This is a genomic window from Bradyrhizobium sp. SPXBL-02 (assembly GCF_051853065.1).
In the GTDB taxonomy this organism is placed as follows: domain Bacteria; phylum Pseudomonadota; class Alphaproteobacteria; order Rhizobiales; family Xanthobacteraceae; genus Bradyrhizobium.
In genome coordinates this window covers 676,072-1,126,176 of sequence record NZ_CP182474.1, presented here as the reverse complement: position 1 = coordinate 1,126,176, position 450,105 = coordinate 676,072, and the positions used below count along the sequence as shown (strand labels likewise).

Below are 450,105 nucleotides of genomic sequence, written 5' to 3'. Positions count from 1 at the left end.
AATGTGGGCTCCCTCGTCGCCGAGTCCTCGCCCACATGTCCATTCTCCGTCTCTACACCCGCGTTCTCGAGCTGCTCGGCAAGGAGGCGCGGCTCGGCTGGGTGCTCGCGGTCGCCAACCTCCTGCTGGCGGGATCGCAGTTCGCCGAGCCGGTGCTGTTCGGCCGGATCGTCGACGTGCTCTCGGGCAAGGCCGTGGCCGGCTCGAGCTCGGCCTGGCCGTTCCTGGCCGCCTGGGTCGCGTTCGGGCTGTTCACCATCGTCTGCAGCGCGCTGGTGGCCTTGCAGGCCGACCGGCTCTCGCATCGCCAGCGCCAGGCGGTGCTGACCGATTATTTCGAGCACATCCTGCAGCTGCCGTTGACCTTCCACTCCGGCACCCATTCCGGCCGGCTGATGAAGGTCATGCTCAACGGCACGGACGCGCTGTGGCGGCTGTGGCTCGGCTTCTTCCGCGAGCATTTTGCCGCGATCCTTTCGGTCCTGGTGCTGCTGCCGCTGTCGCTCTACCTGAACTGGCGGCTGGCGATCCTCTTGTTCGTGCTCTGCATCGTCTTCACTGGCCTGACCACCTTCGTTGTGCGCAAGACCTTCGGCATGCAGATGGAGGTCGAGGAGCATTACAGCGAGCTCTCCGCGCGCGCGTCGGACGCGCTCGGCAACGTCGCGCTGGTGCAGAGCTTCGTGCGCGTCGAATCCGAGGTCAAAGGACTGCGTTCGGTCGCCGACGAGCTGCTGGCCGCGCAGATGCCGGTGCTGTCGTGGTGGGCGCTGGTCACGGTGATCACGCGCGCGTCCACCACCATCACGGTGCTGGCGATCTTCACCCTCGGCATCGCGCTGCACGACCAGGGCCTGACCTCGGTCGGCGAGATCGTGATGTTCGTGAGCTTCGCGACGCTGCTGATCCAGAAGCTCGAGCAGGTGGTGAGCTTCATCAACAGCGTGTTCATGGAAGCCCCGCGCCTGCGCGAGTTCTTCAATGTGCTCGACGCCGTGCCCGCGGTGCACGACCGACCCGACGCAATCGATGCCGGCAGGCTGTCGGGCCTCGTCGAGTTCAACGACGTCACGTTCTCCTATGACGGCAAGCGGCCGGCGATCGAGGACCTCACCTTCACCGCGCTGCCGGGCCAGACCATCGCGCTGGTCGGCCCGACAGGGGCAGGCAAGTCGACCGCGATTGCGCTCCTGCATCGCGCCTTCGATCCGCAATCCGGCGTCATCAAGATCGACGGCATGGACGTGCGCGGCGTCACGCTGACCTCGCTGCGGCGGAACATCGGCGTGGTGTTCCAGGAAGCACTGCTGTTCAACCGCTCGATCGCGGAGAATTTGCGCGTCGGCAAGCCGGATGCGACCGAGGCCGAGATGCGCAAGGCGGCGGAGCGCGCGCAGGCGCTGGAATTCATCGAGCGCAGCGGCGGTTTCGAGACCAATGCCGGCGAGCGCGGCCGCATGCTCTCCGGCGGCGAACGGCAGCGGCTGTCGATCGCCCGCGCCCTGCTGAAGGACCCGCCGATCCTGATCCTGGACGAGGCGACCTCCGCGCTCGACGCCGTCACCGAGGTCAAGGTGAATGCCGCTCTCGACGAAGTGATGAGGGGCCGCACCACCTTCGTGATCGCCCATCGCCTCTCCACCATCCGCAACGCCACCCGGATCCTGGTGTTCGAGAATGGACGCGTGATCGAAACCGGAACTTTCGAGGAACTCGTGGCCAAAGGCGGCCATTTTGCCGAGATGGCCAAGGCCCAGTTCATGGTGCAGGAGAACGCGCGGGCCAGCGTGACGGCCGCCGAGGCTGCCGCGACAGCTGCCAAATCCCCCTAGCAAGTCCCGAGAGGACCGTCGAAATTCGGCCTACTTCGTTGCGGAATACCCGCCCGAAGCCCCTATTCTCGACGCACCAGCCGGTATAGGTTTGCGACGCCGCAAGCGGCGGCGCTGGATTTCAGAACCGACAATCAGATCACGAGAACCGACCCTCTCGGGCGCGGATCTCCAAGGACCGGAATCGGATAGTGCACGCCCTTCGCCCGCTGCTTCGCAAATCCCTGTTCAACCTGTTCGCTGCGACGCTCGCCTGTGCCGCGTTGCTCGCACCGCGCGCGGCGGACGCCGAAGCGCTCCTGCTGATCGAGGCCGACAGCGGCAAGGTGTTGCAGGCCGAAAACGCGACCATTCCGTGGTATCCGGCCTCCGTCACCAAGATCATGACAGCCTATGTGACGCTGAAGGCGGTCAAGGACGGCAGGCTGACGCTCGACACGCTGCTCACGGTGTCGCCAACCGCGGCCTCGCAATCGCCCTCGAAGATGGGGTTCCGCCCGGGAACGCAGGTCACCGTCGACAACGCGCTGAAGATGATGATGGTCAAGTCGGCGAACGACATGGCCGTGGTGCTCGCCGAAGGCGTCGGCGGCTCGGTCGACGGCTTCTCCGCGGTGATGAACGACACCGCGAGGAAGCTCGGCATGACCCAGACGAGCTACGTCAACCCGAACGGCCTGCCCGCCGAAGGCCAGGTCACCTCGGCGCGCGACCTCGGCATCTTGGCGCGCTCGTTCCTGCGCGACCTGCCGGAGTACGAGTACTTCGTGCACATCCCGGCGATCCGCTTCGGCAAGCGCGTCACCGGCAATTTCAACAAGCTGATCGGCCGCTATCCCGGCGCCGACGGGTTCAAGACCGGCTTCATCTGCGCCTCCGGCTACAACCTCGTCGCCTCGGCCACGCGCAACGGCCGCCGGCTGATCGCGGTGGTGCTCGGCGCCAATTCCGGCACGGCGCGCGCGGTGAAGGCGGCGCAGCTGCTGGAGCGCGGCTTCGCTCAGGACAACCTCACCTGGCTGCGCCCCTCGCTCGGCACCGTCGACAATCTCGTGCCGGTCGATGCCACGCCGCCGAACCTGCGCGACGAGATGTGCGGACCCAACCGCAAGCGGCCGGCCAGCGACGACGACGATGCGCTGATTGCTGCCAATGGCGGCGCGACCGGATCCGCCTCCGCCACCGGCGGCGCCGCCCAGTTCACCTTCTTCACGGCCGGCCTGCAGCCGCCGCTGATGAAGGCTTCCGAGCTGATGGCCTCGGCCCCCGCGGCCACAGAGCCCGTGCAGGTCTATACCGGTCCGACCCGCACCGGCACGGCCCTGATCGCCGCGGTCGCAGCCGATGCCGACCAGCAGGCCGCGTCCAAGCCGCGTGGCAAGAAGTCGCGCGTCGCCAAGAAGCCAGACGCCGCCGACAAGCCCAAGGAGGGAAACAAGGAGGCTGGCACGAAGACCGCGGCGGTGAAGCCCGACGCCAAGCAGGCTGACGGCAAGGGCGACGGCAAGACCGCAGCCAAACCGGCCGCTGCCAAGCCGGCCGGCGCCAAGCATGCTGCGGCCAAGCCCGATGCGGCCAAACCTGCCGAGAAGCCTGCAAGCGGCGACCAGGCCGCCAAGCCCGCCAAGCCCAAGGCTGCGAAGCCGGCCGCTGCCGCCAAGCCGGCGAACAACAGTTAACGCCTCTCGGAATTGAGCCAGCCCGCGCTTCGCACCTGCGGCAGCGGGTTTTGCGACGATTCCAGTAGCGACACCCCGACCTTTGCCCTAAGCCACGATGGCTTGCCACCCGTTCCGGCAAGCTGGATACTGGCGGCAACGAGGCAAGCCCGAGGACAACGGGCCCTGGTCAATGAGGGGAGTCTTCCATGGAGCGCATCTGGCTCAAGCAATATCCGCCCGGCGTGCCCGCCGATATCGAGCCGACGCAATACGCATCGCTGGTCGACCTGCTGGAGGAGAGCTTCACCAAGTTCGCCGACCGCAAGGCGTTCATCTGCATGGACAAGTCGATCAGCTATCGCGACCTCGACCAGATGTCGGTCGCGCTCGCCGCGTACTTGCAAGGCCGCGGACTGCAGCGCGGCGCGCGTGTCGCCATCATGATGCCGAACGTGCTGCAATATCCGGTTGCAACCGCCGCCGTGCTGCGCGCCGGTTTCGCGGTGGTCAACGTCAACCCGCTCTATACCCCGCGCGAGCTCGAGCACCAGCTCAAGGATTCCGGCGCCGAAGCCATCATCGTGTTGGAGAACTTCGCTCACACCGTCGAGCAGGTGATCGCGAGAACGCAGGTGAAGCACGTCATCGTCGCCAGCATGGGCGACCTGCTCGGCTTCAAGGGCGTGATCGTCAACCTCGTCGTCCGCCGGGTCAAGAAGATGGTCCCGGCCTGGTCGCTGCCAGGCTCGGTCTCCTTCAACGACGCGCTGTCCGCCGGCCGCGGCATGACGTTCAACAAGCCGAAGCTGTCGCCGGGTGACGTCGCCTTCCTGCAATATACCGGCGGCACCACCGGCGTCTCCAAGGGCGCCACGCTGCTTCATCGCAACATCGTCGCGAACGTCCTGCAGAACGACGCCTGGCTGCAGCCGGCGCTCAATGCGCCGCCGCATGTCGAGCAGCTCATGATCGTCTGCGCGCTGCCGCTCTATCACATCTTCGCGCTGACGGCCTGTTATCTGCTCGCAGTGCGCGCCGGCGGCTGCAACCTGCTGATCCCGAACCCGCGCGACATCCCCGGCTTCGTCAAGGAGCTGGCGAAATACCCGGTCAACAGCTTCCCGGCCGTGAACACGCTCTACAACGGCTTGATGCACCATCCCGACTTCAAGAAGCTCGACTTCTCCAAGCTGAAGATCTCCAACGGCGGCGGCATGGCGGTGCAGCGCCCCGTGGCCGACCAATGGAAGGCGATCACCGGCTGCTTCATTGCCGAAGGCTACGGCCTGTCGGAGACCTCGCCGACGCTGACCTGCAACCCGGCGACGGCAACCGAGTTCACCGGGACGATCGGCATCCCGGTGCCCTCGACCTACATCTCGATCCGCGACGATGACGGCAACGAAGTCCCGCTCGGCCAGGCCGGCGAGATCTGCGCCAAGGGCCCGCAGGTGATGTCCGGCTACTGGAACAGGCCGGAGGAGACCGCCAAGGTGATGACCGCGGACGGCTTTTTCCGCACCGGCGACATCGGCGTGATGGACGAGAAGGGCTACACCAAGATCGTCGACCGCAAGAAGGACATGATCCTGGTCTCGGGCTTCAACGTCTATCCGAACGAGATCGAGGAAGTGATCGCGAGCCATCCGGGCGTGCTCGAATGCGCCGTGATCGGCATCCCCGATTCCAAGTCCGGCGAAGCGGTGAAGGCCTTCGTGGTGAAGAAGGACCCGAACCTCACCGCCGAAGCCGTGATCAAGTTCTGTCACGAGCAGCTCACCGGCTACAAGGTGCCCAAGCACATCGAATTCCGCAACGACCTGCCGAAGACCAATGTCGGCAAGATCCTGCGCCGGCAACTCCGCGACGAGAAGAAGGCGGAAGCGGCTTAAAGGCGCGCTTCGGCTCGATGGGGCGCGCCCACGCGCCCCATCGTCATTGCGAGCGTAGCGAAACAATCCAGAGTTATTTCCGCAGAGACAGTCTGGATTGCTTCGTCGCAAGAGCTCCTCGCAATGACGAGAAAATTGCGACCGTCGCCTCATCACAGCGCGGTGAAGCCGTTTCCCTCCGGCGGTAAAATGCTCTAGAACAGCCCCCGGCCCATTTCCATGGAGAAACGACGATGGCGATCCAGATTGGCGACAAGCTGCCCGAGGCGAAATTCCGCGTGATGACGGCGGAAGGCCCGCAGGTGAAGACCACCGACGACGTCTTCAAGGGCAAGAAGGTGGCGCTGTTCGCGGTGCCCGGCGCCTATACCGGCACCTGCCACAAGATGCATCTGCCGAGCATCTTCCTCAACGCCTATGCCATGAAGGACAAGGGCGTCGACACCATCGCCATCGTCTCGGTCAACGACGCCTTCGTCATGAACGCCTGGAAGCGCGACACCGACCAGCGCGACGAGGCGATCTTCCTCGCCGACGGCAATGCCGACTTCACCAAGGCGATCGGCATGGAACTGGACGCCTCCGCCAACGGCCTCGGCATCCGCTCCAAGCGCTATTCGATGCTGATTGAAGACGGCGTGGTCAAGAAGCTGAACCTCGAGGCGATGCCCGGCAAGGTCGAGGTGTCGGGCGGAGATACGTTGCTCGGGCAGTTGTAAGACTCTGGTCATTCCGGGGCGCGCGCAGCGCGAGCCCGGAATCCATCTCACGTCACAACGCGTAGAGGAATGGATTCCGGGCTCGCCCTTCGGGCGCCCCGGAATGACACCTACTCCCTCACCCGCTGCTGCAACCGCGCCATGGCGATGCCGTCGCGAGCGAGCTGATCGGCGCGCTCGTTCTCGGGGTGGCCAGCGTGGCCCTTGACCCAATGCCAGCGGACTTCGTGCTGCTTCAGCGCGGCGTCGAGGCGTTGCCATAGCTCGACGTTCTTCACCGGCTTCTTGTCGGCGGTACGCCAGCCGTTGCGCTTCCAGCCGAAGATCCAGCCGGTGATGCCCTGCCGGACATACTGGCTGTCGGTATAGAGATCGACCGTGCACGGCCTCTTCAACGCTTCGAGCGCCGAGATCGCCGCCATCAATTCCATCTGGTTGTTGGTGGTGTGCGGCTGGCCGCCGTTCAGCTCCTTCTCCTTGTCGCCGAACTTCAGGATCGCGCCCCAGCCGCCCGGCCCGGGATTTCCCGAGCAGGCGCCGTCGGTATAGATCGTGACATTGGGAAGCTCGCTCACGCCACCAGCCCCGACGGCGTCAACCCGTAGTCGCGCACGCTCGTCACACTCTGGTGGAAGCGCAGCTTGCGAACATATTCCAGCGGGTCCTTCGGCTTGACCAGCGCGCCCGGCGGCACGTTGAGCCAGTCGACCAGCCGCGTCAGCAGGAAGCGGATGGCGGCGCCGCGCGCCAACAGCGGCAGCGCGGCCTCTTCGGCTTCGCTCAGCTGGCGCACGCGGCCATAGGCGTTGAGGAAGGCGCGCGCCTTTGTGACGTTGAAGGAATGATCAGGCTCGAAGCACCAGGCGTTGAGGCAGATCGCGACGTCATAGGCCAGCATGTCGTAGCAGGCGAAGGTGAAATCGATGATCCCCGAGAGCTTGTCGCCGAGGAAGAAGACGTTGTCGTTGAAGAGGTCGGCATGGATCACGCCTTCGGGCAGGTTGCTCGGCCAGATCCCGCTCGAGAGATGGTCGAGCTCGGCGGCGAGGAAGGCGCGCAGCCCCGGCTGCACCTCGTCGGCACGGTTCGAAGCCGCATCGAACAGCGGCCGCCAGCCCGCGACCGACAGCGCATTGGCGCGCCGAACCGCGAAATTGGCGCCGGCCAGATGCATCCGGGCCAGCCCCTCGCCGACCCCGGCGCAATGGGTCGCGTTCGGCTTGCGCGGCCAGACGCCTTCGAGAAAGGTGATGATCGCGGCGGGCCGGCCTGCGAGCTCGCGCAACGCCTCGCCGTCGCGTCCCCGCACGGGCAGCGGACAATTGACGCCGTGCTCGGCGAGGTGCGTCATCAGTCCGAGGAAGAACGGCAGATCGTTCTTCGCCACGCGCTTTTCGTAGAGCGTGAGGATGAACGAGCCTTTGCTCGTGTGCAGCAGGAAGTTGGAGTTTTCGACGCCCTCGGCGATGCCCTTGTAGGAGAGCAATTCGCCGAGATCGTATTGCTTCAGGAAATCCGCAAGCTCGTCGGCGGCGACGTCGGTGTAGACCGCCATAAAGGTCTACTCGGCGGCAGCTTCGGGGCGCACCTGACGCGGCAGCGGGAAGAACTCATTCTCCTCCGCGGCCGAGACCGTCTCCACGTGCAGCGTGTAGCGCTCGGCGAAGGCGTCCATGATCTCCTCGACGATCACCTCCGGCGCCGACGCGCCCGCCGTGATGCCGAGACTCTTGATGTTGCCGAACCTGCCCCAGTCGAGGTCGGCGGCGCGCTGCGCCAGCACCGCGATCTTGCAGCCCTCGCGCTCGGCAACCTCGCGCAGGCGCTGCGAGTTCGACGAATTGGGGGCACCGACGACGATGAGCGCGTCCACCACCGGCGCCACCTTCTTCACCGCGAGCTGGCGGTTGGTGGTGGCGTAGCAGATGTCTTCCTTGTGCGGCCCGTTGATGTTCGGGAAGCGCTCCTTGAGCAGCGCGACGATCTCCGCGGTGTCGTCGATCGACAGCGTGGTCTGGGTCACGAAGGCGAGGTTGTTGGGATCCTTCGGCGTGATGGTCTTGGCGTCCTCGGCGGTCTCGATCAGGGTCACGGCGCCGGGCGGCAGCTGGCCGAGCGTGCCGACCACCTCGGGATGGTGGGAATGGCCGATCAGGAAGATCTCGCGGCCGCGCTTGAAGTGGATCGCGGCCTCGCGATGCACCTTGGTCACGAGCGGGCAGGTCGCATCCAGCGAGAACAGGTTGCGGGACTGGGCGTCGGCCGGAACCGACTTCGGCACGCCGTGGGCCGAGAACACCACCGGGGCGGTGGTGTTTTCGGGGATTTCGGCGAGCTCCTCGACGAAGATGGCGCCCTTCTTCTTCAACCCATCGACGACGTACTTGTTGTGCACAATCTCGTGGCGAACATAGACGGGGGCACCGTACTTATCGAGCGCCCGTTCCACGGTGTCGATCGCCCGGACCACCCCGGCACAAAAGCCGCGGGGAGAACAAAGCACGATCTTGAGGTCTGGTTTGGCTGACATTGAGCGATCTCGGGACCGAATCACCCGTTTCGCCTTCTGGCGGGGGCGGTCGATGGATGGGAATTAGGCTTAAAACTGTCGGCTTGAACCCTACAGCGGTTCAAAGGGAATTGGGCCCCCTTTCGGGCGGTGTCAAGGCACTATCTATAGCAGAACCATTGCATGGCTACCCCCTCCGGGCTTATATAGCGCGAATTCCCTGTCATCGCTGATGACCACCGGTTTCGCCTCCAGAGGGGTGGGCGAAGCACAAAGGAGATTTGCCATGAGCAACGCACCTCTGATGCCCAAGGCGACCGCCGTTTGGCTGCTCGACAACACCGCGCTGACCTTCGATCAGGTCGCCGATTTCACCAAGATGCATCCCCTCGAGGTGCGCGCCATCGCCGACGGCGACGCCGCCCAGGGCATCAAGGGCATGGATCCCCTCTCCAACGGCCAGCTGACCCGCGAGGAGATCGAGAAGGGCGAGAAGAACCCGGACTACCGGCTCCGCCTCCAGGAGAGCAAGGTGGTGCTGCCGCCCCAGCCCAAGCGCAAGGGCCCGCGCTACACCCCGGTCTCGCGCCGCCATGAGCGCCCGAGCGCCATCCTCTGGCTGCTGCGCAACCATCCGGAGCTCAAGGACGCCCAGATCATGCGCCTGGTCGGCACCACCAAGAGCACGATCGCCAGCGTGCGCGACCGTACCCACTGGAACACCTCGTCGCTGACCCCGATCGACCCGGTCACCCTCGGCCTGTGCTCGCAGATCGAGCTCGATTTCGAGGTGCAGCGCGCGGCGAAGGAAAAGCCGATCGACGCAGCCTATGGCGGCGCCACCCTGCTGCCGGCGTCCGAGACCACCAAGAAAGACGAGTTCGAGCCTGCCGAGCGATCGAGCGACGACCTCAACGTCGACGCCGTGTTCGCCAAGCTGAAGACGCTCGGCGGAAAGAAGCAGGACCAAGAGGAGGAGTAAGACCCCTCTCTTCGTTCGCGATCGAACACAAAGCAAAACGCGGCAGGAAAACCTGCCGCGTTTCGTTTGGGTGTGTGGTCTCCCCGGCTTGAGAAGGGCGGGCCGTTGCCACACCCTCGGCGTCGTCCCCTCAGAACTTGTACGTCACGCCGGCGCCGACCAGCCAGGGATCGATATGCGCTGTGCCGGTGACCGGCAGGCCGGAGACGGTCGCGCTGTAGTTCGGGCGCAGCCAGAGCTTCTTGACGTCGACGTTGAGACCCCAGTGCCGGTCGATCATGTAGTCGAAGCCGAACTGGACGGCACCGCCCCAGGCATTGCTGACGTGCAGGTTCGTTGCGGTGGCGACGATCGCGGGCGGTCCGACGATGGCCGCCGGCACGTTGGCGGCGGAATTGTTGAAGAACACGGTGTAGTTCACGCCCGCGCCGACATACGGCTTGAGCGCGCCGAACTGGTCGAAGTGATATTGCAGCGTCAGCGTCGGCGGCAGCAGCGTGGTCTTGCCGATCGGCAGGTTCGCGAGCGAGCCGGTGCCGCTGATCGAATGTCTGGTCACGCCCAGGATCAGCTCGGCCGCTATGTTCTTGGTGAAGAAATAGCTGATGTCGAGCTCGGGGACGACCTGGTCGCTGATCGACAGACCTGAATTCGGCGACGACAGCGAAGGCACGCCCGCGACATTGACGGTGCTCCCGCCCGCATCCGGCAACACGCCGAGCACCCGCAGGCGCACCATCCACGGATTGAACGCCTCCGCCGGCGGCGGCGCCTTCTTGTAGGCCGGCAGATCTGCGGCCTGCACTGATGCAAGCGTGCCCACGAGCAGCGCGCCGAGTGTCGCGATCCGCGCCAAGTTTCTTATCGTTCCATCCATTGCAATCCCCTTCAACCATGTCCGCGCATCGTTGCGCGACATCAGCGTCAGAGCAGAAAGAGGACGGGGAAGGATTTGATGCCGATCAAACCAGGACCATCGCGACGCGATTTGACCCCCGGCGTTGCAGATGTGTCACGGAAGGCGCGAATCCGAAGCGGGCGGCAACATAGTGCCGCAGCTCACATCATGGGCGCACGGGGTTGTTCAACATGTACTCGCCGAGATCGCGCTGGCGACGGTCGGCGCGCGCGGTGGCGGCGTTGCGCTGGACGTCGCGGTCCTTGCGGCAGGTCACGTATTCCGGCGAGCCCTGGGCGTAGCCGCGGCTCTGGCACACCGCGTCGTCATCGTCACCGCCCACTGCCACCGGCGTCTGGTAGCGCGCCGAGCAGGCGGAGAGAGCGATGGCGAGAGCTAAGGCGGTCAGCAGGCGTGGCGCGGCGGCAAGTGGCATCGAGGGTCCCTTGTTGACCGCCCCTGTTTAGCGCGGAATGAGGAGATTGTAAGTCCCCGGGCGCCGTTCCACGCTCGCTGTCATTCCCCGCGCAGGCGGGGAATCCAGTACGCCGCGGCGGTCATTGGCTCACACAATCGCCGCGGGGTACTGGATCACCCGCTTCCGCGGGTGATGACAGTTGAGTTGGGGACGACCTCGCGCCTCGCCCGTATGACCGCAGAACTTCCTCACACCCTTCCCTTCAGCGCCTCGCCGATCTCGTCGAGCGCCTTGGGATCCTCGATCGTCGCCGGCATGGTCCAGGATTCGCCGTCGGCGATCTTCTTGATGGTGCCGCGCAGGATCTTTCCGGAGCGCGTCTTGGGCAGGCGGCCGACGGTGATGGCGAGCTTGAACGCGGCGACCGGGCCGAGCTTGTCGCGCACCAGCGCGATGATCTCCCTCTCGATCTCGGCGGGCGGGCGCTTCACGCCCGCTTTCAGCACCAGGAAACCGCAGGGCACCTCGCCCTTGATCGCGTCCTTGACGCCGAGCACGGCGCATTCGGCGACATCGGGATGCGAGGCCAGGATCTCCTCCATGCCGCCGGTGGAGAGACGATGGCCGGCGACGTTGATGATGTCGTCGGTGCGGCCCATCACGAAGACATAGCCGTCCTCGTCCTTGTAGCCGGCGTCGGAGGTTTTGTAATAGCCGGGGAATTCGCTCAAGTACGCTTCCTTGAAGCGCGCGTCCTGATTCCACAGCGTCGGCAGACAGCCCGGCGGCATCGGCAGCTTGATGACGATCGAGCCCATGGTGTTGGGGCCGACCGGCTTTGCCGCTTCATCGACGACATCGACCTGGTAGCCCGGCATCGGCACCGTCGGCGAGCCGTGCTTCACCGGCAGCATGCCGAGGCCGACCGGATTGCCGGCGATGCACCAGCCGGTCTCGGTCTGCCACCAATGGTCGATCACCGGCACCTTCAGCTGCTGCTCCGCCCATTCCACGGTCGGCGGATCGGCACGCTCGCCGGCGAGGAACAGGGTGCGGAATTTCGAGAGATCGTACTGCCTGATGAATTTCCCTTCCGGGTCGTCCTTGCGGATGGCGCGGAAGGCCGTCGGAGCGGTGAAGAAGGCGACCGCCTTGTGCTCGGAGATCACGCGCCAGAACGCGCCGGCGTCGGGCGTGCCGACCGGCTTGCCCTCGTACATGATCGTGGTCGCGCCGTGCAGCAGCGGGCCGTAGACGATGTAACTGTGGCCGACCACCCAGCCGATATCGGAGCCGCACCACCAGACCTCGCCCGGCTTGACGCCATAGAGGTTGAACATCGACCATTTCACCGCGACGAGATGCCCGCCATTGTCGCGCACGACGCCCTTCGGCACGCCGGTCGTGCCCGACGTGTAGAGGATGTAGAGCGGGTCCGTCGCGGCGATGGGCACGCAAGCCGCGCGCTTGCCGTCGTTCAGCGCCTTGCGGCGCAGGCTGGCCCAGTCGTAATCGCGGCTCGGCGTCATCTCGCAGGTGAGCTGCGGGCGTTGCAATACGATGCAGGCCTTCGGCTTGCTGCCGGCAAGCCTGATCGCCTCGTCGAGCAGGGGCTTGTACTGCACGATGCGGCCCGGCTCGATGCCGCAGCTGGCGGACAGGATCAGCTTGGGCTGCGCATCGTCGATGCGGGTGGCAAGCTCCTTTGCGGCAAAGCCGCCGAACACCACCGAGTGCACCGCACCGAGCCGCGCGCAGGCGAGCATCGCGACCACCGCCTCCGGCACCATCGGCATATAGAGGATGACGCGGTCGCCCTTGGCGACGCCGAAATCCTGCATGATTGCGGCGAGCGCCTGGACCTCGTTCAGCAGTTCGGCATAGGTGAGCTTGGTGACCGAACCCGTCAGCGGCGAATCATGGATCAGCGCGACCTGGTCGGCACGTCCGCGTTCGACGTGGCGGTCGAGGGCGTTGTAGCAGGTGTTGACGACGCCTCCGGCAAACCAGCGGCCGTAGGTTCCTTGCGAGGGATCGAAGATCTGTTTCGCAGGCTCGATCCAGTCGATGTCCTTGGCTGCCTCGGCCCAGAACCCTTCCGGATCCGCCAGCGAACGCGCGTGGACCTCGTGATAGCTGCTTTTGCCCTGGACGTTCATGCCCGCGCTCCCGTTCCCTTTGTTCGCCTAGCCCTGACCTGACGACAGGACGAGCGTCCCGCCATGACCAGGATCAATTGCCGGCCTTGTTTGACGGGTATTTTCCCGGGAACGGGCCGCGGTTCAAGCCGAAAAGAACGCGTCTTCTCCCTGTCCCCGTTCTTGCAGGGCAAGGGCGAAGAACGGGCTTTCAGCTCTCCATCGCGTTCAGCCGCTGCAAGCGGTCCTGCATGATCTTCTTCAGATCGTAGCCGGGGCGGCGGAAGCTTGCATTGCGCGTGGTGAGGAACGCGCGCTGGGTCTTGCGCAGGTCGCTGGCGGAACGTCCCTTGGAGGCCCTCAGCACGCGTTCATAGGTCTCGGCAATCTGGCGATCGAGCACGCCGAGCTGAGCATCGGCGCAGATCACCTTCTCGACCTCGCGCTTGGCAGTGGCGCAATCGAAGGACGGGCCGTTGCCCGCTTCTGCATTCAGGGCACGCGGGGGCTCGGCGCCGAACTTCGCGATCTCGGCGATCATGACCCGGCGGCCGTTCGCCGCATTCTCGTTGCCGGGATCCAGCTTCAGCGCCGTCTCATAATCGGCCAGCGCCTTCTTCCGCTCGCCCATCTTCTTGTAGAGCACGGCGCGGTTGTTGTAGGTCTTCGCGAAATTCGGATCGAGCTTGAGCGCAGCCTCGTAGTCGCTCAGCGCCGCCCCGAGCTCGCCCTTGAACTGGTATGAATCGCCGCGGTTGGTCAGGAAATTGGCGCGCTGCTCCCGTCGTATCGCCTGGTCGTAATCGGCGATCGCCTTGTCGTACTCGCCCATCGCAGCATAAGTCAGGCCGCGATTGTCGTAATATTCCGGCACCTTCGGGTCGAGCCTGATCGCCTCGCCGTCGTCGGCGACCGCCTTGTCGAGCTGGCCGAGCTTCTTGTAGGCCGCGCCGCGATTGGTGTAGGTGCGCGCGCGGTTTGGATCGAGCCGCAGCGCCTCGTCGAAATTCCTGATCGCCTTCTCGTTGTCGCCGCCGAGATAATAGGCCACGCCGCGGTCGGACCAGGCTTGCGCATCGTCCGGCTTCAGCTTGATCGCCTGGTCGTAATCGGCGAGCGCGCGGTCGAGCCGGCGCTGATTGGTGTAGACGACGCCGCGCAGCTCGTAAGCTTCGGCATCCCGAGGGTCGAGCTCGATCGCCTTGGTCAGATCCGCCGCGGCGCGGTTGAGATCGCCGCCGGCCTCGCGCAGGAGGTCGCCGCGCACGCGCCAGGCCTTCGCGTTCTTGCCGTCGAGCGCGATGGCGCGGTCCAGATCCCGCAGCGCCTGGGACTGGCCGCCGGAGGTCCGTGCATTGGCGTCGGCGCGCGCAACGAGCGCCGCGCTGCGTTCGGCGGCCGGATTGGCGGTCTGGTCGATGATGGCGCTGCATGCCGGGATCAGCTCGGCCGGGTCAGCCTTGCTCCCCAGCACGCACTCGGTGCTCGCCGCGGCGGGGGCCGCGAGAGCGAGACTGATTGCCGCGCCGAGGAATAGGGCGCGAAGCGAGATCTTGGCAGGCGAAAGCGCTTGCGCGGAGGCGTGAGTGCCGCACATGACATAGGGCTCCGTGACGTCGGGTTCTCACCGTTGTCGCAGCTGGCAAGGGATGGGTTCAAACCGGGCCTGGCAGGGACGGCCAGTGCCTGCTCTCCCTCGCCCCGCACGCGGGGAGAGGCGAAGGACTCAATACCCATCCACCCCGTTCAGCCGCTGCAAGCGCTCCTGCATCGCCTTCTTCAGGTCGTACCCCGGGCGGCCGAAATCGGCGTTGCGGCGCGCGATGAACGCGTCCTGCTCACGTTGGAGCGCTTTGGCCTCGGCCGCATTGCGCGCTTCACGGATCGCACGGGCATTGGAGGCAAAGACCTCGCGATCGAGATCGGCGAGCTCGCGATTGCCGCAGATCGCCCTTTCCACCGCCAGACGCGCTCGCGCGCAATTGAAGCTGGGCTTGCCCGCGACCGCCATCTGCGCGCCGATCCGCTCGATCTCGCGCGCCATCGCCTTGTGATTGGCCTTGGCCTTCTCGTGGTTCGGATCGATCCTGAGCGCTGCGCCGAAATCCTGCACCGCCTTCGGCTTGTCGCCCTTCTTCAGCCAGAGCTCGCCACGCGCGTTCAAGATGTCCGCAAGGCCGGGGTCGAGCAGAAGAGCGCGGCTGTCGTCGGCGATGGCGCGGTCGATCTGGTCGTGCCGCGCATAGAGCGCGCCGCGCGCGATCAGCGCCTTGATCAGGTCGCCCTTCACCGTCTTCTCGTTGTCGATCACGGCGTCGCAGGCCGTGGCCGCCTTGTCCATGTCGTCGGCTGCGGCCGCCGCGAGGCAGGGCGCGACATCGACCGGCGTCACGGCCACCGGCTCGCCGCCGGTCGCGGCATCGGCCGGGGCGAGCGAGAGCGCGTAGAGCAGCCCGGCGCCGAACAGGTGGATGAGAAAACGCATGCTCGTTGCGGTCGAAACCTTGCCGTCCATCCTCTTAAGATGTTGTCTTGAAGCGGTCTTGCCTTGAAGCCGTACTATCCATCATACGGCAAGATTGGTGCTAGCTTGTGGCACCGCTCAGATCGGCTTCGGGGATCATCGTGTCGACATTCGAATGGATCATCGCGCTGCTGCTCGGCGCCGTTGGCTTATCGGCGCTGGCGCGGCGGATCAAGGTGCCCTACCCGACCTTTCTCGCCATCGGCGGCGCGCTGATCGCCTTTGTGCCCTCGAGCCCGTCCTGGGCGCTGGAGCCGGACCTGGCCTTGGCGCTTTTTGTCGCACCGGTCCTACTCGATGCCGCTTTCGACACGTCGTTGCGCGACCTTCGCAACAACTGGGTTCCGGTCTCGACTCTGGTCGTCGCCGCGGTCGGCTTGACCACGGCGGGCGTCGCCTATGTCGCGCACCGGCTGATGCCCGACATGCCCTGGGCCGCCGCGGTCGCGCTCGGCGCCATCGTGGCGCCGCCGGATGCGGCCGCTGCGGTCGCGATCCTGAGCCAGGTCAAGCTGCCCCATCGCATGGTCAAAGTGCTGGAAGGCGAAAGCCTGCTCAACGACGCCAGCGCGCTGCTGATCTATCGCATCGCCGTCGGCGCGGTCGCCACAGAGCATCTGACCTGGAGCCAGGTCGCGCCGACCATGGCGCTGGCGCTGGTTGGCAGCGTCATCGCGGGTCTGGCCGCAGGCCGCATCATTCCGCTGTTCATGGAGCGGGTGACGGAGGCGCCGAGCGCCATCATCGTGCAGTTCGCCACCACTTTCCTGGTGTGGATCGCCGCCGAGCATCTCGGCCTCTCCGGCATCCTCACGATCGTGGTCTATGCCATCACGGTCGCACGGACCGCGCCGGCACGCATCCCGGCGCGGCTGCGGGTACCGTCCTACGCCGTGTGGGACACGACCGTGTTCGTGCTCAACGTGCTCGCCTTCATGCTGATCGGCATGCAGATGCGGCCGATCTGGACGCGGCTGGACGCGGACGTGCGCTGGGAATATTGCGTAGCCGCCGCCTGGATCCTGCTGACGGTGATCCTGGTGCGCCTGTTCTGGGTGACGTTCTATCGCACAAGTCTCCGGGTGCTGATCGCGCAGGGACTCTATCGCCCTAAAGATCCGAAGCAGATGGCCTCGCCAAAGGGCGGGCTCATCATCTCCTGGTGCGGCATGCGCGGTCTCGTCACGCTCGCCACCGCCTTTGCCCTGCCGGAAAACTTTCCCTATCGCGACTTCATTGTCTTCATCGCCTTTGCGGTGGTGCTGGGCTCGCTGGTGATCCAGGGCCTGACGCTGCGGCCGCTGATCCTCGCTTTCAACCTCAAGGACGACGATCCCGTTGGTATCGAGGTCGCCCGCGGCCGCGCGGTCGCCTATCGCGCTGCGCTCGATGCGATCGAGAGCGATCCGTCGGAGGAGGCGGAAATCCTGCGGCTCGAATATCGCGCCATCCTGATGCAGACCGAGACCGATCCGAACGGCGGCATCAGCAACGGCGAACTTCCCGCCGATCCCCTCCGCCGCCGCGCCATCGAGGCCGCGCGCAAGGCGATCTTCGATCTGCGCGCCACCGAGGTGATCGGCGACGATGCGTTTCATCGGCTCGAGGAGGAGCTCGATCGCGCAGAATTGAGCGCGGGCGGATGAGGCAGCTCCGCGACACAAACTCGGGGTCGTCCCGGACGAGCGAGCCCTAGGGGCGCAGATCGGGGGCGACGGCGAGTTTGGTGCGTTCAGCAACGTGCGCCTCGTCACACACAGCGTCCCGGAGTTTGAACCGGACCCCGCTTTCCCAGACTCACTCCTGATGACGACCTTGATCGACGATCGTCGTGTACGCGCGCGTGATGCGTCGCCCGCACGATACTTTTATTTCCACATGGCGCTGGCCTGCGCCGCCACCGCCTTTCTCGGCTTCGCACCGACCTATTGGGTGCCGCTCGCTCACCGGACATTCTCCGCAAGCCCGGTGATTCATTTTCATGGACTCTTGTTCTTCACCTGGTCTCTGTATTTCGTGCTCCAGACCTGGCTCGCGGCCTCCGGCCGCGTGGTCAACCACCGCTCGCTCGGCATTGCCGGCGTATCGCTCGCGACCGCGATGACGATTTTCAGTTTCCTCGCCTCGGTCCACGTGATGCAGCATTCCGCCGCGCTCGGGCAGAAGGACGCCGGCATCGCCTTCTCGATCGTGCCGATGAGCGGAATCGCGTTCTTCGCCGTGGTGTTCGTGCTGGCGATCATGAATACGCGCAGGCCCGAGGTTCACAAGCGCCTGATGCTGCTCGCGGCGGTCTCGATCCTCGACGCCGCGATCGCGCGCTGGTTCCTGACCTTCCTCGCGCCTCCCGGACCGCCCGGCCCGCCGCCGGTGCCCGTGACGATCGCGCCGGCTGTCGTCGCCTCCCTTCTGCTCGTCGTCGCCATGGTGCGCGACTGGCGCACCGAAGGGCGCGTGCATCCGGTCTACATCACCGGCACGCTCGCGCTTTTGGCGGTGAAGGTGCTGAACTGGCCGGTCAGCGAAACGGCGGCGTGGCATTCGTTCGCCGGCGGCATCCTGGCGCTGGCGCAGTAGCTCTCGGCGTCGTCCCGGACAAGTGGAGCGCCAATCCGGGACGGCGACGAAGACTGAAAGCTACGCCCCCGCCTTGCACGTGATCCCGCCGTCGACCACGAGCTCGATGCCCGTCACGTATTTCGACTCGTCCGACGCCAAAAACAGCGCGGCGTTGGCGACGTCCCATGCATCGCCCATGTGGCCCATCGGCACCTGCGCGTCGCGCGCGCGCCACATCGCTTCGACATCGCCCTTGGCGTAGCTGGCGGCGAGGCCGGCGGAGTGCTCGACCATCGGCGTCTTCATCAGGCCGGGCAGGATCGCGTTGACGCGCACATGATGACGCGCGAACTCGATCGCCGTGGTGCGCGTCATCTGGTTCATCGCCGCTTTCGAGGTGCCGTAGGTAACGTAGGAGATGCCCATGTGGCGGATCGAGGCGATCGAGGAGATGTTGATGATCGAGCCGCCGCCCTGCTTCACCATGATCGGGATGACGTGCTTCATGGCGAGATAGGCGCTCTTGAGGTTGACGCTGAAGACGCGGTCCCAGCTGTCCTCGCTCACCTCGACCACGCTGCCCATCTCGGCGATGCCGACATTGTTGTCGAGCACGTCGATGCGGCCATAGGCCTTCAGGCACGCCGCGACCATCGCCTCGATCTCACTGGCGCGCGACACGTCGGCCGTGAATGCCGTCGCCTTGCCGCCTTCGCCCGTGATGATCTTCGCGGTCTCCTCGGCCGCGGCAGCATTGCGATCGACGCAAAACACCTGCGCGCCCTCGCGCGCAAAGGTCACCGCGGTCGCCTTGCCGTTGCCCCAGCCGGGTCCGATCGAGCCGGCCCCCACCACCATCGCAACCTTGCCCTTGAGCCGATCCATCGTGATCTCCCTTATTTCTCTTGTTGTTCGCAGATGCTCATTTTGGTCACGTTAGCACCAATGGGATGCCCGACAATCTCCGACAACGTCCGGCACTTCCCGCCATGGCACAGTCGCCATTCCCCGGCCGCGCCGGAATTGCCGAGCACCACCTCCGGCATCGGCGCACGCTGCGGCCGCCATTGAAACCAGCCATCGACCAGCCGCGCCTCGGGCGGCGGCTCCATGCCGGGGCCAGTGCCCTTGACGCGGGCCTGCACCAGCTCGAGGCCGGCGGGCGTGAGGCGCCAGTCTTCCTGCCATTCGACCTTGGCGATCGAATGCGTCCAGACAAGCGTGAACGCGGACAGGGCGAGCGCCTTCACGCCGCCAACTGTCGCAAGACAGAGACTCACACCGCCTCGACCGTTGCCGGCGGACGCTGCCGCCATTGCCACAGCACGAGCGCGGCGGCGAGCACGAAGCCGGCGGTGTCGCTGAACGGGAATTCGCCGAGCAGACAGAGTGCGCCGCCGAGCGCGACCACGCGCTCGATCAGCGTCAGCCGCGTGAACAGGAAGCCGATCGCGACCATGCCGAACAGGCCGATCGCCACCAGCGCCTTCAAGCTCGCCAGCGCCACCGCGCCGTAGAAGCCGAGCTTGGCCGCCATGGGATCGCCGGCCTGCAGCATCAAGGCCGGCGAATAGACGAAGATGAAGGGAATGACGTAGCCGGCGAGCGCGATGCGCATCGCCTCCCAGCCGATCTTGTCCGGGTTCTCCTTGGCGATCGGCGCGGCCGCAAGCGCGGCGAGCGCTACCGGCGGCGAGAGGTCGGCCATGATGCCGTAGTAGAATGCGAACATGTGGCTCGCGATCAAGGGCACGCCGAGCTTGGCCAGCGCAGGCGCTGCGAGCGCCGCGGTGATGATGTAGGTTGGGATGGTCGGGATGCCGGTGCCGAGCAGGATCGACAGCAGCATGGTCATGACCAGCGCCAGGAACAGGCTCTTCTCGCCGAGACCGATCACCCAGCCGCCGAAGATGGTGCCGACGCCGGTCTGCGACATCATGCCGATGATGACGCCGACGATGGCGCAGGCCATGCCGACGGTGATGGCGGATTTCGCGCTCTCGGCGAGCGCATCGCGGCAGGCGCGCAACGCCGCAAAGCCGCCGCGCACGAAGGCCGTGATCACGATCAGGCCGACCACGACGGTCGCGACCGGCACGATCTGGAGGCCGTCGCGCGACAGCGCGGCGACCACGAGCGCGAGCCCGACCCAGAAGATGGTGCGGATCACATTCGAGGAGGCACCCGTCGTGATGGCGGTGCCGAGGATCAGCGTCACCGTCAGCGCAAGGCCCATGCTGCCGGCGTAGAGCGGCGTAAAACCCTCGAACAGCATGTAGACCAGCGCCGCGAGCGGCAGCACGAGGTACCAGCGCGTCACCAGCGCCTTCCAGGCGCTCGGGATCTCCGAACGCTTCATGCCGACGAGGCCGTGCTTGCCAGCTTCCAGATGCACCATCCAGAACGCGGAGGCGAAATAGAGGATTGCGGGAATCGCCGCCGCTTTGACGATCTCCGAATATTGCACGCCGAGCGTCTCGGCCATGATGAAGGCGACCGCGCCCATCACCGGCGGCATGATCTGACCGCCCATCGAGGCCGTGGCCTCGACGCCGGCGGCGAAGGCGCGGCGGTAGCCGAACTTGATCATCAAGGGGATCGTGAACTGGCCGACGGTGACGACGTTGGCGACGCCCGAGCCGGAGATGGTGCCCATCATGCCCGAGGCGAACACCGCGACCTTGGCAGGTCCGCCGCGGGTGCGGCCGAACAGGCCGAGCGAGACATCGGTGAACAGCTGGATCATGCCGGCGCGCTCCAGGAACGAGCCGAACAGGATGAACAGGAAGATGTAGGTCGCCGAGACGTAGACCGGCACGCCGTAGAAGCCTTCGGTGCCGAACGACAGATGCGTGACGATCTGGTCGAAATCATAGCCGCGATGGTTCAGCGGCGACGGCAGGTACTGCCCGAAAAACCAATAGAGGAGACACGCGCCGCACATCAGAGGCAGCGCCGCGCCCATCAGTCGCCGCGTGCCCTCGAAGATCAGCACCGCGAGCAGCGTGCCGACGGCGAGATCGAGCCTGGTCGGATCGCCGTCGCGCGCGATCAGGTCGGCATAGAAGATCCATTGGTAGAGACCGCAGAAGAAGCCGGCGCCGCCGATCACCCAGCCGAGCGCACGGCCGAAATCGCTCTTCGCAGTGAAGTTGGCGATCAGGCCGAAGGTGAGCAGGAGCAGGAAGCCGACATGGACGCCGCGTACCACCTGGCTCGGCAGATAGTTGAACGCGGCGACATAGAGCTGGAAGGTCGCGAACGCGATGCCGATCCAGTAGGCGAGCTGGCCCCACCAGCCCGGGCCGAACCCTTCCGGAAAACCGTGCTCGAAATTGTCGAACTCGACCTTGATAGGGCCCTCGGTGGCCTCTGCCTGCGACATCGATATTCCCCGCGCCCTGATGGAGGTCGTTATAGCAAAGGCCCGTCTCCGCACACGTCATGGCCGGGCTTGTCCCGGCATCCACGGTTACGCTGCCTCTAAGAACGTGGATGCCCGGGACAGCCCGGGCATGACGATACGGAGAGAGCCGATCCTACTTGATCAGCCCCTTTTCCTTGTAATAGCGGATCGCGCCAGGGTGCAGCGGAACCGGGCTGCCGGTGGCTGCCGTCTCGAGCTTGATCTCCTTGCCGGCCGCATGCGCATTCTGCAATTCCGGCAGGGACTCGTAGATCAGTTTTGTCATTTGATAGGCGAGATCGTCCGACACCGCGGAACTCGTGACGAGATAATTGATCACGGCCGCGGTCGGCACGTCCTTGTCCTGGCCGGTATAGGTGTTGGCCGGAATGATCGCGGAGACGAAGGGCGGGCCGATCTTGTCGACCGTCTCCTTCGGCACCGACACCACGGTGATCGGGCTCGAGGTCGAGAGGTCTTTCAGCGAGGCGACGCCGAGCCCGGCCGATTGCAGCGTGGCGTTGAGCTGCCGGTTCTTCATGAGATCGACCGATTCGGCAAAGGGCAGATATTCGACCTTGCCGAGATCCTTGTAGCTCATGCCGGCAGCGGCCAGGATCGCGCGCGAGTTCAGCTCGGTGCCCGACTTCGGCGCGCCGACCGACAGGCTCTTGCCCTTGAGGTCGGCCAGCGTCTTGATGCCGGATTCAGCGGTCGCGACGATCTGGATGTAGTTCGGATAGATCGCGCCGATCGTGCGCAGCTTGTCGAGCTTGGTCTTGAAGCCCGCTTCCTCCTCGCCGTCCCAGGCGGCCTTCAGCGAATCGCCCAGCGTGAACGCCAGCTCGCCGCGGCCCTGCTGCAACAGGATCAGGTTCTCGACCGACGCCTTGGTGGCTTGCACCTGCGTCTTCACGTTGGGAATCTTGTCGCCGTAGATCTTTCCGATCGCGACCCCGAGCGGGTAATAGACGCCCGAGGTGCCGCCGGTCAGCACGTTGACGAAGGATTGCGCCTGCGCGCAAGGTGCCGACGCCGCCAGAGCAAGAGCCGCGGCCGCGCCGAAAATGGTCCGTTTCATGGTTGTTGTTCTCCCCAAACCGGCGGCGAAATTGGCCGGATGAGGGATGCGGGTCAACCCATCCAAAAGGCAAAACAGGACTGCGGCAAAGGGCCGTTCCCGCTGGTTTTTTTTTGGAACCCGACGGTGCGGTGAGGTGGCGCACTTCAGCTCTCCCGCTTTGCTTGCGGGAGAGGTCGCGCCGAAGGCCCGGGTGAGGGCTATCTCCTCTAGGGGAGGGTCCCATTGCGGAGACACCCTCTCCCCAGCCCTCCCCCGCAAGCGGGGAGGGAACGCACCTTCTACGAGGCGATGGTCGAGCACACCCTCAGCAGCAATGCTACTGGAACGTCATGTCCAGGCATTTGGAGATGTCGGAGCCGAGACCGGAGGAGATGATGATGCAGCCGCGCACCTTCTGCGCGCCGACGTCGGCCGCCCAGACCGAATAGCCGCCGGGGCCGAAGAACGAATTGGTGTTCGGCGGCTCGGTCTCGGTGGCGTCGAAATCATACTTGCCGTCGGTCTCGAAAATGCGCGGCTTCTTGGTGCAGCCGCCGTCGGTCTGGACGTTGATGACTTCCTTGTTGTCGCGGGTCAGCGCCAGGGAGACCTGGCAGCGGAAATATTCCGACGTCTTGGTGTTGAAGAGATAGGTGTAGGACTTGCAGGTCGCCGTGTTCAGCTTGCCCGGGGCAAGGCCGCGGCTGCACGAAATCCGCTGGTTGTGGCTGAGCTGGTAGTCATCGGCTTGGGCGGCCGGCGCCAGCGCGGTAAGCAGCACCGCGGCAGCCGAGCAGGCTTTAACGACAAGGTTCATTCGAATCACCCCCACCAATATTTTTGTCGAGTTGCGTTCTAGACGGAAAGCGGAACATAGTCGCGAGGGGACGAAGGGAAAATCACAAACTGCTGGGCAAGACGTGATGCGCTGCGGCGCTTTCGCAAATTGACCGGGACGCATCGTTCGTGATTTGTTCAAGCCTGGAATGTCCCGACCTTGGGAGGATGGGATGACGGCATTTTCAATCAAGACATTTGCAATCGCAGCCGCGCTCGGCGCTTTGGCAGGGCCCGCATTGGCGCAAACCGCAGCGATGCCCTGGGAGCTCAAGCCCGACACCGGCTACGCCTATGACAAGGACGGCAAGACCTATTCCTACAAGATGGGCACCAGCAATGCCGGCGAGCTCTTGAAGGGCGCCAAGAAGGTGCCCAGGGGCACGCTGTTCTTCCTCGGCCACAACGGCCAGCTCTACATGCGCAGCGGCCCGTATCTGGAGGGTGACGGCAAGTTCAAGTTCGGGCCGGATCAGTAGAAGTCGCGGTCGGTGCGCTCCCTCGCCCCGTTCTTACGGGGAGAGGGTTGGGGTGAGGGGCCTCTCTCCACGCATGAGATTGTCGAGGGACCTGTACCCCCTCACCCGGATTGCATCTGACGATGCAATCCGACCTCTCCCCGCAAGCGGGGAGAGGTGAAGAAGGCGCTCCTAAAACGCCCCTGCCAGCTCCCTTGCGCCGGCTTTGCTGCTGTTGAAGTCCATGCGCTCGTCCGTCACGGCCAGCAGCTTCGCCACCGTGTTGTGGCGGATCGCGACCGGGTTGCGCTCGTAGCCGCCACGCTGGAAGAAATTCGAGGTCGGCACCTGCTCGCGCATCGCCTGCGGCATCGTCACCATGTCGAGGCCGGTGCCGTCGCCGGTGAGGTTCATCATCTCGAGCTCGGCCGCCGACAGCGGGCGGGTGAAGCCCTTGGCGCGGGCGAACAGCACGGATGTCAGCAGCTTGTGGGTCTGCAGCATCGGGCCGATGTCGATGTCCAGCACCATGGCATGCATGGCCCAGCCCTGCGTCGTGTTGCCGATCTTCTCGTGCTCCGACCAGGTGTCGGGCACCGACTTCGCATGCACCACCATCTTCTTGAGCACGGCGAGCTTGTGCTCGAGCGCCTGGCGGGCCGGCCCCGAGCTCCGCGCCACCTTCTCGGACAGCGCGCGAATGAATTCATGGCCCTGCTCGGCGAGCAGCTCCACGCTGTTGGTGGTGAGCAGCTGGTTGTAGCCCATCGCGGTCGAGATCGCGCGCTTGCCGCCATGCTCGATGCCCGCCTGCACGTCGTAACTGCCGGTGCCGCCGGTCTCGAACGAATAGACCCGCACCGCCTGCTCGCGCGTCAACCCGGAGGCCAGCGCGTAGCGCGCATAGGCGCGCTTGAACTCGAGCTCGCTGGAGGGGCGCTGCGGCGTGAACTGGTAGTGCTCCTGCGCCGCGCGCAGCAGATCGGCGACCACGGGGATGGGCTTCTTGGGCGGCCGGTCCGGGGTTTCCTCCGGCTCCGGGTTCACCGGCTTTTTCGGCCCGGTATAGAGCGGCGGATGCTCCAGAACGTAATCATCGAGCGTGATCTGCTGCCCGCTGCGCCGCTTGGCGTTCCGCGTCTTCCGCTTCTCGGAGATCTGGCTCCAGTAAGCGCCGGCCTCGGCATCGAAGGCCGCGCGCGCGGCCTGATATTCCGCGAGCTTGCGGCGATATTCGAGCACCGCGGGCGAGGCCCCCGCGCCTTGCGCGAAAAACTGCGACAGCAGCTGGGCGTTGGCATTGCGAACGGCGGGCGGCAGCGCGTCGGCCTCGGCGCCGCGCGCTGCGGGCGAGATCAGGACGAGCGCGAGCGGAACCAGCGCCAATTTGTTTCGAATCGAATGATGCATGCTGCCTTCTTAGCAGGCATCCGGTAACCGTCACGTTAACGCGCCGTTTACCATCGTCACCTCCAGGCAAATACCGGCTGTTCCAGGTCGGTCACGCGAGTGTGCCGCCCCGCCAGCACCTCGCGGAACTGGTAGATCAGCGCCGCGGTCGGGGCGTGGATCAGGCTCATCTGGTGATGGAAGCGGATTACGCGGCGGCTGCTCTCGGGAATCGCGGTGAAGTCGAAGGCATCGTCGCGCTCGATCGTGTCGAGCGCGATGCGATGGACGGAAGCGACCTCGTCCGGGTTCGGGCGGATCGCAGCACTGTCGGCTGCCCAGACCACGACCGGCGTGATCAGATAGCCCGAGCGCGTCGGATAGTCGTCGAGCAGGCCGAGCACCGCATCGGCTGAAAGCTCGAGTGCGAGCTCTTCGTCGAGCTCGCGCAGCGCGGCCTCGACCGGCGTCTCGCCGGCATCGCAGCGTCCGCCGGGCAGCGCCCATTGGCCGCGATGGGCGCGCAGGTGCGAGGCGCGCCTGGTGAGCAGGAAGGCGGTGTCGCCACCGTCGTCGGATTCAGTCAGCGCCAGCACCACTGCGGCGCGCTTCAGCGCCGACGTCTCGGCTATCTCGGGCAGCCGCGCGAAGGCCGCGCAGGCCTCCGCGATATTCCGTCTCGTGGCATCGTCGAACGCTCTCATGATGCTTGACTACACCAGGACCGCATCTGATGAAACGAGGAGAGATCGCGTTGCAAGGATGGACGACGACATGACCAGCAAGGCCGCCGCAAGGCTGAAATCAGAGGGCTGGAGCATCCTGGAGACCACGGGCTTCCTGCACCTGATCGGCCCCTTGTGGGAGCGCAAGGTCGACGGCCATTACGAGTTCGCGCTCGCGACCGAAGACAAGCACCACAACCGCCGCGGCATGGTCCAGGGCGGCGTGATGATGACGTTCGCCGATCGCACCTGCGGCATAACGGCCCGCCACGTCTCCGGCAAGGAGTACTTGGCGACGGTGCAGCTCGACACCCATTTCGTCGAGGCCGGCCAGATCGGCGACATCCTGATCTCCCGCCCCCGCGTGGTGCGCTCGACCCGCAGCCTGATCTTCATGAGCACCGAGTTGACGGTGGACGACCGCTGCATCGTGATGGCGAACGGCGTGTTCAAGATCTTGAAGGCGCCGGGGTAGCTGTTCGGTCAGCAAGGCCGCCAACGCTGCACACCGCACCCACCGCCGTCATTGCGAGGAGCTCTTGCGACGAAGCAATCCAGCACCTCTCCGCGGAGGCATCTCTGGATTGCTTCGCTGCGCTCGCAATGACGCAACCCGGCGGCTATGCTGCGCCCATAACATATCGAGGACCCGCTCATGCAATACCGTCAGCTCGGCCGCAGCGGCCTGAAAGTGTCGCCGATTTGCCTGGGCACCATGATGTTCGGCGGGCCGACCGACGAAGCCACATCAACGCGGATCATCGATAAGGCCCACGACGCCGGCATCAATTTCATCGATACCGCGGACGCCTATTCGAAAGGCGGCTCGGAGGAGGTCGTCGGCCGCGCCATCGCGCGCAACCGCCAAGCCTGGGTGCTTGCCACAAAGCTCGCAAACCCCATGAATAGCGAATTGGGCGATGATCCCAATCGCGGCGGGCTGTCGCGGCGCTGGGTGCTGCAGGCGGCGGACGAGAGCTTGATGCGGCTCGGCACCGATCGCATCGACATCTACTATCTGCACAAGGAAGACCATGCCACGCCGCTGGAGGAGACCGTGCGCGCGATGGGTGACCTGATTCGATCAGGCAAGGTGCGCTATTTCGGCGTCTCGAACTACCGCGCCTGGCGCCTCGCCGAGATCTGCAACATCTGCGACCGCCTCGGCATCGACCGGCCCGCGGTGAGCCAGCCTTATTACAACGCCATGAACCGCATGCCGGAGGTCGAGCAGTTTCCGGCCTGCGCCTATTACGGCCTCGGCATCGTGCCCTACAGCCCGCTGGCGCGCGGCGTGCTCACCGGCAAGTACAAGGTGGATGCGGCGCCCGACAAGGAGACGCGCGCCGGCCGCAACGACACCCGCATGATGCAGACGGAATGGCGGCCGGAATCGCTCCAGCTCGCCCAGGAGATCAAGGCTCACGCCGAGAAGAAAGGCATCACCGCCGGCCAATTCGCGGTCGGCTGGGTGCTCAACTCCGCCTTCGTCTCGTCGGTGATCGCCGGTCCCCGCACCGAGGAGCAATGGGACGGCTACATAAGCGCGCTCGATTATCGTTTCACCGCGGAGGACGAGGCGCTGATCGACCGCCTGGTGACATCAGGCCATCCCTCGACGCCGGGCTATAACGACCCGGCCTATCCGATCGAAGGCCGCCGCGCGCGGACGGCGTGAGGACGGGGACGTCGATGACGCTTGAAGACCGCTACGGCTTGCCGCTCTCCACCTCATCGCACGAGGCAGCAAGCGCCTATCGTGACGGCGTCGACCTCATGCTCGCGGGCTGGACCGGCACGGCGGAGATGCTGGAGCGCGCGATCGCGGCCGACCCTGATTTCGCGCTGGCCCATATCGCCCGCGGCCGCGTGCATGCCTTCTACCAGCAGGGCGATCTCGCGCGACAGAAGGCGGCACGCGCGCGTGAGCTCGTGGCGAAGCGCGGCAGCGAGCGCGAGCGCTCGCATGTCGAGACGCTGGCGCTCGCGATCGAGGGCCGGCTGCCGGAGGCGATCGCATCGACGCTGAAGCACATCGACGCATGGCCCCGCGACGCCGTGGTGCTGTCGCTGCCGCTCGGCGCGTTCGGCCTGTTCGCCTTCTCCGGCATGGCCGATCACGACCGCGCCCGGCACGAGCTCTGCGAGAGGGTCGCGCAGCATTACGGCGAGGACTGGTGGTTCCTCACGATGTCCGGCTGGGCGATGACGGAGAATGGCGACGTCGCGCGGGGGCGCATCGTCACCGAGCGCGGCTTCAATCTGCGTCGGGCGAATGCCCATGCCGCGCATGCGGTGCTGCATGCGATGTTCGAGGATGGATCGATCGAGGAAGCCGATCGCCTGGTCGAGGAATGGATCCCGGCTTACGGCCGCGCCGGACTCCTCCACGGCCATATCCGTTGGCATCAGGCGCTCGGCGCGCTCGAGCATGGCGATGCGGCGCGGGCGCTCGCGATCTACGCCGACGTGCTTCAGCCCACTGCCACGCAGGCGCCGCCGCTCAACGTCATCACCGACAGTGCCTCGCTGCTGTGGCGCCTGTCGATGTACGGCCATGCGGTGCCGAAGGCGCTGTGGCTGGAAGCCGACGCCGCCGCGCAAAAACTGTTTCCGAAATCGAGCCTTTCCTTTGCCGACGTCCACATGGCGCTGTTCGCGGCCGCGATGCAGAATCGCGAAGCGCTCGCCGTCCGCCTTGCGGCGATCGAGCAGCGGCTGGCTGACGGCAAGCTGCCGGCCGGCCCGGTGGTGCCGGCGATCTTCCGCGCGCTCGCGGCTTTCGCCGATGAGGATTACCGGACCTGCGTGCAGATGCTCGCGCCGGTGCTCGGCGAGGTCGTGCGCATCGGCGGCAGCCACGCCCAGCGCGAGCTGATCGAGGACACCTATATCGTCGCGCTGATGCGTAGCGGCGAGCTGCCCCGCGCCCGCGCCGCGCTGGACGCCCGCCTCCACCGCCGCCCCTCCTTCCGCGATCAGCGCTGGCAGGCGGCGGTGGGCTAGCTCCGCCACGAAAAAAACACCGGCCTGATGGCATGTGCCCGCTGGGATGGATCGGGCGATTTGAACGAATCGCCGTCGGGGTTGACGCGGTGGTATTCCAGTCGGGACTCGCAGCACAAACGGGATCGCAACCAATTTGCGATTCGATAGTTATGGTGCGGAATTGTTCCGCCGCCATGGCCCCCGTGAGCCCTACGATGCACCTTCGCCGATTGGTCCTCGCCGCGTTGCTCGTTGTCTCGGCAAGTCCTTGTTTTGCCGAGACTTCCAAGCCCATTCCGGTCAACAATCCGCCGGCGCAGCCGAACGCCTTCATCGATCTCCTGGCGCTGATGTCGGGCCACTGCAAGACGTTCAGGGTCGCAGGCCGCACCTTGCCCTGCAAGACGGTGGCCTACGCCCACGGCGACACGGGCCGGGTCAATTTCGCGGTCGCAGTCGACGATCCCTCCGATGACAGTCATGTGGTGTCGTTCTCCGGCGAGAACGGCAAGCGCGCCGACGACAATTCCTATGAACTCCCAATCGACCGCGTGCTGCTCAACTCCAAGGACCGCCCCAAGGTCGATGGCCTGCCGGTGCCGGCCGAGCAGACCTCGACCGGGATCTGCCGCCAGACCGGCAACTTCGCCGCCAGGAAGGTGAACGACGTCACCTGCTCGGCGACCGACAGCCAGGGCCGCAAATACGAGCTCCTGTTCGTCTCCGACGGCACCCCCGTCAGCGTGCGCCGCATCCGGCAATCGTCGCCGTCGATCCAGGATCCGTTCAAATAGCTCCGTGTCCGCTGGCGTCAACGCGTACGATGGCGATGACGTCACGGAGCGACCTATGAAACGTGACCGCCTGTTTCTGCTGCGTCCCGGCTTCGAGGATCCGGCCTTTCCGGGCCAACGCTTCTATTGCTGGCACTGCGCGCTGATCGAGGGTGTGCTGGCCTCGTTTCCACAGCTGGCCGAAAAGCTCGACGTCGAGCGGATCCCCTGGCCACGGCCGCGGCAAGCCGTGATCGCGCTGGTCGGCAAGGAGAATCAGTCGCTGCCGCTGCTCGTGCTCGCGACTGGGGCGACTTCGCCGCACCAGACCGGCAGCCATCATGGCCGCGCCTTCATCGCAGACAAGGACGCGATCCTCGCCGCGCTCTCCGAGCGGCACGGCTTTCCCGATCCGCATCCGTGATAGTGTGTGCGAAAATCTGTATGCCCCACTCTCGTGTCCCGGACGCGCTGCAACGCTCCTTGCGCTGCTGCGCAGAGCCGGGACCCATGCAGCGGGTCCACCAGGAAAATAGGCCCCGGCTCAGCAGCGCATCGTCGAAGAGACGCTGCGCTGCGTCCGGGGCACCAATCGGCAGGCGAAGCCTCGTCATGCGACGATAGAACGCGCGCCTTTCGAGCGTTCACAAACGTTAACGAGCGTTCATCGGAACTGATATCTGCGTCGTTTCGACGCCCGCACCGGCCGGAACGCGCGGGATGCTCATGTGTTGTCACGCGACATTCAACTGGAGTGATGACATGAAATATCTCATTGCCGCGATCGCCCTCGGTGCTGCGGCGTTGGCCGGCGGATCGGCGAACGCGGCCGGCAGCGTAAGCGCCAAGCAAACCGCGCAGGAAAGCCAATCCACCGACATCAGCGCGCACCGCAGGCACTACCGCTGGCACGGTCACCACCATCACGGCTATTATCGGCCCTATTACAGAAGCTACGGCTACTACCCGCGCCATAGCTATTACGGCGGTGGCCCCTATGGGTACTACGGCGGAGGCCCCGGCGTGACGTTCAGCTTCGGCGGCGGTCGCTGGTAAGAGGGACACAGACGAGAGGCCCGCAGAGATGCGGGCCTCTTTTGTTATTTCTGCAGGATCGCGGCCACCGTCTCCAGGCCACTCGCCAGGGCCGCCTCGACTGTGCCCATGTCGCGGCCGCGATAGAGCGCTTCACCCGAAAACAGCACCAAGCCGTCGGCACGCGCGAGGATCGCCTGTGCCTCGCGGGTGCGCGGCGTCGCCCACGAATAGGCGCCGCGCGCGAAGCGATCATGCGCCCAATTGGTCGCAGCAGACGCCACCAGCTCGCGCGCGATGTGATCGCGCGGCAGGCCGAAGACGGTGGCCAGCGAGCCGAGCCCGGCATCGATCAGGGCTTGCGCGTCGAGGCTTTCCAGCTCCGCCGTGCGCGGTCCGCCGAACCAGCCCGTGAGCACGGGACGCTGGTCCGGGTAGCGCGTCCACCACACCGGGATCACCTCATCCGACAGCAGGAAGGTCATGTCGGCAAGGTCTGCCATGCGCTCGCGCCACCATGGCCGCGCGAAGCGCAGCAGGATCTTGATGACGTTGCCGAAGCCGATATCGTCGGCAGCCGCAAGCTTGGCCACCGCGCCGGCCGGCAGCGCGATGTCGCGCAGCAGCGGCAGCGGCACGGTGATGATCGCGCGATCGCAGGTCTGCACATCGCCGCCGGCGCAGCGAACGATCACCGCGCCGCCCTCCTCCGCAATGGCCGACACGACGGAGCCGAGGCGGATGGTGACGCCGTGCCTGCGGCAGTCGGCCGCCATCCATTCGATCATCGCACCGTAGCCGCCGGCGATGCGCGCCTGCGGAGCGTGTCCGCCGTCCATCCATTCCGCGCGTAGCGCCAGCGTGGAGGCGCGTTCGGGATCGGCTGCGTCATAGCCTTCGACCATCCGCTCGATCGAATGGCGCATCGGCGCGTAGTTATCGCCTGCAAAATGCAGGCGCAGGAAGTCGGCGGCCGTGAGGTCGTCCTGCAAGCCGCCCAGCACGGCCTGAAGCTCCGCCTCATGGGGATCGTCGCGCGCCTCGCGCGTGAGCTTCGTCCCGTCAAAGCTCCACCGCTCGCCTTCGATCTCCTGAAGCGACAGGCCGGCCTCGCGCAGCAATGCGCGCGTGACCGGCGCCTCGCCATGAATGAACTCGGCGCCGCCATCGGCAGCATAGCCGAACTCCGCGGCCGGCAGCGGATGAATGCGGCCGCCGCAGCGCTGGCGCGCCTCCAGGATCGTCACCTTGCGGCCGGCACGCGCCAGCTCGCGCGCCGCCATCAGGCCGGCCGCGCCGGCACCGACGATGACGATGTGCTCGGATGGATCGGACATGGCCGCGCCTTACCGGCTCGCGGCTTGCGGATCGTTCTGGATCAGATAGCGCAGCAGCAGAACGCCGCCGCCGAGCTCGCGCGTGCTCTCCAGCGTCATCGCGGTGAGCGGCGCGCGCCGGTCGCCGTCCGCCTCCGTCGAATCGAACACGAAGGGGGCGCCTTTTGCGCCGTCGATCGCGGGGCTGAGGATCAGATTGAATTCGTCGATGAGGCCGGCGCGCAGGAACGCGCCGTTGGCGACGCCACCACCCTCGACCAGCAGACGCTTCACGCCGAGCTCGCGGCTGAGAATGTCCAGCGTCAGGGCGAGGTCGATCTCGGATTTGCCGGCAAAGATGTAGGACACGCTCTCGCCGCGGAGGCCGGCGAGATGCGAATCCGGGACGTTCTCGGTCAGCACGACGACGATCGGATCACCGCCGATCTCCGCGCGCCCCCAGCCGATCTTGCCCTCTGCATCGAGCACGACACCGTAGGTCTTCGCATCGCGCCGGGCGAACCAGCTCTCGCGTGGGAATTTCGCGTTCGTCGCGGGATAGGGCTTGCCCTTGGCGAATTCCGATCCGGTGACGCGGCCGATCACCCAGGCATCACCGCCGAGCTCTTCATGGATCTTCTCGAACCAGTCCGTGCCCGCGCCTTTCGGACGCCAGCGGCTGGGATGCGTGCGGCCGTCGAGGCTGGAGTGCATCAGGCAGATGACATACGGTTTCATGCAATCCTCCGGGCAGCGCTCAGGCCGCGGATCCATCGCCTGCAGCACGACCGTGCACGATCGCCGCCAGCGGATTGAGCCTGGGCGGCGCCACCAGCTGGAGCGTGTTGGTGTCGTGGTGATTGAACGGCGCGCCGCGCACGAACAACTCTGTCTGGATCAGATAGGTCCAGCTGCCGTCGTCGTTGAAAGTGATGTCGCAGCGATAAGCGTCGGTACGGAAGGCCTGCTCCAGAAAATCGGTCGAGCAGATCCCGTAGGCGGTGTCGCCGCGCTTGGCGGTGACCGAGATCGCCCTGTCATCCGGTCCGGCCTCACCCGAGGCCAGCAGCACCTGCCCGCGCGGGATCGCCAGGGTCTGCATGATCAGCCCGGTCGCCGGCTCCCACAGCCAGTAGCCGACCTGGTCGTGGAAGGTGATGTCTTCCTCGGGCGTGTTGATGTGAATGTGATAGCGCAGCCCGTACAACAGCTGCGGCCCATTGGCCTGCGGATCGATCGGGTCCATGCGGATGCGCTCGATGAAGGTCCGGCGCTCCGGCCCTTCCGCCTTCGGATTGATGTCGATGCCCTTGTCCGCCTGCCAGGTGCCGGCAAGACGCCGAAGCGGGCCGAGATTGGCCAGGCCGTCGGGCGAGACGTCCTCGGGTTCGGTGAAGATATCGGCGGGAACGGGGAGCATGGAGGCCTCGCGGAGTTGCAGAGACCAGCAATAACACGGGCCGGCGGCGGTCTGAATTCAACTGTTACCGGCAAAGCGCCGGAGGCATTCGAGCCATGCGATGATGCGTATTGCATCCCGCGCGCGCTCGGGCGCTGCAGCGCGCAGGTTGACCAGGTCGTTGAGCTGCCGGCGCGCCCGCGAGCCGTCGTCAGGCCGCTTCGGACACCGATTTCGCGCGCAGCTCGAGCACGCCGATCGTCGCGACCAGATTGTCGCGCCGCGCGCGAAGGTTGAGCGCGAGAAGCGGATAGGTCGGTTGAACCGGGTCGAACACCCCGGCGCGCGCTTCCTCCTCGAGAATGTCGGTATTAATCAGCCGAACGCGCCACCATAAATCGGCGATCAACGCGTCGAGCCGGAGTTCATCAGCAGCACCAGAACGGGACACTTCCTGCATCACTTGCCTCAACCTGAAACGGCCTCTCCGCCGAGGCCTGGGGTTGGGTCATGACTGAGCAAGTGGAGTGCCAGGACGGCGGAGGCGCCGGACCAACAGTTGAGCAGCTCTCTTGGGCCCAAGGGGCTGCAGTGGCCGGCCATGATGACAAACGCCGGAGGAATTCAGCTCACGCCACACGCCGTTTCCGGCGCGCCGTCGGGGCTTGCCAGGAGAGGTTTGCAACCGGCACGGGCTTGCTGAAGTGAAATCCCTGGCCGAGCGGTATACCGAGTGATTGGAGCAGCCTGACCTGTTCGGAGGACTCGACCCCCTCGGCGACGATCGACAGCTTCAGCGTCTTTGCGAGCTGCACGATGGATTTCAGCACGGCGACGGTCTCGCAGCGATCGATCCTGTCGATGAAGGATTTGTCGATCTTGACCTTGTCGAAAGGAAAGGCCGTCAAATAGGACAAGGACGAGTATCCGACGCCGAAATCGTCGAGGGCGATGGAGACGCCGAGCGCCTTGAGGCGCTGGAGCGTCCTGAGGTTCTCCTCGGTGTCGGCGAGAAATACGCTCTCGGTGATCTCGAGCTCGAGCCGGGTTTGCGGAAGCCCGCTCTGCGTCAACGCAAACGTCACGGTGTCGACGAGATTGGCGCTGGCAAATTGCAGGGCGGAGAGATTGACGGCGACCTTGACGTCGGCCGGCATGCTCATCGCATCGCGACAGGCTCTGGCGAGCACCTGTTGGCCGAGCTCGACGATCAATCCCCCCGCCTCCGCAACCGCAATGAACTCTGCCGGAGGGATGTAGCCCCTGGTGGCGTGATGCCAGCGCGCCAGGGCCTCGACCGATTTGACCTGACCGGTGCCAAGCTCGATCACAGGCTGATAATAGAGCTCGATTTCCTCGCGCCAGATCGCTTCACGCAGCTCGATCTCGAGCACGTTGCGCTGATCCGCTTCCGCCTTGAGCTCCGCTGAATAGACGTGGAAGCAGCTTCGGCCGGCATTCTTCGACCTGTAGAGCGCAAGATCGGCATTGCGAAGGATCTCGTCGACCCGCGTGCCGTGCTCGGGCACGAGCGCAACGCCAATGCTGCAGCCGATCACGACGGGATGGCCGTCGATGTGATAGGGCTCGGCAATGGCCTGGACCAGCCGCGCGGCCAGGCTTGCAGCGCCGTCGCGCATCGCCGCCCGGCCCGCTGCCACGATCACGGCAAACTCGTCGCCGCCGATTCGCGCCGCCGTATCGGCATCACGGATCTGCGCCTTGATCCGGTCGGCGACCTGCTTCAGCAACGCGTCGCCGCATTGATGGCCGAGCGCATCATTGACCGACTTGAACTTGTCGAGATCGAGCAGGAGTACGGCGAACGCGGGCTCGATCCGGCGCGAGCGGGCCAGCGCCTCGTCGAGGCGCTCCTTGAACAGGTTGCGATTGGCAAGGCCGGTCAGGCTGTCGTAATGCGCGAGCCGCTCGATGCGGTCCGCCGACGCCTTGCGCTCGGTGATGTCCTCATGCGTGGCAACCCAGCCACCGCCCTCGCGCCGGCCGTAGGAGATGTAGACGACCCGCCCGTCCGGAAACTGCACGGTGTTCGAGATCTGCTCCGACTGAGCGAGCCGGTTCTTCAAATCGACGAGGTACGTCTCGACGTCGAGCACGGCGGTCTGCTTCGCGAACACCTCCCGGAAGTCCATGCCGATCCGAATGTCTTCCGGCACGAGGCCATAGAGTTCGAGCCATTGCCCGTTGAACGCGATCAGGCGGTCCCGGCCGTCGAACATGCTCAAGCCCTGGGGAAGGTTCCTGAGCGCATCCTCGAACTTGCTGGCGAAATCGCGCCGCTCGCGGTGGGCGCGATCCAGCGCCTGCTGCCGTCGCCAATGGAAGGTCGTCGCGGCGAGGATGATGAACGTAAGCAGCAGCGCGCCGCCGAGATAGACCTTCTGCCTGAAGGCGGAGCGGGAATAAATCTCCTGCTCCGAAACGCCGACGGTGAAGATGAGCGGAAACGCGCGCGACCTGCGCGCCGTGATCAGCCGGTCGCTGCGGTTCGGCCGGTTCTCGTTCCAATATTGCGCATAGAAGCCGTCGCCCAGTTCACTCTCGACGCGGCTCGGCGCGCTTTGTCCCAGCACGGAGCCCTGGTCCACGCCCCGGGCAGCGAGCACGACGTGGTTCGCATTCCTGAGCATCAGCGTTCCTCCGACGCCGAGCTTTGCGGTGTCGTAGAACCTGCCGACGACGTCGACGCTGATCGAGCCGACAACCACGCCGACCGGCTTCCCGGCGAGGTCGAACAGCTTTCTCGCGAGCTGTATCGTCCATTTTTTGGACGCGCGGCCCAGCACCGGCTTCGCCACGTAAAGGCGATCGTCGGCCTGCGACATGGTATGAACGAAGTGCTCGCGATCACCGAGATAGAGCGGCGGACCGGAATAGCCCGCCGTCGTCTCGATCATGTATCCGTCCGATCCGATCAGAGCGAGCTGGACCACGTCGCCGGTGGCGATGCGGGCCTTTTCGGACCAGAACTTCAGGCGGAAGGTCAGCGGATCCTCGGCGTAGAGTGCCCGTACCACCAGCAACGACTGATCCACGCGCTCGAAGATGCGCTCGGTGTTCTCCTCGAACAATTCGGCGACGCTGTTGCCGTGCGACCGCGCTTGCTGGATCGCATCCATCCGCTCAGACGCGGTGATTGCGAAATAGCCGATCCAGACCAGGGGCAGAAAGAACAATGCGATCTGCAGCGGACCATTCCGCAGGATCGTTCTTCCGGCTTTGTGGACTGTTCCTGCGGGAATCACGACGCGCGCCCCCGCTCCGGCCGCCAGGGCAGAACTGCGCTCGCTCGCAGTATTGGCATCGCCTTGTCTCCGCCTCGACTGCACAGGGACACCCGCGGCCGAAGGCGGCGCGCGGGTGCCGTTCATGGCGCAAAGGTAGCTGAAACAGCCTTAAGTTTCTGTTTGGACGTAGCTCAATTCTTCAGCTCAAATCATCCGTATCATCACGGAGGTCGGCCGGTTTTGAGCAATCAGGCACATGGGCATGTCAAAAGCGGCGCATTTTAACCGTCTTTGGACCGCTTTTCACATCGCGCGCGCAACGACGATCGTGCCGGACAGGATGAGGAGCACGCCTGCCGCATAACTCAGTCGTTGGCCGAACGGCAGCAGTTTCTCGCCGGCGACATAGAGCGCGATGCCGATGATCCAGGCGAGGTTCATCACGCCGCCGACGAACAGCAATACCATCAGAAACCAGCAGCAGCCGACGCAATAGCTGCCGTGGCGAAGTCCCATCCGGAATGCGCCGCGCGTGCCGGGCCGCCAATGTCGGCTGAGAAACAACAGCGGGCTCTCGCAATAGCGCAGGCAGGCCTGTTTGAGCGGCGTGAACTGATAGATCCCTGCTGCAATCAGAACGCCGCCCCCCATGATCGCGCTGGTGCTCGCCATCGCCATCGACAGCAACCCGAAGCGTTCGAACGCTCCTTGCACCAGGACGGCAGCGAGACTGAACCCGGCCCAGGTCACGAGATAGCCGGCGAGGAAGGTCCAGCTATCGGTTGCGGCGCGGGAGGCAGTCTCTTGCCTGCGCTTGACGGTCGCATACAGGAGAACGGTGGGCACCGCGCTCGGCGCCATCATCGCGACCATCATCACCCACCACATCACGAACAGCAGTACGCCATAGAATGGCGTCCACGGCATCGGCGCCATGTCCGGCATGTCGGCCATCATCTCGGTGTCCATGCCGGCGCCCGCAGCGAGGTAGGCCCAGGCGAGCGCCACCACTGCGGCGGTCCCGATCGCGACGATCAGCCGGTCGCGGTGGAGCAAATGTTCCAGTATCGAGCGCCCCTGCATCGACTTGTCCATAGCGATGAGGAGCTGACACCGAGGTTTGTGTCGGTGTCAGCGCCGCATCATGCCGCAACGCCCTCCGGCGTCTGCACGACATTGGCGAGCGAGCTATGCGTACCGCGGGTCTCGAACGGAATCGCGCCGGTCGAGCGGATGTTGGCGGATGCGACCTCGGCCGCCCGATGTTCGAACCCCTCGGGCATGACCACCTGGATGCGATGCGGATCACCGGTCACCGGATTCTTGATCGGCTCGACATCGGTCTCGAGCACGCCCCTGGCGAGGAGCCTTGCGATGCGTCCGTCCTTGTCGAAGGAGAACTCGAACGGCACAAACACCGGATCGTGGATCTTGGTGACGATCATGCTGACGATCTGGAAAAGCGTGCCTTCGGCCGAATGCTTGCCGGAAAAGATATCGAACAACGCCTGACGCTGCTCCGCCGTAGCGCGTTCGTCGATGATGGGCTGGATTGTCCCGTTGCCCTCATGCAGCGGCCCAGGGAAATCGACCGTGATCGCAAAGCAGAGACCATCGAGCCTGGTCCCTTCGAAATGTCCCTTGGCGATCCGCATGGCGACCAATCCCTTGCAATAGCCTTGGGTCGGCCGTGCGTTGAAATCGCAGGGGCAGCCAAACGCGCAGCTGCAGTTCTTCATCCATTCGCCTTCGAGACGCCAGTCCGATGCAGCCATGGCACATCTCCTGATGTGAGCGGGGACGCGGCAGCCGTTGACGAATTTGTTCAGCGTTCTTGTCGAGGCAAGGCGAAAGGCGCGAGCGGGATCGAGATCCGATCAGAAGGCCGGCATCGCAGAAAAAGTATGGTGGCGAGCTGCCGTTTACCGTCCGAGGATCATATCAGCGGCCGCCGGCCACGTATACCGAACGAGGGTAGTGCCTCAGGGGCAGCCACATCTCGGGGATATCCGACGTCAGAGCCATGGTGCCCAGGGGCGGAATCGAACCACCGACACTGCGATTTTCAGTCGCATGCTCTACCAACTGAGCTACCTGGGCGTGCTCCAAGAGAGGGGCCAAAGCCCATCGAGCGGGCGGTTTATAGTGGGCCGAGAGCGGCCTGTCCACCCGGCTTCGCCAAGTGGCTGCGCCGGGCGCGGCCCTTCTGTGCACAACATCGGGTGGGGTTGCTGCGGCGGGTGCGGGGCACCTCAGGAAGGCCATTAAGGCATTGATATAGATTGATTATTCGACGTCATCCGCCTCGTCGTCGCGGCCGGGGATGACGTAGGAGCCCTTCAGCCAGCGGTTCAGATCGACGTCGCGACAGCGCGAGGAGCAGAACGGGCGGGTGGCCTGCGTCTGCGGCTTGCCGCAGATCGGGCAGGTTCTGAGCGAGCCCGTGGGCTTGGTGACCTGGTTGTCCATGGGTGTCGGCAGCTTACGCGGGGTGACGGAGTTCAAGAGTCTGTCGGGAAACGGGTTCCTGGCGCAGCCGCACATACGCCGCTGCGCGGACCGGCCGGGCCATTCTACTGTGCATGGGGTTGTTTTCGAGGTTTTTGTCGGCGCCTCACCGGGGCTCACACCGCGGTGGAGTTGAGCCAGCCGAAACGGATCGGGAAACCCTCGCCGCCGAGCAACGTGGTGGTTTCGTAGAGCGGCAGGCCGACCACGTTGGTGTAAGACCCGACCATCTTGACCACGAAGGACCCGGCGATGCCCTGCACGGCGTAGCCGCCGGCTTTGCCGCGCCACTCGCCCGAGCCGATATAGGCCTGGATGTCGTCCTCGGAGAGGCGCTTGAAGCGCACGCGGGTCTCGACCAGGCGCTGGCGGAACGCTTCGCGCGGCGTGACCAGGCAGATCGCGGTGTAGACGCGATGGTTGCGGCCCGAGAGGAGACGGAGGCACTGCGCGGCTTCGTCGACCAGATTGGCTTTGGGCAGGATGCGGCGGCCGACCGCCACCACCGTGTCGGCGGAGAGGATGAAGGCGCCGCGCAGCTCGTCGTCGAGCTGCACCGACTTCAGCGCGGCGTCGGCCTTGGCCCTGGCCAGCCGGTTGGCGCAGGCGCGCGGCAGCTCACCCCGCTTCGGCGTCTCGTCGACGTCGGCCGGGCGGAGCGCATCCGGCTCGATGCCGGCCTGGTTGAGCAGCGACAGCCGACGCGGCGAACCGGAGGCAAGTACGAATTTGGGGCGGCCGAGCATCAGGTGATTTGGGGGATGAGGCAGGGGTGAAATTGCGCGCGGAACCTATCGGAAGGGGGCTGATTTCACAACCCGGGAACCCGGACTTTGCTGATTCGAGGGTTCCGACATGCGTGCACTCACTCTGTGACGCGGGTGTTACGGCCGCCGCATGCTACCCGCTCGCCGCGCCCACTTTCGCAAACCGCCGGCGGATGCGCATCAGGAGCTGATCGCAGACCTCGCGATAGGCAGCTAACTTCTGGTCGCGGCTGCCTTCGATGGTGGTGGGATCGTGCGTCGGCCAGTATTCGACCTCAGCGGCGAGCGTTCGCGTCAGCTCCAGCGCCTTATGGTGCGCCTCGGGCGAGAGCGTGATGATGAGGTCGAAATTCAGCCCCTCCCAATCCTCCAGCTCCTCGAAGGTCTGCGGCTTGTGGGCCGAGATGTCCTGGCCGAGCTCGCCCATCACGGCGACCGCGAAGGGATCGAGATCGCCCTTCCTGGCGCCGGCCGACTTCACGTAGAGGCCTTGCGGAAACATGTGCTGCAACAGGCTCTCGGCCATCGGCGAGCGCACGCTGTTCATCGCACAGGCGAACAGCACCGATTGCGGATCGCGTGCGCGTGGGGGCGCAGCCATCGCTTACGCTCTTTTGTTTTTGCGCATGATCCGATCCGAAAACCGGTTCCCACTTTTCGGGATCATGCGCGCTCACCCCTTCCAATGAAGGACGGTAATGAGCGTGAACAGGCGGCGCGAGGTCTCGAAGTCGACCCGCACCTTGCCTTTCAGCCGCTCCTGCAGCGTGCGCGATCCCTCGTCATGGATGCCGCGGCGGCCCATGTCGATGGCCTCGATCTTGTCCGGCGTCGCGGTGCGGATCGCCTGGTAGTAGCTGTCGCAGATCATGAAATAGTCTTTCACGATCCGCCGGAACGGCGTCAGCGACAATAGATGCGCGACGACAGGCGTGCCGTCCTCGCGGCGGATGTCGAACATCAGCCGGTTGCCGGTGATGCCGATATGCAGCGTGAACGGGCCCTTGCCCTCCGCACCCTCGGGCGCGAACAGGTTCTGCTCGATCAGATCGTAGATCGCGATCGCCCGCTCGTGCTCGATGTCGGGCCCGGAACGGCCGATCGAGTCCTCGTCGAGCGTGACGCCGACGATGCGATTGGTCGAGTCGTCCTGTTCGGGCGGCTTTGTCATGACAGATTGAGGCGCAATCCAATCGAGCGCGAATGGGCGTCCAGCCCCTCCGCCTTGCCGAGCGTCATCGCGGCCGGCCCCAGCGCACGCAATTGATCGGGTCCGCATTTCAGGATCGAGGTGCGCTTCATGAAGTCGTGCACCGAGAGGCCGGAGGAAAACCGCGCCGAGCGCGCCGTCGGCAGCACGTGATTGGAGCCGCCGACATAATCGCCGATCGCCTCGGGCGTGTGCGGTCCGAGGAACACCGCGCCGGCATTGCGGATCTTCGCGGCGAGCGCGTCGGGATCGACGGTCATGATCTCGAGATGCTCGGCCGCGATGGCGTCAGCGAGCGGGATGGCGTCGGTGAGGTTCTTCACCATGATGACAGCGCCGAAATCGGCCCAGGACGCGCTGGCAATTGCGGCACGCGGCAGCGTCTTCAGCTGCGCTTCCACCGCCTTTTCGACGTCGGCGGCGAGGCGCGCCGAGTCCGTGATCAGGATCGACTGCGCGCTGGCGTCGTGCTCGGCCTGCGCCAGCAGGTCGGCGGCGATCCAGTCGGCATTGCCGGTGTCGTCGGCGATGACGAGCACCTCCGAGGGGCCGGCGATCATGTCGATGCCGACCTTGCCGAACACCAGCCGTTTGGCGGCAGCGACATAGGCATTGCCCGGGCCGACGATCTTGGCGACCGGCGCGATGGTCGCGGTGCCATGCGCGAGCGCAGCGACGGCCTGCGCACCGCCGACACGGTAGATCTCGGTGACGCCGCCGAGATGGGCGGCCGCCAGGACCAGCGGATTGAGCTTGCCGTCCGGCGAGGGCACCACCATCACGAGGCGCGACACGCCGGCGACTTTCGCCGGCACTGCGTTCATCAGCACCGATGACGGATAGGCGGCCGTGCCGCCCGGCACATAAAGGCCGGCGGATTCGATCGCGGTGTAGCGCCAGCCGAGCTCGACGCCGAGCGGATCGGTGAAGCGCTCGTCTTTCGGCAACTGGCGGCGGTGATAGGTCTCGATGCGGTCGCGCGCGAGCTTGAGCGCATCCAGCGTCGCAGGCTCGCAGGCCTTCACGGCGGCCTCGATCTCGGCGGCGGAGACGCGCAACGAGGACGCATCCAGCCTCAAGCGGTCGAACTTGGCTGTCGCTTCGAGCAGGGCGGCATCGCCGCGCCTGGCCACATCGTCGACGATCGCGCGCGCGGCGGCCTCCACATCGGCCGAAGCCTCGCGCTTGGCGGCGAGGAAGGCGGCGAATCGCTGGTCAAAATCGGCGCTGCTGCGGTCGAGGCGAACGGGCATGTTTCGCTTGGCTTCCGGCTGGTCTTGAGGGGCGGGTCGGCGCACCAGGTCCCTGCTCAATGGCGCGGCGGGGAAGCTGCGTCAACCCTCGGGAGGTGCCGTTCGGGCCAGGGCCGGAGCCCATTCGGCTGGTATACCGGCCGCTTCACCCCTCCCCCTCGACTCCCGTGCCCAGCGTGTCGGCGCCGAGGTCGGTCAGCTCGCATTCCAGGCACTCGACGTCCAGGCGAATGGCGCCGCCCTGGGCGAACAAAAGCAGGGCGCTGCCGCCGGGCTCCTCGGCGCGGCCATCCTGGGGGTGAAATTCAATGCCGACGAGATCCAGCACCTTGTCCGGCGCGGCGAGGTCGATGTTGCGCGACTTGCAGGCGAGCACACGGTCGAAACGCAGTGCGGCGACCAGCCGGCGCGGCTCGGTCTCGCCCTCCAATGTCTGCTCCCAGTCCAGCCGGCTCATTCCGACCACAAGCCGCTTTTCGCCCTGACGCCAGATGATGTCGGACGCCTGGACACGGGCGTCCTGGACATGGGTCGAGATCACGGCGAGATCGTCGGCGTCGAGCGCAATCAGTTTGAGCTGGGGCGACATCGCCGGCGCTTCTCCTGAAGTGGACGGGGCTCAACGCGCGCGAGCCCCGAAATTTCCACTCAAGTTAAGCCCTCGCCCGTCTCGCCGCTACGCAGCGAGCCACCCTTTCCCCACAACAAGGGGGAGAGGGTCCGTGAAGCCTCACTCCTTGAAAAACGCCAGGAGATCCGCGTTGATCGTCTCGGCATGCGTGGTCGGCATACCATGCGGAAAACCCTTGTACGTCTTCAGGATGCCTTTCTTCAGCAGCTTGGCCGAGAGCGGCGCCGAGTCCGCATAAGGCACGATCTGGTCGTCGTCGCCGTGCATCACCAGCACCGGGACGTTGATCTTTTTCAGATCCTCGGTGAAATCGGTCTGCGAGAACGCGACGATGCCGTCGTAATGCGCTTTCGCACCGCCCATCATGCCCTGACGCCACCAGTTTTCGATCACCGCTTCCAGCGGTTTCGCGCCGGGGCGGTTGTAGCCGTAGAACGGGCCGGCGGCGATGTCGCGGTAGAACGCCGAGCGTCCGGCGGCGAGCTGGGCCTGGAAATCGTCGAACACGCTCTTCGGCAGGCCGCCGGGATTGGCCGCGGTCTGCACCATCAGCGGCGGCACCGCCGAGAGGATCGCGGCCTTCGCGACGCGGCTCTCGCCGTGGCGGGCGATGTAGTGCACGACCTCGCCGCCGCCGGTGGAATGGCCGACATGGAGGGCGTTCTTGAGGTCGAGATGCGCGGTGAGCGCGGCGAGATCGTCGGCATAATGATCCATGTCGTGGCCGTCGGCGACCTGCGCCGAGCGGCCGTGGCCGCGGCGGTCGTGCGCGATGACGCGATAGCCGCGTGTGACGAAATACATCATCTGCGCGTCCCAATCGTCCGACGACAGCGGCCAGCCATGGCTGAACACAATCGGCTGGCCCGAACCCCAATCCTTGTAGAAAATCTCGACGCCGTCTTTGGTGGTGATGATGGGCATGGTGGGGGCTCCTTTTAAGCTCGAGTCATTCCGGGACGCGCGTTTAGCGCGGACCCGGATTCTGGAGATTGTCAAATCGAGATTCTCATGTGCGCGATTGCGCACCTGAGTTCATCGCTGCGCGATGCCCCGGAATGACGAATGGCGCGCACAAACGGTCAGGCAAGCGCCATGGGCTTGTAGCGGCGCCAGGCGCCGATGGTCAGCACGACGAAAAACACCAGCACGATGCCCTGGACGACGGCGAACACCGGACCCGATGGCGGCGCCGGCGGCACGGCGGGCGCCAGCGCGGCAAGCGCGGGCACCTTCAGGAACGACTGGATCACCAGCACGAAGACGTTGAAATAGAGCGAGATCATCGCGGTCACGATGTAGACCGGGCGCCAGACGCCGGCGAGCTTCATGCCGTAGAGCGCAAAGCAGGCGACGGCGAGCAGCAGCAGCGAGATGATGCCGATGATGTGCGAGGGCAGCAGCTCCTTGAACGGAAACAGGAAGCCGGTGGCGCTGGTGAGGATGGTGAACAGCAGGAAGATCGCGGTCAGGCCCGGCATCGGCTTCGAGCCGAGCAGGCCGAACATCACGACGAGCCCGGCGATGATGGCAATCAGGCTGATGATGACATGGATCAGCGTGAGGGCGGGCAGACTCAACCCAAAGATCATGACATCTCTCCTACTCTCCGTTGAGGTGACGAGAGTAGTATTACGATCCTCATGGGATTGCCACCTGCGTTGTCGTCACATGCATGAGCGCAGCCATGCGTGATCGTGCGAAATCGAAGAACGCATGGCTGAACTTTTTGCAGCGCTGTCACAAACGACGGCAGCTTGGTTTTGGGGCCCGTATGGAGCGAAGCGAATTCCGACAATCGTGCCACAAGCAATCGCGGCCCCGGATTGCGCTTCGCGCCATCCGGGCTACGAGCTTGCAGGATTCAACGAAAGTTGAATCGATCCCTCACACGTCCTTGGTGTCGAAGATCAGGATGTCGGCGCCGCCGCTGGCGAATTTCGGCACATCAGCGCCGGTCGCCTTGCCTTCCGGGCTGGCGAAGGCGGCCTGAACGTCGGCCACGCTGTCGAAGGTGAGGATGGCGACGAGATGGATTCCGGAAGGACCCGCGGGAGAGGCGACCGGCCCCTTGCTGACGGCGTAATTCTTCAGGCCGGGAAGTTTCTTGGCGAGCGGAATGTGGGTCTCGGCATAGTACTTGTCGAAGGCGGCAGCATCCTTGGGTGTCTTGTAGAGCACAACGACTTCAGCCATTTAGTCCTCCCGTTGAATCCTTGTTTTTTCCGCGCGCGATTGGCCTCGCGACGAGGGGATAGTCTGTAGTTGTCGGCAAGATGGCAAGCCGGATTCGGCTTGCCATTCCCTTGTATTGTCCTTGCTCTTGTCCTTGCCTAAAGCGCCGGTTTTGCGGCATCGCCGAGATAGCCGTGCAGGGAGGCGACGACCTGCGCACCCTCGCCGATGGCGCCGCCGACGCGCTTGACCGAGCCGGAGCGGACGTCGCCGACGGCGTAGACGCCGGGCACGGAGGTCTCCAGCGGCGCCACCAGCTTGCCCTGGTTCTGCTCGGACTGCGCGCCGGTCACGACGAAACCACCGCGATCGAGCGTCACGCCGCAACCGTCGAGCCAGGACGTGGCGGGATCGGCGCCGACGAACAGGAAGAGATTGCGGATGTCGGCGGAATCCTCGTCATCCGACAGCCGGCTCTTCCAGCGGATGCGCCGCAGCAGCGACGCCTCGTCGCCCTCGAGTGCGGTGATCTCGGTGTTGAACATCAATTCGATGTTCGGCGTCGCTTCGATGCGCTCGATGAGATAGCGCGACATGCTGGCACCCAAGCCTCCGCCGCGGATGATCATCAGCACGCGTTTGGCGTGGCCCGACAGGAACACGGCCGCTTGGCCTGCCGAATTGCCCGCACCGACCAGGGCGACTTCCTCGCCCGCGCACAGCCGCGCCTCCACGGGCGATGCCCAGTACCAGACGCCGCGGCCCTCGAACGTGTCGAGGTTGGCGATGTCGGGGCGGCGATAGCGTGCGCCGCTCGCGACCACCACCGAACGTGAGCGCAAGGGATCGCTGCCCTCCAACGCCACCGAAAATGCGCCGTCCTTGCGCGTGCAGTCGAGCGACTTCACCGTGACGGGAATCATGATGTCGGCGCCGAACTTCTGCGCCTGGGTAAAGGCACGCGCGGTCAAGGCCTGGCCGGAAATGCCGGTCGGAAAGCCCAGATAGTTCTCGATGCGCGCGCTGGCGCCGGCCTGGCCGCCGAAGGCGCGGGTATCGAGCACGGCGACCGACAGCCCTTCGGACGCTGCATAGACCGCGGTGGCGAGCCCGGCCGGTCCGCAGCCGACGACGGCAACGTCGTAGATGCGGTCGCCCTTGGCGCCGCCGATCATGCCGATGGCGCGCGCAAGCTCGGTCTCATTGGGGTTGCGCAGCACCGCGCCATCGGCGGTGACGACCAGCGGCCAGTCTTCGGGCTTGGGCGAATAACGCGCGATCAATTCGGCGCCGCCGCGTTCGCGATCGGGATCGAGCAGATGATGCGGCTGGCCGTTGCGGGTGAGAAAGCCCTGCAGCCGCACCAGGCCGACGGAGTTCGACGGTCCGATCAGCACGGGACCGCCGACGCCGCCCTGGATCAGATTGACCCGGCGCAGGATCAGCGCCCGCATGATGCGCTCGCCGAGGTCGGCCTCGGCGACCAAGAGCGCGCGCAGCCGGTCCGGCGGCAGCAGCAGCGTCTCGACCTCGCCCTCGGCGCGGCCGTCGACCAGCGCCGGCTGTCCCGAGAGCTGACTGAGCTCGGCCAGGAATTGCCCCGGCCCCTGGTCGATCACCGGGATGACGTGACCAAGGCCGTCGCGCTGGCTGATGGCGACATGGCCCTTGAGCACGACGAACATGCCGGGCCCGGGCTTGCCGGTCTCGAACAGCAACTCGCCGTCCACATAGGTGCGGATTTCGCCGAAGTGTCTGATCCGTTCGATCTCGGCAGGCGTCAGCGCCGGAAAGGTCTGCTCGGGGCGGGTGAACCGCACCAGCTGCGCTTCACGGTCGGTTCGTTGTGTCTCGTCCTGCCCCATGGTCACTGCATGCACTCCAAATTTCCAGCCGCCGGCTTTCAACGACGGATCTTGCCGGCGGCCCCCTCATTTAGGGAACCATCCTCATTCTGCGAGGGGTCGGTGCTTGCGGCGCGTTCGCGCGCCTGCACCTTCCGCCGCTTCAGATTTTCGCGGAGCGCCGATTTCAGCCGGTCGTCCCGGGACGCCCTCGCCTGCCTCGCGCTCTTGTCAGTCTCGTCAGCCATCGCGGCTCCATCACAGCAACCGGCAGCAGGATGCCATCGAAGTGTGGCAGCTCAAGAGGCAACGCGATACGCCCATGTGAGACGCGAGATGGATCGAATCCGCCCCCAGGCCAACTGACCTCTTGGGCAGGGATACCAGACCCCGAATCGGCGTGAAGTCGGTCAGTTCAGGCGAAACCGGGCATTTTGGCGCCGATATCGGCCCGATTTTCTCGTATTGGCGCGGCTAGCAAGCTTGCGCAGGAGGGGGGCTTGTGGCAGATATCGGCCCGCTTGGTAGGCCCCTCGGGCGGCCGATTCTTGTCCCAGCACATGCTGCCGTAGCTCAGTGGTAGAGCACTCCATTGGTAATGGAGAGGTCGACAGTTCAATCCTGTCTGGCAGCACCAGTCCCCCTCGACGCGAGCCGTGTGAACCAAGCCTTGCGCCCGGCAGCGAGCCCGCAACAGCCACGGATGCCATCGTGATCACACGTTCCCTGCCCTATGAAGGACTGCTCCACGAGATCGTCGAGCATAATGGCGTGCTCTATCTCGGCGGCATCGTCCCTGAAGATGCCGGGCTCGACATGGCGGGCCAGGCCGACGATGTGCTGCGCCAGATGAAGACCCTGCTCGAGGGGGCCGGCTCCGATCTGTCCTGCGTTCTGCAGGTGACGATCTTCATGGCTGACCTCACTGAGAAGGCCGCGTTCAACCAGGTGTGGAAGCGCTATTTCACCGCGGAGCATCTGCCGGCGCGTGCCGCGATCGGCGTTGCGGATCTCGGCCCGGGCGTCAAGCTGGAGCTGACGGCGGTCGCCGCCCGCCGCTGACCCTTCGACCGACGGGTGAGGTGAGCAAGCCCGATCATTCCTGCGTTCGCACATGAAGCCGCGCTCTCGCAACGCCAAGCGTCCGAGTTTTGCTGTGTTCCTTGACCCTCTTCTGTGAAGAGGGCGCAGGGAAGGCCGGGTGCCGGCTGGCACCCATGATCCGCCGCGCGAAAAAATTTGCACACGCAAATGCGCAGGCGGGACGACAGGTGGGCCGGAAAACACCCGGCCTTCCCTGCGCGATGGTTTGACGGCTTATGCCTGCTCTCCCCGGAGCCGAGTTCCTTCTGGCCTCCGTCACCTCGCGAATTGATGCTTCCAGGCCCGGTTGAGCCCAAAACCATCTCCGCAAGGCTTGACCGTAGCAACGACGGTCAGGACCACACGGTTTTGCCGTACGCAGCTTCCGGCTCCGCCAAGAGGCTTCGCCGGATGTTGGCGCCGTCCGTTCCGCACACCGACCAGGACCTCACGAGGTTCATCTCGCCCTGGTCCCGCCACGCGTGCCCGACACAGCCGCGTCCACCGCACCCTGGCCCTCGTTCGTGACGACGTACGATCGCCCCTCTCCTTGGACCGGGATGCGCGATGGATACCGCAATTCCGAATTTCGGTAAAGTAGGATGTTTTTGCAGAAGGGGATTGACGGGGTTTGCGTAGAGGGGTGGTGTTTTGCCCGACGGATTAGAAGCGTTGCGGTCGATCTCGGGTTTTGACCGGATGGGGAAATCCTACCACCGGCCATGCCGCCTGAAATCACGTGGTCTTTGGACCCTCGTTGGGGTAATTTTCTGTTGCAACTGATAATCGCGAGCGGTCATTTCGCCGCGGCATCAAGGGAGGACGATCATGACCTTCCGTGCACGAAGTCATCTTGCTTTCTTCGCTTCATTCTTGCTCCTGACTACGGCTGACGCGGTTCGCGCGGGCAGCGAGGACGAAGTGAAGGCTCTTTTCATAAGATTTGTTGCCGCACAAAACGCTCATGACCTCAAGGCGGTTGGTGAGCTTCTGCAAGACTCGGCTCAGTTCCTGTGGATCACGCGTGGCGCCCCTGTCTGGGGTCACGCTGCAGCAATCAAGCGCTTCGAGACCCTGTATCAGGGCACTTGGTCCCTCGACCCGAAAATGGACGAACTGAAGGTCATCGAATTGCAGACGGGGGTGGCGCAACTCTATGTGCCAGTAACCTTCATGATTTCACCGCCTGGACAGACTGCGCAGCCGACACGGTTCCTGATGAATCAAGTGCTGGTGAAAACAGGCGACGGTTGGAAGATAACAAGCATCCTTCCAATTCCTGCGCCTCAGCCATAGACCAGATTTATTCGTCGCATGCAGCTCGTAGGATGGGTAGAGCGCGAAACCCATCAATGCCCTGCTCGGAGACGAAAGATGATGGGTTTCGCAAGTGCTCTACCCATCCTACGAGACTGTGAATCTTTTGTACCGCGCGTCAGACGAATGTGATTCTCTGGGCAGACTGATCTGCTGGAGAGGATGATGGCTGACGACGGACTTTTTGGTGAATTGCCGGAGCAGTCGGCACGAACCGAAGCGGTGCCGCAAGGCGCACCTCGGCTGCGCGAGCCTGTGCGCAATCAGGTCGAATTGCGAGCGGTCGATATCGACAGCCTGATCGGGCAGGATCATCCAGCGCGGGTGATCTGGGCTTATGTCGAAGGGCTGGACCTGAGCGAGCTGGAAGATCGCGTCAAGGCACGGGAAAACAGGCCGGGCCATCCGGCGCCATCGCCACGGTTGTTGCTGGCGCTTTGGCTGTACGCCGCGAGCGATGCCGTTGGCAGCGCGCGGGCGCTGGACCGGCTCTGCGACAGCCACGACGTCTACCGCTGGCTCTGCGGTGGCGTGTCGTTGAACCATCACGGGCTGTCGGACTTCCGGGTCGGCTGTGCCGACTTGCTCGACCGTTTGCTGGTTGAACATCTGGTGGCCCTGAACGAGGCAGGGCTGGTCGATCTGGAGAAGCTGACCCAGGACGGGGTGCGGATACGAGCGAATGCCGGGACCGGATCGTTCCGGCGGGAGGCGACGCTGGATCGGCAGATGGCGCAGGCCGAGGCCATTGTGGAAGAGCTCAAGCGCGAGGTCGATGCGGACCCGGAAGCCAGCAATCGGCGGATCCGGGCCGCCAAAGAGCGGGCGGCGCGCGAACGCAGCGAGCGGGTGCAAGCCGCGCAGGCCGCGCTGGCCGAGATCAAGCGCAAGCGAAAACAGCTCGACGACAAGGGCGGCAATGGCAAGAAGCCGAAGGAGCCTCGGGCCTCCACCACCGACCCGCAGGCCAGGGTGATGAAGATGGCCGATGCCGGCTTCCGTCCGGCCTATAATGTGCAGGTGGCTAGCGCGGCTGGCGAACTGATCGTGGTCGCGATCGATGTCGACAACAGCGGCTCAGATCGTGGCTTGATGCGCCCGATGCTGGAGCGAACGCGCGCTCGGCTGAAGCGCTTGCCACGCCGCTACCTCGCCGATGGCGGGTTCTGCACTGGCGACGACATCGAATGGGCGCATGGCGAGGGCATCGAGGTTTACTGTCCACCGCCCCAATCCAGGAGCGGTGTCGATCCCTTCTTACCCCGGAGCAGCGACGGTCCTGGCATAGCGGCCTGGCGTGCTCGCATGGCCAGCGAAGCCGGCAAGGCACAGTACCAGGCCCGTACCATCTGCGAATGCATCCATGCCCGCTGGCGCAACTGGGACCTCAGGCAACTGACCGTGCGCGGCATCGAGAAGGTCCGTGCCGTCGTGCTCTGGTACGCCCTCACCAACAACATCCTGCAAGGGCATCGTCTCGCAAAAGCATAGATAACCAACAGCCTGACGCCGCCGGCTTCCCCCATCAAGGGGCGATACCACCCCTTGATGCCGAAGCCGAAACAAAACGAATTGGCTCACAGGCTCTACGCACTGATGGTTCTATGTTCGATGGAGCGCGCCCGCCCTTGGTGAACGACCGGGCGGCTTGCGTCGTCCCTTGGCCGTTGGTGGGCATCACTTGAAGTCGGCTTGAGCCCCGAATCGAGCGTTGAGCAACCCTGTGGCACGACGTAAGCTCTCGCCCAGTTCGCTGGCTGAGGAGAAGGCGCTTATGAAGAGGCGCGACTTCATGGCAGGGTTGGGACTTGCGACTGCGCTCCCTGCTGCTTCACGAGCCCAACAGACATTCCCGACCATCGGTTTTCTCAGCACGCGTTCGCCCGATGAAGCCGCAACGCACACCAATGCTTTCAGGCGCGGCCTCGAAGAGATGGGTTACGTCGAGAACCGTAATATCAAGATCGAGTATCGCTGGGCGAAGGGTGACTACGGCAGCTTGCCGTCCTTCGCCGCTGAATTGGTCCGCCATCCTCTTTCGTTGATTGTAGGAGCGGGTGATCCCGCTGCCCGCGCGGCCAAATCGGCGACCTCGGCGATCCCCCTTGTCTTTCTCGTTGGCGACGATCCCGTTCGCGCGGGCTTGGTGACGAGCATGAACCGCCCGGGCGTAGCAACTGGCGTGAACTTCTTCACAGGCGATTTGGGCGGCAAACGCCTGGAACTCATCTGCGCGATGGTCCCCACTGCCGGGGTCATCGGCTTGCTTGTCAATCCACGCTTTGGGAGTGAGGTTGTCGAGCAGCACCGGCAGGCGGTCGCCAACGCGGCCAAGTCCCTTGGGCGCGAACTTGTCGTGCAGGCCGGGACGACGGATGCCGAACTTGACGCGGCTTTCGGCGTGCTTGGCAAGGCTGGCGTCAAGGCTTTGGTCGTGCAGAACGATCCATTCTTCGACTCCCGGCGAAGCCAGATATTGGCACTCTCATCGGAGCATCAATTGCCAGGCATCTTCCACATTCGAGAGTTTCCGGCCGATGGCGGCCTGATGAGCTACGGCGCCAGTCTTTCCGATACGTATCGCCTGCTCGGCGTCTATGCCGGCAAGATCCTGCACGGCGCGAAGCCCGACAATCTTCCGGTCTTGCGACCAACGAAATTCGAGCTCGTGATCAACATGAAGTCGGCCAAGGCATTTGGCCTTGCAGTGCCACAGTCCGTCCTTGTCGCGGCCGATGAATTGATCGAATGACTTTGACTCGGCCATGCCAAGCTTCGCCTCTAGGCGGTCCAAGGGATGCTGGCCAGTCCAAAGATCGCACCCTTCGCGGACGTCCGAGGTGCCGGATGTTTGACCTGTGTCGCTCAAGCCTGCGGCCGTTGCAAACTGTGCTGGCGCGCCTTTTTGAAAAGCTGCGGTCACACGGCACGTTGACCCCTCATTTCATGGTGATAGTCTTTCAGCTCGCGGCCTGTCCGGGAGGACACAATGGGATGGTTCGACCGCCTGTTTGGAAGATTGTCGGAGCCGACGACCCCTCTCTTTGCGAGATTTCGGCGGAAATCGAAGGCACCGACCGACCCTGATCTTCTGAAAATTGCCAAAGACCGGAAGGGGCATGTTTCCCGAAGGGCCGTCAGGGACGAATATAATCGGCTGGTCCTGGAGAAGTACGCGCACGACAAGTCGTGATGCGAGGACCCGTCGAGGCCGATCTCGGTGGCGAAACGTGATGGTTTCCCGACGGCTCTCTCTTGCGCACCATCAATCGTCGCCATTCACCTGCAGTGCCGCGAAGCGATCATCGGCCCGGCGCAGCCGCCGGCACACCTCGCGATTGACGTTCTGCAGGACGATCACGTAGGCGTGGATGTCGGCCTTGTAGCAGGCATAGAGCTTTTGAGCCGTCAGCTCGTACAGCACCGTCGGTGCCTCCGCGACCACCGTAGCGGAGCGGTTCTGCATTTCGATCAGCGTCATCTCGCCGAAGAAATCCCCAGGCTCCAAACGCGATATCGGAATGACGCCGCCCGCATGGGTCCGCTTGCTCACCGCGAGCCGGCCGGACTTGACGATGAACATCGAGCGCCCCGGCTCGCCCTCGGCCACGACGGTCGCGCCCACCTCGAAGTCGCGCTCGACCAGCATCGAGATCAAGAGGTCAAGGCTTTCGTCCGAAAGGCCACCGAAGAACGGCGTCGCCAGCAGGAACGCTTTCAGATCGGGGGCCGTGACGGTCATCGCGCGAGGTTACGCCCGGTCGATGGCTGCGGCAAGCTAAGCGGCGCAGCCAGGTTCCGTCATTGCGAGCCAACGGGTCCGCGCGAAGCGCGGCCCGATGACAGGCTCCGCGAAACAATCCAGGAATGTGCCCGCGGAAACAGTCTGGATTGCTTTGTCGCAAGGGCTCCTCGCAATGACGCGGCGAGAGATTTTCGCCTCTCGACTCTGGTCCACTGCCGCGCGAAGCGAAACCCATCAGGCTCGTTCGCTAACGGAGATGATGAGTTTCGAGAAGTGCTCTACCCGTCCTGCACAATGCGGGCTATTTGGGCCGGCGCCCCCTGATCGCGTGTGCGCGCGCACTGCAGGTGATGCGACCGTCCGCATGCGCCGGCAGGGCCGCACGCACCCGCGCGATGAGCGTCTCGACGTCTGCGGGCCTCATCGCGGCAACGGCAGGCCGGAGCGCGGGGGACTTCAGACTGATTGCCCAGAAGTCGTCGAAACCCGAAAACGTCCGTTGCACCGTGATCTCTCGCGTTTGCACGTCCTCGAGACCTGCTCCTCGCCACAGGTCCCGCAACGCGTCCATGCGAGAGGCGTTCATCCGTGGCGGGCGGGTTGCCGGAATGCCCATCGCCTTCATCTCGTCGTAGATCGGGTCGAGCGGAAAGCCGCCACCCAACATGTCCCACATATACGTCATGACCGTACCGCCGGGGACGACGACCCGCACCATTTCGCTGACGCCCCTGGCGGAATCCGGAACGAACACGAGAACCAACGCCATCACAGCCGCATCGAAGCTGCCATCGGCGAAAGGAAGTGCCATCGCATCGCCCTGGTGAAACTTTGCCACGCGCGCCGCAGGTCGCGTGCGCGCAAAGGCAAGCTGCTCTGCCGAGGGGTCAATGCCCTGGACCTCGACGGGGCTGCAGCGCTCGACCAGGAGTTCGGTGAAGGCGCCGTTGCCGCAACCGATGTCGATCCACCGCAAGCCGGGAGGAGGTGCCAGCCAATCAAGGAATATCTCGCCGGCGAACCGGCTCCAGATTCCCATCATCTGCTCGTAGGCAGCACCGTCGTCGAAGTGAATGGTCTGCTCTGCCATGTCGAGATCCTCCCGGCCCGATGACGATGCTTGGCGCGCGCCATTCTGCTCACAAGAGATGGGACGGGGGAAGTCCCGAAGCTGACCTGATCCGCCGGATTACTGTCGCGCAATGCCCTCGCTGCGCAGCAGCCGCCGCTTTCGCCACACCTTCAGGTCAATCATGACTTTCACCGTTGCCGCGAGGACGAGCGCACAAAGCGCCGCCTTGGAGATCGTCTCCATCGTTCCCTCGATCAGGAGGCAATGGATCACGCTGCCCGTGACGATGACGATGGCGAGGGGAATATGGATGATGCGCCAGGTTCGCGGCCGCAAGCCCAATGGCCTTCGCAACAGAGCCAGGAGCGCAACGATGAAGATGGCCCACATCGCGGTCACGCCAAAGGGGGAGAACGGCGTCGGCGACGAGAATGTCAGCGCGTCGATCATATCGGGCGGGCTGGTGACCCAGAGGCCGGCGACGTGGATCATAATCGCCAGGGCAAGCGCGCCGCCGATCCAGTGATGGACGCGCCTGCCGCGATAGGCCGACAAGCCCGGCAGGTAGCCGCCGATCAGCAAAGGCTGCACGAGCACGAGACCGAGGGCGATGATCCCGGCGAAACCGGCGAGGATGTAGACAGGACCGCGCCAGGCGAGCTGCTCGCTGGCTGCGGCAGCGGCGACCGGCACGCCGATCGCCAAGGCGAGGGCGGCCCAGATCAGGGGCGCCCGGGCCGATCTCCATCCCTTCATCTGCAAATCGGGTTCAAGCCGGCTGCAGCACGAAGTGCGCCTCGAGGCTGGTCTCCTTGGCGCTCCGCATCACCGGCCGCAGGAAGACCGTCTTGAACTCGCCGCTGTCATAGGCGAGATGACCGTGCGGCTGGCCGAAGATCGGAATGATCTGCGGCATCTCCAGCCGGAACTTGCCGTCCTTGTCGGTGAGCGTGGCGCCGTGGCTCTGCGGCTCATGCTCCTGCCCTTCGACCGTGTGCGCCCAGATCTGGATGCGCTGCCCGGCCAGCGGAGCTCCGTCCCCGGCGCGGCGCACGGTGCCGCTCATCCAGAAACCGCCCTTGCCGATGCGATCCACGATCGCCGCGCCCTTGCGGTAATTGTTCGCGCCGCCCGACATCGACTCGGTCGGCGCGAGGCCGCTGGCACGGGCCGGCAGCAGGAGGCCGGAACCGCCGGTTGCCAAGACACCGGTCGTCAGGACGGAGGCGCCAGCGACGAGGAGATTGCGGCGGGTGAGTGCGACCGTGGTCATGTCGGTTCCTCCGGGCGAGCAGTGCAGTGGCACCAAAGAGACTACAGCAACAGACGCCAGACGCCCAGTTGCGATGAAGGGCGCCCCGGGTCGCAATAACGCTGTTGTGAAAGCAAATGGAGCCGCGTCAGAAGTTGTTCTTGATGAACTTCTCGCCGACATTGAGGGCGTCCAACAGCGACTTCCTGTCGTCGTGTCCGGTCTGATAACCCTTGACGATCGCCTTGCCGCGTTCCTCTGGGGTACCGTGGTGTTTCGGGTGCTTGAGCATGTTGTCGCCCGCGTTGAATTGCGTCAGCGCAATCGCGGCGGCATTGAAGCTCGAATGCTGCAACTTGCGAACACCTGCGAAGTAGCCGGCCAGGAAATCCGCATGCAGTTCCACCCGTTTGACGGTGGGCTGCCCCTCGAGGAGAATTTCGTCCACCCCCACCTTCCACTGCAGCACGTGTCCAAACTCGTGGGCGCAGATGCCGGCGACCGCGGCATCTCCCGCCTCGGGGTCGGCCATCAATTGCTTCAGGAGTCGTTGGCCGAACAGCACCGTGCCATCGGTCTCGGCCACACGTTTCTCGCGCAATGCAAACGCATTCGGTGAGTCGAAGTCGTCGAAATAGGCGAAGCTCGGCGTGACGTTCAGACAGTCGGAAATCCGGACCAGCGTCTCTGCCAGCGCACGGTCGAATTCCTTGTCGCCCGATTTGGGAATTGACGGCCTCTCGCGCACGCTGCCGCCCTGCCCCTCAGGCTTGTTGCCGAGAATGTTGCCGGCTTCGCTCGCGGTCAGACTGCAGCCATAGGCCGGATTGTGGCGAGCGTCGGCGGCCACTGCGCCGATGCCGCCGAAGAGAAGAAGGCCGCAGCCGATGCAACATCTTCTTGTCAGCATCTGCATGTCTCCCTAGCAGAGATTTGGAAATCTTCGGCAGGCCTCCGAGGTGCCGCTTGTCTGGGGCGGGGCATTCGCCGGCGGATTTGGCACGCTTCCGGGAGTTGGAGCCGCGGTTTGCGGGAGCGGCACGGGTGGAGCCGGCAGGGACTGGGGCGTGGAGCCGATGTTGAAGTTCGCGTATTCGATCCGGTTGGTATAGAGGCTGATGCCCAACAGCCAGGTCGACACGCCCTGCTGATGCTGCGCGACCAAGGAATAGACCGGTCCCGCAGGGAGCTGGGTCTGCCCGTTCAGGACGACATTGGTCACCTGCCCGAGTTGGACCAGTTGCGGGTAGACGCCGCTGTTGCCCGTCTGCATCGCGATCGTCTGCCAGAGCTGCGGGCCGTACCAGGTCCAATTCGGCGTGCCTGTCTGCAATTGCTGGATCACGGCCGTCAGGATTTGCCGCGGGTCCGCCTGCGCCGCCGCGATCCGCGTCCCCTGCGTCTGAAGCAGGCAGGCCAACACGGCCGCGATCAAAAACCGGATCGATCCCTTCGACATCATCTGCATTCCCCTGCACCCCAAACTACGAAGCCAAAGCCGCCAGATGCACCGGCATCTCGATCGGTCAGTCAGCCGATCACCTGTTGATCTGCCCGGTCGAACTCCTGATATCCGGCACCGTCGAGGGCACGACGATCGGCCGCTCCGGGACTGGACGATCGACATCAGGAGCAATCCTGAACGTACTCGACCCGCCGCCCGTGCCGGATCCCGACCCAATGTCGGAGCATTGGATCCTGCACGCCATCTTGCTTCGGTCGCAGGTGCAGCCTTCGGCGATCCGGCTGAACAACTCAGCGCGAGGCAGCTGAAACGCGATCAGCGCCAGACTGGCCAGCATCAGTCTCTTGCGTGTGCTCATCCTTCACTCCACAGGCTTCAATCGAACGCTCTTGAAACCGACCACGACCGGGCGCGGCAGCAGCGTATCCGGCAACAGCACGTTCGACGTCGCGCGGCGCTCGAACGCGATCGCCCCGCCCGGCGCACCGTTCGGGCCAGCCTGCGGCGTCGGAGCGGGGGATTGCGGCTTGCCGTCGCCGCTCGCGCCTGCAGCCACGGGGGCCGCTTGCGCGGCCGCCGCCGGCAATACAGCCTGCTGGTTCACCCCCACGTTCCCCCGCGTACCGCCATCCTCGCCCATGCTGGTTTGAATCGAGCGTGCCAGGAACACGCGGCTGACAAGCGCGAGCTCGACCGAGAAGCGCGGCCGCTCAACGCCAGTCTTGCGATCCTTCACCTTGTCGTCGATCCTCTTGCCGATCAGGATCGAAAGCTGTTTGCGCAACCCTTGCTGCGTGCAGAACCCTTTCGTCGCGTCATCTTCGCAGAAGTCGAGCAGCCGAAGCTCCGCCGGCACCGCCGGAACACCATAGGTTTCGGTGGCTGAAAACCTGACCTCGACAGTTTCGGTCGAGCTTGCATCGGCACCAAATCCGCCGCCCAACAACTGGGACATCGCGCTGGCGCTGCCGCTTGCCCGCTTCACATTGGTGATGGTGAAGCGCGGAAACAGCACGAGCGGAAGGGTGGTCCGGGTCGCGGGCGGCTTAAACAGCGAGTCGGTGGCGACCGTCTGCGGCCAGACCTGTCCGTCATGGTCGGGGCGGGCATTCGTGGCGGGGAATTGATAGACGGCCCGATAAGCATCCTCGATTTCCGAGGTCATATCGAGATGCAGCAATTTGATGGAGCGACCCGCGAACGGCTCGTCCGTCGCCGAATCGCTGACCGCGTCGTCGGAGATCATCGCAAAGACATCGCCGACCTGGATGTCCTCGATGGGTGGATAGACCGGCTCGAAACCGAGTTTCTGGATCGCCTCGTTCCATTGCTTTGCGACCGAGAGCTTGGGCTGCTCGCCAGTCTCGGCCCAACGCACCAAAGCGAATGTCGCGGCTGCCACAACGATGAAGCCCGTCACCACCATCCAGGTCTTGAAACCGTTCCTTGCCGGGGCAGGCATGCCGCTCGCCGGAGGAGCCACTTCGCCCGGAGGACCACCCATGATCCAACTCTCTATTGTGCGGCGCAGCCCTGCGGCCAGGACGCCTTGCCAAAACATTTTCCGCGAGCCCAGCTTTGCTGGTGCTCACTCACGATGGCCGCTCCATCGACAATCAATCGCGTCTCAGGATGCGGCTTCGTTCACAAAACAGGCCTTCAAACAATACGTGTCACTAAACATGAAACTCGCGCTGGTTGCCACTGGCAATTCGCACAATTCCGGAGTTGGCGGTCCTGCCGCGCGGCTGGGAGCCGGGTCGTAATGACGCACGCAGGCCCAACCGCCGTCGTGCCGTAGCTGGCCTGCAGGTTCCTGCTCCGCGAGAGGGAGCTGAGGCTCCACACCGATGCCCTGCCAGCGCGCATCAGCGGCAACGCCAGGGACGCTTGCCAGACGCCTGAAAACGCCAGCTATTTCAATGCGATCCATATCCATCCATGCTTGACCGACATGGTCGACCATTGCGCGGCGGCGCTAACATTCCCATCGACGGGCACTACATGTGAAGCCCAATGCGCATCCACTCACCGGTCCCCTCCCCATGATCCCCTTCTCCGTGCTCGACCTCGCCCCCATTCGCCAAGGCGGCGACGCGGCGCAGGCCTTCCGCAATTCGCTCGATCTGGCCCAGCACGCGGAGAGGTGGGGGTTCAAGCGGTTCTGGCTGGCCGAGCATCACAACATGACGGGCATCGCCAGCGCGGCGACATCCGTGGTGATCGGACACGTCGCGGGCGGCACGAAGACGATCCGCGTCGGCTCCGGCGGGATCATGCTGCCGAACCACTCGCCGCTGGTCATCGCCGAGCAGTTCGGCACGCTGGAATCGCTCTATGCCGGACGGATCGATCTCGGGCTCGGCCGGGCGCCGGGCACCGACCAGTTCACCGCGCGGGCGCTGCGGCGCGATCTCGCCACCACGTCCGAGAACTTTCCGCATGACGTGCTGGAGCTGCAGGCGCTGCTCGGCGACGTGCAGCCGAACCAGGCGATCCGCGCCGTGCCCGGCATGGGGACCAAGGTGCCGCTGTGGATTTTGGGATCGAGCACGTTTGGCGCGCAGCTTGCGGCGATGCTCGGCCTGCCATTCGCCTTTGCCTCGCATTTCGCGCCGCAGATGATGATGCCGGCGCTGCGCGAATATCGCGCGCGCTTCGAGCCCTCGGCGCAGCTCGACAAGCCCTATGCGATGGTCGGCGTCAACGTGTTCGCGGCCGAGAGCGACGCGGAGGCGCAGCGGATGTTCTCTTCGCTGCAGCAGCAGTTCATCAATTTGCGCCGCGGCACGCCTGGCCCGTTGCCGCCGCCGGTGGACGACATGGAGGCGCTGTGGTCGCCGGCGGAGAAGGCCATGGTCGGCCAGTCGCTGTCGTGCTCCGCGGTGGGCTCGCCCGATATGGTCGAAGCGCAGCTGAAGGCGCTGATCGCCGAGACCGGCGCGGACGAATTGATGACGACGGGGCAGATCTACGACCATTCCGCGCGGCTGCGCTCGTTCGAGATCGCAGCAGAGATTCGCGACCGCCTGGCGGCGCAGCCGGCCCGGTGATCACACCGGGCCGGACGTCGGCGATGCCCTCGGAGCGTGGCAAATTCGCGCAGATTGCAGTTGCGGCCTTGGCGTCCTACACTCGGTGCCTGGAAGGGTAGCGTAGCGCCGATCCCTCAAAGCCTGATCGTAGGCCGCCGATGGACGTGGTCCGCAGTCGCGCATTCGATTTCGTCGAGACGGTGCGGCAGCTTCCGGACGCCGCGAGCATTCTGGATGCGATGAGCCGCACGCTCGGCCAGCACGGCTTCGACTATTTCTGCACTTCATATGTCGCCCCGCTGTCGACCGAACAGCCGCGCGAAGCGGTTCTCGCCGAACGGTTGCCGGCCGGCTTTCTCGATATGTATTCCGAGGCGCAGTATGTGTGGCACGATCCTGCGCTGCGTCATTGCAGGACAACGCTTCAGCCGTTCCGCTGGTTCAGGGAAGCGCCGTACGATCCGGAACGGGAGCCGCGCGCCGTCGAGCTCGTGCGACGCGCCCGCGATTTCGGCATGGTGGATGGCGTGGTGATCCCGGTCATCTCGCCAGCGGGCCGCACCGGCCAGGTGTGGTTCGGCGGCGCCGAGATCGACCTGCCGGAGCGCGATCTCCCCGCGCTCCACCTCATGGCGCTTTACGCCTTCGACCGGGTGCTGGCGCTGCGCGGCCGGCCCGAGGCTCCGCAGCTCGTACTGTCCTCGCGTGAGCGCGAGGTGCTGACGCTCGCGGCCGTCGGGCGATCCAGCGACGAGATCGCCGACGCCTTGACCATTACGGTACGCACCGTGAAGGCGCACATCAACAGCTGCTGCAAGAAGCTCGGCGCAGCCACCCGCACGCAGGCCGTGATGATCGCCATGCGCGACCGGATCATCTCGCCCTGATCCGTCGCGCTGCGGGCTGTTGTTTGCGCATGATCTTTTCGGAAAACCGCTTCGCACTTTTCCGGATCATGCTTTAGTCCGCAAAGCCGAACAGCTTGGCCGGATTGTGCACCAGAATCTTTTCCAGCTCGGCCTGATCCGGCGCGTAGCGGTACATCAGCTCGAGCAGATCGGCATCGTTCGGCGGCTGCTTCACCGAGACCGGATGCGGCCAGTCGCTGGCCCAGACGCAGCGATCGGGGGCGGCCTCGATATAGGCGCGCGCGATCGGGATCACGTCGTCGTAGGGCGCACCGGCCTTCGAGGTCTTCTCGCCGAGCGAGAGCATCACCCAGAAATTGCCCTTGGCCAGCAGCTCCAGCATCTTGCGCAGGTTCGGATCGTTCCTGCCGGCCTCAGGGTCAGGCCGCGCCATGTGGTCGATCAGCACGGGCACGTCGAGGTTCTCGTATTTGGCGACGCTGGAGACGATGCCGTCCTTCTCCGGCTGGATCTTGACGTACCAGCCGAGCTCGCGGATGCGGGCGATGGCGCGGGCGAAATCGGCGTCCGACAGCACCGCGCCCAGCTCCTGGCGGAAGCTGAAGCGGGCGCCGCGCACGCCGGCATCGTGCAGCTTGGCGAGATAGGAATCGTTCGCTTCCGCGAACACCAGTGCATTGGCGCAGCCGCGATAGTTCGGACCCATCGCTTTGAGCCCGTCCAGCACGACGGCGTGGTCGGCGCCATAGGTCGTGGTCTGCACGATGATGCCGCGCTCGATGCCGAGCGCCTTGTGCATGCGCAGCGCCGCTTCCCAGGTCGCGGTCGGCATCCGATAGGCGGCGCCGGGACGTTCCGGGTATTTCTCGATCGGACCCAGCACGTGGAACTGGCTGTCGATGGTCTTTGGCGGCGGCGCCTTGATCGGACGGCGCGGGTTGGGGTCGAACGGCAGATAGGTCGGCATGCGCTAGAGCTCCTCAATCGATCACGGCGGTGAAGTCGCACTGCACCAGCGCGCCGCCATCCATGTTGTCCATCGGCAGCGCGTGGCGTGCGGGGCGCGAATGCTCGTCCGGAAACATTTTTAGCCATTCGACATTGAGGGGTCCGCGCTGCGAGCGGTCCTTCAGCCACACCGTCATCTTGATGATGTCGTCGGTGGTGCCGCCGGCGGTCTCCACCGTCGCCTTCATATGCGCGAACATGTTGGCGCATTGGGCATCCAGGCTTTCCGGCATCGCATTGGTCACGGGATCGCGGCCGAGGATGACGCCCGACATCACGAGATTGCCGATGCGGCAGGCGTTCGGAATCGGGTTGACGTGCTTGAAGCCTCCGATGTGGATGCTCTTGCGCCGCGTTTGGCCACTCATGGTGCGCTCCCTGCTTGTTATTGTTTCAGACGAACTGGCATGACACGGAGCCGAATGCGCCGTAGTCGGCATGGAAGGTGTCGCCGCGGCGGATGTCGACCGGACGCGTGAACGATCCCGCCAGCACCACCTCGCCGGCTTTGAGATGTTCGTCATGGGGCGCGAGGCGGTTGGCGAGCCAGGCGATACCGTTGGCGGGGTGATTGAGCACGCCGGCGGCAAGCCCGGTTTCCTCGACCTCGCCATTGCGGAACAGCAATGCGCCGATCCAGCGCAAATCCGCATCCATCGGGCGGATCGGCCGGCCGCCGAGCACCAGCGCAGCATTCGCAGCGTTGTCCGAGATCGTGTCCATGACCTTGCGCGTCTTGCCCGTTTCGGGGTCGACGCGGTGCATGCGCGTCTCCAGAATCTCCAGCGCGGGCGTGACGTAGTCGGTGGCGTTGAGCACGTCGAAGATGGTGCAGTCGGGTCCGCGCAGCGGCGCCTTCAGCACGAAGGCGAGCTCGACCTCGATTCTTGGCGCGTGAAAGCGGTCGAACGGAACAGGTGTGGCATCGGCGTAAAACATGTCGGCGAACAGCACACCGTAGTCGGGCTCGTTGATGCCGACCGCGTTCTGCATCGCCTTCGAGGTCAGGCCGATCTTGTGGCCCTTGATGATGCGGCCGCGGCCGAGCTGGAGCTTGGTCCAGGCGCGCTGGACGGCGTAGGCGTCCTCGATGCTGAAATCGGGATATTCCTTGGTGAACATCGGGATCAGCGATTTGGTGCGCTCGACTTCATCGAGGCGCGCGGCGAGGCGTTCGATCGTGGCGGTATCCAGCATCATCTATTGCTCCGCGGCAACCGTGTTGCGCAGCACACCGATGCGGCTCGACTCGACCTCGACGACGTCGCCCGCCTTGAGCCAGCGCGGCGGATCAAAGCGCGCGCCCGCGCCCGTCGGCGTGCCCGTCACGATCATGTCGCCGGGCTTGAGGGTGGCGAAGGTCGAGAGATAGGAGATCAGGAAGTCGAACGGGAACATCAGCCGCTCGGTGGTGTCCTGCTGCCTCACCTCGCCGTTGACGCGCGTGATGATGTCGTGGGGACCACGCGGGTCGAGCTCGTCCGCGGTGACGATCCACGGGCCGATGCTGCCGGAGCGGTCGAAGTTCTTGCCCTGCGTGACGTTGAACTTGCCGTGGCGCAGCCAGTCGCGGATCGTGCCCTCGTTGCACAGCGTCATGCCGAAGATATGCGACCACGCTTTTTCGCGCGGAATGTGGCGACCGCCCTGCCCGATCACGATGACGAGCTCGCCTTCATAGTCGAGCTGGTCCGAAACCTTGGGCTTCTCGATCGGCTGGCCGGAGCCTGATATCGAGGACATGCTGCGCACGAACAGGCTGGGGTATTTGGGCAGGTCCGAATTGTCTTTGTATTCCGCATTGCGCTCGGCGTAGTTGACGCCGATGCACCAGAGCTTCTCCGGCGCCAGCACCGGCGGCAGCAGGACGAGCTGGTCCAGCGCATGGTCCGGCTTCTGTCCCGCGACGGCATCCTGCGCGTCGGCGCGTGCGTTGGCCGCGATCAGCGCCTTCACGTCCGAATAGTCGCGGCCGACGCGCCTGGTCAGATCGACCACGCCGCCGTCCACGGCCGCGCCATAGCGCGCCTCGCCGTCCAGGAGATAGCTCAGCAGTCGCATTGGATGTCCTCCGATGATCTTGGGGCGGCGGCCGGCGATGAGCCCCGCGCGCTCAGTCTTTCGATTTGGGAGTCTGGAACACGCTGTTGAGCGTCACGATCTCGCCGAGCCGGGCGTAACGCGGGCCGCCGATGCGCGCGATCGGGTCGAGCGCCCTGGTCTCGACCTTGCCGTCGTTGACGAGGCCATCGCGCAAATGGAACAGCACGACCTCGCCGACGATGAGCCGGCTCTTGGCGTCACCGAATTCGAGACACTGCCGGAACCGGCACTCCATCGCGACCGGCGCGGCGGCGAGCCGCGGCACCTTGATGCGCTCGCTAGGGAGCGTTTCGAGCCCGAGATGCTCGACCTCGCTGACCTCAGGCGGATGCTCGACGGAGCTGTCGTGCAAGGCCTGCATCAGCGGGGTGTCGGCGATGTGGATGACATATTCCTCGGTATCGAGGATGTTGTGCGCGGTGTCCTTGTAGTCGGCGCCCTTGCGGCCGACGCTGATGGCGAGCATCGGCGGCTTCTGCGAGACGAAGGTGAAGGCGCTGAACGGGGCGAGATTGAGCACGCCCGTGGCTGACAGGCTCGTCACCCAAGCGATCGGGCGCGGCACCACGATGCCGGTCATCAGACGGTAGATGCGGTCGGCGCCGAGCTCGGTGGGGTCGACCCGCATCGATCAATCCGCCCTGATATTGGCCTTGCGCACCACCGGAATCCACTTGGCGTCCTCGCGCTCGAGATAGGCCTTGAATTCGTCCGGCGTCATCGGCGTGGCTTCGCCGCCGAGTTTTTCGAACTTGTCGATCACGGCGGGGTCTTTGAGAATCGCGACCAGCGTCTCGTGCAGCTTCTCGACGATGGGCGCCGGCGTGCCTGCCGGCGCGAACAGGCCGGTGAAGGTCTGGCCGTCGAAGTCCTTGTAACCGAGCTCTGCGAAGGTCGGCACATCTGGCAGCGACTTCAATCGGTGCGGGCTGGTGACGGCGAGCGGACGGAACAGGCCGGCCTTGATGTGCTGGAGACTGACCGTGAGCTGGTCGAACGCGAACTGCACCTGGCCGCCCAGGAGATCGTTGATCGCCGGCGCGTTGCCGCGGTAATGCGCCGTGACCCATTGCAGCCCGAGGCTGGACTGCATCAGCTCGCTGAGCAGATGGTTGGTGGTGCCGGGGCCGGGCGAAGCCATGGTCAGCTTGCCGGGCTCGCGCTTGGCGAGATCGAGAAACTCCTTGAACGTGGTCGCCTGCACCGACGGATGGACCTCGAGCACCAGCGGCGTCATCGAGATCGTCGAGATCGGGAGAAAGTCCTTCTTCCAATTATAGGCGTCGCGCTTGTTGATCTCGGTTGCGAACAGCACCGGGCCGTTGGCGCCGACGAACAGCGTGTAGCCGTCGGGCGCCGACTTGGCGAAGGCTTCGCCCGCGATCATGCCGCCGGCGCCGGCCTTGTTCTCGATGACGAAGGGTTGGCCGAGCTTTTCCTGGAGCTTGTCGGCGACGATGCGCGCGGCGCTGTCGACGTTGCCGCCGGCGGGATAGGGCACGATCAGCTTGACGTTGCGCGCCGGCCATTGCTGGCCCAACGCGGGCCCGGCCAGCATCGCAGTAACGGCTATGGCAATCCAGATTAATCGCATGTTAACCTCCCGGCGGCGCTTCCAATTCCATATCGGGCGCCGATGACTTTCGTGCATGGCATCCCGATCGGAGGGCAATCTCCAGATGCGCGCTTGCCCTGTCGAGGGAATTGTGGCGTTCTTGTCCATATTATGGACAAGAGACGTGCAACGAAACTCGCCCGCAGCGCCGTGGAACCGCGACAAGGCGCGCAGGCGATCCGGCGCGCGCTCGCGGTGCTGCGCATTCTTGCCGCGGGGCGCGAGGACGGTGTGCCATTGGCCGAGGTGGTCCGCACCACGGGCCTCACCCGCCCAACCGTGCATCGCATCGTCCACGTGCTGATCGAGGAAGGCATCGTCGAGCGGCATGGCAGGAGCGGCCGCTACGCGATCGGCAACCAGGTGCCGGAGCTGGCGCTGGCGCGCCCGCGGCCCTCGCGGCTCTTGGTCGCCGCAACGCCATCGCTCCAGCGCGCGTCTGCCGAGATCGGCGACACGCTGTTCCTGACCGTGCGCACCGGCAACGACACGCTGTGCGTCGATCGCCGGATCGGGGTCTATCCGATCCAGGTGCTGTCGATCGAGGTCGGCGCGCGGCGACCGCTCGGCGTCTCCAGCGCGGGCGTTGTCATCCTCGCCGCGATGCCGGCGCAGGAGGCACGAAGGATCGTCGCGGCGAACGAGAAGCGGTTCGAGGCCTACCGGACCGACGTCGCGACCGTGCTCGGTGAGGTCACCGCCGCACGGCGCCTCGGATACGGCCTGAGAGAGACCGGCCTAGTGCAGGGGACGAAATCGATCTCCACCTGGATCAAGACGCCGGACGGCCAACCGGCTGCGGCGATGACAGTCTCCGCCGTTCGCACGCGGCTCGGCCCCCGCCGCGAGCAGGAGGTCGCGGAGATCTTGCTGCGGGAAGCCCGGATCATCGAGCAGGCGATCGGGGGCTAGCGACGACACCGGACGGCATTTCTTCGCCTGTCCCCCCTTGCGGGGAGAGGCCGGAATTCGAGCGAAGCTTGAATTCCGGGTGAGGGGGAGTCTCCGCGAGTCTAACTGCCACCGTTTTCGCGGAGGCAGCCCCTCACCCCAACCCTCTCCCCGTAAGAACGGGGCGAGGGGGCGCACTGCCGCTGTCGCACTGTCAATGGCTGACTTGGCACACAGTTTTATGGCACAACGGCCGCCATCACCGACCGACCAACGAGGCCACGCATGCCCGCGCCGAAACCGCCTGCCTTCGAGACCCTGAGCCTGCATGCGGGCCAGCATCCGGATCCCACGACCGGCGCCCGGGCGGTGCCGATCTACCAGACCACGTCCTACGTGTTCCAGGATTCCGACCACGCCGCGGCGCTGTTCAATCTCGAACGCGCCGGCCACATCTATACCCGCATCTCCAATCCGACCACCGGCGTGCTGGAGGAACGGCTCGCCGCGCTCGAAGGCGGCGTCGGCGCGATCTGCACGGCCAGCGGCCAGGCGGCGCTGCATCTGGCGATCGCCACGCTGCTCAATGCCGGCGACCACATCGTGGCGTCGAGCTCGCTCTATGGCGGCACCATCAACCTGCTGGCGCACACGCTGCCGCGCTTCGGCATCACCACGACGTTCGTGAAACCGCGCGATCTCGACGCGTTCCGGTCGGCGATCAAGCCGAGCACGAGGCTCGTGATAGGCGAGACCATCGGCAATCCCGGGCTCGAGGTGCTCGACATTCCCAAGGTTGCGGCGATCGCGCATGAGGCAAAGATTCCGCTGCTGATCGACAACACCTTCGCCACGCCCTATCTCAGCCGCCCGATCGAGCTGGGTGCCGACATCGTCATGCATTCGGCGACGAAATGGATCGGCGGCCACGGCATCGCGATCGGCGGCGCCATCGTCGACGGCGGCCGCTTCGACTGGCGCGCATCGGGCAAGTTCGGCGTGCTGACGGAACCCTATGGCGGTTATCACGGCATCGTCTTCGACGAGCAGTTCGGCACGGCCGCCTTCATCATGCGCGCCCGCACCGAGGGCCTGCGCGATTTCGGGGCCTGCCTATCGCCGACCAACGCGTTCCAGCTGCTCCAAGGCGTCGAGACCCTCGGCGTGCGCATGGACCGGCATATACACAACACGCATCTGGTGCTGGAAGCGCTGAAGGCCAACAAGGCAGTGGACTGGGTGCTGCATCCCTCGCTCGAGGATCACACGGACTACCAGCTGGCAAAGACGCTGCTGCCGCGCGGCGCCGGCTCGATCGTGTCCTTCGGCATCAAGGGCGGGCGCCCCGCCGGGCGCAAATTCATCGAGAGCTTGCGCATGATCAGCCATCTCGCCAATGTCGGCGATGCCAAGACGCTGGTGATCCATCCGGCCTCGACTACGCATCAGCAGATGGATGCCGAGCAGCTCAAGACGGCCGGCATCGGCGAGGAGCTAGTGCGGCTCTCGGTCGGCATCGAGACCGCAAGCGACATCATCGACGACCTCAATCAAGCGCTGCGCATCTCGCAAAAGGCCTGACATCATGAAGCTCTCCGTCAACGGCACCGATGTGTTTGTCGCAACCGGCGGCCGCGACTTCGACAAATCCCTGCCCGCGGTCGTCTTCATCCACGGCGCCGGCTTCGACCATTCAACCTGGGCGCTGCACACGCGCTGGTTCGCCCATCACGGTTTTTCCGTTCTGGCGCCCGACCTGCCCGGCCACGGCCGCTCTATTGGGCCTTCACTCGGCAGCATCGCCGAGATGGCCGACTGGACAGCAGCGCTGCTCGAAGCGGCGGGAGCTGCGAAGGCGCATCTGATCGGCCACTCCATGGGCTCGCTGATCTCGCTGGAAACGGCGGCGCGGCATCCGGACAAGGTCTCAGCGCTGAGCCTGATCGGTACTGCCGCGACCATGACGGTGGGTCCGGATCTCCTGAAGGCCGCCGAAGCCAACTCGCAGGATGCCAACGACATGGTCTCGATCTGGGGCCTCGGCTTCAACGCGGAGCTCGGCGGCAGCCTGGCGCCGGGCCTGTGGATGCATGGCGGCGCGCAGGCGGTGCTCAGGGCATGCGAGCCGGGCGTTCTGTTCAGGGATCTGTCGGCTTGCAACTCCTATACGAATGCGCTTGCCGCTGCAGCGAGCGTGAAGGTGCCGACGACGCTGATCCTGGGCGAAAAGGACATGATGACGCCGGCCAAGGCGGGCAAGGCGCTCGCCGCCGCGATCCCGCATGCAAAAACCGTCGTGGTGTCCGGCGCCGGCCACATGATCATGGCCGAGCGGCCGGACGAGTTGCTGGCAGCGCTGCGGAACTAAGCGGATCGATCTTCCGTCTTGCGCGTTGCGGTCAGACATCCCTCTCACTCTCAAGAAGGGGAACTCGACCATGCCGAGACAGGAAGTCATTCGCAAAGCGAGGCAAGACAAGCGCGCCGGCAAGTCGGCCAGCACGCAGGCCGGCGAATTCGTCAAGGACGAGATCGACAGGATCCGCAAGGGCAAGCACGGCGCGCGCTCGACCAAGCAGGCGATCGCGATCGGCCTGTCCGAAGCGCGCCGCGCCGGTGTCGATCTGCCGCCACCGCGCAAGGGACGCACCAAGAAGGCGACGCGGCGCAGTGCCAAATATGCCTATGAGGTCGGCCAGGGCAAACGGACGCCGAAGCGGAGGCCGAAAGTATCGCGCGCCGTCACGAACGTCCTGAAGAAGGAGCCGCGATCGACCGCATCGCGCAGTGCGCTGTCGAAACAGGCCAAGCGAGCCGCAAGCCGCCGAACCGCAGCGTCCCGCTCGGCCACGGCGCGGAAGGCGAGCCGCACCAAAGGCGCCAAGGTCCGCTCCGCTGCCGCCAAGAAGGCGGCGCGCACCAGGGCGCGCCGCCGGAGCTGATCAGTCGCGCCGGTTCAAGAACCCGGCGTCCATTTCCAGACGATGTCGGAGACGTTGACCGGCTTCGGGATCAGGCCCAGCTTTGCGAAGCGATCGGCGACCGCTTGCTGGCTCCTGACCACCTCGGCGTCGAGCGGCACTACGCGGAAGTTGGAGCGATCCACGAAACGCCTGACGGCCTCGATGTCAACGCCGGTCGCGTCTGCCTGGGCTTTGGCGACGTCCTCGTGGTGTTCGTTGGCCCAGACGCCTTCGGACGCGAAGGTGGTGTTGAGCTTGGCGACCAGCGAAGGAAATTTATCGACGAAATCCGTGTTGGCGATGTAGAACGCATTCGGCTTGTGCACGTCCTTGTCGAAGGCGATCACGCGCGCGCTCTCCTTCAATTCGGCGAGCGCGAGATAGGGATCCCAGATCGACCAGGCATCGACCGAGCCCTTCACAAAGGCCGCGGTCGCATCGGCAGGGGCAAGCGGCGCCGGCGTGATATCGGACCAGGACAGGCCGGCCTTTTCGAGCGCAGCGACCAGCAGATTATGCGCGCTCGATCCCTTGCCGAAGGCGACGCGCTTGCCCTTGAGATCGGCGAGCGAGCGAATCGGCGAATCCTTCGGCACGATGATCGCCTGGGTGTTGCCGTCGGATTTCACCGCAGCGACGTAGCGGATCTTGGCGCCGCCGGCCTGCGCGAAGATCGGCGGGGAGTCGCCGACATAGCCGAAATCGACGCTGCCGACATTGATGGCCTCCAGCAGCGGCGGACCGAACTGGAAGTCGATCCACTTGATCTCGATGCCGAGCGGCTTGAAGGCGTTTTCCAGAGTCTGGCGCTGGCGCACCGCCGGGAAAAAACCGCCCTTCTGCGTGCCGATGCGGATTTCCGCCGGCTTGTCCTCGGCGTGGGCGGGTACAGCCAGGGCCGTCGCAAGCAACAGCGTCGTAGCCAGAATGTGTCGTCGATTGATCATAACGCGGTCCTTTCGGTGGGATCAGTTGGCGAAAAGTTGCGAGCTCGCGCGACGGCCACGCTCGGAGAACACCGCACGGGCGGCGCGCTCGGCCTCGCGGGCCGAACGGAACTGGCGGCCTTCGAGGCTGTCGAACAGGCGCTCGGAGGAGAAGAAGCGGAAGCCGCGCTCATCGCGCGTGATGATGCCGGCGGCGCGGTCGTGGATCTCGATGATGTAGGCGTTCGACTGGATCTGGGACATGACTGCTCGTTCGCCGAAGTTCGGCGTTCCTGTCTTGGGATTTTCGGTGTGAGGTGCTGTTAGGACGTGGTCAGCAGCAACAACAGGCGCCCGTGGCCGCCGAGAAACAGCGCCGCGTCATGCACGCATGCATGTCGTTCTGATTGCGCTGGCGATCGGTTTTCATAATGCGGCTTCAGGCTCGATGAGCAGTTTCGACGCTCCGAATATCGAGCGGTTGGCAGGATTGGTCAATGAAATGGCTATCCATATTTGCGGCGCGCGCGCTGGGGCGCTTCTCTCGCCGCAAGCACGGACAGACGGATTCATCTCGCGATGAGTTCAACACACGCAAGCGGCCGGCATGATACGCTCCCAACGCCAATGATATGGGAGGTTCCAGGCATGGCGGATGCTCTGAAGGGGCGCACGGCGCTCGTGACCGGCGGCTCGCGCGGAATTGGCGCCGCCGTCTGTCATGCATTGGCCGAAGCAGGTGCAGCGGTTGCGATCAACTGCCGCGAGAGAATCGGGCAAGCCGAGCAGCTGGCGGGCGAGATCGGCAAGCAGGGCGGCCGCGCCATCGTGGTCGCCGCCGACGTCTCGCAGCGCGAAGCCGTGGCTGATATGGTCGAGCGTGTTACGGCCGGGCTCGGGCCGATCGACATCCTCGTCAACAATGCCGGCATTGCGATCACGCGCGGCGTCGACGATCTCACCGAGGACGATTTCGACCGCACCATCCTGGTCAACCTGAAATCCGCTTTCCTGTGCACGCAAGCGGTGCTGCCATCGATGCGCGCGCGGACATGGGGCCGCATCGTCAACATCTCCTCGGGTGCCGCGCGCGGTGCGGGCTCGATCGGCCCGCACTACAATGCGTCAAAGGCAGGCATGGAGGGCCTGACGCGCGGCTATGCGGCGCGGCTGGTGAAGGAGGGCATCACCGTGAACGCCGTGGCGCCATCGCTGATCGAGACCGACATGATGAGCGGCCAGCTCCAGCTCGTCGGCCGCATCCCCCTCGGCCGCTTCGGCACGGCGGATGAGGTGGCGAAGGCCGTGATGCTGCTGGTCGACAATGCCTACATGACCGGACAGACCATCGCGCTGAGCGGCGGGATGGCGTTTAATTGAAGCGGAGCGGCGGGCTCTTCTTCCTTCTCCCCTTGTGGGAGAAGGTGGCGCGAAGCGCCGGATGAGGGGTATCTATCCGCGCGCAACACTCTTCGTGAGGATGGAGACCCCTCACCCGTCTCGCCGCTTCGCGGCGAGCCACCCTCTCCCACAAGGGGAGAGGGGAAGAAGGAACTCACCACATCGTTGCCGCCGCCCGTTCCGGCCAGATCCGGTCGTACTCCGCACCGCCGACCTTGTTGTCACTCATCTCCGCAAGAATCCGCCCCGGCGTCGGCAACGTCTTCGGATCGACGCGCTTGTCGGGATTCCAGAGATCGGAGCGAACGATGGCGCGGGCGCATTGGAAGTAGATCTCGTCCACGTTCATCACCATGACGCTGCGCGGCGCCTTGCCCTCGACCTCGAACGAGGCCAGCAGCTCCGGATCGATCGACAGATGCGCGCGGCCGTTGGTCCGCACCGCATTGCCGGAGCCGGGAATCAGGAACATCAACGACACGCGCGGGTCGCGCACGATATTGCGCAAGGAATCGACCCGGTTGTTGCCGCGGCGGTCGGGCAGCATCAGCGTCTTGGGGTCGTGGATGCGGACGAAGCCGGGCAGATCGCCGCGCGGAGAGCAGTCGATTCCCTCGGGCCCGATGGTGGCGAGCGCGGCGAACGGCGCCTTCTCGATGAAGATGCGGTAGAGCGGGGTGACGTGGTCGGCGACTTTCACGGTCGAGGCGTCATTGGTGGCGCCGTAGATGGCTTCCAGCTGTTCGATCGTTTCGATCACCGTCATCCCACACTCTCTCTATCGCGCCGACAACTCGTCTTGCCAGCCTTGATTCCTGATCACGCGCACCAGCTGGCGGCTGTGATAATCCGCGCTGCCGGCATTGAGAATGGTGACATCCGCCTGCGCCGACGCGTCGTCGACGCTGCGCGACAGCCGCTCGCCGATGTCGCCGTCGCTTTTCCGGGCGCGCGCGGCAAGCCGCTGCGCCAACACGTCCGGCGGCGCCGTGATCGCGATCACCACGACCTCGGCATAGGCCTGGCGCAAGGCTTCGATCACGGTGCGCGAGACGTTGACGACGATGGTGCGGCCGGCGCGGATGTCGTCGTTGATCTCGAGCGGCAGTGCATAGGAATGCCCATGCGCCTCCCAGTGCACGGCGAAGTCGCCGTGCTCGCGCGCGCGGCGGAATTCGTCGGGGCTCACCGCGATATTGTCTTCATCGGCCGAGGACGCACGCGTCACGATGCGACGCGGGAAGACGATGTCGGGATCGTCGCTGCAGACAGCTTGCGCCAGCCGCAGCAAGGTATCCTTGCCGGCGCCGCTGGGGCCTACCACGAGCACGAGCCGGCCGGAGCCGATCGCACCGGTCTCGCCCTCGGCGGTGGTCATGGTCTCGTTCATGCGACCCGGTGTCCTTCGCGCCACACGCTGCGAACCACGGGAACGTGGCCTGCGACATGGACGCGGATCAAATCGGCGCGCTTGCCGGTCGCGACCTCGCCGCGGTCGGTGAGGCCGACCGCCTCGGCGGGCGCTTTCGTCACGGTGCGAACCGCGGCAGGAAGGCTGATCGCGGGTACATGCTCGGGCAATTGCAACGCGGCCATCAGAAGGCTCGACGGGATGTAATCCGACGACAGGATGTCGAGCAGGCCTTCGCGCGCGAGATCGACCGCGGCGATGTTGCCGGAGTGCGAGCCGCCGCGCACCACGTTCGGCGCGCCCATCAGGATGTCGATGCCGGCCTGGTGCAGGCCGCGTGCGGCCTCCAGCGTAGTCGGGAATTCCGCGACCGAGACACGGTCGCGCACGGCGTCCGCGACGTTCTCCTCGGTGGTATCGTCGTGGCTCGCCAGCGGAATGTTGTACTCATGCGCCAGCGCCACGATCTCGCGCATGTTCACCGCGGCATAGAGCCTCTGATATTCGAAACGCTTTGCGAACAATTCGTCGAGCTCGGCATCGGTCTTGCCGCCGCCCTTGCCGCGATAATAGTCGCGCAGCTTGACCTCGTCGCGGAACTGGCGCTGGCCGGGCGTGTGGTCCATCAGCGACATCAGCTTGACGTCGGGACGGTCGATCAGCTCCTTGGCCTCCTCGACCACGCTCGGCATCGGGATCTCGCAGCGCAGATGCAGGAAGTGATCGGCGCGCAGCAGGTTCGCCTCGCGCGCATTGGTGATCGCGGCGGCGAGCACGCCGGCACGGCCATCGACCTCCTCGGCGCCGTCCTCGCGCCAGACCCGGAGCGAATCGAATACGGTGGTGATGCCCGAGGTCGCAAGCTGGCCGTCATAGGAGATGACGGCGGCGACCGGATTCCAGAACACCTTTGGCCGCGGCACGTAATGCGCTTCGAGATGATCGGTGTGGAGCTCGATCAGGCCGGGCATGATCAGATCGCCGCCGGCATCCTCGGCGCCCGCGGGCGCCCTCCCCTCGCCGACCTCCGCGATGCGGCCGTCGGCAAGCGCGAGCCAACCCTGCTCGATCACCCGGTCAGCCAGCACGATCCTGGCATTGGCGATCACGGATTCCTTCTTCATTTCCCCATTCCTTCAGGCCGCGGCGGCAAAGCTGGTGACGTCAACGATGCGGTCGGCAATCAGATGACGGATTTCGTCGTCATGGACAATGGCGACCATGGCGACGCCCTGATGTTTCTTTTCAGCGACCAGCTCGACCACCACGGCGCGATTGGCGGCATCCAGCGAGGCGGTCGGCTCGTCCAGCAGCAGGATCGGCAGGTCCGAGATGAAGCCGCGCGCGATGTTGACGCGCTGCTGCTCGCCGCCGGAGAAGGTCGCGGGCGGCAGCTGCCAAAGTCGCTCGGGGATGTTGAGACGATGCAGCAATTCGCCGGCGCGCGCCTGTGCGTCGGCCCGGCTCATGCCGTTCACGATCAGCGGCTCCGCGACGACGTCGATGGTCGCAACCCGCGGCACGGCCCGCAGGAACTGGCTGACATAGCCGATGGTGGAACGGCGGATATTGAGCACCTGACGCGGCTCGGCGGTGGCGAGATCGACCACCCCGCCGCGATGGCGGATACCGATCCGGCCGCTGTCGCAGCGATAATTGCCGAAGATCATCTTCAGGATCGACGATTTTCCGGCGCCGGATGGGCCCGACAGCACGACGCACTCGCCGGGATTGGCCTGGAAGGTCACCCCGCGCACCACCGGCAGCTCGATGCCGCCCTGCAGGTGCATCGTAAAGGTCTTGCCGGCGTCGGTGATGTCGATCATGGCGGTCATTGGAGGGCTCATATTGCAAGGTTCATGGCGGCAGGATCGAGGAGACGAGGAGCTGGGTATAGGCTTCGCGCGGATCGTCGAGCACCTGATCGGTCAGGCCGGTCTCGATGACGCGGCCGCCCTTCATCACCATCACGCGGTGCGACAAGAGACGCGCCACCGCGAGATCGTGGGTGACGATGACGACCGCGAGATTCAGCTCGGCGACGAGGCTGCGCAACAGGTCGAGCAGGCGGGCCTGCACGGAGACATCGAGACCGCCGGTCGGCTCGTCCATGAACACGAGCCGCGGCTCGGTGACGAGGTTGCGGGCGATCTGGAGGCGCTGGCGCATGCCGCCGGAATAGGTGCGCGGCGCATCGTCGATGCGCGCTGTGTCGATCTCGACGCGGGTGAGCCAGTCGGAGGCGGTGTCGCGGATACGGCCGTAATGATTCCAGCCCACCGCCATCAGCCGCTCGCCGACATTGGCGCCGGCGGAGACCGCCATGCGCAGGCCCTGTGCGGGATCCTGGTGCACGAAACCCCAGTCGGTGCGGAACAGGAAGCGCCGTTCGGCCTCGCCCAGCGTGGCGAGATCGCGGGTGACGCCGTCGCGCATCCGGTACGACACGTGGCCCGCGGTCGGCGTGAGCTGGCCCGACAGCATCTGCAGCAGCGTCGACTTGCCCGAGCCGGATTCGCCGACGATCGCCAGCACCTCGCCGGGATAGAGCGAAAACGACACGTCGCGGCAGGCATTGATGCGGCCGAACGACTTGCAGAGGGATGTTGCGACCAGCAGCGGCTCGTCGTTGTCGAGCAAATCCTGATCAGCCATTCGCGGCCTCCTGCGCCTTTTCCTTGTACGGCGCGGCACTGAGGCTGCCGTGATGGCCGGCGGCCTGGCGGCCCTCGCAATAATCGGTGTCCGAGCAGACGAACATGCGCCCGCCCTTGTCGTCGGTCACGATCTCGTCGAGGTAGGAGTTCTCCGCACCACAGAGCGCGCAGGGCGCATTGAAGCGGTAGGGCTCGAACGGGTGATCCTCGAAATCGAGCGACACCACCTGCGTATAGGGCGGGATCGCGTAGATGCGTTTCTCGCGGCCGGCGCCGAACAATTGCAGTGCCGGGCTATTGTCCATCTTGGGATTGTCGAATTTCGGCGTCGGCGACGGGTCCATCACGTAGCGCGCGTTCACCTTCACCGGATAGGCATAGGCGGTGGCGATATGGCCGAAGCGGGCGATGTCCTCGTAGAGCTTCACATGCATCAGGCCGTATTCGGCGAGCGCGTGCATACGCCGCGTCTCGGTCTCGCGCGGCTCGAGGAAGCGCAACGGCTCGGGGATCGGCACCTGATAGACCAGCACCTGGTTCTCGTTTAGCGCCGTCTCCGGGATGCGGTGGCGGGTCTGGATCACGGTTGCCTCGTCCGTCGCCGTGGTCGTCGCAACGCCCGCGGTCTTGGCGAAGAATTTGCGGATCGAGATCGCGTTGGTGGTGTCGTCCGAACCCTGGTCGATCACCTTGAGCACGTCCTTGGGCCCGAGGATCGCGGCGGTGACCTGCACGCCGCCGGTGCCCCAGCCGTAGGGCATCGGCATTTCGCGGCTGGCGAACGGCACCTGATAGCCGGGGATCGCGATCGCCTTGAGGATCGCGCGGCGGATCATGCGCTTGGTCTGCTCGTCGAGATAGGCGAAGTTGTAGGCGGGCGCGTTCATTCCGCGGCCTCCTTCATGGCATCGGGCGTGTTGGCATCGGCGAACGCTTTAGAGAACTCTTGGCGCAGCTTGCGCAAGAGGCCGAGCTCGGACTGGAAGTCGACATAATGCGGCAGCTTCAGGTGCTCGACGAAGCCGGTCGCCTGGACATTGTCCGAATGCGACATCACGAACTCTTCGTCCTGCGCGGGTGCAAGCGCCTCCTCGCCGAGCTCACGCGCGCGCAGCGCGCGATCGACCAGCGCCATAGACATGGTCTTGCGCTCGCTCTGGCCGAAGGCGAGGCCATAGCCGCGGGTGAAGCACGGCGCCTCGGTCGCGGAGCCCTTGAACTGGTTGACCATCTGGCACTCGGTGAGCTCGATCGCGCCGAGCGGCACGGCGAAGCCGACGTCTTCCGCGACAAATTCGACCTCGACCTCACCGAAGCGGATCTCGCCGACAAAGGGATGGTTGCGGCCGTAGCCGCGCTGGGTGGAATAGCCCATCGCGAGCAGAAAGCCTTCGTCACCGCGCGCGAGGTTCTGCAGGCGCAAATCGCGATCCGCGGGGAAATTCAGCGGCTCGCGGGTGAGATCGCCGACGCTGGCGCCGTCCTCGGCTTCCGGCGATGATTCGATCAGCCCGTCGCGGCCTAGAATGTCGGTCACGCGCGGGGTCGGCGCGGTCGAAGCTTCGGCCGCGGCCGGCGTCTCCGGCACGAAGCCCTCAGCGAGCGAAGGGTCGAGCAGGCGGTGCGTGTAGTCGAAGGTCGGCCCCAGGATCTGGCCGCCGGGGATGTCCTTGAAGGTCGCCGACACCCGCCGCTGCACCCGCATCGCGCCGGTGTCGACTGGCTCGCTGGCACCGAAACGCGGCAGCGTGGCGCGGAAGGCGCGAACCAGGAAGATCGCCTCGATCAAATCGCCGCGCGCCTGCTTGATCGCAAGCGCCGCGAGCTCGCGGTCATAGAGCGAGCCTTCGCTCATGACGCGATCGACGGCAAGGCCGAGCTGCTCCGAGATCTGGTCGAGGGCGATTTCCGCAACTTCTTGGTCGCCACGCCGCTTATGCGCGAGCAAGCGATGGGCGTTCTCGATGGCGCGTTCGCCGCCTTTGACTGCGACATACATGCTTTCAGCTTCCCTTGCTTACGACGCGCGTGGTGCGGGGGATCGCGACCACGGCGTCATCGGCGACCAGCACCACATCGATACCGCGCGGAAACAGCGCTTCGTTCATATGCAGGCGCTCGAACAGGTCGAAAGGCTTGATCGACGCCCGCAGCGTGGCGACCCCATCGATGCCGGGGCCACGCAGTTCGAAGCTCCGGCCGGAGGCGAGGCTGTCGACCTGGATGATCACGGTCGTCGACCGGTCCGGATACTCGCTCGTGCCGAGCGCGAAGCGCTCGAGCGAAGGCAGCGCACCGCCGTCGCCGATGAGCGCGAACGAGGCGATGGATGAATCCTGCACGACCGGCGCGCCGGTGTGGAACTTGAGCCACTTCGTCACGTCCGCGCTCTCCGCCATCCGCGCATCGAGCCAGAGCGGCGTGTCGTGATCGAACAGCGTCAGCGCGATCGCGGCGGTGCCGCGCATCATCGTATCAGGCGCCCCCGCCATCGGCACGATGCGCTGAACCGAGCCCGGCCGCGCCATGGCATCCATGACCGAGCGAAAGGTCGATTGCGCCGACAGCACCTTGTCGGCGAAACCCGGCGGCAGTTCCGCAATCGTGGTCATGATCTCACCCCTCACCGCGCACCATGGTGTAGAAATCAACCTTCGTCGCAGCGGTCGCTTCCGCCGCCTGCTTGCGCCTGACCATAAGCTGCTCGAGCAACGGCGCGATAACGTTGCGCTCCACCGCTCCGCCGAAATCGCGGGACTGCACCAGCGCATCGCACAGCGCGATCAACCGCGCCTTCTCGCTATCGCGGCCGAGCGTGTAGCCGAACCCGACCTCGCCGCTCGCAAGCCGCACCGCGGCGCGCGACACCGTGGCTTCGCCGAGATTGAACGGCGCGCCGTCGCCGCCGACCCGCCCGCGCAGCATGACGAGGCCGTTCTCCGGCGTGCGCAGGTCCTGATGGTCCGGCAAAGGCAGGTCCGAGGCCAAGTTGCGGAGGCGAGCGGCGATCTCGCCCGCCTCCGCGTGCGCCAGCACCGCCATTGCGGCCTTGCGCTGGGCTTGCTGATTGTTGTGCTGGGTCACCTGGTCCACCGAACCTTTTGACAGAACTTGCCGCATCGAAGTTGTCTATGATAATAGACAACTTCATAAGGACGCGCCATGACTGTTTCGTGACAATGCTGTGATTTCTGGAGTAGGTTTCCCGCGACATGAGCATGCAGGACACAGCCTCGTCGGGCGTCGCGCTATGGCGCCTCGTTGCCGACGGCATCGAGCGCGGCATCGCCGACGGCCGCTTTGCGGCCGGCGACAAATTGCCAGGCGAGATGGAGATCGCCGAAACCTATCGCGTCAACCGCCACACCGTACGGCGCGCGCTCGCGGCACTTGCCGAGCGCGGCCTGGTGCGCGCGGAGCGCGGCAGCGGAACCTATGTCGAGGCACAGAAGCTCGCTTATCCCTTGCGCTCGCGCACGCGCTTCTCCGAGATCGTCGGCGCGGATGGCCGCGAGCCGCATGGCCGGCTGATCGAAGCGACCGATGACGTCGCGACGCGCGAGCTCGCGCGGGAGCTGGGACTAAAGACCGGCGCGCCCCTGGTGCGGATCGAGGCGATCCGCCTTGCCGACCGTACGCCGATTTGCGTTTCCACGACCTGGCTGTCGGCGGACCTGTTCCCGGGTGCCGGCGCCGTGTTCGCGGCGACGCGCTCGATGACGAAGCTGCTGGAGCATTTCGGCGTCCGCGACTATCGCCGCGGCGCAACCCGAATCACCGCGGGCATCGTGGACGCGACCGATGCGGCACGTCTCGATCTAGCGCTGGGGCGGCCGATCCTGGTGGTGGACGCCACCGACCACGATCTCACGGGCAGGCCGCTGGTGACCAAGCATTCGCGGTTTGCGGCGGAGCGGGTGGAGTTTTTGGTGGAGTCGTAGCTCTCTCCACGACACCGGACCCGTAGAGCCTGTGAGCCAATTCGTTTTGTTTCGGCTTCGGCATCAAGGGGTGGTATCGCCCCTTGATGGGGGAAGCCGGCGGCGTCAGGCTGTTGGTTATCTATGCTTTTGCGAGACGATGCCCTTGCAGGATGTTGTTGGTGAGGGCGTACCAGAGCACGACGGCACGGACCTTCTCGATGCCGCGCACGGTCAGTTGCCTGAGGTCCCAGTTGCGCCAGCGGGCATGGATGCATTCGCAGATGGTACGGGCCTGGTACTGTGCCTTGCCGGCTTCGCTGGCCATGCGAGCACGCCAGGCCGCTATGCCAGGACCGTCGCTGCTCCGGGGTAAGAAGGGATCGACACCGCTCCTGGATTGGGGCGGTGGACAGTAAACCTCGATGCCCTCGCCATGCGCCCATTCGATGTCGTCGCCAGTGCAGAACCCGCCATCGGCGAGGTAGCGGCGTGGCAAGCGCTTCAGCCGAGCGCGCGTTCGCTCCAGCATCGGGCGCATCAAGCCACGATCTGAGCCGCTGTTGTCGACATCGATCGCGACCACGATCAGTTCGCCAGCCGCGCTAGCCACCTGCACATTATAGGCCGGACGGAAGCCGGCATCGGCCATCTTCATCACCCTGGCCTGCGGGTCGGTGGTGGAGGCCCGAGGCTCCTTCGGCTTCTTGCCATTGCCGCCCTTGTCGTCGAGCTGTTTTCGCTTGCGCTTGATCTCGGCCAGCGCGGCCTGCGCGGCTTGCACCCGCTCGCTGCGTTCGCGCGCCGCCCGCTCTTTGGCGGCCCGGATCCGCCGATTGCTGGCTTCCGGGTCCGCATCGACCTCGCGCTTGAGCTCTTCCACAATGGCCTCGGCCTGCGCCATCTGCCGATCCAGCGTCGCCTCCCGCCGGAACGATCCGGTCCCGGCATTCGCTCGTATCCGCACCCCGTCCTGGGTCAGCTTCTCCAGATCGACCAGCCCTGCCTCGTTCAGGGCCACCAGATGTTCAACCAGCAAACGGTCGAGCAAGTCGGCACAGCCGACCCGGAAGTCCGACAGCCCGTGATGGTTCAACGACACGCCACCGCAGAGCCAGCGGTAGACGTCGTGGCTGTCGCAGAGCCGGTCCAGCGCCCGCGCGCTGCCAACGGCATCGCTCGCGGCGTACAGCCAAAGCGCCAGCAACAACCGTGGCGATGGCGCCGGATGGCCCGGCCTGTTTTCCCGTGCCTTGACGCGATCTTCCAGCTCGCTCAGGTCCAGCCCTTCGACATAAGCCCAGATCACCCGCGCTGGATGATCCTGCCCGATCAGGCTGTCGATATCGACCGCTCGCAATTCGACCTGATTGCGCACAGGCTCGCGCAGCCGAGGTGCGCCTTGCGGCACCGCTTCGGTTCGTGCCGACTGCTCCGGCAATTCACCAAAAAGTCCGTCGTCAGCCATCATCCTCTCCAGCAGATCAGTCTGCCCAGAGAATCACATTCGTCTGACGCGCGGTACAAAAGATTCACAGTCTCGTAGGGTGGGCAAAGGCGCCCTTGCGCCGTGCCCACGATCTTTCTCGATCGTCAGAGGTGGTGGGCACGCTTCGCTTTGCCCACCCTACGGCACCTTTGCTCAGGCCACAGCCCTTCGCCCAATGATCGCAAAGCGCAGCTTGCCCGAGATGAAATCGATCGCGGCGACCGCGACCAGGATCATCAGGATCAGGAACGACACTTTCTGCCATTCCAGCACGCGGATCTGCTCGGCGAGCTGGAGGCCGATGCCGCCGGCGCCGACGATGCCGATGATGGTCGCCGAGCGCGTGTTGGATTCGATGAAATAGAGCACCTGTCCGGCAATCACGGGCAGCACCTGCGGCAGCAGGCCGAAGCGGATCTCGTGCAGCGCGCTGCCGCCGGAGGCGCGGATGCCTTCGACCTGCTTCTGGTCGGCGCCCTCGATCGCCTCCGAGAACAGCTTGCCGAAGGCGCCGAAATCCGACACCGCGATGGCGAGCACGCCGGCGAACGGGCCGAGGCCGACGACGTTGATCCACACCAGCGCCCAGATCAGGGTGTCGACGCCGCGGATCGAATCCAGGAAACGACGGACCGGGAAGCGCAGGATGTTCGACGGCACGATGTTGCGCGCGGCCAGCAAGCTCACCGGCAGCGCGAACACCGCTGCCAGCGTGGTGCCGAGCAGCGCGATCGAGAGCGTCTCCCCGAGCGCCTTCAGATAGACCGGCAGCGAGGAGCCGGGATCCGGCGGGATCATCATCAGGCTAATCCAGCCGAGCTGGCTAAGGCCGGCGAAGAAGCGCGACGGCGAGAAATCGAGATCGACGAGGCCGTAGATGAGAATCGCGAACGCCGCGACGATCATCGCGGGCGTCGCGAGCCGCGCCGAGGCCGGCCGATCGAACACATCGGGGTAGCGTGCACGCATCTCGCGCGTATCGACCTCCTGCGGCCTCGTCACGTCCGCGCCTCCTTGCCGAACAGGCGGCCGCGCAGCCAGCCGGTGGTGATGTCGATGATGAAGACCGTGACGATGATGGTGAGCAGGATGGCGCTGACGTCCGAATAGTAGAACTTGCGGATCGCGACGACGAGCTCCTGGCCGATGCCGCCGGCGCCGACGAAGCCCATGACGGAGGCTTCGCGGACATTGATCTCGAAGCGCAGTAGCGCGTAGCTGGCGTAGCCGGCGGTGACCTGCGGCACGATGGCGAAGCGCATGCAGGAGAGCCAGCTCGCCCCGGTCGAGCGGATGCCCTCGACCGGCTTCATGTCGGCATTCTCGACGATCTCCGAGAACAGTTTTCCGAGCGCGCCGGTGGAGTGGATCGCAATCGCCAGCACGCCCGCCATCGGCCCGAGCCCGAAGGCGATGACGAAGACCAGCGCGAAGACGATGCCGGGAACGGTGCGGGCGAATTCGAGCAGGCGCCGCACGGTAAAGCGCAGCCAGGGCGCGGGCGAGGTGTTCTCGGCCGCGAAGAAATTGAGGGCGAAGGCGAAGGTCGCGCCGATCAGCGTGCCGACATAGGAGATCAGCAGCGTCTCACCCAGCATCTTCAGCCATTTGCGCCAGCCCCAGAACCACTCGCCGACATCGGTCCAGACCCGCTGGCCGCTGTCGAGCGTGAGGATGCGGTCGAAATAGCTGACGAAGTTGCCGAAATAGGTGAACAGCGTGCGCAAATTCACTTCGGCGCCGATCGCGGCGAGAGCCAGCGCGGCGGCAAACACGCCCGCTCCCAACAGGAGACGTAGCCGCCTGCGTGAAACCGCCTGGCGATAGGCAGCGTTGAGCGCGGCGAGCTGCTGCTCGGGGAGGATCGAAACCGCTGTCGTCATGGGGTCGAAACAGGTCCCGTCAAAGAAAGAGCCGGGTCTTTGGGACCCGGCTCAGGTGCATCGTCCCGAAGACTCAGGACGCCTTCTTCTTACGCAGTGCGTCGACGAACTTGATCAGCTCGATCGTGCCATCCCAGTCCTTGGTGGTGGCGGGATGAAAGCCCTTCTTCTGGCCGTCGGAGAGACGGTCGAACGCGGCCTTGTCCTTGGCCGGCGCGTCGAAGAACGCCTTGGCAATGGCGGTCTTGGCGTCTTCCGGCAGGTCGGAATTGTAGGCATAGGGGCCGTTGATGATCGGCGCCGATTTGTGGATGATGCGGAAATCGTCCTTCTTCATCGCCGAGCCGTCGGCGTTCTTCAGCATCCCCTTGGTCAGCATCTGCGCCAGCGTGGAATCGTCGTCGCTGGTCCACTGGTTGGCAGCGACTTCGACCGTGCCCTGCGCCAGCGCCAGCATCGCGTTCTCGTGGCTGCCGGTGAAGACGACCTTGCCGAAATAGGCGTCGGCATCGTGGATGCCCATCTTGTCGAGCTCGAAGCGCGGCACGTTGTTGCCGGAGGTCGAGTTCGGGTCGACGAGGCCGAGGTTCTTGCCCTTCAGGTCGTCGATCTTCTTGTAGGCGCTGCTTGCCTTGACGAAGAACACGGAATAGTAGCCGGTCGAGCCGTCGGCGTTGATGTCGTTGGCGAAGGCCTCGGACTTGACGCCGGTCAGGCGGGCACGCGCGAACGCGGCCGAGCCGTAGCTGGCGATGTGGATATTGCCGGCGCGCTGGCCTTCGATCACCGCGGCATAGTCGTTGGCGATGCGCAGCGTGACCTTTACGCCGAGTTCTTTCGATAGATAAGTCATGAACGGTGCCCAGCGCTCGGTGACGCCCGACGCGTTCTCGGCCGGAACGACCGCAAAGGTCAGCTCGGGGTATTTGGCCTTCCAGTCGTCGGCCGAGGCGGAGGCGGTGAAAGCGAGCGCAGCGGCGCCGGCCAGGATTAATCTGCGAGTGATCATGATACCCTCTTCATCGGTTGGGGGTCGGTTGACGCAAACTGGCAATTGAACAGGTGCGATGCGGCTTTAGGCGGCCGCGGCGGTTCCGAGCGCCGGCACGCCCTCGGGCGCCGGGACAGGCAGGCCACCCACGACGTCGGCAGCTTCGAGATCGTACAGCTCGCGCGCGACGTGATCGGTCAGCGCGGACGGCGCGCCGTCGAATACCACGCGACCGGCGGCCATGCCGATCAGGCGGTCGCAGTAGGTGCGGGCGAGATCGAGCGAATGCAGGTTGCAGAGCACCGTGATGCCGAAATGCTTGTTGATGCGCAAAAGCGCATCCATCACGATCTTGGTGTTGCGCGGATCGAGCGAGGCGATCGGCTCGTCGGCGAGGATGATGTCGGGCTGCTGCACCAGCGCGCGGGCGATCGCGACGCGCTGCTGCTGGCCTCCGGAGAGCTGGTCGGCGCGCTGGGCAGCGAGCGAAGCGATGTCGAACTGCTCGAGCGCCGACATCGCCAGCGCCTTGTCCTGCTCGGGCCAGGCCTGCGACAGCGAGCGCCAGGCTGGCATCGTGGCGAGACGACCCATCAGGACATTGGTGAGCACGTCGAGCCGACCGACCAGGTTGAACTGCTGGAAGATCATCGCCGAGCGGGCGCGCCACTGCCGCAGCTCCTTGCCGCGCAGCAAGGTGACGTCGACGCCGTCGAACAGGATGCGTCCCCCGGTCGGCGTCACGAGGCGATTGATGGTCCGCAGCAATGTCGACTTGCCGGCGCCGGATCGCCCGATCACACCGACGAAGCCGCCGGGGGAAACTTGAAACGAAGCGTCGTCCACCGCGGCTTTCGCGCCGAAGCGACACGTCAGGCCTTCAACCACCAGCATACAGGGGCTCCAGAGTAGCTGGAGCCAACCGCTAACGCCCGTGCTTAACACTTGTGTGACACACGCGCTGCGATGCGGCGATCCTACGCACGTCATCCCCTGTCATCTCGTTGTCATGACATCGTCATCCAGCCGCTCGAAGAAAAACGCCCGCCCTCGCACTTCGGATGCAACATGGCCGCCAAAGCTCTTTCGGTTCAGCCGACCGTCGATCCCTCGGCCAAGCTGCACGAGACCAGGCTCGGCGCCTATACCGAGGTCGGCGCCCGCACCATCCTGCATGAAGTGGCGATGGGCGATTACTCCTATGTCGTGAACGACGCGCAGATCACTTACACCACCGTCGGAAAATTCTGCTCGATCGCGGCGGTGACCCGGATCAATCCCGGCAACCATCCGATGCATCGCGCCACGCAGGCGCACTTCACCTACCGCTCCAGCGCCTATTTCGAGGGTGCGAGCGACGATTCCGAGTTCTTCGACTGGCGGCGCCAGCATCACGTTCATATCGGCCATGACGTCTGGATCGGCCATGGCGCGATCGTGCTGCCGGGCCGCAACATCGGCACCGGCGCGGTGATCGCCGCCGGCGCGATCGTCACCAAGGACGTGCCGGCCTACACCATCGTCGCCGGCAATCCCGCCCGTATCGTGCGGCGGCGGTTCTCGGAGGAGGTCGCCGGCCGCCTTGCAAGGCTCGCCTGGTGGGACTGGGATCACGACAAATTGCGCGCGGCGCTGCCCGATTTCCGCAGGCTCGGGATTGAAGATTTCCTCTCGACATACGAAGCACGGACAAGCTCACTCGCCAATTCCCCTGCCAGCAAACGAAGCGCGGTCGCGTGACAGACATAATCATCGAAGGCGGCCGGGCCTTGATCGGCGCCGAGCTCGCCGAAGCCTCTCTTCTCGTCTCCGGAACGGACATTGCAGCGATCGATGCCTCTCGCGGCCGGGCGCGGCTGGCGCTCGACGCGCGTGACCTGCTGGTGCTGCCCGGCATCGTCGATCTGCATGGCGATGCCTTCGAGCGGCAGATGATGCCGCGCGCCGGCGTCGACTTTCCGATCGACGTTGCGCTCGCCGACAGCGACCGCCAGGCGATCAGCAATGGCATCACCACCGTGTTTCACGCCACGACCTGCTCCTGGGAGCCGGGCCTGCGCAGCGCCGACAATGCGCGCGGCCTGATGGAGGCGATCGAGCGGCAGCGCCCGCAATTCGCCGCCGACACCCGCTTCCACCTGCGGCACGAGACCTACAATCTCGATGCCGAGGCCGAGATCGCACAATGGCTCAGCGAGGGCCGCGTCGACCTGTTCGCTTTCAATGATCACATGGACGGCACGGTCGCCGACATGGCCAAGCCGCGCAAGCGCAACCGCATGGTGGAGCGCACCGGGCTGTCGAGCGAGGATTTTGACAAGCTGGTCGAGCGTGTGGTCTCGCGCGCCGCCGAGGTGCCGGCTTCGGTATCACGGCTGGCCGCTTTTGCCCGCGCAGCCGAGGTGCGGATGCTCTCGCATGACGACGCGAGCCCAAGGATGCGCCGGGACTTTCGCGAGCTCGGCGCCTTGATCGCGGAATTTCCGATCAACGAGGAAACGGCGCGGGCTGCGGCCAGCCACGGCGATGCCATCGTCTATGGCGCGCCGAACGTCGTGCGGGGCGGCAGCCACACCGGCTGGACCAGGGCCTCCGACATGATCGCCAAAGGGCTCTGCTCGGTGCTGGCGTCGGACTATTACTATCCCGCGCAGCTGCTCGCCGCGTTCCGCCTGGCCGCCGATGGCGTGGTGCCGCTGGCTCAGGCCTGGGATCTGGTCTCCGCCGGCCCGGCGCGCGCAACCGGCCTCACCGATCGCGGCCTGCTCGCGGAGGGGCGCCGCGCTGACATTCTCCTCGTCGACGACAGCGTGGAGCTGCGGCCGCGGCTGATCGCGGTGATCTCAGGCGGCAAGCTCGTGCATCTCACCGACGCGACGCGGCTGCTCACCACGGCAGCAACGCCGCGCGAGGCTATCGTTGCGGCATGAATTGGTTATGCTGAGGTAATGACAGGTTTCCCCCGCTACGCGATCTATTTTGCCGCCGGCAGCGACAGCGCCCTCTCCCGCTTCGGCGCGGAGCTGCTCGGCTATGACGCCTATACCGGAGACGAGCTGCCGTTTCCGCGACAAGCGCTGCATGTCGCGCCGGACTGGCGCGAGGTCAGCGCCGATCCCCGCAAATACGGCTTTCACGCCACGCTGAAGGCGCCGATGGCCCTGGTATCGGGCAAGACCGAGGCCGATTTGATTGCTGCCTGCGCGGCCTTCGCCGCCGAGGCGCGGCCGCATCCCGTGATCTCGCCAATTGTGGATTCCATCAGCGGCTTCATTGCTGTTATTCCGGCCACGCCGGTCGAAGCTCTGCAGCAGCTTGCCGCCGATTGCGTTCGCGAGTTCGACCCATTTCGCGCCGCGCTGACGGCGGAAGATCGCGCCCGGCGCAGGCCGGAGAAGCTCAGCGAGCGGCAGCGGGACTATCTCGACCGCTGGGGCTATCCCTACGTGATGGAAGAATTCCGCTTCCACATGACGCTGACGGGGCGCCTGGATGCGGAACGGCGCGGGCCGATCCTGCAGATGCTGCGGGAGCGTTTTGCGGCGCTGAAGCTCGACGCGCTAGCGGTCGACCGCATCGCGCTGTTCAAGCAGGATGATGCCAAGGCGCGCTTCCGCATCATCGGCGAGTGGGCTCTGGCAAGATAGTCACCACGTCCTCCGTCATTGCGAGGAGCGAAGCGACGAAGCAATCCAGACTTTCTCCAGAGGGAAAGTCTGGATTGCCTCGCTTCGCTCGCAATGACGTTGGAAAGACATACTCAGCCTAATTTAGCGCTAGCTCGCAAGATTGAAAGCGAGCGCCACCGCGCCAACCACAACGAGGCTGGTCGCCCAGACTGCATCCAGGTTGAACCAGCTTCGCGAGACGAACCTCAATCCCAGATGGCGGTAGACCAGCCACGCCAGACATCCGCCGGCGCCGACCATGGCGGCAACGTGCACCAGGGACACCAGCACCGCCATCCCGAGATTTGCCTTCATCAGCGCGCCCGCCGCCTCATGGCCGGCATCGAGCTCGAAGGCCTTGCAGAGCCCCAGATAGATCGGCACGAGCATCAGGGCGGCGCCGTGAGCGATGGCGACGGCAAATGACCAGAGCGCCAATTGCGTCGGCGGAATTCGTGCCAGCGTGCGCGGATGACGCCGGTCGATCAGCCGATAGACGCCAAAGCCGATGACGAGAAGGCTCGCACCGATCTGGATCGGGCGCTGCCACGCGGCCAGCACGAGCAGGAAGGCGAACGGCAGCAGCACGAGAAGTGTCGCCAGGAGATGCCCGGCCGCCAGAGCCCACAATGCACGGAAGAGCGCGCGCGGGCTCTTGTCCATGAGCCCGGCCGAAACGGCGAGCGGCCATCCCATTCCGGGATTGACCCCGTGGTAGAGGCCGCTCGCAACGAGCGCGAGCCACAGCCAGCCAAGGGCCGGGCTCGCATGCGTCCCATCTAGACCGACGGGTAGCAAAAGGAGTCCGTCGAACAGTCGCCGCCCTCGAGCCTGATCTGGTGCGCACGATATCCGTCGGGGAAGCTCACGAAATAATCCTTGTCGAGCTCGAGGCCGCCGTTGCGACCGACATTGGCCATGACTTCCACGCCCGGAACCCCGTCGGGATAGAACTGGTCATCCCAGGTGGAATAGAGCGAATTGGTCCAGTACACGCGCCGGCCGTCGCGGCTGATCTCGACCATCTGGGGACCTGCCGCAAAGGCCTTGCCGTTCGGATGGAGCGTGCGCCGCGCGATGCCGCCGATGTGGACTGAGCCCGCAAGCTTCGGCTTTCTGGGATCGCTGACGTCGTACTGGCGCATCTCACCCGTCCCCCAGCACGAGACATAGAGAAACCGGTCATCCATCGACAGGTCGATGTCCGTCACCAGCGGCGGCACGGCGCCAAATCCCTGCAGCAGCGGCGGCAGCTTCTCCTTGGGCGCGGGTTCGGGAGGAATCGTCGCCGTCTTCTCGGCATGGAATTTTCCATCCTCGCGCCACCAGGTCCAGATCGATGCTTCGAGGTTGGTGGTGTCGACCACGACACCGACGAAGCCGTACTCGCGAACCGGATCGTGCGCCGGCCGCACCTCCAGCGCCATCTGATGATTGGCGCCGAGGTCGATGGTCTGGACGTTGCGGCGGGCGCGAAGGTCCCAGAAGTGGAGACGATGGCCATATTTGTTCGCAAGCAGATCTTCCGGGACGATCCCGTTCTCGAACTGCGGCGGCAACGCCCATTCGCTCGTCACCATGTAATCGCGCGGCAGATTCCACCAGAAATCATAATGCAGTGTCTGTGGGCCACGGTCGATTTCCCATCGTCCAAGAACTTCGAACGTCTCGCAATCCATGATGAAGACGCCCGGAGGTCCGTTGGTGCCGTCCTTGCCGCCGCCACCCAGGGTGCTCACGTAAATGCCGTCCGGCCCGCAATGGATCGTGTGCGGCCGCGAGTAGCCGGTCTTCTTGAAGACCTCCTCCGGCTCGATGATCTTGTGGATCTTGGCTTTCGTCGGATCGGGCTTGGTGTCGATGACGTAGATCCGCGACGAGCGCAGCCCGGGGATGATGAGATAGCGCCGCTCGATGAAGGCGTGTCCGGCGAGCGGCGACAGAGCGGAGGAGCAGGCATTCCAGCCGAAGTGATGAAACTCATCGCCCTTGTTGGGCATCGTGACGGTGTGGACGACCTGGCTGTAGGTCGGCGATCCCGGCTTGACGTCGATGACCGCGAGAGCGTCCGGCTTTGAGAAATCCGGACTGAGCAGCAAGGTGTAAGCAAAGTTCTCCGCAGGCGCTTCCATCGCAAGCTTGGGCGATGCGTGAAAGGTGGGATCCGGCCTCATCGTCATGGCACTGCCTCCCTGTTCTGTCGGTTTGCACCAACCTGGCTCGGGATCGTGGCAAAAGAAGAGCTGTTGCGCGATGTCTTGTTGCGCGATGCCTGGGATTCTCCGCAGGGCCGGTTGGCGGGCGTACAATATGCCATCGCCGGGCCGGCGGAAACTGGCGGAATTGCGTTAATTCGACGCCTTCAGGCGAAATGAGCGCCCCCGTCATTGCGAGCGAAGCGAAGCAATCCAGACTGCCTCCGCGGAAACAGTCTGGATTGCTTCGTCGCTTCGCTCCTCGCAATGACGGGGAGAGACCTATTTCCCCCAGCGCAGCCTTCGTAGGGTGGGCAAAGGCGCGCTTGCGCCGTGCCCACCAACTTTCGCGATGGCAACAGGTGGTGGGCACGCTTCGCTTTGCCCACCCCACGGCCGCGGGGTATGTGGCTCTACTTCCCCCACCTGAGCGCCAGTGCGTCGCGCTCCTTGGCCAGTTCCAGCAGACCCGCCCGCGTTGCCGGATGCAGCGGCTGCAGCGGATGGCGCACCGCCTCCGACTTGATCACGCCGCCGGCCTGCATCATCACCTTGCAGGCGATCAGGCCGCATTGGCGGTTCTCGTAGTTGATCAGCGGCAGCCAGCGCTCGTAGGCGGCCTTCGCCTTCTCGCGATCGCCGGCGAAATAGGGATCGATGATCTGGCGGATGCCGTCGGGATAACCGCCGCCGGTCATGGCGCCGGTGGCGCCGGCGTCGAGATCGGCGAGCAGCGTGATTGCCTCCTCGCCGTCCCAGGGACCTTCGATGTCCTTGCCGCCCGCCTCGATCAGGCTGCGGAGTTTCGAGGCCGCGCCCGGCACCTCGATCTTGAAATAGCGGATGTTGGCAAACTCGCGCGACAGCCGCGCCAGCAACTCGACCGACAGCGGCGTGCCGGCCACCGGCGCGTCCTGGATCATGATCGGGATATTGATCGCCCCGGAGAGCACCTTGAAGAATTCGACGATGCCTTTCTCGGGGACGCGGAAGGTCGCGCCGTGATAGGGCGGCATCACCATCACCATGGCGGCGCCGGCCGCCTCGGCCTGTTTGCTGCGCGCCGCGCACACGGCCGAGCTGAAATGCGTGGTGGTGACGATCACGGGAACCCGGCCGGCCACATGCTCCAGCACCGTGTGCATCACCGTCTCGCGCTCGGCATCGGTAAGCACGAACTGCTCGGAGAAATTGGCGAGGATGCAAATGCCGTGCGAGCCGGCATCGATCATGAAGTCGATGCAACGGCGCTGGCCCTCGAGGTCGAGCTCGCCGCGCTCGTCGAAGATGGTGGGCGCGACCGGAAACACGCCGCGATAAGGGCGTTGGGCCTTGTGTGGGGTGACCGGCATCGAACTCTCCATCCCTGATGTGTCTTGCGTCTGTCGCTGCGCTCGCGGGAGCGAGGCGGCACAGATGTACCCGCAGTGCCGGGCTGCGGCAATGCCCGCGCGACGTCCGATGGAAAGAGGACGAAAATCAGGCGCTCTTCACGGCGCCCAGGAAGCCCTCGACGGCGACGCGAAGACGATCGGCATCCGCCGACATCTTCTTGACGGACTCAGACAGCACGGTCCCGGCATTGCCGGTCTCCTGGTTGAGCCTGGCGACGCTGCCGATCGTGTCGGTGACCTCGCGGGTGCCCTGGGCCGCCTGCTGGAAGTTGCGCGAGATTTCCGTCGTCGCCGCGCGCTGCTCTTCGACCGCGGCAGCAATCGCCGTCATCTTCTCGTCGATGCCGCCGATGGCCCCGCCGATCGACCGGATCGCGGCGACCGCCTGGCCGGTCGCGCCCTGGATCTCCTCGACCTGGCGCGAGATCTCTTCCGTCGCGGTCGCGGTTTGCGTCGCGAGGCTCTTGACCTCGCCCGCGACCACGGCGAAGCCGCGGCCGGCCTCGCCCGCGCGCGCGGCTTCGATGGTGGCGTTCAATGCCAGCAGATTGGTCTGGGCGGCGATCGCGTTGATCATCTTCACGACCTCGCCGATGCGGCTGGCCGTCTGATCGAGGATCTCGACCGTCGCATTGGTCTGCTCGGCCTGGGCCACGGCCTCGCGGGCCTCGCGCGCGCTCGACTGCACCTGCGCGGAGATCTCTCCCACGGAAGCGGAGAGCTCCTCGGTCGCGGCGGCAATGGTCTCGAGATTGTTGGTGGCCTGCTCGGCGGCGGAGGAGACCGCCGCGGTCTGGTTGCTCGATTCCGAGACCAGCGAGCGCACGCCGCTTGCGGTGGCGTCGAGCTCGCGCGTCGAGGCCGCAACGCTCTGGATAACGGCCTGCACCGTATCGTCGAAGCTGCGGCAGGCGGCATCGACGGTGCCGGAGCGGGCGAGCTGAAGCGCCTGCTGCGATTCGCGTTCGCGGCCGAGCCGCTCCGCGGTCGCCGCGCTCTCGCGCAGGCTTTCGAGCGCAGCCGCCATGGTGCCGAACTCGTCGGGATGCCGCGATTGCGGCACCGGCGTCGCATAGTCGCGGGCGCTGATGCGGGCGATGGCGTCGAGGATGGCGCGCACCGGCCGCATCAGGCGATTGCGCACCACGAACACGCCGGCGAGGGTCACGGCCAGCGCGAGCAGGAACGCGAAGGATTGCACGATGAGATTGGTCAACGCTTTGGCCTGGACCGCCTCAGCGCGCGCGATCGACAGGTCGAGCGCCTTGCTCGCGACCGCGACGATGGACGCGAAGGGGGACTGGCACAATGCGTTCCACTCCGAGGCGGGCATCGCGGGCCGGCCGCTGCCGTCGAAGCCCTTGGTGAGCTCGCCGATCTGCTTGAGGGCGCCGTCAGTCTTGGCCCTCGCATCCTTGGCCGTGTTGACGAGTTCGGCCGGCACGTCAGGCGCAGCCAGGAGCTCCTCCATGCCGGTCCACCCGGCGGTCACGACGCCGTTCCATCCGGCCACGGTCTGCTTCTGGGTGTCGTCGAGCGGCTTGCTGGCGTTGACGTTCGGCCGCAGGGTCGAGCACTGGATGCCGTAGCGGTCGCGCACCTGCCAGGCGAGGCGGCGGGCCTGGATCATGCGGGCGATGTAAGGATCGTTCATCCAGGCGCGGTTCGACACCGCGGTGGAGGCGAGATTGGCGGTCTCGATCACCTTGGTGACCGCATCGTACCAGGGTGCGGTGCGCTCCAGCTTGCGCTCGGCGCGCGGCAGCTTGGCCTCGTCGTAGAACAACTGGAATTTTGGTGCGGCCTCACTCCAGCGCTGCTTCAGCGTGCTGGCGAGCTCGTCGCGCGCCGCGAATTCGACGGTGGAGAGCGCAGCGCTGATGGCGTCAAAACCGGCCTGCTCGGCTTTCTCGGCGGCGCCGAGCTTGGCGCGCGGATCGTCCTCGCCGAGCAGCGCGCTCTGGGCATCGCCGCGATTGCTGCGCAGGGCAACCACGCCGTGGAAGATCGACTTGTCGGCATTCGCGAGCCGCTCGGTCTCCAGACTGTCGCTATAGCGGCCGAAAGCCCCGACCATCTGGATGGCCGTGCTGGTCAGCGCGCCGGCCGCCAGCAGCGTCATCAGAACCAGGAGAAGCGTGCTTACCGATTTCTTAAAAATGGACATGGACCCAAAGACCCGCTCGCCGAGAGCGGTCACCTTGCACGGCCACATGCCAAAGTTTCGTTAAGGTTTATATCAAATGATAAGCGCCCCGGAGTTGCCGGCCCTGTCCGGGGCAGCCGGCTCACGCCACCTTCGTGAAATCCGGCGGGCGGCGCTCCGCAAACGCCGTAAACGCCTCGCGCGCCTCGGCGGTACGCAGTCGCTGCGCGAACTGCTCGCCTTCGGCCTGCATCTGCGCGACCAGCGCCTCGCCGTTGCGCATCAGCCGCTTGGTGGCGATGAGGGCCCCGGCCGGCTGGCGGGCGAGACGCTGCGCCAGCGCAAGCGCCTCGGCATCGAGCTTGTCCAGCGGCACCACGCGGTTGGCAAGGCCCCATTCCAGCGCGGCCTTGGCCGCCACGGTCTCGCCGAGCGCGAACATCTCATAGGCGCGGGCATAGCCGATGCGCGCCGGCATCAACAGGCTGGAGGCGGCTTCCGGCACCAGCGCGAGGCTGACGAACGGCGTCGACAATTGCGCGTTGTCGGCGAGCACGACGAGGTCGCAATGCAGCAGCATCGTGGTGCCGACGCCGACGGCGCGGCCCTGCACGGCCGCGACCAGCGGCCGGGTGCAGCGCGCCAGCGACTGGATGAAGCGCACCACGTTGCGGCTGCCCTCGGACTTGCCGGCCGCGACGGCCGCGAACTCGCCGACGTCGTTGCCGGCGGTGAACATGTCGCCCTCGCCGCGGATCAGGATCACACGGGCGGACGGGTCGCGCTCGGCGGATTCGATCGTGTCGGCCAGCTTGCCGTACATCGCATCGGTCAGCGCGTTCTTCTTGTCGGGACGCGCCAGGGTGAGGGTGAGAATTCCGTTGTTATTCTCGATCCGGACGTGCTCGGTCATTGGTCTGCTCCGTGTTAGTCGTCTAAACTTCTTGGAAACTTGTCCTGAATGCTCGTCAGCCAGCGCGCGACGATGTCGATCTCCGCGGCCGTGAATCCCTCCGTCAGCGCCGCATTGATCTCGGCCGCGCCAGTCTTCGCCTGCGCCAGCGCGGTGCGCCCCTTCGGCGTCAACCAGATGCGAAAGGCGCGGCCATCCTCGCGGTCGGCCCGCCGCTCGACCAGCCGCGCCGCTGCGCTGCGATCGACGAGGCCGGAAATCCCGGCCGGCCCGAGATCGAGTGCCGCACCCGCCTCGCCCATCAGAATGCCGTCCTGCCGGCCGAGGATGAACAACAACCCCGCCTGCGCCGGCGTCACCTCGCTCGAAGGCTGCGCGGCCATCCAACGCTGCAAACGGCGTTGCGCGACGTTCAACAAATAGATCAGCCGATGGTGCTTCGCTGCGGCTGCATTATTTCGCATGCGAAATATCTAGCCCAACGGATCCCGATTGTCAAATCAGGGCCGCTAGGCCGACGCGGCGCGACAACCGTCGAGCAGAATTGCGGCGCATGTCTGCGCCCGCCTCTCGATCTCCTTGCGCGAGGGCAGTGCCAGGCTGGCGTAGATCGCCGCGCGCTGCGGCGCCGACACCATCATGCCTATCATCATTCCGGCGGCTTCATCGACGTTATCGAGCGCGATGCGCTTCTTCCTGACTTGATCGCGAAGCCAGCCCGCGAGCGCCGCCACGGTACGGGAGATGCCATCCCTGTAGAAATTCGCGGCAAGGTCGGGGAACGTGGCCGATTGCTGCAGTACCATACGCTGGAGTGCCACGACCTCCGGATCGAGCGCGAGATCGGCACAGGCGACAAGCACGGCAGCCAGACTCGTCTCGACGTCGGCCTGATTGTCGGCCTGAAGATTGACGTCGGAGAGCAACCGATCGAGCCGGTCCGCGCACATCGCTTCGAACAGCGCTGCCTTGCCCGGAAACAGCCGATAGAGAGTCTTGGTGGAGATGCCGGCGCCACGCGCCAGTTCTTCGGTGCTGGTTGCTGCGTAGCCATCGACTGCGAAGGCGTGCCGTGCCGCCTCGATGACGATGCGCTTCGTCTCGTCGTCGGTGCGCACTGGTGGCCGCCCACGCGGGCGGCCTTCTGATGACGATTTTGCCTGAGCCATGTTTTTAGATGATGCCTGTCATTCCATTGACAGTCCTCAAGCTAGCCCTATTTTGGAAATCGTCAAGTTTCCTAATTCAGGGAGCCGGCCATGACCGTGCATACCAATCCATCGAAGAGCGAAACCATCGTGGTGCCAACCAGCCCGCCCGAAGGCATCCTGCCCGCCGCGCCGGTCCCCGCCCCGCGCCGAAAGCTGAACTTTCGCAAGCTGTTGCTGGCGGGAGTGGCCGTCGCCGCGCTCGCCGGCGCGAGCTGGTACGGCTACGATTACTGGACGGTCGGGCGCTTCCTCGTCTCCACCGATGACGCCTATGTGAAGGCCGACAACACCACCATTGCGCCGAAGGTCAGCGGCTATCTCGACCGCGTCCTGGTCGGCGATAACGAGCATGTGAAGGCCGGCCAGGTGCTGGCCCGGATCGACGATCGCGACTTCCGCGTCGCGCTCGATCAGGCAAGGGCCGACGTCGCCGCCGCGAACGCGACGGTGACGAGCAAGCAGGCCCAGCTCGAGGTTCAGGAGGCGGTAATCGCAGCCGCGAAAGCGACCATCGATGTCGACACGGCCGCGAAGACCTTCGCCCAGCAGGAGAACAAGCGCTACACGGATCTCGCCAGGACCGGTTATGGCAGCGTGCAGAACGCGCAGCAGGCGCAGGCGCGCGATGCCGGCGCGGACGCCGCGATCGCGCGCGACAACGCCAACCTCATCTCCGCACAGAAGCAGGTCGATCTTCTCAAGGCCGAGATCGTGCAGGCCAGGGCCGCCGCCGCCCGCGCAACCGCGGTCCAGCACCAGGCCGAGCTCAATCTCGGCTACACCACGATCGTCTCGCCGATCGACGGCGTCGTCGGCAACCGCACCTTGCGCGTCGGCCAGTATGTGCAGGCGGGCACGCAGTTGATGTCGATCGTGCCGGCCACGGGCACCTATGTCGTCGCCAATTTCAAGGAGACCCAGCTCACGCATGTCCGCGCCGGTCAGAGCGTCGAGATCGAGGTCGACACCTTCCCGGGCCAAGTCGTTCATGGCCACATCGATTCCATCGCGCCGGCCAGCGGCCAGGAGTTCGCGCTGCTGCCGCCCGACAACGCCACCGGCAATTTCACCAAGATCGTGCAGCGCATTCCCGTGAAGATCGCGCTGGACGCCGGGACGGTGCCTCCGATCGCGCTGCGGCCCGGCATGTCCGTGATCCCGACGATCGCAACGCGTTCAGCGCCGGCCGCTCAGGCGGCAGCGACGCCCAAAGCAAAACCTGTTTCCGGAGGGTCGTGCCATGTCAAACAGCCTCTCAATATCGACGCCAGCACAAGCAATTCCGGCCGCGACGCCTGAGCGCGTCGCCGCCGACCCCAATCGGGCCAGCGCCACGATCTGGATCGCCGTGTTCGCGGCGATGATCGGCGCCTTCATGGCGATCCTGAACATCCAGATCACCAACGCCTCGCTGCTCAACATCGAGGGCGGCATCGGTACCGGCGCCGACAACGGATCCTGGATCTCGACGTCCTATCTGATCGGCGAGATCATCGTCATCCCGCTGACCGACTATCTGTCGCGGGTATTCTCGTTCCGCAACATCATCCTGAGCTTCGCGAGCCTGTTCGCGGCCTTCTCGGTCGCCTGCGCCTTCACCCATGATCTGCCGTCGATGATCGCGATGCGCGGCCTGCAGGGTTTCTTCGGCGGCGTGCTGATCCCGATGGCGTTCACGCTGGTCTTCACCAAGCTGCCGAAGGGCCAGCAGCCGATCGGCCTTGCCATGTTCTCGCTCGCCGTGACCTTCGCACCGGCGATCGGGCCGACCATCGGCGGCTATCTCACCGAGAATTACGGCTGGCAGACCATTTTCTTCGTCAACGTGCTGCCCACGGCGGTGATGGTGACCACGCTGTTCTTCACGCTGGAGCGCCAACCGCTGAACCTCGCTTTGCTGCGCGAAGGCGACTGGTTCGGCATCGCGACCATGGCGATCGGCCTCGCTTCGCTGCAAGCCGTGCTGGAAGAAGGCAACAAGGACGACTGGTTCGGCTCTCCCTTCATCGTGCGGCTCGCGGTCATCGCCGTGATCAGCCTGTCGCTGTTCATCGCCAACGAGCTGATGGTGGAGAAGCCGCTGCTGCGTCTGCGCCTGTTGACGCAGTGGAATTTCGGCATCGGCACCATCGCGGCGGTGTTCCTCGGCTTCGCACTGTTCGGCTCGGTCTATCTCCTGCCCGCCTATCTCGGCCAAGTGCAGGGCTACAATGCCGAGCAGATCGGCAACGTGCTGGCCTGGACCGGGCTGCCGCAGCTTCTGCTGATTCCGCTGGTGCCGAAGCTGATGCAGCGTTTCGACGGCCGCTATGTCGCGACCGTGGGCCTGCTGCTGTTCGCCGCGAGCTCCTTCATGAACATTCAGATGTCGCTCGATTATTCCGGCGATCAGTTCCTGATGCCCAACATCGTGCGTGCGGTCGGCCAGGCGCTGACGCTCGCGCCGCTCTCGGCACTCAGCCTCGGCAGCGTCGCGGCGCAGGATGCGGCGGCCGCCTCCGGCATCTCGAACATGATGCGCAACCTCGGCGGCGCCATCGGCACCGCGGTGCTCGCCACTATCGTCACCAAACGCGAGCAGTTCCACTCCAACATCATCGGCCATTCGGTCACGCTCGGCCGCGAGGAGGTCCGCGCCCGCATCGCGCAGATGACGGACTATTTCATGGCCCACGGCGTCCCCGACCCCAACGCCGCACGCGAGCAGGCCATCATCGCGCTCGGCAAGACCGTGAAGCGCCAGGCGCTGGTGATGGGCTATTCCGACACCTTTGCCGTGATCGGCGTGGTGCTGGTCCTCGCCGCGATCGCGGTGCTGCTGACGCGAAGGGTGAAGGCGCCGGGTGGCGGAGGTGGCGCGCATTAGAGCTCGAAAACGAACGACCAAATCGACGCGGCCGTCACGCTTGACGGCCGCGTCCTTTTATGTCCCCTATTTGTTCATATCAATTATAGGTTGCTCAAGGGGACACTTCATGAGCGATACTCAGGTCGAGGCCGTGCCGGCTCAGCTCGTGCTGCATGCTGACGAAGATACTCCGCGTGAATTCATCGTTGACCTGTTGCGTCGCGTCTTCGGCAAGTCGGAAAGTGAAGCCGCCTCCGTGATTGCCGACATGGAGAGGCATGGCGCGGCAGCCTGCGGTCCCTACCCACCACCGGTCGCAGGCGCCCTGCTGGAATCTGCAAGGCGTCGTGTCGCTGCCGCCGGCCACCCACTCCTGATCACAAGCGAAACGGCGAGGCCCTGCTGCGAGCTTTGCGGCCGACCGATCGCGCAGTCGGAAGCACAATTGGTGGACCGCACGGTGTGGCTGTGCGCCGATTGCGTACTCGCAGCAGCAAGCGCATCGCGGGACCTCCCCTCGGAGGAGTTCAATTACACGTTCGGTGTCTTGAATTGGCACTTCGCCGATGTGCCGCGGAGTCAGCTGGTGACCACGGTACGCCAATTTCCTGGCCACATGCGGGCAGACGTCCAGGCCGCCATCGACCGATTATTTGCGTCTCCGGTCCGGCTATTCGGTATCGCCGAGGACCGCCGCTACGAGACGCTATCCATGTCGAGATTGATGCAGAACGACGGTTTCGCGGCGACGATCGCACCGCTTCAGTACAACGACGTCGATATCGGCGAACCGACACCAGCCAAGTGCCTCGACAATGGTCTTTGGCTTTGCGCAACCGCTGGTCTCCGCTACGCGGTGCTTCTGGCCATTCATCGTGAATACAGCCGCGAGGTCGGCGTGCGGATCGAAATCATGGCGCCGGCCGGGGCCGCAGGCTCAGCGCTTGTCCAGCAGTGCTTCAGCGCGCTGGAGGACGCCGTTCAGGCCGCGCGCACCTACCGTGGCAAGATTCTCTCTCTCGATGCCGATTCCGACTACCGTGGGCGCTCGCGCGGGATCACAGTGCACCGGCTTCCTTCCGTCAGTCGTGACGAGGTGATCCTGCCTGAACAGACGTTACGGCTACTTGATCGTAACGTCCTGAACTTCGTGGGCACGCGGGACGTGCTGCGCCGCCTCGGACAGTCGACCCGGAAGGGTATCTTACTCTACGGCCCACCCGGCACGGGCAAGACTCACACCATCCGCTATCTCGCGGCCCATCTGCCCGGTCATACGACGCTGATCATCACAGCGGAGCAAATCGGCCTGCTCGGCGCCTATATGAATCTCGCTCGCCTCCTGCAACCGGCCATGGTTGTGATCGAAGACGTCGATCTCATCGCGCGGCAGCGCGAGAACATGAGCGGCTGCGAAGAACCGCTGCTCAACCGATTACTTAACGAGATGGATGGCTTGAAGCAGGACGCTGACATCCTGTTCGTGCTGACAACAAATCGGCCTCAGCAACTCGAAGGCGCCCTAGCGGGCCGCCCCGGTCGCATAGATCAGGCCATCGAAGTGCCGCTTCCCGACGAGACCGGCCGCAACAAACTGGTCCGGCTCTATGGCAAGGGACTGCCACTCGACGACGCCGTCGTCGCCGAAGCCGCCAGGCGCAGCGAAGGCACGAGTTGCGCATTCATCAAGGAATTGATGCGGCGCCTGGCACAAGCGAGGCTCGCGCGCGATGGCGGCAATTCCGTCATTTCCGCCGATATCGACGAAGCCCTCGATGACATGCTGTTCTCCGGCGGCCGGCTCAATGCGCGACTGCTCGGCGGCGCGCAGGCGATGGCGGCGGGATGAGCGGAGCATGTCTCCCTCTCCGCGTCTTCGCGGGGAGAGGTGAAGGGTCACTGCGCGCAGAAATAGCTCGACGCCTCCGTCACCGGTCCCGACTTGTAGTGCGGCCAGGCCGGCCAGCGGCACAGTGGCAGCGCGCGGACGACAGGGAACGCGTGCAACCTTCGCCCGTCCGTCAATCGCTGACGCCGGCTTTCCGTCAGAACGACCCCAGCGCACTGCCCAGGGCAATCACGGCCACCAGCGCCAGGAGCGAGGTCACGATGCCCACCATGACGATGTCGAAATAGCTGTCGCGGTGAGTCAGGCCGCAGATCGCGAGCAGGCTGACCACCGCACCATTGTGCGGCAGGATGTCCAGCGTTCCCGCGCCGATCACCGCCACGCGATGCATCAACGCAAGGTCGATGCCGTTGCGAGCGGCAAGTTCGACATAGGTCGGGCCGAGAGCGTCCAGGGCGATGGTGAGGCCGCCCGACGCCGACCCGGTCAGCGCGGCCAGGATGTTGGTCGCGACGGCGAGCGAGACCAGCGGTCCGCCCTCGATCGCCAGCACCCAGTCGCGCACGATCGTGAATGCCGGCAGCGAGGCGACGACGGCGCCGAACCCGACGAGGCTGGCGACGCTGAACGCGGGCAGGACCGACGCATTGGCCCCGGCGTCCATGGTCCGGCGCAGCGCCGGCAGGCGCGCCCAGTTCAGCGCGATGGTGGTGGCGATGGCGGCAGCCAGCGCAACCGCGACCGACCAGACGCCTGCAACAGCTGCAAGCGTGGTATCTCCAAAGCGTTGCTCGGCGAGATAGCTGACATCGAGCCGCGGCAACACCAGGAGCGACATCAAGAGATTGACAGTCACGACGACGACCGGCGGCGCGATGGCATTCAGCACCGGCGAAGGCCGCTTGCTGCGATGACCGTGCTGTAGCTCCGCCGGGTCGAACTCGCGGGCGGTCGTCGCGCGCTCGCGCACGAGCTCGTCGGCGGCTGCGCGCTCGGCCGAGTCCTCAACGTCATCGCCGTAGCCTTCTCCGGTGCGGCGCGCCGACGCTTCGGCGCGATGCAGCCACCACAATCCCGCGCCGAGCATGATGAGGGAGGCGACGATGCCCAGGCCCGGCGCCGCAAACGGCGTCGTGCCGAAGAACGGCATCGGGATCGCATTCTGGATCGACGGCGTGCCCGGCAGGGCCGACATCGTGAAGGTCGACGTCCCCAGCACGATCGCAGCCGGGATCAGGCGACGCGGAATCGAAGCTGCGCGAAACAGCGAACGGGCCATGGGAACGATGACGAAGAACGCTACGAACAGGCTGACGCCGCCATAGGTGACCAGCGCGCCGGCAAGCACGACCGCCAGGATCACGCGCCGCTCGCCGAGGCGCTCCGCCATGAAGCCGGCGACGGACGTCACCGCCCCGCTGTCGTCCATCAACTTGCCGAAGACGGCGCCAAGCAGAAAGATCGGGAAGAACTGCGCCAGAAATCCCGCTGCGTTGACCATGAACACCTGGGTCAGGTTGGCGAGCAGCGGCTCACCGCCGAACAGCGCCGCAACGAGTGCGGCGAACGGCGCGAGCAGCAGGACGCTCCAGCCGCGGAAGGCGAACAGGACCAGCAGAGCGAGCCCGACGAGGAGGCCGAGGAGACCCATGCCTCAACACTCCGACAGGAGGACGTCGAGATCGGCGGTCGAACGACGGCCGATGTCGGCACCATGCTCGGCGAGGAAGGCGTCTGCGGCCATGCGCCCCTCGGCGCGCAGCATCGAGACGAATTCCCATTCCGCGTTGAGCTTCGAGGACGCCCCGAACTTCGCCAGCATGTCGCTCTTGACCCGGTGCGTCCGCATCTTGGCCCAGCGCGCGCCCTCGCCGCTGCCGGGATCGGCCGCCTGCCGCAGCAGCGCGATCATGCGCAGCTCCTTCATCAGCGGCGAGTTGAAGGAGATTTCGTTGAGCCGGTTGAGGATCTCCGCGGCCGTCCGCGGCGCCTCCAGCCGCTCGGTCGGATTGATCTGGACGAGGATGGTGTCGTGCGCGTCGCTTTCGCGGACCAGCGGCGTGATCGTCGGGTTACCGGCGAAGCCGCCGTCCCAATAGGGCTCGCCGTCGATCTCGATGGCGCGGAACATAGTCGGCAGGCAGGCCGATGCCAGCAGCACATCCGCCGTGATCTCCGCGTTGCGGAAGATGCGGCCGCGCCCTGTGCGCACCCGCGTCGCGGTGATGAACAGCTGGATCGGCGAGCCCACGAGGCGTTCGAAATCGATGCTCTCGGCCAGCACCGCACGCAGCGGATTGTAGCCGGTCGGATTGAGATCGTAGGGCGACAGCACGCGCGACATCAAATCGGTCAGGATGTAGAAGGGCGAAGTGTCGAGCGTCCAGCGCCCCATGAAGCGGTCGAGCGGCGAGCGTTGCAGCGGGCTGAAGGCCGCAGCCTTCGAAACACGGCGCCAGTATTGGTCGAGCGCCTCACGCGCGCCCTCGGCGCCGCCGGCGGTCCAGCCGTCCGCCAGCACCGCCGCATTCATCGCGCCTGCGGAGGTTCCGGAGATTGCGGCGATGCTGAGCCAGTTTTCCTCCAGCAGGCGATCAAGCACACCCCAGGAGAAGGCGCCGTGCGAACCGCCGCCCTGAAGCGCGAGATCAATCAGTACGGCGTCCCGTTCCATGGCGGACACTCACGCAACTGAAGCTCAAATTCGACCTGATTGGAACACGTCGAATTCGACCGCAGTGTGGGAGCAGTGGCCGCACAATGCAACCGGAACGTGGTGGCAGTCTAGTGCTCGAATACCAGCCGCGCACCGACCGTGCCGTCGAGCGCGCGGATCTGCTGGAGCAGCGCCGCCGAGTCCTGACCACCGAGATCGGCGTCGAGCACGACGTAGCCGAGATCGCCGGCGGTCTCCAGATATTGCGCGGCGATGTTGATGTCGCGCTGGAGGAAGACCTCGTTCAGCCGCCGCAGCATGCCCGGCACGTTGCGATGGACATGGCTGAAGCGCGCGCCGGAGGGACGCAAGTGCAACTGCACTTCCGGGAAGTTCACCGCGCCCATGGTCGAGCCGGTGATGAAATAGTCGACCAGCTTGCGCGCGACCTCGCCGCCGATCCGCTCCTGCGCCTCTTCGGTGGAGCCGCCGATATGAGGGGTGAGGATGACGTTCTCGATGCCCTGAATGGGGCTGTTGAAACGATCGGCGTTCGACGAGGGCTCGACGGGAAAGACGTCGACGGCGGCACCGGCGAGATGGCCATCGCGCAAGGCACGCGCCAGCGCATCGAGATCGACGACGGTGCCACGGCTGTTGTTGATCAGGAACGAGCCTGATTTCATCGCCCGCAGCTCCTTCTCGCCGATCATGCCCGCGGTCTCCGGCGTCTCCGGCACGTGCAGGCTGACGACATCGCTCTGCGCCAGCAGCTCTTCCAGCTTCTCGACCGGCTCGGTGTTGCCATGGCGAAGCTTGTCGGTGCGGTCGAAATAGATCACGCGCATGCCCATGGCTTCGGCCAAGGTCGAAAGCTGCGAGCCGATATTGCCGTAGCCGACGATGCCGAGCGTGCGGCCGCGCACCTCGCGGCTGCCGGCCGCCGACTTGTCCCAGCCCCCGGAATGCGCCGACACCGAGCGCGGAAAGATCCGCCGCAGCAGCATCACGATCTCGCCGATGACGAGCTCGGCGACGCTGCGCGTATTGGAGAACGGCGCGTTGAAGACGGGAATACCGCGCTTGCGCGCCGCCGAAAGATCGACCTGGTTGGTGCCGACGCTGAAGCAGCCGACAGCGAGAAGCTGGTCGGCCGCCCCCAGCACCTCATCGGTGATCTGGGTGCGCGAACGGATGCCGAGCAGCGACACGCCCTCGAGCGCGCGCCGCAGATCCGCGCCGTCCAGCGCTTTGGTCAGCCTTTCGACATTGGTGAAGCCCGCGCTTCTGAAAAGATCGACAGCGCTATCATTGACGCCTTCGAGCAGCAGCGCCTTGGCGCTTCGCTCAGGGCTTTGGCCTGGGGCGGACATGGAATCTCCGTAAATGGCAGCTTTGCCGCAGCTCATAGACCGCGGGCGATACGCAGCACAATAGGGCTTGGATACGGGGAGAAGATGGCGAGGCGATGGGTGCGCTTGGCATCCCAGATCTCGGTCAAATCACATAGAACCCGTGCGTGGCGTCGCGGCGGAGCTGCTCGACGAGGCCGTATTCCCAATCGAGATAGGCCTGCATCGCAGCTTCGGCCACATCGGTGCCTTCATAAGGACGGCGGTAGCGGTGGGCCGGATCAGGCTTCGGCATCACCAGCGATGGACCGATTTCCAGCGCTCCGTCATAGCCGCCCTCGAGCACATAGACCTCCCAGCCCATCTGCGCCAGCCAGGACGCCGTCATGTCAGCGCGGACGCATCGGTCGTCGGTCAGGAGGATGCGCGCGCCGCGCACCGGTGCGGCCATGTCGGTTTCCTGCACGAGCTGGCCGCCGGGATAGTGGCGGAAGCCGGGGAGATGCCCGGCCGCATAGTCCTCGGCATCGCGCACGTCGAAGCGATACAGCGTGCGATCGGTCTCTGCGACCAGCGCCGCCATCTCGTTCGCGCCGATATGACGGACACCGGCGCGATAGGCGACGTCGCGGGCTTTGGCCGGCCCGCCCTCGAACGGGCCGATCGCGCCGCGCCTGTCGGCGTCGTGATTGAGCGCGTGCCGCGCCAGCGTCCAGCCGATCGTGCCGTTGCGCAGCGCCCGCACCTTGTTGGGCACGCCGGCATTGATCAGGGACTGGGTGCCGATGATGGAGCGGGTGCGGCCGGCGCAATTGACGATGATGGTGGTGTCGGGATCGGGCGCGGCCTGCCCTGCCCGCAGCACCAGCTCCGCGCCGGGGACGCTGACCGAGCCCGGGATGTTCATGGTCGCGTATTCGTCGAAGCGGCGGACGTCGAGAATGGCGATGTTGGCCTTGTCGGCGATCAGCTTTGCCACCTCGTCGGCGCTGAGCGAGGGCGTGTGACGACGCGACTCGACCAGTTCGCCGAAGGCCTTGGAATAGGAATTGACGTCCTCGAACACCTCGAAGCCCGCATCGCGCCACGCCGTCAGCCCGCCGTCGAGTGCGCTGACATTGGTGTAGCCGAGTGCAGCCAGACGTTCGGCACCGGTCGCGACCAGCCCCTCGCCGTCATCATAGAGCACGATCGCAACGTCCTTGCGCGGCAGCCGCACCTCGGCCTCAACTGCAATCCGGTCCGCAGCCATGTTTGCGGCGAACAGCGGATGGCCGGTGGCAAAGGCCGCCTCGTATCGGAGATCGAGCAGCGCGATCTCTTTGCGCAAGAGCAAGGCGCGGCGGATATCGGCGGGGGTAACGGTGGGAAGCTTCATGGCGTGAACCTGACAAGGACGTGCCACGGGCTTTTGAACGATTGTCGAGGTGTTGGCTAGCCTCTTCGGCAGCAGCTCACTCGCCCGGAACGAGCCGGCCCTGCGGCGCCTGCGCCGGGCGCCGCAGCTTGGGGCGCGACAGATAGAGCAAAATGCCGGTGACCGAGAACAGCGGCATCAGGGCCGCGGCAATCATGAAGGCGAGCTTGCCGGGCCAGCCCAGGACAGCGCCGCGATGGATATCGAGCACGTTGGCGATGATCTTCTCGCCGAACGTCTTGTCGGAATAACGTTCGGCGGAGGCGACCTGACCGGTGACGGCATCGATCCGGAACTCGTCGCGCGTGGTGTCGAGCGCCGAATCCCTTCCCCACGACCGGATCCGTATCACCGTGCCGGGGCTGGGCGGCAGCGTCAGCAGAGCCCTGGCAAAGTGGTCGCCCTCCTCACGCCGGAACGTCGTCCATGCCAGGTCGAACCCGATCGGCCGGGTCGGCTCGGAACGGGCCGCCGCACGCGGCGCCTTCGCAGACATTTTTGGCTGCATCTTCGCAGCAGAGACTTCTGGACGCGACAGCAGCCAGACGACGCCGTCCTTGTACCAGTCGAACGAGTACCACAGGCCCGTCAGCGTCATCACCAGATAGACCGGAAGCACCCAGGTGCCGATGACCGCATGCAGCGAGCGATGCAGCCCGCGCCCGCTGAGACCGAGATTGGGCTTGAGCCACATCTTCACGCTGCGCGCGCGACGTGGCCAGCGCAGCACGAGACCCGAGACCAGCATGACGATCAGGCCGAGCGCGGCCACACCGGTGATCTGGCGGCCCCAGCCCTTGGCATCGCCGGGGATCAGCAGCCAGCGATGCAGCTTCCGAACCGTCGCGAAAAACGCCTCGCCACGCGGCGCACCCAGCACGCGCGCATCATAGGGATCGACATAGAGCGAGTTCGGCCGCGCGCCCTGCTCGTCGCGCGCGAAGCGGATGCGCACGGCGGCGGCCGGATCGCTCGACAGCATGACGGCCGAGACCTGACCCGAGACTTGACCCGAGACTTGGCCGAAATCCTGCCCCGCCATCAGCCGCGCGACCAGCTCGTCCGGCATCAGCGCCGGCATCTCGCGCGGTGCTACGTGCATGATGCCGGCGTTGAGATGATCGACGATCTCGTCCTCGAAACTCATGATCGCGCCAGTTAGCGCGATCAGGGCGAGCAGCAGCGCGAGCACCAGGCCCGCGATGGAATGGACCTGGAGCAGGACAGCTTTGATCATGTGCCCCGGCCGCACTGCCATCGCTAGAACTTCACCGTTGCCGAGAGCGAGAAGCGCCGCGCGTCGCCGATAGCAACATTGAGCGCGTTTCCGGTGCTGGAGGTATAGTAGACCTTGTCGAACAGATTCTTGATGTTGAACTGGTAGGTCACCGGCAGATTGTCGATCTCTGTGTCGTAAGTCGCAAAGACATCTGCGACGGTATAAGCCGGCAAGAAGAACTTGTTGGCGGAGTCGCCCGGCCGGTCACCGACATAGTGCGCGCCGCCGCCGAGCCGCAGGCGTCCGGGGAGCGTATCGCCGAAATCGTAGACGAGATAGAGCGAAGCCGTGTTCATCGCAGCATTCAGCAACTTGGCGTTGCCGTTGATGGGATCGTTCTCCAGGCGGGCATCGGTATAGCCGTAGCTTCCGATCATGCTCCACTGATCGCTCAGCTTGCCGGTCACGTCCAACTCGACGCCGCGCGACCGCGCCTTCGCGGACGTTCGTACCAAGACCGTACCGCTAGTAAAAGGGTCGGAGACCAGCACGTTCTTCTTCTCGATATCGTAGACCGCAAGAGTGCCGGACAGCCGCTTGTTGACATCGAACTTGACGCCAGTCTCCCATTGGGTGCCCTCTTCGGGCAGAATGGTGGAGTCGACGACGAAGCCGATGGGAGCACCGGTGAAGGGCGCGATGGTCGAGGTCGGTTTCAGCGACTGCGTGTAGCTCACATAGTAGGACAGCTGATCGTTCAGCTTGAAGATGACGCCGCCGAGCGGCAGCACCTTGTCGCCCGACAGATTGGTGTTGGTGACGAACACAGGCCGGCCTCTTCCCGCGAGCTGCTCGTATTCCATCCAGCGCACGCCGCCGACCACCGACAGCCAGCTGGTCACGTGGAACGTGTCCTGGGCGAAGAAGCCACGGGTGCCGAGCTTGTCGGTCTGCTCGCTGTCCGTTGCCGAAACGGTCGTTCCCGGTGTGATCAATCCGTAAACGGGGTTGTAAAAATTGAAGCTCGGGGTCGCCTGGCGGATCAAATCGTGGCGGTCGATCGTGCGATACAGCGCCTCGCCCCCGAACAGGATCTCGTTGCGGAAGCCACCCACCCAGACGTCACCCTGCAGATAGGAGGTGCCGTAGCTGGCGTTGCTCAGCGAGTTCCTGGTGCCGTCGTTGCTGCGGGTCTCGACGCCGGACTTGGCGTTGACGCCGGTGATGCGAAGCTGATTGGCGCTGTAGGTCTCGGTGTTGTAGCTGTAGGCCGCCGTGACCTTCCAATTGTCGTCCAGCTTCTGCTCGACCGAGCCCTGGATCAGGTCGGAGGTGCCCCACATGTTGTTGAAGGGCTCGTCGAGCCGGCGAGTCTTCGGGATCGCCAGCGGCGCGCCGTTGACGAAAGCGGTGCCGCGGTCGAACGGATAGATGAACTCGCGGTGCTCATAGGTGAGCTGGACCGTCGTGGTGTCGCCGTACCAAGCCAGCGAGGGGTTCACCAGCATCTCGCGGTGACGGCCGAAATTGCGCCAATAATCTTCGCTGACGCCGTAACCGATGAAACGATAGGCGAGACCGCCGTCGCCGATCGGACCGGTGATGTCGAGCGTACCGTCCGCTCCGTTGCGGTTGTTGGCGTAGGTCGAGCCGAGCAGCGTGACCGAGCCGTGCTGATAAAGCTCGGGCCGCTTGCTGATGGTGTTGACGATGCCGCCGGGATCCATGATGCCGTAGAGCAGCGAGGCCGGGCCCTTCAGCACTTCGACGCTCTCGACCGCGGCATTGAGGCTGCGGCCCTGCACCAGCGGCATGCCGTTGCGCATGATCGAGCCGTCGCGGTTGTCGCCGAAGCCGCGGCGGATCACGGCGTCCTGGGTGCCGGCGAGCGTGTTGGTCTGGGTGATGCCGGATATATTGACCAGAGCGTCGTCGATGTTGCGCGGCAGCTGGTCCTTCAACACTTGCGCAGGAACGATGTTGACGGACTGCGAGGTGTCGAGCGGCGAGGCGCCGCTGCGCAGCGTGGTCGCGCTCGGCATTGCACGATAGCCGAGCTTGGCCGCCTGTTGCGCGGCGGCTTCGGCGGCGGCGCGCTCCGACAAGGTCGGCGCCGCGGGTGCGGGATTGCGACTGGGCTGGCGGCGCACGACGGCTTGGTTGCGACGTGAAGACTGATCCGATGCACGGGCCGGCTTCGGCCGCAGCGCCGGCGCTTCAACCGTCACCGGCGGCAGAGCCGATTGCGCCTGAGCGCTCGTGGTGTTGGAGGGGCTTTCGGCAAGCAGCACGGCCGCACCGATGAGAAGACCTGCTCGGCTCTTGCCGGCACGGGTTCGATGGCCGCTGACGCAGCCATCCACGAAGGCACGCACTTTGATTCCACTTCAAGTCAAGAACGTTGAAGTGTGCGCCTGTAACAGTCGCCGCAATCGAAGAGAACCGTAGCCGAGCTTGAATCGCTCTATTGTTGAATCGTTCTAAGCACCGTGAGGCGCGGGGCAACAATCACCGATTGCCCCCGCAGCGATGGCGACACGCTGCACGCGAATTTCGCGGCAACGTGTCGGGACGCCAGCGCGATCTCACGCGATGGCGGGCGCCACCAGTTCGTCAAGCTTCTGCTTGAGCGCGGTGCCGTCGGCCAAGGCGCGGAGCGGCGGTCGCACGCGCAGCCAGCTTGCATCGCCGGTCTGCGCCGCAAGGATCGCCTTCAGCGTCGTGAGGAAAGACGGCGACTTCACCACGATGTCGATCGCCGCCTGCATGCGCGCTTCGACGTCCTTGCCGTCAACCATCGCCTTGACCAGCTCCGGCGCAATGTTGGCCATGCCGCAGATGGTGCCGGCGCCGCCGGCGGCGATCGCGCGGGTGATATCGGCTTCGTTGCCGACGGTGATGGCAAGCTCCGGCGCGGCGGCACGGAACGCTTGGAACTGCTTGAAGTCGCCGCTGGAGTCTTTCAGACCGGCGACCACCCTGCCGTAACGTTTGCGCAAGTTCGCAGCGACATGGGTCGGGATCGCAACGCCCGAGATCTGCGGGATGTGATAAAGATAGGCGCGCAGGCGATCGTCGCCGACGCCGTCAATGATCGCAGCGAAGGCGTCCTCGATGCCTTCGGCTGTGACGCTGCGGTCGAAATAGGGCGGCAGCAACAGAACGTGGCGCAGGCCGAGCCCGAGCGCGGCGCGCGTCAGCGCGATGCTGTCGCTGATGGCGGGAAAGCCGCCGCCGATTCCGATGCGCTCCGGCGCCACACCGGCCTTGAGGACGGCTTCAACGGTCGCAACGCGTTCGGCGGCATTGAACGAAGTGCCTTCGCCGGTGGTGCCGAACAGCACGACGCCGTCAACGCCCTTGCTGAACAGCTGCTTGGCGTGAGCTGCCAGCTTTGCGGCGTCCACGCTGCCGTCCGCTGCCAGCGGCGTCGCCGACGCCACCCAGAACCCGCGAATCGCCTCCGTCATCACACCACCCCTTGTTGCGGCCGCCAGCTAAGCCTCTGATCCCAAACGATCTTCTCTGCGGGGCGAAGCCTTGTTTTTGCTTTACTTTCCATCTTGTACCTTACATACAAGACGGGTGCAAACCCTTTCCACGTCGCGGCGCGCATGCGGCGCAGTCGAATCCTAAAGGAGGTCTCGCATGAACATGGTGAGCCCCATTGAGCATCCCGACCAATTGCTCGGCGCGTTGCGCGACAGGCTCGGCGCGGCCGCGGTGCTCGTTGGCACCGATGTGCCGGCGCGCAATTGCAACGACTGGAGCGCGAGCCTGCCGCAGACGCCGCTGGCGGTGATCCGCCCCGTCGACGCGCGGGGCGTTGCCGATGCGATTGCGACCTGCCGGCAGGCGCATCTGCCATTCGTGCCGCAGGGCGGCTTGACCGGCCTGTGCCGCGGCGCTTCGCCGGAAGCGGGCTGGGTCGCGATCTCGCTGGAGCGCATGACCGGCATCGAGGAGATCGATCGCGCCTCCGCGACGATGACGGTGAAGGCGGGCACGCCGCTGGAGACGATCCAGAAGGCGGCGGACGAGGCCGGCTTCTTCTTTCCGCTCGATCTCGGCTCGCGCGGCTCCTGCGCGATCGGCGGCAATCTCTCGACCAATGCCGGCGGCAACCGCGTGATCCGCTACGGCATGACGCGCGAGCTGGTGCTTGGCCTCGAAGTGGTGCTGCCCGACGGCACCATCATCACCAGCCTCAACAAGCTGATGAAGAACAATGCCGGCTACGATCTGAAGCATCTGTTCATCGGCTCGGAAGGCACGCTCGGCATCATCACCCGCGTCGTGCTGAAGCTGTTTCCGAAGCCGCGCTCGACCATGGCCGCGCTGTGCGCGCTGAAGGATTACCCGGCCGTGATCGCGCTGCTCGATGCGGCGCGTTCGGGGCTCGGTCCGCTGCTGTCCGCCTTCGAGGTGATGTGGCCGGATTATTGGGACGTGATCACGGCGCGCGCCGGCGTGAAGCCGCCGGTCGCCGCAGGCCACGGTCTCTACGTGCTGGTGGAAGCGCAGGGCACCGACGAGAGCGTCGATGCGCCGCGCTTCCAGAGCTGGCTCGAGGAGCTGATGGACCGCGGGCTGCTGGCGGATGCCGCGGTGGCGCAGTCGCTGGCGCAGACGCAAGCCTTCTGGCGCGTGCGCGACATCTGCGCCGAGTTCGGCCAAGTGCTCGGCCCGCACATCTCCTATGACATCGGCCTTGCGGTGGCGCGGATGGACGAGTTCGTCACACGCTGCAAGGCGGCGCTCGCTTCCGGCATCAAGGGCTGCGAGAGCGTCTATTACGGCCATATCGGCGACGGCAATCTGCATCTCGTCTCCTGGGTCGCGGGCCTATCCGTCGCGCAGCAGCCGAAGGAGGAGATGGACGCGATCATCTACGGCCTCGTCCGCGAGCTCGGCGGCAGCGTCTCCGCCGAGCACGGCATCGGCACGTTGAAGAAGCAATGGCTGGGCCATGCCAGGAGCGAGGCCGAGATCGCGCTGATGCGGACGCTCAAGGCGGCGCTCGACCCCGGTCACCTGCTCAATCCCGGCAAGGTGATCTGAGCGCACCATGCGATCGCTCAAGCTCGATACGCCGAAATCGCTGTCGCAGCGGGTGATGCAGCGGCTGCGCCAGGCCATCATCGACGGCGAGTTCGCGCTTGGAGCGGCCATCTCCGAGGAGATGGTGGCCAATTCCTTCGGCGTCAGCCGCACGCCGGTGCGCGAGGCGATGGGCCAGCTGCAGGCGCAGGGGCTCGTCGTGATCCGGCCGCAGGTCGGCAGCTTCGTCTTCACGCCGAGTGCGGACGACATCAATTCGCTCTGCACCTTCCGCATCGCGCTGGAGCCCAAGGCCGCCGAGCTCGCCTTCCGCCACGACCGCGACGGCACACTTGCGACCATGAGCGCCGCGATCGCGGCGATGGAGCCGGCCGTCGCGGCAAAGTACAACATCGCCTATGGCCGCGCCGACACCGCGTTTCACGAGGCGCTGTTCGCCCATTGCGGCAACCGCTATCTCGCCGAATCCTATCAGCTCGTCTCCGGCCGCGTCGCCGCCCTCCGCACCAATTTGACCTCGCCGATCGACGTGCGCACCCGCACCTCCTTCGACGAGCACCGCAAGCTGCTCGATTTGTTCGCACGCGGCGATTTCGTCGCCTTCGGCGAATTGATGACCACGCACATCACGAATTCGGGAATCGTCTACGCCAAGGCGCTGAAGGTGGATGAGCGCGTCTAGCGCTCCTCCTTCGACCCCGGCCTGTCCAGAAAATCCAGCGCGGTGTTGATCTGCTCCAGCTGATGCTCGATTCTGTCGCGATCCTCCACCGACGGCGCCGCTTCCAGCTGCTCCACCAGCTTCTGCTTCCGCATCAGCAAGTTCTCTATGACCGTACCCACGATTCCCCCATCGCCAGAGGCGACGTCACGGACGCCGAAACGATGGAGGCGCGCGCAACCCGGGCCCGCGTCGAACCCGTAACCAGAATGCACGCGGGCACGGTTGGTTCCTGCGGCCGGTCCGACCGGCGCCGGAACCGCATCACCGGACAGCGAGCGGTTGAATTCGCCCGCCCCTCGCCCTATGCGTAGGCGCCATGGACACCCAGATGATCACCGCCGAAAGGCCGCTGATGGCCCAGGCCCGCCCGCGCAAGCCGGCGCCGTTCCTCCCCATGAGCCGCGCCGAGATGGATGCGCTCGGCTGGGACGCCTGCGACATCGTGCTGGTGACCGGGGATGCCTATGTCGACCATCCCAGCTTCGGCATGGCCATCATCGGCCGCCTGCTCGAGGCGCAGGGTTTTCGGGTCGGCATCATCGCGCAGCCCGACTGGCATTCGGCCGAGCCGTTCAGGGCGCTCGGCAAGCCAAAGGTGTTCTTCGGCGTCACCGGCGGCAACATGGATTCCATGGTGAACCGCTACACTGCGGACCGACGCATCCGCAGCGATGATGCCTATACGGCGGGCGGCGAAGGCGGCAAGCGGCCGGACCGGTCGACCGTCGTCTACGCCCAACGCTGCCGCGAGGCGTTCAAGGACGTGCCGATCGTGCTCGGCGGCATCGAGGCCTCGCTGCGCCGGATCGCGCATTACGATTACTGGTCCGACAAGGTGCGCCGCTCGGTGCTGGCGGACGCCAAGGCGGATCTCTTGCTCTACGGCAATGCCGAGCGTGCCGTAGTCGAGGTGGCGCACCGGCTCGCCGCCGGGGAAGCACCGCGCACGTTCGACGATATCAGGGGCGTGGCGCTGTTCCGCAAGGTCCCGGACGGCTACACCGAGCTGCACGCCGACGATCTCGATTCCGCCGACGAGGGCGCATCGCGCCAGAAGGGCTTAACCGTGATCCGCCTGCCGGCGCTGGAGCAGGTCGAGCAGGACAAGGAAGCCTATGCGCGCGCCTCGCGCGTGCTGCACCGGGAAAGCAATCCCGGCAATGCGCGGCCGCTGGTGCAGCGCCACGGCGACCGCGATCTCTGGCTCAACCCGCCGCCGATCCCGCTGACCACGGAAGAGATGGACGCGGTCTACGATCTGCCCTACGCGCGCGCGCCGCATCCGTCCTATGGCGAGGCACGTATCCCCGCCTGGGAGATGATCAAATTCTCGGTGACGATCATGCGCGGCTGCTTCGGCGGCTGCACCTTCTGCTCGATCACCGAGCACGAGGGCCGCATCATCCAGAACCGCTCGGAGGGCTCGATCCTGCGCGAGATCGAGCGCATCCGCGACAAGACGCCCGGCTTCACCGGCGTCATCTCCGACATCGGCGGCCCCACCGCCAACATGTACCGGATGGCTTGCAAGGACCCGAAGGTCGAGGCCGCCTGCCGCCGGCCGTCCTGCGTCTTCCCGGAGATCTGCCCGAACCTCAACACCTCGCATGACGATCTGATCCGGCTCTATCGCAAGGTGCGCGAGACCAAAGGCATCAAGAAGGTGATGGTCGCCTCCGGCGTGCGCTACGACCTCGCGGTCGAGAGCCCCGAATACATCAAGGAGCTCGTCACCCATCACGTCGGCGGTTACTTGAAGATCGCGCCTGAACATACCGAGCGCGGTCCGCTCGACAAGATGATGAAGCCGGGCATCGGCGCCTACAACAAGTTCAAGCGGATGTTCGATGAAGCGGCCAAACGCGCCGGCAAGAAATATTACCTGATCCCCTATTTCATCGCGGCGCATCCGGGCACGACCGACGAGGACATGGTGAACCTCGCGCTGTGGCTGAAGAAGAACCGCTATCGCGCCGACCAGGTGCAGACCTTCCTGCCCTCGCCGATGGCGACCGCGACCGCGATGTACCACACCGGCGTCAACCCCTTGCGCGGCGTGCGCCACGGCGGCAGCGACAAGGTCGAGGCGATCAAGGGCCTGCGCCAGCGCCGCCTGCACAAGGCGTTCCTGCGCTACCACGACCCCGACAATTGGCCGCTGCTGCGCGAGGCCCTGATCGAGATGGGCCGCCGCGACCTGATCGGCGCACAGCCCCACCAGCTCGTGCCTGCGCACCAGCCGCCCGGCACCGGCAAGGCCGCCGGCACGAAGCGTCCAATGCGGCCCGGAGGCAGGACGCAGAAGTTCACGACCAAGGGCCTGCGGGTGATGAAGTAGCGCGCGAGGCCGGATCAGGCGCGGTTCGGTTGCGCTTTCGTGCGCTCGCAAACAAAAAGTTCGAAAACAACCCCATGCACAGTAGGCGGGGACAGCAAAATCAACGGCTTGGCGCGGCACACGATCGAATGAGGCGTGACCTCGCCTTAGCCTGTTGATTGAGCACGATCTTTTCGAACAACCGCTGCGCATTCTGCTGATTTTACGAAACGGTTGCTTCGTCGGGCAAAACAGGAGCAGAATGACAGCATCGGAAGGACCGGGATCGGATGCCACGTACGTTGCTCAGTGCCAGCGTCTTCGAGCTCACGACCGCGTCGTCCGCGCAATCCGTTCCAGCGGCCGCGCTCCGCTTGATCATCGGCAGCCCAGCAAGAGCCTGTGATACCCGCTGCCGGCTTTGCCCTGGCCGGACCACGCACGAGGTGCTCGCGGCTTGTGGCCCATCTACGAAGTCGCGTGGGGTCGAAAGTCGCTACTGGGCACACGCGTAGTCCGGCGTCGCTGCTGTTGATCCAAGTCAACTATCACCCATGCTTTGGCTTCACACTACTTCGGTCGTCCTCTCCCTCCCGAACCTGCAGAAGGCCTTCTGAAGGTTCGGCACCAAAGTGAGAGATTGCTCATGATAACAATCCCAGAACTGACGTCTCAGGCGCTCGGTGCGTTCCTGATCTCGGAGACAAGTGGTCGCTTCGGCTGGTCCCACGCCAGCTTGCCGGAATTGCTCCCCTATGCAGCAAAGCTGGCCCTGGAATGTATTGGTAACAGCGATGCACTCTACCACAACGTCGAACACACCTTGTTGGTCACACTGGTGGGACACGACATCCTGATCGGGCGCTCCCTTCTTAGGCCAACGACGGCTAGCGACTATGCTCACTTCATCCTGGCGTGCCTGCTTCACGACATCGGCTACGTTCGGGGAATAGTTCACGGAGACCAGGACGGTGCCTATGTGGTTGATGGTACTGGCCGAACGGTTGAATTGCCAGTCGGCTCCTCCGATGCAGCGCTTGCGCCCTATCATGTCGACCGCTCAAAATTATTCACCGTGGAGCGTCTTGACGCAGTTGACGAAATTGACGCCGCTCGCGTTGCTCGAGCCATCGAATACACTCGTTTTCCTTATGCAGACGCATCAGCGAATGAACTCAAGGATGATCTTGACGAAGAGGAGGGTTTATTGCTTCGCGCCGCCGATCTGATCGGTCAGCTCGGCGATCCGAACTACATGAAGAAATCAAATGCGCTGTTCTACGAGTTCGAGGAGATAGGACTCAACAAATCGCTCGGATACACCACGCCCGCGGACGTGGTGTACAAATATCCTCAGTTCTACTGGACCAAGGTCGCACCGCACATCCAAACTGCCGTCCGCTATTTGAATGTAACCTCGAGCGGAAGACAATGGATCGGCAGTCTCTATGGGAATGTCCTGCGTGCTGAGCGAGAGGTCGGACTTTCTGGTCCGGAACTGTAGGCGTTCCAATAGCGTGATTTCGAGTGGATCCCGATCAATTCTCCGACGCTCAGAACCGACAATAGCTGACTTAGACGGTGGCTCCAGTCGGGTCCCGGTGTTCGGCGCGTTTGCTCCTGGCCCATCGGCGAAGTTGCACCTCGGCGGTCGGTAGTCCGCTCATTGAACCAGAGCGGACCAGATTAGCTCAACCTGAGTTCTTCACGTTTGACCCAAAGCGGACCGGACTCGGCGACAGATCGTCACCAATATCTAAAGCCAAACCAAGCAGCCGGTCCTTGCCGCGCCGCCAGAAGGATCGGCGGCTCCGCATGCCGCCTTCCAGCATATTTCCTGCTCGGTTGTCGCTTCCGCTGTTCAAGCGATGCTGCGCGATGCGACCCGGGCAGAGGCAGCCGCGCAAATGCGTCGCGCACTCTGGCATCATTATTAGGACCGGCCGGTACAGTGCCAGGCGGCGCCGGAGGGTTCGTGTCCCATGGCGCAGGTGTCGGCGCCGCAAGACTCGCCTGTGTTGTATCGAAGACGACGAGCGCGGGTAATTTCCGCTCCGAGTGGATGTGTATGACAGGCGGACTAGCTGCCGCTCTTTGGGCGACGGGCGAGGTTGGCAGATAGAAACCCGCGATCAACAGCAGCGCGAGCAACACGGCGCCGACGTTGCGGAAATAGGCCAACAAAGGCATCTGTCGCTCCGCACCCTCAAACTACTCGGGCTCAATGCGCGACACGTTGACAAAGGCCGGGCCCTCCCGGGAGCAGATTGCTCGTCGTAAGACCCTGCCATCTTCGGCCTGAGCGCGAGTTGCGCTCAACCATCCTGCTTCGCCTTAGCGACCAGCCCCAATGCGATTGACGCCGCCATTTGCATTGCCACCGACATTATGACGGACCGCAGCGCGAGCCACCGGTCGGGGCCTCAGCACCACTCCCGCGCGCGCAACGCAACCGGCGGGATAGCCGACGTACGTGCAGTACACGACCGCACCTGCCGGCTTGCTGCTGAACGTTGCGCCCGCAATTCCCAGCAACGCGCTGCATGCGAGACCCGCGAATGCAAGTTTTGTAAGAGGGGGAAACTGCAGCATCGGCGCCTCCTGATCTCACGAGGCTTGATCGCATGCCGTCGGCTGCGATCAGCGCCTGACATTGTGAGGCTGCCGATGCATAGCCGCCGTTGATCCAGGTCAAGCCCTGAGGCCGATTTGCGATGTCGGAGACTTGCGAAAGGACAGACACCAATATTGTCCCATCGGTGCACACTGGGCAGCCGAGGCTACTTCCGAAGACCGCGCGGCGCTGTCCTGCTCCTCGGCAGGCCCAGCGACAATGCCGGATGCTGGAAATGGCCCGCAGGGAAGGTGGGGAGTTATCGAAAATCGCGAGGCCTTCCGACTCCGACGTCTTCCTGTCGCTGGGCGTGGCAGGCTACACTGTTGCACTCTAATCCTGGGGGCGCGGGATGCTGCGACGGGATTTTCTTGGCTTGATCTGCGGCGCGACAGCATGGTCGCACTCAGCCCGGGCGCAGCGGTCGAACCCGCTAGGCTCTCTCGAACTAACCGAGCCTAGTGGAAAGCCGGTTCACATCAACATTGCGCAGGTGACCTTCGTCCGATCTGACACGCATATTTCAGGTGCTAACGCCGAACTAGGTCTCGCAAGCGGGAAATCTCAAGGCGTCCGGGAGAATGTCGATGAGGTCATGCAGTTGATCATGACATTACATCGCGGCGAAATGTCCTGGATCAAACTGACTGAACCGAACGGCAAGCTCATCCACATCAACGTGTCACAAGTAACGACCGTCAGGTTTGAAGATCGAATTCCGGGCGCAAATGCCGAACTTGGTTTCGCGAGTGGAAAGCTTCAGGGCGTGCGGGAAAGTGTCGATGATGTCATGCGACTGATCACGGTCGTCGCAGGGCAGAAAGGGAAATCGCCATGACCCTGCGCGACGTCTCTACTCTGGGACCGATTTGCGATCGAACTAATCGCAGCCCGTGATGCGCTTCACCGCCTTCGCGTACTTCGTGTGAAGCGAACCGAGAGGCTCATCCGAAGGTGCATTACGAGCGAGGAGGCGATCCGAATCGATGCATGTCTGGAGGTCGAGCTGAATGTGCGAGCAGGATCCCAGGGCGTTCTTCTCGGCCTCCTCCCTTGATGCTCCAAATCCAACAAAAGTCTGCACACGCCCGGCCTCGGTGTCGACCGCGGATACAACCGTGACTTCCGAAATGTAGTAGGACGAGCACGGGGCGGCGAGCACCTCAGCGGAAAGCCCAAGCAATCCAAGACTGAGTGCGCCGAACGAAACTGCTTTCATGTTCGCTCCTGTACAGCGAAGCCCACAATGGCGACTGGTCGCATCATTGTGCTTATCCTTACGGTTCGAGTGCCGACTTCCAATCGAACGATTCAGTGCGGGATAACCGTTGACCTAAATCAAACCGGCAGCGGGCACACTGGCGTAGGCCGGAATCAGTCGCGTGAGGGCGCAAGTCCACGTGAGCGCGTTCGCGGGTAAGTGCGCGTCCACGGCAGCACGCCGCAGACCAAGTGCGCTCGTTGGCCAGTTTCGCGAAACTGCGCGTTCGGAGTTCCCGTGAGATGACGCCAGCCTGGTATGTCACTTTTGAAAGTCGTCCGCGCAACCTGCGCGCAAAAAGGCGAAGCCCGCGCGAAACCAGAACATTCGCAACCGAAGGCGAAGCCAAGATCTTTGCGCGCTCAAAGGTCGAGGAAGGGCTGATTGTATCGACGGGAACGATCAATCCGTATCTGCCGCGGCGGCATATCCCGTCCAGTCAAGTTCACCAGTGGCTTTCGGAAGGGCAGGAGGATTCCGCCGAATCCGCGCCGCTTCCTGACAACGAATGAGCGCTGTGACCCGCACGCTCCGTGTCGGATATCGCTTGGGTGTTGCCATTTTATTACATGGGCATGAGGCGGTCACGACTAAACTCGCGATTGTTATGAAGTACTTATGCACGATTACGTGCACAAGGGTTATCAATCAACAACAAGGGATACGGAGACAATCTCATGAGGAAACTCCTGGTAGCCGCTGTCAGCGTGGCGTCCATGGGCCTGGCTGCCCCTGCATCGGCTGCCGACATGGCCGTCAAGGCCCCGCCACCAGCACCGGTCGTGACGATCTACAACTGGAGCGGGTTCTACATCGGCGCTAACGGCGGTTGGGGACGGGCCGAAAGCTGCGTGGATTTCGTGACGCTCGCCGGGACAGTGGCGGCCGGTTGTGCTGATCGCAACGGTGGTCTTATCGGTGGTCAGATCGGCTATCGCTGGCAGACCAATCAATTCGTCTTCGGCCTCGAAGCACAGGGCGATTGGGCCGACATTGAGAGAACGCGTGTGAGCCTGGTCGATCCGCTTATTTCGACCACGGGCAAAACCGATGGCATCGGCCTTTTCACGGGCCAACTCGGTTGGGCATGGAATGCGTCGCTGTTCTACGTGAAGGGTGGCGCGGCCGTCACTCACAATCGCTTTGACATCTTCAACAACGTCACCGGTGTCGGCCTCGCCTCGGCTGGCCACACGCGCTGGGGCGGGGCCCTTGGTGTCGGCTGGGAATATGGCTTTGCACCGAACTGGTCGTTCGGCGTGGAATACGACCATCTCTGGATGGGCCGCGACAACGGTACCTTCGCCGGCGTGGTCACGCCCGGAGGCTTGACGCTTACGGGCAGCGGGGTCAGCCAGGACGTCGATATGATCACCCTACGGCTCAACTATCGCTTCGGCGGTTACACGGCCCCGGTCGCAGCACGTTACTAGTCCACGAGCGGTACCCGGCAGCTGGCCCCGGGGTTTCCCCCGGGGCCTTCTGTTGTTCGTATGACGAACGCCGCGTCGCGCTGTGCTGCGATGAAAGGTCGAGGGCCGCGCGTCCGAATGGGGGCGCAAGAACGGACATGTCGGAGTTCGCGCCTGACCTGTGCGCCACAATTCTTTCTCCAAGTCTTCTTTCTCCAAGTCTCTTGATTTGAATCAACGTGACATCGTCCTGCCGACGATTGTTTGCGCGGTGCCTGGGGGCCACTTACCAAGGAGGTCGCCGATGATGAAGATCGTAGTGATCGGAACAGTTGCACTCCTTCTTGCCGCACCGTCGATTGCCAGGGCGCAAGCTAACTCCGCTGCAACGCCAGAACGGCTCAACGCAGTAGACCGAAATACCCTGATGGACATGCGGATCGATTTGACCAAGGCCGCCTTGCAGCTGACACCTGACCAGGAAAAACTCTGGCCGCCTGTCGAGAGTGCCATTCGTGCCAGGGCGGAGGATCGGAAGGCTCGGGTTGCAAAGATTTCGGAAACAGTGGGTCGACGGACCGACCAAAATGCCGTCGAAACCATCCGCAATCGTGACCCCATCGCCTTTTTGCAACGACGCTCGGAGGCATTGGCTCAACGATCAGCCGATTTGGATAAACTCGCCGAGGCGTGGCAGCCACTTTACAAGACCCTCAATCCCGAACAGAGGCAGCGCATGGGGGCCCTGGCGGTCCTTGTACTTCACGACATGAGTGATGTCGTGGAGCGACGTCGTGCGCAGGCCGACGACGAAGACTGAGTTTGATTCAGACCTGCCGCGTGATGGTCTGAACATGCGCGGCTAACTGACTTTAGGCCTGGGTGATGTCCCATTTGCCAAAGCCGACATCCCCCGGGCCCACGTCTACGGTCATGGGTCTTGGAGCGCCAATGATTGGGAAGTCACCCCATCGAGCCGTACGTGCACGGTACCGACAGAGTTGGCAGGCTCGTCCACTTAGCTCTGGCGAAAAGCTCACTCAAAGAATAGCAGCGAAACACTGTTCGCGGCGATGCGGCGGAGGAGATGAAAGCGGATTTCGCGCTCCCGCCGTTGCTTACCTGTTGCGTCAGCGTCGTTGCCTCGTTGAGACACAACAAGCGGAGGAACCGTTGATCTAGCGCAACGCCTTCCTTGATCCGGAGGGTGCATCATCGAACGGGGCGGGAAACGGTGGAGTAAGGTCCATGATGCAGATGAATGTACGAAACGTTGCATTAGCAGCCTCGACGTTCACTTGTGCGATGCTGCTCTCCTTCAGTTGGTCCGAGCAAGGCGGCGCTTCGCTTTCTACCGATAGCGCACAAGCACGGGTCGGTCGTCCCCTGACACCCGTGAGCGTTGCGGGTGTTGCACGCCGACAAAACCGGCGGGCTGCATATGGATACGGGGCGGGCGTCGTCGGCGCCGGCGTAGGCGCTGCAGCGGTTGGCACCGCCGCCGCAGTTGCGGCCACCCAACCCTGGAACTGGGGTGGTACCGGATACTATGGCAGGCCATACGTGGGCAGCGGCGCATTGGCGGCCAACGCCTATTATGGCGGTCCGATTGAAACCAGTCCCTACTATCTCCAAAGGGCCTACCCGGCGAATGGCCCCTGGTATGGCTTTAGCGGATGGGCCGACTACAAGGCTCGCGGCGGCATTGTCTGCGATCCCGGCACCATGATCAAAGGCCCTGATGGCCTGATGCACGTCTGTCAATAAAACTCGAGCGCGAATGAGGCTGGAGGGGGCGGCTCAAGAGCCGCCTCCTGGCGGCAGAAATACAACTCGAGCAAATTTGGAGAGTTCGTCCCGCTGTTCGGGTAGCTAACCTTGACCAATCGGCGGTGCTCGGAAGTCTGCAAGGCCTGCCGTTGGGACGAAAGGGCAGCCGGGTACTATGGATGATCTGTCGAGAATTCGCATTGACGGTGCCAAACTGCCGATCTGGCTTCGCATCGTCGTCATCCTGGCACTAGCACTGTTGGCCGCGGGCGCAAGCCTGTTCGCGTATCGCTGGTACGTCCGACCGGTGACGCTGTCGATCGCGGTTGGATCATTCGATGGCGACGCCCCCAAAATCGTGTCGGCGCTGGCGAGCAGGCTTGTCCTCAACAACGCGCCGGTCCGGCTGAAGGTGGTGGAGACGACCGGTCCAATTGAATCCGCGGAAGCGTTTTCCTCCGGCAAGACGGACCTTGCTGTGGTCCGCGGAGATGTCGGCGACCTTTCACAAGCGCAAGCCATCGTCGTCCTCGCCGAAGCCGTTGCGCTGCTGTTTGCACCGCCGGGATCGCCGATCAAGGACATGGCTGGCCTAAAGCGCACAACAATAGGGGTGGTTGCGGGCGAGACTAATGAGAAGATCGTCAGCGTATTGACAAAGGCATATGACCTCGACCGCGCCAACGTTGCTTTCAAAAGTGTCGCGCTCGACCAGGTTCGCCGCACCCTCGACACAAAGGAAATACGTGCCGTCCTTCTCGTAGCGCCGCTGAGCGAGAAGTACGTATCATTGGTGCGAGGTCTATTCCCGCAGACTCCGAAGAGCGCACCGGTCCTGATTCCGATCGAGAATGCCGGTGCAATTGCCGAGAAGGAGCGCGCTTACGAGAGCTTCGACATCCCAAAGGGAACACTACGCGGATCTCCTCCCGTTCCTGAGGACGACGTGACCACTTTGAAGGCTTCTTTCTACATCGTCGGCAAGAAGAGCCTTGACAACGATATGATCGCCGACTTCACGCAAGCCATTGCACGCGCTCGCAGAGACGTTTTGGCCGAACTGCCGGTTCTCGCGCAGTTCAAGGCGCCCGATACTGACGCCGGCGCCTACCTCCCCGTTCACCCCGGCGCTGCAGAGTTCTACAACGGTAGTCAACTGACTTTCCTGGACAAGTGGAGCAACGCCATCTTCCTGGCGCCAATGGCGCTCGGCGCGCTTGCCACGATCCTTGCGGCGGCATGGCAGTTTCTTAGATCCGGCGATCTCAAGCCGAGAGAACCCGCGCTGGATTTGCTCTATGCATTGGGGAGACGAATAAGGCACGCCGAGAACGAAGCGAATTTGTTGGAGATCGAGACTGAGATCGACCAGGTACTGAGCGCGCAACGCGCCAGAGCAGATGCGGACGTATCCACCCTCGATACGGCCACGCTCAACGTTGCCGCACATCGGCTCGAGAACCTCATACAAGATCGTCGCGCGGCACTCGGTGCGCGACCTCCCGGGGAAGCGCACAATGCGAAGCGGGCAGCGCTCGGGCCAGTATCGAAGGACAGTTAGCGCACCGGACAGGTGAGTGATCTGGGCAGGCTGGGCGAGTATCGCAGATCGCCGCCTATCGCGTACCCCGGAGCAACGGCCCCCGAGCCACACGCACCGCGACGCGAACCTTGACTTATCTCAAGCCTCTCAGCGACCGATGCTGCCAGCTTTTCGAGCGGGGCCAGTGCTAAGGGAGGATCGAATGATCAGATTGATCGCTGTTCTCGGCTTCACCTTGTCGGTTCTAACATCGGCGCACGCCATGGGGCCTGCACCGCTCCCTTCGATCGAAAATGATGAGATTACGCAAATCGCGGCCGCCTGTGGTCCGGGCAGGACGCGAGTCAACGGTGTATGTGTGGCAAGGACGACCATCCGTCAAACCCGCCGAGCGGTTCGCAGGTGTGTGCGTTGGCAGGGTGGCGTTTGCGCTCTGTACGAGTGAAGGTCGCCGCGGGATTCGCCGGACCCCAACATAGCGAGCACCTCGAGCGCGGTGTGGCTAGGGTCAAGCGGGCAGCGGGTATCGCAGGCCTTTGCAAGGCTGGCGGGTCATCCGCCATCGGATCTGACCGGAAGCCATCGCGGCCGGACTAAACCGACGCGCTTGCCTCAAACGAGACATCACTGGAATCGAGAGCGAAAACTACGCGGGTCCGTCCCCACCATAAAATTGGGCCTCTTCGATCACTGGGGGAAGCAACTGGCCGGATAATCTGGCTCTGTGGCGGGCGGCGAACATTGGCCCACGGGCGGGCTGCAGCGGCGCGAACTGTGCGAGGCCAATGGGCGCCGGCAGGTCATCGTAGATGGCCTCCATACCGCCCCGCATGAAGTAAGTTTCATGCCAGAAGCCAGTGCCGCGCGATGACTTCAGAAAATCCTGCCACCATTGGCGGTGCGGCATCGAACGGGACCACGCCTCCAGCGCATCAAAGTCGCGCCAATATTGGCGCATGCCAAGGTGCAACGGAAACAAGGACATGATGAAATTCTCATGCAGGAGAAGCCCTTCAGGCCTCTTGTCGACTGCGTCCTGAATCTGCGGACCCAAGCCGAGCAAGGTTCTTATCCCGGTCCACGCATTGACGCGCATCCCGAGATAAATCACGACCAGATCGGGAAACGACGAAAGGTCGACAGTTTGTCGTTGGACTGCGCCCTTCATTCTGACCTCCTGACGCATGATGGGTCCGCCATGGATGGCCGCGAGCTCCGCCTATGACGACGGTGGTCGTGTTGCACCCGAAGAGTTCCTGCAAGCCATCGCGTGCACCTTGCGAACCGCCGACGAATTTAGATCAGGGGCGGCACCGTGTGCTGACGGAGCATAAGGGCCATCCGGTTCGAACGCATGTCGGGCAGATCACATCACGCAAGGTAAGCGAGTTCCGCGATGTCAGCAAGGTCGGCTTCCCGCCCATCTGCGAAGTTACGTGGGGTCTGACGGAGGTCCGCTCCTCGCGGCAGAGCAATCCCCGCGCGTGCGGGAGCGCGAGAGCCGGCGGACGCATGACTTATTATCACCACGCTTTTGCGTGCTCGCGGAGACTGGGTCTTGTTCTCCAAAGGAGTTGGGAGCGAAGGTCAGATTGCAGTGAGACAGATCGCTCGGCCTAAAGATAAGGCTCGGCGTTCCCTTGCCGAGCCTTCTTTCTATTTGTCTATCCGTCGACTCCAATCAGACAAAGGCGATCTTTACTTCACTTGGCGGCTATCACACGGCAAACGGCCCGTGTTTCTCGGTCGTAGTGATCCGGCTGTTTCAGGACAGCTGCACAGCGACGCAACACCCGCTGCTGCTCTGCGACCTCCAATGTCGCGAAGGCTGTGCCGACGTTGGCAGCATTGAGGCCTGCCAATCCAGAGCTGTTGTTTCCATTGGCAACGCCATTATTTGAAATGCCCACGGCTCCCGCGGCACCAGGACCAATGCCAACAGTGCCAAGCCCGCCGGTGCCGAGGCCCCCAGTACCTACGCTGCTAGAACCGACACCAACTCCCGCGCCTGCCCCACCAACTCCTGCAACACTCGCACCTGCGCCAGCTCCTGCCGCGCCTCCGCCGACACCCACGCCCCCCGTAGCGCCAATTCCGCCAGCTCCGGCGCCCACGCCGGCACCGACGCCACCATCGCCCACTCCGGCGCCGGCACCCGCGCCAACGCCCCCAACTCCGGCACCAACACCGGCGCCGACGCCACCGCTACCCACTCCCGCACCAGCACCTGCACCGACACCTCCAACACCGGCGCCAACACCCGCGCCCACCTGGGCTTGCGCGAGTGGTGCTGCTGCGGACAATGCAACGCAGACCGTGGCCGCATAGAAAAGCTTCATTCGCATACACGCCTCCATGAATTCCCGGCGCCCGCAAAGGGACGCTCTGCAACAAGATTCTTGTCCAGGAGGAAGCGATGATTTGTGGGTCCGTTCCTCAACCGGCTGCGAGTAGGTTAACGGGACGAAAAGAGCAGTCTGAGAATTTTTGCGATTGCGGAACCAGCGCGCAGCCGCGAGGCTATCGAGTTCGCGATTCATCTCGTCGCTTTTGGGGAAGCGTTTGGTGGCTCACGCGCGGCTTCGTAAGCTCCGCTTTATGGCCCGTGCTAGCTCGGAGGATGGGTAGAGCGCCAGCGAATCCCATCAATTCCCCGCTTATGCCAAGCATGATGGATTTCGCAACGGGCTCAATGGAAACAAGGACATGATGAAATTCTCATGCAGGAGAAGCCCTTCAGGCCTGTTGTCGACTGCGTCCTGAATCTGCGGACCCAAGCCGAACAAGGTTCTTATCCCGGTCCACGCATTGACGCGCATGCCGAGATACACCACGACCAAATCGGGAAACGACGAAAGGTCGACAGTTTGTCGTTGGACCGCGCCCTTCGTGAGCCCCCTGGGTGCTGTTCGTCACGACCGCAGCGGTGGTCATCGTAACGTGGCGGCGGCAATTTGCGTCGAGCGCGTGGGCGGAGATGGTACCGGAAGGCACCTCCCCTGTCGGCAAGAGCACTCGGGCCGGAGGACAATATAGTGGCGGCGTGCATCCGCGGCCTGTGGATCCTGAATGGCCCCGACACGCCTTTGTGCCGGGGTCAAACAGCGGTAGAGCGCATCCTGCTTGCTCAACGCGCACGAAGCCGACATCAAAGGATGTAAAAGTCGCTCGCGTGGTTCACTAGATCAGACTTCGTGATACCGACAAGAGTTATCGTATCGGCACTATCGTAAGTGATCACGGCATTGCCCTTTACGTCCGCGGTTGCTTTCAGAATCGCGTCGACATTCGCAAACAAGTTATGATCGAATGCCAAAACGTCCTTCGTGAGATCGAAGCTGGTGATCGTATCCTTTCCGAAGCCGGCGTGAAAAACGAACGTGTCCGCCGTTCCAGCTCCTCCCGTGAGCTGATCTGCGCCGCCGAGGCCCTCGATGAGATCAGCAGCACCCGCGCCCGTGATCTTGTCGCCGCTCGAGCTGCCGAGCACTGCGACTGAGCTCAATCCGCCCTGATTACCCGCCACGTCCACTGCGCGTGCCAAAAACGTATGAACCACATCCGACAATTTTGAAATCGTGAAATTCCAATGTCCGTTGCCGTCCACTTTGATGGGGGTGGTACTACTTACGGAAGTGCCGTCCTTAAAGAGCGTTATCGTGCTCCCTGCTTCCGACGTGCCGCTGATTGTCGCGTTTGTTCCCTTTGAAGTCGTGACCAATATATCGCCGATGGCGGTCACGGGCGGGGCCGTGTCGAGCGTGAAGGCGAACGCCGTTGAATTGCTCGACGTGTTACCCGCCACGTCGGTTTGGTGGACGATCACGCTCTTGAGGCCATCACCCGTGAGCGTCAGGCTCGTGCCGGTGCCGTTGAGCCAGTGCGCGCCGTTGTCGGTGCTGTATTGCCAATTCGCTCCTGTCTCGAGGCCAGTTACGTCGACGAGGCCCGAGTTGGTGATCTTGTCGGTGCTCGAGCTGCCGCTGTCCGTGTGCAGCTTGAGCGAAGGCGCAACCGGCGCGATGGTGTCAAGCCTGAACGTCAGGCTCGCAGCCGCACTGACGTTGCCCGCACTGTCCTGCTCTTGGACAAAGACGGTGTGTGGACCATCGGCCGTGCCGTTGGTCAAAAACACCGGCGCGATTGTCGAGAAGCTCGTCGCACCGTCGGCCTTGTACAACAGCGTGTCGCCCGCGGCCGAGGCCGTATAGGTGATGGAAGGATCCCTGGTGACCTTGTCGCTGTTCAAGCTGCCGGAATCGTTCGTCAGGGCCAGAGTCGGCGTTCCCGGGGCCGTCGTGTCCTTCGTGGAGGTGTCGCCGGTGCCAGCAGCCGTATTGCCAGCCGTGTCGGTCACAGAGATCGACGCCGTGATTGGGCCGTCAGTCAGCCCGGACAGATCAACCGCGCTAGAGCCATCGCCGCCAGGTCCACGAACAACATCGTGGAGAGGATTGCCATCCGAGAACCTCACCATCGCAACCGCATCAGGATCAACGCCCACAATCGTGAAACCAACTGCCGACCTCTCGCCAGCGTTGATGAAGCCGTCGCCGTCGTTGATCGTCACAGACGCTGTTGGCGATGCATCCGCCGTCGTGTCCTTCGTGGAGGTGTCGCCGGTGCCAGCAGCCGTATTACCAGCCGTGTCGGTCACAGAGATCGACGCCATGATTGGGCCGTCAGTCAGCCCGGACAGATCAACCGCGCTAGAGCCATCGCCGCCAGGTCCACGAACAACATCGTGGAGAGGATTGCCATCCGAGAACCTCACCATCGCAACCGCATCAGGATCAACACCCACAATCGTGAAACCAACTGCCGCCTTCTCTGCATCGCTGATGAAGCCGTCACCGTCGTTGATCGTCACAGACGCTGTTGGCGATGCATCCGCCGTCGTGTCCTTCGTGGAGGTGTCGCCGGTGCCAGCAGCCGTATTGCCAGCCGTGTCCGTCACAGAGATCGACGCCGTGATTGGGCCGTCAGTCAGTCCGGACAGATCAACCGCGCTAGAGCCATCGCCGCCAGGTCCACGAACAACATCGTGGAGAGGATTGCCATCCGAGAACCTCACCATCGCAACCGCATCAGGATCAACACCCACAATCGTGAAACCAACTGCCGCCTTCTCTGCATCGCTGATGAAGCCGTCACCGTCGTTGATCGTCACAGACGCTGTTGGTGGTTCATCCGCCGTCGTGTCCTCGTCGTAGAGGGTTGCTGTTGCGGTACCGGGATCACCAACCGTGTAGCCGTAGTTGCTGACAAGATAGACCCCGAGGGACTCGGATCCCTCGGTCATCCCGTCGCTGAAAGTCGTGAGGCGGTGCTCGTAGGTGTCCGAGCCGGCCTCAAATCGGGGCGGAAGACCATTGTTGCCGGCCCACGTAAAGTCGACCTCGTTGGTGGCCGAACCATTGTAGCCGAAGTCCAACTGCATCGAGCTGCTGAGACTCCCGGTGCGATGGAACGTGAACACCACGTCATTACCTTCGGTCGCGGTGCTGGTGGTGGCGGTCACCGTCACGACGGGCGGATCGTTGTTGGTCGTGTTCAGCAGCACAGATACGGTATTGTCGCCGAAATTTGAAGCGATGATGTCAAGCTTGCCGTCGCCGTTCACATCGCCGAGCACATCGGAGGAAGTTCCAGAGCCCGCCGCAAAGGTGGTCACCGGCTGGAAGGTGCCGTCACCATTGCCGGGCAGCACCGCCACTCCATTTGCGACCGCGACGATATCCGGCTTGCCGTCCCCACTCACATCGCCGACCTGAACGAAACCTTGACCGGCTCCGACATCATAGTTGGTCTGCGGCAGGAAGGTGCCGTCGCCATTGCCGAGCAGCACCGAGAGGTCATTGGAGGTTTGACTTGCGACCACGATATCCTGTCGACCGTCCCCATTCAGGTCGGCGACTTGTACTAGACCAGGCTGGCTTCCCGCCGCATAGCTGGCTGCCGCTTGGAAAGTGCCGTCGCCGTTGCCGAGTAGCACCGACGCCGTATTCACACTGTAGTCTGCGGTGGCGAGGTCCAGCTTGCCGTCACCATTCACGTCGCCGATCGCAACCGAAATAGGCCCGGGAGCAGACGCTACCGCTTCAGTGGTCCGGGATTGAAATGTCCCGTTGCCGTTGCCGAGCGATATCGAAACCGTACCGGAGTTGCTGTTGGCGTTGACGAGATCCAGATTCCCGTCCCCGTTCAAGTCGCCAATGACCACCTGGTGAGATTCCCCGACCTCGACACTTGTCTGGGGTTGGAAGGTACCGTCGCCATTGCCGAGCAGGATACTGTCCGTGCTAAACGAATTACCATTCGCAACAGCAAGGTCCAGCTTGCTGTCACCATTCAGGTCGCCGATCGCAACGGAGATAGGTCCAGGTCCCGTTCCATACGTCGTCTGTGTCAGGAAGCTGCCGCTGCCATTGTTGAGCAGCACCGACAGGGTGTTATTGTTGGCATTTGCGGTGACGATGTCCAGGTTGCCGTCCCCATTCAAGTCTCCACTTGCAACGGAATAGGGTCCAGATCCGGTCGCGTAGGTCGTCTGCTGGAATTCGGTTGGCATCTTCGCCTCCTTTGGTTTGGCAATGCAGGGCATTGCGCATTCGATGAAGGCCAGCACCGCGGTTTCAGCCAATAAAGCTGTGGGTCTCGCCTTCTCCGTGTGAGACTGCGCGAAGCGATCAATGCCGCGCGTCCAAGATCCAATTTGTCGCCCCATTGAGGTCTGCGACCGGAACGAATATGGAGCCGCCCGTAAGGCGGAAGTGAAAGGGCCTGCCGATGGCACTAGCGCTGCCGCTTACAAGAAACGGTGAGTTCGGCACGTCACCGATTTACGGGCAGCAGGTGGCAATATTGCCTGCGTTGGTAACTGTGCTCTCTCCCGCAGTCATGATGCAAATGTACTATGCGTTGCAAAATTTCCTCAGCAGCCCACACGTTCTGCGCAACGCCTCCGTTTGAAGCAAATCAAAGCGGGAAAAATTCTGTGCGCAGTCCTTTGAAGCTAAGCCTCTCCGCCGTCCATGGCGTGAGGGCCAGCGCAGTGTAAGCGCGCGAACAGCGCCACGATTTCCGCCTGCCGGTGCGTGTCCGTTTTCGCGAAGATCGCCTGCATCTGATTGCGTGCCGTTTGGTAGGCAACACCGATTTCATCGGCAACGTGCTCGAGGTGTTCGCCCGATGCCACGCGCGTCGCAAGTTTGGCTTCGGCAGAAGTCAGGCCGAACAAGTTCCTTAGATGCGCTTCGGGCGGCATGGAGCATTCTTCCAGATCTCGGATAACCACAATTGCACGCACGACGGCCAACACGTCGCGGACCACGCCGCCGCTCGTTGGCACCGCGTAGACCGCCATCGGCCGGCGGCCGGGCCGCGCAATGGCAACGGGCGGCATGATGGTCGCGCCCGCGTCGGCGTTTTCCAGCGCGCGCTCGATCAGCCGCTTGAGCGCGCTCGCGGCATTCCGATCATCTGTGATCAGGTGCCCGTCGACGATACGCAGGTGATCGCCGAGTTTGCTGTCGGCCACCTTGTTCGTCCTGACGACGCGTCCGTATTGGTTGATCAGCAACGCGGCCGTTTCCATCATGTCGAAAGCGTCGGAGATCGCGAGCGCCCGCACGAACCCCAGTTCGCGTGCTACAGTGGCGGCGCTGGTCAAGGGGGCGCGAAGAGCGACAAGCCGTCGTTGCTCAGCTGGGCTAAACGGCCCCTGTTTGGGACTGCGCTGAATTGCAAGACACCAATTGTCCTCACCCGCATCTAACGCCACGCCGGCGAACCATCGAAAACCACATCTGCCGAGAAGGTCGTTGTAGAATGGTGAGCGACGCATTTCCTCCGGCGAGGTATGATCCTGATCCACCATGATCCCGGTGCAGAGCAGTTTGGGAATGCCTCGACTCCGCTCGTCGTGCTCGTACCAGCCTTCCTTGATGTACCGGTCCATCAATTCGGCGACGCCGGCCGTGAAGGTAAGGCCGAGGGGCCTGTCGCTTGTTTTGATCGGAATCAGCGCCGCGCCGACAGCGCCGGCAGCCGCCGCAATTTTATCCATTGCCGGCGTCCAGCAGGACGGGTCGAGCGCCGCCTGGGTGATCGCTGCATGTATTGCGGTTAGGTCCCACGAGGTACGCATGCCTGCCTCGCGTCCGGTCGTGTTGGCTGCTAGCCTGTTCAAAACTGCATCAAACTATCCGCGGAACAACAACCCCGCATTAATACTGTGAGAAACGGTGACCTTTCTCGGGCAGACGTCCTTTGTGCGCGAAGCCCTACTCAACATCAATGGACGTTATTTGACGCACGGCAGGCAGGGAGAACAACTCCCGCTTTTTCTCCCGAAAGCTAGCGCGGACAGCAGCTCTACGACCCGCTCCCGCGGGGGGAACGACAGGTCGAGCACCTTCCATTCCTCATAATTCTCCGCCGGCAGCATCTTGTAGGGCTGGCAGGCTTCCAGCGCGCTCTTGGCTGACATGGCGAGAAGTAGGAGGCGGGCTAATGCGATGCTAATGGAATCCCCCAATGCCAATACAGTCTTTCGGAACATCTCATCGTTGATTGTTCCGTACAGCCTAGAGCCGATCCATATGCCAGCGACCATGAACGGAAGACCGATGCATGGCTTCGAGCGTGTACGATCCTGCGATCAACTGCGAGATCGAGATGATCACAAGGCTGCAAACAGCACCGGCTGAAAAACGGCGCGCTGCTCAACCGTCCCGACACCTGCCCTCCAGTTCCTTTCAGGGCATCTGCGAGCGCTTCCGCTGAATGCCTTGGCGCCACCCACTTCTCACAGGATGTCTCCTCCTGGCCCACCGCTTCCAAGTAGCGGCGAGTTGTCCGAAGTCGGGGATAAACCGGATGCGCCCGACCGCTGGTCAAAACGGCGCTTTCGACCCGAAGGCGACATCGACCAGACGTCTAATCGGCCCTTCAACTCACCTGTGTGCCCTTGTGTTATTGTATCCCTTCCGAGAACTCGATGGAGGGAAGGATGGACATTCGATCGAAATTGACGGCGCTGTGTGAAGCGTTCAACGCGCACGACTTGGATTCCATCATGGAGTTCTTTGCCGACGATTGTGTCTTGGAGATGCCGAGGGGAAGCAAGCCTTGGGGCTCCCGCTTCGAGGGCAAACGCAACGTACGAGACGGGCTCGCGACGCGCTTTGAAGGCTTACCGGATGTTCACTACGGCGACGCCGAGCATTTTGTGGATACGATGGCAAACACGGGCATTTCAAAATGGACGCTGACGGGCACGACAGGCGAAGGAAAAAAGATCGAGGTCCGAGGATGTGACTTTTACACTTTTCGCGCGGACGAGGTGATCCGCAAGGACTCGTATTGGAAGATTGTTGAAGGACCTTCGTCAGCCTAACGACGCACATGTCCGAATGTGGCCCATCGCCTCCATTAGGGCGTAGCCGCGAGTTGTCCGGAGTCGGAGGTAAAACGGAAGCGCTCGACCGCTGGTCAAAACGGCGCTCATGACCCTTCTCGGACATCAGCCCGGCCCGGTGACATGCGATTCAGGCTATCCCGGCCCTTCCTGAATGATGGTTTGGACCGATAAGATACCCTTCTTGACCCTTTGGGGACGGATATGGCGCGGCCATCAAGAACGGGCAGCAAGACGAGCCAGGCGAAGACCCGCAAGGGCAGCAAGACCACCAAGAGCAAGCGCCGCATTGCGCCAGCGGCCAGCCGAGCGAATCGTCGTTCGGTCGCCGGTCTGAGCAAAGACCTGAAGGAGGCCCGCGAGCAGCAGGCGGCGACGGCCCAAGTATTGAAGGTCATCGCAAGTTCGCCCGACGATGTACAGCCGGTATTCGAGGCGATTGCGATCAGCGCCAACAGGCTTATTGGCGGTTTCTCTACGGCAGTGTTTCGATATATCGACGGCATGCAACACCTAGAGGCGTTCACGCCGACAAATCCGGTCGCTGACGAAGCATTGGGAGCTTCGTTCCCGCGGCATCTCACAACGTCTGCGGCGCCCTTCGAGTTGCTGCGTAATGGCAAACCAATGCAGATTGTCGATACCGAATCCTCGCCAAACATGCTGGCCAGGGATTTGGCGCGATTGCGCGGCTTTCGCAGCATGTTGTTCACGCCGTTGATGAGCAATGGGGTGCCTATCGGCTCGATCACCGTGACGCGAGTCGAGACCGGTTCATTCGCCGACCATCACGTGCAATTGCTACAGACCTTCGCCGACCAGGCGGTGATTGCGATCGAGAACGCGCGATTGTTCAATGAAGCGAGGGAAGCGCTGGAGCGGCAAACCGCGACGTCGGAAGTGCTACAAGTCATATCCAGTTCGCCTGGCGGACTTGGGCCGGTGTTCGAAGCCATGCTGGAAAATGCCGTGCGCATCTGCCGTGCCAGTTTTGGGACGCTGCTCCTATACGAAGGCGACAGGTTGCGGCGGGTGGCGCGAATGGCGGCGAAAAACGTGCCGCAATTGTACGCGCCCGACCAGGAAACGCCGCCACACTTCATCGCGCCGTTTGATGGGGCGCCTTCGCTGGGGCGCCTCGTCGAGACCAAGGCGCTGGTTCACATTGCCGATATCGCCACAGAGCATCCCGACGATTTGATCTACAAGGTCGCCGCAGCCCGCACCGTTCTGATTGTGCCGATGCTGAAGGAGAGCGAGCTTGTCGGTGGCTTTGCTGTCTACCGCAAGGAAGTGCAAGAGTTCAGCGACAAGCAGGTCGAGTTGCTGGAACATTTTGCGGCACAAGCGGTGATCGCCATCGAAAACACACGACTGCTCAAGGAGCTGCGGCAGCGAACCGACGATCTCTCGCAATCCCTCGACGACCTCCGCACCGCACAGGACCGCCTGGTGCAGACCGAAAAGCTTGCCTCGCTCGGCCAGCTCACCGCGGGCATTGCGCACGAGATCAAGAACCCGCTCAACTTCGTCAATAATTTCGCAGCCCTTTCAGCGGCGTTGACCGAGGAGTTGAACGAGGCCCTCAAGCCCGCCGAACTCGTCGACAAGATCCGCACCGAAGTCGACGAGCTGACGGCGCTTTTGAAGAGCAACCTCGAAAAGGTCGTGCAGCACGGCAAGCGGGCCGATTCCATCGTCAAGAACATGCTGCTGCACTCACGCGAGGGACCGGGCGAGCGTCGCCTCGTCGACATCAACGCCCTGGTCCAGGAGAGTCTCAATCTCGCCTACCATGGCGCGCGCGCAGAGAAGTCCGACTTCAACATCACGCTCACGCAGAACCTCGATCCCGACGCAGGCGAAATCGAGGTATATCCGCAGGAGATCACGCGCGCGCTGCTCAACGTGATCTCCAACGGCTTCTATGCCGCGACCAGGCGCAAGTCCGAGGCGGGAGACGAGACCTTTGAGCCTGTGCTGAGTGCGACCACGAACAACCTTGACGATAAGGTCGAAATTCGCATCCGCGACAACGGCACCGGGATTCCGATCGAGGTGAAGAAAAAAATGTTCAATCCCTTCTTTACTACCAAGCCAGCTGGTGAAGGCACGGGGCTCGGTCTGTCGATGACCCATGACATCATTGTCAAACAACACGGCGGAACCATCGATGTCCAAAGCGAGCTGGGTGTGTTTACCGAGTTCATCATCGCGCTGCCGCGATGACCTCTTTTGGCCCGAAGGCGACGACCGCGGTCTCGGCCGGAACGTCCGCACTTGAAGCCAGACCGGAAATGCTTGAGGCCCGCCGGAAACGACACGCTTGACCCCTAGCCGACCCCACGAGCCTCTCCCGCCAGCGGCCGCTGGTGAACCAAAGGGGGACAGATCGAGTTGCGAGGCGAAAGCCTGCCCTCGTTCACCACATTTAAACCTTAAGATTCTACCAAGAGTACTCACCCACAGGCCGCAGGACCATGCCAACAGCCTTCGTACAGAAGCCATCGGTGGACTTCGGGCAATGAAGGTCTGGCAGACCAGCTGCATCGTGGCTGTTGTCGCATCCGCAGGACTCTATCTGGCCGCCGGTAACAGGCCGGCCGCGACTTTGCCGGATGTCATGCCGGAAGCGGCAGCGAGCACACCGGCTGCGCGCATGGCGGCTCCCGCGAACATGGTGACGCCTGCGGTGTACGCTGAGGCATCCGCCAGACTCGCGGCAGCGCTTCGGGCCGAAAGCGCAGAGCTGGGCGCGGTGACGTCAGCAGATTCCGGGCCGCCACGCACCGAAGCCGAGATCGTCGACGAACCCGTCGCGCCGAAATTGGCGTCGTTGGGACAGGATGTCGTCCAAACGCTGCCGCCAGAACGCGATGCGTCCAACGATGCTCCGAAAGCGGCGTCGACGCCAGATTTTCGTTATCTGGTCTACTACGTCTGGTCCGAACTGCCGCCCGCCGAGAAACCGGCGGAGATCGTCTTGCGTGCGTTCAAGGACATTCCGGTCGGAACGCCGACTGAGGAGATCAAGCGCGCTGCCGACGCGTTTGGTCTCGATTTCAATTTCATGATGGCGGTTGCCAAGATCGAATCCGGTTTCAACCCCAATCAACGCACCGGGTCGTATATCGGGCTGTTTCAGCTGAGCCATTATGAGTTCGGCAAGTTCGGCTTCGGGCAGATCCGCAGTCCGCGGGATAACGCCGTTGCGGCCGCCTACAAAATCATTGCCGAAGGCGTCCAATTCGAGTGGATCACGCGCCGCAAGCCGGACATGAGCGATCTCTACCTGATCCATCAGCAGGGCTGGGAAGGCGCCGCCGAGCACATCAGCAAGCCCGCTCGCCTCGCCTGGAAATCCATGTGCGCCAGCAGCGAAGGCAAGGAGAAGGGTGAGAGGTGGTGTAAACGCGCGATCTGGGGCAATGCACTCCCGGCCTTCAAGCGCACCTGGAAATCGGTCGACAACGTGACGTCAGAGGCGTTCGTCGGCATGTGGCGCGGCCGGGTCGCCGAATTCTACACGAAATACGTGGCGACTGCTGCGGCGGCGGCAAGCCAATAATTTGAAGCTTCACTAACTTGACGGGTTGCAGACCCCAGCGCTGACGGTGGCAACAAGTCTGCCGCGCACATTGCGAAGGCGGGTCGCTTTGGAGTGCCTATGAGGCTGCGCCGCCTCGGCGATGCCAACTGTTCCGATTGATGGAACCATCGGCTGCTTCGGACATTACGCGAAACATTTTTCATTCCCCTAACTTAAGTTAATCGTGGGGCCTAATCGAAAGGTCTCGATATGGAACCAGCCAATCGAATATCGGACCACATCGACCGTAAGACGGCCCGGTCGATCTGCGACGAGGTGGGCGACAGGTTGCAACAGCATTTACTTCACGAAGCCTCGCCACTGCCGTCCTACCTCGAACGTCTCGTCGATGAATTGCGTGAACGGGAGCGTCATCAAATGGATGGCGTCGGCGCGCCCGCTGACCGTTTCCTTCACGCCGCGCGGCGATAATCGCGGGCTGACCGCCGCAGAACTTTGGCACGGCCCTAAGTTTCGTTTCTTGGCTTTCGCGCGGACTGTTCTGCAGAACAAGCCAAGGTCGTGCGGCGTTATAGTCCGATGCAGGACGAACTTCTTCAGCGGGCGGACACGGCGATTGCAGCGAGCGAACGGCTCGTCGATGAGCTGTACGCAGCGATGGAAAAGGCAAGGAAGCTAGACGAGCAGCTTCATTGTATCCACCAGCGCCGGATTGCGGACGAGCTGTCCAGGAAGCAAGGCAGGCCGCCTCAATTGGTGGCCTCCTTCGCTGGCAGGCAACTGGAAAGTTGCAAGCGTCGCGATCCGAGCGGTCGAACCTCATCGCACTGGCTCGGGAACACCTGAAACGCCGCTTGGCTCCGAATAGGTTCCCGGCGCGTGTTCCTGGGATTACCTGCAGAACCTAGAGCTCTCCAGCGTCGATACCCTCAATGGTCCTGATGATGTGCTTCCTGTACTCCTGCATCTCTTGGAGAGTACGGCGGAAAGTTTCCAGCATTTGCTCCGCCAATTCCGTGTTGTGACCACCTTCGCGTAGCCGCTCTATCTCGATCAGCTGATGTCCGATGGACCGTTCTGCGACGGCGACGTGACGATCAGCCTCTGCAAGATGCTGAACCTCAGCGTTGCGGTCCAAGGACATGCCATTCTCCCAATCTGTTAGGAAAGTGAAATCGAACGGCCGAAGTTCCCGAAGCGACCATTTCCCCCTAGAAGAGAGGTCGCCCGCGCCAGGCCGGGGGAAGCGTCGCAATCGGTTCCATGTTCCCAAAAGGCTTGCGAACGCCTATTTTCGACAAAACAAGGTTGCCCGCACCGAGCCAAGCGGCAAGACGCGCTGAATAACGGGTCGAGACATGACGATCGCCACTCGCCAACCGAACTTCCGGTCGCCCGCTGCTGTGATGGCCGAAGCACAGAACGTGTGGCGGCGGCTGTTCGAGCATTCGCCTCTTCCGATATTGGTCCTTGCGCCGGACTTGAGAATAGTCGACGCCAACGAGAGCTACCTCCGCGAGGTCTCGCGCTCGCGGGAGACGCTGGCAGGTCTGGACATGTTCGAGGCGTTTCCGGACAACCCACTTTGTGCGGGGGCGGATGGCGTTCGCAATCTGAGCGCGTCGTTCGAGACCGTGCTGCACACAGGGCGGGGACACGTTATGTCTCTGCAGCGCTATGACATCCAACCCGATGGACGACCATGGCAGGTACGTTATTGGTACCCGAAGAATTGGTCAGTCCTCGATGACAAGGGATCAACAGTCGCGCTGGTTCATCATGTTGCCGACGCGACCGCTTCCGTCTTGCGCAGAAAGAAATTGCCGCTGCCTTCGTCATCCCGCTCGTCAGAGGATGTCTTGCAACAGGCCGACGAGGCGATTTGGGAAGCGCGAGAGCTGGTGAGGCAGACTCACGAGAGCATTCTGGCATGCCGCGCAGGCATGAAAGCGAGAAGCTAAACCCCCCGGCTCGCAGCCCCACCAGTTGGTCCCTGCGCACCAGCCGCCCGGCACCGGCAAGGCGGCACCAGGCGTCCGATTCGCCCCGGCGGCAAGACGCAGCGGTTCACGACCAAGGGTTTGCGGGTGATGAAGTCGCGGGGCTGCTCGCCGGCTACAGCGCGAGCACGACCTCGCCCGACACCGCGTCCGTCACACCGCGTCCATTGCCCTGGTCCTCGAGCACGGACCTGAAGCTGTCGAGGGTCTTGATCATCGCGGAGCGTGCCGCCACCAGCGCATCCTGGCTGGACCACGTGCCGATGAGGCAGAAGGTCTGATCACCGGTCCTGATGATGACGCCGTGCTCCAGCCCCGGCCATTTGGCCTTGCCGTCCCGGTGCGCATCGAGGAAGGCGCCTTCCTCGCCGGGCTTCACCTTGAACTTGACCACATTGTAAACCTGCATGATGCGTCTCCGAAAAATGAATGGATGAAAATGCGAGCGCCGGACCAGATCGGGTTCGGACAGATACTTTTGCACCCCCGTTACAAAAAGTCGAAAACAACCCCATGCACAGTAGCCGGATGCAGCAAAATCAACGGCTTAGTGCGCGACGAGATGGGATGGCTTCCCGCCGCGGCCCTGGCCGCTCGAGCGAAGCACGATCTGATCGAATGATTGCTGCGCGTCCTGCTCATTTTACGAAACCGTTGCACCGTCGGGCAGAACAGGGGCAAGATGGCAGCATTGGAAGTAGCAGGATGGACGAGCCCCTTCCGCTGCTTCCGGTGCCAGCATCCCTGGGCTTCACACCTTGCGGAACCAAGCGACGTGCTCCGCGTTGCTGCGGTGCTCTTGAAGGTGACGCCGCCAAGACCCGGTCGCCTTGCTGAGCCAATCAAGGCGGGAAGCCAGGCGGGCCAGACCAGATGCGTCGTATCCGACTCGTGATCGCAGATCGCCGTCCGATCGTCTTGCAGGGTTTTGAGTCGCTATTTGCGACGGAGCGTGACTTCGAGATCGTTGCATCCTGCACCAATGGAGCCGAATGCCTCGAAGCCGTCCGGACGTTGACGCCGGATGTCGCGCTCGTCGAGGACGGATTTTCCGACGTGACGGCGTCTGGAATGCTCGCCGCCGTCAATGCCGAAAGCCTTGCCACACGGCTGGTCTTCTACACCGCATCGATCGCCCGTGGCGATCTCGCGGCGGCCATCGCTGCCGGTGCCTGCGCTGCTATACCGATGCGCGAAGAGCCGGAGAACCTGTTGCAGTCGTTGAGGCTGGTGGCGCCAGCCGCAGCCCGCAGGACCGGTCATGGCGCCTTGGGCGAAGCACTGACGGACCAGGAGCACAAGATCATCCGCCTGGCCGCCAGCGGCATGTCGAACAAGCAGATTGCGCGCCAGATCAAGGTCGCTCCAGCCCGAGTTGAGGCGCGTATCGAAGAGATATCTGCGCAGCTTGGCATAAAGAACCGGACGGAACTCGCAAGGTTCGCCCTGTCGCGCCTTTACGGCGGCGTCGGCGTGCTTGCAGCTCTGATTTGGGCCGTGCTCGACGACATTCAATCCGCAAACGCGACCGCAGTCGACCATGCGGATGCCGATAACGTCACGATCATGACCGCCGACGGCACCGGCGCGGTCGTGACCATCAAGATCAGCCCCCAAAAAACGTCTGCTGCTTCGGAGAAAACGGCCAAAGCCGTCGGCAAAGTCCTCCGGTTGGAGCATTCGTCGGCTGACATGCCGATGCGGGCGAGCAAGCTCATCGAATCCCGAGCCGATATTGCTGGCAGCACGATCACAGTGCCGACACTCAACCCTTCAAGGCCGGTGAGCAGCGCCGGCGCGTTCATGATGACGGCGGTCGGCCTCTCGATCTACGAACTCCTCAGCCGTCACGCCCAGGCGTCCACCGTTTGGGACAGCCCGAGCGATGTCTTTGCGTGGGCTGACGCGAACGCCCGCAGCGAGTTGGTCGCCCTCAATAGTCCCGGCAGGCCCGACTTCAACGGCTTCGACGGCCTGCCCTGGCTTGATTCCGACAGACACCATGAATCATTCGCCTTCGAGGCTGCCTCAGGCGATGCCATGGCCAGAGCCGACGAAGTTCAGACCATCGATGCGGCCGCGCGCGAGGACAGCTTCCGCGGCAGCGATAACCCTCACATCGGATCCGGTGCCGTCGACGCACTGAGTGGTCATGGCGGCGTCGAGCAGGCGGCCGCAGCAGACTCACGCAATCATGAACAATCGCAACGCGAGTTGCACGTTTCGGAAGACGGCGCAGCAGCAGGCAAGCCGCATGCCGAGCACGAGCCACCGGGTCACGATCCAAGTCACAGGCAATCGCAGCGTGACTTGCATGCTTCGGAGAACGGCGCAGCAGCCGACAAGCAGGATCCAACCGGACACGACTCCAATCCTGGGCAACTGCGTCACGCTTCGAAGGACGGTTCCGCAGCTGCCGAGCAGCATGTCGAGAATGATGGACCGGGAAGCCACGCCAATCCCGGCCAGTCGCAACGTGACTCGCAACAGACCCATTCAGACGCTTCCACGAAGCTGCATGCCGAGCCGAGCCAAAAGGCTCGCGGCAACGATCCAGCGGAGCATGACGCCGGTCAGGCACAAGCGGCTGCCTCGCCCAGCGCCGGAGATTCCTTCCATTTCAAGAACGATATGCCATGGGCCAAGGATTCGGATCATCGTGCGAATGGCTACGGCGCCGACACGGCTGAACATGGTCCGCACCGAGGCGGATATGCTGATCTGGCGCTGATCCCGGATGCAGACCTGATTGGCCCGTCGCGCGCGGAGCAAAGCGCAGTCGATCACACACCAGGCGTCGAGCACCATCCGACGCATGATTTCTTTGTGTAGCTGGTTCGACGCCTCGCGCACCGGCATCGGTGCGGACATTCAACAGAAGCCTCGAAGTTCCATTCACGAAATTCTGGCCCCGCGCGCGCAGCGCGAGCCCGGAACGATTTTTACCGAAGGTTGTGAGGTAACCACCGCTCGCGGAGACAAGATCGGTCGGGTGGAAGTCTAGTTTGGGATATGCCTCACAAAGTTCCGAAGGCGGCTTTATCGAAAATGCCGGCAAGGGTCACGCTTAGCAGGATGCCGGTCTAGCAACCCGACTGCGATAACCGCCCCCTGGTTCTAGAGCGTTAGCCCGGAGGATGGGTAGAGCGCCAGCGAACCCGTCCTCCGCCTCTCGCGAGGCTTGATGGGTTTCGCAAGGGCTCAACCCACCCGACGTGCGTACTGTGCCTCGCCGAGGGACGGCGCTCAACCCGGACCTCGGCTGCATTTCCGTGCACGCGCCTGATGCAATCCGAAGCAAACTTTGGGCTAAAACAACATACGATTCACATATGTTGATGCTGGAACAACGTCGGCGGATTTCAGTCGCGATTGCATCATTTTCCCGATTGGTCCACCGCCGGGCCATGATCCAAGCCCGTTCGAAAGCTTGGTTTGGGGGTTACACGACATGCATGAAGATCGTGACCTAGCGGCTGACGCCGCTGTGCTGCTGCATGAGCGTGTGGAACAGCTCACGTCTCTGTTGTCCGAATTGGAAAGTCTTCGCGCCCGCGTGCTTGCGGCGGAGCGTACCACCGCGGCCGAAACCAATTCGGTCCGAGTGCGAGCGCCATCGCGGCACACGCCTTCTTCAATTTCTCCGGCCGCTACATCGGCTTGGAGTTGTGCTAATTCCCGATGATGCCCCCGCGTTGCGAACCGTTCCGTGAGAATTGGCGGATGCAGGCAGCAGACCACCCGCCGACTTGGCTGCAGCGAAAACCCTTCTGGCGAGTTGGCGGATTTGCCGCCGTTGCACCGCTCGCGGAAAGCGGACTTTAGCGAGCAATGGCTTTAGATCGAATCGATTGCGGCGGCTCGTTCACCTCTCCTGCTTGCGGGAGGGGTCGGCGCAAAGCGCCGGGTGAGGGCCTTTCTCCTCTTGGAGGTCTGCTTCTTGAAGAAACCCGAACAGAACAACCCAAACAGAACTATGCAAGCTGGCCAAGGCAGGCTTTAGCCTAAGCGGACATTGCGGCTGCCAGAACAGCCCTGCGGATCATCCCTCCGGCACGCCGGCTAGGCGCAAACCCTCGAAGCAGCGTTGGCGTCGCGCCAGATAGATCGGATTGTCGCCTTTGGCGTTGATGCGGTAGCGACGGATCGTGAAGCCAGGATCGAGTGCGAGTCCTGCTGCGGCGATCGATCGAGCCTCCTGGAGGTCTCCAACCAGGGCCAACGCGGTCGCGAAGTGAAAATGAGATAGCGCGTGATTTCGATTCGCTTGGAGGCTCCGGCGAAACCAATCGAGAGCCTCGCGATCTGCGTTGACGCTCAACTTGGCCAGCCCAACAAACATATACCATAGGAAAGCGCGCGTATCACGCGGGGAAAGCCGGAGCGCCTCCTGAATGTGGCCCTCGACCTCCTCGCTTCGTCCCGATTGATACTTGCCGAGGCCAATAAACCCATGTGCATCGGCCAGATTTGGATCGAGCGTCAATGACCGCCGGCATTGGGCGACACCGTTGTCGATACGATTCGTCTGGATCTGCACGGCGCCGAGTAGCATGTGCGCTCTGGGATGATTGGGGGCGTGAAGCAACGCGCCGTCCAAGGCCATCTCTGCGGCGCGAAAGTGCACATTGACGTCATCGGCCATGAAGGCCGATCCCACCGACACGTCGACCTGGGCGGCGGCAATTGCCGCTTCGATGTTGCCAGGATCGAGCGCAAGCGATCGCGCAAAAAAATCCCTGGCCTGAGTCAGAAGCGCTCGCGTCACGCCTTTGTTCTGGAGTGCTCGCCCCTGGAAATACAGATCCATCGCGTCTGGGCGAGGCGAACGTTCCGCGCGTCGCGCTTCGGCGGCTATGAGCTCCGCGTTCAAGGTGTTGGCCAGCCGGGACACGATCTCGTCTTGCGTGTCCAATAGTTCGGCCGCCGGCTTATCGAAGCGGTCCGCCCACACATGGCTTCCGGTTTCGGTATCGATGAGTTGCGCATTTAGGCGGAAACGGTTGCTACCACGCTGCACCGAGCCTTCCAGCACGTAGCGCACGTTCAGGTCACGGCCGATCTGCCTGGCATCGACCGGTTTTCCTTTGAAGGTAAACGCGGTGTTGCGGCCGATCACGAACGAGCCGGCGATGCGCGACAAATCTGTCGTCAGGCTTTCGGTCACCCCATCGACGAAATAGTCCTGCGCAGGATCACCGCCGATATTGGAGAAAGGCAGGACGATGATCGACAGATGCGGCATTGACGAATATCCCGATAGCTCTTCGAGACCGGCGGGCTGCGGCGTATTGCCTGAGACGACGTTTGTGTTGATCGGCCTTTCACCGGCCACCAGCACGTAGCCACGGCGAGGCAGTGTCTTCAGGGCTGATCTGCCGCCGTCGCCCAGGGCTCGCCGGATGTCGCCGATCGCCTGGATGAGGGAGTCCTCCGTGACCTCGCAATCCGACCAGACCTCATCCATGATCTCGTTCTTGCCGACTAGTTGCCCCGCCCGTGCCGCAAGCAGCCGCAGCACTGCCCAGGCGCGCGGACGCAGGGGGACGATGCCGCCCCACCTATCCCGCAATGTTTCATTCGCCAGGTCCACGACCCGGTCGCCCACGACAATGGAACGGTGCGACGACTTCAACAAGGACTGCTCGTGAAGCTTCTTTCGGAAAATTTCGGCAAAGTTTCGGGACGCAGGGACAATTGTACAGCATCATCTTACAGTCCGGGATAGCAAAACGTTATCGAAGCCGCCAAATCGAGGTGCGCCTCCCATGATCCGGCCCCTGATCCTTGCCACCCTCAGTTTCTCGATCGCCGGTCTTTCACCCATTGCCGGGGCGGACAAGAAATACGGTCCTGGCGTCACCGATACTGAGATCAAACTCGGCCAGACGGTTCCCTATAGCGGACCGATCTCGTCGCTGAGCCGCTTCGGCCGGATTGAAGCAGCCTATCTCAAAATGATCAACGCAACCGGCGGCATCAACGGCCGCAAGGTGACACTCGTTTCGCTCGATGATGCCTTCACGCCGGCCAAAACGGTGCAGCAGACACGCAAGCTGGTCGAGGACGACGACGTGCTTGCGATCGTTGGATCGATCGGCACACCGACCAACCTTGCGGTGGCGAAGTATCTCAACAGCAAGCAGATTCCGCAGATCCTGCTGCTCGCGAGCACGCCCAAGCTCGACGATCCCGAGAACCTGCCGTGGACGACCACATTCATGATGCCGCAGCCGGTCGAAACCAGGATCTACGCCGACTATCTGCTGAAGACCAAGCCTGATGCGAAAGTCGCCGTGATCTATCAGAACGACGATCTCGGGAAGGGAAATTTGGCCGGCCTTAAGGCCGCTCTGGGATCCCGCGCTTCTACGATGGTGGTCGCAGAGGTTGCCTACGACATCATGGAGCCGACAGTCGATTCACATATCGTCGCGCTCAAGGCCTCCGGTGCCGATACGTTGTTTCACGCCTCCAACGCGCGCTTTGCCGCTCAGGCCATCCGCAAGGCGCATGAACTGAACTGGAAGGTCCAGCATGTGCTTCTGTCCGGCGTCAGCAGCATTTCAGCTGTCCTGCGTCCTGCAGGTCTCGCAGCCGCGAAAGGGGCGGTCAGCGCGTTCTGGCTGAAGACATCTGAAGACCCGATGTGGGATGACGATGCCGGCATGCGCGATTTTCGAGCCTTTATGAAGGAGTGGGCGCCGAACGACGATATCGAGGAATCCATCTTCCCCTATGCAACCGCTCAGATCATGGTCGAGGTCCTGAAGAAGTGCGGCTACGACCTATCGCGGGAAAATCTCATCAAGCAGGCCACCGACATCCGGGAGCTCCAGCTGCCGACATTCCTGCCGGGTATAACCATAAACGTTACTCCATCGAGCCGGATCGGCTGGAGAAAGGCCAGGATGGCGCGTTTCGACGGTACCAGGTGGGTGCTGCTCGATGATGTCGCCGGCAATTGACGATTCATCGCTATGCGAAATCGAATGTTCGGCAAAAGTGGATTGAACGAATGGTCGAAAGACTGAACATCGCAATCGTCGGCGCGGGTGTCGGCGGATTATCTGCGGCGGTTGCGCTGAGCGCGCGGGGAATGACCGTGACTGTGTTTGAAGGCGCAGAGACGCCGCGAGAGGCCGGGGCCGGGCTATCCATCCCACCGAATGCACTCATCTTGCTCAGCCGCACGGCGCTTTGCGACGAGCTCGAGAAGATCACCACAAGGAGCCTGGGACTAACGCGACGGACGTCAATGGGGGAGCCTATCTCCCCAGGCTCTCCAACCGTCCTGAGCTACCAGGTTCACCGCGTCGAGTTTCTCGAGATGCTTCTTGGTGTCGTGAAGGGATCAGTTCGGTTCGGACATCGTTGTACGGCCGTCGAAGCTACGAAGAGCGGAGCGCGACTGACCTTTGCCAATGGCGCGGTCTACGATGCGGACGTGGTTATCGGTGCGGATGGCATCCATTCCGTGGTCCAGCGTCAGATCGGGCTGACGGCGCATCCGAAGAGTGAGGGCATCGTGGCCTATCGCGGCTTGGTGCAGTCGCAAAAGCTTTCATGGGGCGTAGAGCTGCGCGGCCTACACATGTGGATGGGCGATGGCCGCAGCTTCATCTGCTTTCCGGTGTCGCAGGGGCGGCTGATCAACATCGTCGCGTTCGTCCCGACCATGCATGACATGGAGGAGACATGGTCCGCGCCGGGAGATCTCAGGGCCCTCGCAGCCGAGTACGAGAGCTGGGATGCACCCGTCCGAGATTTAATTGCCGCGCTCGAAGATACGTTTCGCTGGGGCATCTATGATCGGCCGCCATTGCCGTATTGGTCGCGCGGACATGTGACGTTGCTCGGCGACGCCGCCCATCCGATGGTACCGCATTTTGGGCAGGGCGCCGCGCAAGCCATTGAGGATGCTTTCGCGCTTGCCGTCATCCTGGAGCATGCCAAACGCGACGAGATTCCGGCGCGCCTCGAGGCATATCAGGATCTCAGATGGGAGCGGACCAGCCGGGTGCAGGCCGCTTCACGGTTGGCCGGCCGGTTCTACCGATCTGTCGGCGATCCCGCACAGGCGCAAAGATTGCGGGCCTGGATGTCGGCGGCAGAATGGATCTTTCCGCACGACGCGGAGAAGGCTGCCCTGGCACTTCGAGCGAGAAGTCAGCTCGGAGGGCGATTTGTCGGGGCGTTCTGAACGTCCGCCTTTGGCCTTAGCTGTCTTTGTCGAAGGCCTGCCAATTGTCGGATGCGACCTAAACCGAACCGAACACCAGTGCGAGCCTCTCACGCAATTGCTTCAGTCAGCAAAGGATGTGTTGATAAGACGGTCCACCTTCTAGTTTCAAGACTTCGATGGAGCGCGCGATGAAGACAGGAATTGCTACAGCGTGGATTCTTGCAGCAACGGTCTTAACGGCCAACGCTCAAATGCCCCGAATAGAAGTCTATCCGATCACGTCTGTCACTCTCAAAGACCCAGAGCTTTTGGCTGGTCGAAGAGATGGGCAACCAGTCACTATTGCTGGTGAGTTGCGTATCCCAAGAACCAAAACTGAAAAGTTGCCTGCTGTGGTCCTGCTTCATGGCTCAGCCGGTATTGCGGCATGGATTGAGGATTGGTCGAAGGAGTTACACCAACTCGGCATAGCTTCATTTGTAGTCGACAGCTTCTCGGGACGCGGGATCGTGACGACAGTCAATGATCAAGCACAACTGGGCCGCCTCAACATGGTTGTCGACGCCTATCGGGCTCTCGACCTACTGGCCAAGCACCCGCGAATTGACCCGAGCCGCATCGCTGTTATGGGTTTCTCGCGAGGAGGACAGTCGGCACTCTACTCGGCCATGAATGTGCTGTACGAAACGTTCGGTCCGGCCAACAACTTGCGTTTTTCAGCACACATTGCCTTCTATCCGGACTGCACGACGACATATCTCAAAGACGGCGACCTGAGCGGCAAGCCCATACGCATCCTCATTGGCACGGAGGATAATTACAGTTCCATTGACGCTTGCCGGAGCTACGTGGACCGGCTGGCAAAAGCTGGCAAAGACGCCACGATGATTGAATATCAAGGCGCACAACACAACTTCGATATTCCGGTCTTTAAGACGCCTGTAGTGTCACGGGGCGCGATTACCGTGCGCCGGTGTCGCTTGGTGGAGGATAACGACCATACGATAATTAATCGTGAGACACAGAAGCCTTTCACCTATAGTGATGATTGCGTCGGTAAAGACCCGACCCTCGCTTACGACGAGGCTGCAACCAACCAAGCTCGTGCGTTCATTCGGGAGTTCTTAACGCAAACTCTTCAATGAGGATGGAACCCACGGAGAGAGTAGGTCGGCTCAGCGCCCTTCAGATTCTGACATCTTCACGATGAGAAGTGCGCGGCGTTCACTTTGCCATCTGGCTAAGCCGCGCTCCCGGCCTGTTGCGAACCGAACATTCGCCGTTAACCATCGCCGACGGTTCCAGCCCAAGCCAAATCGTTTCGAAGTTTCTTAAACCTTGCCGGGTACCTCTCCTGGGTATGACGACCTGGGAAGAGACATGAGCAAGCGGGCCAAACGCCGGAAGGTCGAGACGATCGCACTGCCGATGGCCGCGCGCGTTGGAATTGGCGCCATGGCCGTTGCCGCGTTGGGGTACGGCCTGCTGGCTCGCCCCGGAAGCGTGCAACCGGTGCGGAAGCCGTCCGCGCCGCAGGCGATGGCATCGTCAAGTCCGGTCTACGTGGCACCTCCGGCTCCTGCAGCAGCGCCCGCGCCGGCTGCGATTCCTTCTCCGGCGCCGCTGGTCGAGCCGCCCAAGGCCGACGCCGACGTTCCCGGCGCCTTGGTCCGGCAGGTGGTCGACTATTCCAGCCACCAGGCGCCGGGCACGGTGATCATCGATACCAAGAACACGTTCCTCTATCTCGTCCTGAACGACACGCAGGCGATGCGCTATGGCATCGGTGTGGGCCGCGAAGGTTTCGCGTGGTCCGGCGAGCAGACCGTGGCGCGCAAGGCAGAATGGCCGGATTGGCGCCCGCCTGCGGAGATGGTCTCGCGTCAGCCCTATCTGCCGCGGTTCATGGCCGGCGGCCCTGGCAATCCGCTCGGCGCCCGGGCGATGTATCTCGGCGAGACCGAATATCGCATTCACGGCACCAACAAGCCCGATACGATCGGCAAGCGAGTGTCGTCCGGCTGTATCCGGCTGACCAACGAGGACGTCAGCGACCTCTATGAGCGGGTGAAAGTCGGCGCGAAGGTGATCGTGCTTCCGACGAATGCGGCCCGTCGACCATCCCAGGGCGCGCCGCCCGACGCAGCATCCCGACCGCCGGACCCGGCATCGCCATCGAACCGGCCGTCGGCAACCAACGCGCAGATGCCGTCACCTGGACCGAAGATCGCCGAGGTGCAGTAGTTCGCGATCGCCGCGCTCTTGACCGGAGCTGGGTGGCCTGCGCTTGAGGAGTCACGGCTTCGTCAACACGCAGGGCACCCATCCGGCGCTACATGCGCTAGGGTGAAGCCATGAAAAAAATCGGATTCCTCTCCTTCGGGCACTGGACGCCCTCGCCGCAATCGCGGACGCGCTCGGCGGCGGATACGCTGCTGCAATCGATCGAGCTGGCGGTCGCGGCCGAACAGCTCGGGGCCGACGGCGCCTATTTCCGGGTCCACCATTTCGCGCGGCAGCTGGCCTCGCCGTTTCCGCTGCTTGCGGCGGTCGGCGCCAAGACCAGCCAAATCGAGATCGGCACGGCCGTGATCGACATGCGCTACGAGAACCCGCTCTACATGGTGGAGGACGCCGGCAGCGCCGATCTCATCGCCGGCGGGCGGCTGCAGCTCGGCATCAGCCGCGGCTCGCCCGAGCAGGTGATCGACGGCTGGCGCTATTTCGGCTATCGGCCGGCCGAAGGCCAGAGCGATGCCGACATGGGGCGGCGCCATGCCGAGGTCTTCCTCGACCTCCTGCGCGGCGAAGGTTTTGCCGAGCCCAACCCGCAGCCGATGTTTCCCAATCCGCCGGGGCTGCTGCGCCTGGAGCCGCATGCGCAGGGCTTGCGCGAGCGGATCTGGTGGGGCGCCGGCTCGAACGCCACCGCAATGTGGGCGGCGAAGCTCGGCATGAACCTGCAGAGCTCGACGCTGAAGAACGACGAGACCGGCGAGGCCTTTCACGTGCAGCAGGCGGCGCAGATCCGAGCCTACCGCGCGGCGTGGAAGGAAGCCGGCCACAACCGCGAGCCCCGCGTCTCCGTCAGCCGCAGCATCTTCGCGCTGATCGACGATCGCGACCGCGCCTATTTCGGCGGCGAGCGCGGCAGCGAGGACCAGATCGGCTTCATCGACCCGCACACCCGCGCGATCTTCGGCCGCAGTTATGCGGCCGAGCCGGACATGCTGATCGAACAGCTGCGGCAGGACGAGGCGATCACCGAAGCCGATACGCTGCTGCTGACGATCCCGAACCAGCTCGGCGTGGACTATTGCGCGCATGCGATCGAGGCGATTTTGACGCATGTGGCGCCGGCGCTGGGATGGCGGTGACTGCGGTCGGCGAGCCAGGCAGTCGCACATAACATCTTTGAGCGGCCTGAGCGCGCGCCTCGTCCTTCGAGACGACCGCTTTCAGCGGTCTCCTCAGGATGAGGCTAAGCAGCATCGGCGTCCATTGAAACTGTTGCCACGTACTCAGTCCTCATCCTGAGGAGCCCGCATCAGCGGGCGTCTCGAAGGATGGCCGAGAGAGATTGCCAATCGTCCGCCCGCCTCACCCCGTCTTCGTCCCCGTGATGACGGCCAGTGCCTCGACGAGGCGGTCGAGATCGGCCTCGTCGGTGAAGAGCGCCGGCGTCACACGGATGCACTGGCCTTTGGCGACGCCGGCGCGGCGCACCGTCATGATCCGGTAGCTGTCGCGAAGCTTCGCAACGATGGCCTCGTTGTCGGTCTTGCCGGTCTTGCCGGCGAGGCGGAAGGACGTGATCGCGCCATATGAGCCGACTTCATCCGGCGTCAGGATCTCGATGTCCTTGAAGCCACGGACGCGGCTCACCCAATAATCGCGCAAGTGGCGCAGGCGCGCCTGCTTGGCCGCCGGGCCGATCTCTTGATGCAGCGCCAGCGCCGTCGGCACGGTCAGCACCGTGGCGAAATTGACCGTGCCGGTATGCACCCGCGAGCGGATGTCGCTTTCCGGAAAATCCTCGTCACCCATGTCGCGATCGATGGCCGAAAGGCGGTCCTTCCTGATGTAGAGGAAGCCGACGCCGAGCGGCGCGCCGATCCATTTGTGCAGATTGAAGCCGACGAAATCGGTCTCGAGCTCGCTCACCCGGAAATCGAGCTGCCCCCAGGAATGGGCGGCATCGGCGATGGTGTCGATGCCCTTGGCCCTGGCCATGCGGGCGATCTCGGCGACCGGCATGACGAAGCCGGTACGATGGCTGACATGGGTCAGGAGCAGAAGCCGCGTCCTCGGGTTCGCCTCGATGGCGCGGGCATAGGCGTCGAGCACCGCCTGGCGGGTGGCGGGCTCCGGCACGTCGAACTTGACCACGTCGACGCCGCGGCGCGCCTTCAGCGCGTTCATCGCGTATTGCATCGAATCATAGTCGAGGTCGGCATAGAGCACGCCGTCGCCCGGCTTCAACCTGTTGTAGCCGCCGATGAGGAGCTGAAGCGCTTCGGTCGCGCCGCGTGTGAGCGCGATCTCCTCCGGGAGCGCGCCGACCGCCTCCGCCACCTTGGTGCGCACCGCCTCGAAATCCGTGCCCGCACGCAGCCGCGCGTAATAGGTGTTCTGATAATTGACCATGTCGGACTGGCGAATGAACTCGCGCCTGACGGGCTCGGCCATGATGCCCCAATAGCCGTTCTCGAAATTGACGATTTCAGGCGTGACGGCATAGAGCCCCTTCACGGCCGCCCAATAGGACTTGTCGGTTGCGACAGCGGCGGCTGGACCGGTCGGCTGCGGCGGCAGGCCCGCGGCGGCAAAGGCCGGCGCCGCAAGCGGCGCCATTGCCGCGGCCGCAAGGCCCTTGAGCATCGCGCGGCGGTCCGCCGCAATCGTCTTGATCAGTTGCATGTCAGCTCTCCCCAGAGCGTCTTCGGGCGAAGCGTCGGGCTCGCGTCAAGAAAACGCATCAACAACAATCCAGAGCTCGGTCCCGATGTCATCGGAACGGAGCCCTGGCGCGCCGGGAAAAGAGCAACGGACGATGCAGCTAAGATGACCGGAGCATGACAATGCGATGATCGCGCAAAGGAGATTGCAGGATCAGGCTGCCGCCCGCTTTGTTGCGGCTCGCGCGTGCGCCGCGGACGGAATCGGACGGTCTGCAGGCGCGTCGGGCACGAGCGGAACGAGCTCCTCCACCGCGCTCTCGACCCGATTGCGGCCGAGCGACTTCGCCGTGTAGAGCGCCTTGTCGGCGCGCTCGCACAGCGCCTCGATGCCGCCGGGCGCGCTGTCCGCATGTGCGAGGCCGACGCTGACCGTGGCTGCGATCACGACACCGTCGACGACGCGCGCGATCGCCGCGAAGCTCTCGCGGACGCGCTCGGCGGCCGCGATCGCCGCCTTCCTGTCGGGCCCGCTGACGATCGCGGCGAACTCCTCGCCGCCGAGCCGGCCCGCAACGCCGCCTCGCGGCAGATTGGCGGACAGCGTCTGTGCGAACAAGCGCAGCACCCGATCGCCCATCGCATGCCCATGGGTGTCGTTGATCGATTTGAACAAATCGAGATCGAACAGCAGGAACGCGATCGTCCCGTTTGCAGGTGCCTTCAGGCGCCGTTCGCCGAATTCCAGGAAGGCGCGGCGGTTGGCGAGACCGGTCAGCGCGTCCGTCATCGAGGCGCGCTTGTGCGCGAGCTCGCTCCGCTCCTTGGTGAGCGCAAGAAACAGATAGTTGATGGCGATGAAGAAGAGCACGGTGAACGTGCTCACGATCGCGAACCAGAACGATTGCAGCGCCTCGAAGCGCGTGACCGGCACCGCGGCGAGCGGATGCGCCACGTGGAGCGGAATACGCACGAGAAACAGGCCGCCGCCGAGCGCGGTCAGCACGATCAGCGGCCAGCGCGACAGCAGCGGCTCGGCGCGGCCGGTCCACAGCACGTAGGCGCAGCCGAGCGAATAAGAGCCCATGGCGACCGAGACGATGATCAAGCGCGCCGTGGCGGACTCGTACATTGCCGGGATCTGACAGGTCACAATCCACATCGCCGCGCCCGCGAGCAGGAGAAGCGGGCTCGTCCGCCGCCCCTCGAAGCTGCGCGCCCCCTCCAGCATCAGAGCGCAGGCCGTGAACAGGACGGCGTAGGCGAGATCGAGCGAACAGACGTCCGGGATCACGCCGCGCAGGCAGAGCAGGCCGAGCGCGGCTGCCATGACCAGCACGGCGCCGCCCCACCAGGCAAGAGCGCGAACCGCGCGATTTTGCAGCCACGCGAAAAGCGTCAGCGCGCCGAGCAGCACCATGACTGCCAGCAGCAGCACGTAGATCGTGGGGACATGGAGCAGCGGCATGATTCTCACCTGTCACCGGCGCTATACCAAGCCGCCGCTACGATTTGCTTGCGATGATTGGTAAACGTGGTCGTAACGGCCGAGGAATCAGGTCTTCGCGCAGGCCAGGGAGGCGGACGCGCCGAGCATTCCGCAATCCATTGAGTCTGACGCTCGCGGCGAACAGACAGACGACGACGTCCTCTCCAGGCAGATGAACGGCGGATGAATGAACGCGATGGCTTTGCGCGTCGCGGAACTGACTCAAGGCCGCATCAACACGTCAACGTGTCTGGCACAAGGAACGTTTGCGCGATTGCCAATTTATCCCGTGCCTGATTGGCGATTTGATTTTGGAAACCCTGGAGGAAAATGGACATGAGGATCCTGAAGCTCTCTGCGGCTGCGGCCGCGCTGCTGGCCGGCACGGCGCTCGCTGTTGCGCAATCGAGCTCGACGATCGGCACCGGCGGCTCATCGGCCGGCGGCGGCACCAGCTCTTCGACGGTGGGCACCGGTGGCTCTTCGGCTGGCGGCAGCGGGTCGGGCTCTGCATCGACGCTCGGCACCGGCGGCTCGTCCGCGGGCGGCGGCACCAGCTCTTCGACCGTTGGCACCGGTGGTTCGGCGGCCGGCAGTGGCTCGGGCAGCGGCTCGGCCTCGACGCTCGGCACCGGTGGCTCATCGGCCGGCGGCGGCAAGAGCTCGTCCAGCGTCGGCACCGGCGGTTCTGCGGCGGGCAGCGGCTCCACCGTTGGCCAGTCCGGCGCATCGAAATCGCCCGGCATGAGCGACGGCAAGTCCGGCAGCCACGCCAGCGACACGGGCCTCGAGAAGGGCAAGGGCCACAACAAGGACGAATGGAAGAAGGACAAGAACTAGTCCGACCCGGGGAGCGGCACGCGCCGCTCCCTTTCGTCTATGGAGGAGGAGCCGCAATGAACAAGGCAATCGTTGCGATCACGGTGCTCGCCCTGACGGCGAGCGCTGCATCGGCAGAGACCATGGAAAAGACCGGAAAGACGAGCTCTGGCGAGACCTGCAAGGTCAAAGTGGAGAAGCACGCAGACGGCAGCATCACCGCCGCCGGCGCATCGAGCTCGGGCACGACGGGCTCGACCGCATCGAGCGGTTCACTTTCGAGCTCGAGCTCGGCCGGCGGATCGTCGGTCCACGTGCAAGCGGGCGGCGGCCACGTCTCGAGCTCCTCGTCGACGGCGGGAGGACCTGGCTCCACCAGCGCCAGCACCATCACCGTCAACGGCTGCACGATCTCGACCTCGTCGCCTTGAGACAAGTTGCCATCGAACAGAGGATTGAAACATGAGAACACTCGTTACGACCTCGGCGGTCGCGCTTCTGCTTGCCGCCACTTCACCAGTGCTGGCGCAGACCAGCATCACCGGCGGCAGCGGCGGCTCGGCCGCAGCGGGCGGCACCTCCGCCTCCACCGTCGGCACCGGCGGCACGTCCACCTCGGCGACGGGCCGCACCGGCTCCTCGATCGCCGCCGGCGGAAGCGCGGCTGCCGCCAGCGGCAAGACGCAGACCGGCGTCAGCATGAACAAGGGCAACGGCCCGGTGCTCAACTCCAACGCCCGCGCCCAGGCTCATGACGGCGGCACGTTCAGCCGCTCGCACACCCGCACCAAGGTCAAGGCCGGCGAGCAAGTCGGCTCGACCACCAAGACGATGTCGCATACGCCGGGTTCGAAGCCGACCATGTCGACCACATCGACGACCGCGCGCTAGAGCGGAATGGCTTTAGGTCGAATCGATTGCCACTGGCTCGGTGCAACCTCTCCCGCTTGCGGGAGAGGTCGCGCCGGAGGCGCGGGTGAGGGTTTTCTCCTCTAGGGGATTGTCCCATTGCGGAAACACCCTCTCCCCAACCCTCTCCCGCAAGCGGGAGAGGGAGCGCACCTCCGTCTTTGCAGCGATCGAGCCTCACTTCATCGCGCGCTAGACGCAAATACGCGCGGCTCTATTCCTCACGACCTGCTGCCCGGCGTGCCCGGGCAGCTCTTTTTCGTCTTGTGACTCTTCCGTCTTGTGAGCTGGCTCAACCAGCACGCAGGCTGCGGCTGATGCGGGTCACGACGGCATCCCATCGCTGCTTCTGGGCGGCTGGATAATTGATCAGCACGCAGTGCACATAGCCCCGCGAGAAATTGCACCGGTCGTACCAAATCTTGTCGCGCTTGATGCTCGAGACCACGAAGAAGTTCGACGTGATCCGCTTGTAAATGATCCCTGTCGGCGGATTCTTCCGCGCCAGGAATTCGGCCGGCGACAGGCCTTGCTGGTTCTCGACGGCCTGAACGGTGAGGTCCGCACTGCCGTCGTGGCTGCGAAACTGCTGCCCATATCCATCGGGCTTCCCGGCCGGCTCGGTAAAGATCGAGGTGGGAATGTCGACCGAGGTTGCGGATTCCGGGATGCGGTACGCCCTCCAGCCGTTTGCCGAGGCAAATGATGATGTCGCACAAAGCGCGATGATTGCGGCAATCAGTGTCTTCATGTTCGCCTCGTCACTTGCGCGGGGCCAGCTGCAGCTCCATCAGGGCGATCCTTTGCAGGTCGGCAACGTTCCGCTCGCCTGCGCTGGCGGTGCGCAGGATGGATTCGGCGAGCGCGTTGACGTGCGAGGAATGCACGGGGTCCGGCAGGGTCGCAACGGCAGCTTCCAGCGCGGCCGTCATGATCTCGATCACCTCGGGAGAAAATTCGGCGTTGGAAAAATTCTTCATCGCGTGCTTCGGCCGCTTGTGCGGGTCCTGTTCAACGCCGGGAAAAAATGGAAGTTCCTGGATAACCGCGGTCCAGGCACCGGGGCGAGCAGAACCGTTGGCGCGCCGGCAGCCTACGTGACGGGCTGGAAGCCGGTGAGCCGAACGGGCTCGGCATCCTCGTTTGCAACTGTCTGCACCCTCACATGGCTGCCGATGACGAGGCCGGCGAGCGAGAGCATCAGGCCCAGCGCGAGCGGCGCGAACAGGGCCTCTTCCTGAAACAATCCGTTGAGTACAACGACCAGGACGCCGAAACCGGCAAGGCCCTGCGTCAGATATCCGGACGAGGCGTACAGGCGCCAGGCCTTGAGGGCCATCGCGAAATAGAAGGCCAGCGGCACGAAAGCCGCGATTCCCATCTGATACAAGAGAACGCCGATCGCGCTTTCGACCGCGCCGTCGATCGTGCCGGCGGCCTGCGCAGCGCTCCAGTCGATGGAAAAATAGCTCTCCGACAGATTGCCGCCGATGCCGAGGCCACGGCCGTAAGGTCTCTGCACGAATCCGTCGAGACCGCCCATCAAGCCGATGACGTGATAGTCGCCGATCTGCAGCCCGAGGCGAATCGCCAGGATCGCAAAGGCGATCATGCCGGCGAACCCCAGCAACAACGTCGCCACGGCACCGATGAGGCGAGTCCCGATCCAGCCCGCAGCCACGAAGACGACGGTGATGAGCGCTCCCTTCACGCTGCAAAAGACCAGCAGCGGCAGGGCTGCCAGGGCGAGCAGCGGGCGTCCGACCGAGAACAGGAACAGGGCGAGAAAGCCGATCCCGTAGGCGAAGCTGATCGGGTGCATGTTCGGACCGTTGATGCGCAGCATCTTCGACAGGCCGAAGCCTTCGAGCAAAGGCGTGTTCAGGAAGTCGAAGCTGAAACGATCCTTGAGCGTGACCGGCACGTTGCCGGTCTGCCGCATCTGGGCCTCCCAGACGCCGGAATGGGTCGCCTTGAGCTCGTCGAAGCCCCAGAACGTATGGCCGTTGGTGACGGCCAGCCAGACATCGCGCAAGACGAGCTCGACATAGCCGCACAGCATGAGGATGACCGCGAGCGCGACCAGGAACGGCGTGATGCGCACCTCAAAGGTTGCCGCGGTCAGGAGCGACAGCTGAAACAGAAACAGCGGCAGAACGATGTTGCGCAAATAGACCGCCGCCGGCTGTCCATCCTGGACGAACCCAATCGCGAAATAGAGCGAGACGACGGCGAGGGTGAAGACGCCCCAGCGCATGATCTGATTGATTTCCCTCGACTGACCCCTCCGGCCGAGCACGTAAAGCGCGAACGTCGCCAGCCACATCACGGAGCAGACCAGGAAATTGTAGCCCTTGATGAAGTCGAGATCGGACGGAAGCGGGACCAGCGGCGACAGCACGGAGACGAACAGGTTCTGGAAGAACAGGACGAAGATCGCGACGGCCGGCGCGGAGGTCGGGACCGCAACGACGATGGCGATGCCGATCAGGACCTCGACGGCGATGGCCAGAGCCGGATTGGCGAGGTGCAGAACCGGCGCAGAGCCGATCGTCGCGATGGCGACGCAGAAGGTCACGGCCAGCTCGCGCCAGGCCGGAGGCGACGGCGCGGCCTGCACGCTGTGGCCTTGCGGTGAGTACCCGGCGCTCATCAATGGTCCTTTGGCATCGCGCCGGGACACGATAGCCGCGCGAGGGGTAAGGATCCGTTAACGATCACCGCGCGCGGCGGGAGACCTTTCAAGCCGGCCGGGCGCGCCGAGCAGCGCCCGCATCACGTCGGGATCGGGCTTGCCGGTGGTGGCATCGACGAGACCAAAGCCTTGCGCCAGTTCCCAATGCGCCCAGCCCCAGCAATGCGCGCGGGCATAGGCGGTGACCTCCGCCAGCCAGCGCAACCGGCTCTGCCTGGGGGCGCCGGCTTTCAACACGCCGAACTCGTTGACGATGATCGGCCGCGAAAATTGCTGCTGCCATGCGAGCGCGGGCGCGAGCCAGCGATCGGCCCCCGGCTTGTCCTTGGCGGCGGCAATCGCGGTATCGAGCATGGCGAGCGCCTTGACCGCGCCCCTCGCCTGCAAATCCTGCCAAAGCGCCTGAACCTTGGGATCGCCCGCATTGATCGGGTAAGGCAGATCCATGATGTCGTGCAGCGGATCGCGCGCGTCCCAATGGCCCTGATGGGTGAACACCATCGGATCGTAGAAATGGATGGCGTAGACGACGTCAGGGTCGGCCAGCGGACGAAACCGCGGCAGCGAGTCCGCGCGCTGCCAGTTGACCGGACCAACGATGAGCGTGGTGGCGGGCAGCAACCCGCGAACGAAGGCGGCGAGCGCCTCGACCTCCTTTTGCCATCGCTCCGCTTCGATATCGGGCTCGTTGAGCAGCTCGGCGAAGATGCGATCGGCAGGATAGGATCGAATGACCTCTGCAAGCGCGCGCCAGGCCTCCTGCATCTCACCCATCGCCGCATCCGGATCATCCTTGTGCAGGCGATTGAAGCGCTCGCCCGGATGAAGGTCGACCGAGCTGGAATATCCGAGCGAGGTCAGCTGCTTCAACGCGCTGTCGAGCACGCGCAGGGTCGCCGCGCGCTCGTCCGTTGCGGCAAAGCGCGGCATCACGCGCTCCGCCGGCACCGGCAGGCGGACATGGCTCATGCCGGCCTTGCGCAGCTGCTGCAGCAGCGCGCGGCTCGGCGGCGCACCGTTGATCCAGCCGTCGGCGTTGAAGCCGCGCGAGAGCGCGGCAAGCCGCTCAGGCGAGACCGTCGACGGCAGGGGCACGCAATCCTCGGCGAACACCGGCCGGACGAGCGAGATCGACAACAGCATCGCCGCAGCCAGCAGACGGCGGCGCAAGGCTGTCATCGTCAAACCGCAAGGCCCAGAGCGCCACCGTCGGGCTGAGGCGCCATTGAACCGGCGGGCACGTGATTGACGACGAGGCCGGTTGGCACGGCCGCGTATCTCGACAGCGCCCCGGTCACCCTGCGCATCGCGGACGAACCAAGCTCGCCGGCGCGCGCCACCAGGACGATCAGGTCGGCGTGGGCGGCCAGGGCAATGGCGTCGGGCTGCAAGGCGAGATTGCCGGCGTGGACGACGATCAGGTCGAACTCCGAGCGGATATCGTCCTCGGGCCGCGCATCGGGCTTGCGCCCGGCACCGAGCAGCTCGTCGATCGACTGAAGTCCCGCCGTGGTCGAGCCGTCCTGCCATTCGGTCACCGGCGGCTGGGCGCCTGCAAATTCAGCCTGGAGGCGGATCAGCACGCTCATCATGCCCAGGTTCACGGCGGCGCGATTGAGGGAACGCGCCACGGTGTTGCCGCCGGCGCTCTTGCCGACCGACAAGACCAGCGCGACCTTGCAGCCGCGCACCGGAACGCGGTCGATGCGTTCGAGCAACGGCCGTAAGTGGGGGCCGAGATCGAGCTCGGCCGACGCGCTGACCGGTCTCTGCCAGACCGTGTTGATCCCGGCGCCTGGCGCCAGCTCGGGGATGCGCGCCCAGACAGGAAGGCGGGGCATCGCCTCGGCTGGGCGCGCAGCGGCGGCCGAAGGGGTAACTTGCGGGCCGGGCGCCTCCTCCGCTTCACGTGAGGCAGGGGCCTGAACGGATTCGGGCTTGTCGGCGGACAGGCTCGTCGTCACCGCAACGGCGGCGGTCGAGGTCAGCAGCGAGCCGATCGCCAGCGCCGCAAGCAGCAAGGCGAGCGGCGGACGCGTCGAGCGCAACGGCGGAATCGCAACCGAGGCGATCTTGGTTTGCGAGGCCTGCAGCTGACGCTGCTCGTTGGTGGTCTTGAACCGCGACAGGAACTGCTCGTAGATGTTGCGGTTGGCATCGGCGTCGCGCTGCAGCTCCTGCAGCTTCACCAGCGCCTGGCCGTCGACCAGCATCTTGGTCTCGACCGCCTTGAGCTGCTTTTCCAGCGCGTTCTGCTGCTCCAGCTGGGCCTCGTATTCGGACTTGGCCGTGTCGATGTTCTTCTTCCGCTCGATCTCGATCTGCCGGTTGATGTCCGCCAGCTGGCTGTAGGAGATCGCAAGGTCGGGATGGCGGTCGCCATAGACCGCCTTCTTCTGCGCGATCTGGTCGTTCAGGGCGGAGCGCTGCGCGCGCAGCATGCTGAGGAGATCCTGCTTCACCGGCCCTTCGACATTGGCCTTGACGTCGCGTTGCACCTGCTCGTAGCGCGCCTTGGCCTCCTCGGTGCGCGCGCGGGCGGCGGAGACCTGCTGGGTCAGGTCGGTCACCCGCAATTGCTGCGTGGTGGATTCCTTGCCGGCATTGACGATGTTGTGCTCGAGCCGGAAGGCGGCGACGGCGTCTTCCGAGGCGCGCAGGCGCTCGCTCAGCGTCTTCAGCCGGTCCTGGAGCCAGCCGGCCGCCTCGTCCGTCGCCTCGGTGCGGACGCGGCCCTGGCTGGCGACGAAGGCCTCGGCGATGGCATTGGCATAGTAAGCCGCGCGATCCGGCCGGTTCGAGGTGAAGGAAATCGCGATGACGTAGGTCAGCCCGCGCCGAGTGATCTCGAGCCGGTTGCGGAATTTCTCGAGCAGGCGCGTCATGTCGGTATAGCCGCCCGCGACGTCCTCATCGTCCGCGATCTTGAGTTGCTCGATCAAAGGACGGAGGAAGCCGTCGGACTTGGCGATCTCGATCTGGCTCTGCAGCGCCGCGGCATCCTGGCCGATGCCGGGCAGCACGTCCTGATCCGAGGTCACGCGCAGCTCGCGCGGATCGAGCACGACCAGCGCCGTCGCGGCATAGCGGACCGGAAGGATCATCAGAGCGACGACGCCGAGGGCGAACAGCGCCAGGGCCAGCGTCAGAATGCGCCGGCCATTCTCGCGCAGGAAGGACAGCGTGCCGGAGACGGTCAGCGATCCCTTGGTCAGGCCCGGCGCGGCGCCGTCAGGCTTCGCCTTCGCAGCCCGCGGCGCTTCCCACGAAGCCGCTTGCTCCGTCGGGGCGATGCTTCGCGGAGATGGCCGGCTACCGAACGCCATGGGTTGGACTCGAAATCAACTGACAGTCATAGCTCAGAGGCTTGCTACACCGTAAATATCCATGGTTAACCGGCGGTTACGGCTGGGCTGGCCTTGGGCGGTGAACGATTTGTTAACGAGACGCGGCCAGCCACGCGCTGTCTGCGCTCGCCGCGATGTGCGTCCGCTCACAAGCCGATGACATACCCGTCCCGCCTCGGATCGGCGGCACCCGTCATCACGCCGGTCACCGGATCGAGCGCGACGGCCTGCATGCCTCCGCAGAGCATGGTCCATCCGGTGTCCAAAATCGCGATCTCGTGGCCGCGGCGCTTCAGTTCGGCGATGGTCTCCGGCGCGATGCGGTTCTCTGCCTGAATGAAGCGGCCGTCCCACAGCCGTGAACGCGGCGCCTCGATCGCCTGCTGCAGCGGAAGGCCGAACTCGATGTGCTGCACATAAGCCTGGGCCTGGGTTTGCGGGATGCCGTAGCTGCCGGGCGTCCCCAGCGCGAGCACCGGACGGCTGCCGCGCGTCGCAATCGACGGTGCCATCGTCACCGGCAACGCGTCGCCCGGCCTAGCGAGGTTCGGGCTTCCCGGCTGCACGTCGGCCCAATGCAGATGATTGTTGAGGCAAACGCCGGTCCCCGGCACCACGACGCCGCTGCCGAACGGGCTGCCGAGACTTTGCGTCATGCAGACCAGATTGCCTTCGGCGTCGGCGATCGAGAACGAGGTGGTGTGGCCGGGATCGGCACGATCCTGCGGCATCCATTGCTCTGTCGGGCCCGTGATCGGCCGGCCGTCGCTCACACGCTGGCGAAGCCGCGCGATCGTCGCGTCGGACATTGCTCCAGCGGCTTGATCCGGTCCCAGATCGCCGTGGGCGATGCGCTCGCCGGCGGCGAGACGGATCGCGCGATAGACCGTATCGAGATGATCGGCGCCGTCCTTCGGCAGACGCCCGAGGTCAAAGCCTTCAAGGATCTTGAGGGTCAGGGCGAACTGGAAGCCGCCGCATTGCTGCGCCGGGACGTGAAGCTCGAGCCCCCGATAGGACACGGTCAGGGGATCGAACCAATGCGGCTTGACGGCGATGACATCGTCCAGCGTCAGGCTGCCGCGGAGCGTGGCGAGATAGTCCACGATCCGCCGGCCGAGCTTGCCGCCATACAGATACTCGGGCCCCAATTCGGAGATCTCGGCAAGAGTCTGCGCGAGATCAGGCTGCGCGACGATGCTGCCGAGCTTCACCGGCATTCCATCCGGGAGATAGTTCCTGACCAGTGCGGCGTGCAGCTCCGGCCAGGGTTCGAGCAGCGGCACCTGCTCGTTGATCTCATCAACACCGAAGTCCGAGAGCGCGAAGCCGTCGCGCGCCAGCGTGATCGCCGGCGCAAAGACGTCTGGAAGCGATTTGCGTCCATAGCGCGAGAGCAGCTCGCACCAGCCCGCGAGATTGCCGGGCGTCGAGGCCGCCTGCGGACCTCGCTCGAGCTCGAATCTGCTTGTGTATCTGCCGACCGGGAAGCTTGCGGGCACCGGCGGAGCGAAGTCGAGCACGCGAATGCGCTGCTCGATCGCCACCCAGATCGTGGCCAGTCCAAACCCGGCAAGCCCCGACATGAACGGCTCGACCACGTTGAGGGCGGCCGCCGTGGCGACGGCCGCATCGAACGCATTGCCGCCCTGCATCAGGATTCGTGCACCGGCCTGTGCCGCGAGCGGATGCGCGGTGGCGACCATGCCGTGCCGCGAGAACAGCGTCGGACGGCCATATGTCCTGGCGATTTGCATCCGGTCAGGCCTTTCGCCGATCAGTGCGTCGTCGCAGCAGCCTGGATCGCCTCCGACATGATCTCGAGACCGCGATCGATTTCGGCCTCGGACACCGTGAGCGGCGGCGCGATGCGGAATACGCCGCCCATGCTGGGCAACTTGACGATGTTCATGCTGAGACCGCGACGCATGGTCTCCTCCATGATCCGCGCGCCGAGTTCAAACCCCGGCGTCTTAGACTGCCGGTCGACGACGATTTCGAGACCGAGCAGAAGACCGCGGCCCCTGACGTCACCGACGCATTCGAACTTTTGCTGCAGCGACAGCAATCCATCCCGGAGCCTGTTGCCCCTGGCGGTTGCCTGCGCCACCAACCCGTCGCGCGCGACCACGTCGAGCACCGTGACGCCGATCGCGGCGGGCAAGGGATCGGAGACATGCGTGGTGTAGAACAGGAAGCCGCGCTCGAACGCGGTCTGCTCGATGGCCTTTGTCGTCATGACGGCGGCGAGCGGCAGACCGGCGCCGAGCGTCTTCGACAGCGTGAGAATGTCAGGCACCACGCCGTCACGCTCGAAGGCAAACATGTGCCCGGTGCGGCCGATTCCGGTCTGAGCTTCGTCGAGGATCAGCAGCATGCCGCGCTGCTGGCATTTTTGCTTCAAGGCCGCGAGATAGCCGAGCGGCAGTTCCAGAATGCCGCCGCTGGAGAGGATCGGCTCGGCGATGAAGGCCGCCAGATTACCGGTCGACTGGCTGTCGATCAGTGCGAACGCATCGTCCAGCTCGGTCTGCCAGTCGTTGCTGCCGTCGACGTTCCTGAAGCGCGGCCGATAGGCGTTCGGCGCGGGAATGACGAACGATCCGACCGCGGCCGGCCCATAACCGCGCCGGCCCGCGCTGTAGGTCGCCGACGCCGCCGCGCCGGTCATGCCGTGCCAGCTTTGCGCGAAGGCGACGATTTCGTGCCTGCCGGTGACGAGCTTGGCCATCCGGATCGCCGCTTCATTGGCTTCCGCGCCTGTCGTCAGCAGCTGCACGCGGTCGAGACCGGGCGCAAGCGCAGCGAGACGCTCGGCCAGCGTCACCACCGGACGCGAGAGCATGCCGCTGAAGAGATGAGCGACCGCCCCCATTTGCCGTGCGACCGTGGCGACGATGTCGGGATGCGTGTGCCCCAGCACGGCGCTCATCTGACCCGAGGTGAAGTCGAGGATGGCGCGTCCGTCGGCGTCGTAGACGAAACTGCCGGCCGCACGCTCGATGATGACGGGTTCGAAACTCGGCCCATAGCGGGTCAGATGCGTGTTGGCGGACGCCCAGAAATCGGGATCGGCATTCAAGGTCATGACAGCCACCTACGCTTGGGACGTCTGACCTCTAGTCAAGAATTTGAGTTCAGGCTAGTTGATATAATTAAATCTGGATATCAATCTTCCTGATGTCGATGCTGGATCTCACTCTTCTGAGGAATTTCGTCGTCGTGGCCCGCACCGGCTCGATCAGCCTGGCGGCCTTGCAGATTGGCCGGACACAGTCCGCGCTCAGCATGCAGATGCAACGGCTGGAACAGACGATCACGCAGCCGCTGTTTCACCGCAGCGGATCCGGCATGAGGCTGACCGCGGCCGGCGAGAAACTGCTCGCTCACGCCGAGACGCTGCTGGCGCAGCACGACGAGATTCTCGCCGACATGAGCGGCGCGAGTCTCAAGGGGACGCTGAGCCTCGGCTGCCCGGAGGACTATTCGATCGCTTTCCTGCCGGCGCTGCTGAAGGGGTTCTGCGCGCTGCATCCCAATGTCGAGCTGCGCATGGTCTGCGCACCGACCTCCGAGCTGCGCCCGATGCTGGTGCGGCGCCAGATCGACATGGCGCTGGTCTCGCTGTCCGATGCCGGAGCGCGCGAGGTGATCCGCGAGGAGCGCTTCGTCTGGGTCGCGAACGAGGCCGAACCGAAAATACTGACGCAGGATGTGCTGCCGCTGGCGCTGGCGGCGCCGATGAGCCTGGACTACCGGGCCGCCTGCGCCGCGATGGACGCGGTCAATCGGCGCTACAGGGTCGCCTACGCGAGCAACAGCCTCGCCGGCCTGATCGCGATCGCGCGGTCCGGTCATGCGATCAGCGTCCTGACACGAACCGCCGTTCCGTTCGATCTTCACGTCGTCTCGGCCGGACTGCCCCTGCTTCCGACCATCGGCATCGCGCTCGAATTCTCGGAGGCGAAGCCCTCGCTGCTGGCGACGACGCTGGCCGAGCACGTCCGCACCGTGTTGCCCGGACTGAAGACCAAGGCGGAGATCGATTAGTGACCCGCGCGTGCGCGGCGAGCGCAGCGCTCAGCTGATGTTCAGGAGGATCCGTCCCGACGTGCCGCTGCGCATCAGATCCAGGGCGGCATTGATGTCATCGAGCGCGAACTCGTGGGTCACGATGCCGCGGTAGCTCACCTTGCCGGCATCGCTGAGACGCACGAGGCGCGGGATATCGCGCGCAGGCTGGCATTGACCGCCTTCCGAGCCCTTCAGCACCTTCTCGAAGTGCAATGGCAGGGTATAGATCTCGGCCTTCTCGCGCGGCACGCCGACGAGGATGCAGCGGCCTTTCTTGGCGGTGATCTCGTAGGCGAGCTCAATCAGGTTCTTGACGCCGGTGGTCTCGACGACCTTGTCGGGTCCGTCGGCCCCCGTGATGGACCGGACCTCGGCGGCCACATCCTTCACGGTCTCGGAATTGATGAGGTGGGTGGCGCCGAAATCCTTCGCCATGGCCAGCTTGTTGTCGAGGCGGTCGATCGCAATGACCGGCCAGGCGCCGACCATCGCGGCGAATTGCACGATGTTCAAGCCGACCCCGCCGACGCCGAACACGACGACGGCTTCGCCGATCGCGATCTGCGCATCGTTGTTGACGACGCCGAGCGCGGTCGTCACCGCGCAGCCGAGCAGCGGCGCGCTGGTGCGATCGATCGTATCAGGAACGGGGGTGACGCGGTTTTCCGACACCACGGCGTATTCGTTGAAGGTGGTGACCCAGCCGGCGTTGAGGCGCTTGCCGCGCCAGGCATAGACCGGCGTGTTGGACTGGATGCCCTTGCCCGGGCGCCAATGCATGACGACGGTGTCGCCCTGCTGGCAGGAGACGACGCCAGGCCCGGTTTCGACGATGGTCGCCAGCGCCTCGTGCCCCAACAGGTGCGGCAGGAACTTGTCGACGCCTTTGACGGCGTCGATCTCGTTGATCTGTGCGCCGCAAATGCTCGACGTGTGCACATGGGCGAGCACCTGACCGTGCTCGAGCCTGTCAGGCAGATCGAACTCGTCGACGATCAGCGGCTTGCCGGATTCGACGAGGATCGCGGCCTTTGCGGTCTTGATGTCCATGGATCGCGCGCCCGGTCACTCGAAATAGATGAATTCGTAATCGCCGGTGTAGCCGAGCTTGCCGTAAAGCCAGATCCATTCCGAGGTGTGCAGGATGGATTCCGCCGTCAGCGCCCAGCATTCGAGATTGTGCAGCTCGGCGACGTTCCGGTAGCCCTCGACCATGACGTATTTGTTCTTGCCGACCCGCTCGATCTCCTTGAGCGCGGCCTCGAGCTCGTAGAGCCTGAGATTGTGCAGGGTGCCGAGCGAGATGACGAGGTCGAAACTGTCGTCACCATAGGGATAGACGTCCTGGGCGCGATAGTTGAACAGATACGGCTTCACCTGCTCGTGCGCATTGGCAAGACCATGCTTGGAGATATCGAAGCCGGTGACCTTCAGGCCCGGCAGGATCTTCTGCATCTCGTACAGCAGAAATCCCTTGCCGCAGCCGACGTCGAGCACGCTGGACCCGTCCTTCAGGCCGTAGGTCTCGATCAGCGCCTTGGCGACCGGGGCCCAGCGCCCCTCGATGAAGCGGTAGCCGCCATAACCGAAGCGGCGGTCGCCGTCCCAGTAATCGGCCTCGTATTCCCGCGCCTTCAGCGAGCAGCCGATCTTGTCGTCGTTCATGCGGCCCATGTAGTCGCGCTTGGTCGCAGTGTGCAGCGGCGTCACGATATTCAGCAGTCGTCCCATTGAGCCCTCGGATTTGCATCACGCGCGGAGAGTATCTTGACCGGCCTGGGGAGCCTCGCACGCGACCTCGCGACTCGCCCTAGCATTTGTGGCGAAGACCATCATTGTTTCAGATCAATGATGTGGAAATGCTGCGGCGGCGCCGGTCAAGAACCGGCCGCCGATTCGCCAGACCGGCCAGCGCCAGGTTCCAGCTGCGGCCGCCGCTGGCCGTGACATGGAGACGCTGGAACGAGACCACGCCACGCGGCGTTCGGCAGCAAGGAGAGTCATGCCATGCCGACCCAGCCGACCATCGCCCGCATCTGGCGCGGCCGTACCCGCCGCGACATCGCCGACGCCTACCAGGCCTATCTGCAAGCCGAAGGCATCCCGCCGCTGCTCAAGACCGCGCTCGGCGTGCAGCAATTGCGCGAGGACCGCGACGAGGAGACGTGGTTCACGACCATCTCCTACTGGGCCGACATCGCGGCCATGACCGCCTTCACCAAGGGCGAGCCGACCAAGGTCCATCATCTCGCCCGCGACGCGGAGTTCCTGATCGAGCTGCCCGAGCGCATCGAGATCCATCGCATCCTGATCGACGAGCAGGGCCTGCGGTGAAAGCCGGGGCCGCTGGGCGGTCACCCAGCCCCCTTACATTTTCCCATAGACCCGCGTGGCGACCGCCTTGAGGCGCTCGACCGAGCCGGACTCCGGATGCGGCTTGACTGGTGCGAACACGATCGACGCCTGCCGGCCGTTCTTCCAGACATAGATGGTGACGGCGTTGCCGTTGCCCTTGGTGCAGGAATGCTCGCCGAAGGCTTCGCGGCCGAGCTCGGGGATCGCCACATGCGTGCAGGGACCCGCGCGCTTCATCATGCCGACGACGGTGTCGCGCGACATCGCGATCACCGCGACCGTCATGGTGTTGGCCTCGCGATCGAACATCATGCAGCTGCCCGCGCCGGTCCGCTGCACCGTCAGCGTGCCGTTGTCGAGAAAGCCGTCGGCATCGGCGGCCGTGAGCCACTCGCAATTGCCGAACCGCTCGCTGCTCTTGCCCACATTGGCAATGGCAACGCGCGCAGCTTCGGTGATCGGACCGAGCAGCGCATCGTCGGCGCGCCGGCCGATCGGATAGACGCTGATCTGCAGAATGTAGTCGCCGGACAGAACGAGGACCGAGGCCTCCTGGCGCTCGGCGCCGGCGGCGCTCGTTCCGCCCTGGCCTTCGTCGCCGATCCCGACCACAGCGCTCAGCGGCATTCGCTCACTGAGCGTCTTGACGAAGGTCGCGTACAATTCCCTGGCGCGGTCCTTGTCGGGATTGCGGAACACGCTCAGCATCATCGTGTCGCCGCGCCCGGCCTGGTAGATGCAGCCGCGGCCGTCCTGATTCGAGATCAGAGACCATTTCAGCGCCGGCATCGCGGCAGCGAGCTCTTTTGCGCTGATGAACGGGCAGGTCTCAGCCGCGCGCGCGGGAAGCACCGGCGCGGCGACAGCAAGAAACAGAGCGAGGCAGGAGAACAGACGATCGATTGTGCGCATGCGACTCCTTATTATCGCAAATGCGCGCCATTCAGAATGAAATCACGAACTCATACACAATTGAAATTCCTCGTCATTTTGCAGAGCACCAAATGACGCGATGGTCATCGGTCACCGGTTTTCCGCCCCCAAATCGCGCCTCACAACTCCCCGCGCCATGACGGCTGCGGAATGCTAATATCGTCGAGGCCGCAAGACCGAAGATTTCGCCGAAGCGATTGAATCGCGGTCAAGAAGATGCGCTCGAAGAGGCGCACTCCAAGAACGATGCCCGACCGTAATTGCGGCTCGTCGGCTGGGAGATGGAGGACGCTATGGCTTGGCGTGACGACAAGGCCCGGGCAACTCTGATCCACGAGGCAGCAGGAAGCGTGCAGCCGGGCAAGGCCCCCCGGGCCTTTGCCGAGCTTCTGTTCGCCTTCACCAATGTCGAGGACCTCGCCAGTTGCGATGCCTCCTCGCTTGCCTTCCTCGCGGAGCAAGCCTGGGAGCATGTGCAGCGGCGCACGGCGGGGCGTGCCGATATCCGCGTCGTCAATCCGCTGATGCCGGACGGGCGCGAGATCTCCGTGCTCGAAATCCTCAACGACAACATGCCCTTCCTGTTCGATTCCACTATGGCGGAGCTCACCGAGCAGGGCATCGAAGTCACTCTCGTCGCTCACCCCATCATCGCGGTGGAGCGCGATGATGGGGGCAAGCTCCTGCGCTTCTACGGCGAGGCACTGCCGGAAGGGGCAAAGGGCGCGCGAGAGAGCCTGATTCACCTCCACATCACCCGCCTGGACGCCGACGCGGACCGCGAGAGGCTGATTGACGGCCTCACCAGGACGTTGAACGACGTGCGCGCTTGCGTCGCGGACTGGCGCGCCATGCGCGACCGCGTCGAGGACGCGGTCAAGACGTTCTCGTCCAATCCGCCGCCGCTTCCGATCGACGACGTCGCCGAGGCCAACCAGTTCCTGCAATGGCTGTGCGCCGACAATTTCACCTTTCTCGGCGTGCGCGAATATCGCTTCTCGCCCGGCCGCGACGCGTCGGACGACATCACGACCGGCGAGGGCCTCGGCATCCTCCGAGATCCCGATGTGAAGGTCCTGCGCCGCGGCAGCGAAATGGTGGTGATGACGCCGGAGATTCGCGAGTTCATGCGCGAGCCGACCCTGCTCATCGTCATCAAGGCCAACGTGAGCAGCCGCGTCCATCGCCGCATCCGGATGGATTATGTCGGCATCAAGCTCTATACGCCCGACGGCCGGCTCGAGGGTGAATTGCGAGTCGTCGGCCTGTTCACCTCGGGCGCCTACACGCGCTCGGCACGACAGATCCCCTATGTTCGCCACAAGGTATCGCGGGTGCTCCAGCGCGCCGGCTTCGACCCGAATAGCCATTCTGGCAAGGCTCTCCAGCACATTCTCGAAGACTATCCGCGCGACGAACTATTCCAGATCGACATCGATACCCTCTTCGATTTCGTCATGGAGATCCTAATCCTCTATGAGCGCCCCCGCGTCCGGGCGCTGGCGCGGGTCGACAAGTTCGATCGTTTCGTTTCCATCCTCGTTTTCATTCCGCGCGACAAATACGACACTGACGTGCGCATGCGCGTCGGCGCCTTCCTGGCGCGGAGCTACAAGGGGGCACTGTCGGCGTCCTACGTGTCCTTCCCCGAAGGAGCATTGGCGCGCGTCCACTACATCATCGGACGCTATGAAGGTAAGACTCCCGCCGTCGAGCGCGCCACGCTGGAAGCAGGGATCAGCGCCATTGCCGCGACCTGGGCCGACAAGCTGAAGGCCGCGCTGGCTGCGTCGACCGACGGCATGCGGGCGCGCATGCTCGCAAATCGCTACGTCCAGGCCTTTAGCGGCGGCTATACCGAGGCTTCCACGGTAGAACAGGCGGTCGCCGATATCGCCACCATCGAGAAGCTCACACCGGCCCGCCCGGTGACGATTTCGGTTCACCGCTTCGAGGACGATGATCCCAGGCGCTTCGGCCTTAGGGTGTTTTCGGATGCCGCGCCGCTGTCGCTGTCCTACCGCGTGCCGGTGATCGAAAATCACGGCCTGCGCGTGGTCAACGAACGCACCTATCAGATCGTGCCCGGCAACAGGCCCGAGCCGGTCTGGCTGCACGACATGACGATCGAGACCAGCGACGGCCAGCCGATCGAGATCAGCCGGGACTTCAGCCATCGCCTGGAGGCCTCGATCATGGCGGTGGTCACCGATCGCGCCGAATCCGACGGGTACAATGCCTTGATCTTGCGCACGGCCCTGGGCTGGCGGGAAGTCTCGACCATCCGGGCGCTGTCGCGCTATTTGCACCAGATCCGCGCACCGTTCACCCAGGACTATATGTGGGAGACCTTGCGCAAGAACGCCGCGATCACAGCCAACCTCGTCGCGCTGTTCCAGGCCCGCCGCGATCCACGCCTCGTCCTGACCGATCGCGAGCGTTCGGCGCGCGAGATAACTCTCCTTGCCGAGATCGAGGATCAGCTCAAATCCGTCGCCTCGCTCGATGAAGACCGCATCCTGCGCCGTTTCACCAATCTGGTGCAGTCGACCATCCGCACCAATTTGTGGCAGCTCGGCCCGGACGGACATCCGCGTCCGGTAATCTCCTTCAAGTTCGACGCGCGCAAGATCGAGGATCTGCCCCCTCCCCGACCGCTCTACGAGATCTTCGTCTATTCACCGCGTGTCGAAGGCATTCACCTGCGCTTCGGCAAGGTTGCGCGCGGTGGCTTGCGCTGGTCCGATCGGCCACAGGATTTCCGCACCGAGATCCTCGGCCTCGTGAAAGCGCAGCAAGTCAAGAACGCCGTGATCGTGCCGGTCGGCGCCAAGGGCGGCTTCGTGCCCAAGCGCTTGCCGCCGCCTTCCGATCGCGAGGCGTGGCTCGCGGAGGGCACCGAAGCCTATCGCATCTTCGTGCGCTCGCTGCTCGAACTCACCGACAATCTCGACGGCGACATCGTGGTGCCGCCCGACTTGACCGTGCGGAATGACGGCGACGATCCTTATCTAGTCGTCGCCGCCGACAAGGGCACCGCCACCTTCTCCGACGTCGCCAACGCGATCTCGGCCGAGAAGAACCATTGGCTCGGCGACGCCTTCGCCTCCGGCGGCAGCCAGGGCTACGACCACAAGAAGATGGGGATCACGGCGCGCGGCGCCTGGGAGGCGGTCAAGCGCCACTTCCGCGAGCTCGGCACCGACATTCAGACCGTGCCGTTCACCGTGGTCGGCGTCGGCGACATGTCCGGCGACGTCTTCGGCAACGGAATGCTGCTCTCGCCGGCGACGAAGCTCGTTGCGGCGTTCGATCACCGCGACATCTTCATCGATCCCTCCCCCGACCCGGCGATCAGCTTCACTGAGCGCAAGCGCCTGTTCGACCTGCCGCGATCGAGCTGGCAGGATTATGACAAATCGCTGATCTCGCAGGGCGGCGGCGTGTTCTCGCGCTCGCTCAAGGCGATCCCGCTCGCGCCGGAAGTGCGCACCCTGCTCGATCTCGACAAGGAGCAGGCAACGCCGTTCGAGGTGATGACGGCGATCCTGAAGGCGCGCGCGGACCTCCTGTGGTTCGGCGGCATCGGCACCTATGTGCGGTCGTCGGCGGAGAGCGACGATCAAGCCGGCGACCGCGCCAACGATGCGATCCGCATCACCGGTGCCGACGTTCGCGCCAGGGTGATCGGCGAAGGCGCTAATCTCGGCGTAACCCAACGTGGGCGCATCGAAGCGGCGCAGAAGGGCGTCAAGCTCAACACCGACGCGATCGACAATTCGGCCGGTGTGAATACGTCAGACCTCGAGGTCAACATCAAGATCGCATTGGCGCGCCCCGAGCGCGAGGGACGCCTCAGCCCGGCTGACCGCAACACCCTGCTTGCCGCGATGACCGACGAAGTCGGTACGCTGGTGCTGCGCAACAACTATCTGCAGACGCTGGCGCTCTCGCTCGCCGAACGCAAGGGCATGGCCGAGACCGGCTTCCTCACCCGCCTGATGCAGTCGCTCGAGCAACGCAGCCTGCTCAGCCGCGCCGTCGAATTCCTGCCTGACGATGCTGCGATCGCCGAGCGCACACGACGCGGCCAAGCCCTGACACGGCCGGAGCTTGCCGTGCTGCTCGCCTATGCCAAGCTGACGCTTTACAGTGACCTGCTCGAAACCGGCGTGCCTGACGATCCATATCTCGCCCGCAGACTGTCCCTGTATTTTCCGCACGAGATTCTCGACAAATTCCCGGCCGCGGTCGAGCACCATCGCCTCCGACGCGAGATCATCGCGACCAGTCTCGTCAATGCCGTGATCAACCGCGGGGGTCCGGCCTGCATCGTACGCCTGACCGACGAGACCGACGCCGATATCTCGACCATCGTCATGGCCCAGGTGGCGGTGGACGCGATCTATGAGCTCAGGCGGCTCAATGACGGGATCGACGCGCTCGACACCCTCATCGACGGACAGTTGCAGCTCGGCCTCTACGCTGCGATCCAGGATCTCCTGCTCTCCCGCATGGTCTGGTATGTGCGCAATGTCGATTTCAAGGACGGTCTCAGTGCAGTGATCGCTCGGTTTGGTCCTGCCGTCCGTGAGGTCGCAGCCTCGCTCGACAGCGCCCTGCCACCGGACTTGCAAGCCGCGCGCAGCAAGCGCCGGCAGGACCTGATCGATGCCGGCGTCCCGACCGGACTCGCCGGCGATCTGGCCGACCTCGACGCCCTGGTCTCGGCGCCTGATATCGTGACGGTCGCCGAGCGCACCGGCCGCAGCATCGGTGATGCGGCCGCGACGTTCTTTGCCGCCGAGGCCAATTTCCGTCTCGACCGCATCACCGCCGCTGCGCGCAACGTGCCGGCCAGCGATCATTTCGAGCGCCTCGCCATCGACCGCGCCGTCGACCTGATCGCAGCTGCCGAAAGACGCCTGGCCGCGGACATGCTGACCATCGGCCAATCAGGTCAGCAGGCCGCGGAGACCTGGCTTGCAGCTCATCCCGAGGCGACGCGCATCCGCCGTACGGTCGAGGAGATTGCCGCCGGCGGCCTGACGCTCGCGAAGCTCATGGTGGCGGCGAACTTGCTGGGAGACCTGGTCAAAGTCTGAGGGCGTGCAAGACATGCAATGCTAGCGGAGGAATCCAATGATCCACGCCACTTGCCATACCGCCGACAATGTCCGCTGCATCGAGTTCGATGCCACGCCGTGGTTCAGCGAGGCTGAGGCTCCGAGCATCATCGATTTGGCCCAACGAGGATGGACCAGCACGGCGATTGCAGAGTCCCTCGAGCATCGACGAGGATACGAAGGCTTGCACGACCTCGTCGAGTATGCGGCGAAGCGACTGCAAGCGGAATCCCTGGAGGACCCGACCTGGGAAACCTTCGAGTGCGTCGTCGATGGACCCGAGGCCGTCGCCTGGCTCAAGCAAAACCGGCCCAACGTCGCGGCAAGGATCCGGTAAGCCACAGGAAGCGCAGCAAAGGCCACCATTAGCATCTCCTGAAGGACGAGCTCGATCGAGCGCGATTGCGGCTTCCTCGCCCTCGAATGGCAGTGTCCGATCTTACAAAGCGCGATCCGCGCGTCATCATACTTTGGTCCTGATCGTACTTTGGTCCTGATGCGGGACCGTAGTGGCCCGTGTACATAGCATTGCGCTTGATCAATTCAGGCGGGTCCCGTCCGGACAAATTACCGGCTCTATTGCATTGGAGACGCGTATGGCTGGAAATGGATTGACGTCGATGGCCGCCCCATGCGCGGCTCATCAGAATGCGGCAGATCGGATCGTCTATCTGATCTTCGACAACATTGCCGGACGGCCCGGCAGAGCCGGCCGGAAAACCGAGGTCGAGCGGACTGACATCGAAACCGTCATCTCGAACCTGATCGCCGGCCGTTTCAACGACCCCGTCCGCATCGTCGCCTTCGATCCGCTAGGTCATTGGTCGAAGGACGTGTCGAGAGAGCTTGCGGAAGAAATCCAGACGCGTTGCGACATCGACACCACGCCCGTGCCGGAGCACATCCGGGACTTCGTCAGGAGCCATTGGGCCGCCCCGGCAGCAGTCGCTTTTTGATCTGGTCGTGCTGAACGGGTCAGCTTGCGGTTGTCGTCACCGCCCTTGATATTCGGCCCAACAGTCCGCCGTTTCGTAAACTCGAATTGCGGAAAGCTGGTGGAGACGCGAGCCCAACCGGTCCCATATCCAGATCGCGATATTCTCAGCGGTTGGGTTCTCGAGTCCTTCGACGTCGTTCAGGCATCTGTGGTCCAGGGCCTCCAGGACGCCGGCAAAGCATTCTTCAATATCGAAGAAGTCCGCGACGAAACCCGTGTGCGGGTCCACGGGTCCCTCCAACTGAACCTCGACCCGATAGGAATGACCGTGCAGCCGGCTGCACCGGTGCGTTTCCGGCACGTTCGGCAGGCGATGTGCCGCCTCGAATTTGAATGCCTGCGATATCTTCATCTGATTTCCAAGGGCGCGCCCCATCCGCGATCTCGGACGAGCGACCGGACACTGCATTGCTTTTGCCGGCATCGGAAGAAGCTGGCGCGCCCGGAACGATTCGAACGTCCGACCCTCAGATTCGTAGTCTGGGGATCGGCACGCTATAGCACACATCGGGACGGTTGAAAGGGGTCGGTTCTCGTTTTATTCTGTCTATTATGTCCCCTCACGTCCCCACCGGTCCCATAGCATCCCGCCATTTTGCGTCCCCGGCGCGCCCCCATGGGGACGCATGAAAAAGCTGCTAACGGACGCATATTGCCGAGCCGTCAAGGCGCCAGCAGAGGGCCGGCTTGAAGTGGCGGATACCCGCTGCGCCGGGCTTGTTCTGCGCGTGACCAAGGGCGGCGTCTCCTCCTGGGCATTCCGGTTTCGTGATCCTGTCAGCCGACGCACACTGAGGGCCACCATCGGCACCTATCCCGACATCGGTCTCTCTAAGGCTCGGGACGACGGCGACGCGATGCGGAAGCAGGTTGCCTCCGGCATCAATCCGATTGAGGCGAAGCGCACAGAGCGGGCAGAGGCCGGCTCTCGCGAGTTTGCCACTCTCGCGGAACGCTACATGGTCGAGCACGCAGGTCGACACAAGCGCCCCAGGTCCGTTGCAGAGGATCGGCGCAACCTCGATAAGCACGTCCTCCCTAAGTGGCGAAAACGGGACTATCGAAAGATCCGGCGAGCCGACTGCATCGAGCTATTGGAGGCAATTGTTGCGGCCGGCACGCCCACTGCGGCGAACCGAGTTCATTCCCTGATCTCGAAAATCTTCTCATTCGCGGTCGACTGCGACCTACGAGAAGATAATCCGATGTCACGGCTTAAGAAGCGCGGCGCGGAGAAGACCGGCAAGCGCGTGCTCGATGACGACGAACTGCGCACGTTTTGGCGAAGCGCGATCGAAAAGCCAATATCGCGCAGGACCGGCTTGGCTCTTCGGCTGGCGCTTCTGACTGCCGGGCGCGCGACCGAGATTGCCGGCGCCGCGCTGGCGGAGTTCTCGCACCTCAATCAGGTGAAGGCGGCAGGCTGGACGATCCCAGCAGAGCGCGTGAAGAACAAGCGCGATTTTTTCCTGCCGCTCTCACCTCTGGCGCTGGAAGTTGTGAAAGAGGCTATCTCGACCTTGCCAGAGGGGGCGACCGTCCTCTTTCCCTCTCCTCGATCTAAGGACAAGTCAAAGCCGATCAGCGGGCACGCGCTGACCGTTGCTATGGCACGGCTCGCTAAGACGATGGACGGCAAGTGGATTGAGGATCCGCCCTCACCTCACGATCTGCGGCGCACGGTCGAAACCCGGATGTCCGCGCTCGGCATCAAGAAAGAGGATCGGGATGCGTGCTCAAACCACAAGGCGCGGGACGTGGGGTCCGTTCACTATGACATGTACGAACGCCACAAAGAGAAGCGCGTGGCCTTCAACCGATATGCTCGGGAGATAGAGAGAGTTTTGGCGGAGGCGCCGAAGAACCGGCGCGGCTAGGGTAGCTCCCGAAAAGCTGGTCCGCACCAGCCTGCCGCGTCGTCACCATGCGGGCACCAGCGGAGTGCGCATGAGCAACGATACTTATTGGCAAAACGGACAAGAGTTTTATCGATCGAATGGCTGGCCGGTTTGGCCCAATCGGCATCGAGAGTTGCCGAGCTTCCAGGACGACGGCGAGAAGCCTAAGGGCGACCTGTTACAAGATGGTTTTGCGAGGCTCATGCTTTCGCATCTCAACGACGCCGAAAAGAAGACCAGACCCAGCCTTGGAGATCAAAGCGCGCAGGCAAAAGACCTTGCGGCTTTCAGCGCGCTAAAAGATGCGGCTTGGTTGGTCCATTATGTTGCGGGCTGGGCAATCGATCATCAGCGCGGGCTAGCTCTTCAAGGGCTCAAGTTCGTTCCGCTCCAGCCGAACCAAACAAAGACACATTCGGAATATCTGGCCCGGCGCGCGGAAGTTGATAGCCACGAGCATGAGAAGGCGGGTGCAAAGGTTCTCCAGGATGAACTAGACCCCGTCACAGCGCGCCGTGTCATGCTCAACATCCTGGTGCCTATGGCCGGCCATCTCGGCATTCCAACCAGGATGCTGAACGCGCTGCGTGCGCTCGATTTTGGAGAGGTGATGCCGGAGCTGCAAAAGGCGGAGACCAACGCGAAGCAGGGGCTTACGGAAAGGCAGCTCCAACTTAGGGCGGTCGCCTATGTTGAATATGAGGTGGCTAAAGGTCGGAAGAAGGGTCTCGCTCAAGTCGAGGCGGCCCGGGAATTCGGCGTGCAACATACCGACCTAGGTTCCGATACAGTGCGAGGCTGGGAAGCCCAGCTGCGGGAATTTTTCGGGGACCTTGAGGTTGATCGAACCATCGCGATGGCCCGCAATTGCGGGAAGAATTACCAGCACTACAGACAGAAGAAGTTGGGAGGGGACCAGACGGCGGATCCTGAACACTTCGAAGAAATGCAGGGATTGCCTTCGTTGAGGGAAGCTGGCGCCCTCTATAAGAGGCGCGGTCGCTAATTTTTGGGGAGCAGGAAGCCGCCTGCTCCCCATTTTTATGGGGGAGCGCTACCCGTTCTAAACTCGCTTTTCAGGGGTAAGCTCGGCTTCATTCCCAGCGCGACGGCAGAACTGTCGCCCTTCTACACATGGTGCAACGTCACGCGATGCTGCGGGACGCTGTTGCAAAACAGGATGCACCATGCCGACGCAAGACACCGATAAGCGCGAGCAAGTCGCGAAGCTCGCATACACTCCCGAGGAGGCTGCCGCCGCCACGGGCCGCAGCCGTACGCGCATCTACAAAGCAGTAAGGGACAAAGAGCTCACCGCCCGAAAGGACGGGAAGGCGACAATCTTTGAAGCCAGTGAATTGCAGCGCTGGCTGCGAACCCTCCCCTCCATCGGCCGCGAAGCCACCGCTGCCTAATCCCCATCAAAGGAAAACCCGGCTGCACGATCCACATCTTGGCGGATCAGATCGTGCGCACCGGGCTCTCTAGGAGTTTTAAACTTGAAAACCTGTAGCAAACGACGTCCCAAAGCACAATCGGTTTCCGACCTTCCCCTGTTCAGCTGGCGCGTTGTGGTTGTTCGTCCGGCCACGCGGGCTGGAAGCTTCGTCGCACGCCGATACCACGTCCATCCGGCAGTCGCGGATCTGATCGCGAATCTGGCCGGCATCGGATCGGGGGTGGAGCAATGAACAGCATCACCGTCCGAATGCCGAGCGGATCATGCCTGACGTTCACCGGTCGCGAGGCCTGGACGTTGCGTCGGTTGATCAACGCCGGTTCCGTTGGGGTGACCACGATCGATCATCCGGCGCCCCGCTGGTCGCATTACGTCTTCAAACTCCGCCGCGCTGGGCTGACCATCACCACAGAATATGAGCCGCACCGCGGGTCATTTCCGGGAACGCATGGCCGCTATCGGCTCGAAACCCCCGTCACAGTTGTTGCAGAGGCCGCATAATGAATTTTCATCACTCACGCGCGCCGCTGACCGCAGCGGAGTTGAAGCGGCGTGCCGAAGCCCTGATGGCGAACGGCAAGGGCAAGCCGGAGAACCAGGCCGAGGCCGAGGCAGTCGGTTCGGAAGTCGGGGACGAACGGCAGTACGGCCCCACGGCCGCGAAAGTGCTCCGCGATGTCAAGCGCAGCGTTGCGCTGGCATCTCAAGAGGCCAAGTTCGCCGTGTTCACGGAAGCCGCCGCAACGCTGGCGGATGCCGTGGCGAGCCAATGGGTGCCCAAAAGCGTGATGGTTGATCGGCTGTCTGAAATTGCCATCGCTCACGGGTACTTCGCCCGCGATCAACGGGAGATCGAAGAGCTGATCGGCCATTACGCCGAACAGACCTCCGCCCCGAAGCAGAAGCCAGACAAAGCCTCGCCAGGCTCGAAGCCGGCAAAGCGGCGACTGATCGCACATCGCGCGAGCGACCTCGAACCGGAGAAGCTCGTCTGGGTCTGGCCCGGCCGAATCCCGGAAGGCAAGCTCGTCCTGTTGGGGGGGCCGCCCGGTTTGGGTAAGAGCCAACTGACCGCGTTCATGTCGGCCACCGTCTCGAACGGTGGTCACTGGCCGTGTGGTGAGGGCTCGACGCTCCCGGGAGACGTCATCTTCATGTCCGCGGAGGATGGTGTGCAAGACACCATCATCCCGCGCCTCATGGCGGCGGGGGCTGATCGTGACCGCGTTCACATCGTCTCGGCCGCGACGAAGCCGGACGGAACGGGCAGGAAGACGTTCAGCCTGAAGACGGACGTCGATCTGCTGGAAGATATGGCGAGGAAAATCGGCACGGTCAGGCTGATTATCGTTGATCCGATCTCGGCATACATGGGCGGCAGCGACGGCAATGGGAATGTGGAGACCCGGGAAGTCCTGGAGCCGTTGGCCGACATGGCCAACCGTCTGCGGATCGCCGTGGTCGCCGTAACGCACCTCAACAAAGGTGGTGGTGGCGGCAACCAGAGCGCCTTGAACCGGTTCGCCGGGTCGATCGCGTTCGTGGCTGCGGCCCGGGCTGCGTTCGCCGTGATCGAGGATCCGGAGGACGACGAGCGGCGGTTCTTGCTCCAAGCCAAGAATAACCTGGGCAAGAAGTGCAAAGGTTTGGCCTTCCGGCTCGAGCAGCGCCTGGTCGGTGACGACGTCATGTCATCGAACGTCATGTTCGAGGGCGACCACGTCTCGGAGTCGATCGACCAAGCGCTGTCTGCATCGGAGAACCGTGGAGCCAAGAAGGGTCAGTCGGGCGGCGGCAAGGACGACGTCATGCAGTTTCTGAGGGACATCCTCTCGGCCGGCCCGGTGGACGTTCTGGAGGTCGAGCGTCAGGCGCGGGCGGCGGCGTTGCTTGAGGACGACAAGCGGCTGAGCAAGAGCAAGGCCTTCCGCGATGCCCGAACCGAGCTAGGCATCAAGTCCACCAGGGACGGTTTCGGGCCCGGTTCCCGGTACGTGTTGGAGTTACCGGACGCACCATGGGCGCCCAAAAACCCCATGGGCGCCCCCTCCCAAACAAGGGCGCCTATGAATGATTTGGGCGCCTATGGAGAGGCTGGAGGTCCGCAATGACGGGCCTGCGAACTCGCCTGAGCGACCGGAGAGCGCATTGGATCTTCCGGTTCGAATGCGACGGCCAATCCTACACCGGCGGTATCGGCCGGTTCGAAGATGGCCGGATCGCCGAGGTCTTTATCAATGGTACGAAGGTCGGCACGGCTACGGCTGCCGAGACCAACGCTCAGGACGCGGCAATCGTCGCGTCCTTGGCCCTCCAGCATGGTTGTCCCATCGAGACGATCGAGCATGCCTTGGCTAGGTCAGGCGGCTTTGCTGGTCCGTTGGCAACTTTGCTAAGGGAGTTGAAGCGATGAGGCCGCCCGAGTTCACATCGTTCAAGATACTCACGCCCTACGACCCGCGTGAGGGAATAGGTCTGAAGGAGGCCGCGGCTCGAGCCGGAAAGTCCGAGAGCACGCTACGAAATTGGTGTGTGCAACACGGGCTCGGTAGGCGCGTTGGTGGCGGCGTTTGGAAGGTCAGCAAGGTCGCGCTTGCAATGTTTCTCGATGGCGACCAATTGGCTCTTGCTGCCTATCTCTCCGGCGACCGAGCTAACTCACTCGTGAAACGATACTTCGAACGAGTTGGCGCGCCGATTCCGGCCAAAGACCAATGTGTAAACTGAACAATCGCCCTTGAGTTGATGCGCGACGAAGATGACGCTTTTCCGTGTTCAATCGCGAGTCGACCGGCTAAAATAACCGCCCCCAAAATAGGTCAGGGAGGTGGACGTGACGGAACGTCTGGCAGGCGGCGACGCGGCTGTTTCGGTCCGTGTTGTCGGGAGAACAGGCTGGGACGCGGTATCCGAAGCATTGCGGCGCGTCGGAAGGCAAGCTCCTATCCTCATCCTCTTCGCGTTCGCCGCATTTGTAATTTACGTGTTCTATGACAGCTTTCAAAAAACTCAGAAGGTGAGCGCGGAGCAGACAATTGCCGAACGCGCTCAACACACCAAGACCCTCGTTGAGGCGGGCGCGCTGTTGAATCAGTCGTACGGTACCCTTGCAACGCTTAAGGCTTCGCAAGTCGCGGAGGTCGAACGCTTGTTTCAGTTAATCAGAGACGCGAGTGCCGACGCCAAGAAGGCCGAGGGCGAAGCCAAGAAGGCTGAGAGCGAGGCCAAGGAAGCGCTATTAAATGCCGCTCGCGCGAAGACAGAAGCAGAAGTAGCCCAGAGGCAGCAAGCCATTACCCAAAGAGAGTTGAAGACCAAGGAAACATCTCTTGCTGCGACGGAAGTTGTTTTGTCGCGCAAGACAAGCGACCTCGAAAAAGTAAAGGGGCACGTCATTCAGTTAGCCACTTTACTGAGCAAAAAGGAATGGGAGAAAGCATTCGAACAATTGACTAAGTTGCTAGAACTAACTGGGGCTCCACCGGAACTCAGCTTTGATCCGACCGCAATGCGAAACGCGGGTAAACTTGCGCCCACGCTCGAAAAAACTGCCCCCCATAAATTCGAGCAGCAGTTGACCTCAACCTTCATCAAGAAAATCCAGAGCACCTTGTGCGCCAGCATTGACGGCAAGCTTGGAGATTCGACAGATTCGCCTACGAGGACTGCGCTCTCGGAGTTTTATCTGGGATACGACCACGAACTACGAAATATAGATTCAAGCAGCGGCGAGCGCAGCGCTCGAGGGAAAAAGAAAAAATCGCAAGCACCTCCAAAGACGAAGCTCTTGAAGAGCCCAAACTCTTCCACGGAAGAGTCAGGCTTCATCGATACTCCTGAGAAACTTGCCGCAATTTCAGCTGCAGTGAAGCGGCACGGGGACTGCAACGATCATTCGTTCAAAGATGCTTTTGAAGTCGGACTAGTGTCTCGATATGGCGTTACCAGAATTTATGATGTCATATCGAAGGCAGCTTCTCGGGAAAAGATATCATTTGAAGGGAAGAATGGTGAGAAAAAGCCCGGCCGAGTGGCCATAGAAGAGTTGAGGAACAAGTTCGGCCTGAATAGCGGACTGGAAGGTTATTGGTCCGACCTAATCGACGTAGCACTCCTCGATGCTACGCGACTAGGAATTGTAGCACTACGTAAACATTTCGAGATGCCGCATGCGGAGGACGGACAGCTTGATTCAACGCTCAAGGGTCTGATGATCAAACGCTGATCCTCAGTTTCGAATACAACTTATTAGCAATGCGGCAATTTTGCCGCGTGAGCAGAAGCCGCATAGTCCGCAAGATCAGCAGCCTTGTCGTAGTGCCTGAGCTCTATCACTTGTACTGACAACCTCATGCAGATTGCATGGGGCAAAGCGATGGAAGACGCTCACAAGTTTGAGGATCTGGTGCAGTTTAGAGCGCCGACGAACCTGTCGAAAGCCATAGACACGGCTGCAAGGGAAAGATGCCAATCGAAATCTGACTACATCCGACAATCGATCGTCGATCGACTTCGCTCAGATGGCATCCATCTTCGCGGGGTCGCTGGGCGCGCGGCGTGCGCATTGCTTGTTTGCGCGCTGGTAGCTTCGAGCGCAATGGCGGCGGGCACGATTCCGATTTCCATGACGCAGCAGTTCGATAGCCTGGGCAAGCCCCTTGTCGGCGGGCAACTGTTTCTGATCAAAGCGGGCACGGTAGCCGAACCACAGAATTGCTTTCAGGATGTAGGGCTGACAATTCCTTGGCCCAATCCGATCACGCTTGATGCTGCCGGCCGCGTGCCACAGCTGTTCTGCGCCGATGGTTCTATCAAGATCAGATTGACCAGCAAGACTGGCGTCTCGCAGCTTGTCGCGGACAGCGTACTGGTCATCGGGCCGAGCAGCGGCGGAGGCGGCGGGAGCTCGGTTGACCAGACCACCTTGCTTCAAACTGGCCAGATGATCGACATGTACGCGACGGGTGTTTTGACAGGTTTCGTTCGCTGCAACGGCCGAAGCATTGGCGGAACCACCTCCGGTGCGACAGAGCGTGCAAATTCCGATACGCAGGCTCTGTTCAACTTCCTCTGGCAGCAAGATCCAAATCTAGCGGTTTCAGGCGGGCGGGGCGCAAGTTCAGCATCTGACTTCGCCGCGAACAAAACGTTGAGCTTGCCGGATTGCCGCGCTCGCGTCCGTGCGGGCCTCGGTGACATGGGAAACACTGATAGCGGCCGGCTGACAGCAACTTACTTTGGTGCCAGTCCGGTTACCCTAGGCGCAACTGGCGGCACTGAAAACCAGACGCTGACCATAGCCCAAATGCCTTCGCACTTTCATTCGGCGAGCATTTACGATCCGGGCCACACGCATGGTCACAACATTACTGGTGTCAATTCGAACACAACGGGCGGTGGCGGCTTCACCACCTCTGGGTACGGCACCGCCATCATCAGTGCTGCCGTGACAGGCGTGCGCGTGAACAGCTCTAACGGCCTGGACACTACGTACAGTACGGGCGGCGGCGGCGCTCATCCTATCGTCCAGCCTACTCTCTTGGTCACAACTTACATCCGTCTTTAGGAGCTTCCATGATCGTGCTCACAGTTAGCGAAAAAGACGGTCGCAATTTCACTGTCCGCTTCCAAGTGAAGGATCTGAACGGCAAGGACCGAGTTTGGCGGGATAGCGAGGTGAACCATGAGACCGGACTATCACAAGCGTACGGCATCGATGACAATTTCCGCCTCATAATCGAAGCCCCTGAGGAGCAGCGGGACAAAAGTGATGGCTGAGTTTCGAGCTCAGGCCGGTGTCGACGTCCATTCCGGAAGTATTGAGAACAAGGCAAAAGCAATGACTCGTCCGGTCGGAACCAGCCCACTAGCGCTTAGAGCGTCTGGCAACAGCGGGCGCGCGTGATGCCCGACCAACTCAAGGCAATTGAGAGCACAATTTGGGCGATCGACGCCGCCGTGCGCGCGGCGGGTCAGCCGGAGAATTAGAATGGGCGGGACCTCACTGGACGCCAGCGGCGCAATTTCAAACGGCGGCAATCGGCGGCGTCCCGGCATTCCGTACGTTGCCAGACCTGACGGTTCGAATCTCGACGTGCGCGCAATTCGTCTTGCCTCCAAGATCGGCGCGACACAGCGCACATTTGCAGACGCGATTGGCGTGCCGGTCAAGACGCTCCGCAATTGGGAGCAGGGCCGCCGCAAGCCGACTGGCCCGGCGCTCGTGTTGTTGAAGCTGATCGAGCTCAATCCATGGGTAGTGTTTGACACCTTCCACGGATCGCGAGAGACCGAACACGCCTAAGCCGCTTTGTGGACGAGCTTATTTCGATATTTCGTGCAGTCCAGCGTGAATTAAAATGAGAGAGTTTTGACAAGGCCAGCGTGGCGCAGGAGGACGCCGCTGGCGCAATTTTATCAGGCAACTACTGCGGCGATGAGCAATTGCCTCCTGTGCGCCGGCCACTTTTTCTGTGCGCCGAGTAGCCCGTGGTGGGCGACGTTCCTCCCTTGTCAGGGAATGTCAGGGAGCAACGCCGGGAGCGCGTCGGGTGCTCCTTGAAAACAATCAAGATCAATCAAACGATGGTTTCTGCGCAATACGCGCGCGGGAGTGCTGAAAGCAAATGACAACCAATGAAAACATGCCCGCCTATTTTGTAATGCCCTAAAAGGGCAGGCGGGCAGCGACAAGTCAGCTACCGATAGGAAAGCCGGCTCAAGCGCTTAGGGAATAAAATACTGCCGTCCGCGCCGCTCTGCCGACGAAAAATGACGGACACTATTCCTCAGCCTGAAGGGGATTGCTCACAACCGGCCGCTTCCCATTCTTCTTGAGCAGATCGTTGAACGCCTCGATTGCGAGCGCAACTAGTGTCGCGTCCTTTTCTGCGGCCAGGATCTTCAGTGCTCGCAAGCCTTCGGGATTGATGCGCACCAGCAGTTTTTTGACAGCCTGAGGGTCGTGGGTAGGGGAACGGGGCTTCCGGGACATTGTGGTCTGCTCAGTGCTGCGGGTGGGGTGTCGAGGCTGGCTCGACATGATGAGGGGCAGAGCGCGACTAAAGCATTTCAAAGCCGGCCCAGCAAAAGATTGGTCTCGGCGGCAAACCATACTTGATGACGGCATGCTATCATGATAGCTTCCGATAATGTTTCTTCTCGGAAGTAAAGGAACTCAAGGATGAGCAGCCTTCCCGCTCCTGCTGATGCTAGCGCCGTCCCGGTCGCCATCGCTCCCGAGCTGGCCGCCGCCGTTGCATTTGCGAAGGCCGAGAAGGCGCCAGCAACCCGTAAGGCCTATGAGACCGACTTCCGGTTATTCCGCGCCTGGTGCGAATCGAGAGGCGCCAGCGCGCTCCCCGCGAACCCAGAGACGCTTGCCGCCTACTTGGCGCACGGCGCAGCAGAAGGCGCTATGGTCTCGACGCTCAGCCGGCGCGTCGCGGCGGTCCGCTACGCCCACAAGCTGGCTTCGCTGCCGACCCCGAGCGACGCGGAGGCCGTCAAGGCCACGCTCCGCGGCATCCGGCGCACCATCGGAGCTGCCAAGGTCAAGAAAGCCCCCGCCGTCGTGGCGCGCATTAAGGCCATGGTCGAGACCTGCCCCAATACGCTAACCGGCAAGCGCGACCGCGCACTGCTGCTGTTGGGCTTTGGCGGCGCTTTCCGTCGTTCCGAGCTCGTCGCGCTCGACGTGGAGCATTTGCTGGAGACCGCGGAAGGGCTGCGAGCCTTCATCGCGAGGTCGAAGACCGATCAGGACGCCGAGGGCGCCACTGTAGCAATCGCCCGGGGATCCTCCGTCGTGTGTCCCGCCGCCGCCGTCCGGGATTGGCTCGATTCCGCCGGCATCACCTCCGGCCCGGTATTCCGTCCCATCAACAAGGCTGGCACGGTGAGCGCAGCGCGTCTGACGGATCGATCGGTTGCGAATGTTGTGAAAGCCTATGCCAGCCGGGCGGGCCTGGATGAGAAGCAGTTTTCTGGCCACTCGTTGCGTCGTGGGTTCCTCACGTCAGCAGCTGCAGCCGGCAAGTCCATTTTCCGCATGATGGATGTGAGCCGGCACAAATCGGTCGACACGCTTCGCGGATACGTTCAGGAGGCGGAACTCTTCAAGGATCATGCTGGGGCCGGCCTACTTTGACCCTGGTTCCGCGTCCGAGCATTGAGACGAGAGCATAGCCCTGCATTCAGCAACCCGGGATTCTACAGCTTGCTGAAACCGCCGTTGAACCCTTATGGTCCCCCCACTTCAGGCTGTGGGGCCCTCTTTTGTCTGTTTCCCTAGATCGACCTTGGCAGGGGTCGATAAGCGATATTGCTCATACCGCTGGTTTTAGTGTCAGTCGTGACTTTCGGCTGGACATCAACGCCCTGCGCGCGGCGTCCGTTCTGGCGGTTCTAGGCTATCACCTTCATGCCCCCGGCTTTGCCGGCGGATTTGTCGGCGTGGACGTGTTTTTCGTCATCACCGGTTATCTGATGACGAAAATTGTGCTCGCTGACTTAAGCGCTGAGCGGTTCTCAGTTGTGAACTTTGCGATGATGCGGATCCGGAGGCTGTTTCCAGCTCTCGCGGTTGTCATCGCGGCGTCGGTCGCTGCCGGCTGGTTTTTCAGTCTGCCCGGCGAGTACCAGCGCCATTTAAGGCAGGCCTGTTTCGCTCTGCTGTCGCTCTCAAACTTCGCCTTCGACGCTGATAGCGGCTACTTCGCTGCACCAGCTCAAACCAAGCCGCTCTTGCACACATGGTCCCTTGGGGTTGAGTGGCAGTTCTACATTTGGATGCCTTTGATCGCTTCTGCGGTTTGGCGCAAGGCCGTAACCTCAAAGCCGCGAACCGAGGTGCTCACCGGAGCATTCTGCTTATTCGCGCTCGCTTCCTTCCTTTGGTGCATTTGGCAGAGCCAAACTGATTTGACGGGCTCTGCTTTCTTCTCGTTGCGCACCCGTGCCTGGGAGCCATTGGCTGGCGGGTTAATCGCACTGTTCGAACGGCGCTTGCATGATGATGGCGCCAAAGCACCAAAAGTCAGAAATGCCGCTGCAGCATTAGGGTGGTTCATACTAGCGGCTTGCGTCCTATATCCGATGCCCGAACACCAATGGCCTGGGCTTCCTACATTATTGCCAGTCGGGGGGGCCGTTCTCATCGTCGCCGCTCGCCGGCAGGGCATTTTAGCCTTGTCGGGTTTGAGTTTCTTTCAGCGGATTGGGGATTGGTCCTATTCGATCTACCTTTGGCACTGGCCTATCTGGGTTTTCGCCGCAACCTGGCTGTCGTTCCGCGGCTACTCGGTTACGTTCGCGGCTAAGATGCTGATAGCAACGGCCTCGATCGGCTTAGGCGCGGCTTCCTACCTCCTCATAGAACAGCCCACGCGGAGAAGCCGGGACGCTTTGTCCGATTCGCGATTGATGGGGATCGCCATCGCTTCTTTTTGTTTGCTACTTGCATTCACAGTGACCGCTTTCAGCAGCCATGGCTTCCCGGGCAGGCTCCCCGCATATCTTGCCGCCGCCGAGGAGGCCCGGCGGACTGATACACCGCGCGATGAATGCTTTAGAAACGCCAACTCAATGAAGAAAGCGCCCGAGCCCTACTGCGAGTTCGGCAGCCAGGCACCTGAGGCCAAAAAGGCTATTTTGTGGGGCGACTCTTTCGCCAACCAGTACCTCGAGCCTATCTCATCAGCTGCAGTCGCGAATGGCATAAGGGGGCTGATTGCAACGCAAAGTGCGTGCCGTCCATTTGTTGACGATGGGATCCAGCATGCGTCGGACCAGGAACCATGCCGAGCCTTCAACCGCGACACGCTGAACTTAGTTCTGAGCCAGCCAGATCTGAGCATCGTTGTCCTTGGTGGCAACTGGGACTCTTCCGACGAGATTGTATCTCTTGCTCAAAAACTACTCTCTTCGAGAAAAACGGTCATTCTCATCCTCCCTCTACTAAACATCGGCTTCGATGTACCGCAACGATGGATGGAAGAACAAGCGAGGTCCGGCAAAGCGATAGGCGAATGGAAGGTGGAGGCGGACGCGAAGCTAACCAATGGAGCGCTAAGAGCCGATATCGCGCAACGCCTTCCTATCGAAGATAACCCGCGCTTACTGCTGGTGGATCCGCAGAGCGTTGTTTGCAGCGGTCATTATTGCTTTCTGGTACGGAGCGGTCGAGCGAATTTCAGGGATACCGCTCACATTTCAAATGTGAACGCGTCTCAATATCAGAACCTATTTGAGGCCGCCTTTAAGGCTGCAGTTCAGAAACATTGAAGGGGTTCATTGTGAGCCAAGAGGTATGGCTTCCTCTCGCGTCGCTTGTAGTCGGCTTCCTGATCAAGCTGGTTTCGGACCGAGTGCAGAATGGCTGGAATTTAGAGCGAGAGCGAATTGCAAGGGAAGCCATCGCGCGAGAGCAGAGACTAGCCCGCAAAATAGAGGTTCAGCGGCAAGCGTTGCTCGACTTGCAGGAGGCCGCTGCGTCTCTTGTGCGCGCGACTGCAATTGGCTCATTTCACGACATCACGTCTCATCGAGAGACCGGCCTTTGGGCAAAGAATAAGTGGCCAGATGAGGCGAATAGCGGCCACTTGATCGCCCAAAACAAAGTTGCTCGGGCTTTGTCGATAATAAGAGACAGCAGCATAAGGGACCAGGCGAACCAAATCAAAGCGCTCGCAGCGAAGGTCGCAATGGCGAGGAGCGAAGAGGAAAGTGAGCGCGGCATGGAAAGATTGGCCGCGGCCTCCGAAGCCTTGTACTTAGCAATCGCGAACAGTTTATGGACGATTGATGATAGCGACGTTTTGTGAGCCGAGGCTCTGCGAAGCAGGGACCAGGCGGGCCTGGCCCCCGCAACATCACGTCAATACCGAGCTGATGATTCTCGTGAGCTTCTAAACCTTCCTACGGCCAAAGACCGACGCTGATCCTTTCGATCAATGGAGTCTTGCTGTCGTGGAATGTCGGTGCATCAAGGGAGACGGGACCATACTTCGTCGGGAACATCCGGTTAGCGATACGTAAAAACTCGCGCCAGCGCCGAGGCGCGTCCTCGATCGTCAGTGTGCCTTCGAGGATAGCGAGCATCATCTCGCTCATGACTTCTTTTCGAGTCTCAAAATCTAGATTTCGGGGAACGGCGTGATCCGCCGCCGTGAACACGTCGTGGGCCGGCCCCGCGATGATGCCGGTCAGTGTCGGGCCGCGCGTGACGGGCTTACGCGTAATCAGGCGGGTCCGATTGTGTAAGCTGTTCTCCGAAAAAAGCGGCCTCAGAACAGCGTCAACCTGCGGGATGTTCCGCATGGCGTTTTTCAACGCTCCAAGCGACATCACGCGCTCACTGCTGCGGTAACTCGTAAGCTTGTACATCGAAGCACCGGCTTTGGCGCTCTCGAGGACCTTGGCGACGTCGTCGGCATTGTAGCTTCTGGTGTGTTCATATCCTCGCTCGCAGATCAGACAGCGGCGGACCTGCCACTGCCCCTGCCGGAGTGTACGGACTACTGACGTATCAGCGGTGAGCAGATGCCCGTTTCGACAGTGGGTTTTTGCCATCATCTTGTCGCGGCATGTTCTCACCTTACGAGCGGTGGTGTTCGCCAGAGACTGGCGAATGACCACAGCCCACCATTCAGGCCGCTCCGCCTTCAATATGTCGCGGAAGTGAACGCTGACTGGGCAGTCCCGAAGAGTGCCACCACCCTCCAGATGGACATTGATTTTGGCGGCGTTGCCATCGTTGTCCGGGACCGACGCTATGCGACCTGGCTTTCTTGGTGCTGCGGTCTGAACGTGCGTTGCGGGATGCTGAGATATCGCCATTTGGATCCTCTCCTTTGCGCGGGATGCGCACGGAGAGCCGAATCCTGAGTCGAGTCCGCCCGGAGTCCTCGGGACAGCAGAATGAAGGAGCGCCGCGGGATTATCTGTGACGGACCGCTGCCAAGAAGTTTTCTTCACCCCATTGTCCCTTGCTGCCAGTCCTGCGTACCGACCTGCTCAAGCGCGCCGTCAAGGTCGCCAATGCCGCTCTCCGAGTGGTCCAATTCGTAGTCATTGACTGACGCCGCATGCCAAGCAGCCCTTTGATCGGTGTGACCTTCCAGCGCGCCCAGGGAAGGTTCGTCATCATCCCCCGGCTCGGCGCCGTCGTGCTCGTCCTCCAGATCTTTAGTGCCACTGTCCGCCCAGGCGGTCTGGTCACCGGACGAGTTCCGGCCATCGACCCCGTAGCAACTGGCGTGCTTTTCGATCGCGCCGAGGGAGGGTTCGTCGTCGCTGTCGTCCGCCTCGATATCCTCGCCCTGAAACCGGCTCTGATCGAAGGTCCGCATCGTCCAGGGCGACCGGCCCAGGTAATCGCCGCTGGTGCGCGGATCTGGCGTCGCCAGATCCTGCTCGAGCTCGTCGGTATCGCAGGGGCCATCGTCAGCCCCATCCTCTAACTCGGTCATGACGTACGGGTCCGACTGATCAAGGAATTGTATCAGCCGCGATATTTCATCCCGTGCTTCGCGCCGCAGCCTCTGGAGGGTGGATATCGCTTCTAAGCGGCTTCGCTCCTGGGCTAGTAGGTTTGCGTTCAGCATGACTGCGCTCCCAATCGCTTGACGACGACGCCAACGGCAACTGTCAGATCCTCGTCAGCCTGGGCAGTGAGAAGAATCGATATCTTGATCGTCAGCCCAGCAAGGCGTTCGGCGCCTTGGCGAATTGCTATGGAATTTGCGGGCGCACAGGACACGAGTCCCCGTTGCCTCGCGATAGATACCGCGTTGCTCATGTCTTCTCTCGATTTGATGTGAGGGTGGTGGTTTGCTAGCAGCCGAGCGGTATGGTTCCGCCCTCGCCCGGCTGGTCGCGTCTATGCCGGCAGTCTGGTTACTTCACCTCCTTTCGATGCTGCCAACCGAACAGTTGGGGCCAAAGGGGGTCGAAGTGCTCGCAGAGGGCTTCAAATGCCTCGCTCGCCGCGCTCTCGACCAGCTGGATATGCAGGCGCGGCCACACCGCTGTGGCTTGCACCTGGGGTGTCCAATGGTTCGATGAAAAACCGCTCCGGACGCCTTCGATAGTTTCGTGGAAATGGCCTTTGCATTGTCCGACCGTGCCGAACGTGAGAGCAAGCATGCCAATTTCGCGCTGCTGTTCGGGTGACAGCCGATCCCAGGCCTTGCCGGCATCAAAGGCGGCGAGTTCGTGAAAAGTGGGCAGCCGATCGGAGAGAGGGATTTCCGCCTCGGGCTCCGCGACTTCCGCCGGCAGCGCGCCACCGCGACGGACGCCAATAATTGTTCGGGCGTTCCAGATGGCGGCGCGCTTGCGCTCACCCTTCTGCAAGAGAACGTCGACCATGCCGCGGGGCGTTTTGGCGCCAACGCTGACGCTAAGCACAACCTCGCCCGACCCGGTCACGTCACCGCGCAAGAGATGACGGGCCGGGACCTTGACGAGAGCGGCTTTGTTGGACGGTGCGAGCATGTGCGCCTCCCCTTATGCCCAACGCTGCGGGGGGAGTTCGAAAGCCGGCGCTACGCCCGTGCGGGCAACGCGCGCCTCAGCGAAGCCGCTGCGCATCTGGAGACCGAGGTAATAGCTGTAGGGGCGGTTGACGTGGTGGGCGCGACCGCGGCAGGCGAGTTCGTCGGCATAGTCGGCCTTCGCACGGGCGTGGGCCTCAGTCAGAAGTTTGGAGCGAAGTGTGTTGGCCGATGAGCGCGGCCTGGAGTTTGCGTAAGTGGGAGAGCGGACCAAGCCGGAGTTGCGGTTGACTTGCTCGGTCTGTTGACTTGTCAGGAATGGTGCGGACATAGCTCCGCCGCTCACCGGAAAGGCGCTGTTGCTCATCGGGGTTGCCTTAGATGGACTGTTGTGCGATACCTAGGGTATTAAATCAGAAGCTCGCCCAAGTCAATACCTGAGGTATCAAAATTGTGAGTCTGACTAGCGAACAAATCCGCGCAGCAAGAATGCTCCTCCGCTGGGAGCAAAAGGATCTGGCGGAGGCTTCTGGCGTCTCGTTGCCGAGCATCAAAAGATTGGAGACTCAGCCCGGCCCGCTTTCCGCCCAGGAGCGGACGCTCTCCGAGCTTCGAAAAGCCCTCGAAAAAGCCGGCGTCCAGTTCATCCCGGAGAACGGCGGCGGGGCAGGCGTGCGGCTGGCGAAGCGTGCAAAGAGATCCAAATGACACTGATCGCTGACCGACAGGAATCCGCGCTGCAATACTACTATCTTGGGCAGGAGAGCGATAATGATCATTTGGCTTGCCGGGAGCGCCTTTCTGCTTACCGCGGCGGTAATGCACTACGCGTTCGTCAGAGTATCTCCCCTTCAGAAAAAGAAGTGGCTGCAGATTGACTATGCCGCGAACGCAGTCGCGGCATTTGCTGTTCTCGTCGCAGCAGCTGACTACCAATATTATCGGACATCTCGCCAAGCGGGCGAGGACCGTGAAGCCTATAGCAGGGCTTTGATCGCGACTCGTGACGCCATAAGCTATTCAAACCAGTACTGCAAAGACAATGCTCATGTCGAGAAGATCAAGTCCTCAAGGACTTGCCGTTTGGGTCAAGCGTTCTCTGCAGACCTAGATCGACAGATCCCGCAGCCAGATTTTCCATTCGTGCCGCTACTGCTGTTCTCGGGGGACCAAATAAACCTTGAACTTATGGTATCGGATATCCCATGCATCAGCGGGGTATTCACAGATGAAGCTGCGCGCGACGTCCGGGTCGGCAATTGGCCGAACTACAAATATGTTAAGTTCTGTGATTTCTATCAAACTCTCGAAGCGTTGCGGCGCGCTGCCGTCGAATCAAGGTCGGGCGCCGAAGGCCTTGCGCGTTTCAAGTCACTGTCGGGCCTTTGGATCGTTCTGTTTGCTATAGTTCTAGGTGTCAGACTGACCAAGGTCGCAGCAGAAATAAAGGCACTCCCTCAAACAGGACAATCTGCGACTGGCTCTTAGGCCGGTGTCGAGTTCATTCCCGAGAACGGTGGCGGTGGGGAATTTTCATGCTCCAGGCAATTGCTGAAGTCGGTTGGTCAGCTCTTTTGCTCCTTAGCCTCGTGGTCTCTATCAGGCAGCTAACTCGATGGGGCCAGGCGACGGAGATTAACTGGTTGCTGTACGCCTTCTCATTCGTTCTAGTTGTTCGTCTCGCGGTCGATTTTGCTGCTTACGTCAACGACTATGGTTCGCTACACGTCTTCCTCGAACAACATCTGGGCATTCCGAGCAAATACACGCTAGCTTTACATGAATGGCTGACAAACGTTCGCGATGAACTGATTCTAGTCGCGACGATTATTGTGGTCGCCATTGCTCCGCAGTTGCTGACATACGTGCTTGCAGGTCTCTTCGGTTGCGCAAAATCACCACCTCTTGTTTGGCATTTTGAGCAATTCGCGGCCTGGAGCTTGATCAAGTTTTTGGCTGCGCTTAGCGGGATACTGTTTGAAGGAGCAATATCTCCGACAGAGAACCGGGGCCTTCCAGCCTGGACAACATCCAACCGTCAGCAAGCGCTCTGGGCGCTTACGATGTTGGCCATCTCTTTCGGTTTTGCCGTGATCCAGACGCGCGTAATCGAAATCAAAGAAGGACGAGCGAAATCAGCTTTCCGCTTACTATGGCCGGGCCGGCTCCGCTCGTTCTTCACCCGCAATTTGCCCGAGAGAGGGGAGCGCCGAGCTCACTGAAAGAGAGGCGCGTCAAGACGGGGAGAGGCAGCATGGGGTCCCGTGGACTTTGAGCCAGCAGGGCCGCTTGCTATAGGATCTTCTATTTCCAATTTCGCAGGAATGCCTTGCGTTGAAGGCCCAGCTTGGCATCACAAGCAACGATGGCGTGCGACACCGCGTCGGAAATTTTCTTTTGCAAAGCTCTCCGCTCAATCGCATCATCGCATTTCGTCATAGAACCCAATGCTAGATACAACGCGTCTTCTAGCTCAGCGTTGATCTCGAGAAACTCAGCCCGAAGTGAAAGCCTTCTGTCGGCTTCTTTCAAGACCATCGAAAAGAGGCTCAACGTCGTACAGGCCGAGTCATACCGAAGTTTCTTGATTGCATCTGCTCTTGCTGCAGCGTCGTCCGTCTCGGATGCCACGGCCGCCAGGTTGGCAAGTGTCCTCAAATCTTTGTAGGTCTCTTTGATAGGATCCCGGATATCACCGTCGAAGCTCTCCGACGCCTCCTTGCTCTGTCTATCCAGAACGCGATATCGCCACTGCAGTAAAAGACTGAGGAGCGAGAGCGCTCCTGATGCTCCGATGCCCCACCACCGAGCGTCGTAATACCAAGGTTGTTCAGCCGTTTCCCGAGCAGGTGCAGGCTTCGGAATTGGGATCTGCTTTTGCTGAGGGATCGCATAACCTGGCAAAGCGACCAACGCGCTTGCCAGCAAGCCTATCCGAAACCACCCTTTGCTGGGCATCAGAAAGGCAGAGGGTCACCTTTGAGAAGGCTATATTCGGCGCCTCTCCTGATCTGAGCCATCAAGTGTGGCTCAGCCGAGAAGTGATACTTTCTAAAAAACGCGTCCACATCACCTATGTGTTTCACGCTTTTTCCGAACATGCCCAAAACAAAGGATGGAGTAATGGCTTCCAATTCTGGTGACAGCACAACCGAGAGTTCCTCGTCGGCTTCATCCAGAGCATCGAGATTGTACTCAGCACGGGCAGCAAGACCGCGCTGCTTACCAGACAGAACGGAGGTATCACCCTCCCCCGAGAGATGGGACAAGTTCAGCATTTTGACCATTGCGTCATGTCGTCCGAACCAACTCATCTGCGTCGATGCAAAACCGCACAGCTACGATAGTGCCTGGAAACCGATATGGAAGCGAAAAAACATAGTCCTGGTCGGGCGGGTTTTGCAAGCTGTTCGAGGCGTTTAAGGCTAACGCTCGATGCCCGCTCGGCTGTTTGGCTGGTATATTATATGGTGGCCTTACCGTGAGACAAGCGGAGCCCGAGATGATTGTCATCCGCGGCTGTTCATCTGGTCGTGAACTCTTGCCCAACGAGTTCGCGGCTTCTACGAACGTGAGCATTCCAAAACCATTTGGGGTTTCATCCGATTTTGCCCGGGAAATGCCATCCTGGAGCGAGCAGAGAGTCCATAAAGCCTCTTCATCGTATCGGCTACTTGCTGGCCACCGAGGAAGGTGCCGTTCTGAAAAAGAAGCGATCCGCTCCCGCAGCGGCTCAGGTGCGAGCTGAAGTGTCTCGAATATCGTTAATCCGGGATTGATGATGCCTATATGGCAGACGTGCGACATGCTTCCATCGTCTCTGCGCCTAGATTCCATGAAGCCGGCGATAGCCCACGTTCCATCTTCGGATGGGTCGCTGTGTCGTTTGGCGTTGTCGAGAATCTCGCCCGCTAGCGTAAGGATATTCACCCTCCCGGTCGGCGAAAGGCGCCGAGGTGGAGAGAGCGCACCAAGCCATTGGTCGATAGTGGCGACGAGCTTCGAATCCACTCGCTCCTCGGACGAGACCGCCCAGGCAGAATTATCCTTCGTTGAGGCTCCCTGTCCTCGACGCTCGCGCAAAGGGAAAGGGAGAATTAGCGAATCTCCTCCCACCGGTCGCGTGCTTATCCTAAGATAGTCTGTGAGGTGAACCGCTCCGATGACCCGATTGATGCCGTGCCTTATGGTTCCCTCGCGACATACGGGGAGCATCCGTTGCCTGATAAGCCCTAGCACCATGTAGGGTGCTATATCTTTGCAGTGCTTATCTTCGAAGTTCATTGAGAACGTTCTGCAATCGGCCTCGCATTCTGCGAGTTTGCGCAACGTCAACATCGTTCCCAATGGATCATCAAGGAATGAGAAATTGACGAGGTCAACCTTGTCTTCGCGGTGGCGTCGCCACGACGGCAACCACTTGGCTTTTCGCTCTGGATAGATTGCATCGAGAACCGGACTGGAGCGAAAACCTTGCCGAATGATGACAGGCTTTTCGACAGACTCGCTTTTTCGAAGTTGTTTGAGTGCGCGCCTTATGCGCCCAGCCTCTTTCCATGCCGCTGGCGAACCTCCGGTTGGAATCCGGGAAAGCTCTAAGTCGAATTGCTCCTCCGACATCGAGCGGATCGTCTGTTTGCCGAGCTTTAGAGACCGGCCGCCCTTGCGGCGGCCTCGATGCTGATGCGCGCGAATTTTCATATCGGAGAATCAGTGAAGGGCAGGAAAGCACGCGTATTAGTTGATTTTTTCTCCTCCCGCCATCCGACCTATTGCGGCCTGCGGCACGGTCCGGATGCGGCGCGGCTGCGGGGCCAGCCAGCCACGGAGGAAGGGCTCTCTGTCGCAGCAGGTAGGCTGGACTAGAAGGTAGATTTTGCGTCCCTGCCGCGTCCCCGCGCGGCCACTGTACGATGTGGGCCGCAATAAACCGCGTTTTTCTCGGGAAAAATGGCGCGCCCGGAACGATTCGAACGTCCGACCCTCAGATTCGTAGTCTGATGCTCTATCCAGCTGAGCTACGGGCGCGTTTTTCGCGACAGTGCGGGCGGGGCCCGCAAGCAGCCCCCGGCGGAGCCGGAGGGGGTGCGAAAGAGCGCTCTGACTAACCGCTCTTGTCCCGATTGGCAAGGTCCGGGATGGGGAGATTTTTGCGCATCTCGACTTCACCGTCGTCATTCCGGGATGGCCCGGAGGGCCAGGCCCGGAATCCATAACCCCAGCTGGTGGTTATGGATTCCGGGCTCGCGACTTCGTCGCGCCCCGGAATGACGGCTTCAGTCGGCCGCCGGCCGACTTAAGCCCTCTGCCGCTCGTTGCGGATGGAGAGCAGTTCCACGGGACGGTCGGGGATGACGATGCGGAAGGTGGCGCCGATGGTGCCTTCGACCAGGTGGATGTCGCCGCCATGGGCGCGGACCAGCTCGGCGGCGATGGCAAGGCCAAGGCCGCTGCCGCCGGGGCGACCAGAGGTCTGGAAGGCCTCGAACAGGCGCTCCCGGGTCTTCGGGGGGACGCCGGGCCCGGTGTCGGAAACCTCGAGAATCGCGACGGCGCCTTCGCGCTTCCCGGTAATCCGGATCTGCTGCACACGCCCCTCGCCCGCCGCATGGCTTTCGAGCGCCTGGGCGGCGTTGCGGACGAGGTTGAGCAAGACGCGGAACAGCTGGTCGGGGTCGGCATCGACCGCGAGCCCGCGCTCGATCGCAGCGACCCAGGCGATCGAGGCCTCGTTGGCGAGCCCCGCGGTCTCCCGCACCTCCATCACCACAGGCTCGATCAGGATCATGCGGCGGTCGGGCGCGGCCTCCTGGGCCCGGCCGTAGGACAATGTCGACTGGCAGAAGGCGATGGCGCGCTCGAGCGAGCGCACGAGCTTGGGCGCAAAGCGCTGCACGCGTGGATCCGGCACGCTGGCGAGCTGGTCCGACAGCAGCTGGGCCGAGGCGAGCAGGTTGCGCAGATCGTGGTTGATCTTGGAGACGGCAAGGCCGAGGGCGGCGAGCCGGCTCTTCTGATGCAGCATCGACATCAGGTCGCGCTGCATGTCCGACAATTCGCGCTCGGCGACCCCGATCTCGTCGCTGCGCTGGCTCGGCACGATGATGCCGGCCGAGCTTTCGGGATTTTCGTGGAAGCCGACCAGGCTCGCGGTCAGCCGCCGCATCGGCCGCACGAAGAGATAATGGAGCGCGAGATAGACGAGGCCCGCGGTCAGCACCGCGATGATCAGCGCGACCACGACGACGTTGCGGGAGAAGCGGTACATCTGCTGCCGCAGCGGCAGCTCGTCGGTGACGATCTCGATGAACTGGGCATTGCCGACGCCGGGGCCGACGATGCGGATGGCCTGGTTGCCGGTCTCCAGCATCATGCGGAACGAGCCGGTGATCGCCTCCCAGGCGGTCACGTCGCGCAGGTCGATGTCATGCTCGATGGCGGCGGGAATGTTGTCGCTCGCGAGCAGCCGGCGCTGCTGGCCCATCTTGATGGCGACCGCACGGGCGTTGATGCTTTTCAGGATCTGGCGCGACAGCGAATCGGGAACCATGCCGAGCGGCGCCGCATCCAGCACCAGCGCCGCGGTGTTGGCGGCCGCAACGCGGTCGTTGAGCCGGTTGACCCAGAAATTGGCGATGGCGGGCACGTAAAGCAGGCTGGCGGCGATCATCACCAGGGGCACGGTGAGCAGCAGCAGCTTGCCGGACAGCCCCAGCCCGCGCGAGCCGCGGGGCCGCATCGCCGGCTGGTCCGGCTGATCCAGATCCTGGATCTGCTGGCGATCTGTGGCTGCCACGAAACTCGCCCCTCTTGACCTTGGCTGATGGAGGATGCGACCCGGCCGATGTCCGGTCAAATTACGGATCGCTAATCTGCCAAGGTGGGATGTAAGCGCTGTTAGCGCGAGTCGCTACCTCAAGGGTTAAAAACCTCGCACAAACAGCGATATTCACCAAAATCGCGCGCTTGTGCGGCGTTGACGAAAACAAGGCGCTCCCTTATAAGCCGCGCGAATTGTCCGCGATGACCCGGTGCGACACTGGGAGCGGCTCTCTTGGGGCCGAAAAGGGCCCGTTTTGGGCCGCATCTTCCGGACTTTACCATCAATTCTACAGGCAAATTGCCCGGTCAGCGGAGAAAAACCCGTGAAGCGGACTTATCAACCCAGCAAACTGGTGCGCAAGCGCCGTCACGGCTTCCGCGCCCGTCTCGCCACTGCCGGCGGCCGCAAGGTTCTCGCCGCCCGCCGCGCCCGCGGCCGCAAGCGTCTGAGCGCCTGAGCCGGACCCCCTTTTTGGGATTTCATCATGGATCGGCTGAGGCAGCGGGCGGATTTCCTCGCCGTTGCCAATGGCGCGCGGGTGAATAGTCCCGCGTTCGTCCTGCAAAGTCGCCGCCGCGATGATTCCGGCCCTGTCAGGATCGGCTTCACCGTCACCAAAAAGAACGGCAACGCCCCCGAGCGCAATCGCATCCGGCGCCGGCTGCGCGAATTGGTGAAGCGGCTCGATCCGACATCGATGCAGCCCCACCACGATTATGTCCTGGTCGGACGAAGAGACGCGCTCTCGCGCGACTTCGCCACCATGCTCGACGATCTGCGCATAGCGTTCACGAAGCCCGCGCGGCATACGGCCAAGGCGCGCGGCCAGAGGCCGGGTCACGCCGCAGCGACCAGCCGCAAACCGGATTGATGACGAGACAAACGAGATGACCGACAATCGCAATACCATCCTCGCCGTCATTCTGTCCGGCCTGGTGCTGATCGCCTGGCAGTATTTCTACAACGTGCCGCAGATGGAGAAACAGCGCGCCCAGCAGCAGGCGCAGACCGAGCTCCAGAAGACGACGCCGCAGCCGACCGCCTCGGCGACGCCAGGCGGCGCGCCGGCGACGCCGGGCTCCGCGCCGCAGCCGGGCGGTACGGCCCAGCCGGCAACGCCGGCCGCGAGCCAGCCCCAAGCGGTCGTTCCGCGCGAGACCGCCATTGCAGCGAGCCCGCGCGTCAAGATCGAGACGCCGCGGATCGCCGGCAGCATCTCATTGAAGGGCGGCCGTATCGACGACATCGCGCTGGTGCAATATCGCGAGACGGTCGATCCGAAATCGCCGCCGATCGTCCTCTATTCGCCGTCGGGCACGGCGGAGCCCTATTACGCCGAGTTCGGCTGGGTTGCGGCGACGGGCGTGACGGCAAAGATGCCGGATGCCCAGACCGTCTGGCAGCAGGAGGGCAGCGGCAGCCTGACGCCGTCGACACCGGTGGTGCTGAAATGGGAGAACGGCGACGGCCTGACCTTCCGCCGCACCATCACCGTCGACGACCATTATCTCTTCACCATCAAGGACGAGGTGAGCAATGTCGGCAACGCCCCCGTCACGCTCTATCCGTTCGCGCTGATCTCGCGCCACGGCGCGCCGCATGTCTCCGGCTACTATATCCTGCATGAGGGCCTGATCGGCTATCTCGGCGAACACAGGCTGCAGGAATATGCCTACAGCAAGATCGACGAAGCCAAGCAGGTGAACTTTAAGGCCACCAATGGCTGGCTCGGCATCACCGACAAATACTGGGCCTCCGCGCTGCTGCCCGACACCAACGCCCAGCTCCAGGCACGTTTCTCGTCGAACCCGGTCGGCAAGGTCCATACCTACCAGACCGACTATCTGCTCGACCCCGTCACCGTCGCGATCGGCGGCACCGCGACGGCCAACGCGCGGCTGTTCGCAGGCGCCAAGGAAGCCGGCGTGGTCGGCATCAACTTCCCGCTCGCCGGCCTCGGCGGCTACAACAAGGCGCTCGGCCTCAACCAGTTCGACCTGCTGATCGACTGGGGCTGGTTTTACTTCCTCACCAAGCCGATGTTCCTCGGCCTCGACTTCTTCTACCGCTTCTTCGGCAATTTCGGCATCTCGATCCTGCTGGTGACGGTGATCGTGAAGCTGTTGTTCTTCCCGCTGGCGAACAAGTCCTACGCCTCGATGGCGAAGATGAAGTCGATCCAGCCGCAGCTGCAGGCGCTCAAGGAGCGCTATCCCGACGACAAGGTGAAGCAGCAGCAGGAGATGATGGAGATCTACCGCAAGGAGAAGATCAATCCGGTCGCCGGCTGTCTTCCCGTGCTGATCCAGATCCCGGTGTTCTTCTCGCTCTACAAGGTGCTGTTCGTCACCATCGAGATGCGGCACGCGCCGTTCTACGGCTGGATCAAGGACCTCTCGGCGCCGGACCCGACCAACCTGTTCAACCTGTTCGGGCTGATCCCGTTCGACCCGACCACGATTCCGGTGTTCGGCTATTACCTCGCGCTCGGCATCTGGCCGATCATCATGGGCATCACGATGTGGTTCCAGATGAAGCTGAATCCGACGCCGCCGGATCCGACGCAGCAGATCATCTTCAACTGGATGCCGCTGATCTTCACCTTCATGCTGGCGGGCTTCCCGGCAGGTCTCGTGATCTACTGGGCCTGGAACAACCTGCTCTCGGTGGTCCAGCAGAGCTACATCATGCGCCGCAACGGCGTGAAGGTGGAGTTATTCGACAATCTCAAGGCGACGTTCGCGAGGAAGGCGACGTAAGCGCCGTCATTGCGGGCGCAAATGCCTCCACACCGTCATGCCCGGGCTCGTCCCGGGCATCCACGTTTAGGAGGGTGCTGGACAGCCAGACGTGGATGGCCGGGACAAGCCCGGCCATGACGAGAGGATAGACCGCTCGCATGAACGACAAGACCGACGAGCGACTGATCGAGGCCGGGCGAAAATTGTTCGCCCGCGACTGGCAGTTCATCTGGGCCTCGCCTTCGATCCAAACGCTGCCGCCGATGGCGGGGCTGGAGATCGCCTTTGCCGGACGCTCCAATGTCGGCAAGTCGAGCCTGATCAACGCGCTCACCGGGCGCAACGCGCTGGCACGCACCTCGCATACGCCGGGCCGCACCCAGGAGCTGATCTTCTTCGAGGTCCCCGGCAAGAACGACCTGCGCCTCGTCGACATGCCCGGCTACGGCTATGCCAAGGCGCCGAAGAGCCAGGTCGCGTCCTGGACCGAGCTGATCCACAAATTCCTGCTGGGCCGCGCCAGCCTCGCCCGCGTCTACGTGCTGATCGACGCGCGGCATGGGATCAAGGACGTCGATCTCGAAGTGCTCAAGACGCTCGATCGCTCCGCCGTCAGCTACCAGATCGTGCTGACCAAGGCCGACCAGGTGAAGGCCGCCGAGCTGCAGGCGCGCATCGCCGAGACCGAGGCCGCACTCGCCAAGCATCCGGCCGCGTTCCCGACCGTGCTCGCGACCTCGTCACGCAGCTCGACCGGCATGGAGAGCTTGCGCGCCGCGATGGCGAAGCTCCTGGAAGAGCGGGCCGCGTGATGCTGGCGTACCGCCTGCTGATCGGGCTTGCCGGCTTGATGGGCGCCGCCGGCGTCGCGCTGGCCGCCGCCGCCGCCCATGGCGCGGACGCTAATCGTCTTGCCTCCGCCAGCACCATGCTGCTGTTTCATGCAACGGCCATACTCGCGACGATCGCCTTGCTCACGCGCGGCCTTCTGCACGGCGGAATTGGGCTCGTGGCGGCGTTCGGCTTCGCGATCGGTGCCGCGCTGTTCGCAGGCGACCTCACCTTGCGGCAATATGCCGGGCACACGTTGTTTCCGATGGCGGCGCCGACGGGCGGAACGGTGATGATTTTGGGCTGGCTGGCGGTGAGCGCGGCGGCGGTGGCGGCAAAAAGGTGATGCTCGTGTCCCGGACGCGGTGCGGCACGCAGTGACGCTCCGCCGAGCCGGGACCCAGAAGCGACATGGGCCCCGGCTCTGCAGCGCACCGCTGAAGAAGCGCTGCGCTGCGTCCGGGGCACGAAGACCACTTTGCGCTGTCCCCGCCAATCGGATAGAACGCGCAGCATTCGACCCGCCAGCGAGACCCGCGACATGACCGACATCTCTCCGCTCGACCAGGCCCGCATCCTGTCCGAAGCGCTGCCGCACATGCAGCAGTATGACGAGGAAACCATCGTCATCAAATATGGCGGCCATGCCATGGGCGACGAGGAGACCGCGAAGAACTTTGCCCGCGACATCGTGCTGCTCGAGCAGACCGCGATCAACCCGGTGGTGGTGCATGGCGGCGGGCCGCAGATCGCGACCATGCTCAAGCGCCTCGGCATCGTCTCGGAATTCGCAGCGGGCCTGCGCATCACCGATGCCGCGACCATCGAGATCGTCGAGATGGTGCTGGCCGGCTCGGTCAACAAGCAGATCGTCGGCTACATCAACGAGGCCGGCGGCAAGGCGGTGGGGCTATCCGGCAAGGACGGCAACATGGTGAAGGCGACCAAGACGACGCGCACCATCGTCGATCCGGACTCGCATATCGAGAAGGCGGTCGACCTCGGCTTCGTCGGCGACCCCGAGAAGGTCGACCTCACTTTGCTCAACCAGCTGATCGGCTACGAGCTGATCCCGGTGCTGGCCCCGCTCGCGACCTCCAAGGAGGGCCAGACGCTCAACATCAACGCCGACACCTTTGCCGGTGCCGTCGCAGGCGCGCTCAAGGCAAAACGCCTGCTGCTGCTCACCGACGTGCCCGGCGTGCTCGACAAGTCGAAGAAGCTGATCCCGCAATTGTCGGTGAAGGACGCGCGAAAACTGATCGCCGACGGCACCATCTCCGGCGGCATGATCCCGAAGGTCGAGACCTGCATCTACGCCCTGGAGCAGGGCGTCGAGGGCGTCGTCATCATCGACGGCAAGATGCAGCACGCGGTGCTGCTCGAGCTCTTCACCAACCAGGGCACGGGCACGCTGATCCACAAGTGATGCAGGAGCGGCGAAGAAAAGAGGGCGTCATGCCCGGGCTTGACCCGGGCATCCACGTTCTTTCTTTGCCGAAGCAAGGCGTGGATGGCCGGGTCAAGCCCGGCCATGACGAACCGACAGAGCGTCGCCCGCCCCGCTCCCCCCTCACCCGCTTCCTGATGACGCTGCCCGCGGCCGTCGTCTCCTTCTTCTTCTCCTCCGCGCCGGCGATCGCCGACCTCAAGATCTGCAACCGCATGTCCTATGTCGTCGAGGCCGCGATCGGCATCGACGACAAGGCCGCCACCGCGACGCGCGGCTGGTTCAGGATCGATCCCGCCGCCTGCCGCGTCGTGGTGCAGGGCACGCTGACCGCCGACCGCATCCTGCTCAACGCCCGCGCGCTCGGCGTCTACGGCGCGTCCCCGATCCCGCAAAGCGGCAACGACATGCTCTGCGTCGCGCAGGACAATTTCGTCATCGCGGCGGCGCGGCAGTGCCGCAGCGGCCAGACGCAGGTTCCCTTCACGCAGGTGACGCCGACGCAAGGTGCGGACGGCAACCTGGTCGCTTATCTCGCCGAGGATTCCGAATATGACGACGAGCAGGCGCGCCTCGCCGGCATCCAGCGGCTCCTGGTGATCGCAGGCTACGACGCCGCGCCGATCGACGGCGTCGACGGGCCGAAGACGCAGAGCGCGCTGGCCGCCTTCCTGAAGAGCCGCGGCTTGTCATCCGACATCGTGGGCTCGCAAAATTTCTTCAAGACCATGGTCGATGCAGTGCAGACGCCATCGGCGACCGGCCTGACCTGGTGCAACGACACGCCGCACAAGGTGATGGCGGCGATCGCGACCGAGGACGGCAAGGCCGTGACGAGCCGCGGCTGGTATCGCATCGATCCCAAGACCTGCCTGCACCCCGACGTGACCGGCCAGCCGAAGCAGATCTTCAGCTTCGCGGAGGCTGTCGATGCCGACAACCGCGTCGTGAAATTGAAGGACAAGCCGCTGAACTGGGGCGGCGACAGGCAGCTCTGCACACGCGAGACCAAGTTCGAGACCAGCGAGCAGACCGATTGCGGCGCGCGCGGCTTTGCGCCGACCGGCTTCGGTGCCGTGGACATGTCGAGCGGCGGCAAGACGCTGCGCTTTGCCGTGCCGTGAACGAGAGACTTGTGATGAGCCCACCCCGCAGCTTCAGCCATGTCGATACCTGGGTGTTCGACCTCGACAACACGCTCTATCCGCATCACGTCAATCTGTGGCAGCAGGTCGATGCGCGGATCGGGGAGTTCGTCTGCAATTGGCTGAATGTCGGGCCGGAGGAAGCGCGGGCGATCCAGAAAGACTATTACCGGCGCTTCGGCACCACGATGCGCGGCATGATGACTCTGCATGGCGTTCGCGCCGACGACTATCTCGCCTATGTCCACAAGATCGACCACTCGCCGCTGGAGCCGAACCAAGCGCTCGGTACGGCCATCGCAAAGCTGCCGGGGCGAAAACTGATCCTGACCAACGGATCGGTCGACCATGTCGATGCCGTGCTGGCGCGGCTCGGCTTCGCCGGCCATTTCGACGGCGTGTTCGACATCATCGCCGCCGAGTTCGAGCCGAAACCGGCGGAGCAGACCTACCGCAAGTTCCTGAGGGATCATGCGGTCGATCCGACCCGCGCCGCCATGTTCGAGGATCTCGCCCGCAACCTCACCGTCCCCTACCGGCTCGGCATGACCACCGTGCTGGTGGTGCCCGACGGCACCAAAGAGGTGGTGCGCGAGGATTGGGAGCTGGAAGGCCGCGACGCCGCCCATGTCGACCACGTCACGGATGATCTGGCGGGGTTTCTGGCGGGGCTGTCACCACAATAACCGCTGTCGTCCCGGGGCGCGAAGCGAGCCCGGGACCCATAGCCACAAGAGTGATTGTGGCCCGAGATCGATAACTCCGAGTCCTCGCCAAACGAATTCCTGTGGTTATGGGTCCCGGGCTCGCGCTTCGCGCGCCCCGGGACGACGGTGGAGTATGCCTTGACTCTGCCCCTTCAAATCCCGAAAAAGCGCTCCAATTCCCGCGAAACCACGCGCTCCCCAGAGGAAATCCCGATGTCCCTTGCAGCCCTCGAATCCACCATCAACAGCGCCTTCGAGGCGCGTGACGGCATCTCGACCTCGACCAAGGGCGAGGTGCGCGAAGCCGTGGACCAGGTGCTGGAGACCCTGGACAAGGGCGAGGCGCGTGTCGCCGAGCGCGGCGCTGACGGCAAGTGGAAGGTCAATCAATGGCTGAAGAAGGCGGTGCTGCTGTCGTTCCGCCTCAACGACATGGACGTCATTGGCGGCGGCCCCGGCAAGGCAAGCTGGTGGGACAAGGTGCCCTCGAAGTTCGAAGGCTGGGGCCCGAACCGCTTTCGCGATGCCGGTTTTCGCGCGGTGCCGGGCGCGGTGGTGCGCCGCTCGGCCTTCATCGCCAAGAACGTCGTCTTGATGCCGTCCTTCGTCAATCTCGGCGCCTATGTCGATGAGAGCACGATGGTCGACACCTGGGCCACTGTCGGCTCCTGCGCTCAGATCGGCAAGCGCGTGCACATCTCCGGCGGCGCCGGGATCGGCGGCGTGCTCGAGCCGCTGCAGGCCGAGCCCGTCATCATCGAGGACGATTGCTTCATCGGCGCGCGCTCGGAGGTCGCCGAAGGCGTGATCGTGCGCAAGGGCGCGGTGCTGGCGATGGGCGTGTTTTTGGGTGCCTCGACCAAGATCGTCGACCGCGAGACCGGCGAGGTCTTCATGGGCGAAGTGCCGGAATATTCCGTCGTGGTGCCCGGCGCATTGCCCGGCAAGCCGATGAAGAACGGCCAGATCGGCCCGAGCACCGCCTGCGCCGTCATCGTCAAGCGCGTCGACGAGCGCACGCGCTCCAAGACCAGCATCAACGAGCTGCTGCGGGATTGATGCAAGGCGAGTAGCGAATGGCCAGTGGCGAATAGGGCGCGCGCCCTACGCGATTGGCTATTCACCATCCGCTGCCAGGATCGAACTCACCCTCCCTCTATCGCGACCAATTTCCGGGCGGTCCCGTTCCGCCCGGAGCCGTTCGCATGAACTGGACCTGGTACCTCTTCCGCTTCGACGGCCGCATGGGCCGCGCCGGATTCTGGTGCAGCCTGATCTTTGTCCTGTCCGGCATGATCCTGCTGCTCTTGCTCTGCCTGAGCGTCATGTCCGCGCTCGGCAGCGAGGTCAAATCCTTCAATCTGAATGCTGAGGACGTCTTCAAGATCGTCGATCCCGCGGCCTATCGATGGTCGCTGCTGGACAATTTGCCGCTGCTGCTGCTCAAGCTGGCCGCAACCGGATTGATGCTCTGGATCGATCTCGCGATCATGGTGAAGCGCCTGCATGACCGCAACAAGAGCGCATGGTGGCTACTTGCCTATTTCGTGCTGCCGGGCCTCTACAAGCAGTTCGAGGACCGCCTTCCGGACAGCTATTGGATGCTGCCGCTCGCGTTGGCGAGCGTCATCCTCCCCCTCGCCGCTTTCATCGAGACCGGCTTCCTGCGCGGCACCGTAGGGCCCAATCGGTTCGGTCCTGATCCGGCAGCCGAGGGCGATTCCACATCCGCCGCGCCTCCTGCGAAACGCTGGGACCAGAGCCGCGAGATCGAATTTGTCCCGCCCAGCGCTAGCCCACCCGGCGGCATGCATGTTAAGCGGGGCGCATGACCGATGCTCTCTCCATTGCCCGCGATCTGATCCGTTGCCCCTCAGTCACTCCGGCCGATGCCGGCGCGCTCGGGGTGCTCGAAAAAGCCCTGAACGAAGCCGGCTTCACCTGCCACCGCGTGACCTTCAGCGAGCCCGGCACGCCTGACGTCGACAATCTCTATGCGCGGATCGGCACTGAAGGCCCGCACATCACCTTTGCAGGCCACACCGACGTGGTGCCGCCGGGCGATGAGAGCGCCTGGAGCGTCGGCGCCTTCTCCGGAGAGGTGAAGGACGGCGTGCTGCACGGCCGCGGCGCGGTCGACATGAAGGGCGGCATCGCCTGCTCGGTCGCAGCGGTGCTGGAGCATCTGGCCGCCAACGGCGGCAAGCCGCGCGCGGATGGGACAGGCTCGATCTCGTTCCTGATCACCGGCGACGAGGAAGACGTCTCCATCAACGGCACCATCAAGCTGCTCAATTGGGCCGCCGAGCGCGGCGAAAAATTCGATCATTGCGTGCTCGGCGAGCCTTCCAACGTCGAGACGCTCGGCGACACCATCAAGGTCGGCCGGCGCGGTTCGCAATCCGGCACGCTCGTCGTCGACGGCGTGCAAGGCCATGTCGCCTATCCGCACCGCGCCTCCAATCCGGTGCCGGATATTTCGCGGCTGATCGTTGCGATCTCCGACGAGCCGCTCGACCATGGCAGCGCGCAATTCCAGGCCTCCAATCTCGAATTCGTCTCGGTGGATGTCGGCAACAAGGCCTTCAACGTCATTCCCGGCGAGGCCCGCGCGAAATTCAACATCCGCTACAACGACAACCACACCCAGGCGAGCTTGCGCGAATTGGTCGAGACGCGCCTCGCCAAGGCCTGCGGCAACCGCATCAAGGCCCGCATCGTCTGGGAGCCCTCGAACTCGAACGTGTTCGTGACCAAGCCGGGTCCGTTCACCGATCTCGCAGTGTCCGCAATCGAGGAGGTGACGGGCCGCAAGCCCGAGCTGTCGACCTCGGGCGGCACGTCGGATGCGCGGTTCATTTCCAGCTATTGCCCCGTGATCGAGTTCGGCCTGGTCGGGCAGACCATGCACCAGGTCGACGAGCGCGTGCCGGTGGCGGATCTGGAAAAGCTGACGAAGGTGTATCGCGGGATTTTGGCAAGGTATTTTGCTTGAGGCACTGTTGCCTCCATAAACACAAGTGTCATCGCCCGGCCTGACCGGGCGATCCAGTATTCCAGAGACAGCAGCGATTGAGCCGAGAGGCCGCGGCGTACTGGATGCCCCGCCTTCGCGGGGCATGGTACCGAGGGTTTAGTAAGAGCGTGCCCGCTCTCTGCGCCGCGCGCCTAATAATCCACCTTCATCAGATACAGCCCCTCGGGCGGGGCGACGATGCCGCAGGCGGCGCGGTTGCGGGCTGCGAGGGCGGCGGAGAGATCGTCGGCGGTCCAGCGGCCCTCGCCGACCCAGACCAGCGATCCCACCATCGAGCGCACCTGGCTGTGCAGGAAGGAGCGTGCCGAGGTGATGATCGTGATCTCGCGGCCGTCGCGGGTAACGTCGAGCTGGTCGAGCGTCTTCTCCGGCGATTTGGCCTGGCACTCGGTGTCGCGGAACGTGGTGAAATCGTGCTTGCCGAGCAGGCGTTGCGCCGCCGCATGCATCGCGCCAGTATCGAGCTTGCGCGGCACGCGCCAGGCGTGGCCGACATCGAGCGCGAGATTGGCGCGGGTGTTGACGATGCGATAGCGGTAGTGGCGCTTGACCGCCGAGAAGCGTGCTTCGAAGGTGTCAGGCACGATCTCGGCCTCGAGCACCGCGATCGGATGCGGACGCAGATGCGCGTTGAGACCGTCGCGAAAACGGCCCGGCGGAAACTGCTTGTCGACGTCGACATGGGCGACCTGACCGCGCGCATGCACGCCGGCATCGGTGCGGCCGGCGCCGTGCACGCGCAAATCCGCTCCGGTCATCGCCTTAACGGCCGCCTCGAGCGCGCCCTGCACCGACGGCAGCGTGTCCTGCACCTGCCAGCCGAAGAACGGCGCGCCGTCATATTCGATGGTGAGCTTGTAGCGGGGCATCGTGTCCAGTTTCGCCGTCATTGCCCGCGAAGGCGGGCAATCCAGTACTCCGTAGCCTATCCGATTGACCGAGAAGCCTCGGCGTACTGGATACCCCGCCTTCGCGGGGTATGACAGTGTCAGGTGAATTTGGATCCCGACCTCAACGGCACGCCGCGCAGGAAGTCTGCGGCCTGCATGCGGGCCTTGCCCTCGCGCTGCAGCTCGATGATGCGGATGGCGCCGTCGCCGCAGGCGACGGTGAGGAGATCGTCGAGCACCTCGCCAGGGGCGCCGGCGCCTTTCGCCAATTCGCAGCGCAGGATTTTTACGCGCGCATTCTCGAGCTCGGCCCAGGCGCCGGGGAACGGCGACAAACCGTGGATGTGGCGCAGCACCGCGCGCGCGGGCTTGCTCCAGTCGATCCGCGCCTCGGCCTTCTCGATCTTGGCGGCGTAAGTGACGCCGTCCTCGCTCTGTGCCTTGAGCTGGAGGCCACCGCGTTCGAGCGCGGCCATGGCGCGCACCATCAGGTCGGCACCGAGGCGCGAGAGGCGATCGTGCAGGTCGAGCGCGGTCATGCTGTCGGTGATCGCGATGCGCTCGGCCATGGCGACGTCGCCGGTGTCGAGACCGACATCCATCTTCATCACCATCACGCCGCTCTCGGCATCGCCGGCCATGATGGCGCGGTTGATCGGCGCCGCGCCGCGCCAGCGCGGCAGCAGCGAAGCGTGCAGATTGTAGCAGCCGAGCTTTGGTGCATCGAGGATCGCCTGCGGCAGGATCATGCCATAGGCGACGACGACGGCGGCATCGGCCTCGAAGGCGCGGAACTCCGCCAGCGCCTCCTCGGTCTTCAGCGTCTTCGGCGTCAGCACGGGAATTCCGAGCTTTCGCGCGGCGTCCTCGACCGGCGTCGGCTGCAATTGCAGGCCCCGCCGGCCGCCCGGCTTCGGCGCGCGGGTGTAGACCGCCGCGATGTCATGACCATGCGCGACCAGCTCGAGCAGCGTCGGCACGGAGAAATCGGGCGTGCCCATGAAGATGAGGCGGAGGGGCATCGACGGAGATCCCTACTCGCCCGCGCGCTTGGCGGCTTTCTCGAACTTCTTCATGACGCGGTCGCGCTTGAGCTTCGATAGATAGTCGACGAACAAGACGCCGTTGAGATGGTCGATCTCGTGCTGGATGCAGGTGGCGTAGAGGCCTTCGGCATCCTCCTCATGCACCTTGCCGTCGAGATCGGTGAAGCGCACGCGCACCTTCGCGGGCCGCTCGACCTCCTCGTAATATTCGGGGATCGAGAGGCAGCCTTCCTCGTACACCGACAATTCCTCGGACGAGGCGATGATCTCGGGGTTGATGAAGACCCGCGGCAGCGGCTTGGTCTCGCCGTTCTCGTCGCGCTTGGCGAGGTCCATGGTGATGAGACGCAAGGGCTGCGCGACCTGGATCGCCGCCAGGCCAATGCCGGGCGCGTCGTACATGGTCTCGAACATGTCGTCGGCAAGCTTGCGGATCTCGGCCGTGACCTTCTCGATCGGCTTGGAGACCAGACGCAGCTGCTTGTCGGGCAGGATAATGATTTCTCTGAGGGCCATGGCCGCGATTTAAGCCGCGCGCCGGATGCGGTCAATGCGGCCAGGAACCCGTTAACCCCTCGCTAACCATAAAACTTCGCCTTTCGTTAACCATAAAAATTAGGGGGTGGTTAACCCGATCGTTCCCTCTTCGTTCGCGAATATCGGCGAATCGCGTTAGAAGGGCCCATGAACGAGATCATTTTCATGCTGGGCGACTGGCCGGTGCGCACAATCGATGCGCTGATCGGCTTCGGCGCCCTCGTCCTCATCCTGCTGCTGGTCATCGCGGTGGTGATCGCGCGCTCGGGGCGGCGTGGCGCGGAACTCGCCATGGCGCATGCGATCCGGGCCGACGAGCTCGAGGAGCGCCTCAGCCAGGTGCTGCACGCCCAGAGCGAGGCTTCGGGGCGGGTCGACGCCATGACCCAGGCGCTGGCGGGACGTCAGGCCGAGATGGCGCGGGCGGTCAACGAGCGGCTGGATTCGGTGACGCATCGCGTCGGCCAGTCCATGGAACATTCGACCCGCAACACCATGGAGAGCCTGCGCGCGCTGCATGAGCGGCTCGGCATCATCGACAACGCGCACAAGAATCTCACTGATCTCACGACACAGGTGACGACGTTGCGCGACGTGCTCGCCAACAAGCAGTCGCGCGGCGCGTTCGGCCAGGCGCGGATGGAGGCGATTGTCCAGGACGGTCTCCCCAAGGGATCCTACGAGTTCCAGTTCACGCTCTCGACGGGCAAGCGGCCGGACTGCGTCGTGTTCCTGCCCGACCAGCGCCCGCTCTGCATCGATGCAAAATTCCCGCTGGAGGCGATGACGGCGCTGCACGACGCCCGCACCGACGAGGAGCGGCGCGTGGCCACGCAGCGGCTGCGCAGCGACGTCATGAAGCATGTCAGCGACATCGCCGAAAAATATCTCGTCACCGGCGAGACCCAGGAGATGGCGCTGATGTTCGTGCCGTCGGAATCGGTCTACGCCGAGATCCACGACGGCTTCGACGACGTGATCCAGAAGGCCTATCGCGCCCGCGTCGTGCTGGTGTCGCCGTCGCTGCTGATGCTCGCGATCCAGGTGATGCAGCAGATCATGAAGGACGCGCGCATGCGCGATGCCGCCGACCAGATCCGCACCGAGGTGATCAAGCTCGGCGACGATCTCGGCCGCCTGCGCGACCGCGTCCTCAAGCTGCAGAAGCATTTTGCCGACGTGAACGAGGACGTGCGCCAGGTGCTGATCTCCGCCGACAAGATCGAGAAGCGCGCAGGGCGAATCGAGGAGCTCGATTTCAGCAAGAGCGATGCGGTGGAGGGACCGCGGCTGGTGGCGACGGGGGCGGGCGAGTTGTTCCCGCGGAAGCTCCAGGCGGGGGAGTGAGATTGGGGCACACTGTCATGCCCCGCGAAGGCGGGGCATCCAGTACGCCGCGGCGGTTGTGATGGAACCGAGACGCTGGTGGTTACTGGATCGTCCGCCCCAGTGCGCAATTGCGCACAAGGCGGACGATGACGGTGGTGAGATAGTCACATGGGTGCACGCCATTACTACGTCTACATTCTCGCCAGCCGAATTGGCGGCACGCTCTATATCGGCGTGACGAACGATCTCATCCGCCGAGTGGCGCAGCACAAGTTGAAGCCCATCGAAAGCTTCACGGAGAAGTACGACGTCGCCCGACTTGTCTACTTCGAGCAGTTTGACGATCCCGAGAATGCGATCAAGCGGGAGAAGCGGCTGAAGAAGTGGAACAGGGCGTGGAAGGTTCGGTTGATCGAGCAGCATAACTCAAACTGGGATGATCTCTATCCTGGTATAGCCGGACCACCATAGCGCCGTCATACCCCGCGAAGACGGGGTCTCCAGTCCGCCGCAGCAGTTGTGATTGAACCGAGCCGCTGGTGATTACTGGATCGTCCGCCTTCGCGGACGATGACACCGAGCGTGTTGAAAGCTTTCCCGTCTGACCAGCTACCGCGAGAGTCTTTTCCCCCAGAATCTGCTAACACCTCCCCATGACCGCACCCGACGCGACCTCCTCCGCCGTGACCGCCGCCCCTGCGCCCTCCTGGCGCGAGAGCCTTGCCGTTTACCTGCAGCCGCGGGTGCTGATCGTGCTGTTTCTCGGCTTCTCCTCGGGGCTGCCGCTGGCGCTATCAGGGTCGACGCTGCTGGTGTGGATGCGGGAGGCTGGGGTCGATCTCAAGACCATTGGGCTGTTCGCGTTGGTCGGCACGCCCTATACGCTGAAGTTCCTGTGGGCGCCGCTGGTGGATGCGATGCATGTGCCGCTGTTCACCCGCGCCTTCGGCCGGCGGCGCGGCTGGCTGGTGTTCTCGCAGTTGCTCTTGATCATCGCAATCCTGCTGCTGGCGATGACCGACCCCGCACGCTCGCCGTTCTATGTCGCGCTCGGTGCGCTGCTGGTCGCAACCATGTCCTCGACCCAGGACATCGTGGTCGACGCGTTCCGGGTCGAGAGCCTGCCGGAGAGCGAGCAGGCCGCGGGCATGGCCGCTTACGTCGCGGCCTACCGCATCGGCATGCTGGTCTCGACGGCGGGCGCGCTGTTCATCGTCTCGGGCTTCGAGGGCACCGGCATTCCGCGCCAATCAGCCTGGATGTGGGGCTATGTGGTGATGGCGGCGATGGTGCTCATCGGGACGATCACGGCGCTGCTCGCGACCGAGCCCGAGCAATCGGCGCGGGCCGAGGCCGCGACACAGGCCGATACGGCTTTCGCGCGGGTTCTGCATGCGGCCATCGGCGCCTTCTCGGAGTTCCTGTCGCGCAAGGATGCGCTCGCTGCACTCGCCTTCGTGGTGCTGTTCAAGTTCACCGACGCCTTCTCCGGCACGATGACGGCGCCGTTCGTGATCGACCTCGGCTTCACCCGCAACGACTATGCGGCGATCGTGAAGGGCGTCGGCCTCGCGGCGACGCTGATCGGCGGCTTTGCCGGCGGTTTTGTCGCGCGGCGCTATCCGCTGGCGACGAGTCTGTGGATCGGCGGCGTGGTGCAGGCGCTCGCCAACCTCTCCTTCTCCTGGCTGGCCATCGTCGGCACCAACCAATGGGCGCTGGCGCTCGCCATCTGCGCCGAGAATTTCACCAGCGCCATCGGCACCGTGATCTTCGTCGCCTACCTCTCTGCGCTGTGCCAAAACCCGCTGCACACGGCGACCCAATATGCGCTGCTCACGGCGCTCGCGGCGGTGGGGCGGACCTATCTCTCATCCGGTGCAGGCTTCGTGGCGGATACCACGGGCTGGGCGATGTTCTTCGTGATCTGCGTGCTGGTGGCGATCCCGAGCCTGATGCTGCTGGCGTATTTGCAGAAGCGCGGGCATTTCGAGGCGCTGGGGCCGGTGAGGGTTTAAGCTGACGCTCTCACCACCGTCATTGCGAGCGAAGCGAAGCAATCCAGACTGCCCCCGCGGAACGATTTCTGGATTGCTTCGCTTCGCTCGCAATGCCGGCCGAGGGAGTGGAGCGCCCCTACTGCTTCTTGATCAAGCTCCACTTCGTGATCACGGCTTCGCTCATCTGGCCGGGATCGCTGGCGCAGGCGACCTCGTCCACCTTCACGGAGATCTCCTTGCCGACGAAGGATTTCAGCTGCGCGGCCTGCGCGTCGCTGGAGGTGACGAGCTGGAACGTCTCGGGGCCGGTTTCGAGATTGCACAGCCCGTTCGGCGGCGGCAGGCGGCGCGGTTCCGACGTGATCTGGTAGGTCGCGACGCGCTTGCCGTTCTTGACGTCGCGCACCTTCATCGCGTTAAGCTCGCCCGAGAGCACGTCGCCATTGTTGATCGGCTTGCCGGGCTTGGACGGCGGCGGCGCCTCGTCGCGTTGCTGCGCGGAGATGGCCGGGGTCACCAGCATCAGCATCGTCGCGACCAAAGCGAAGCGTGTGGCGAAAAGTTTCGTCATGTCGTCCGTTCCGTGGAAAGTCTGGATGGCTAGAACAGGGTGCGCTGCCGCATCGCAGCCGATAGCGTACCTTCGTCGAGATAATCAAGCTCGCCGCCGACGGGAACTCCATGGGCGAGCCGCGTCACCTTCACATTGGCGTCCTGAAGCAGGTCGGTGATGTAATGCGCCGTGGTCTGGCCGTCCACCGTCGCATTCAGCGCCAGGATGATTTCATGCACCTCGGCTGCGTGGGCACGCGCCACCAGTGCGTCGATGGTGAGGTCCTGCGGGCCGACGCCGTCGAGCGGCGACAATGTCGCGCCGAGCACATGATAGCGACCCTGGGTCGCATTGGCCCGCTCCAGCGCCCAGAGGTCGGCGACGTCGGCGACAACGACGATAATGGAGGGGTCGCGCTTCGGATCGGTACAGACCGTGCAGGGATTTTGCGTGTCGATGTTGCCGCAGGTCTTGCAGACCTGGACCTTGTCCAGCGCCACCTGCAAGGCGCTCGACAGCGGCATCATCAGCGCTTCGCGCTTCTTGATCAGATGCAGCGCCGCACGCCGCGCCGAGCGCGGACCGAGGCCCGGCAGCCGCGCGAGCAGCTGGACCAGCCGCTCGATCTCAGGACCTGCAACAGCGCCCATCTTATTGGCCGAACAGCCCCGGCGGCAGGCCGAGCCCGCCGGTGAGGGCCTGCATCTTCTCCTGCATGGCGGTCTCGGCCTTGCGGCGCGCATCACTGAGGGCGGTGACGAGCAGGTCTTCCAGCACCTCGCGCTCTTCGGCCTTCATCAGCGAAGGATCGATCCTGACTCCCTTGACGTCCATCTTCGCCGTCATGCGCACGGCGACGAGGCCGCCGCCGGAGATGCCCTCGACCTCGACGTTGGCGAGCTCGTCCTGCATCGCCTGCATCTTGGATTGCAGCTGCGCCGCCTGCTTCATCATGCCGAGAAAATCAGCCATGGGTGCGTGTCCTTGAAAACAAAGAATTGGCGCTAGAGATCGTCGTCGCCGTCGGAACCGTCAGGCGGATCGTCGCTGCCATAGTCGGCGTTAATATTGGTCTCCGGCGCCTCGGGGGCAAGCCTGCGGACCTCGACGACCTTGGCGCCGGGGAAACGCGACAGCACCTCCTGCACGCGCGGATCAGCTTCCGCGGTACGGGCATGCTCCTGCTTGGCCGCCTGGTTCACCGAGCGCAGCGTCGGCTGTCCCTGCTCGTTCGAGACGATCACGGTCCAGCGGCGGCCGGTCCACAGCTCGAACTTCTTCGCAAGCTCCGAGATCATGGTCTTGGAGGCGTTGGGCTCGAGCGCGACCTCGAGCCGGCCCTCGTCGAAACGAACGAGACGCATGTCGCCTTCGAGCGCGCCCTTGGTCATGAGGTCGCGCTTCTGCCCGGCGAGCGCAACCAGCTGGGTGAAGCTCGTGATCCGCAGCTGGGGTGCCGCCCCTTGCGGATCCGGCGCGGGCGCCGCCATCTGAGGTCGGGCGCCACCGCCAAACGCAGTCGGAGACGATGTCGGCATCCGCACAGGTGCTGGCGAAATCGGCGCAGCGGAGGCAACCGGCGCGGCGGGGGCGCCGCTGCGCGCGCTACTTCCACCGCTCACGACCGGCGAGCCGCCGCCGTTCTGCTCCAGCATCTTGATCGCTTCGTCGGGCGTCGGCAGGTCGGCGACATAGGCGATGCGCACCAGAACCATTTCCGCCGCGGCCGCGGGGCGCGTTGCGGCCTGCACCTCGGTGATGCCCTTGAGCAGCATCTGCCACATCCGCGACAGCACGCGCATCGAGATCTTCGAGGCGAACTCCTTGGCGCGCACGCGCTCGGTCTCGCCATAGGCGACGTTGTCGGCAGTCGCCGGAATGACCTTCACACGGGTGACGAAATTGACGAACTCGGCGAGGTCCGAGAGCACGACGATCGGGTCGGCGCCGACATCGTACTGGTCACGGAACTCCTTGAAGGCGGCCGCGATGTCGCCGCGCGCCAGCGACTCGAAGAGGTCGATGACGCGTGTGCGGTCGGCGAGGCCCAGCATCTGCCTGACGGCATCGGCCTTCACCTGCCCCGCTGCATGCGCGATCGCCTGGTCGAGCAGCGACAGCGAGTCGCGTACGGAGCCCTCCGCGGCCCGCGCGATGATGCCAAGCGCCTCCGGCTCTATCTCGACGTTCTCCTTGGCCGCAATACTGGCGAGGTGCTTCATCAGCACGTCGGCCTCGACGCGGCGCAGGTCGAAGCGCTGGCAGCGCGACAGCACCGTGACCGGAACCTTGCGGATCTCGGTGGTCGCGAACACGAACTTGGCGTGCTCCGGCGGCTCCTCCAGCGTCTTCAGGAAGGCGTTGAACGCCGCCGTCGACAGCATATGGACTTCGTCGATGATGTAGACCTTGTAGCGGGCGCTGGCGGGGGCATAGCGGACGCTGTCATTGATCTGGCGGACATCGTCGACGCCAGTATGGGAGGCGGCGTCCATCTCCAGCACGTCCATGTGCCGGCTTTCCATGATCGCCTGGCAATGCACGCCCAGCGTCGGCATGTGGATGGTCGGCCCCTTCACCGATCCGTCCGGCATCTCATAGTTGAGCGCACGGGCGAGGATTCGCGCAGTGGTGGTCTTGCCGACGCCGCGGACGCCGGTGAGAATCCAGGCCTGCGGGATGCGCCCGGTCTCGAACGCGTTGGAGACGGTGCGGACCACGGCCTCCTGGCCGATCAGGTCGTCAAATGAGGAGGGGCGGTATTTGCGCGCCAGCACCCGGTAGGGCGCGTTGCCGGCCTGGCCGGCGCTGTCGGGTTCGGGAGGGGCGCCAGCGTCGGTCATCGGTCGATCCGCAATGAAATGTCTCTTGGCCGGCTTTTGCGGAAAGGAGCGCGCTGGCGGCTGGTGCCGCCGGCGCTGGTTCGCTCGGAAAAACAGGTAGGAGACTGACGAGCGACCCGATCCGGACCTCGTTAGGGCTGCTTCCTTCCGGACCTGACCCGGTTGGCGAGTGGCTCGTCCACCGCCAATCTCCCGGCCCCTATTTGGGGCCAACGGGAGCGGAAAGCAAGCGGGTATCCGCTTGAACAGGTTGAGTTTGCTCAGCATCCGGGCAAATTTCGGCCTGCCCAGCCGATAGGCTGTGCTTTCGCTGCCGGGACCACCTTGCTAAGAACGCTGCCGGAACTCCACCCAACCAGAAAAGCGATTGATCCCAATGGTTACACGTCGTGATGTTGCATCGATTGTCGGATTTGGCGCGGTCGCCGCTGCCGCGTTGGCGGCGCCGGCCGTGGCCCAGACCGCCGATCCGAACGAATCGACCTTCGCCCGCATCCGCCGGACCAAGAAGATGCGGATCGGCGCCGTCGGCGGCGGCGCGCCCTATTACATGAAGGATCTGTCCAGCGGCCAATGGAAGGGCTTCTACATCGACATCGCCAAGGGCCTCGCGGACGACATGGAGGCCGAGCTCGAGATCACAGAGACCACTTGGGGCAATTCGGTGCTCGACCTGCAGGCCAACAAGATCGACATCTTCTTCGGCCTCAACCCGACCCCAAAGCGCGCGCTGGTGATCGACTTCTCGGTGCCGGTCTTCAACAACGCCTTCGCCATCCTCTGCAAGAAGGATTTCAAGCCGAAGAGCTGGGCCGAATTGAACTCGCCCGACATCAAGATCGCGGTCGACCAGGGCTCCTCGCATGACCAGGTCGTCAGCCGCCTGACGCCGAAGGCGCAGATCACGCGGCTGAAGACCGCCGACGATGCCACCGCCGCGCTGCAGACCGGCCGCGTCGACGCGCAGTGCCTGATCACCATGCTGTCGCTGACCGTGCTGAAGAAGAACCCCGCGCTCGGCCAGCTCGTGCTGCCGACGCCGATCTTCGCCACCACCTCGAATGCCGGCTTCCGCCGCGAGGCCGACAAGACATGGCGCGACTACGTCAACACCTGGATCGACTTCAACAAGGGCCTCGGCTTCATCCGCAACGCCATCATCACCAATATGGAGCTGGTCGGCGTGACGGAAGCGGACATTCCGCCGGGCGTGTCGCTGTAAGAGTAATGTTCGAGGTCGGCTCGCTCCGCACACTCCACTCCGCCCCCTCCACCGCTTGCGGGGGAGGGTCGGGGAGAGGGTGCCTCCACGGAGAGACTCCCCCAGAGGAAAGAGCCCTCACCCGCATCGCATCTTCGATGCGATGCGACCTCTCCCGCAAGCGGGAGAGGTGAAGAAGAGAGCACGCATGTATCAGTGGGACTTCGGCATCCTCTGGAGCTATCGCTGGCTCTTTCTCAACGGGCTCGGCGTCACGGTCGGCTTCACGATCGTCATCGTCGTGTGCGGACTGCTGTTCGGCCTGCTCGGGGCGTTCGGCAGCCTGTCGCGGATCAAGGCATTGCGGCTGACCGCGCTCGCCTTCATCGAGGCGTTCCGCTGCACGCCGATCCTGGTGCAGCTGATCTGGTTCTATTACGCGCTGCCGATCCTCGCCGGTGTCGAGATGACCCCGATCACGGCTTCCGCGCTGGCGCTCTCGCTCTATGGCGGCTCGTTCTATTCGGAGATCATCCGCGGCGGCATCGTCTCGATCGACAAGGGTCAGTCCGAAGCCGGCGCGGCGCTCGGCATGACGCCGAGCCAGAGCATGCGCCGCATCGTGCTGCCGCAGGCGATCAAGCGCATGATTCCGGCGCTGATGAACCAGTCGATCATCCAGTTCAAGAACACCTCACTGGTCTCGGTGCTGGCCGTGCCTGATCTGGTCTATCAGAGCCAGGTCGCCGCCCATGACAGCTACCGGCCGCTGGAGACCTACACCGCGGTCGCGCTGGCCTATGCGGCAATCCTGATTCCGCTCACCATCCTCGTCCGCCGCGGCGAGAAGCAACTGGCGGTGAGCGAATGAGCGAGACGTCGAAAATCGAGATCCGCAGCCTTCGCAAGAGTTTTGGCAGCAACGAGGTCCTCAAGAACATCAATCTCGATGTCGCCAAGGGCGGTGTCGTCGCGCTGATCGGGCCATCAGGCTCGGGTAAATCAACGCTGCTCCGCTGCATCAATCTCCTGGTCGTGCCCGACGGCGGCAGCGTCCGCGTCGGCGACACCCGCTTTGCGTTCGGAGACGGCGCCAAATTGCCCGATGTCAAAACGCTGGCGAGATTCCGCGCCACCACCGGCATGGTGTTTCAGCACTTCAACCTGTTCCCGCACATGACGACGCTGCAGAACGTGATGGAGGGGCCTGTCACGGTGCGGCGCATGGCCAAGGCGGAGGCCGAAACGCTCGCGCGTGCGCAGCTCGCCAAGGTGGGACTTGCGGAGAAAGCGGACCAATATCCGGCGACGCTCTCCGGCGGCCAGAAGCAGCGCGTCGCGATCGCGCGGGCGCTCGCGATGGAGCCCGATGTCATGCTGTTCGACGAGGCCACCTCCGCGCTCGATCCCGAATTGGTCGGTGAGGTGCTGAACGTGATCCAGCAACTCGCGTCGGAGGGCATGACCATGGTGATCGTGACGCACGAGATCGCGTTCGCCCGCGAGGTGGCCGAGCGTGTCGTGTTCATGCGCGACGGAATCGTGGTCGAGGAGGGTTCGGCGCGGCAGGTGATCGACAGCCCGCGGGAGGCTGCGACGCGCGCCTTCCTCAGCCATTTCCACCGCACCGGCGCGCTGCCGCCGGCAAATGCAGTATCGTGATGTCCGGCATCAATCGCGTCTATCTCGTCACTGGTGCCGCCAGCGGCATCGGCCGCGCCACCGCAAAGCTCCTTGCGGCGCCGGGCACTGCGCTGCTGCTCCACACGCGCGCGAACACAGAAGGCCTCGACGCGAGCGCGGCCGAGGCCGAAGCGAAAGGCGCCATCGTCGCAAAGTGTCTCGGCGATCTTGCCGAGAAAGCCGCCATTACTGCTGCCGTCACCGCCGCGAATGCCGCCTTCGGCCGGCTCGACGGACTCGTTCTCGTCGGCGGCCACGCCCGTCGCGGCAGCGCCATTGGCACGCCGGCGGATGAACTCCGCAAGGCGATGGACGAATCGGCGCTGGCGTTCACGCGGCTGGTTGATACCGCGCTGCCGCTGCTGCGCGCCGGGCGCGATGCGCGCATCGTCGCGATGTCGTCCTTCGTCGCGCACGCGATCCGACCCGAATTCGCGCCCTTTGCTGCGACCGCCGCGAGCCGTTCCGCGCTGGAAGCGCTGGTGCGGCTGGCCGCGATCGAGCTCGCGAAGGACGGCATCACCGTCAATGCGGTATCACCCGGCCTGATCGTCAAGGACAGACCGAGCGAGAGTCGGCTGTCGCCCGAACAGATCGCCGCAACCGAAGCGCTGATCCCGATGCGCCGCCGCGGGCGGCCGGAGGAAGTCGCCGAGATCATCGCCTTCCTGGCATCACCGAAGGCGTCCTACGTCACCGGCCAGGTCTGGCACGTCAATGGAGGCCTGACATGACCGAAGCAACCATCGAGCGCATCAGGCTGTTCCTGATCGAAAGCCCGATCAAGATGGCGCGCCTGCAGGGCGTCGGCAACGTCAAGGGCACGGTGAAGCGCGTGCTGATCGAGCTGACGTCGAGCGACGGCGTGATCGGCTGGGGCGAGGCGGCACCGTGGGAAGTGTTCACGGGAACGCCGGAAGCCGCGTTCGCCGCGCTCGATATCTATTTGCGTCCGATCGTGCTCGGCAAATCCGTTCGGCGCATACGCGCGCTGATGGCCGAGCTCGACCGTGCGCTGGTCGGTCACGCCGAAGCCAAAGTCGGCATCGAGATGGCGCTGCTGGACATCGTCGGCAAGTCGTCTGGGCTCTCGGTCGCCGACCTGCTCGGCGGCCGCGTGCGCGACACCATTCCCCTCTCCTTCTCGATCGCCGATCCGGATTTCGCCGCCGATCTCGAGCGCATGCGGAAAATGGTTCCGGACGGCAATGTCATCTACAAGGTCAAGACCGGCGTGAAGCCGCATCGCGAGGACCTCGATCATCTCGAAGCGATCCGCAAGGAATTCGGCGACAAGGTCGATTTGCGCGTCGACTACAACCAGGCGCTGGCGCCGTTCGGCGCCATCAAGATCCTGCGCGACGTCGAGGAATTCGCGCCGACCTTCATCGAGCAGCCGGTGCCGCGCAAATATCTCGACGTGATGGCGCAGCTGACCGCGGCATTGGAAACGCCGGTGCTGGCCGACGAAAGCTGCTTCGACCGCCGCGACATGATGGAGGTGGTGCGGCGTGAAGCGGCCGACGCCGTCTCGATCAAGCTGATGAAGGCCGGCGGCCTGTTCGAGGCCCAGGCGATCATGGCGATCGCCGACATCGCCGGCCTGCCCGGCTATGGCGGCACGCTGTGGGAGGGCGGCATCGGCCTTGCCGCCGGCACGCAGCTGATCGCGGCCACCCCGGGCATCTCGCTCGGCTGCGAATTCTACATGCCGCATCACGTGCTGACCGAGGACGTGCTGGAAGAGCGCGTTGCGAACCGCGCCGGCCATGTCGTGGTGCCCGACGGCCCCGGCCTCGGCATCCGCGTCAGCGAAACATCGGTCCGCGCCAATGCAAGGGTGCTGGCGGAGGCGTAGTTTCTGTCATTCCGGGGCGCGCGCAGCGCGAGCCCGGAATCCATAACCACAGGCAGGGGCTGCCGCACGCGCTGGCAACCAAGAGTCTTCGCCACGCTACTCCCTGTGGCTATGGGTCCCGGATCTGCGCTTCGCTTGTCCGGGACGACGAGCGCGTATGCGGTGACAGCGGGGCGCCATCCTTCCCCTCCGGGAATCCCTATCGTATGGTCGCACCCAACAAGCCCGTTCCCCATCGGGCCATCCGGAAACGCATATGCCCGAACCCGCCTGGTCGCTGCACTCCCGCCTGAAAGAGGACACCATCGATATCGGCGATCTGCCGCTGTCGAAGGTGCTGGTCATCAAGGACGCGCATTATCCCTGGCTGCTGCTGGTGCCGCGGCGGGTGGATGCGATCGAGATCATCGATCTCGACGAGGTGCAGCAGGCGCAGCTGATGACGGAGATCTCCCGCGTCTCGCGCGCGCTGAAGGAGATCACCAAATGCGAAAAGCTCAACATCGCCGCGCTCGGCAACCTCGTGCCGCAGCTGCACGTCCACATCATCGCGCGCCGAACCAGCGACGCGGCCTGGCCGCGGCCGGTGTGGGGTGTGATGCCGCCATTGGCGCATGACGCCGCGGAGGTTCAGAATTTCATCAGCGCGCTTCGCCGCAAGATCTGGTTGGGTTGAAAGAACAATAATGTCAGCATTCGACGCATTTCCGCTGGGGCAGCCGGCCTTCGTCACCAACGTCCTCGACCGCGCCGCGCATCTGCGCCGCGACGACGAGAAGCTGTTTGTGCTGGAGCAGAAGCCGTCTTCGCGCGCCTATGTGGTCTATCGCGACTCGCTGCTGGTGAAGCGCGAGGGCGACAAGGTGCGCGCGCTGCTCGGAATCGACGAGGCGCTGAGATGCGGCGCCAATCCCGGCACGGTGTTCCTCGGGCTTCGCGACGCTGCGGCCGTGTTCGGCATGGGCCTGTCGCAGGCGGCCGCCGAGAAGCTGGTCGGCGGCGGCGACTACGCCGTCACCGAGCTGCGCGGCATGGCAATGCAGGGCGCGATCCCGCCCGAGGAGCTCTCGGCCGTGGCGATGGCGAAGTCGATGGTGGGCTGGCACCAGCGCCACGGCTATTGCGCCAATTGCGGCACGCGTACCGCGATGAAGGAAGGCGGCTGGAAGCGCGACTGTCCGAGTTGCAAGGCCGAGCATTTTCCGCGCACCGACCCGGTCGTGATCATGCTGGTCGCCTCCGGCGACAAGTGCCTGCTCGGCCGGCAGAAGCAGTTTCCGGCAGGCATGTATTCCTGCCTCGCCGGCTTCGTCGAGGCCGCCGAGACCATCGAGGACGCGGTGCGCCGCGAGATCCTGGAAGAGTCCGGGATCCGCTGCACCGACGTGCAATATTACATGACCCAGCCCTGGCCCTATCCGTCGTCGCTGATGATCGGCTGCAGCGCGCGGGCCGTGAGCGAGGACATCGTGGTCGATCACGCCGAGCTCGAGGACGCGCGCTGGTTCACGCGCGAGGAGGCGGCCCTGATGCTGACACGGACGCATCCCGACGGGCTCGCCGGCCCGCATCCGTTCGCGATCGCCCATCATCTGCTCGGCCGTTGGATACACGAGAAGAGCAGCTGAGCCGAACGACGATGGCCGGGATCGCGCCGCGCATCCTCTGCATCGGCATGCCGGTGCGCGACCTCATCCTGCGCGTCGAGGCCCTGCCCGAACGTGGCAGCAAGGCGAACGCCAGCCATCTCGCCGAGATCTGCGGCGGCAACGCGCTCAATGCCGCGATCGCGATCGCACGGCTCGGCGGCCGCGTCGCGTTCGCAGGGCCGATGGGCGATGCGCGGGAGACGTCCAGTGGCTTCATTCTCGCGCAGATGGCGCAGGAGGGCATCGATAGCACGCATATCGTGCGCATGCCGGGCCTGAGCACGCCGGTCTCGGCGATCATGATCGAGCCCTCGGGCGAGCGGACGCTCACGATCTATCGCGATCCCGCCTTGTGGACGGTGAAGCTGCCCGAGGCCGACGCGTTGCTCGCTGATTGTCAGGCGGTGCTCGTCGAAAGCCGCTGCGCGGCGTTCGCGACCTCGCTTGGCGCAGAGGCACGCCGGCGCGGCATTCCCGTCATCGTCGGCGTCGACCGCGCGATGGCGTTGCAGGACGGTCTGCTCACGGCCTCCTCGCATCTGCTGTTCGCCAGCGCCGAGCTGCAGGAGACGGCTGGCATCGCTGACGACGGCGCGGCCTTGAGGCGCCTGGCGGAGCTGACGCCCGCCTTCCTGGCGGCCACAAGGGGCCCGCGCGGCACGATCTGGCTAAATGAGGCGGGCGCGCTGGAGGAGACGCCGGCCTTCCCGGTCCAGGCGGTCGATACGCTGGGCGCCGGCGACGTCTTCCATGGCGCGTTCGCGCTCGGCCTCGCCGAGGGTAAGGACGCAAGGGGGGCGATGCGATTCGCCGCGGCCGCCGCGGCGCTGAAATGCACCCGCCATGGCGGCGGCCCGGCTGCCCCGCAACGCGTTGAAGTTGAAGAGCTTTTGCGCAATCGCCGGTAGAGCGATTCCACTGTAACGCCGAGATTATAGGCTTGCCGTGGAATGATTTTCTCTATATCAGGGAAATCTGCCCCTGAAATGGAACAAAGTTCTTCAAATGACTGATGTCGCCGTCCAGATCCCTGAGACCAGCCGCCGCCTCGACGCCATCGACCGCAAGATCCTGATGGTCCTCCAGGAAGACGCCTCCCTCTCCGTCGCCGAGATCGGCGACCGGGTCGGCCTGTCCTCGACCCCCTGCTGGAAGCGCATCCAGCGCCTGGAGGCCGACGGCGTGATCATCAAGCGCGTCGCCCTCGTCGACCAGAACAAGATCGGGCTCGGCATCTCCGTGTTCGTGTCGGTCGAGAGCTCCGACCATTCGGATGCCTGGCTGAAGCGGTTCGCCGAAGCCGTCAGCGCCATGCCGGAAGTGATGGAGTTCTATCGCATGGCCGGCGACGTCGACTACATGCTGCGCGTCGTGGTCGCGGACATGCAGGCCTATGACGTGTTCTACAAGAAGCTGATCAGCGCCGTGCCGCTGAAGAACGTCACCTCGCGCTTCGCGATGGAGAAGATCAAGTCGGTCACCGCGCTGCCGATCCCGGCGGTGGTGGCGGCTTAGGATTCATTACACGAAAACTGTCATCGCCCGGCTTGACCGGGCGATCCAGTACTCCGAGGCGGCTGTGATCGAACCGAGAGGCCGCGGCGTACTGGATGCCCCGGTCAAGCCGGGGCATGACAGCGAGATTGTGGCGCGGGCTGTGTTTCCCTGACGCCCTTCAAATCTTCTGATTGTACTCGCCGACCTCGGGATGCGTGCGCAGCACGCTGTTCACCATCTCGAACATGTCGTGCATGCGCTGCTCGGAGACCGGGCTCTCGACCACGACGACGAGCTCGGGCTTGTTGGAAGAGGCGCGCACCAGGCCCCAGCTGCCGTCCTCGACCGTGACGCGCACGCCGTTGACCGTGACGAGATCGCGGATCGCCTGATCGCCGATCTTGGCGCCCTTGGCCTGCAGGCCCTCGAAGTGCTTCACCACCTTGTCGATGACGCCGTATTTGACCTCGTCGGCGCAGTGCGGCGACATGGTCGGCGACGACCAGGTCTTCGGCAGCGCGTTCTTCAAATCGGCCATCGACTTGCCCGGCGCGCGGTCGAGCATGTCGCAGATCGCGATGGCCGAGACCAGGCCGTCGTCATAGCCGCGGCCGAACGGCTTGTTGAAGAAGAAGTGGCCCGACTTCTCGAAGCCGGCGAGCGCGCCCATCTCGTTGGTGCGGCGCTTCATGTAAGAATGGCCGGTCTTCCAATAGGCGACCTTGGCGCCCTGCTTCTGCAGCACGGGATCGGTGACGAACAGGCCGGTGGACTTCACGTCGACGACGAACTGCGCATCCTTGTGGATCGCCGACATGTCGCGCGCCAGCATCACGCCGACCTTGTCGGCGAAGATCTCCTCGCCGGTGTTGTCGACGACGCCGCAGCGGTCGCCGTCACCATCGAAGCCGAGGCCGACATCGGCCTTGTGATGCAGCACCGCATCGCGGATCGCGTGCAGCATCTCCATGTCTTCCGGATTCGGATTGTATTTCGGGAAGGTGTGGTCGAGCTCGGTGTCGAGCGGGATCACCTCGCAGCCGATCGCCTCCAGCACCTGCGGCGCGAACGCGCCGGCGGTACCGTTGCCGCAGGCCGCGACCACCTTGAGCTTGCGCGTCAGCTTCGGACGGGAGGTGAGATCGGCGATGTAGCGCGCCGGATAATTCTCGTGGAACTGGTAGGAGCCGCCCGCCTTGTTCTTGAACTCGGCATTGAGAACGATCTCCTTCAGCCGCGTCATCTCGTCGGGACCGAAGGTCAGCGGGCGGTTGGCGCCCATCTTCACGCCGGTCCAGCCATTGTCGTTGTGCGAGGCCGTGACCATCGCAACAGCGGGCACGTCGAGATCGAACTGCGCGAAATAGGCCATCGGCGTCACCGCAAGGCCGATGTCGTGCACCTTGCAGCCTGCCGCCATCAGGCCGGAGATCAGCGCGTATTTGATCGAGGCCGAATAGCCGCGGAAATCGTGGCCGGTGACGATCTCCTGGCGGACGCCGAGCTCGGCGATCAGCGCGCCGAGCCCCATGCCGAGCGCCTGCACACCCATCAGGTTGATTTCCTTCTGGAACAACCAGCGCGCGTCGTATTCGCGAAAGCCCGTGGGCTTCACCATCGGCTCGGATTCGAAGGCGTAGGTGTTGGGCAACAATACGGATTTCGGCTTCGGGAACATTGAGTCGGTCTCGTGGAAAGGGGGGGCGGGATTTGCTGCAGCCTTAGCGAATGCCGGACCGCAGCGAAAGGCGGGAATGGAGGCTTATGGCCGATAATTGCGGCAGTTTGGTAACGAAGAAACGTTACCGCGAGGGCGGCCAGAGCAAGGATATCTTCTTGAAATTGACGACCGCGCGATGGCGCGGAGCGCCTCTACTGCTCCAGCACCATCTGCCCGTTCGCGTATTCGAAACGCTTCAGGCGGGACAGGAAGGAGAGGCCGAGCAGGTTCTCCGACAGCGCTTCGTCCGGCAGCACCATGGCATCGACCTCGCGCAGGATGAGGCCGCCGACATCGAGCATGGCAATGCGGGTGCGCGCGGCCTTGATGGTGCCGTTGGCGGTGGAGACGGTGGCGTTGTACTCGCTGCGCGAAGGACGCAGGCCAAAGCGGGCGGCCGAGGTCTCGTTGAGCGCAACGACGGACGCGCCGGTATCGATCATGAAGCCGACGCGCTGGCCGTCGATCCGGCCCTCGGTCTGGAAATGACCGCGGCCATCCCGGAGATGGCCAGGCTGCGGCCGCCGGCCGGCGCAGTGGCCGCGACTGCGACCGTCGTGCGCGGCACCGACGTGGCGGAAGCCGAGCTCATCTTGTCCGCCATCTGCGCCATGAAGGTGCCGAGGCCGATCATGACGGCCGCGATGATCATAATGTTACGCATCACACCACTTCCGAGCCGAAAGCTCGATTTCACCACGCGACAAGGCCGACCGCGAGCGAAGGCACGCCGGGGCTCCTGTCATTTTGACGAAAAGGATGAGCGGAGGGTTAATGCCGGTTGCGAGTTCTCACGTCCCGCGCGGCTTCGCCCGCCTGGTCGGCACTGCGCTCGCGGGATCGTCGGGCCAGGGGTGACGCGGATAGCGGCCGCGCAGGTCGGAGCGGACGGCGGCGTAGCTGCCGCGCCAGAAGCCTGGCAGATCGCGCGTCACCTGCACCGGGCGCTGGGCCGGGGACAGCAATTCCAACACCAGTGGCACCTTGCCGGCGGCGATCGAGGGATGGGTGTTGAGGCCGAACAATTCCTGCAGCCGCACCGCAATGGTCGGACCCTGCTCGGCCTCGTAGTCGATCGCAAGCACGCTTCCGGTCGGCGCCTCGAAATGGGTCGGCGCCTCGCGGTCGAGCCGCGCGCGCATCTGCCACGGCAATAGCGCCATCAGGGCATCGGAGAGATCGCCCGCGGAGATGTCCTTCAATGCGATCTTGTCGTAGAGCGCCGGCACCAGCCAGTCGTCGCGCCGTGCGATCAGGCCGTCGTCCGAGAGATCGGGCCAGCTGTCGCCTTCGGCCTTGCGCAGGAACATCACGCGATCACGCCACTGCTTGGCGGCCTTCGACCAGGGCAGCCGGTCGAGGCCCGCGGTGATCAGGCCATCTGCAAAGATGCGTGCGGTGTCCTCCGAGGGCGACACGGCAAGCGTCGCTTCGGACAGCGTGATCGCGTGCAGCACGCGCCTGCGCCGCGCCCGCAGCGCCATCGCGCCACGATCGAACGAGATCTCGTCGGTAGTCTCGATGTGCTCGGCGAAATGCCGCTCGATCTCGTCCTCGGTGATTTGCGCGGCGAGCAGGATGCGTCCGCTCGCCGCCGTCCCCGTCATCTCGCCGATCGCGATGTAGGACGCGCGGGCGAGCGAGGAGGTCTGCTCGACAGACGCGCCGCGCCCGTTGGCCAGCACGAAGCTGCCATTGCCGCGATTGCGCGCGACGCGGTCCGGAAATGCGTAAGCGAGCATCAGGCCGGTCGAGAGATCCTCCTGCTGCACCACCTTCTCCGCAGCCGCGACCTGCGAGGCCCAGCGGCGGGCCAGATCGCGCGCGCTTGCCGCGCGCGGCGAGCGGTCCCGGCGGAACTGGTCCCGGCGGTGCTCGAGATCGACGCTGTCGCCGCCAAGGCCGCGCTCGGTGATGACGGCTGCGATTTCGGCGGCGGCCTCGCCGCTGCCGGCGCGATGCGAATCCACGATCATGCGCGCCAGCCGCGGCGGTAGCGCCAGCGCGCGCAGGCTCTTACCTTCCGCGGTGATGCGGCCATCGCCGTCGAGCGCGTTGAGCTCGGTCAGCAGGCTCTTGGCTTCCTTCCAGGCCGGCTGCGGCGGCGGATCGAGGAACGACAATGCGGCGGGATCGCTGACGCCCCATTGCGCGAGATCGAGCACCAGCGAGGACAGATCGGCGCTGAGGATTTCCGGCTGGGTGTAGGGCGCGAGCGAGGCGGTCTGCGGCTCGTCCCAGAGCCGGTAGCAGACGCCGGCCTCGGTGCGGCCGGCGCGGCCGCGGCGCTGGTCCACCGCCGCGCGCGAGGCGCGCACGGTCTCGAGCCGCGTCAGGCCGATATCGGGCTCGTAGCGCGGAACGCGGGCGAGACCGGAGTCGACCACGATGCGCACGCCTTCGATGGTGAGCGACGTCTCGGCGATCGAGGTCGCCAGCACCACCTTGCGCGTGCCCTTGGGGGCCGGCGCGATGGCACGGTCCTGCACGGCGGCATCGAGCGCGCCGAACAGCGGCACGATCTCGACGGAGGCGTCCTGCACGCGCTCGGAGAGGAAATTCTGGGTGCGGCGGATCTCGGCGGCACCCGGCAGGAACGCCAGCACCGAGCCGCTGTCGGCGCGCAGCGCGGACGCGATCGCATCCGCCATCTGCCGTTCGATCGGCGCGTCGGCCTTGCGGCCGAGATAGCGCGTCTCGACCGGAAACGCACGGCCCTCGCTTTCGACGACGGGGGCATCGCCGAGCAGCCTTGCCACCCGCGCACCGTCGAGCGTTGCCGACATCACCAGGATGCGCAGGTCTTCGCGCAAGCCGGTTTGCGCATCACGCGCCAGCGCGAGGCCCATGTCGGCGTCGAGCGAGCGTTCATGGAATTCGTCGAACAGGATCGCGGCAACGCCGGAGAGTTCGGGATCGTCGAGGATCTGGCGGGTGAAGATGCCCTCGGTCACCACCTCGATGCGTGTGGCGCGCGAGATCTTCGAGCCGAAGCGGACACGATAGCCGACGGTTTCGCCGGCGCGCTCGCCGAGCGATTTGGCCATGCGGTCGGCACTGGCGCGCGCGGCGATGCGGCGCGGCTCCAGCACGATGATCTTTTTGCCTTTAGCCCAGGGCGCATCGAGCAAGGCCAGCGGCACGCGTGTGGTCTTGCCGGCGCCCGGCGGCGCCACCAGCACGGCGGCGTTATTGCCCTCCAGCGTGCGCGAGAGGTCGTCGAGCACGGCGTCGATCGGGAGGGGCGTGTCGAAGCTGCGGGGCAAGGAAGCATCCGGTCGTCATGCCCGGCCTTGTGCCGGGCATCCACGTTCTTTCAAGCGAGAGTGAACAAGACGTGGATGGCCGGGACAAGCCCGGCCATGACGGTTTCGTTCAACGAGAATGTGCAGCTATCAGCCCTGCACCGCCGGCCGCCCGACGCTCTCATAGGTGAAGCCGGCGGCTTCCATGTCCTCGGGGCGGTAGATGTTGCGGAGGTCGACGACGACCGGCTGCGCCATGGTCGCCTTCAGCCGGTCGAGATCGAGCGCGCGGAACTGCACCCATTCGGTGACGATGACGAGCGCGTCGGCGCCTTGCGCGCAGACATAGGCGTCCTCGCAATAGGTGATATCGGGCAATTCGCCCTTGGCCTGCTCCATGCCGACGGGATCGAACGCCTTCACCTTCGCGCCCATGTCGATCAGACCGGTCACCAGCGGAATCGACGGTGCATCGCGCATGTCGTCGGTGTCGGGCTTGAAGGTGAGGCCGAGCACGGCGACGGTCTTGCCGCGCAAATTGCCGCCGAGCGCCTGGCTCACCTTGCGCGCCATCGCGCGCTTGCGGTTCTCGTTCACCGCCAGCACCGATTCGACGATGCGCAAGGAGACGTCGTAATCCTGCGCGATCTTGATCAAGGCCTTGGTGTCCTTCGGGAAGCACGAGCCGCCGAAACCGGGACCGGCATGCAGGAATTTTGTGCCGATGCGGTTGTCGAGGCCGATGCCGCGCGCGACCTCCTGCACGTTGGCGCCGGCTTTTTCGGACAGATCGGCGATCTCGTTGATGAAGGTGATCTTGGTCGCCAGGAACGCGTTGGCGGCGTATTTGATCATCTCGGCGGTGCGGCGCTCGGTGAACATCAGCGGCGCCTGGTTCAGCGACAGCGGGCGATAGATGTCGCCCATCACCTTGCGGCCGCGCTCGTCGGAAGTGCCGACCACGATGCGGTCGGGGAATTTGAAATCGCGGATTGCCGCGCCCTCGCGCAGGAACTCGGGATTGGAGGCGACCACCACGTCCGCCGACGGATTGGCCTCGCGGATGATGCGCTCGACCTCGTCGCCGGTGCCGACCGGCACGGTCGATTTCGTCACCACCACGGTGAAGCCTTGCAGCGACTGCGCGATCTCTTTCGCGGCGGCATAGACGTAAGACAGGTCGGCATGACCGTCGCCGCGGCGCGAGGGCGTGCCGACCGCGATGAACACGGCGTCGGCATCGGCAACCGGCTTCTTCAGGTCGGTAGTGAAGTCGAGCCGCTTGGCTTTGACGTTGTTCGCGACCAGCTCGTCGAGGCCAGGCTCGTAGATCGGGATCTCGCCGCGATGCAGGGCCGCGATCTTCCTCTCGTCCTTGTCGACGCAGGTGACGTCGTGGCCGAAATCCGCAAAGCAGGCGCCGGACACCAATCCCACATAGCCCGTGCCGATCATCGCAATTCGCATGAAAAATCCTGTTCCAGCTTGGTTAACGGAAGCCCAATTGGGGGCGGTTTAGCATTTTCCCGAGGTCATGGAACAGTCCGCATGCAAAAACCGGCCCGCGATTTGAACCGGTAAAGAAGTCGGAAACCACTGGGCTCCAAACTGCCCCACGCCCACACAGGGACGGGCGGAACGCGCCTCGAAAAGGGACACCATGGCACGATCAGGCACAATCGCGGCGGCCAGCCCTTCCAAGGCGCCTTCGGCCGCGCGTATCGACTGGGTCGACTATGCCAAGGGCATCTGCATCGTCATGGTCGTGATGATGCATTCGGTGCTGGGGGTCGAGCTTGCCGCCGGGCAGATCGGCTTCATGCATGCCGTCGTGGCCTTCGCAAAGCCGTTCCGGATGCCGGATTTCTTCCTGATTTCGGGCTTGTTCCTGTCTCTGGTGATCGATCGGGACTGGCGAACCTATCTCGACCGCAAGGTGGTGCATTTCGCCTATTTTTATGTCGTCTGGGTGACAATCCAATTCGGCTTCAAGGCGCCGGCCTTCGCGGCCGAGACCGGCTGGCATCAGGTTGGCCTGTTGTATCTCGAATCCTTCGTCGAGCCGTTCGGCACGCTGTGGTTCATCTATCTGCTGCCGATCTTCTTCGTCGTCACGAAACTGACACGCAAGATCCCGCCGCTCGCGCTCTGGCTGGTCGCCGCCGCGCTGGAGACCGCGCGCATCACGACCGGCTGGACCGTCATCGACGAGTTCTGCGCACGCTTCGTCTATTTCTATTCGGGCTATTTGCTCGCGCCTTACGTGTTCGCCCTGTCGAATCGCGCGCGGAAGCATCCGGCGCTGGCGCTTGCAGCGCTCGCCAGCTGGGCGCTGGTCAATGCCGGCCTCGTCGCATCGGGCGCCAGCGAGTGGGCGATCGTCTCGCTCGCGCTCGGCTTCGCCGGCGCCTGCGCCATCATCGTGGCGGGCACGCTGCTCGCGCGGGCGCACTGGCTCAATTTCCTCCGCTTCTGCGGCGAGCATTCGATCGTGATCTATCTCGCCTTCTTCCTGCCGATGGCGTCGACACGGACGCTGCTGCTGCGCACGGGTGTCATTGCCGATATCGGCACGGTGTCGCTGCTCGTCACCGTCGCCGGCGTGCTGGGTGCGCTGGCGATCTGGCAAGGCGCATTGCGGCTTAATGCGCGCTTCCTGTTCGAGCGGCCCGATGCGTTCTGGATCGCGCCGAGGAAAACGGGTGCGGTGTTGCAGGCGGCGGAGTAGCCGCGCCCACGGTGTCGTCGCCCGGCTTGCCGTCTTCGCTAAAGCTTCACCGGCCGAGCACCGCTGTGGGCCCGGCGTAGCCTCGCGGAGACGGGACCGCGCGACCCAGTACGCCGAGACGCCAGTCATTGAACCGAGAAGCCGCGGCGTACTGGATTCCCCGCTTTCGCGGGGAATGACAGCGGGGGATAGTCGCGCTACCAGCGCAAAAATCCCCCTTCCAAGGCTGTCAAAGCCCGCAAAAATTCATACATTGCGGCCATGCCCAAGACATCTCCGAAGACCACCGCCAAAGCTGACACCAAGGCCGCGCCGAAAGCTGCCGAGACCAAGCCCGCTGCTGCCAAGACGATACCCGCGACAGCTGCTGCCAAACCGGTCGCGGCCAAGGCGGCCGGCAAGGGCGACCATGTCTTCTTGGTCGACGGTTCCTCCTACATCTTCCGCGCTTATCACGCGTTGCCGCCGCTGAACCGCAAGTCCGACGGGCTCCAGGTCAACGCCGTGCTCGGCTTCTGCAACATGCTGTGGAAGCTGCTCCGCGAGATGCCCGAGGACAACCGGCCGACGCATCTGGCGATCGTGTTCGACAAGTCGGAGATCACCTTCCGCAACAAGATCTATCCGGACTACAAGGCGCACCGGCCGCCCGCCCCCGACGATCTCATTCCGCAATTCGCGCTGATCCGCGAGGCGGTGCGCGCCTTCGACCTGCCCTGCCTGGAACAGACCGGCTTCGAGGCCGACGATCTCATCGCGACCTATGTGCGACAGGCCTGCGAGCGCGGTGCCAGCGCCACCATCGTGTCCTCCGACAAGGACCTGATGCAGCTCGTCACCGATTGCGTCACCATGTACGACACCATGAAGGACCGCCGCATCGGCATATCAGAGGTGATCGAGAAGTTCGGTGTGCCGCCGAACAAGGTGGTCGAGGTGCAAGCGCTCGCGGGCGATTCCACCGACAACGTGCCCGGCGTGCCCGGCATCGGCATCAAGACTGCGGCGCAGCTGATCACCGAATATGGCGATCTCGACCAATTGCTGTTCCGGGCCGGCGAGATCAAGCAGCCGAAGCGGCGCGAGGCGCTGCTCGAGAACGCCGCGAAGGCCCGCATCTCGCGGCACCTCGTGCTGCTCGACGACAAGGTCGAGCTGGAGGTGCCGCTCGACGACCTCGCCGTTCACGAGCCCGACGCGCGCAAGCTGATCGCCTTCCTCAAGGCGATGGAGTTCACGACGCTGACGCGGCGCGTCGCCGAATATGCGCAGATCGATCCCGCCAATGTCGATGCCGATCCCGGCTATGCCAGCGGCGCCAGCGTGTTCACGACGCTGCCGCCCTCGGACGTCGTGCCCACGCCAGGCACGGGAACCCCGGCGCAGGCCCGACCGAACCAGCCGAACAAGTCGGCAGGCAAGGAGGACAAGGCTGCGAGCCCGAAGGGTGCGCCGATCTCGCTCGCCGCCGCACGCGAAGAGGCGCTGCGCAAGCTTCCGGTCGATCGCGGCAAATACCAGATTATCAAGACCCCTGGGGAGCTCGACGCCTTCATCGCGCGCATCCATGATGCCGGCCATGTCGCGATCGAGACGAGAGCGAATTCGATCGATCCGATGCAGGCCGATCTCTGCGGCATCGCGCTGGCGCTGGCGCCGAACGAAGCCTGCTACGTGCCGCTGGCGCACAAGCAATCCGGCGGTGGCGCCGGCCTGTTCGATGCCGGCCTCGCGCCGGACCAGGTCAAGCATGACGACGCGCTGCAAGCGCTGCGGCCGGTGCTGGAATCGGCGGGCATCCTCAAGATCGGCTTCGACCTCAAGTTCACTGCCGTGATGCTGGCGCAGCACGGCATCACCTTGCGCAACATCGACGATGCGCTCCTGATCTCCTACGTGCTCGATGCCGGCCGCGGCTCGCATGCGCTGGAGCAGCTGTCGGAGCGCTGGTTCGGTCATGCCATGCTGAAGGAAAGCGAGCTGCTCGGCAGTGGCAAGGGCAAGATCACCTTCGACCAGGTGCCGATCGACAAGGCCGCACCGCTATCGGCCGAAGGCGTCGACATCGCCTTGCGGGTCTGGCGCGCGCTGAAGCCGCGTCTCGTTTCCGAGCACATGAGTGCGGTCTACGAGACGCTGGAGCGGCCGCTGGTATCGGTGCTTGCGCGCATGGAGCGGCGCGGCATCTCGATCGACCGCCAGGTGCTGTCGCGTCTGTCCGGCGACTTCGCCCAGACAGCAGCGCGCGTCGAGGCCGAGATCCAGCAGATCGCGGGCGAGCCGGTCAATGTCGGCAGCCCCAAGCAGATCGGCGATATCCTGTTCGGCAAGATGGGATTGCCCGGCGGCACCAAGACCAAGACCGGCGCCTGGTCGACCACCGCGCAGGTGCTGGACGAGCTCGCCGAGCAGGGCCACGACTTCCCGAAGAAGATTCTGGAGTGGCGCCAGGTCTCCAAGCTGAAATCGACCTACACCGACGCGCTGCCGACCTACGTCAACCCGCAGACCCACCGCGTGCACACCACCTACGCGCTGGCTGCGACCACGACCGGGCGCCTGTCATCGAACGAGCCGAACCTGCAGAACATTCCGGTGCGCACCGAGGACGGCCGCAAGATCCGCCGCGCCTTCATCGCCACGCCCGGGCACAAGCTGGTCTCCGCCGACTATTCACAGATCGAGCTGCGACTGCTCGCGGAGATCGCCGACATTCCCGTGCTGAAGCAGGCCTTCCGCGACGGTCTCGACATTCACGCCATGACCGCATCGGAGATGTTCGGCGTGCCGATCAAGGGCATGCCGAGCGAGATCCGCCGCCGCGCGAAAGCGATCAATTTCGGCATCATCTACGGCATCTCCGCGTTCGGCCTCGCCAACCAGCTCGGCATCGCGCGCGAGGAAGCCTCCGCCTACATCAAGAAGTATTTCGAGCGCTTCCCCGGTATCCGCGCCTATATGGACGAGACGCGCGACTTCTGCCGCAATCACGGCTACGTCACCACGCTGTTCGGCCGCAAGTGCCACTACCCTGACATCAAGGCGTCCAACGCCTCGGTGCGCGCGTTCAACGAGCGCGCCGCGATCAACGCGCGGCTTCAGGGCACTGCCGCCGACATCATCCGCCGCGCCATGACGCGCGTCGAGGATGCGCTGGCCGAGAAGAAGCTCTCGGCGCAGATGCTGCTCCAGGTGCACGACGAGTTGATCTTCGAGGTGCCGGACGACGAGGTCGAGGCCACGCTTCCCGTCGTGCAGAAGGTGATGCAGGACGCGCCGTTCCCGGCCGTGCTGCTCTCGGTGCCGCTGCATGTCGACGCACGCGCTGCGAACAATTGGGACGAGGCGCATTGATGGCCTCCTCTTCACCTCTCCCCGTAAGAACGGGGCGAGGGGGCGCACCGAACGCGCAGCGAGCACCTGATTGTCCTCCGTGCAATTGCGCGATGGCTCCACGATCCCGCGCATATTAGAACCTTTGCATCTCCCGCACCGGTTCACCCATGCCCCACACCTCCGCTCTGCTCGGCTTTGCCCTCGTCTGCCTTGGCCTCGTGCTCACGCCGGGGCCGAACATGATCTATCTGATCTCGCGCTCGATCACGCAGGGGCCCGCGGCCGGCATCGTCTCGCTCGGCGGCGTGGCGCTCGGCTTCGTGTTCTACATGCTGTGCGCGGCGTTCGGCATCACGGCGCTGTTGCTCGCCATTCCCTTCGCCTACGACGCGCTGCGCTTTGCCGGCGCCGGCTACTTGCTGTGGCTCGCCTGGCAGGCGGTGAAGCCCGGCGGGCGCTCGCCGTTCCAGGTGAGGAAGCTCGCCATCGACAGCCCGCGCAAATTGTTCGCGATGGGCTTCGTCACCAACCTGCTCAACCCGAAGATCGCGATGCTGTATCTGGCGCTGCTGCCGCAATTCATCGATCCCACAGCGGGCAGCGTGCTGACGCAGTCGGTGGTGCTGGGCGCGATCCAGATCGCGATCAGCGTCAGCGTCAACGCGATGATCGCGCTCGCCGCCGGCTCGATCGCGCTGTTCCTGGCGAACCGGCCGAGCTGGATGCTGGTGCAGCGCTGGCTGATGGGCACCGTGCTGGCCGGGCTTGCGGTGCGGATGGCGGTGGAAGCGAAGAAGGTGTGAGGGCACACTGTCATGCCCCGGCTTGACCGGGGCATCCAGTACGTCGCGGCCTCTCGACTCAATCACCGCCGTCTCTGGAATACTGGGTCGCCCGGTCAAGCCGGGCGACGACAGCAGAGCAACGGCTCAATCCAGCTTCGCCTCCATGCCGCGCTTCACCGCCGGCCGGGCCATCAGGGCCTCGTACCAGCGCTTGACGTTGGGGAAGTCGGCCAGCTCAACCTTGTGGCGAGGATGGCGCCAGGCCCAGCCCAGGATGGCAAAATCGGCAACCGAGAGATCGCCGGCGACGAAGTCGCGCCCCTCCAGGCGACGATCGAGCACGCCATAGAGCCGGCGCGTCTCGGCCATGAAGCGCTTCAAGCCGTAGGCCCGGTCCTGCTCGTTCTCGAGCGCGATGAAATGGTGCACCTGGCCGGGCATCGGCCCGAAGCCGCCCATCTGCCACATCAGCCATTCGTAGACCGGGATGCGCTGGATAAGCGATTTCGGCAGGAATTTGCCGGTCTTTTCACCGAGATAGAGCAGGATCGCACCGGATTCGAAGATGCTGACGGGCTTGCCCTCGGGGCCCTCGGGGTCGACGATCGCGGGGATCTTGTTGTTTGGGGAGAGCTTGAGGAACTCGGGCGCCATCTGCTCGCCCTTGGTGATGTTCACCGGGATCACCTTGTAGGGCAGCCTCATCTCCTCCAGCGCGACCGAAATCTTGCGGCCGTTCGGCGTGTTCCAGGTGTAGAGCTCGATGGTCATTCCGTGTCCTTCCCAAGAGGCGTGCCCCCTGAACTACTCCAGAAGGTTGCACCCTCACAACCGGCGGACCGGGATGGCCGATCCCTGTTGACGGGAGACGCCCCCTCTGGAATGTCGCGCCGGTCGCGGATAAATTCCGCCTCCTCCAAAAACGCTGTTCGAGGGACCGCCGTGTCGAAATCCGCCTCCCGCGCCCGCCTGTTCGAAATCATCCGCCGGCGCTCATTCGGCCGCGGCGAGGTGACGCTCGCGTCGGGCCGCAAGAGCGATTTCTACTTCAACCTCAAGCCGACCATGCTCGACCCCGAGGGAGCGACGCTGCTCGCCGAGCTGACTTACGAGGCGCTGAAGGACGACCAGCTCGATTTCATCGGCGGGCTCGAGATGGGCGCGGTGCCGCTCGCCGGCGCGCTGGCGCAGATCTCCTGGATCAAGGGCCATCCGATCGCGGCCTTCTTCGTGCGCAAGAAGCCGAAGGAGCACGGCGCCAAGCTCGCGATCGAGGGCCTGCCCAAGGGTGAGACGCTGGCCGGCAAGCGCGTCGTGATCGTCGAGGACGTCACCACGACCGGCGGCTCGGCGATGAAGGCGGTGGAATCCGTGCGCGAGGCCGGCGCCAATGTCGTGCTGGTGCTGACTATGGTCGATCGCGAAGAGGGCGCCACCGACACGTTCGGTGCGGCCGGCCTGCCGTTCCGCTCGCTGTACAAGGCGTCGGAATTTTTGAAGGGGTGAAGGCGGAAATTTCTCCGCCGTCATGCCTCAGTGTGCCCCGGAAGCCACCATCCGTCCAAAGCTGGGCCCGGCCTTAAAGAGGCCACCGCCTCGTCTTGAAACCGCCTCCGCTCAACTGCTCATTTACCATCCCGCTTTATGGTGAATCGTGTGCTGAGACCTCTCGGTCCCAGCCGGTTCAGTAGCGTCGGGTGGAGTAAGCATTGCGTACAGTCATGTCCCATGCGCGCCGGCGGCGTCGCGCGATGCTTGTGGCCGCCACGCTGGCAGCGCCGCTGCTCGCAACTCCGGCTCCGGTTTCGGCCGAAGGCCTGTTCGACTTCCTTTTCGGCGGTATGCAGCAGCAGCGGCCGCAGCGCGAGGTGCCGCAGCAGGCGAACTCCTACGTAGATCCCTTCAGCAGCCAGCAGAATGCCTCTCCGCAATATGTCCCGCCGACCCGCTCGGCCGCGGCCGGCGGCTCGGGACCTGCCTTCTGCGTGCGCAGCTGCGACGGCAAATATTTCCCGCTGATGCGCGGCCTCGTCTCGCCGGCGCAGATGTGTCAGGCATTCTGTCCTGCCACCGCGACAAAAGTCTATTTCGGCTCCAGCATCGAGGGCGCTTATTCCCAGACCGGCGAGCGTTACGCCGAAAGCGAGAATGCGTTCGCCTATCGCAAGACGCTGCGCGCCGACTGCACCTGCAACGGCCGTGAGCCGGTCGGCCTCGCTCCGGTCGATCTTGCCCTGGATTCCTCGCTGAAAGCCGGTGACGTGATCGCCACCACCGACGGCCTCGTCGCCTATACGGGCATCCGCGTCGGCAACGACCAGGCTGCGGAATTCACCCCGGTCGCCTCCTACCCCGGCCTCACTGCCCAGGTCCGCGCGCGGCTCGGCGAGATGAAGGTGGCGCCGGTGCGGGCAGAGACGGTGTCGGCGGATGCGCCGGCGTCAAACGAGATCGTGCGCGAGGCACTGCCGGACGTGACGGTGCCGAAGACGACCGCGAAGCCGGCGAAGCGGGCGGGGTTAGAATAAGCCTCACCTGCATCTGAGCCGTCATTGCGAGGAGCCCTTGCGACGAAGCAATCCAGAATCCCTCCGCGGAAAGATTCTGGATTGCTTCGCTACGCTCGCAATGACGGAGTTTGCGGCACTACCTCCCGATGATCACCCCGATCACGTTCGGCGCCGCCAGATATTTCTCCTCGATCGCCGCGCGCGCGGCGGCGCGGTTTTCCGGCGTCAGGAGGCCGCGCTTCTCGGCCAGGATCATCCAGCAGAAACCCCACCAGTCCGTCAGCATGCCCTGATCGCCGACGAGGTCATAGCCCTGCTCGGCCGCGAAGATGCGCGCATGCGCTTCGTCCAGCGTGTCGAGAAACAGATGATCTTCGGGCGAGAACAGATCGTCGCTGACGTCGTCGATGGTGTAGCCCCAGATCGACTGACACACCGCGTTGAACTCGCGATCGAACTGGTCATCGTCGACCCTCTGGCGCCGCGCGGCCTGATGCAGCCGCGACAGCGAGCGCGCGAAATCGGCGATCCGGGTGAGGGCAGACTGGTCGAAGGCAATGGTGGACATGTAGTCCTCGCGGAGTCTGACAAACGCTAGATATTGTGTCGGCTAGATACCGAATCACAATGATATATCAAAGACTTGCTAAAGTGTTCTTAATTTGTTCCAGGTGTATGCGGAATCGAAAGGGGCCGCCCGAGGCGACCCCTTGCCGGTTGCAATCTTGTTCGGGATGAAATCCAGCCCCGGCAAGCGTAACGTTAAAACCGACAACGGGCTTTGCGCGATTCCGGAAAAATACCGATCGTACTGCTGTCCTAATTCGGCGGGCGCCTCAATAGCAACGCGACGCCGCAATGGCGTGGACACGGCGGTCGCCGAGGAGATGGGCGACAAAGCCGTTCTTCGGAAAGATCCTGGCGAAGGCAGCGTCGCGGATGCTGAGGCCGCCGGCATAGGCGCCGAACGCAGGCATGACCGCGCGCAACCCGTCGCTGGCGAAGCAGCGGCGCTCCATCGAGCGACCGCGCGCCGAGACACGCGCCTTCGGATGCAGATGGCCGGCGATCTCGCCGCATGCGCCGGTCGGCTCGTGGCGGAAGGTGATCGGGCCGATCGCCACTTCATCCGCGATGGTGCCGCCGAGATCGCGCGGCAACATGGGATCATGATTGCCCGAGATCCAGATCCAGTCACGGCCGGTCTGGAGTGCGGCCACCGCGTCGCGGTCCTCGGCCGACAAGCGCTCATGCGCGCTGCGGTCGTGAAAACTGTCGCCGAGCGCGATGACTACTCGCGGATCATGGCGGGAGATGACAGCAGCGAGCCGGCCAAGCGTCGCGATGGTATCGTAAGGCGGCAGCAGCACGCCGCGCATCGCGAAGCTCGAGCCTTTCTCCAGATGCAGGTCGGAGACGACGAGCAGGCGCTGCTCGTCCCAGAACAGCGCGCCGGAAAGATCGGCCGCGAAGGTTACATCGCTGATCGTGACTCTGGAAACGCGCATGTCCTCGACATCTCCCGAAACTAGCGCGCCTGCCGTCACGTCTTACCCGCTTCTATCCATCGCCTCTTTGACAAGCTCGTCGGCGGCCTCGGCCAAAAGCTCGTCTGCAGCTTCGCCATAAACTGACTCGCGGCCGATTTCCAGCATCACGGGCACCGCGAGTGGGGAGACGCGATCGAGTTCCCGGTGCGTGATACGGCCCTGGATGCGCATCAGCATGTCGCTGAGGCGGCGCAAATCGAGCAGGCCGGTGGCGGCATCGGCGCGCGCGGCGCGGAGCAGGACGTGATCGGCCTGGTGCTTGCGCAGCACGTCGTAGACGAGATCGGTCGAGAACAGCACCTGGCGGCGGCTCTTCTCTTCGCCGGTGTGGCGACGCGCGATCAGGCCGGAGATGATCGCGCAATTGCGGAAGGTGCGCTTCATCAGCGCGGATTCGGCGAGCCAGGCTTCGAGATCATCGCCGAGCATGTCAGGGTCGAACAGCGCGTTGAGGTCGATCCGGCCCTGACGGATCATGAAAGAGAGATCGCCGAGCCCCCAGATCGCCACGGCATATTCGTTGGCGACGAAGCCGAGCGGCCGCGCACGGACGCGCTCCAGCCGCCGCGTCAGCAGCATGCCGAGGGTCTGATGCGCGAGACGTCCCTCGAAGGGATAACAGACGAGATAATGCTTGTTGGCACGCGGAAAGCTCTCGACCAGCAGCTCGCGGACCGCCGGCACTCTGCTGACATCCTTCTGCAGCGACAGCCAGTCGCGCACCTGCTCCGGCAAGCCGCCCCAGGCGCGGCCGTCGTCGAGAAGGCGGCGCACGCGCTCAGCGAGATAGGTCGAGAGCGGAAACTTGCCGCCCATGTAGGACGGCACCTTGGGGTCCTTGTCGTGCGCGCGCGAGACATAGACCTGGTCCTCGACCAGGGTCTCGTAGCGCACCACCTCGCCCGAGAACACGAAGGTGTCGCCGGGCGAGAGGCCCTCGATGAAGGCCTCCTCGATCTCGCCGAGCAGCCGGCCGCCGCGCGCGATCACGCCCGTGGATCCTGTCCCGCCGCCGCGCGAGCGCACCAGCCGCACCTTCAGCATGTCGTCCTCGACGATGGTGCCGACATTCATGCGGTAGCTCTGCCGCACTTTTGGATTGGCGACGCGCCAGCGTCCCTCCTTGTCCTGCTTGATGCGGGCGAAGCGCTCATAGGTCTTCAGCGCGTAACCGCCGGAGGCAACGAAATCGACGACATCGTCGAAATCCTGCCGCGACAGACTTGCGTAGGGCGCTGCGGTGCGGACCTCGCCATAGAGCTCGTCGCTGAAAAACGGCTCGCCGCAGGCGCAGCCGAGCACATGCTGGGCCAGCACGTCGAGGGCGCCCGTGCGCAAGGGCGGCGTGTCCTGCGCATTCTCGGCGATGGCGTCGATCGCGACGCGGCACTCCAACACTTCGAAACGGTTGGCCGGCACCAGCACGGCGCGCGAAGCTTCGTCGAGGCGATGGTTGGCGCGGCCGATGCGCTGCATCAGGCGCGAGGAGCCTTTTGGCGCGCCGATATTGACGACGAGATCGACGTCGCCCCAGTCGACGCCGAGGTCGAGCGAGGAGGTGCAGACCACGCCGCGCAGCCGGCCCGCCGACATGGCGTCCTCGACCTTGCGGCGCTGGGCGACGTCGAGCGAGCCGTGATGCAGCGCAATGGCAAGACCGTCATCGTTCATGCTCCAGAGATTCTGGAACAGCATCTCGGCCTGGCTGCGCGTGTTGACGAAGACCAGCGTGGTCTTGTTGGCCTTGATCAGCTCGTAGATTTCAGGAAGCGCGTGGCGCGCGCTGTGGCCGGCCCAGGGCAGCCGCTCGCGCGTGTCGAGCATTTCGACCACGGGCGGCGCGGCACCGCCGGCGACGACGATGTCGGCTGTTCGCTCCTTGCCGTCGGGCTGCGGCACCAGGAAGCGCGCCAGCTGCTCCGGCTCGGCCACGGTTGCCGACAGGCCGATCGCGCGCATCTGCGGGGCGAGGCGCCACAATCGCGCGAGCCCGAGCGAGAGCAGATCGCCGCGCTTGGACGTGACCAGCGCGTGCAGCTCATCGAGCACGATGCGCTTCAGGGCAGAAAACAGGAACGGTGCGTCGTCGGAGGAGAGCAGCAACGCGAGCTGCTCGGGCGTCGTCAGCAACACATCAGGCGGATAGCGCCGCTGCCGCTGGCGGCGCGAGACCGGCGTATCGCCGGTGCGGGTCTCGACCTTGATCGGCAGGCCCATCTCGGCGACGGGACGCTCGAGGTTGCGCGCGATGTCGACGGCGAGCGCCTTGAGTGGCGAAATATAAAGGGTATGCAGGCCGCCGCTGCGCTGCACGCTGCGGCCGGTGGAGACGAGGCTCTTCTTCGCGCCCGCGTCTCGCGTCACCGGCTGCGCCGACAGCTCCACCAGCGTCGGCAGAAATCCGGCCAGCGTCTTGCCGGCACCGGTCGGTGCGATCAGCAGGGCCGAGCGGTCCTCGCGCGCCTTCTCCAGCAGTGCCAATTGATGCACGCGCGGCGACCAGCCGCGAGCTGCGAACCAGGCCTGGAAGCGATCCGGCAGCAGCGCGGCCGGCTCGGCCGATGTTTGGAGGATACGGGGCGGCACGGCATGACAGGTAAGCCGTAGGGATGGCTTCGTCGAGGGGGGCCGCCCTCCCCGCCTGCACGAGGAGGGCCCGAGGTCTACGCCCCGGCCGGCACCTGATCGAGAAATCCGGTCACGCTCCTGATCCGGCCGTCCTTGAGCACGGCGAAATCCGTGCCCTTGATCGGGCTGTCGACGCCGTCAGGACCAAGTCCCCACGAGAAGCGGATGTGGTCGCCGTAGCCATTGGGCTCGCCGATCAGCTTGAATTTGAAATCGGGAAAGCGCTGCTGCACGCCTGATATCAGCGCCTCGATGCCGTCCTGGCCGTCGCCCTTCATGAGGGGATCGACATAGCTCGCATCCGTCGTCCAGCTTTCGCTCAGAAGCTCGCGGCGGCGGCCAGCAGTGCGCTCGTTCCAGAGCTCGATGTAGCGGCGGGCGATGGTGACGGGATCGGTCATGATGCTCTCCTTCGATGGCGCCGTGTTGTCCGGCTGACCGTGACTATCGAAGGTTCACGCGCATTGATCGATTACCTCGGAGGTCATCAACGCGCGTGAAGTTTTCGCAAGAATTACTTCGCTGCCGTCACCATGATCTCGACGGTGTATTGCGGGGCCGCCAGCTCGGCTTCGACGGTGGCGCGCGCAGGCGTATTGCCGGGCGAGACCCAGGCGTCCCACACCGCGTTCATCTCGCCGAAGGTCTTCATGTCGGTGATGTAGATCGTGGCCGAGAGCAGCTTCGACTTGTCGGTGCCGGCCTTGGCAAGGTGGCCGTCGATCGTCTTCAGGATGTCCTGGGTCTGCTTGGTCACGCTTTCACCGGCCGCGTTATTGGCGACAACGCCAGCGAGGTAGACGGTGTTGCCGTGCACGACGACCTGGCTCATGCGCGGGCCGGTTTCAAAACGCTGAATGCTCATTGGGGATCTCCTGACTGGAATGGCGGCCCTGTCTAGCCCAGCGATTTGCACTGTGCCACCCCCGGTACGCATGCGTTGCCTGCCACGCATGCGTTGGCCGGCAATGCATGCGCCGTTCACGGAAACCGACTGAAGAAGGTCCAGATCGTTTCGGCACCGTCGATGTCGCCATTTTGCGATCCGAGCAGGCTCCTGGCCACTTTTGGGAAGCGGGCATCCGGAGCGAAGCCTGGCATGCGGTGGCCGCCGTGGTTGATGCGATAGAGGACGACGTCGTGCCCCGCCGGACAGCGCGAGCCGATCCGCGTCACTGTGGACTGGTCTGCCGGCGCCGTGTCGGGCATGTCGGACATCCCGGCGTCGTCGGTCTCGCAGCCATTCAGCCTGCGCCAGAACGCCAGCGTTTCGTCCGTCGACCAGAATCCGTCTGCAGCAAAATAGCTCGATCCGCGCCCGCCTTCATAAGGGACCAGCGGGTCGGCGGTCCCGTTCATGAGCAGCATCGGCAGCGGCCGCGACGGATGACAGGTGACGGCAGCTTCATCGGTGAGATTCATGATCACACTCGCAGCTGCCGCAAACAGATCGGCACGCGCGCAGGCCAAGGTCATCGCCATGGCGCCGCCATTGGAGACGCCGGCGACGAAGACGCGCTTTGCATCGGCCGTGCCGTCGGCCACCAGCTTCTCGACGAGCTTTGCGATGAAGGCGACGTCATCGGTGCCCGCCGGTGGTCCGCGCAGGGCAGGCCCCGCCTTCGTGCGCGCGTCCGCCCATGCGTTGTTGAGCCCGTCCGGAAACACCACGGCCAGGCCCTCGCGCCTGGCAACCTGCGGCCAGGCCGTCCGCGTCACCATGTCGGCACCGCGCTGGGTCTTGCCGTGCAGCACGATCACGAGCGGTGCGGGCCGCTTGGCCGGCAGCTGCGCGGTGTAGGAGCGCTTCACCCCGTTGACGTCGATCGTGTCGGCGGATGCAGCTGAAGCTGCCGCCAATGCAGTGATCAGCGTCCCGATGTGCATCCACCGCCGCACCACCTAGCCCACCGCCTTGGCGGCGGCCCGGCCTGCATTGCGGCCTGAGAACAGGCAGCCGCCCAGGAAAGTCCCCTCCAGCGATCGATAACCATGCACGCCTCCGCCGCCAAAGCCGGCGGCTTCGCCGACGGCGTAGAGACCGGGAATGACGCGGCCCTCGTCGCCGAACACACGGGAGTCGAGATCGGTCTCGAAACCGCCCAACGTCTTGCGGGTGAGGATGTTGAGCTTCACGGCGATCAGCGGCCCATGTGCGGGATCGAGGATGCGGTGCGGGGAAGCGGTGCGGATCAGCTTGTCGCCGATATAGCGGCGCGCATTGTGGATGTTCATGACCTGCGCGTCCTTGACGTAGGGATTGGCGATCTCGCGGTCGCGCGCCTCGATCTGCATCCTGATGTGCTCGAGCTTGAGGAGATCGCTGCGGGCGAGCTTGTTCATGGCCGCAACGAGCTCATCGAGCTTGTCGCGGACAATGAAGTCGACACCATGGCTCTTGAACGCCTCCACCGGCGCCGGCGCTCCCTTGTTGGTGGCGCGGCGAAGTGTCATACGCCAGCTCTTGCCGGTCAGATCGGGGTTCTGCTCCGAGCCCGACAGCGCAAACTCCTTCTTGATGATGCTCTGGGTCAGGATGAACCAGGAATAATCGTAGCCGGTCGACATGATGTATTTGAGCTGGCCGAGCGTGTCGGAGCCCGGGAACAGCGGCGCCGGCAGCCGCGTGCCTGTAGCGTCGAACCACATCGAGGAGGGACCCGGCAGGATGCGGATGCCGTGGCGCGGCCAGATCGGGTTCCAGTTCTGGATGCCCTCGACGTAATGCCACATGCGGTCGCGGTTGATCAGCCGCGCGCCGGCCTTTTCCGTGATACCGATCATGCGGCCGTCGACATGCTCGGGCACGCCGGAGATCATGAATTTCGGGGGCTCGCCGAGCCGCTCCGGCCAGTTCTGCCGCACCAGCTCATGGTTGCCGCCGATGCCGCCGGAGGCGACGATCACGGCCTGCGCCTTCAGCGCGAAGTCGCCGACCACGTTGCGCGAGGAGCTCTTGCCGCGCTCTGCATTATCAGGCGCAAGAACGACGCCGCTGACGCCGTCCACCGTGCCATTGGTGATGGAGAGCGCATCGACGCGATGGCGGAATCTGAAGATCAATCGGCCAGACTTCATCGCCTCGCGCGCGCGGCGCTCGAACGGCTCGACGATCCCCGGGCCGGTGCCCCAGGTGACGTGGAAGCGCGGCACCGAATTGCCGTGTCCCATCGCGTCATAGCCGCCGCGCTCGGCCCAGCCGACCACGGGAAAGAAGCGATGGCCCATCGCACGCAGCCAGCCGCGCTTCTCGCCGGCCGCGAAGGCCACATAGGCTTCGGCCCATTGGCGCGGCCAGAAATCCTCGTCGCGGTCGAAGCCGGCGGTGCCGAGCCAGTCCTGCATGGCGAGCTCGTAGGAGTCCTTGATGCCGAGCCGGCGCTGCTCCGGCGAATCGACCAGGAACAATCCGCCGAACGACCAGAACGCCTGGCCGCCGAGCGACTGCTCGCCTTCCTGGTCGACGACCATCACGCGCTTGCCCGCATCGGCGATCTCGGTGGCGGCAACGAGCCCCGACAGCCCCGCGCCGACGACGATGACGTCGGTTTCCTCAGCCATGCGCTTCCCCCTCCATGAGTTCCTCCCTGTAATTGCCCGGATTGAAGCCAGCGGTTGCAACTGAGATCAAGGGTATGGCGCGTAAGACCTCGTTAACTTGTTCCACTTTGGGATAGAGACCGGCGGGGTGCAGCGCGAACGCAACACTGGATTTGAATTTGTTTTGGGCCAGCAGGCCTGCCTAGACAAAACCTTGGTTACGACAGACGCTAGCCGTGCATCACCACCGGACACGCAGATTCGAATTCGACTGGGGCGGGGGACAATGAAGTTTCTGACGGGGTTGCTTGCGGCGGTTCTCTTGATCGCGGGCATGGGGGCTTCTCACGCGGTGGTTCGGATCGCGGATGACCGCGGCGGCCGGATTGGAACCTACGTCGACAAATACCAGGACCTCAGGCAATCGGGCGAGACGGTCATCATCGACGGCCTCTGCGCCTCGGCCTGCACCATCGTTCTCGGTGCCATCCCGCACGACCGGATCTGCGTGACCTCGCATGCGACGCTCGGCTTCCACGCCGCCTGGGATTTCGGTGCCAACGGCCGCGCCGTCACCAATCCCGAAGCAACCCAGATGCTCTATGCGATGTATCCCTCGCAGGTGAGGCGCTGGATCGGCCAGCGGGGCGGCCTGACCCCGCGGATGCTGTTCCTGAGGGGCAAGCAGCTCGAGGCCATGTACAAGCCCTGCTACCTGGACGCGCAGGCTTCGACGGCCAAGCCGTCGCGCCGGTCGCTTCCGCAGGCGGAGCAACTCGAATCGGCTCGGGGCCAGCTCCTTCACTGACCTCCGCAGCCTGACGGCCCCCTGTGGCGCTGGCGGCGGCGTCTTGCCTGCTGGCGGCGTCTTGCCCGCAGGGGGCGTAAAGCCTATCTGAAAGCCAGGGAACCGGGGCCTTCGTCCCGATCGTTGTCATGGCTCAACCGCTGCACCCATCACATCGGCTATCGGACAATTCGCCCACTGCCGGGCGGATGCCATCCGTGCTGCTGTGGGCTGGCGCGGCAATCGGCGGTCTCGCCGTGATCGGCGCGCTGGCGCTCTGGTTCCATTATGGCAGCCAGGTGTTCTTCGAAATGATCAGGACCGGCTTCGCCGCCTGCTTCTGACCTGCGAAAGAAAGTTTTCCGCCCATGAGCTCCGCCACCCGCCCGCTGGTGATCGCGACCGCCTTCGCCGCAAGCCTCGTCGTCGGGCTCCTGATCATGTTCTGGGCCATGGGCGGGGTCAGCAAGGTGGCACAGCCGGCCGCGATCGGCGGCCCGTTTCAGCTGACCGACCAGAACGGCAAGGCGGTCACCGACAAGAGCCTGAAGGGCAAGCCGACCCTGATCTTCTTTGGCTACACCCATTGCCCCGACGTCTGCCCGACCTCGCTGTTCGAGATCTCGGAAGTGCTGCGCGCGCTCGGCAAGGACGCCGACAAGGTCAATGCCATCTTCATCTCGGTCGATCCCGAGCGCGACACGCCGGCAACGATGAGGGATTACCTGTCGAGCTTCGATCCGCACCTCCAGGGCCTGTCCGGCGACCCCGCCGAGACCGCCAAGGTGATCACCTCCTACCGGGTCTATGCCAAGAAGGTCCCGACCAAGGACGGCGACTACACCATGGACCACACCGCGCTGATCTACCTGATGGACCGTGACGGCAGGTTCGTCTCGCCGTTCAATTTGAAGCGGACGCCGGAAGAGGCGGCGGTTGATTTGAAGCGCTATCTCTGAGCCTCACCCTGGTCACAATCGGCGCTCGCGTTCCCGGACGGATGGTCTATAAGGCCCACCGATCCCGACGAAAATCATTCCTTCGGCCGATGGCTCCATCGCAACAGGCGAAATCGTTCAAATCTGTCCGTGGCTTGCTAACAGGGCTGGCGGCCGGCCTTTGCCTGCTCGGCGGCCTCACCGAGGCGAGCGCGCAAGCCCCCGCCAAGCGACCGCCCGCGGCACCTCAGGCCACGCCGCAAGCCGCACCTCAAGCCGCCCCGCAGGCCGTGCCAGGGTTCTGGGACCCGCGCCGCCGGCCGGAGCGGCCGGACCTGTCGCGCCTGACCGTGATCCGCTTCCTGACCGAGACCGACTATCCGCCGTTCAACTTTACCGGCGCCGACGGCAATCCGGCCGGCTTCAACGTCGACTTTGCCCGCGCGCTCTGCGAGGAGATCAAGGTCACCTGCACGGTGCAGATGCGGCGGTTCGAGACGTTGGTGGACGCGCTCACCTCCAACCGGGGCGATGCCATCATCGCCTCCATGGCGGTGAGCCCGCAGCTGCGCGCGCGCGTCGACTTCACCGATCCCTATTACCGCGTGCCGGCGCGCTTCGTCTCGCGCAAGGATGCGGTGATGCCGGAGATCCGCCCCGAATATCTCGAAGGCAAGAAGGTCGGCGTCATCGCCGGCTCCGCGCACGAGGCGTACCTGAAGGCGATGTTCACCGACGCCGAGCTTCGTGCCTATTCCAGTGACGATGCGATGCGCGCAGCTCTGCGCAAGGGCGAGGTCGACTTCATCTTCGGCGACGCCATCTCGCTGGCGTTTTGGATCAACGGCACGGATTCGGCCGATTGCTGCGCCTTCTCCGGCGGTCCCTTCGTCGAGAGCCGTTTCTTCGGCGAGGGCATCGGCATCGCCGTGCGCAAGGGCAACGACGTGCTGCGCCAGGCCCTGAACTGGGCGATGTTCCGGATCTGGGAAAAAGGCCGCTATACCGATCTCTGGCTGCGCTATTTCTCGGTCAGTCCGTTCTGATCTTTCGCCTCTCCGCGCCTGCGGCATGGAGTGGGGACGATCGCGGATATCCGCACGCGCTTCTCACGCCCGTTCACCACGCCTGAAAATCCCGGTCCCGCTCGCCAGCGAATTCCGCTATTGAGGGACGCGGCAATCGTTCCGTCCTTTTCCCGCGAGCATTCCGCGTTCGTCGATCCATCTCGCCGGTGCGCAGGTTCAATGCAGCTCTACCTCCCGATCGCCGATCTTCCGGTCAACGTCTTCCTGGTGCTCGCCATGGGCGCGGCGGTCGGCTTCGTTTCCGGCATGTTCGGCATCGGCGGCGGCTTCCTGATGACGCCGCTCCTGATCTTCATCGGCATCACGCCGGCGGTCGCGGTGGCATCGGTAGCGAGCCACATCGCGGCCTCCTCCTTTTCCGGCGCCCTCTCCTATTGGCGGCGGCGCGCGATCGATCCGGCGCTGGCGAGCGTCTTGTTGTGCGGCGGCGTGACCGGCACGACGCTCGGCGTCTGGACCTTCACCCAGCTGCGCGCGCACGGCCAGCTCGACCTGATGATCGCGCTCTCCTACGTCGTGCTGCTCACCACGGTCGGCAGCCTGATGTTCTCGGAAGGATTGCGCGCCTTGATGCGGACCCGGCGCGGCGCAGTGCCGCCGCGGCGCACGCACAACTGGATCCACGGCTTGCCGCTGAAGATGCGGTTCAAGCGCTCGAAAATCTACCTCTCGGTGATCCCCGTGCTGATCGTCGGCACCATGATCGGTTTCATCGGCGCCATCATGGGTATCGGCGGCGGCTTCATCCTGGTACCGATCATGATCTATCTTTTGAGGGTGCCGACCTCGACGGTGATCGGGACCTCGATGGTCCTCACCCTCGTCACCATGCTGTTCGCGACCATGCTGCACGCGGCGACCAATCACCTGGTCGATGCCGTGCTGGCGCTGATCCTGATGGTCGGCGGCGTCACAGGCGCGCAGTTCGGCGCCCGTGCTGGCCAGAAGATCCGCGGCGAGCAGCTGCGGCTGCTGCTGGGCTTGCTCATCCTCTCGGTCGGCGTCCGCTTCGCGATCGAGCTGGTGATCCAGCCCTCGGATCTTTTCACCATCCGTGAGCTCGGAGTGAGCGGATGAAGCGCACACTTCTCGCCATGGTCCTTGTCCTGCTGCTCGGCGGCGCTGCGCGGGCCGAGCGGCTGATTGTGTCGGTCTCGAACCACCGCGTCACGGTGACGCCGAACTATTCCGGCGAGGAGCTGGTGCTGTTCGGCTCGGTGGAGAAGGATGGGACGACGCTGGCGGACCGCACGGCCTACGATCTCGTCGTCACCGTGATGGGCCCGCGCGCCGAGATGGTGACGCGGCGGAAGGAGCGCACCTTCGGCATCTGGATCAACACCGACTACCGGCAGTTCCTGCAGGTGCCGAGCTATCTCGCGCTGTTCGCCAACCGCCCGTTCGACGCCATCACCTCGCCCGAGATCGCGCGGCGGCAGCAGATCGGGCTCAACAACGTGCTGCTGACCCAGCGGGTCAGCGGCGACTTTGCCGACGTGGTGCCGAACGATGCCTTCCGCTCGGCCTTCATTCGCCTGCGCACCCAGCGCGGGCTCTATCGCGAAGACGGAAGCGCGGTGACGTTCCTGACCCCGACGCTGTTCCGCACCGGCATTCCGCTGCCCGCGGAGGTGCCGATCGGCACCTATGAGGTCGAGATCAAATTGTTCGCGAACGGTGCGTTCATCGGCAAGACCGAGACCGCGTTCGAGATCGTCAAGGTCGGCTTCGAGCAGTTCGTCGCCACCACGGCGCGGCAGAACGGCCTGATCTACGGCCTCGCCACCGTGGCGATGGCGCTGATGACGGGGTGGATGGCCTCGATCGTGTTCAGGAAGGATTAGCCGAGTACTCGTAAGAGGAATGTCCCGAGGGCCGAACGGAAATTCTTGAACCGCCAGCGCATTACTGCTTGTGACCCCGGAGCGGACATTTCGGAGTCACCTGCCGGCGCATGGGTTTGCATCCCGCGCAAAATTTCTCCGGAACCATTTCCATTCCGAACCATCCGATGGGGAGCACGGCAAATACCGACAAGGCCGCCCGGCACGCAGTGTGCGCACGGCCGCGGTTTCGACGGGACGATGCTGGTGCCGCAATGCCTCACGAAACCCCGTAAGGAGGTACCCATGGCAAGGGCTCGTTCGACTTCCATCAGCAGACGAAGCGTGGTCGCAGGCCTGGCGCTGACAGCCGCCCCCGTGGCCTTGGCTGGAGCCAATCAGGCGCATGCGCAGGCCCAGCAAACCCCTCCGGATCAAAGTCTGTATGAACGACTTGGCGGCGTTTTCGCCATTGCAGCGGTCGTGGATCACTTCAGCGACGCTGTCGTAAAGAACCCCATCGTCGGCCAGAAGTCCAAAAATCCGCAGTTGAGGGAATGGCACACCAAGAATCTGAAACGCCTGCCTGGCCTCAAGTTCATGCGAACACTTTGGGTCTGTGACGTTTCGGGCGGGCCGTTCCAGTTCAAGGCCACCAGGCCGGGGACGACGCCCCTTGGCCTTGAGGAGGCGCACCGGGCCTTGCTGATCTCTCCGGCGGAATTCGACGAGGTCGCAGCTGAACTCGGACGGACACTTGACTTCGCCAAGGTCCCGAAGCGCGAGAAGACCGAAGTACTGGCTGCGTTCGCCAGCCACAAAGATGAGGTCACCGCCGGTTACGTATCGAAAGCCAAGCGCGGTTGAAGCATCGCTATGAGGTCGTGATCAACGGCGTTCATCGGCAAGGCCGAGACGGCGAGCGCAGCGAAGCAATCCAGAGTCCCTCCGCGAAAGATTCTGGATTGCTTCGCTGCGCTCGCAACGACGATGTGGAGATAGCGGGGCCTCTATCTCGCTCACGACTTCGCCTTCGCCGGCCGCGTCACCAGGTAGATGCCGAGCGCGACCGGAATGATGCCGAGCAGGTCGCGCGCCTCGATGTGCTCGCCGAGCACGAGGAACGCGAACAACATGCCGAGCGGCGGCATCAGAAAATGATAGGCGCTGGCGGCGGTGGCCCCACACGTCTTCAGGAGATGAAACCAGAGCCAGGAGGCGAGGATCGAGCCGCCGAGCACGAGGAAGGCGAAGGCGCCGATCAGGCCCGGCGTATAGTCGATGGCGTGGACATCGGCGAAAATCAGCGCGACTGGCGTCAGCGCGATGCCGGCAGCGAGGTTCTGCACGCCGTTGCCGATCCACAACGACCCCTTCGGCGCGAGTAGCTTGAACAGGATGGTCCCGGCGACGATGGAGGCGAGCGAGGCCAGCGTGAAGACGATCCCGTCCAAGCTGTCGGCGCCGACCGACAGGCGATGCCAGACGATTGCCGTCACACCGATGATCCCGAGCAAGAGGCCGCTCGCCTTGCGCCAGGTCATGCCTTCGCCGAGCAGCAGCGCGGCGAGCGCGGCCGTGAACACCGGATTGGCCGACACGATCAGGCCTCCGAGACCGGCCGAGACGGATTGCAGGCCGGTGTAGCCGAGCCCGAGATAGAGAGCATTGTTGGCGATGCCCAGCACTGCGAAGACCGCGGCGTCACGCCAGGTCAATGACCAGCCGTCGCCGCGGGCGAGCGTGGCGCCCAGGATCAGGATGCCGGCGAGCGAGAAGCGCGCGGCGAGCAGGATCAGCGGCGGGCAATGGGTGACGCCGATCTTGCCGGCGACGAAGGCGTAGCTCCAGAGCAGGCAGAACAGGCCGATCGCGAGCGGCAATGTGTTGAAGCGGCTGCGCGGGGCGGGAAGCGAGGTGGCGAGCGACATGAGGGCATTCTCGGATGTTTTTCTTCTGCCCTCGATCTAGGGAGGCCGCTTGTCATTTGGAAATTAAATGATTAACTGCAGTCCAGTGGATTTTTCGATGGAGGCGGCGATGCTGGATCTGGAGCTGCTGCGCAGCTTCGTCTCGGTGGTCGAGGCCGGCGGCTTCACCCGCGCCGGCGAGCGCGTCCACCGCACGCAATCGACCGTCAGCCAGCAGATCAAGCGGCTGGAGGAGGATGTCGGTCAGGTGCTGCTGCACCGCGACGGCAAGGACGTGCGCCCGACCGAGGCCGGCGAGCGGCTGCTCTCCTATGCGCGGCGGTTGCTGTCGCTCGCCGAGGAGGCGCGCGACGTATTGCGCCAGCCGGGCGGCGAAGGCGCGATCCGGCTCGGCATCCCCGAGGACTTTGCGGCCTACCGCTTGGCAAAACTGCTCGGCGCGTTTTCGCGATCGCATCCGGGGTTGCGGCTCGACGTGCGCGCCGACCAGAGCAAGCATCTCGCCCGCGATCTCGCGCGCGGTGAACTCGACCTTGCGCTCTACAAGCGCGAGGCCGGGGCAAAGGACGCGATCGCGGTGTGGCCGGAGCGGGTGCACTGGGTCACCAGCAAGAGCCATCCGGTCGATGTCGATGTGCCCTCGGTGCCGCTGATCGGCTTTCCGCTCGGCTGCATCTATCGCGCCGGCGCCATCCACGCGCTGGAAAGCGCGGGCCGCGCCTGGCACACCGCCTACACCTCGTCGAGCCTCGCCGGCATCCAGGCCGCCGTCGCCGCCGGCATGGGCTTGAGCATCCTGTCGGAGATGGCGATCCAGTCCGATCACCGCGTGCTGACGGCAAAGGATGGCTTTGCGCCGATCAACAAGACCGAGGTGGCGCTGATGGCTTCACCGGATGCGAGCCCGGCAACGCTGCGGCTTGCGGATCGTCTCGCGGAGTTTTGCGATGCGGTGCAGAGCAAGGCGGCTTAAGCTCGCCGGACCTCCGCTCAATTCGCAGCGGACATCAATTTGTCACCGCACGCGCTTGCGTAAAACTTGCCGCCGCATTGGCGTTTGATCGCAGTGCAGCGGGCTGCGGGCGACGCATTCTGCGGCACCGTGAAGCCGCAGCTGAGGCCGTCGGCGCTGCGCCCGGTTTTGGCGGCGGCAAACGCCGCGCTGGTGGCGCTGATGCAGACGACGAGCAAGGCCGCAGTGGCGATTTCGATCAGCAGTCTCATGGTCGTCTCCTCCACACTGATGGCTGAATCTTTCGTAATCTAGCACCGAATCCGGCTTTCTCCGTGCTCCTCCGGGTTCCCAACTCGGCCCGTTCCTTGCATAATTTTGCGCCAGCGGCGTGCACGACCGCCGGGCGTCAGTTCCGGTGCAAGGGGCAGGACGCGTAGATTGATGAGAGTACTTCGACCTAGGAAGTGACGGCTTTGCAGGATTCATCGTTCCAGCCCAGTTTTCCGGCCCCCGGGCAGCCGATCGACGAACTCGCGCTGGCCGAGATCAAGGGCGCAATCCTGGCAAAGCTGCGCCTTGCCATCGGCAAGGACGCTGGCATGGCGACCAGGCACGATTGGTATCAGGCCGCGGCGCTCGCACTGCGCGACCGCATCGTGCATCGCTGGCTCACGGCCGAGAAGCACAGCTACGACGCGGGCCGCAAGCGCGTCTATTATCTCTCGCTCGAATTCCTGATCGGCCGGCTCTTCACCGATGCGCTCAACAACATGGGCCTCCTGCAGATCTTCGAGGTCGCGCTCGGCGATCTCGGCGTCTCGCTGCCGGAGCTGCGCAAATGCGAGCCGGATGCGGCGCTCGGCAATGGCGGCCTCGGCCGGCTCGCCGCCTGCTTCATGGAGAGCATGGCAACCCTGTCGATCCCCGCGATCGGCTACGGCATCCGCTACGATTACGGCCTGTTCCGCCAGATCATCAATCAGGGCTGGCAGCAGGAATATCCCGACGAATGGCTGAGCTTCGGCAATCCCTGGGAATTGCAGCGGCCCGAGGTGATCTACGACATCAATTTCGGCGGCGGCGTCGAGCATGTCGATGACAAGGGCCGCGACCGCGCGATCTGGCACGCGAGCGAGACCGTGCAGGCGATCGCCTATGACACGCCGATCGTCGGCTGGCGCGGCCAGCACGTCAACGCGCTGCGGCTGTGGTCGGCGCGCTCGCCCGATCCGCTAAAGTTAGATGCCTTCAACAAGGGCGATTACGTCAGCGCCAGCGCCGAGCAGGCGCGCGCGGAGGCGATCTGCAAATTCCTCTATCCGAACGACGAAAGCCCGGCGGGCCGCGAGCTGCGGCTGCGCCAGGAATATTTCTTCGTCTCGGCCTCGCTGCAGGATCTGGTCAAGCGGCATCTGTCGTCCGACGGCCAGCTGCGCAGCCTGTCGAACAAGGTCGCGGTGCAGCTCAACGACACCCATCCGAGCCTTGCCGTCACCGAGCTGATGCGCATCCTCGTCGACCTCCACAATTTCCGCTGGGACGAGGCCTGGAAGATCACCGTCGCCACCCTCTCCTACACCAACCACACGCTGCTGCCGGAGGCGCTGGAGACCTGGCCGGTCGAGCTGTTCGAGCGACTGTTGCCGCGGCATCTGGAAATCATCTACCGCATCAACGTGCAGCATCTGGCGCTCGCGGAAGCGCGCTGCCCCGGCGACATCGACTTCCGTGCCTCGGTCTCGCTGATCGACGAGAAGAGCGGCCGCCGCGTGCGCATGGGCCAGCTCGCCTTCGTCGGCTCGCACCGCATCAACGGCGTCTCGGCGATGCATTCGGACCTGATGCGCGAGACCGTGTTCCACGACCTCAACCATCTCTATCCCGGCCGCATCACCAACAAGACCAACGGCATCACCTTCCGCCGCTGGCTGATGCTGGCGAACCCGAAGCTGACCGATTTGTTGCGCGAGACCTGCGGCGAGGCCGTGCTCGACGATCCGACCCAGCTCTCGCTGATCGAGGCGCGCGCCAGCGATGTCGAGTTCCAGAAGAAATTCCGCAGCGTCAAGCACCACAACAAGGCCCAGCTCGCCCGCCTGATCGGCGAACGGCTCGGCATCAGGGTCGACCCGGGCGCATTGTTCGACGTGCAGATCAAGCGCATCCACGAATACAAGCGCCAGCTGCTCAACGTCATCGAGACGGTCGCGCTGTACCAGGCGATCAAGGACGAGCCCAACGGCAATTGGGTGCCGCGGGTGAAGATCTTCGCCGGCAAGGCGGCGGCGAGCTATCGCTACGCCAAGCTGATCATCAAGCTGATCAACGACGTCGCCGACATCGTCAACAACGATCCCGCGATCGGCGGCAAGCTCAAGGTCGTGTTCCTGCCCGACTACAATGTCAGCCTCGCCGAAGTAATCATTCCCGCCGCCGATCTGTCCGAGCAGATCTCCACCGCCGGCATGGAAGCTTCCGGCACCGGCAACATGAAGCTGGCGCTGAACGGCGCCATCACCATCGGCACGCTCGACGGCGCCAACATCGAGATCCGCGACCATGTCGGCGCGGAGAACATCGCGATCTTCGGCATGGAGGCAGGCGATGTCATGATCCGGCGCAAGCAGGGGCTGGATGCCTCCGACGTGATCCGCAGGTCACCAAAGCTGCAGCGCGCCATCAACGCGATCGGCGCCGGCGAGTTCTCGCCCGGCGATCCCGGCCGCTTCGAATCGATCGCGCATGCGCTGCGCTATCTCGACCATTACATGGTCAGCGCCGATTTCGATTCCTATTACGAGGCGCAGCGCGCGGTCGATGCGCGCTGGCAGGTGGCGCCGGCCTGGACACGCGCCTCCATCCTCAACGTGGCGCGCATGGCCTGGTTCTCCTCGGACCGGACCATCCGCGAATATGCCGAGGAGATCTGGAACGTGCCGGTCAACCCGACCACGCCGCTGCTGCCGAATTTGCGCGACGCCGCGGGCTGATTTTCCGCGGCGTGGATTTCCATTACCAGCGACGTTATTGAACATGGCGGCGCCGACTGTCATATGATGACCGTCAGCGCACCGCTTGTCATTGCGAGGAGCGCAGCGACGAAGCAATCCAGACTGCATCCATAGAGACAGTCTGGATTGCTTCGCTGCGCTCGCAATGACGGCGCCAGGCATCGAGGACCCACAATGCACGCGAAGCTCCCGCACCCCTTCGACGAGGCCACGCGCGTCACCGCCGGTGACAGCAGCTGGCAGGGACACACCAGCGACGATTACTGGGCCTTTGTCGGCCCGTTCGGCGGCGCCACGGCCGCGACCATTTTGCGCGCGCTGATCGACCATCCCGAACGCGCCGGCGATCCGCTCGCCGTCACCGTCAATTATTGCGCGCCGATCGCCAAGGGCCCGTTCGACCTCGACGTGCGGCTGGTCAAAGCCAACCGCTCCAGCCAGCATTGGAGCATCGAGCTCAGCCAGGGCGGCGGCGAGGTCGCAACGCTCGCCACCGCGGTGTTCGCCGAGCGCCGCCCGTCCTGGGAGCACCGGGTGGCGCAATATCCTGAAACAAAGCCGTTCGAGGAGACGCTGCCGTTCCCAAAAATCTCGGCATCCTGGGCCAACCAATACGAATTCCGCTTCGTCGAGGGCGAGATGCGGATGGGCCCGCCGCAGGCCGAGCCCGCCAGCACCTATTCGAAAATCTGGATCAGCGACCGCACGCCGCGCAAGCTCGACATGCTGTCGCTGATGTCGATGTCGGACGCCTTCTTCGGCCGCATCTTCCACGCCCGGCGCGAGCTGGTGCCGTTCGGCACGGTGTCGCTCACGACGTATTTCCACACCGACGCCGAGGAGCTCGTGGCTGAAGACATCACGCGCGTGCTGGCGACCGCCGATTCCAAGATCATGCACAAGAGCTACGCCGACCAGAACGCCGAGCTGTGGTCGCCGAACGGCCGGCTGCTCGCGACCACGACGCAGATCGCGTATTTCAAGGCGTAGCTGCTTCCACGGACTCGTCATTGCGAGGAGCCCGCGACAAAATTGCGGAGCAATTTTGCGCTGGCGACGAAGCAGCCCAGACTGTCTCCGCGGAGGGATTTCTGGATTGCTTCGCTGCGCTCGCAATGACGGTGGAAAGATATGGGGCAAACAAAAAGGGCGGCCTCTCGGCCGCCCTTCTGCATTAAGACCGAGCGCTTACTCCGCCGCCAGCTTCACATCCGGCGCGGCGGCGCGGACCTCGGCGTCGACCTGGGCTTCGAACTTGGCAAAATTCTTCTGGAACATGCCGACCAGCGCGCGGGCGGTCTTGTCGAACTCGTCCTTGTCCTTCCAGGTGTTGACCGGGTTGAGGATCTCCGCCGGCACGCCCGGCAGCGCGGTCGGGACCGCGAAGCCGAAATATTTGTCGGTGCGAAATTCGACGTTGCGCAGCGAGCCGTCGAGCGCGGCGGTGAGCAGCGCGCGCGTCACCTTGATCGGCATGCGCGAGCCGACACCGTACTTGCCGCCGGTCCACCCCGTATTGACCAACCAGCAATCGACATTGTGCTGGGCAATGAGGTCGCGCAGCATGTTGCCATAGACGGATGGATCGAGCGGCAGGAAGGGCGAGCCGAAGCAGGTCGAGAATTCCGGCTGCGGCTCGTTGCCGAGACCGCGCTCGGTGCCGGCGACCTTGGCGGTGTAGCCGGACAGGAAGTGATACATCGCCTGCGCCGGCGAGAGCTTGGCGATCGGCGGCAGCACGCCGAAAGCGTCGGCAGCCAGCATCACCACGTTCTTCGGCTGCGGCGCGCGGCCGGTGCGCGACGCGTTCGGGATGAAGTCGAGCGGATAGGCCGAACGCGTATTCTCGGTCTTGGAGCCGTCGTCGAAATCGACGACGCGGGTGTCGTCGTCGAGCACGCAGTTCTCGAGCACCGCGCCGAAGCGAGTCGAGGCGGCATAGATCTCGGGCTCGGCTTCCTTCGAGAGCTTGATGCACTTGGCATAGCAGCCGCCTTCGAAATTGAAGACACCGTTCGGGCCCCAGCCGTGCTCGTCGTCGCCGATCAGCGTGCGGTTGGGATCGGCCGACAGCGTCGTCTTGCCGGTGCCCGACAGGCCGAAGAAAATCGCGGTATCGCCCTTGGCGCCGACATTGGCCGAGCAGTGCATCGGCATCACGCCGCGCTCGGGCAGATAATAGTTCAGCGTCGTGAACACCGACTTCTTCATCTCGCCGGCATAATAAGACCCGCCGATCAGGACGATCTTGCGGGTGAAATCGATCGCGACGACGTTCTCCGAGCGGCAGCCGTGACGTTTGGGATCGGCGCGGAAGCTCGGCATGTCGATGATGGTGAGCTCCGGCACGAAGGTCGACAGCTCGATCGCCTCGGGGCGGATCAGCAGCGTGCGGATGAAGAGCGAGTGCCAGGCAAGCTCGGTGAAGACGCGCGTCTTGATCCGGTAGGCCGGGTCGGCGCCGCCATAGAGGTCCTGCGCGAACAGGCGCTGGCCTTCGGCGTGCTTGAGGAAGTCCTGATAGAGCGTCTCGAACTGCTCTGCGGTGATCGACTGGTTGCCGGCCCACCACATCTTCTTGTCGGTGGCGGCGTCGCGCACCGTGAACTTGTCCTTCGGGCTGCGCCCGGTGAACTCGCCGGTGTCAGCGCAGAGTGCGCCATCGGCGGAGAGCACCGCCTCGCCCGCTGCGAGCGAGTATTGATAGAGTTGCGGCGCACCCAGGTTCCAGTGAACCTGCTTGAGATTCTTTAAGCCGAATTTGTCGGCGCCGAAGGCACCGTTGCGCACGCCCGTCTCTTGCACGAAAAAATCCTCCTAGAACTCGCGACACTCAGCGCGGCCAAGTCTGGCGCCGTCGCGATCACCGTGAATATGGGCCGTTCGGCCTCGGCTGAACGACGTAATACTGATGAACGCTGGCGTTGCCAAGCTGATCCCGCAGGATTTGGTTTATTCAAGGACCGCGCCAAACGTCGCGCATGTCAGCTCTGAATGGCTGCATCGAGAAAGTGCTGATGATCGCGCAACCAAATGCACGTTTGCGCGTTATGCCCGGTTATTGCGACGCACAATCGCGTCGCCGACGCCCTATCTTACCTCACCCTCGCCGATCAGCGCGAACGGCCCCCACATCGCGGGATAAGCGTTGCGTGGCGACGAGGCATCATCGAGATAGGCTAACATCGCGCGGCGCAAAGCTTCGGCACGACCGAGCTTCGGTTCGTTCTTGAGCAGCTCGAAGGTCGATGTGGTCAAGCGGGTCGCAGCCTCCGAATCCACGGCCCAATGCGACACCAAGAGCGCGCGGGCGCCTGCGTAGAAGAACGAGCGCGCCAATCCCGACAACGCTTCGGCACCGGGCTTGTCGCCCGCGATGGTGTTGCAGGCGGATAGCACAACCCAATCGGCATTGAGTTTGAGCTGGGCCACTTCGCTCGCGGTGAGAAGACCATCGTCGAGCTCCGTCGGCTGGTCGGGGATGGAGAGCGCAAGCGAGGGCTCCCCCAATCCCTTGACGTCGCCGGCAACGAGGCCGTGGGTGGCAAAGTAGATGATGCCGTATTGGGCAAGCGCTGCACGCTTGAGCGTCGTTTCGCTGGCGTCGCGGCCGAGATGAATATCGCCCTCAGCCGCGCCGACGTCCCTCGCCACCGCGTTCAATTCATCGGCCGTATCGGGCAGTTGCGGCAGTGCCTGGGCCAGCCGCGCACGATCCACGCCGGCGCCGCGCCAGAAGTCGGCATAGGCGATCGTCGCAATGCTGCGTGCGGCGACCTTGCCGCTCGCGGCGCGCCGGTCGGCAGGCCCTTCGGCCGCAGGGTTGAACACGGGATCGCCGAAACCGGTCATCGGCTTGATGCTTTGATCCCTGCGGGCAAAAGCGCGCAGCGATTTCAGGCTGATCACCGACGGCAGCACCGAGACGGCCTGGCGCCGCAGCAGCCAGGCAGCACTGCGGTAGCTCTCGAGCCGGTCCGGGATCGCAGCCTGCGGCTTCTCCGTGACCAGCAGATGAAACGGCAATGCGGTCAGTGCCGCCGACGGCACCACCAGCAGGTTGCGCTTGTCCTTGGTCAGCGCCTCGACCGGGCCGAGCAGCGCGACATAGAGCTCGTTGGCGAGGGCGAGGTCGAACAATCCCGATTTGCCGGAGGCATCGCGCGCCTTGCCGACATCGAGCCCCCTGCGGAAGGCGGTGACTTTCTGCGTGATCGCGTCCGCTTCGAGCGGAATCTCCTTCCAGTCGACGCGCTCGCGCGTGATCGCGACGACATAGCTCCTTCTGTCGACGACGGAATAGACCACCATCGCCTCGTCGGAGGCCAGCAGCGGCTGGATGTCCTTCACGGTCAGCGGCAGCGGGTTGGAAAGCAAGGAATAGTCGGGAAACTCGACCGCGAGCGTCTTCTGCAATCCGTTGCGCGCGCTCGCGATCGCCGCGATCCGCGCGCGGCTGCGCTGCTCGGCCGCGACGTCACGCTGGGCCGATGGCTTCGACACCGCAGCGATGATCGCCTTGTCGAGCGCTTCGGACTCGGCCGCGAGATCCTGATCCTTGCGCACGAGCTCGGCGAGCCGGTCGCTGCCGGCGGCGAGCCGCACCGCGAGCTTGTTCACGGCGGAAGCGGCAGAGGATTGCGAGCCGCGCTGGATCGCACCGAGGGCGTCGTCGAGCGCCTTCTCGCTCGCGAGCAGCGATTGCTGCCGTGCCGCGAACAGGATCGGCAGCACGACACGCAGCTGCGCCCGGTTGGCCGCGAGCGTCTTCTGCGCCAACGGCAAGGCGTCCGCCGTCCGTCCCGTCGCCTGCAGGAAATCGGCGAGATTGCTCGTCGAGGTCGCGACATCAGGGTGATCGGGCCCGAGCGCACGCTCGCGGATCGCCAGCGCGCGGCGATACAGCGGCTCGGCATCGGCATAACGCTGCTGGTGCTGGTAGAGCCCGGCGAGATTGTTGAGCGAGCGCGCGACGTCGGGGTGGTCCGGCCCCAGCACCTTTTCACGGATTGCGAGCGAGCGCTTGATCGGCGCCTCGGCATCGGCGTCGCGATCGAGGTCGCGCTCGACCTGTCCGATGTTGTTCAGGACCGTGGCGACCGCGGGATGCTCGGGACCTGCGGCCTTCTGATAGATCGCGAGCGCACGCCGGAACAGCGGCTCGGCATCGGCAAAGCGCTCCTGCTTCACATAGAGCGTGGCGAGATTGTTGAGGGCCCGGCCGACATCTGGATGCTCGCGCGACAGGCTCTTTTCGCTGACGGCGAGCGCGCGCTTGAACAGCGGCTCGGCTTCAGTGAAGCGGCCCTGCCGCTGATACAGCGCGGCGAGATTGGTCAGTTCGGGCGAGATCAAGGCGGTGTCGAGGCCGAGCGACTTTTCCATCAGCGCGATCGCGCGCTTGTAGACCGGCTCGGCCAGATCGTCGCGGCCCTGCCCGGCATAGACCTGGCCGAGATTGTTGAGCGCCGCAGAGAGCTCGCGCCCGTCATTGCCCTTCTCCAGGCTCGCGACCATGGCCTGCGCCAGGGGCAGCGCTTCCGCATATTTGCCGGCCTGGTTGAGCGCGTTGATTCGCGCCCCCTGTGCGGCGAGGTCGCCCTTTTGGGCGAGGGCCGGGGTAGCCAGCAGGGTGGTGATGGCGAGCGCCAGACCCGCAGTCCATGCCAAACGTCGACGCGTCATGACCCCTCTCGCTGCGTACCCGACAACCGTCACGGTCATGGGTCGCGGCGATCGGTAGCGGCGTTCAAGCGGTTGCGCCCTGGTCCATCCTCGTGCGCGCCTCGCCAGCGAGGCGGACCAGCATCTTGCGCAGGCCCGTGCCATCCGTCACCCGCTCCGGGAAGTCCAGCCGCAGCGCGGCTTGCCCGTCTTGCATGTCGAGGCCTTCAGGGTCACAGCCAGTACAGCGCCAGTCGCCCTCGGCGGCGCCGAGCAGCTTCGTTGCGTAGAGATTCAGGGCATCGCGATGGTCTGCGTTCATGTGCTCGACGGCGCTCGACTCCGCCGCCAGCAAGTCCTCGGCGCCGGTGAGGTCGGTCAGGAATTGCTCGGGCTTGAGGTCGACGATCCGGCCGAAGCCGGCGACCAGATGGGTTCCCGTGGGCCGGATCCGGAAGAAGGAGAAATCCTTAAAGGAAACAAAGCTTTCCGCCGAGGGATGGGCACTGAGATACCGTCGCTGGAGCAGATCCTTGTCGGAATCGGCCTCCTCGGCCCGGCCCGACAGCATGATCCGGGCGCCTTCCAGGGGATCGCCGGCCACGCGCTCGTCCAGCATCAGCGAGACCCTGCAGTCCGCGAGGATGTTCCTGGTATGCACGGCAAGGCGCGAGATCAACAGGATCGGCGAGCCGTCGGGATGACTGGCGAGATTGACCAGGGAACAATAGGGATCGCCGCTGCCGGTCATCAGCGTCGCCAAGGCCCCCTGCCGGGACCGCCTCAGCAGCGATCTGGCGAGCCTTGCGGGGTCGAAATCGGGGGTCGGTTGCATCGGCTTTCTCAGCTCAGGTGGTTGCAAGGTGGGCCTTTTTTCGGGTAAACGGGGGCCCGGTTATGGGTCGAGACGCGGCGAATCTGCCGTGTCTCGTGGAACTTGGTCACACTTCAGCCCAGCTTGCATTGCTCGGTGACAAGGTTCGAACGCCACTTCGGCACCCATGTATGCGGCGCATCACTGGATCGCTCGCCGTTTCAAGCCACGACCCAAACGGAAAGCAGAAAGCAGAGAGGCTCATGCCCACAATCGCTTTGGTCGACGACGACCGCAACATTCTCACATCCGTCTCGATCGCGCTGGAAGCCGAAGGCTACCGTATCATGACCTACACCGACGGTGCCTCCGCACTCGACGGTTTCCGGACCACCCAGCCCGATCTCGCCATCCTCGACATCAAGATGCCGCGCATGGACGGCATGGAGACGCTCCGCCGTCTCAGGCAGAAGTCCGACCTGCCGGTGATCTTCCTCACCTCCAAGGACGAGGAGATCGACGAGCTGTTCGGCCTCAAGATGGGCGCCGACGATTTCATCCGCAAACCGTTTTCGCAGCGTCTGCTGGTCGAGCGCGTCAAGGCGGTGCTGCGCCGCTCGGCGCCGAAGGACCCGACCGTCGCGCCGAAGGAGAACGACGCCAAGGCGCTCGACCGCGGCCTTCTGCGCATGGATCCGGAACGCCATACCTGCACCTGGAAGAACGAGCCGGTGACGCTCACCGTCACCGAATTCCTGATCCTGCAGGCGCTCGCGACCCGGCCCGGCGTGGTGAAGAGCCGCAACGCGCTGATGGACGCCGCCTATGACGACCAGGTCTATGTCGACGACCGCACCATCGACAGCCACATCAAGCGGCTGCGCAAGAAGTTCAAGGTGGTCGACAACGAGTTCGAGATGATCGAGACGCTCTACGGCGTCGGCTACCGTTTCAAGGAAGCCTGAGGCGCACCCTCCAGCGCGATCGAGAGCATCTCCGGTTCTCGTTCCATCGGGACGAGGATCGCTCTAGGATGCGGGGACCTTCGCACGGGCCGTCCTAACGCGGGCGTAAGCATTGCTTGACCGAACGCAGCCTGAGCCTAACCAGAGCGCCGGGGATCTCGCATCCGACGGCGTTCAGGAGCACGTTGCCGACGACAAGCCGCAAGGCTTCCGGCCGCTGAACTGGCTGAAACGCGCCGGGCAGTTCTTCTTCGCGCTGTCCTTCTCGAGCCTCACCCGCCGCATCGTCTCGCTCAACCTCGCCGGCCTCGTCGCGCTGGTGGCGAGCATCCTGTACCTGTCGCAATTCCGTGCCGGCCTGATCGACGCGCGCGCCCAGAGCCTCCTGGTCCAGGCCGAGATCATCGCCGGCGCGATCGCGGCCTCCGCCACGGTGCAGACCAACGCCATCACCATCGATCCCGACCGGCTGCTCGACCTCAAGCCGGGCGAGACCTATGGCGGCTCGGACGAGTATTCGCCGCTGGACTTCCCGATCAATCCGGAGCGCGTCGCGCCGGTGCTGCGCACCCTGATCTCGCCGACCAAGACGCGCGCCCGCATCTACGATCCCAACGGCAGCCTGCTGCTCGACAGCCGCAACCTCGAAAACGTGCTGCGCTTTCCGCTGCCGCCACCGGCCGAGCAACCCGGCATCATCGAGCGCGGCAAGGTCGCGGTGCGCACCTGGCTGAACCGCGGCGACCTGCCGCTCTATCGCGAGCTCGGGCCCGAGAACGGCAATGGCTATGCCGAAGTGGGCGACGCCCTGCAGGGCCAGAAGCGCTCGATGGTGCGGGTCAATGCACGCGGCGAGGTGATCGTCTCGGTCGCGGTCCCCGTGCTGCGCTCGCGCGCCATCCACGGCGCCTTGATGCTGTCGACGCAAGGCGACGACATCGACCAGATGGTCACCGCCGAGCGCCTCGCCATCCTGAAGGTCGGCGGCGTCGCCGCCGCCGTCATGATCATGCTGTCGCTCCTGCTGGCGAGCACGATCGCGGGTCCCGTGCGCCGGCTCGCCGACAGCGCCGAGCGCGTCCGTCGCCGCATCAAGGCCCGCATCGAAATCCCCGATTTCACCCGCCGCCGCGACGAGATCGGCCACCTCTCCGGCGCGCTGCGCGACATGACCAGCGCGCTCTACAGCCGCATCGAGGCGATCGAGATGTTCGCCGCCGACGTTGCCCATGAATTGAAGAACCCGCTGACCTCGCTGCGCTCGGCGGTCGAGACGCTGCCGCTGGCGCGCAACGAGAACAGCCGCGCGCGCCTGCTCGAGGTGATCGAGCACGACGTCAAGCGGCTCGACCGGCTGATCTCGGACATCTCCGACGCCAGCCGTCTCGATGCCGAACTGCAGCGCCAGGATGCGATCCCGGTCGATTTGCGCCGCCTGCTGACCACGCTGGTGTCCGTCGCCAACGAAACCAAGCTCGGCCACGACGTCGCGGTCGAGACACGCTTCGAGGGCCGCAGCCCGACCGACACCTTTGCCGTGAGCGGCCACGATTCCCGGCTCGGGCAGGTCGTCTCCAATCTGCTCTCCAACGCGCAATCCTTCTCCGAACGCGGCAGCAAGGTGCGCCTCACCTGCCGGCGCGTGCGCTCCGAGATCGAGATCGTGGTCGACGACGACGGCCCCGGCATTCGCGAGGACGCGCTGGAGCGCATCTTCGAGCGCTTCTATACCGACCGTCCGCATCAGGGCTTCGGCCAGAATTCCGGCCTCGGCCTGTCGATCTCCAAGCAGATCGTCGACGCTCATGGCGGACGGATCTGGGCAGAGAACCGCCCTGGCCCGCCGGACGCCGACGGCACTCCGACGATTGCCGGCGCGCGCTTCGTGGTGAGGCTGCCGGCGCTATGAGTGACGGCGGGCCCAGCGTTCACGCCTCCGCCGTCAAGGTCGGGACACTCGCCGTGCTGATCCGCGGGCCCTCGGGGTCCGGCAAGTCGCGGCTTGCCTTCGATCTGATCATGGCCGGACGCTCGGGCGTTGTGGAAAGCGCCGTGCTGGTCGGCGATGACCGTGTCCATCTGGCGACACTCGGCCATGAAATTGAGGTCCGCCCCGCGTCTCGCCTGGCCGGCCTGATCGAGATCCGGGGCCTCGGAATCCGCCGCTGCGACTTCGTGGAGCATGCGACCGTCGGTCTCGTGGTCGATCTGGCCGCCGCGGACGCCGAGCGGCTGCCGCCGGCCGAAGCCCTGAAAACCAGCATTTTTGGTGTCGAAATACCGCGAATCCCCGTTGCCCGCGACTATTCGCCCCTTCCTCTGGTTGTTGCGGCCTTGACCACTACCAAGAGTTCATCTTCCGTTAACCCTTCAGGCGATTGTTTGAAGGGAAATGGTAACCATATGAACCCCACTATCGCGACCGAATAGACCGGCGCAGCTCCCCTCATCCATCCGTATAGATTCAGGGAGATACGCAACATCCCCTCTTGCGCGGGGGCTCTGGATGGTCAAAGTGGCGCGTTCGTGCGGTGCACCAAAAGCGCCCGCGAGGAGTTTTCCGATGATTGGTCTAGTACTTGTGACCCACGGGCGCCTTGCCGACGAATTCAAGGCGGCGCTTGAGCATGTCATGGGCCCACAAAAGCAAATCGAAGCGATCACGATCGGCGCCGAGGATGATTCCGATCTCTGCCGAAGCGACATCATCGAGGCGGTCAATCGCGTCGATTCCGGCGACGGCGTTGCGATCCTCACCGACATGTTCGGCGGCACGCCGTCGAACCTGGCAATATCCTGCATGAGCCGGCCCAAGGTCGAAGTGCTCGCGGGCATCAACCTGCCCATGCTGGTGAAGCTCGCCAAGGTGCGCGAGGAGCGACCGCTGCCCGACGCGATCGCGATGGCGCAGGAAGCCGGCCGCAAATACGTCACCATCGCCAGCCGCGTGCTCGCAGGCAAATGAGCGAGGAGGCGCCACAAGCCGCGACCGGCGTGCCCGCGGGCGCGATCTCCAAGGATCTCCTGATCATCAACAAGCGCGGCCTGCACGCGCGCGCCTCGGCGAAATTCGTCCAGGCGGTCGAGCGCTTCGACGCGCAGGTGTGGGTCACGCGCGGCGGCGAGACAGTGGGCGGCACCTCGATCATGGGCCTGATGATGCTCGCCGCGGGTCCCGGCACGACGATCACGGTGGCGGCGGCAGGGACCGACGCCGAAGCCGCGCTCGCGGCGATCACGGAGCTCGTGGAGAGCAAGTTCAACGAGGAGGGGGTCTGAGCCACGCGCTCGGCACCGTCGGGTGGGCAAAGCGAAGCGTGCCCACCGCATCTCATGATCATTGAAAGTTCGTGGGCGCGGCGCTTCGCGCCTTTGCCCACCCTACGGCACTACGGCAGCGCGGCTACTTCCCCGGCGGCGCGATGTAGACGTTCCAGCTCATCGATGGGCCGGCCTTGCCGCTCGTGAAGCGGCGCGTGCTCATCACCATGCGCTCGGCGTTCGGCGCAACCTCCGACACCCATTTCTCGAATGCAGGCAGGCGGCCATCGGTCGGATCGAACACGCCGATGAAGCCGTATCTCTTGACGTCGTCGAGCGACGTCAGACCCGAGCTCCACGGCTCGTTCGGCGTGAACGCTGCGGGGTGATCCGGGCTGTAGAACACCATCGGCTGGATCGACTCCATGGTGCCGGCAACGACCGCCCAGCGCGAGGCAAAGCGCATGTGCCATTCCTGAGTCAGCTTGCGCGCCAGCTCCGAGCGCGCGCCGTAGGTTGCGGTGTTGCCGGCATTGGCCTCCATCTCGCGCGCGGCGATGAGGGGCGAGGCCGCAAGCGTCGCGGCGCTGAGCACGAGCCAGATCGCCGCGATGTTGAACAGCGCGGCGCTCTGCACGCGCAGCGTCGGGATCGCGACCAGCGCGAGCGGGACCAGGAAGAACAGCGAGATGCCCCAATCGGTCTTCATGTAGATGCTGAACACCAGCGCGCCGAGCGGCGGGCCGAACGCGACGATGAGCTGGATGATCCAGACGTTCAGCGCCTGCGAGACATTGACGCCCGCATTGGCGCCGCGCGACCAGGCGCGCGTGACGATGCGCAAGGGCGCCCCCAGCAGCAATTTGACCCAAGGCGGCACCAGCGCCATGGCGAGTGCCGCGAGCGCCACCGACAAGGCCAGCAGCGCGAAATTGTGCAGCACATAGCCCGCGACGAGCTGATGCACCTGGCTCTTGTCCTGCAGGCTGTAGGTGTCGCCGGCATAGGTCAGCGGCACGAAATGCGCATCCGCCAGCCAGACGATGTGCGGGATCATCGCCGCCACCATCGTGGCGATCGCGACCCACGGCGCGGGCGACGACAGGAAGCGCAACCGGTTGGGATGGATCAGCGCGGCGAGCCCGATCGCGCCGATCATGGTCAGCACCCAATATTTGGTCATCAGCGCCAGCGCGCCGGCAAGCCCGAGCAGGATTCCGGATTGCCAGCTCCGCTTCTCGAAGGCGTTGAGATAAGCGAGCACCAGGAGCGGCAGCGTGACGAGCTGGAGCAGGTCCGGGTTGTACTTGAAGCCCTTGAAATTGAAGATCGGGTAGAGCGCGATCATCACCGCGACCAGGAACGCGCGGCGCGCATCGACCACGCGCAAGGCGATCAGCCAGCAGAGCACCATGCCGATGCTCACCGTTGCCATCGCCAGCGCATAGGTCGCCCAATCCGCCGCCGGGAACACCGCGAACCAGAGGCCGGCCACCCAGCCCGACAGCGGCGGGTGCTTGCCATAGCCCCAGAGGAATTTCTGGCCCCAGCCCCAGGCTTCTGCGACGTCCATGTGAACGTCCTGCGCCGCCTTCAGATTGATCAGGATGAAGGTCCAGAGCACCGCATGCAGGAGGGCGAATTGGATCACCAGCCACAGGCGCGCCTCGGGGCGGACCGCGCAGGCAACCAGGAAGGCCCGGAAGCGGTCGTAACTCAAGCGGCTCTTTGCCCGCGTTCTGGAGGAGGGAAGAGAGGTCGTGGACATGGGCCGTGCGTAGCGCGTTTTCGCCCCTCATGGAATCAGCTTGGCGTGAACAAAGGCCCTGAAAATACAGCAATATGGTTGCCGCACGGGGATGTGAGTGGTATCCCGCGCCCATGACGACCGTCCCCATTTCCAACATCCGCAATTTCTCCATCGTCGCCCATATCGACCATGGAAAATCGACGCTGGCCGACCGCCTGATCCAGATGACCGGCGGCCTTTCCGACCGCGAAATGGCGGGCAAGGAGCAGGTGCTCGATTCCATGGACATCGAGCGCGAGCGCGGCATCACCATCAAGGCGCAGACGGTGCGCCTCGCCTACCGCGCCAAGGACGGCAAGGATTACATCTTCAACCTGATGGACACGCCCGGCCATGTCGACTTCGCCTACGAGGTCTCGCGGTCGCTGGCGGCCTGCGAAGGTTCCCTGCTCGTGGTCGACGCCAGCCAGGGCGTCGAGGCGCAGACGCTCGCCAACGTCTATCAGGCGCTCGACAACAATCACGAGATCGTCCCGGTCCTGAACAAGGTCGACCTGCCCGCGGCCGAGCCCGAGAAGGTCAAGCAGCAGATCGAGGACGTCATCGGCATCGACGCCTCGGATGCGGTGATGATCTCGGCCAAGACCGGCCTCGGCGTGCCCGACGTGCTGGAAGCCATCGTCACCCGCCTGCCGCCGCCGAAGGGCGACCGCGACGCCACGCTGAAGGCGCTGCTGGTCGACAGCTGGTACGACGTCTATCTCGGCGTCGTCGTGCTGGTGCGGATCGTCGACGGCAGCATGAAGAAGGGCCAGCGCGTGCGCATGATGGGCACCGGCGCCGCCTATGACGTCGAGCGCGTCGGCTTCTTCACGCCGAAGATGCAGCAGGTCGAGGAGCTCGGCCCCGGCGAGATCGGCTTCATCACCGCCGCGATCAAGGAAGTCGCCGACACCCGCGTCGGCGACACCATCACCGACGACAGGAAGCCGGTCGCCGAGATGCTGCCGGGCTTCAAGCCGGCGATCCCCGTGGTGTTCTGCGGCCTGTTCCCGGTCGACGCCGACGACTTCGAGACGCTGCGCGCCGCGATGGGCAAGCTGCGCCTCAACGACGCCAGCTTCTCCTTCGAGATGGAGACGTCAGCTGCGCTCGGCTTCGGCTTCCGCTGCGGCTTCCTGGGGCTTCTTCACCTCGAGATCATCCAGGAGCGGCTGTCGCGCGAGTTCGATCTCAATCTGATCGCGACCGCGCCGAGCGTCATCTACAGGATGAAGCTCAACGACGGCTCCGAGATCGAGATCCACAATCCCGTCGACATGCCCGACGTGGTCAAGATCGCCGAGATCGACGAGCCCTGGATCGAGGCGACGATCCTGACGCCCGACGAATATCTCGGCAGCGTCCTGAAGCTGTGCCAGGACCGCCGCGGCGCGCAGAAGGAGCTCACTTACGTCGGCTCCCGCGCCATGGTGAAATACGACCTGCCGCTGAACGAAGTGGTGTTCGACTTCTACGACCGCCTGAAGTCGGTCTCCAAGGGCTACGCCTCGTTCGACTATCACCTCACCGACTACAAGCCGGCCGACCTCGTCAAGATGCAGATCCTGGTCAATGCCGAGCCGGTCGATGCGCTCTCGATGCTGGTCCACCGCACTCGCGCCGAAGGGCGCGGCCGCGCCATGGTCGAGAAGATGAAGGAGCTGATCCCGCCGCACATGTTCCAGATCCCGATCCAGGCGGCGATCGGCGGCAAGGTGATCGCGCGCGAGACGGTGCGCGCGCTGCGCAAGGACGTCACCGCAAAATGCTACGGCGGCGACATCACGCGTAAACGCAAGCTTCTGGAGAAGCAGAAGGAAGGCAAGAAGAAGATGCGGCAGTTCGGCAAGGTCGACATCCCGCAGGAGGCCTTCATCGCCGCGCTGAAGGTGGACAGCTGAGGCGACGCTCGGGACGGGCCGGCGCGGTCGCCGAGGCCGGCAAACAGGCGGCAAACAAAAAAGCGCGAAAACAACCCCATGCACAGTAGCCGCCCCCTTGGCGGCACTGTGCTTTTTTCGATTTTACGAAGTCGGCTTGCTCCGTCGGGCAAAACAGGGGTATGGTGGCATCATCGCAGCAGGCCGGATGAGCCAGCACGATCGTCCATCTGCATTTTTTAAAGTACCGATCATTTCATCCATGAACGGAGCTGTCATGCAGCGACGCGAGCTTCTCGCACTGATCGGTGCCGCGGCGGCCTGGTCACCCCTTGCTCGCGCGCAACAGCCAAAGAAAGTCCCCCATATTGTCTTCTTGACCACCGGCTCGATCGAGCAAACCCGCACTTCGGTGGCTGCCTTTCAGCAAGGACTACGCGAACGCGGTTATATCGACGGCGAGAATATCATCGTAGAGCTTCGAGCAGCCGATTCAAAGGTCGAACAACTCCCGGCGTTGGCGAGTGACCTCGTCCGTCTGAATCCTGCTCTTATAGTTGCAGCGAATTCGCTTGCTGCGCGGGCCGTGCAGCAAGCCACCAAATCGATTCCTGTTGTTGTGCCAGTTATGGGCGACCCAATCGAAGACGGACTCGTTGCCAGCATCGCCCGACCAGGAGGTAACATCACCGGACTGACCTTCATCGGCCCGCAGCTTGTTCCCAAGCGGCTCGCGCAATTGAAGGAAGCTTTGCCCAAGGCATCTCGGATAGCAGCGATTTGGCACCCGGCTGCATACGGCAAGTCTACAATTCAAGGCATGATCAGCGGTGCGGAGTCAGCATCAAAAACCGTAGGCGTTCATTTGCAACTCATTGCTGTCCAAGATCCTGACGGGCTGGGCGAGGCGTTTTCCGCGCATGCGGGCGCGCGCGCCGATGCATTCTTCCTATTTCCCAGCCCGATGTTCTTCATTGCACGCAAGCGCATCGTCGAGCTCGCCGCAGAACATCGGCTGCCGCTTTTTGCCATTGGCAAGGAATTTGTTCAACTCGGTGCGCTACTGTCCTACGGAGCGGATATCATCGACTTGAACCGGCTATGCACTGATTACGTCGATAAGATCCTCAAGGGCGCCAAGCCCGGGGATCTGCCGGTCGAGCAACCGACCAAGTATGAACTGTTCATCAACCTCAAGTCTGCAAAGACACTCGGGATCGAAGTTCCTGCTACAATGCTGGCCCGCGCGGACGGGGTGATAGAATGATCGACTGATGCAAGTCGATGCATGCAAGCCCGCGGACGGCCGGTCTTTTCGTCCCGTTCCCGACGTGTTGACCAAGGCCGCGCGAGGTCGGTTTCGGCAAGCGCGATCGGTTCGTAGGGTGGGCAAAGCGAAGCGTGCCCACCACCTGTCGGGGATCACGAAGAGATGGTGGGCACGGCGCTCCGCGCCTTTGCCCACCCTACGAAAGCCGTGCTCGCGTAGGCTCACCTCACGGCATCCTCTTCTTCGCCTCGACGTAGCGTGCAAAATTGTCGAGGATTGCCTGCCAGCCGCCCTGCTGCTGTTCGACCGAGTGCGTGGTCTCGGCGTCGAAGACGACGCGGACGACAACGCCTTTCGCGCCCGGCACGAACTCGACCTCGGCCTTGCGATCGCCGAACGCGTATTCGATCCGCTGGTGTTCGACGATTTTCGTGTAGGTGCCGGCGAAGTCAAAACCCATGCTGCCGTCCTTGGCTTCCATCCGCGACGAGAAGGCGCCACCCTCCCGCAGGTCGACCGTCGCCCTGGTCGTATGCCAGTCGTCGGACGCGGTATTCCAGTTCACGATGTCGGCTGGCGTCGTATAGGCGCGCCAAACCTGATCAATCGGGGCGGCTACGCTGGTTTCGACGGTGATCCTCATTGGCATTGCTCCAGTTGCAATTTGACGGCTCGAATTGACGAAATCACATCACGTGTGCCGGGTCATCTCCGGCACGTCCGAGGCGTGTCCACCCAAGGACGATCGAGGGCGGTCCATGCCGACATGGTGCGGCATCAATGCGCAAAAAAGTCAGGAAAGTCGTATTGCCGCGGGCTCGTTCACCTCGTCCGCTTGCGGGAGAGGCATAGGCCGCCTTTGGCGGCTGTCGTCTCAAAGAACGCCGAGGCAAGGCCTCGGCTAAGGCGCAGCGCCGGGTGAGGGCTTTCTCCACTTGGGGATTGTCCCATTGCGGAAACACCCTCTCCCCAACCCTCTCCCGCAAGCGGGAGAGGGAACGCACCTCCGTTATTGGAACGATCAAGCCTCATTTCATCGCGCTCTCGCGATGCTCGCTAACGATGCGACGAAGTTCGGTGGCTTCGGTTACACCTTCGCTCTTCGGCCGACCGCGAACACCTCGCTTGACCACCCTGCGCGCTCTTCAGATCGGCCTTGTCTTCCCTCGAATGGCCATCGCCCGTTTCAGGGCCTGCTCGGCATCGGCGTGGCGACCTTGATTGTTGTAGAGGCTGGCGAGGTTGTCGAGGACGCCAGCAAGATCCGGATGATCAGGGCCGAAGGTTTTCTCGAAAATGGCCACCGACTGCTTGAACAGCCGCTCGGCCTCGGCGTTGCGTCCCTGACGCCCGTAGAGCGCACCGAGATTGTTCAGCGCTTGCGCGATGTCGGGATGATCAGGGCCGTACGCCTTCTCGGTCACGGCCATCGCCCGCTGCAGCAGCCGCTCGGCATCGGCGTAGCGATGCTGCTGGGTGTAGGTATCGGCCAAATTGTTCATCAGCACCGTGGCTTCGGGATCGTCGGGGCCGAGCGCTTTCTGCAGCACGGCGAGGCCCCGCTCGAACAGCGGCTCGGCCTGATCGTAGCGGCCCTGGCTGCTGTAGACGGCGCCGAGATTGCACAGCGGCAACACGATGGACGGATCGTCGGGTTCGAGCACTTTCTCGTCGATGGCGATCGATCGCTTCAGGAGCGGCTCCGCTTCCGCGTAGCGTCTTTCCGCGCGATAGAGATCGCCGAGATTGTTCAGCACCATTGCGACTTCCGCGTGATCCGGACCGAGCGTCTTCTCGCGGATGGCCAGCGCGCGCTTGTACAGCGGCTCGGCAACGGCGTATTCGCCGAGATTGTGATGGATCGTACCGAGGTCGCTCAGCGGCATCGCGACGCGCGCATCGTCAGGGCCGAACTCCCTTTCGTGAAGGGCCAGAGACTTCTGAGCCAACGGCAAGGCTTCCATGTATTTCCCGGCCCGATAAAGCTCCTTCATCTGCCGCGTCAGCGCGTCCGTCTCGTCCTCTTCGGCATGTGATGGCACGCCGAACGGAAGGATCAAGGCAAGCGCCGTGACTGCAACACGGATCGATGCTTTCAGCGCCTTCATCGCGCCTTCCCTCGTCGCATCCTGCGCTGCTCCTCAGATCGGCCTTGTCTTGCCCCGGATGGCCATCGACCGTTTCAGGACCTGCTGGGCATCGGCATAGCGGCCTTGATACTTGTAGAGACCGGCGAGGTTATCCAGAACGCCGGCGAGATCCGGATGGTTGGGGCCGAGGGTTTTCTCGAAGGTGGCCACCGACCGCTTGAACAGCTGCTCGGCCTCCGCGTTACGGCCCTGACGCCCATAGAGTGCAGCCAGATTGTTCTGCGCCTGCGCGATGTCGGGATGATCGGGGCCGAACGCCTTCTCGGTCACCGCCATCGACCGCTTCAGCAGCCGCTCGGCATCGGCATAGCGATGCCGATTGATATAGGCGTCGGCCAAATTGTTCATCAGCACCGTGGCTTCGGGATCGCCGGGGCCGAGCGCCTTCTGCAGCACGGCGAGGCCTCGCTTGAACAGCGGTATGGCCTGATCGTACCGGCCCTGATGGCTGTAGACCGCGCCGAGATTGCTCAACGCCGGCACGATCGACGGATTATCGCGCTTCTCGCCAATGGCGATCGAGCGCTTGAGTAACGGCTCCGCTTCCGCGTAACGCTCTTCCGCGCGATAGAGATCGCCGAGATTGTTCAGCACCATCGCGACTTCGGCGTGATTCGGACCGAGTGTCTTCTCCCGGATGGCCAGCGCGCGCTTGTACAGCGGTTCGGCAACGGCGTATTGGCCGAGATTGTAATGGATCGTGCCGAGGTCGTTCAGCGGCATCGCGACGTGCGCATCATCAGGGCCGAACTCCTTCTCGCGGAGGGCCAGCGACTTCTGGGCCAGAGGCAGCGCTTCCATGTACTTCCCGGCCCGATAAAGCTCCTTCATCTGCCGGGTCAGCGTGCCCGCCTCGTCCTCGTCGGCATAGGATGGCACGCCGAACGACAGGCTCAAGGCAAGCGCCGTGACTGCAACGCAGATCGATCCTTTCAGAGCCTTCATCACGCGTTCCTTGGTCGCGGTTCTCACCGACATACGCGACGTTGGTGCAGCCGGAAGGCGGAATGGTTCAAAGTCCTCGCCTGGGCGCCCCCGGCCAGGGGGCACAAGACAGATCGGGGTGTTCCCTCCGGCCATGTCTCTGATCCAGGCGTGCTGCCGGCGACGCCTCGCTCGGTATCTGGCCCGTGATCCTGGTGGGACGGCTTACGAGCATTTGGAGCATGCTATAGTCTTGCTATCGCACGGCAGCTTCGAGCGAGGTCACATGCGACGGCGCGGATTCATCGGGCTGATGACGGGAGCAATCGGCTGGCCGCTCATCGCACGCGCCCAGCAGTCTTCCGCAACGCCGCGCGTCGTCCAGTTGGGACCGGTCGAAGTTCCCGCGCAGATCGCAGCAACCAAAAGGCTGCTTGCAGAGCTTGGTTACGTCGAGGGGCGGATTCGACTCGAGTTTCGTCACGCAGCCGGAGATGCCGATGCACTACCGGCGCTCGCGCAGGAGATCGTGCGGGAAGGCCGGGTGGACGTGATCATCGCAATCAGCACTCCTGCCGCTCTCGCGGCCTACAAGGCAACGCGAACCATCCCGATCGTGACCCTTGCTGCCGTCGATCCCGTCGCATCCGGACTGGCCGACAGCCTCGCCCGCCCCGGCCGCAACGTGACCGGCATCGCGGTCTTCTCGGAGGAAACCACTGCAAAGCGGATCGAGCTCATGCGGGAGATCCTGCCCCAGGCCGTGCGCCTCGGAACTGTCACGACAAAGGTGTCGAGCGGTGCACAGAGTCTCACGCCTGTTCTGGAGGCCGGCCGCAAGCTCGGCTTTCAGGTTGAAACCATCAACATCGATGATCCCGCAAGCATCGGGACGATGCTGAGCGCGGACAACCTTGCCCAATTTGACGGTCTTGTTTTCGTTCCGGACGTCGTGCTCAGCGGCCACCAGGCCGAAGTCATCAGGCTGGTGAACCTGAGCGGGAAGCCTGCGATCTTTGCTTCACCCGATTGGGTCGCGAACGGCGCCTTCATGTCGTTCGGCCCCGACTTTGCAGACGCAGGGCGCCGCCTGATTGCGCAGGTTGATCGCGTTCTGCGGGGCGCAAAGCCGGGCGACCTGCCTTTCGAACGACCCACCAAGTTCGACCTCAGGATCAATCTCCGCATCGCCAGGGCGCTGGGTCTCGACCTGCCCGCAACCGTCGTCGCCCGCGCCGACGAAGTGATTGAGTAACCGCAAGATTCTACCCGGGCTCAACCGCCCTGCCCCTCGCCCGGTAAGCCATCATCCCTGCTGCGAAGCATCAACAAGACAAAAAGCACGAAGAAACGCATGAAGGTGATGCAGGCGTGCGTCTGCACGCCCGATCCCTGATCGATCATTGCCCGAGCTGTTGGAGCACAGCAGACCACAACGCGAGCGGCTCCCTGAGCGCTCCGGGTTCGTTCGGCTTTTGGCGAACGGCCGTGTGCACCATGACGAGCTTGGAGGCCGGATCGACCAGGATGACCTGACCGCGAATGCCGAGCAGGGCAAATCGGCGCTGCTCGCCGGGGAGGAGCCACACCTGATAGCCATAGCCGAAATAGCGCGTGGCCACGTGCGGGGCGAGATGGCCGTCGGCCGGCCGCACGGTCGTGGCATCCAGCAGCCACTGCCGGGGGATCAGCTGCCGGCCTTCCCAGGCGCCGTCATGGGCGAGCAACCGGGCGAGGCGCGCATAATCGCGCAAGGTTGCGTTGAAGCAGCAAAAGGCGATCTCCTGCCCGCTGCCGTCGATCACCCAGGAGGCGTCCGCCTCGGTGCCGATGCGGTCCCAGATCCGGTCGTGGAGATAATCGGCAACCGGCGTGCCGGTGGCGGCGCGCAGGACCAGGCCGAGGATCTCGGTTTCAACGCTGGCATAGTGGAATTTGGTGCCTGGCGGTGCAGTTCGGGTGTTGAACTGCGCGACGATGGCGGCGGGATCTTTCGGCGGGCCGGCGAACAGGGCCCGCCCAAGCCGGGCGATGTCGTCGTTCCCGTCGTAGACTTCCGAGAATTCGACGCCCGACGACATGTTCAACAAGGCGCGTATGGACGTGTTGCCAAATTCCGTGCCTGCAAGGCCGGGAACGTAGCTCACGACGACGTCATCGATCGACTTGATCCGTCCCTCCGAGACCGCGATCCCGACCAGCATGGCCACCAGCGTCTTCGCCATGGACTGCGAGACAAAGCGGTGGTGGTCGGTCCGCGCATATTGATAGTGCTCGTACAGGATGGTGTCGTCCCTGGCGATCAGGAGTCCCGTCGCCGGGTTGCGCTTGAGGTAGTCCGCGATGCCGAGCTTTTCGGTACCAAAACTGTAGGTGATCGACGGCTCCGGCGCGCGCTTGAATTGCCAGGCCGTCGTCGCGCGAACGACCCGGCGCGAGGGATAGATCTCGCCGAAATGGCTGTAGCTGCCGACGAGCTTGTCGAGCTCCGGGGCGGCTCCCCGCCTGCCGACCGGATAGCCTTCCGCCGCGCCGTAGAGCTCGGCATCGGGGCCGCTCTCCGAAAAGACCGGCCCCGGCTTGGCGGGCGCGCTTCGGACGTCCTGCGCGCAGGCCGGGGCCGTCCAGACGGCGGAGGCGAAAATGACGGACAAGAAAAGCCTGCGGCACCCGCGTGGCCTGCACAGCGCTCCCCGGATCATTGCACTTGCCTCCTCGCACGTTCGTGTGTGTGTGCGCTTATGAGAACAACATCGCAGGCCAGTGACGCGCGGCATGCTATCACTACGAGCAGACGGTGTCAGCCGGCGGTGGCCACCCGCCTTGCTCTCGCCCCGCAGATAAGTCACCATCCCTCCCGCGCACCATCAACAAGAGCAAAAGCGCTGAGGAAACGCATGAGCAAGCCGTCACGCTTCGACTATGGCTGGGTCGTTGTCGCCGCAGGTGCGCTGATGACCTGCATCGGATTTGGCACGATGCTGTCGCTGGCGGTGTTCTTGCAGCCGATCTCCGAGGCGATGGGCTGGTCGCGCGCCGGCGTGTCGGCGGCCGCGACGTTGGATTTCCTCTGCATGGGATTCGCCGCATTCCTATGGGGCACGCTGTCGGACCGGTTCGGCACCCGCATCGTGGTGCTCTCGGGAAGCGTTCTGCTGGGACTAGGTCTCGTCACCGCGAGCCAGGCCGCAAGCCTGTGGCAATTCCAGCTCTGCTTCGGCGTGCTGATCGGGATCGCCGTGGGCAGCTTCTACGCGCCGATGATGGCGCTCGCGAGCGCCTGGATCGAGAAGAACCGCAGCCTCGCCGTGGCGCTGGTGTCCGCCGGCATGGGCGTGTCGCCCGTGACGGTCGCGCCGGCCGCGAGCTGGCTGATCACGGCCTATGATTGGCGCACCGCGATGCTGATGATCGGCTGTGCTGCCTGGGCGCTGTTGATCCCCGCATGCTTCCTGGTGCGTCCGGCGCCGTCAGCCGCGGGCTCCGCAACGACGGACGCGACGCCGGAGGTCGAGATGAACGCGGCGCAGGCACTGCGCACGCCGCAATTCATCGCGCTCGCAGCGGCGCATTTCGCCTGCTGCGCGGCGCATTCCGGCCCGATCTTCCACATGGTGTCCTATGCGATGGTCTGCGGCATCGCTCCACTCACGGCGGTGACGGTCTATAGCGTCGCCGGCGTCTCAGGCCTCGGGGGACGCCTGCTGCTGGGCGCGCTGGCCGATCGCATCGGCGCGAAACCGGTCCTTGTCGGCGGGCTGTTCGTGCAGGCGATGTGCATCGCGACCTATCTGGCGGTGGCGCAGCTCGGCGAGTTCTACGCGTTGTCAGTCGTGTTCGGCCTCGCCTATGGCGGGGTGATGCCGCTCTATGCGGTGCTGGTCCGCGAATTCTTCGGCGCGCGCATCATGGGCACGGTGTTCGGTGCGGTCTCGGCCTTCGCCAGCCTCGGCATGGCGCTCGGACCCTGGGCCGGCGGGATCGTGTTCGACACGTTCCAGCAATACACCTGGCTGCACGCCGGCTCCTTCGCGATCGGGCTTGCGGCGGTCGCAGTCGCACTGAGCTTCCCGACCCGACGGCCATCGCTCGATCTTGGCCGCGCGACGGCGTGACACCGACCTGTGGCGATTGCCGGATACTGCGTATGACGCTCATATCCCTTGAACAGACCGCTGACACTCTTCCCGCGGATTTTCCCGCGCTGGAGGCCGACGCCAAGGCAGTTGGACACGCGCACATGACCCGTCTGGCTGCGGAGTTCGCAACTGATCGAGCCATGTTTCACGCCATATTCACCTGCCACCTCGATGGCAGATTGGCGGGCATCGGAGCGATCACCAACGAGCCTGCACCGGCGCCGGTGCCGATGTGGCGGATGCGGCGTTTTTACGTGCACCGCGACTACAGAAGACGCAACGTCGCCAGGGCCATCGCGAACGCCTTGCTGCAAGACGCTGCAGGGAAGGTCGCAATCATCACCGTCCACGCAGGAAATGCCGGCGCTGTGCGGTTTTGGGAAGCGATGGGATTCACCGCCGTTGACGGCCAACCCTGGTCTCACCAAGCGCATCTGCCGATCCTTGAGCCTGCCGGCGGCCCGTGAGCGGCTCTGCCAAGCCTTGCCTCGACGAGGAAGCACGACGCGCCGGGCTGGAACCGGTGCGCCTCGAACTGACGAGCGCGTCGCCGACCGCAGTTTCCGAAGAGGCCGACGGAGAGAGCGGTGCGTTCCTACATATCGAGGAAGCGAGTGGTCACGCCACCAGCGCGGCGTCCTCTTCACCGTCGATGCCGCGCTGTGCGGCCAGCAGGCTGATGATCTCCGCATTCGGCCGGGCCTTGCTGAACAGGAAACCCTGGCCCTCATGGCAGCCTTCGGCGCGGAGGCAGCTGAGCTCGGCTTCGGTCTCGACGCCCTCGGCGGTAATGGTGACGCCAAGACCTTTGCCGAGGCTGACGATCGAGCGGATGATCGCCTGGGCCTCGCGGTTGGCGGCGAGATCGCGCACGAAGGACTGGTCGATCTTGATCTTGTCGAACGGGAAGCTGCGCAGATAGCTGAGGCTGGAATAGCCGGTGCCGAAATCGTCCATGGAGATGCGCACGCCGAGCGCGCGCAGCGCATGCAGCGTCGCCAGCACCTGCGCGCTCTTCTCAAGGAGCAGCGTCTCGGTGATCTCGAGCTCGAGCCGCCGCGGCGGCAGGCCGGAATGCTTCAGTGCGTCGGTCACCATCGAGAGCAGATTGCCGCTGCGGAACTGGAGCGGCGACAGGTTGACCGCGACGCGGACGTCGTCGGGCCAGGACGCGGCATCGAGGCAGGCCCGGCGCAGCATCAGCCCGCCGAGCGGATTGATCAGGCCGGTGTCCTCGGCAACCGGAATGAACTCGGCCGGTGACACCATGCCGCGCTCGGCATGCGGCCAGCGCACCAGCGCCTCGAAGCCGGTGATGCGGCCGCTCGTCAGGTCGATCAGCGGCTGGTAGTACGGCCGCAGCACGTCGTTCTGGATCGCGTCGCGCAGCTCGACCTCGATCTTGCGGCGGCTCTGCGCCTTCGCATCGAGCGCGGCCTCGAAGAAGGCGAAGCTGCCGCGCGCGTCCAGCTTGGCGCGCGACAGCGCCATGTCGGCGCTCTTGAGCAGCTTTTCGGAATCCTCGCCGTCGCCCGGCGCCATCGCAATGCCGATCGAGGCGCCGATCACCACGGAATGGCCGTCGAGCAGATAGGGATCGGCAATGGCCGCCAGGAGGCGCTTGGCCAGCATCACCGCGTCCTCGGGACGCGCCAGCCCGCTTTGCACGATCGCGAACTCGTCGGAATTGAGCCGCGCCAGCGCGTCCTCTTCCCGCAAGGTGGAGCGCAGCCGCTTGGCGACGCCGCGCAGGAGCTTGTCGCCGACCGCGTGTCCCAGCGTGTCGTTGACCGCCTTGAAATTGTCGAGCCCCAGCATCAGCAGCGCGACCTTCTCGGCGCTGCGCCGCGTGTGCAGCAGCATCTCGTCGACCTGCTGCCGCAGCAGGCTGCGATTGGGCAGGCCGGTCAGCCCGTCGTGCTGGGCCATGAAGGCGAGCCGCGCCTCAGCACGCTTGCGCTCGGTGATGTCCATCAGCGCGAGCAGCACCGCGGGCCGCTCGGCATAGGTCAGCTCGCGGGAATAGATCGCAAGGTCGATCAGCGCGCCGTCGGCCTTGACATGCTTCCAGGTGCGGCCGGCCTGCTCCTCGCCGGTCTCATCGACGGTCCAGGGCGGCTCGCTGTCGAAGGCCTGCAGGGAGCGGATCTTCAATCGCTCGAACTCGGCCCGGCTATAGCCATAATGCGCGACCGCGGCATCGTTGACGCCGAGGATGCGCTCGTCGTCCAGCGCGCAGACGATCATGGGCACGGGATTGCCGTCGAACAGCAGGCGGAACGAGGCCTCGCGCTGCTTGAGCTCGGTGATGTCGACGCGCAGGCCGACGACGCCACCGTCATCGGTCAAGCGCTCGTCGATCAGGATGACGCGGCCGTCGGACAGCTTCTGCTCGTGGCGCGCGCCGGGCTTGTAGAGCTTTTGCAGGCGCTCGGCGATCCAGGCGTCCTCGTTGCCGACGGCCTCGGGATAGTCGCCGCGTGCGACGCCGATGCGCAGCGTGTCCTCGAGGCGCGCGCCTTCCTCGAACAGATCGGCGGTCTTGCTGTAGATCTCCGCGTACTTCTTGTTCCAGAGGACGTAGCGGCCTTCGGCATCGAGAAACACGATGCCTTGCGGCAGGATATCGATGGCCTGGCGCAGGCGCTCATGGGATTTGCGCGCGTCCGCGATCGCGGCTTCCGCCTCGGCACGGCTGCGCAGGACTTCGTCGCGTTCGGAAAGCGCACGCGAGGCACGCGCGAAACGCGACTTGCGCGCCTTCTGGCCGGCACGGGCAAGCACGCTTTGCTTTCGCTTTCTTGCTTTTCGAGACCCCAAACTCAACTTCACTCGTCCCAGTCGCGCCCAGCGGCCGCAAGCTTTGGGGCAAGTGTCTGAAAAAAAAGTAATCTTGCCCGGACGCGGTCCGCACGCGGCGGCGCTTGCTGCCTGTTTGCGCGGCGTGGCGAGCGGCTGCAGGCGCCATCAGACTGAGTGTGGCGTCGCAATCAATGAGCGATCTGGTGCAAAATTGCGCGCGCGCCTGAATCCGTTCCGAAACCGCGCGCGATTGCATGCCAGCCGCAAGTATTCCCCGCTCAACGCACGAATTTTGGTCAATGCAGGATACGGTTATTGCACCGTTAAGAAGCGGCGGGTCGAGACGCGATTCGGGCGAGCTGCGGTGAGCCGGCGGCGGGCTGAGCGCCTCGTTCTTAACCCTGGTGCAGCATTGGGCTATAAGAGCGTCAGCATGAGTCGCCGCGGCATCACCCTCCTCCTGCTTTCGTTCGTCTGCCTGGGCGCCGGTAGCGCGCTGGCCCAGGACAAGGGCAGCATCACCCCGAAGCCGCTGCCGCCGCTCGCCAATCCAAACGACCCCGATCTCGCCGCGAAGGAACTGTTCGCGCGCAAGCTGCTGCCGTCGAAGGGGCCGACCCATGTCATCGGCTCCTACACCAAGGGCTGCATCGGCGGCGCCGAGCAGATGCCGGTCAACGGCGATCATTGGCAGGTGATGCGGCTGTCGCGGAATCGCAGCTACGGTCATCCCGACATGATCGCGCTGATCAGGCGGCTCGCCGCCAAAGCGCACAAGGACGCGGGCTGGCCCGGCATCCTGGTCGGCGACATCGCGCAGCCGCGCGGCGGGCCGGCGCTGTCGGGCCATGCCAGCCACCAGATCGGTCTCGACGCCGACATCTGGCTGACGCCGATGCCGGACCGCCGGCTCTCGCGCGAGGAGCGCGAGGAAATGTCGGCGGTGATGATGGTTCGCGCGGACCGGCTCGACATCGACCCCAAGGTGTTCACACCAGGCCAGGTGCTGGTGCTGCGCGACGCGGCGCGGGAGCCCGGCGTGCAGCGCATCTTCGTCAACGCCGCAATCAAGAAGGCGCTGTGCCGCGAGGCCAAGGGCGATCGCGCCTGGCTGTCGAAGATCCGCCCCTGGTGGGGCCACGACTACCATTTCCACATTCGCATGCGCTGCCCGGCGGGGGCCGGCGAGTGCGAGGGCCAGCCGTCACAGGCCGAGGACGAAGGCTGCAAGCCCGCCGATCTCGCCTACTGGTTCTCCGACGCGGTGCTGCACCCCAAGCCGCCGCCCGAGCCGCCCAAGCCCAAGCCGCCGATGACGCTCGCGCAGATGCCGGCAGCCTGCAAGGCGGTGCTGCATGCAGGCGACGCGAAGCCATAAGGTAAGCTGCCGCGGAATGCACCGCCGTCGTCCCGGGGCGCGAAGCGAGCCCGGGACCCATAACCACAGGGAGTGGTTGTGGCGCGAAGTGGTCACCCCGAGTCCTCGCCCAACGCAATTCTGTGGTTATGGATCCCGGGCTCGCGCTGCGCGCGCCCCGGGATGACGAACTCAGTTGCCTTTGACGTGGGGCCGCGGCCTGCTATGTTTGCACTGCGATATCCCCGCCGGCCGTAAGCCGTCGCAAGGGACCGTGGAACAGCGCTTCCGCCCGTCGCATCTGCCCGACCCAACGCCAGATTTTGCGCGTGCACCTTGCGCGCGCGAGCTCGCACGGAGCGCATCCCATGTTTCGTCTCTCAGGACTTTTCGCCGCCTTCGTCATTCTCGCCGGCGCGGCCCTCGCGCCCGCCGCGGCCGAGGACAAGACCATCACGGTGTTCGCTGCCGCCTCGATGAAGAACGCGCTGGACGAGATCGACGCCGCCTACACCGCCAGGACCGGCGTCAAGTTCAGCGTCAGCTACGCCGCAAGCTCGGTGCTGGCCAAGCAGATCGAGCAGGGCGCGCCGGCCGACGTGTTCGTCTCGGCCGACACCGACTGGATGGACTACGCGATCTCCAAGAAGACCATCAACGAGCCGACACGCGTCAACCTGCTCGGCAACAGCATCGTGCTGATCGCGCCGAAGGATTCCAAGATCGACAGCGTGACGATCGCGCAAGGCTTCGATCTGGCCAAGCTCGCCGGCGACGGCAGGATCGCGACGGGCGACGTCAGGTCGGTACCGGCAGGGAAATATGCCAAGGCGGCGCTGGAAAAGCTCGGGGCCTGGCAGGCCGTAGAGTCGAAATTCGCCATGGCCGAGAGCGTGCGCGCGGCGCTGACGCTGGTCGCCCGCGGCGAGGCCGTGCTCGGCATCGTCTATTCCACCGACGCCAAGGTCGAGCCGGGCGTGAAGATCGTCGGCACCTTCCCGGCGGATTCGCATCCTGCGATCATTTATTCGGTCGCGGCAACCAGCACCGCCAAGCCGGAGACGAACGACTATCTCGCCTTTCTGCGCTCGACGGCGGCCAAGACCATTTTGGAAAAATACGGCTTCAAGTTCCTGATCAGCCCGACGACCTGATTCTTGCAAACCTGATTTCTGCGACCCGATATGACGACTTGATGTTCGAGATCTCTGCCGCCGAATGGACGGCGATCCTGCTTTCGCTCAGGGTCGCCGTCATCGCCACGCTGGTCGCGACGCCGTTCGGCATCGCGCTGGCGTGGCTGCTCGCGCGACGCGATTTCTGGGGCAAGTCGATACTGGACGCCTTGGTGCACCTGCCGCTGGTGCTGCCGCCTGTGGTCACCGGCTATCTGCTGCTGCTCAGCTTCGGCCGCAAAGGTCTCATTGGCGGCTTTCTTGCCGACCATCTCGGCATCGTCTTCGCGTTCCGCTGGACCGGTGCTGCGCTCGCCTGCGGCGTGATGGCGTTTCCGCTTCTCGTCCGCCCGATGCGGCTGTCGATCGAGGCGATCGACCGCCGGCTCGAGCAGGCCGCGGAGACGCTCGGCGCAGCGCCGTGGAAAGTGTTCTTCACGGTGACGTTGCCGCTGGCGCTGCCGGGCGTGCTCGCCGGCATGGTGCTCGGCTTTGCCAAGGCGATCGGCGAGTTCGGCGCCACCATCACCTTCGTCTCCAACATTCCCGGCGAGACCCAGACGATTTCGTCGGCGATCTATTCGCTGATCCAGACGCCGGACGGCGATGCCGCTGCGGGAAGGCTCGTGATCGTCTCGATCGTGCTCGCGATCGGCGCGCTGATCGCGGCCGAGTGGTTCGCCCGCCGCGCCACGCAGCGGCTGCACGGGAATTGACCATGCTGCGCGTCGACGTCGAAAAACAGCTCGGCGAATTCTCGCTTCACGCATCCTTCAGCAGCGAGGGGCGCGTCATCGGGCTGTTCGGCGCTTCGGGTGCCGGCAAGAGCTCGCTGGTCAACATGATCGCCGGGCTGCTGCGGCCCGATCGCGGCACCATCGCGATCGACGGCGAGATCGTCGACGACACCGCGGCGGGCATTCACGTGCCCACTTACCGCCGCCGCATCGGCTACGTGTTCCAGGATGCGCGGCTGTTTCCGCATCTCAGCGTGGCGCAGAACCTCGACTATGGGCGGCGCATGAACGGACTTGCGCCCGATCCGGCGCAGCACAAGCGCATCATCGAGTTGCTCGACATCGGCGCGCTCAGGGATCGCCGTCCCGGGAAGCTGTCCGGCGGCGAGCGCCAGCGCGTCGCGCTCGGCCGCGCGCTGCTGTCGAAGCCCCGCCTCCTGCTGCTCGACGAGCCGCTCGGCGCGCTGGACGAGGGCCGCAAGCTCGAGATTTTGCCGTATCTGGTGCGGCTGCGCGACGAAGCCAATGTGCCGATGGTCTATGTCAGCCACGACGTCGCCGAGCTGCGCCAGCTCGCGACGCAGATCGTGATGCTGAAGCAGGGGCGGGTCACGTCATTGGGCGGGGTGAAGGTGCTGACGTGAGGGCCCGTGGCCCATCCCTTGCGAGCGTAGCGAAGCAATCCAGAGACTATCCGGGGCGGCAGTCTGGATTGCTTCGTCGCAAGAGCTCCTCGCAATGACGAGTGCTTCGCTGGCTTTGTCCTGCCAACCACCAGACTTCGTAGGGTGGGGAAAAGCGCGCTCTTCGCGCGCCGTGCCCACGTCGTTCCTGCTGGTGGGCACTGCGCAAGGGCGCCTTGGCCCACCCTACGGCAGCGTCAGACTCCCGCCACCGAGGACCACAGCTCGGCGAGCTTCTTCCGCAGCGCCTGGGTGCGTGTCGGCGGCGGCGGCGTCTCGTCATCCTCCGGCAGGCGCAGGCCGACGACGTTGACGCGGCCACCGGAGATGCTGCGGGCGACCAGCACGATCTCGTCCAGCGCGAGCTCGGCGCCCTCCTTCGGCGCGCGATCGAGATGGACGTCGAAGTAATCGGCGAGCGTGAGCTTGCTCTCGTCCTCGCTCACCTTGACGCCGTAGATCTCGGCGAGCTCGGCGAGCGTGTGCTCGCCGGAGACCATGAAGTCGCCGAGCAGATGCGGATCCGGCGCGGTGCTCGGCTGCATGTCGACGAAGAAGCGGTCGAGCGACTCGGCCTTTTCCGGCGGCGCCAGCAGATAGATGTAGTCGCCCGGCGCGATCGGGTCGGCTTCCGTTGGCGTCAGGATGTTCTCGTTGCGGATGACGAGCGTCGGCTTGGACCAGGACGGGATCAGACCGCGGCGGAAATACAGGCTCTTGGGCCGCACCGGATAACCGACCAGCTGCTGCTCGAGCTGGCCGGGCAGATCGAGCTCGACGCGGCGCGGGCCGCGTTCGGCGCGCGGCAGCGCCACGTGCAGCTTGCGGGCAGCCGGCGCCAGCGTCCAGCCTTGCAGCAGGAGCGAGATGATGACGACGACGAAGGCGACGTCGAAATAGAGATAGGCCTTGGACAGGCCGACCAGCATCGGGATCGAGGCCAGGAAGATCGCGACGGCGCCGCGCAGACCAGTCCAGGCGATGAAGATCTTCTCGCGCCAGTTGAAGCGGAACGGCGACAGGCACACGAACACCGCGAGCGGCCGTGCCACCAGCATCAGGACGAGCGCGACGGCGACCGCCGGCAGCACGCTGGCCCCCAGCCGGCTCGGCGAGACCAGAAGGCCGAGCAGCACGAACATCACGATCTGCGCCAGCCAGGTCGCGGCATCGAGGAAGGTCACCACCGAATTATGGGCGCGGGTCGGCCGGTTGCCGATGATGATGCCTGCGAGATAGACGGCGAGGAAGCCGGAAGCGTGCATGATCTGCGAGCCGCCGAAGATCACGAGCGCGCCCGTGGTCACGAAGGGCGCATGTAGTCCCTGCGGCAGGGCGACCTTGTTGAGCGCGATGACGACGAGGCGGCCGCCGAACACGCCGACGACGGCGCCCAGTGCCGCCTCCAGCACGAACTCCATCAGCACGTGGCCGGCCGAGCTCGAGCCGACCGAGATGTATTCCACCAGCATCAAAGTGAGGAAGATCGCGAAGGGATCGTTGGTGCCGGATTCCGCCTCCAGCGTCGCGCCGACGCGCGGGCGCAGACGCAGGCCCTGGGTGTGCACCAGGAGGAACACGGCGGCCGCGTCGGTCGAGGCCACCACGGCGCCCACCAGCAGCGACTCCGCCCAGTTGAGGTCGAGCGTGTATTTGGCGAACGGCGCCGTGACCAGCGCGGTCAGCAGCACGCCGACGGTCGCGAGCACGAGAGACGGGGCGAGCACGGTGCGGATGCTGGCAAAGCGCGTGCGCAGGCCGCCGTCGAACAGGATCAGGGCGAGCGCGACGGAGCCGACCAGATAGGTGGTGCGGACGTCGTCGAATTGGAGCTGACCGGGGCCGGAATCGCCGGCGAGCATGCCGATGACCAGGAAGACGAGCAGCAACGGCGCGCCGAAGCGCAGCGCAAGCAGGCTCGAGAGGATGCCGGCCATGACGAGGACGGCGCCGAGCAATATGGCGAGACTGACGGAGTCGAGGGAAGCCATCCACCTTCCGGGTAAAAAATCGCTGGAATTTCATCCTTATCGTCGGCGGACTCGCGCGCCAACCCATTTTCGCGCTTCGCGGCAATCTGCCCGTATTTTACGGCCTTAACGCGCATCACTTCACGGTGTATCGATGGCCCGGCCGCGCCCTGCCCTCGAATCAATTCCTGCCCGCTTGCCGACGAGACCGATGGACATGGACCTCAAAGACTTCATGGAGTTCGTGCAGACCACCGCACGCAGCGTCGGGGCGGAAATCTCCTCACCCTGGTTCTACCTGCAATTCGGCCTCATCCTGGCAGCGGCCGGCATCGCCTATGCCGCGGAGGCCGGCATTCGCAGCCGTGTCGACCTGACCTCGCTGGCGATGCGCTGGCCGCTGCCGCTGCGACACTTCGTTCGGGTCATGGTCGCCAGCGCCTCGACGGCGGTGTTCACGCTGCTCGTGATCGTCTCGCGCGTGGTGATGTATCACGCGACCTGGCCGAGCCGCTCCTATCTCCTGATGGTCGCAGCCAAGCTGGGTTTCGCCTGGCTGGTGATCCGGCTCGTGACCTCGGTGCTGCGGAACGCCTTCATCGTCAAGCTAGTGTCGATCACGGCCTGGTTCGTCGCCGCGCTCTCGATCGTCGGCCAGCTCGATGCGACGGTCGACCTGCTGGATTCCTTCGCGATCGTACTCGGCGGCCTCAGGCTGACCCCGCTTCTGGTGCTCAAGGCCGGCGCGCTGCTGCTGATCGCGCTCTGGCTCACCAACATCGCCAGCAATTTCGCCGAGAGCCGGATCAACTCGACCACCGACCTGACGCCGTCGGTGCAGGTGCTGCTGGTGAAGATCATCCGCATCGGGCTGCTCACGGTCGCAATCGTGATCGCGCTCGGCGCGGTCGGGATCGACCTGTCGGCACTCGCGGTGTTCTCCGGCGCGGTCGGCGTCGGTATCGGTATCGGCCTGCAGAAGATCGTCGCCAACTTCATCTCGGGGATCATCCTGCTCGCCGACAAATCGGTGAAGCCGGGCGACCTCGTCACCATCGGGGACAATACCGGGCGGATCAGCGCGATGAAGACGCGCTATATTTCCGTCGCCGCCGGCGACGGCCGCGAATTCCTGGTGCCGAACGAGGATCTGGTGACGCAGAAGGTCGTCAACTGGACCTATACCGACAAGAACACGCTGGTGAAGATCGCCTTCGGCACCAATTACGACGCCGACCCGCGCCTGGTCACCAAGCTCGCCGCCGAGACCGCCGCCGCCCATCCGCGCGCCACCAAGGGCAAGGCGCCGAACAGCATTTTGACCGAGTTCGCGGAAGCCGGCATGAAGTTCTCGCTGACCTTCTGGATCGCGGACCCCGACGGCATGGACAACGTCAAGAGCGACGTGATGCTGGCGCTGTGGGACGCCTTCAAGCGCGAGGGCATCCGGGTTCCCTACCCCGTCCGCGAAATCCGCATCCGCGGCGGCGCCCTGCCGGTGGAAACCACCGTAGAAGTCCCGAATTAGGTCACTTTCGCCCCCGAGGCTGGCCCCTCGGCTTGCATGAAGCCTGCCAATCATTAAATTGGGGCCTGAAATCAAGCCTTTCCACCGACATCGAGATCAGCCCGAGAAGACCTGACACGCATGAGCTACGTCGACGCCACCGAGACCTCCCTGCGCAAGACCGGACAGATCAAGCTGCACGGGCCCGCCGCCTTTGCCGGCATGCGCAAGGCGGGCGCGCTGGTGGCCAGGTGCCTGGACGAGCTCACCGACATCGTCGGGCCCGGCGTGCCGACCTCCAGAATCGACGAATTCGTCCGCGACTTCGCCTTCAGCCATGGCGCCTATCCGGCGACGCTGATGTATCGCGGCTACCGCTACTCCACCTGCACCTCGCTCAACCACGTGGTCTGCCACGGCATGCCGGGCGACCGTCCGCTGAAGGAAGGCGACATCGTCAACATCGACGTCACCTTCATCGTCGACGGCTGGTATGGCGATTCCAGCCGGATGTATGCGATCGGCCCGATCGCCCGCAAGGCGGAGCGGCTGATCGAGGTGACCTATGAAGCGATGATGCGCGGCATCGCCGCGGTGAAGCCCGGCGCCACCACCGGCGACATCGGCCATGCCATCCAGAGCTTCGTCGAGCCGCAGGGCATGAGCGTTGTGCGCGATTTCTGCGGCCATGGCCTCGGCCGCATGTTCCACGACGAGCCGAACATCATCCATATCGGCCGGCCCGGCGAGGGCGTGCAGCTCAAGCCCGGCATGTTCTTCACCATCGAGCCGATGATCAATCTCGGCAAGCCGCATGTGAAGATCCTCTCCGACGGCTGGACCGCGGTGACGCGCGACCGCTCGCTGTCTGCGCAATTCGAGCACTCGGTCGGAGTCACCGCGACGGGTGTCGAGATCTTCACGCTGTCGGAGCGGCACGGCGAGAAGCAGATCGGGTGAGCACAACCTCGCTGTATTTCTGCTAAGATCCGAGAACGCGTCGAAGTTCGCAATACTTGGAATTGTCAGGACCATCAAAGGGGAGAAACGTTCTTTCTCCGCCAAAGTAGTGAAGTTTGATTTTCTGTTCACTTCGATCGACAAGAAAACACCCGCCTAGGCCGAAGATAGTCCCGCATACCGACTTTGACTTTAAATCTGACGGAAATGAATTCGATGCCGGCCGGATCGGAATAGAACGCTTGTAGTCTCCTAGGGGAATTGGCAACCATCCCTCGACTGCTTGCACCTTGATGTTCACGATGGCGGTCACACCGTCTTTGATCGTTTGTAAGCCGACATGTCCCTCCCCACTTACCCATCCTGGACATCTAAATCCCCAACGATCGGTCGTAAGGAAGTCTAGCACCTCGTCGTAAGACAGCGGTTTGCCGAAGGCTGCAGACGACGCAAAGAGAACTGCGATGATGCTAGCGAACCCTCGTATCAACATTCTAGCCTCCTTTGGCGAGTTATCGATGAGAGTTTCGGACTCAACATGCGCATAGGAACGATGACCAGCAGTATTGGGTCTCGTGCTGGTCGGTGACGGCCCAATTCCGCAGCCTTGCGCGCGTCATATAACTTGGAAGTAGCCAAGTATCTTTTTCAGAAGTGGCACGATGAAGCTGACTATGGGGGGTATGACGTAAGCCGTAAGAAACTTTCGCATCGTAAGTGCATCGAACGGCCATACAGGCATGTCGTTGATTACAGCGCCAATCTTTCGCAATCGCTCGATCATCTGTTCATCGTCTGCGGTAATGACGCCAGACTGGAAGCGCGAGCGCAGGTCATCTAGTTGGGCCCGCATACGTAACGCTACACCGCTCATGAGTTGAGCCTTACTCTTCATCATAGCATCGCGAAATGGGAGCAGAGGGCCAATGAAAACAAATGGGCCAACAACTGAGTAGGCAATCACAGCTACAACCAGAAATCCCACTCGCGCTTCGTTGGGCGTAAAAAAGTGGCTGACAAGCCAACCTAAGCCGATATTGAGACCGACAAGCGAGATTGCATACTGATTGCGCAGTCCTAACCGACCAATGGGTCGCAAGCCGCCCGCATTGTCCGGATGCAAGGGCAGCATGCGAAGGTCCGAATGGGAAACGACTTCCCATAACAATACTGGTAGAGCGGAACTGCGGATTACGTAGACCGCTGCCACAATAGCGAACAGAAAGTCACAGTACATGCGGATGTAGCCAGCCGCAGAGAGCGGATGGCCGGACTCCCAACTGGTATACGCACCGTCGGCAATCAACCGGTAGACGAAATAGACCGCGATTACTCCGGCAAGCATGCCCACAGCTTGCGCCCCCAGATTGATCCTGCGGAAAATACGATTCCAGCGGGCGACAAGAAACACGGCGCTTCCTTCGGAAGTATTCAGAATGCCGTCCACTTGACGCGATTGAGTGAACGACAAAGGAGCGCATGGTCAGTTGTTGTTAGTATCAGCAGACAGGGAAACGACACCAGATACATAAAAATCGTGCTGACGTCGTAGAAAAAAGGCAAATTCAGTGTAGCCGATCGCGCCGCCATGGGTACGCCGAAGCAAGCGGCTATCAGCAACGGCAAAAAAGTGAAAGTAACAGCCCCTGCGTACAGCGCCACAGGCGTGAAAGCACCAAGTCCACGGCGATCAAGCCACTCAGCGATGGCGTGCAAACCCGAACCTGCTGTCGTATCCAGAGTCTTTGCAATAAGCGAAACTGAAACGGCAGACTCTGGTGAAACGTTAGAGGCATGGTCCATGTTTGCCCTCAAGCAATTCCAGAGGCCAATATATGTCAACGCGGCTTGCCCGCGAGGAAGGATCGCTACCTCAACGAGAGACTAATTATCCAAAGCTTGGCAACATAATTGCTAGTTGTAGCAATGATTTCATACTACTCAATTTCCGATCTTAAGCAATCCAATTCGTCCTCCATCGCAGCTTGCGACAACGCCCACGATCGGGGCGGCCATTGCGCGCTCATCTCCCAGTCTTAGGTCAACCACGGCTAACGTGCGCCGCCCCCCGCTCGGACGCCGGCCGACACGCGACGCGCCATCTCAATTGACGGTTGCAAAAACGCCGGTCCCCGGCAATGCTGGCGGCCGATGCCCGCCAAGCCTGACCACGACAACAGCAAGCCCGAGGACACGCCGCACTATCTCGGCCATCGCGAGCGGCTGCGCGAGCGCTTCTACAGCGCGGGCGCGGATGCGCTGAGCGATTACGAATTGCTGGAGATGGCGCTGTTTCCGGCGCTGCCGCGGCGCGACACCAAGCCGCTCGCCAAGCTGCTGATCAAGACCTTCGGCTCGTTCGCCGAGGTCGTGCATGCGCCGGTGGCGCGCCTGCGCGAGGTCGAGGGGATCGGCGAGTCCGCGATCAACCAGCTCAAGCTGATTGCCGCGGCGGCGCATCGGGTCGCCAAGGGCGAGGTCAACAGCCGCAACGCGCTGTCATCCTGGAACGAGGTGATCGCCTATTGCCGCACCAGCATGGCGTTTGCCGACAAGGAGCAATTTCGCCTGCTGTTCCTGGACAAGCGCAACCAGCTGATCGCCGACGAGGTGCAGCAGACCGGCACGGTCGATCACACTCCGGTCTATCCGCGCGAGGTGATCAAGCGCGCGCTGGAACTATCGGCGACCGCCTTGATCCTGGTGCACAACCACCCTAGCGGCGATCCCTCGCCCTCGCAGGCCGACATCCAGATGACGAAGGCGATCATCGACATCGCAAAACCGCTGGGGATTGCCGTGCATGATCACATCATCGTCGGCAAGAACGGGCATGCGAGTTTGCGCGGGCTGCGGCTGATCTAGAGTCTCAAAATCAGATGACAAGGGAACGATGAGCGACTGGCTGCACAATCTGCCGGTGCCCGTCATGGCGCTGGTGATCTTCGGATTCACCTATCTTATGGCCGCGGCGATCTTCGCAGGCATCGCGCTTGTCGCAACGGAGGAGCGTGCCAAATCGCTCAAAGTGATCTCGCCGGGCATGCTGCCCGTGCTCGGCATCATCTTTGGCCTGTTCGTCGCCTTCACCGCAGCGCAGGTCTGGGGCGACAGCGATCGCGCCAGTGCCGCGGTGAGCCGCGAGGCCAGCGCGCTGCGCAGCGCCGTGCTGCTGGCCGGCGGCCTGCCGGCGGAGCAGGAGACGAAGCTGCGCGGCCTGGTGCGCGACTATGTCGGGCAGGCTGTCGCGGTGGAATGGCCGATGATGGCGCATCAGGAGGCATCGCTGAAAGTGACGCCGCCGGCGCTCGCCGATGCCCTGCAGCTCGTCATCACGATGACGCCGCAAGGCACGGGGCAGGCGAATGTGCAACGCGAGCTCATCGCCGCGCTGGAGCAGGCGCTGGATGCGCGGCGGCAGAGGATCATCGTCAGCCTCGCCGCAGTCAATCCAGTCAAATGGTGGTGCCTGTACCTCCAAGCCGCCTGCGCATTGCTGGTAATCGGCCTCGTTCATTGCGACAACCGGCTGGGATCGGCGATCGCGATGGGCCTGTTCGCGACGGGGGTGGCCACCTCCGTCCTGCTGATTGCCGCACACGACCGGCCATTCGCCGGTCAGGTCTCGATCAAGCCGGAGCCGCTGCTGCAGATCATGCCGGAGGCAGCAGCGAAGACCTAGACGGAGGCGCACTCCCTCTCCCGCTTGCCGGAGAGGGTCGGGGAGAGGATGTTTCCGCAATGGGATAATCCCCAAGAGGAAAACCTCACCCGGCGCGCGGGACGATGCTTCGCATCGCCCGGACGCGCCGACCTCTCCCGCAAGCGGGAGAGGTGAACCGAGACCGCGGCATTGATCAACCTAAAGCCATTCCGCTTGAGTCCAGATCAGAACACCTGGCTTTTGGCGGCCTTCAAGTGGTCTTCTGCGGCCGTGATGCCGGCGAATGCCTTGAGCGTCAGGGCGGTCGGTTGCGGCTTCCATTCGGCAACCATTTTCTCGGCCTTCTCGAGCTCCGGCTTGGACAACATGGAGGCCATCTCGTTGACATTCCTGGCCGGCGCCACCTTCGAGAGCTTGAAATAGGCATACGACAGGGACACGTCCCTCGGCGTGCCCTTTCCCGCAGAATATGCGCGGGACAGGCTGAAGAGGGCGCTGGGGAGGCCCTGGTCGCCTGCCAGCTTCCACCATTTCAGCGCTTCTTCCGAATTCCCTTGCCGGTCATACATGAGAGCGACATCGTGCTGGGCACGCGCGTAACCGGCCTTGGCGGACACAAGCTTGTACTTCAATGCCTGATCCGGATCCGTTGCGACGACGCCCACGCCCTGCCCGTCATAATAACAGCCGAGCTTATAGGCTCCGAGCGGATCGTTGGCCGCGGCCGATTTTTGAAACCACTCGAATGCCTGGCTGCGATCCTGCGGTGTGCCGATGCCGTTATTGTGCATCATGCCGACATGATATTGCGCCTCCGCATCTCCGCGATTGGCCAACGCGACCATCGCATTGAAGGTGCGGGTGTCATTCGCGCTGGCGGGCACCGCGACAAGCAGAAGGCACGAAAAGGCCAGGGCAACGAATTTCATGTCAAAGCCGATCGAGTTTGAACCATTCCGTCTTGGTCGCTCGAGACGGAGAAAAAGTTCGAAATCAGCGATCCTTGGCCTGCCCGGGCGGTCCCGTCAGGGCTCCACCCAGCGCTGCACCGCCTCGGCGGTGTCGGCAGGCGTGGTGTTGAAGCAGATCGCGGCATCGGGCGCCAGGCGGTGAACGAGGTTGAGCACCTTCTCGAACAAGAGCAGGCGCTCCTTCGGCTCGCGCAGGCCGGCGCCGATGACGATGCAGTCGAAGCGCTCATCGCGCAGCGCCGCCACCACGCCGGCTTCGGCTGTGACATCGAGATCGATCAGGCAGCTCGTGACCTCGAAGCCGAGATCGCGCAGGCGCAACAGCTGCGCCTCGATGTAGTCGCGCACGAGCTCCGGCGTCAGCTGCGGGAATGCGCTGTAGTCGGCATTGCCGGGTTCGATGCCGATCGCGAGGACGCGCTTGGCCATGCAGAACACTCCTTGCCGGACCGTCTCGTCTTGCTAACGGAGGGATCGCCGGCCGGTTCCCGGAGCGGTGGAGGCCTCGCCCTGGTTCTACCGAGATTTCCCGCCCAAGCTGTAAGCCATTTCACATGCGCCGCGCCGGCGACCTGCCAGACTTTCGACAGATCACGCTGGAGCCAGGCACCGATCACGACACCTGGCTCACCTTGGTTTGCACGGCAAGTCGATCATTCAATCAATTTGCGGGAGCGGAAGATGATTTCATTCGAGAGTTTCAAGAACGAATACGAGCGGAATTGGGCCGGTCTCGAAATCCGGCCCGGACGCCTCGCCGAGGCGAATGCCATCGCCCGCAAGGCGCTCAACGGCAAGGCGACCTATCAGCAGATCGAGCGGCTGACCGGCGTGCCCTGGTACTTCACCGCGCTCTGCCATTACCGCGAATCCAACTTCGATTTCGACACCTATCTGGGCAACGGCGAAACGCTTCATCGCCCGACGACGATCGTTCCGAAGGGGCGCGGCCCGTTCGCTACCTTCGTGGACGGCGCCGTGGACGCGTTCAGAATCGAGAACTTCATCGGTGCGCGGGATTGGGGCATCGCGCGGATGCTGTTCCGGCTCGAGGCGTTCAACGGCTTCGGGTATCATTCCAAGGGCGTCAATTCGCCCTATCTCTATGGCGGCTCGACCCTGTACGGCCCGCCGGAAGCAAGAGCCGGAAAATTCGTCCGCGACCATGTGTTCGATCCCGGTCACGTCGATGCCCAGCTCGGCACGGCGGTGATCCTGCATGCGATGATGGCGCTGGATTCGTCGATCGCGCTCGACGACGGCCCGCAATTCGCCGGTCGCACCGAGCCCGAGGATGAGGTGGCTTCGACGGTCATGCTGATGCAGCAGGCGCTGAACAAGCTCGGCGCCAATCCGCCGCTCGTCGAGGACGGCATCAGCGGACCGAAGACCAGGGCCGCCGTCTCGCTGTTTCAGCAGCAGAACGGCCTGAGGGATACCGGATTGCTCGACGCCGCCACGGTCGCCGCCATCACGCGCGGGATGCAGCAGCCAGGCCCGGCCGGGCAGAACGGCGACCTCTCGCAGATCCTGAAGCGGCTGGAAGATCTCACACAAGTGCTGCGACCGCCGTCAAGCGGCGGGACGCTGCCAGCGATCGTGCCGAGCAACACATTGCCTGCCACCAACGATCCCGTCAGCCTGTTCGAACGGCTGTTCTCCCTCATCAACAAGACAGCGCCCATGCCCGGACCCGTCGCCCCGATGAGCCCCGCCCCCGTCGATCAGCTGAAACAGGTCGTCGATTTGCTCAGCACCCTGCTCAACAACGGCGGCGGCAAGCCGATGCTCGGCCAGGTCAATGGCGCACTCGGCGAGACCATCGGCAAGCTGCTCGACGGCAAGAAGACCGCGCTCGGCATCGGCGGCTCGCTGATCACCGCCCTGCTCTCCTCGGTGACGGCAAGCCCGAATGCGGGAGGCCTTGCCGGGCTGCTCGGAACCATCGTGTCGGCCGTGCCCGGCCTTGGCCAGTTCGCAATGCCGATCTCGCTCGCGCTCGCCGTCTGGGGCGTGCTCGGCAAGATGGAGAAATGGGCGCAAGGCACCGCGCCGCCGCCGAAGGTGACCACGTGAGGACCCAGGGAGATCGGACTTGGGATGCTACTCCAGGAGCAGGTGCGCTCCCTCCCCCGCTTGCGGGGGAGGGTTGGGGAGAGGGTGTCTCGACAATCGAGAATCCCCAAGAGGAGAAAGCCCTCACCCGGCGCGCGGGACGATGCTTCGCATCGCCCGGAACGCGCCGACCCCTCCCGCTTGCAAGCGGGAGAGGTTATCGAGCCCGCGGCTTGGCCCCGCCTACTGGCGCAACATGATCAGGGGATCGGCGGTGTCGGGGACACGGCGCCACTGGGCGTTGTCGTCGGCCTCGAACTGCCAGGCGTCGCCTGATTTGGACATCAGGATGATCTGGCCGCGCTCGAGTCGCCATTGCGTCGGGTTGAACTGCGCGATCGTGGCGTCGCATCTCGGCTTGAGGAAGACCTGGAAATTGTCCGGGCCCGCTTCGGTGTTGGTCAGCGTCAGCCCGCAGATCGGCTGGCCGTTGCCGCGCACCATCGACCAGTCGCCGATCATCTGGTCCATCGACTTCGCCATCGAGCGCGCGGCGGCGAGGTCCTGCAGGATGTAGACGCCCTCGCCCTGGCGCAGGCCTTCGAAGATGCCGGCCTCGACCTCGGTGAAATCGATCACGGCTTCGCCGGTCGCATCCTGCAGGCGCACGATGTCGAGGCCCTTCACGCTCCAGGCGACGATGTCCTTGGTGAAGGGCAGCGCGGTCTTGCAGGCCGGCTCCAGCTCCAGCTTGTAGCCCTGGCCTGCGGCGTCACCTCTCAGTGTGACGACGCAGGTCTTGCTGCGCTCGGTGGTCGAGAGCTCCCACTGTCCGGGCATCTGCTTCTTCAGGCTCGTCGCATCCTGCGCACGCGCGATGCCGGTCGCGGCCAGAAAGGCCGCGATGGCAAATGCGAGAAGGCGACGTGCGATCATCAGCGCCCCTTGACCGGCGTTTCCGCAACCGGCGTCAGCGGCGCCTTGCCGGCGAACCAGGACTTGAGATTGTCGACCACGAGCTGGTCCATGGCGTTGCGCGTCACCACCGAGGCCGAGCCGATATGCGGCAGCAGCACGACGTTCTGCATGGTCTTGAGCTCGTCGGGCACGTTCGGCTCGGCCGCGAACACGTCGAGGCCGGCGGCGAGAATGGTGCCGGATTTCAGCGCCTGGATCAGCGCGGGCTCGTCGACCACCGAGCCGCGCGCGACGTTGACCAGCACGCCGCGCGGGCCGAGCGCCTTCAGCACTTCGGCATTGATCATCTTTTCGGTCGAGGCACCGCCCGGCACGATCACAACGAGCGTGTCGACAGCTTTCGCCATCTCGATCAAATCAGGGTAGTGCTTGTAGGCGACCTCCTTGGAGGGGTTGCGCGAGTGGTAGACCACCGGCACCAGCGAGGCGTCGAGCCGGCGCGCGATGGCCTGGCCGATCCGGCCCATGCCGACGATGCCGACCTTGCGGTCGCGCAGCGAGCCGACGCTGAGCGGATAGTTCTGGGTCTGCCACAGCCCGGAGCGGACATAGCGGTCGGCCTTGATGAACTCGCGCAAGGTCGAGATCAGAAGGCCCATCGCGACGTCGGCGACCTCCTCGGTCAAGACGTCGGGCGTGTTGGTGACGACGATGTTGTGCTCGGCGGCATATTTGGCGTCGATGTGGTCGTAGCCGACACCGAAGCTCGCCACCATTTCCAGCTTCGGCAGCTGCGACAGCGAATCCTTGTCCGCGCGCACGGTATGGTAGGTCACCGCGACGCCGCGGATCCTGTCGCGGACCGCCGGCGTCAGCCGCTCGAGATCGCCGCGCGTCTCCGCCTTGTGCACGACGAAATGATCGGAAAAGCCGTTCTCGAGGATCGGCCGCACCGGCCCATAGATCAGAAGGTCGATCTTTTCGGACGAAATCGAACCGGCAGCCATCAGTTTTCCTTTCCAAGCGCGCTTTCATGCCAGCGCCGTAAAACGAGGTGGGAAACTAGCGCCAGCACCCCATAGATGACAATCCCGGCCAGCGACAACAGAAGCAGCGCTGCAAACATGCGGGGTATGTTCAAGCGATAGCCGGATTCGGCGATCCTGTAGGCGAGCCCCGAGCCGGCGCCGGCCGTTCCGGCCGCGATCTCGGCCACGACGGCGCCGATCAGCGACAGGCCGCCGGCGATGCGCAGGCCGCCGAGGATATAGGGCAGCGCCGCCGGCAGCTTGAGGAAGCGCAGGGTTTGCGGCTTCGATGCGCCATAGAGCTGGAACAACCCGGCCAAATTGCGGTCCACCGAGTTCAGCCCGAGCGTGGTGTTCGACAGCACCGGGAAGAAAGCGACGATGAAGGCGCAGACGACCACCGCGGTCTGCTGCTCCAGATAGATCAGCAAGAGCGGCGCGATCGCGATCACAGGCGTCACCTGGAGCACGATGGCATAGGGGAACAGCGAATATTCCACCCATTTCGACTGGTTGAACAGCAGCGCCAGCGCGATGCCGCCGATGCTGGCGGTGACAAAACCTTCGAGCGTGGTTGCAAGCGTGGTCGCCAGCGATTGTGACAGCACCGCCCAGTCCTTGATCAGTGTCAGCACGATGACCGAGGGCGCCGGCAGCACGTAAGGCGGGATCTCCTTGATGCGGACCACGAGTTCCCAGGCAAGGAGGCCGGCCGCGAAGACGATGACCGGCAGCACGAAGCGCATCGCGCGTTGCGCGCCAGAGGATTTTGCCGGCACGGGAGCTTGCGCGCTCATAGCGTCGACTGCTCCGAATAGGACGGCGCCAGCGCGGCGGACACGCGTCGGCAATAGTCGGAATAGGCCGCCGAGGTGCGAAACTCCTCAGCCCTCGGCTCGACCGTCTCGATACGGATGTCGGCCTGGATGCGGCCGGGCCGCGACGTCATGACCACGACGCGCTGCGACAGATAGACGGATTCGAACACCGAATGGGTGACGAAGATGACGGTCTTGCGCAGGGACCGCCACAGCGCCAGCAGATCGTTGTTGAGGCGGAAACGCGTGATCTCGTCGAGCGCGGCGAACGGCTCGTCCATCAGGAGGATATCGGGATCGGTGACGAGCGCGCGCGCCAGCGACACCCGCATCTTCATGCCGCCGGAGAGCTCGCGCGGAAAGGCCTCGGCGAAATCGGCAAGGCCGACACTCGCCAGTGCCGCGTCGGCACGCGCGCGCCCTTCCGCCTTCGGCACGCCGCCGAGCTTCAGCGGCAGCCGCACGTTCTCACGGACGTTGGCCCAGGGCATCAGGGTGGGCTCCTGGAACACGAAGCCGATGCCGTGACCCGGCTGCGGCACGCCCTCGTGCCGTGCCACCCGCACCGTGCCCGACGACGGCGCGCTGAGCTCGGCGATCAGCCGCAACACCGTCGATTTGCCGCAGCCGGACGGGCCCAGCAGCGAGATGAACTCGCCCTTGCGAACAGCAAGATCGAGCGGGCCGAGCGCCATCACGCCGTTGTCGTAAGTTTTGGTCACGCCGCGCAGGCTGACGGCGAGAGCGGTCAGACTGGGCTCGACGGCGGGTGGCGTTGAGCTCGCTACCATCGATCGCTGGTCTTTGTGAGGCTCGGTCGCGCCGCGTCTTTCACCTCTCCCCAACGGGGAGAGGTCGGCGCGCAGCGCCGGGTGAGGGGCCTCAGGTCCCACGAGAGAGCGTAACCCCTCACCCGCACCGCATCTGACGATGCGATGCGACCTCTCCCTTCGGGAGAGGTGGGCCCCAGCCGCACCGTCGTGCCTGATCTCAGCATCTACTGCTTGTTCGGGCGCAGCTCGACGCCGACGCCCTTGTTGACGAAGCGCAGCGTATAGGATTTGCGGAAGTCGAGATCCGCCTTCACGACGCCGGCCTTGACCATCTTGTTGAAGAAGGAGGCATAGCGCTCGTCGCTCATCGCACCGATGCCGTTCTTCAAGCTGTCGCCGGAATCGACGATGCCGTGCTCTTTCATCTTGGCGACGGAATAGGCCAAGAGATCGTCGGTCATCTCCGGGTTGAGCTGCTTGATCAGGGCATTGCCGGCGGAATTGTCGCGGTAGATGTAATTGTACCAGCCGATCATGGAGGCATCGACGAAGCGCTGCACGAAGTCGGGCTTCTTCTCGACGATCTCACGGCGGGTCTCGATCAGGGTCGAATAGGTGTTGAAGCCGTAATCGGCGAGCAGCAGCACGTTGGGCTTGAAGCCGGCGGCCTTCTCGACCGCGAAGGGCTCGGAGGTGACGTAACCCTGCATGGCGCTCTTGGGATTGGCGATGAAGGGCTGCGGATTGAAATTATAGGGCCGGACGTTCTTCTCGCTGAAGCCGTATTCGGACTTCAGCCACTGGAAATAGCTGGTCATGCCTTCCTTGGAGACGAACAGCGTCAGCGGCTTGAGATCCTCGATCTTGGCGACCTTGGCGTCGGGCTGCGTCAGCATCACCTGCGGATCCTTCTGGAACACCGCGGCGATGCTGACGACGGGAACGTTGTTGGCGACCGCGTCGAACGACATCAGCGTGTTCGCGGCCATGAAGAAATCGATCTTGCCGGCAATCAGCAGCATCCGGTTGTTCTCGTTGGGACCGCCGGGGACGATGGTGACGTCGAGACCGTATTTCTTGTAGGTGCCGTCGGCGACCGCCTGGAAGAAGCCGCCATGCTCGGCCTCGGCGACCCAGTTGGTGCCGAAGGTGACCTTGTCGAGCGTTTGGGCGCGCGCCGGCGCGAAGGAGGCGACAGCGGCCAACAAGCCTGCAATTAACGCTCGCCGCAGATGAAAGGGGGGCATGATGGCACTCCGTCGACCCTGGCTGGTCCAATCGTCTCTGGTTCAAGTGAATGCAACGCGATAAAACCGCATGACATCAGGGGATGCGAGCCGGCCGGGCCCGCATCCCCTCATAGCGCAAATTACGTGACAAATTCGGGCAAGGAAACCTCGATGACGCCCTCCCGCGACTGGATCGACATCGACTGGGCTCATGCGAGCCCGGGCGAGGTGTCGCGCTGGATCGCGGTGCTGCCGCTGGCGGCAACCGAGCAGCACGGCCCGCATCTGCCACTGACAACGGACGTGCTGATCGCGGACGCCTATCTGGCACGTGTGCGCGAGCTGTTGTCCGCGAGCGTTGCGGCGAGCTTCCTCCCGGTCGAACGGGTCGGGATTTCCACCGAGCATATCGACTATCCGGGCACGCAGACGCTGCCGACCGAAATGGCGCTGAAGAAATGGACTGGGATCGGCGAGGAGGTTGCACGCCGCGGCGTGAGAAAGCTCGTCATCGTCACCAGCCATGGCGGCAATAGCGCGGCCATGATGCTGGTCGCGCAGGACCTTCGCGCGTATCAAAAGCTCTTCGTGGTGACGACGTCGTGGTCGCGGCTCTCGGGCGCGGACACATTGTTCCCGGCCGATGAAGTGCGCCACGGCATTCACGGCGGCGCGGTCGAGACCTCGATCATGCTGGCGCGCTATCGTGATCAGGTGCGCAAGGATGCGATCGCTGATTTTCCCGCGAGCAGCATCGCGATGGAGCAGCAATATCGCTGGCTGTCGACGCAGCGGCCGGCGCCGTTCGCCTGGCAGGCGCAGGATCTCAACGCCAGCGGCGCAGTCGGCAACGCGACGCTGGCTGAGCCAACGAAGGGCGAGCAGTTGCTCGATCAAGGCGCGCGCGCCTTTTGCGAGCTGCTGGGAGAGGTCGATAACTTCGACGTGAACAGGCTCGCCAAGGGGCCGCTCGGCTAGCCTGCATCCACCTGAAACCATTCGGGAAATGACCGGATTCCGGCAGCGCCAGATGCGCTTTCGAACCGGACACGGCATGCCTCCGTCCAACTGGGCACGCGGGCCACAACGGACCGCCTCAACCCGGATGGAGTTTCACATGTCGATCAAGACCAAGATTGCCGCCGCAGCTCTCGCTGCTCTCGCCGTCACCGGCAGCATCGCGTCCACCACCACCTCGGCCGAAGCCAAGCAGCCCGGCTGGGTCTGGGGTGTCGGTGCCGGCATCGCCACCGCCGCCGTCGTCGGCTCCGCGATCGCCGCCAGCAACGATCCCTATTACCACGGCTATCACCGCTGCGGCTGGGTCGCGCAGTACAACGCCTTCGGCCAGTACGTCGGCCGCGTTCGCACCTGCTACTGATCTGAGTACCTGAGGCCGATCTCCACGTGGATCCTGCGTCCGACACGGGCGCCTCATCCACCCCGTGTCGTGCCCCCGACCCCGCCCGGCGTCCCCCCGGGCGGGGTCATTCGTTTTGAGCCCGGCGAATTTGTTGCAGCCGCGTCACACAGCGGTGCGAACTCTTCTCTGCGGCGATGCGCATCAGTTGCTATTGCGAATTAATCGCAATAAGGTTTGCCGCAGGTTCAGGAACTTGGGACGAAGTCGCGACGAATCGAGATCATCTCGGCCGGTCGCCTCAATCGCCGAGGCTTGGTGACAGAATCGTCGCGACCCGTCAGGGATATTGCGGCGGGTGGAACAGATTCGCGTTTGGGGGCGTGCGTTTTGGCGTTGAGAGGTCACAGACATCGGTGCTTGCGAACGGCCGCGGCGATTGCCACGGGCGTGCTGGCTTTTCCGACTGCCGGCCGCGCGGCCGATCTGCCGCTGAAGGCGCCGGCCTTGAGAGCGGTCTATGACTGGACCGGCCTCTATATCGGCGCGCATGCCGGCTACGGCCGCGGCTCGTCGCATTTTGCACTGAACGACGGCACCGCACTCAGCGACAGCGGCGTCTTCAGCGGCATGATCGGCGGCGTGCAGGCGGGCTACAATTACCGCCTCAACTCCGGCTGGCTGGTCGGCGTCGAAGGCGATTTTACGTTTCCCAACTACATCACGTCGAACTCGATCGTCTCGTTCCTGGCGACGCCCGCCAACACCGTCACGCAGCAATGGGACTACACCGCGAGCCTGCGCGGGCGCGTCGGCTACACCAGCGGTCCGTGGCTCGTCTATGCCACCGGCGGCTTTGCCTGGATGGGCGAGCGCTATTTCGACGCGCCGGCCTCCGGCGCCGAAATCCCGAAGATCCTGAACACACGTCCTGGCTGGGTCGCAGGCGCCGGCGTCGAATACGGTTTCGCGCCGCATTGGAGCGCGCGGCTCGAATATCTCTACAGCCGCTTCGATAGTGCCAACGTCGCCTTCTCCACGGGCGCGCAATACACGTCCTCGTCGCTCGACTTCCAGCAGGTCAGGCTCGGCCTCAACCGCAAGGTCGATTGGCCCGGCATGCCGGGCTATAACCCGAAGAGCTCGCTGATCGACACGGAATCGGATCGCTGGGAGATCCACGGCCAGAGCACCTATCTGCCGCAAGGCTATCCATCGTTCCCCGCGCTCTATACCGGACCGAACTCGCTGTCGCCGTCGCGACAGGCCAAGGCGACGTGGAGCAACAGCCTGTTCCTGAACGCGCGGCTGTGGGACGGCGGCGAGGTCTATTACAATCCCGAGCTGCTGCAGGGATTTGGGCTCAACGACACGGTCGGTGCGGCCGGCTTCCCGAACGGCGAAGCGCAGAAATCGAACTTCCCCTACCCGCACTACAACACCTCGCGCCTGTTCGTGCGCCAAACCTTCGGCTTCGGCGGCGAGCAGGAAGAGCTGGCGAGCAGCCAGCTGCAGCTGGGACAGAAGGTCGACGTGTCGCGCCTCACCTTGCAGGCCGGCAAGTTCCCCGTGGTCGACGTGTTCGACGGCAATGCCTATGCCAAGGACACCCGCAGGGATTTCATGAACTGGTCGCTCTGGGCGCCCGGCGCCTTCGACTATTCCGCCGACAAGGTCGGTCTCACCTACGGCGTCACGGCCGAACTCAACCAGAAGCAATGGGCGCTGCGCGGCGGCTATTTCCTGATGGTGTCGGAATCCAATTCGAATCATTTCGACACCAGGGTCGGCGAGCGCGGCCAGTACGTGCTCGAGCTCGAGACGCGCTTCTCGCTGCTCGGCCAGCCCGGCAAGCTCAGGACCATCGGCTGGCTCGACAGCGCCAATATGGGCAGCTTCCGCGAGACACTGAACAATCCCGCGCTCAATCTCGACATCGCGCAGACCCGGCGCGGACGCCTGAAGTACGGCTATGTGCTCAATCTCGAGCAGGCGATCACCGACGATGTCGGGCTGTTCGGCCGCTGGAGCTGGAACGACGGTCGGTTCGAAACGCTGGCCTTCACCGACATTCATCGCAGCCTGTCCGCGGGCTTGTCGATCAAGGGCACGAGATGGGGCCGGCCGGACGACGTGATCGGCGTCGGCGGCGCGATCAACGCGATCTCGCAGGATTATCGCGACTTCCTTGCCGCCGGCGGCCTCGGTGTCCTCGTCGGCGACGGCGCGCTGAACTACCGCAAGGAACGCATCCTCGAAACCTACTACGCCTATGCGGTGAACAAGAACATCACCCTCACCGCCGACTATCAGCTCATCGTCAACCCGGCCTACAACGCCGACCGCGGACCGGTGTCGGTGTTTTCGGGCCGGCTGCACGGGGAGTTCTGAGCTGCGGCTCAGAACAGGAGTGCAACACCCGAGACGAACAGCAGCGCCAGCACGATCTTGCGGAACGCGGCCTCGTCGATCCGGCCGAACAGTTTCAGCCCGAGCCAGGTGCCGGCGAACAGAAACGGCACGCCGAGCGCGAACAGCTTCGCCGTGTCTGATGTGAGCGATCCGTTGGCACCGAGCCAGAACGCCGCCATGGCGAATACCACGACGGCGACCGGCTGGAACGTGGCACGCTGCGCGTCCTTGGGCAGGCCGCGCAAATTACACCAGATGGTGACGACGATGCCGGCAAGGCCCGTCAGCCCGCCAAGCAGGCCGTTGACGAAGCCGACCGTCATGTCAGCGGCCGGCGGCACGACGACCGCGAGTTTGAGCTGCGGCCGGAAGAATGCATAGAGGCTGTAGGCGATCAGGACAGCTCCGACCGCGATGCGAACACTCTTCGGATCGGCCCAGGTCAGGAGCGACACCCCGGCCGGCACACCGATGACTGCACCGACGATGAAGGGCCACAGCCGGTGCCAGTCGAGCGCGCTGCGCAACTTCCAGACCGAATAGCCCTGCACCAGAAGGCCGAAGCCGACGATCAGGCTGGCACTCTGAAGTGGCGTCAGCACGTAAAGCCACAACGATGCCGCGACCAGGCCGAAGGCGAACCCGGAGAGGCCGGCGACGAACGCGCCGGCGAAGGTGGCCAACAGAAAAAGCGGAAGCTCGATTGCGATCCCGTCCATTGCTCGCTCCATAGATCAGCGAGCAGCGCTTGCGTGGGATCACCACTTCACGGGGAGGCTGCGACATCCCCAGGATGCAAGTTTAGGTGAAGCGGCCTCTTTGCACAATGACCTTGTTATGCCGCGCGGATCGCGTCGAGGAATTTTCCGACCTCGGTCTTGAGCCGGCTGCTTTCGCCCGAGAGCGACCTTGCCGATGCGAGCACGTTGGAGGAGGCCGATCCGGTTTGGCTCGCGCCGCGCTGCACGTCGACGATGCTGGCCGAGACCTGCTGGGTGCCGCGCGCGGCCTGCTGCACGTTGCGTGAGATCTCGCGCGTCGCCGCGCCCTGCTCCTCGACCGCCGCGGCGATGGCGGACGCGATCTCGGACATGCGGGAGATGGTGTCGCCGATCGACTTGATGGCGCCGACGGAGTCTTCGGTGGCGGCCTGGATCCCTGCGATCTGCTGGCTGATGTCGCCGGTGGCCTTGGCGGTCTGCTCGGCCAGCGCCTTGACCTCGGAGGCGACGACGGCAAAGCCGCGACCGGCCTCGCCGGCGCGCGCCGCCTCGATGGTGGCATTGAGCGCCAGAAGATTGGTCTGGCCCGCGATCTGGCTGATGAGCTCGACGACGTCGCCGATCCGGCCTGCGGCCCTGGCGAGCTCGCCGACATGCTCGTTGGTCCGCCCCGCCTGCTGCACGGCCTCGCCGGCGATGCGCGCGGAGTCCTGAACCTGGCGGCTGATCTCGTCGACCGACGAGGCCATCTCCTCGGCCGCGGCGGCAACGGTCTGTACGTTGGTGGAGGCCTGCTCGGAGGCGGCAGCGACGGTCGCCGTGACCTTTTCCGATTGCTCAGCCGAGCTCGTCAGCGTTCCCGCGAAGGCTTCCAGCTCGGAGGATGCCGACGAGACGGTGTTGATGACGTCGCCGATCATGGCTTCGAACTCACGCGCGACCTGATCCATGCGCTGGCTGCGCTTCAGCTTCGCTTCCGCTTCGATCGCGGCCGCCTCGTCGGCGGACTTCTTGGCGAGCAGCGAATCCTTGAAATGCTGGAGCGAGCCGGCAACCTGGCCGATCTCGTCGCTGCGGCCCGTCGCGGGAATCTCGACCTCGTGCTGCCCTACGGCGAGCGCTCCAATCACGTCGGCGATCCGCCCGAGCGGCGTCACCACGCGCCTGCGCAGCATGATGGTCACGCCACCGAGCGTGCCGAGCAGGGCCAGCACGGCGATTCCGGCGAGCGCGAGCATCGCCAGCGCGCCGTCGCGCGCGGCGGAGGCACGCTCGGCGGCTTCCGCCAGCGCAGCGTCGCGCACGCCGTAGAACATCTGGATGGCCGGGACGATGACCTTCGCCAGCTCGTCGGCGGTGATGCCGTACTTGCCGTCGCTCTTCGCCGCAGGCATCTCCTTCTCCACGACCGAGGCTGCTTTTCCAAAATAGGATTCCGTCGCGGCCTTCAGCGTCGTGGCGATCCGGGGCGGATTGCCGAGCTGCTCCATACCGGCTTCGATGCGCTCACGGTCGGCTTCGACGCGTCCCTGCATGCGATCCATCAGCGCGAATTCGGCCGCCGCCAGGGGGCGGCGTGCGGACAGCGCCGGCGACAATGTGGCGGCGCGGCTGCCGGCCGAAACGCGCAGATCCTGCGCCGTTCGCGCCAGGCTCAAGAGCGCGGCGAGCGAGGAATCGGCATTGACGACCTGTCCTTCGAGCCGGTTCATGATGGGCTCGATGTTGCTGATAACCTCGGCAACGGCAGGCAGGAAGCCCTTGACCACAGCGCTGTCGCGCGCCGCAAGGGGAACGCTCATTGCGCGATCGGCCGCCGTGTAAACGTCCTTGAGCCGACGGGCGGCGCGATCCAGGATTTCGATCATCGCGGCGCCGTCATCGACCGCCATGAGCGCGCGCCTTGCGGCCTCGAATCCGGCATCGGCCGCTTTCGCCGCCTTCCCGGCAGCTTCGGTCTGCGCCTGCGTTGCCGCGCCTTCCTGGAAGATGGGGGTGATGTAGGGCGCACGAAGGCCAGCGACGTGCTGGCTCACCGTTAGCATCGCACCGAACGCTTCCACCGTCTTGATCGCGTCGGAGCGGTTCGTGAAGATGCGCGTCTGCGGTATCAGCACCTCGGCGCCGAGAATGACTGCAAACACCGTCACCGTCAGCATCGACAGCGCGAAAAGCTTCCCGATCCGCATCCTCAGGTCCCCGAATATTATTTCTGCAAGCGCGAAAACTAGCCGCCGGCCACTAAGGGCTCGTTAAGCAACGATCCGTAGTTCCGCGGGGTGTCGGGTCGTCGCGGGACCCCTTGGCACGCTGTCCGGTTCCCTTTGCCCGACGAATGCGCAGAATCGCCAGCACTTCCGCACCGAATACCTATATCAATGGCTTGCGCCGGCCCCGGTCACACTTGCTTACCTCCGGAACATCAATGCTTTCGCTCGAACTCGTCATCGTCGTCGTCCTGATCGTCATCAACGGCCTGCTCTCGATGTCCGAGCTGGCCGTGGTCTCGTCCCGTCCGGCACGGCTGTCGCTGCTCGCGGCCAAGGGCGTGCGCGGCGCCGAACGGGCGCTGACGCTGGCGGCCGATCCCGGCAAGTTCCTGTCCACGGTCCAGATCGGCATCACGCTGGTCGGCGTGCTCTCCGGCGCGTTCTCCGGCGCCACGCTCGGGCAGCGGCTGACGCAATGGCTGCTCGAGCTCGGTCTGTCCCCCGGCATTGCCGAGATCGTCGGCGTCGGCATCGTGGTCACGCTCATTACCTACGCCACCCTGATCGTCGGCGAGCTGGTGCCGAAGCAGGTGGCGCTGCGCGACCCCGAAAGCATCGCGGTGCGGGTCGCGCCGGCGATGCACGCGCTTGCGAAAATATCGCTGCCGCTGGTCTTTCTGCTCGACATCTCCGGCAAGCTGATCCTCGCGCTGCTCGGCCGCGGCGGCAAGGCCGAGGAGAAGGTCTCGGAGGACGAGATCCATCACCTCGTCAGCGAGGCCGAGAGCGCCGGCGTGCTCGAGCCCGGCGAGAAGGAGATGATCGCCGGCGTGATGCGGCTCGGCGACCGGCCGGTCGGCGCGGTTATGACGCCGCGCACCGAGGTCGACGAGATCGACCTGAACGACGATCCCGCCGCCGTCCAGGAGATCATCGCCAAGAGCCCGCATTCGCGCTTTCCCGTCTCCGACGGCGACCGCGACAAGCCGATCGGCGTGCTCCAGGCCAAGGACCTGCTGGTCGCCTACATGAACGAACGTAACCCGGACCTGCGCGCGCTCGTGCGCGAGGCGCCCGGCATCCCGGTGTCGGCAGATGCGCGCGACGTGCTGACCATCCTGAAAGCGGCGCCCGTTCACGTCGGGCTCGTCTACGACGAATACGGCGCGTTCGAAGGCATGGTGACGGCCGCCGACATCCTCGAGTCGATCGTCGGCGCCTTTCATTCCGAGGAGGGACCGCCCGAGCCGGCCTTCATCAGGCGCGACGACGATTCGCTGCTGATCTCCGGCTGGATGCCGGTCGACGAGTTCGGCGAGCTGCTCGGCATCGAGCTGCCGCCGCATCGCTACAACACGGTCGCAGGCCTCGTGCTGCAACAGTTCAGCATGCTGCCCAATGTCGGCGACGCCTTCGATTTCGGCGGCTGGCACATCGAGGTGGTCGATCTCGACGGGCGGCGGATCGACAAGATCTTGGCCAGCCGGTTGACCGAGGTCGAGACGGGGTAGCAGGTGACGGCGCGCGCCCTCTTCCTTCTCCCCTTGCGGGAGAAGGTGGCGCGAAGCGCCGGATGAGGGGTTGCTTCAGCGAATTCGAATGGAAGTTGGACTCGGGGAGAGATACCCCTCACCCGTCTCGCCGCTACGCGGCGAGCCACCCTCTCCCACAAGGGGCGAGGGAAACATCCTCACCCGAACCGCACCCCGATCCGCTTTTCCTTGCGCCAGACCACGGTGCAGCGCAGATGCCTGCCGTCGGCCTGAACGAACAGGGTGAAATGATCGGGAATGCCGACGGGGCTGGTGACGTCGAGTGCGGCGCCGGTGTCGGAGAGATTGCGGACGGTGCAGTCGATCGCGCCGCCGCCGAACTCGATCGTTCCGGCCTTCAGCACGCGATGTCGGGCTTTGTCGCGTCGCTCGTCCATGGGACAAATCTATACCCAAAGTTGAACCAGAGGTTAAACCCACCCTCCGCTCTCGGCAATTTGACGCCTCTGACCTGCGGCAGCGGCGGCCGGAATGTCACAGCGCGGGCTGGAACGTCTCGGCGCGCGCCATCTGCCAGGCGTCGCGGAACCGTGGGTCTTCCGTGCCTTCGAGCAGTTCGCCCGGACGCAGCGCCGGATAGAGCTGCGCGAAGGACTTCACCTGGGTCGTCGACGTCCGTTGGCTGAAATGGATCGGCCGCAGCTGCTGCGGATGTTCGAGGCCGGCCGCAGCGATCAATTCGGTCAGCGAGTGCAGCGTGGCGTGGTGATAATTGTGCACGCGATCGATCTTGAGCGGCACGTAGAGCGCGCGCGCCCGCGTCGGGTCCTGCGTCGCCACCCCGGTCGGGCAGCGATCGGTGTGGCAGCTCAACGACTGGATGCAGCCGAGCGAGAACATGAAGCCGCGCGCCGAGTTGCAATAGTCGGCGCCGATCGCCATCGCCCGCGCCATGTCGAAGGCGGTGGCGATCTTGCCGGAGGCGCCGATCTTGATGCGGTCGCGCGCATTGATGCCGACCAGCGCATTGTGGACGAAACTGACGCCCTCGCGCATCGGCATGCCCAGATGATCCATGAACTCCAGCGGCGCCGCGCCAGTGCCGCCCTCATTGCCGTCGACGACGATGAAATCCGGATAGATCCCGGTCTGAAGCATCGCCTTGCAGATCGCCAGGAACTCCCAGGGATGGCCGATGCACAGCTTGAAGCCAGCCGGCTTGCCGCCGGAGAGACGGCGCATCTCGGCGATGAACTGCATCATGCCCACAGGCGTGGAGAAGGCGCGATGCGAGGCCGGCGAGATGCAATCCTCGCCCATCGCGACGCCGCGGATCTTGGAGATCTCCTCGGAGACCTTGGCGGCCGGCAGCACGCCGCCATGACCGGGCTTGGCACCCTGGCTGATCTTGAGCTCGACCATCTTGATCTGGTCGTCGCCGGCGACGCGCGCGAACGCTTCGGGATCGAAGCTGCCGTCGAGATGACGGCAGCCGAAATAGCCGGAGCCGATCTCCCAGATGATGTCGCCGCCCATCTCGCGGTGATAGGGGCTGACGCCGCCCTCGCCGGTGTCGTGCGCGAAGCCGCCCTGCCTGGCACCGGCATTCAATGCCCGCACCGCATTCGGGCTGAGCGCGCCGAAGCTCATCGCCGAGATGTTGAACACCGAGGCCGAATAGGGCCTTGCGCAATCCGGTCCACCGATCACGACACGGAATTTCTCCGTGGCATGCGCCTTCGGCGAGACCGAGTGATGCATCCACTCGTAGCCCTCGCGATAGACGTCCTCCTGGGTGCCGAACGGGCGCTTGTCGAGCTCCATCTTGGCGCGCTGATAGACCACCGCGCGGGTGTCGCGCGAGAACGGCATGCCGTCCTTCTCGCTCTCGAAGAAATATTGCCGCATCTCCGGGCGGATCTCTTCGAGCAGGAAGCGGATATGCGCGGAAATCGGATAATTGCGCAGCACCGCGTGGCTCTTCTGCAGGAGATCGCGGACGCCGAGCAGGGTCAGCGCGCCGAAGATCAGGATCGGGATCAGCAGGATGTCGAAGATCTTGCGGTCGGCGATGCCGATGCCGATCAGGAGCGCGGTGACCACCGCGCAGATCGTCAGCACGATGAAGCGGGGAGAGAAGGGCAGCAGCAGGGTTTCCATGATCCCCTCCTCCGCCAGCGGCAGGCGTTTCGGGGATGCATGCGTCTTGGTGTCGTCGGCCACGATTCCGATCCTCTCGCCAGCAGAAGGCGTCACGATACGCCCGCGCCTGTCATACGGATATGACGCCGCCCTTGTTTCAGGCTAGCGAATTCGGTCGAGACAAATCAATCAGCCGGATGGACGGGTTTTGCAGTGCAGCAGAGGGACGGGTTAGGCGGCAAGCGGCCGCAACCAAGCAGTGTCCCGGGCAAGCGCAAGCGCAGACCCCGGACCCAGAATGCAACGCCAAGCGATGCGGAGAGAGAGGCCCCGGCTCTGCAGCGGACCGCCGAAGGGGCGCTGCGCTGCGTCCGGGGCACGATGGCGTGGCGCTTAGCGCTCGACGAAGGCCTTCTCGATCACGAAATGGCCGGGCTTGTTGCCGCTGCCTTCGACGAAGTCGCGGCTCTCGAACATCGCCTTCAGCTCTTCGAGCATCGCCGGGCTGCCGCACATCATGATGCGGTCGGTTGCGATGTCGAGCGGGCCTTGCCCGATGTCGTTGAAGATCTGCTCGGAGCTGATCAGATCGGTGATGCGACCGCGGTTCCGGAACGGCTCGCGGGTCACGGTCGGGTAGTAGATGAGCTTGTCTGCGAGCAGCTCGCCGAACAGCTCATCCTCGCGCAGGGTCGCAACCAGCTTCTCGCCATAGGCGAGCTCGGAGACCTGGCGGCAGCCATGCACCAGCACGATGGACTCGAACTGGTCGTAGACCTCGGGGTCCTTGATCAGGCTGGCGAAGGGCGCAAGGCCGGTGCCGGTCGAGAGCAGCATCAGCCGCTTGCCGGGAAGCAAATTGTCGGTGATCAGCGTGCCGGTCGCCTTGCGGCCGACCAGGATGGTGTCGCCTTCCTTGATCTTCTGCAGGCGCGAGGTCAGCGGACCGTCCTGCACCTTGATCGAGAAGAACTCGAGCTCTTCCTCGTGGTTGGCGCTCGCCATGCTGTAGGCGCGTAGCAGCGGCCGGCCATCGACCTCGAGGCCGATCATGGCGAACTGGCCGTTCTGGAACCGGAAGCCGGTGTCGCGGGTGGCGCGGAAGCTGAACAGTGTGTCGGTCCAGTGCTGGACGGAAAGAACCTTCTCTCGGTAAAACGCGCTCATGATTTTCGATATTCCGAATAGGTGCGGTTTTAGGGCAAAAGCGTTGCCCGGCCCTGAAACGGGGCGGTCACCATTTGCCATGGCGGAGGATTTCGCGTGTGTGATCTACGCCATTGAGACCAATAATCAACCTCGTTTCGGATGCAATTGATGCCGGTCAAACCGGCATTTGCGGCAGAACTGGTCACATGATTAAGGAATCTGCTGCCTGGCGCGCGTGGAGGATAATTTCTTTTCCCTCGCGGGCTTCATTGCAGCACTTAATTTCCGCCGCGCTCGCGGGAATTTCATTAAGAATAGCTCTGATTTTCACCCGGTTTGGCGCCGATGCCCGCATTTTTGCGGCTTTTGGCGCCAGGGACGACGAAACACCATGGCAAGCGGCGAGCGGATCTTCGTTCAGGCGATCGGGCGCTATTGCGCGGCGCGGGGCATCGCGGTCGATGTCCGCTCCGCCGGCTGGCTCATCGCGATGCGCCGGGGGCCGCGGCGGCACTTCGCCTTCGGCTACGACATCGGCCTCAACAGCGCTATCGCCCATCGCCTCGCCAACGACAAATCAGCCACCGCCGAAGCGCTGACGCTGGCGGAGGTGCCCTGCATTCCGCATCGGCTCTTCCTCAACCCGAAGCTGGGCGTGCATGTCGCCGGCGCCGATTGGCGCGAGGGGATGCTGGCGCTGCTCGCCGAAAATCCGCAGGGCGTTGTGGTGAAGCCGAACGAGGGGACATCGGGGCGATCGGTGTTCAAGGTCACGACCGAGGCGGAGCTCGACCACGCGGCCGGCGAGGTCTTTTCGATGAGCACGGGGCTCGTGATCTCGCCCTATGTCGCGATCGAGGAGGAGGTCCGCGTGGTGCTGCTCGATGATGCGCCCCGCGTCGTCTACAGCAAGCAGCGCGGCTCGGACTGGCGGCACAATCTCGATGCCGGCGCAAAGCCGGTGCTGCTGCAGGACGGCGAGGTCCGCGCGGCCTGCGTGAAGCTCGCGATCGATGCCGCGCGCGCCATCGGCATCGTCTTTGCCTCGATCGACGTGGTTCGTGTCGGCGGCGAATGGAAGGTGCTCGAGATCAATTCCGGCGTGATGATGGAGGCGCTGGCCAAGCTGCATCCGGCTCTGGTGCAGGCGACCTATGACGCGGCGCTGGACCGGGTGTTTGATAAAACTTAGCTGCAAGCACGCTGCACCCTCTCCCCTTGTGGGAGAGGGTGGCTCACCGCGTAGCGGTGAGACGGGTGAGGGGTCTCTTTCCGCGCGCGAGCCTCTTGCAACAGGACTCGCGGATGCAACCCCTCATCCGGCGCTTCGCGCCACCTTCTCCCACAAGGGGAGAAGGGAAGTAAGCGCTAATTATTCGCGCTCGCCGAATCGTCCATGGCCTTGAACGCCTCTTCCAGCTGCAGCGAGATCGGCACGTTCAGGCGCTCGCCTGTGGGCAGCCTTGCGGTGAACCATTTGTTGTAGAGCGGGACGAGGTCGCGGTTGGAGCCGAGCTTGCGGAAGGCGCGCTCGACCACGGCGGCGAGTTGCGGCTCGCCCTTCCTGAACATGATGCCGTAGGGATCGTAGGACAGATAGTCGCCGGTGACGCGGAACTTGTCCTGCGCCTTGTGGCGCGCGATCAGGCCGAACAGCAGGATGTCGTCGGTCGCGAACGCGTCGGCCTTGCCGTCGGCGAGCATCTGGTACGATTGCTCGTGGTCGGGCGAGGTGACGATGTTGAGGCCGAGCGAGAACTTCTTGTCGGCCGCATGCATCGCCTGCTCGTTGGTGGTGCCCTTGGTCACCACCACGGTCTTGCCCTTGAGATCGGTGACCGAAGCGACGGTCGAGGCCTTCGGCACCATCAGCTTGGTGCCGGCGACGAACATCAGCGGGGAGAAGGCGACGCGCTTGCCACGCTCGGCATTGGCCGTGGTCGAGCCGCATTCGAGATCGATCTTGTTCTGGAGCACGGCGTCGATGCGGTCGTCCGAGGTGACCTTGACGTAGTCGATCCTGAGATTGGAATCGTCGACCTCGACGCCGATCTCCTCGACGATGGCTTCGCACAGCTCGAGGCTGTAGCCGATCGGCCGTCCCGACTGGTCGAGGAACGAGAACGGCGGTGAGCTCTCGCGATAGCCGAGCCGCACGGTGTGGGCCGACTTGATGGCCGACAGTGTCGGGCTGAGCCCCTCGCTGGCGGTCTGGGCGTGTGCCGACGTCGCGCACGAGGAGGCCGCGAGCAACGACGCGGCGAGCAAGAGGACGCCTGAGGTCAGCGGCCTCGCCAATATCCGGCCCATGGTTCGCTCCTATCCATGGCCGGCCATCGCGGGCACCTCGCCCGGGACCACGTCGTCCGGCACGACGTCGCCGGGGCCAAGCTCGTGCTCGGGGCCGAGCTCGCCCTCCCATTTGGCCACGACCGAGGTCGCAAGCGTGTTACCGATCACGTTGGTGGCGCTGCGGCCCATGTCGAGGAAGGTGTCGATGCCCATGATCATCAGGAGGCCCGCCTCGGGAATGTTGAACTGCGCCAGTGTCGAGGCGATCACGACCAGAGAGGCGCGCGGCACGCCGGCGACGCCCTTCGAGGTGATCATCAGCGTCGCCAGCATCGCGAGCTGGGTGCCGAGCGGCATGTCGATGTGATAGCTCTGCGCGATGAAGACGGCCGCGAAAGTGCAGTACATCATCGTGCCGTCGAGATTGAAGGAATATCCGAGCGGCAGCACGAAGCTCGAGATCCGCGACGAGGCGCCGAAGCGGTTGAGCGCCTCGAGCGTCTTCGGATAGGCCGCCTCCGAGCTCGCGGTCGAGAACGCGATCATCAACGGCTCGCGGACCAGCTTCAAGAGATGGCTGTAGCGCGGACCGATCACGATGAAGCCGACGATGACCAGGATGGTCCACAGGATCGCCAGCGAGAGATAGAAGCCGCCCATGAACACAATGAGCTTCCACAGCACGGCGAGACCGTTCTTGGCCACCGTTGCGGTGATCGCCGCCCACACTGCGAGCGGCGCGAACAGCATGACGTAGGCCGTCACCTTCAGCATGATGTGGCCGACGTCGTCGATCATGGCGAGGATCGGCTTTGAACGTTCGGGCATGGAGCCCATCGCCACCGAGAAGAACACGGCGAAGATCACGATCTGCAGGATCTCGTTCTGCGCCATCGCATCCGCGATCGAGGTCGGAATCAGATGGGTGAGGAATTTCTCGATGGAGAAGGCCGAGACCGGCAGGCCGGTCGATTGACCCGCCTGCGGCAGCGTGCCGGGGAAGTTGGCGCCGGGCTGCAGCAGATTGACCATGATCAGGCCGAGCAGCAGCGAGACGAAGGATGCGCTGACGAACCAGCCCATCGTCTTGGCGAAGATGCGGCCGAGCTTGGAGCCCGAGCCCATATGGGCGATGCCGCCGACCAGGGTCGCGAACACCAGGGGCGCGATGATCATCTTGATCAGGCGCAGGAACATCATGGCGATCAGGTTGATGGAGGAGGCCCAGTCGGCGCGCGTGTCCGGCAGGAAGTTGTAGATCGCCGAGCCCATGACGATGCCCAGCACCATCGCGGCCAGAATGTATTGCGTGAACCTGTTGGACATCGCTTACCCCCAACGTACACCGGCGCTTCATAGTGTCGCAGATATGACAGCGACGCAACACGCTTTGCGTGCACGCGCCATGGCGCGATGTTCCCGTTGCGCAACGCCAGCGCGCGATCTAGCCTTCGTGCAGCGCACAACACATGCGGCTTGCACGTTTTCCTTGCGGCGGCTGCACCAATAATCGTCAAACAAATGAAGAGGGAAACGCCATGAGCGGCAACATCAATCGCCAGATTCTGCTGGTGGAAAAGCCCAGCGGCAAGCTCGCCCCCGAGCATTTCAAGATGATCGAGGGCGCGATGCCGGAACCGAAGGACGGCGAGGCCTTGCTGCGTGTGCGCTACATCTCGCTCGATGCGGCCAACCGCGCCTGGATGCACGGCGCAACCTATCGTTCCGCGGTCGAGGCCAACAGCGTCATGGCCGGCGGCGCCATCGCCGAGGTGGTCAGCTCGAAGGCGGCGGGACTTGCGCCCGGCGATATCGTGTTCGGCGACACCGGTTGGCAGGAATTTGCCGCCGTGCCGGCGAAGCACCTGACCAAAATGCCGAAGCTCGAGCCGATGACGCATTTGCTCAGCGTGTTCGGCGTCGCCGGCCTCACCGCCTATTTCGGCCTGCTGGAGATCGGCAAGCCCAAAGAAGGGGAAACCGTCGTGGTCTCCGCGGCCGCGGGCTCGGTCGGCTCGATCGTCGGACAGATCGCCAGGATCAAGGGATGCCGCGTCGTCGGCATCGCCGGCGGCGCCGACAAGTGCCATTGGCTGACCTCCGAGCTCGGCTTCGATGCCGCCGTGGATTACAAGGACGGCGCATTGTTCAAGGCGCTGCGCGCAGCGGCGCCGAAAGGCATCGACGTCTATTTCGACAATGTCGGCGGCGACATTCTCGAAGCCTGCCTGCCCCAGATGAACAATTACGGCCGCATCGCCTGCTGTGGCGCGATCTCGCAATATGACGGCGCGCCGTCTGCCCATGGGCCGCGCGGCGTGCCCGGCCTGATCGTGGTGAAGCGGCTGACCATGCAGGGCTTCATCGTGATGGACTACATGAAGGACAGCGAGCGCGCGCTCGCCGATCTCCAGGCCTGGGTGAAATCCGGCAAGCTCAAGGTGCAGGAGGACATTCTCGACGGACTTCAGAACACGCCGAAAGCGCTGATCGGATTACTTGCAGGCGAGAACCGCGGCAAGCGCATGGTGAGACTGACGACCTAGTCGCGTCGCGATTGCGGCGACATTATCCACTTGCGGTAGAGGCCAAAGCGGCCAAAGATGCCGCTCGCGAGCTAACCCTCGCGACGATTGCGCTTGCATATCTTTTCAAAAATAGTCGGCATTCCCGACCGGGCAGGAATTCATGCAAATGTTCAACACGTTGAAACATGCATCGACGCGCACCGCGTTGCTGGCGACGGCACTCTTCGCAAGTGCAACAGGAGCGTTCGCGCAGACCGAGGCCGAGAAGAACGCCATCCGGTCCGCATGCCGCTCCGACTACATGGCGCATTGCTCGAGCGTGACGCCCGGCGGAGTGGAGGCGGTTCAATGCCTCGCCAAGAACATGTCGAGCCTGTCGTCGGGGTGCCAGGCTGCCGTTCGCGCGGTCGAGCAGGCCGCCGCGCCGAAGACCGAAGCGGCGCCCGCCAAATCTGAACCGGCCAAGTCTGAGCCCGCAAAGACGGAAGCGGCGCCCGCCGCCGAGCCCGCAGCCAAGCCGGCAGCGGCAGCCGCGCCGAAGGCAGCAGCAGCAAATCAGCCGAGCCCTGCGCAGGTGTCCGCGATCAAGGGCGCCTGCCGCGGCGATTATCCCAAGGTCTGCGCCAGCGTGCCGCCGGGCGGCGCGCCCGCGGTCGAATGCCTGGAGAAGAACAAGGCGAAGGTGTCGGCGGGGTGCGCCAAGGCCATCAATGCGGCTTTCGGTGGCGGAGCGGCCCCGCCTGCCTCCGGTGCTGCACCGGCCGCAGCGGCAGCGCCTGCCGCGGCACCTGCCGTCATCGTGCTGCGGCCCTTGCTGCCGCGCGAAGAGCTGTTCATCGCGCGGTCGGCCTGCGGCGCCGACATCCGCACCCTCTGCGCCGGCGTGGCGCCCGGCGGCGGCCGGATCATCCAATGCATTTCCACCCGGGCGGCATCGCTCTCGCCGGCCTGCAAGGAGGTGCTCGCGCCATTCGCCGCCAGATAAGGCGGACGCAGCACGAAAGATGAATTGCGGCGTACGCGACCGGATGCGCGCACGCTGACACAGATACTTTCTTCAGACGCAGCTTCGATCACGACAAGCCCCGGGAGAACAACATGCGTTCATTGCTGCTCGTTGCTTCTGCGCTCTTCGCTTTCGCCGCCACCATGACCTTCGAGGCCACTGACGCCAATGCGGTGGTGTGCGCCCGCGGCGTGGTTCGCGCCGGCTGCGCCGGCCCGAATGCGGCCGTGGTCGTGCGCAAACCCGTGCCGGTGGTCCGCTGTACCAGGGTTCTGGTGAACGGGGTCTATGTGAAACGCTGCGTCTGACCCCCGGTGGCCAATCCGCCCCGGGTTGGCTATGATTCGCGCCTGACGGTTTCGGATCCGCAAAACGCGCGTCCGGATAACGGGCTTTGGCGTGCCACGCACTGGCGATAATTCCGCTGGCGCTGGACGCCGGAGCACATTAGTCTACCCCTAGATAGTAAGTATACTGTCAATTAGGGAGGCAGACGTTGCGGATCGCCGTGATTGGCGGGGGGCCCGGTGGGCTCTACTTCGCCTATCTCTGGAAGAAGCGTCACCCCGAGGATCAGGTCGACCTGTTCGAACAGAACCCGGCCGACGCGACCTGGGGCTTTGGCGTCGTGTTCTCCGAACAGGCGCTGGAGTTCCTGCGCACCGACGACCCCGAGACGGTCGATGCGATCGCCCCGCACATGGAGAGCTGGGAGAACATCACGCTGAACCTGCATGGCGACAGCGTCGCCATCGACGGCGTCGGCTTCTCCTCGATCGGCCGGCTGGAGCTGCTCAAGTTCCTGCAGCAGCGCGCGTTCGACGTCGGCGTCACCCCGCGCTTCGACACGCAGATCCAGGCGATCGACCAGCTCAACGGCCACGATCTGATCGTCGCCGCCGACGGGCTGAACTCGCTGGTGCGGCGCGCCTATGAGGGCGATTTCGGCACCTCGCTGTCCTACTCATCCAACAAGTTCGTCTGGTACGGCACCTCGAAACGCTTCGACACGCTGTCGCAGACCTTCGTGAAGACCGAGCGCGGCGTCTTCAACGCCCATCACTACCGCTATTCGCCGACCATGAGCACCTTCCTGGTCGAATGCGATCACGCCACCTGGCAGGCCTATGGTTTCGCCTACAAGGACGTCGAGCAGTCCAAGGGCGTCTGCGAGGAGGTGTTCGCCGATACGCTCGGCGGCCATTGCCTCGTCTCCAACAAATCGGTCTGGCGCAATTTTCCCTGGGTCTGGAACGAGCACTGGTCGTTCAAGAACATGGTGCTGCTCGGCGATGCCCTGCATTCCGCGCATTTCTCGATCGGCTCGGGCACGCGGCTCGCGATCGAGGACGCCATCGCCCTCGTCAAGGCGCTGGAATCGGATGCGCATCTTGCGACCGCGCTGCATCGCTATCAGGCCGCGCGCAAGCCCATCGTGCAGAAGCTCGTCAACGCCGCGCGCACCAGTGCATTCTGGTACGAACATTTCGCCGAGCACATGAAGCTTCCCCTAATGGACTTCGCCTACAGCTATATCACCCGCTCCGGCCGGATCGACGATTCCCGGCTGCGCGCAATGTCGCCGGCCTTCATGACCCGCTACGAGGCGGCCAAGAACGGCGGAGACCGCGGCGGAGACAACGGCGGAGATGCGGCATGAGCCATGACATCCGTGACCAGGTGCCGGCGGACAGCGAGGGGGCGCGCGAGATCGGCTTTGCCGTTCCTGACATTTACAATGCCAGCCGCGTGCTGTTCGACAATCTCGGCAAGGGCCGCGGCGACAAGCTCGCGCTCCTGGGCCCTGCAGGCACGCGCACTTACGCCGAGCTCTGCGCGGAGGCCTGCCGCTGGGGCAACGGTCTCGCCTCGCTTGGCCTTGCGCGCGGCGACCGCGTGCTGTTGTTTCTCGACGACACGCCGGCCTACCCCGCCGCCTTCTTCGGCGCGGTGCGCGCCGGCTTCGTGCCGCTGCTGATCAACACGCTGACGCCGCCGGACCTCCTGCAATTCTATCTCGCCGATTCCGGCGCGACTGTCGCGGTGGTGGATGCCGAGTTCGCGGCGCGCTTCGATGCGGAGGCTTGCAAGGAGACGAAGCTGCATACGCTGATCGTCGCCAATGGCGCGGCCGGCGAGCACGCGGCGCCGCGGGCGCTCGCGGCGGCGAGCTGGCTCGCGCAATTCCCTGCTGAGCTGGCGGAAGCGGCAACGCAGCGCGACGAAATGGCGTTCTGGATGTACTCCTCCGGCTCGACCGGACGGCCCAAGGGCATCGTGCACCTGCAGCACGACATGGCCTATAGCGAAGCCGCCTTTGCGCGGAACGTGCTGAAGCTGACGCCTGATGACATCTGCTTCTCGGTGCCGAAGATCTTCTTCGCCTACGGCTTCGGCAATTCCGTCACCTTCCCGTTCTCGGCCGGCGCCGCAACGCTGCTGCTGCCGGGGCAGCCGAAGCCGACGTCGATCTTCGCGGCGATCGAGCAATACAAGCCCACGGTCTTCTTCGGCCTGCCGACGCTGTACACCGCGCTGACCAAGGCCGAAGGGGCGGACAAGACGGATTTCTCGTCGCTGCGCATGGCGCTCTCCGCCGCCGAGGTGCTCTCGGCCGAGGTCTTCAACGGCTGGAAGACGCTCACGGGGCTCGAAATCGTCGAAGGCCTCGGTTCGACCGAGGTGCTGCACATCTATCTCTCCAACCAGCCCGAGCAGAAGAAGCTCGGCGCCGCGGGCCTGCGCGTACCCGGCTACGAGGTCGCGCTGCGCGACAAGGACGGCCGCGACGTCGGCGACAACGAGGAAGGGATTCTCTGGGTCCGCGGCGATTCCAACACGCCGCTGTACTGGAACCGGCCTGACAAGTCCGCGGAGACCATCCGCGAGGGCGGCTGGATCTACACCGGCGACCGCTTTGTGCGGGATGCCGACGGCTTCCACTTCTTCCGCGGCCGCGCCGACGATCTCATCAAGATCTCCGGCCAGTGGGTCTATCCGCTCGAGGTCGAGCTGTGCCTCGCCGATCACCCCGACATCCGCGAATGCGCCGTGTTCGCCGCCGAGCTGCCGGACCGTCGCATGACGCTGAAGGCGGTGGTGGTGATGAACAACCGCGCGGTGAACCAGAGTGATGCGACGCGCAGGCTGCAGGACTATGTGAAAGGCAAGCTGCTGCCCTACAAATATCCGCGCGAGGTGATTTTCATCGACGAGCTGCCGAAGACGGGTACGGGCAAGATCGATCGGCAGGCGTTGCTGCGGATGTGAGGCGACGGCGTTGCCACACTCACCGCAATCGTAGGGTGGGCAAAGCGGAGCGTGCCCACCATTGCAAAATAGGAGAGAAATCGTGGGCACGGCGCAAGCGCGCCTTTGCCCACCCTACGAGATCGCGCGCTGGGCTGGGCCGGGGCGCCCCCTCACCCCGCCTTCCCAAGATGTTCCAGCGCGTCCTCCGCGCGCAGCGGCACTCGTGATGCTTCGTTGTTGAGATCGACCAGCTGCGCCAGCAGGCTCATCAGCGCCTTGCGGTCGGCGGGCTTGAGAGGCTCCAGCATCCGCTCCTGCGCACGCTCCACGGCGGGAATGATCTCGCGCAGGATCGCAGCGCCCGACTTGGTCAGGTAGAGCAGCTTGATCCGCTTGTCCTCGGGTGCCGGCCTGCGCTCGATATAGGCCTTGGCCTGGAGACGTTCGATCACGCTGCCGAGCGTCGAGCGGTCGAAGGCGATCACCGCCGACAGCCGCGTCGCATCGATGCCGGGATGGGTGTGGATCGCGACCAGCGCCGCATATTGCACCGGAGTGAGGTCGAACGCCTTGCACTCCTCCATGAAGATCGAGACCGCGATCTGCTGCATGCGCCGGAACAGATAGCCCGGCGCGGCATAGACCGCGTCGATCGTGATCGGAGGGGGCGGCTTACTCGGCATCGGGCTGCTTCTCCGGTGCGGCATCGGCAAACGCCTGCAGCGCCTTGGCGGCAGCCTCGGCCTCGAGCAGGCGCGGATAGGCGGAGACGTCGACGCCGAAGCGGCGCGCATTGCCGAGCTGCGGCACGAGGCAGAGATCGGCCAGCGACGGCGCATCGCCGAAGCAGAACGGACCCGGCTCGGCCTTGATCAGCGTCTCGCAGGCCGACAGGCCCTCGCGATTGACCCAGGCGGCCCAGTCCTGGACCTTCTCCTCGGGCAGGCCGAGCTCGCGGAGCCGCGCCAGCACTTTCAGGTTCTGCACCGGATGGGTGTCGCAGGCGATCGCCAGCGCGAAGGCGCGCACCTTGGCGCGGCGCAGCGGATCCTTCGGCAGCAGTGGCGGATTGGGATGCGTCTCGTCGAGCCATTCGATGATCGCCACCGATTGCGTCAGCACGCCACCCGCATCGTCCTCCAGCGCCGGCACCAGGCCCTGCGGATTGATGGCGAGATAAGAGGGGGCGCATTGCTCGCCCTTGCGCAAATGATGCGGCAGATGCTCGGCGCCGAGCCCCTTGAGGTTCAGCGCGATGCGCACGCGGTAAGCAGCGCTGGAGCGGAAATAGCCGTGCAGCTTCATGGAGAGCCTCCCTCATTTTCTGTCATTCCGGGGCGACGCGCCAGCGTCGAGCCCGGAATCCATAACCACATTCGGGAGTATGGATTCCGGGCTCGCGCCTTGCGGCGCGCCCCGGAATGACACGATCTTGTGTGTCGTTCGTCAAGTTGACGCTACCTAGATCCTCAGTATACTGTCAATCAACAACGATCGGGAGCCGCAACCATGGAAGCCGTAACCAAGACGCCGGAACGCGAGGCGTTCTACAAGAAGATCGACGGCGAAAACCTCACCGCGCTGTGGACGGTGATGAGTGACCTGATCACGCCGGAGCCGAAGAGCGCCTGCCGGCCGCACCTCTGGAAGTTCGACGTCATCCGCGACTACATGACCGAGGCCGGCAAGCTCATCACCGCCAAAGAGGCCGAGCGGCGCGTGCTGGTGCTGGAGAACCCGGGACTGCGCGGGCAATCCAAGATCACGACCTCGCTCTATGCCGGCGTGCAGATGGTGGTGCCCGGCGACGTCGCGCCCGCGCATCGCCACAGCCAGTCGGCGCTGCGCTTCGTGCTCGAAGGCAAGGGCGCCCACACCGCGGTCGACGGCGAGCGCACCGCGATGGAGCCGGGCGACTTCATCATCACGCCTTCGATGACCTGGCACGATCATTCCAACGAGACCGATCAGCCGATGTTCTGGCTCGACGGCCTCGACATCCCGCTGGTGCAGTTCTTCGACTGCTCCTTTGCCGAAGGCTCGAAGGAAGATCAGCAGAAGATCACGAAGCCCGCGGGCGACAGCTTTGCCCGCTATGGCCACAACCTCTTGCCCGTCGATGTGAAGCGGAGCTCGAAGACCTCACCCATCTTCAGCTATCCCTATGCCTACACGCGCGAGGCGCTGGAGAAGGCCAGGACGAGCCAGGAATGGGACGCCTGCCACGGCCTCAAGCTGAAATTCAGCAACCCCGAGACCGGCGATTTCGCCATGCCGACCATCGGCACCTTCATCCAGCTGCTGCCGAAGGGTTTTGGCACCGCGCGCTATCGTTCGACGGACGCAACGGTGTTCTGCCCGATCGAGGGCCGCGGCCGCAGCCGCATCGGCGATACCGTGTTCGAATGGGGGCCGCGCGATCTGTTCGTGGTGCCGAGCTGGCACTGGGTCACGCACGAGGCGGATGAGGACGCCGTGCTGTTCAGCTTCTCGGACCGGCCGGTGCAGCAGAAGCTGGATCTGTTTCGGGAAGATCGCGGGAACGCGTGACGGTCGCACTGCCAACCACATCGTCATTGCGAGCGAAGCGAAGCAATCCAGAATCCCTCCGCGGGGACAGTCTGGATTGCTTCGTCGCAAAAGCTCCTCGCATGACGGTTGGCTACCTCCAGTGCAACAGTCTCGTAGGGTGGGCAAAGGCGCAACGCGCCGTGCCCACGTCTTCGCGACGCGTGAAGGAATCGTGGGCACGCTTCGCTTTGCCCACCCTACTGCAGCGGTGAATGCCGCTACCGCCAGTGCAACAGCCGCGTCTCCAGCCAGCCGATCACCTTGCCCACTGCGAGGCCGAACACCGACAGGATCACGACGCCCGCGAGCAGCTGATCGGTCTGCATCAGGTTGCCGGCCTGCAGCACGAAGGCGCCGATGCCGTATTGGGCGCCGATCATCTCGGCGCTGACGACCAGCAGCAACGCGACGGAGGCGGTGATGCGGAAGCCGGCGAGGATCGCCGGCAGCGCGCCCGGCCAGATCACCTTGCGCACGATGGTGGCGAAGGGGACGTTGAAGCTCTGCGCCATGCGGATCAGGTTGCGTGGCACGGCATCGACGCCGCTATAGACCGAGATCGCGGTCGAGAAGAACACCCCGAGCGCAATCGTCGCGATCTTCGGCTCCTCGCCGATGCCGAGCCAGAGAATGAGCAGCGGCAGCAGCGCGATCTTCGGGATCGGGAACAGCGCCGAGATGAAGGTGATGCCGACGCTGCGCGCGAGGCGCGACAGGCCGATGGCGAAGCCGACGGCGACGCCGGCCGCCGTTCCCACGAGCCAGCCGACGCCGATCCGCAGCAGCGAGGCCGAAACATGCTGCCAGAGTGCGCCGGAGACCGCGAGCTGATAGATCGCGCGGACAATCGCGGCGGGGGTCGGCAGAAACAGCGCATTGACGAGGCCGGCGCTGCCGGCGGCTTGCCAGATCGCGATGACGAGGCCGAGCGCGATCCAGCCGCCAAACCGGCTCGACGCAGGCACGAAGCCCGCACCACGAAAGCGGACGCGCCGCGTCGGTTCGTTCGTCGGTTCGTTCTTGGCCGTCGTGTCCGTTGCCGCGCGGTCAAGCATGCTGGACCTCGCGCTCGGCATCGATCGCCTCGTTGCGGATCAGCGACCAGATCTGATTCTGCAGCGCCAGCAGTTTTTCGCGCGCCGCCGCTTCGCCGCGCGCCGCGCGCGTCATCGGCACGGTGACGACCTCGCGGATGCGGCCGGGCCGCCGCGACAGCACCACGATGCGGTCGGCGAGCCGCGCCGCCTCTTCGAGATTGTGGGTGACGTAGACCGCGCCCATGCCGCCATCGGCGAGCAGGCGGATGAAATCCTCCATCAAGAGCTCGCGGGTCTGCGAATCCAGCGCCGAGAGCGGCTCGTCCATCAAGAGGATCGCGGGCCTCACCGCGAGCGCGCGCGAGATGCCGACGCGCTGGCGCATGCCGCCGGAGAGCTGCTTGGGATAGGTCTGGCGAAAATCGGTGAGGCCGGTGCGGCGCAGCGCATCCTCGACCAGGGCGCGGCGCTGCGCGGCCGAGAGCTGGGTGTGCAGCAGCGGGAATTCGACGTTCTCCTCGACCGTCGCCCAGGGCAGCAGCGCGAAATCCTGGAACACGAAGGTCAGCGGATTGAGACTATCCGCCGGCGGCGCGCCGCGCAGCTCCGGCGCGCCGGAGGTCGGCTGCAACAGCCCGCCGAGGATCGACAGCAGCGTGCTCTTGCCGCAGCCGGAGGGCCCCACGATCGCCACCACCTCGCCGGCACCGACGATGAAAGAGACGTCGTCGAGCACGGCGAGATCGCCGAAGCGATGGGTGATGTGGTTGGCGATCAGGTCCATGCGATGAGCCCGGGCTCTTCACCCTCCCCTGGAGGGGGAGGGTCGGTTTGCATGCAGCGAAGCGAAATGCAAACCGGGGTGGGGTGACGGTCTATCCGCGACAGCGCTGATGATGCCCGCTCTTGAACTCTCCTCGCGTGGGCGGAGCAAACGACGGACAGACCGCCGCTGTGGCTCACCCCACCCCGCTCGCTCCGGACGATGCTGCGCATCGCCGGTGCGATCGACCCTCCCCCTCCAGGGGAGGGTGGCAGATAGCCGGCGGCGAGAGACTGCATCATCAGCATCAATCCGCCTTCACATAGTCCTTCGCAATGATCGCTTCCGCATCAAAGCCCTTGTCGGCGAAGCCCTGCTCCTGCAGCCATTTGATCTGGTTGTCGACGTTCTTGACGTCGAGCTTGCCCTCGGGATCGATATAGGCGCAGTTGCCGACCACCTGCTCGACCGGCAGGTTGGTGTACTTGGCGATGATCTCCAGCAGCGGTTTTGTCTGCTCGTTGATCGGGGCGACACCGTCCTTCATCGCGGTGAGGATGACGTCGTGATATTCGCGGTCGGCTTTCGCGAGCACGCCGAGGAATTTCGTCACCAGCGCCTTGTTGGCCAGCGTCTTTGGCGAAGCGAATACCGCACCCAGCTGCCACGGCGTCTCGTCGCCGACCCAGCCCAAAAATTTCGCGCCACCCTCGTCCATCAGCTTTCGCGCGGTCGAGATCGGGAGCAAGGCGGCATCGACGGTCTCGCCCTTGAGCGCGGCGGCGGCATTCGACAGCGATTGCAGCGGCACGATCTTCACGTCCGCTAGCTTGAAGCCGTATTTGTCGGCGAGCAGGCCGAGCGAATAGTGGAAGCTCGATCCGACCTGCGTCATCGCCACGCGCTTGCCGGCGAGGTCCTTCGGTGTCTTCAGGCCGCTCGCATAGGCGTTGTTGCTGGCGAAATAGCCGATCAAGGGGTAGCCGGGCTTCTCGCGGCTCATGCCGCCGATCACCTTCAGCACTCCCTTGCCGGCGAGATTGTAGAGCCCGGCGGTGAAGGCGGTGACGCCGAAATCGACGTCGCCCGAGGTGGTGGCGACCGCAATCGGCTGCGCTGCGTCGAAGAACTTCAGCTCGACCTCCAAGCCGGCCTCCCGGAAATAGCCCTTGTCCACCGCGATGAAGACCGGCGCCGACGAAGACAGGCGGAGCACGCCGATCTTGGCTTTCAGCGCATCCTCGGCCCGCGCCGTGCCCATTGCCATGATCGCCATCAGGCCCGCTACCGCGAGCCGCGCAATCCCGATCATCCCGTTTCCTCCGCTTTGTCTTGCAGTGCGTTACAGGCCTTCGGGCACCGCCTGGTCCCCTCCGATGAAGGCGCCCTGTTGTTTCAACGTTTCCTGCAATTTTTCAATGGGGATTTCGCGTGGAATCCGGTTTCCGGACAGCGCCAGCGCGGCGGCGGAACCGGCGGCTTCACCCATCGCGAAACAGGCACCGGAGACCCGCGCGGCCGACTGGCCCTCGTGGGTCATCGAGGCACAGCGGCCGGCGACCAGGAGATTGTCGACGCCTTCAGGAACCAGCATCCGGTAAGGCAGCTCGTTATAGCCGCGCGATTCCGGGATCGGCGGGAAGGTGAAGACGACGTCGCCGGGCACATGGGCCTCGATCGGCCAGCCGTTGACGCCGATGGAATCCGCGAACGAGGCACAGCGAAGCACGTCCTCGCCGCTGAGCTGGTAGCCGCCTTTGATGCGGCGGGTCTCGCGGATGCCGAGCTGTGGCGGCAGGTCGACGATGTAGGAATTCTCAAAACCCGGCACCGCGCTGCGCAGGAATTCGTACGCGGCGAGCGCCTGCTTGCGGCCCTCGATCTCGCCGCGGGTGAGATCGTCGGGCTCGATTCCGTTGATGGCGTGACCATCCTCGCGCGCCACTTGGGTGAAATTCACCCGCCATTCGATGCCGGATTTCTGTGGCCGCACGATCGCGCTTTTCCGCGGAAATCTGTGCGTGCCGGCGGCGATCGCCTTCTCCATCAATTGCGGAATGGTGCGCCAGGCCTCGCCGGCCTTGGCGGGATCGATGCCGTTGAGACGCAGCATCATCGAGGGATAGAGCGGATGGCCATGCTCGTCGCCGATCTCGAACGGCGCGCCGGCCCACTCGGCGAGATCGCCGTCGCCGGAACAGTCGATGAAGATCTCCGCGCGCACCGCCTGGCGCCCGGCCTTGGTCTCCACCAGCATCGCGTCGATGCGGCGCTCATCAGCCATGACGACGCCGGCGCCGAGCGCGTGGAACAGGATACTCACCCCGTGGCTGGCGAGCAGCTCGTCGGCCGCGATCTTGTAGGCGGCGGTGTCGTAGGCCTGGGCATAGACCTTTCCGAGAATCAGATGCGGCGCGTTGAGGCCGTTCAAGCGATCGATCCGCGCCAGCAGCTCCGAGGCCATGCCCTGCACCAGCCGCCGGTGCTCGCCATGGACATTGCCGTGCAGGCCGCAGAAGTTGGTGACGCCGGCCGCGGTGCCCATGCCGCCGAGAAAGCCGTAGCGTTCGATCAGCAACGTCTTCCGCCCGGCGCGCGCCGCTGCGGCTGCCGCCACGATGCCGGCCGGACCGCCGCCGAGCACGACGACTTCATACTCGCCATAGAGCGGTACTTTGCGCGCTGGTTCATCGATCGTCATGGCCGGCATGGCGCGTTCCTTCCCGGAATCTGGTTCGAACTGGATCACGACTTAGCCGGCGGTCCTCATGCCCGCAAGATCGCGGTTGCTCGCCATCGGTGAACCTGAGACAAGTGCGGCCATGAATTCGATCATCGTCAGGTACTGCTTCGCCGCTCTTACTGCCCTCGCGCTCTCGGCCGCTCCCGCCGCAGCCGTGGAGCAAAACTGCCGCTTCATCCCGGCCAAGGCCGACCGCGAGGCCTGCTACAAGCAGCAGGAGGAAGAGCTGGCAGCGAAGCGCAAGCCGGCCGCGCCGGCGGCTGAGAGCACGACGCTCGAAACGCTGCGCCAATTGCGCCAGGACGACGACGCCGTCTACCGCAGCATCAACAATATCTGCCGCGGCTGCTGACGCCTAACCTTTGCCACCGCCCCAGTTCGCCGCCCGTTTCTCTGCGAACGACGCAAGCCCCTCCGCCGCCTCGGCGCTCTGGCGCTTGAGCGAGTGCAATTGCACGAGCCGCGTATACGCCGAATCGTCCACCGCCATGCCGCCGAACGAGCTCTCCAGCGCGAGCCGCTTGGTCTCGGCCATCGCCTCCGGTCCGTTGGCGAGCAGCTGCTCGACCACCTTGGCGCCTGCGGCCTCGAGATCGGCGAGCGGCACCACCTCGTGGACGAGGCCGATGCGGCGGGCATCTTCGGCGACGAAGCGTTCGCCGGTCAGCGCGTAGCGACGGACCTGGCGGACGCCGATGGCATCGCAGAGCTGCGGGATGATGATCGCGGCGGTCAGGCCCCAGCGCACCTCGGTGATCGAGAACAGGGCGTTGTCGGCGGCAATCACGACGTCGCAGGCCGCGATGACGCCGGTACCGCCCCCGAAGCAGCCGCCCTGCACCAGCGCGACGGTGGGAATCGGCAACGTGTTGAGCCGCTGCACGGCTTCGAACGTCGCCCGCGAGGCCGCCTCGTTCGCCTCGCTCGATTGCGGCCGCACGCTTTTGATCCATTTGAGATCGGCACCGGCCTGGAAGTGCTTGCCGTTGCCCCGGAGCACGACGACGCGCAGATTGGGCTTGCTGCCGAGGTCGTCCATGGCCGCGAGCACGCCTGAGATCAGCGCGCCGTCATAGGCATTGTTGACCTCCGGCCGGTTCAACGTGACGGTCGCAACCCCGCGTTCATCGAGGCTCCACAGGACGGGGCTGGCAGTCATCGGCGGTCCTCCGGTTGTTTGCCGCGCACTATGGCCGAGGGCGCGGGCCCTGATCCATATCTTTCCGGCGTAGGGCGGCCGCGTCCATCGCATGGCGGCTTGTGTCATGCTGGCTGCGGGCGACACCACGGGATGGATACGGGATATCAATATGCGCATCTGCATTTTCGGCGCAGGCGCCGTCGGCAGCCACATTGCGGTACGGCTGGCGCGCGCCGGCCATGAGGTCAGTTGCGTGATGCGGGGGGCGCATCTGGAGGCGGCCCGCGCCAATGGCCTCAAGCTGCGCGTCGGCGATTCCGAGGTCGGCGCCAAGGTGAACGCGTCAGGCGATCCGGCCCAGCTCGGCTCGCAGGACGTCGTGATCTCGACCTTGAAGGCGACCGCGCTTCAGGGGCTGGTTTCCAGCATCAAGCCGCTGCTCCAGGACGACACTGCGATCGTGTTTGCGCAGAACGGCATTCCCTGGTGGTACGGCATCGGCCTGCCGCCGCGGCACCCGGCGCCGCCGGACATTTCATTCCTCGATCCCGGCGGGCGCCTGCGCGCCTGCATCCCGAAGGAACGGATCGTCGGCGGCGTGGTCTTCTCATCCAACGAGGTGATCGCGCCCGGCGTGGTGCAGAACCTGACGCCGGACCGCAACCGTCTCCTGATCGGCGAGTGCGACGACCGCAATTGCGAGCGCATCACCAGGCTGCGCGGTGTCTTCAACGACGCGCGGCTGGAATCGCCGCCGGTCGCCGAGATCCGCGAGGCGATCTGGTCAAAGCTGCTGACCAACATGTCGCTGTCGGTGCTGTGCCTGCTCACCGGCCAGACCGCGCGCGGCGTGCGCGACGACCCCGCCTTCACGGAGGTGATTCCGCGCATGCTGAACGAGGCCAACGAGATCGCCCAATACTTCATTCCCGAGGTCAAGCGCGCCAGCCGCAGCGGCCCTGCCCCCAACCACAAACCATCGCTGCTGCAGGATTACGAGCTCGGCCGCGCCATGGAGATCGACGTGCTGGTGAAGGCGCCCCAGGCCTTCGCGCGCACCGCCGGCCTGTCGACGCCGACGCTCGACCTGATCGCCGCACTCGCCATCCAGAAGGCGCGCGACAGGGGGCTTTATTCCGCGTGAGCCTCAGGCGAGCGCGTCGATCCAGGCCGCGAGCGTGTCCAGCACCTCGGTGAGCGCCTCGTCATTGGTACGGCCGGATTTCTTCAGCACCGCGAAGGAATGGTCGCCGCCTGCGACCTCATGCAGCGTCGCCTTCGGGCCGAGCTTCTCGACGACAGGCTTGAGGTAGCTCAGATCGGCAAGCTCATCGCGCGTGCCTTGCAGGAACAGCATGGAGATCGCGATGGCGGCAAGGTGTTCGGCGCGCTCGGATGACGGCTTCTTGGCGGCATGGAGGGGAAAGCCGAGAAAAGCGAGCCCTTTGACATCGGGCAGCGGCGACTTCGACTGCGCCTGCGAGGTCATGCGGCCGCCGAAGGATTTCCCGCCGGCAACGAGCTTCAGCCCGGGACAGAGCCGCGCCGCCTCCGCGACCGCTGCGCGGATGGCGGCGTGCGCGACCGCCGGCTGGTCGGGACGTCCCTTCTTCTCTTCCATGTAGGGGAAATTGAAGCGGAACGTCGCGATGCCGCGTTCGGCAAGGCCGGCTGCAACCTTCTCCATGAAGGAATGCCGCATGTCTGCGCCGGCGCCGTGCGCCAGGACGTAGCAGGCGCGTGCATGGGTCGGCTGCGTCAGGATCGCCGAGACCGTGCCGATGCGCTCGATGTCGAGCTTGAGCTCCTGGGTTTTGATCGCCACAATCAGACATCCCGATAGACGCTGTTACCGGCGCCTTGGTAGCGTCACCGGCGCAGCCTGAAAACACAATAATTGCCGCGGTTCGCTGGCTTACCAAGCCGGAACGCCGCATCAACCGAGGTAATCATGCCCTACCGCTCCTCCTGGATGACCGAAGAGCTCGACGTCTTCCGCGACCAGTTCCGCAAATATCTCGCCAAGGACCTGGCCCCGCATGCAGAGAAATGGCGCGAGCAGAAGATGGTGGATCGTTTCGCCTGGCGCGGGCTCGGCGAGATGGGCGCGCTGCTCGCGAGCGTGCCGGAGGAATATGGCGGCCTCGGCGCGACGTTCGCCTATGACGCCGCCGTGCTCGACGATCTCGAGAGCACGGTGCCGAAGCTGACCACCGGCGTCTCCGTGCACAGCGCCATCGTCGCGCATTACATCCTCAATTACGGCTCGGAGGAGCAGAAGAAACGCTGGCTGCCGAAGATGGCGTCCGGCGAGATGGTCGGCGCCATCGCCATGACCGAGCCCGGCACCGGCTCGGATCTGCAAGCCGTCAAGACCACGGCCAAGAAACAGGGCAATTCCTACGTCATCAACGGGCAGAAGACCTTCATCACCAACGGCCAGGCCGCCGACCTCGTCATCGTGGTCGCGCGCACCGGCGAGCAAGGTGCCAAGGGCATCTCGCTGATCGTGGTCGAGACTGCGGGCGCGGACGGCTACAAGCGCGGGCGCAACCTCGACAAAGATCGGCCTGCACGCCTCCGACACCTCGGAGCTGTTCTTCGACAACGTGACGGTGCCGCCGGAAAACCTGCTCGGCAAGGAGGAGGGCCAGGGTTTCGTCCAGCTGATGCAGCAATTGCCGCAGGAGCGGCTTGCGCTCGCGGTCGGCGCCGTGGCCTCGATGGAGCGCGCGGTCAAGCTCACCACCGACTACACCAAGGAGCGGAAGGCGTTCGGCAAGCCGCTGATGGATTTCCAGAACACCGCCTTCACGCTGGCCGAGCGCAAGACCGAGGCGATGATCGCGCGCGTCTTCGTCGATTGGTGCATCGAGCGCCTGGTCGCAAAAGACCTCGACACCGTGACGGCCTCGATGGCGAAATATTGGTGCTCGGAGAAGCAGGTCGAGACCGCCGACGAATGCCTGCAGCTGTTCGGCGGCTACGGCTACATGCAGGAATACCCGATCTCGCGCATCTTCATCGATTCCCGCATCCAGAAGATCTATGGCGGCACCAACGAGATCATGAAGCTGCTGATCGCCAGATCCTTATAGGTCAGGTCGATGTAGATCACCGCGCGCGCCAGTCGCGCGGCCGGCAGCCGAAGCGCTGCTTGAAGCGGCGGGTGAAGTGGGAGAGGTCCGAGAAGCCCCAGTCGAACGCGATGGCGCCGATCGCCTGGTCCGCCTTCGCAGCATCGCTGAGGTCACGTGCCGCGCCGTCCAACCTACGATCCATGACGTAGTCCGAGAATGTGGTGCCTGCGCGCTCGAACAATTTGTGCACGTAGCGCTCGCTGATGCCGATGGCACGCGCGACGTCCGCAACCGCAAGGCGCTGCTCGGAGAGCCGCTCGTGCACGGCGCGGCGGAGCGCGAGCACGGTCGCGTCGGCAAAGCTGGCGGCCTCGGCCGTCTGCGCACGCGCGCGGCGCGACAGGCTCAGCGCGACAAGATCGAGCAGCACGCCGAACAGCCTGACGGCTTCGCCTTCCGTCATCCGCAGCGCGCCGGCATTCAGCGATCGCGCGGTCTCGACGATGAGATGACCGACGAAGGGATCGTCGGACACACGCTCCACCCTGAAGTCGAAGGATGGCGGCAGCCGATCACGCAGCTCGCGCGAAGGCACCCAGAAGGATGCAACCTGCAGCGTCGGCCCGCGATCATGCAACAAGGTCACTTCCCGGTCGCTGTCGCAGATGCCGACCTGACCGCGCGACAGGCTGACGTCGCAGCCGCCCTGGACCACGCGGCAGCGGCCGGCTAGCTTGAAGTTCAGATAGAAGCAGCTTTCGGTCGACGCAGCGATATCGGCGCGCGAGCGATGCACGGTGTGCTCGGGAAAGACCACGCGGTTGATGGCACCGCTGCCGATCTTGATCGCCTCGACCTTGGCCGGGAAGCGTGAGGTGGTTGCCGATTCCGGCGTCAGGTTCATGAATGCCTGGCAGATCGCTTCGCGATAGTAGGAGAATTGCTCCTCCGGCCGCGTCTCGCCGGTGTCCCAGACCAAACGGCGGGGCCGGCTTTCGGAATTGAGCTGCTCCATCAGTTCGCTCCAGGACCAATCCGGTTCACCGTCGGACAAGCGCGCAACGCGCCAGCGGTTCAGTATGGCGGCAACAACGTCGACCGGCGTTCAGCCGGCAAATCCAGGCAAGGTCATCGCCGCACCGATCTAAGCAGTCTTCCGAGGGAGCCACAACATGTCGACCTTCGTTCTTGTCCATGGCGCCTGGCATACCGGTGCCGAGCTCGAGCCGGTCGCCGCGCCGATCCGCGCAGCCGGCCATCAGGTCCATACCCCCACCATCAAGGGCAACCGTCCGGGCGATGCCAAGACGACCGGGCTGAAGGAAGCGATCCAGTCGATCGCCGACTACCTTGCGGAGAATAATCTGCAGGACGTCATCCTGCTCGGCCATTCCTATGGCGGCATGGTCATCACGGGGGTCGCCGACCTCGCGCCGGAGCGCATCCGCCGCCTGGTCTATTGGAACGCTTTCGTGCCCAACAATGGCGAGTGCCTCAACGACATGGTGCCGCCGCGCTATGTTGGTCTGTTCGACGCCATTGCGGCCGAGCGCGGCGACGGCTCGGTGGTGTTGCCCTTCCCGATCTGGCGCGAGGCGTTCATCAACGATGCCGATCTGGAGACGGCGCAGCGCGCCTATGACGTGCTCAATCCGCATCCGCTCGCGACCTTCACCGACAAGATTGCGCTCAAGAGCAATCCGGCCGAGATGCCGCTGGCCAAATCCTACATCAACTGCACCGAGGATACCGCGCTGCCGCACAGCCATGGCTGGCATCCGCGCCTGTCGGAGAAGCTCGGCCTGTTCCGCCTGGTGCAGGTTGCGGGAAGCCACGAGCTGTGCTTCTCCGATCCGGCGCGGCTCGCCAAGGCAATCATCGAGGCGGGGCGCGACTGACGAGTGGTCGCACTATCCGGTCACCTCATCCGCTTGTCGGCGGCGACGAAGTCGATGAAGGTCCTCACCTTCGCGGACAGATATTTGCGGCTGGGATAGACCGCGAGCAGGCGACCCTCGAAGATGACTTCGTCGGGCAGGACGTGGACGAGACGTCCGCTGGCGATGTCCTCGGTGACCAGCCATTTCGGCAGGAAGGCGAAGCCCATGCTTTCCAGCGCCGCCATGTGCAGCAGCGTTTCGTTGCCGCTGCGCAGCACCGGGTTGAGCTTGACGGTCTCGGGGCCGTGCTCGCCCTGGAAGGAGAAGCTCTCGCCGGGATAAAGCGCATAGTGCAGCAACGCCTGGCCGGAGAGATCGGCGAAGGTCCTTGGGCGGCCCGCGCGTTTGAGGAAGGCGGGAGCGGCAACCAGGTAGAACGGAACGCCGGTGATGGGCCGCGCGATCAGCGCCTCGTCGGGCGCGGCTGTCGCCCGAAGTGCGAGATCGAATCCCTCCTCGACGAGGTTAACCATCCGGCCGCTGAGATCGACGTCGAGGCGCACGTCCGGATAACGGGCCAGATAGTCCGCCAGCACGCCCGCGAAGATCTTGTTAGCCATCCACACCGGCGCGGTCAGCCGCAGCGTGCCGCGCGGCACGACCGTCGCCTTGCTGACGGCGGCTTCGACCTCGTCGAGCGCGTCCAGCATCTGCCTCGCCTGCTCGAAATAGAGCGCGCCGCTCTCGCTCAGGCTGACGCGCCGGCTGGTCCGGTTGAGCAGTCGCGTGCCGAGCCGCTTCTCGAGCTGCATCACGTGCTTGCTTGCCATGGCAGGCGAGATGCGCAGGCGCTGCGCCGCGGTCACAAAGCTCTTCAGCTCCGCGACCAGGCAAAACACCTTCATGCTGACCAGAGTATCCATGAGATCATCAACATCCAGGAAATGAATAATTCCTTTAGCGCAGAATGATCAAATGCGGCGAAACTATCAGATGGTGGCAACCTTCACATTCCGGAGAACCCCATGTCCGCCACCACCATCGAAACCGCCGCTCCCGGCCGGTCCCTTCGCATCGGCCTCTGGGCCGCGCAGGTCGCCCTCTCCGCCGTGTTCGTCTCGGCAGGCTTCGTGAAGCTGACCACGCCCATTCCCCAGCTGGCCGCGATGATGCCGTGGGCCGGTCAGTATTCCGAAACGTTCGTCCGGACGATTGCGCTGGTCGATCTCGCCGGCGGGATCGGCATCCTGCTGCCGGCGCTGACGCGGATCCTGCCGCGGCTGACGGTGCTCGCCGCGCTCGGCTGCGCGGTGCTGCAGGTCATTGCGCTTGTCTTCCACCTCTCGCGCGGCGAAGCCGAGGTAGCGCCGCTCAACACCGTCCTGCTTGCGCTCAGCCTGTTCGTGCTGTGGGGACGAGGCAGCAAGGCGCCGATCGCGCCGCGCCAGTTCTGAGCGGCAGGAACGCCATGATCTCTGCATGGTCCCGCAGAAGCCTGCTCGCTGGCACCGCGGTCCTCACAACCGGCGGCACCGCCGCGGCCAAGGAGGATCGTCTCGCTGAGGGCGTCGTGATCCTGATCGACAGCAACGAGCCCTACGTCATGGGTCACGCGATCAGCTATTCGGCCAATCTCTCCAAGCATTTTGCCGAGAGGGGCGCGCGATTGCTGATCGAGGTCGTGGCCAACGGCAAAGGCATCGACGTCTTCCGGGCGGACAAGACGCCGCTGGTCGAGCCGCTCGCGACGCTGCGCCAGTCGCTGCCCAATCTCACCTTCAGCATGTGCGCCTCGTCCAAGACCATCGCGGAAGCCAAGGAGCAGATCTCCATCCCGCTGATCCCGGGCGCAAGCCTCGTCCCGTTCGGGATCGGGCGCGTCGTCGATCTGCAACTGAAGGGCTGGGCCTATATCCATGCGTGAGGCGGCGCGAGAAGGCATGACGCTGTCGCGTCGATCGATCCTGATGGCCGCGGCAGCCTCTCTCGCCATCCCGCCCGCCGGCCGCGCGCAAGACAGCTGGCCGCCAATGTTCGAGGCCGGACGCAGCCAGTTCACACTGGTTCGGCCGCGCGCCCCGATGCCACAGCTCAGGCTTCAGGACCTGCACGGCCGGGATGCCATCGTGACGGCGAAGCCCGGCCGCATCACGTTGGTGAATTTCTGGGCGACCTGGTGCGCGGCCTGCAAGCTCGATCTGCCGATGCTCGCAAGCCTTGCAGCCTCGCGGCCCGAGCCGCTCGACGTGGTCGCGATCTGCACGGACACCAAAGACCTGCGCAAGATCCGCGCATTTCTCGGCGGCCTCGCCGTGCAGAACCTCGCGTGTTACGCCGATGCCTACGGCGCGGCAGCCGAAGCTTCCAGGGCGATGTTCCCGCTCGTCGGCATGCCCGTCACCTATCTGGTCGGAGCGAGCAGCCGCGTCGAAGGCTACATCACCGGCGCACCCGACTGGCTCTCGCCGGCGGGCGCGCGGCTGCTGCAATTCTATCGCGAGCGGGGCTAGCGATCGTCAATTCGGATGCCACCAGCGCCCGCCGATGACGACACCCTCTGAGACGATCTTGCGATCACCGATCAGGTGCTCGCCGACGACGTCTTCGTAGTCGAACTGGCCTTGCTTCACCGAAATCAGCGTGGCGTCGCCGACGCTGCCGGGCTTGAGGCTGCCGAGCTCGGGACGCCGCAGCGCCATCGCCGCATTCACCGTCGATGCCGCGATCACATCCGGCAGCTCCATGCCCATGCACAGGAACTTCGACATGGTCGTGACCTGGTCATAGGCCGGGCCGTCGATGCAGAGCTGATGGATGTCGGAGGAGATGGTGTCGGGATAGAAACCATTGGCGAGCATGGCACGCGCGGTCTTGAACGCGAACGAGCCCTTGCCGTGGCCGATATCGAACAGCACGCCGCGCTCGCGCGCCTCCAGCACCGCCTTCTTCACGGTGCCTTGCGCCGTCGCCGGGGTGTTGGGGAAAGGGCGGAACGCATGGGTCAGCACGTCGCCGGGACGCAGTCGCGCCAACACGTCTTCATAGCTCGGCGGCGGATGGTCGATATGCGCCATCAGCGGCATGCCGACCTCGTTCGCGACCTCGAGCGCGATGTCGAGCGGCACCGCACCCGAGGTGCCCGAGGAATGCAGGCCCACGCGCACCTTGATGCCGACGATGAGATCGCGGTTGGCATCGGCCACCTCGGCCGCCTCGACCGGATTCATCAATCGCAGCTCCTCGCTCTCGCCGACCATGATCCGGTGCGAGAAGCCGAAGATGCCGGCATGCGAGACGTGCAAATAAGCGAGGATGCGGACCTGGCTCGGCTCGATCACATGCTTGCGGAAGCCGGCGAAATTGCCGGGTCCGGCGCTGCCGGTATCGACCGCCGTGGTGACGCCGGAGAGGCGGCAGAACTCCTCGGCATCGATGCCGAGCGAGGTGCCGCCCCAATAGACATGGGTGTGCAGATCGATCAGCCCCGGCGACACAATGAATTGCGAGACGTCGCGCACCTCGGTGCCCGGATCCGCCTTGAGGGCGCTGCCGATCGCGGCGACCTTGCCGCCGGCAAAGGCGACATCGGTCACGGCGTCGAGCTTCTGGGACGGGTCGATCACCCGCCCCCCGCGCAGGATCAGGTCGAAAGGCATCAATGGTCTCCGGGATGTGGCTGGGTATGGCAGGATTACAGGCAGGAGACCCGGGCAGGTCCCTGCAATTGTCCCTGTTAGCAATTTTCGCGCCCGCTGAGCAAATCGGAGCGCATGCCGGTTACGCTCCCAGCGCTTGCAAACCGCCTGCCGGCGCCTCGCACGTCAATCCTGGGTATCAGGTGTCCACGGCAGCCGGACCTTCTGCCATTCCTCGAAGTCCTCCTGGACGTCCGCGGCGGCGACTTTTGCGGCGCTGTGAAGCCAGTCGTCCTTGCGTCCATCGAGATCGTGCTCGATCTTGGGTCTGGCGCCGCCCGTTCCCGCATGAATCGCGCCGAGATCGAATCCCTTGGCCCAGAGCAGATCGAGTCTCAGCCGCGGATGACTGCGATTGCTGAGCTCGAGCTTGCGCTGATCGGGAGCAATGCGACGAATGATGTAGCCGCCTTTCAACTTGAGATGCGGATCGGGCGCCCGAAACTCTCCTCGGGCGACGTCCAGAAAGCGCGGCTTGCCGTTCATGCCGTGCGCCCAATCCCAGGCGGAGGGTACCAGCGCCTTGGCTTCCCTCACGATCTTGCCGCCATCCCAGGTGGCGATCGCAACGTAGCGCGGCCGGCCAAGGCCGCCGCCGCCTTTCCTGCGCGAAGCGAACCGCTCCAGCTCGGCATGGTCGGGCAGGTTCTTTCTGAGCGCCGAAGCAACCTGCGAAGGCGGCTCCGCATCCGGATAGTCCTCCAGCTCGTGCCAGAAGTCGCGCCGTTCCTCGTCGGAGCAGGCCACGAAGGGCCGCATCCAGCTCTCCTCCTCGTCCAGCAGCGACGGGCGCGGGTTCGCGAGCCCCTCGCGATAGCCATCGAGAATGGCCGCCGCCGCATTGCGATTAGAGGTCCGCGCCTTCGGTGCGAGCCGCGCGCTGGTCGCAAGGCGGACGAGATCGAACGGATAGGGAATGACCGCGGCTTCGTCGAAATCGTTGATGCCCCAGACCAGACGGCCTTCGGCATCGCGCCAGGTCCCATAATTTTCGATGTGGGTGTCGCCGACCGACAGCACGGCGGGCGCATCCTTCAGCTTGGGACAGAGCTTCTCGATGCGACGCGCCCAGCGAAAGAACGTCGCGCGCAGGAACGTGAACGCATCCTTCTGCATCCGCTCGTGCTTGTGGGCGAGGTCCGCGTCAACGACGTCGCATTGCTTGCGCAGCCAGTGCTCGAAAGCCGCATTGTCGCGTTGAAAAGTCATCCGCTGCAAACCACGAATATCGGGCGGGCCGGCGCTGATCCGCGGCGCGCCATCAAATCAATCTTCGGCTGCATCGACAATAGACTGATGCTCTGACGCGAAATGCTACAATCAAATGGGCAGCGGCGCAATTGTCGGCATCTGGACTGACATCGACCGTCGCGCAGCCCTCGGCAGGGCGACAGACGAAGCAGCCGGACAAGGAAATGGCGATCCCGGGAAGACTCGAACTTCCGACCTACGGTTTAGGAAACCGTCGCTCTATCCGGCTGAGCTACGGGACCGCGGAACCCGTGGCTACGGGTTCAATCCGGTCATAGCAGAGCAGGATACGGTTCGCCAGCCGCAAGACGGGCGAGATCCATCGTCAAGCTGAACACGGCGGCAGTACAATCGCGCCCGGACCCCTTCGACGGAGCAGCTCACATGATCGAAAGCATCAGCGCCATCACGCTCGGCACGCATGACATGGGGCGCGCCGTGCACTTCTACCGTTCGCTGGGGTTCGAGCTCCTGTATGGCGGCGAAGCCGCTGCGTTCACGAGCTTTCGCGCCGGCAGCGGCTATCTCAACCTGACTGCGCAGCCGGACGACAAGCGCTGGTCCTGGTGGGGCCGCGTCATCTTCTATGTCGCCGATGTCGACGCCACCTATGAGCAGGCGCTCGCGGCAGGATGGCAGCCGTCGACCACGCCGCGCGATGCCGAATGGGGCGAGCGCTACTTCCATCTCACCGACCCCGACGGCCATGAGCTCAGTTTCGCACGGCCGTTGTCCTGACCGAATAAGTCGCATCTGCTGACGTTCCAACGCGCAACTAGCGCTGTCTCAGCCACCGTGGCAAGCTCGGCGCGGTTTCCTCAAGTTCTAACCAGGGAGGACGACCATGGTAGCTTATGTCGTGCTGGGAAACTTCACTGATCAGGGAGTCCGAAACGTCAAGGACTCGCCGAAGCGGGCCGAAGCCTTCAAGGAGATGGCCAAAACGTTCGGCGTGACTGTGAAAGAGATCGTCTGGACGCAGGGACGATATGACGTTGTGACCGTTCTCGAGGCTCCGGATGAGGCTGCCGCGATGTCACTCAGCCTTAGTCTCAGCGCACTCGGCAATGTCCGCACCGAAACGCTGCGCGCGTTTTCGGCGGCAGATATGACGAAGATCGTCGGCAAGATGCTCTGACGCGCAAGCCCGCGCGAGCGCACTGGACCCGGGATGGCAATCCCGGGCATGGGCGGATCTCACGCCTTGATATTGTTGTCCTTCACGACCTTGCCCCAATAGGCGACCTGCTTGTCGAAGAAGGTCTTGAAGGTGGCGCCGTCCTGGAGCAGCAGCGTCATGTGCTGGGTGTCCTTGAGCTGGGCGGCGGTCGCGGGCTCGCTCAGGATCTCCTTGGATGCCGTCGCCATGGCCGCGACGACGTCGGCAGGCGTACCTGCCGGGGCGAAGATGCCCCACCATGCCAGCGTCTCGAAATCGGGGAAGCCGGCCTCGATCGCGGTGGGCGTGTCCGGCAAGGCCGGCAGCCGCTCGCGGCCGAGCTGCAGGATCGGGCGCAGCATGTTGGTCCCGAGCTGGGCCGCGACCAGCGCCGCCGATCCCGCGATGAGATCGACATGGCCGCCGAGCACGTCGTTCATGGCCGGCCCGCCGCCGCGATAGGGCACGTGCATGATCTCGACGCCGGCCTTGCTGCCGAGCACGGTCATGGCGAGATGGCCGAGCGTGCCGATGCCGACCGAGGCGTATTTCACCGCACCGGGGCTCGCCTTGCAGGCGGCGACCACGTCGGCAAAGCTCTTGTAGGGGCGTCCGGCGCCGGCCGCGATCACGTAGGGCGCGGTGCCGATCAGCAGCACCGGCATCAGCTCGCGCTCGACATCGACCGGCGGCTTGTCGAGGATCGACGGGATCACCGCATGGGAATCGAACGTCACCAGGAAGGTCGAGCCGTCGGCCGGGCTCTTGGCGACCTGCGCCGCGCCGAGCGCACCGGCCGCGCCCGATTTGTTCTCGACCACGACGATGCGACCCAGCTTGGTCTGCAGGTTCGTCTGCAGCAGCCGTGCCATCGCGTCGGTCGATCCGCCAGGCGGAAACGGCACCACCAGCGTTATCTTGCCGGCCTGCGCTGCTGCCGGTGCCATCGCGAGGATGGCCGGTGCGGCCAAGAGCGTGCGTCGTGTGATCGTCATGGTCCCCTCCCTTGTTGTTGCGCCCGGCTTTTTGCTCTGTGGCGCTCGAGCATGATCCGGAAAAGTGTGCAGCGGTTTTCCGAAAAGATCATGCTCAAGAAAATAGGCTAAAGCGCAAGGCGCTTTAGGTCGTGCCGAAGCCTGACCCTGCTTTTCTGTATTCTGGCCGAGGCGGACTGAAGATGTCCAGCACGCGGGCGCCGTCGGGACCGGCACGCATGGTGTGCGGCACGTTCCCTGGCGTGCGCCAGAAATCGCCCTTCTTGACCGGGATTTCCTCATCGCCCTGGACGCGGATGGCGGAGCCGTCGAGCAGCACGCCCCATTGCTCTTCGGGATGATGATGCAGCGTGCCTTGCGCATGCGGCGCCAGTGTCACCACCGACAGCATCGCTTGCTCGCCGGAGAAGATGCGCGTGGTCACGCCGGCGGCGAGCTCGCGGAAGAGGCCGTCGCTGGCGTCGTCGAGATTGTGGAATTCGTCCTTCTGGCTCACGTCATCCTCCCCTTTACACTCCGCAGCTCAGGCCTTGCCGTAAGCACCCTGGTAACGGCCCTCGCGGATCGCCTTCAGCGTCTCCTCCTCGCGCGCGACCTGGACGCGCACCGCTTCCAGCAGGGCGGCCGCGCCGGCCGCGGGAAACGAAACCACGCCGTCCTCGTCGCCGACGACGATGTCGCCGGGCGCGATCACGCTGCCGCCGATCGTCACCGGCACGTTGATCTCGCCGGGGCCGTTCTTGTACGGACCGCGATGGATCACCGCGCGGGCGTAGCAGGGAAAGTCGTCGGCCGCGAAGGCCGCGACGTCGCGGATCGCGCCGTCGATCACATAGCCTTCGGCTTTGCGCCATTGCGCGATGTTCTTCATGATCTCGCCGATCAGCGCGCGCGTCTCGTCGCCGCCGCCGTCGACCACGATGACGTCGCCGGGCCCGACCAGGTCGAGCGCGCGGTGGATGGCGAGATTGTCGCCGGGCCGGGTGCGCACGGTGAAGGCCGTTCCCACCAGCTTGCCGCCGCGATGATACGGCCTCAGCCCGACCGCGCCGGGCAGCCGGCCGAGGTTGTCCGAAATCACCGAGGTCGGCGCGTCCCTGAAACCTTTAATGATATCAGCCGGCGGCTTCGGCACGCTGCTCGCTGCGATGGTGATCGTCATATCAGTCCTTCCGTGTTTGTCTCATTCAGCATGCGCCCGCGCCTTCGAAAGGCCAGATCCGGAAGGCGCGCCACTTCGTCTTCCTGGCGTCGCCAGCCGGGAGTGAGGCGCTCGCAATACGAGTGTAACAGCCTGCCGGCGGGGCGCTGTGACTCCCGCGCCACGTCAAGCACAAAATGTCAGCATCCCAGCCCTGAATTTCCCGGGTTCCATGGGTGACAAGCCGGCCATAAAGAGGCAAAAATCTGGCTCGACTCAGTTCGGGTTGCGTCTTGCAAGGAATACCCTCTTAGAATGTCGGCCGTAGTTACATCGCATCGCGCGGCGCTGCTTCTCGTTGCCGCAGCAGGATTTATTCTGCTGACGCCGGGGCATGCCGAGGCGCAATGGTGGAAACGCGCACCTGTCGATTTCGAGGAATGCGCCGACGCCGCCGAGAAAGCCGCAACCAAGGCTGAGAAGACCGCGGCCCTTGCCGATTGCAACGCCAAGTTTGCCGGCCGCCGCAAGCTGGGCGGCGGCTATTCCTATTACGATTTCCTCCAGGATCGCACCTTCGACATCGCCGGCCCCAATCCGACGCCGGAGGAGCAGAAGAAGATCGACGAAGCCTATACCGCCTATCTCGCCAAGCAGCGCCGCAGCAACGAAGCGGCCCAGGCCACCGCGCGGCAGCAGCGCGAGCAGCAAGAGCAACAGGTGCAGCAGCTCCAGCAGGTCGCGCTGCGGACCGAAGTCGAGCGCGTGCCGGTGCCGGTCGAGCGGCCGAAGGTGCAGCAGGCCGCAGGCGCAAGGCCGAAGGCCGCGCCTTGCACCAAGAGCTCATTCTCCTGCGAATGGCCGCGTCTGTCGGAAAGCTTGAACGACCTGAAGAAGCTGTTCAACCCGACACCGAGCAAGCCCGCGAAGAAGGGCTGAAGCAGCAGCCGTCATTGCGAGATGGTCGTAGTGGGCAAAGGCGCAAAGCGCCGTGCCCACCGTCTGTTTATGATTGAGAGCGTCGGTGGGCACGCTTCGCTTTGCCCACCCTACGAGAGCTGAGTTCACGACAGGCGTCATTGCGAGCGCAGCGAAGCAATCCAGAGTCTCTGCACAGAAAGATACTGGATTGCTTCGCTGCGCTCGCAATGACGCGTGGATGGAGCTCCGGCTTGCAATCCTCAGTTCGGCTGCTTCTTCTTGCCGCGCTTCGAATGGACCACCGGCGCTGCGACCGTCGGCGAAGCACCCAACTGCGACCGGCTCTCCTGCAAACGCCTGTCATAGCCGGGGGAGTTCAAGACCGTCGGCGGCCTGGCGTAGGCGAGCGTCGACATGCCGCAGAGCGCGGCCAGCGCGAGGCCGATCATCAGACAACGCTTCATCACGCCCTCCTCGTCCTCAATTCACACCCCGGATCTGCTGCGGCGTCAGCCGCGGCGGACCGTTGCCGGCCGCCTCGGCTTCCTTGATCAGCGCAACAATGCGGCGCATCAGCGGCACGGCGACATGGTTCTGCTCGGCGAGCGCAATGACCGCGCCTTGCAGATAGTCGATCTCGGTCTTGCGGCCCTGCTTCAGATCCTGCCACATCGAGGAGCGCGCCTCGGGATCGATCTTCATGGTCCGCCCGAGGATCGCGCCGAAGATCGCATCGGGCAGCCGCAGCAAGGCCGGAGACCAGCTCGTCGGGATCGGCGTCGACGATACCGGCACGATGCCGGCGGCCTTCAGTGCGGCCAGCCCTTCCGCCATCTGGTCAGCGAACAATCTTCGCCAGTCACGGTTCGCCAATTGCGCGGCGAGCGGCATGTCGGACAGCGCGCTCAGCGCATTGTTGAGGTTGATGATCAGCTTGCCCCATTGCACGCCGGTGATGTCACGGCTCGCGCGCACACTGAGGCCGGAGACCGAGAGCGCCACGGCCGTGTTCACCGAATCCTCTCCGACGTGAATGTCGCCGGAGGTCGAGCGGTGGAAACGGCCATCGCCCATCGCGATCACGTTGAACGGCACCATGCCGGCGAGCACGGACCGGCCGCCGAGCCGCTCGCGCAGCACTGCGACATTGCCGATGCCGTTCTGGAGCGAGACGATGACGGCATCCTCAGGCGCATGCTGCGCGATCTGGTCGGCGACAGCGGCGGTGTCGGCGCTTTTCACCGTGACCAGCACGATGCCGGCGCTGTGCAAGATCGAAGGGTCTTCCAACAGCGCGAGCTGGCCGGCGCCGAGCTTCGTCTCGGAGCCGTCGAAATCGGTCAGAAGCAGGCCGAACCGCTCGATCTCGGTCTTCACCCGCGGCCGCACCAAGAGCGCGACGCGCCGGCCGGCGGCGGCCAGCTTGCCGCCGACGAAACAGCCGATGGCGCCGGCGCCAGCCACCACGATCGATCGATCCGCAACCACTGGGCTTACTCCCTGAATGACCGGCCTTCGATAGCAGAGGCGAGGCCGGCAACCAATCGCGGCGCATCCGACTTGTAACGGTCATGACTGCCCCATATGTTTTCGCCCCGGGGGCAGCCAGCGGCGAGCGCTCGCCGAACGAGACGCCAAAGGAGAGCACCATGGGTCTACTCGACGTCCTCAACGGCATGCAGAACGGCCCGCGCGGCCCCTCTACGCCGAGCTCAGAGAAATCCTCCGGCGGCATGTCGCCGATGACCATGGCGCTGCTCGGCCTGCTTGCCTGGAAGGCGTTCAAGCATTTCACGACCAGCCAGTCAGGCTCGGCGCCGCAACCGTCACCATCGCCAGCACCGCCGCCGGTGAACGCGGGTGCAGGCGGCGGCGGGCTAAGCGACATTCTCAAGGGCGGCCTCGGCGGCCTGCTCGCGGGCGGCGCGGCCGGCACCGTGCTCAGCGGCGGTCTCGGCGATCTCCTCAACCAGCTGCAGCAGGGCGGCCACGGCGATGCCGCGAATTCCTGGGTCGGCAAGGGCGAGAACAAGCCGATCGCGCCGGGCGATCTCGCCAGCGCACTCGGCGCCGACCAGATCGAGAGCCTGTCCGCCCAGAGCGGCCTGTCGCGCGAGGAACTGCTCAACGGCCTCAGCCAGTATCTGCCGCAAGTGGTCGACCATCTGACGCCGGATGGACGGCTACCGACCGAGAACGAGATCTCGGGCAGAATCTAGTCGGACCTCGATCGATACGCTTTCGGGAAGGGGAGCACAGTCATGAGCATGGGCGGCCTGTTGTGGATCATCGTCGTCGGCTTCATTGCCGGCCTCATCGCGCGCTGGCTGGCGCCGGGGCCGAACAATCCGAGCGGCTTCATCCTCACCACCATCCTCGGCATCGCCGGCGCGTTTCTAGCGACCTTCGTCGGCCAGGCCATCGGCCATTACAGCCCCGACCAGGGCGCCGGCTTCATCACAGCGACGATCGGCGCGGTGGTGGTGTTGTTCATCTGGCACCGGCTGGTGGCGAGTGGCGTGATAAAGGGGTAGCAACCTCAATCGGGAGGGGCGGCACACCGCCTCCACATCGTCATTGCGAGGAGCGCAGCGACGAAGCAATCCAGACTATTTCCGCGGAGGGACTTCTGGATTGCTTCGCTGCGCTCGCAATGACGAGTTCACGTCACCAAATGCATTCCCGCATCCATGCGCACGACCTCGCCGGTCATGTTGCTGGAGGCCGGCATCGCCAGGAAGCAGACGAGCTGGGCGATGTCCTCCGCGGATGATGCGACCTTCAGCGGCACCTTCGCCACGACGCTGTCGCGTACCTGCTTGGCCTGCGCCTCGCCGCGGCCCTTGGTGAACCAGGGCGTGTCGATATAGCCCGGACACACGGTGTTGACGCGGATCAGCGGCGCCAGGGCACGCGACAGCGACAGCGTCATGGTGTTGAGCGCGCCCTTGCTCGCGGCGTACGCAATCGACGAGCCGACGCCGCTGATGCCGGCGACCGACGACACATTCACCACCGCCGAGGGCCGCCCCGAAGCCTTCGCACCGGCCTCGAGCAGGCTGCGCGCCGCGCGCACCATCTGGAACGGGCCGATCGTGTTGACGCCGTAGACCCGCTGGAAATCTTCAGCTGACAAGCCGTCGAGATCGGCATGAGCCACATGCTTGGTGGTGCCCGCATTGTTGACGAGGATATCGAGCCGGTCCCAGCCGCTCGCCGCCGCGACGATCTTGCGGCAATCCTCATCCTTGGAGACGTCGCCCTGTGCGACCAGCACCTCAGCGGCGCCCGCCTTGCGGCAGGTCTCGGCCGTCGCCTCGGCTTCCTTCTGGCTCGACGAATAGTTGATGACGAGCCGCGCCCCGCTGCGGGCGAGAATTTCCGCGGTCGCTGCACCCAGCCCGGATGCGGACCCCGTCACGATTGCGCACAAGCCGTCTTTTGCCATCCGGATTTCCTTCCCCTGTATCTGGTGTGGCGTCCTGTTTAGCGAGTTTGCCGCGCCCTGCAAATCGAGCAAACTCCGCTAAGCGGAATTAGCATTTCCTGGAGCCTGGCCCCATGCCGGCGCCGCAGATGGACCTGCGATCAACGCTTGTCAGGGCCATGGCTTTTTCCGATCATCGGGCGCAAGAAGAGACTGCGCACTGGCCGATCAGACCGGACGCGCCAATGGCAAAATACGGGGAACGCTGTGGCGGAGAGTGACAATATCGTCGTCGAGACCGCGGAGAAAATCTTCGCCGATCTCGCCGATCCGCAGACCATCAACAACGACAAGACGAATGCGTGGCAGGCGCCGCTGTGGCAGGCGCTGAGCGAAGCCGGCCTGCCGCTGTCCTGGGTGGCTGATGATCTCGGCGGCTCGGGCGCGAGCCTCGCCGACGGCTTTGCGCTGATGGGCGCCGCCGGCCGTTTCGCGGTCGCGGTGCCGCTGGCCGAGACCATGCTGGCGGGATGGCTGCTGGCGCAGGCGAAGATCGCTTCGCCCGAGGGCGAGATGACGGTGCTGCCGGCCACGCCAAAGGACCGCATCAGCCTGGATGCCGACGGCGCGCTCTCCGGCCGTGCCCGCGGCGTGCCCTTTGCCAAGACGGCGAAGCATTTCGCGGTGCTGGCGCACGGCAAGGACGGTGTTTCCATTGCGCTGATCGACGCGGCCAAGGCGCGGATCGAGGCCGGACTCAATGTCGGCTACGACCACAGCGACACCGTCACCCTCGACAAGGTCCAGCCGATCACCATCAAGCCGGCGCCGAAGGGCTTTGAGCAGACTCATCTGATGCTGATGGGCGGCGTCGCGCGCAGCCTGCAAATCGCCGGCGCGCTGGAATCGATGCTCGACATTTCCGTGCGCTATTCCAACGAGCGCGTCGCCTTCGAGAAGAAGATCTCGAAATTCCAGGCGGTGCAGCACAATCTCGCCCGCCTCGCCGGCGAATCCGCTGCGTCCCTGGCGGCGGCGACGTCCGCCGCCGATGCCATCGCCAACGCAAAATCGTTCAACGACGAGATCTATCTCGAAGCCGCCTCCGCAAAAATCCGCTGCGCGGAAGCTGCCGAAAAAGGCGGCGGCATCGCGCATCAGGTCCATGGCGCGATCGGCTTCACCATGGAGCACATCCTGCACCGCTATTCGCTGCGGGCGCTGGCTTGGCGCGACGATTTCGGCTCGGAGAGCTACTGGGCGGTCGAGCTCGGCAAGCTCATCGCAAACCGCGGCGCCGACGAATTGTGGCCGCTCGTGGCATCGCGCTGATCGGAGAGAGAAGACATGACCGCTGCCCTGCGTTTCGATCCGATCCGCCTGCCCGAGAAATGCGAGCAATTGCGCAAGGAAGTCCGCGCCTTCCTCGCCGAGGAGATCGCCGCCGGCACCTTCGATCCGCACAAGCCCAACCGCGAAGACACCGACGCGCCGGAATTTTCCCGCCGGGTCGGCGCCAAGGGCTGGCTCGGCATGACCTGGCCGAAAAAGTATGGCGGCCAGGAACGCTCCTTCCTCGAGCGCTACGTGGTGACCGAGGAGATGCGCGTTGCCAACGCGCCGACGCGGCGCTTCTTCGTCGCCGACCGCCAGAGCGGGCCGGTGCTTTTGAAATACGCGCCCGAGCATATCAAGATGGAGATCCTGCCACGGATCTGCCGCGGCGAGATCTGCTTTGCCATCGGCATGAGCGAGCCGAATTCGGGCTCCGACCTGTTCGCGGCGAAGACGCGCGCGACCAGGACCGACGGCGGCTATCTGATCAACGGCACCAAGATCTGGACCTCGTCGGCGCATATCGCCGACTACATGATCGCGATCTTCCGGACCTCGCCGCCGACCAAGGAAAACCGCCGTCATGGCCTGACCCAGTTCCTGGTCAAGATGAAGCAGCCGGGCATCAAGGTGAACCCGATCGGCCAGATCACCGGCCAGTACGAGTTCAACGAGGTCGTCTTCACCGATCACTTCATCCCCGACGACCATGTGCTCGGCGAAGTCGACGGCGCCTGGAAGCAGGCGACGAGCGAGCTCGCCTATGAGCGGTCGGGCCCTGAGCGCTTCCTCGAAACATACTACGTGCTGACCGAGCTGGTCCGCGCGGTCGGCCCCAATCCGGACACGCGCAGCGCCGAGGGTATCGGCCGCCTGGTCGCGCAGCTCCACACCATGCGGCGCATGTCGGTCTCGGTGGCCGGCATGCTCGAAGCCGGCAAGGAGCCGGTGGTGGAGGCGTCCATCGTCAAGGACATCGGCACGGTCTGGGAGCAGCAGCTGCCGCATCGCGTGCGCGATCTCGCCGCCTTCGTCGAGGAGACCGCGACCAACCGCGAGACCCTGGAGCGGCAGCTCGACTTCGCGATCAAGACCGCGCCGAAACTCACCATCCAGGGCGGCACCACCGAAGTGCTGCGCGGCATCATCGCCCGCGGATTGGGTCTGCGCTAATTCAATCGAGGATCATCATGAGCACGTATAAAGATATCGGCGTCGAGAAGGTGGGGCATGTCGGCACTATCGAGATCCGCCGTCCGCCGCTCAACTTCTTCGACATCTCGCTGATCAACCAGATCGCGGACGCGCTCGACGAGTTCGACCGCGACATCGAGATCCGTGCGTCCGTGCTCTCCGCGCAAGGCAAGGCGTTCTGCGCCGGCGCCAATTTCGGCGATCCGGCGCGGCAGGCCCAGGAGGCGCGCGAAGCCGAGAAGAAGGGCGATCCCGCCGACAGTCTCGGCCCGATCAACCATCTCTACATCCAGGCCGTGCGCATCTTCCGCGCCAAGAAGCCGATCGTCGCCGCCGTGCAGGGCGCGGCCATCGGTGGCGGACTCGGGCTTGCAGTGTCGGCCGACTTCCGCGTCACCTGTCCCGAGGCGCGCTTCTCCGCCAATTTCACGAAGCTCGGCTTCCATCCCGGCTTCGGCCTGACCGTGACGCTGCCCGAACTCATCGGCAAGAACAACGCCGAGCTGATGTTCTACACCAGCCGCCGCGTCACCGGCGAGGAAGCCTACAGATGGGGCCTCGCCAACGAGCTGGTGCCGCAGGACCAGGTCAAGGCGGCGGCGATGAAGCTGGCCGGCGAGATCGCCGAATGCTCTCCGCTCGGCCTGCTCTCCACCCGCGCCACGATGCGCAATGGCCTCGCCGACCGCGTGATGGCTGCGACCAATCACGAGCTCGCCGAGCAGACAAGATTGCGCGCGACGGAGGACTTCAAGGAAGGGGTGAAGGCGACTGAAGAACGCCGCGCGGCGAATTTCAAGGGGCGGTAAGCCGGAGCAGTAGCGTGGGCAAAGGCGCAAAGCGCCGTGCCCACCATCGCTTCATTTGTGTGGTGGAATTGGTGGGCACGCTTCGCTTTGCCCACCTACGCATGAGTCGCTCAACTCACGCGGAACGTCACTCCGCCCAGCAGAAACTCATTGCCTGCGACCGCGAGCCCCTTCGCCTTGGCGGTATGCAGCACCTGCGCCACGTCTGTCACCCGAAACTCCAGCGCGCTCATGATCTCGCTGGCGCCCTTGACGAAGCGAAAGGTCGCGTTGGGCAGCTTCAGTTCGGTGCCTTCAGGCGCAACGCCGATGATCCTGCCCCAATGCTCGGCCAGCCCTTGCGGATCCGGGCTCTGCATCTCCACCGCCGTCAGCGCCTCAGTCACATCCTTGCGGATGAACTTTTGCCAGTCCGGTCCGGCCGGAGGATACGGCCCGAGGATATCGTCGCTGCCATCGGTGTGATTGAACTCGATGAAGGCGGCGCGGCAGTCGCGGGGGTGGAGCTGCACGCCGTGATAGGGCGCGTGGTCGATGACGTTGGCGGTGCGCACGCCGTGCGCGTTGGCGTTGCGGCCGCGCTCGTCCGGATCCTCGCAGCAGAAGATCGCCATGTAGCCGCCGCGGCCGCCGGTCTTCTCGATGAAGCGGCCGGCCGTGGTGCCGTCCTTGAACGGCGCGACCACCTCCAGCAGAATCGTGTCGACCGGCAGCAGCGCATTCTCCAGGCCGTATTTGGCGACATTGCCGTCGCGATAGCAGACGGCGAGGCCCATGATCCGGCCGATATCCGTGATGACGGGCTCGAGCTGCGGCGCGACCAGGCAGATCTGACGCAGCCGGATATAGGGCGCCATGGTCATGCGCCCCTGAAGCTCGGCTTGCGCTTCTCGACGAAGGCCTTGGCGGCCTCCTTGTGGTCCTCGGTGTCTCCGCAGCGGGTGTGATGGATCGCCTCGCCGTCGAAGCAATCCTCCAGCGCCAGGTGCTCGGCATTGTTGATGTTGCGCTTGATGAAGCCGAGCGCGATCGACGGGCCCTGCGCCAGCGACAGTGCGAGCTCGTGCGCGGCGGCGTCGATCTCGGCGTCGGGCACGACCTTCGTCACCATGCCGATCGCGTGCGCTTCCCTCGCCGTGAGCACCGGCGACATCAGATAGAGCTCGCGCGCCCGCGCGCTGCCGAGCAACTGGGTCAGGAAGTAGGTGCCGCCGTAGTCGCCGGAGAAGCCGACCTTGGCAAAGGCCGTCGTGATCTTGCAGGATTCGGAGGCGATCCGCAGGTCACAGGACAGCGCCATCGACAGGCCGGCGCCGGCCGCCGCGCCATCGAGCTGCGCCACCACGGGCTTCGGCATCTGATGCAGGATGCGCGAAACCTCCATGCCGCGGCGCAAGTTTGCGAGCTTCTGCTCGAACGGCAGCGGTGCGCGCCCCTGCGCCATCGATTTGACGTCGCCGCCGACGCAGAACGAGCCGCCGGCGCCCTTGAACAGCACCGCCCGCACCTCGGGATCATCCGCCGCGCGCCGCGCCGCCTCAACCAGCCCGGCGACCATCTCGGGGTTGAGCGCATTCTTCCGCTCCGGGCGATTCATGGTGATGGTGAGCAGCCCGCCTTCGAGCTTTTGCAGGACCATGTCGTTCATGCGGACGTCTCCTTGTTATTGTCTAGCCGACCTATCACCAGATCGTCATTGCGAGCGAAGCGAAGCAATCCAGGAATGTTTCCGCAGATGCAGTCTGGATTGCTTCGTCGCAAGAGCTCCTCGCAATGACGGCGTGAAGAAGTCACGCCGTCACTTCTTCACCAGCGGGCAGCGCGACTGCTCCAGCGACTGGAATGCCTCGTTGCCGGGGACGGTGGCGAGCAGCTTGTAATCGTCCCAGCGGCCCTTGGACTCCGACGGCTTCTTCACCTCGAACAGGTACATGTCGTGGACCATGCGGCCGTCCTCGCGGATCTTGCCATCCTTGGCGAAGAAGTCGTTGATCGGCGTCTCCTTCATCAGTTTGATCACCGCCGCGGCGTCGGTGGTGCCGGCCGCCTTCACGGCTTTCAGGTAATGCGTGACGGAGGAATAGACGCCGGCCTGCGCCGAGGTCGGCACCCGCTTGGTGCGCTCCATGAAGCGCTTCGAGAAGGCACGCGTGTCGTCGTTGAGATCCCAGTAGAACGCTTCCGCGAGCAGCAGACCTTGCGCGGTCTCGAGCCCGATCGAGTCGATATCGGTGACGAAGGCGAGCAGCGGCGAGACCTTCTGGCCGCCCTTGGTGATGCCGAACTCCGCCGCCTGCTTGATGGCGTTGATGGTGTCGCCGCCGGCATTCGCGAGCCCGATCACCTTGGCCTTGGAGGCCTGGGCCTGGAGCAGGAAGGACGAGAAATCCGACGTGTTGAGCGGATGGCGGACGGCACCGAGCACCTTGCCGCCGGTCTTGGTCACGACGGCGCTGGTGTCCTTCTCCAGATCCTGGCCGAAGGCGTAGTCGGCGGTGAGGAAGAACCAGCTGTCGAGACCCGACTTCACCGCCGCAAGACCGGTCACATTGGCCTGGCCGTAGGTGTCGAACACGTAGTGGATGGTGTAGGGGCCGCAGGCCTCGTTGGTGAGACGGATCGAGCCCGGCCCGTTGAACATGACGATCTTGTTGCGCGCTTTCGCGATCTCGCCGGCGGCAAGCGCGGTCGCGGAGGCCGCGACGTCGTAGATCATCTCGACGCCCTGGTTGTCGAGCATGTCGCGAGCGATGTTGGCGGAGAGATCGGCCTTGTTGAGATGATCGGCCGCCAGCACCTGGATCTTGCGTCCCAGCACCTCGCCGCCGAAATCCTCGACCGCCATCTTCGCCGCAGTCTCGCTGCCGGGGCCGGTGATGTCCGCATAAAGGCTCGACATGTCGAGAATGCCGCCGATCTTCAGCGGCGGCTTGTCCTGGGCCTGTGCGGCGCTCGCATTGAGGGCAAACGCGGCGGCAAAAATGCCGGACAAAATACTCTTCATCGAAAACGACCTCCCTTATCGCGCCGTGCTCTGATGGCGGCTTGGTTATTGCTCTTCTATTCGCTGTTGCCGCAATCATGCCGCATGCGCAAGAGCGCAGCAAGCGGAGGGGCGAGGCGAATGCGTGATTGCCGCGCGTGTTTTCCGCAAAGCGGAATGGTGAGGTACGACGAAATGTTTCCGCGTCGTCAGTGCGAGCGCAGCGAAGCAATCCAGAAATGCATCCGCGGAAACAGTCTGGATTGCTTCGTCGCGAAGAGCTCCTCGCAATGACGGAGTATGGCGAAACCTCTTCGCACCCAACCACGCTTGAGGTATGGTTGCCGCGCAGCGCAACCTCTCCGGGTCACGTGACGCAACGGCTTCGCCTCATCGTCCTCTTTCTTCTCGTTGCGGCTAACACCGCCTTCGCCGCACCCTGCCAGTTCGAGTCCCAGGGCGAAGGCCGCGTTGCAGCCATTGTCGATGCGCGCAGCATGCGTCTCGACGACGGCCGCGAGATCCGCCTCAGCGGCATCGCGCCGACCGCGACCACGAAGCAGGCGCTGACCTCGCTGCTCGCCGGCCGCGACGTGATGCTGCGGAGCGCTGACGACACGCCCGATCGCTACGGCCGCCAGAGCGCACTGGTCTTCATCGGCGAAAGCGACATCTCGGTGCAGGCCATGCTGCTCGCCCGGGGCGAGGCCGTGGTCTCCGCCGAGATCGTAGACAAAGACTGCGCGGCCGCCCTGATGGCGTCCGAAGCCGCAGCGCGGCGTCAAAAAATGGGCAGCTGGGCTGACCCGTCGGCCATAAAAAACGCGGAAAGTCCGGACGATATTTTGGCGGAGATCGGGCGCTTTGCGGTAATCGAGGGCAAAGTCCTGTCAGTCCGGCAAGCTGGGGCAACGACCTACCTCAACTTCGGACGGAACTGGACACGTGGCTTTGCCGTGACTATTTCAAAGCGCACGCTAGCGGCGTTCGAAAACGCCGGCATGGCCCTTAAGTCCCTGGAAAATCGGCGTATTCGCGTTCGGGGCTGGGTTGAGGGGACGACGGGGCCGCGTATCGATGTGCGTCTCTTGGGACAGGTTGAATTGCTGGGCGCAAACGAGCCTACTGGGGTAAGGCCTTAAACGGCCGGGCACGGGTTAATCGACGTGAATGGGGTGCTAGAACGGCACGGACTGGGTGATTGCCGCCGCCTGCGGGCTGCGCCGGCCGCGCTTTGCCTTGTGCTGGGCGGGCTTCTCGCCGGCTGCGGCGATATGGGCCGGTTCCAGACTGCGGCGACCCCGACGGCCGTCGCGATGCCGAAGCCAAAGCCCGCCGTCGCACAAACCCCGGCCACCGAAAAGGAGCACGAGCGCATCCTGGCGAGCTATGGCGGGACCTATGACGATCCCAAGCTCGAGGCGCTCGTCAGCAAGACCGTCGACCGGCTGGTCGCGGCCTCCGACCGGCCCGACCAGGGCTACAAGGTCACGATCCTCAATTCCGGCGCGGTGAACGCCTTTGCGCTGCCGAACGGCCAGCTCTACGTCACGCGCGGCCTGCTTGCGCTCGCCAGCGACACCTCCGAATTGTCCTCCGTGCTCAGCCACGAGATGGCGCATGTGCTGTCCAAGCACGCCGCAATGCGCGAGGACCAGGCGCGCCAGGCCGCGATCGTCACCCGCGTCGTCACCGACATGAGCAACGATCCCGACCTCACCGCGCTGGCGCTGGCCAAGACCAAGCTCACCATGGCGAGCTTCTCGCGCAAGCAGGAGTTCGAGGCCGACGGCATCGGCGTCGGCATCTCCGCCAAGGCGCATTTCGACCCATACGGCGCCGCGCGCTTCCTGTCCGCGATGGAGCGCAATGCCGAGCTGAAGGCCGGCAAGAGCTCGCTCGATCCACGCGCGCAGGATTTCACCTCGTCGCATCCGGCAACGCCGGAACGCGTGCAGAACGCGCAGAACATTGCCCGCCAATACACGGCGCCTGAAGGCGCCGAGCGCGATCGCGAGAGCTATCTCGCCGCGATCGACAACCTCGTCTACGGCGAAGACCCCAGCGAAGGCTTTGTCCGCGGTCGGCGTTTCCTGCATCCGAAGCTCGGCTTCACCTTCCAGGCGCCGGACAATTTCACGCTCGACAACACCGCACAGGCCGTGATCGGCGTGCGCGAGGGCGGCGCGCAGGCGATGCGCTTCGACGTCGTGCGCGTGCCTGGGGAGCAGTCGCTCGGCGACTACCTCAACTCCGGCTGGATGGAAGGCGTCGAGAAGGCCTCGACCGAGGACCTCACCATCAACGGTTTTCCGGCGGCGTCCGCCACCGCCAAGGGCGACCAGTGGCAGTTCAAGGTCTATGCGCTGCGCTTCGGCAGCGACGTCTATCGCTTCATCTTCGCGGCACGGCAGAAATCGACCGAGAGCGAGCGCAACGCGCGCGAGACCGTCAACTCGTTCCGCCGCCTGACGCTGGAGGAAATCCAGGCCGCGCGCCCGCTGCGCATCAAGGTCATCACGGTGCAACCCGGCGACACCGTGGAATCGCTCTCGCACCGCATGGCCGGCGTCGACCATCCCGCCGAGCGCTTCCGCGTGCTGAACGGCCTCGATCGCACCGCGCAGGTCAAGGTGCGCGATCGCGTCAAGATCGTGGCGGACTAACGCCTCGCTAAGCGCGCGTCGTCCCGGAGAAACGCGGCTTCCCGCGCACTATGATCAGCGCCGCCGCCATCACCTCCAGCGCGATGCAGAGATAGAACGGCAGCGTATAGCCGCCTGAGAGATCGCGCAGGAAACCGACGACGCCGGGGCCGAACGCATAGGTCACCTGGTTGATCGCGGTATTGAGGCTGATCAGCACGCCGAAGGCGGCGGAGTCGAACTCCTGCTGCACGATGAGCGAGGGCAGCGTGATGAGGTTGCCGACCGAAAAGCCGAACACGGCGCAGGCCGCGATCAGTACATAGTCGTTGTGCAGGTTGATGACGGCGAGAAGCGCGGCGGCCTGGCTGAGGAACGACAGCGCGGACGCGAGACGCTGATTGAGGCGGTCGATCACCAGCGAGAACAGCACGCGACCGACCACCGCCATCGCGGTCAGCACCGCGACGGCCACGGCGGCACGCTCGCGCCCGACCACGGGATCGAGGAACGAGATCAGATGCACGATGAAGCCGACCTGGGCGAACAGCACGAGGGCAAAGGCGATCGTCACCGTGAGGAAGCCGACGTCGCGCAGCGCCCAGGCGCGGATCTCCGTCGATGATTGCGGTCTTGCCTTCGCCGTCGCGTGCCAGCCGTGGCGATCGGGCGGGCGGCCGACGAGAAGGAGGATGACCGGCACGAGCAGCACCAGCATGGCGCCGGCGGCGGCGTACATCGCACCGGCAAAGCCGACATGGCCGATCAAGGCCACCAGCAGCGGCACGCCGGCGATGCCGCCGAAGCTGGCGCCGTTGAGTGCGAGACTGATCGCCATGCCGCGCCTCTCGTCGAACCACAGGCTGATCGTGTTGGTGATCATGGCGAGACTGGTGCCGGCCCAGCCGAAGGCGAGCACGGCATCGGCGAGATAGAGCTGCCAGGGCTCGCGCACCGCGCCGATCGCGACTGCGGCCGCCGCCATCGCCAGCGTGCCGGCCAGCAGGCTGAGGCGCGGACCGTATTTCCGCACGGCCTCGCCGACGAAGACGACGAGCAGCGCGCCGAACAGGTAGAAGAACGTGGTGCCGGAGGAGATCAGCGAGGCCGGCCAGCCCCGCGCCCGCTGCAGCTCGGCGACATAGACGCTCTGGCCGTAGAAGCCGAGCCCCCAGCCGAAGGTCGCGAGCAGGAAGCAGACCGCGACGATGCGCCAGCCTTCGTAACGGAGCGAGGATTCGTCGATTGGCGGAATGTGGCGGGGATTGTCGAGCATTTGCGCTGGTCCTTCGTTCCCCCCGCGAGCGCTTGGGCTGAACGCTCGCCTGTTGATGACGAGCATCATGTAACAACGCGGCTCTCGAAAATCACTTCGACCTGGATCGAAGTGTCAACGCTGCTGACAACCTCTTGCCAAACTAGACCGCGTCGGGGAACTCGCCCATGGCTGCCTCCAGCCGCGCCTGGCGGCGCCTCGCCCAGGAGACCAGCGAGAGCACGGCAAGACCCAGCAGCACCGGCGGGAACACCACGAGGTTCACCGCGGACCAGCCGAAATTGGCGAGCAGCTGGCCCGACGAGAACGAGCCGATCGCCATCATGCCGAACACCAGGAAATCGTTGAAGGCCTGCACCTTGTTGCGCTCCTGCGGGCGATGCGTCTCCAGCACCAGCGCGGAGGCGCCGATGAAGGCGAAATTCCAGCCCACGCCGAGCACGATCAGCGTGGCCCAGAAGTGCATCGCCGTGAGCCCGGAGAGACCGATGGTGGCGGCGCCTGCTTCCAGCAGCAGGCCGGCAGCCACGATCTTCGGCGCCCCGAAGCGCGCGATCAGCGCACCCGTGAAGAAGCTCGGCCCATACATCGCGACGATGTGCCATTGAATGCCGAAATTGGAATCGGAGACGCTGAGGCCGCACATCTTCATGGCGAGCGGCGCCGAGGTCATCACCAGGTTCATCATGGGATAGGCGATGACGCCGCACAAAGCGGCCGCGATGAAGCGCGGCTGCGTCACGATGGTGAGCAGTGGCCGGCCGCCGTGCAGACCGGCCGGCGCGGGCTTCGGCATATCGACGCCGGCGACGATGCCCATGGCAACCAGCGCGACGGCCGTCTGCACCAGGAAGCTGAAGGCGAACAGATAAGGCTGCCAGACATCCATGGTCCACTGCACGAGCTGCGGACCGAGCACGCCCGCGAACACGCCGCCCGCCATCACCCAGGACACGGCCTTGGGTCGGTAGGCCGCACTGGCGCCGTCGGCAGCCGCAAAGCGATAGGATTGCGCCACCGCGCCGTAGAGGCCGCCGAGAAAGGTCGCCAGACAAAACAGCGCGAACGAGCCGTGCAGGATCGCGAACGAGCCGAGCAGGCCGGTGAGCGCGCCGAGGCCCGTGCCGATGACGAAGGCGGCACGGCGGCCGAAGCGGCGCGAGATCGCGCCGGTCGGCAGCGTGCCGGCAGCGAGCCCGACCACATACATCGAGATCGGCACGGTCGCGAACGACATGTCCGGCGCGAGCGTGGCACCGACGATCGCGCCGGTGGCGAAGATCACCGCCGAGTTGGCGCCGGTCAGCGCCTGCGCGGCGGCAAGGCGCACCACGTTGGCGCGCACGCGGGCATCGTCGGCGATCTCATTGGCTGCAGTCACGTCCAGCATCGGCATTTCCGCCCAAAGGGCTCTGTTGATTCGCGGCACTATGGAGGGGTGAGAGAGGGCCGGCAACCGGCGCAAACGGGCGCGGGCCATGCCCCTGACGCAATCGCTGCGATGATAGCGATGCGCGCCCTTGACGGCTTGCGCTCGATCAAATCCTATCCGCCGCGATCACTGGGAGTTACGTTATGTCCGTCGACGACAGGCCCACGCTTCAAGCTCCCGACGACGATCCCTGGCTGTGGCTGGAGGAGATCGAGGGCCGACAGGCGCTCGATTTCGTCGAGCGGCAGAACAGCCTGACGCTGCAGGCCTTCGGCGGAGCGGCCTTCGAACGCGGCCGCGACATACTCGCTGGCATCTACGATCGTCCCGACAACATTCCCTATGTCAGCCGGCGCGGCTCCGATCTGCACAATCTCTGGAAGGACGCCAGCAATCCCCGCGGCCTGTGGCGGCGGACCACGTTGGAAGAGTTTCGAAAGCCGCATCCGGCATGGGAAACCATACTTGATATTGATCAGCTTGCGGCGAGCGAAGGCGAGGACTGGCTGCTGAGCCAGATCACCACGATGCCCGGCAGTTCGCGCGCGATCCTCAGCCTGTCGCGCGGCGGCAGCGACGCCGTCACTTTGCGCGAGTTCGATCTCGACACGAGAAGCTTCGTTGCCGGCGGCTTCGCACTGCCGGAAGCCAAGGGCGGCGTCGACTGGCTCGATGCCGACACGCTGCTGCTTTCGAGCGCGCATGGCGAGGGCATGGCGACGACATCGGGCTATGCGCGCACCGTGCGGCTTTGGCGGCGCGGCCAAAGAGTCGAACAGGCTTCGGTGCTGTTCGAGGCCTCGGCGGACGAAATGGCGGCATATTGCTACGTCGATCGCATCACGACGAATCGAACGATATGGTTCGGCCGCATGCTGGATTTCTTCAACTTCAGCGTCTCGATCGGAGATCAGACCGGACCGCTCGCAAGGCTGGATCTGCCGACCGACATAGAATTGCAGGCCCATGGCGACTGGCTCGCGATCAAACCGCGCTCGAACTGGTCCGTGGCCGGACGGACGTACGAGGCGGACGCGGTGCTCGGCATCTCGCTCTCCGCATTCCTCAAAGGCGACCGCGAGTTCGCCATGCTGTTCGAGCCGGCGCCGCGTCGGGCGATCCAGGGCTTCTTCTGGGTGGCAGGCAGGCTGGTCCTTTCGATCCTCGACGAGTTGAGGCCGCGTTTCGAAATCTGCACGCCTTCCGCTGCGACATGGAGCCGCGAGACGCTTTCCGGCCTGCCGGGAATCGGCGTCGTCGACGTCTGGGCGCTCGATCGCCATGCCTCCGAGAGCAACGGCGCCCTGCTCGCCAATGTGCAGGATCCGCTGACGCCGCCCTCGTTGCTGCTGATCGAACGCGGCGTCGCAAGCCCGATCGTGCTGAAGCAGGCGCCGAAGACGTTCACCGCCGACGGGCTCATGGTGACGCAGCACGAGGCGATCTCCATTGACGGCGAGCGAATTCCCTATGTGCAGACCGGCCCCGCCGGCGAGACCGGCGATGCACCGGTCTATATGAGCGCCTATGGCGGCTTCGCGGTTTCGGTGAAGCCGTATTACAACGCGTCGCTCGGCAAGCTGTGGCTGGAGCGCGGCGGCACCACGGTGCAGGCGAATTTGCGCGGCGGCGGCGAGTTCGGCACGCGCTGGCACGATGCCGGACGCCTTGCCGGCAAGAGGCTCTCTCACGACGATTTCGCCGCCGTGGCCGCCGATCTCGTCCGCCGCGGTGTGACGAGCGCAAAGCGTATCGCCGCGCAGGGCGGCTCGAACGGCGGCATCCTCATCACCAACATGCTGGTGCGCTACCCCGAGCGTTTCGGCGCGCTGTTCTGCACCATCCCGCTGATCGACATGCGCCGCTACACAAAGCTGCTCGCGGGCGCGAGCTGGATCGCGGAATATGGCGATCCCGACAAGCCCGACGAATGGGAATGGCTGAAGACCTACTCGGCCTATCACAACGTGAAGGCCGGCCAGGCCTATCCGCCGATTCTGATCGCGACGACGCGGCGCGACGACCGCGTCCACCCCGGCCATGCCCGCAAGATGGCGGCCAAGCTGCAGGCCATGGGCTATGAGGCCTGGTTCTACGAGCCGGCCGCAGGCGGCCACGGCTACGGCAAGGACAACAAGGAGCGCGCGGGTTTCGAGGTGCTGGGCTATCGGTTCTTGAAGGAGAAGATCGGGTGGCGGGATGACGAAGACTGAGACGTCTTGACAAGGTGCTGGCCACGGACAGTTCTTGCCTCTCCCGCTTGCGGGAGAGGCCGACGCGCTCGAAGAGCGCGGCGGGTGAGGGCTTTCTCCCCTAGGGGAGTATCCCGTTGCGGAAGCACCCTCTCCCCGACCCTCTCCCGCAAGCGGGAGAGGGAGCGCACCTCCGGCGTAGCTACCGCGCAAACACCAACGTCAGATTGTTCGCGGGCATCTCGATCGTATCGACGAGACCGAGGCCTGCCGCCTTCGCCAGCTTCTCGACGTCGACGACGTCGCGCACGCCCCATTCGGGATTGCCTTCGCGCAAGGAGGTGTCGAACACCGCGTTGCTGAGCGCGGTGTGCTTGCCGTCGCGCTTGAACGGGCCATAGAGGAACAGCTTGCCGTCGCGGCGCAGATAACGGCCGGCGCCGGCGAACAGGCCTTCGGCCACGGCCCAGGGCGCGATGTGAATGACATTGGCGCAGAACACGGCCGCGAGGCTGGTCGGCCCCTGCCCGCTTTTCATTTCCGGGCACCAATCGGCATCGGTGAGGTCGATGCGCAGGGGTGGGCGGATGTTCGGCAGGCCCGCATGCACGCGCCAGGCTTCGATGCTCTTGAGGTGGCGCTGGTTGAGATCGCTCGGCCACCAGACCAGGCCGGGCGTGTGGCGGGCGAAATGCACCACGTGCTGCCCGGTTCCACTGCCGAGTTCCACGACGTTGCCGGTCGCATCCGCGAGGTGCTTTTCCAGGGCGGCCCAGATCGGTTCGTGATTGCGATGAAAGGCCGGCGCATCGAGCCGGCCATCCGGCTCGACCCGTCCGCCATCCCTGCCAAATTCGACGACATATTCAGCCAAGTGACGTCCCCAAAAATGCGTACCAAAAAAGAAGGCCAGAAGGCCAAAGGTCCGAGAATAATTTGCTAGTCCGCGCCCATCCGCATGAACGAACTATCTTGTCGGTTGCAATGCGGAGGATATTAACCCCATTTTGCCGCATGCATAGTCTTGATTGTCAGGCGATGTCCTTTGTGCTTTTGAACAATTCCGTAAATGAGATCATCGAGATAACGCTCCGGGACGATGCCTTGACCGCCTTTCCTCGCAAGCCCGCTTTGCTTGTTGCCCTGGCCCTCCTCGCCGGCATGGCCACGGCCCCGGCGGGGGCGCAATCCGCCGTGACGGTGGGCCAGAAGCTCGCCTTCGACCGCGGCAAGGGCAATTGCCTGACTTGCCATGTCATCAAAGGCGGCGACCTGCCGGGGACGATCGGACCGGAACTGAAGGACATCAAGTCAAAATACCCTGATCGCAACGAGCTCACCGCGATCATCTTCGACGAGACCAAGCGCAATCCGCAAACCATGATGCCGCCGTTCGGCCGGAACCGGATTTTGACCGAACAGGAAATCGACGCGATCGTTGATTTCCTGCAGACCCTGTAACCGCCGGCGGCCCCCAGGAGACTTAAGATGACCACGACCCCGAGGCCCCACCCGACGCGGCGCCTGATCCTTCAGGGCGTAGCCTCCGTGGCGCTGCTCGGCCTCGGCAATCTGCCGTTCGCGCCCGCGCGCGCCGCGGCGAACGACAAATATCCGGAAGAGGCCTTCAGGCAGAAGAGCGAAGCCGACGCGATCAAGGCGCTCTACGGCAAGACCGCCGAACCGTCGGACAAGGTCAAGCTGGATGCGCCGGAGATCGCCGAGAACGGCGGCGTCGTGCCGATCTCGGTGACGACGACGCTGGAGAAGGTCACCTCGATCTCGTTCTTCGTGGCGGAGAACCCGAGCGCGCTGGCCGCCAGCTACAGGATTCCCGACGGCACCATCCCTGCCGTCGCCAACCGGCTGAAGATGGCCAGGACCACCAAACTGACCGCGATCGTGGAGGCCGACGGCAAGCTCTACAGCGCGACCAAGGAGGTCAAGGTCACCGTCGGCGGTTGCGGCGGCTAAGCGAGGCAGATCGACATGGCATCCAGCATTCGCGTGCGCGCAACATCGAGCGGCGACATCACCGAGGTGCAGGCGCTGATCCAGCACCCCATGGACACCGGCCTCGTCAAGGATTCCAAGGGCGAGTTGATCCCGGCGCATTTCATTCAGCAGCTGAAGTTCGAATGTAACGGCAAGGACGTGTTCGTCGCCGATTGGGGCACCGCCGTTTCCAAGGATCCCTACGTCAAGTTCAGCTTCAGGGGCGCCAAGAAGGGCGACGAGCTCAAGATCTCCTGGACCGACAACAAGGGCGGCTCGGACACGACCACCGCGAAGATCGCGTGATGAGGACCCGCATCCACCTCCTGCTGGGCTCGCTCGGCGCCGCGCTCGTCGCGGTCGCCCTCGCTTCGCCCCGCGTGATCGCTGCCGACAAGGTGGATCCCGTTGCTGATGCCAAGGCGTTCCAGAACTTCTTCTTCCAGAAGTTTCCGAACGTGAAGCACGAGGATTTCGTCAACGGCCCGTATTCCATGAACGAGGACATGAAGCGGCAGTGGCAGGAGAAAGAGGAATTCCCGCCTTACGAGTTCGCGCTCGATGCCGGCAAGGAGATGTTCTCGACCCCGTTCAAGAACGGCAAGACCTATGCCGACTGCTTCCCGAACGGCGGCATCGCCATCCGCCAGAACTATCCGTACTTCGACAGCAAGGAAGGCAAGGTCATCACGCTGGAGCTCGCGCTCAACCGCTGCCGCGAGGCCAACGGCGAGGCGCCCTATTCCTACGTCAAGGACGAGATGGCCTCGCTCACCGCCTACATGGCCTACACCTCCCGCGGCAAGCTGATGGACATCAAGATTCCCGATGACCCTCGCGCGCTCGCGGCGTACGAGAACGGCAAGCGCTATTTCTACACCCGCCGCGGCCAGATGAACTTCTCCTGCGCGAGCTGCCATGTGCAGAGCCCGGGCGAGCGCATCCGCGCCGAGACCCTGGCCCCGGCGCTCGGCATCGTCAACGCGATGCCGATCTACCGCTCGGAATGGAGCGGCATGGGCACGACCAGCCGCCGCTTCGTCACCTGCAACAGCCAGACCCGCGCGGTTCCGCTGGAGCCGCAGGCGGATGAATATCGCGACGTCGAATATTTCCTGTCCTACGTCGCCAACGGCCTGCCGATCTCAGGGCCAGGAGCACGGCCATGAAGCGGTCACTTGCGCTCGCCATGCTGCTCGCCTTAAGCCTTGCGCCATCCGCGCGCGCGGCGAATGAGGCGGACTACAAGGCGGCCTATGCCGCCGCCGAAGCCGCCTCCAAGGAGGCGGCCGGCATGCGCAACCAGTGGACGGTGACCGTATCTGCGCTGGCGGCTGCGAAGAAGGCTGCCGACGGCGGCGATTTCGACCGTGCGGTGGCCGCGGCCAGGGAGGCCGAAGCGCTGGCGAAGGCGTCGATCTTCCAGGCTAGTTCCGAAAAAGAAGCCTGGAAGGCGATGGAAATCCGCTAGACTGCCGCGCGGTGAACGCAGTCCATACGAGAGGCGCGGAGAATTCTTGAATGGCGATCCGCCGCCGCGATTTCCTGAAAGGTGCGGGCCTTGCCGCGGCAACGATCGCCCTGCCGCGGCTGGCCCGCGGCGCTGAGGCTGCCAGCATCTACGACCTCGAACGGTTCGGCACTGCGCGAATCCTGCACATCACCGACACGCATGCGCAGCTCAATCCGGTCTATTTCCGCGAGCCCAGTGTCAATATCGGCATCGGCGAAATGGCGGGACGGCCGCCGCATCTGGTCGGCCGCGCCTTTCTCGAACGCTTCGGCATCCGGCCCGACAGCGCCGATGCCTATGCCTTCACCTGCTTCGAGTTCGAGAAGTCAGCAGGCCGCTTCGGCAAGCTCGGGGGCTTTGCCCATCTGAAGACGCTGGTCGATCGCTTGCGCGCCGATGTCGGCGAGCGGCGTTCGCTGCTCGTCGACGGCGGCGATCTCTGGCAGGGCACGGGGCTGGCCAACCTGATGCAGGGCCGCGACATGGTCGAGGTCGCCAATCTGCTCGGCATCGAGGCGATGACGGGGCATTGGGAATTCACCTATGGCGAGCAGGCGCTGCGCGACAATCTCGAGCGCTTCAAGGGCGAGTTCCTGGCGCAGAACGTGTTCCTGACCGAGGAGGCCGCGTTCAACGACGCCCCCGCCTTCGACAAGGCCACCGGACGCGTATTCAAGCCTTCTGTCATCAAGGAGCTCGGCGGGCATCGCGTCGCGATCGTCGGCCAGGCCTTTCCCTACACTCCGATCGCGCATCCCAAGAGGTTCACGCCGGACTGGAGCTTCGGCATCCGCGAGGAGGAGCTGCAGAAGCATGTCGATGCCTTGCGCGGCACCGACAAGGTCGATGCCGTCGTGCTGCTGTCGCACAACGGCATGGACGTGGACCTCAAGCTCGCAAGCCGGGTCACCGGCATCGACGTCATTCTCGGCGGCCACACCCATGATGCCGTACCGCAGCCTATGCCAGTGAAGAACGCAGGTGGCACGACGCTCGTCACCAATGCCGGCTCCAACGGGAAATTTCTGGGTGTGCTCGATCTCGCGCTCGACAGCGGCAAGGTCAGCGATGTCAGGTATCATCTGCTGCCGGTCTATTCGGAGCTGCTGAAGCCCGATCCGGCGATGGCCGAGCTGATCGGCCGGGTCCGTGCACCGCATGTGGCCGACTGGTCGGAGAAGATCGCGACACCCGACCGTCTGCTCTATCGCCGCGGCAATTTCTCCGGGCCCATGGACGAATTGATCTGCACCGCGCTGCGCACCGAGCTCGATGCCGAGATCGCGCTGTCGCCGGGCTTCCGCTGGGGCGTCACCGCACTGTCAGGCCAGGCGATGACCATGGAGGATCTGCTGGCGGAAACCGCGATCACCTATCCCGAAACCTATGTGCAGGAGATGACGGGGGCCCAGATCAAGGACCTGCTCGAGGACGTCTGCGACAACCTCTTCAATGCCGATCCCTACTACCAGCAGGGCGGCGACATGGTGCGCGCCGGCGGGCTCAGCTACACCTGCACGCCGGACGCTGCGATCGGCAGCCGCATCTCGGAGCTGAAGCTCGGTAGCGGCAAGGCGCTCAGCGCCAGCCACCGCTACAAGGTCGCGGGCTGGGCCTCGGTCAACGGCCAGCAGGGCGCGCCGGTATGGGACGTCGTCGGCAAATATCTGCGCTCGGGCCGGATGCTTCAGGAGCGACTGGGCTCCGGCGTGACGCTGAAGGGGGTCGAGGGCAATCCAGGCATTGCCGGATTGGGATGATGCCGTCGCCGCTCTCGCACCCGCAATAAGAATCTTCTAGATTTGGCTGTTCACGCAGTGAATTGCTTCTCTTTTGGACCCATACCGTAGTAGAATCTTGGAAGTCAGTTCCAAGCCGGGTCCTGCCATGATCTTCCGCCAGCTCTTCGACAGCGTTTCGGGCACCTACAGCTACGTCCTCGCCAGCCGCCCCGGCGGCGAGGCGCTGATTCTCGACCCTGTGCTGGAGAAGGTCGACCGCTACTGCCAATTGCTGCGCGAGCTCGACCTCAAGCTGGTCAAGGCGGTCGACACGCATCTGCATGCCGACCACGTCACCGGCCTCGGCGAGCTGCGCGATCGCACCCATTGCATGACCGTGATGGGCGACCAGACCAAGGCCGACGTCGTCGCCATGCGGGTGGCGGACGGCGACAAGGTGACGATCGAGGGCCTGTCGCTCGACGTGATGTACACGCCGGGCCACACCGACGATTCCTATTCCTATTTGATGGGCGACCGCGTCTTCACCGGCGACACGCTGCTGATCCGCGGCACCGGCCGCACCGATTTCCAGAACGGCTCGGCGCGCGCGCAATACGATTCGATCTTCAACCGTCTTTTGAAGCTGCCGGACGAAACGATGGTGTTTCCGGCCCACGACTACAAGGGCGATACCGTCTCCACCATCGGCGAGGAAAAGCGCTACAATCCGCGGCTCCAGGTGCGCTCGGTCGACGAATATGTCGAGCTGATGGCCAACCTGAAGCTGCCCAATCCGAAGATGATGGACGTGGCGATCCCCGCCAACATGCATGTCGGCCTGCATCAGGAGGAGCTGGAGAAGGAAGGCCGCGCGCTCAGCGCGATCGAGGCGATCCGCAGCCTCGGCCGGCCCGACATCCTGCTCGTGGACTTGCGCGAGACCAATGAGCGGATGAAGCACGGCATGCTCGAAGGCGCGCTGCACACGCCCTATCCCTCTGTGGAGGAAAGCCTCAAGCCCGGCGGCATGCTGCGCGAGGTCGCGGCCGCAACGGGGCGCCGCGTCGTGTTCTTCTGCGCCTTCGGCGAACGCTCGGCGATGGCCGTTGCGGCTGCAAAGGAAGCGGGGCTTCTCAACAGCGCACATATCGCCGGCGGCCTCGATGCCTGGAAGAAGGCAGGCGGGCCGGTGGTGCACTGACGACCTCGTCGCCCCTTGAGATAAATCAGGCGCCGCACATATTTGGCGGTACATTCGGATGCAGCATCACCATCCGGGACCCGCCATGACCAAGACCGCAAAGCCGAGCGAACCACCCAAGATCGCCGAGAACAAGGCCGCGGATAAGAAGGCGAAGAAGCCCTCCTCCCGCCGTGCGAACGATGACGACGATTACGAAGACGGCGACATCGCGACGCCGAAACGCGACCGCTATGGCCCTGACGACGAGCCGTTCTGAGTGGGAACGCCGATTTTGATCGCGCGCTAGCGGGATGGCGCCCCGCCCGCACTACCTGCCATGCGCGTGCGTTCATGGACAAATAACCGCCCTCCCCGATAGTTTGCCGGTCCATCGGGAGTGAAACGGAACTGCAATGGTCGACGTTCTCGCCGCACCGCAGCAAGGCAAGGCGGACAGTGCGCTGCGCACGCTCACCGGCATCTCGATCGCGCATTGGGTCAGCCATTTCCATCTGCTGGTCCTGCCGATGCTGTTCCCGTTCCTGAAGGAGAAGCTCGGCGTCGGCTATGTCGAGCTCGGCTTCTCGCTGACCACGCTTGCCGTCGTCTCCGGCCTGACGCAGGCGCCGACCGGCTATCTCGTCGACCATTTTGGCGCGCGCAAGATCCTGCTTGTAGGGCTGACGCTCGGCGGCTGCGCGCTGATCCTGCTCGGCCTGCACCTCAGCTACGCTGCGCTGATCGCCTGTGCCGTGCTGCTCGGGCTCGCCAACAGCGTCTATCATCCTGCCGACTACGCGATCCTGGCCGAGCACATGGACGAGGCGCGGATGGGCCGCGCCTTCTCGGTCCACACCTTTGCCGGCTATCTCGGCGGCGCGGTGACGCCGGCGATCGTGGCGGCACTGGTCACGGTGTGGGGCGGCGTCGGCGCACTGATCGCCTCCGGCGCGATCGCCATTCTGGTGGCGGTGTTGCTGGTGGCCATGGGCATCCCCGAGGCCGGCGCGCACAAGAAGAAGCCGGGCAGCGAGAGCGCGCCGAAGCAGGCCGTCATCACCCCGGCGCTGATTACGCTGACCGCGCTGTTCATGCTGCTCAGCCTGTCGGTCGCCGGCATCAACAATTTCGGCGTGGTGGCGCTGATGAGCGGCTACGGCACGTCCTATTCGATCGCCAATATCGCCCTGACTGCGTTCCTCGCAGCCAGCGCCGCGGGCGTGCTCGCCGGCGGCTTCCTCGCGGACCGCACCGCGCGTCACGGCTATGTCGCCGCGGCCTGCTTCGCCGCGAATGCGGTCATCGTGCTGCTGATCGCGCTGGTGACGCTGCCGGGCTGGGCCCTGACGGCGACGATGGCGACCGCAGGCTTCCTCTCCGGCGTGATCGCGCCGTCGCGGGACATGCTGGTGCGCAATGCCGCGCCTGCGGGTGCCGCGGGGCGCGCCTTCGGCATCGTCTCCACCGGCTTCAACCTCGGTGGCATCGTCTCACCGCTGCTGTTCGGCTGGATCATGGACCAGAGCGCGCCGCATTGGGTGTTCGGCGCGTCCGTGATCTTCATGCTGGCGACAGTGGTGCTGTCGCCGTTCACCGAGCGGCGGGCGGCGAAGGCGTAGCCAAGGTTCATCTGTCGTCGCCGCGAAGGCCCGGATCGGCGCGCGCTGAAAGCGCGCTTGTCCGGGACGACGAAAACAAGCAAGAAAAAACGGGAAGAAACACCATGAGCAATCCTGATCTCGTGATCCGCGGCGCCAATGTCGCGGACGGAAGCGGCGGCGAGCTGTTCGAGGCCGACGTCGCCATCACCGCTGGCAAGATCAGCGAAGTCGGGAAGGTGTCCGCGAAAGGCCGCGAAGAGATCGACGCGCGCGGCAAGCTCGTGACGCCGGGCTTCGTCGACGTGCACACCCATTACGACGGGCAGGTCACCTGGAGCCAGGACATCACGCCGTCGTCGCAGAACGGCGTCACCACCGCGATCATGGGCAATTGCGGCGTCGGCTTTGCGCCGTGCAAGCCTGCCGACCACACCCGCCTGATCCAGCTGATGGAGGGCGTCGAGGACATTCCTGAGCCGGTGCTGAGTGCCGGCATTCCCTGGGCCTGGGAGAGCTTTCCGGACTACATGAACTGGCTCGGCAAGCGCGATTTCGACATCGACGTCGGCGCGCAGCTGCCGCATGCCGCGCTGCGCGTCTATGTCATGGGCGAGCGCGGCGCACGCCGCGATCCCTCGACGCCTGAGGACAACGCGGCGATGGCGAAGCTCGCGGGCGAGGCCGTGCGCGCGGGCGCGCTCGGCTTCTCGACCTCGCGCACGCTCAACCACCGCACCTCGACCGGCGATTTCACGCCGACCCTGAAGGCCGGCGAGGACGAGCTCACCGCGATTGCCGGCGCGATGCACCGGCAGGGGCGCAGCGTGCTGCAATTCGTGCTCGACCTCTCCACCATCCACGAAGACCTGCCGATGATGCTGCGGGTGGCGGACAGCACAAAATGCCCGATCTCGTTCTCGATCACGCAGAACGACAAGGCGCCAAACCGCTGGCGCCAGACGCTGGACGAGATCAATGCAGCGGCCAGGCGCGGCCTCTCCATCACCGCGCAGATCGCAGCCCGGCCCGTCGGCCTCCTGCTCGGGCTCGAGCTTTCGCGCAATCCGTTCCAGACCCATCCGAGCTACAAGGCGATCGCGCACCTGCCGTTGAAGGAGCGGCTGATGCAGCTGCGTCAAGCCGACATGCGCAAGGCGATCCTGAGCGAGACGGCGACTGCGACCGACGATCCGCTGTTCTTCCGGCCCAACTACGACAAGATGTTTTTGCTCGGCGATCCCCCCGACTACGAGCAGCCGCCGGAGAACGCGCTGGGGCCGCGGGCGCGCCAGCAGGGAAGGCAGCCGGAGGAGCTCGCGTACGAGGCCATGCTGTCGGACGACGGGCGCGGCATGCTCTACGTGCCGTTCCTGAACTATTCCGATGGCAATCTCGATGCGACGCGCGAGATGCTGCTCGATCCGCAATCGGTGCCGGGCCTCTCCGACGGCGGCGCGCATTGCGGCATCATCTGCGATGCCAGCTTTCCGACCTATCTCTTGACGCACTGGACGCGTGACCGCACGCGCGGCGAGAAGCTGTCGATCCCGTTCGTGGTCGCCGCGCAGTCGCGCAAGACCGCGCTCTCGGTCGGCCTCACCGACCGCGGGCTCATTGCTCCCGGCTATAAAGCCGACGTCAACGTGATCGACTACGACCGGCTGCATCTGCATCCGCCGAAGGTGCATTACGACCTGCCGGTCGGCGGTCGGCGGCTGTTGCAGGATGTCGACGGCTATGAGGCGACGATCGTCTCGGGCGTGGTGACGCGGCGGCACGGCGAAGCCACCGGGCGGCGGCCGGGCAAGCTGATTCGTGGCGCGCAGGAGATGGCGAGCTAGCGAGGCGACCGCTTACCCTCCCCTGGAGGGGGAGGGTCGGCTCATATGGAGCGCAGCGACATGTGAGACGGGGTGGGGTGACAGCTCTCCACCGATACGGTGCCCGAGCGGAGAGATCACCCCACCCCGCTCGCGCTTTGCGCGATCGACCCTCCCCCTCCAGGGGAGGGTAAGAAAGAGCGCGCCTCCCCTTACGTCGGCGACACCGCGCCCTTCAGCGTTGTGCCCTGCGCCGCCGCACCGCGGGTCAGCCTGGCCTTCTCCGTGTTCGGCCACAGCAGCAGCAGGCCGATGACGCCGGAGCCAATCATGACCGCCGCGTTGATGGTGAAGCCGGTCAGGTAGCCGTCGAGCATGGTGCCGGCGCGCTGGATCACGGTGCCCATCACGCTCGGCGCGATGATCCCTGAGAGCGTGTAAAGCGCGCCGTAGATCGCGATCACCGCGCCGCGCTGCGAGGCCGGGGTGAACTCGCCGAGCATCGGCGGGCAGACCACGTAGATCGCACCGCACAGGCCGGAGCCGACGACGAGCAGCGCGATCTGCAGGCCGGCGCCCTCGACATGCGCCATCGCGGTGAGGATCAGGCCGCCAATGATCAGCGGCACCGAGCCGAGCACGCCGCGCGAGATGCGCGTAGTGTAGCCGCGCGCCATCATCACCTGCGAGATCCAGCCGGTGAGGATGACGATGGTGGCGCCGAACACCCAGGGCAGGATCGAGATGAAGCCGGCCTGGCTCTGCGAGAAGCCGAGCCCCTTGACGATGAAGGGCGTGAACCAGGTGAGGCCGAGCGACAGCGCCCAATAGGCGCCGAAGGTCGCGATCACGCAGCCGAGGAAGGTGCGCGAGGTCAGCAGCTGCACGTACGGAATCTTCGGCTCGGTGGCGGCCAGGACCTCGGTATCCTCCAGCGGGCCTTCCTTGCCGAGCGCGAGCCAGGCCGCGACCCAGATCAGGCCGACGATTCCGAGCGCACCGAAGGCGTAGTGCCAGGAATGGTTGACGATGATCCAGTTCAGCGCCGGCACCGCGAGGATGACGCCGAAGGCCGAGCCCTGCGACAGGATCGCGGTCGGCAGCGTGCGCTTCTCGTCGGGGAACCATTTGTAGATCGCGTGCGCGGCGACCGAGAAGGCCGGGCCTTCGCCGGCCCCCAGCACGATGCGGCAGATCAGAAGCGTGGTGAAGGATACCGTGCCGACCATCGGGAACTGCGCCACCGCCCAGATCACCGCCAGCGTCAACAGCACCCAGCGCGTCGGCACCTTGTTGACGATGAAGCCAACCACGATGGCCGAGATCGAGAACAGGAAGAAGAACGAGGACCCGAGCAGGCCGAACTGCTCGGCGCTGAGCTTCATGTCGGTCATGATCGGCACGCCGGCGAGACCGACGACGATCTTGTCCGCGAAGTTCACCACCATGAAGAGAAAGAGGAGAAATGTAACGGTCCAGGCGCCCTGTGGCGTCTTGGTCGTTCTAGCCGCCACATTCGGCGTTCCCTGAGCGCTCATCATTCTCCCCGCATGTCTTTTTCGGCACTTTTTTGATTTGGCCGTCTTGGAAGCTAACAGCGGCTTCAGGGCCAACGCAACCCCGGCATTTCCGCATCAGGTGTGCTACGCAGCATTCTTACCTCTCCCCGTCGGGGAGAGGTCGATTTGCGTAGCAAATCGGGTGAGGGGCCTTGGGCTCTCAAGAGACCGTAACCCCTCACCCGCGCCTATGGCGCGACCTCTCCCTATGGGAGAGGTGGAAGAGAAGTGGCAGGCCCGTGCTGAGCATCCGAAACCTCTCAAAGACCTTCTCCTCGGCGGGCGAGCCCGTCCACGTTCTGCGCGGCGTCGACCTTGACCTCGGGGCTGGCGAGCGCGTCGCACTGACCGGTGAATCCGGCAGCGGCAAGAGCACGCTGCTGCACCTGATCGCCGGGCTCGATGCCGCCGACGGCGGCTCGATCCGGCTGGGCGACATCGAGGTCACCAAGCTCTCGGACACAGGACGGGCCAGCTTGCGCCGCGATCGCATCGGCCTGGTTTTTCAGCAATTCAACCTGATCCCGAGCCTCTCCGTCGCGGACAATCTCGCCTTCCAGGCCCGGATTGCCGGCCGGCATGATGCGGCCTGGACCAAGGAGCTTGTCGAGCGGCTCGGACTCGGCAGCCTGCTCAAGCGTTATCCAGAGCAAATATCCGGCGGCCAGCAGCAGCGGGTCGCGATCGGCCGGGCGCTGGCGACAAAGCCCTCGCTGCTGCTGGCGGACGAGCCGACCGGCAATCTCGACGAAGCCACTGCCGAGGAGGTGCTGGCACTGGCGCGCGATCTCGTCTCGCGCACCGGCTGCGGCTTCCTGATGGTGACGCACAGCCTGCATCTCGCCGCCACGCTCGACCGTCATCTCACGTTGCATGCAGGGCGCATTTCATGAGGCGCGCGCTCTGGGTTCTCGCCGTGCTGCTCAGCCATTGGCGGCGCCACAAGATGCAATTCGCGACGCTGCTCATCGGATTGATCGCTGCAACCGCGCTGTGGAGCGGGGTGCAGGCCATCAATCAGCAGGCCCGCAATGCCTATGACCGCGCCGCGGCGACATTCGGCGGCGTGCGCACGGCGATGCTGGCCGCTCCCAATGCGGCGACTTTCCCGCAGGAGCTGTTCGTAAAGCTCCGCCGCGCCAGCTGGCCGGTGTCGCCGATGCTGGAGGGACGTGTCCAGATCAACGGGCATTCGGTGCGGCTACTCGGTATCGAGCCGGTCACGCTGCCGGTCGACGTCGGCAATGCGCCGCGCCTGGGTGCCGCGGATCTCAGCAGCTTCGTTGCTCCGCCCGGCCAGACATTGGTGGCCCGGGAGACGCTGAGGGACTTGGAGCAAGCAGAAGGCGCGGCCCCGGCGATCAGCAGCGGCGCAAAGCTGCCGCCGCTGCGCGTCATGCCGCAACTCGCACCCGGTGTGCTCGTGGTCGATATCGGCGTGGCACAACGGCTGCTGAGCAAGCCCGACCAGGTCTCGCGGCTGCTGATCGGCAAGCCGAAGGGCAAGCCCGCACCGCTCGCGAGCGTCGTCGGCGAGCAGTTGCAGCTGATAGAGCCGAATGCGGAGACGGAGTTGGAGCGTCTCACCGACAGTTTTCATCTCAACCTCACCGCCTTCGGTCTGCTGTCGTTCTTCGTCGGCCTGTTCATCGTCAATTCTGCGGTGGGCCTTGCCTTCGAGCAGCGGCTGCCGATGCTGCGCACCTTGCGCGCCTGTGGCGCCTCGGCGCGACTGGTCAATACGTTGCTGGTGATCGAGCTGGTTGCACTGGCGCTGGCCGCAGGCCTGATCGGGCTCGCTTGCGGCTATTTCATCGCAGCCGCCCTGCTGCCCGATGTCGCGGCCTCGCTGCGCGGGCTCTATGGCGCGCAGATCCCGGGGCAGCTCAGCCTGCGAGGCGAATGGTGGCTCGCCGGCATCGGCATCAGCGTTGCGGGCGCGCTCGTGGCGGCGGCGACGAGCCTGATCAAGGCGATCAGGATGCCGGTGCTGGCGACGGCGCAGCCGGGCGCCTGGCAGCAGCGGCAACGCCGCTGGCTGATCCTGCAGAGCTGTGCGGCCTGCGCCGTGTTCGCCGTCGCGCTGATGCTGCTCCACTACGGGCAATCGCTGATCGCAGGGTTCGGCGTGCTGGCCGCGCTGATGTTCGGTGCGGCACTGATCCTGCCGGCCTTCCTCGACATCATCCTGCTCGTCGGTCAGCGCCTCGCGCGCGGCCCGCTCGCGCTGTGGTTCTGGGCGGACAGCCGGCAGCAGCTTTCCGGATTGTCGCTGGCGCTGATGGCGCTGCTGCTCGCGCTTGCCGTCAATGTCGGGGTCTCCACCATGGTCGAGACCTTCAGCCGCACCTTCATCGGCTGGCTCAACGGGCGGCTCGCCGCCGACGTCTACGTCAGCGCGTCCGACAATGCGCAGGGCGTCGCGATCCGCAACTGGCTGAAGAATCGCGGCGATGTTCAGGCGATCCTCTCGGGCGGACGCGCCGAAGCGCAGGTTCAGGGCCAGCCGGTGGAGCTGCTCGGCCTGCCCGATCACGCGCTCTATCGCGAGCGCTGGCCGCTGCTCGAGACCGCGCCGCGCGCCTGGACTCGGCTGGTGCCGGGCAATGCCGCCTTCATCAGCGAGCAATTGAGCCGCCGGCTGAACGTGCAGATCGGCGACGTCGTCGAGGTGCCGGCGCCGGGCGGGAGCTGGGAGCTCGACATCGTCGGCATCTATGCCGATTACGGCAACCCCAAGGGGCAGCTCACGGTGAACGTCGCCGCACTGCTCCGGCAGTTTCCGCAGACGCCGCAGACGCGGATCGGCCTGATCGTCGCGAGAGAGAATATCCCCGCCCTGATCGCGGCCTTGCAGAAGCAGTTCGGGCTCGACGACCGCAGCGTCGCCGACCAGGCGACGGTGAAGGCGGAATCGATCCGCATCTTCAACCGCACCTTTGCGGTGACGTCGGCGCTGAACGCCTTCACGCTCGGCGTCGCCGGCATCGCCTTGCTCACGAGCCTGCTGACGCTGGCGAACTCCCGACTGCCGCAGCTTGCGCCGCTGTGGGCGATCGGCCTGACGCGGCCGCGGCTTGCCGCGATCGAGCTGACCAAGACGCTCTCGGTCGCGCTGTTCACGGCGCTGCTGGCCGTGCCGCTCGGCCTTCTGGTCGCGTGGTGCCTGATTGCAATCGTGAACGTGAAAGCATTCGGCTGGCGACTGCCGTTCCACGTCTTCCCGTTGCAGCTGGTGGAGCTGGTCGCGGTGGCGCTCTTTGCCTCGCTGCTTGCGGCGCTGCTGCCGATGGTCCGGCTGGCGCGGATGCAGCCGGCGAATCTCGTCAAGGTGTTTGCCAATGAGCGCTGAAGCAATCACGCGACGCGCCTTCGCCGGCGGCATCGCTGCGCTGGCGCTCGCACGCCGCGCGGCCGCGCAGGGCTATGCCGGGCTCGGCGAGACAGCGGACGGCTTTGCGAAGGTGACGCCGGGAAGGACGTTCGACTTTCCGGCCGACCACGGACCGCATCCAGAGTTTCGTATCGAGTGGTGGTATCTCACGGCAAACCTCGTCGACGCGAGCGGTGCTCCTTGCGGCCTGCAATGGACGCTGTTCCGCCAGGCTTCGCAGCCGGGTCCGCAAGGCGAAGGCTGGGCCAATCAGCAGGTGTGGATGGCGCATGCGGCGGTGACGCGCGCCGACACCCACCGCTTCTCTGAGACGTTTTCACGCGGTGGCGTCGGGCAAGCCGGCGTGACGGCAAAACCGTTCGATGCCTGGATCGACGATTGGGAGATGAAGGGTCTCGAGCGCACCGACGATCGCACCTTGGCGCCGCTGAGGCTGAAGGCGTCCAGCACCGATTTCAGCTACGCACTGACGCTCGAGGCCGATCGTCCGGTCGTATTGCAGGGTGATCGCGGCTACAGCCGCAAGTCGGAGCGCGGGCAGGCTTCGTACTACTACAGCCAGCCGTTCTACCGTGCCCGCGGCACGCTCAGCATCGACGACAAGCCGGTCGATGTCTCGGGCCAGGCCTGGATGGACCGGGAATGGAGCAGCCAGCCGCTCGACGGCGACCAGACCGGCTGGGACTGGTTGTCACTGCATCTGTCATCCGGCGACAAGCTGATGCTGTACCGGCTGCGGCAGAAGGACGGTAAGGATTATCCGTTCGGCAATTGGATCAGCGCCAGCGGCGAGACGCAGATGATTGCAGGGAACGACATCCAGATGATGCCGAAGGCGACGGCGGAAGTCGCGGGACGCAAGCTGCCGGTGCAATGGGAGATCGCGATACCGTCGCGATCGTTCGCGATCCTGTGCAAGCCGCTCAATCCCAGAGCCTGGATGGGGACCGGCTTCTCGTACTGGGAAGGGCCAATCAGCTTTGCCGGCACGCATGACGGCGTTGGCTATCTCGAGCTGACCGGCTATTGAAGCGCGGCTTCTCTTCAAGGGGTTTCGCGATGTATCATCTCACCGCGCTCGTCACGCTGCTGGCGATCGCATTTTATTTCTTCACCGCCATCAACGTCTCACGCTCGCGCACCAAGACCGGCGTCAAAGTGCCTGCGATGGCGGGCCATCCGGATTTCGAGCGGGCCTTCCGCATCCAGATGAACACGCTGGAATGGATGCCGATTGTTCTGCCCGCGCTCTGGCTGTTCGCGATCTATGTCAGCGACGCCATCGCGGCGGGGATCGGCGCGATCTGGATCATCGGCCGTATCGTCTATTTCGTCGGCTATTCGCAAGCAGCGGCCAAGCGCGGCACGGGCTTCGCGATCCAGGCGCTCGCCGCCATGGCGCTGTGGGTCGGGGCGCTGGGAGCGGTGGTGTTGCGGTTGGTGAAGTGAAGCCCTGCATCACGCGGGCGCGTGTCCCGGGCACGCTGCAGCACGTCCGGGACACGACAGCGTCACTTCGTCAGCGGACAGCCGCTTTCCTTGGCGGTGAAGAAGGCCTTGTCACCGGGGACGGTGGCGAGCAGCTTGTAATAGTCCCAGGGCTTCTTCGACTCCGAGGGCTTCTTGACCTCGAACAGATACATGTCGTGGACCATGCGGCCGTTCTCGAGCACCTTGCCGCCCTGCGCGAAGTCGTCGTCGACCGGCAGCTCCTTCAGCTTCTTGGCGACGGCATCCGGATCCTTGGTGCCAGCGGCCTTAACCGCCTTCAGGTAGCTCAGCGTCGCCGAATAGGTGCCGGCGTGGATCATGCTCGGCATCCGCCCGGTGCGCTTGAGGAAGCGCTCGCCGAGATGGCGCGTCTTGTCGTTGAGATCCCAGTAATAGCCCTCGGTCAGCACCAGACCTTGCGCGGCCTGCAGGCCGAGGCCGTTGACTTCGGCGAGCGTCATCAGGAGGCCGGCGAGCTTCTGGCCACTGGCGACGATGCCGAATTCGGACGCCTGCTTGATCGAGTTGGTGGTGTCGAGGCCGGCATTGGCGAGGCCGACGATCTTCGCCTTCGAGCTCTGCGCCTGCAGAAGAAAGGAGGAGAAGTCCGACGAGTTGAGCGGCACGCGCACCGAGCCGACCACCTTGCCGCCATTGGCGGTGACGATCTCGCTGGTATCCTTCTCCAGCGCGTAGCCGAAGGCGTAGTCCGCGGTGAGGAAGAACCAGGTGTCGCCGCCGGCCTTGGTCAGCGCGCCGCCGGTGCCGACGCCGAGCGCGCGGGTGTCGTAGGCCCAGTGGAAACCGTAGGGCTGGCAGGCATCGCCTGTCAGCCGCGAGGTCGCGGCGCCGACGACGATGTCGATCTTCTTCTTTTCCTTGGAGAGCTCGTGGATCGCGAGCGCGACCGAGGAGGTCGTCAGCTCCGTGATCATGTCGACATTCTCAACGTCGTACCAGCGCCGCGCGATCGAGCTGGCCAGATCCGGCTTGTTCTGGTGGTCGGCAGTGACGAGCTCGATCTTCTGGCCGAGCACCTCGCCGCCGAAATCCTCGATCGCCATCTTGGCCGCTTCGACCGACCATTTGCCGCCGTAATCGGCATAGACGCCGGACTGGTCGTTGAGGATGCCGATCTTGACGCCTTGCGCGGATGCGGGAACCGCAATCAAGAGGGCCGAGGCCGCTGCGGCCCAAAGTGCTGATTTCATATGTTTATCTCCAGCATTCTTCTGTGAAATCGCGCGGATGATAGTGAAGAACCCCGCGTGCGCCCATCCATTTCATATTCGTCGTTAGTATGGGATTCTGCGCGCTCCGTCGTCCCGGGGCGCGCGTAGCGCGAGCCCGGGACCCATAACCACAGGATCGAGTCGGACGAAGACTCGGAGTTACCGCTTCGCCCAACGCTTTCTCCCTGGGGTTATGGGTCCCCGCCTTCGCGGGGACGACGGCGGAGAGTGAGGATAAGCCTGTGGCCACCACTTGCACTTAAGGGGCCACCACCTCCGGCTTCTTATCGCGCCGTCCTTCCGCGAGGTTCCGCACCACGACGTAGAAGATCGGCGTGAACAGCAGGCCGAACAGGGTGACGCCGATCATGCCGAAGAACACGGCGACGCCGACGGCCTGGCGCATCTCCGAGCCGGAGCCGGTCGAGATCACCAGCGGCAGCACGCCGAGGATGAAGGCGAAGGAGGTCATCAGGATCGGCCGCAAGCGCAAGCGGCAGGCGTCGATGACGGCCTCCAGCCGCGGCTTGCCTTCGTTCTCGATGTCGCGCGCGAACTCGACGATCAGGATCGCGTTCTTCGCCGCCAGTCCCACCAGCACCACGAAGCCGATCTGGGTGAGGATGTTGACGTCCTGGCCCATGATGCGCACCCCGATGGTGGCGGCTAGCAGGCACATCGGAACGATCAGGATCACCGCGAACGGCAGCGTCCAGCTGCCATATTGCGCGGCGAGCACGAGATAGACGAACAGCACGCAGATCGGAAATACGTAGAGCCCGGCATTGCCGCCGGTAATCTGCTGATAGGACAGGTCGGTCCATTCGAAGGTGAAGCCGCTCGGCAAGGTGTCGTTCGCGAGCTGCTTGATGGCGTTGAGCGCGGTGGTCGAGCTGGTGCCCGGCGCCGGCTCGCCCTGGAGCTCGGAGGCTGCGTAGAGATTGTAGCGCGCGACGCGGTCGGGCCCCGAGACGTCCTTGAACTCGACGACGCTGCCGAGCATCACCATATCGCCGGACGCATTGCGCGTGCGTAGGCGCGCAAGATCGCTCGGCTCTTTTCGGTACGGGAAGTCGGCCTGCGCGGTGACGTGATAGGTGCGGCCGAACAGGTTGAAGTCGTTGACATAGGTCGATCCGAAGTAGGTCTGGATCGTCTCGTTGATGTTGGAGATCGGCACGCCCAGCTTCTGCGCCTTGGTGCGGTCGATGTCGACGAAGAGCTGCGGCGTGTTGGCCGTGAACGGCGAGAACACTGCGGGACCGAGCAGCAAGGGCGATTTGCGCGCGGCGGCGACAAGCTCGTCGGTGGCCGCAGCGAGCATTTCAGGCCCGCGGCCCTGGCGGTCCTGGATGCGAATGGCAAAGCCGCCGCCGGTGCCGATACCGGGCACGGCCGGCGGCGGAATCACGATGATGAAGGCACCCTGGATCGCGGACAACCGCTTGCGCAGCTCGCCCGTGATGGCGGTGGCGGACAGGCCCTTCTTCAGCCGCACCTCCGGCTCGTCGAACACAGGGAATAGCGCCGCCGCATTGCCGGCCTGCGTGCGGGTGGCGCCGGAGAAACCGGCAAAGGCAGCGACGCGAACGATGCCCGGCGTATCCAGCGAGATCCGCTCGATCTCGCGCACGACCTCGGTGGTGCGCGCCAGCGACGCCGCGCCCGGCAATTGCACCGATATGATGACGTAGCCGCGATCCTGCGCCGGGATGAAGCCCTGCGGCGTGGTCGCGATCAGCCAGCCGGCGCTGCCGATCAGCACGACGTAGAACAGCAGCATCACCACCGAATGCCGGATCACGAAATTGGCGAGGCCGGCATAGCCATGCGAGAGCCGGTCGAACAAACGGTTGAACACGCCTGTGAACGCATTCCAGCCGCGCGCAATGACATTCCAGCTCGCCGGCGGCCGCTTCTCCTCATGCGGCGTGAGGATCTGCGAGGCCAGCGCGGGCGAGAGCGTCAGCGAGCAGAAGCAGGAGATCGCGGTCGCGACCGCGATGGTGACGGCGAACTGCTGGAAGAATTGCCCGGAAATGCCGCCGAGGAACGCGGTCGGCACGAACACCGCGCATAGCACCAGCGCAATCGAGACCAGCGCGCCGCCGACCTCCTCCATCGTCTTCAGCGCGGCATCGCGACGACTGAGGCCGTGCTCGAGATGGCGCTCGACATTCTCGACCACGACGATGGCGTCATCGACCACGATGCCGACGGCGAGGACGAGGCCGAACAGCGTGAGATTGTTGATGGAGAAGCCGAGCGCCGCCATCACCGCGAAGGTGCCGACCAGCGACACCGGGATCGCGATGATCGGAATGATCGCGGGCCGCCAGCCCTGCAGGAACACCAGCACGACGACGACCACGAGCAGCATGGCCTCGTAGATGGTCTTGATCAGCTCGTGGACGGACTGGGCGATGAACTCGGTCGGATTGTAGCCGATATTGTAGTCGAGGCCCTTGGGAAAGCTCTCCTTGAGCCTCGTCATGGTGTCGGAGATGTTTTTTGCGGTCGCGAGCGCGTTCGAGCCCGGCCGCTGCGTCACCAGCATGGCCACCGCCGACTTGCGCAGCAGGAAGCTGTTGGTGGAATAGGCCAGCGCCCCGAGCTCGATGCGGGCGACGTCGCGCAAGCGAACGACGCGGCCGTCGGAGCCTGCCTTGATCAGGATGTCCTCGAACTGCTTCTGGTCCTTCAACCGCCCGGTGAAGGTGAGGTTGGGCTGGAAGGCGCGGTCGACGATCGGCGGCTCGGCAATCTGGCCACCGGCGATCTGCACGTTCTGGGCGCGGATCGCCGCCAGCACCTCGGCCGAGGTCAGGCCGAGATTGGCGATCCGGTCAGGGTCGAGCCACAGCCGCATCGAATAGTCGCGCGCGCCGAAAATCTGGATGTCGCCGACGCCGTCGATGCGCAAGAGCTGGTCGCGGACCTGCAGCAGGGCGTAGTTCGAGATGTAGAGCTGGTCGAACGTGTCGTCAGGCGACAGCATGAACACGACCATCAGGATGTCGGGCGAGTTCTTGCGCGTGGTGACGCCGTTGCGCTGGACTTCTTCAGGGAGCCGCGGCTGCGCGATGGCGACGCGGTTCTGCACCAGCACTTGCGCCTTGTCGAGATCGGTGCCCAGCTTGAAGGTGACGGTGATGGTGAGCTGGCCGTTCGAGGTGGCCTGGCTGTAGAGGTACAGCATGTCCTCGACGCCGTTGATCTCCTGCTCGATGGGAGCTGCGACCGTGTCGGACACGGTCTGCGCCGAGGCGCCGGGATATTGCGTGGTGACGACGACGGTCGGCGGCACCACTTGCGGATATTCGGAGACCGGCAGCGTCGTGTAGGCGAGCGCGCCGACGATCAGGAGCACGATCGACAGCACCATCGCGAGGATGGGCTGGTTGATGGAGAGACGGCCGAGATTCATGGCTTGCCACCGGCTGGGGCTTGCGCGGTCTGGGGAGCGACCTTGGCGCCGACGCGGGCGCGCTGGATGCCGTTGACGATGACGCGGTCGTCGGCCTTCAGCCCGTCACGGATCACACGCAGGCCGTCGTCGAGTGGTCCGAGCACCACGGGGCGTGCCTCGACCGTGTCGTCAGGCTTGACCACGAAGACGATCTTGCGGGACTGGTCGGTCGCGATCGCAACGTCCGGAATCAGCAGCGCCTCGTAGGGCGCGCTGCCGATCAGGCGGACGCGGCCGAACTGGCCGGGCAGGATCGACAGATCGGTGTTCTTGACCACCGCGCGGCTGCGCAGCGTGCCGGTCGAGACGTCCAGCCGATTGTCGAGGAAATTGACGGTGCCCTCGTGCGACGGCTTGGTCTCGCCGGCGAGAGTCACTTGCACCGGGTTCGCCGTATCGCGCGAGCTTGGCCGCCGCCCCTCGAACCACAGCTTGCTGTATTTGATGAACGTTGCCTCATCCATGTCGAAATAGATGTAGATCGGATCGAGCGCGACGATCGACGTGAGCAGCGTCGAGGTGCCGGTGTCGCTGCCCTGCACGAGATTGCCGGGGCTGACGAGATGGCGGCTGACGCGGCCGGTCAGCGGCGCAGCAACATGCGTGAACTCGATGTTGAGCTTGGCAGCCTTCAGCGCGCCTTCGGCCTGCATCTCGGCGGCGTGCGCGGCCTGCAGGGCCTGGCGGCGCTGGTCGACGACCTGCTCGGAGACTGCGCTGGTCTGCACCAAATTCAGACCACGATCGAGCTCGCGCTTGGCAAGCTCCACTCTTGCCCGTGCGTCGGACAGCTGGCCCTCCGCCTGAGTGGCCACCGCCTCGAACGGGCGCGGATCGATCACGTAGAGCAGATCACCCTGACGCACGATGGCGCCGTCCTGAAACTCGACCGAGTTGACGAAACCGCCGACCCGCGGCCGCACCTGGACCTCCTCCACCGCCTCGAAGCGGCCGGTGAACTCGTCCCAATCGGTGACCGTGCGCTTGACCGGCTGGGCGACCGTCACCGGCGGTGGTGGCGGGGCCGCAGCCTGCGATGCCGGCTTGTCGCAGCCGGACAGGGCGAATGCCGCGGCGAGAAGCCCGGCGATTGCGCTGACCTGAACGAAATCGTGCTTTTTGATTAACTGCCTGCTTCCGTCCGGTCCGCTCATCCCCAGGTCCTCGCATCCAAGCCGCAGGAAATGCAGGGTACGCCTCTACCTGCGGGCGTCACAAGATGGGCAGCAAAGATGAACTCTTCAAGACCGATGCGCGTGCAATGCTTCGAACGATGCCCTGACCGGATGACGGGTTGACAGGGAGAGAGACGATGCCGTGCAAGGCCGTCGAGGCTGGCCAGACCCTGCCGTGAAGGACCGGGCTCTCGGACTTGCGAGCTTTTCCCGAGGCCATCATCGAGATGCCCGCTTCAGGCGGGCGCGTCATGAGAGAGAGCTACTTCCGCAGCCTGGCCTTGGCGCCGGCGACGATCTGCATGGCGACGCCGGCAATCCAGCCGACGAGGACGAGCCAGGTCCAGGCCATGTGCGGATCGAGCCGGAGCACGATCACGGCAACCGAGGCAAAGGCGGTGAGCGTGGCGCACAGCGTGCCGGCGGCGCTCATGAGCTCGGCGGCATCGATCTGGCTGTGCGCATCGTCGAAAGGCATCTGCGGCGTGTCGATGCCGAGATAGAAGCCGATGCCGCCGAGCAGCATCATCAGCAGCAGGAAGCCCTGCGTGGTGAGAGTGGGGATCGCCGAGCCGACATAGGCGCCGACGAACAATCCGCACGCGGCCCCCGCCATGGCAAGACCGACGCGCTCGAACACATGGGCGGTTTTACGAACACGAAAATGCATGGCCAGCCTCCGCGAGGCGTTGAGTGTGAGAGGTTAGGCCAGTTTTGCGGTGGGTGGAAGGCGAGGAGTTTTACGGATGCGTGACGGGGGTGAGAGCGAGCGCAACACACTCAGCAATCGTCCCGGACAAGCGCGCGGAGCGGAGCGCAGATCATCCGGGACGACAGCGGAGCTTATAGCGCCGTCATCGCACCACATTCGCCCTCACCGCGCCCCGAACGTGGTCTTGCCGAACAGCGCCTTCTGCGTCGAGGGCTGCGAGCGCCAATATTGCGGCGGCGCCTCGACCATTCCGCCGAGCTCGGCGGCGGCGTGCCAGCCCCAGCGCGGATCGTAGAGCAGGCCGCGGGCAATCGCGACCATGTCGGCCTTGCCCGATGCGACGATCTCCTCGGCGTGCCTCGGCTCGGTGATGAGGCCGACGGCGATGGTGGGCAGGCCGGTCTCGCGCTTGATCGCCTCTGCAAACTGCACCTGATAACCGGGACCGAGCGGAATTTTCTGCAGCGGCGAGACGCCGCCGGAGGACGCATCGATCCAGTCGACGCCGTGCGCCTTCAGCGCGTTCGCGAATTCGATGGTTTGCGCCAGATCCCAGCCGCCCTCGACCCAGTCGGTCGAGGACACCCGTATGCCGACCGGCTTGTCAGCGGGGAACGCGGCGCGCACCGCGTCGAACACCTCCAGCGGAAAGCGCATGCGGTTCTCGAGGCTGCCGCCATATTCATCGGTGCGCTTGTTGGAGATCGGCGAAAGGAATTGATGAATCAGATAGCCATGCGCGCCATGGACCTCGATAGCGTCGATGCCGAGCCGCGCGGCGCGCTTGGTCGAATCGACGAAGGCCTCGCGGATGCGCTTCAGGCCCACCGCATCCAGTGCCAGCGGGGCGGCCTCGCCCTCCTTGTGCGGCACCGCCGACGGCGCCACCGTCCGCCAGCCGCCCTGCCCTTCCGGAATCAATTGGCCGCCGTCCCAGGGGCGCGCGCTCGAAGCCTTGCGGCCGGCATGGGCGAGCTGCATCGCGATCGCGGTGGAGGAATGCTTGCGCACCGAATTGAGGATCTGATGCAGCGCGGCCTCGCAGGCATCGCTGTAGAGCCCGAGGCACCCCGGCGTGATGCGGCCGATCGCCTCGACATGCGTCGCCTCGATGCAGAACATCGCCGCGCCCGACAGGCTGAGATTGTTGATGTGGGTGAAGTGCCAGTCGGTGGCGACGCCGTCCTCGGCCGAATATTGGCACATCGGCGACACCACGAGGCGGTTCTTCAAGGTCAGGCCGCGCAGCTTGATCGGGGAAAACAGGGCGCTCATGCGGGGAGTTCCGGAGGATGGAGGATGATGATGGGAGTGTAGTGACGGACGCGCGGATTGCTAGTTGCGCGGCGGGAATGGGGGGTACCCACAGCGTGCATTTCCGCAATGCCGGTTTGACGCGAGCCGGACTTCCCATCGTCATTGCGAGCGCAGCGAAGCAATCCAGTCTGCCGCCCCGGAAAGATTCTGGATTGCTTCGCTGCGCTCGCAATGACGGGAGAGAGACTACCCTACTCCGCCAGCGTGAATTGCAGCAGCAGGGTTCGCTGCAGCATCGAGAAATTGTCGTCGGAGATCAGGGTCAGCACCGTCTCCCCCTCGGCCGTGGCGTGGGCGTCGATGCCTTCCATGTTGTCGATCTCGTGGCCGAGATCGGCGGCGAACAGCGCGGGGCCATCGACCAGCGCACCGGGCGCGATTGCTTTCAGCGGGATCGCGCGGATGCGGATGTTGACGCCGGTGAACCAGGAGAATTTGCGTTCGAGGATGAGCAGTTCGCCGGAGGGCAGCAGCACGGCATCGCTGATGTCGTATTTCTCGGTCCGCCGCACGCTGAACTGGCCGGGCGTGGGACCGCCGATCAGGAAGGCGACGAGGTTGCCGTCGGCATCGAGCCCGCGCTCGGAGAAGGCGATCAGGGTGCCGGCGAGCGGCAGGTTCTGGTCTTTGCCCTTGGGCACGACGACCATCGCCTCCAGCCCCTTGTTGGAGGGCAGCTTGCGCAAGGCGGCTGGGACGGCAATCATCTCGCCACGGGCGCGGGTGCCGCCCTTGGCAAAATCGTAGCGCAGGATCTGGTTGACGCGCTCGAGCCCGACATAGACGAGGCTGCCGTCGCGCGCGATCGATTCCGAATCCCACCAGAGGTGCTTTTCCGTGATCGGCCGCCCTTCGGCGCCGAGCAGCGGCGCGGCCTCGACGTCGGCAAGGCCGACCATGTCGCGGCCGGAATAGCGGATGCTGCCGGTGAACCAGCCGCCCTGGTCGGAGATCGCGAGGAAACGCTCGCCCTTGCCGTCGAGGAAGCGGAGGCCTGACAAGCCGCCGAAGCCGCGATAGGGCGAGGTCAGCACCAGGCCGCTGCGATAGTCCAGCGAGCCGAAGCGCGTGCGCGTGCGGTCGCGCGGCTCGAAATTGGGAATGCTGCGCGCGTTGACCTCGACGCTGACGGGCGCCGCGACGGCGTGCTCGACCTGAAGCGGGCGCGGTGGCGGCTCGGTCGCGGCTTGCGCCTGCGCGAACCTGGAGACTGCGAATGTGGAGAATCCCGCCGCGGCGTGCCTGAGAAAGCTGCGGCGGGATGCAATCGTGCTCACGAATGCAATTTGCGTCGCGGGCGACCGGCCGCTTGCGTTGGCGCCGTGTTGGTCTCGCTGAAGAGCTCGGCGAGTTTTTCGGTGATCGCGCCGCCGAGCTCCTCGGCGTCCACGATCGTCACGGCGCGGCGATAATAGCGTGTCACGTCATGGCCGATGCCGATCGCGATCAGCTCGACCGGCGAGCGGGTCTCGATCTCCTCGATGATGTGGCGCAGATGCCGCTCGAGGTAGTTGCCGGGATTGACCGACAGCGTGGAATCGTCGACCGGCGCGCCGTCCGAGATCATCATCAGGATCTTGCGCTGCTCGGGCCGGCCGAGCAGGCGCTTGTGCGCCCAGTCGAGCGCCTCGCCGTCGATGTTCTCCTTCAGCAGCCCCTCGCGCATCATCAGGCCGAGATTTTTCCGCGCACGGCGCCAGGGGGCGTCCGCCGACTTGTAGATGATGTGGCGGAGATCGTTGAGGCGGCCGGGATTGGCCGGCTTGCCGGCGGCAAGCCACGCCTCACGCGATTGCCCGCCCTTCCAGGCGCGCGTGGTAAATCCCAAAATCTCGACCTTGACGCCGCAACGCTCCAGCGTGCGCGCGAGGATGTCGGCGCAGGTCGCCGCGACCGTGATCGGGCGGCCGCGCATCGAGCCGGAATTGTCGAGCAGCAGCGTCACCACGGTGTCGCGGAAGGTCGCCTCCTTCTCGTGCATGAAGGACAGCGGATGATAGGGATCGGTGACGACGCGCGACAGGCGCGCAGGGTCGAGGATGCCCTCTTCGAGGTCGAACTCCCAGGCGCGGTTCTGCTGCGCCATCAGGCGGCGCTGCAGCCGGTTGGCGAGACGGGCGACGATGCCTTGCAGATGTGCGAGCTGCTTGTCGAGATAGGCGCGCAGCCGCTCCAGCTCGTCATGGTCGCAGAGATCCTCGGCGGCGATGACCTCGTCGAATTTCGGCGCGAAGGCGTGATATTCCGGCCCGCGCGGCTCGTTCCTGCCGTGCTGGTTCGGGCGCGTCGCCTCGCCCGGCGTCTCGTCGTCACCAAGCTCGCCGTCGTCGAAGGTGTCGGAGGTCGAGGCCTGCGCGCTTTCCATCGCGCTCTCGCTCATCTCCTCGGATGTTGCCTGCGCCTGGTCGGCGCTCATCTCTTGCGCGGCATCGGAATCGGGCGAGCCCTCGGCGCCGGACTGGTCATTGTCGCCGTCCTGGTTCTCCTCGTTCTCGTCGTTGTCCTCGCTGTCGGCGTTGCGCTCGTCGCCGAGCTCGAGCGCGGACAACAGATCATGCACGGCATCGCCGAACTTGGTCTGATCCTCGAGCACGCCGTCGAGCCGGTCGAGCCGCCTGCCGATCTTGTCTTCGAGGATCGGCCGCCAGAGGTCGACCATCTTCTTGGCCGCCGTCGGCGGCGCCATGCCGGTGAGGCGCTCGCGCACCAGCATCGCCAGCGCGTCCGCCAGCGGCGCGTCGGCGCGGTCGGTGATCTCGTCGAACTTGCCGCGGTGGAAATGGTCGTCGAGCATCGCGGTGAGGTTCTTGGCAACGCCCGCCATGCGGCGCGCGCCGATCGCCTCGACGCGGGCCTGCTCCACCGCCTCGAACACGCCGCGCGCCTGCGGATTGCCGGGCATCAGCTTGCGATGAACCTTGGGATCGTGACAGGCGATCTTGAGCGCGATCGAATCGGCGTGGCCGCGCACGATGGCGGCGTCACGCTTGGTCATCTTGCGCGCCGGCTCCGGAAGCCGCGCCTTGCCGGGCGCCAGGCCCGGCCGCTCGGCGGCGAAGGAGACATCGAGCTCGGGCGATTTCGCGATCGCCTTGAGACAGGAGGCGACCGAGCGCTTGAACGGCTCGGTCGGCGCTTCCTTGTTGTTGCGGAATTTGGAGTTGGATGATGATGTGCTCATAGCGACTTCGTAAACGAATGGCGCGTCACGCCGCCGGGATAGCCGTCGATGGTGCCGAATTCCTGGTACCCGCAAGAACGATAGAAGCCCGGCGCCTGGAAACTCATCGTATCGACATGGGCCCGGATCGCGCCGAGCCGTCTTGCCTCGTCCTCGATCGCCGCGATCAGCTTCGTGCCGTGACCCTTGCCGCGCTGCTTCTGGTCGATCCAGAATACTGGATGAACAGAACCGTGGACCAGAGTTGCCCGACGATGCCGCCGACGATCTTGCGGCCGTCCTTCAGCGAAACCGCGATGCTCCTGACCTTCTGCTTCCCAAACTTCTCGTCGTTGTAAGCGCCGAGACCGGCGAGCACAGCCTTCTTGGTGGTACCAATGGTGCGCTCGACGGTGATGGTTTGCATGGGGTCAGCTGAGCGCCACGTTGACCGCCGATTCCGGCAGCTCCGCATTGAAGCAGCGCTGATAGAACTCGGCGACCAGGGGACGCTCGAGCTCGTCGCACTTGTTGAGGAAGGTGACGCGGAAGGCGAAGCCGATATCGCCGAAGATATCGGAATTTTCCGCCCAGGTGATCACCGTGCGCGGGCTCATCACCGTCGACAGATCGCCATTGGCGAAGGCGTTACGGGTGAGATCGGCAAGGCGCACCATCTTGTTGACGATGTCGCGGCCTTCCTGGGTGCGATAATGCTTGGCCTTGGCCAGCACGATCTCGACTTCCTCGTCGTGGCTGAGATAGTTCAGCGTGGTGACGATCGACCAGCGGTCCATCTGGCCCTGGTTGATCTGCTGGGTGCCGTGATAGAGGCCCGAGGTGTCGCCGAGGCCGACCGTGTTGGCGGTCGCGAACAGGCGGAACGCCGGATGCGGCTTGATCACCTTGTTCTGGTCCAGGAGCGTCAGGCGTCCGGAGACTTCCAGCACGCGCTGGATCACGAACATCACGTCCGGGCGGCCGGCGTCGTATTCGTCGAACACCAGCGCGACGTTGTTCTGCAGCGCCCAGGGCAGGATGCCGTCGCGGAATTCGGTGACCTGCTTGCCGTCGCGGACCACGATGGAGTCCTTGCCGACGAGGTCGATACGGCTGATGTGGCTGTCGAGATTGACGCGCACGCAGGGCCAGTTCAGGCGTGCCGCGACCTGCTCGATATGGGTGGATTTGCCGGTGCCGTGATAGCCGGTCACCATCACGCGGCGGTTGCGGGCAAAGCCGGCGAGAATGGCGAGCGTGGTGGCGCGGTCGAAGCGGTAATCGGAATCGACTTCGGGCACGTGAGGATCGACTTCGGAATAGGCCGGCACTTCGAGATCGCTGTCGATCCCGAACACCTGGCGCACCGACACCTTCATGTCGGGCTGACCGGAAACTTCCTCAACTTTGGACAGGGCGGCGGTCGTCATCAATCCTCCGAGGTCCCGGGCGGTCCCGAAACCGGTTATTCGCACGTTGGCTGCGGCTGGGTGCTGAAAATCAACCTATCAGAGACAACGAGCCGGCAGAAGCCCGCCCACCAATCAAAGTTCCGTTGTCTTTTCATTTAGATAGGCAAGGAGCGCGGTTTTTGGAGGGCTGCCTTGCGAATCACGCCCAAATTCGGGCGGGTCGCGCCGTTCCGTGCGAATGGTTACTTTGGCCGTATGCGGTTACTTATGTAGGGTCCGAAGCTCCCATGCTCCAGCCCTTCAAGAGACGACGTGACGTCCTTTCTCGATCCCCTCATCGCCTTCGTCTCCGCCCATCCGTGGCTGGCCTACCTGACCCTGTTCCTGGCGGCGCTGCTCGAAGCCGTTCCGGTGGTGGGATCGGTGATTCCCGGCTCGACCATCATCCTGGCGCTGAGCGCCCTGGTCCCCGGCGGCGAATTGCAGTTGCCGTGGGTGCTGCTCGCGGCCGCAGCCGGCGCCGTGCTCGGTGACGGGTCGGCCTATTGGATCGGGCATAGGCGGCAGCGGGAAATCCTCAACACCTGGCCGCTGACCAATTATCCGCGCCTGGTCGCCGAGAGCGAGAATTTCTTCCACCGCTTCGGCACCTGGGCCGTGTTCTTCGCCCGCTTCGTGCCGCCGATCCGCGCCTTCGTGCCGGTGACCGCCGGCGCGCTGGGCATGGCGCCCGCGAAATTCTATGCCGTGAACATCCCGGCGATCCTGGCCTGGGCGCCGGCGCATGTGCTGCCCGGCGTGCTGGCCGTGTCGGCGCTGCACGAATATGCCGGGCTGCATCATCACGGACATGTCGGCAAGCACGTTTGGATCTTGACGGTGGTAGCCGTCGCGATCGTGCTGGGCGTAGCCGTGTGGATCTATCGCCGGCGGAATGGTGATGTCGCGGCGAAGACGCCGCAGGCCTAGTTCGGCAGCGGCGGATTGAGCAACACCCAGAGCCGCGAGATTTTACCACCTTCGACTTCGGCTACGTCGGCTCCGGTCACTGCAATAGGGCCTTGCTCGGGTCCGGCATGCCAGGCCAGACGCGCCAAGCCATGATGCCCGACCGCAACCCCATCGGGTACGAACCTGAATGTCGGTCCGAACTGCTTCAGAAGCTCTCCGGCGACGCGCGATATCTCCAGGCGTCCCCGAACGATCTTCGTCGGCTCGTACATGACGGGCTCTTCAACGAACAACTCGGCAATGGCGGTCTGCCGCTTGTCCTCGTCCCGCTCGTTGAACACGCGCTCCAAATTGGCCCGTAGAAGTCGGTCGAAATCGATATCATTGGTGGTCATCTCGCAGCCTTTCTCATCTCGTTGGAGAACATCCTCGAAGCCATCAGCCGAACTTGACCAGGTTCAGCGCCGGAAGCGGACCGCCCGGAAACTGGGTCAGCCTGGCTCCGACCGCGAGCGAACCGAGATCGATGCCAAAGAATCCGAGCCGGCCGATCAGCGCGCCGACACTTGCCTTCGCATCGGCGTCGTCGCCCGAGTAGAACAGCACGCGCTTGCCGCCGTCGCTCGCCGGGTCTGTTGCGAGGAGCTGCGCCAAGAGGTGATTGAACGCCTTCACCACCCGCGCACCTTGCACCAGATCGGCGAAAACTTCGGACGAGGCGCGACCACCGAGCTCCGCCGGCTTGAACAGCGGCGCCTCGATCGGATTGTTGGCGTCAACGACGATGCGCCCGCCGAATGGCGGCAGGCCGGCAAGCGCATCAGGCAGCTTCGACCAGTTGACCGCAACGAAGACGATATCCTTGGCCGCAGCTTCCTCGCGGGTGCCGGCGATCACGAGCGGACCGATCTCGGCCACGGTCGTCCTAAGACTGTCCGGGCCGCGGCTGTTGGACAGGGTCGCGGCGATGCCATTGCGCGCCAGTGCCTGGGCGATTGCGCGGCCAATATTGCCTGCGCCGATGATGCCGATGGTGGACATGGAATGCTCCGAGCTGTTTGGGATCAGGCGAGCTGATCGGTGGCCCAGAGATGACCCAAACATTGCCCTTTGATTAGGAGGATATTGCTCGTAAGATTTTCAACGATCACTTGCAAATGAGCCCATGGAAACACTGGCCAACCTGGAATCATTCATTCGCAGCGCTGAGTGCGGCAGCTTCTCGGAGGCTGGCCGGCGCCTTTTGCTGACTCCGGCAGCCGTCAGCCGCAACGTCGCCATGCTGGAGCGCAATCTCGGCGTCCGATTATTTCATCGTTCGACACGGAGGCTGACGCTCACCGAGGCCGGCGAGACGTTTCGCACAGCCATCGCCGGCCATCTTGAGGGACTGCAGGCCGCGATCGCCGGAGCATCGACCGGACGCGAGGAGCCGGCGGGCGTTCTCAAGATAAGCCTGCCGCCGACATTCGGCACAGCCCATATCCTGCCACTGCTTCCCGGCTTCCTGGCCCGTTACCCGCAGGTCCGCCCTGAGTGGCACTTCGAGAACCGTCAGGTCGATCTGGTCGGTGAAGGCTATGACGCCGCGATCGGAGGTGGGTTCGAATTGTTGCCCGGTCTTGTCAGTCGCACCCTTGCGCCAGCACACATCATCGCCGTGGCGTCTCCAGCCTACATGTCCGGGCGAACATCACCGACCAAGCCGGACGAACTGGCCGCACTGGATGGCATCGTCATGCGCTCGCTGCAGACGGGACGCATCCGGCACTGGTCGATGCGCGATGTCTCGGGGCGGGAAGTTCAAGCCCCGCTATCTGAGTCGATCGTGGTCAACGATCCCGCTGCGATGCGCGAGGCGGCACTGTTGGGCCTGGGCGTTGCCATGCTTGCCACCGCCGACATTCTTCCCGCGCTCGAAAACGGGTCGCTGCTACGCCTGGTGCCACGCTGGTACTGTGACGCAGGCGCAATCTCGATTTACCACGCATCGCGCAAGCTTGTGCCCGCGAAGACGAGAGTCTTCGTGGACTGGGTTGCCGACGCATTCAAGAAAAACAGGCTCGCCGAACGCTTCGCCGGAAGCCTGAGCTAACGGGACCGGTAAAGTATTCTACTCCGCGGCCCCCGCTCGCCGCCCCGGCGCCGGTCCCACATACCTTGCCCGCGGCCTGATCAGCTTGCCGAACTGCAATTGCTCGCTGGCATGGGCGATCCAGCCGACGCTGCGGGCCATCGCGAACAGCGCGAGCTCGCTGCCGGCGGGCAGGCGCAATGCGTGCACCAGCACGGCGAGCGCGTAGTCGATATTGACGAACTCGCCGGTGGCTTCCGCGATCCGCTCCGGCACTTCCCTGGTGAATTTGCGCGGTGCGCCGGCGCGCGACAGCGCGTTGAGCAGTGATTGCGCACGGGGATCGCCGCGCTTGTAGACGCCGTGGCCGAAGCCGGCAAAGCGCTCGCCGAGCGCGACGCGTTCGCGCACAACAGGCGCGACGTCGCGGTCGACCAGCGTCTTGACGAGCTGCGAGGCCAAGACGCCGGCGCCGCCATGCTTCGGCCCCTTCAATGCGGCGAGGCCGGCGATGACGGAGTCATAAAGGTTGAGGCCGGTCGAGGCCGCGCAGCGCGCAGTGAAGGTCGAGGCGTTCAGCTCGTGGTCGGCCAGCAGCACCAGCGCGCGGCGGATCAGATCGGGCGCGTGCTTGTTGTCCGCCGCCCAGGCGCGCGCGACCTGCTGATGCAGCGGCTCGGCCGAGGCTTCCGCATTGAGCATGGTCGCAACCAGCAGGCGGACGATGCGTGCGCCGACCATGGCGCGCCCATCGGGCGCCCGGGTGAAGGCGCGGGGATCGGCGCTCGCCGCCAGCGCCAGCACGGCGATGGCGCGGTCGATCGGCGCCGCCCGGCGCGCGGCCGCTGCGATCGTGCGCATCTCCTCGGACATCTCGGGCTGATTATCCGGATCGAACGGATCGACGTCGGCGACATCCCACAGCAGCGTCGCCGTGTGCTCCAGCGTGTCGTTCTCTGAAAGATCGACGCAATTGACGCCGCGGTAGATCGCGCCCTCCTCGGTGATGGTCGAGATCTCCGTGTCCATCACCGGCAGGTCGGCATCGAAGCTGCGCAGGCCGCGTGGCTCCGGCGACGGCACGCGCCGTTCTTTGAGCGCGCGGACGTCCTCGGCGCGATAGCGGTTCTTGCGCGAGTCCGGCGTCGGCTCGGAGCGGATCAGGCCGCGGCTGACATAGGCGTAGAGGGTGGCCGGGGAGATCGCGAGCTCGGCGGCGGCTTCCCGGGCGGAGAGGTACAGCCCATCGGAATTTTTCATATTGATTTATGTAATCAAGATTGATCAATGTGTCGAGAGGCCTGACCTTATCCTCCGTGAACAGGAGATTTGGGCCATGAACATCCACCTCACCAAGAGCCAGATCGGGCTGGACGGCGTTCCCGCGGCCGAGACCGTGCTGAGCCATGTCGATGGCGAGCGCGGCGAGCTGATCATCGCTGGCGAGCATGTCGGCCGGCTCGCCGCTATCTCGAGCTTCGAGGGCGTCACCGCCCGGCTCTGGAACGGCGCCAACAAGACCACCCTCACCGAAGCCAATGTGCGCTCACACCTGGGCGCGGCGCGCGAGCGCGCCTTCACGCGGCTGCCGGACCTGCTGCCGGCGACGCGCGGCATGGGCGTCATCGACGGGTTCCGGGCGGCCGTCGCCGGACTTCGCGCCGAGCCCGGGCTGGAGCACGAGGCGACGATCGTCGGCGCGTTTCCGGTGATCGCGGGCGCACTGGTGCGGCGCGCGAGGGGGCTCGAACCGGTCGCGCCCGATCCCAACGTGAGCCATGCCGCCGACACGCTGCGCATGCTGCACGGGCGTTCGCCGGCCGCGCGCGAGGTCACGGCATTGGACGCCTATCTCGTCACGGCCAGCGACCACGGCATGAACGCCTCGACCTTCACCGCGCGCGTGGTGGCCTCGACGCAGGCCGATCTGTTCGCCGCCGTCACCGCCGGCTATTGCGCACTGACCGGTCCGCTGCATGGCGGCGCGCCGGAGCCGGTGCTGGAAATGCTGGACGCGATCGGCTCGCGCGAGCGCATCCAGCCCTGGGTGGATGCGGCGCTGGCCCGCGGCGAGCGGATGATGGGTTTCGGTCACCGCGTCTATCGCGTGCGCGATCCGCGCGCCGACGTGCTCAAGACCGCGGTCGAAGCGCTGGCGTCCAATGGCACCGACCTGCCGTTTGCCGGCGAGGTCGAGGCCTATATCCGCAGCGCCCTGCGCAAGAAGAATCCGGACCGGCCGCTGGAGACGAACGTCGAGTTCTTCACCGCGATCCTGCTCGATGCGCTGGCGATCCCGCGGCAGGCGTTCACGCCGATCTTCGCGGTCGCGCGCAGCGCCGGCTGGACCGCACACGCGCGCGAGCAGCAGCGGACGGGGCGGTTGATCAGGCCGAGCTCGTCGTATGTCGGGGCGATGCCGGTGGCGTGAGGTGGCGCGGATCTCTCCGCGAGTCCGGGAATCGTAGGGTGGGCAAAGGCGCACTTGCGCCGTGCCCACCATCTCTCTCGATCGAAAAAAAGCGTGGGCACGCTTCCGCCGTCGCTCTTCGAGCTATGGCGGACAAGTCGCTTTGCCCGCCCTACGACACTGCCGGCCGCGCGAAAACCGGGACGACACCGGAAGGTACCGCGAGTCCTACGCCTCGCGCACGACCGTCTTCAGATAATTGTACGCCTTGATGATCTCGATCAGGCGATCCTCGGTCGAGCGGTCGCCGCCATTGGCGTCGGGGTGGTGCTGCTTCACCAGCGCCTTGTACTTGGTCTTGACGTCGGCGAGCGTGGCGCTGGGGCCGAGGCCCATGACCTGGAGCGCCTTGCGCTCGGCGTTCATCACCTTGCGGGTCTCGGCCTTGGGCTCCGCTTCGGGGCCCTTGCGCCAGCTGGCACGCCCGTTGATCTCGGAGAACATGCTGAAAGGATCGGCCGCCATGTCGATCTCTTCCGCGCCCTTCTTGCCGCCATTGGCGCCCATCTTCCAGGTCGGGCGGTGACCGGTCAGCGCATCCTTCTGGTAGCGCGCAACGGCTTCGGCATTCATGCCGGAGAAGAAATTGTAGTTCTGGTTGTACTCGCGCACGTGGTCGAGACAGAAGTGCCAATACTCGCGCTGGTTCTCGCGGCCCTTCGGCGCGCGGTGCGAGCCCTTGTTGGCGCAGCCCGCCCACTCGCAATTGACCGCGGTGTCGCGCGGCTTCACTTCCGGCTGCTTGCCCCGCGGCTTCACGCGGATGGAGTCGAAGAACTTTGATGAATCGATCGGCATGGCTGACTTTGACTACGCAATGCGAAAACCTTCAAGTCTTGACATTGCAATTCGCTGAGCACCCGGTCGCGACGAGCCTGGACGTCCGGGTATTGACGGGGTGCGACCGCGCACCTTAATGGCACACATGGCTATGAAAGACACTATCAGCAACAAGTTGCAGGAAGCTTTCACGCCCGAAAGCCTGCAAGTCGTCGACGAGTCACATTTGCATGAGGGCCACGCCGGCCATCGGGCGGGCGGCGAGACGCACTTCCGTGTGTATATCGTGTCTGCCGCCTTCAAAGGGAAGAGCCGGGTCGACCGTCATCGCATGATAAATTCGGCGCTCGCCGCGGAACTTGCCGGCAGCGTGCACGCGCTCGCGATCAATGCGCAGGCGCCGGGGGAAGGTTAGAACGACGTCCCGGCCCGTCTCGGCTTGGCCTCTTCCAGCTCGGCCTCGCGCGGCACCGGTGAAATACGGAGCGCGGTGATGCGGTTGCGCTCGCGGCGGAGCACGCGGAAGCGGAAGCCGTGGAAGGTGAAGCTCTGGCCGCGGTCGGGGATCGAGCGCGCCTCGTGAATGACGAGGCCGGCGACCGTGGTTGCCTCTTCATCGGGCAGATGCCAGTCCATGGCGCGGTTGAGGTCGCGGATCGGCACCGAGCCGTCGACCACGACGGAGCCGTCGGGCTGGCGGCGCACGCCGGCCACCACCACGTCATGCTCGTCGGAAATATCGCCGACGATCTCTTCCAGAATGTCTTCCAGCGTCACGAGGCCTTCAACCTCGCCATACTCGTCGACGACGAGCGCGAAATGGGTCTTGCGACGGCGGAACGCCTTGAGCTGCTGGGATATCGGCCGCATCTCCGGCACGAACCAGGGCGGCAGCATGATGGTGGAGACGTCGATGCGCGAGGTCTCGCCCTCCGACGCGCGGATGGCGCGCAACAGATCCTTGGCGTGCAGAATGCCGATGATGTTCTCCGGCTTGTCGCGCCACAGCGGAATGCGGGTGTATTCGGTGGCCAGCACCTCCCGCACCAGCTCCTCCGGCGGCAGGTCGGCATTGATCATCACCATGGCGGTGCGGTGAACCATCACGTCGGACACCGTGAGCTCGCCGAGGCGGAAGACGTTGTGAATGTATTCGGCCTCGCCGCTCTCGATCTTGCCGTGCACGGCGGATTCCTCAACCAGGCCTTCGATCTCCGAATCGGTCAGGATCTCGTGCTGCGAAAACTCCTGGACCCCGATCAGGCGCAGGATCGCGCTCGAGGCCGTGTTGAGGCACCAGCTCAGCGGATAGAACACCAGATAGGAGACATGCAGCGGGTACGCGATCCACTGCGACACCGGCATCGGCTCCCGGATCGCCAGCGTCTTCGGCACCTGCTCGCCGATGATGATGTGCAGCGACGAGAAGACCAGGAAGCCCGCCACGAACGAGGTGAAGTGCAGCGTGGCCTCCGACAATCCGAGCGGGCTGAGGACAGGGCTCAGCAGCGCCGACACGGTCGGCTCACCGATCCAGCCGAGACCGAGGGAAGCCATGGTGATGCCGAGCTGGCAGCAGGCGAGATAGGATTCGATATTCCCCATCATGGTCTGCAGCAGGCGAGCGCCGAAGCGGTTCTGCTCGACCATGGCCTTGACGCGGAAGCCGCGGCTCTTCACCAGCGCAAATTCCGCCGCCACGTAGAACGCGTTGGCAGCGAGCAGGAGGGCCGCAAGCAGAAGATTGATCGAGATCGAACTCATGTTTGCCTCGCGACCGCCCCGGCATTCCCCGCCGTTTCGCGGGCGGCCGATCTGAACGGTCCCGCCATCACTGCGCGAGCTTCTCTTTCAGGAAGTCGCGCACCGGCGCCGGCTCGACATCCTTCGCGATCACCGCGCGGCCCACCGCCTCCAGCAGGATGAAGGTGAGCTTGCCGCGCTTGACCTTCTTGTCCTGTGCCATCAACGCCATCAGCGCGTCGGCATCGGCAAGCCCTTCCTGCGCAAAGCCGGCGATGTCCTGCAGGCGCGTCGGCAGGCCGGCCTCGATGAGGTGACGCTCGACACGTGCGGCATCGGCCGCGCCGATCATGCCGAGCTTCGCGGAGAACTGCGCCGCCAGCGTCATGCCGATGGCGACGCCCTCGCCGTGGAACAGGCGGTCGGAGAAGCCGGTCGCAGCTTCCAGCGCGTGACCGAAGGTGTGACCGAGGTTGAGCAGCGCGCGTTCGCCGGTTTCGCGCTCGTCGCGTGAGACGATTGCGGCCTTGGCGCGGCAGGAGGTCGCGATCGCATGTTCGCGGGCCGAGCCTCCCCTAGAGATGTCGGCATGGTTCTTCTCCAGCCAGGAGAAGAAGGCTTCGTCGCCCAGCACGCCGTATTTGGCGACCTCGGCATAGCCGGCCCGGAACTGGCGCGGCGACAGCGTGTCCAGCACGGCGGTGTCGGCGATGACGAGCACCGGCTGGTGGAAGGCCCCGAGCAAGTTCTTGCCCTGCGGCGAATTGATGCCGGTCTTGCCGCCGACGGATGAATCGACCTGCGCGAGAAGCGAGGTCGGCACCTGCACGAAATCGACGCCGCGGCGCAGGATGGCCGCGGCAAAGCCGGCGAGATCGCCGACCACGCCGCCGCCGAGCGCGATGACGAGATCGTTGCGCTCGATCCGCGCGGCGATCAGGGCCTCACTGACCTTTTCGAGGCCGGCATAGGTTTTCGAGATCTCGCCTTCCTCGACCACGATGCGCGAGGTCGGAATGCCGGCGGCCGCAAGCGATGCTTCGGTCGGCTCGAGCCAGTGTTTTGCCACGGTGCGATCGGTCACGATCGCCGTGCGCATGCCGGGACGCAGCGCGGCGATGCGCTCGCCGAGCGAGGCCAGCACGCCGCGGCCGATGACGATGTCATAGGCGCGATTCTCCAGCGCGACATCGACGTTGATGGGATCGGAATGCTTCAACGGCGCCGTCATCTTAACGCACTCGCAACGTCTTGAGGTGGTGGGGCGGACTGCTCGCCGCAGAGATGAGCACGCAGCGTCTCGATGCACTCCTCGACGATTTTGTCGTGGGGCACGTCGCGCGAGGCGATGGTGAGGTCGGCTTTGCCATAGACCGGCTCACGCTCGGTGAGCAGGCGCGTCACCGTCCCTTCCGGATCGGCGGTCTGGAGCAGCGGACGGTCGGCACGGCGGCGGACGCGGCGCATGATGACGTCGTGGTCCGCCCGAAGCCAGATCGAGACTGCCTTGGCGGCGATGCGGGACCGCGTCTCCTCGCGCATATAGGCGCCGCCGCCGGTTGCCAGCACCACGGGTCCATCGTCGAGCAGCCGCGCGATCACCCGTGTCTCGCCCTCGCGGAAATGCGCTTCGCCATAACGCTCGAAAATTTCCGGTATGGTCATGCCGGCCGCCGCCTCGATCTCCGTGTCGGCGTCGACGAAGGGCAGCTTGAGCCGGGCCGCGAGCCGCCGGCCGATGGTGGATTTGCCCACCCCCATCATGCCGACGAGCACGATCGAGCGCGCGCCGAGCGCCGACAGGATGTCGGCCTCGGGCGAAGCAGGAAGCGGCAACGCGGCGTCGGACATCGTCTCGCTCGACTGGATCTCGCTCGAACTGCCGCCAGATGCGGCATGCATGGGCCACCTATACGACCCCATGGGGGCCCTCGCCAGAGGACTCTTGCCACGAAACGGCGAACATGTTGGATGATTTCATTGGTTAATTTGGCTGCCGAGCCCCTATCCGAGACTCCCGAACGATGCCGAGCCTGTTCCGCTTCCTGACGGTCGTTGCTGTGATCGCCGGCATCGTCTATGGCGTGGTCTTCGCGCTGGCGAACTTCGTCAATCCGAAGCCGCGGGAAATGACGGTGACGATCCCGCCGGACAAATTTCTCAAGAAATAGGAGCTAGCCTCCAGGGCATGCGCAACCCGCCCTCAGACGCCAAGCTCATCGGCCTGTTCCTCGACATGCTCGCAGCGGAACAGGGCGCCGGCCCCAACACGCTCGACGCGTACCGCCGCGACCTCACCGATTTCTCCGAATTTCTGGGCCGGGTCGGCCATACCTTCGTGGATGCCGAGACCCAGACGCTGCGCGACTATCTCGCCGATCTCGACACCCGCGGTTTCAAGTCCACCAGCGTCGCCCGCCGGCTATCGGCGATACGGCACCTCTACCGTTTCCTGCTGAACGAGCGCATCCGCGGTGACGACCCCGCGGCGATCCTGTCAGGCCCGAAGCGCGGCCGCGGCCTGCCAAAAGTGCTGTCGATCGCCGACGTCGACCGCATGCTCCGCCGCGCCAAGGAATTGAGCGAGGCGGAAGATGCCTCGCCCTCCAGGCGGCTGCGGGCGCTGCGGCTCTACTGCCTGCTCGAGGTGCTCTACGCCACGGGCCTGCGCGTCTCCGAGCTGGTGGCACTGCCGCGCTCGGCGGCCAAGCGCGACGCCCGCATGATCGTGGTGCGCGGCAAGGGCAACAAGGAACGGCTGGTGCCGCTCAACGACGCCTCGCGGCAGGCGATGGCGGATTATCTCGCCGCTACGGAAGCAGCAAAGGCCGACAGGAAGAACAGCGTGGCCGCCTCGAAATGGCTGTTCCCCTCGTTCGGCGAAAGCGGACATCTGACGCGCCAGCATTTTGCCCGCGACTTGAAGGAGCTCGCGGTCGCCTCCGGCCTGCAGGCCCGGCTGGTCTCCCCGCACGTGCTGCGCCATGCCTTTGCCAGCCATTTGCTGCACAACGGCGCGGACCTGCGCATCGTGCAGACCCTGCTCGGCCACACCGACATCTCGACGACCCAGATCTATACCCATGTGGTCGAGGAGCGACTCAAGAGCCTGGTGCGCGACCTGCACCCGCTGGCGGAGAAGTGAGGATAAGTGAGAGGTCTTCGTGCCCCGGACGCAGCGCAGCACGTCAGTGATGCGCTGCAGAGCCGGGGCCCAGGCCGCGCTGGGTCCCGGCTCTGCGCAGCAGCGCTATAAAAGCGCTGCAGCGCGTCCGGGACACGAGAGCCCAGCCAGAACGACGAGGAAACCGCCTTGACTTCGGCCAGATCTCCGCAGAAAGAGCCGGGGCCCCACGGCTGATTTGGCCGACTGCATCAGCGCACAAGCCAAACCATTGAAGACGCTACACTTCTTTCCGTCATCCCAACTCGCTTCGCTTCTCGAGCCCCGTCCCCTTATATTGAGTTGATGCAAGACCAGATGCGCAGCTATCTCGACTTCGAAAAGCCCGTCGCCGAGCTCGACTCCAAGGTCGACGAATTGCGCGCGCTCGCCGCCACCGGCACCGACATCAGCGACGAGGTCGGACGGATCGAGGACAAGGCGGCGCAGGCGCTGGCCGACCTCTATGCGAACCTGACGCCGTGGCAGAAGACGCTTGTGGCGCGGCATCCGCAGCGGCCGCATTTCAACGACTTCATCAAGGGCCTGATCACCGAATTCACCCCGCTGGCCGGCGACCGCAAGTTCGGCGAGGACGAGGCGCTGGTCGCCGGCTTCGGCCGCTTCCGCGGCGAGCCGATCTGCGTGATGGGCCAGGAAAAGGGCGATTCCACCGAGAGCCGCATCCGGCACAATTTCGGCATGGCGCGGCCGGAAGGCTATCGCAAATGCGTGCGGCTGATGGAGATGGCCGAGCGCTTCGGCCTGCCGGTGCTGTCGCTGGCCGATTCCGCCGGCGCCTATCCCGGCATCGGCGCCGAGGAGCGGGGACAAGCCGAGGCGATCGCGCGCTCGACCGATGCGTGCCTGGCGCTGACCGTGCCGAACGTCGCGATCATCACCGGCGAGGGCATGTCGGGCGGCGCCATCGCCATCACCACCGCCAACAAGGTCTTGATGCTGGAGCACGCGATCTACAGCGTGATCTCGCCGGAGGCGGCGTCCTCCATTCTCTGGCGCGACGGCACCAAGGCGCAGGAAGCCGCCAACAACATGAAGATCACCGCCCAGGACATGCTCCGCTTTGGCGTGATCGACGCCATCCTGAAGGAGCCGGTCGGCGGCGCCCACCGCGACCCCGCCGCCATGATCGCCACCACGGGCGAGGCCATCGCCAAAGCCTTCGATGAGCTCCGGAACTTTGATGGGGATGCCATCCGCAAGCAGCGGCGGCAGAAATTCCTCGATATCGGCCGGAAACTGGGCTGATTCGGGCCGCTTTCGCACCGCGACGGCGGTGCGCTCCCTCCCCCGCCTGCGGGGGAGGGTTGGGGAGAGGGTGTCTCCGCTCGCGATCCCAATGCGGCGCGAGCCCTCTCCCGGCCTCCCCCGCAAGCGGGGGAGGTGAAGAGCAGCCCCCGGTAACCCCGCATTAACCCTTTTTTTGCCCAAATCGGCGATCTCAGTGACGGTTTGGCTGCAAGGTCCAAGTTACGGCCCAGTTTAAGTCTCTGTTGACCACACCTTTGGGCCAACGCCCTCGTGATCCCCGCTCGGGTTGCGACCACATGACCCAGAGGTTAGAATTTTAATCAATGGCTTCAGGGCATAAGCGCTGGAGCGGGGTCTGACCGGGCCCGTCTCGGCGGGTCGGTTTTCCGGTCGGATTGCGCTTCGGGAGAATTGGGGTTCGCGCTTCAATGCCCGGCACGGTGTGGGGTCCATCTTGATTTCTCGTTCGCTTGCTCGCGCGCTCTTGGCTTCGGTTGCGCTGATGACGGCCGGCGTTCTGCTGTCCGGCTGCGACACCGATCAGGTCTCGCTCGCAACCAATGCCAAGGCCAATCAGCCGGTGCCGCCGAAGCTGATCGCCGCGATGGCCGAGAAGAACATGGACCTGCAATCGCCGATCCTGGTCCGCCTGTTCAAGCAGGAGGCGGAGCTCGAGGTCTGGAAGCAGACCCGCAACGGCCAGTTCGCGCTGCTCAAGACCTATCCGATCTGCCGCTGGTCGGGCGATCTGGGCCCCAAGGTGCGCGAGGGCGACCGCCAGGCGCCGGAGGGATTCTACTCGATCAATCCGGGCCAGATGAATCCTCAATCGGCGTATTACCTCTCGTTCAACACCGGCTATCCGAACGCGTTCGACAAGGCGCTGGGCCGCACCGGCTCGCAGCTGATGGTGCACGGCGACTGCTCTTCGCGCGGCTGCTACGCGATGACGGATGAGCAGATCGCGGAGATCTATTCGCTGGGGCGCGAATCCTTCTTCGGCGGCCAGAAGGCGTTCCAGCTGCAGGCCTATCCGTTCAAGATGACGCCGGTGAACATGGCCAAGCACCGGAACAATCCGAACATGGCGTTCTGGAAGATGATCAAGGAAGGCTATGATCATTTCGAGGTGACGCGGCAGGAGCCGAAGGTCGATTTCTGCGAGAAGAAGTACGTCTTCGACGCGGCGAAACCGGCCGATGCCAAGCGCGATCCGGTGTTCGACGCTTCCGCAAAGTGCCCGGCCTATGTGATCCCCGAGGAGATCGCCAGCGCCGTGCGCGAGAAGCAGGCCAAGGACGAAACCGAATACGCAAGGCTGGTCGCCAAGGGCACGCCGGTGGCGCGGATGAACACCGGCATCGATGGCGGCATGAACAAGATCTTCGCCGCCAAGATTCCGGAAGGCTCGACCGGCCTGTCCGAGGGCGCCGAAGGCACCACGCTGCAGATGCTCGCCATGGCGAAGGCGCCCGGCACCATCCCCGGCCACGTCAATCCGCCCAAGCCGAACCTCGACGCCGTCGCGTCCGCGCCCGCACCGAAGGAAGAGCCTGTCGTCGCCGTCAGCACGCCCGCGACCGGCACCCGCGTCGCCGCGGCCCAACCTGCCGAAAAGTCCGGCGGCTTCTTCTCCAATCTCGGCCGCAAGATGGGGCTCGGCACCGCCGATACCACCGCGACCACCACGCCGGCGCCGCAAGCCACCGCGTCCGTGGCCCCGGCCGCCCAGACCTCCACGACGCCGGCCACGGCCGCCTCGAGACTCAAGGCCGCCGTGACTCGCTTCGTGCCGGGGCAGGACAAGTCCAAGGATTCAGTAAAGGACGCGGCGAAGGACACGCCGAAGCCGGCCGTTGCGGCCGCCAAGCCTGCCGAGCCGCCGAAGCCCGACACCCGCCTCGCCGCAACGCGCCCGGCGCTGAAGCCGTCGGTCTCGGACGGCGCGGGTGACAATGCCCCGATGATGGCCGGCGCCGCGCCGGTGGTGCAGTCGAACTCGTTCGACAGCCGGTTCTCGGCGGTGAAGTAGGCGGGCGGACGCGAACGCGCCTTCCACGAGGCAAACAAGCCTAACAACGTCATCGTCCGCAAAGGCGGTGGTGCCGGCAGCGGCAGTCTTCGTGCCAATCTTGCGCCAAAGTGATCCCCTGATAACCTTCGTGTTCAAGAGGCCGAAATTTTGGACCCTGAGCACGTCAACGGAACTGCAGGGACACCTTGGACGGAGAGTGAAATCTCCGCCGTGGTCGACAGTTATTTTCGGATGCTGACCTCCGAAAGAGAAGGCATCGCATACAGCAAGGCACAGAACCGGCGTCAGTTGATGACGTTCGTTCGTCGGTCCGAAGCATCGATCGAGCGCAAGCTTCAGAACATCTCCGCTGTTCTCGATATGCTCGGAGCCCAGTGGATCAACGGTTACAAGCCGCTGGCGCACTATCAAGACGCCTTAGTGGCCGCGGTCGAGCGCAATATTGGAAAGACACCCGACGTTCTTTACCCGGCTAGCAACGACACTCGACCGCTGATGCTAAACGATGATGCCTTGTTCGTAGCTCCGCCTTCCATCGCAGGTTTCGAAAAGACACTGACCCCTGCAGTCCGGCGGCTCGTGGGAAAGTTCGATCCCGCCGAGCGCGACGCGCGAAACCGGCAGTTGGGGAAAGCTGGAGAGAAGTTCGTGATGGACTTCGAGCGCGACCGTTTACGCCGCTCCGGGCGCGAAGACCTTGCCAATGACGTTCGCTGGGTTTCAGACCTGGATGGCGATGGCTACGGTTACGACATCCGTTCTTTTGAAACCGATGGGCAGGAGCGGCTACTGGAGATCAAGACGACGTGCGGTCACGAACGCACCGCGTTCTGGCTCACGCGCCGCGAAGTGGATGTTGCAGCAGAAAGAAGTGACAGCTACCGAATCCGCCGCGTCTTCCATTTTCGAAACCGGGCACAGATGTTCGAGATAGCTCCGCCGCTCGAACATGCCCTCTGCATGACGCCGAACACATATTCGGCTGAACCCAGATAGCGTGCAGGTTGGCTTTAGGTAATTCTGCCGCCGCGAGAAAACTTCTGATAAATAAAAATTCTCTTTACCCGAACCCCCGAAACACCCTATCCTCCACGCCATCTCATCCCTCCGGAAGGGGCGGGTCGCGATCGTCACGGTTCGTGGGGTGGGTTGCGGTGGACGCGGGCGGCGTTGGCGCCAGAGGCGGTCGCAGGGCGGGTAGTCCCCGTGAGCGATCAGCGGGCGTGGTACGACGGCGCTGCCGTGCCCTTGCGAGGCCGAAAGGCGAAGCAGGGCCAGCGTACGGCAAAATCGTGTGGTCCTGGCGCCCGCAGGCTGGCGTCAAGTCTCCGCGGTGGTGTGGGTGCCCGACCGGGTTGCCCACATCAGCGATCTGGCGAGGCGACGGGGGCAAAAGTGCAACGCTCCCCGGGGAGAGCGCGACATAAGCCGTCAAACCACTGCGCAGGGAAGGCCGGTTATCGGGCTGCACCTGTGTCTCCCCTGTGAGCGTCTACTCTACGCATCATGCACAGGGGCTCGTGGGTGCCAGCCGGTACCCGGCCTTCCCTGCGCCCTTCCGACTCGAAGGGCGTCAGAAGCGAAGCAAAACCCGGACGCGGAAGCGCCGCGGGATCGCGATGGCACGTTCGGTTGTTTGACAATTGAAGAAGCGGACGGGGTGCCGCGCCAGTCTTGGTCAAGCGCCGGGGTATCGCATATGGAGCGATCTCGCTTGTGGCCATCCTTCGAGACGCCCGCCGTTGGCGGGCCCTCAGGATGAGGATCGAGAGCGTTGCACCAGTTTCAACAGGCTCCGATGCTGCTTAGCCTCATCCTGAGGAGACCGCGAAGCGGTCGTCTCGAAGGACGAGGCGCGCGCTCAGCTCGCGCAACGGGCCATATCCCTACGGCGCCAGATAGCGCATCAGCTCCGGATTGCCCCTCACCTCCGCCGCCTCCCCCTGCAGCGCGACTCTTCCGCGGTCGAGCACGTAAGCATAATCGGCGACGCGGAGCGCGAGGTCGAGGTGCTGCTCGACGATGATGACGGCGATGGTCTTGGCGAGCTCGATCAGGCGCTCGGTGATCTCCTCGATGACGCCGATCCAGACGCCTTCGGTGGGCTCGTCCAGCAGCAGCAGCTTGGGATCGCCCAGCATGGCGCGGCCGATCGCGAGCATCTTGCGCTCGCCGCCGGAGAGCGTGCCGGCGGGTTGGTCGAGGCGCTGGCCGAGCTTTGGGAAGATGGCCAGCACGCGGTCGATCGCGGAGGCATCCTTGCTCGCGAGCGAGCCGACCGCGAGATTGTCGCGCACCGACAGGCGCGCGAACACCGAATGCTCCTGCGGCACATAGCCGATGCCGGCGCGCACGCGCTCCTGGGTAGCGCGGCGGCTGATGTCACGGCCGTCGAAGCCGACCTCGCCCTTCCACGCCGGCAGCTCGCCGACGATGGTCTTCATCAGCGTGGTCTTGCCGGCGCCGTTGCGGCCGAGCACGGCGACGCCGCCGCGCCCGGGGATGCCGAGGCTGACGTCGAACAGGACCTGGCTGCGGCCGTAGCCGGCGTCGAGATGCTTGATGTCCAAAAATTCAGGCACGGCGCAGATAGATCTCCTGGACGGATGTGTTGGCCTGGATCTCGGACACCGTGCCTGTTGCCAGCACCCTGCCCTGGTCGAGCACGGTGAGGCGGTCGCAGATGTCGCGGATGAAATCGAGGTCGTGCTCGACGATGACGAGCGAGCAATGCTTTTTGATCGGTTGCAGCAATTCGCCGGTGACGCGACGCTCCTCCAGGCTCATGCCGCCGGTGGGCTCGTCGAGCAGCAGCAGCTTCGGCTTGCCGGCGAGCGCCATCGCGATCTCCAGCCATTGCTGCTGACCGTGCGACAGCGCGGCGGCCGCATCGAAGGCGCGGTCGGCGAGACGGAACTGCCTGAGCATGGTCATGACCTGATCGTGCAACGCGCCGCGTGTGCGCGAGAACACGAGGTCGAACAGCGAGCAGTGCGCCTGCAGCGCGAGGAGGATGTTGTCGTAGAGCGTCAGGGACGGCAGCACGGATGTGATCTGGAATTTCAGGCTCATGCCGGCGCGGGCGCGCTCGGTCGGCGTGAACGCGGTGATATCGGTGTTGACGAAGGACACCTTGCCTTGGGTCGGCACTTCGGCGCCGGCGATGCACTTCATCAGCGTGCTCTTGCCCGAGCCGTTCGGGCCGATCAGGCCGTGAAACTCGTTCTCGCCGATCGTGAGGGCTGCGCCGTCGAGCGCGGTGAGCTTGCCGAAGACCTTCTTGATGCCGGCCGCTTCAAGGAGCATTGTGCTTCTCCTTGATCCGGGAGCCGAAGCTGCCGACCCGTTCGCGCTCGCCAAGGACAAAACTGATCAGGCCGAGCGGCCGGAACAGGATCACGAGCAGGAGCAGCAGGCCGAGGATGATCGGCCAGATGTCGCGGTAATTGTCCGAGAGCCAGAAGCTGACGCCCTCGACGATCACGGTGCCGATGACAGCGCCGATCAGCGTGCCGGAGCCGCCGAACAGGACGTAGAGCACGACCTGGGTCGAAACCACGACGCCGACCATGTTGGGCCAGACGAAACCCTCGTGAAAGGCATAGAGGCTGCCGGCGAGACCGGCGATGGCCCCGCCGATGGTGAAGATGATCGCTTTCAGGTGCTGCGCCTTGTAGCCGAAGAAGGCGATGCGCTGCTCGTTCTCGCGCAGGCCGGCCAGCGCCAGGCCGAACTGCGAGCGCACCAGGAAGCGGCAGAGCAGATAGACCACGACGAGGATGCCGAGCACGAGATAATAGAAGGCCGGCCCTTCCGTGAAGTCGTAAGACCCGAGCGACATCGGCGCGATCGAGGGGATGCCGTTCTGGCCGCCGAGATAATACCAGCCGCGCGCCAGACGATCGGCGGCGTAGGAGCCGGTCAGCGTGCCCAGCGAGACGAAGATCACACTGGAGGGATGCCGTCCCAGCAGCAGGAAGCCGCCGAGCAGCAGCGCGAAGCTCAGGCCGATCAGCGTGCCCGCCGGCAGCACCAGGAAGATGTTGGTGATGCCGAGGTCGCGCGCGAGCAGGGCGACGCCGTAGCCGGCCGAGCCGAAGAACAGGGCCTGGCCGAAGCTCATGATGCCGGCATAGCCCCAGACCAGGTCGAACGACAGCGCGAACAGCGCGAGAATGACCACGCGCGTCGCGAACACCGTGAGATAGTCCTGCAGCACCAGGGGCGCGAACAGCGCCGCGACGAGCACAAGGCCCTCGACGATGGGCAGGATTTTTCGTCCTGCCTCGACGCGGCCATTGGCCTGTTCCGCCGCTGCGCCTTCAGCCATCGCACCGTCCACTTCGTCGTCCGCGTCGGCGACGATGGCCTCTCTTACCACACTCATCGGCTTCAGCATTCCACCTCAGCATTCCTTGGGATCGACGAGACCGTTGCTGCGCCCGACGATCTCGTAATTGCCGCTCTTGGCGACCGCGGTGTACATCTTCATCTTGCAGTGCCGCTTGCCCGGCACCATCTCGGCGGGTCCACCGGGACCTTCGGCGATCTTGGCATGGTCGAGCGCGGCGGCAACGGACTCGCGGTCGATCTTGCCGGCTTCCTTCACCGCCGCTTCCCACAGCTTGAGGCCGCGATAGGTGCCGGTGGCCGCGCTGCCGGCGGCGAACAGGAAGTTGCCCGGGAAGTCCTTCTCATAGGCCGCCTGGATCTTGGCGTCGAACGGGTTCTCCTTGGTCAGCACCTTGAAATAGTCGAGGCAGCTGGCGAGGCCCTCGATTTCGGCAGCCTGGTTGATGTTGAGCGTGTTCTCGTCGTAGTAGACGCAGGCGAGACGTCCGCCGTTCTTGAGGAAGCCGGCTTCATAGAGCTGCTTGAAGAACGGTCCGACGCCGGGCGGGATGACGGTGTTGAAGACGACGTCGACCTTGTTGGAGATGATGCGGTTGACGGTCGCGGAGAAGTCGACCTGGTCGAGCGGGTAATATTCTTCGAACACGACCTCGCCGCCACTCGCCTCGATCACCTTGCGGGCATAGACGTTGAGGGTATGCGGCCAGACGTAGTTGGCGCTGGGCAGCGCGAACTTCTTGCCGCCGTTCTTGATCAGCCAGGGGATGAACTCGTCGCATTGCTGCGCCGGCGTCGGGCCGGTGCAGAACAGGTAGGGCGTGCACTCCTTGCCCTCGTAGAGCTGCGGATAGATGTAGAGCGTCTTGCCGCGCGCCACGATCGGGTCCTTGATCGCGTTGCGCATCGACGAGGTGATGCCGCCCAGCACCATGTCGACCTTGTCGCGCTGGATCAGCTTGCGGACGTTGCCGACGGCGACGGATTCGTTGGATGCGGTGTCCTCGATGTAGAGCTCGAGCGGACGGCCGAGCAGGCCGCCGGCTCCGTTGATCTCCTTGATCACCATTTTCGCGACGTTGGCGTCGGCATTGCCGGCATAGGCGATCGGGCCGGTGAGGTCGGTGGCGATGCCGACCTTGATCGGCGCCTCCGCCGCATTGGCCCAAGGCGCCGGGATCACCCAGCTGCCGACGCCGGTTGCGACCGCGCCCGATGCAAAGGCGAAATTGGAGAGAAAGCGGCGGCGCGAAAGCTGCGTACGATCGAACATGACTAAACCCCTTTTCCAGCGATGAGACCTTGCGGACGGAATTTGATGAAGACGATGGCAAGGACGAAGACGAGGACGTCGGCGACGACGGGCGCCATCACCCAGGGCAGCGCCGCGCTCAGCGTGCCGATGACGCCGGCGCCCGCGACCGGGCCGATGAAGGAGCCGACGCCGCCGACCATGACCGCGACGAAGCCCTGGATCAGGAAGCGCAGGCCGAGATCGGCAAACAGGCTGAACACCGGCACGATCAGCGCACCGGCCAGGCCGGCGAGCGCTGCTCCGAAGGCAAAGGTGGCGCCGTAGATCAGCGGCGTTGAGATGCCCGAGGCACGCGCCAGCGACGGGTTCTCCAGCGTCGCCCGCACGCGCAGGCCGAAGCTGGTGCGCGACAGCAGCAGATAGCAGAGGCCCATCACCAGCAGCGTGATGACGATGATGGTGAAGCGCCAGGCCGAGATGTGCATGGCGCCGATGTCGATCGAGCCGCCGATCGGCTCCGGCACGGTGAGATAGAAGCCGCCGATCAGCCCGCGAACGATCTCGCGGATGATCAGGCCGAGCGCATAGGTGCCGAGCATGGCAACGATCGGCGCGGCGTAGAATCGACGGATGATCAGCGCCTCCAGCACGAAGCCGAGCGCGCCGACCACGAAAGGCGCTGCCACCATGCCCGCCCAGATCGGCAGGCCCTTGGCATAAGCGAGATAGGTGATGTACGCCCCGAGCAGGACGAACTCGCCCTGCGCGAAGTTGAAGATGCCCATCATGCTGGCGATGATCCCGAGCCCCAGCACGATCAGGACGATGATCGCACCGAAGCTCAGGATTTCGAACGCTGCGACGAACGCGTTAGCCATGTGGTGGTGTTCCGTTCGTCTGGACTAGTCCCTCGTTCACATCTTCTTCCAGTCGCCGATCTGCTCGAAGGCATGGGCGGCGCGGTAGATGGTGGATTCCTCGAACATGCGGCCGACCAGCATCAGGCCGACCGGCAGGCCGTCGACCATGCCGCAGGGCAGCGACATCGCGGGATGATGGGTGATGTCGAACGGCGCGGTGTTCGAGATCATCTCGAGCGCGCGAGCAACGTATTCCTCGCGGCTGGCATTGGGCTCCGGCAGCTTGGTCGCCTTCATCGGCGTGGTCGGCATCAGCAGCAGATCGTAATCCCCGAACGCCTTGTCGTAGGCCGCGGTCAGCCGGCGCGAGATGTTGAGCGCCTTGCCGTAGAAGCGTGGACCGAAATTGTTGTTGATGTAGGTGCCGAGCATCATGAACAGCTTCGTGGTCTCGGACAGCGAGTCGGCCTGCCGGCGCCAGCCGCGATGGAAATCCATCAGCGAGGTCGAATAGAGATCGCCGCGGCTGAGGCCGTAGCCATCGCCGAACATCATGGTCTGGGTCAGGCCTTCGGTGCCGATCGGAGTCCAGATCGCTCCGCCCATGAGGTGCATCGGAATCGAGACGGTCTCGACAGTGGCGCCCAGATCCTTGAAGCGCTTTGCGGCCTCGCGCACGCTTTCGTTCACCGCAGACTCGGCGGTCGGCTGCTCGAAACCCTCCTTGAGGATGCCGATCTTCATGCCCTTGACGCCCTGGCCGAGCGCCTTGGTGTATTCCTCGACCTTCGGGGCCTTGATCCTGGGATCGTAGCCGTCATCGCCGGCGAGCACCTCGAGCAGCAGCGCATTGTCGGCGACGGTCGCGGTCATCGGGCCGGTGTGATCGACATAGATCTCGATCGGCATGATGCCGGTGTAGGGAACGAGGCCCCAGGTCGGCTTCATGCCGTAGATGCCGCAGAACGACGACGGCATGCGGATCGAGCCGCCCTGGTCGCCGCCGATCGCCATGTCGACCTCGCCGAGCGCGACCACGACGCCCGAGCCCGACGACGAGCCGCCGGCCGAATAGCCCATCTTGTGCGGATTATGCACCGGCCCGTAGGAGCCGGTGTGACTGCCGCCGGACAGGCAGAAATGCTCGCAATGCACCTTGCCCTTGATCTCGGCGCCGGCATTCAGCATGCGCGTGACGATGGTGGCATCGAAATCGGGCACATAGCCTTCCAGCGTCGACGAGCCGTTGGTCATGGGCACGCCGGCCAACATGATGTTGTCCTTCAGTGCAACGGTCTTGCCCTTGAGCTTGCCGCTGGCGGCGCCCTTCACGGTCGACTTGCGATACCAGGCATTGCGCGGGTTCTCTTCGGCCGAGGGCCGATAGCCCGGCGTGCGCGGATATTTCACCTCGGGCAATTCGTCCGGCATCGCGGCAACGAGATTGTAGGCTTCGATCGAGCCCTGCATGAGACCGCGGAACGAGGCGACGTCATCATCGGTGAGCGAAAGGCCGCACTGCTCGGCGACACTGCGAAGTTGGGCTGGCGTGGGAAGGGCAACTGTCACGGCGCTCTCCTTGAAGGCTTCTTGATCCCTGGCACTGATGGAAGCCTCTCGCCCGCGCCTTGGGGGTGCGGGTCGACCGGCTTCACGGCGTTACTAGAGACGGAAATATTTTCCTTTTCAAGTATTATTTCGCGAGAGCGCTGCGGCGTATCGGCAGCCGTCGCTCAGAGCGTCTTGATGATGTTGAAGTCGAGACCGTCGGCTTCAGCGAGGTACATCGGCATCTCGGCACGGCCGTCGCGAAGCGTCACGGGACCGCGGCCCGCCGAGTAGACGGTGTTCCGCGCGGCCTTCAGCAGCGGACGAAAGGCCAATGATCCGGCACGGTTGGCGACGGATTCCAGGAAGCGCAGCCCCTCATAGTTCGACTGACCGACGGAGCCGACCGGCGGCGCGTTGGCACCGAACATGGAATAATAGGCACCGAGGAATTCGTCATTGGCGCGCGAGACCAGGCCGTTGAAATAGCCGGAGGCGCAGAACAGATTCTCGGTGTTGTCGGCACCGATGCCGAGCAGCACGGTCTCGTCCATCGCACCTGCAAGCCGCAGCGTCGAGGTGGCAAGGCCCGCTTCGGCGAAGGCGCGGTTGAAGGTGATGCTGTCGGTGCCGATCAGCGAGATCAGCACCACATCCGGCTTGGCGGCACGGATCCGCGCCAGATGCGGCTCGTGATTGTCCTCGCCTACGGGTACGAACTCCTCGCCGACGACCTGGCCGCCCGCCTCCTTGATGTAGCGCTTGACCGCGCGATGCGATTGCCAGGGCCAGACGTAGTCGCTGCCGATCAGGTACCAGCGTGCCGCCTTCTTGACGTCCGCGAGCCAATGGATCGCCGGCCGGCTCTGCCAGCGCGGCGTCTCACCGATCGCCATGACGCCCGGCGTGCGCTCGCCGCCTTCATAGACGGGCGTGTAGATGTAGGGGATGCGGTTGCCGGTGACCTTGCGCAGTGCGACGCGGACCGCGCTGATATGCGAGCCCATGATGAGGTCGACCTCGTCGAGTGCAATCGCCTGCTCGGCACGGCGCACCACCTCCTCGATCGGTCCGCCGGAATCGTAGATCGACAGTTCGAGCTCGCGGCCGAGAATGCCGCCGCGCTTGTTGATCTCGGCAACCGCGAGCATCGCGCTGTTGGTTGAGGTCGGGCCCCAGATTCCGGGCGAGCCGGTGAAGGTGAGGAAATTGCCGATGCGCAGCTTGCTGCGCGCGCCGCGCCGCCTCATGAAATGCGCATCGACCGGAGACAGGTCGAAATCCGCCGCCGATGACGACAAATTCCTGAACAGCAAGGACGGCGGCAACGCCGGGCCGCCGTGAGCCGGGAAGTTTACCGTCGCGTGCACGCCAACTCCTGTCTGAGACCAGACTTGAAAGCACATTGAGCAGGCGGCCGCGGCTTCCGCCCTTTTGTTGGGCAATGATCCTATTTTGAAAATATTGAATATTCAAGAATTGAAGTGCATATAGATGCAGCATTGTTTGCAAGACATTCACTCATTTGGGTCAAGACGAAGTCTTAGCCGTGGCAAAACCGTCGAAAGAAAACTCCCCGATCACCGAACATCTCGCCTACCTGCTCGCGCAAGCCAACCGGGAGATCAACCGGCAGCTCGAATTGCGGTTGAGCAAGGAAGGCGTGCCGGTCGAGCAATGGCGCATCCTGAAAGTGCTGTCGGATGGCGAGGGCCATTCGATGGGCGAGCTTGCGGACGCCGTGCTGCTCAACCATCCGACGCTGACCAAGATGATCGACCGCATGGTCTCCGACACGCTGGTCTATCGCGTGCAGGACCCGAACGACCGCCGCAAGGTGCTGATGTTCATCTCCGACCGCGGCAAGGTGCTGTGCAAGAAGCTCAACTCGCTCGCGGTCGACCAGGAGGAGCACATCCTGGAGAGCTACGGCGACAAATCGACGAGCGAATTGAAGCGGCTGCTGGAGAGCTTGATCGATAGCTCGAATTGAGCGCGAGCTACACCCTCAACTGTCATCGCCCGCGGAGGCGGGCGATCCAGTATTCCAGAGACGATTGTGATTGAGCCGAAAGGCGGGGGCGTACTTGATGCCCCGCCTTCGCGGGGCATGACAGCATCACCTATTCACTACGCATACCGCCCGTGGCAGTGCTTGTACTTCTTGCCGGAACCGCACGGGCAGTCCTCGTTGCGGCCGACCTTGCCCCAGCTCGTCGGGTTCTTCGGATCGCGCAGCGCAGCGTCGGTAGCCTGGGTGCCGAGGGTGACGCTGGCGAGGGCCATCTCGTCTTCGCCGGTGTTCGGATCGAACTTGTGCGCCTCCATCGGCGGCAGCACCGGGGCTTCCTGCTCCGGCGGGACGATCTCGACACGCATCAGCTGCGCCGTGACCGCCTCGCGCAAGTGAGCGCTCATCTCCTGGAAGAGATTGAAGGCTTCGGTCTTGTACTCCTGCAAGGGATCGCGCTGGCCGTAACCGCGCAGGCCGATGACCTGGCGCAGATGGTCGAGCATGATCAGGTGCTCGCGCCAGAGATGGTCGAGCGTCTGCAAGAGGATGGTCTTCTCGACGTAACGCATCACGTCGGGACCCCATTGCGCGACCTTCGCCGCCATGTGCTCGTCGGCCTTGGTCTCGATGCGGTTGAGCAGCTCCTCGTCGGCGATGCCCTCTTCCTTGGCCCATTCGTCGACCGGCAGGTCGAGATCGAGCACGCGCTTCAATTCGTCCTTCAGACCCGCGACGTCCCACTGCTCGGCATAGGCATGCTCGGGGACGTGCTTGGCGACGAGGTCGTCGATGAAGGCGTGGCGCATGTCGGCGACCGTCTCGGCGACGCTCTCGTCCTTCATCAGCTCGACGCGCTGATCGAAGATCACCTTGCGCTGGTCGTTCTGGACGTTGTCGAACTTGAGGAGGTTCTTGCGGATGTCGAAGTTGCGCGCCTCGACCTTCTGCTGCGCCTTCTCCAGCGCCTTGTTGATCCAGGGATGGATGATGGCCTCGCCCTCTTGCAGGCCGAGACGCTGCAGCATGCTGTCGAGACGATCCGAGCCGAAGATGCGCATCAGATCGTCTTCCAGCGACAGGAAGAACTTCGAGCGGCCGGGGTCGCCCTGACGGCCGGAACGGCCGCGCAGCTGGTTGTCGATGCGGCGGGATTCGTGGCGCTCGGAGCCGATGATGTAGAGGCCGCCGGGCTTCTTCACGGTCTTGGCGGGCTTGCTTCCCTTGGCCGGCTCGACCTCGACGGTCTCCTCGGCCTTCAGCACGATGTCGCGGAAATGCTCGATGTCGGCCTTGATCTGCTCGATCTTCTTGGCCTTCTCGGCTTCGTCGGTGATGCCGGCCGTTTCCTGCTGGATGCGCATCTCCAGGGAGCCGCCGAGCTTGATGTCGGTGCCGCGGCCGGCCATGTTGGTGGCGATCGTGATCGCGCCGGGCACGCCGGCCTCTGCGACGATATAGGCTTCCTGCTCGTGGAAGCGCGCGTTCAGCACCGCGAACAGCTTGGCCGGCTTGCCGGCGCGGGCGGCGGCATAGAGCTTGTCGAGTGCGCCCTCCTTGCCGAAATCGATCTGCTTGTAGCCGTTCTTCTTGAGGAAATCGGCCAGCACTTCCGACTTCTCGATCGAGGCGGTACCGACCAGCACCGGCTGCAGCCGCGCATTGGCCCGCTCGATCTCGGCGAGGATGGCCTGATATTTTTCCTTGTGGGTGCGATAGACCTCGTCGTCCTCGTCGAGGCGCGCGATCGACAGATTGGTCGGGATCTCCACGACCTCGAGCTTATAGATGTCGAACAATTCGTCCGCTTCGGTCGCGGCGGTGCCGGTCATGCCCGCCAGCTTCTCGTACATGCGGAAGTAGTTCTGGAAGGTGATCGAGGCCAGCGTCTGGTTCTCGGGCTGGACCTGGACGTGCTCCTTGGCTTCCAGCGCCTGGTGCAGGCCTTCCGAATAGCGGCGGCCCGGCATCATGCGGCCGGTGAATTCGTCGATGATGACGACCTCGTTGTCGCGGACGATGTAGTCCTTGTCGCGCGTGAACAGCGTGTGGGCGCGCAGGGCCTGGTTGATGTGGTGCACGACGGAGACGTTCTCGACGTCGTAGAGCGATTCGCCCTTGAGCTGGCCGGCATCGCGCAGCAGCGTCTCGATCTTCTCCATGCCGCCTTCGGTCAGCGTCACCGTGCGCTGCTTCTCGTCGACCTCGTAGTCGGTCTTGTCGAGCTTGGGCAGGAAGCCGTCGATGGTGTTGTAGAAGTCGGAGCGATCGTCGAGCGGACCGGAGATGATCAGCGGCGTGCGCGCTTCGTCGATCAGGATGGAGTCGACTTCGTCGACGATGGCGAAGAAGTGCGGCCGCTGGACCATGTCCTCGAGCCGGTACTTCATGTTGTCGCGGAGATAGTCGAAACCGTATTCGTTGTTGGTGCCGTAGGTGATGTCGCAGGCATAGGCCGCCTTGCGCTCGGCATCGTCGAGGCCGTGCACGATGACGCCGGTGGTCATGCCGAGGAAGCTGTAGATCTGACCCATCCAGCCGGAGTCGCGGCGGGCGAGGTAGTCGTTGACGGTGACGACGTGGACGCCCTTGCCGGCGAGCGCGTTCAGATACACCGCAAGCGTTGCGACCAGCGTCTTGCCTTCGCCGGTCTTCATCTCGGCGATGTCGCCCTCGTGCAGCACCATGCCGCCGATCAGCTGGACGTCGAAATGGCGCTGGCCGAGCGTGCGCTTGGCGGCCTCGCGCACGGTGGCGAAGGCGGGGACCAGCAAGTCGTCGAGCGTCTTGCCGTTCGCGAGCTGCTGCTTGAATTCCGCGGTGCGGGCCTTGAGCGCCTCGTCGGAAAGCTTGGCGAGCTCAGGCTCCAGCGCGTTGATCGCGTTGACGCGGGACTGATATCCCTTCACCCGCCGGTCGTTGGCGGAGCCGAAAAACTTGCGGGCGAGCGCGCCGATCATGCCTAGTTCCTGTGTTCGCGATTTAACCGCGTTGGGCCCAAGAAGTTGTTCCCCGCCTGCCTATCAACTCACCGTGACGCTTCGCGGCGTCAGAGCCCGGACTGCGGGGTCATCCGCCATATGGGTGGGAATTGGGCAAGTCTGGGTTCAACGGCCAAAAACGCAGCAAAATAAACGCCATCGCCATGGTCGCGACCGGGCAGAGATATGGCCCGGTCAGGGCCTTGTCAACGGCGGGCGCATTGCGGCTAATTCATCATTTTGACAGACTTTTCGCGTTGCCAAGCCCCCCTGATTGGGCGAGTGTCCGCCCCGCTCGAGCAGCCCCCTGCTTCAACATAAGGATTTTCCATGACCGCCTCGTTCCCGGTAATCACCGGCCAGCGCTTCCGCAACGCGTCCGCCCTGGCTGGCAGCCTCGCCCTGGCGCTGTCCCTGGCGTTTGCGGGCCCGCTCCGGGCCGCCGATGATCCGGTGCTGGCGAAGGTCAACGGCGCGGAAATCAAGAAGAGCGACGTCACCATGGCCGAGGAGGAGCTCGGGCCGAGCCTCGCCCAGATGGACCCGGCGACCAAGGATGAGAACGTCCTCTCGTTCCTGATCGACATGAAGATCGTCAGCAAGGCTGCCGAAGACAAGAAAATCGCCGACAGCGAGGAGTTCAAGAAGCGCCTCGCCTTCGCCCGCAACCGGCTTCTGATGGACAGCCTGCTCGCCAACGAGGGCAAGGCCGCCACCACGCCGGACGCCATGAAGAAGGTCTATGAGGAGGCTTCCAAGCAGATCACCGGCGAGCAGGAGGTCCGCGCCCGCCACATCCTGGTCGAGACCGAGGACGAGGCCAAGGCGGTAAAGGCCGAGCTCGAGAAGGGCGCCGATTTCGCCGAGCTCGCCAAGAAGAAGTCCAAGGATCCGGGCTCCGCCGACGGCGGCGACCTCGGCTTCTTCACCAAGGAGCAGATGGTGCCGGAATTCTCGGCGGTGGCCTTCTCGCTGGAGCCCGGCAAGATCTCCGACCCTGTGAAGTCGCAGTTCGGCTGGCACATCATCAAGGTCGAGGAAAAGCGCAACCGCAAGGCGCCCGATTTCGAGCAGGTCAAGGCCCAGATCGAGCAGTACGTGACCCGCAAGGCCCAGGCCGAGTATGTCGCCAAGCTGCGCACCGAAGCCAAGGTCGAGCGGCTGGACCAGCCGGCGGCGGATGCCTCCAAGGACGCCAAGCCGTCAGACAGCAAGATGGCGCCGCCGGCGAAGAAGTAAGAATTCGCTGTCACTTCGCGGACGCCAAGAGTATCTAACGTCGCAATGGCCGGGGCTCCCCCGGCCATCTGCATGTCCAGACCCTACCAAGGCGCCCGCGATGTCCTCCTCCGTCTCTCCCCTCGCCCCCAAAACCGTCCCTGATATGCCCGTGATCGCAGGCGTCCGTCTTGCGACGGCCGAAGCCGGCATCCGCTACAAGAACCGCACCGACGTGCTGCTGGCGGTGATGGACAAGGGCACTGCGGTCGCCGGCGTCTTCACCAAGTCGAAATGCCCCTCGGCCCCGGTGGAATGGTGCCGCACCAAGCTGAAGGGCGGCAAGGCGCGCGCACTCGTCGTCAATTCCGGCAATGCCAACGCCTTCACCGGCAAGACCGGCCGCGCCTCGACCGCGCTGACCGCGAAGATCGCGGCGAAGGCGGTCGGCTGCAGCGAGAGCGAGATCTTCCTGGCCTCGACCGGGGTGATCGGCGAGCCGCTGGACGCCACCAAGTTCGACGGCGTGCTCGGCCGTCTCGCCGAAACCGCCGAGCCCGGCGATTATCTCGCCGCGGCCAGGGCGATCATGACCACCGACACCTTCCCGAAGGTCGCGACCGCGACCGTCAAGCTCGGCAAGGCCAAGGTCACCATCAACGGCATGGCCAAGGGCGCCGGCATGATCGCACCCGACATGGCGACGATGCTGTCCTTCATCTTCACCGACGCGCCGATCGCGCCCGCCGCACTGCAGGCCCTGCTCAAGGCCGGCGTCGAGGACACGTTCAATGCGGTGACGATCGACGGCGACACCTCGACCTCCGACACGCTGCTGGCGTTTGCGACCGGCGCTGCCGCCGCGCATGGCGCACCGAAGATCAGCCGCGCCAGCGATCCGCGCCTGAAGACCTTCGTCAAGGCCTTCAACCAGGTGCTCGCCAATCTCGCCGAGCAGGTCGCCCGCGACGGCGAAGGCGCGCGCAAGCTGGTCAAGATCACCGTCGAGGGCGCCAAGACCAAGGCCTCCGCCCGCAAGATCGCGATGTCGATCGCCAACTCGCCGCTGGTGAAGACCGCGATCGCCGGGGAGGACGCCAATTGGGGCCGCGTGGTGATGGCCGTCGGCAAGGCCGGCGAACCCGCCGACCGCGACAAGCTCTCGATCTCCTTCAACGGCATCCGCGTCGCCAAGAGCGGCGCGCGCGATCCGTCCTATGACGAGGCCCAGGTGTCGGAAGCGATGAAGGCGCCGGAAATCGCGATTCTGGTCTCGCTCGGCCTCGGCAAGGGCCGCGACCGCGTCATGACCTGCGACCTCACCAAGGAATATGTGGCGATCAATGGGGATTACAGGTCGTAGGCCTCACGGTGTCATTCCGGGGCTCGCGAAGCGAGAACCCGGAATGCGTCCAAGCAATCACCCCGAGATCCTTGCGTCGGCAACCGCCTTCTTGAACAGCGCGTTCATGGCGTCCGAGATGCCCTGCGTCGGGCTGACCTCAAAATACAGGCCCGGCGAAGCGCAGCTCTCCATGTTCTGTGCGATCTGGCTGTTCGGCGACGGGCCATAGGGGCCGGCATTGAACGGGTCGATCCATTTCATGTACCAGGAGTTGGTCGGCAGCGCGAGATAGGTCGTGTACAACACAGCGATCTTGATGCCGCGATCCTTCATCGTCTTGCAAAGTGCAGGGTTGAGCGGTGACTGGCAGCGCGTGCTGCCCGAGAGCGGTTTCAGGCACCCGGTGTTACTCTCGTCGGCGACGCCATCAGACACGAAGAACAGGTATTTGAGCGGACTGGACGAGGTGCCGCTTCCGGGGGAGCTGATCTGGCCGTTGATCGCAGGAAAGACCGCGGTGAATGGGGTATCCTGATCGTTATTCTCGTTCTGGCCGTTCACCGACATCAAGTCGATGTTGCCGGCCGCCGTTTTGGCGCTGGAGAGAGAGGACGACAACGAAAACAGACTGCGCAGACCGAGCGAGCTTGCAGAGCCGCCGAAATCATAGATCGCCATTCTGAACTGGTTTGAATAGGTCTGAGTGGCGTTTGCCGTATCCATCAAGGACTGCGTGGCGCTCCGAAGTACGTCGATCCGGGTGGTCACGCCAAGCTTCTTGGCCAGGTCGTAATAATTGTTCTTGTCGTTGAGGTCGTGGCAGGCGAAAGCGCACTTATCGGACGTGTTGTTGACCATCTTCTGCACGTCGCTCGGCGTCGCGCCGACACCCATCGACGGAGAATTGTCCAGCAGCAGATAGAAATCGATATAGAGCGGCATGCTGGCCGTCGCCTTCGACGTGCCACTCAAGGTCATCGCGGACTTGCCGATCACGCCGAGAAACATGGTGTTCATAGTTGCGGTGAACGAAACCGTCGCAGTGACGGTCGAGCCGGACTTGATCACGGTCGGCGTGAGGCCCGTCAGCGTGTAGCCGGTCAGATTGGCGCGATTGGCATCGAAGATGTTCTGGGCGTCCGTAACGCCGACCGAAATGGAGCCGTCCGCAGTCATGTTGCCGGCGGCCTTGAAGCCGGGCGAGGCCTTGGCGATCGAGCCGACACTGGCCGCATCGGCGGCAGCCTGAAGCTTGGACCGGGTCAGCGTCGCGCGCGAATAATCGATGGCGCAGCCGATCGCACTGATCACCGGAACGCAGGCGAGAGCAAAAATCACCGCGATATTGCCGCGCCGGTCGTGGACGAACCGGCGGAAGAGAACGGAAAGCGCAGTGCGCATGGGTCGGACCTGGTGTGGTTTAAGCGTTCCCACACTAGGAACCGTGGATTAAATATGACTTATGGAGACCTTGGAAACATGGACCGCAACGAGGTTAACAAACCGTTGCGGACGATCATCAGCGAGTGACGACCACGCATGGCCGATCTCAAACTGACACTGGTGGTGGCCTGCGCGCTCGTCGACGCCGACAAACGCGTCCTGATCGCGCAGCGCCCCGAAGGCAAGGCGCTGGCGGGCCTTTGGGAATTCCCCGGCGGCAAGTGCGAACCGGGCGAGCGGCCGGAGCAGAGCCTGATCCGCGAGCTGCATGAGGAGCTCGGCATCGAAGTCGCCGAGCCGTGCCTCGCGCCGTTGACCTTCGCCAGCTACGCTTATGAGACCTTCCATCTCCTGATGCCGCTCTACATCTGCCGGCGTTGGGAGGGAATGGTCACCGCACGCGAAGGCCAGAACCTTGCCTGGGTCCGCGCCAACAAGCTGCGCGACTACCCGATGCCGCCGGCGGATATTCCGCTGATCCCGCATCTGATCGATTTGCTGATGTGATTGCACTGTACCCCGGACGCAGCGCGAAGCGCTGCAGAGCCGGGGCCCCAGGGCGCAGACCGGGTCCTGGCTCTGCGCAGCAGCGTTAGAACGCTGCAGCGCGTCCGGGACACGCGTCACTCCTTCCCGGCCTTCTTCACCGCCTCCGCCAGGCTCGCTTTCGCCGACCCCGGCTTGAGCGGCTGTTGCTGGCTCGCATGCGGCGCCCAGCCAGAGAGCCAGATGATGTCGAACGTCGCGCGGGTGCGGCCGTCGGCATCGGCAAAGCGCTCGGTGTAAATCTCGGCCATCCGCAACAGCGTCGCGCGCCTGCTAGGTGTGCGGCGCCGCTCGATCAGCACATTGGCCGCGCCCATGCGGCGGAGATCCTGCATCAAGGCGAACGCATTGCCATAGCGCACCACGACACGATCGACGTCAGTCACCGGCAAGGCAAAGCCCGCGCGCTGCAGCAGCGCGCCGATATCGCGGAGGTCCGCAAACGGTGCGACACGCGGCGACACGCCGCCCTCGCATTCGGCTTCCGCCGCCGCAAAGGCCTGCCGCAGCTCGGTGAGGCTGTCGCCGCCGATCATCGCGGCAAGCAGCAGGCCGTCCGGCTTCAGCGCCCGCCGGATCTGCGCCAGCACGCCCGGCAGGTCGTTGACGAATTGCAGCGCCAGCGCCGAGACGAGGAGGTCCAGGCTTTCCGGCGCGAAGGGAAGCTTCTCCGCGCCGGCCGCGTCGAGCGCGATGTGCTCGATGGAAGGAAGCCGCGTGCGCAACGCCACCAGGCCCGCGCCGGGCGTCCAGAGGTCGGCGGGAGCGTGAAACTCCCGCATCACCGCCGCCAACCGGTCTGACATGTCCTCGGCAACGCGATCGAGCAGGAAGCTCACGGGACCCTGCGCCTGCGCACGCCGCTGCCGCGCGTGCAGCAAGGCGCGATCGAACAAAGCAGGCGGGGTTTGAGGGGGTTGGGCCATGCCGCTGGTTACGCCGATCTCCACGGTTCTGGCAATCCGCTGCGTACAACGCTAGCCTCCCCACATGGAAGCTAACACCGTCCCTTCCCGTTCCATCGTCGCACCGCTTCGAGCCGCGTGGACGGCCGGCCGCCACGTGCTGGCGCGGGCGGCGCGGCTGGCGCTCGACATCGCGCTGCCGACACAGTGCGTATCCTGCCACGAGCCGGTCGAGGGCGAAGGCGTTTGCGCTTCGTGCTGGGCGCGGCTGTCGTTCATCGAACGGCCCTATTGCCCGCGGCTCGGCATCCCCTTCGTCTATGACCCCGGCCCCGACATGCTGTCGATGGAGGCGATCGCGAGCCCGCCGGCCTACCAGCGGGCGCGCGCGGCGGTGCGCTACGACGACGTCGCGCGCTCGCTGGTGCATGCGCTGAAATACCAGGACCGCACCGATCTGGCGCCTGCCATGGGCCGCTGGATGGCACGCGCGGGTCGCGAGTTGCTGACCGGCGCCGACATGCTGGTGCCCGTGCCCCTGCATTGGCGGCGGGCCTGGCGGCGCCGCTACAACCAGTCCGGAGCCCTCGCCCGTGTGATCGAGCGGCAGAGCGGGGTCAAGGTAGCAGGCGACGTGCTGCGGCGGGTGCGTGCCACCGAGCAGCAGATCGGCCTGTCGCGGGCCCAGCGCGCCACCAATGTGCAGGGCGCATTCCAGGTATCTCCCGACCGGCAGGCCGAGGTCCAGGGCCGCCGCGTTGTCCTGATCGACGATGTCCTGACGTCAGGGGCGACGCTCGATGCCTGCGCGCGAGCCCTGCTCCGCGCCAAGGCGGCCCAGGTCGACGTGCTGGTCTTTGCCCGGGTTGTCGAGAGCGGCCCCCGTCCCATATAATTCAACGAATTCATGACATGAGAGCGCCAGACGAAATGACTGCTGCTGTCGAGATCTACACCCGGCCGGGCTGCGGCTATTGTTCCGCCGCCAAGTCGCTGCTGACCCGCAAGAAGGCGACCTTCACCGAATTCGACGTCGCCAAGAACCCGTCCTGGCGCCAGGAAATGTACGGCCGCGCCGGCCAAGGTTCGACATTCCCGCAGATCTGGATCGGCGGCACCCATGTCGGCGGCTGCGACGACCTCTATGCGCTCGATCGCGAAGGCAAGCTCGATGGCATGCTCGAAAGCGTGAAGGCTACGTCATGAGCGAGAACCGCACGTTCACGGCCGCCATGGTGCAGATGCGCACCGGCCTGATGCCCGGGCCGAGCCTCGAGCAGGCCACGAAGCTGATCCGGCAGGCTGCGGCCAATGGCGCCGATTACGTGCAGACGCCCGAAGTCAGCAACATGATGCAGCTGAACCGCAAGGCGCTGTTCGAGCATCTCCAGAGCGAAGAGGACGACACCTCGCTAAGGGCCTACCGGGCGCTCGCGGCGGAGCTGAAAATTCACCTCCATGTCGGCTCGCTGGCGCTGCGCTTTTCGCCGGAGAAGGCGGTCAACCGCTCCTTCCTGATCGGGCCCGAGGGCAACGTGCTCGCGAGCTACGACAAGATCCACATGTTCGACATCGAGCTGCCGGACGGCGAGAGCTATCGCGAATCCGCCAATTACCAGCCGGGCGAGACCGCGGTGATCTCGGATCTGCCCTGGGGCCGCGTCGGCTTGACGATCTGCTACGACGTGCGCTTCCCTGCGCTGTACCGCGCGCTGGCCGAAAGCGGCGCCTATTTCATCACCGTGCCGTCGGCCTTCACCCGGAAGACCGGGGAAGCGCATTGGCACGTGCTGCTGCGTGCCCGCGCGATCGAGACCGGCTGCTTCATCTTTGCCGCGGCGCAGGCAGGCCTGCACGAGAACAAGCGCGAGACCTATGGTCACTCCCTGATCATCGACCCCTGGGGCGAGATCCTCGCCGAGGGCGACGTCGAGCCGGGCACCATCATGGCCAAGATCGACCCGGCCAAGGTCGAGACCGCGCGCCGGGCGATTCCCTCGCTCCAGCACGGCCGCCGCTTCGGCGTCTCCGATCCCAAGGCGGGGCCGGACCATTTGCACCTCGTGCGGGGATCGACATGATCCGCTACGCGCTACGCTGCGACCGCGACCATGACTTCGAGAGCTGGTTCCAGAGCTCGTCGGCCTATGATTCGCAGGTGAGGCGGAAGCTCGTGACCTGCCCGATCTGCGGCTCAGCCAAGGTCGGCAAGGCCATCATGGCGCCGCGCATCGTCGGCAAGAAGGGGCGCGGGCGCGCCACGCCGCCGCCGGAGCCCGTGGCTGCGACCACGCCCGAGGCTGCGCCGTCAGGGCCGACCTCGTTGCTGATGGCACAGGAGCGCGAGCTGCGCGCCAAGCTTAAGGAGCTGCGCGATCACATCGTCAAGAACGCCGACAATGTCGGCGAGCGCTTTGCGAACGAAGCCCGGGCCATGCATTACGGCGACAAGGAGCACCGCCCGATCTACGGCGAGGCATCGCCCGAAGAAGCGAAGTCGCTGATCGAGGAAGGCATCGAGGTGTCGCCGCTGCCGACCCTGCCGGAAGACCGCAATTAGGCCCCCACCAGCACCGCCACGCCGATCACGATCAGCGCTATGCCAAGAATCTCGCGCCGCGCGATCGGCTGCTTGAACGAGTAGTAGGCGACGGCTTGTGCGAACAGCACCTCGACCAAAGCGAGCGTTCGGACATTGGCGGCGGCCGTCAGCGCGAATGCCAGGAACCAGAATTGCGAGGCGAGGGCGCCCGTGAAGCCCGCCAGCATCGAGGGCTTCCACAGGCCGAGGATCGCCTGCAGCACTTTTGGAGCGCGCCAGAGCAGATAGATCGTCAGCACCAGCGTCTGCACGAACAGGCCGAGCACCAGCGTGATCGACGCCGCGGTCACGAAGGAGACATCCGGCACATTGATGATGGCGCCGCGAAAGCCGACTGCGGAGAGCGCGAAGGCCGCCGCGGCAACGAGGCCGGTGATGGTCGGCTTCAGCTCGGCAAAGCTCTTCTCGCCGCCGGGGCGGAGCGCGGTGATGACGACGCCGATGGTGGCGATCACGATCGCCAGCACCTTCAGCCAGGTCAGGTGGTCGCCGAGGAAGACGAAGCCGAAGATCGCGGTCTGGATCGCCTCGGTCTTCAGGTAGGCCGTCGTCACGACGAAGGAGCGGTCATTCATCGCGAGCAGCATCAGGCCGGTGGCGACGATCTGGCTGAGCGCGCCCAATAGGAGCCACGGCCAGAACACGGTCGGCGGCGCGCTCAGATGATCGCCAGTCGCGAGCAGCACCAACCCCAAGAACAGCAGCGAGAACGGAAAGCCGAACAGGAAGCGGATATTGGTCGCGCCCCAGGTCCCCAGCGGCTTGGTCAACGACCGCTGCATCGCATTGCGCGCGACCTGCCCGAGCGCGGCAATGATGGTGAAGGGAATCCAGAGGCTGGCGATGGTGAACATGGGATGGCGGGCGCGAGGAAGAGACAGTCAACCTGCCGCTTGCGCTCAAGCAGGTCAATCACGCCCACGTCATAGGAGCGATGCTCGCGCCGACCGATAGCCTCACACCATCGCTTCAGCGACCACCATGTAGTTCACGTCCATGTCGGACGACAGAGACCATTTGTCGGCGAAGGGCGAGTAGACGACGCCGGCCTGCTCGGTGATGACGAGACGGTTGTCGAGCAGGTATTTCGTCAGTTCGTCCGGCGTGACGAACTTGTTCCACTCATGCGTGCCGCGCGGCAGCCAGCGCAGCACGTATTCGGCGCCGACGATGGCGAGCGCAAAACTCTTCCAGTTGCGGTTGAGCGTCGAGACCACCATCAGACCGTTCGGCTTCAGCATCGCGGCGCAGCGCTTCAGGAAGACGCCGACGTCGGTGACGTGCTCGACCACTTCCATCGCCAGCACGATGTCGAAGCGCTCGCGCGGGTCGATCTCCTCAACCGTGGTGCAGCGATAGTCGATCGCCAGATGGCTCTTGTCGGCATGCAGCTTCGCCGCCGCGATGTTGCTCACGGAGGGATCGATGCCGATGACCTGCGCTCCGAGGCGCGACAGCGGCTCGCAGAGCAGGCCGGCGCCGCAGCCGATGTCGAGCACGCGCAGGCCGGCCAGGCAGTTCAGGCTTCGTACATTACGCTCGAACTTGCGGCAGGCGGCGTCGCGGATATAGCCGAGCCGCAGCGGGTTGATCCGGTGCAGCGGCGCCATCTTGCCCTTCGGGTCCCACCACTCCGCCGAGAGCTTTGAGAATTTCGCGATCTCGGCGGCGTCGACGGTCGAGCCCGGCTGGGTGGAGAGGGAAGTATTTTGCTGCATGCTCATGGTTGGGCGCGGTCCTACCGCGTGGTGATCGAACTACGGAAAGCGAGCGGCGAGGCGATGGTCTTGATCGTCTCGATCCCCTCGCCGACGCCGCGAATCGTCACGTCGCCGTAGTTGAGAATACGTCCAAGAATGGTCTGGTCGACGTCGACGCTCTCGACCTTGTCCAGCGCCATCTCGAAGGTTCGGCGCTTGATGAAGCCGGTCTTGTGCACGACCCTGAGATTGGTGACGTCGGTCTCGGTGGTGAAGCGATGGAACCAGCCCTTCACGGTCCAATACAGGCCCGCCAGCGCCGCGAGAGCTGCGGCGGCGAGGCAAAGCAGAACGAGCCAGTCGACGGTCGCCTGTCGCGACAGGATGAGCAGGGCCAGCGCCGCGATCCAGGCCACGATGGCCGGAAAGTAGAAGATCCAGTGCGCATTGGTCGAATACAGCACCCGCTCGCCGGGCTGCAGGATCTCGTCGATGTAACGCGCCATGATCTCGGTTAACCCACTACCCCGCCCCGGCCCCCGCAGGAACCCGCTTGCCCCCGGCCCCGTCGCTCTGTATACGCGCGGTCGGTGTCCGCGAGGCACCCGTCCAGTGCGGGCCACCATACTGATCCTTATGAAGGAATGCACGCGTCGTCATGAGCCGCCTCGTGATGAAATTCGGCGGCACGTCCGTCGCCAACATCGAACGTATCCGCAACGTCGCACGCCATGTGAAGCGTGAGGTCGATGCCGGCCACGAAGTGGCCGTGGTCGTCTCGGCGATGGCCGGCAAGACCAACGAGCTGGTCGCCTGGTGCACCGAGGCCTCACCGATGCACGACGCGCGCGAATATGACGCCGTGGTCGCCTCGGGCGAACAGGTGACGTCCGGTCTTCTTGCTATCGTGCTCCAGGGCATGGGCATCCAGGCCCGCTCCTGGCAGGGTTGGCAGATCCCGATCAAGACCAGCGACGCCCATGCCTCGGCCCGGATCGAGGACATCGACGGCGGCGAGATCATCAAGCGCTTCAGGGAGCGCAAGGAGGTCGCGGTCATCGCCGGCTTCCAGGGCATCAACCCCGAGACGGGTCGCATCACCACGCTCGGCCGCGGCGGCTCCGACACCTCGGCCGTGGCGATCGCCGCTGCCGTCAAGGGCGACCGCTGCGACATCTACACCGACGTCGACGGCGTCTACACCACCGACCCGCGAATCGTGCCGAAGGCCAAGAGGCTCGACAAGATCGCGTTCGAGGACATGCTGGAACTGGCCTCGCAGGGCGCCAAAGTGCTCCAGGTCCGCTCGGTGGAACTCGGCATGGTCCACAACATGCCGATCTTCGTCCGCTCGAGCTTCGACAAGCCCGAGGATATCGACCCGCATGCCAACCAGCCGCCCGGCACCCTGATCTGCGGCGAGGAGGAGATCATGGAAAACCACGTCGTCACCGGCATCGCCTTCTCCAAGGACGAGGCTCAGATCTCGGTGCGCCAGATCGAGGACAAGCCCGGCGTTGCGGCCTCGATTTTCGGCCCGCTGGCCGATGCCAACATCAACGTCGACATGATCGTGCAGAATGTTTCCGAGGACGGCAAGACCACCGACCTCACCTTCACCGTGCCGGCCGCGGACTTCACCCGTGCCAAGGACACGATTACCGCCGCCAAGGCCAAGATCGGCTATGCGCGGCTCGATACCGCCACCGACGTCGCCAAGATCTCGGTAATCGGCAGCGGCATGCGCAGCCATGCCGGCGTCGCCGCCCAGGCGTTCTCGGCGCTCGCCCGACGGAACATCAACATCCGGGCCATTACAACCTCCGAGATCAAATTCTCGGTTTTGATCGATACCGCCTATACCGAGCTTGCGGTGCGCACCCTGCACACGCTCTACGGCCTCGACCAAGCCTAAAGCGCGACCCTCGTCGCGCTTCAGATTGCCGTTTGAGCATGGTCTTTCCGGAAAACCGCTTCGCACTTTTCCGGACCAAGCTTAGGCTAATTTTCTCTTAGCGGTCGCAGCAAACGCGAAGGTATACACACCTTCGCGTTTGGCAGGCGTTTTGCTTGGCAAAACAAGCCTCAATTCGCTATACGGCGGACAGGGTGGGCTGCCGCAGACTGTGTCCCAGTTCAGGCGGCGCTGATTCGGTACAAGCGCTAAATTTCCCGTGGATTTTGGGCTTGTGCCTGCGCCGGACAAACAATTTGATTGTTTTTCTGGAATTTTGGTCCAGCCGCCGGCCGATACCGCCGGGCCCGGCAGACGGAGGAGATTGACGGTTCATGCGGAGCGCGTCGGGAGGTCCCCGCGTCTTGTTGAGACGGCTCCGCGAGACCATGGCGGAGCAGGTCTCGGCCCAGGAGCGGCTGGACAAGATCGTGGTGCTGATCGCCGCCAACATGGTGGCCGAAGTGTGCTCGGTCTACGTGCTGCGCATCGACAACACGCTCGAGCTCTACGCCACCGAAGGTCTGAACCGCGAGGCGGTGCACCACACCGTGCTCAGCGCCCATGAGGGCCTGGTCGGCCTCGTCGCCAGCGAGGCGACGCCGCTCAATTTGAGCGATGCGCAGAGCCACCCGGCCTTCTCGTTCCGCCCCGAGACCGGCGAAGAAATCTATCACTCCTTCCTCGGCGTGCCGATCCTGCGCGCCGGTAACACGCTCGGCGTGCTGGTGGTGCAGAACCGCGCCAAGCGCAATTACGTCGAGGAGGAGCTCGAGGCGCTCCAGACCACCGCGATGGTGCTGGCCGAGCTGATCGCCTCGGGCGAATTGTCCGCGCTGGCCCAGCCGGGCCAGGAACCGGCGGCGCGCCATTCGGCGCAGAAAGTCGGCGCCATCCTGTCGGAGGGCATTGCGCTCGGCCATGTCGTGCTGCACGAGCCGCGCGTCGTCATCAAGGACTACATCGCCGAGGACCTGCCGAAGGAAATCAAGCGGCTCGATACCGCGCTCGCCAAGCTGCGTGCCGATCTCGACCGCATGCTGGAGCGCGGCGACGTCGCCGAAGGCGGCGAGCATCGCGAGGTGCTGGAAGCCTACCGCATGTTCGCCAACGACCAGGGCTGGTCGCACAAGCTGCACGAGGCGGTTGCGACCGGCCTGACCGCGGAAGCCGCGGTCGAGCGCGTGCAGTCCGACACCCGCGCGCGCATGCTGCGCTCGACCGACCCGTATTTGCGCGACCGGCTGCACGACCTGGAAGACCTGGGCTACCGCCTGATGCGGCAGCTGGTCGGCCAGGATCACGCACCCTCGCGCGAACAATTGCCCGACAACGCCATCGTCATCGCCCGTGCGATGGGTCCGGCGGCGCTGCTGGACTACGACCGCAAGCGCCTGCGCGGCATCGTGCTGGAGGAAGGCACCGCCAATTCGCACGTTTCGATCGTGGCGCGGGCGCTGGGCATCCCTGCGGTCGGCGAGGTGCCGAACGCGCCCGGCATCGCCGATCCCGGCGATGCCATCATCGTCGACGGCACGTCCGGCTCGATCTATGTGCGCCCGTCGCAGGAGATCGAAGCCGCCTTCGCCGAGCGCGTGCGCTTCCGCGCCCGCCGCCAGGCACAGTACCTAGCGCTGCGCGACCGGCCCTGCGTCACCAGGGACGGCCAGAAGGTCGAGCTGATGATCAACGCAGGTCTTGCCATCGACCTGCCGCATATCGAGGACACCGGCAGCGCCGGCATCGGCCTGTTCCGCACCGAGCTGCAATTCATGGTCGGCCAGAGCCTGCCGCGCACCAGCGACCAGCTCGCGCTCTATCGCACCGTGCTCGATGCCGCCGGACCTAAGCCCGTCACCTTCCGCACGCTCGATATCGGCGGCGACAAGGCGCTGCCCTATATGGAAGCGGTGATCGAGGAAAATCCCGCGCTCGGCTGGCGCGCGATCCGGCTCGGGCTCGATCGTCCCGGCCTGTTGCGCGGCCAGATCCGCGCGCTGCTGCGGGCCGGCGGCGGCCGCGCGCTGCGCATCATGTTCCCGATGATCTCGGAGGTCGCCGAATTCGACTCGGCCAAGGCGCTGGTCGAGCGCGAGCTGACATATCTGCGCCAGCACGGCCACACGCTGCCTGAACGAATCGACATCGGCACCATGGTCGAGGTGCCCGCGCTGCTCTACCAGCTCGACGAGCTCCTGAAGAAAGTCGACTTCATCTCGGTCGGCTCCAACGACCTGTTCCAGTTCCTGTTCGCGGTCGACCGCGGCAATGCCAAGGTGTCCGAGCGCTTCGACACCATGTCGGCGCCGATCCTGCGCGCGCTGCGCGACATCGCACGCCAGGCCCACGCTGCGCAGAAATCGCTCTCCCTCTGCGGCGAGATGGCGTCGAAGCCGATCGGCGCGCTGGCGCTCATTGCGCTGGGCTACCGCTCGCTCTCGCTCTCGGCGACCGCGCTCGGCCCGGTCAAGGCGATGGTGCTCGACCTCGACGCCAAGAAGGCCGAAGCGATGCTGGGCCCTCTGCTGGATGCACCCGCGGGCAGCGTCTCGATCCGCCAGAAGCTGACGGAATTTGCCGAGGCCGAGGGCCTTGCGTTGTAGCGGGCCGATCGCCCGCTTTCCCGCCGCCCTCGCCCCCTTCCGCCCTTTGAGACTGAACCGATGTCGTCACTTCCCGAAGCCAAACTGGACGTCCTGCTCGCGCATCACGCCTCGCTCGAGGCCGAATCGCTCGGGCAGCTCGCCTCCGAGCGCTACGTGCAGATCACGCGCGAGCTCGCCGAGCTCACGCCGCTGATCGAGGCGGTGAAGGCCTATCGCTCCGCCGTCAAGGAGCTCGCCGACACCGAGGCGCTGATCGCCGATCCCGCCACCGATGCCGAGATGCGGAGCATGGCCGAAGCCGAACGCGACGAGCTCGCGCCGAAAATCGAGGAACTGGTCCAGAAGATCCGCGTCGCGCTCCTGCCCAAGGACGCCATGGACGACCGCAACGTCATGCTGGAAATCCGCGCCGGCACCGGCGGCGACGAGGCTTCGTTGTTCGCCGGCGACCTGTTCCGGATGTACGAGCGCTTCGCCAGCTTGCAGGGCTGGAAGGTCGAGGTGATCTCCGCCAGCGAAGGCACGGTCGGCGGCTACAAGGAAATCATCGCCGAGATCCAGGGCCGCGGCGCATTCTCGAAGCTGAAATTCGAATCCGGCGTGCACCGCGTGCAGCGCGTCCCCGACACCGAGACACAGGGACGCATCCACACCTCGGCGGCAACGGTCGCCGTGCTGCCCGAGGTCGAGGACGTCGACGTCGACATCAAGAACGACGACCTGCGCATCGAGACCATGCGCGCAGGGGGCGCTGGTGGCCAGCACGTCAACAAGACCGAATCGGCGATCCGCATCACCCACATCCCGACCGGCATCGTGGTGATGATGCAGGACAGCCGTTCGCAGCACAAGAACCGCGCCTCCGCCATGAACATCCTCCGCTCGCGCATCTATGACGCCGAGCGGCAACGCGTCGAGGCGGCGCGCTCGGCCGAGCGCAAGGAGAAGGTCGGCTCCGGCGATCGCTCCGAGCGCATCCGCACCTACAATTTTCCGCAAGGGCGCGTCACCGATCATCGCATCAACCTCACGCTCTACAAGCTGCCCCAGGTGATCGCGGGTGAAGCGCTCGGCGAATTGATCGACGCACTGACGACGGAGCACCAGGCCGCACAGCTCGCTGCGCAAGGCGCGGCGGCCTGAGGCGTGAGCAACCTCTTCACCGGGCAATCCATCGAGAGCGCGCGGCGCGCGCTGGCTGCGCAACTGAGATCGGCAGGGCTCGACGAAGCCGAGCTCGACGCACGCATCCTGATCAGTGCGGCACTCGGCCTCGACCTCACCGGCCTGATTGCGCAGGCGGCCCGTCCCCTCACCGCGGCCGAAGCATCGCGGCTCGCGCAACATACGCAGCGCCGCATCGCCGGCGAGCCGGTGGCGCGCATTCTCGGGACGCGCGAATTCTGGGGCCTGCCGTTCCGCCTGTCGGAGGCGACCCTGGTGCCGCGCCCCGATACCGAGACCGTGGTCGAGCTTGCGCTCGAAATTCTTCGCGAACGACAGGCCTCTCACCCGCCGCGTATCGCCGACATCGGCACCGGCTCCGGCGCGATCCTGCTCGCGCTGCTGCACGAAATTCCGGATGCGTTCGGCGTCGGTACCGATCTCAGCCAGAACGCGCTCATAACCGCCAGGGACAATGCCGCCGCGCTCGGCCTCGCCGGCCGTGCCGGCTTCGTCGCCTGCTCCTACGCCACCGCGCTCCGTGGCCCGTTCGACCTCATCGTCTCGAACCCGCCCTATATTCCCTCGGCTGAAATTCCGAAATTGAGCGTCGAGGTGCGCGAGCACGACCCGCATTTGGCGCTCGACGGCGGCAACGACGGATATGATGCCTACCGCACCCTGATCCCGCAGGCGAGCGAGCGCCTCGCCCCCGCCGGCGCCCTGGTCGTCGAGGCCGGACAGGGTCAGGCCCAAAATATTGAAACCTTGATGAGGGCCGCCGCGTTGTCATTGGACAGGCCACCCAAGGCAGACCTGGCGGGCATTCCGCGGGCCGTATCGGCCCGAAAAATGCCCCCATAAAAGCCGGATTGGCCCGCAAAAAGCTCTTGGAATATCCCGTAGGAACGACTACGTTCCGGTCAACACATCGGTGCCGGCCCCGTAGACCTACGGGTGAAAGCCGGGCTCTCGGGCGAGAGCTTTACTGATTTACAGGTTCCAAGCCGCAGGTCCTGTTGAGCGCGATTGGCCAGTGAGCTGCGCTGCTCTCCGACCGCAACGTGAACGAAAGCCTGATATTGCGCCTGAAGACTAACGCAAGAAAGCTGGGCTTGTTTCGGCAGGCGAAATGAATGGGTTCGCTGGCGATGAATGCTGGCGGGTGGGGAACGCGTCTTTGTTGAACGCGACGGTCGACGAACATCGGCAGGGTTGGATCCGCTGGCGTGCGGTGCGCGCGAGTCGTGTGAACCGCTGTCACCAGGTCACTCCTAGCAATCAGTAATGCGTGCAACCTTTAGGGCTGGAATTAAAGGCAGGACATGAGAAACGGTCAAAACAAGCAGCGGATGCGCAACCGCAACAACAATAACAACAACAACCGGCGCGGCCAGAACCCGATGACCCGGGTCTACGAGTCCAATGGGCCCGACATCAAGATTCGCGGCACCGCTTCGCACATCGCCGAAAAGTATCTCCAGCTTGCGCGTGACGCGCGCTCCTCCGGCGATCCCGTTGCAGCCGAGAACTACTACCAGCACGCCGAGCATTATTTCCGCCTGATCGCGGCGGCCCAGGAGCAGTTCCGTCAGAACCAGCAGCCGCGCGGCGATGAGCCCGTCGCCAGCAGCGAGGACGGCGACGACGACGGCGAGAATTTCTCGGCCTTCGGCCAGGAGCCCGGCTTCGTCCCGCAGCCTCAGCAGCAGCCGTTCATGCGCGACCGCGACGGCCAGCGCGATCATCACCAGCGTGATCACCAGCCGCGCGACAATCAGCCCTATCAGCGTGACAATCAGCAGCCGCGCGAGCACCGCGAACGCGATCACCGTTCGCAGCCGCAATATCAGCCGCAGCCGCAACCCGCCAACCAGCCGCAGCCCGTCATCGCCGATGCCGGCGGCGTCGACCGTCTGCCCTCCTTCATCACCGGCGCGCAGCCACAGGTGAACGGCGGTCAGGGCGGCTTCGAGGGCGGCGGTGGCGGCGAGCGCTATCCGCGCCGGCGGCGCCGGCCGCATGGCCCGCGCCCGGAGCGTGAGGCCGCTCCAGTCGCTTCCAGCGACGAAGTCGCCTCGGGCGAGTAAGCTTTTCTGACTTTCCGACTTGAATCGCCCCGGCCTCGCCGGGACGATTTGTTTTTGAGGATGTCGGTCCGCTGAATCGGCGAGAGCCGCGAGGCTGCTAGCCGCGCGTCACCGTCGTCGAGGACGGCACCAGCACGGGCTTGGCGAGCGAGGGAATCAGCCGCGCCCGCTCGCGCTTGGCGGGGATCGCGCGGTAGACCTGCTTGGTCGCCTCCACGATGTGGACGCCGGCAAAGGGCAGCGACAGCGCGGCGCCGGCGCGCTCCCACATCTGGGCCGATTTCAGCACCCAGCCGCCGGCGTAGGGCGGCATGAACAGCGCCTCGCCCCAGGCGGTCGGCGTGAACCAGGTCTGGCGGAACAGCTCGGTGATCTGCGAGCGCGAATAGGGCCGGCCGTGACCGAACGGCGTGCTGTCGGTGCGGGTCCACACCCCGCGCCGGTTCGGAATCACCGCGATGACGCGTCCGGACGGCGACAGCACGCGCCACACCTCGCGCAGCAGCGCGGCCGGATCGTCCGACATCTCCACCGCGTGCACCAGGAGAATGCGGTCGATCGCCGCCTCGGGGAGCGGCAGTGAGAATTCGTCCACCAGCGAGGCCAGCGCCGGCCGTCCCGTCGGCCATTTCAGGACACCTTGGGCCGCCGGCATGAAGGCGAGGCAGCGCTCGGCGTCCTCGCGGAACAACCCCAGATAGGGTGTGGGATAGCCGATGCCGAGGACCCGCTGGCCCTCGGCGTTGGGCCAGCGCTGCCTGATGCCGCGATTGATCATTTGCCGCGCCACGATGCCGAGGCGGCGGGAATAGAACTCGCGGAGGTCGACGACGTCGATGGTCATGACAGCAATGTAACATGCGCGAGGGCGCCGCTGCGCGCGGAATATTGCATTGCCTGCGCAACGTTAACGCCATATTTGTCGGACGGGGCTGAGCGCGATGGAGATGACATGGCCGCCGAAATTCGTACTTTCACCTGTTTAAATGACAATTTCGGTTATCTGATCCACGATGTGGAAACCAAAGCGACGGCCTCGATCGACGCGCCGGAGGCCGGCCCGATCCTCAAGGCCCTGGAGCGCGAGGGCTGGCAGCTCACCGACATCCTGATCACCCATCATCATGGCGATCATGTCGGCGGGGTCGCCGAGCTCAAGCAGAAATACAATTGCCGCGTCGTCGCGCCGCACGACCAGACCACGAAGATCGCAAATGTCGACTTGCGCGTCGCCAATGCCGACGTGGTCAAGATCGGCAATCTGCTGGCGCGTGTCGTCGAGACGCCCGGCCATACGCTCGACCACATCTCCTACGTGTTCGACAACGAGAAGACGGTGTTCGCCGCCGACACGCTGTTCTCGATCGGCTGCGGACGCGTGTTCGAGGGCACCTATCCGATGATGTGGGATTCGCTGCTGAAGCTGCGCGCCCTGCCCGACGACTTCAAGCTCTATTGCGGCCACGAATACACGGCCTCCAACGTCAAGTTCGCGCTCACCATCGAGCCCGACAACGCGGCACTGCAGGCGCGCGCTGCGGAGGTGACGAAGCTCCGCGCCGAGAACCAGCCGACCATTCCTTCCCTGCTCGGTGAGGAGAAGCGCGCCAACGTCTTCCTGCGCGCCGACGAACCGGCGGTCGCGGCCAAGCTGCACATGAAGGGCGCGGATCCCGCTGCGGTGTTCGGCGAGCTGCGCGAGCGCAAGAACAAGTCCTGAAGCACACATCCCGACGAGGATCGATGCCGACCGCAGCCGAGATCATCGCACGCCTCGAGCTCCGCCCGCATCCCGAAGGCGGACATTATCGCGAGACGTTTCGCGACCAGAGCACGGACGCCAACGGGCGTTCGCGCTCGACTCTGATCTACTTCCTGCTCGCGCGCGGCGAGCGTTCGCACTGGCATCGCGTCGATGCAGTGGAGACGTGGCACTATTACGCCGGCAGCCCCTTGACGCTGCGCATTGCCCATGACGGCTGCTCGCAGCACGAGGTGCGGCTCGGCACCGACCTGATCGGCGGTGAGCGGCCGCAGGCGATCGTGCCTGCGCTGGCCTGGCAGATGGCGGAAACCACAGGCGAGTGGACGCTGGTCGGCTGCACCGTGGCGCCCGCTTTCGAGTTCGCGGGCTTCGAGCTCGCGCCGCCCAGCTGGGAGCCGTAGCTTCCAATCAGCGCTTCCGCAGCACCATGTCCTTGGCCGCGATCAGGCCGCCCCCGGCAATGAGGATCGCAGCAAGGGCGATGTTGGCGCTGGCCTTGGCGAAGCCGGCAGCGATGAGAAATCCTGTCGAGAGCAGCGGCGTCGCATAGGAGGCCGCGCCGAGCACGCGGATGTCGCCGCGCTTCATGCCGATGTCCCAGGCGTAGAAGGCGGCACCGACCGGGCCGATGCCGAGCGCGATGACCGAGAGCCATTGCAAGCCCGTCTCCGGCCAGACCGTAGTTTCAAGCAGGCCGTGCATCAGCGCGGCCAATATGGCCGTGGCAAGACAGAAGCCCGCGACCGCATCGGTCGGCACCGCTTTCAACCGGCGCGACAGCACCGAATAGGTCGCCCAGACGAACGCCGCGATGAAGGCTGCGATCAATCCCGGCACAGTTCCCGGGGCAAAGCCGGAGGTGTTGCCGGCGAACAGCAGCACGGTGCCGACGAGGCCGAGCACGGCGCCGATGATGTGGTGCGCCGCCAGCCGCTCGCCCGGCAGGAACGACGAGAACAGCACGATCAACAGCGGCCACAGGTAATTCAAGAGGCCGGCTTCCTCCGGAGGGGCGAAGCGCAGCGCGAGGAAATACAACGCGTGATAGCCGAACAGGCCGCCGACGCCGACGACCCAGACGACGAGCGGCTGCTTAAGGCTTTTCGCCGCCTCGCTCCGCCCGATCCAGGTCAGCAGACCGACGAGACCCCCGATCGCAAACGTCATCGCAGCGAGCTGAAACGCCGGGATCTTTCCGGTCGCCACCGTCATCACTGACAGCAGCGACCACATCAGGATCGCGGTCAAGCCGATCAGCGTGGCAGTGCGGGGAGTCATCGGCCCAATGTTTCCGTCATGGCCGGGCTTGTCCCTGCCATCCACGTTTTTCCGTGGCGACGGCTGTTGTAAGGCCGTGGATGCCCGGGACAAGCCCGGGCATGACGGTGTGGACAATATCGGCCAGCGTGATGCGATCGCATCACACCATGTACTGGCCGCCGTTGACTGACAGCGTCGAGCCGGTGATGGCACCGGCTTCATCCGCGGCGAGGAACACGACGGCGCGCGCGATCTCTTCGGGCTCACCGAGACGGCCGATCGGAATCAGCGGCAGGATCGCCTTCTCCAGCACGTCCTTCGGCACCGCCTGCACCATCTCAGTGTTGATGTAACCGGGGCAGATCGCGTTCACGGTCACGCCGCCCTTGGCGTTCTCCAGTGCCAGGGCCTTGGTGAACCCGATCTCGCCGGCTTTCGCCGCGGAATAATTGACCTGACCGAACTGCCCCTTCTGCCCGTTGATCGAGGAAATGTTGATGATGCGGCCGAACTTGCGCCCGCGCATGCCTTCGATCACCTGACGCGACATGTTGAACAGCGAGCCGAGATTGGTGCCGATCACGGCGTTCCATTGCTCGAGGCTCATCTTGTGGAAGGCGCCGTCCTTGGTGATGCCGGCATTGTTGACCAGCACGTCGACCGGGCCGACCTCGGCCTCGACCTTCTTCACGCCTTCGGCGCAGGCGTCGAAACTGCTGACGTCCCATTTGTAGACGGCAATGCCAGTCTCGGCCTTGAATTTCTCCGCCGCCGCATCGTTGCCGGCATAGCTTGCCGCGACCTTGTAGCCGGCCGCCTTCAGCGCCTTGCTGATCGCAGCTCCGATGCCCCGCGTACCACCCGTCACCAGTGCAACACGTGCCATGTCGTATTCCTTCCCTCTTCCTTGGACTCTTCGGACTTTTCTGACGTGATCGTTTTTAGCTAGGGATTATGCGGTTGGTTTGACGGACATCAAGAACAAAACGCCCGGCATCGAGCCGGGCGTTTCTCTTTAGTCGAGGCTTATCGGGTTGCGAAGAATATTTGATTTGCAACCGCTGCCTTTTTAGTCGCGTGCAACGCACGCGCTGACGTGTGCGGCGCACGCGTCAGCTGCGTGTAAGATCAGTCGCGCGCCACACACATGGCGATACCCATGCCGCCGCCGATGCACAGCGTGGCGAGGCCCTTCTTCGAATCGCGCTTCTGCATTTCGTGCAGCAGCGTCACCAGCACGCGTGCGCCGGATGCGCCGACCGGATGACCGATCGCGATCGCACCGCCGTTGACGTTGACCTTGGAAGTGTCCCAGCCGAGGTCCTTGTTGACGGCGCAGGCCTGTGCCGCGAAGGCTTCATTGGCCTCGATCAGATCGAGATCGCCGACGCTCCAGCCGGCCTTCTTCAGCGCGGCGCGCGAGGCCGGGATCGGGCCCGAGCCCATGATCTTCGGATCGACGCCGGCCTGCGCCCAGGACACGATCCGCGCGAGCGGCTTCTTGCCTTCCTTGGCGGCCTGCTTGGCGGTCATCAGCACCACGGCGGCGGCGCCGTCGTTGATGCCCGAGGCCGAGCCCGCGGTCACCGTGCCGTCCTTCTCGAAGGCGGGCTTGAGCTTGGCCATCGCGTCGATCGTTGCGCCATGGCGCGGATATTCGTCGGCGCTGACGACGACGTCACCCTTGCGGGTCTTGATGGTGACGGGAACGATCTCGTCGTTGAACTTGCCGGCCTTCTGCGCGGCCTCGGCCTTCTGCTGCGAGGCGACCGCGAACTCGTCCTGCTGGGCGCGGGTGATCTGCCATTGCCGCGCGACGTTCTCGGCGGTGTTGCCCATGTGGTAGCCGTTGAAGGCATCCCACAGGCCGTCCTTGATCATGGTGTCGACCAGCTCGAGGCCGCCCATCTTGACGCCGCCGCGCAGATGCTGGGCGTGCGGGGCCATGCTCATGGATTCCTGTCCGCCGGCGACCACGATCTCGGAATCGCCGTTGAGCAGCGCCTGATAGCCGAGCGCAACCGTGCGCAGGCCCGAGCCGCAAAGCTGGTTGACGCCCCAGGCCGGACTCTCCACCGGAATGCCGGCGGCGATCGAAGCCTGGCGGGCCGGGTTCTGCCCCTGGGCGGCAGTCAGGATCTGACCCATGATGACTTCGGAGACCCGGCCGGGCTCGATGCCGGCGCGCTCCAGCGCGGCCTTGATGGCAATGGCGCCGAGGTCATGGGCGGGAAGGGTCGCGAACGCTCCGTTGAAGCTTCCGACCGGGGTGCGGGCGGCGCTGACGATGACGACATCGTCTGACATGGGCATCTCCTGGGGCTTGAGGTTCTTGTGATGGGGGCAGGCGGGGCTGGAAAGCGATCGCCAGTCTCGTCAGCCATCCTGTTAACGTCGTTGAGGCATGTCAATCGGCTGGGCACCGAATTCATACCGCAGCGCATTCAAAATAGCGTTCTTGGCGTTTTCGCAAGCACGATCTTGCTCTGCAATTAACCGTGCCGCACAAAACGGTAGCGTGAGCCCTTTGAAAATGCTTATTTTGTTGCGTTGCGTACTCTTCCCGCCCTGCGGCATTGCCCGACAGGTTCCCGTTCTCCGCGTTTGCAAGTGAGAGCCCATGGCGAAATCAGACCAACCCACCACCATCAAGAAATACGCGAACCGCCGGCTCTATAACACCGGAACGAGCACCTATGTGACGCTGGAAGACCTCGCCGCCATGGTCAAGGACGGCGAAGATTTCCTGGTCTATGACGCCAAGACCGGCGACGACATCACCCGCTCCGTGCTCGCGCAGATCATCTTCGAGCAGGAGAACAAGGCCGGCCAGAACCTCTTGCCGACCACCTTCCTTCGCCAGCTGATCCGCTTCTATGGCGACAGCATGCAGATGGTGGTGCCGAAATATCTGGAGCAGTCGATCGCGACCCTGACCCAGGAGCAAGAGAAGTTCCGCAAGCAGATCGCCAATACGCTGTCCGGCACTCCTTTTGCTCCGTTGGAGGAGCAAGTCCGCCGCAACATGGAGCTGTTCCAGCAGACCTTCTCGATGTTCAAGCCGTTCGCTGCGCCCCGCCCGGCGACTACTCCCGAGCCGGAGCCCGATGCGAATGCCGAGGCGCCGAAGGACAGCAACATCGACGAGCTGCGCCAGCAGATGAAGGAAATGCAGGAGCGCCTCGAGCGGATGTCGAAGAAGGACGAATAGTCTTTCATTCACGCCGGCCCCCTGTATGCGGGAGGGCGAGCCATGTCTGACCGAAGCACCCATTGGGACCATGTCTACGCCACCAAGGGCGAGGCCGAGGTCAGCTGGTATCAGGATAGCCCCGCGACGTCGCTCGCGATGATTCGCGGAGCCGGCTCAGATCGTGACGCGGCCATCATCGACATCGGCGGCGGCGCATCGCGGCTGGTCGATGCGCTGTTGCAGGACGGATATCGCGACGTCGCCGTCCTGGATCTTTCTGCCAATGCGCTCGAGGCGGCGAAGAAGCGCATCGGTCAGGCCGCTTCGACGGTCGACTGGATCGTTGCCGATGCCACGACATGGCGTCCGGCCAGGACCTACGATGTCTGGCACGATCGCGCAGCGTTTCACTTCCTGACGGATCCGCGCGACAGGGCGGCTTACGTGGAGCGCCTGCGGTCGACGATCAAGCCTGGCGGCCACGTCATCATTGCGACGTTTGCACCCGACGGCCCCGAGAAATGCAGCGGCTTGCCGGTGCAGCGCCATGACAGCGCGAGCCTTGCGGCCGAGCTCGGGCCGGACTTCGAGCTGGTCGAGACGCGAAGCGAGACGCATCACACGCCGTGGGGTTCGAGCCAGGCGTTTCAGTTCAGCCGGTTCAAGCGAAGCCTTTAGAAACGGTGTCATGCCCCGGCTTGACCGGGGCATCCAGTACGCCGCGGCTTGTCGGAGAAGCACAACTGTCTCTGGAATACTGGATCGCCCGATCAAGTCGGGCGATGACAGCGGAGTAAAGCCATCTATGCCGCCATCTTCACGGCATGCGCAAAGTCCCAGTAGAGCTTGCGCGCCTTGGTGTAGAACGGGCCCGGCTTCAGCTCGCGCTCGTCGATGCGGATCACGGGCGCGACCTTGGCGAAATTGCCGGTGGAGAAGATCTCGTCGGCGGCCAGGAAGTCGGCGTAGCGCAGCGTCTTCTCGACCACGGTGACGCCGTCGGCACGAAGCAGGCTGATGACGCGCTGGCGCGTGATGCCGTTGAGGAAGGTGCCGTTCGGCACCGGTGTGAACACCACGCCGTCCTTGGCCATGAACACGTTGGAATTGCCGAACTCGGCGACGTTGCCGAGCATGTCGAGCATCAGCGCGTTCTGGAAGCCGCGCGAAGCAGCTTCGGCGAGCGCGCGCGAATTGTTCGGGTAGAGGCAGGCGGCCTTGGCTTCGACCGGCGCGCATTCGGCCGTCGGCCTGCGGAACGGCGATAAGGTGATGGCGTTGCCGATGGGTTTTGGCATCGGCGCTTCATAGATGCACAGGCACCAATTGGTGGTCTCGGGGTCGAACAGCACGCCGCCGCCGCTTCCGTTCTGCGCCCAGTACATCGGACGGATATAGAGCTCGGCATTTGCGGCAAAGCGCGCGATGCCTTCGTTCGCGAGCGTCAGCCAGGCGTCGGCATCGACCACCGGCTTCAGGCCGAAATTGATCGCAGATCGATTGGCGCGGGCGACGTGACGGTCGAGATCGGGCGCAACACCCTCGAATGCGCGCGCGCCGTCGAACACAACGGACCCGAGCCAGGCCGCATGCGTGCGCGGGCCCATGATCGGCACGTTGCCGTCGTGCCATTTGCCCTCGAAGAAGGTCCAGCTCGGCGAGTAGTCGATGGGCTTCTTGATCTCGGCCATGACCGGCCTCCCCTTGCAAAGATGCGGGCACTATTGTCCCAATTTCTAAACGATTTGCTGCGGGGCTAGCCACCCCTCTCTGGAGGAAAGGGTAAGACAGAGCAAACCGGCTATAATGCTGACCACGATATGGAGTGCCCCATGCCGCTCGATCCGCTCGCAAAGCGTCTGTTGACCATGATGGCCGTGGCTGCGCCGCAGGCGCGGAGCCGGCCGAGCGTGGAGGAGCGGCGGCAATCGCTGGCCAAGCTGATGCAGTTCGCCCGCGCCGAGGCGCCGGATGTGACGACCTCCGACGGCATGCTGCCCGGCCCCGGCGGCGAGTTGCCCTATCGCCTCTACACGCCGGCAGGCACTGAAGCGCCCGCACCGGGCTTCGTGTTCTTTCATGGCGGCGGGCTCGTCGCCGGCAGCATTGCCACGCATGAGCGCATCGCGGCGGCGTTGGCGCATGCCACCGGCTGCCGCCTCGTGTCGGTCGACTACCGGCTCGCGCCGGAGCACAGGTTCCCCGCAGCCGTCGAGGACGCCATCGCCGCCACCGAATGGGTGGCGCGCGAGGCGGCATCGCTCGGCATCGACGCTGACCGCCTTGTCATCGGCGGCGATTCTGCCGGCGCCACACTCGCGGCGATCGTCTGCCAGAATGCGGCGCAGACCGCCGGCCTTTCCATCGCCGCCCAGTGCCTGATCTGTCCGGTGCTGGATTTCGAGGAGACCTCGCCTTCGCGCGAGGCCTTTGCCGAGGGCCATCTGATCGATCGCGTCACGATCGAAGCCGATCTTTCCGATTATCTGCCTGACGGCAGGGATACTGCCGATCCCCGCGTCTCTCCGTTGCGCGCGACACGCCTCACGGGCCTGCCGACCGCGATCATCCACACCGCCGAGTACGACCCGATGCGCGATGAGGGCAATGCCTATGCGCGCAAGCTGCTCGCCGCGGGGGTGGCGGTCGAGCATGTCTGCCACGAGGGGATGGTTCACAATTTCCACGCCATGGGCGCAATCCTGCCGCAGTCACAGCTCGTGCTGTCGCAAATCGGCGAGCAGGTGCGGCGGGCGGTGAAGAGGTGAGAGCCCAATCACACGCGCGCGCCGATCACCGCGCGCGCTGCCGCGACATATTCCGGCCAGTGCGTGTCCGCGTAACGCTCCGCCTGCCATGCGCAGGTGAGGTCGGGCGCATGCGCCGCCGCAATCGTGCGCGCGAAGCGCTCCTCCGCAACCGTCACTTCGCCGGGCTCGGCCGTGGGTACAGCCGCCGCAGCAGTCGGAGCAACGGCGAGCCCCGCCAGACCGGTGAGCAGGATGCGGCGTGACGTGTTCATGGCTGTCTCCTCCATTGTTCGGCCAGCACAGTGGCGGGCGAGTGTGTCAGTGCGATCACGGCAGGGTAACCGCACACGTCCACGCCGTCCATCGCCTGCGGATAGCGCTTGACCAAGCGAGCGATCACGTTCCATCTAACAACGGTCTTGCCCCCAAATCGCCACGCGTCGGACCGTCACGTGCCTCTTCGCAGCCAACCCCGTTGTCCGGCATTGCGCGCTGCCGCGGCGGGATTGCTGTGTCTGGCGATCCCGGCTGGCGGCGCCTTCGCCGCCGACGACGAGGAGGACGAGCCCGCAAAGCCGACCGTCCCGAACATCTATCTCGACCTCCGCACCATCTATGCGACGATCCCCGCAGGCACGCTCGCGCTCGGCTTCGGCAATACCTCGCTGTCGGCCGCATTCCAAGCCCTGGCGGCGCAACGAGGCACGACGCTGCCGAACGGACTGCCGGCCGCGAAATCGATTGCGATCGACCTGCCGCTGACCGTCGACGTCAGCGACCGCGTTTCGCTCTACGGCGGCGTATCCGGTACGACGACGGATATCGGCGGCGGCTGGTCGTCCTTCGACATCACGAGCTGGAACATCGGCGTGCAGGCCGATCTCTACCAGCAGAATGGCGGCAAGATCCCGACCATGACGCTGCAATCGACGCTGACGCAGTCGGTGCCGAACGAGCAGGGCATGACGAATTCCTTCAATAACATCCTGGAATTCGACTACGCGCTCGACGAGGACGAGACGCGGGGCTGGCTGGCCGGCGTGCAATATACCTACACCACCGTTGCCAGCCCGTTCGCCAGTATCCGGCCGAACACGATCCTCTATGCAGGCGGCTATTACCAATGGCCGAGCAACTGGAAGTTCACCGGGCGCCTCGGCATCCAGTCGTTCGCCGGTGCCCAGCTCGCGGGCCGGACGCTCGCGGAATCCTTCACCCAGCCGGTCCTGCGGCTCGACCTCGATCGCATGGACGACAACGACAACCGCCTGTTCGGCATCACCGCGCAGATCGCCTGGATGCCGAAGCCGTCGTACCAGCTGACGTTGCGAACGCCGCTCTATGCGGTGCGCAACTGACTGCATTCGCAAGGAATTTTCGCTCGGGCGCGGCGGCAGCGCTTGACCGGCCGTTTCCGCATCGCCGTCAACCGATCATTAATCCTCATTCCGGAACATCGATTGCGTTACATCGCCGCAAAGAAGCTTGCGCGAAACTACGCCGGCTCTTCGGTCGTGTTCGCCTTGGAGGCCGCGAATGTCCCGCTTGGTTTCGGAACGGACGTTCCTTGCTGGGAAGATCTTTTTCAATTTCGGCCAGTCGTCGATCGATTGCGTGGTACGCCGCCTGACCGAGGAGGCCGCGACGCTCGAGATGGAGAGTGGCCTGGGCGTACCCGAGCGCTTCCAGCTCCGGCTCGCGGGGCGCGAGATCCTGACCTGCCGCGTGATCTGGCGATCGGACCGTCAGGCCGGCGTCGCCTTCGAGCAGCCGAACAGCATCGAGCCAGCAGCCGGCGAGGAACGGGAACGCTCGTCCGACGCGTTGATGCGCAGCCAGATGCTGGCGCTGCGCGCCGCACTCGATCATGTGCCGACTGGCATCGTGCTGCTCGATTCTCACCTAAGGGCGCGGCTGATCAACCGGTCGTTTCGTCAGATGTGGCGCCTGCCCGACGAGGTTGCCGACAGCAATCCATCCATTCTCACCCTGCTGCATCACGGGCGCGATACCGGCGCCTATGAGATGCCGGACCCGGACCTCGATGCACTGATAGCGGAGCGCGTCCGTGTGATTGAGTCGGGCGATCCAACCCCAATCGACGTGCGCCGAACCAATGGCGATGTCGTACGCGTTCAGGTCACGCCGCTGCCCGACGGTGGGCGCATGCTGACCTATACGCCCGTAACCGATATCGTGCGCACCTCCGACGAGTTGAAGCTGCTGCGGGATGCGCTGGAGAATGTCCAGGACGGCGTTTTGCTGCTCGATGCCGACCTGCACGCCACCTTCATGAACCGGCGGATGCGGCGGTTCTGGGAGGTCAGCGAAGACGAGGCGGCGAGCCGCCCGGCCTATTCCTCGCTGGTCCGACGTCTGCATCGCGCCAGCGCGCCCAATCTTCCGAACAGCGAGCTCGCGAAGTTTCCGGCGCGGCGTGTCGAGGAGGTCAAGGCCGGCGATCACGTGCGCGACCTGCAGACGCCGGACGGACGCCGCATCCGGGCCCATTGCACCACGATGGCGAATGGCGGGCGCATGCTGACCTATGTCGACATCACCGATCTGACGCAAAAGGCCGCAATGCTGGAGACGCTCGCCACCACCGATCCGCTCACCGGCCTCCACAATCGCCGCCACTTCCTCGACAACCTCGAAGCGGAATGGAGTCGCTTTCAACGCTATTATCGCTCTGTCTCCGTGTTGATGCTCGACATCGATCACTTCAAGTCGGTCAACGATCGTCACGGTCATGCCGTGGGCGATGCGGCGATCAAGGCGGTTGCGGCCGCCTGCCTTGACGGCAAGCGGAAATCGGACATCGTCGGCCGTCTCGGCGGCGAGGAATTTGCCGTGCTGCTGCCCGAAACCAGCCTGTCCAGGGCGAGAACGGTAGCCGAGCGCATCCGCAAGCGCGTGATGAGCACGCAGGTCTTTGCCGACAAGGTGCAGTTCGGTGTCACCGTTAGCATCGGCATTGCCGAGGCCACCGTCAGCATGTCCGGCATCGATGCGCTGATGGTCGCGGCCGATCATGCCCTCTACCAGGCCAAGGCCGAGGGCCGCAACCGCTGCATAGCCTGGATGCCCCCGCCCCCTGCAAACAAGGCGGCGGAGTGACGGCAGCAGTTGCCGTCTACTCGGGCACCGGCACGTCGAACGTGTTGAGCGTGACCGAGACCATGCAGTAGACGCCGACGAGATAGGACAGTTCGGCCGCACCGTGCTCGCCGAATTCCTTCACGGCCGCACGATAAGTCAGCTCGGGCAGCACGCCGCCGCTTACCAGGGCCGAGGCCATGTCGTAGGCGACTGCCTCCTGCTTGGTGAGATCGACCGGCCGCTGGCCGGCGACGATGGTCGCGAGCTTCTCGTCGGAGAGGCCACGCTGCTCGGCGACCAGCACATGGGCATAGAGCTCGTAACCGGAGCGGAAATGCGAGCCGGTGACGAGGATCGCGACCTCGCGCACCGGCGCGGGCAGCAGCGGGTTCGACGCAATCGCCTTGACCAGCTCCCACACCGGCTTGCCGAAGCGCGGCTCGCGGATCCAGGGATCCAGGGCCCGAGCAGCGCGCCGTCCTCGCGCATGTTCACAAAGCCCTTGAAGTGGTCCTTGATGCCGGCCTGCATGTCGTCATAGAGCGGCTTCTGCTCAGCACTCAGGTCTTTCGGATCGAGAATGGGAAGGCGCACGGCGGGA

At 64.4% G+C, this 450,105-nt stretch carries 422 protein-coding genes, 4 tRNA genes, 1 other RNA gene and 5 pseudogenes; 209 read left to right on the top strand and 223 right to left on the bottom strand.

Features of this window, described 5'->3' with window-relative positions; genetic code table 11:
- The first annotated feature begins 35 nt into the window (after window positions 1–35).
- The 4 genes from ACNJYD_RS05285 to ACNJYD_RS05270 all read left to right on the top strand — a co-directional run bounded on the left by ACNJYD_RS05285 (window position 36) and on the right by ACNJYD_RS05270 (window position 6,104).
- Window positions 36–1,832, top strand: a complete 1,797-nt coding sequence (locus ACNJYD_RS05285; RefSeq protein WP_172785103.1) for a glucan ABC transporter ATP-binding protein/ permease — start codon at window positions 36–38, stop codon at window positions 1,830–1,832.
- A gap of 191 nt (window positions 1,833–2,023) precedes the next feature.
- Window positions 2,024–3,511, top strand: coding sequence for a D-alanyl-D-alanine carboxypeptidase family protein (locus tag ACNJYD_RS05280; protein ID WP_212254032.1), 1,488 nt, complete (start codon window positions 2,024–2,026; stop codon window positions 3,509–3,511).
- Between the two features lie 188 nt (window positions 3,512–3,699).
- Complete coding sequence (locus tag ACNJYD_RS05275; protein ID WP_439365600.1) at window positions 3,700–5,385, top strand: long-chain fatty acid--CoA ligase; 1,686 nt, start codon at window positions 3,700–3,702, stop codon at window positions 5,383–5,385.
- Between the two features lie 233 nt (window positions 5,386–5,618).
- Window positions 5,619–6,104, top strand: coding sequence for a peroxiredoxin (locus ACNJYD_RS05270; protein ID WP_172785106.1), 486 nt, complete (start codon window positions 5,619–5,621; stop codon window positions 6,102–6,104).
- Window positions 6,105–6,214: 110 nt separating this feature from the next.
- Here the strand turns inward: ACNJYD_RS05270 and rnhA are convergent, their stop codons facing one another.
- Genes rnhA through ispH form a run of 3 tightly spaced genes read right to left on the bottom strand, consistent with a single transcriptional unit; the run spans window position 6,215 to window position 8,634 of the window.
- Window positions 6,215–6,679, bottom strand: coding sequence for a ribonuclease HI (gene rnhA, locus ACNJYD_RS05265; protein WP_212254030.1), 465 nt, complete (start codon window positions 6,677–6,679; stop codon window positions 6,215–6,217).
- Window positions 6,676–7,659, bottom strand: coding sequence for a homoserine kinase (locus ACNJYD_RS05260; protein WP_172785108.1), 984 nt, complete (start codon window positions 7,657–7,659; stop codon window positions 6,676–6,678). Before ACNJYD_RS05260 ends, rnhA begins: the two co-directional genes overlap by 4 nt.
- 6 nt (window positions 7,660–7,665) lie before the next feature.
- Complete coding sequence (ispH, locus tag ACNJYD_RS05255) at window positions 7,666–8,634, bottom strand: 4-hydroxy-3-methylbut-2-enyl diphosphate reductase (protein ID WP_172785109.1); 969 nt, start codon at window positions 8,632–8,634, stop codon at window positions 7,666–7,668.
- A gap of 265 nt (window positions 8,635–8,899) precedes the next feature.
- Between ispH and ACNJYD_RS05250 the strand changes: the two genes are divergently transcribed.
- Complete coding sequence (locus tag ACNJYD_RS05250; RefSeq protein WP_172785110.1) at window positions 8,900–9,595, top strand: DUF1013 domain-containing protein; 696 nt, start codon at window positions 8,900–8,902, stop codon at window positions 9,593–9,595.
- A gap of 130 nt (window positions 9,596–9,725) precedes the next feature.
- Here the strand turns inward: ACNJYD_RS05250 and ACNJYD_RS05245 are convergent, their stop codons facing one another.
- From ACNJYD_RS05245 to ACNJYD_RS05225, 5 genes are all read right to left on the bottom strand, one after another.
- Entirely contained in the window at window positions 9,726–10,472 is a 747-nt protein-coding gene (locus ACNJYD_RS05245) for an OmpW/AlkL family protein (RefSeq protein WP_439365599.1), read from the bottom strand.
- A 187-nt stretch (window positions 10,473–10,659) separates the two neighbouring features.
- Window positions 10,660–10,929, bottom strand: coding sequence for a hypothetical protein (locus ACNJYD_RS05240; protein ID WP_439365598.1), 270 nt, complete (start codon window positions 10,927–10,929; stop codon window positions 10,660–10,662).
- A gap of 230 nt (window positions 10,930–11,159) precedes the next feature.
- Window positions 11,160–13,070 carry a propionyl-CoA synthetase gene (locus tag ACNJYD_RS05235; protein ID WP_439365597.1) on the bottom strand — a complete coding sequence of 637 codons (1,911 nt, stop codon included), beginning with the start codon at window positions 13,068–13,070 and terminating at the stop codon, window positions 11,160–11,162.
- A 190-nt stretch (window positions 13,071–13,260) separates the two neighbouring features.
- On the bottom strand, window positions 13,261–14,646 hold the full coding sequence (locus ACNJYD_RS05230; RefSeq protein ID WP_439365596.1) for a tetratricopeptide repeat protein: 1,386 nt from the start codon (window positions 14,644–14,646) through the stop codon (window positions 13,261–13,263).
- 129 nt (window positions 14,647–14,775) lie between these two features.
- Window positions 14,776–15,534, bottom strand: a complete 759-nt coding sequence (locus ACNJYD_RS05225) for a tetratricopeptide repeat protein (protein ID WP_260381938.1) — start codon at window positions 15,532–15,534, stop codon at window positions 14,776–14,778.
- A 107-nt stretch (window positions 15,535–15,641) separates the two neighbouring features.
- Between ACNJYD_RS05225 and ACNJYD_RS05220 the strand changes: the two genes are divergently transcribed.
- Both ACNJYD_RS05220 and ACNJYD_RS05215 read left to right on the top strand, forming a co-directional pair.
- On the top strand, window positions 15,642–17,219 hold the full coding sequence (locus ACNJYD_RS05220) for a cation:proton antiporter (protein WP_172785116.1): 1,578 nt from the start codon (window positions 15,642–15,644) through the stop codon (window positions 17,217–17,219).
- Between the two features lie 160 nt (window positions 17,220–17,379).
- Window positions 17,380–18,150 carry a hypothetical protein gene (locus ACNJYD_RS05215; RefSeq protein ID WP_439365595.1) on the top strand — a complete coding sequence of 257 codons (771 nt, stop codon included), beginning with the start codon at window positions 17,380–17,382 and terminating at the stop codon, window positions 18,148–18,150.
- A 60-nt stretch (window positions 18,151–18,210) separates the two neighbouring features.
- On the opposite strand, the gene ACNJYD_RS05210 is transcribed toward ACNJYD_RS05215, so the two are convergent.
- From ACNJYD_RS05210 to ACNJYD_RS05190, 5 genes are all read right to left on the bottom strand, one after another.
- Window positions 18,211–19,017 carry an SDR family NAD(P)-dependent oxidoreductase gene (locus ACNJYD_RS05210; RefSeq protein WP_172785118.1) on the bottom strand — a complete coding sequence of 269 codons (807 nt, stop codon included), beginning with the start codon at window positions 19,015–19,017 and terminating at the stop codon, window positions 18,211–18,213.
- A gap of 11 nt (window positions 19,018–19,028) precedes the next feature.
- The gene (locus tag ACNJYD_RS05205; protein WP_439365594.1) at window positions 19,029–19,448 is read right to left on the bottom strand and encodes a DUF1850 domain-containing protein; all 420 of its coding nucleotides are present in this window, start codon (window positions 19,446–19,448) and stop codon (window positions 19,029–19,031) included.
- On the bottom strand, window positions 19,409–21,517 hold the full coding sequence (locus ACNJYD_RS05200) for a TRAP transporter permease (RefSeq protein WP_439365593.1): 2,109 nt from the start codon (window positions 21,515–21,517) through the stop codon (window positions 19,409–19,411). The genes ACNJYD_RS05205 and ACNJYD_RS05200 overlap by 40 nt, the downstream gene beginning before the upstream one ends.
- Window positions 21,518–21,671: 154 nt before the next feature.
- Window positions 21,672–22,619 carry a TAXI family TRAP transporter solute-binding subunit gene (locus ACNJYD_RS05195; RefSeq protein WP_212254020.1) on the bottom strand — a complete coding sequence of 316 codons (948 nt, stop codon included), beginning with the start codon at window positions 22,617–22,619 and terminating at the stop codon, window positions 21,672–21,674.
- 319 nt (window positions 22,620–22,938) lie between these two features.
- A complete protein-coding gene (locus ACNJYD_RS05190; protein ID WP_212254019.1) occupies window positions 22,939–23,418 on the bottom strand; it encodes a hypothetical protein in 480 nt (159 codons plus the stop codon).
- A 193-nt stretch (window positions 23,419–23,611) separates the two neighbouring features.
- Between ACNJYD_RS05190 and ACNJYD_RS05185 the strand changes: the two genes are divergently transcribed.
- Window positions 23,612–23,917, top strand: a complete 306-nt coding sequence (locus ACNJYD_RS05185; protein WP_172785123.1) for a hypothetical protein — start codon at window positions 23,612–23,614, stop codon at window positions 23,915–23,917.
- Between the two features lie 171 nt (window positions 23,918–24,088).
- On the opposite strand, the gene ACNJYD_RS05180 is transcribed toward ACNJYD_RS05185, so the two are convergent.
- Window positions 24,089–25,306, bottom strand: coding sequence for a hypothetical protein (locus ACNJYD_RS05180; protein WP_439365592.1), 1,218 nt, complete (start codon window positions 25,304–25,306; stop codon window positions 24,089–24,091).
- A gap of 56 nt (window positions 25,307–25,362) precedes the next feature.
- Window positions 25,363–25,992, bottom strand: a complete 630-nt coding sequence (locus ACNJYD_RS05175) for an NUDIX hydrolase (RefSeq protein ID WP_439367413.1) — start codon at window positions 25,990–25,992, stop codon at window positions 25,363–25,365.
- A 67-nt stretch (window positions 25,993–26,059) separates the two neighbouring features.
- Between ACNJYD_RS05175 and ACNJYD_RS05170 the strand changes: the two genes are divergently transcribed.
- The 6 genes from ACNJYD_RS05170 (at window position 26,060) to ACNJYD_RS05145 (ending at window position 30,827) form a co-directional block, all read left to right on the top strand.
- Entirely contained in the window at window positions 26,060–26,485 is a 426-nt protein-coding gene (locus ACNJYD_RS05170) for a PaaI family thioesterase (RefSeq protein ID WP_439365591.1), read from the top strand.
- A 180-nt stretch (window positions 26,486–26,665) separates the two neighbouring features.
- On the top strand, window positions 26,666–27,688 hold the full coding sequence (locus ACNJYD_RS05165) for an aldo/keto reductase (RefSeq protein ID WP_439365590.1): 1,023 nt from the start codon (window positions 26,666–26,668) through the stop codon (window positions 27,686–27,688).
- 14 nt (window positions 27,689–27,702) lie between these two features.
- Window positions 27,703–29,016, top strand: a complete 1,314-nt coding sequence (locus tag ACNJYD_RS05160) for a tetratricopeptide repeat protein (RefSeq protein ID WP_172785128.1) — start codon at window positions 27,703–27,705, stop codon at window positions 29,014–29,016.
- Window positions 29,017–29,213: 197 nt separating this feature from the next.
- The gene (locus ACNJYD_RS05155; protein WP_439365589.1) at window positions 29,214–29,792 is read left to right on the top strand and encodes a hypothetical protein; all 579 of its coding nucleotides are present in this window, start codon (window positions 29,214–29,216) and stop codon (window positions 29,790–29,792) included.
- 55 nt (window positions 29,793–29,847) lie between these two features.
- Window positions 29,848–30,195: a DUF3088 domain-containing protein gene (locus ACNJYD_RS05150; protein ID WP_439365588.1), complete on the top strand. Its 348-nt coding sequence runs from the start codon at window positions 29,848–29,850 to the stop codon at window positions 30,193–30,195.
- 338 nt (window positions 30,196–30,533) lie between these two features.
- Window positions 30,534–30,827, top strand: a complete 294-nt coding sequence (locus tag ACNJYD_RS05145; RefSeq protein ID WP_172785131.1) for a hypothetical protein — start codon at window positions 30,534–30,536, stop codon at window positions 30,825–30,827.
- 44 nt (window positions 30,828–30,871) lie between these two features.
- On the opposite strand, the gene ACNJYD_RS05140 is transcribed toward ACNJYD_RS05145, so the two are convergent.
- The 19 genes from ACNJYD_RS05140 to ACNJYD_RS05050 form a co-directional block, all read right to left on the bottom strand.
- Window positions 30,872–32,143: a flavin monoamine oxidase family protein gene (locus ACNJYD_RS05140; protein WP_439365587.1), complete on the bottom strand. Its 1,272-nt coding sequence runs from the start codon at window positions 32,141–32,143 to the stop codon at window positions 30,872–30,874.
- A gap of 9 nt (window positions 32,144–32,152) precedes the next feature.
- Window positions 32,153–32,860, bottom strand: a complete 708-nt coding sequence (locus tag ACNJYD_RS05135) for a RibD family protein (protein ID WP_439365586.1) — start codon at window positions 32,858–32,860, stop codon at window positions 32,153–32,155.
- Between the two features lie 19 nt (window positions 32,861–32,879).
- Window positions 32,880–33,542 (bottom strand): FABP family protein, encoded by a 663-nt coding sequence (locus ACNJYD_RS05130; RefSeq protein WP_439365585.1) that lies wholly within the window; start codon window positions 33,540–33,542, stop codon window positions 32,880–32,882.
- A 190-nt stretch (window positions 33,543–33,732) separates the two neighbouring features.
- Entirely contained in the window at window positions 33,733–33,981 is a 249-nt protein-coding gene (locus ACNJYD_RS05125; RefSeq protein WP_212254010.1) for a hypothetical protein, read from the bottom strand.
- Between the two features lie 169 nt (window positions 33,982–34,150).
- Complete coding sequence (locus ACNJYD_RS05120) at window positions 34,151–36,718, bottom strand: bifunctional diguanylate cyclase/phosphodiesterase (protein WP_172785136.1); 2,568 nt, start codon at window positions 36,716–36,718, stop codon at window positions 34,151–34,153.
- A 354-nt stretch (window positions 36,719–37,072) separates the two neighbouring features.
- A complete protein-coding gene (locus ACNJYD_RS05115; RefSeq protein ID WP_439365584.1) occupies window positions 37,073–37,852 on the bottom strand; it encodes a DUF2182 domain-containing protein in 780 nt (259 codons plus the stop codon).
- Window positions 37,853–37,911: 59 nt separating this feature from the next.
- Entirely contained in the window at window positions 37,912–38,544 is a 633-nt protein-coding gene (locus tag ACNJYD_RS05110) for a DUF1326 domain-containing protein (protein ID WP_172785138.1), read from the bottom strand.
- Between the two features lie 249 nt (window positions 38,545–38,793).
- Window positions 38,794–38,869: transfer RNA gene (locus ACNJYD_RS05105), tRNA-Phe, on the bottom strand.
- Between the two features lie 186 nt (window positions 38,870–39,055).
- Entirely contained in the window at window positions 39,056–39,238 is a 183-nt protein-coding gene (yacG, locus tag ACNJYD_RS05100) for a DNA gyrase inhibitor YacG (RefSeq protein ID WP_172785233.1), read from the bottom strand.
- A gap of 155 nt (window positions 39,239–39,393) precedes the next feature.
- Entirely contained in the window at window positions 39,394–40,023 is a 630-nt protein-coding gene (locus tag ACNJYD_RS05095; protein WP_260374052.1) for a Maf-like protein, read from the bottom strand.
- A gap of 154 nt (window positions 40,024–40,177) precedes the next feature.
- Window positions 40,178–40,645 carry a low molecular weight phosphatase family protein gene (locus tag ACNJYD_RS05090; protein WP_439365583.1) on the bottom strand — a complete coding sequence of 156 codons (468 nt, stop codon included), beginning with the start codon at window positions 40,643–40,645 and terminating at the stop codon, window positions 40,178–40,180.
- Window positions 40,646–40,717: 72 nt separating this feature from the next.
- Window positions 40,718–41,215 carry a UPF0262 family protein gene (locus tag ACNJYD_RS05085; RefSeq protein ID WP_172785141.1) on the bottom strand — a complete coding sequence of 166 codons (498 nt, stop codon included), beginning with the start codon at window positions 41,213–41,215 and terminating at the stop codon, window positions 40,718–40,720.
- A complete protein-coding gene (hisD, locus tag ACNJYD_RS05080) occupies window positions 41,212–42,507 on the bottom strand; it encodes a histidinol dehydrogenase (protein WP_439365582.1) in 1,296 nt (431 codons plus the stop codon). Before hisD ends, ACNJYD_RS05085 begins: the two co-directional genes overlap by 4 nt.
- Before the next feature lie 145 nt (window positions 42,508–42,652).
- Window positions 42,653–43,096 (bottom strand): DUF2948 family protein, encoded by a 444-nt coding sequence (locus ACNJYD_RS05075; protein WP_172785143.1) that lies wholly within the window; start codon window positions 43,094–43,096, stop codon window positions 42,653–42,655.
- Between the two features lie 141 nt (window positions 43,097–43,237).
- Complete coding sequence (locus ACNJYD_RS05070) at window positions 43,238–44,062, bottom strand: alpha/beta fold hydrolase (RefSeq protein ID WP_260381923.1); 825 nt, start codon at window positions 44,060–44,062, stop codon at window positions 43,238–43,240.
- Window positions 44,063–44,220: 158 nt separating this feature from the next.
- Window positions 44,221–44,730 (bottom strand): hypothetical protein, encoded by a 510-nt coding sequence (locus tag ACNJYD_RS05065; protein ID WP_172785145.1) that lies wholly within the window; start codon window positions 44,728–44,730, stop codon window positions 44,221–44,223.
- Window positions 44,731–45,025: 295 nt separating this feature from the next.
- Window positions 45,026–45,334, bottom strand: a complete 309-nt coding sequence (locus ACNJYD_RS05060) for an EthD family reductase (protein ID WP_172785146.1) — start codon at window positions 45,332–45,334, stop codon at window positions 45,026–45,028.
- Window positions 45,335–45,471: 137 nt separating this feature from the next.
- Entirely contained in the window at window positions 45,472–47,178 is a 1,707-nt protein-coding gene (locus tag ACNJYD_RS05055; protein ID WP_172785234.1) for an FAD-dependent oxidoreductase, read from the bottom strand.
- 38 nt (window positions 47,179–47,216) lie between these two features.
- On the bottom strand, window positions 47,217–47,405 hold the full coding sequence (locus ACNJYD_RS05050) for a hypothetical protein (RefSeq protein ID WP_172785147.1): 189 nt from the start codon (window positions 47,403–47,405) through the stop codon (window positions 47,217–47,219).
- A 314-nt stretch (window positions 47,406–47,719) separates the two neighbouring features.
- On the opposite strand from ACNJYD_RS05050, the gene ACNJYD_RS05045 reads away from it, so the two are divergent.
- The 5 genes from ACNJYD_RS05045 (at window position 47,720) to ACNJYD_RS05025 (ending at window position 52,309) form a co-directional block, all read left to right on the top strand.
- A tRNA-Thr gene (locus ACNJYD_RS05045) sits at window positions 47,720–47,794 on the top strand.
- A gap of 74 nt (window positions 47,795–47,868) precedes the next feature.
- Window positions 47,869–48,219 carry a RidA family protein gene (locus tag ACNJYD_RS05040; protein ID WP_439365581.1) on the top strand — a complete coding sequence of 117 codons (351 nt, stop codon included), beginning with the start codon at window positions 47,869–47,871 and terminating at the stop codon, window positions 48,217–48,219.
- A gap of 849 nt (window positions 48,220–49,068) precedes the next feature.
- On the top strand, window positions 49,069–49,536 hold the full coding sequence (locus tag ACNJYD_RS05035) for a nuclear transport factor 2 family protein (RefSeq protein ID WP_439365580.1): 468 nt from the start codon (window positions 49,069–49,071) through the stop codon (window positions 49,534–49,536).
- 183 nt (window positions 49,537–49,719) lie between these two features.
- Window positions 49,720–51,048 (top strand): IS1182 family transposase, encoded by a 1,329-nt coding sequence (locus ACNJYD_RS05030; RefSeq protein ID WP_212257604.1) that lies wholly within the window; start codon window positions 49,720–49,722, stop codon window positions 51,046–51,048.
- Between the two features lie 283 nt (window positions 51,049–51,331).
- The gene (locus ACNJYD_RS05025) at window positions 51,332–52,309 is read left to right on the top strand and encodes an ABC transporter substrate-binding protein (RefSeq protein ID WP_439365579.1); all 978 of its coding nucleotides are present in this window, start codon (window positions 51,332–51,334) and stop codon (window positions 52,307–52,309) included.
- Between the two features lie 513 nt (window positions 52,310–52,822).
- Here ACNJYD_RS05025 and ACNJYD_RS05020 read toward each other — a convergent pair.
- From ACNJYD_RS05020 to ACNJYD_RS04985, 8 genes are all read right to left on the bottom strand, one after another.
- Entirely contained in the window at window positions 52,823–53,299 is a 477-nt protein-coding gene (locus ACNJYD_RS05020; RefSeq protein WP_439365578.1) for a Crp/Fnr family transcriptional regulator, read from the bottom strand.
- Window positions 53,300–53,603: 304 nt separating this feature from the next.
- Window positions 53,604–54,392, bottom strand: coding sequence for a class I SAM-dependent methyltransferase (locus tag ACNJYD_RS05015; protein WP_439365577.1), 789 nt, complete (start codon window positions 54,390–54,392; stop codon window positions 53,604–53,606).
- Between the two features lie 99 nt (window positions 54,393–54,491).
- Window positions 54,492–55,130 carry a ferric reductase-like transmembrane domain-containing protein gene (locus ACNJYD_RS05010; RefSeq protein ID WP_439365576.1) on the bottom strand — a complete coding sequence of 213 codons (639 nt, stop codon included), beginning with the start codon at window positions 55,128–55,130 and terminating at the stop codon, window positions 54,492–54,494.
- 13 nt (window positions 55,131–55,143) lie between these two features.
- Complete coding sequence (locus ACNJYD_RS05005; protein WP_212259507.1) at window positions 55,144–55,647, bottom strand: Twin-arginine translocation pathway signal; 504 nt, start codon at window positions 55,645–55,647, stop codon at window positions 55,144–55,146.
- A 127-nt stretch (window positions 55,648–55,774) separates the two neighbouring features.
- Entirely contained in the window at window positions 55,775–56,542 is a 768-nt protein-coding gene (locus ACNJYD_RS05000) for a metalloprotease (RefSeq protein ID WP_439365575.1), read from the bottom strand.
- A gap of 6 nt (window positions 56,543–56,548) precedes the next feature.
- Window positions 56,549–57,085, bottom strand: coding sequence for a hypothetical protein (locus ACNJYD_RS04995; protein WP_439365574.1), 537 nt, complete (start codon window positions 57,083–57,085; stop codon window positions 56,549–56,551).
- A gap of 79 nt (window positions 57,086–57,164) precedes the next feature.
- On the bottom strand, window positions 57,165–57,449 hold the full coding sequence (locus tag ACNJYD_RS04990) for a hypothetical protein (protein WP_439365573.1): 285 nt from the start codon (window positions 57,447–57,449) through the stop codon (window positions 57,165–57,167).
- A 3-nt stretch (window positions 57,450–57,452) separates the two neighbouring features.
- Entirely contained in the window at window positions 57,453–58,652 is a 1,200-nt protein-coding gene (locus ACNJYD_RS04985; RefSeq protein ID WP_439365572.1) for a hypothetical protein, read from the bottom strand.
- A gap of 484 nt (window positions 58,653–59,136) precedes the next feature.
- Between ACNJYD_RS04985 and ACNJYD_RS04980 the strand changes: the two genes are divergently transcribed.
- Together ACNJYD_RS04980 and ACNJYD_RS04975 are read left to right on the top strand one after the other, a co-directional pair.
- Window positions 59,137–60,144 carry an LLM class flavin-dependent oxidoreductase gene (locus tag ACNJYD_RS04980; protein WP_439365571.1) on the top strand — a complete coding sequence of 336 codons (1,008 nt, stop codon included), beginning with the start codon at window positions 59,137–59,139 and terminating at the stop codon, window positions 60,142–60,144.
- 140 nt (window positions 60,145–60,284) lie between these two features.
- On the top strand, window positions 60,285–61,013 hold the full coding sequence (locus ACNJYD_RS04975) for a helix-turn-helix transcriptional regulator (protein WP_212259512.1): 729 nt from the start codon (window positions 60,285–60,287) through the stop codon (window positions 61,011–61,013).
- Between the two features lie 73 nt (window positions 61,014–61,086).
- Here the strand turns inward: ACNJYD_RS04975 and ACNJYD_RS04970 are convergent, their stop codons facing one another.
- The 6 genes from ACNJYD_RS04970 to ACNJYD_RS04945 are packed head-to-tail and all read right to left on the bottom strand — an operon-like array spanning window position 61,087 to window position 65,700.
- Entirely contained in the window at window positions 61,087–61,962 is an 876-nt protein-coding gene (locus ACNJYD_RS04970) for an amidohydrolase family protein (protein ID WP_212259513.1), read from the bottom strand.
- A gap of 13 nt (window positions 61,963–61,975) precedes the next feature.
- A complete protein-coding gene (locus ACNJYD_RS04965) occupies window positions 61,976–62,371 on the bottom strand; it encodes a RidA family protein (protein WP_212259514.1) in 396 nt (131 codons plus the stop codon).
- Window positions 62,372–62,396: 25 nt separating this feature from the next.
- A complete protein-coding gene (gene hpaH / locus ACNJYD_RS04960) occupies window positions 62,397–63,200 on the bottom strand; it encodes a 2-oxo-hept-4-ene-1,7-dioate hydratase (protein WP_439367412.1) in 804 nt (267 codons plus the stop codon).
- A 3-nt stretch (window positions 63,201–63,203) separates the two neighbouring features.
- Entirely contained in the window at window positions 63,204–64,064 is an 861-nt protein-coding gene (locus ACNJYD_RS04955) for a fumarylacetoacetate hydrolase family protein (RefSeq protein WP_439365570.1), read from the bottom strand.
- Window positions 64,065–64,116: 52 nt separating this feature from the next.
- Window positions 64,117–64,734, bottom strand: a complete 618-nt coding sequence (locus ACNJYD_RS04950) for a flavin reductase family protein (RefSeq protein WP_439365569.1) — start codon at window positions 64,732–64,734, stop codon at window positions 64,117–64,119.
- A gap of 3 nt (window positions 64,735–64,737) precedes the next feature.
- Entirely contained in the window at window positions 64,738–65,700 is a 963-nt protein-coding gene (locus ACNJYD_RS04945) for a Bug family tripartite tricarboxylate transporter substrate binding protein (protein ID WP_439365568.1), read from the bottom strand.
- 132 nt (window positions 65,701–65,832) lie between these two features.
- On the opposite strand from ACNJYD_RS04945, the gene ACNJYD_RS04940 reads away from it, so the two are divergent.
- The 4 genes from ACNJYD_RS04940 (at window position 65,833) to ACNJYD_RS04925 (ending at window position 69,554) form a co-directional block, all read left to right on the top strand.
- Complete coding sequence (locus tag ACNJYD_RS04940) at window positions 65,833–66,633, top strand: IclR family transcriptional regulator (RefSeq protein ID WP_212259518.1); 801 nt, start codon at window positions 65,833–65,835, stop codon at window positions 66,631–66,633.
- Window positions 66,634–66,897: 264 nt separating this feature from the next.
- The gene (locus ACNJYD_RS04935; RefSeq protein WP_439365567.1) at window positions 66,898–68,193 is read left to right on the top strand and encodes an O-acetylhomoserine aminocarboxypropyltransferase; all 1,296 of its coding nucleotides are present in this window, start codon (window positions 66,898–66,900) and stop codon (window positions 68,191–68,193) included.
- A gap of 4 nt (window positions 68,194–68,197) precedes the next feature.
- Window positions 68,198–68,980 carry an alpha/beta fold hydrolase gene (locus tag ACNJYD_RS04930; protein WP_439365566.1) on the top strand — a complete coding sequence of 261 codons (783 nt, stop codon included), beginning with the start codon at window positions 68,198–68,200 and terminating at the stop codon, window positions 68,978–68,980.
- A 70-nt stretch (window positions 68,981–69,050) separates the two neighbouring features.
- A complete protein-coding gene (locus tag ACNJYD_RS04925; protein ID WP_260381904.1) occupies window positions 69,051–69,554 on the top strand; it encodes a DUF6496 domain-containing protein in 504 nt (167 codons plus the stop codon).
- 14 nt (window positions 69,555–69,568) lie between these two features.
- Here the strand turns inward: ACNJYD_RS04925 and ACNJYD_RS04920 are convergent, their stop codons facing one another.
- Window positions 69,569–70,522, bottom strand: coding sequence for an aliphatic sulfonate ABC transporter substrate-binding protein (locus ACNJYD_RS04920; RefSeq protein WP_439365565.1), 954 nt, complete (start codon window positions 70,520–70,522; stop codon window positions 69,569–69,571).
- A gap of 21 nt (window positions 70,523–70,543) precedes the next feature.
- On the bottom strand, window positions 70,544–70,765 hold the full coding sequence (locus tag ACNJYD_RS04915; RefSeq protein ID WP_172785169.1) for a hypothetical protein: 222 nt from the start codon (window positions 70,763–70,765) through the stop codon (window positions 70,544–70,546).
- 127 nt (window positions 70,766–70,892) lie between these two features.
- Between ACNJYD_RS04915 and ACNJYD_RS04910 the strand changes: the two genes are divergently transcribed.
- Together ACNJYD_RS04910 and ACNJYD_RS04905 are read left to right on the top strand one after the other, a co-directional pair.
- Entirely contained in the window at window positions 70,893–71,084 is a 192-nt protein-coding gene (locus tag ACNJYD_RS04910; RefSeq protein WP_439365564.1) for a hypothetical protein, read from the top strand.
- A gap of 65 nt (window positions 71,085–71,149) precedes the next feature.
- Window positions 71,150–71,881 carry an SDR family NAD(P)-dependent oxidoreductase gene (locus tag ACNJYD_RS04905; protein WP_439365563.1) on the top strand — a complete coding sequence of 244 codons (732 nt, stop codon included), beginning with the start codon at window positions 71,150–71,152 and terminating at the stop codon, window positions 71,879–71,881.
- A gap of 175 nt (window positions 71,882–72,056) precedes the next feature.
- Here ACNJYD_RS04905 and ACNJYD_RS04900 read toward each other — a convergent pair whose 3' ends face one another.
- Genes ACNJYD_RS04900 through phnG form a run of 9 tightly spaced genes read right to left on the bottom strand, consistent with a single transcriptional unit; the run spans window position 72,057 to window position 79,063 of the window.
- Window positions 72,057–72,668 (bottom strand): pyridoxamine 5'-phosphate oxidase family protein, encoded by a 612-nt coding sequence (locus ACNJYD_RS04900; RefSeq protein ID WP_439365562.1) that lies wholly within the window; start codon window positions 72,666–72,668, stop codon window positions 72,057–72,059.
- Window positions 72,669–72,680: 12 nt separating this feature from the next.
- Window positions 72,681–73,292 (bottom strand): phosphonate metabolism protein/1,5-bisphosphokinase (PRPP-forming) PhnN, encoded by a 612-nt coding sequence (gene phnN, locus ACNJYD_RS04895; protein ID WP_439365561.1) that lies wholly within the window; start codon window positions 73,290–73,292, stop codon window positions 72,681–72,683.
- Entirely contained in the window at window positions 73,289–74,437 is a 1,149-nt protein-coding gene (locus ACNJYD_RS04890; RefSeq protein ID WP_439365560.1) for an alpha-D-ribose 1-methylphosphonate 5-triphosphate diphosphatase, read from the bottom strand. Before ACNJYD_RS04890 ends, phnN begins: the two co-directional genes overlap by 4 nt.
- A gap of 12 nt (window positions 74,438–74,449) precedes the next feature.
- On the bottom strand, window positions 74,450–75,148 hold the full coding sequence (gene phnL / locus ACNJYD_RS04885) for a phosphonate C-P lyase system protein PhnL (RefSeq protein WP_439365559.1): 699 nt from the start codon (window positions 75,146–75,148) through the stop codon (window positions 74,450–74,452).
- Between the two features lie 22 nt (window positions 75,149–75,170).
- Window positions 75,171–75,968: a phosphonate C-P lyase system protein PhnK gene (gene phnK, locus ACNJYD_RS04880; RefSeq protein ID WP_439365558.1), complete on the bottom strand. Its 798-nt coding sequence runs from the start codon at window positions 75,966–75,968 to the stop codon at window positions 75,171–75,173.
- The gene (locus ACNJYD_RS04875; protein WP_439365557.1) at window positions 75,961–76,857 is read right to left on the bottom strand and encodes an alpha-D-ribose 1-methylphosphonate 5-phosphate C-P-lyase PhnJ; all 897 of its coding nucleotides are present in this window, start codon (window positions 76,855–76,857) and stop codon (window positions 75,961–75,963) included. The genes phnK and ACNJYD_RS04875 overlap by 8 nt, the downstream gene beginning before the upstream one ends.
- Window positions 76,854–77,969 (bottom strand): carbon-phosphorus lyase complex subunit PhnI, encoded by a 1,116-nt coding sequence (locus ACNJYD_RS04870; protein ID WP_439365556.1) that lies wholly within the window; start codon window positions 77,967–77,969, stop codon window positions 76,854–76,856. The genes ACNJYD_RS04875 and ACNJYD_RS04870 overlap by 4 nt, the downstream gene beginning before the upstream one ends.
- A 4-nt stretch (window positions 77,970–77,973) precedes the next feature.
- Entirely contained in the window at window positions 77,974–78,582 is a 609-nt protein-coding gene (gene phnH / locus ACNJYD_RS04865; RefSeq protein ID WP_172785179.1) for a phosphonate C-P lyase system protein PhnH, read from the bottom strand.
- Between the two features lie 4 nt (window positions 78,583–78,586).
- Window positions 78,587–79,063, bottom strand: a complete 477-nt coding sequence (phnG, locus tag ACNJYD_RS04860) for a phosphonate C-P lyase system protein PhnG (protein ID WP_439367411.1) — start codon at window positions 79,061–79,063, stop codon at window positions 78,587–78,589.
- 119 nt (window positions 79,064–79,182) lie between these two features.
- Here phnG and phnF point away from each other — a divergent pair, with 119 nt between their 5' ends.
- On the top strand, window positions 79,183–79,911 hold the full coding sequence (gene phnF / locus ACNJYD_RS04855; protein ID WP_172785180.1) for a phosphonate metabolism transcriptional regulator PhnF: 729 nt from the start codon (window positions 79,183–79,185) through the stop codon (window positions 79,909–79,911).
- 121 nt (window positions 79,912–80,032) lie between these two features.
- Here the strand turns inward: phnF and ACNJYD_RS04850 are convergent, their stop codons facing one another.
- From ACNJYD_RS04850 to phnC, 5 genes are all read right to left on the bottom strand, one after another.
- Complete coding sequence (locus ACNJYD_RS04850) at window positions 80,033–81,361, bottom strand: IS1182 family transposase (RefSeq protein ID WP_212257604.1); 1,329 nt, start codon at window positions 81,359–81,361, stop codon at window positions 80,033–80,035.
- A 171-nt stretch (window positions 81,362–81,532) separates the two neighbouring features.
- Window positions 81,533–82,381 carry a phosphonate ABC transporter, permease protein PhnE gene (phnE, locus tag ACNJYD_RS04845; RefSeq protein WP_212259533.1) on the bottom strand — a complete coding sequence of 283 codons (849 nt, stop codon included), beginning with the start codon at window positions 82,379–82,381 and terminating at the stop codon, window positions 81,533–81,535.
- Window positions 82,378–83,262, bottom strand: a complete 885-nt coding sequence (gene phnE / locus ACNJYD_RS04840) for a phosphonate ABC transporter, permease protein PhnE (protein ID WP_172785182.1) — start codon at window positions 83,260–83,262, stop codon at window positions 82,378–82,380. The genes phnE (ACNJYD_RS04845) and phnE (ACNJYD_RS04840) overlap by 4 nt, the downstream gene beginning before the upstream one ends.
- A gap of 73 nt (window positions 83,263–83,335) precedes the next feature.
- Entirely contained in the window at window positions 83,336–84,271 is a 936-nt protein-coding gene (gene phnD / locus ACNJYD_RS04835) for a phosphonate ABC transporter substrate-binding protein (RefSeq protein WP_172785183.1), read from the bottom strand.
- 66 nt (window positions 84,272–84,337) lie between these two features.
- Complete coding sequence (gene phnC, locus ACNJYD_RS04830) at window positions 84,338–85,147, bottom strand: phosphonate ABC transporter ATP-binding protein (RefSeq protein WP_439365555.1); 810 nt, start codon at window positions 85,145–85,147, stop codon at window positions 84,338–84,340.
- Between the two features lie 174 nt (window positions 85,148–85,321).
- On the opposite strand from phnC, the gene ACNJYD_RS04825 reads away from it, so the two are divergent.
- Genes ACNJYD_RS04825 through ACNJYD_RS04815 form a run of 3 tightly spaced genes read left to right on the top strand, consistent with a single transcriptional unit; the run spans window position 85,322 to window position 87,900 of the window.
- Complete coding sequence (locus ACNJYD_RS04825) at window positions 85,322–85,993, top strand: chloramphenicol acetyltransferase (RefSeq protein WP_439365554.1); 672 nt, start codon at window positions 85,322–85,324, stop codon at window positions 85,991–85,993.
- On the top strand, window positions 85,990–87,183 hold the full coding sequence (locus ACNJYD_RS04820; protein ID WP_439365553.1) for an alpha-D-ribose 1-methylphosphonate 5-triphosphate diphosphatase: 1,194 nt from the start codon (window positions 85,990–85,992) through the stop codon (window positions 87,181–87,183). Before ACNJYD_RS04825 ends, ACNJYD_RS04820 begins: the two co-directional genes overlap by 4 nt.
- 18 nt (window positions 87,184–87,201) lie before the next feature.
- Window positions 87,202–87,900, top strand: a complete 699-nt coding sequence (locus ACNJYD_RS04815) for a DUF1045 domain-containing protein (protein WP_439365552.1) — start codon at window positions 87,202–87,204, stop codon at window positions 87,898–87,900.
- 129 nt (window positions 87,901–88,029) lie between these two features.
- Here the strand turns inward: ACNJYD_RS04815 and ACNJYD_RS04810 are convergent, their stop codons facing one another.
- Window positions 88,030–88,617 carry a hypothetical protein gene (locus tag ACNJYD_RS04810; RefSeq protein ID WP_439365551.1) on the bottom strand — a complete coding sequence of 196 codons (588 nt, stop codon included), beginning with the start codon at window positions 88,615–88,617 and terminating at the stop codon, window positions 88,030–88,032.
- 83 nt (window positions 88,618–88,700) lie between these two features.
- A complete protein-coding gene (locus tag ACNJYD_RS04805) occupies window positions 88,701–90,101 on the bottom strand; it encodes a selenium-binding protein SBP56-related protein (RefSeq protein ID WP_439365550.1) in 1,401 nt (466 codons plus the stop codon).
- A gap of 48 nt (window positions 90,102–90,149) precedes the next feature.
- Here ACNJYD_RS04805 and ACNJYD_RS04800 point away from each other — a divergent pair, with 48 nt between their 5' ends.
- Complete coding sequence (locus tag ACNJYD_RS04800; RefSeq protein ID WP_172785190.1) at window positions 90,150–90,296, top strand: hypothetical protein; 147 nt, start codon at window positions 90,150–90,152, stop codon at window positions 90,294–90,296.
- A gap of 233 nt (window positions 90,297–90,529) precedes the next feature.
- Here the strand turns inward: ACNJYD_RS04800 and ACNJYD_RS04795 are convergent, their stop codons facing one another.
- The 5 genes from ACNJYD_RS04795 to ACNJYD_RS04775 all read right to left on the bottom strand — a co-directional run bounded on the left by ACNJYD_RS04795 (window position 90,530) and on the right by ACNJYD_RS04775 (window position 95,687).
- Window positions 90,530–91,468: a dihydrodipicolinate synthase family protein gene (locus ACNJYD_RS04795; RefSeq protein WP_212259540.1), complete on the bottom strand. Its 939-nt coding sequence runs from the start codon at window positions 91,466–91,468 to the stop codon at window positions 90,530–90,532.
- A gap of 127 nt (window positions 91,469–91,595) precedes the next feature.
- Window positions 91,596–93,677 carry a methyl-accepting chemotaxis protein gene (locus ACNJYD_RS04790; RefSeq protein ID WP_260381884.1) on the bottom strand — a complete coding sequence of 694 codons (2,082 nt, stop codon included), beginning with the start codon at window positions 93,675–93,677 and terminating at the stop codon, window positions 91,596–91,598.
- 121 nt (window positions 93,678–93,798) lie between these two features.
- Window positions 93,799–94,569, bottom strand: a complete 771-nt coding sequence (locus ACNJYD_RS04785; protein WP_439365549.1) for an enoyl-CoA hydratase — start codon at window positions 94,567–94,569, stop codon at window positions 93,799–93,801.
- 14 nt (window positions 94,570–94,583) lie between these two features.
- Complete coding sequence (locus ACNJYD_RS04780) at window positions 94,584–95,033, bottom strand: MarR family winged helix-turn-helix transcriptional regulator (RefSeq protein WP_439365548.1); 450 nt, start codon at window positions 95,031–95,033, stop codon at window positions 94,584–94,586.
- A gap of 45 nt (window positions 95,034–95,078) precedes the next feature.
- The gene (locus ACNJYD_RS04775; RefSeq protein WP_260381881.1) at window positions 95,079–95,687 is read right to left on the bottom strand and encodes a TetR/AcrR family transcriptional regulator; all 609 of its coding nucleotides are present in this window, start codon (window positions 95,685–95,687) and stop codon (window positions 95,079–95,081) included.
- A 141-nt stretch (window positions 95,688–95,828) separates the two neighbouring features.
- On the opposite strand from ACNJYD_RS04775, the gene ACNJYD_RS04770 reads away from it, so the two are divergent.
- From ACNJYD_RS04770 to ACNJYD_RS04760, 3 genes are all read left to right on the top strand, one after another.
- Window positions 95,829–97,079, top strand: coding sequence for an HlyD family secretion protein (locus ACNJYD_RS04770; protein WP_439365547.1), 1,251 nt, complete (start codon window positions 95,829–95,831; stop codon window positions 97,077–97,079).
- Window positions 97,021–98,646 carry a DHA2 family efflux MFS transporter permease subunit gene (locus tag ACNJYD_RS04765; RefSeq protein ID WP_172785197.1) on the top strand — a complete coding sequence of 542 codons (1,626 nt, stop codon included), beginning with the start codon at window positions 97,021–97,023 and terminating at the stop codon, window positions 98,644–98,646. The genes ACNJYD_RS04770 and ACNJYD_RS04765 overlap by 59 nt, the downstream gene beginning before the upstream one ends.
- A gap of 109 nt (window positions 98,647–98,755) precedes the next feature.
- Window positions 98,756–100,477: an ATP-dependent Clp protease adaptor ClpS gene (locus ACNJYD_RS04760; protein WP_439365546.1), complete on the top strand. Its 1,722-nt coding sequence runs from the start codon at window positions 98,756–98,758 to the stop codon at window positions 100,475–100,477.
- Window positions 100,478–100,673: 196 nt separating this feature from the next.
- On the opposite strand, the gene ACNJYD_RS04755 is transcribed toward ACNJYD_RS04760, so the two are convergent.
- From ACNJYD_RS04755 to ACNJYD_RS04725, 7 genes are all read right to left on the bottom strand, one after another.
- Window positions 100,674–102,128, bottom strand: a complete 1,455-nt coding sequence (locus tag ACNJYD_RS04755; RefSeq protein ID WP_439365545.1) for a GntP family permease — start codon at window positions 102,126–102,128, stop codon at window positions 100,674–100,676.
- A gap of 3 nt (window positions 102,129–102,131) precedes the next feature.
- Window positions 102,132–103,151: a patatin-like phospholipase family protein gene (locus tag ACNJYD_RS04750; RefSeq protein ID WP_439365544.1), complete on the bottom strand. Its 1,020-nt coding sequence runs from the start codon at window positions 103,149–103,151 to the stop codon at window positions 102,132–102,134.
- Between the two features lie 110 nt (window positions 103,152–103,261).
- Window positions 103,262–104,506: a phosphoglycerate dehydrogenase gene (gene serA / locus ACNJYD_RS04745; protein WP_439365543.1), complete on the bottom strand. Its 1,245-nt coding sequence runs from the start codon at window positions 104,504–104,506 to the stop codon at window positions 103,262–103,264.
- 124 nt (window positions 104,507–104,630) lie between these two features.
- Window positions 104,631–105,863 (bottom strand): rhodanese-like domain-containing protein, encoded by a 1,233-nt coding sequence (locus ACNJYD_RS04740; RefSeq protein WP_439365542.1) that lies wholly within the window; start codon window positions 105,861–105,863, stop codon window positions 104,631–104,633.
- Window positions 105,864–105,939: 76 nt separating this feature from the next.
- Complete coding sequence (locus ACNJYD_RS04735; protein WP_439365541.1) at window positions 105,940–107,160, bottom strand: PepSY-associated TM helix domain-containing protein; 1,221 nt, start codon at window positions 107,158–107,160, stop codon at window positions 105,940–105,942.
- A 2-nt stretch (window positions 107,161–107,162) separates the two neighbouring features.
- Window positions 107,163–109,502 carry a TonB-dependent siderophore receptor gene (locus ACNJYD_RS04730; protein ID WP_439367410.1) on the bottom strand — a complete coding sequence of 780 codons (2,340 nt, stop codon included), beginning with the start codon at window positions 109,500–109,502 and terminating at the stop codon, window positions 107,163–107,165.
- Window positions 109,503–109,706: 204 nt separating this feature from the next.
- On the bottom strand, window positions 109,707–110,591 hold the full coding sequence (locus ACNJYD_RS04725; protein ID WP_439365540.1) for a dihydrodipicolinate synthase family protein: 885 nt from the start codon (window positions 110,589–110,591) through the stop codon (window positions 109,707–109,709).
- A gap of 178 nt (window positions 110,592–110,769) precedes the next feature.
- Here ACNJYD_RS04725 and ACNJYD_RS04720 point away from each other — a divergent pair, with 178 nt between their 5' ends.
- The gene (locus ACNJYD_RS04720; protein ID WP_439365539.1) at window positions 110,770–112,182 is read left to right on the top strand and encodes an FAD-binding oxidoreductase; all 1,413 of its coding nucleotides are present in this window, start codon (window positions 110,770–110,772) and stop codon (window positions 112,180–112,182) included.
- Between the two features lie 7 nt (window positions 112,183–112,189).
- Window positions 112,190–112,864: a GntR family transcriptional regulator gene (locus ACNJYD_RS04715; protein ID WP_439365538.1), complete on the top strand. Its 675-nt coding sequence runs from the start codon at window positions 112,190–112,192 to the stop codon at window positions 112,862–112,864.
- On the opposite strand, the gene ACNJYD_RS04710 is transcribed toward ACNJYD_RS04715, so the two are convergent.
- On the bottom strand, window positions 112,861–112,998 hold the full coding sequence (locus ACNJYD_RS04710; RefSeq protein WP_172784656.1) for a hypothetical protein: 138 nt from the start codon (window positions 112,996–112,998) through the stop codon (window positions 112,861–112,863). The genes ACNJYD_RS04715 and ACNJYD_RS04710 overlap by 4 nt on opposite strands.
- Before the next feature lie 224 nt (window positions 112,999–113,222).
- On the opposite strand from ACNJYD_RS04710, the gene ACNJYD_RS04705 reads away from it, so the two are divergent.
- Both ACNJYD_RS04705 and ACNJYD_RS04700 read left to right on the top strand, forming a co-directional pair.
- A complete protein-coding gene (locus tag ACNJYD_RS04705) occupies window positions 113,223–115,244 on the top strand; it encodes a YgiQ family radical SAM protein (protein WP_439365537.1) in 2,022 nt (673 codons plus the stop codon).
- Between the two features lie 625 nt (window positions 115,245–115,869).
- Entirely contained in the window at window positions 115,870–116,727 is an 858-nt protein-coding gene (locus tag ACNJYD_RS04700) for an HD domain-containing protein (RefSeq protein WP_439365536.1), read from the top strand.
- A gap of 830 nt (window positions 116,728–117,557) precedes the next feature.
- On the opposite strand, the gene ACNJYD_RS04695 is transcribed toward ACNJYD_RS04700, so the two are convergent.
- Window positions 117,558–117,815 (bottom strand): hypothetical protein, encoded by a 258-nt coding sequence (locus ACNJYD_RS04695; RefSeq protein WP_439365535.1) that lies wholly within the window; start codon window positions 117,813–117,815, stop codon window positions 117,558–117,560.
- Between the two features lie 374 nt (window positions 117,816–118,189).
- On the opposite strand from ACNJYD_RS04695, the gene ACNJYD_RS04690 reads away from it, so the two are divergent.
- Entirely contained in the window at window positions 118,190–118,675 is a 486-nt protein-coding gene (locus ACNJYD_RS04690; RefSeq protein ID WP_439365534.1) for a hypothetical protein, read from the top strand.
- Window positions 118,676–118,717: 42 nt separating this feature from the next.
- On the opposite strand, the gene ACNJYD_RS04685 is transcribed toward ACNJYD_RS04690, so the two are convergent.
- Window positions 118,718–119,056: a hypothetical protein gene (locus ACNJYD_RS04685; RefSeq protein WP_439365533.1), complete on the bottom strand. Its 339-nt coding sequence runs from the start codon at window positions 119,054–119,056 to the stop codon at window positions 118,718–118,720.
- A gap of 284 nt (window positions 119,057–119,340) precedes the next feature.
- Here ACNJYD_RS04685 and ACNJYD_RS04680 point away from each other — a divergent pair, with 284 nt between their 5' ends.
- The 5 genes from ACNJYD_RS04680 to ACNJYD_RS04660 all read left to right on the top strand — a co-directional run bounded on the left by ACNJYD_RS04680 (window position 119,341) and on the right by ACNJYD_RS04660 (window position 123,841).
- A complete protein-coding gene (locus tag ACNJYD_RS04680; protein WP_439365532.1) occupies window positions 119,341–119,610 on the top strand; it encodes a hypothetical protein in 270 nt (89 codons plus the stop codon).
- Window positions 119,611–119,775: 165 nt separating this feature from the next.
- Window positions 119,776–120,531 carry an outer membrane protein gene (locus ACNJYD_RS04675; protein ID WP_212259558.1) on the top strand — a complete coding sequence of 252 codons (756 nt, stop codon included), beginning with the start codon at window positions 119,776–119,778 and terminating at the stop codon, window positions 120,529–120,531.
- Window positions 120,532–120,814: 283 nt separating this feature from the next.
- A complete protein-coding gene (locus ACNJYD_RS04670; protein ID WP_439365531.1) occupies window positions 120,815–121,330 on the top strand; it encodes a Spy/CpxP family protein refolding chaperone in 516 nt (171 codons plus the stop codon).
- Between the two features lie 428 nt (window positions 121,331–121,758).
- The gene (locus ACNJYD_RS04665) at window positions 121,759–122,277 is read left to right on the top strand and encodes a hypothetical protein (protein WP_439365530.1); all 519 of its coding nucleotides are present in this window, start codon (window positions 121,759–121,761) and stop codon (window positions 122,275–122,277) included.
- 178 nt (window positions 122,278–122,455) lie between these two features.
- Window positions 122,456–123,841, top strand: coding sequence for a TAXI family TRAP transporter solute-binding subunit (locus ACNJYD_RS04660; RefSeq protein ID WP_439365529.1), 1,386 nt, complete (start codon window positions 122,456–122,458; stop codon window positions 123,839–123,841).
- Between the two features lie 628 nt (window positions 123,842–124,469).
- Here the strand turns inward: ACNJYD_RS04660 and ACNJYD_RS04655 are convergent.
- Window positions 124,470–124,991 carry a DUF4188 domain-containing protein gene (locus ACNJYD_RS04655; protein ID WP_212259560.1) on the bottom strand — a complete coding sequence of 174 codons (522 nt, stop codon included), beginning with the start codon at window positions 124,989–124,991 and terminating at the stop codon, window positions 124,470–124,472.
- 807 nt (window positions 124,992–125,798) lie between these two features.
- Window positions 125,799–126,056 (bottom strand): hypothetical protein, encoded by a 258-nt coding sequence (locus ACNJYD_RS04650; protein ID WP_439365528.1) that lies wholly within the window; start codon window positions 126,054–126,056, stop codon window positions 125,799–125,801.
- A gap of 660 nt (window positions 126,057–126,716) precedes the next feature.
- Here ACNJYD_RS04650 and ACNJYD_RS04645 point away from each other — a divergent pair.
- Window positions 126,717–126,812: pseudogene (locus ACNJYD_RS04645) on the top strand (DUF599 domain-containing protein); the annotation flags it as partial.
- A gap of 159 nt (window positions 126,813–126,971) precedes the next feature.
- Here ACNJYD_RS04645 and ACNJYD_RS04640 read toward each other — a convergent pair.
- Together ACNJYD_RS04640 and ACNJYD_RS04635 are read right to left on the bottom strand one after the other, a co-directional pair.
- Entirely contained in the window at window positions 126,972–130,550 is a 3,579-nt protein-coding gene (locus ACNJYD_RS04640; protein WP_439365527.1) for a beta strand repeat-containing protein, read from the bottom strand.
- Window positions 130,551–130,838: 288 nt separating this feature from the next.
- Window positions 130,839–131,972, bottom strand: coding sequence for a helix-turn-helix transcriptional regulator (locus tag ACNJYD_RS04635; RefSeq protein WP_172786748.1), 1,134 nt, complete (start codon window positions 131,970–131,972; stop codon window positions 130,839–130,841).
- An 864-nt stretch (window positions 131,973–132,836) separates the two neighbouring features.
- Between ACNJYD_RS04635 and ACNJYD_RS04630 the strand changes: the two genes are divergently transcribed.
- From ACNJYD_RS04630 to ACNJYD_RS04615, 4 genes are all read left to right on the top strand, one after another.
- Entirely contained in the window at window positions 132,837–133,223 is a 387-nt protein-coding gene (locus ACNJYD_RS04630) for a nuclear transport factor 2 family protein (protein WP_036035076.1), read from the top strand.
- A gap of 225 nt (window positions 133,224–133,448) precedes the next feature.
- Window positions 133,449–135,473, top strand: a complete 2,025-nt coding sequence (locus ACNJYD_RS04625; protein ID WP_439365526.1) for a GAF domain-containing protein — start codon at window positions 133,449–133,451, stop codon at window positions 135,471–135,473.
- A 295-nt stretch (window positions 135,474–135,768) separates the two neighbouring features.
- Complete coding sequence (locus ACNJYD_RS04620) at window positions 135,769–136,812, top strand: transglycosylase (protein WP_439365525.1); 1,044 nt, start codon at window positions 135,769–135,771, stop codon at window positions 136,810–136,812.
- Between the two features lie 231 nt (window positions 136,813–137,043).
- The gene (locus ACNJYD_RS04615) at window positions 137,044–137,265 is read left to right on the top strand and encodes a hypothetical protein (protein WP_271505482.1); all 222 of its coding nucleotides are present in this window, start codon (window positions 137,044–137,046) and stop codon (window positions 137,263–137,265) included.
- A 433-nt stretch (window positions 137,266–137,698) separates the two neighbouring features.
- Here ACNJYD_RS04615 and ACNJYD_RS04610 read toward each other — a convergent pair whose 3' ends face one another.
- Window positions 137,699–137,938 (bottom strand): hypothetical protein, encoded by a 240-nt coding sequence (locus ACNJYD_RS04610; protein WP_172786744.1) that lies wholly within the window; start codon window positions 137,936–137,938, stop codon window positions 137,699–137,701.
- 214 nt (window positions 137,939–138,152) lie between these two features.
- On the opposite strand from ACNJYD_RS04610, the gene ACNJYD_RS04605 reads away from it, so the two are divergent.
- Window positions 138,153–138,755, top strand: a complete 603-nt coding sequence (locus tag ACNJYD_RS04605) for a PAS domain-containing protein (protein ID WP_439365524.1) — start codon at window positions 138,153–138,155, stop codon at window positions 138,753–138,755.
- A 154-nt stretch (window positions 138,756–138,909) separates the two neighbouring features.
- On the opposite strand, the gene ACNJYD_RS04600 is transcribed toward ACNJYD_RS04605, so the two are convergent.
- Entirely contained in the window at window positions 138,910–139,203 is a 294-nt protein-coding gene (locus tag ACNJYD_RS04600; RefSeq protein ID WP_157283331.1) for a DUF718 domain-containing protein, read from the bottom strand.
- 464 nt (window positions 139,204–139,667) lie between these two features.
- Between ACNJYD_RS04600 and ACNJYD_RS04595 the strand changes: the two genes are divergently transcribed.
- Entirely contained in the window at window positions 139,668–141,626 is a 1,959-nt protein-coding gene (locus ACNJYD_RS04595) for a LuxR C-terminal-related transcriptional regulator (RefSeq protein ID WP_439365523.1), read from the top strand.
- A gap of 1,210 nt (window positions 141,627–142,836) precedes the next feature.
- Here ACNJYD_RS04595 and ACNJYD_RS04590 read toward each other — a convergent pair.
- Complete coding sequence (locus tag ACNJYD_RS04590; protein WP_439365522.1) at window positions 142,837–144,432, bottom strand: winged helix-turn-helix domain-containing protein; 1,596 nt, start codon at window positions 144,430–144,432, stop codon at window positions 142,837–142,839.
- A gap of 130 nt (window positions 144,433–144,562) precedes the next feature.
- On the opposite strand from ACNJYD_RS04590, the gene ACNJYD_RS04585 reads away from it, so the two are divergent.
- The 5 genes from ACNJYD_RS04585 to ACNJYD_RS04565 all read left to right on the top strand — a co-directional run bounded on the left by ACNJYD_RS04585 (window position 144,563) and on the right by ACNJYD_RS04565 (window position 150,356).
- Window positions 144,563–145,762, top strand: a complete 1,200-nt coding sequence (locus tag ACNJYD_RS04585) for an ABC transporter substrate-binding protein (protein WP_439365521.1) — start codon at window positions 144,563–144,565, stop codon at window positions 145,760–145,762.
- On the top strand, window positions 145,759–146,997 hold the full coding sequence (locus ACNJYD_RS04580) for an FAD-dependent monooxygenase (protein ID WP_439365520.1): 1,239 nt from the start codon (window positions 145,759–145,761) through the stop codon (window positions 146,995–146,997). Before ACNJYD_RS04585 ends, ACNJYD_RS04580 begins: the two co-directional genes overlap by 4 nt.
- A gap of 170 nt (window positions 146,998–147,167) precedes the next feature.
- The gene (locus ACNJYD_RS04575; RefSeq protein ID WP_439365519.1) at window positions 147,168–148,124 is read left to right on the top strand and encodes a dienelactone hydrolase family protein; all 957 of its coding nucleotides are present in this window, start codon (window positions 147,168–147,170) and stop codon (window positions 148,122–148,124) included.
- 235 nt (window positions 148,125–148,359) lie between these two features.
- Window positions 148,360–149,223 (top strand): L,D-transpeptidase, encoded by an 864-nt coding sequence (locus tag ACNJYD_RS04570; protein ID WP_439365518.1) that lies wholly within the window; start codon window positions 148,360–148,362, stop codon window positions 149,221–149,223.
- 110 nt (window positions 149,224–149,333) lie between these two features.
- Window positions 149,334–150,356: an LLM class flavin-dependent oxidoreductase gene (locus ACNJYD_RS04565; protein WP_439365517.1), complete on the top strand. Its 1,023-nt coding sequence runs from the start codon at window positions 149,334–149,336 to the stop codon at window positions 150,354–150,356.
- 223 nt (window positions 150,357–150,579) lie between these two features.
- On the opposite strand, the gene ACNJYD_RS04560 is transcribed toward ACNJYD_RS04565, so the two are convergent.
- Together ACNJYD_RS04560 and ACNJYD_RS04555 are read right to left on the bottom strand one after the other, a co-directional pair.
- On the bottom strand, window positions 150,580–151,899 hold the full coding sequence (locus ACNJYD_RS04560) for an aminotransferase class V-fold PLP-dependent enzyme (protein WP_439365516.1): 1,320 nt from the start codon (window positions 151,897–151,899) through the stop codon (window positions 150,580–150,582).
- Window positions 151,900–152,091: 192 nt separating this feature from the next.
- Window positions 152,092–153,345, bottom strand: coding sequence for a diguanylate cyclase (locus ACNJYD_RS04555; protein WP_439365515.1), 1,254 nt, complete (start codon window positions 153,343–153,345; stop codon window positions 152,092–152,094).
- Between the two features lie 357 nt (window positions 153,346–153,702).
- On the opposite strand from ACNJYD_RS04555, the gene ACNJYD_RS04550 reads away from it, so the two are divergent.
- Window positions 153,703–154,206, top strand: a complete 504-nt coding sequence (locus tag ACNJYD_RS04550; protein WP_260381859.1) for a hypothetical protein — start codon at window positions 153,703–153,705, stop codon at window positions 154,204–154,206.
- Window positions 154,207–154,243: 37 nt separating this feature from the next.
- On the opposite strand, the gene ACNJYD_RS04545 is transcribed toward ACNJYD_RS04550, so the two are convergent.
- Window positions 154,244–154,621 (bottom strand): hypothetical protein, encoded by a 378-nt coding sequence (locus ACNJYD_RS04545; RefSeq protein ID WP_439365514.1) that lies wholly within the window; start codon window positions 154,619–154,621, stop codon window positions 154,244–154,246.
- A 26-nt stretch (window positions 154,622–154,647) separates the two neighbouring features.
- Here ACNJYD_RS04545 and ACNJYD_RS04540 point away from each other — a divergent pair, with 26 nt between their 5' ends.
- Window positions 154,648–155,076 (top strand): hypothetical protein, encoded by a 429-nt coding sequence (locus ACNJYD_RS04540; protein WP_212259576.1) that lies wholly within the window; start codon window positions 154,648–154,650, stop codon window positions 155,074–155,076.
- A gap of 310 nt (window positions 155,077–155,386) precedes the next feature.
- Here ACNJYD_RS04540 and ACNJYD_RS04535 read toward each other — a convergent pair whose 3' ends face one another.
- From ACNJYD_RS04535 to ACNJYD_RS04505, 7 genes are all read right to left on the bottom strand, one after another.
- The gene (locus tag ACNJYD_RS04535) at window positions 155,387–155,845 is read right to left on the bottom strand and encodes a hypothetical protein (protein WP_172786733.1); all 459 of its coding nucleotides are present in this window, start codon (window positions 155,843–155,845) and stop codon (window positions 155,387–155,389) included.
- Between the two features lie 10 nt (window positions 155,846–155,855).
- Window positions 155,856–156,074 carry a hypothetical protein gene (locus ACNJYD_RS04530; protein ID WP_439365513.1) on the bottom strand — a complete coding sequence of 73 codons (219 nt, stop codon included), beginning with the start codon at window positions 156,072–156,074 and terminating at the stop codon, window positions 155,856–155,858.
- A 113-nt stretch (window positions 156,075–156,187) separates the two neighbouring features.
- Window positions 156,188–157,747, bottom strand: a complete 1,560-nt coding sequence (locus tag ACNJYD_RS04525) for a hypothetical protein (protein WP_439365512.1) — start codon at window positions 157,745–157,747, stop codon at window positions 156,188–156,190.
- 57 nt (window positions 157,748–157,804) lie between these two features.
- Window positions 157,805–158,968, bottom strand: coding sequence for a glycoside hydrolase family 5 protein (locus ACNJYD_RS04520; RefSeq protein ID WP_439365511.1), 1,164 nt, complete (start codon window positions 158,966–158,968; stop codon window positions 157,805–157,807).
- 2 nt (window positions 158,969–158,970) lie between these two features.
- Complete coding sequence (locus ACNJYD_RS04515; RefSeq protein ID WP_439365510.1) at window positions 158,971–161,115, bottom strand: GumC family protein; 2,145 nt, start codon at window positions 161,113–161,115, stop codon at window positions 158,971–158,973.
- A 167-nt stretch (window positions 161,116–161,282) separates the two neighbouring features.
- Window positions 161,283–162,893: a gamma-glutamyltransferase family protein gene (locus ACNJYD_RS04510; protein ID WP_439365509.1), complete on the bottom strand. Its 1,611-nt coding sequence runs from the start codon at window positions 162,891–162,893 to the stop codon at window positions 161,283–161,285.
- Between the two features lie 20 nt (window positions 162,894–162,913).
- The gene (locus tag ACNJYD_RS04505; RefSeq protein ID WP_439365508.1) at window positions 162,914–164,224 is read right to left on the bottom strand and encodes an aspartate aminotransferase family protein; all 1,311 of its coding nucleotides are present in this window, start codon (window positions 164,222–164,224) and stop codon (window positions 162,914–162,916) included.
- 98 nt (window positions 164,225–164,322) lie between these two features.
- On the opposite strand from ACNJYD_RS04505, the gene ACNJYD_RS04500 reads away from it, so the two are divergent.
- Window positions 164,323–165,186: a LysR family transcriptional regulator gene (locus ACNJYD_RS04500; RefSeq protein ID WP_212259613.1), complete on the top strand. Its 864-nt coding sequence runs from the start codon at window positions 164,323–164,325 to the stop codon at window positions 165,184–165,186.
- 30 nt (window positions 165,187–165,216) lie between these two features.
- Here ACNJYD_RS04500 and ACNJYD_RS04495 read toward each other — a convergent pair whose 3' ends face one another.
- On the bottom strand, window positions 165,217–166,260 hold the full coding sequence (locus ACNJYD_RS04495) for a zinc-binding dehydrogenase (protein WP_172786726.1): 1,044 nt from the start codon (window positions 166,258–166,260) through the stop codon (window positions 165,217–165,219).
- Between the two features lie 15 nt (window positions 166,261–166,275).
- Entirely contained in the window at window positions 166,276–166,941 is a 666-nt protein-coding gene (locus ACNJYD_RS04490; protein WP_212259583.1) for a class I SAM-dependent methyltransferase, read from the bottom strand.
- A gap of 276 nt (window positions 166,942–167,217) precedes the next feature.
- Here ACNJYD_RS04490 and ACNJYD_RS04485 point away from each other — a divergent pair, with 276 nt between their 5' ends.
- The gene (locus ACNJYD_RS04485; RefSeq protein ID WP_172786724.1) at window positions 167,218–167,544 is read left to right on the top strand and encodes a hypothetical protein; all 327 of its coding nucleotides are present in this window, start codon (window positions 167,218–167,220) and stop codon (window positions 167,542–167,544) included.
- Window positions 167,545–167,577: 33 nt separating this feature from the next.
- On the opposite strand, the gene ACNJYD_RS04480 is transcribed toward ACNJYD_RS04485, so the two are convergent.
- Complete coding sequence (locus ACNJYD_RS04480) at window positions 167,578–168,477, bottom strand: hypothetical protein (protein WP_439365507.1); 900 nt, start codon at window positions 168,475–168,477, stop codon at window positions 167,578–167,580.
- Between the two features lie 302 nt (window positions 168,478–168,779).
- Between ACNJYD_RS04480 and ACNJYD_RS04475 the strand changes: the two genes are divergently transcribed.
- From ACNJYD_RS04475 to ACNJYD_RS04465, 3 genes are all read left to right on the top strand, one after another.
- Window positions 168,780–173,603, top strand: coding sequence for an NAD-glutamate dehydrogenase (locus tag ACNJYD_RS04475; RefSeq protein WP_439365506.1), 4,824 nt, complete (start codon window positions 168,780–168,782; stop codon window positions 173,601–173,603).
- Between the two features lie 37 nt (window positions 173,604–173,640).
- Window positions 173,641–173,961: a hypothetical protein gene (locus tag ACNJYD_RS04470; RefSeq protein ID WP_172786721.1), complete on the top strand. Its 321-nt coding sequence runs from the start codon at window positions 173,641–173,643 to the stop codon at window positions 173,959–173,961.
- A 283-nt stretch (window positions 173,962–174,244) separates the two neighbouring features.
- The gene (locus tag ACNJYD_RS04465; protein ID WP_172786720.1) at window positions 174,245–174,580 is read left to right on the top strand and encodes a hypothetical protein; all 336 of its coding nucleotides are present in this window, start codon (window positions 174,245–174,247) and stop codon (window positions 174,578–174,580) included.
- Window positions 174,581–174,616: 36 nt separating this feature from the next.
- Here the strand turns inward: ACNJYD_RS04465 and queD are convergent, their stop codons facing one another.
- Window positions 174,617–174,973: a 6-carboxytetrahydropterin synthase QueD gene (queD, locus tag ACNJYD_RS04460; protein WP_211407620.1), complete on the bottom strand. Its 357-nt coding sequence runs from the start codon at window positions 174,971–174,973 to the stop codon at window positions 174,617–174,619.
- Window positions 174,974–175,247: 274 nt separating this feature from the next.
- Between queD and ACNJYD_RS04455 the strand changes: the two genes are divergently transcribed.
- The 10 genes from ACNJYD_RS04455 (at window position 175,248) to ACNJYD_RS04410 (ending at window position 184,282) form a co-directional block, all read left to right on the top strand.
- A complete protein-coding gene (locus tag ACNJYD_RS04455; protein ID WP_439365505.1) occupies window positions 175,248–176,498 on the top strand; it encodes a tyrosine-type recombinase/integrase in 1,251 nt (416 codons plus the stop codon).
- A 70-nt stretch (window positions 176,499–176,568) separates the two neighbouring features.
- Window positions 176,569–177,525: a hypothetical protein gene (locus tag ACNJYD_RS04450; protein ID WP_439365504.1), complete on the top strand. Its 957-nt coding sequence runs from the start codon at window positions 176,569–176,571 to the stop codon at window positions 177,523–177,525.
- A 181-nt stretch (window positions 177,526–177,706) separates the two neighbouring features.
- On the top strand, window positions 177,707–177,934 hold the full coding sequence (locus ACNJYD_RS04445) for a helix-turn-helix domain-containing protein (protein ID WP_439365503.1): 228 nt from the start codon (window positions 177,707–177,709) through the stop codon (window positions 177,932–177,934).
- A 272-nt stretch (window positions 177,935–178,206) separates the two neighbouring features.
- A complete protein-coding gene (locus ACNJYD_RS04440) occupies window positions 178,207–178,479 on the top strand; it encodes a winged helix domain-containing protein (RefSeq protein ID WP_439365502.1) in 273 nt (90 codons plus the stop codon).
- Window positions 178,479–180,089, top strand: a complete 1,611-nt coding sequence (locus tag ACNJYD_RS04435; protein ID WP_439365501.1) for an AAA family ATPase — start codon at window positions 178,479–178,481, stop codon at window positions 180,087–180,089. The genes ACNJYD_RS04440 and ACNJYD_RS04435 overlap by 1 nt, the downstream gene beginning before the upstream one ends.
- A complete protein-coding gene (locus ACNJYD_RS04430) occupies window positions 180,086–180,391 on the top strand; it encodes a TSCPD domain-containing protein (RefSeq protein WP_439365500.1) in 306 nt (101 codons plus the stop codon). Before ACNJYD_RS04435 ends, ACNJYD_RS04430 begins: the two co-directional genes overlap by 4 nt.
- 420 nt (window positions 180,392–180,811) lie before the next feature.
- Window positions 180,812–182,203 (top strand): hypothetical protein, encoded by a 1,392-nt coding sequence (locus tag ACNJYD_RS04425; protein WP_439365499.1) that lies wholly within the window; start codon window positions 180,812–180,814, stop codon window positions 182,201–182,203.
- A 126-nt stretch (window positions 182,204–182,329) separates the two neighbouring features.
- Window positions 182,330–183,544 carry a hypothetical protein gene (locus ACNJYD_RS04420; protein ID WP_439365498.1) on the top strand — a complete coding sequence of 405 codons (1,215 nt, stop codon included), beginning with the start codon at window positions 182,330–182,332 and terminating at the stop codon, window positions 183,542–183,544.
- An 8-nt stretch (window positions 183,545–183,552) separates the two neighbouring features.
- Window positions 183,553–183,756, top strand: a complete 204-nt coding sequence (locus ACNJYD_RS04415; RefSeq protein ID WP_439365497.1) for a hypothetical protein — start codon at window positions 183,553–183,555, stop codon at window positions 183,754–183,756.
- A 211-nt stretch (window positions 183,757–183,967) separates the two neighbouring features.
- Window positions 183,968–184,282, top strand: a complete 315-nt coding sequence (locus ACNJYD_RS04410; RefSeq protein ID WP_439365496.1) for a helix-turn-helix domain-containing protein — start codon at window positions 183,968–183,970, stop codon at window positions 184,280–184,282.
- 477 nt (window positions 184,283–184,759) lie between these two features.
- Here the strand turns inward: ACNJYD_RS04410 and ACNJYD_RS04405 are convergent, their stop codons facing one another.
- Window positions 184,760–184,972 carry a ribbon-helix-helix domain-containing protein gene (locus tag ACNJYD_RS04405; RefSeq protein ID WP_439365495.1) on the bottom strand — a complete coding sequence of 71 codons (213 nt, stop codon included), beginning with the start codon at window positions 184,970–184,972 and terminating at the stop codon, window positions 184,760–184,762.
- 189 nt (window positions 184,973–185,161) lie between these two features.
- Between ACNJYD_RS04405 and ACNJYD_RS04400 the strand changes: the two genes are divergently transcribed.
- The 3 genes from ACNJYD_RS04400 to ACNJYD_RS04390 all read left to right on the top strand — a co-directional run bounded on the left by ACNJYD_RS04400 (window position 185,162) and on the right by ACNJYD_RS04390 (window position 188,801).
- Window positions 185,162–186,127 carry a site-specific integrase gene (locus ACNJYD_RS04400; RefSeq protein ID WP_439365494.1) on the top strand — a complete coding sequence of 322 codons (966 nt, stop codon included), beginning with the start codon at window positions 185,162–185,164 and terminating at the stop codon, window positions 186,125–186,127.
- Between the two features lie 128 nt (window positions 186,128–186,255).
- Complete coding sequence (locus tag ACNJYD_RS04395; RefSeq protein ID WP_439365493.1) at window positions 186,256–188,262, top strand: acyltransferase family protein; 2,007 nt, start codon at window positions 186,256–186,258, stop codon at window positions 188,260–188,262.
- An 11-nt stretch (window positions 188,263–188,273) separates the two neighbouring features.
- The gene (locus tag ACNJYD_RS04390) at window positions 188,274–188,801 is read left to right on the top strand and encodes a hypothetical protein (RefSeq protein ID WP_439365492.1); all 528 of its coding nucleotides are present in this window, start codon (window positions 188,274–188,276) and stop codon (window positions 188,799–188,801) included.
- A gap of 94 nt (window positions 188,802–188,895) precedes the next feature.
- On the opposite strand, the gene ACNJYD_RS04385 is transcribed toward ACNJYD_RS04390, so the two are convergent.
- The 3 genes from ACNJYD_RS04385 to ACNJYD_RS04375 all read right to left on the bottom strand — a co-directional run bounded on the left by ACNJYD_RS04385 (window position 188,896) and on the right by ACNJYD_RS04375 (window position 191,475).
- Window positions 188,896–189,816, bottom strand: a complete 921-nt coding sequence (locus ACNJYD_RS04385) for a hypothetical protein (protein WP_439365491.1) — start codon at window positions 189,814–189,816, stop codon at window positions 188,896–188,898.
- A 134-nt stretch (window positions 189,817–189,950) separates the two neighbouring features.
- Window positions 189,951–190,583, bottom strand: coding sequence for a hypothetical protein (locus tag ACNJYD_RS04380; protein ID WP_439365490.1), 633 nt, complete (start codon window positions 190,581–190,583; stop codon window positions 189,951–189,953).
- A gap of 292 nt (window positions 190,584–190,875) precedes the next feature.
- Window positions 190,876–191,475 (bottom strand): hypothetical protein, encoded by a 600-nt coding sequence (locus ACNJYD_RS04375; protein ID WP_439365489.1) that lies wholly within the window; start codon window positions 191,473–191,475, stop codon window positions 190,876–190,878.
- 488 nt (window positions 191,476–191,963) lie between these two features.
- Here ACNJYD_RS04375 and ACNJYD_RS04370 point away from each other — a divergent pair, with 488 nt between their 5' ends.
- The 3 genes from ACNJYD_RS04370 to ACNJYD_RS04360 all read left to right on the top strand — a co-directional run bounded on the left by ACNJYD_RS04370 (window position 191,964) and on the right by ACNJYD_RS04360 (window position 193,696).
- A complete protein-coding gene (locus tag ACNJYD_RS04370) occupies window positions 191,964–192,182 on the top strand; it encodes a helix-turn-helix domain-containing protein (RefSeq protein WP_439365488.1) in 219 nt (72 codons plus the stop codon).
- 63 nt (window positions 192,183–192,245) lie between these two features.
- Complete coding sequence (locus tag ACNJYD_RS04365; protein WP_439365487.1) at window positions 192,246–192,962, top strand: hypothetical protein; 717 nt, start codon at window positions 192,246–192,248, stop codon at window positions 192,960–192,962.
- A gap of 47 nt (window positions 192,963–193,009) precedes the next feature.
- On the top strand, window positions 193,010–193,696 hold the full coding sequence (locus ACNJYD_RS04360; RefSeq protein ID WP_439365486.1) for a hypothetical protein: 687 nt from the start codon (window positions 193,010–193,012) through the stop codon (window positions 193,694–193,696).
- An 82-nt stretch (window positions 193,697–193,778) separates the two neighbouring features.
- Here ACNJYD_RS04360 and ACNJYD_RS04355 read toward each other — a convergent pair whose 3' ends face one another.
- The 5 genes from ACNJYD_RS04355 to ACNJYD_RS04335 all read right to left on the bottom strand — a co-directional run bounded on the left by ACNJYD_RS04355 (window position 193,779) and on the right by ACNJYD_RS04335 (window position 198,270).
- Entirely contained in the window at window positions 193,779–194,402 is a 624-nt protein-coding gene (locus ACNJYD_RS04355; protein WP_439365485.1) for a hypothetical protein, read from the bottom strand.
- Window positions 194,403–194,431: 29 nt separating this feature from the next.
- Window positions 194,432–194,761: a hypothetical protein gene (locus ACNJYD_RS04350; RefSeq protein WP_439365484.1), complete on the bottom strand. Its 330-nt coding sequence runs from the start codon at window positions 194,759–194,761 to the stop codon at window positions 194,432–194,434.
- A 4-nt stretch (window positions 194,762–194,765) separates the two neighbouring features.
- Window positions 194,766–196,175 (bottom strand): hypothetical protein, encoded by a 1,410-nt coding sequence (locus ACNJYD_RS04345; RefSeq protein WP_439365483.1) that lies wholly within the window; start codon window positions 196,173–196,175, stop codon window positions 194,766–194,768.
- Window positions 196,176–196,425: 250 nt separating this feature from the next.
- Window positions 196,426–196,502, bottom strand: a tRNA-Arg gene (locus ACNJYD_RS04340).
- Between the two features lie 268 nt (window positions 196,503–196,770).
- Window positions 196,771–198,270 (bottom strand): sensor histidine kinase, encoded by a 1,500-nt coding sequence (locus ACNJYD_RS04335; protein WP_172786718.1) that lies wholly within the window; start codon window positions 198,268–198,270, stop codon window positions 196,771–196,773.
- A gap of 349 nt (window positions 198,271–198,619) precedes the next feature.
- Between ACNJYD_RS04335 and rpmH the strand changes: the two genes are divergently transcribed.
- From rpmH to dapE, 11 genes are all read left to right on the top strand, one after another.
- Window positions 198,620–198,754, top strand: coding sequence for a 50S ribosomal protein L34 (rpmH, locus tag ACNJYD_RS04330; RefSeq protein WP_008542748.1), 135 nt, complete (start codon window positions 198,620–198,622; stop codon window positions 198,752–198,754).
- A 27-nt stretch (window positions 198,755–198,781) separates the two neighbouring features.
- A complete protein-coding gene (rnpA, locus tag ACNJYD_RS04325; RefSeq protein ID WP_172786717.1) occupies window positions 198,782–199,168 on the top strand; it encodes a ribonuclease P protein component in 387 nt (128 codons plus the stop codon).
- A gap of 16 nt (window positions 199,169–199,184) precedes the next feature.
- On the top strand, window positions 199,185–201,056 hold the full coding sequence (gene yidC / locus ACNJYD_RS04320) for a membrane protein insertase YidC (protein ID WP_172786716.1): 1,872 nt from the start codon (window positions 199,185–199,187) through the stop codon (window positions 201,054–201,056).
- Between the two features lie 140 nt (window positions 201,057–201,196).
- Window positions 201,197–201,850 (top strand): ribosome biogenesis GTP-binding protein YihA/YsxC, encoded by a 654-nt coding sequence (yihA, locus tag ACNJYD_RS04315; RefSeq protein ID WP_212259587.1) that lies wholly within the window; start codon window positions 201,197–201,199, stop codon window positions 201,848–201,850.
- Window positions 201,850–202,215: a DUF423 domain-containing protein gene (locus ACNJYD_RS04310; RefSeq protein ID WP_212259588.1), complete on the top strand. Its 366-nt coding sequence runs from the start codon at window positions 201,850–201,852 to the stop codon at window positions 202,213–202,215. Before yihA ends, ACNJYD_RS04310 begins: the two co-directional genes overlap by 1 nt.
- Window positions 202,216–202,410: 195 nt before the next feature.
- Window positions 202,411–203,298 carry an acetylglutamate kinase gene (argB, locus tag ACNJYD_RS04305; protein WP_130363552.1) on the top strand — a complete coding sequence of 296 codons (888 nt, stop codon included), beginning with the start codon at window positions 202,411–202,413 and terminating at the stop codon, window positions 203,296–203,298.
- A gap of 29 nt (window positions 203,299–203,327) precedes the next feature.
- Window positions 203,328–204,443 (top strand): DUF1036 domain-containing protein, encoded by a 1,116-nt coding sequence (locus tag ACNJYD_RS04300; protein ID WP_439365482.1) that lies wholly within the window; start codon window positions 203,328–203,330, stop codon window positions 204,441–204,443.
- Between the two features lie 14 nt (window positions 204,444–204,457).
- Entirely contained in the window at window positions 204,458–205,150 is a 693-nt protein-coding gene (locus ACNJYD_RS04295; protein WP_439365481.1) for a pyrimidine 5'-nucleotidase, read from the top strand.
- A gap of 234 nt (window positions 205,151–205,384) precedes the next feature.
- Window positions 205,385–206,230 (top strand): 2,3,4,5-tetrahydropyridine-2,6-dicarboxylate N-succinyltransferase, encoded by an 846-nt coding sequence (dapD, locus tag ACNJYD_RS04290; RefSeq protein WP_439365480.1) that lies wholly within the window; start codon window positions 205,385–205,387, stop codon window positions 206,228–206,230.
- A 146-nt stretch (window positions 206,231–206,376) separates the two neighbouring features.
- Window positions 206,377–207,003, top strand: a complete 627-nt coding sequence (locus tag ACNJYD_RS04285) for a DUF805 domain-containing protein (RefSeq protein WP_439365479.1) — start codon at window positions 206,377–206,379, stop codon at window positions 207,001–207,003.
- Window positions 207,000–208,166, top strand: coding sequence for a succinyl-diaminopimelate desuccinylase (gene dapE, locus ACNJYD_RS04280; protein WP_439365478.1), 1,167 nt, complete (start codon window positions 207,000–207,002; stop codon window positions 208,164–208,166). Before ACNJYD_RS04285 ends, dapE begins: the two co-directional genes overlap by 4 nt.
- Window positions 208,167–208,339: 173 nt before the next feature.
- Here dapE and truA read toward each other — a convergent pair whose 3' ends face one another.
- From truA to def, 3 genes are all read right to left on the bottom strand, one after another.
- The gene (gene truA / locus ACNJYD_RS04275) at window positions 208,340–209,077 is read right to left on the bottom strand and encodes a tRNA pseudouridine(38-40) synthase TruA (RefSeq protein ID WP_172786709.1); all 738 of its coding nucleotides are present in this window, start codon (window positions 209,075–209,077) and stop codon (window positions 208,340–208,342) included.
- 119 nt (window positions 209,078–209,196) lie between these two features.
- Window positions 209,197–210,120: a methionyl-tRNA formyltransferase gene (gene fmt / locus ACNJYD_RS04270; protein WP_439365477.1), complete on the bottom strand. Its 924-nt coding sequence runs from the start codon at window positions 210,118–210,120 to the stop codon at window positions 209,197–209,199.
- 12 nt (window positions 210,121–210,132) lie between these two features.
- Window positions 210,133–210,660 (bottom strand): peptide deformylase, encoded by a 528-nt coding sequence (gene def / locus ACNJYD_RS04265; RefSeq protein ID WP_439365476.1) that lies wholly within the window; start codon window positions 210,658–210,660, stop codon window positions 210,133–210,135.
- A 168-nt stretch (window positions 210,661–210,828) separates the two neighbouring features.
- Between def and ACNJYD_RS04260 the strand changes: the two genes are divergently transcribed.
- From ACNJYD_RS04260 to ACNJYD_RS04250, 3 genes are all read left to right on the top strand, one after another.
- The gene (locus tag ACNJYD_RS04260; protein ID WP_439365475.1) at window positions 210,829–212,028 is read left to right on the top strand and encodes a DNA recombination protein RmuC; all 1,200 of its coding nucleotides are present in this window, start codon (window positions 210,829–210,831) and stop codon (window positions 212,026–212,028) included.
- Between the two features lie 150 nt (window positions 212,029–212,178).
- Window positions 212,179–212,481, top strand: coding sequence for a GIY-YIG nuclease family protein (locus ACNJYD_RS04255; RefSeq protein ID WP_439365474.1), 303 nt, complete (start codon window positions 212,179–212,181; stop codon window positions 212,479–212,481).
- Between the two features lie 182 nt (window positions 212,482–212,663).
- Entirely contained in the window at window positions 212,664–214,028 is a 1,365-nt protein-coding gene (locus tag ACNJYD_RS04250; protein WP_172786705.1) for an AmpG family muropeptide MFS transporter, read from the top strand.
- Window positions 214,029–214,146: 118 nt separating this feature from the next.
- Here the strand turns inward: ACNJYD_RS04250 and ACNJYD_RS04245 are convergent, their stop codons facing one another.
- The 5 genes from ACNJYD_RS04245 to ffs form a co-directional block, all read right to left on the bottom strand.
- Window positions 214,147–214,581 carry a hypothetical protein gene (locus tag ACNJYD_RS04245; RefSeq protein ID WP_172786704.1) on the bottom strand — a complete coding sequence of 145 codons (435 nt, stop codon included), beginning with the start codon at window positions 214,579–214,581 and terminating at the stop codon, window positions 214,147–214,149.
- Window positions 214,582–214,610: 29 nt separating this feature from the next.
- Window positions 214,611–215,213, bottom strand: a complete 603-nt coding sequence (gene recR / locus ACNJYD_RS04240; RefSeq protein WP_025032504.1) for a recombination mediator RecR — start codon at window positions 215,211–215,213, stop codon at window positions 214,611–214,613.
- Window position 215,214: 1 nt separating this feature from the next.
- Window positions 215,215–215,535 carry a YbaB/EbfC family nucleoid-associated protein gene (locus ACNJYD_RS04235; protein ID WP_172786703.1) on the bottom strand — a complete coding sequence of 107 codons (321 nt, stop codon included), beginning with the start codon at window positions 215,533–215,535 and terminating at the stop codon, window positions 215,215–215,217.
- Window positions 215,536–215,567: 32 nt separating this feature from the next.
- Window positions 215,568–217,406: a DNA polymerase III subunit gamma/tau gene (locus ACNJYD_RS04230; RefSeq protein ID WP_439365473.1), complete on the bottom strand. Its 1,839-nt coding sequence runs from the start codon at window positions 217,404–217,406 to the stop codon at window positions 215,568–215,570.
- A 96-nt stretch (window positions 217,407–217,502) separates the two neighbouring features.
- An RNA gene (gene ffs / locus ACNJYD_RS04225) (signal recognition particle sRNA small type) lies at window positions 217,503–217,599 on the bottom strand.
- 183 nt (window positions 217,600–217,782) lie between these two features.
- On the opposite strand from ffs, the gene ACNJYD_RS04220 reads away from it, so the two are divergent.
- The 9 genes from ACNJYD_RS04220 (at window position 217,783) to ACNJYD_RS04180 (ending at window position 225,312) form a co-directional block, all read left to right on the top strand.
- The gene (locus tag ACNJYD_RS04220; protein WP_172786701.1) at window positions 217,783–218,628 is read left to right on the top strand and encodes a transporter substrate-binding domain-containing protein; all 846 of its coding nucleotides are present in this window, start codon (window positions 217,783–217,785) and stop codon (window positions 218,626–218,628) included.
- A 187-nt stretch (window positions 218,629–218,815) separates the two neighbouring features.
- The gene (locus ACNJYD_RS04215) at window positions 218,816–219,478 is read left to right on the top strand and encodes an amino acid ABC transporter permease (protein ID WP_172786700.1); all 663 of its coding nucleotides are present in this window, start codon (window positions 218,816–218,818) and stop codon (window positions 219,476–219,478) included.
- Entirely contained in the window at window positions 219,475–220,269 is a 795-nt protein-coding gene (locus ACNJYD_RS04210) for an amino acid ABC transporter ATP-binding protein (protein WP_439365472.1), read from the top strand. The genes ACNJYD_RS04215 and ACNJYD_RS04210 overlap by 4 nt, the downstream gene beginning before the upstream one ends.
- On the top strand, window positions 220,269–221,024 hold the full coding sequence (locus ACNJYD_RS04205; protein WP_439365471.1) for an SDR family NAD(P)-dependent oxidoreductase: 756 nt from the start codon (window positions 220,269–220,271) through the stop codon (window positions 221,022–221,024). The genes ACNJYD_RS04210 and ACNJYD_RS04205 overlap by 1 nt, the downstream gene beginning before the upstream one ends.
- Window positions 221,021–222,148 carry a muconate cycloisomerase family protein gene (locus tag ACNJYD_RS04200; protein WP_439365470.1) on the top strand — a complete coding sequence of 376 codons (1,128 nt, stop codon included), beginning with the start codon at window positions 221,021–221,023 and terminating at the stop codon, window positions 222,146–222,148. Before ACNJYD_RS04205 ends, ACNJYD_RS04200 begins: the two co-directional genes overlap by 4 nt.
- Window positions 222,149–222,404: 256 nt before the next feature.
- The gene (locus ACNJYD_RS04195) at window positions 222,405–222,824 is read left to right on the top strand and encodes an HIT domain-containing protein (RefSeq protein ID WP_172786696.1); all 420 of its coding nucleotides are present in this window, start codon (window positions 222,405–222,407) and stop codon (window positions 222,822–222,824) included.
- Between the two features lie 10 nt (window positions 222,825–222,834).
- Entirely contained in the window at window positions 222,835–223,776 is a 942-nt protein-coding gene (gene nudC / locus ACNJYD_RS04190; protein WP_439365469.1) for an NAD(+) diphosphatase, read from the top strand.
- Between the two features lie 11 nt (window positions 223,777–223,787).
- On the top strand, window positions 223,788–224,705 hold the full coding sequence (locus tag ACNJYD_RS04185; protein ID WP_439365468.1) for a PfkB family carbohydrate kinase: 918 nt from the start codon (window positions 223,788–223,790) through the stop codon (window positions 224,703–224,705).
- 97 nt (window positions 224,706–224,802) lie between these two features.
- Window positions 224,803–225,312: an Lrp/AsnC family transcriptional regulator gene (locus ACNJYD_RS04180; RefSeq protein ID WP_025032510.1), complete on the top strand. Its 510-nt coding sequence runs from the start codon at window positions 224,803–224,805 to the stop codon at window positions 225,310–225,312.
- Window positions 225,313–225,472: 160 nt separating this feature from the next.
- Here the strand turns inward: ACNJYD_RS04180 and ACNJYD_RS04175 are convergent, their stop codons facing one another.
- The 4 genes and pseudogenes from ACNJYD_RS04175 to ACNJYD_RS04160 all read right to left on the bottom strand — a co-directional run bounded on the left by ACNJYD_RS04175 (window position 225,473) and on the right by ACNJYD_RS04160 (window position 231,726).
- A complete protein-coding gene (locus ACNJYD_RS04175) occupies window positions 225,473–226,972 on the bottom strand; it encodes a phosphomannomutase/phosphoglucomutase (protein ID WP_439365467.1) in 1,500 nt (499 codons plus the stop codon).
- A 194-nt stretch (window positions 226,973–227,166) separates the two neighbouring features.
- Window positions 227,167–227,678: pseudogene (locus ACNJYD_RS04170) on the bottom strand (TIGR02281 family clan AA aspartic protease).
- Between the two features lie 127 nt (window positions 227,679–227,805).
- Window positions 227,806–230,280 carry an ATP-dependent helicase HrpB gene (gene hrpB, locus ACNJYD_RS04165; protein WP_439365466.1) on the bottom strand — a complete coding sequence of 825 codons (2,475 nt, stop codon included), beginning with the start codon at window positions 230,278–230,280 and terminating at the stop codon, window positions 227,806–227,808.
- Between the two features lie 129 nt (window positions 230,281–230,409).
- Window positions 230,410–231,726 (bottom strand): UDP-glucose dehydrogenase family protein, encoded by a 1,317-nt coding sequence (locus tag ACNJYD_RS04160; RefSeq protein ID WP_439365465.1) that lies wholly within the window; start codon window positions 231,724–231,726, stop codon window positions 230,410–230,412.
- A 193-nt stretch (window positions 231,727–231,919) separates the two neighbouring features.
- On the opposite strand from ACNJYD_RS04160, the gene ACNJYD_RS04155 reads away from it, so the two are divergent.
- From ACNJYD_RS04155 to ACNJYD_RS04145, 3 genes are all read left to right on the top strand, one after another.
- Complete coding sequence (locus ACNJYD_RS04155) at window positions 231,920–232,987, top strand: acyltransferase family protein (RefSeq protein ID WP_439365464.1); 1,068 nt, start codon at window positions 231,920–231,922, stop codon at window positions 232,985–232,987.
- A 261-nt stretch (window positions 232,988–233,248) separates the two neighbouring features.
- Window positions 233,249–236,341, top strand: coding sequence for a DNA polymerase I (polA, locus tag ACNJYD_RS04150; protein ID WP_439365463.1), 3,093 nt, complete (start codon window positions 233,249–233,251; stop codon window positions 236,339–236,341).
- Window positions 236,342–236,490: 149 nt separating this feature from the next.
- Window positions 236,491–237,126 carry a LysE family translocator gene (locus ACNJYD_RS04145; RefSeq protein WP_439365462.1) on the top strand — a complete coding sequence of 212 codons (636 nt, stop codon included), beginning with the start codon at window positions 236,491–236,493 and terminating at the stop codon, window positions 237,124–237,126.
- A gap of 126 nt (window positions 237,127–237,252) precedes the next feature.
- Here the strand turns inward: ACNJYD_RS04145 and ACNJYD_RS04140 are convergent, their stop codons facing one another.
- Window positions 237,253–237,879 (bottom strand): glutathione S-transferase family protein, encoded by a 627-nt coding sequence (locus ACNJYD_RS04140; RefSeq protein ID WP_439365461.1) that lies wholly within the window; start codon window positions 237,877–237,879, stop codon window positions 237,253–237,255.
- Window positions 237,880–238,050: 171 nt separating this feature from the next.
- On the opposite strand from ACNJYD_RS04140, the gene pyrE reads away from it, so the two are divergent.
- Together pyrE and ACNJYD_RS04130 are read left to right on the top strand one after the other, a co-directional pair.
- The gene (gene pyrE, locus ACNJYD_RS04135) at window positions 238,051–238,614 is read left to right on the top strand and encodes an orotate phosphoribosyltransferase (RefSeq protein ID WP_036014130.1); all 564 of its coding nucleotides are present in this window, start codon (window positions 238,051–238,053) and stop codon (window positions 238,612–238,614) included.
- Between the two features lie 245 nt (window positions 238,615–238,859).
- The gene (locus ACNJYD_RS04130; RefSeq protein ID WP_439365460.1) at window positions 238,860–239,636 is read left to right on the top strand and encodes a DUF2865 domain-containing protein; all 777 of its coding nucleotides are present in this window, start codon (window positions 238,860–238,862) and stop codon (window positions 239,634–239,636) included.
- A 118-nt stretch (window positions 239,637–239,754) separates the two neighbouring features.
- Here the strand turns inward: ACNJYD_RS04130 and ACNJYD_RS04125 are convergent, their stop codons facing one another.
- From ACNJYD_RS04125 to ACNJYD_RS04095, 7 genes are all read right to left on the bottom strand, one after another.
- A complete protein-coding gene (locus ACNJYD_RS04125) occupies window positions 239,755–240,186 on the bottom strand; it encodes a hypothetical protein (RefSeq protein ID WP_439365459.1) in 432 nt (143 codons plus the stop codon).
- 268 nt (window positions 240,187–240,454) lie between these two features.
- Window positions 240,455–241,126, bottom strand: coding sequence for a ligase-associated DNA damage response endonuclease PdeM (pdeM, locus tag ACNJYD_RS04120; protein ID WP_172786682.1), 672 nt, complete (start codon window positions 241,124–241,126; stop codon window positions 240,455–240,457).
- A 42-nt stretch (window positions 241,127–241,168) separates the two neighbouring features.
- The gene (locus ACNJYD_RS04115; RefSeq protein WP_439365458.1) at window positions 241,169–243,754 is read right to left on the bottom strand and encodes a ligase-associated DNA damage response DEXH box helicase; all 2,586 of its coding nucleotides are present in this window, start codon (window positions 243,752–243,754) and stop codon (window positions 241,169–241,171) included.
- A gap of 77 nt (window positions 243,755–243,831) precedes the next feature.
- A complete protein-coding gene (locus tag ACNJYD_RS04110; protein ID WP_172786680.1) occupies window positions 243,832–244,197 on the bottom strand; it encodes a nuclear transport factor 2 family protein in 366 nt (121 codons plus the stop codon).
- Window positions 244,198–244,310: 113 nt separating this feature from the next.
- Window positions 244,311–244,661, bottom strand: a complete 351-nt coding sequence (locus ACNJYD_RS04105) for a RidA family protein (protein ID WP_439365457.1) — start codon at window positions 244,659–244,661, stop codon at window positions 244,311–244,313.
- A gap of 116 nt (window positions 244,662–244,777) precedes the next feature.
- The gene (locus ACNJYD_RS04100; RefSeq protein ID WP_439365456.1) at window positions 244,778–245,683 is read right to left on the bottom strand and encodes an alpha/beta hydrolase family esterase; all 906 of its coding nucleotides are present in this window, start codon (window positions 245,681–245,683) and stop codon (window positions 244,778–244,780) included.
- Window positions 245,684–245,698: 15 nt separating this feature from the next.
- A complete protein-coding gene (locus ACNJYD_RS04095) occupies window positions 245,699–247,357 on the bottom strand; it encodes an FAD-binding dehydrogenase (protein WP_439365455.1) in 1,659 nt (552 codons plus the stop codon).
- 265 nt (window positions 247,358–247,622) lie between these two features.
- Between ACNJYD_RS04095 and ACNJYD_RS04090 the strand changes: the two genes are divergently transcribed.
- From ACNJYD_RS04090 to ACNJYD_RS04060, 7 genes are all read left to right on the top strand, one after another.
- Window positions 247,623–248,144 (top strand): hypothetical protein, encoded by a 522-nt coding sequence (locus ACNJYD_RS04090; protein WP_172786677.1) that lies wholly within the window; start codon window positions 247,623–247,625, stop codon window positions 248,142–248,144.
- 197 nt (window positions 248,145–248,341) lie between these two features.
- Complete coding sequence (locus ACNJYD_RS04085; protein ID WP_257187543.1) at window positions 248,342–248,467, top strand: hypothetical protein; 126 nt, start codon at window positions 248,342–248,344, stop codon at window positions 248,465–248,467.
- Between the two features lie 24 nt (window positions 248,468–248,491).
- Complete coding sequence (locus tag ACNJYD_RS04080) at window positions 248,492–249,082, top strand: SCO family protein (protein WP_439365454.1); 591 nt, start codon at window positions 248,492–248,494, stop codon at window positions 249,080–249,082.
- Between the two features lie 89 nt (window positions 249,083–249,171).
- Window positions 249,172–250,107 carry a transporter substrate-binding domain-containing protein gene (locus tag ACNJYD_RS04075; protein WP_439365453.1) on the top strand — a complete coding sequence of 312 codons (936 nt, stop codon included), beginning with the start codon at window positions 249,172–249,174 and terminating at the stop codon, window positions 250,105–250,107.
- Between the two features lie 201 nt (window positions 250,108–250,308).
- Complete coding sequence (locus ACNJYD_RS04070; protein WP_172786673.1) at window positions 250,309–251,226, top strand: sulfite exporter TauE/SafE family protein; 918 nt, start codon at window positions 250,309–250,311, stop codon at window positions 251,224–251,226.
- Window positions 251,223–251,993 carry a TIGR02186 family protein gene (locus ACNJYD_RS04065; RefSeq protein WP_439365452.1) on the top strand — a complete coding sequence of 257 codons (771 nt, stop codon included), beginning with the start codon at window positions 251,223–251,225 and terminating at the stop codon, window positions 251,991–251,993. Before ACNJYD_RS04070 ends, ACNJYD_RS04065 begins: the two co-directional genes overlap by 4 nt.
- A 285-nt stretch (window positions 251,994–252,278) precedes the next feature.
- A complete protein-coding gene (locus tag ACNJYD_RS04060) occupies window positions 252,279–252,839 on the top strand; it encodes a group I truncated hemoglobin (RefSeq protein ID WP_439365451.1) in 561 nt (186 codons plus the stop codon).
- Between the two features lie 152 nt (window positions 252,840–252,991).
- On the opposite strand, the gene ACNJYD_RS04055 is transcribed toward ACNJYD_RS04060, so the two are convergent.
- Window positions 252,992–253,903, bottom strand: coding sequence for a DMT family transporter (locus ACNJYD_RS04055; protein ID WP_172786670.1), 912 nt, complete (start codon window positions 253,901–253,903; stop codon window positions 252,992–252,994).
- A gap of 109 nt (window positions 253,904–254,012) precedes the next feature.
- On the opposite strand from ACNJYD_RS04055, the gene ACNJYD_RS04050 reads away from it, so the two are divergent.
- Window positions 254,013–254,876 carry a LysR family transcriptional regulator gene (locus tag ACNJYD_RS04050; RefSeq protein WP_212259444.1) on the top strand — a complete coding sequence of 288 codons (864 nt, stop codon included), beginning with the start codon at window positions 254,013–254,015 and terminating at the stop codon, window positions 254,874–254,876.
- Between the two features lie 17 nt (window positions 254,877–254,893).
- Here ACNJYD_RS04050 and ACNJYD_RS04045 read toward each other — a convergent pair whose 3' ends face one another.
- Window positions 254,894–255,127 carry a hypothetical protein gene (locus tag ACNJYD_RS04045; RefSeq protein ID WP_439365450.1) on the bottom strand — a complete coding sequence of 78 codons (234 nt, stop codon included), beginning with the start codon at window positions 255,125–255,127 and terminating at the stop codon, window positions 254,894–254,896.
- Window positions 255,128–255,331: 204 nt separating this feature from the next.
- On the opposite strand from ACNJYD_RS04045, the gene ACNJYD_RS04040 reads away from it, so the two are divergent.
- Window positions 255,332–257,848, top strand: a complete 2,517-nt coding sequence (locus ACNJYD_RS04040) for a glycogen/starch/alpha-glucan phosphorylase (RefSeq protein WP_212259442.1) — start codon at window positions 255,332–255,334, stop codon at window positions 257,846–257,848.
- Window positions 257,849–258,043: 195 nt separating this feature from the next.
- Complete coding sequence (locus ACNJYD_RS04035; RefSeq protein WP_439365449.1) at window positions 258,044–258,859, top strand: acyl-CoA thioesterase; 816 nt, start codon at window positions 258,044–258,046, stop codon at window positions 258,857–258,859.
- A 198-nt stretch (window positions 258,860–259,057) separates the two neighbouring features.
- On the opposite strand, the gene ACNJYD_RS04030 is transcribed toward ACNJYD_RS04035, so the two are convergent.
- The 3 genes from ACNJYD_RS04030 to ACNJYD_RS04020 form a co-directional block, all read right to left on the bottom strand.
- Window positions 259,058–260,674 carry a phosphoenolpyruvate carboxykinase gene (locus tag ACNJYD_RS04030; RefSeq protein ID WP_212259440.1) on the bottom strand — a complete coding sequence of 539 codons (1,617 nt, stop codon included), beginning with the start codon at window positions 260,672–260,674 and terminating at the stop codon, window positions 259,058–259,060.
- A gap of 285 nt (window positions 260,675–260,959) precedes the next feature.
- Entirely contained in the window at window positions 260,960–263,554 is a 2,595-nt protein-coding gene (locus ACNJYD_RS04025; protein ID WP_439365448.1) for a CHAT domain-containing tetratricopeptide repeat protein, read from the bottom strand.
- Window positions 263,555–263,618: 64 nt separating this feature from the next.
- The gene (locus ACNJYD_RS04020; RefSeq protein ID WP_439365447.1) at window positions 263,619–264,368 is read right to left on the bottom strand and encodes a HugZ family protein; all 750 of its coding nucleotides are present in this window, start codon (window positions 264,366–264,368) and stop codon (window positions 263,619–263,621) included.
- Between the two features lie 242 nt (window positions 264,369–264,610).
- Between ACNJYD_RS04020 and ACNJYD_RS04015 the strand changes: the two genes are divergently transcribed.
- The 5 genes from ACNJYD_RS04015 to ACNJYD_RS03995 all read left to right on the top strand — a co-directional run bounded on the left by ACNJYD_RS04015 (window position 264,611) and on the right by ACNJYD_RS03995 (window position 268,591).
- Window positions 264,611–265,312, top strand: coding sequence for a response regulator transcription factor (locus ACNJYD_RS04015; RefSeq protein ID WP_008542552.1), 702 nt, complete (start codon window positions 264,611–264,613; stop codon window positions 265,310–265,312).
- Window positions 265,313–265,424: 112 nt separating this feature from the next.
- A complete protein-coding gene (locus tag ACNJYD_RS04010) occupies window positions 265,425–267,221 on the top strand; it encodes a sensor histidine kinase (RefSeq protein WP_172786662.1) in 1,797 nt (598 codons plus the stop codon).
- The gene (locus tag ACNJYD_RS04005) at window positions 267,218–267,742 is read left to right on the top strand and encodes an HPr kinase/phosphorylase (protein ID WP_439365446.1); all 525 of its coding nucleotides are present in this window, start codon (window positions 267,218–267,220) and stop codon (window positions 267,740–267,742) included. Before ACNJYD_RS04010 ends, ACNJYD_RS04005 begins: the two co-directional genes overlap by 4 nt.
- A gap of 133 nt (window positions 267,743–267,875) precedes the next feature.
- Window positions 267,876–268,277, top strand: a complete 402-nt coding sequence (locus tag ACNJYD_RS04000) for a PTS sugar transporter subunit IIA (protein ID WP_007597752.1) — start codon at window positions 267,876–267,878, stop codon at window positions 268,275–268,277.
- Window positions 268,274–268,591 (top strand): HPr family phosphocarrier protein, encoded by a 318-nt coding sequence (locus ACNJYD_RS03995; RefSeq protein WP_036014186.1) that lies wholly within the window; start codon window positions 268,274–268,276, stop codon window positions 268,589–268,591. Before ACNJYD_RS04000 ends, ACNJYD_RS03995 begins: the two co-directional genes overlap by 4 nt.
- 124 nt (window positions 268,592–268,715) lie before the next feature.
- Here ACNJYD_RS03995 and ACNJYD_RS03990 read toward each other — a convergent pair whose 3' ends face one another.
- On the bottom strand, window positions 268,716–270,341 hold the full coding sequence (locus tag ACNJYD_RS03990) for a glycosyltransferase family 39 protein (protein WP_439365445.1): 1,626 nt from the start codon (window positions 270,339–270,341) through the stop codon (window positions 268,716–268,718).
- A gap of 113 nt (window positions 270,342–270,454) precedes the next feature.
- Between ACNJYD_RS03990 and lepA the strand changes: the two genes are divergently transcribed.
- Both lepA and ACNJYD_RS03980 read left to right on the top strand, forming a co-directional pair.
- Window positions 270,455–272,266 carry a translation elongation factor 4 gene (gene lepA, locus ACNJYD_RS03985; protein WP_439365444.1) on the top strand — a complete coding sequence of 604 codons (1,812 nt, stop codon included), beginning with the start codon at window positions 270,455–270,457 and terminating at the stop codon, window positions 272,264–272,266.
- Between the two features lie 187 nt (window positions 272,267–272,453).
- A complete protein-coding gene (locus tag ACNJYD_RS03980) occupies window positions 272,454–273,512 on the top strand; it encodes an ABC transporter substrate-binding protein (protein WP_439365443.1) in 1,059 nt (352 codons plus the stop codon).
- A gap of 229 nt (window positions 273,513–273,741) precedes the next feature.
- Here the strand turns inward: ACNJYD_RS03980 and ACNJYD_RS03975 are convergent, their stop codons facing one another.
- The 3 genes from ACNJYD_RS03975 to ACNJYD_RS03965 all read right to left on the bottom strand — a co-directional run bounded on the left by ACNJYD_RS03975 (window position 273,742) and on the right by ACNJYD_RS03965 (window position 276,610).
- Window positions 273,742–274,158 carry an SRPBCC family protein gene (locus ACNJYD_RS03975; RefSeq protein WP_439365442.1) on the bottom strand — a complete coding sequence of 139 codons (417 nt, stop codon included), beginning with the start codon at window positions 274,156–274,158 and terminating at the stop codon, window positions 273,742–273,744.
- A 502-nt stretch (window positions 274,159–274,660) separates the two neighbouring features.
- Window positions 274,661–275,623, bottom strand: coding sequence for a tetratricopeptide repeat protein (locus ACNJYD_RS03970; protein WP_439365441.1), 963 nt, complete (start codon window positions 275,621–275,623; stop codon window positions 274,661–274,663).
- A 33-nt stretch (window positions 275,624–275,656) separates the two neighbouring features.
- Complete coding sequence (locus ACNJYD_RS03965) at window positions 275,657–276,610, bottom strand: tetratricopeptide repeat protein (protein WP_439365440.1); 954 nt, start codon at window positions 276,608–276,610, stop codon at window positions 275,657–275,659.
- A gap of 265 nt (window positions 276,611–276,875) precedes the next feature.
- Between ACNJYD_RS03965 and ACNJYD_RS03960 the strand changes: the two genes are divergently transcribed.
- Entirely contained in the window at window positions 276,876–277,844 is a 969-nt protein-coding gene (locus tag ACNJYD_RS03960; RefSeq protein ID WP_439365439.1) for an ABC transporter substrate-binding protein, read from the top strand.
- Between the two features lie 20 nt (window positions 277,845–277,864).
- Here ACNJYD_RS03960 and ACNJYD_RS03955 read toward each other — a convergent pair whose 3' ends face one another.
- Both ACNJYD_RS03955 and ACNJYD_RS03950 read right to left on the bottom strand, forming a co-directional pair.
- Window positions 277,865–277,993 carry a hypothetical protein gene (locus ACNJYD_RS03955; RefSeq protein ID WP_439365438.1) on the bottom strand — a complete coding sequence of 43 codons (129 nt, stop codon included), beginning with the start codon at window positions 277,991–277,993 and terminating at the stop codon, window positions 277,865–277,867.
- Entirely contained in the window at window positions 277,990–279,243 is a 1,254-nt protein-coding gene (locus ACNJYD_RS03950; RefSeq protein WP_439365437.1) for a serine hydrolase domain-containing protein, read from the bottom strand. The genes ACNJYD_RS03955 and ACNJYD_RS03950 overlap by 4 nt, the downstream gene beginning before the upstream one ends.
- Before the next feature lie 243 nt (window positions 279,244–279,486).
- On the opposite strand from ACNJYD_RS03950, the gene ACNJYD_RS03945 reads away from it, so the two are divergent.
- Window positions 279,487–280,704: an MFS transporter gene (locus ACNJYD_RS03945; protein WP_439365436.1), complete on the top strand. Its 1,218-nt coding sequence runs from the start codon at window positions 279,487–279,489 to the stop codon at window positions 280,702–280,704.
- Window positions 280,705–280,736: 32 nt separating this feature from the next.
- On the top strand, window positions 280,737–281,195 hold the full coding sequence (locus tag ACNJYD_RS03940) for a GNAT family N-acetyltransferase (RefSeq protein ID WP_439365435.1): 459 nt from the start codon (window positions 280,737–280,739) through the stop codon (window positions 281,193–281,195).
- A 151-nt stretch (window positions 281,196–281,346) separates the two neighbouring features.
- Here ACNJYD_RS03940 and ACNJYD_RS03935 read toward each other — a convergent pair whose 3' ends face one another.
- Window positions 281,347–283,512 carry an EAL domain-containing protein gene (locus ACNJYD_RS03935; RefSeq protein ID WP_439365434.1) on the bottom strand — a complete coding sequence of 722 codons (2,166 nt, stop codon included), beginning with the start codon at window positions 283,510–283,512 and terminating at the stop codon, window positions 281,347–281,349.
- Window positions 283,513–283,963: 451 nt separating this feature from the next.
- On the opposite strand from ACNJYD_RS03935, the gene mepA reads away from it, so the two are divergent.
- The 4 genes from mepA to modC all read left to right on the top strand — a co-directional run bounded on the left by mepA (window position 283,964) and on the right by modC (window position 287,443).
- Complete coding sequence (gene mepA / locus ACNJYD_RS03930) at window positions 283,964–284,908, top strand: penicillin-insensitive murein endopeptidase (protein ID WP_439365432.1); 945 nt, start codon at window positions 283,964–283,966, stop codon at window positions 284,906–284,908.
- Between the two features lie 347 nt (window positions 284,909–285,255).
- The gene (gene modA, locus ACNJYD_RS03925; RefSeq protein ID WP_439365430.1) at window positions 285,256–286,041 is read left to right on the top strand and encodes a molybdate ABC transporter substrate-binding protein; all 786 of its coding nucleotides are present in this window, start codon (window positions 285,256–285,258) and stop codon (window positions 286,039–286,041) included.
- A 41-nt stretch (window positions 286,042–286,082) separates the two neighbouring features.
- Window positions 286,083–286,778 (top strand): molybdate ABC transporter permease subunit, encoded by a 696-nt coding sequence (gene modB, locus ACNJYD_RS03920; protein ID WP_172786648.1) that lies wholly within the window; start codon window positions 286,083–286,085, stop codon window positions 286,776–286,778.
- Window positions 286,779–286,780: 2 nt separating this feature from the next.
- The gene (modC, locus tag ACNJYD_RS03915) at window positions 286,781–287,443 is read left to right on the top strand and encodes a molybdenum ABC transporter ATP-binding protein (protein WP_439365429.1); all 663 of its coding nucleotides are present in this window, start codon (window positions 286,781–286,783) and stop codon (window positions 287,441–287,443) included.
- A gap of 236 nt (window positions 287,444–287,679) precedes the next feature.
- Here modC and ACNJYD_RS03910 read toward each other — a convergent pair whose 3' ends face one another.
- A complete protein-coding gene (locus ACNJYD_RS03910) occupies window positions 287,680–289,473 on the bottom strand; it encodes a potassium/proton antiporter (RefSeq protein WP_212259422.1) in 1,794 nt (597 codons plus the stop codon).
- Between the two features lie 190 nt (window positions 289,474–289,663).
- Here ACNJYD_RS03910 and ACNJYD_RS03905 point away from each other — a divergent pair, with 190 nt between their 5' ends.
- Together ACNJYD_RS03905 and map are read left to right on the top strand one after the other, a co-directional pair.
- Window positions 289,664–290,980, top strand: coding sequence for a mechanosensitive ion channel family protein (locus tag ACNJYD_RS03905; RefSeq protein ID WP_212259421.1), 1,317 nt, complete (start codon window positions 289,664–289,666; stop codon window positions 290,978–290,980).
- A gap of 120 nt (window positions 290,981–291,100) precedes the next feature.
- Window positions 291,101–291,919 (top strand): type I methionyl aminopeptidase, encoded by an 819-nt coding sequence (gene map, locus ACNJYD_RS03900; RefSeq protein WP_025032534.1) that lies wholly within the window; start codon window positions 291,101–291,103, stop codon window positions 291,917–291,919.
- Window positions 291,920–292,535: 616 nt separating this feature from the next.
- On the opposite strand, the gene ACNJYD_RS03895 is transcribed toward map, so the two are convergent.
- A complete protein-coding gene (locus ACNJYD_RS03895) occupies window positions 292,536–293,330 on the bottom strand; it encodes a hypothetical protein (RefSeq protein ID WP_439365426.1) in 795 nt (264 codons plus the stop codon).
- Window positions 293,331–293,350: 20 nt separating this feature from the next.
- Window positions 293,351–293,722, bottom strand: coding sequence for a hypothetical protein (locus ACNJYD_RS03890; protein WP_439365424.1), 372 nt, complete (start codon window positions 293,720–293,722; stop codon window positions 293,351–293,353).
- A gap of 348 nt (window positions 293,723–294,070) precedes the next feature.
- Between ACNJYD_RS03890 and radC the strand changes: the two genes are divergently transcribed.
- Both radC and ACNJYD_RS03880 read left to right on the top strand, forming a co-directional pair.
- Window positions 294,071–294,784 (top strand): RadC family protein, encoded by a 714-nt coding sequence (gene radC, locus ACNJYD_RS03885; protein ID WP_439365423.1) that lies wholly within the window; start codon window positions 294,071–294,073, stop codon window positions 294,782–294,784.
- 28 nt (window positions 294,785–294,812) lie between these two features.
- On the top strand, window positions 294,813–295,601 hold the full coding sequence (locus tag ACNJYD_RS03880) for a DUF4239 domain-containing protein (protein WP_439365421.1): 789 nt from the start codon (window positions 294,813–294,815) through the stop codon (window positions 295,599–295,601).
- A gap of 206 nt (window positions 295,602–295,807) precedes the next feature.
- Here the strand turns inward: ACNJYD_RS03880 and ACNJYD_RS03875 are convergent, their stop codons facing one another.
- Window positions 295,808–296,512: a tetratricopeptide repeat protein gene (locus tag ACNJYD_RS03875; RefSeq protein WP_439365420.1), complete on the bottom strand. Its 705-nt coding sequence runs from the start codon at window positions 296,510–296,512 to the stop codon at window positions 295,808–295,810.
- A 96-nt stretch (window positions 296,513–296,608) separates the two neighbouring features.
- Entirely contained in the window at window positions 296,609–296,983 is a 375-nt protein-coding gene (locus tag ACNJYD_RS03870) for a hypothetical protein (protein WP_172786638.1), read from the bottom strand.
- Window positions 296,984–297,235: 252 nt separating this feature from the next.
- Between ACNJYD_RS03870 and ACNJYD_RS03865 the strand changes: the two genes are divergently transcribed.
- On the top strand, window positions 297,236–298,630 hold the full coding sequence (locus ACNJYD_RS03865; protein WP_439365418.1) for a peptidoglycan-binding protein: 1,395 nt from the start codon (window positions 297,236–297,238) through the stop codon (window positions 298,628–298,630).
- A 222-nt stretch (window positions 298,631–298,852) separates the two neighbouring features.
- On the opposite strand, the gene ACNJYD_RS03860 is transcribed toward ACNJYD_RS03865, so the two are convergent.
- The 5 genes from ACNJYD_RS03860 to ACNJYD_RS03840 form a co-directional block, all read right to left on the bottom strand.
- Window positions 298,853–299,545, bottom strand: a complete 693-nt coding sequence (locus tag ACNJYD_RS03860; protein ID WP_439365417.1) for an AprI/Inh family metalloprotease inhibitor — start codon at window positions 299,543–299,545, stop codon at window positions 298,853–298,855.
- Window positions 299,545–300,534 carry a 2-hydroxyacid dehydrogenase gene (locus ACNJYD_RS03855; protein WP_439365415.1) on the bottom strand — a complete coding sequence of 330 codons (990 nt, stop codon included), beginning with the start codon at window positions 300,532–300,534 and terminating at the stop codon, window positions 299,545–299,547. Before ACNJYD_RS03855 ends, ACNJYD_RS03860 begins: the two co-directional genes overlap by 1 nt.
- On the bottom strand, window positions 300,534–301,352 hold the full coding sequence (locus tag ACNJYD_RS03850) for an ABC transporter permease (RefSeq protein ID WP_439365414.1): 819 nt from the start codon (window positions 301,350–301,352) through the stop codon (window positions 300,534–300,536). The genes ACNJYD_RS03855 and ACNJYD_RS03850 overlap by 1 nt, the downstream gene beginning before the upstream one ends.
- A complete protein-coding gene (locus ACNJYD_RS03845; RefSeq protein ID WP_439365412.1) occupies window positions 301,349–302,164 on the bottom strand; it encodes an ABC transporter ATP-binding protein in 816 nt (271 codons plus the stop codon). The genes ACNJYD_RS03850 and ACNJYD_RS03845 overlap by 4 nt, the downstream gene beginning before the upstream one ends.
- 206 nt (window positions 302,165–302,370) lie before the next feature.
- Window positions 302,371–303,393, bottom strand: a complete 1,023-nt coding sequence (locus ACNJYD_RS03840) for an ABC transporter substrate-binding protein (protein WP_439365410.1) — start codon at window positions 303,391–303,393, stop codon at window positions 302,371–302,373.
- 153 nt (window positions 303,394–303,546) lie between these two features.
- Here ACNJYD_RS03840 and ACNJYD_RS03835 point away from each other — a divergent pair, with 153 nt between their 5' ends.
- The 3 genes from ACNJYD_RS03835 to ACNJYD_RS03825 all read left to right on the top strand — a co-directional run bounded on the left by ACNJYD_RS03835 (window position 303,547) and on the right by ACNJYD_RS03825 (window position 307,126).
- Window positions 303,547–304,353: a creatininase family protein gene (locus tag ACNJYD_RS03835; protein ID WP_439365409.1), complete on the top strand. Its 807-nt coding sequence runs from the start codon at window positions 303,547–303,549 to the stop codon at window positions 304,351–304,353.
- Window positions 304,354–304,492: 139 nt separating this feature from the next.
- Window positions 304,493–304,756 (top strand): hypothetical protein, encoded by a 264-nt coding sequence (locus ACNJYD_RS03830; RefSeq protein ID WP_036045494.1) that lies wholly within the window; start codon window positions 304,493–304,495, stop codon window positions 304,754–304,756.
- 399 nt (window positions 304,757–305,155) lie between these two features.
- Entirely contained in the window at window positions 305,156–307,126 is a 1,971-nt protein-coding gene (locus ACNJYD_RS03825; RefSeq protein ID WP_172786630.1) for a carbohydrate porin, read from the top strand.
- Window positions 307,127–307,134: 8 nt separating this feature from the next.
- On the opposite strand, the gene ACNJYD_RS03820 is transcribed toward ACNJYD_RS03825, so the two are convergent.
- Entirely contained in the window at window positions 307,135–307,866 is a 732-nt protein-coding gene (locus ACNJYD_RS03820; RefSeq protein ID WP_212259412.1) for a sulfite exporter TauE/SafE family protein, read from the bottom strand.
- Window positions 307,867–307,982: 116 nt separating this feature from the next.
- On the bottom strand, window positions 307,983–310,058 hold the full coding sequence (locus tag ACNJYD_RS03815; protein WP_439365406.1) for a methyl-accepting chemotaxis protein: 2,076 nt from the start codon (window positions 310,056–310,058) through the stop codon (window positions 307,983–307,985).
- A gap of 236 nt (window positions 310,059–310,294) precedes the next feature.
- On the opposite strand from ACNJYD_RS03815, the gene ACNJYD_RS03810 reads away from it, so the two are divergent.
- The gene (locus tag ACNJYD_RS03810; RefSeq protein ID WP_439365405.1) at window positions 310,295–311,590 is read left to right on the top strand and encodes a hemolysin family protein; all 1,296 of its coding nucleotides are present in this window, start codon (window positions 310,295–310,297) and stop codon (window positions 311,588–311,590) included.
- 179 nt (window positions 311,591–311,769) lie between these two features.
- On the opposite strand, the gene ACNJYD_RS03805 is transcribed toward ACNJYD_RS03810, so the two are convergent.
- The 3 genes from ACNJYD_RS03805 to ACNJYD_RS03795 form a co-directional block, all read right to left on the bottom strand.
- Window positions 311,770–312,009, bottom strand: coding sequence for a PilZ domain-containing protein (locus ACNJYD_RS03805; protein WP_172786626.1), 240 nt, complete (start codon window positions 312,007–312,009; stop codon window positions 311,770–311,772).
- Window positions 312,010–312,106: 97 nt separating this feature from the next.
- On the bottom strand, window positions 312,107–313,732 hold the full coding sequence (locus ACNJYD_RS03800; RefSeq protein ID WP_246571920.1) for an FMN-binding glutamate synthase family protein: 1,626 nt from the start codon (window positions 313,730–313,732) through the stop codon (window positions 312,107–312,109).
- Window positions 313,733–314,107: 375 nt separating this feature from the next.
- Window positions 314,108–314,881, bottom strand: coding sequence for a ferredoxin--NADP reductase (locus ACNJYD_RS03795; protein WP_439365403.1), 774 nt, complete (start codon window positions 314,879–314,881; stop codon window positions 314,108–314,110).
- A gap of 373 nt (window positions 314,882–315,254) precedes the next feature.
- Between ACNJYD_RS03795 and ACNJYD_RS03790 the strand changes: the two genes are divergently transcribed.
- A complete protein-coding gene (locus tag ACNJYD_RS03790; protein ID WP_439365401.1) occupies window positions 315,255–316,055 on the top strand; it encodes an ATP-grasp domain-containing protein in 801 nt (266 codons plus the stop codon).
- A gap of 176 nt (window positions 316,056–316,231) precedes the next feature.
- Here ACNJYD_RS03790 and ACNJYD_RS03785 read toward each other — a convergent pair whose 3' ends face one another.
- Together ACNJYD_RS03785 and ACNJYD_RS03780 are read right to left on the bottom strand one after the other, a co-directional pair.
- Window positions 316,232–317,173 carry an amino acid ABC transporter substrate-binding protein gene (locus ACNJYD_RS03785; RefSeq protein ID WP_212259407.1) on the bottom strand — a complete coding sequence of 314 codons (942 nt, stop codon included), beginning with the start codon at window positions 317,171–317,173 and terminating at the stop codon, window positions 316,232–316,234.
- Between the two features lie 9 nt (window positions 317,174–317,182).
- On the bottom strand, window positions 317,183–318,481 hold the full coding sequence (locus ACNJYD_RS03780) for a dicarboxylate/amino acid:cation symporter (RefSeq protein ID WP_172786622.1): 1,299 nt from the start codon (window positions 318,479–318,481) through the stop codon (window positions 317,183–317,185).
- 212 nt (window positions 318,482–318,693) lie between these two features.
- On the opposite strand from ACNJYD_RS03780, the gene ACNJYD_RS03775 reads away from it, so the two are divergent.
- The 5 genes from ACNJYD_RS03775 (at window position 318,694) to ACNJYD_RS03755 (ending at window position 323,959) form a co-directional block, all read left to right on the top strand.
- Window positions 318,694–319,701: an NADP-dependent oxidoreductase gene (locus tag ACNJYD_RS03775; RefSeq protein ID WP_212259406.1), complete on the top strand. Its 1,008-nt coding sequence runs from the start codon at window positions 318,694–318,696 to the stop codon at window positions 319,699–319,701.
- Between the two features lie 148 nt (window positions 319,702–319,849).
- On the top strand, window positions 319,850–320,668 hold the full coding sequence (locus ACNJYD_RS03770; protein WP_212259405.1) for a hypothetical protein: 819 nt from the start codon (window positions 319,850–319,852) through the stop codon (window positions 320,666–320,668).
- A gap of 113 nt (window positions 320,669–320,781) precedes the next feature.
- Window positions 320,782–320,997, top strand: coding sequence for a hypothetical protein (locus tag ACNJYD_RS03765; protein WP_172786619.1), 216 nt, complete (start codon window positions 320,782–320,784; stop codon window positions 320,995–320,997).
- A 188-nt stretch (window positions 320,998–321,185) separates the two neighbouring features.
- A complete protein-coding gene (locus tag ACNJYD_RS03760; protein WP_212259404.1) occupies window positions 321,186–322,349 on the top strand; it encodes an FAD-dependent monooxygenase in 1,164 nt (387 codons plus the stop codon).
- Window positions 322,346–323,959 (top strand): benzoate-CoA ligase family protein, encoded by a 1,614-nt coding sequence (locus ACNJYD_RS03755; protein WP_439365400.1) that lies wholly within the window; start codon window positions 322,346–322,348, stop codon window positions 323,957–323,959. Before ACNJYD_RS03760 ends, ACNJYD_RS03755 begins: the two co-directional genes overlap by 4 nt.
- Before the next feature lie 152 nt (window positions 323,960–324,111).
- Here ACNJYD_RS03755 and ACNJYD_RS03750 read toward each other — a convergent pair whose 3' ends face one another.
- Window positions 324,112–324,624, bottom strand: coding sequence for a MarR family winged helix-turn-helix transcriptional regulator (locus ACNJYD_RS03750; RefSeq protein WP_172786616.1), 513 nt, complete (start codon window positions 324,622–324,624; stop codon window positions 324,112–324,114).
- On the bottom strand, window positions 324,614–325,246 hold the full coding sequence (maiA, locus tag ACNJYD_RS03745; protein WP_439365399.1) for a maleylacetoacetate isomerase: 633 nt from the start codon (window positions 325,244–325,246) through the stop codon (window positions 324,614–324,616). The genes ACNJYD_RS03750 and maiA overlap by 11 nt, the downstream gene beginning before the upstream one ends.
- 204 nt (window positions 325,247–325,450) lie before the next feature.
- Here maiA and gtdA point away from each other — a divergent pair, with 204 nt between their 5' ends.
- Window positions 325,451–326,491, top strand: a complete 1,041-nt coding sequence (gene gtdA / locus ACNJYD_RS03740; protein ID WP_260381776.1) for a gentisate 1,2-dioxygenase — start codon at window positions 325,451–325,453, stop codon at window positions 326,489–326,491.
- A gap of 239 nt (window positions 326,492–326,730) precedes the next feature.
- Here gtdA and ACNJYD_RS03735 read toward each other — a convergent pair whose 3' ends face one another.
- From ACNJYD_RS03735 to ACNJYD_RS03720, 4 genes are all read right to left on the bottom strand, one after another.
- Window positions 326,731–327,567: an ABC transporter permease gene (locus ACNJYD_RS03735; RefSeq protein WP_439365398.1), complete on the bottom strand. Its 837-nt coding sequence runs from the start codon at window positions 327,565–327,567 to the stop codon at window positions 326,731–326,733.
- On the bottom strand, window positions 327,560–328,333 hold the full coding sequence (locus ACNJYD_RS03730; RefSeq protein ID WP_439365397.1) for an ABC transporter ATP-binding protein: 774 nt from the start codon (window positions 328,331–328,333) through the stop codon (window positions 327,560–327,562). Before ACNJYD_RS03730 ends, ACNJYD_RS03735 begins: the two co-directional genes overlap by 8 nt.
- Before the next feature lie 286 nt (window positions 328,334–328,619).
- Window positions 328,620–329,624 (bottom strand): ABC transporter substrate-binding protein, encoded by a 1,005-nt coding sequence (locus ACNJYD_RS03725; protein ID WP_439365396.1) that lies wholly within the window; start codon window positions 329,622–329,624, stop codon window positions 328,620–328,622.
- 30 nt (window positions 329,625–329,654) lie between these two features.
- Window positions 329,655–331,022: an FAD-dependent oxidoreductase gene (locus ACNJYD_RS03720; RefSeq protein WP_439365395.1), complete on the bottom strand. Its 1,368-nt coding sequence runs from the start codon at window positions 331,020–331,022 to the stop codon at window positions 329,655–329,657.
- Between the two features lie 112 nt (window positions 331,023–331,134).
- Between ACNJYD_RS03720 and ACNJYD_RS03715 the strand changes: the two genes are divergently transcribed.
- A complete protein-coding gene (locus tag ACNJYD_RS03715) occupies window positions 331,135–331,407 on the top strand; it encodes a hypothetical protein (protein WP_439365394.1) in 273 nt (90 codons plus the stop codon).
- A 3-nt stretch (window positions 331,408–331,410) separates the two neighbouring features.
- Here ACNJYD_RS03715 and ACNJYD_RS03710 read toward each other — a convergent pair whose 3' ends face one another.
- Window positions 331,411–332,214: an enoyl-CoA hydratase-related protein gene (locus tag ACNJYD_RS03710; protein ID WP_439365393.1), complete on the bottom strand. Its 804-nt coding sequence runs from the start codon at window positions 332,212–332,214 to the stop codon at window positions 331,411–331,413.
- Window positions 332,215–332,365: 151 nt separating this feature from the next.
- Between ACNJYD_RS03710 and ACNJYD_RS03705 the strand changes: the two genes are divergently transcribed.
- On the top strand, window positions 332,366–333,340 hold the full coding sequence (locus tag ACNJYD_RS03705) for a ketopantoate reductase family protein (RefSeq protein WP_439365392.1): 975 nt from the start codon (window positions 332,366–332,368) through the stop codon (window positions 333,338–333,340).
- Window positions 333,341–333,343: 3 nt separating this feature from the next.
- On the opposite strand, the gene ACNJYD_RS03700 is transcribed toward ACNJYD_RS03705, so the two are convergent.
- Window positions 333,344–334,021 carry an alpha/beta hydrolase family protein gene (locus ACNJYD_RS03700; RefSeq protein ID WP_439365391.1) on the bottom strand — a complete coding sequence of 226 codons (678 nt, stop codon included), beginning with the start codon at window positions 334,019–334,021 and terminating at the stop codon, window positions 333,344–333,346.
- A 126-nt stretch (window positions 334,022–334,147) separates the two neighbouring features.
- On the opposite strand from ACNJYD_RS03700, the pseudogene ACNJYD_RS03695 reads away from it, so the two are divergent.
- A pseudogene (locus tag ACNJYD_RS03695) lies at window positions 334,148–335,294 on the top strand (acyl-CoA dehydrogenase family protein).
- Window positions 335,295–335,310: 16 nt separating this feature from the next.
- Here the strand turns inward: ACNJYD_RS03695 and ACNJYD_RS03690 are convergent.
- Window positions 335,311–336,291 carry a helix-turn-helix domain-containing protein gene (locus ACNJYD_RS03690; protein ID WP_439365390.1) on the bottom strand — a complete coding sequence of 327 codons (981 nt, stop codon included), beginning with the start codon at window positions 336,289–336,291 and terminating at the stop codon, window positions 335,311–335,313.
- A gap of 157 nt (window positions 336,292–336,448) precedes the next feature.
- On the opposite strand from ACNJYD_RS03690, the gene ACNJYD_RS03685 reads away from it, so the two are divergent.
- A complete protein-coding gene (locus tag ACNJYD_RS03685) occupies window positions 336,449–337,174 on the top strand; it encodes an alpha/beta fold hydrolase (RefSeq protein ID WP_439365389.1) in 726 nt (241 codons plus the stop codon).
- Window positions 337,175–337,194: 20 nt separating this feature from the next.
- On the opposite strand, the gene ACNJYD_RS03680 is transcribed toward ACNJYD_RS03685, so the two are convergent.
- Window positions 337,195–338,079, bottom strand: coding sequence for a LysR substrate-binding domain-containing protein (locus ACNJYD_RS03680; RefSeq protein ID WP_439365388.1), 885 nt, complete (start codon window positions 338,077–338,079; stop codon window positions 337,195–337,197).
- A 102-nt stretch (window positions 338,080–338,181) separates the two neighbouring features.
- Between ACNJYD_RS03680 and ACNJYD_RS03675 the strand changes: the two genes are divergently transcribed.
- From ACNJYD_RS03675 to ACNJYD_RS03665, 3 genes are read left to right on the top strand one after another with little or no spacing between them, the layout of a single operon-like run.
- Window positions 338,182–338,610, top strand: coding sequence for a DoxX family protein (locus ACNJYD_RS03675; protein WP_439365387.1), 429 nt, complete (start codon window positions 338,182–338,184; stop codon window positions 338,608–338,610).
- 14 nt (window positions 338,611–338,624) lie between these two features.
- Complete coding sequence (locus tag ACNJYD_RS03670) at window positions 338,625–339,080, top strand: DsrE family protein (RefSeq protein ID WP_172786596.1); 456 nt, start codon at window positions 338,625–338,627, stop codon at window positions 339,078–339,080.
- The gene (locus ACNJYD_RS03665; RefSeq protein ID WP_439365386.1) at window positions 339,073–339,666 is read left to right on the top strand and encodes a redoxin domain-containing protein; all 594 of its coding nucleotides are present in this window, start codon (window positions 339,073–339,075) and stop codon (window positions 339,664–339,666) included. Before ACNJYD_RS03670 ends, ACNJYD_RS03665 begins: the two co-directional genes overlap by 8 nt.
- Before the next feature lie 6 nt (window positions 339,667–339,672).
- Here the strand turns inward: ACNJYD_RS03665 and ACNJYD_RS03660 are convergent, their stop codons facing one another.
- The 3 genes from ACNJYD_RS03660 to ACNJYD_RS03650 all read right to left on the bottom strand — a co-directional run bounded on the left by ACNJYD_RS03660 (window position 339,673) and on the right by ACNJYD_RS03650 (window position 342,344).
- Entirely contained in the window at window positions 339,673–340,812 is a 1,140-nt protein-coding gene (locus tag ACNJYD_RS03660; RefSeq protein ID WP_172786594.1) for an amidohydrolase/deacetylase family metallohydrolase, read from the bottom strand.
- A 165-nt stretch (window positions 340,813–340,977) separates the two neighbouring features.
- On the bottom strand, window positions 340,978–342,060 hold the full coding sequence (locus ACNJYD_RS03655) for a DUF2252 family protein (protein ID WP_439365385.1): 1,083 nt from the start codon (window positions 342,058–342,060) through the stop codon (window positions 340,978–340,980).
- Between the two features lie 207 nt (window positions 342,061–342,267).
- Window positions 342,268–342,344 (bottom strand) — tRNA-Arg (locus ACNJYD_RS03650).
- A gap of 142 nt (window positions 342,345–342,486) precedes the next feature.
- Between ACNJYD_RS03650 and ACNJYD_RS03645 the strand changes: the two genes are divergently transcribed.
- Together ACNJYD_RS03645 and ACNJYD_RS03640 are read left to right on the top strand one after the other, a co-directional pair.
- Window positions 342,487–342,840 (top strand): VOC family protein, encoded by a 354-nt coding sequence (locus ACNJYD_RS03645; protein WP_439365384.1) that lies wholly within the window; start codon window positions 342,487–342,489, stop codon window positions 342,838–342,840.
- A 106-nt stretch (window positions 342,841–342,946) separates the two neighbouring features.
- On the top strand, window positions 342,947–343,240 hold the full coding sequence (locus ACNJYD_RS03640) for a GYD domain-containing protein (protein ID WP_172786591.1): 294 nt from the start codon (window positions 342,947–342,949) through the stop codon (window positions 343,238–343,240).
- Between the two features lie 59 nt (window positions 343,241–343,299).
- Here ACNJYD_RS03640 and ACNJYD_RS03635 read toward each other — a convergent pair whose 3' ends face one another.
- From ACNJYD_RS03635 to ACNJYD_RS03625, 3 genes are all read right to left on the bottom strand, one after another.
- The gene (locus ACNJYD_RS03635; RefSeq protein ID WP_212258845.1) at window positions 343,300–344,256 is read right to left on the bottom strand and encodes a tripartite tricarboxylate transporter substrate-binding protein; all 957 of its coding nucleotides are present in this window, start codon (window positions 344,254–344,256) and stop codon (window positions 343,300–343,302) included.
- 124 nt (window positions 344,257–344,380) lie between these two features.
- Entirely contained in the window at window positions 344,381–344,752 is a 372-nt protein-coding gene (locus tag ACNJYD_RS03630) for a cupin domain-containing protein (RefSeq protein ID WP_172786589.1), read from the bottom strand.
- A gap of 27 nt (window positions 344,753–344,779) precedes the next feature.
- On the bottom strand, window positions 344,780–345,418 hold the full coding sequence (locus ACNJYD_RS03625) for an RraA family protein (RefSeq protein WP_439365383.1): 639 nt from the start codon (window positions 345,416–345,418) through the stop codon (window positions 344,780–344,782).
- 294 nt (window positions 345,419–345,712) lie between these two features.
- Between ACNJYD_RS03625 and ACNJYD_RS03620 the strand changes: the two genes are divergently transcribed.
- A complete protein-coding gene (locus tag ACNJYD_RS03620; protein WP_172786587.1) occupies window positions 345,713–346,336 on the top strand; it encodes a hypothetical protein in 624 nt (207 codons plus the stop codon).
- 242 nt (window positions 346,337–346,578) lie between these two features.
- Here the strand turns inward: ACNJYD_RS03620 and ACNJYD_RS03615 are convergent, their stop codons facing one another.
- The gene (locus tag ACNJYD_RS03615; protein WP_439365382.1) at window positions 346,579–346,782 is read right to left on the bottom strand and encodes a hypothetical protein; all 204 of its coding nucleotides are present in this window, start codon (window positions 346,780–346,782) and stop codon (window positions 346,579–346,581) included.
- Window positions 346,783–346,798: 16 nt separating this feature from the next.
- The gene (locus ACNJYD_RS03610) at window positions 346,799–347,806 is read right to left on the bottom strand and encodes a 2-dehydropantoate 2-reductase (protein ID WP_439365381.1); all 1,008 of its coding nucleotides are present in this window, start codon (window positions 347,804–347,806) and stop codon (window positions 346,799–346,801) included.
- 161 nt (window positions 347,807–347,967) lie between these two features.
- Here ACNJYD_RS03610 and ACNJYD_RS03605 point away from each other — a divergent pair, with 161 nt between their 5' ends.
- Window positions 347,968–348,537, top strand: a complete 570-nt coding sequence (locus ACNJYD_RS03605) for a YidB family protein (RefSeq protein ID WP_439365380.1) — start codon at window positions 347,968–347,970, stop codon at window positions 348,535–348,537.
- Window positions 348,538–348,579: 42 nt separating this feature from the next.
- On the top strand, window positions 348,580–348,852 hold the full coding sequence (locus ACNJYD_RS03600) for a GlsB/YeaQ/YmgE family stress response membrane protein (protein WP_172786583.1): 273 nt from the start codon (window positions 348,580–348,582) through the stop codon (window positions 348,850–348,852).
- A 128-nt stretch (window positions 348,853–348,980) separates the two neighbouring features.
- On the opposite strand, the gene ACNJYD_RS03595 is transcribed toward ACNJYD_RS03600, so the two are convergent.
- The gene (locus ACNJYD_RS03595; RefSeq protein ID WP_439365379.1) at window positions 348,981–349,766 is read right to left on the bottom strand and encodes an SDR family NAD(P)-dependent oxidoreductase; all 786 of its coding nucleotides are present in this window, start codon (window positions 349,764–349,766) and stop codon (window positions 348,981–348,983) included.
- A gap of 246 nt (window positions 349,767–350,012) precedes the next feature.
- Here ACNJYD_RS03595 and ACNJYD_RS03590 point away from each other — a divergent pair, with 246 nt between their 5' ends.
- The 3 genes from ACNJYD_RS03590 to ACNJYD_RS03580 are packed head-to-tail and all read left to right on the top strand — an operon-like array spanning window position 350,013 to window position 353,083.
- Window positions 350,013–351,077 carry an acyl-CoA dehydrogenase family protein gene (locus ACNJYD_RS03590; RefSeq protein ID WP_439365378.1) on the top strand — a complete coding sequence of 355 codons (1,065 nt, stop codon included), beginning with the start codon at window positions 350,013–350,015 and terminating at the stop codon, window positions 351,075–351,077.
- 15 nt (window positions 351,078–351,092) lie between these two features.
- The gene (locus ACNJYD_RS03585; RefSeq protein WP_212258862.1) at window positions 351,093–352,253 is read left to right on the top strand and encodes an acyl-CoA dehydrogenase family protein; all 1,161 of its coding nucleotides are present in this window, start codon (window positions 351,093–351,095) and stop codon (window positions 352,251–352,253) included.
- A 17-nt stretch (window positions 352,254–352,270) separates the two neighbouring features.
- Window positions 352,271–353,083: an enoyl-CoA hydratase/isomerase family protein gene (locus ACNJYD_RS03580; RefSeq protein WP_212258864.1), complete on the top strand. Its 813-nt coding sequence runs from the start codon at window positions 352,271–352,273 to the stop codon at window positions 353,081–353,083.
- A 110-nt stretch (window positions 353,084–353,193) separates the two neighbouring features.
- Here the strand turns inward: ACNJYD_RS03580 and ACNJYD_RS03575 are convergent, their stop codons facing one another.
- The 3 genes from ACNJYD_RS03575 to ACNJYD_RS03565 all read right to left on the bottom strand — a co-directional run bounded on the left by ACNJYD_RS03575 (window position 353,194) and on the right by ACNJYD_RS03565 (window position 356,087).
- On the bottom strand, window positions 353,194–353,940 hold the full coding sequence (locus ACNJYD_RS03575) for a hypothetical protein (RefSeq protein WP_439365377.1): 747 nt from the start codon (window positions 353,938–353,940) through the stop codon (window positions 353,194–353,196).
- 2 nt (window positions 353,941–353,942) lie between these two features.
- Window positions 353,943–354,731 carry an enoyl-CoA hydratase gene (locus ACNJYD_RS03570; RefSeq protein ID WP_439365376.1) on the bottom strand — a complete coding sequence of 263 codons (789 nt, stop codon included), beginning with the start codon at window positions 354,729–354,731 and terminating at the stop codon, window positions 353,943–353,945.
- A 150-nt stretch (window positions 354,732–354,881) separates the two neighbouring features.
- Complete coding sequence (locus ACNJYD_RS03565; protein WP_439365375.1) at window positions 354,882–356,087, bottom strand: ABC transporter substrate-binding protein; 1,206 nt, start codon at window positions 356,085–356,087, stop codon at window positions 354,882–354,884.
- Between the two features lie 269 nt (window positions 356,088–356,356).
- On the opposite strand from ACNJYD_RS03565, the gene ACNJYD_RS03560 reads away from it, so the two are divergent.
- Together ACNJYD_RS03560 and ACNJYD_RS03555 are read left to right on the top strand one after the other, a co-directional pair.
- Window positions 356,357–357,208 (top strand): thermonuclease family protein, encoded by an 852-nt coding sequence (locus ACNJYD_RS03560; protein ID WP_439365374.1) that lies wholly within the window; start codon window positions 356,357–356,359, stop codon window positions 357,206–357,208.
- Between the two features lie 132 nt (window positions 357,209–357,340).
- Window positions 357,341–358,732 carry a M48 family metalloprotease gene (locus ACNJYD_RS03555; protein WP_246571735.1) on the top strand — a complete coding sequence of 464 codons (1,392 nt, stop codon included), beginning with the start codon at window positions 357,341–357,343 and terminating at the stop codon, window positions 358,730–358,732.
- 7 nt (window positions 358,733–358,739) lie between these two features.
- Here ACNJYD_RS03555 and ACNJYD_RS03550 read toward each other — a convergent pair whose 3' ends face one another.
- Together ACNJYD_RS03550 and ACNJYD_RS03545 are read right to left on the bottom strand one after the other, a co-directional pair.
- Window positions 358,740–359,987 (bottom strand): MFS transporter, encoded by a 1,248-nt coding sequence (locus ACNJYD_RS03550; RefSeq protein ID WP_439365373.1) that lies wholly within the window; start codon window positions 359,985–359,987, stop codon window positions 358,740–358,742.
- Between the two features lie 142 nt (window positions 359,988–360,129).
- Window positions 360,130–361,377, bottom strand: coding sequence for an MFS transporter (locus ACNJYD_RS03545; protein ID WP_439365372.1), 1,248 nt, complete (start codon window positions 361,375–361,377; stop codon window positions 360,130–360,132).
- Between the two features lie 185 nt (window positions 361,378–361,562).
- Between ACNJYD_RS03545 and ACNJYD_RS03540 the strand changes: the two genes are divergently transcribed.
- Window positions 361,563–363,632, top strand: a complete 2,070-nt coding sequence (locus ACNJYD_RS03540; protein WP_439365371.1) for a prolyl oligopeptidase family serine peptidase — start codon at window positions 361,563–361,565, stop codon at window positions 363,630–363,632.
- A 181-nt stretch (window positions 363,633–363,813) separates the two neighbouring features.
- On the opposite strand, the gene ACNJYD_RS03535 is transcribed toward ACNJYD_RS03540, so the two are convergent.
- Window positions 363,814–364,485: a DUF938 domain-containing protein gene (locus ACNJYD_RS03535; RefSeq protein ID WP_212258879.1), complete on the bottom strand. Its 672-nt coding sequence runs from the start codon at window positions 364,483–364,485 to the stop codon at window positions 363,814–363,816.
- 230 nt (window positions 364,486–364,715) lie between these two features.
- On the opposite strand from ACNJYD_RS03535, the gene soxX reads away from it, so the two are divergent.
- The 10 genes from soxX (at window position 364,716) to ACNJYD_RS03485 (ending at window position 373,468) form a co-directional block, all read left to right on the top strand.
- Window positions 364,716–365,072 (top strand): sulfur oxidation c-type cytochrome SoxX, encoded by a 357-nt coding sequence (gene soxX, locus ACNJYD_RS03530; protein WP_212259002.1) that lies wholly within the window; start codon window positions 364,716–364,718, stop codon window positions 365,070–365,072.
- A gap of 27 nt (window positions 365,073–365,099) precedes the next feature.
- Complete coding sequence (gene soxY / locus ACNJYD_RS03525; RefSeq protein WP_439365370.1) at window positions 365,100–365,585, top strand: thiosulfate oxidation carrier protein SoxY; 486 nt, start codon at window positions 365,100–365,102, stop codon at window positions 365,583–365,585.
- A gap of 15 nt (window positions 365,586–365,600) precedes the next feature.
- A complete protein-coding gene (soxZ, locus tag ACNJYD_RS03520; RefSeq protein WP_212258884.1) occupies window positions 365,601–365,912 on the top strand; it encodes a thiosulfate oxidation carrier complex protein SoxZ in 312 nt (103 codons plus the stop codon).
- Window positions 365,912–366,775 (top strand): sulfur oxidation c-type cytochrome SoxA, encoded by an 864-nt coding sequence (gene soxA / locus ACNJYD_RS03515; protein WP_439365369.1) that lies wholly within the window; start codon window positions 365,912–365,914, stop codon window positions 366,773–366,775. Before soxZ ends, soxA begins: the two co-directional genes overlap by 1 nt.
- Entirely contained in the window at window positions 366,772–367,077 is a 306-nt protein-coding gene (locus ACNJYD_RS03510; RefSeq protein ID WP_212258888.1) for a hypothetical protein, read from the top strand. Before soxA ends, ACNJYD_RS03510 begins: the two co-directional genes overlap by 4 nt.
- Before the next feature lie 50 nt (window positions 367,078–367,127).
- The gene (gene soxB / locus ACNJYD_RS03505; protein WP_260381744.1) at window positions 367,128–368,879 is read left to right on the top strand and encodes a thiosulfohydrolase SoxB; all 1,752 of its coding nucleotides are present in this window, start codon (window positions 367,128–367,130) and stop codon (window positions 368,877–368,879) included.
- A 127-nt stretch (window positions 368,880–369,006) separates the two neighbouring features.
- Complete coding sequence (locus ACNJYD_RS03500) at window positions 369,007–370,044, top strand: MBL fold metallo-hydrolase (protein WP_439365368.1); 1,038 nt, start codon at window positions 369,007–369,009, stop codon at window positions 370,042–370,044.
- Between the two features lie 85 nt (window positions 370,045–370,129).
- Window positions 370,130–370,303 carry a hypothetical protein gene (locus ACNJYD_RS03495; RefSeq protein WP_260381743.1) on the top strand — a complete coding sequence of 58 codons (174 nt, stop codon included), beginning with the start codon at window positions 370,130–370,132 and terminating at the stop codon, window positions 370,301–370,303.
- Between the two features lie 136 nt (window positions 370,304–370,439).
- Window positions 370,440–371,645 (top strand): MFS transporter, encoded by a 1,206-nt coding sequence (locus tag ACNJYD_RS03490; RefSeq protein ID WP_439365367.1) that lies wholly within the window; start codon window positions 370,440–370,442, stop codon window positions 371,643–371,645.
- A gap of 104 nt (window positions 371,646–371,749) precedes the next feature.
- Complete coding sequence (locus ACNJYD_RS03485; RefSeq protein WP_439365366.1) at window positions 371,750–373,468, top strand: N-acyl-D-amino-acid deacylase family protein; 1,719 nt, start codon at window positions 371,750–371,752, stop codon at window positions 373,466–373,468.
- A 191-nt stretch (window positions 373,469–373,659) separates the two neighbouring features.
- Here ACNJYD_RS03485 and ACNJYD_RS03480 read toward each other — a convergent pair whose 3' ends face one another.
- The gene (locus ACNJYD_RS03480) at window positions 373,660–374,985 is read right to left on the bottom strand and encodes an MFS transporter (RefSeq protein WP_439365365.1); all 1,326 of its coding nucleotides are present in this window, start codon (window positions 374,983–374,985) and stop codon (window positions 373,660–373,662) included.
- Between the two features lie 260 nt (window positions 374,986–375,245).
- Between ACNJYD_RS03480 and ACNJYD_RS03475 the strand changes: the two genes are divergently transcribed.
- From ACNJYD_RS03475 to ACNJYD_RS03460, 4 genes are read left to right on the top strand one after another with little or no spacing between them, the layout of a single operon-like run.
- On the top strand, window positions 375,246–375,899 hold the full coding sequence (locus tag ACNJYD_RS03475) for an ABC transporter ATP-binding protein (protein WP_439365364.1): 654 nt from the start codon (window positions 375,246–375,248) through the stop codon (window positions 375,897–375,899).
- Window positions 375,896–378,358, top strand: coding sequence for an FtsX-like permease family protein (locus ACNJYD_RS03470; protein ID WP_439365363.1), 2,463 nt, complete (start codon window positions 375,896–375,898; stop codon window positions 378,356–378,358). The genes ACNJYD_RS03475 and ACNJYD_RS03470 overlap by 4 nt, the downstream gene beginning before the upstream one ends.
- The gene (locus tag ACNJYD_RS03465; RefSeq protein WP_439365362.1) at window positions 378,348–379,430 is read left to right on the top strand and encodes a lipocalin-like domain-containing protein; all 1,083 of its coding nucleotides are present in this window, start codon (window positions 378,348–378,350) and stop codon (window positions 379,428–379,430) included. The genes ACNJYD_RS03470 and ACNJYD_RS03465 overlap by 11 nt, the downstream gene beginning before the upstream one ends.
- Window positions 379,431–379,459: 29 nt before the next feature.
- Window positions 379,460–379,849 (top strand): MAPEG family protein, encoded by a 390-nt coding sequence (locus ACNJYD_RS03460; RefSeq protein WP_271505875.1) that lies wholly within the window; start codon window positions 379,460–379,462, stop codon window positions 379,847–379,849.
- A 62-nt stretch (window positions 379,850–379,911) separates the two neighbouring features.
- Here ACNJYD_RS03460 and ACNJYD_RS03455 read toward each other — a convergent pair whose 3' ends face one another.
- The 10 genes and pseudogenes from ACNJYD_RS03455 to cobS form a co-directional block, all read right to left on the bottom strand.
- Window positions 379,912–381,102, bottom strand: coding sequence for an ABC transporter substrate-binding protein (locus tag ACNJYD_RS03455; RefSeq protein ID WP_172786557.1), 1,191 nt, complete (start codon window positions 381,100–381,102; stop codon window positions 379,912–379,914).
- 280 nt (window positions 381,103–381,382) lie between these two features.
- Window positions 381,383–384,550: an efflux RND transporter permease subunit gene (locus tag ACNJYD_RS03450; RefSeq protein WP_439365361.1), complete on the bottom strand. Its 3,168-nt coding sequence runs from the start codon at window positions 384,548–384,550 to the stop codon at window positions 381,383–381,385.
- Window positions 384,547–385,746 carry an efflux RND transporter periplasmic adaptor subunit gene (locus ACNJYD_RS03445; RefSeq protein ID WP_439365360.1) on the bottom strand — a complete coding sequence of 400 codons (1,200 nt, stop codon included), beginning with the start codon at window positions 385,744–385,746 and terminating at the stop codon, window positions 384,547–384,549. The genes ACNJYD_RS03450 and ACNJYD_RS03445 overlap by 4 nt, the downstream gene beginning before the upstream one ends.
- A 283-nt stretch (window positions 385,747–386,029) precedes the next feature.
- The gene (locus ACNJYD_RS03440) at window positions 386,030–386,437 is read right to left on the bottom strand and encodes a hypothetical protein (protein WP_172786554.1); all 408 of its coding nucleotides are present in this window, start codon (window positions 386,435–386,437) and stop codon (window positions 386,030–386,032) included.
- 204 nt (window positions 386,438–386,641) lie between these two features.
- Window positions 386,642–387,754, bottom strand: a complete 1,113-nt coding sequence (locus ACNJYD_RS03435) for an NADH:flavin oxidoreductase/NADH oxidase (protein WP_439365359.1) — start codon at window positions 387,752–387,754, stop codon at window positions 386,642–386,644.
- A 233-nt stretch (window positions 387,755–387,987) separates the two neighbouring features.
- Window positions 387,988–389,073, bottom strand: coding sequence for an esterase-like activity of phytase family protein (locus tag ACNJYD_RS03430; RefSeq protein ID WP_439365358.1), 1,086 nt, complete (start codon window positions 389,071–389,073; stop codon window positions 387,988–387,990).
- Complete coding sequence (gene cobT, locus ACNJYD_RS03425; RefSeq protein WP_172786551.1) at window positions 389,070–390,977, bottom strand: cobaltochelatase subunit CobT; 1,908 nt, start codon at window positions 390,975–390,977, stop codon at window positions 389,070–389,072. The genes ACNJYD_RS03430 and cobT overlap by 4 nt, the downstream gene beginning before the upstream one ends.
- Window positions 390,974–391,240, bottom strand: a pseudogene (locus ACNJYD_RS03420) (GNAT family N-acetyltransferase); the annotation flags it as partial. The pseudogene ACNJYD_RS03420 and the gene cobT, both read right to left, overlap by 4 nt.
- Window positions 391,144–391,383 (bottom strand): hypothetical protein, encoded by a 240-nt coding sequence (locus ACNJYD_RS03415; RefSeq protein ID WP_439365357.1) that lies wholly within the window; start codon window positions 391,381–391,383, stop codon window positions 391,144–391,146. The pseudogene ACNJYD_RS03420 and the gene ACNJYD_RS03415, both read right to left, overlap by 97 nt.
- A 4-nt stretch (window positions 391,384–391,387) precedes the next feature.
- A complete protein-coding gene (gene cobS, locus ACNJYD_RS03410) occupies window positions 391,388–392,386 on the bottom strand; it encodes a cobaltochelatase subunit CobS (protein WP_172786549.1) in 999 nt (332 codons plus the stop codon).
- 294 nt (window positions 392,387–392,680) lie between these two features.
- Here cobS and ACNJYD_RS03405 point away from each other — a divergent pair, with 294 nt between their 5' ends.
- Window positions 392,681–393,337 (top strand): DedA family protein, encoded by a 657-nt coding sequence (locus ACNJYD_RS03405; protein WP_212258910.1) that lies wholly within the window; start codon window positions 392,681–392,683, stop codon window positions 393,335–393,337.
- Here the strand turns inward: ACNJYD_RS03405 and ACNJYD_RS03400 are convergent.
- Both ACNJYD_RS03400 and ACNJYD_RS03395 read right to left on the bottom strand, forming a co-directional pair.
- Complete coding sequence (locus ACNJYD_RS03400) at window positions 393,334–393,714, bottom strand: nuclear transport factor 2 family protein (protein ID WP_439365356.1); 381 nt, start codon at window positions 393,712–393,714, stop codon at window positions 393,334–393,336. The two genes, ACNJYD_RS03405 and ACNJYD_RS03400, sit on opposite strands and share 4 nt — an antisense overlap.
- A 43-nt stretch (window positions 393,715–393,757) precedes the next feature.
- On the bottom strand, window positions 393,758–394,360 hold the full coding sequence (locus ACNJYD_RS03395) for an NADPH-dependent F420 reductase (RefSeq protein ID WP_439365355.1): 603 nt from the start codon (window positions 394,358–394,360) through the stop codon (window positions 393,758–393,760).
- A gap of 124 nt (window positions 394,361–394,484) precedes the next feature.
- Between ACNJYD_RS03395 and ACNJYD_RS03390 the strand changes: the two genes are divergently transcribed.
- Window positions 394,485–395,414, top strand: coding sequence for a LysR family transcriptional regulator (locus ACNJYD_RS03390; protein ID WP_172786545.1), 930 nt, complete (start codon window positions 394,485–394,487; stop codon window positions 395,412–395,414).
- Window positions 395,415–395,432: 18 nt separating this feature from the next.
- On the opposite strand, the gene ACNJYD_RS03385 is transcribed toward ACNJYD_RS03390, so the two are convergent.
- Window positions 395,433–396,653, bottom strand: coding sequence for a citrate/2-methylcitrate synthase (locus ACNJYD_RS03385; protein WP_439365354.1), 1,221 nt, complete (start codon window positions 396,651–396,653; stop codon window positions 395,433–395,435).
- Between the two features lie 76 nt (window positions 396,654–396,729).
- Here ACNJYD_RS03385 and ACNJYD_RS03380 point away from each other — a divergent pair, with 76 nt between their 5' ends.
- The gene (locus ACNJYD_RS03380; protein ID WP_439365353.1) at window positions 396,730–397,824 is read left to right on the top strand and encodes a citrate synthase/methylcitrate synthase; all 1,095 of its coding nucleotides are present in this window, start codon (window positions 396,730–396,732) and stop codon (window positions 397,822–397,824) included.
- Between the two features lie 207 nt (window positions 397,825–398,031).
- On the opposite strand, the gene ACNJYD_RS03375 is transcribed toward ACNJYD_RS03380, so the two are convergent.
- Complete coding sequence (locus tag ACNJYD_RS03375; RefSeq protein WP_036014711.1) at window positions 398,032–398,661, bottom strand: J domain-containing protein; 630 nt, start codon at window positions 398,659–398,661, stop codon at window positions 398,032–398,034.
- Between the two features lie 118 nt (window positions 398,662–398,779).
- Here ACNJYD_RS03375 and ACNJYD_RS03370 point away from each other — a divergent pair, with 118 nt between their 5' ends.
- Window positions 398,780–399,058, top strand: a complete 279-nt coding sequence (locus ACNJYD_RS03370; RefSeq protein ID WP_193760624.1) for a BolA family protein — start codon at window positions 398,780–398,782, stop codon at window positions 399,056–399,058.
- On the opposite strand, the gene ACNJYD_RS03365 is transcribed toward ACNJYD_RS03370, so the two are convergent.
- The 3 genes from ACNJYD_RS03365 to ACNJYD_RS03355 form a co-directional block, all read right to left on the bottom strand.
- Window positions 399,055–400,407 carry a hemolysin family protein gene (locus ACNJYD_RS03365; RefSeq protein WP_172786541.1) on the bottom strand — a complete coding sequence of 451 codons (1,353 nt, stop codon included), beginning with the start codon at window positions 400,405–400,407 and terminating at the stop codon, window positions 399,055–399,057. The genes ACNJYD_RS03370 and ACNJYD_RS03365 overlap by 4 nt on opposite strands.
- Window positions 400,408–400,474: 67 nt before the next feature.
- Entirely contained in the window at window positions 400,475–401,617 is a 1,143-nt protein-coding gene (gene aroB, locus ACNJYD_RS03360; protein WP_439365352.1) for a 3-dehydroquinate synthase, read from the bottom strand.
- Window positions 401,614–402,237: a shikimate kinase gene (locus tag ACNJYD_RS03355; protein WP_172786751.1), complete on the bottom strand. Its 624-nt coding sequence runs from the start codon at window positions 402,235–402,237 to the stop codon at window positions 401,614–401,616. The genes aroB and ACNJYD_RS03355 overlap by 4 nt, the downstream gene beginning before the upstream one ends.
- 173 nt (window positions 402,238–402,410) lie before the next feature.
- Between ACNJYD_RS03355 and ACNJYD_RS03350 the strand changes: the two genes are divergently transcribed.
- The 5 genes from ACNJYD_RS03350 to ACNJYD_RS03330 all read left to right on the top strand — a co-directional run bounded on the left by ACNJYD_RS03350 (window position 402,411) and on the right by ACNJYD_RS03330 (window position 407,852).
- The gene (locus ACNJYD_RS03350) at window positions 402,411–402,557 is read left to right on the top strand and encodes a hypothetical protein (protein ID WP_035669499.1); all 147 of its coding nucleotides are present in this window, start codon (window positions 402,411–402,413) and stop codon (window positions 402,555–402,557) included.
- A 17-nt stretch (window positions 402,558–402,574) separates the two neighbouring features.
- Entirely contained in the window at window positions 402,575–403,531 is a 957-nt protein-coding gene (gene xerD / locus ACNJYD_RS03345) for a site-specific tyrosine recombinase XerD (protein ID WP_439365351.1), read from the top strand.
- 324 nt (window positions 403,532–403,855) lie between these two features.
- Entirely contained in the window at window positions 403,856–404,818 is a 963-nt protein-coding gene (locus tag ACNJYD_RS03340) for an acetyl-CoA carboxylase carboxyltransferase subunit alpha (RefSeq protein ID WP_036042616.1), read from the top strand.
- Window positions 404,819–405,323: 505 nt separating this feature from the next.
- Window positions 405,324–406,853 carry a L,D-transpeptidase family protein gene (locus ACNJYD_RS03335; protein ID WP_439365350.1) on the top strand — a complete coding sequence of 510 codons (1,530 nt, stop codon included), beginning with the start codon at window positions 405,324–405,326 and terminating at the stop codon, window positions 406,851–406,853.
- Between the two features lie 213 nt (window positions 406,854–407,066).
- Window positions 407,067–407,852: a DUF3883 domain-containing protein gene (locus tag ACNJYD_RS03330; RefSeq protein ID WP_260381723.1), complete on the top strand. Its 786-nt coding sequence runs from the start codon at window positions 407,067–407,069 to the stop codon at window positions 407,850–407,852.
- Between the two features lie 890 nt (window positions 407,853–408,742).
- Here the strand turns inward: ACNJYD_RS03330 and ACNJYD_RS03325 are convergent.
- From ACNJYD_RS03325 to ACNJYD_RS03295, 7 genes are all read right to left on the bottom strand, one after another.
- Complete coding sequence (locus tag ACNJYD_RS03325; protein WP_439365349.1) at window positions 408,743–409,438, bottom strand: ABC transporter ATP-binding protein; 696 nt, start codon at window positions 409,436–409,438, stop codon at window positions 408,743–408,745.
- The gene (locus tag ACNJYD_RS03320; RefSeq protein WP_212258922.1) at window positions 409,431–410,162 is read right to left on the bottom strand and encodes an ABC transporter ATP-binding protein; all 732 of its coding nucleotides are present in this window, start codon (window positions 410,160–410,162) and stop codon (window positions 409,431–409,433) included. Before ACNJYD_RS03320 ends, ACNJYD_RS03325 begins: the two co-directional genes overlap by 8 nt.
- Complete coding sequence (locus tag ACNJYD_RS03315; protein WP_439365348.1) at window positions 410,152–411,255, bottom strand: branched-chain amino acid ABC transporter permease; 1,104 nt, start codon at window positions 411,253–411,255, stop codon at window positions 410,152–410,154. Before ACNJYD_RS03315 ends, ACNJYD_RS03320 begins: the two co-directional genes overlap by 11 nt.
- Window positions 411,256–411,261: 6 nt before the next feature.
- Window positions 411,262–412,479 carry a substrate-binding protein gene (locus ACNJYD_RS03310; protein WP_172786534.1) on the bottom strand — a complete coding sequence of 406 codons (1,218 nt, stop codon included), beginning with the start codon at window positions 412,477–412,479 and terminating at the stop codon, window positions 411,262–411,264.
- 2 nt (window positions 412,480–412,481) lie between these two features.
- Window positions 412,482–413,339, bottom strand: coding sequence for a branched-chain amino acid ABC transporter permease (locus tag ACNJYD_RS03305; RefSeq protein WP_271497989.1), 858 nt, complete (start codon window positions 413,337–413,339; stop codon window positions 412,482–412,484).
- 36 nt (window positions 413,340–413,375) lie between these two features.
- Window positions 413,376–414,890: an amidase gene (locus ACNJYD_RS03300; RefSeq protein ID WP_439365347.1), complete on the bottom strand. Its 1,515-nt coding sequence runs from the start codon at window positions 414,888–414,890 to the stop codon at window positions 413,376–413,378.
- Between the two features lie 164 nt (window positions 414,891–415,054).
- Entirely contained in the window at window positions 415,055–416,239 is a 1,185-nt protein-coding gene (locus tag ACNJYD_RS03295) for a substrate-binding domain-containing protein (protein ID WP_439365346.1), read from the bottom strand.
- A gap of 179 nt (window positions 416,240–416,418) precedes the next feature.
- Here ACNJYD_RS03295 and ACNJYD_RS03290 point away from each other — a divergent pair, with 179 nt between their 5' ends.
- Complete coding sequence (locus ACNJYD_RS03290) at window positions 416,419–416,862, top strand: MarR family winged helix-turn-helix transcriptional regulator (protein WP_172786530.1); 444 nt, start codon at window positions 416,419–416,421, stop codon at window positions 416,860–416,862.
- Between the two features lie 137 nt (window positions 416,863–416,999).
- Here ACNJYD_RS03290 and secA read toward each other — a convergent pair whose 3' ends face one another.
- Complete coding sequence (gene secA, locus ACNJYD_RS03285) at window positions 417,000–419,840, bottom strand: preprotein translocase subunit SecA (protein ID WP_439365345.1); 2,841 nt, start codon at window positions 419,838–419,840, stop codon at window positions 417,000–417,002.
- Between the two features lie 351 nt (window positions 419,841–420,191).
- Here secA and ACNJYD_RS03280 point away from each other — a divergent pair, with 351 nt between their 5' ends.
- Together ACNJYD_RS03280 and argJ are read left to right on the top strand one after the other, a co-directional pair.
- On the top strand, window positions 420,192–421,100 hold the full coding sequence (locus tag ACNJYD_RS03280; protein ID WP_439365344.1) for a peptidylprolyl isomerase: 909 nt from the start codon (window positions 420,192–420,194) through the stop codon (window positions 421,098–421,100).
- 100 nt (window positions 421,101–421,200) lie between these two features.
- Entirely contained in the window at window positions 421,201–422,442 is a 1,242-nt protein-coding gene (gene argJ, locus ACNJYD_RS03275; protein WP_439365343.1) for a bifunctional glutamate N-acetyltransferase/amino-acid acetyltransferase ArgJ, read from the top strand.
- A 57-nt stretch (window positions 422,443–422,499) separates the two neighbouring features.
- Here the strand turns inward: argJ and ACNJYD_RS03270 are convergent, their stop codons facing one another.
- Window positions 422,500–423,825 carry a TadE/TadG family type IV pilus assembly protein gene (locus tag ACNJYD_RS03270; protein WP_439365342.1) on the bottom strand — a complete coding sequence of 442 codons (1,326 nt, stop codon included), beginning with the start codon at window positions 423,823–423,825 and terminating at the stop codon, window positions 422,500–422,502.
- Window positions 423,826–423,963: 138 nt separating this feature from the next.
- On the opposite strand from ACNJYD_RS03270, the gene ACNJYD_RS03265 reads away from it, so the two are divergent.
- Window positions 423,964–424,374 carry a (deoxy)nucleoside triphosphate pyrophosphohydrolase gene (locus ACNJYD_RS03265; protein WP_172786525.1) on the top strand — a complete coding sequence of 137 codons (411 nt, stop codon included), beginning with the start codon at window positions 423,964–423,966 and terminating at the stop codon, window positions 424,372–424,374.
- Window positions 424,375–424,490: 116 nt separating this feature from the next.
- Here the strand turns inward: ACNJYD_RS03265 and ACNJYD_RS03260 are convergent, their stop codons facing one another.
- On the bottom strand, window positions 424,491–425,339 hold the full coding sequence (locus ACNJYD_RS03260; RefSeq protein WP_439365341.1) for a methyltransferase domain-containing protein: 849 nt from the start codon (window positions 425,337–425,339) through the stop codon (window positions 424,491–424,493).
- A gap of 64 nt (window positions 425,340–425,403) precedes the next feature.
- Between ACNJYD_RS03260 and ACNJYD_RS03255 the strand changes: the two genes are divergently transcribed.
- Genes ACNJYD_RS03255 through ACNJYD_RS03240 form a run of 4 tightly spaced genes read left to right on the top strand, consistent with a single transcriptional unit; the run spans window position 425,404 to window position 427,878 of the window.
- Window positions 425,404–426,213 carry a ComF family protein gene (locus ACNJYD_RS03255; protein WP_439365340.1) on the top strand — a complete coding sequence of 270 codons (810 nt, stop codon included), beginning with the start codon at window positions 425,404–425,406 and terminating at the stop codon, window positions 426,211–426,213.
- A 35-nt stretch (window positions 426,214–426,248) separates the two neighbouring features.
- Window positions 426,249–426,524 carry a glutaredoxin 3 gene (gene grxC, locus ACNJYD_RS03250; RefSeq protein ID WP_172786523.1) on the top strand — a complete coding sequence of 92 codons (276 nt, stop codon included), beginning with the start codon at window positions 426,249–426,251 and terminating at the stop codon, window positions 426,522–426,524.
- The gene (locus ACNJYD_RS03245) at window positions 426,521–427,399 is read left to right on the top strand and encodes a carbon-nitrogen hydrolase family protein (protein WP_439365339.1); all 879 of its coding nucleotides are present in this window, start codon (window positions 426,521–426,523) and stop codon (window positions 427,397–427,399) included. The genes grxC and ACNJYD_RS03245 overlap by 4 nt, the downstream gene beginning before the upstream one ends.
- Window positions 427,396–427,878 (top strand): DUF1178 family protein, encoded by a 483-nt coding sequence (locus ACNJYD_RS03240; RefSeq protein WP_212258932.1) that lies wholly within the window; start codon window positions 427,396–427,398, stop codon window positions 427,876–427,878. The genes ACNJYD_RS03245 and ACNJYD_RS03240 overlap by 4 nt, the downstream gene beginning before the upstream one ends.
- Here ACNJYD_RS03240 and ACNJYD_RS03235 read toward each other — a convergent pair.
- The 3 genes from ACNJYD_RS03235 to ACNJYD_RS03225 all read right to left on the bottom strand — a co-directional run bounded on the left by ACNJYD_RS03235 (window position 427,875) and on the right by ACNJYD_RS03225 (window position 430,126).
- The gene (locus ACNJYD_RS03235) at window positions 427,875–428,774 is read right to left on the bottom strand and encodes an EamA family transporter (protein ID WP_172786520.1); all 900 of its coding nucleotides are present in this window, start codon (window positions 428,772–428,774) and stop codon (window positions 427,875–427,877) included. The genes ACNJYD_RS03240 and ACNJYD_RS03235 overlap by 4 nt on opposite strands.
- A gap of 102 nt (window positions 428,775–428,876) precedes the next feature.
- Entirely contained in the window at window positions 428,877–429,644 is a 768-nt protein-coding gene (gene ubiG, locus ACNJYD_RS03230; protein WP_439365338.1) for a bifunctional 2-polyprenyl-6-hydroxyphenol methylase/3-demethylubiquinol 3-O-methyltransferase UbiG, read from the bottom strand.
- A 14-nt stretch (window positions 429,645–429,658) separates the two neighbouring features.
- On the bottom strand, window positions 429,659–430,126 hold the full coding sequence (locus ACNJYD_RS03225) for a PH domain-containing protein (RefSeq protein ID WP_212258935.1): 468 nt from the start codon (window positions 430,124–430,126) through the stop codon (window positions 429,659–429,661).
- 152 nt (window positions 430,127–430,278) lie between these two features.
- Between ACNJYD_RS03225 and ACNJYD_RS03220 the strand changes: the two genes are divergently transcribed.
- The 5 genes from ACNJYD_RS03220 (at window position 430,279) to ACNJYD_RS03200 (ending at window position 437,434) form a co-directional block, all read left to right on the top strand.
- Window positions 430,279–431,535, top strand: coding sequence for an aspartate kinase (locus ACNJYD_RS03220; protein WP_439365337.1), 1,257 nt, complete (start codon window positions 430,279–430,281; stop codon window positions 431,533–431,535).
- Between the two features lie 374 nt (window positions 431,536–431,909).
- Complete coding sequence (gene ptsP, locus ACNJYD_RS03215) at window positions 431,910–434,177, top strand: phosphoenolpyruvate--protein phosphotransferase (protein ID WP_172789746.1); 2,268 nt, start codon at window positions 431,910–431,912, stop codon at window positions 434,175–434,177.
- A gap of 60 nt (window positions 434,178–434,237) precedes the next feature.
- Entirely contained in the window at window positions 434,238–435,323 is a 1,086-nt protein-coding gene (gene prfA, locus ACNJYD_RS03210) for a peptide chain release factor 1 (protein ID WP_172788313.1), read from the top strand.
- 3 nt (window positions 435,324–435,326) lie between these two features.
- Window positions 435,327–436,208, top strand: a complete 882-nt coding sequence (gene prmC, locus ACNJYD_RS03205; protein WP_439365336.1) for a peptide chain release factor N(5)-glutamine methyltransferase — start codon at window positions 435,327–435,329, stop codon at window positions 436,206–436,208.
- A gap of 461 nt (window positions 436,209–436,669) precedes the next feature.
- Window positions 436,670–437,434, top strand: coding sequence for a DUF4167 domain-containing protein (locus tag ACNJYD_RS03200; protein ID WP_172788311.1), 765 nt, complete (start codon window positions 436,670–436,672; stop codon window positions 437,432–437,434).
- Window positions 437,435–437,531: 97 nt separating this feature from the next.
- Here the strand turns inward: ACNJYD_RS03200 and ACNJYD_RS03195 are convergent, their stop codons facing one another.
- Entirely contained in the window at window positions 437,532–438,278 is a 747-nt protein-coding gene (locus tag ACNJYD_RS03195) for a methyltransferase domain-containing protein (RefSeq protein WP_439365335.1), read from the bottom strand.
- A 108-nt stretch (window positions 438,279–438,386) separates the two neighbouring features.
- On the opposite strand from ACNJYD_RS03195, the gene gloB reads away from it, so the two are divergent.
- Both gloB and ACNJYD_RS03185 read left to right on the top strand, forming a co-directional pair.
- Window positions 438,387–439,154, top strand: a complete 768-nt coding sequence (gloB, locus tag ACNJYD_RS03190) for a hydroxyacylglutathione hydrolase (RefSeq protein WP_439365334.1) — start codon at window positions 438,387–438,389, stop codon at window positions 439,152–439,154.
- A 23-nt stretch (window positions 439,155–439,177) separates the two neighbouring features.
- Window positions 439,178–439,600, top strand: a complete 423-nt coding sequence (locus ACNJYD_RS03185) for a cupin domain-containing protein (protein ID WP_172788308.1) — start codon at window positions 439,178–439,180, stop codon at window positions 439,598–439,600.
- 7 nt (window positions 439,601–439,607) lie between these two features.
- On the opposite strand, the gene yddG is transcribed toward ACNJYD_RS03185, so the two are convergent.
- The 3 genes from yddG to ACNJYD_RS03170 all read right to left on the bottom strand — a co-directional run bounded on the left by yddG (window position 439,608) and on the right by ACNJYD_RS03170 (window position 442,766).
- Window positions 439,608–440,477 (bottom strand): aromatic amino acid exporter YddG, encoded by an 870-nt coding sequence (yddG, locus tag ACNJYD_RS03180; RefSeq protein WP_439365333.1) that lies wholly within the window; start codon window positions 440,475–440,477, stop codon window positions 439,608–439,610.
- Between the two features lie 142 nt (window positions 440,478–440,619).
- The gene (gene phbB / locus ACNJYD_RS03175; protein WP_172788306.1) at window positions 440,620–441,345 is read right to left on the bottom strand and encodes an acetoacetyl-CoA reductase; all 726 of its coding nucleotides are present in this window, start codon (window positions 441,343–441,345) and stop codon (window positions 440,620–440,622) included.
- A 242-nt stretch (window positions 441,346–441,587) separates the two neighbouring features.
- The gene (locus tag ACNJYD_RS03170) at window positions 441,588–442,766 is read right to left on the bottom strand and encodes an acetyl-CoA C-acetyltransferase (RefSeq protein ID WP_172788305.1); all 1,179 of its coding nucleotides are present in this window, start codon (window positions 442,764–442,766) and stop codon (window positions 441,588–441,590) included.
- 313 nt (window positions 442,767–443,079) lie between these two features.
- Between ACNJYD_RS03170 and phaR the strand changes: the two genes are divergently transcribed.
- Together phaR and ACNJYD_RS03160 are read left to right on the top strand one after the other, a co-directional pair.
- The gene (gene phaR, locus ACNJYD_RS03165) at window positions 443,080–443,670 is read left to right on the top strand and encodes a polyhydroxyalkanoate synthesis repressor PhaR (RefSeq protein WP_172788304.1); all 591 of its coding nucleotides are present in this window, start codon (window positions 443,080–443,082) and stop codon (window positions 443,668–443,670) included.
- A gap of 42 nt (window positions 443,671–443,712) precedes the next feature.
- Window positions 443,713–444,330 (top strand): class I SAM-dependent methyltransferase, encoded by a 618-nt coding sequence (locus tag ACNJYD_RS03160; RefSeq protein WP_439365332.1) that lies wholly within the window; start codon window positions 443,713–443,715, stop codon window positions 444,328–444,330.
- A gap of 125 nt (window positions 444,331–444,455) precedes the next feature.
- On the opposite strand, the gene ACNJYD_RS03155 is transcribed toward ACNJYD_RS03160, so the two are convergent.
- Window positions 444,456–445,343, bottom strand: coding sequence for a branched-chain amino acid aminotransferase (locus ACNJYD_RS03155; protein WP_439365331.1), 888 nt, complete (start codon window positions 445,341–445,343; stop codon window positions 444,456–444,458).
- A 141-nt stretch (window positions 445,344–445,484) separates the two neighbouring features.
- Here ACNJYD_RS03155 and ACNJYD_RS03150 point away from each other — a divergent pair, with 141 nt between their 5' ends.
- Entirely contained in the window at window positions 445,485–446,420 is a 936-nt protein-coding gene (locus tag ACNJYD_RS03150; protein WP_260381707.1) for an alpha/beta hydrolase, read from the top strand.
- Between the two features lie 8 nt (window positions 446,421–446,428).
- On the opposite strand, the gene ACNJYD_RS03145 is transcribed toward ACNJYD_RS03150, so the two are convergent.
- Window positions 446,429–446,674, bottom strand: a complete 246-nt coding sequence (locus ACNJYD_RS03145; protein ID WP_212258942.1) for a hypothetical protein — start codon at window positions 446,672–446,674, stop codon at window positions 446,429–446,431.
- 213 nt (window positions 446,675–446,887) lie between these two features.
- Here ACNJYD_RS03145 and ACNJYD_RS03140 point away from each other — a divergent pair, with 213 nt between their 5' ends.
- Window positions 446,888–447,760: a hypothetical protein gene (locus tag ACNJYD_RS03140; protein WP_439367576.1), complete on the top strand. Its 873-nt coding sequence runs from the start codon at window positions 446,888–446,890 to the stop codon at window positions 447,758–447,760.
- A 178-nt stretch (window positions 447,761–447,938) separates the two neighbouring features.
- Window positions 447,939–449,522: a diguanylate cyclase gene (locus ACNJYD_RS03135; protein WP_439365330.1), complete on the top strand. Its 1,584-nt coding sequence runs from the start codon at window positions 447,939–447,941 to the stop codon at window positions 449,520–449,522.
- Between the two features lie 16 nt (window positions 449,523–449,538).
- Here the strand turns inward: ACNJYD_RS03135 and ACNJYD_RS03130 are convergent.
- Window positions 449,539–450,098: pseudogene (locus ACNJYD_RS03130) on the bottom strand (carboxymuconolactone decarboxylase family protein).
- Between the last annotated feature and the right edge of the window lie 7 nt (window positions 450,099–450,105).

Bases quoted from the DNA above. Each gene is read 5' to 3' on its own strand.
- ACNJYD_RS03355 (WP_172786751.1), bottom strand. From the start codon at position 402,237: ATGTCCGACGCCGCGTTGCCGCTTCCTGCTTCGCCCGAGGCCGACATC.
- ACNJYD_RS03315 (WP_439365348.1), bottom strand. From the start codon at position 411,255: ATGCTGAAGCCGATGAGTGTGGTAAGAGAGGCCATCGTCGCCGACGCG.
- ACNJYD_RS04955 (WP_439365570.1), bottom strand. From the start codon at position 64,064: ATGCGACTGCTGAGCTATCTCCTGGACGGCGAGGCGCGCTATGGCGCG.
- ACNJYD_RS04640 (WP_439365527.1), bottom strand. From the start codon at position 130,550: ATGGGGCGACAAATTGGATCTTGGACGCGCGGCATTGATCGCTTCGCG.
- ACNJYD_RS03365 (WP_172786541.1), bottom strand. From the start codon at position 400,407: ATGAGTTCGATCTCGATCAATCTTCTGCTTGCGGCCCTCCTGCTCGCT.
- ACNJYD_RS05070 (WP_260381923.1), bottom strand. From the start codon at position 44,062: ATGCCCATCATCACCACCAAAGACGGCGTCGAGATTTTCTACAAGGAT.
- ACNJYD_RS04555 (WP_439365515.1), bottom strand. From the start codon at position 153,345: ATGCCGCTGCTCCATGTCCCCACGATCTACGTGCTGCTGCTGGCAGTC.
- ACNJYD_RS05140 (WP_439365587.1), bottom strand. From the start codon at position 32,143: ATGTCCGATCCATCCGAGCACATCGTCATCGTCGGTGCCGGCGCGGCC.
- ACNJYD_RS04145 (WP_439365462.1), top strand. From the start codon at position 236,491: ATGCCCCACACCTCCGCTCTGCTCGGCTTTGCCCTCGTCTGCCTTGGC.
- ACNJYD_RS04920 (WP_439365565.1), bottom strand. From the start codon at position 70,522: ATGATCAATCGACGACACATTCTGGCTACGACGCTGTTGCTTGCGACG.
- ACNJYD_RS05185 (WP_172785123.1), top strand. From the start codon at position 23,612: ATGACGGCATTTTCAATCAAGACATTTGCAATCGCAGCCGCGCTCGGC.
- ACNJYD_RS04715 (WP_439365538.1), top strand. From the start codon at position 112,190: ATGCGATCGCTCAAGCTCGATACGCCGAAATCGCTGTCGCAGCGGGTG.
- ACNJYD_RS05150 (WP_439365588.1), top strand. From the start codon at position 29,848: ATGAAACGTGACCGCCTGTTTCTGCTGCGTCCCGGCTTCGAGGATCCG.
- ACNJYD_RS03905 (WP_212259421.1), top strand. From the start codon at position 289,664: ATGGACATGGACCTCAAAGACTTCATGGAGTTCGTGCAGACCACCGCA.
- truA (WP_172786709.1), bottom strand. From the start codon at position 209,077: ATGCCCCGCTACAAGCTCACCATCGAATATGACGGCGCGCCGTTCTTC.
- xerD (WP_439365351.1), top strand. From the start codon at position 402,575: ATGCGCAACCCGCCCTCAGACGCCAAGCTCATCGGCCTGTTCCTCGAC.
- ACNJYD_RS04695 (WP_439365535.1), bottom strand. From the start codon at position 117,815: ATGCTGCAGTTTCCCCCTCTTACAAAACTTGCATTCGCGGGTCTCGCA.
- ACNJYD_RS04655 (WP_212259560.1), bottom strand. From the start codon at position 124,991: ATGAAGGGCGCAGTCCAACGACAAACTGTCGACCTTTCGTCGTTTCCC.
- ACNJYD_RS03810 (WP_439365405.1), top strand. From the start codon at position 310,295: ATGCTTTCGCTCGAACTCGTCATCGTCGTCGTCCTGATCGTCATCAAC.
- ACNJYD_RS04370 (WP_439365488.1), top strand. From the start codon at position 191,964: ATGCTCCTCCGCTGGGAGCAAAAGGATCTGGCGGAGGCTTCTGGCGTC.
- ACNJYD_RS03980 (WP_439365443.1), top strand. From the start codon at position 272,454: ATGAGCCAGCACGATCGTCCATCTGCATTTTTTAAAGTACCGATCATT.
- ACNJYD_RS04725 (WP_439365540.1), bottom strand. From the start codon at position 110,591: ATGACGGAGGCGATTCGCGGGTTCTGGGTGGCGTCGGCGACGCCGCTG.
- secA (WP_439365345.1), bottom strand. From the start codon at position 419,840: ATGATCGGCGCGCTCGCCCGCAAGTTTTTCGGCTCCGCCAACGACCGG.
- ACNJYD_RS04815 (WP_439365552.1), top strand. From the start codon at position 87,202: ATGACAGGTTTCCCCCGCTACGCGATCTATTTTGCCGCCGGCAGCGAC.
- serA (WP_439365543.1), bottom strand. From the start codon at position 104,506: ATGTCCGCCCCAGGCCAAAGCCCTGAGCGAAGCGCCAAGGCGCTGCTG.
- ACNJYD_RS03440 (WP_172786554.1), bottom strand. From the start codon at position 386,437: ATGCATTTTCGTGTTCGTAAAACCGCCCATGTGTTCGAGCGCGTCGGT.
- ACNJYD_RS03830 (WP_036045494.1), top strand. From the start codon at position 304,493: ATGTCGATCAAGACCAAGATTGCCGCCGCAGCTCTCGCTGCTCTCGCC.
- ACNJYD_RS04065 (WP_439365452.1), top strand. From the start codon at position 251,223: ATGAAGCGCACACTTCTCGCCATGGTCCTTGTCCTGCTGCTCGGCGGC.
- ACNJYD_RS05015 (WP_439365577.1), bottom strand. From the start codon at position 54,392: ATGGCAGAGCAGACCATTCACTTCGACGACGGTGCTGCCTACGAGCAG.
- ACNJYD_RS04890 (WP_439365560.1), bottom strand. From the start codon at position 74,437: ATGAAGAAGGAATCCGTGATCGCCAATGCCAGGATCGTGCTGGCTGAC.
- ACNJYD_RS04405 (WP_439365495.1), bottom strand. From the start codon at position 184,972: ATGTCCCGGAAGCCCCGTTCCCCTACCCACGACCCTCAGGCTGTCAAA.
- ACNJYD_RS03445 (WP_439365360.1), bottom strand. From the start codon at position 385,746: ATGAGCGGACCGGACGGAAGCAGGCAGTTAATCAAAAAGCACGATTTC.
- ACNJYD_RS03170 (WP_172788305.1), bottom strand. From the start codon at position 442,766: ATGTCAGACGATGTCGTCATCGTCAGCGCCGCCCGCACCCCGGTCGGA.
- ACNJYD_RS03655 (WP_439365385.1), bottom strand. From the start codon at position 342,060: ATGACTTTTCAACGCGACAATGCGGCTTTCGAGCACTGGCTGCGCAAG.
- ACNJYD_RS05030 (WP_212257604.1), top strand. From the start codon at position 49,720: ATGATGGCTGACGACGGACTTTTTGGTGAATTGCCGGAGCAGTCGGCA.
- lepA (WP_439365444.1), top strand. From the start codon at position 270,455: ATGACGACCGTCCCCATTTCCAACATCCGCAATTTCTCCATCGTCGCC.
- ACNJYD_RS03735 (WP_439365398.1), bottom strand. From the start codon at position 327,567: ATGCTTGACCGCGCGGCAACGGACACGACGGCCAAGAACGAACCGACG.
- ACNJYD_RS03820 (WP_212259412.1), bottom strand. From the start codon at position 307,866: ATGGACGGGATCGCAATCGAGCTTCCGCTTTTTCTGTTGGCCACCTTC.
- ACNJYD_RS04875 (WP_439365557.1), bottom strand. From the start codon at position 76,857: ATGAACGCGCCCGCCTACAACTTCGCCTATCTCGACGAGCAGACCAAG.
- ACNJYD_RS03455 (WP_172786557.1), bottom strand. From the start codon at position 381,102: ATGAAATCAGCACTTTGGGCCGCAGCGGCCTCGGCCCTCTTGATTGCG.
- ACNJYD_RS03840 (WP_439365410.1), bottom strand. From the start codon at position 303,393: ATGCCCCCCTTTCATCTGCGGCGAGCGTTAATTGCAGGCTTGTTGGCC.
- maiA (WP_439365399.1), bottom strand. From the start codon at position 325,246: ATGAAGCTGCACGGCTATTTCCGCTCCAGCGCTGCTTACCGCGTGCGC.
- phnK (WP_439365558.1), bottom strand. From the start codon at position 75,968: ATGGCTGATCAGGATTTGCTCGACAACGACGAGCCGCTGCTGGTCGCA.
- ACNJYD_RS03785 (WP_212259407.1), bottom strand. From the start codon at position 317,173: ATGGGCCGGATATTGGCGAGGCCGCTGACCTCAGGCGTCCTCTTGCTC.
- polA (WP_439365463.1), top strand. From the start codon at position 233,249: ATGCCCAAGACATCTCCGAAGACCACCGCCAAAGCTGACACCAAGGCC.
- ACNJYD_RS04630 (WP_036035076.1), top strand. From the start codon at position 132,837: ATGGACATTCGATCGAAATTGACGGCGCTGTGTGAAGCGTTCAACGCG.
- ACNJYD_RS04375 (WP_439365489.1), bottom strand. From the start codon at position 191,475: ATGCTCGCACCGTCCAACAAAGCCGCTCTCGTCAAGGTCCCGGCCCGT.
- argJ (WP_439365343.1), top strand. From the start codon at position 421,201: ATGTCCTCCTCCGTCTCTCCCCTCGCCCCCAAAACCGTCCCTGATATG.
- ACNJYD_RS03200 (WP_172788311.1), top strand. From the start codon at position 436,670: ATGAGAAACGGTCAAAACAAGCAGCGGATGCGCAACCGCAACAACAAT.
- ACNJYD_RS04970 (WP_212259513.1), bottom strand. From the start codon at position 61,962: ATGCCGACCTATCTGCCGTTCGACCCCAACCCGCGCCGTCCGATCAAG.
- ACNJYD_RS03600 (WP_172786583.1), top strand. From the start codon at position 348,580: ATGAGCATGGGCGGCCTGTTGTGGATCATCGTCGTCGGCTTCATTGCC.
- ACNJYD_RS04440 (WP_439365502.1), top strand. From the start codon at position 178,207: ATGAACAGCATCACCGTCCGAATGCCGAGCGGATCATGCCTGACGTTC.
- ACNJYD_RS03160 (WP_439365332.1), top strand. From the start codon at position 443,713: ATGTCTGACCGAAGCACCCATTGGGACCATGTCTACGCCACCAAGGGC.
- ACNJYD_RS04365 (WP_439365487.1), top strand. From the start codon at position 192,246: ATGATCATTTGGCTTGCCGGGAGCGCCTTTCTGCTTACCGCGGCGGTA.
- dapE (WP_439365478.1), top strand. From the start codon at position 207,000: ATGACCGATGCTCTCTCCATTGCCCGCGATCTGATCCGTTGCCCCTCA.
- ACNJYD_RS04510 (WP_439365509.1), bottom strand. From the start codon at position 162,893: ATGCAAATCGCCAGGACATATGGCCGTCCGACGCTGTTCTCGCGGCAC.
- ACNJYD_RS03470 (WP_439365363.1), top strand. From the start codon at position 375,896: ATGAGGCGCGCGCTCTGGGTTCTCGCCGTGCTGCTCAGCCATTGGCGG.
- ACNJYD_RS03645 (WP_439365384.1), top strand. From the start codon at position 342,487: ATGATCGAAAGCATCAGCGCCATCACGCTCGGCACGCATGACATGGGG.
- ACNJYD_RS04825 (WP_439365554.1), top strand. From the start codon at position 85,322: ATGGCCGCCAAAGCTCTTTCGGTTCAGCCGACCGTCGATCCCTCGGCC.
- ACNJYD_RS04245 (WP_172786704.1), bottom strand. From the start codon at position 214,581: ATGACGAAACTTTTCGCCACACGCTTCGCTTTGGTCGCGACGATGCTG.
- ACNJYD_RS04600 (WP_157283331.1), bottom strand. From the start codon at position 139,203: ATGCAGGTTTACAATGTGGTCAAGTTCAAGGTGAAGCCCGGCGAGGAA.
- soxY (WP_439365370.1), top strand. From the start codon at position 365,100: ATGACCACGACCCCGAGGCCCCACCCGACGCGGCGCCTGATCCTTCAG.
- ACNJYD_RS03970 (WP_439365441.1), bottom strand. From the start codon at position 275,623: ATGAAGGCGCTGAAAGCATCGATCCGTGTTGCAGTCACGGCGCTTGCC.
- ACNJYD_RS03150 (WP_260381707.1), top strand. From the start codon at position 445,485: ATGCCGCTCGATCCGCTCGCAAAGCGTCTGTTGACCATGATGGCCGTG.
- ACNJYD_RS04095 (WP_439365455.1), bottom strand. From the start codon at position 247,357: ATGGCTGAGGAAACCGACGTCATCGTCGTCGGCGCGGGGCTGTCGGGG.
- ACNJYD_RS04000 (WP_007597752.1), top strand. From the start codon at position 267,876: ATGATTGGTCTAGTACTTGTGACCCACGGGCGCCTTGCCGACGAATTC.
- ACNJYD_RS03595 (WP_439365379.1), bottom strand. From the start codon at position 349,766: ATGGCAAAAGACGGCTTGTGCGCAATCGTGACGGGGTCCGCATCCGGG.
- ACNJYD_RS04160 (WP_439365465.1), bottom strand. From the start codon at position 231,726: ATGCGAATTGCGATGATCGGCACGGGCTATGTGGGATTGGTGTCCGGC.
- ACNJYD_RS04200 (WP_439365470.1), top strand. From the start codon at position 221,021: ATGACCGAAGCAACCATCGAGCGCATCAGGCTGTTCCTGATCGAAAGC.
- ACNJYD_RS03400 (WP_439365356.1), bottom strand. From the start codon at position 393,714: ATGACCACCAATGATATCGATTTCGACCGACTTCTACGGGCCAATTTG.
- ACNJYD_RS03955 (WP_439365438.1), bottom strand. From the start codon at position 277,993: ATGATCGATCAGGGATCGGGCGTGCAGACGCACGCCTGCATCACCTTC.
- ACNJYD_RS04045 (WP_439365450.1), bottom strand. From the start codon at position 255,127: ATGAGACTGCTGATCGAAATCGCCACTGCGGCCTTGCTCGTCGTCTGC.
- yidC (WP_172786716.1), top strand. From the start codon at position 199,185: ATGACCGACAATCGCAATACCATCCTCGCCGTCATTCTGTCCGGCCTG.
- ACNJYD_RS04985 (WP_439365572.1), bottom strand. From the start codon at position 58,652: ATGTTTTGGCAAGGCGTCCTGGCCGCAGGGCTGCGCCGCACAATAGAG.
- ACNJYD_RS03370 (WP_193760624.1), top strand. From the start codon at position 398,780: ATGGCACACATGGCTATGAAAGACACTATCAGCAACAAGTTGCAGGAA.
- map (WP_025032534.1), top strand. From the start codon at position 291,101: ATGAGCTACGTCGACGCCACCGAGACCTCCCTGCGCAAGACCGGACAG.
- ACNJYD_RS03770 (WP_212259405.1), top strand. From the start codon at position 319,850: ATGTTCAACACGTTGAAACATGCATCGACGCGCACCGCGTTGCTGGCG.
- ACNJYD_RS04475 (WP_439365506.1), top strand. From the start codon at position 168,780: ATGGAGGACGCTATGGCTTGGCGTGACGACAAGGCCCGGGCAACTCTG.
- ACNJYD_RS04185 (WP_439365468.1), top strand. From the start codon at position 223,788: ATGGCCGGGATCGCGCCGCGCATCCTCTGCATCGGCATGCCGGTGCGC.
- ACNJYD_RS05225 (WP_260381938.1), bottom strand. From the start codon at position 15,534: ATGCGTTTTCTCATCCACCTGTTCGGCGCCGGGCTGCTCTACGCGCTC.
- ACNJYD_RS04235 (WP_172786703.1), bottom strand. From the start codon at position 215,535: ATGGCTGATTTTCTCGGCATGATGAAGCAGGCGGCGCAGCTGCAATCC.
- ACNJYD_RS04415 (WP_439365497.1), top strand. From the start codon at position 183,553: ATGATCGTGCTCACAGTTAGCGAAAAAGACGGTCGCAATTTCACTGTC.
- ACNJYD_RS04930 (WP_439365566.1), top strand. From the start codon at position 68,198: ATGAAGCTCTCCGTCAACGGCACCGATGTGTTTGTCGCAACCGGCGGC.
- ACNJYD_RS03815 (WP_439365406.1), bottom strand. From the start codon at position 310,058: ATGCGGATCGGGAAGCTTTTCGCGCTGTCGATGCTGACGGTGACGGTG.
- ACNJYD_RS03380 (WP_439365353.1), top strand. From the start codon at position 396,730: ATGAACATCCACCTCACCAAGAGCCAGATCGGGCTGGACGGCGTTCCC.
- ACNJYD_RS03795 (WP_439365403.1), bottom strand. From the start codon at position 314,881: ATGAGCGCGTTTTACCGAGAGAAGGTTCTTTCCGTCCAGCACTGGACC.
- phnF (WP_172785180.1), top strand. From the start codon at position 79,183: ATGAGCATGCAGGACACAGCCTCGTCGGGCGTCGCGCTATGGCGCCTC.
- ACNJYD_RS03185 (WP_172788308.1), top strand. From the start codon at position 439,178: ATGCCGACCGCAGCCGAGATCATCGCACGCCTCGAGCTCCGCCCGCAT.
- ACNJYD_RS03855 (WP_439365415.1), bottom strand. From the start codon at position 300,534: ATGGCTGCCGGTTCGATTTCGTCCGAAAAGATCGACCTTCTGATCTAT.
- ACNJYD_RS04750 (WP_439365544.1), bottom strand. From the start codon at position 103,151: ATGGAACGGGACGCCGTACTGATTGATCTCGCGCTTCAGGGCGGCGGT.
- ACNJYD_RS04680 (WP_439365532.1), top strand. From the start codon at position 119,341: ATGACGCCAGCCTGGTATGTCACTTTTGAAAGTCGTCCGCGCAACCTG.
- ACNJYD_RS03565 (WP_439365375.1), bottom strand. From the start codon at position 356,087: ATGAAGAGTATTTTGTCCGGCATTTTTGCCGCCGCGTTTGCCCTCAAT.
- ACNJYD_RS03585 (WP_212258862.1), top strand. From the start codon at position 351,093: ATGACCGCTGCCCTGCGTTTCGATCCGATCCGCCTGCCCGAGAAATGC.
- ACNJYD_RS04660 (WP_439365529.1), top strand. From the start codon at position 122,456: ATGGATGATCTGTCGAGAATTCGCATTGACGGTGCCAAACTGCCGATC.
- ACNJYD_RS04360 (WP_439365486.1), top strand. From the start codon at position 193,010: ATGCTCCAGGCAATTGCTGAAGTCGGTTGGTCAGCTCTTTTGCTCCTT.
- ACNJYD_RS03665 (WP_439365386.1), top strand. From the start codon at position 339,073: ATGCGTGAGGCGGCGCGAGAAGGCATGACGCTGTCGCGTCGATCGATC.
- ACNJYD_RS04720 (WP_439365539.1), top strand. From the start codon at position 110,770: ATGAACATGGTGAGCCCCATTGAGCATCCCGACCAATTGCTCGGCGCG.
- ACNJYD_RS04530 (WP_439365513.1), bottom strand. From the start codon at position 156,074: ATGAAGAATTTTTCCAACGCCGAATTTTCTCCCGAGGTGATCGAGATC.
- ACNJYD_RS04785 (WP_439365549.1), bottom strand. From the start codon at position 94,569: ATGACCGAGCACGTCCGGATCGAGAATAACAACGGAATTCTCACCCTC.
- ACNJYD_RS03765 (WP_172786619.1), top strand. From the start codon at position 320,782: ATGCGTTCATTGCTGCTCGTTGCTTCTGCGCTCTTCGCTTTCGCCGCC.
- ACNJYD_RS04295 (WP_439365481.1), top strand. From the start codon at position 204,458: ATGAGCCCACCCCGCAGCTTCAGCCATGTCGATACCTGGGTGTTCGAC.
- ACNJYD_RS05035 (WP_439365580.1), top strand. From the start codon at position 49,069: ATGACCTTCCGTGCACGAAGTCATCTTGCTTTCTTCGCTTCATTCTTG.
- ACNJYD_RS05205 (WP_439365594.1), bottom strand. From the start codon at position 19,448: ATGGCGGCAGCGTCCGCCGGCAACGGTCGAGGCGGTGTGAGTCTCTGT.
- ACNJYD_RS04445 (WP_439365503.1), top strand. From the start codon at position 177,707: ATGCCGACGCAAGACACCGATAAGCGCGAGCAAGTCGCGAAGCTCGCA.
- ACNJYD_RS03960 (WP_439365439.1), top strand. From the start codon at position 276,876: ATGCGACGGCGCGGATTCATCGGGCTGATGACGGGAGCAATCGGCTGG.
- ACNJYD_RS05025 (WP_439365579.1), top strand. From the start codon at position 51,332: ATGAAGAGGCGCGACTTCATGGCAGGGTTGGGACTTGCGACTGCGCTC.
- ACNJYD_RS04450 (WP_439365504.1), top strand. From the start codon at position 176,569: ATGAGCAACGATACTTATTGGCAAAACGGACAAGAGTTTTATCGATCG.
- ACNJYD_RS04780 (WP_439365548.1), bottom strand. From the start codon at position 95,033: ATGCGAAATAATGCAGCCGCAGCGAAGCACCATCGGCTGATCTATTTG.
- soxB (WP_260381744.1), top strand. From the start codon at position 367,128: ATGGCGATCCGCCGCCGCGATTTCCTGAAAGGTGCGGGCCTTGCCGCG.
- ACNJYD_RS03555 (WP_246571735.1), top strand. From the start codon at position 357,341: ATGGGCCGGTTCCAGACTGCGGCGACCCCGACGGCCGTCGCGATGCCG.
- ACNJYD_RS03720 (WP_439365395.1), bottom strand. From the start codon at position 331,022: ATGCCGGCCATGACGATCGATGAACCAGCGCGCAAAGTACCGCTCTAT.
- yihA (WP_212259587.1), top strand. From the start codon at position 201,197: ATGAACGACAAGACCGACGAGCGACTGATCGAGGCCGGGCGAAAATTG.
- ACNJYD_RS04595 (WP_439365523.1), top strand. From the start codon at position 139,668: ATGCGTCGTATCCGACTCGTGATCGCAGATCGCCGTCCGATCGTCTTG.
- ACNJYD_RS05000 (WP_439365575.1), bottom strand. From the start codon at position 56,542: ATGCAGATGCTGACAAGAAGATGTTGCATCGGCTGCGGCCTTCTTCTC.
- ACNJYD_RS03495 (WP_260381743.1), top strand. From the start codon at position 370,130: ATGACCAAGACCGCAAAGCCGAGCGAACCACCCAAGATCGCCGAGAAC.
- ACNJYD_RS04015 (WP_008542552.1), top strand. From the start codon at position 264,611: ATGCCCACAATCGCTTTGGTCGACGACGACCGCAACATTCTCACATCC.
- ACNJYD_RS03550 (WP_439365373.1), bottom strand. From the start codon at position 359,987: ATGCTCGACAATCCCCGCCACATTCCGCCAATCGACGAATCCTCGCTC.
- ACNJYD_RS03660 (WP_172786594.1), bottom strand. From the start codon at position 340,812: ATGCCTTTCGACCTGATCCTGCGCGGGGGGCGGGTGATCGACCCGTCC.
- ACNJYD_RS05050 (WP_172785147.1), bottom strand. From the start codon at position 47,405: ATGGCTGACGAGACTGACAAGAGCGCGAGGCAGGCGAGGGCGTCCCGG.
- ACNJYD_RS03710 (WP_439365393.1), bottom strand. From the start codon at position 332,214: ATGACTGCCAGCCCCGTCCTGTGGAGCCTCGATGAACGCGGGGTTGCG.
- ACNJYD_RS04215 (WP_172786700.1), top strand. From the start codon at position 218,816: ATGTATCAGTGGGACTTCGGCATCCTCTGGAGCTATCGCTGGCTCTTT.
- ACNJYD_RS03270 (WP_439365342.1), bottom strand. From the start codon at position 423,825: ATGCGCACTGCGCTTTCCGTTCTCTTCCGCCGGTTCGTCCACGACCGG.
- ACNJYD_RS03685 (WP_439365389.1), top strand. From the start codon at position 336,449: ATGTCGACCTTCGTTCTTGTCCATGGCGCCTGGCATACCGGTGCCGAG.
- ACNJYD_RS05055 (WP_172785234.1), bottom strand. From the start codon at position 47,178: ATGGGGCAGGACGAGACACAACGAACCGACCGTGAAGCGCAGCTGGTG.
- ACNJYD_RS04740 (WP_439365542.1), bottom strand. From the start codon at position 105,863: ATGAAGCTTCCCACCGTTACCCCCGCCGATATCCGCCGCGCCTTGCTC.
- ACNJYD_RS05110 (WP_172785138.1), bottom strand. From the start codon at position 38,544: ATGGCTGCATCGGACTGGCGTCTCGAAGGCGAATGGATGAAGAACTGC.
- ACNJYD_RS03910 (WP_212259422.1), bottom strand. From the start codon at position 289,473: ATGGCTTCCCTCGACTCCGTCAGTCTCGCCATATTGCTCGGCGCCGTC.
- ACNJYD_RS04410 (WP_439365496.1), top strand. From the start codon at position 183,968: ATGGGCGGGACCTCACTGGACGCCAGCGGCGCAATTTCAAACGGCGGC.
- ACNJYD_RS04055 (WP_172786670.1), bottom strand. From the start codon at position 253,903: ATGTCGCTCGCCACCTCGCTTCCCGCCCCGCGCAGCCGCTTCAACACA.
- ACNJYD_RS05215 (WP_439365595.1), top strand. From the start codon at position 17,380: ATGACGACCTTGATCGACGATCGTCGTGTACGCGCGCGTGATGCGTCG.
- ACNJYD_RS03510 (WP_212258888.1), top strand. From the start codon at position 366,772: ATGAAGCGGTCACTTGCGCTCGCCATGCTGCTCGCCTTAAGCCTTGCG.
- ACNJYD_RS04175 (WP_439365467.1), bottom strand. From the start codon at position 226,972: ATGTTCCCGAAGCCGAAATCCGTATTGTTGCCCAACACCTACGCCTTC.
- ACNJYD_RS03880 (WP_439365421.1), top strand. From the start codon at position 294,813: ATGAGCGACTGGCTGCACAATCTGCCGGTGCCCGTCATGGCGCTGGTG.
- ACNJYD_RS03220 (WP_439365337.1), top strand. From the start codon at position 430,279: ATGAGCCGCCTCGTGATGAAATTCGGCGGCACGTCCGTCGCCAACATC.
- ACNJYD_RS03605 (WP_439365380.1), top strand. From the start codon at position 347,968: ATGGGTCTACTCGACGTCCTCAACGGCATGCAGAACGGCCCGCGCGGC.
- ACNJYD_RS03490 (WP_439365367.1), top strand. From the start codon at position 370,440: ATGGTCGACGTTCTCGCCGCACCGCAGCAAGGCAAGGCGGACAGTGCG.
- ACNJYD_RS03280 (WP_439365344.1), top strand. From the start codon at position 420,192: ATGACCGCCTCGTTCCCGGTAATCACCGGCCAGCGCTTCCGCAACGCG.
- ubiG (WP_439365338.1), bottom strand. From the start codon at position 429,644: ATGAGCATGCAGCAAAATACTTCCCTCTCCACCCAGCCGGGCTCGACC.
- cobS (WP_172786549.1), bottom strand. From the start codon at position 392,386: ATGACGACCGCCGCCCTGTCCAAAGTTGAGGAAGTTTCCGGTCAGCCC.
- ACNJYD_RS03390 (WP_172786545.1), top strand. From the start codon at position 394,485: ATGGAAACACTGGCCAACCTGGAATCATTCATTCGCAGCGCTGAGTGC.
- ACNJYD_RS04025 (WP_439365448.1), bottom strand. From the start codon at position 263,554: ATGACGCGTCGACGTTTGGCATGGACTGCGGGTCTGGCGCTCGCCATC.
- ACNJYD_RS04210 (WP_439365472.1), top strand. From the start codon at position 219,475: ATGAGCGAGACGTCGAAAATCGAGATCCGCAGCCTTCGCAAGAGTTTT.
- ACNJYD_RS04310 (WP_212259588.1), top strand. From the start codon at position 201,850: ATGCTGGCGTACCGCCTGCTGATCGGGCTTGCCGGCTTGATGGGCGCC.
- ACNJYD_RS03245 (WP_439365339.1), top strand. From the start codon at position 426,521: ATGAGCGAGAACCGCACGTTCACGGCCGCCATGGTGCAGATGCGCACC.
- ACNJYD_RS04925 (WP_260381904.1), top strand. From the start codon at position 69,051: ATGCCGAGACAGGAAGTCATTCGCAAAGCGAGGCAAGACAAGCGCGCC.
- ACNJYD_RS03260 (WP_439365341.1), bottom strand. From the start codon at position 425,339: ATGGCCCAACCCCCTCAAACCCCGCCTGCTTTGTTCGATCGCGCCTTG.
- ACNJYD_RS03135 (WP_439365330.1), top strand. From the start codon at position 447,939: ATGTCCCGCTTGGTTTCGGAACGGACGTTCCTTGCTGGGAAGATCTTT.
- ACNJYD_RS05090 (WP_439365583.1), bottom strand. From the start codon at position 40,645: ATGGCTGCGCCCCCACGCGCACGCGATCCGCAATCGGTGCTGTTCGCC.
- ACNJYD_RS05190 (WP_212254019.1), bottom strand. From the start codon at position 23,418: ATGAACCTTGTCGTTAAAGCCTGCTCGGCTGCCGCGGTGCTGCTTACC.
- ACNJYD_RS05010 (WP_439365576.1), bottom strand. From the start codon at position 55,130: ATGAAGGGATGGAGATCGGCCCGGGCGCCCCTGATCTGGGCCGCCCTC.
- prfA (WP_172788313.1), top strand. From the start codon at position 434,238: ATGTCGTCACTTCCCGAAGCCAAACTGGACGTCCTGCTCGCGCATCAC.
- ACNJYD_RS03705 (WP_439365392.1), top strand. From the start codon at position 332,366: ATGCGCATCTGCATTTTCGGCGCAGGCGCCGTCGGCAGCCACATTGCG.
- ACNJYD_RS04110 (WP_172786680.1), bottom strand. From the start codon at position 244,197: ATGACCGATCCCGTCACCATCGCCCGCCGCTACATCGAGCTCTGGAAC.
- ACNJYD_RS03865 (WP_439365418.1), top strand. From the start codon at position 297,236: ATGATTTCATTCGAGAGTTTCAAGAACGAATACGAGCGGAATTGGGCC.
- ACNJYD_RS03975 (WP_439365442.1), bottom strand. From the start codon at position 274,158: ATGAGGATCACCGTCGAAACCAGCGTAGCCGCCCCGATTGATCAGGTT.
- ACNJYD_RS04575 (WP_439365519.1), top strand. From the start codon at position 147,168: ATGAAGACAGGAATTGCTACAGCGTGGATTCTTGCAGCAACGGTCTTA.
- ACNJYD_RS04810 (WP_439365551.1), bottom strand. From the start codon at position 88,617: ATGGGATGGCCGCTCGCCGTTTCGGCCGGGCTCATGGACAAGAGCCCG.
- ACNJYD_RS04900 (WP_439365562.1), bottom strand. From the start codon at position 72,668: ATGACGGTGATCGAAACGATCGAACAGCTGGAAGCCATCTACGGCGCC.
- ACNJYD_RS04705 (WP_439365537.1), top strand. From the start codon at position 113,223: ATGGACACCCAGATGATCACCGCCGAAAGGCCGCTGATGGCCCAGGCC.
- ACNJYD_RS04495 (WP_172786726.1), bottom strand. From the start codon at position 166,260: ATGGACATCAAGACCGCAAAGGCCGCGATCCTCGTCGAATCCGGCAAG.
- recR (WP_025032504.1), bottom strand. From the start codon at position 215,213: ATGGGCGCTGTTGCAGGTCCTGAGATCGAGCGGCTGGTCCAGCTGCTC.
- ACNJYD_RS04300 (WP_439365482.1), top strand. From the start codon at position 203,328: ATGCCCGGGCTTGACCCGGGCATCCACGTTCTTTCTTTGCCGAAGCAA.
- ACNJYD_RS03265 (WP_172786525.1), top strand. From the start codon at position 423,964: ATGGCCGATCTCAAACTGACACTGGTGGTGGCCTGCGCGCTCGTCGAC.
- ACNJYD_RS04685 (WP_439365533.1), bottom strand. From the start codon at position 119,056: ATGAAAGCAGTTTCGTTCGGCGCACTCAGTCTTGGATTGCTTGGGCTT.
- ACNJYD_RS05240 (WP_439365598.1), bottom strand. From the start codon at position 10,929: ATGCCACTTGCCGCCGCGCCACGCCTGCTGACCGCCTTAGCTCTCGCC.
- gtdA (WP_260381776.1), top strand. From the start codon at position 325,451: ATGGAAGCCGTAACCAAGACGCCGGAACGCGAGGCGTTCTACAAGAAG.
- argB (WP_130363552.1), top strand. From the start codon at position 202,411: ATGACCGACATCTCTCCGCTCGACCAGGCCCGCATCCTGTCCGAAGCG.
- ACNJYD_RS03310 (WP_172786534.1), bottom strand. From the start codon at position 412,479: ATGTTCGATCGTACGCAGCTTTCGCGCCGCCGCTTTCTCTCCAATTTC.
- hpaH (WP_439367412.1), bottom strand. From the start codon at position 63,200: ATGCTGGATACCGCCACGATCGAACGCCTCGCCGCGCGCCTCGATGAA.
- ACNJYD_RS04760 (WP_439365546.1), top strand. From the start codon at position 98,756: ATGAGCGATACTCAGGTCGAGGCCGTGCCGGCTCAGCTCGTGCTGCAT.
- ACNJYD_RS05135 (WP_439365586.1), bottom strand. From the start codon at position 32,860: ATGAAACCGTATGTCATCTGCCTGATGCACTCCAGCCTCGACGGCCGC.
- ACNJYD_RS03890 (WP_439365424.1), bottom strand. From the start codon at position 293,722: ATGGACCATGCCTCTAACGTTTCACCAGAGTCTGCCGTTTCAGTTTCG.
- queD (WP_211407620.1), bottom strand. From the start codon at position 174,973: ATGAAGATATCGCAGGCATTCAAATTCGAGGCGGCACATCGCCTGCCG.
- ACNJYD_RS04550 (WP_260381859.1), top strand. From the start codon at position 153,703: ATGAGGATCCTGAAGCTCTCTGCGGCTGCGGCCGCGCTGCTGGCCGGC.
- ACNJYD_RS04605 (WP_439365524.1), top strand. From the start codon at position 138,153: ATGACGATCGCCACTCGCCAACCGAACTTCCGGTCGCCCGCTGCTGTG.
- ACNJYD_RS04585 (WP_439365521.1), top strand. From the start codon at position 144,563: ATGATCCGGCCCCTGATCCTTGCCACCCTCAGTTTCTCGATCGCCGGT.
- ACNJYD_RS03305 (WP_271497989.1), bottom strand. From the start codon at position 413,339: ATGGCTAACGCGTTCGTCGCAGCGTTCGAAATCCTGAGCTTCGGTGCG.
- ACNJYD_RS04905 (WP_439365563.1), top strand. From the start codon at position 71,150: ATGGCGGATGCTCTGAAGGGGCGCACGGCGCTCGTGACCGGCGGCTCG.
- ACNJYD_RS03995 (WP_036014186.1), top strand. From the start codon at position 268,274: ATGAGCGAGGAGGCGCCACAAGCCGCGACCGGCGTGCCCGCGGGCGCG.
- ACNJYD_RS04350 (WP_439365484.1), bottom strand. From the start codon at position 194,761: ATGGTCAAAATGCTGAACTTGTCCCATCTCTCGGGGGAGGGTGATACC.
- ACNJYD_RS03545 (WP_439365372.1), bottom strand. From the start codon at position 361,377: ATGCTGGACGTGACTGCAGCCAATGAGATCGCCGACGATGCCCGCGTG.
- ACNJYD_RS04195 (WP_172786696.1), top strand. From the start codon at position 222,405: ATGCCCGAACCCGCCTGGTCGCTGCACTCCCGCCTGAAAGAGGACACC.
- nudC (WP_439365469.1), top strand. From the start codon at position 222,835: ATGTCAGCATTCGACGCATTTCCGCTGGGGCAGCCGGCCTTCGTCACC.
- ptsP (WP_172789746.1), top strand. From the start codon at position 431,910: ATGCGGAGCGCGTCGGGAGGTCCCCGCGTCTTGTTGAGACGGCTCCGC.
- ACNJYD_RS03805 (WP_172786626.1), bottom strand. From the start codon at position 312,009: ATGGACGAGCGACGCGACAAAGCCCGACATCGCGTGCTGAAGGCCGGA.
- phnD (WP_172785183.1), bottom strand. From the start codon at position 84,271: ATGATCACTCGCAGATTAATCCTGGCCGGCGCCGCTGCGCTCGCTTTC.
- ACNJYD_RS04615 (WP_271505482.1), top strand. From the start codon at position 137,044: ATGGAACCAGCCAATCGAATATCGGACCACATCGACCGTAAGACGGCC.
- phaR (WP_172788304.1), top strand. From the start codon at position 443,080: ATGGCGAAATCAGACCAACCCACCACCATCAAGAAATACGCGAACCGC.
- ACNJYD_RS03155 (WP_439365331.1), bottom strand. From the start codon at position 445,343: ATGGCCGAGATCAAGAAGCCCATCGACTACTCGCCGAGCTGGACCTTC.
- fmt (WP_439365477.1), bottom strand. From the start codon at position 210,120: ATGCCCCTCCGCCTCATCTTCATGGGCACGCCCGATTTCTCCGTGCCG.
- ACNJYD_RS04990 (WP_439365573.1), bottom strand. From the start codon at position 57,449: ATGAGCACACGCAAGAGACTGATGCTGGCCAGTCTGGCGCTGATCGCG.
- ACNJYD_RS03670 (WP_172786596.1), top strand. From the start codon at position 338,625: ATGATCTCTGCATGGTCCCGCAGAAGCCTGCTCGCTGGCACCGCGGTC.
- ACNJYD_RS05060 (WP_172785146.1), bottom strand. From the start codon at position 45,334: ATGGCTGAAGTCGTTGTGCTCTACAAGACACCCAAGGATGCTGCCGCC.
- ACNJYD_RS05085 (WP_172785141.1), bottom strand. From the start codon at position 41,215: ATGACAAAGCCGCCCGAACAGGACGACTCGACCAATCGCATCGTCGGC.
- ACNJYD_RS04525 (WP_439365512.1), bottom strand. From the start codon at position 157,747: ATGAGCGCCGGGTACTCACCGCAAGGCCACAGCGTGCAGGCCGCGCCG.
- ACNJYD_RS04980 (WP_439365571.1), top strand. From the start codon at position 59,137: ATGATCCCCTTCTCCGTGCTCGACCTCGCCCCCATTCGCCAAGGCGGC.
- ACNJYD_RS04870 (WP_439365556.1), bottom strand. From the start codon at position 77,969: ATGTATGTCGCAGTCAAAGGCGGCGAACGCGCCATCGAGAACGCCCAT.
- ACNJYD_RS04285 (WP_439365479.1), top strand. From the start codon at position 206,377: ATGAACTGGACCTGGTACCTCTTCCGCTTCGACGGCCGCATGGGCCGC.
- ACNJYD_RS03800 (WP_246571920.1), bottom strand. From the start codon at position 313,732: ATGGAAACCCTGCTGCTGCCCTTCTCTCCCCGCTTCATCGTGCTGACG.
- ACNJYD_RS04430 (WP_439365500.1), top strand. From the start codon at position 180,086: ATGACGGGCCTGCGAACTCGCCTGAGCGACCGGAGAGCGCATTGGATC.
- ACNJYD_RS05160 (WP_172785128.1), top strand. From the start codon at position 27,703: ATGACGCTTGAAGACCGCTACGGCTTGCCGCTCTCCACCTCATCGCAC.
- ACNJYD_RS04155 (WP_439365464.1), top strand. From the start codon at position 231,920: ATGGCACGATCAGGCACAATCGCGGCGGCCAGCCCTTCCAAGGCGCCT.
- ispH (WP_172785109.1), bottom strand. From the start codon at position 8,634: ATGTCAGCCAAACCAGACCTCAAGATCGTGCTTTGTTCTCCCCGCGGC.
- ACNJYD_RS04465 (WP_172786720.1), top strand. From the start codon at position 174,245: ATGGCCGCCCCATGCGCGGCTCATCAGAATGCGGCAGATCGGATCGTC.
- dapD (WP_439365480.1), top strand. From the start codon at position 205,385: ATGTCCCTTGCAGCCCTCGAATCCACCATCAACAGCGCCTTCGAGGCG.
- ACNJYD_RS03145 (WP_212258942.1), bottom strand. From the start codon at position 446,674: ATGAACACGTCACGCCGCATCCTGCTCACCGGTCTGGCGGGGCTCGCC.
- ACNJYD_RS04710 (WP_172784656.1), bottom strand. From the start codon at position 112,998: ATGCGGAAGCAGAAGCTGGTGGAGCAGCTGGAAGCGGCGCCGTCGGTG.
- aroB (WP_439365352.1), bottom strand. From the start codon at position 401,617: ATGACGGCGCCGTTGAAGCATTCCGATCCCATCAACGTCGATGTCGCG.
- ACNJYD_RS03575 (WP_439365377.1), bottom strand. From the start codon at position 353,940: ATGGCGCCCTATATCCGGCTGCGTCAGATCTGCCTGGTCGCGCCGCAG.
- ACNJYD_RS05155 (WP_439365589.1), top strand. From the start codon at position 29,214: ATGCACCTTCGCCGATTGGTCCTCGCCGCGTTGCTCGTTGTCTCGGCA.
- ACNJYD_RS03870 (WP_172786638.1), bottom strand. From the start codon at position 296,983: ATGGCCAAGCGCGTCCTCGCGATCGGCATCGAACCCGGCAATGCCGAC.
- ACNJYD_RS04075 (WP_439365453.1), top strand. From the start codon at position 249,172: ATGGCTCCATCGCAACAGGCGAAATCGTTCAAATCTGTCCGTGGCTTG.
- ACNJYD_RS03580 (WP_212258864.1), top strand. From the start codon at position 352,271: ATGAGCACGTATAAAGATATCGGCGTCGAGAAGGTGGGGCATGTCGGC.
- ACNJYD_RS04570 (WP_439365518.1), top strand. From the start codon at position 148,360: ATGAGCAAGCGGGCCAAACGCCGGAAGGTCGAGACGATCGCACTGCCG.
- ACNJYD_RS04850 (WP_212257604.1), bottom strand. From the start codon at position 81,361: ATGATGGCTGACGACGGACTTTTTGGTGAATTGCCGGAGCAGTCGGCA.
- ACNJYD_RS03875 (WP_439365420.1), bottom strand. From the start codon at position 296,512: ATGAAATTCGTTGCCCTGGCCTTTTCGTGCCTTCTGCTTGTCGCGGTG.
- ACNJYD_RS03560 (WP_439365374.1), top strand. From the start codon at position 356,357: ATGACGGAGTATGGCGAAACCTCTTCGCACCCAACCACGCTTGAGGTA.
- phnN (WP_439365561.1), bottom strand. From the start codon at position 73,292: ATGAACGAGACCATGACCACCGCCGAGGGCGAGACCGGTGCGATCGGC.
- ACNJYD_RS03725 (WP_439365396.1), bottom strand. From the start codon at position 329,624: ATGATCGGGATTGCGCGGCTCGCGGTAGCGGGCCTGATGGCGATCATG.
- ACNJYD_RS03485 (WP_439365366.1), top strand. From the start codon at position 371,750: ATGAGCAATCCTGATCTCGTGATCCGCGGCGCCAATGTCGCGGACGGA.
- ACNJYD_RS03225 (WP_212258935.1), bottom strand. From the start codon at position 430,126: ATGGCGCGTTACATCGACGAGATCCTGCAGCCCGGCGAGCGGGTGCTG.
- ACNJYD_RS05260 (WP_172785108.1), bottom strand. From the start codon at position 7,659: ATGGCGGTCTACACCGACGTCGCCGCCGACGAGCTTGCGGATTTCCTG.
- ACNJYD_RS04915 (WP_172785169.1), bottom strand. From the start codon at position 70,765: ATGTCCCAGATCCAGTCGAACGCCTACATCATCGAGATCCACGACCGC.
- ACNJYD_RS04420 (WP_439365498.1), top strand. From the start codon at position 182,330: ATGCAGATTGCATGGGGCAAAGCGATGGAAGACGCTCACAAGTTTGAG.
- phnH (WP_172785179.1), bottom strand. From the start codon at position 78,582: ATGACCACGATTGCGGAACTGCCGCCGGGTTTCGCCGACAAGGTGCTG.
- ACNJYD_RS04770 (WP_439365547.1), top strand. From the start codon at position 95,829: ATGACCGTGCATACCAATCCATCGAAGAGCGAAACCATCGTGGTGCCA.
- ACNJYD_RS04250 (WP_172786705.1), top strand. From the start codon at position 212,664: ATGACCGCACCCGACGCGACCTCCTCCGCCGTGACCGCCGCCCCTGCG.
- ACNJYD_RS03320 (WP_212258922.1), bottom strand. From the start codon at position 410,162: ATGCTCCTTGAAGCGGCCGGCATCAAGAAGGTCTTCGGCAAGCTCACC.
- ACNJYD_RS03775 (WP_212259406.1), top strand. From the start codon at position 318,694: ATGAGCGGCAACATCAATCGCCAGATTCTGCTGGTGGAAAAGCCCAGC.
- ACNJYD_RS04945 (WP_439365568.1), bottom strand. From the start codon at position 65,700: ATGCGATTAATCTGGATTGCCATAGCCGTTACTGCGATGCTGGCCGGG.
- ACNJYD_RS04735 (WP_439365541.1), bottom strand. From the start codon at position 107,160: ATGGCAGTGCGGCCGGGGCACATGATCAAAGCTGTCCTGCTCCAGGTC.
- ACNJYD_RS04610 (WP_172786744.1), bottom strand. From the start codon at position 137,938: ATGTCCTTGGACCGCAACGCTGAGGTTCAGCATCTTGCAGAGGCTGAT.
- ACNJYD_RS04540 (WP_212259576.1), top strand. From the start codon at position 154,648: ATGAGAACACTCGTTACGACCTCGGCGGTCGCGCTTCTGCTTGCCGCC.
- ACNJYD_RS05275 (WP_439365600.1), top strand. From the start codon at position 3,700: ATGGAGCGCATCTGGCTCAAGCAATATCCGCCCGGCGTGCCCGCCGAT.
- ACNJYD_RS04755 (WP_439365545.1), bottom strand. From the start codon at position 102,128: ATGGGTCTCCTCGGCCTCCTCGTCGGGCTCGCTCTGCTGGTCCTGTTC.
- ACNJYD_RS04345 (WP_439365483.1), bottom strand. From the start codon at position 196,175: ATGAAAATTCGCGCGCATCAGCATCGAGGCCGCCGCAAGGGCGGCCGG.
- ACNJYD_RS03450 (WP_439365361.1), bottom strand. From the start codon at position 384,550: ATGAATCTCGGCCGTCTCTCCATCAACCAGCCCATCCTCGCGATGGTG.
- ACNJYD_RS03195 (WP_439365335.1), bottom strand. From the start codon at position 438,278: ATGACCATCGACGTCGTCGACCTCCGCGAGTTCTATTCCCGCCGCCTC.
- phbB (WP_172788306.1), bottom strand. From the start codon at position 441,345: ATGGCACGTGTTGCACTGGTGACGGGTGGTACGCGGGGCATCGGAGCT.
- ACNJYD_RS04670 (WP_439365531.1), top strand. From the start codon at position 120,815: ATGATGAAGATCGTAGTGATCGGAACAGTTGCACTCCTTCTTGCCGCA.
- ACNJYD_RS04565 (WP_439365517.1), top strand. From the start codon at position 149,334: ATGAAAAAAATCGGATTCCTCTCCTTCGGGCACTGGACGCCCTCGCCG.
- ACNJYD_RS03675 (WP_439365387.1), top strand. From the start codon at position 338,182: ATGTCCGCCACCACCATCGAAACCGCCGCTCCCGGCCGGTCCCTTCGC.
- radC (WP_439365423.1), top strand. From the start codon at position 294,071: ATGCCCGCCAAGCCTGACCACGACAACAGCAAGCCCGAGGACACGCCG.
- ACNJYD_RS03465 (WP_439365362.1), top strand. From the start codon at position 378,348: ATGAGCGCTGAAGCAATCACGCGACGCGCCTTCGCCGGCGGCATCGCT.
- ACNJYD_RS04700 (WP_439365536.1), top strand. From the start codon at position 115,870: ATGATAACAATCCCAGAACTGACGTCTCAGGCGCTCGGTGCGTTCCTG.
- ACNJYD_RS04435 (WP_439365501.1), top strand. From the start codon at position 178,479: ATGAATTTTCATCACTCACGCGCGCCGCTGACCGCAGCGGAGTTGAAG.
- ACNJYD_RS05210 (WP_172785118.1), bottom strand. From the start codon at position 19,017: ATGGATCGGCTCAAGGGCAAGGTTGCGATGGTGGTGGGGGCCGGCTCG.
- ACNJYD_RS03780 (WP_172786622.1), bottom strand. From the start codon at position 318,481: ATGTCCAACAGGTTCACGCAATACATTCTGGCCGCGATGGTGCTGGGC.
- ACNJYD_RS04515 (WP_439365510.1), bottom strand. From the start codon at position 161,115: ATGGCGTTCGGTAGCCGGCCATCTCCGCGAAGCATCGCCCCGACGGAG.
- ACNJYD_RS03640 (WP_172786591.1), top strand. From the start codon at position 342,947: ATGGTAGCTTATGTCGTGCTGGGAAACTTCACTGATCAGGGAGTCCGA.
- ACNJYD_RS04005 (WP_439365446.1), top strand. From the start codon at position 267,218: ATGAGTGACGGCGGGCCCAGCGTTCACGCCTCCGCCGTCAAGGTCGGG.
- ACNJYD_RS04380 (WP_439365490.1), bottom strand. From the start codon at position 190,583: ATGCTGAACGCAAACCTACTAGCCCAGGAGCGAAGCCGCTTAGAAGCG.
- ACNJYD_RS05145 (WP_172785131.1), top strand. From the start codon at position 30,534: ATGAAATATCTCATTGCCGCGATCGCCCTCGGTGCTGCGGCGTTGGCC.
- ACNJYD_RS04675 (WP_212259558.1), top strand. From the start codon at position 119,776: ATGAGGAAACTCCTGGTAGCCGCTGTCAGCGTGGCGTCCATGGGCCTG.
- ACNJYD_RS03415 (WP_439365357.1), bottom strand. From the start codon at position 391,383: ATGCAAACCATCACCGTCGAGCGCACCATTGGTACCACCAAGAAGGCT.
- ACNJYD_RS05245 (WP_439365599.1), bottom strand. From the start codon at position 10,472: ATGGATGGAACGATAAGAAACTTGGCGCGGATCGCGACACTCGGCGCG.
- ACNJYD_RS03385 (WP_439365354.1), bottom strand. From the start codon at position 396,653: ATGAAAAATTCCGATGGGCTGTACCTCTCCGCCCGGGAAGCCGCCGCC.
- soxA (WP_439365369.1), top strand. From the start codon at position 365,912: ATGAGGACCCGCATCCACCTCCTGCTGGGCTCGCTCGGCGCCGCGCTC.
- phnE (WP_172785182.1), bottom strand. From the start codon at position 83,262: ATGACGACAGCGGTTTCGATCCTCCCCGAGCAGCAGCTCGCCGCGCTC.
- ACNJYD_RS04455 (WP_439365505.1), top strand. From the start codon at position 175,248: ATGAAAAAGCTGCTAACGGACGCATATTGCCGAGCCGTCAAGGCGCCA.
- ACNJYD_RS04260 (WP_439365475.1), top strand. From the start codon at position 210,829: ATGAACGAGATCATTTTCATGCTGGGCGACTGGCCGGTGCGCACAATC.
- cobT (WP_172786551.1), bottom strand. From the start codon at position 390,977: ATGAGCACATCATCATCCAACTCCAAATTCCGCAACAACAAGGAAGCG.
- ACNJYD_RS05130 (WP_439365585.1), bottom strand. From the start codon at position 33,542: ATGCTCCCCGTTCCCGCCGATATCTTCACCGAACCCGAGGACGTCTCG.
- ACNJYD_RS05020 (WP_439365578.1), bottom strand. From the start codon at position 53,299: ATGACCGTCACGGCCCCCGATCTGAAAGCGTTCCTGCTGGCGACGCCG.
- ACNJYD_RS03715 (WP_439365394.1), top strand. From the start codon at position 331,135: ATGAATTCGATCATCGTCAGGTACTGCTTCGCCGCTCTTACTGCCCTC.
- ACNJYD_RS03790 (WP_439365401.1), top strand. From the start codon at position 315,255: ATGGCAAGCGGCGAGCGGATCTTCGTTCAGGCGATCGGGCGCTATTGC.
- ACNJYD_RS03335 (WP_439365350.1), top strand. From the start codon at position 405,324: ATGACGGCCGGCGTTCTGCTGTCCGGCTGCGACACCGATCAGGTCTCG.
- ACNJYD_RS03835 (WP_439365409.1), top strand. From the start codon at position 303,547: ATGACGCCCTCCCGCGACTGGATCGACATCGACTGGGCTCATGCGAGC.
- ACNJYD_RS04180 (WP_025032510.1), top strand. From the start codon at position 224,803: ATGACTGATGTCGCCGTCCAGATCCCTGAGACCAGCCGCCGCCTCGAC.
- ACNJYD_RS05285 (WP_172785103.1), top strand. From the start codon at position 36: ATGTCCATTCTCCGTCTCTACACCCGCGTTCTCGAGCTGCTCGGCAAG.
- ACNJYD_RS03615 (WP_439365382.1), bottom strand. From the start codon at position 346,782: ATGAAGCGTTGTCTGATGATCGGCCTCGCGCTGGCCGCGCTCTGCGGC.
- ACNJYD_RS05095 (WP_260374052.1), bottom strand. From the start codon at position 40,023: ATGCTCGGCCGCCCCAAATTCGTACTTGCCTCCGGTTCGCCGCGTCGG.
- ACNJYD_RS03750 (WP_172786616.1), bottom strand. From the start codon at position 324,624: ATGCCGAGTAAGCCGCCCCCTCCGATCACGATCGACGCGGTCTATGCC.
- ACNJYD_RS04090 (WP_172786677.1), top strand. From the start codon at position 247,623: ATGAAGTTTCTGACGGGGTTGCTTGCGGCGGTTCTCTTGATCGCGGGC.
- ACNJYD_RS03845 (WP_439365412.1), bottom strand. From the start codon at position 302,164: ATGGTAGCGAGCTCAACGCCACCCGCCGTCGAGCCCAGTCTGACCGCT.
- ACNJYD_RS04060 (WP_439365451.1), top strand. From the start codon at position 252,279: ATGGCAAGGGCTCGTTCGACTTCCATCAGCAGACGAAGCGTGGTCGCA.
- ACNJYD_RS04385 (WP_439365491.1), bottom strand. From the start codon at position 189,816: ATGGCGATATCTCAGCATCCCGCAACGCACGTTCAGACCGCAGCACCA.
- ACNJYD_RS04995 (WP_439365574.1), bottom strand. From the start codon at position 57,085: ATGTCGAAGGGATCGATCCGGTTTTTGATCGCGGCCGTGTTGGCCTGC.
- ACNJYD_RS05065 (WP_172785145.1), bottom strand. From the start codon at position 44,730: ATGATCTTTGGGTTGAGTCTGCCCGCCCTCACGCTGATCCATGTCATC.
- ACNJYD_RS05165 (WP_439365590.1), top strand. From the start codon at position 26,666: ATGCAATACCGTCAGCTCGGCCGCAGCGGCCTGAAAGTGTCGCCGATT.
- ACNJYD_RS05235 (WP_439365597.1), bottom strand. From the start codon at position 13,070: ATGAACGTCCAGGGCAAAAGCAGCTATCACGAGGTCCACGCGCGTTCG.
- modC (WP_439365429.1), top strand. From the start codon at position 286,781: ATGCTGCGCGTCGACGTCGAAAAACAGCTCGGCGAATTCTCGCTTCAC.
- ACNJYD_RS04230 (WP_439365473.1), bottom strand. From the start codon at position 217,406: ATGACCGACGCTGGCGCCCCTCCCGAACCCGACAGCGCCGGCCAGGCC.
- ACNJYD_RS03990 (WP_439365445.1), bottom strand. From the start codon at position 270,341: ATGTCCACGACCTCTCTTCCCTCCTCCAGAACGCGGGCAAAGAGCCGC.
- ACNJYD_RS04485 (WP_172786724.1), top strand. From the start codon at position 167,218: ATGCCGACCCAGCCGACCATCGCCCGCATCTGGCGCGGCCGTACCCGC.
- ACNJYD_RS05200 (WP_439365593.1), bottom strand. From the start codon at position 21,517: ATGTCGCAGGCAGAGGCCACCGAGGGCCCTATCAAGGTCGAGTTCGAC.
- ACNJYD_RS04625 (WP_439365526.1), top strand. From the start codon at position 133,449: ATGGCGCGGCCATCAAGAACGGGCAGCAAGACGAGCCAGGCGAAGACC.
- ACNJYD_RS04975 (WP_212259512.1), top strand. From the start codon at position 60,285: ATGGACGTGGTCCGCAGTCGCGCATTCGATTTCGTCGAGACGGTGCGG.
- ACNJYD_RS03340 (WP_036042616.1), top strand. From the start codon at position 403,856: ATGCAAGACCAGATGCGCAGCTATCTCGACTTCGAAAAGCCCGTCGCC.
- yddG (WP_439365333.1), bottom strand. From the start codon at position 440,477: ATGACTCCCCGCACTGCCACGCTGATCGGCTTGACCGCGATCCTGATG.
- ACNJYD_RS04220 (WP_172786701.1), top strand. From the start codon at position 217,783: ATGGTTACACGTCGTGATGTTGCATCGATTGTCGGATTTGGCGCGGTC.
- ACNJYD_RS05005 (WP_212259507.1), bottom strand. From the start codon at position 55,647: ATGACCACGGTCGCACTCACCCGCCGCAATCTCCTCGTCGCTGGCGCC.
- ACNJYD_RS03460 (WP_271505875.1), top strand. From the start codon at position 379,460: ATGTATCATCTCACCGCGCTCGTCACGCTGCTGGCGATCGCATTTTAT.
- ACNJYD_RS04070 (WP_172786673.1), top strand. From the start codon at position 250,309: ATGCAGCTCTACCTCCCGATCGCCGATCTTCCGGTCAACGTCTTCCTG.
- ACNJYD_RS03240 (WP_212258932.1), top strand. From the start codon at position 427,396: ATGATCCGCTACGCGCTACGCTGCGACCGCGACCATGACTTCGAGAGC.
- ACNJYD_RS04080 (WP_439365454.1), top strand. From the start codon at position 248,492: ATGAGCTCCGCCACCCGCCCGCTGGTGATCGCGACCGCCTTCGCCGCA.
- grxC (WP_172786523.1), top strand. From the start codon at position 426,249: ATGACTGCTGCTGTCGAGATCTACACCCGGCCGGGCTGCGGCTATTGT.
- ACNJYD_RS05075 (WP_172785143.1), bottom strand. From the start codon at position 43,096: ATGTCGCCCCAGCTCAAACTGATTGCGCTCGACGCCGACGATCTCGCC.
- ACNJYD_RS03395 (WP_439365355.1), bottom strand. From the start codon at position 394,360: ATGTCCACCATCGGCATCATCGGCGCAGGCAATATTGGCCGCGCAATC.
- ACNJYD_RS04520 (WP_439365511.1), bottom strand. From the start codon at position 158,968: ATGACAGCCTTGCGCCGCCGTCTGCTGGCTGCGGCGATGCTGTTGTCG.
- ACNJYD_RS04125 (WP_439365459.1), bottom strand. From the start codon at position 240,186: ATGTCCACCATTGCCTTCGACCAGTCTGCCCTCACCCGGATCGCCGAT.
- ACNJYD_RS03965 (WP_439365440.1), bottom strand. From the start codon at position 276,610: ATGAAGGCTCTGAAAGGATCGATCTGCGTTGCAGTCACGGCGCTTGCC.
- ACNJYD_RS03350 (WP_035669499.1), top strand. From the start codon at position 402,411: ATGCCGAGCCTGTTCCGCTTCCTGACGGTCGTTGCTGTGATCGCCGGC.
- ACNJYD_RS03730 (WP_439365397.1), bottom strand. From the start codon at position 328,333: ATGGACCTGATCGCCAACCACATCACCCATCGCTTCGGCGATCTCGCC.
- ACNJYD_RS04500 (WP_212259613.1), top strand. From the start codon at position 164,323: ATGCTGGATCTCACTCTTCTGAGGAATTTCGTCGTCGTGGCCCGCACC.
- ACNJYD_RS05250 (WP_172785110.1), top strand. From the start codon at position 8,900: ATGAGCAACGCACCTCTGATGCCCAAGGCGACCGCCGTTTGGCTGCTC.
- ACNJYD_RS03635 (WP_212258845.1), bottom strand. From the start codon at position 344,256: ATGACGATCACACGACGCACGCTCTTGGCCGCACCGGCCATCCTCGCG.
- ACNJYD_RS04205 (WP_439365471.1), top strand. From the start codon at position 220,269: ATGTCCGGCATCAATCGCGTCTATCTCGTCACTGGTGCCGCCAGCGGC.
- phnL (WP_439365559.1), bottom strand. From the start codon at position 75,148: ATGACCGCCATGATCGACATCACCGACGCCGGCAAGACCTTTACGATG.
- gloB (WP_439365334.1), top strand. From the start codon at position 438,387: ATGGCCGCCGAAATTCGTACTTTCACCTGTTTAAATGACAATTTCGGT.
- ACNJYD_RS05125 (WP_212254010.1), bottom strand. From the start codon at position 33,981: ATGCAGGAAGTGTCCCGTTCTGGTGCTGCTGATGAACTCCGGCTCGAC.
- ACNJYD_RS03540 (WP_439365371.1), top strand. From the start codon at position 361,563: ATGTCCGTCGACGACAGGCCCACGCTTCAAGCTCCCGACGACGATCCC.
- ACNJYD_RS04765 (WP_172785197.1), top strand. From the start codon at position 97,021: ATGTCAAACAGCCTCTCAATATCGACGCCAGCACAAGCAATTCCGGCC.
- ACNJYD_RS04255 (WP_439365474.1), top strand. From the start codon at position 212,179: ATGGGTGCACGCCATTACTACGTCTACATTCTCGCCAGCCGAATTGGC.
- ACNJYD_RS03940 (WP_439365435.1), top strand. From the start codon at position 280,737: ATGACGCTCATATCCCTTGAACAGACCGCTGACACTCTTCCCGCGGAT.
- yacG (WP_172785233.1), bottom strand. From the start codon at position 39,238: ATGGACAACCAGGTCACCAAGCCCACGGGCTCGCTCAGAACCTGCCCG.
- ACNJYD_RS04105 (WP_439365457.1), bottom strand. From the start codon at position 244,661: ATGAGCATTCAGCGTTTTGAAACCGGCCCGCGCATGAGCCAGGTCGTC.
- ACNJYD_RS03680 (WP_439365388.1), bottom strand. From the start codon at position 338,079: ATGGATACTCTGGTCAGCATGAAGGTGTTTTGCCTGGTCGCGGAGCTG.
- def (WP_439365476.1), bottom strand. From the start codon at position 210,660: ATGGCCCTCAGAGAAATCATTATCCTGCCCGACAAGCAGCTGCGTCTG.
- ACNJYD_RS03850 (WP_439365414.1), bottom strand. From the start codon at position 301,352: ATGAGCGCGCAAGCTCCCGTGCCGGCAAAATCCTCTGGCGCGCAACGC.
- ACNJYD_RS04035 (WP_439365449.1), top strand. From the start codon at position 258,044: ATGCACGCGAAGCTCCCGCACCCCTTCGACGAGGCCACGCGCGTCACC.
- ACNJYD_RS05170 (WP_439365591.1), top strand. From the start codon at position 26,060: ATGACCAGCAAGGCCGCCGCAAGGCTGAAATCAGAGGGCTGGAGCATC.
- ACNJYD_RS04940 (WP_212259518.1), top strand. From the start codon at position 65,833: ATGGACAAGAGACGTGCAACGAAACTCGCCCGCAGCGCCGTGGAACCG.
- hisD (WP_439365582.1), bottom strand. From the start codon at position 42,507: ATGCCCGTTCGCCTCGACCGCAGCAGCGCCGATTTTGACCAGCGATTC.
- phnC (WP_439365555.1), bottom strand. From the start codon at position 85,147: ATGCTGGTGGTTGAAGGCCTGACGTGTCGCTTCGGCGCGAAAGCCGCG.
- ACNJYD_RS04910 (WP_439365564.1), top strand. From the start codon at position 70,893: ATGCATGTCGTTCTGATTGCGCTGGCGATCGGTTTTCATAATGCGGCT.
- ACNJYD_RS03690 (WP_439365390.1), bottom strand. From the start codon at position 336,291: ATGGAGCAGCTCAATTCCGAAAGCCGGCCCCGCCGTTTGGTCTGGGAC.
- ACNJYD_RS04100 (WP_439365456.1), bottom strand. From the start codon at position 245,683: ATGCACATCGGGACGCTGATCACTGCATTGGCGGCAGCTTCAGCTGCA.
- ACNJYD_RS05115 (WP_439365584.1), bottom strand. From the start codon at position 37,852: ATGCAGGGGCGCTCGATACTGGAACATTTGCTCCACCGCGACCGGCTG.
- ACNJYD_RS04050 (WP_212259444.1), top strand. From the start codon at position 254,013: ATGCTGGATCTGGAGCTGCTGCGCAGCTTCGTCTCGGTGGTCGAGGCC.
- modA (WP_439365430.1), top strand. From the start codon at position 285,256: ATGTTTCGTCTCTCAGGACTTTTCGCCGCCTTCGTCATTCTCGCCGGC.
- ACNJYD_RS03480 (WP_439365365.1), bottom strand. From the start codon at position 374,985: ATGAGCGCTCAGGGAACGCCGAATGTGGCGGCTAGAACGACCAAGACG.
- ACNJYD_RS04965 (WP_212259514.1), bottom strand. From the start codon at position 62,371: ATGAGTGGCCAAACGCGGCGCAAGAGCATCCACATCGGAGGCTTCAAG.
- ACNJYD_RS05270 (WP_172785106.1), top strand. From the start codon at position 5,619: ATGGCGATCCAGATTGGCGACAAGCTGCCCGAGGCGAAATTCCGCGTG.
- ACNJYD_RS04790 (WP_260381884.1), bottom strand. From the start codon at position 93,677: ATGTCCATTTTTAAGAAATCGGTAAGCACGCTTCTCCTGGTTCTGATG.
- ACNJYD_RS03375 (WP_036014711.1), bottom strand. From the start codon at position 398,661: ATGCCGATCGATTCATCAAAGTTCTTCGACTCCATCCGCGTGAAGCCG.
- ACNJYD_RS03860 (WP_439365417.1), bottom strand. From the start codon at position 299,545: ATGATCGCACGTCGCCTTCTCGCATTTGCCATCGCGGCCTTTCTGGCC.
- ACNJYD_RS03500 (WP_439365368.1), top strand. From the start codon at position 369,007: ATGATCTTCCGCCAGCTCTTCGACAGCGTTTCGGGCACCTACAGCTAC.
- ACNJYD_RS03945 (WP_439365436.1), top strand. From the start codon at position 279,487: ATGAGCAAGCCGTCACGCTTCGACTATGGCTGGGTCGTTGTCGCCGCA.
- ACNJYD_RS05195 (WP_212254020.1), bottom strand. From the start codon at position 22,619: ATGAAACGGACCATTTTCGGCGCGGCCGCGGCTCTTGCTCTGGCGGCG.
- ACNJYD_RS04020 (WP_439365447.1), bottom strand. From the start codon at position 264,368: ATGCAACCGACCCCCGATTTCGACCCCGCAAGGCTCGCCAGATCGCTG.
- ACNJYD_RS04535 (WP_172786733.1), bottom strand. From the start codon at position 155,845: ATGAAGACACTGATTGCCGCAATCATCGCGCTTTGTGCGACATCATCA.
- ACNJYD_RS05180 (WP_439365592.1), bottom strand. From the start codon at position 25,306: ATGCATCATTCGATTCGAAACAAATTGGCGCTGGTTCCGCTCGCGCTC.
- ACNJYD_RS04470 (WP_172786721.1), top strand. From the start codon at position 173,641: ATGATCCACGCCACTTGCCATACCGCCGACAATGTCCGCTGCATCGAG.
- ACNJYD_RS03235 (WP_172786520.1), bottom strand. From the start codon at position 428,774: ATGTTCACCATCGCCAGCCTCTGGATTCCCTTCACCATCATTGCCGCG.
- ACNJYD_RS04935 (WP_439365567.1), top strand. From the start codon at position 66,898: ATGCCCGCGCCGAAACCGCCTGCCTTCGAGACCCTGAGCCTGCATGCG.
- ACNJYD_RS04505 (WP_439365508.1), bottom strand. From the start codon at position 164,224: ATGACCTTGAATGCCGATCCCGATTTCTGGGCGTCCGCCAACACGCAT.
- ACNJYD_RS04490 (WP_212259583.1), bottom strand. From the start codon at position 166,941: ATGGGACGACTGCTGAATATCGTGACGCCGCTGCACACTGCGACCAAG.
- ACNJYD_RS04140 (WP_439365461.1), bottom strand. From the start codon at position 237,879: ATGACCATCGAGCTCTACACCTGGAACACGCCGAACGGCCGCAAGATT.
- mepA (WP_439365432.1), top strand. From the start codon at position 283,964: ATGAGTCGCCGCGGCATCACCCTCCTCCTGCTTTCGTTCGTCTGCCTG.
- ACNJYD_RS04400 (WP_439365494.1), top strand. From the start codon at position 185,162: ATGAGCAGCCTTCCCGCTCCTGCTGATGCTAGCGCCGTCCCGGTCGCC.
- modB (WP_172786648.1), top strand. From the start codon at position 286,083: ATGTTCGAGATCTCTGCCGCCGAATGGACGGCGATCCTGCTTTCGCTC.
- ACNJYD_RS04560 (WP_439365516.1), bottom strand. From the start codon at position 151,899: ATGCAACTGATCAAGACGATTGCGGCGGACCGCCGCGCGATGCTCAAG.
- ACNJYD_RS04130 (WP_439365460.1), top strand. From the start codon at position 238,860: ATGCTTGTGGCCGCCACGCTGGCAGCGCCGCTGCTCGCAACTCCGGCT.
- ACNJYD_RS04665 (WP_439365530.1), top strand. From the start codon at position 121,759: ATGATGCAGATGAATGTACGAAACGTTGCATTAGCAGCCTCGACGTTC.
- ACNJYD_RS03570 (WP_439365376.1), bottom strand. From the start codon at position 354,731: ATGAACGACATGGTCCTGCAAAAGCTCGAAGGCGGGCTGCTCACCATC.
- ACNJYD_RS04690 (WP_439365534.1), top strand. From the start codon at position 118,190: ATGCTGCGACGGGATTTTCTTGGCTTGATCTGCGGCGCGACAGCATGG.
- rnpA (WP_172786717.1), top strand. From the start codon at position 198,782: ATGGATCGGCTGAGGCAGCGGGCGGATTTCCTCGCCGTTGCCAATGGC.
- pdeM (WP_172786682.1), bottom strand. From the start codon at position 241,126: ATGCGCGTTTCCAGAGTCACGATCAGCGATGTAACCTTCGCGGCCGAT.
- ACNJYD_RS03625 (WP_439365383.1), bottom strand. From the start codon at position 345,418: ATGACGATCACCATCGCAGCGAGCAGCGTGCCGAAGCCGCCGGCTGAT.
- ACNJYD_RS03755 (WP_439365400.1), top strand. From the start codon at position 322,346: ATGAGCCATGACATCCGTGACCAGGTGCCGGCGGACAGCGAGGGGGCG.
- ACNJYD_RS03620 (WP_172786587.1), top strand. From the start codon at position 345,713: ATGTCGGCCGTAGTTACATCGCATCGCGCGGCGCTGCTTCTCGTTGCC.
- ACNJYD_RS03255 (WP_439365340.1), top strand. From the start codon at position 425,404: ATGGAAGCTAACACCGTCCCTTCCCGTTCCATCGTCGCACCGCTTCGA.
- ACNJYD_RS04950 (WP_439365569.1), bottom strand. From the start codon at position 64,734: ATGCGGGTCGACCCCACCGAGCTCGGCGCCGACCGCATCTACCGTCTG.
- soxZ (WP_212258884.1), top strand. From the start codon at position 365,601: ATGGCATCCAGCATTCGCGTGCGCGCAACATCGAGCGGCGACATCACC.
- ACNJYD_RS04805 (WP_439365550.1), bottom strand. From the start codon at position 90,101: ATGACGATGAGGCCGGATCCCACCTTTCACGCATCGCCCAAGCTTGCG.
- ACNJYD_RS04795 (WP_212259540.1), bottom strand. From the start codon at position 91,468: ATGCCGGTCACCCCACACAAGGCCCAACGCCCTTATCGCGGCGTGTTT.
- ACNJYD_RS04620 (WP_439365525.1), top strand. From the start codon at position 135,769: ATGAAGGTCTGGCAGACCAGCTGCATCGTGGCTGTTGTCGCATCCGCA.
- ACNJYD_RS04635 (WP_172786748.1), bottom strand. From the start codon at position 131,972: ATGCGTACCTCGTGGGACCTAACCGCAATACATGCAGCGATCACCCAG.
- ACNJYD_RS05230 (WP_439365596.1), bottom strand. From the start codon at position 14,646: ATGTGCGGCACTCACGCCTCCGCGCAAGCGCTTTCGCCTGCCAAGATC.
- ACNJYD_RS04480 (WP_439365507.1), bottom strand. From the start codon at position 168,477: ATGCGCACAATCGATCGTCTGTTCTCCTGCCTCGCTCTGTTTCTTGCT.
- ACNJYD_RS03435 (WP_439365359.1), bottom strand. From the start codon at position 387,754: ATGAGCGCCCTGTTTTCCCCGATCAAGCTGCGCGGCCTGACCTTGAAG.